The organism is Xenorhabdus griffiniae (assembly GCF_037265215.1).
In the GTDB taxonomy this organism is placed as follows: domain Bacteria; phylum Pseudomonadota; class Gammaproteobacteria; order Enterobacterales; family Enterobacteriaceae; genus Xenorhabdus; species Xenorhabdus griffiniae.
Window position 1 is genome coordinate 4,384,078 of record NZ_CP147737.1, and the last position, 383,793, is coordinate 4,767,870.

Genomic DNA, 383,793 nt, shown 5'->3' on the forward strand with positions numbered 1-383,793 from the left:
TGTTATTCAATGCTTTCTGTTCGAAGTCACTCAATTTACCAATATCTAAACGTTCTTCGATACCATTTTTACCTAAGCGAACAGGCTGTGCAAAGAAACGGGCATATTTGCCATCACCTTCGACATAGCTGCACTCAACAACATGGCTTTCGCCTTGCAAGCCACGGATCAGCGACAGCCCCAAACGAGCCGCTGCTTGTCCCATAGACAATGTTGCAGAGCCGCCACCCGCTTTCGCTTCAACAACCTCAGTACCCGCATTCTGGATACGCTTGGTCAATGCTTCAACTTCTTCATCAGTGAAGCTAACATCAGGAATTTGCGACAACAGAGGCAGGATCGTTACACCAGAGTGCCCACCAATAACAGGAACTTCTATTTCTTCTACTTTCTTACCTTTCAGTTCAGCAACAAAGGTGTTGGAGCGAATGATATCCAGAGTTGTGACACCAAACAGGCGGTTCTTATCGTACACCCCTTCTTTTTTCAGTACCTCAGCGGCGATTGCTACCGTGGTATTGACTGGGTTGGTAATAATTCCAATTAATGCTTTTGGACAAGTTTTAGCAACCTGCTGAACCAGATTACGAATGATGCCCGCATTGATATTGAACAAATCGGAACGATCCATACCAGGCTTACGCGCCACACCTGCAGAAATTAACACGACATCTGCACCTACCAGTGCAGGAGTTGCATCTTCACCAGCAAAACCAGCGACTTTGACTTCCGTTGGGATATGGCTCAGATCGGTTGCCACGCCTGGAGTCACCGGAGCAATGTCATACAAGGAAAGTTCTGAACCTGAAGGAAGCTGGGTCTTGAGTAGAAGGGCAAGTGCCTGACCAATACCACCGGCTGCACCGAGAACTGCAACTTTCATCCTGATACTCCTTAAATTAAGTACTGTAAATACGATCTATTTGTATACACTATGTATTAAAAACACCATGCATTAAAAACAATCTGTTAACAGCCAGATTATCCACTTAATAGCCTGATGATGGAACACCAAAGTCGTTTTATTCTAAACAAAATGCTTATCTGTTAATGAGATAATGGACACTTTTTCAAGAATTATTTCAGCCGTATTCCTCATCAATTAATGGATTACCTTACTCTTCCCTTTCAGGCCAAACAATCCCCAAACATCACCATTTAATTAACAATACATTTACTCTGTTTAATCCACCAATTCTCTGTATGTTGGTTTATTCTTCTCTTTCTTGAATAAAAATGCACTCTTTCGCATAATGTCCGCCTGATAACGGATTCTACGATGGTGAAATATGCGTGTTCCTTCGAAACAGGAAGATTTGGTAAAAGCTTTCAAGGCATTATTGAAAGAAGAAAAATTCAGCTCTCAAGGCGAAATTGTTTCGGCACTTCAAGAGCAAGGGTTTGAAAATATCAACCAATCTAAAGTTTCCAGAATGCTGACGAAATTTGGTGCTGTCCGAACCCGTAATGCAAAAATGGAAATGGTTTACTGCTTACCCGCAGAATTGGGTGTTCCTACTGCCACCAGCCCATTAAAAAATCTGGTATTAGATGTCGATTATAATCACAGCATTGTCGTCATACGAACCAGCCCTGGCGCAGCACAACTCATTGCCCGACTATTAGATTCATTGGGAAAAGCAGAAGGGATCCTTGGCAGCATTGCAGGGGATGACACTATTTTTTCCACCCCAGCGCAAAACTTTACGACAAAACAACTTTACGAAGCGATTCTCCACCTGTTTGAACAGGAGCTTTAATCTTGTGGGTCGGTCTGCCATGCCAATTAAGATATACAATTAGCAGACCGAATCTTAGCACCTTTCCTCGCCTTAAAGGGCAAATACGACATGCCCCACCGCTAAAATGTTACGGTAAGAATGACATTTTAAGATTAGCCACCAAAATCTTATATTAATACTTATATTCATAGTAACCCATTGACAATATAAGCCTTAACTCTTATATTTTAAATATCCTGAAAATGGTGATGTGCTTTAAATAGGGGAAATAATGGTCAAAGTGATTTGGTCTAAAGCAGCAACCAAGCAGCTAATCAGGATCGTCACGAGATACCAGAAGGTGATAAAAAACAAAATTAGTTTACTTACTGGTTACCCATTCGTCGATTTGGATATTAAAAAATTAACGGGAACAGAAGCTAAATACAGATTAAGAGTAGGTGACTACCGAATTTTGTTTGAGCTTTCTGACCAAGAACCGAAGATTTTAGAAGTGCAGGAAATTAAGCGAAGACAAACAAATACATATTGACCAGCATAGCGGGTATACCACCAGCTTTTTCCACTATTCACGTAAGGGTCAATACAATATCGGAGATAATATGGCTGGTATTCAGTTTATTACAGATGAGAACGGCAACAAGCAGGCTGTAGTGCTTCCTATTGAAGAATATGAACGTTTACTTGCAGCGGTGGATCGTGATGAAGATTATGTCAGCATCCCTTACACCAAAGACGTTAATGACGATGAAACCATTCCACATGAAGTCATTAGCATCATGGTTGATGAAGAAATCACACTTCATGCAGCATGGCGTATATATCGAGGTTTATCACAGACAGAAGTGGCTGAAAAGCTGGGAATAAAGCAAGCGGCAGTCTCTCAATTTGAAAAATCAGAACGACCACGCCAGGCAACGTTGGAAAAATTGGCGACGCTCTATGAATGTAGACCTACACAATTAACTTTAGATTAAAATCAACGGGCCGCTTAATGCGGCCTTTTCATATGGATGCTACGCTACACTTACTTTTTGCGCTAATGCAGCCAGTAGTTTTTCGTGAATACCACCAAATCCACCATTACTCATCAGCAGAATATGGTCACCGGACTGTGCCGTTTCTACTATCATCCTAACTAAAGTATCAATATCCGCACTCCAACGGGCAGGCTGGACGCACTGTTCAGCAATTTCAACAACCTGCCACGGAATATTGGTGGGTTGATAGAGGAAAACTTCATCGGCGCGTCCCAAAGAAGGAGCAATGTCATTTTTGCTCATGCCCATTTTCATGGTATTCGAACGCGGTTCCAGCACGGCAAGAATGCGAGCCACGCCACCCACTTTACTTCTCAATGCTTCTAGTGTGGCTAAGATAGCCGTTGGATGATGGGCAAAATCATCATACACTGAGATACCATTAACTTCACCGCGCAATTCAAGGCGACGACGGGCATTAATAAATTTGCCAAGTGCCTGACAGGCATCCGCAGGTTGAACGCCTACATGATGAGCAGCCGCAATTGCGATCAAACCATTATGCATATTATGTTCACCGACTAATGACCACTTCACCTCCCCAACCTGCTCACCCTGATGGAATACCTGATAGTGGCTGCTATCCTGGCTGGCTTTCTTCGCTTGCCAGTGACCACTTTCTCCGATCTGTTCCAATTCACTCCAATATCCCATTGAGAGCACTTGCTTCAAATTAATATCATTATCAGGAACAATGATCTTACCGGTACTCGGCACAACCCTGACGAGATGGTGGAACTGTTTTTGAATCGCGCCCAAATTTTCGAAAATGTCGGCATGATCAAACTCAAGATTGTTCATGACCAATGTACGGGGGCTGTAATGGACAAATTTCGAACGCTTATCAAAGAAAGCACTGTCGTATTCATCCGCTTCAATCACAAAAAATGGGCTTTCACCAATGTGTGCTGAAACGTCAAAATTCCCTGGCACGCCACCGATCAGAAACCCGGGTTTATAGCCACACTCTTCCAATATCCAGGCTACCATACCTGCTGTCGTTGTTTTGCCGTGAGTTCCCGCGACTGCCAATACCCAACGCTCCGGCAATATATGATCATGCAGCCATTGCGGGCCAGAGGTATAAGGAATACCACGATCTAACACGGCTTCTACGCAGGGATTGCCACGTGTCATGGCATTACCAATGATCACCATATCTGGAGCAGGCTCAAGCTGTGCCGGATCGTACCCCTGGATCAGCACAATGCCCTGTTTTTCCAGCAAAGTGCTCATTGGGGGATAGACATTGGCATCAGAGCCGGTCACTTCATGGCCCTGTGCGCGAGCGAGGATCGCCAGCCCACCCATGAAAGTACCGCAAATGCCAAGAATATGAATACGCATTTATTTCTACCTGATTCATGAACTGTATCACTATTCTACCCCTCAAATCAGAGATTAAAAATGCAATAGCCTATGAATCATCGGATTCTTTAGCTAAACTGCCCACGCCTAAGTGCGGCACATAAGTGCGACACATCAGTGAAGCACGCTTCCTAAAACCACAACCAAATTCAAGGCCTTTGTCATGAAAACATTGGGCGAATTCATCGTCGAAAAGCAGCAAGATTTTCCGCATGCTACAGGTGAACTGACTGCACTACTGTCTGCCATCAAGTTAGGTGCCAAAATTATCCATAGGGATATCAATAAAGCCGGTCTGGTGGATATTTTAGGCACAAGTGGCGTATCTAATGTTCAGGGTGAAGTCCAGATGAAACTGGATTTGTATGCCAATGAAAAACTCAAGGCAGCACTGAAAGCACGCGGCGAAGTTGCAGGCATTGCTTCCGAAGAGGAAGACGACATCGTTATTTTTGATGGCGACCGAGCAGAAAATGCGAAGTATGTTGTTTTGATGGACCCACTGGATGGTTCTTCGAATATTGATGTAAACGTTTCCGTCGGGACTATTTTCTCAATTTATCACCGAATTACCCCGATCGGCCAGCCTGTCACCGAAGAGGATTTCCTGCAACCCGGTAATCGTCAGGTTGCAGCCGGTTATGTGGTTTATGGTTCATCCACAATGCTGGTTTACACGACAGGTTGTGGTGTCCATACTTTTACTTATGATCCTTCCCTTGGTGTATTCTGTCTGACCCATGAAAAAGTCCAATTCCCGGAAAAGGGCAATATGTACTCTATCAATGAAGGAAACTACATCAAGTTTCCGATGGGTGTGAAAAAATACATCAAATATTGTCAGGAACAAGACGAAGCAACCCAGCGCCCTTATACAACTCGTTATATCGGTTCTCTGGTTGCTGATTTCCACCGCAATCTGTTAAAAGGCGGTATTTATATCTACCCAAGTACGGCAAGCCACCCAACGGGTAAACTCCGCTTACTTTATGAATGTAACCCAATCGCATTTCTGGCTGAACAAGCCGGTGGCAAAGCCAGCGATGGCGCAAACCGTATTCTGGATATCGTGCCAAATAAGCTGCACCAACGCGTACCTTTTTTTGTCGGCACCAAATCTATGGTAGAAAAAGCCGAAAGTTTTATGGCCGAATTTCCTGAACAATAAGTAGTATGATTGAGCCATTAACCATATACGCATTAAACTTAAAGTTGCAATTTATACCCAATGAATTTCAAATTGCAGCTTGCAAATCAATGTGATTGTTTATATCTCTCCGCTACGTTACGCGGGGAGATATAAGGCGCATATTTTCAGCGGGTGAAAAGATTCAAGAGAATAGAATACCCTTACAAGAGTCAGAAAATGAAAGGTACGCCAATCAGGCGCGGGATAAGCAAGCTATTCTTGATGCGGAAGCCGGTGTCATCGCACAAAATATCCACAGGGTGAGTAATATTTTATCCTCTTCCCCATCACAATTAACCGAACAAGCAAAATCCTACGCTTTGGGGAAAATTAATGGTGCAATATCCACGGAAACACAAAAATGGTTATCCCGATTTGGTACAGGCAGGATTAATCTCTCCATCGATAAAAAAGGAAAACTGGATAGCAGCGCTTTGGATTTGCTGTTACCTCTCTATGACAATAAAGCGGATTGGCTATTTTTCTCTCAGGTAGGTTATCGCCGTCACGATAGCCGCAATACCCTAAACCTCGGTCTTGGTGGACGTTATTTCACGCCTGATTGGATGTATGGCTTAAATACTTTCTTTGACAATGATTTTACGGGACAGCATCAACGGTTAGGTGTTGGGGGAGAAATCTGGACTGATTACGTTAAATTATCTGCCAATACTTACTGGCGCGTGAGCAAATGGCGTGATTCTCCCAAAGAACTGGACTATGAAGAACGACCAGCTAACGGCTACGATATTAATGGTGAATTTTTCTTACCCGCCTATCCAAACCTTGGGGGCAAGTTGAGTTATGAACAATACTTCGGCGATAACGTCGCCCTATTTAATCGGAAAACCAGACAGAAAAACCCTAATCTTGCTCGAATTGGACTGAATTATACCCCGATTCCACTGATGACAATGGGCGTCGATTATAAGTTCGGCAGCAGTGGACACAGTGAAGGACTCTTCCTGGCCAATTTAAATTACCATTTTGGTATACCTTTTGCTGATCAAATTTCACCAAGTCATGTTGCAGCTATGCGCACACTGATGGGCAGTCGTTATGATTTGGTGACAAGAAACAACAACATCGTATTGGATTACAGGAAAAAGCCGGTGTTCAGCCTGGTCTTGCCAAATACCTTAAGCGGATACAGTGCCCAACATGTCCAAATCACGCCGAATATTACCGCTGAGGACAAACTGAAAAAATTATCATGGCAGGCTAACGAAGAGTTCCGTAAAAACGGGGGAACTATCATCCCTCATGGTAAATCTGTTGAACTAGACTTGCCGAAATATTCGGTTAAGGGAATAAACAGCTATACCCTGTCTGCGACTTCTGAAATAGCGGGCAGCAATAAGCCTATGACATCTTATATGAATGTGGTTGTTGAACCTTTTACCATTAAAGAACAAAGCATCAAACCCAGTGGCACAGGCCCTGTGATTTCCAATGGCAAACCGGCTTATGATCTGGCAGCAACCATCACCTATGGCAATAAAAACAATCCGCCAATTAAAAACAAGGCAATACCGAAAGTACAATGGAGCATCGAGCCAGCAGATAAACATGCAACATTAATTTGGGACTCAGCAGGCATGACCAATGATGCAGGCCAGTTAACTGCAACGTTGAGCAGCACTCAGCCCCTAGATCCGAAAACAAAGATCTATCTGTCAATGGATGATCAACCCAAATGGGAGATAAAAAGCGACAAGCCTCTGAATTTCACCAATCTTGGTGATGCCATTCTAGCCAAAAATTTTGTATTTGATCAAAAAGCGCCTTATGAGGCAATGGAACACAAGCCAATCACTGTGACTGCGGCTGTGTTCGATCTCAATGGCAACCCAATCAACAAAAAAATAGACATGAACTTACAATGGAGTGTCGAGCCTACTGATATACCGGGATTATCTGTCAGGCCCGCTCCCGGCTATGAGAACTCCTCTGATCAAGATGGTAATATTAAGGCGATTGTGACCGGTACCCAAAGCGTGAAAGGTGTTAAAGTTGGGGTATTGATTAATGAGCAACGTCAAAGCTTCTCTGAACCATTCGATTTTGTCACACCAAAAAGCCTGAAGTTTGCATTCGGTGTAATATCGCAGTCACCTGCGGGGCCATTAACCGCTAACGGAAAGGAACGCTATACTTATAAGGTGCCAGTTATCGATGTAGACAGCAAACTTCCTTTGAAGAATCAGTCTCTTGGCAAACTGGCCGTGGAACTATTGAGTGCTGAACAGCAAGATTATGTATTTCCAGATAAAACTAAGATTGAGGTTCCTGCAAATCCAATCACCGATGCTGACGGTTATGTGACTCTCTCGATGACAAGCCAAGTCGCTATGGATGGTCTTTATTTTAACCTGTCCCCAGATCCATCCAGCGGCAATGTGGCAGATAGCATACAATCCGAACCGGTAAATTTCGATCCTATTCCAGTGCCGGTGGGAATTTTTATGGGTACGAAAGTCTCAAACAACAAGAAATATATTCAGGAGCAGGGAAGGCCGTATAACGTCCATGGAGATCTCGTCATTCAACTGACGCAAGATGGAAAAAACAATTTGTTTACGGACTATAACTTTCCTGACGGCGAGGGTAACCTTATCAATCCAGTCACCTTCAAATCTTCCAATCCTAAATTGGTGAGCGTAGATACCGATCCAAGTGGTAACGGAAATATCACATTCTCCGAAAAACATTTCTCCAATGAGAGCTGGCCGGTAACAGTGACACTCATCAAAAAGACTGATCAGGGTATCAAGTACGGTTATTACTATACTTTCAACCCACGAAAATACATACTTTTCGCCGATAACGAGCCAACTGTTGATTTGAGTCAGAATGATGTCTGTCCGCAGGTGCAATGGAACCAAAACCGTCTCAATGGCCAGATAGCACATGATCCGAATGTGTTTGATATAGGAGCCACTCCGCAAACGACCACACCGACTTCACTAAGTCATGAATATGACAAAGAGCATTTCCCTGACTTTGGACTTCAACATCTTAGTCAAAACATGGTGGGGACAACTATATTAAGAACATTTATTCCGGGAGATAAATCCACACAATATACAAAAGTGATGTATGGATATGACTATCTTACCAGGAAAGGTAAAAAGGCAACTGAATATGCACCCAAACAGCCGTCGATACCCATGTGTGTAATACGCGTTGATGGTTATGGCGAAATTCCTTAAATTAAACTACGGCTAATCTAAAATAAGCGCAGACTCAATTAGGGTTGGGTCTGTGCTTTTTTATTAGGCGCTTAAGCCACGCCAGCAGCCGAAAAATCCGAGGAATTTTGGCCTGCTTTGGCTATAATACCTCGCACTCCATTTTGGTTTAAAATTGAAGGAAACCGTTTTATGAGCCTGAATAATGTACCGGCTGGCAAAGAGCTACCTGAAGATATCTATGTCATCATTGAGATCCCAGCGAATGCAGATCCTATCAAATATGAAGTAGACAAAGAGTCTGGTGCCTTGTTTGTAGACCGTTTCATGTCAAGTGCAATGTTCTACCCATGTAACTACGGCTACATCAACAATACCCTGTCTCTCGATGGTGATCCCGTTGACGTATTGGTGCCAACACCATACCCATTGCAGCCAGGTTCTGTTATCCGCTGCCGTCCGGTTGGTGTCCTGAAAATGACTGACGAATCCGGTGAAGATGCAAAACTGGTCGCTGTTCCTCATACCAAACTGAGCAAAGAATATGATCACATCAAAGATGTGAACGATCTGCCAGAACTGCTGCGTGCCCAAATCACTCACTTCTTCGAGCACTACAAAGATCTGGAAAAAGGTAAGTGGGTCAAAGTTGATGGCTGGGATAATGTTGAAGCCGCTAAGGCCGAGATCCTGTCTTCTTTCGAACGCGCTACGAAAAAATAATCCTGACAGGTAGTAACAAAAAAACCTCTGTCCTTAATCGGGACAGAGGTTTTTGTTTACCTCTAATTTACTCTTCTTCGTGGCGTTTCAACCAGTCACCACAGGTTATCCGATGCAATCCGTCAACAGGCAATTTATAGAGGTAGATCCATGCCTTACCATACGGTGTTTCAATCAGTTCCCTTTCATACTCCTGAGCGTTTTTTTTCAACTCATCCAATTCTGTCAGGATGGATGGCGTAATACGATAAACTTCACATTCGATTGTTCCTTCACCACGGATAACCGCCGGATAGTGCCCCAGATCATAAATTTCATAACCTTCTAATCTGTGTTCTCCCAACAATTGGGCATCCGTCATCCAGTGATGATTGCCTTGTTTTCGCCTCAGGCTACCATAAACAATAACTCGCATCTTTAAAACTCAAACTCATAGAGCAGATCTAAAGCCTGATCAATACCAGATACCGCTTCCAGATACAATCTTGGCATCACACGATAACGCAACGTCAATGTCGCTAAAGAGTCAAAAATACCCACACCATACTTCACTTGTAAGTCATTGGTAATTCTACCACTGACAACCACCTGAGATTTATCACCGACTCCTTGGGTATCCAACGCCAAATCAGAGACACCAAAAGTTTCCCCAATCTTACCGACTAATTGACTACTCTGAGCAATTCCTAATCCAATCAGCATGGCCGCCATCTGCGAGTTGTCAGAATCCCCTTTTTCTAACCCTTCGCCACGTAACAAGTAAGACAAAGCTTCCTGTTGGGATTTTACCGGATCAGAAAAAACTTCCACTTTCGGTTTATCTGCCAATCCAGTAACACGTACACCCGCAATAACTTTGTTCGCTGTCGATTCTGGATTACGGATAGCTTCAATGTTCAACAATGGCTGATCTGGCGGGCCAGAGAACATAATGGTTCCCTTACGCACTTGCAAATCTTGCCCATAAGCATGGAAATTCCCTTCCGGAATATCAATCTGACCATTCAGCCCCAGCCCCTGCTTATCCTGAATGACTTTCAAATTTCCTTTAAGCTGCGCCTTCAAACCAAATGCACTCAGGTGTACATCATCGCCAATATGAACATTTAAATTACTTTGAATCAAAATAGGTGATTTTTTCTTCTCGATTGGCTGGAGATTATTATCCAGCATCACTTCATCCGCAGAAACGCCTACCGCTGATTCCGGTAACTCCTGAACGGTAATACGTGCCCACGGGATATCGACATTACCGTCAAGTTTCAACAGGTTTGGTTTTGCCTCCAACACCAAATTTGGACTGATATCCACCTTCACCATCGGTGGAACCGTGACACGTAATTGGTCACCATCGGCTGTCACTCTGGCGTACCAGGCATTCAGGTTGCGCCAGTCAGCATAACCATTTAGATTGAGTTGCCCTTTGGGTGTTCTAATCATGCCATGCATATCAGAGCTGGCACCGGCAAAGTGAACGGCTAATTGGCCTTGGGTGATATCGAATGGCAGCCAATGACTGCTCAGTTGCAGGGCATCGGCGTTAAGTTGACCAAATAGCAGCGGATCTCTGGCATTACCACCAATACGTAAATTGGCACTTAATCCCCCTTCCGCTTTTTCGCCTTTACCTAAAATGGGCTTAACCAAGCCTAAAGAAAGTGCCTGAATATCGACATTACCCGCTAATTTTCGGCTGCCTTCTAAATCAGCGACCTGCACATCGCCTTTCAATATTCCATTGCCCGCTAACTTGAATAACCATGCCAAATTCGCTTTGCCATCTGCCAGACCTGCATTCAAGGTGAGTGCGTCAAAATGAATCGGTAATGTATTACCTTCTACAACCTGACGAACTTGTACCCCATTCCCTTGGAGAGCCACTTTTGCCTGGGGCAACCCCTGCCCTGCTGTCCATCTGATCTCAGCATTACCATTGAATACGCCCTTAAGTTGGGTGCTTTTATCAAGGAATGGCCGGATCATAGCCAGATCAAAGCGTTCAAGTACCACTTGAGCATGACCGCTACTCCCCGCTTCAATAGGTTTTGAGATACAAAGCTGAGCATCAGGATTAAGCCAGCAATGAGGCCCCACGATGGCCTTTTGCTGCAAGTTGAAGTAATCAATGGCTATCGCTTTACTTAAACGCCACACACCAACCGGTGTATTAAAGTCAGTCTCGTTAATACTGCCTTGCCAGTGCTCCTTGTGACGATCAAAACTGCCATTAAGTGCCAATTGGCCGGATACCGGCGTTCCTTCAATTTTCAGTTGTAAATGATGCTGCTTTTCTGTGCCTTTCGCGTTGAGTGTCAGGTTCCTGATGGTTAAATCCGCCTGCTGCAATTGCCGCACAATAATCGACAACTGCCCCTGGATCTGCTCAGCCGAACGTACATCACCTTTGATCGTGGCGCTATCCACGCTTAACTCATCCTGCCAGCGCAGCCCACGTGCATTCAAATCTGCCATGACTTGGGGGGCTTGCATATTGCCGCGCAGTTTGACTTCACCGGTAATAAAGCCAGCCAAACCCGGCAGTAAGCCCGTCAATTGTGGTGCATGAATTTCCCCATCCAGTTTCCACGCCTGATCCGTAAGCTGCCCCTGTATATTCAGCGTATTACGCCCAACGGCAAGATCAAGTTGAGGAATATTCCACTGACCTGCTGCATTACCCGATGCCTTGCCACGCGCTTTGATGATATTCTGCTTCACATGACCATCAAGGGCAATTTCAGGGACCTGGAGCTGCCAGCTTCCTCCATACACGCTACCACGCACGGCTATTTTTCCGTTGATTTCAGCGGGCCATTCCGGCCACTGTTTAGCTGTATTGATACCATCCAACATTAATTTGGCATTCCAGCTAATGGCCTGACTCCAATCAACCACACCGACAATATCGGCTTTCCCCTGCAAGGCCGCCAAACGCAAGCGCGTTAGCTTCAGTAATTCTTCATTGCCTTTTGCATCCAACATTAGCGATGCCGGCGGAAGATCATTGCCCTTAATATCCGACCGGAGAGAAAGATCGTAGTGGCTTGCTTGACCATTCAGGCGCAACTTGACGCCATCAAGCTGATAGTCTGGCTTGCCTTGCAGCGGCCATTGCAGTTGCTGGCTTTTCAATGTCAAACGTACAGGCAAGTCGGCTTTTGCCAATTCAGTCTGAGCATCCAAACTGGCGGCAACAGGGCCAGAAAGATTCAACGCAAGATTAAGCTGCTGTAATAACGCACCTTTTAGCGTCAAATCGATCTGTTGGCCGGTTAAGTCATCCAGATTGATATGTTTTAAATTATCGACCTTACCCTTAACCTCCAGATTTACTGGCCATTGTTCAGCAAGTTTTGCCGTCCCTTGTATCGCCAATGAGCCTTCCGGTGCCTGCACACTTAATGTTTTTATCTCGACTGCCTGCCTCTGATTACTGGCCTGTAGCCGCAAATCGTTAATCGTGATATCGGTATCACCGGTTAAATGAAGCTGACTGCCGTGGATGCTTTCCAGCGTGATATCAAGCGGAATGGGAATATGGGGTAACTCTGTTAACAGCGGTTGGGCAAACAGCGCTTTCAACGTTTCACCCAGGGATTTTTCCGGTTTAGCCTGCTGCCTAACTTTTTGTGCTGTACCGATTTTTTCAGATGCACTTTTTGGCAATGCCACTAACAGGTTATTAATTTCCGTCGGTTTTAATATCAGCCGTTTTTCCTGCCACTGAGCTGCCGTTTTAAACTCATCCAACGCAATGGCAATACCATCTACCTGCACATGAATGTTTTTCAAGGAAAGCAAATCCAGTGAAATAGGATACGGTGTTTGCAATTCAGTCAATGGTTCCGATTCAGTCGCAGGTGCCGATGGCGGCAATTCAGCGGTATTCACCGCAACAGTAACACCTTCAGTGGTCAAGGCATTGACACATACCTGGCTGTGTTTCAGGCAGGAGAGCTGGATAGAAAGGTGTAAATTGTCTGCATTGACGTTAACACCTGGCATCTGATATTTGACGCCTTTTAACGTTAAATTGCGCCAACCGCCGCTGACACTCGCAATATCCAATCCCGGAACCCAACGTGCCGCACTGTTGATCACAAAATGCAAGCCCGTTTGCGTGCCAACCAGCCCAGTAACTGCCACCAATAACAGGCCGACAATCAGCAGGAAAGCAATACTCACCCTTTTTGCCCACTTCATAGTTCAGCCCCTAACCCAATATAAAATTCAATATTGCGACTATCTGGATCACTGATTGGCGTTGCTAAATCAAACTTTATCGGCCCAACCGGTGAAGCCCAACGCACGCCAATTCCCGCACCGGTTTTAAAATTACTTTTTCTGATATCATTCACCGCTTCACCGGAATCAACAAACAATGCACTCCACCAATTACCATAAATATTGTATTGATATTCCAGCGAGCCAACCGCCAATTTTGATGCCCCGATTAATTTACCCCCACTGTCTTTTGGTGAGATTTTCTGGTACTTATAGCCACGAATACTGCGATCCCCTCCGGCAAAGAAGCGCAAATCCGGTGGTACTTTGTCGAATTCACTGGTTTCTATCCAGCCCAAATCTGCCCGTACCACAAAACGGTGATTCTCCCGATACGTTCTTACCCAGACGTGATGTGCCTGTAACACCAAAAAATCGACATTGGACTGCCAAGCTGTATCAGAAATATCGATCGAGTAACGCTGGCTATCTCCCCAATAAGGCATCGTGCCACCACGCTGGCGAATACGGCTGAGACTAAATCCCGGATAAAGCAACATGGTGGTATTGCTGACTTTAGCCTGGGTAAAGTGGCTAAGGCTCCAGCGCAGATTCACGCCGTACTGCCAACCCGTGAAACGATCCCAATTACGGGAAAGATTCAAGGTTGCCGTATCCGAAATAGTGTCGTTAATATCTTTGCGTCGATAACCCGTTTGTAGTTGGTAATATTCTTCCAGTGGGTTGACTTTAAGCGGCATTTTGTAGGCTGCGTCAATGACTTGATCGCGGGCAGAAAGGTTAAGGCTACTACTCAAACTGTGTCCACGAGAATTCAGCCACGGTTTTTTCCATTTAGCCTGCACACGAGGCCCGACATCCGTTCCATAACCGCCCCCCAATTCAACATAGTTAGCAGAGCGAGGCACTAAGGATGCATTTAATGGCAATACCTTATCTTTACTCTCACGTCCTGTTTTAAAATCGGGCACAACAACCGCAGAATTGAACCATCCAGTATCAACCAAACGGCGGTTAAACTCGGCTAATTGTTCCGAGGTATAGTATTCACCTGATTTGAAAGGAATAAGATTATCTAGGTAAGTTTCACGAATTTGCGATCCGGAGAATGTTACTGGGCCAAAACGATAACGTTGTCCGCTATCAAAATCAAAATCCCATATAGATTCATGCAGATCCTTTGCTACCCCTAATTCACTTTTTTTCATGACAGCATCAAAATAGCCTTTCTTAACCGCCAAATTTGTCAATGAATTTTTAAAATCTTCATATTCACCGTGGTTGAGTATTGTCCCGTCTTTTGGCATATTTTTCTTAATCAGGGCGGCATAATCTTGATCTGTTTTCGCACCACCTTCCAAATCAACATTCACTTTAGCGACTCGTACAGGTTCACCAAGCGTAACCTTTGCAGTTAAAACAGGGCGGGCAGGAGGCGTGTTCTCTTGATAGGTGAATTCAACGGTGGGAGCATAATATCCCAATGGACGAAGCCCTTGTCGTATCGCTTTCTCCACCCGAGCACGAAAACGGCCATCAGGAGAAACTTCATCGGTGCTGATATTGGAAAGTTGTACTCTGGCATTTTTTTCTAATTCGCCAGAAAGTCCTTCCAACTTCAATCGTAAATTTGCACTATAAGCCGATGGAGTGATGATAGAGACAAAAAGCGCACATACGAGGGGATATCGTGACACTCGAACTCCTAATATTTATCTACCTGTTGAATAAAATTCAACAACATAAAAATGCCGCAATGAATTAATTCTGGTAAAGTTTTAACAATATACAAGCAACATATAACCATAAGACTTTGAATATACAGGAGGGAATCTTGCCAAATTCAACCAATGAAAGACAACCTGTTTCTTCACCAGATGCCATACCGGGTAGAACCACTCCATTAACCGTATCACCCTACCATGTCATCACACAGCATGCGATAGAGAACATTCCTGAAAATATGGAAATTGCCTATGTAGGAATGGGATGTTTTTGGGGCGTGGAACGCCTTTTTTGGCAGCAGGCAGGCATCTACACCACTTCCGTCGGTTACAGCGGCGGTACTACGCCAAACCCCACTTATGAAGAAGTGTGCACTGGTTTAACAGGTCACGCAGAAGTGGTCAGGATCGTATTTGATCCAACCCAAATTACCTATTCGCAATTACTCACTCTGTTCTGGGAAAATCACGATCCCGCCCAAGGTATGCGTCAACATGGCGATATTGGTACTCAGTACCGTTCCGCCCTGTACACGGTTTCACCACAACAGTATGAACAGGCCATTGCCAGCCGTGACCAATACCAACAAGCGCTGACGCAAAATAACGACCAACGTACCATCACAACGGAAATTCGTGAAGCTGGGCCATTCTACTTTGCCGAGGATTATCACCAGCAATACCTCCACAAAAACCCCGAAGGGTATTGTGGCCTGGGAGGTACTGGTATCTGCTTCCCACCAACACTTAGGAATTAGCTGATTGAGTTAGCCCAATGGTATGACTATTGGGTTAACTGCCAAAGAACCCGTCGTAGATTCGAATTTACTACTCAGCCAAATTAGTTTTTATGACACTGACCGTAATTCTGGAAAAATCGGCATCCCATCCTTAAAATAAACATTTTTGTTTTTCTTTTTCACTTTATTGTTAATTTATTTAACGTATACGTTATAATTATAACGTTGGTTCAGGAGAACAAATGAAGTACAGTGAGTTTAAGCGATGGTTACTACAACAGGGAGCTGCATTCAAAAAAGCGTCTGGCGGTGGCAGTCACCAAAAAGTTAGTTTGAATGGCCGGCGTTCAGTTTTTCCTGATCACGGTTCCAAAGAAATGCCAGAGCCGCTCCGCAAGAAGATATTAAAGGATCTGGGACTATGAGCTTCAAAATAAAAAATTAATATCAATATATTTTGGTAATTTTAGCCGAAAAATCAAACAAAGGTAGTCAAATGTCCATATTCCATTACCCAGTTAAATTAGAGCATGATAAATCGACAGGAGCTTACGTCGTATCATGCCGTGACTTACCCCTGATGAACTCAGTGGGTGACTCTATTGATGAGGCTCTTTTGGAGGCTGTTGAAGGTGTGGTAACAGCTATAGCAATAGAAATTGAGGAACGCCGCCCTATTCCTCTGGGTAGTGCTCCACTTGATGGTGAATACGTTGTTAATGTACCTGTGCTGGTAGCAATGAAAGCCGCTTTGCATAATGCCATGATAGAAACTGGCACACGCAAAGCTGAATTAGCCAGAAAAATGGGACAAAAACCCGCACAAATCGATCGATTACTTGATGTTGAGCATTCATCAAAAATTGAAACCGTCGAATTGGCATTACACCAACTAAACCGCAATGTGGGAATTTCTGTAATGACCGCAACAGTATAAATAACTCACGATCAAAAAACGGCCGTAAGGCCGTTTATTATACTAATGCGATGTATCATATTGATCTTATTACATTGTCATTAGTCGATGAGCAGTTACAAACAATCACCCTATTTCGGTCTGTAAGCGCAATACTTGCTGATTAACTTCACTCATTACATGGAAATGGCGTTTATCTTTGATTTTTGGGGGTAAAATCTTTCCATAATTAAATTCAAAAGCGCCCATGTCCTTAATATATAACCGCCCGCGGAATAGGGTTTTCACGTAGAGAGCAATTTTCAATGGGTTATAATGGCGAAAGATTTTCATCTCTGTTTTTTCCTCCCATGCTTCTTACGATATGATTTTATGACTACTGCATAACATTTATTCATTACATAACGAGTCAATGCGTCACTGTTATGCCAACTGTATAGACTACGTATATGGAAATTTGTTCCCCCAACATTCAGATTCAATCACTATTTTGATATAACATAATGATATTAATGAGCATTATATTACATCATCCTCTTGTTTACTTATACATCACTCTAAATGTTATCAAATTGTTTATTTTATTGAGGACAGACCAGTTAACAAGCGCTATGCTGAATATGTCATTCCCTGATAACATGCCACACCATGACAAATAAGGAATAAACATGTTAAAAAACAATATCTTAATTAAAATCGTGTTATCTGCAATATTGAGTATCACGTCAATATTTGCGTTCGCCCATAACATCACCTTAGAACAACCTGTTCCCGCTGTCAGTGTGACAGATAAAGGTGAGCTGTTGCTAAACGATGGTAAGTTCAACTACCAAAATTGGAGCAGTTCTGAACTTACGGGAAAAGTCAGAACGATCCAGCATATTGCCGGTCGTAGTTCCGCAAAAGAGATGAATGATCCCTTGATTCAGGCATTGAAGGATGCGGATTTACCCAAGGATAAATACCAAACCACCAGCATCGTGAATACCGATGAGGCTATTTTTGGCACTGGTGTTTTTGTTCGCAATAGCATCGAAGACAGTAAAAAACAGTTCCCGTGGTCACAATTTATTGTCGATAGTCACGGGCTGGTTAAAAAGGCTTGGGGACTGGAACCCAAAAGTTCGGCAATCATTGTACTGGATAAAAATGGTAAGGTGAAATTCGTCAAAGATGGCAAATTAAGTCACGAAGACATTACACACGTTATCAGCCTAATTAAAGAAGAATTGCAAAAATAGCCGATTCAATACCGTACAGTGATAATGGTTCTCCCATATTGTGAGCCATTATCACCTTCACATTATCGCTTTCGTATTAAAAAACTCTGACCCTGAATCCTGGATTAAGAAAAGATTCACGCGGCGTGTAATCGAGTGTTTTCCCTTCCCAATCCGTCACATATGCCCCCGCAGCAATAGCAATGGCATGGCCAGCTCCCGTATCCCAGATGTTGGTTGGCCCAAAGCGTGGGTAAAGTTGAGCTTTTCCCTCTGCCACCATGCAGAACTTAAGTGAAGAACCTACCTCAAGTGTGTCGTGCACTCCTAGCTGGGAAAGATAGTCTTGCAACTCCTCGTCGTCCTTGTGAGAACGACTGACTACCACCACGGGTGGCTTTGCCGGCATAACTTTAATGGGAAGGCTCTGACCATTGGTTTCTTTCCATGCCTGCCGCCCTTGCCCTGAATATAAGATATTCTGTACCGGAACATAGACAACTCCCATCACAGGCACACCATTTTCTACCAATGCGATATTAACGGTAAATTCACCATTGCGGCGAATAAACTCTTTCGTGCCATCCAATGGATCAACCAGCCAATAACGCTGCCAATTTTTCCGCTCTTCCCATGCTGGTGGATCTTCTTCTGATAACAACGGAATATCAGGTGCAATGCGTAACAATCCCGCTTTAATGATCTGATGAGCTGCAATATCCGCAGCAGTAACAGGTGAATCATCCATTTTATGCTTTACTTGCAGCGGCTGTTCAGCCAGATAAACCTCCATGATCGCTGCGCCTGCTTCTCGTGCTAATTGGCAGATCTGTTGTAGCATCATACACCTCTGCGTTTGTTGTTTGGCTATACCACTTGAAGTACCATTTTTAACGCATTTTTTACCGGAATGGCGAATATTTTATTCATCCATCATTCCAAACTCAGCTAAAAAATAGCCGGTTAACCGGCTATTCAATAAGTTACAGAATTTCCAATAATTCCACTTCAAAGATCAGCGTGCTATAAGGCGGGATGGATGCTCCAGCGCCACGCTCACCATAAGCCAGATTATGTGGAATATAGAGTTCCCATTTGGAACCAACTGGCATCAAGGTCAATGCCTCAATCCAACCTGGGATCACGCCGCTAACAGGGAATTCTGCTGGCGTACCGCGCTGCACTGAACTATCAAATACCGTGCCATCGATCAGGCGGCCTGTATAGTGAACACGAACACGGTCAGTACGGGCAGGGATAGCGCCATCACCTTGTGCCAGAACAGAAAATTGCAGACCAGACTCTGTGCTGCTGACGCCTTCACGCTGAATATTTTCTGCCAGGAATTTTTTGCCTTCTTCTGCCATCGCCTGCTGACGTTCACGGCGAACGCTATCAGCACGTTCATGTATCTCACGTAACGCACGATGTAGTTCTTCTACCGGAATAGCAGGAGAACGGCTTTCCAACGCATCACACAGCCCTGCCAACAGGGCTTCTGGTTCTAACCCTTGTAAACCGGATTCCTGTAATTGTTGTCCAACCTGCAAACCAATACCGTAACTTGCGCGCGCTTCAATAGACTCAAAAGAAGGTTTTGTCATGAAAGTACCTGTTATTAAATGAGTGAAAGCTCAAGCATAACAGCACTGTCTGGATGGGTAAACGCGGGAAAGTGGGTAAAAACAAAAAACGCCGGCAATGCCAGCGTTTTTTGTCACATGTTCTTCAGCTAATCAACGATTAAGCTTCTGGAACGATGTTAACGTTCAACTGTGCAAATACATCGCTGTGTACCTGGAAGTGAACTTCGTGTTCACCAACAGTACGCAGAACGCCGTTAGACAGGCGAACTTCGCTCTTAGATACTTCAACGCCAGCTGCAGTCACTGCATCAGCGATATCACGAGTACCGATAGAACCGAACAGTTTACCTTCGTCACCCGCTTTAGAAGCGATAGTGACAGAACCCAGCGCACTGATTTTCTCTGCACGAGCTTGTGCTGCTGCCAGAACGTCAGCCAGTTTAGCTTCCAATTCAGCACGACGAGCTTCGAAGAATTCGATGTTTTTCTTAGTTGCAGGAACAGCTTTGCCCTGTGGTACTAAGAAGTTACGGGCATAACCCGCTTTAACGTTAACTTGGTCACCCAGGCTACCCAGGTTCGCTACTTTATCAAGCAGAATAATTTGCATTACCTTATCCTCTCAAAGTCGTTAATGGACTGAGCCTATTACTGATGACGATCAGTGTAAGGCAACAGAGACAGGTAGCGCGCACGCTTGATAGCACGAGCGAGCTGGCGCTGGTATTTTGCACGAGTGCCGGTAATACGGCTTGGTACAATTTTACCGCTTTCGGTAATGTAGTTTTTCAGCGTAGCAATATCTTTATAATCGATCTCTTGTACGCCTTCCGCGGTGAAGCGGCAGAACTTGCGACGACGGAAATAACGTGCCATTTGGCTAGTCTCCAGAATCTATCAATTCAATCTGCTCGGCATGTAGAACCAGTTTGCTAAGACCATTGCGCCCATAATGGGAATTAATGAATCCTGAAACCATTATTCGACTGCCGACCGTTATACTGTGAGTATATTCCTGTAACAACTGTCCGCTGGCAATAACGGGCATTCTGCACCATGATTGCCTGCTGAATCCGGCTTCCTGTTGCTGTGAACGATGTTCAAGCACAAACTGACAATGCGGAATCCCAGATGGACTGACTCTTCGTATCGGTGCTTTGCACACTGTGCCTGTGAGCACCAAACGATTGGTTGTCACGGTAATTACTCTTCAGAATCCCCAGCTTCATCAGCATCATCAACCAGGTCTTCTTCCAAGACCAGATCACGGCTGCGACGTTCGTCTTTAGCCTTAACCATTGGTGATGCTTCAGTTATTGCGTGCTTAACGCGCATAACCATGCTACGGATAACGGCGTCGTTGAAGCGGAAGTTAGTTTCCAGCTCATCAATCGCTTCTTGTGGCGCTTCAACGTTCATCAGAACGTAGTGAGCCTTGTGCAGTTTGTTGATTGGGTAAGCCAGTTGACGACGACCCCAGTCTTCCAGACGGTGAATCTGACCTTGCGCGTTAGTGATAGTCGCACTGTAACGCTCGATCATGCCCGGAACCTGTTCGCTTTGGTCAGGATGGACCATAAAAACGATTTCGTAATGACGCATTAGCATTGCTCCTTACGGATTATTCAGCCTCCTGTCAGGGTCAGCCGTGGCCCATGGAGGCAAGGAACGTGTTTAGTACGGCTGAAAAATCGACGCGTCACTATACCCGTACAATACAAAAAACTCAATAAAGAATTATCGGGCACTTCTCTGGCGCACGATTTCAAACAAGCATACCCCTGTCGCAACCGATACGTTTAAAGAAGAGACGGAACCCGCCATGGGAATACTGATTAATTCATCACAATGTTCGCGAGTCAATCGACGCATACCTTCACCTTCCGCGCCCATCACCAGCGCCATCGGTCCCGTCAACTTGCTTGCGTATAAATCATGCGTGGCTTCACCGGCAGTGCCGACAATCCAGATATTGTGTTCTTGCAGTAAGCGCAATGTCCGCGCAAGGTTAGTCACTCGGATCAGCGGTACACTTTCTGCCGCACCACAGGCCACTTTTTTGGCGGTGGCATTCAATTGTGCAGAACGATCACGAGGAACAATAACGGCATCAACTCCCGCAGCATCCGCGGTACGCAAGCAAGCTCCCAGATTATGCGGATCGGTGACACCATCCAATACCAGCAGAAATGGACGCTCTAGCCGAGATAACAATTCCGGCAGATCATTTTCCTGATACTGACGTCCTGGCTTGACTCGTGCAATGATCCCCTGATGGACGGCACCTTCTGTTTGGGAGTCCAACCATTGACGGTTGGCAATTTGTACCGCGATACCGATACTTTCCAACTCTTGCAATAATGGGGTTAAACGGCGATCTTCACGCCCTTTCAACACATAAACTTCCATGAAACGTTGTGGATCGCGCTCCAGCAAGGCTTTAACGGCATGGATACCGTAGATAATTTCACTCATGACTGACTGATACCTGACTCACTGATATCGTTAAGATACCGAAAATAGTGGGCGGCCGAACCCGCCCTGTTTGATGATTGTATGGATTCATTTTACTCGCGATTAGCTCGCGCTTTTTTTCGCACGCTTCGCTTTCAGTTTTGCCGCAATTTTTTTAGTCTTGCTTGACGGTTTTTTCTTTTTGCCTGACTTAGGCTCTGTAAACTTTTCCGCACTTTTCTTTTTACGAAAGGCGTTATCTGGCTCAAAATTGGCTGATTTTTTATGATCACGACCTTTTTTACTATTTTTACGCTCTGGCGTACCTTTTTTCGCCTTATTGCGGGCTGTCTTCCCTTGATTACGCGCTTTACGGGTTGTTGAAAGTAGGGTGAAATCAATATTACGTTCATCCATATGAACCGCTTCCACCCGAATCTCGACTTCATCACCGAGGCGATAAGTTGTTCCAGAAGACTCACCAATCAAACGCTGGCCGACGTTATCATATCGATAATAATCATTATCCAACGTTGAAACATGTACCAAGCCGTCAATAAACAGATCATTTAAGCGAACAAAGAAACCGAAACCTGTCACGCTGGTAATCAATCCAGTGAAAACATTACCCACTTGATCTTGCATGAAATCACATTTTAACCAGTCAGCCACATCCCTTGTCGCTTCGTCAGCACGGCGCTCGGTCATGGAACAGTGGTCACCCAATTGCAGCATCTGCTCCATGTCGTTGTGCCAACCTCCTGTTGGCGTCCCGTTCTGCTCAATAGCACCTTTTTCTTGTGCCAATAAGTACTTAATCGCACGATGCAGAGCCAGATCAGGGTAGCGGCGGATTGGCGAAGTGAAGTGAGAATAAGAGCGTAATGCCAGACCAAAATGCCCGCGATTCTCCGGCTCATAGATCGCTTGCTTCATAGAACGCAACAGCATCGTTTGTAGTAACTCGTGATCGGGCCGATCCGCAACTTGTTTCATCAATTGCGCATAATCTTTCGGTTCTGGCGTCAGGCCCCCCAACAAGCTCAATCCCAATTCATTGAAGACTGAACGCAGGTTCAGGATACTCTCTTCTTTTGGTCGATCATGGATGCGGTATAACGCAGGCTCATGGTGTTTTTCAACAAAGCGAGCGGCGGCAATGTTCGCCAAGATCATACACTCTTCAATAAGCTTATGTGCATCGTTACGTACAACGGGTTCTATACGTTCAATGCGACGTTCTGCATTAAAGATAAACTTGGCTTCTTCCGATTCAAACGAAATAGCGCCACGCTGTTCACGCGCATGTTCCAGTGCCTGATAAAGCTCATGCAGATGCTCAATATGTTGCACCAGTGGCTTGTAGTGCTCACGTAGTTCTTGATCACCCTGCAAAATCTTCCAGACTTTGGTATAGGTCAAACGAGCGTGTGAATTCATCACCGCTTCATAAAACTTGTAGGAAGAGAGCTTGCCTTGGGCGGAAACAGTCATTTCACACACCATACATAGGCGATCAACTTCTGGATTGAGGGAGCACAAGCCATTAGATAGCACTTCCGGCAGCATAGGGACAACCTGGGATGGGAAGTAAACCGAGTTACCGCGGCTGCGTGCTTCCATATCCAAAGCAGTTTGCGGACGAACATAGTAGCTGACATCAGCAATCGCTACCCACAACCGCCAACCGCCACCCCGTTTTCTTTCGCAATACACCGCATCATCGAAGTCTCGTGCATCTTCACCGTCGATTGTCACTAGCGGCAAGGCCCGTAAATCTACCCGGTCTTGCTTGGCCGATTCCGGTACATGCTCAGCCAAACCCGCAATCTGTTTTTCTACCATCGGCGGCCAGCTATGGGGAATTTCATGGGTACGCAGTGCGATCTCAACCGCCATGTTCGTTCCCATCGTCTCGCCCAGCACTTCAACAATTTTGCCAATGGCTTTAGTCCGGCGAGTCGGGCGATTTGTCAATTCAACCACCACAACATTACCCATTCTTGCCCCACAAGTGACTTCTTTCGGGATCAAGATATCGAAACAGAGACGGCTATCATCTGGGACGAAAAATCCCATGCCAGCATCCATAAAATACCGGCCAACAATCTGGCTACTCTTGGGTTCCAAAACCCGCACGATACGCACTTCAACGCGGCCTTTTCTGTCTGGTCGCAAGGGCTGTGCCAGTACCACATCACCGTGGATCGCCATTTTCATCTGATCGGCTGGCAGGTAATAGTCTTCTTTGTGCCCTTCCGCACGCAGAAAACCATAACCATCGCGGTGTCCAATCACCGTGCCTTTCAATAAATCCAGCCGCTCTGGTAATGCATAACATTGCCGGCGGGTAAAAACCAACTGTCCGTCACGCTCCATTGCCCGCAAACGGCGGCGCAGTGCTTCCTGTGCATCTGGAGTGGTTAACTGAAGTTCCTGTGCTAATTCCTGACGGCTTACCGGCGTGGCGTGTTTAGAAATGATATCCAAGATGTATTCACGGCTTGGGATAGGAGATTCGTATTTTGCAGCCTCTCGTTCCTGAAAAGGATCTTTTGACATCATCATTCCTCTATTGTCATCAGCAAGCTGTTTATCCCCTTGCTTCACTTAACCAAAAGTAATTGATAAAGGGGACGATTGTCATTGACCATGTCGGCCACAGTATGTTTATCCAACTCTTCCAAAAAATTTTCTACCGCTTGATTCAAGACCGACTTTAAGCGACATGCAGGCGTGATTTGACAGGCACTACAGTTAACCAATGACAAAGGTTCTAATGAACGAACCACATCACCAATTTTGATCTCGTTGGCAGGTTTCCCTAAACTAATGCCGCCATTTTTTCCCCTGACAGCATTCACTAATCCTAAGTGACTCAGTTGATTGATGATTTTTACCATATGGTTACGCGAAACACCATAAACTTCAGTGACTTCTGTAATACTCGTCATTTGGCCCTCTGGTAACGAGGCCATATAAATCAAGGCACGTAATCCATAATCGGTAAAACTGGTTAACTGCACACTCACCTCTGAGAGACTGAATATAACGGAGCTTATTTGGCACCAAAAAATGTATGTTTGTTGGTTTTCGTTAGTTAATCATCATTATGTGGGTATTTTAAAAATTAAGCAAAACGGGAAAAAACAAAAACCGGGCAATAAGCCCGGCCATGTGCGCATAAAAGATGAATTTATCGATTAAGCATCAAAGGGATCACGCAGGATCATCGTTTCCGCACGATCTGGGCCTGTAGAAATAATATCAACAGGAACGCCTGTCAGCTCTTCTACACGTTTGATGTAGTTCAATGCTGCTTGTGGCAATTGGCTGTGATCTTTCACGCCAAAAGTGCTTTCATCCCAGCCAGGCAGGGTTTCATAGACGGCTTCAAGCCCTTCCCAGTTTTCGGCAGCCAGTGGCGTTGTGTCAATGACTGTGCCATCAGGCAGGCGATAACCAACGCAGATTTTCACTTCTTTCAAGCCATCCAGCACATCCAGTTTAGTCATGCAGAAGCCAGACAGAGAGTTGATTTGGATCGCGCGACGAATAGCAACGATATCCAACCAGCCAGTACGACGGCTACGACCTGTAGTCGCACCAAACTCCTGACCTTTCTGACGCAGGTATTCACCTGTTTCATCAAACAGTTCAGTTGGGAATGGACCGGCCCCTACACGGGTAGAGTAAGCCTTGATGATACCCAGTACATAATCAACATAACGTGGACCCAGGCCAGAACCCGTTGCAACGCCACCCGCCGTGGTGTTAGAAGAAGTCACATAAGGATAAGTACCGTGGTCGATATCCAGCAAAGTCCCCTGCGCACCTTCAAACATGACCAATTCACCTTTCTGGGTTGCTTTGTACAGCAAGTCAGAAACGTCAACTACCATGCCCGTCAGGATATCGGCAACCGCCAAAATGTCATCTAAGGTTTTCTGGTAATCGACGGCAGGTTCGTTGTAATAGTTAACTAACTGGAAGTTGTGGTAGTCGATGATTTCTTTCAGTTTGACAGCGAAAGCTTCTTTATCAAACAGATCACCCACACGCAAGCCACGACGTGCAACTTTGTCTTCGTACGCAGGACCAATACCACGACCTGTTGTACCAATCGCCTTGGCTCCACGCGCTTTTTCGCGGGCGTTATCCAATGCAACATGGTAAGGCAGGATCAGCGGACAAGCTTCAGAAATAAGCAGGCGCTCACGTACAGGAACCCCACGTGATTCAAGCGCTTTCATCTCTTTCATCAAAGCATCTGGTGCTAAAACGACGCCATTTGCGATAATGCTAATGACATTTTCACGTAAGATCCCGGACGGGATTAAGTGGAGAACGGTTTTTTCACCGTTGATGACTAGTGTATGGCCCGCGTTGTGGCCCCCTTGATAACGAACTACATATTTAGCTCGTTCAGTCAGCAAGTCGACGATTTTACCCTTGCCCTCGTCACCCCATTGGGTGCCCAATACGACAACGTTCTTACCCATTTCAAAAGTTCACTCGGTTGCTTAAAAATGGATTCTACCATCTCATTTAGCACCTTTCAGTATTTTTTATTACTTCTTGTTATTTCGTTTCATTATATAAATGGGCTGATAAGTAAATAATTAGTAATTATAGCGGGTTATAAAAAAGCCACTGTCATTTTTTTACAGTGGCTTACAGTAAGTTAAGAGAATATTACTTCGCAGGGGCTTTCATATAACGGAAGAAGTCAGTATCTGGACTCAGTACCATTACATCATTACCGTTATTCTTGAAGCTCTTCTCGTAAGCACGCAAGCTACGGATAAACGCATAGAATTCAGGATCTTGATTGAACGCATCCGCGAATAGTTTAGTGGCTTCCGCATCACCTTCACCACGTAATACCAATGCTTCGCTCTGCGCTTCTGCCCTGATTTCAGTTGCTGTTTTATCAGCAGCAGCCCGGATTTTTTCTGCTTCTTCCGAACCTTCTGAACGCAGGAGACGCGCTTCGGCTTCACGATCAGCACGCATACGCTGGTAAATAGCTTCTGAAATTTCCTGTGGCAAGTTGATCTGTTTGATACGAACGTCAACAACTTCAATACCTAACGCAGCCATGCTGTTTGGATTAATGGCTGGTTGCTTGCCTTTTGTCTCTTTTTCTACCAAGGCCGCAGCAGAGGCAATAGCATTATCGACATCTGTTGCATCATCTTCTTCGTGGGTTCCCCGATTCAGGGCATCACGCACATCGGTAGTTAAACGACCACGAGAATCAGTCACAATACCGCGTACATCAAGACGACCAATTTCAGAACGCAAACGGTCACTGAATTTACGTCTCAGCATCATTTCAGCTCGGTTAATATCACCGTTACCTGTTGCCAGATAGTAACGACTGAAATCATTAATGCGCCACTTTAAGTAAGAATCAACGATCAGGTCTTTATTTTCACGTGTTAAGAAACGGTCTGCCTTGATATCCATAGTTTGGATACGGGCATCAAGTGTCTTAACCGTTTCCACAAACGGTATTTTGAAATGCAGACCCGGCTCATAAATGATCGGTTTATTCTCTGCATCACGTACGACCTTACTAAAACGCAACACAATGCCACGTTCACCTTCTTTGACAGTAAAGATTGATGAATAGAGAACAACCAATACCGCAATAATCGCAACAATAAATGAATTACGCATGATTATGGTCTCCCTATTCTGACCGTATCACCGCGCAGGTTATCGCTACCACCATAAGTGCTAGATTCCCGTTGTGGCGCAGATTGATTCTGACGAATCATCTTCTGTACTGCTGTGTTACTGGACGTATTTTGCTGAGCGTGTGCCTGATCTTTCACAGCTTGATCCAATGGCAATAACAGCATGTTGTTACTCTTCTCGTTTGCAATGACTTTACGTGTATTGCTCAACACACGTTCCATCGTCTCGATATACAAACGTTCACGCGTAATTTCTGGAGCCGCCTTATATTCAGGTAAGATTTTGGCAAAACTGGCCACTTCACCCTTAGCATTCAATACCGCGCTAACTTTATAGGCTTTGGCATCCTCAATAATACGCTGAGCTTCACCTTTCGCTTTAGGTAATACTTCGTTCTCGTAAGCTTTAGCTTCACGAATGGTTTGCTGCTTCTGTTCACGCGCTGCGATCACATCATCGAATGCAGCCTTAACTTCTTCTGGTGGACGAGCAGCCTGGAAGTTTACATCGACTACAGTAATACCCATATTGTATGGACGGATGGTCTCTTCCAGTACCTTTTGAGTATCGTTACGGACAATAGTACGCCCTTCCGTCAGATTGGTTTCCATCGAATATTTGCCAACAACACCACGCACAGCGCTGTCTGTAGCTTGGCGCAAGCTATCATCAGGATTAGTCACACTGAAAAGATAAGCCGCTGGATCGGTAACACGATATTGAACGTTCATTTCTGCCAATACCACGTTTTCATCTGAAGTCAGCATGGCACCCGTTGTTGCCAAATCGCGAACAGATTCAACGTTAACCGCCCTGACATGATCGATGAACGTCATTTTCCAATTCAAACCAGGCTGTACAACATGATTAAATTTACCAAACCGAGTTACTACGCCACGTTCTGTTTCTTTAATCGTATAGAAACCACTTACAACCCAAACAGCAATTGCAGCAGCAACGGCAAGACCAATAAGACGCCCGCCAAATTTAGGGTTCTGTCCAGAACCATTTCCACCTTTGTTTCCACCGAAACCACCGAGTTTTTCACTCAGCTTACGGAACAGATCGTCGAGATCAGTTGCCCCACGGTTACGACCACCTTTATTGTTGCCGCCGGAGTTGCCGCCATTATTATTGCTGCTTCCCCACGGGTCGCGGTCCTGTCCGTTATTACCGGGCTGATTCCACGCCATGTTTTAGCTCCACTTTCTAGTTTTTACTGGTTTTTCAGAGGTGACTGCTCTCCACCCAGATGGGTGAGGCTTCCCACTTCACAGGCCGTTGCCTGTCCCTGACAGGTTTGGCAGCGGCCTCCATGGGCAGAAACGACAAACTTCATCGTTTTTGTAAGCAACCAATATTATTGGGTGATAACTTTTGACAGTGCTGACCTGTCACTGCAATTCTGGCACAGTCATTTCATCACCGCCATTTCATCTCTGCCACTCCATAACTATAAGCACCTTGAAATGACGGATAAAATGATACCTTGTTTGTTGTCTTGCGCCAATCAATCAGACAACATAGTCGGGTAATTTTGGTTCTTGTTTACACAGACGACGCCAATCGACCATTGGCATCCTGACTTCAACACCAACCTGACCATTCTCTTCCAGCCACTCACGCTCAATGGCCTGAAGCTGATAAAAACGGCTACGCAGACGTCCTGCTTCAGGTGGAAGGTGCAATTTATAGTGCGCAATTTCACCTGAAAGACGCTCAGTCAATGCTTGCAGTAACAGAGGAATACCTGCGCCAGTTTGTGCAGATAACCAGACTCTGACCGGCCGATTTTCTTCATCACGATCAATACGGGGAATAAAATCTTCTAACATATCGATTTTATTCATCACCATCAGCGAAGGGATCTCATTGGATTCAATCTCTTCAAGAACACTGTCAACAGCAATGATGTTTTCATCGAAGCGAGGATCAGCCGCATCAACCACGTGCAGCAATAATCTCGCCTGCCGAGTTTCCTGCAAAGTCGCCTTGAACGCTGCCACCAAATCATGGGGTAAATGGCGAATAAAACCGACTGTATCAGCCAAAACAACCGTACCAACATCATCCACTTCTATTCGACGCAGTGTCGGATCCAAGGTGGCAAAAAGCTGGTCAGCCGCATAAACGTCGGCAGAAGTAATTTTATTGAATAAACTGGATTTCCCCGCATTGGTGTAACCGACAAGGGAGACGGTTGGGATATCGGCTTTATTACGTGCCTGGCGCCCCTGTTCACGCTGCTTTTCAACTTTGTTGAGGCGTCCCAAAATCTGTTTGATTTTGTCACGCAGCATACGGCGGTCACTTTCCAACTGGGTTTCCCCAGGTCCACGCAGCCCGATCCCCCCTTTTTGGCGTTCAAGGTGAGTCCAGCCTCGAACCAGACGGGTGGACAAATGACGCAATTGTGCCAATTCGACTTGCAACTTGCCTTCGTGCGTCCTTGCTCGTTGGGCAAAAATATCCAGAATCACCCCCGTGCGGTCAACGACACGGCATTGGCACAAGCGTTCAAGATTACGTTCCTGAGCAGGGCTGAGGGCATGGTTAAACAACACCACATCTGCACCGCTGTTTTTGACAGCTTCAGCAATTTCCTCTGCCTTGCCCTCTCCGACAAAATATTTCGGATGAGGTGCCTTCCGGCTTCCCGTTACAATCTGCACAGGAGAAACACCCGCGGAAGTTACCAATGACTCGAATTCACTGAGATTTTCCGTATCTTTTTCCTGTGAGAAGAAAACATGCACCAGAACGGCTAACTCTCCGCCTTCATAACGATCAAACAACGGTGCAACCCCTCAGGCTGAGTAAAAATCCAATAAGAAAAAACATAGGTAAAGTCTCCCTACCTATGTTTTTATTTTCAGGCACGGCTGCTGATTTATTCAGCGCCATCGCCTTCCTGTTGTACTGTCGAGTTAGTGCCCGCATGATAATTTCCAACACTAGTTGGTACATTCTGGTTGTTACCATGATGAGACACAGGACGGGAAGGCACAACAGTAGAGATGGCATGTTTATAAACCATCTGACTAACCGTGTTCTTCAGTAAAATGACAAATTGGTCAAAAGATTCAATCTGACCCTGCAACTTGATGCCGTTTACCAAATAAATAGAAACCGGGACCCTTTCACGTCGTAAAGCGTTCAGGAATGGATCTTGCAAAGATTGCCCCTTAGCCATTCTATATTTTCCTTATTTGTTGTTTTTAACTAAGAACCGATTGGTTCGAAAAGTAACTACTCAAAAATGATACTTTGTACTGATAATGGGTACTGATCAATTGTACACAATCAATGAATTTATGTACTAATAACCTGCATGACTGTGTTTAGGTTTTGTTTAGGTTGATCGCTATCCAACCAAGTCACATTGTCCCAACTCCTGAGCCATGTAATCTGACGCTTCGCCAATTGGCGTGTCGCACAGATACCACGATAAACCATCTCATCATGAGAGATTTCGCCCGCAAGGTAAGACCACATCTGACGATAACCAACACAACGAATGGAGGGTAAATCTGTATGCAAATCACTACGAGCATAAAGCGCTTTGACCTCATCTTCAAACCCTGATTTGATCATTTGTTCAAAACGGGCTGCGATACGTTGATGCAACATTTCACGACTTGCTGGCGCGATCGCAAATTGATGAACTCGATAAGGCAATATTTCTCCAGACGTTTCAGTCAACTCAGTTAGAGTTTTACCCGAAATTCGAAAAACTTCCAGTGCACGAGTAAGACGTTGTGGATCATTAGGATGAATCCTTGCCGCAGAAACGGGATCAATTTCCTGTAATTGTCGATGTAACGCGTCCCATCCCAGCTCTGCTGCCTGCTGCTCAATCTGCTCCCTCACCACCGGATTTGCAGAAGGCAAAGGCGATAATCCTTCCAACAATGCTTTGAAATATAGCATGGTTCCACCAACCAGGAGTGGTATTCTCCCAGCTGCGGTGATTTCTGCCATTTCTTGCAATGCATCACGACGAAAATCGGCAGCAGAATAGACTGCTGAAGGATCAAGAATATCGATCAAACGATGAGGTGCCAGTGCCTGCTCTTCTGCGGAGGGTTTTGCTGTCCCAATATCCATTCCACGATAAATCAAGGCAGAATCGACACTGATTAATTCAACCGGAAGATGCTGACGCAAAGCGATCGATAACGCTGTTTTCCCTGAAGCCGTCGGCCCCATGATAAAAATAGCTGTCGGCAGATGTTGAGTTTTTAAATCACTCATGATTAAGGAATGCCACCACTGCTTGTAAATCAATTAACTGTAATAACCCATCTGGCGGTGATCTCACCAGCTGAGGGCAAAGACGTTCGACATCAGCCAAAAGCTGGACAGCTTGCGCGATGTTCCACGTTTCATGCTCGCTATCCACGTGACGGGAAAGCCAACTGGCAAGCTGCTCAACAGAAGCGGCTGACTGTTCCCCAAGATAGCCCAACAGTTCCGGCAAGAGTTTCGGCAGGTTCTGTTGACGCAGAGGCAACGATACCGCATGAATGGTTACTTTTCCATGTGCGACTGTCGATTCAATGCCAAAAGTCTTTAATAAGTCGCTATTCTGCTTTAAGACACTCATTTCTGACTGATTGAGAGCCAGTTTCAGCGGGATCAATAACGGCTGGGATTTAAGCCCCTGTTCCTCGGGGGTGAGTTGCGCCTGTTTCAGCCAGCGTTCAGCAACGGGCAGGGAAAGCAGCCCAATTCCCAATGGGGATTCGATCAAAGCATAACAACCTGCATAGATACACAATACTTTTCCAAAGCTATGTTTCCCCTGTCCCGTTGGCACAGGCGTAGCAGAAACCGATACACTTTCCCGCGTACCCCGCTCTGGAAATAACGGGCGTTTTTCTTCCGGGGAGAATTGCATCATTTTTTGGTACAACTCCCCCTGTTTTTTCTGGTAGCTTTCCCCATGCTGTACTTGTTGCGTACCACGATCATGACGTCGTGAAGAGGATTCATCCACTTGCTCAACACGCTTACGGGTAAAATGGTTTTCTCCCGCCGAAGGGCGATTCTCCGGCACCCACCTTGTCGCACTCTCCTGACAGCCGAGCGCCAATTCATCTCCCGTGCTGCGTTGTTTCAATACCGTAGCTACCCCCTGATAAATAAAATCATGTACCAGGCGAGCCTGATGGAAACGCACTTCATGTTTGGCTGGGTGTACATTGACATCCACCCGACGCGGATCGATTTCGAGATACAAAACATAAGCGGGTTGTTGCTCCCCCTTAATCAAATCCTGATAAGCTTGACGAATTGCATGATTAATCAGGCGATCCCGCATCATACGCCCATTCACATAGCAATATTGGATCTCGCTTACTGCCGTATTCACGGGATCTACAACCCAACCCTTAATAGACAAAGCATCATGCTGCCATGACAACGCCAGCGCCTGTTGCACAAAAGCAGTACCACAAATGGCGGCCAGACGCCGTTCATGCTGAGATTCATCTTTAGCGGGACGATACTGGCGCACTAATTTCCCATTGTGATTGAGGTTAATGGCGACATCCAACCGCGCCAAAGCTATCCGACGCACGACTTCATCAATATGGCCAAATTCTGTTTTTTCTGTTCTCAGAAATTTGCGGCGAGCAGGGGTGTTATAAAACAGATCCAACACTTCAACCGTTGTTCCCACAGGGTGAGCAGCGGGTTTTACCGTGACATCCATATCACGGCCTTCGGCATAAGATTGCCATGCTTCTGCCTGGTTTTCAGGGCGGGAAGTTAATGTCAGCCTTGAAACAGAGCTGATACTCGCTAAGGCTTCCCCACGGAAACCCATGCTGACAATCGCTTCCAAATCGTCCAATGAAGCAATTTTACTGGTTGCATGGCGCGCCAGTGCCAGCATCAAATCCTGTTTGGCTATCCCACAGCCATTATCGCGGATTCGGATAAGCTTTGCGCCACCCCGTTCAATATCAATATCAATACGGGTTGCACCGGCATCAAGGCTATTTTCCACTAACTCTTTCACTACAGAAGAAGGGCGTTCAACCACTTCACCGGCAGCAATCTGGTTTGCCAATTGTGGGGGTAATATCTTGATAGCCATAATGTGACCTTACTTACAGTTCAGAGCCTTGATAGGCTATATTTGGTTACTTTGGTGCAGACTGCAATGGATTAGCCAGAAAATAGTGACGTAATCCCGCATGAATAGCCTGTGCCAGTTTTTCCTGATACTGACTGGAGCCTAATAACGTTTCTTCAGATACGTTACTGATAAAACCGGTTTCCACTAAAATGGACGGAATATCCGGCGAGCGCAAAACACCAAGGCTTGCATGTTCTGGTGTACGTTTATGCAAGGAACCAATTCTGGATAACTGATTCAATACCTGCATGGCAACGTCATAGCCAACCCGCTGTGAATGCCCAAATTGCAAATCCAGCACGGCCTTACTCAGATACGGATCTGTGCCATTGGCGAGAGCATCGCCGGCACCGCCCAGTAATTCCGATTGTTTTTCATGCTGCTCCAACCAATTCCCCAATTCACTGTTTGCACGACGGTTGGAGAGCACCCAGACAGAAGCACCTCTGGCACTGCGGTTGGGAGCGGCATCGGCATGAATTGATACCAGTATATTGGCTTTATGTTTACGGGCGACTTCAGAGCGTCCTGCCACAGAGATAAAATAATCGCCATTTCGCGTCAACACAGGCGTGAACATGGGATCGTTACGCAAAAGGACTTCCAATTTACGAGCAACATTAATCGTGACATTTTTTTCTTTCAACCCCCGTTGCCCAATCGCTCCAGGATCTTGCCCTCCATGCCCCGCGTCAATAGCAACAACAATCGGATGAGATACTCTTCCTTGCGCAAACTGCTTTTTCACACTTTGCTCACGGTGGTTCGATGCTGGCTGAGTCTCTTTTCCTGTAAGTTGTGCATTACTTGTAAGTAATCGCTTACTTTCATTTTGTAGGGCATGATGATTCGATACAGGTGAGTTTTTCGCTACTCCATGGGCTTTCAGTGTCATCACCACTTGCGATTTATTGCCGACATTTTGCACCGTAGAGGTCACTGTGGCCTTATGTACCAACTCCAACACCACCCGCTGATGATGTGAATCAGGTGGCTGGCTGGAGCGAACCCGCTTTACCAGATTCTGGCCGGATAAAAGCATCGGTAATCCAATGACTTTACCGGATTGGCGAATGTCTACCACCAACCGTTCAGGAGAATGCAAAGAAAAGAACCGATAATCAGGATGCCCGCCAGCGAATTCCAGCGTTACTACAGCCTCAGCTGGAGCATTCTTCACATGAATATTCGACAGCGTAGCCGCCGACGCTGTCGTCATAACCAACTGGCTTAACATGAAAAACAAAACACAGGCCATTACCCAATAGGCTCGCCATTTTTTTATCACATCCACGAAAAAGGCATTCATCATGGTCGGGTATTCCTTCATAAGGACTTCAAATTATCCAACAGACTTTCACCATATTCAGATAACGCAACAAAACGTGCCTGGCGCCCTTCACTGTCATAACTCAGGTACAACTCAATATCTGCATCAGGCAAAACGCCAGTACCCTGTTGAGGCCACTCCACCAGACAAATAGAGTCCTGATGGAAATAATCCCGAATTCCCATAAATTCCAGCTCTTCAGGATCAGCCAGACGGTAAAGATCAAAATGGTAGACAGGCCGTGGTTGTAAGGCATAAGGCTCGACTAACGTATAAGTCGGACTCTTCACATGCCCCTGATGGCCGAGAGCTTGCAGAAAACCACGGCTGAATGTGGTTTTTCCCGCACCAAGATCGCCATATAGATAAATAACATAGCCGCGATCGCCAACTGCCGCCACTGCATTACCCAATGCAACTGTGGCATTTTCATTTGGAAGTGATAAAACGAGTTCTTTCATTGAAAAATATCTGTTTTGATTGATTGAATGAGAAACTAATCAGGTAGACATATCAGTTAAATAGCTTAACCCGTAACCATAACATAATTCAGACATTATCATTTAGTCTCTTCTGTGCTACCGTAACAACTATATACCGCATTTTTTGTATTCAATTCCCGCTGTGTTAAGCTAAACCTCCTCTTTCAGCAGTAATTTGATATTTCATGGCAACCCTCCTCGATCTGAATCTTTTGGCAACCAACATCAAACAATGGGGCCTTTCCCTCGGCTTCCAGCAAGTCGGCATTTGTGACACCGATTTATCGGCAGAAGAACCAAAGCTACAGGAATGGCTTGATAAGCAATATCATGGCGAAATGGACTGGATGGCTCGTCACGGCATGATGCGCGCCCGTCCCCACGAGCTTCTGCCAGGGACTTTACGGGTTATCAGTGTACGCATGAATTATCTGCCTGCTAAGGCAGCATTTGCCAGTACGCTTAACAATCCACAAATGGGTTATATTAGCCGCTATTCGTTGGGCCGAGACTATCATAAGCTGCTGCGTCAGCGTCTCAAAAAGCTGGGCGACAAGATCCAAGAATATTGCAGCACTCATGAATATCAGGGAACTTTGAATTTTCGACCTTTTGTCGATTCCGCTCCGATTATGGAACGTCCCCTGGCAGAAAAAGCGGGGCTTGGCTGGGTTGGTAAACACTCACTTATATTAAATCGTGAATCTGGCTCGTGGTTTTTCCTTGGTGAATTACTGATTAATCTTCCCCTGCCCATTGATATTCCACAAGAGGAACAATGCGGACGCTGCGTAGCCTGCATGACAACTTGTCCAACCGGTGCCATTGTTGAGCCTTACACCATTGATGCCCGACGCTGCATCTCTTATCTGACCATTGAATTAGAAGGTGCCATCCCAGAAGAATTTCGCCCACTGATGGGTAACCGGATTTATGGCTGCGATGATTGCCAGCTTATTTGCCCCTGGAACCGTTTTTCTCAATTAACAGATGAAGCTGACTTTAGCCCACGTGCCGCACTGCACACCCCTGACCTGCTAGAACTATTCAATTGGAGCGAGGAAAAATTTCTGCGTATCACGGAAGGCTCGGCAATTCGCCGTATTGGATATTTGCGCTGGTTACGTAACATTTCCGTCGCCCTGGGTAATGCCCCGTATCAAGACGACATCGTGTTAGCATTGGAAAAAAGGTTCGGCTTAAGCGAAGTTTTGGATGAACATATCCACTGGGCGATAAGCCAACAAATGATCCGTCGGAATGCTAACGCTATTGAGGTGCAAACCTCACAACAAAAACGATTGATACGAGCAATAACCAAAGGCTTACCTAGAGACGCCTAATAATTAACCACCTAAATTTTTGGTAAAAAAAACCGTTCATTTCCTTGTGAATAAAATAAAAATACTATGCTGATCAACTAACAAACAGAGAATAGATGTTGATCATGTTATTTTTAAATTAGGTTAATTACTTTAATTAATCAATAAGTTAAGTTTGAACTGTTGTTATGAATGATAAGTCAAAAAAAGCAAACACAAAGATGCCTCCTGTGGATAACTCTGTGTAACAAGTAGAGTATCATCAGGTGACTAAATAGGGTGATAATGTTAAAAACTGTGGATAAAAAACAAGAATTGAGTTCTAGTCACGCACACCAGAAATCAGCAGCAAAATAATAGCCCACTCATCCATTCTAGACGCTAGTGGAGAAATTTTCCTCTACCCACTCAAAAATGAGGCGGCATTATGGACCTGTTGGAGCAGGATAGCAAGCGCTTTATCAACAATTTATTTTGGGTGGAGTTTGCAATAAGTGCCAACATTCCACGCTGGCACTTTTCCTTATTCATTTTCCTTACTGACTACGCCTTCATGCCCCAAATTAAAGTATTCTTATCTTCTCCACCAATGCTCTGGACGCTTCCCAATCGTACTGATTGTAAAGACGTCCTAACGTCTGATAAGGGGCTCCCGCATAAAACAACTCATATTGGAGATGCCTTGAAGCAAACTCTGATCCAACCGCATCCCACACTAACTTCATCAACCTGACTCTTTCGACAGGAGTAGCAATTGACGAATATTGGGTTTTCTCAATGATGCCTAAAATTTCGCTATTTTCTAAATCTGCCTCACTTGATGGCAACATCAAAATGCCACCACCAGCTAATTTCCTTATTGTTTCTAATACCTTGGGATATATTGACTGCGAGATAACCCGATAGGTATAAAGCAGTGTTTTATCCGGTATATAAAACCCGTTATAAACTTTGGGACAATGGAACACGCTATTGAAAAGCCCTTCGACATTCATTGCATAGCAAGCTAACTGTGCAAGTGATTCCTTCACTGCAGGGATCTGCTCAACACCGTTTGTTTCAGCCATCGCCTGAGCCAGGCCAGCCAAAAAATGCAACTTAACAGCGTAACGAGCCAAGCTTTGGGTATCCATCATCACTTCTGTTGCCGTTGAGTCTAACTGCGTGAGGCACATTTCAATGTCTTCGAAGACAAATACCCTTTCCCAAGGTACCAGCACATCATCAAAATAGATCATTGAATCATTTTCATCGAACCGAGACGATAGTGGATAATCCTTGGGATTTGCCCCTAACTCGTAAGATTTTCTTGAAATGATTTTGATGCCTTTGGTATTAAGTGGCAAAGCGAAAGAAAGTGCATATCGCTCATCAATGCCCTGTTTAAAGGGATAATGTGTACCAACCAAAACTTCATCTGCCAGAGCAGCCCCTGTTGCCAACATTTTTGCCCCTCTGACAACAATTCCCTTAGCATTCTTTTCCACTACACCAAGAGTGTGGTAAATATTCTTAGTATGCTCACCAGGTGTTTTTGAACGGTCGCCTTGTGGGTTAATCAATGCATAAGTCAAATAAAGATCTTTCTCACTCGCATAGGAAAAATAATTTCGCAAAGCATCGGCCCGTTCTTGTGAATAAGATTCAAATAACTCAATATGCGTTATCATTCCGGTAAGCGCCGATGCGACATAATCAGGGCTTCTTCCAAGCCAACCCACTGTCTGTTTAGCCCATTCATATACAGCCTGACCACGAGCAATTAATTTTTCCGGTGTAGATGGTAATTGCCAATACAGGCCAATCTGCTCGCCTGTTTCGGTCTTAAAAGTCATCTTATCGGCATGTTCAACTTTATAATCATATAAGTTTGCAACCGATCTAATGGCATTCTTAAACGCTGGATGATCCACATGATTAATGATCTTCTCCCCATTAATAAAAATGGTTCGGCCATCACGCAAATCATCAAGATATCTTTCTCCAGTTCTTATCATCTTTTTTATACTCCTATCGCTAAATAAGTTTTCATCATACTGAGAGTATTAGATGTTGGAGTTCCTTATCCCGCGCTCCGCGCGGGATAAGGAATACTCCTGCCATTTTGAAACGCTCTTTAGCTACGATTTTTAAAAGGTTAAGAAAAGAGTTTTTTTAATCAGCACCAGCGATGAGTATACGAAGATAATTGCCCCTATTTAGAACGAGCATAACGACAATCCAGATATTAAATATCGCAAAGAGCAAGAATCTATGAATGCCATGAAAACCTACTTGCAATTATTCTACAGGCGCAGGATTTCAATGGGGAACATTACCTTTCCAGTGCTAACAAAAAACTTTACTTTTCAATGCACTGAAATATTCCTGTGAATTAACCAGAAAAGCGACATCAAATTCTAACGCTACTGTGATAATGAATAATATACCAATCATATTTCAAGATGCGTCTTACATTTCCCCGCGTAATGGGGAAATGTAAACAATCACATTGATTTGTAAGCTGTGGCTTGAAATTCATTAGGTATAGATGGATTAGCTTAATTAACGAAAGTTATTTTTTTAAGACATAATTATTAAATCCACTTAATAATATAAGGAAATAATTCCAGTATCTAAATAAGATACATCACGATATTATTTGAGCTATATACCAATCTAACTTCAAGATGCGTGTGATTTTTCCCTATGCAGAATACATTGTACTTTGCATTCTTAACACCTCATCAACGTTCAATTTCCCTGAAACGAGCGGTAAATTGTCTTAATATTTTGGGTTCATATTCAAATTCAAGCGGTTTTAACATGTCAGCTTTTTTAACAACATCAATAAGTGAGTCAGCGACATAATTCATATGATTATCAGTATAAGTTCGGCGCGGGATAGTTAATCTCATAAATTCAAATAATGAAGGTTCCTGCTGTCCTGTGATGGGATCTCTTCCCATCATTAATGAGCCTATTTCGACTGCTCTGACGCCGCTTTCTAAATACAAGGCATTACAAAGAACTTGAGCAGGGAAGTTTTCCGGTTTAATATCAGGCAATATTTTACGCGCATCAACAAATACAGCATGTCCCCCAACAGGAGTTTGGATAGGAATACCTGATTGTTGTAATTTATGTCCCAAATATTCAACTTGAGCTATTCGACTGCGTAAATGATCTTCATTCAGTGCTTCCTGCAATCCAATGGCCATTGCTGCCATATCACGTCCTGCCAACCCTCCATATGTTATGAATCCTTCCATTGGGACGCACCTTGTCTGAGCTTGTCTAAATAAAGATTCATTATTACGGAAGCAACATAAGCCTCCAATATTCACCATACCATCTTTCTTTGCAGACATAGTGAATATATCCGCCTCACTAAACATTTCTTTAACTATCTTGGAGATGCTTTCGTGAGAAAACTGGCTATCCCTTTGTTTAATAAAATAGGCATTTTCTGCAAATCGAGCAGCATCAATAATAACTGGAATACCAGAATCACGCGCCATTCTGGCAGCAGAGTGAATATTCTCCATAGAAATTGGTTGTCCCCCCACACTATTACATGTAATTGTAATAATGATGGCAACAATATTCTTGCAATTATGTTTGATTTCATTGGACAATTTATTTAAATCAAAATTACCTTTCCAATCATCCACAATTTCTGTTTGCAAGGAAGAAGCACAAATTAAGTTCTTAGCTTTGGCTCCGGCTATCTCTACATGGGCTTTTGTTGTATCAAAATGGTGATTAGATAAAAAGACAGGCTCAGAAGCACCTTTTTCTTTCGCTAATTCCACAAGTAATGGAAATAGTATTTGTTCCGCTCCTCGGCCTTAATGCACAGGGATTGTATATTGAAAATCAAATAATTGCTCAACAGTCTGTGATAATAGATAATAACTCTTACTACCAGCATAAGCTTCATCACCTAAAAACATATTGGCCCATTGCCGATCGCTCATAGCACCTGTTCCACTATCGGTGAGTAGATCAATAAATACATCTTCTGATTTTAAAATAAAGGGATTTAATCCGGCTTCTATCAATGCATTTTTACGTTGAGCTTTGGTTGTCATTCTAATTGTTTCAACCATTTTAATACGCCAGGGTTCTGGGATAGATCTCGACATAACTTTTTACCTCAGATAATGATTACTATTAAGATGTTATTGCCACATGAATAAATACGACTTCAGGACAGAAATTTGCTCATCACTAAGATCAATTTTTTTATTTTTATTCAAAAGATACGCATTAAACGTCAAGTTGCAATTTACAACATTCTATGAAACCTGATTTCTCCCCTCGCTTCGCGGGAAGAAATAACACGCATCTTGAAGTTAGATTGGTATATGTTTGATTATGTTCAAACCACGATCACCATATTTATGAATATATTCTTTGACATACTCTATTGAATCTGAAATAAATGATATATCAAATTATAATATTCCCCTAACAATTAATAATGATATAAATAGGTTTTCATAATACTGAGAGTATCAGATGTTGGAGTTCCTTATCCCGCACGCCTCGCGGGATAAGGAATACTCCTACCATTTTGAAACGCTATTTATACGCATTACCTTTCAAGCTGCTCATTATAAGACAACATAACTCATTGTTTCTCCCCGCTTCGCGATGAGAAACAATATGCATTTTGAAGTGAGATGGGTATAAACAGAATACTCTCTTTCGATAAAAGTCCCGATGACTTTGTCACACAGTCATGCATTTCCGATGAGGTATTTATCTGTGGGCAACAAGTTGTAAGCCTTGAATTTATCGGTACACCAAAAAGCAACTTTAAAGTGCGAACGACAGCATTAATACTGATTGAATACACAACCCTGTTCATCAATAGCCAACTTTGAAGGAACGCCGTCATACGATGATCTAGCCCAACAGTCTGTTTAGTAAATTACACTTGTAGACATCAATATTTTTATGGAAAGAAGATAACAAATGGAGGAAATTGGAGCGGGAAACGAGACTCGAACTCGCGACCCCAACCTTGGCAAGGTTGTGCTCTACCAACTGAGCTATTCCCGCGTCGCTGACAGCTAATATTATTAGCTTGAGATGCCTGAATACTGATTTTGAAGACCGGTAACCTTATGAGTTACAGGAAATTCTTAAACCCTGAATATCAGGAATGGGCGCCATTATGAACGCCTTCAGATAAGATGGCAAGTCCTTTGCTTTACTTCCGAGTTAAACGCTCAAAAGATATTCACCCCAGTTTGACATCAAAAATCCCTACCGTAACCCCAACAGTTATCTGGAATACCAAACAGCACGGAGTTAACATTAAATAAACAATTAACCAACATCTAATAAGGTTTATGCTTGTCCTAACGATTTTGTGGAAATAGATTAACAACAATTTTCGTTGTTAATTAGATAATTATTCTCTTAAGAGAGGGTCAGGAACATGGCTCGATATTATCAATCTAAATTTGTCACGGGTAATGAGGCGCTGGTTGACCTTCTACTCGCTCAAGCTGAGTTGGATGAAATTCACAATCTCAACACAGCGGGATTCGTTTCAGGTTATCGTGGCTCTCCTTTAGCCCGCTTAGATCAAACATTATGGCAACACAGCAAAGCACTTATCCAAGCTAACATTCGTTTTCAACCAGCCGTTAATGAAGATCTCGCAGCCGATGCGCTGATAGGTACACAAAAAGTCGAAACAGATCCAGACCGACAGGTTAACGGCGTTTTTGGTATGTGGTACGGCAAAGGGCCAGGTGTCGATCGTTCCGGTGATGCACTTAAACATGGCAATGCCTACGGCTCCTCACCAACCGGTGGTGTACTGGTTATCGTCGGCGACGATCACGGTTGTGTCTCTTCTTCCATGTCTCACCAATCTGATCTCGCGATGATGGCATGGAGTATGCCTGTTTTGCATCCAGCATCAGTTGCCGATTATATGAGTGTCGGTTTATGGGGCTGGGCGGCATCACGTGTCAGCGGCGCATGGTTTGGCTTTAAAGCAATCAGTGAAGTTGTGGAAAGCGGTGCCGTCAGAGAAAGCAAACCATTCCCTGATTATAAAATTCCCCACGTTGATCCTGGCCCCGATGGGTTACATTGGCGCTGGCCGGATCTTCCAGGCCCACAAATTGAAAAGCGCCTGGCCTATAAACTAAAAGCCGTCGAAGAGTTTGCTAAACTAAACCCCATTGATTACCTGCTCGCTCCCTGCGAACAGCCACAGGCTTTATTGGTAACGGTTGGCAAAGCCCATAAGGATGTTATGGAAGCCCTGCGTATCGGAGGCCTTAGGCCTTCTGATCTGGCCCAACAAGGCGTCGCTTTTCTCCATGTCCGGTTAGTTTATCCTTTATCACCACTTCTCAGCGAACTTGCTACCCAAGTCAGTCATATTTTTATTATTGAAGAAAAAGCCGCCATCGTTGAGATGCTGCTGGCTCATCAATTAGTTAAGTTACAGAAAATGACCAATCTGATAGGTAAGCATAACCAGCTTGGTCAGAGGTTATTACCTACTGATGTTGAACTACGCCCTTCACGGGTTGCCGCCCCACTTTCTGGATGGTTACAACAATTCAATTTATTTCTCTCCGTGCCACCCGAATGGTCAACGACTACCATTCAGCACGATGTAACTTTACCTAAACGCACACCGTATTTTTGCGCCGGATGCCCTCATAGCACGTCAACTCGCTTGCCAGACGGTAGCCAAGCTCAGCCTGGTATTGGATGCCATGTTATGGCTACGTGGATGGATCGCAATACCGGAAACGGCCTCTTGCCAATGGGGGGAGAAGGCGTCGACTGGATAGGACACTCTCCATTTGTCAATCGTTCCCATGTCTTTCAAAATCTGGGCGATGGCACCTATTTCCATTCTGGTCACTTAGCCATTCGCCAATCAGTCGCCGCAGGAAGCCACATTACTTACAAATTGCTGTTCAATGATGCTGTGGCAATGACAGGTGGGCAACCGCTGGATGGGAATATCACCCTATCGCAAATTGTTTCTTTAATGATTGCTGAAGGTGTGAAAGAAGTGGTTGTCGTGACGGATGACATGGATAAGTACAAAAACCGCCTTCCTGCCGAGGTAAAGATCTATGAACGAGATTATCTGGAAGATGTACAAAAACGTCTTCGAGATATCGTTGGCGTAACGGTACTTATCTACGATCAAGCCTGTGCCACAGAACTCCGTCGTAAAAGGAAACGGGGGTTAGCGCCAAAAGTGACACGGCGTGCCGTCATCAATGAATTGGTCTGTGAGGGATGTGGCGACTGTCAAATACAATCAAATTGCCTCGCCGTCATTCCAGTCAAAACGCCTTTAGGCACTAAACGCAAGATAGACCAACACGTCTGCAACACAGATCTGTCCTGTCTGAAAGGATTCTGCCCCAGCTTTATCACTGTCGAAAATGCCAACCCACGTGCAGATCTCAGTAAGATCATCACACAGACTGAGTTAGATAAAATTATCCACAAACTACCTCAGCCAACACTGGCTTCTGCTAAAACACCTTATGAAATCCTATTAGTCGGTATCGGTGGTACAGGTATCGTCACCGCAGGGCACCTACTGGCAAATGCTGCACACTTAGATAACTGCTTTGTGAGTCTGCTCAATTTTACCGGATTTGCGCAAAAAGGCGGGGAAGCCATAACCCATGTTCGGCTATGTCATAACAAGGATACACTGCACCAAGTCAGGATTGATCGCGGACGTGCTAATCTGGTTATCGCCGCTGATTTAGTGGCTGCCACCGGGCAAAACGCACTGGAAGTGATGTCAAGGGGATCAACAAAATGCATATTGAACACTCATGAAACCCAAATCGGTACGATGCTTCGCTCCCCTATGCTGGATTTGGATCACCCTAAAATGTTAGATATCCTGAATCAACATACACAGACATTACTCCCCATTGATGCAGAAATAATGGCGACTCATCTGGTCGGTGACAAAGACCAAATCAATATCATATTAATGGGTTATGCCTGGCAGCTCGGCAAACTGCCAATCACGCTATCTGCTATCAACAATGCCATGCAAGAACTAGGGGCCTCAGCGGATAATGCCCGACGAGCTTTCTGTATAGGCCGCATCGCGGCAGTACAACCCGAAATACTGCAAAAACACCTTAATATTATGCCGCAAGAAAATATAAAAAGTCTGGACGATCTCATCATGCATCGGTATCAATTGCTGGTTGATTATCAAAATGAAAGATATGCGATGCGTTATCTCAGCCGTATTGCCCAGGTTCAAATGGTGGCTCAGCAGATCGACGCAGAAGAAATTACTCAATCCGTTGCGAAAAACTTATTCAAGTTAATGGCGTATAAAGATGAATATGAAGTCGCCCGACTCTACGTTAAAACCGGTTTTTTCGATAAGCTCCGCTCGCAATTTGATAATACAGATACCATCCGTTTTCACCTTAGCCTTCCTCTCTTTAATCGCAAAGATCCCCGTACAGGCCAACGTGGAAAAAAAGAATATGGTGCGTGGATCGTTCCTGTATTGCGCTTTCTTGCCGCATGTAAATCACTACGTGGTACTGTTTTCGATATTTTTGGCTATCAGGAAGAGCGTAAACAGGAAAGAAATTTGCTGCTTGAGTATGAGCGATTAATTGATTTTTTAATCGAAAACATGGAGCGCAATAATCTGGCAACTTGCCTGCAACTCGCCGAACTGCCTGATCAAGTACGTGGTTTTGGTCATGTGAAACAAAAAGCGATGAAAAGCATGTTGGAAAGTAAAGAAGCGTTGTTGAAAACGTTATAAAATAAGTTGGTAATTTATTCTCTTATAACGAAAAAAGGGCCTGATGGCCCTTTTTTCTATGACTTGCAGACTTTTATCACATCTACAGTCCTGAATTTGGAGCGGGAAACGAGACTCGAACTCGCGACCCCAACCTTGGCAAGGTTGTGCTCTACCAACTGAGCTATTCCCGCATTTTGTGTGGCTTGCATTAAGCCTGACTTGGCATACCCGAATAAATTCTAATTTGGAGCGGGAAACGAGACTCGAACTCGCGACCCCAACCTTGGCAAGGTTGTGCTCTACCAACTGAGCTATTCCCGCATATATTCTGGTATATCGTACGGTTGAAATTCTTCACCGGTACGGGGAGCGCATTATACGAGAAATTATTCCTCTGGCAAGTCCCACAACACAAAAAATTGTATTTTTCCTCTGATTGATGATTAAACCAGCAAACAATCCGCTTAACCACCAATGCAGAGATTGATTTACGTACAAATCTTATATCAAATACCGCTCTTTACTTTTGGGCCACATTTTATTTCTGGATAAAATGTTCGCGGTAATACACCAATTCAGCAATGGATTCCCGAATATCATCCAAGGCCTGATGGGTATTTTTCTTACTAAGTCCCGACAACATTTCAGGTTTCCAACGACGGGCCAATTCTTTCAGGGTACTGACGTCCAAGTAACGGTAGTGAAAATACTTTTCTAACTCTGGCATATAGCGAAACAGGAAACGACGATCTTGCCCCACGCTATTGCCACAAATAGGTGATTTTCCTGCCGGCACCCATTGTTCCAGAAAAGCAATGGTTGCTTTTTCAGCTTGCGCATCACCAAACTGGCTCTGCTTTACACGTTCAACTAATCCACTCGCAGTATGCGTCCGCACATTCCATTCATCCATTAATGCCAATTGCGCATCCGGCTGATGAACCGCAATTACAGGCCCTTCTGCAAGGATATTCAATTCCGAATCGGTGACAATAGTCGCAATTTCAATTATGCGATCGCGCTCGGGATCTAGGCCCGTCATCTCTAAATCTATCCAGATAAGATTGTTCTCACTTTTTGACATGATATATCCTAGTTTCCTTCAAAAGAGGTAGTCTGTATCTGTGAAGTATCATAACGTTTTTGATCACTCACAGCGATGATCAGCAAGATAGATGAAAGATAAACAAAAAATAAGTGAGGTTCGGTGGCTAAAAGTAAACTCTCTAAAGGGCAACAGCGCCGTGTGCAAGCGAATCATCAGCGCAAGCTGAATAAGGCCAATGCTCAAAAGTCAGAAATGGATGACAGCCAGTTTGGTGAGCCACAAGAAGGGTTGGTGATCAGCCGATTCGGGCAACATGCTGATATTGAAGCAACCGATTCTTCTATACAGCGTTGCAATATCCGCAGAACAATCCACTCATTGGTCACGGGTGATCGCGTTGTATGGCGCCCCGCGCTACAACTCCAGTCTGATGTCAAAGTAAATGGTATCGTAGAAGCGGTTCATGAGCGCACTTCCGTTCTTACTCGTCCTGACTACTATGATGGCATCAAACCCATCGCATCAAATATTAACCAAATTGTGATAGTTTCCGCTATCTTACCTGAGCTCTCGCTGAATATTATCGATCGCTATTTAGTCGCATGTGAAACACTCAATATCGAGCCGCTGATCGTACTCAATAAAATTGACCTGTTAGATGCTGAAAGCCGTGAGTGGGTTAACGAAGTCATGGAGATCTATCGCCATATCGGCTATCGCGTACTGGAGGTTTCCAGCTATACCGGCGAGGGTATCCCTGAACTAACCGCACTACTGGCTAACAAAATCAGTATCTTTGCTGGCCAATCTGGTGTCGGGAAATCCAGCTTGCTCAATACCCTGTTGCCCGACATGAACGAAGATATTCTGGTCAATAATGTTTCAGATAACTCAGGCCTCGGTCAGCATACTACGACCACAGCACGCCTTTACCATTTTCCACTGGGGGGAGATGTGATCGACTCTCCAGGTGTCCGTGAGTTTGGCTTGTGGCATCTAACGCCAGAACAGGTTACACAAGGTTTTGTCGAATTCCGCGAATATCTGGGAGGGTGCAAGTTCCGTGATTGCAAACATCTAGACGATCCTGGATGTGCCCTAAAAGAAGCATTGGAACAAGGCACCATTGCTCAGGAACGTTTCGAAAATTACCACCGGATTCTGGAAAGCATGGCACAGGTTAAACCGCGCCGAAATTTCACAAACGCTCAAAAATAAGACAATAATTAACGATACCCTGACATTAAAAATAATGGCAGGTACAATAGTCGACTTTTGTCCAATTTGCCAAGAAAAGAACCAAGAGGTTGACGTGCTGGATAATTTTAAAATTAACTTACAATATTTACTGCCAAAACAATGCATTACAAAACTGGCAGGTTGGTTTGCCAATAAAAAAGCAGGCTGGCTGACGCAGCTTGCTATCAAGACTTTCGCGAAGGTCTATAAAGTGGATATGAATGAGGCACAAGATCCTGCATTCACTGCTTATTCAACATTCAATGAATTTTTTGTCCGCCCCCTTAAGGAAGGCATTCGCCCTATCGCCAATGAAGCCCACCAATTGGCTCTGCCAGCAGACGGCACCGTCAGCCAGCTTGGGGCGATCCGCGAAGATCAGATTATTCAGGCCAAAGGTCACTATTACACTATAGAAGCACTGCTGGCAGGACAGTATCAACTGGCCGAACAGTTCCGTAATGGTCAATTTATCACGACTTACTTATCGCCAAGGGATTATCACCGTGTCCACATGCCATGTGATGGCGTGCTCAAGGAAATGATCTATGTCCCTGGCGATCTGTTCTCAGTAAATCCCTTGACGGCAGCCAATGTGCCAAATTTATTTGCGCGTAATGAACGCATCATCTGTTTATTTGAGACGAAATTCGGCCCCATGGTGCAAATTCTGGTTGGTGCGACCATTGTTGGCAGTATTGAAACTGTCTGGAGTGGTTGTGTCACACCTCCGCGTGAAGGCATCATCAAGCGCTGGACCTACCCTACAGAAGGTCAAGAAGGCGTCATTTCCCTCAAAAAAGGCGAGGAAATGGGACGCTTCAAGCTGGGTTCAACCGTGATCAACTTGTTTGCGGCTAATCAGATTAATTTTGCTAACAACTTATACAGTGGTTCCCAAACCCGTATGGGAGACGTGATGGCGCAAACTGTTACATCAGAAGAACCCACAGTAAATAACGATGAATCAATGAATTAAAGATATCATCAGCTAATTTATAACCAAGGAGCCCCTTATTGTGCGCCTGATTATCAGTTTACTTCTCAGCCTCTTAATTGCGAGTCCGGCTTTTGCTTCTGTGCCTCAGTTGGATGAAACCCAACTAAAACAAGAACTGAAGCAGGTTGGAGGCAGTAAACGCTCACAAGATTCTGAAATCGCACATGCACTTCAAGGGGCAATAAATTGGGTTAATGATACAAAATCCGCCAATGAGCGTTCCCAGAAATATCGACAAGCAATTGATGAATTTCCTAAAATCATCAAAGAACTACGCCAAAAAATCCTTGCTGAAGACAATGCCGCTACCCCCATTCCGGCTAATCAACCTATCAGCAATTTAGAACAGCAAATTATCCAGACAAATAACGAATTACAGGAACAAGGGCGCCAATTACAGCACGAACAGGATAAGCTCCGAGAAATCAGTGATTCCATGAGTCAATTACCTCAACAGCAGGCTGAAGCAAAGCGTTTGCTGGCTGAGGCAACTTCTCGGTTCCAGTCTCTGGATTCGCCTTCCACGCCACTGGCCAAAGCGCAATTGGCGCTGGCACAAGCAGAAGTCAATGCCCGTAAAGCTATGACTGATGAACTGGAGATGGCTCAACTTTCTGTCAATAATCGTCAGGAGATTGCGCGCATACGCACAGAATTATACAAAAAACGTTATCAACGACTGGATGTTAAACTCCAGCAATTACGCAGCCAGTTAAATATCCAACGCCAGCAGAAAACGGAATCGGCGCTGGAGTATACAGAAATGCTAGCGGAGCAGAGTGGTGAAAAACTGCCAAAGTTTTTGCAGGAAGAACTCCAGCAAAACCGCCAATTGTCGCAAATGCTCAACCAGCAAACCCAGAGAATGGAAGCCATTGGTTCAAAACAGCGCAAGGCCAACAGCGAAATTCTTTTTGTTCTCCAAACACTCAATACTATCCGTGAACAAGCACAATGGCTAAACGATTCCACTGCACTTGGTGAAACCTTGAGGGCGAGAGTCACCCATATTCCCGATATGTCAAAATCCCAGCAAATTGACAGAGATATTGTCGAATTGCGGGTCGAAAGACTGAAATATGAGGAAATGCTGGAACAGTTGCAACGGCCTCTTGAGCAAACATTGCCCTCATATCACACTCTGACGCCAGAGCAAAAAAAGGTCTATGAGTCACTTATCCGCACCAGGAAAGAGCTATTAAATTCCCTGCTATCAGGATATGACAATGAGATCCTGGAACAGACACAATTCAAGGTCATCACCAACAAATTAAATGATGCCCTGAAAGAAGTTCAGGATGCTACCCACCGCTATCTGTTCTGGGTAGCCGATGTCAATCCTATATCGCTCAATTATCCATTGAAGGTGGTGCAAAATCTGACGCGTCTGTTATCTCTGGACACATTCTCTCAGTTGGGTGCCGCCATCCACAGCATGTTAACCAAACAAGATACTCTGCTCTATTTGCTGGGTACTTTATTACTGGTCATTTTTAGTGTTAGCTCACACCGCCAATATCATGCTTTTCTTGAGCGTTCGAGTAATCGCATCGGGAAAGTGACACAAGATCATTTCTCTTTGACTATGCGCACCGTTTTTTGGTCTGTTGTCGCGGCATTACCGTTGCCAATGCTTTGGTCAGCCATTGGTTATGGGTTACAAAATGCATGGCAGTATCCGATGGCTACCGCAATCGGTAACGGTGTCCGTGAAACCACCCCCGTTCTGTGGATCTTTATGCTCAGTGCGGCCTTTGCCCATCCCAATGGTTTATTTATCGCCCATTTTCGCTGGCCGGAAGAACGCATCAAGCGAGCAATGCGTTTCTATCGCCTTTCCATTTTCCTGATCGTGCCTCTGATGATGGCATTGATCACTTTTAATCATTACAAAGACCAGGATTTTATCGCAACCCTCGGCCGGCTATGTTTCATCATGCTCTGTATCTCGCTGAGTTTAGTCACCAGTAGCTTAAAACGCGCTGGCATTCCACTCTATATGGACAAACATGGTTCAGGCGAAAATATTGTTAGCTCCGTTCTATGGTGGATACTGCTCTCGGCCCCAATCTTAGCGGCGCTCGCTTCAATCCTGGGTTATCTGCAAACCTCACAAGCGCTATTAGGTCGTCTGGAAACCTCTGTCGCTATCTGGTTCTTCCTGCTGGTCATTTACCACATTGTACGTCGATGGATGCTAATCCAGCGACGTAAGATCGCTTTTGAGCGGGCAAAACAACGCCGTGCAGAAATATTGGCCCAGCGTGCCAAAAGTGAAGAAGATTCTGGCAATATTAATAGCAGCGTAGAGGGATCAATCGAGATTGAAGAGCCAGTCATCGATTTGGATGCTATCAGTGCCCAGTCGTTAGGGTTGGTGCGCTCAATTCTGACAATGATAGCACTGGTTTCACTTATTCTATTGTGGTCTGAACTACATTCAGCCTTTTCTTTCCTTGAAAATATTCGCCTTTGGGACGTGAGTACAACTATCAATGGCGTTGATAGCATTCAGCCAATTACTCTGGGTTCCGTATTAATTGCAATCTTAGTTATTGTTATTACTACGCAACTCGTCCGTAACTTACCAGCCCTGCTGGAACTCGCCCTGTTACAACATTTAGTGCTGACACCGGGAACAGGTTATGCCATTACGACACTAACCAAATATAGCATTACCCTCATTGGTGGTTTGGTAGGTTTTTCTCTGGTGGGTATTGAATGGTCAAAAATACAATGGCTAATTGCTGCAATGGGGGTTGGGCTTGGTTTTGGCTTACAGGAAATTTTCACCAATATTATTTCTGGTCTGATCATCTTATTTGAAAAACCGATCCGCATTGGTGATACCGTGACTATCCGTGGCCTGACAGGCAGCATCACGAAGATCAATACACGGGCAACAACCCTGTCTGACTGGGACAAAAAAGAGATTATTGTTCCCAACAAGGCCTTTATTACAGAGCAATTTATCAACTGGTCACTGTCTGACACGATCACGCGTATCGTCCTGACAATCCCTGTGCCGGCTGATGTTGACTCAGCAAACGCCACCGACATATTGATGTCTGCCGCCAAAAGTTCACCCTTTATTCTCGATAACCCAATGCCAGAAGTGTATTTAGTGGATTTGCAACAAGGCATTCAGATTTATGAACTACGAGCCTATGCTGCCGAGATGGGGCATCGTATGCCTGCCCGTCATGAAGTACATCAACATATTTTGCAGGAATTCCGCAAACATGATATCACCTTGCCATTCCCACCATTTCAGGCACGGGTTGATATTTTTGGACAAGAGATCCGCAGTGCTACAACTAACTTCACGGGCCGTAATCCCCCACGCAGGCCGGGAGAACTGTAAGCCTATAGTCAATTAACCACGTAACCAAACGCATACCTTTTCAACTTAGCGGATTACTGGCATTCACCCGCAGGCTATCCTGACAGGCGAGGGATCATTTTTGTAAAAAAAAGATATTAACGTCAGTCAGGAGGGTGTCAAACCGTTCACTATTCCTGCCAGCCTGATTTTTGCCTGAATTACCGTGCTTATTCCGATAATCCCCCGATATCCTGCCAAAACCAGCCAAAAATCGAATTTAATTCATTAATTAATTTGATTGATTAATGTGTGGAATAAATGTGCTTTTCTGTTCAATTACGCATTTTATCTCGCTGGCATTCAGCGTAATACCAAAATCCAATTGATAAAACATAAGTCAAATTCAATGAAAAACGAAAAGGAATCGCTTTATCTAAAAGAGCGCGCTTACCGTGGTCATTTCAATTAGAGCACTGGCGGTTGCATCAACAGGTGTTGCTGCGGGGTCAGGTTGTGGTGTTGCGGCTGATGGATAACCGTATTTTCACACCATTACTGCCCGCTTTAAAACCGGGAGACTGGCGTGAACTGTTAACACCGGTTAATGAGCTGATGCTCGATACACCTGACCCGATTTGCTATTACCGACCAGAAAATTGCCCTCAGAAACTGAACACAAATTTATTTATGTTGGGTGATCATCTGATTGATGCCCGTTACTCAACTGATACGACGCTCAAGAATCTAGCTTACGCATTAAGTTGTCAGCTTTGGGAAGAAGCTCCTGAATTGGCATTGAAACTGGATGAACCGGCGGGGCAATTGCAGCACAGCCTTGTCGCTTGGTTGAAACAGGCGAGAGAGGAAAGCAGTAAACTGGACAAGTTAACCCTTGAGTACTTTCTGACTGATAGTCAAAAAGTTGCTCTTAACGAGCGTATTGACGGATAAATAGAACATAAGGAAAAGAAGAATGAAGTCGTTAGATCCGACAAATTGCATTGATTGTCAAAAAATACTGAAACACTGGATTGAATTTCAACTCGTTGATGAACAGGGTGAACCATTAACGGGTATGCCTTATAAGCTGGCAAGTCGCGGAAACAAAAATATTGTGCGAACGGGTACCACGGCTGGTAATGGAATGTTACGTGAAGAAGACCTTCCTCCAATGCCTGTTATCTTATCTATATCAGCACAACCACTGGCGGATGAAATTGTCAAACGAACTCCTCGAACAAAGACAGGAGAAGTCAACTCTCATATTAAATCAACGGCTTTAATGGATGGATATGAATATCAATACATCACATTGGGAATGCTCAGTGATGGCTATCCTAAAATTAAAGGGTGGGAAGAGCAGAAATTAAGAGACTCAGAACATTTCCAAGGTTCGACATTACAGGGATTGTCAACCCATCCACTCAATCGACGATATGTATTGGAAATGCGAACTATACAAATGATTGAAAGTGAATGTGCCTGTAATCGTGATATTACGCTAGGGCGTGTTGACGTTTCGTGGAGGGAAGTTTGAACAGCATGATGATCTGGTATCATTGTCTTCGCGAAAAAACCATTACCCCAGCTCATCATGCCAAGAACAATGTTATCAAAATCTTTATGGAATACGCTAGCTGTATTAATGCAACAACATGGATGTATTTACCACAAAGACGCGCATTACCTGACTTTCGAAGGGATCCTTTATCGAATGAGAACGGGATGTCCGTGGCGGGATTTACCCGATGAATTTGGCAAATGGAATACGCTTTTTAAGCGCTTTAACGCCTGGTCAAAGAAAGGTGTTTTTGAATTATTATTCAAATTGTTATCTGAAAATACAGACACCGAATGGTTATTCATTGATGGGAGTATTATCCGCGCTCATCAACATAGCTCAGGGGCAGCTTCAACAGAAGATGAAGCCATCGGTAAAAGTCGAGGTGGACGTTCGACTAAAATTCATTTGGCCGTAGACAGTTATGGTTTGCCTGTCCATTTTGAGCTGTCAGGGGGTCAAACGCACGACATTGTACATGCAGAAAGTTTGGTCACCCATTCACCCGCATCCGATTTTGTGATCGCGGATAAAGGTTACGATAGCGGTACTTTCAGAGATTTCGTTGAAAAACAAGGTTCAAAAACGGTCATTCCCTATCGAAAAAATAGCCGAAAACCCGATAAAAGTATTGATGAAGTTTTATACTGTTATCGGCATTTGGTCGAAAATGCGTTTGCCAGAATAAAACATTTTCGAGCTATTGCGACAAGATACGATAAATTGGCGCGAAATTACGCCAGTATGTTGGCACTGGCGTTTGTCATTATATGGTTACCGATGTGGGTTGAGTAAATGGTGAACTCAAAACGTCAACAGCCCCTAGAGTCTTCCCAAAATAATCGTTCTGATTCGTTGGGGATGATATAGTCTAAATATACCCATTTTTCAGCATATTGGAATAATGTAAAAACAAAAAATAATAAAACCAAAGGTGATATTTATCCGGCAGAAATTGCTTATGCGAACCGTCCTAATCGTGATTAGCACAGAACTATTTTTGATAACAATGGTAAGGACATCTCAAAATGAGAAAAAAAGCATTAATTTTATTGATTACAATAGAGCATATTCTACTGATATTAGGTGAACTTTCTTATATATACATTAATGGACTTGCTAAAGCGTTTGGGTACTCAGAAAATCGTGTTGTAAATTACAAGCCAATTGTGCGTCACAGTGAATCACTACCATATCAAAGGTGGGAGTTTAATTTCATTACACCGAAATATTTTTACGCCAGTATCAGTTTTGTTCAATTTTGGGATGAAGATAACTATGTTGTGCAAAAGTTTGTGCCTGATGGCGTAGATTCAGATTTTCGTAGTATAGATAGGTGGGATAAAAAAGCAGGAGGCATAGGTTGTGCAGTTAAAAATTATGGTGAGGCCTTACCTCAGTCATTATTAGTTTGCTGGGATTCGGTGACTGATAAAAAAACCTATCAGACAAAATTTATTTTTACACCAGATGTCCGAAAATTGATGAGAAAGCCGTCTGCCGGGCACTCAGTTAAAAATCATGTATTCTATCGAGATACCTTATTTATTGGTCTAGATCCTGGTGGTATTGCTAAGGCTTGGTTACGGGGTTATGATAAAAACGATGGCAATAATGTTTTTGGTTGCTATAGGGGAGTCAGTTTCTGGCGATGAAATGACTGTATGCCAGAATAAGACAAAACACCCAGATGGGTATGGTGAATATTCTGAGGAGATAAAATCCTTTATCAAAGGGAAAAATCCCCCTATGGTAAGTGGTAAAGCAATTATCTTGAATTCATCTGCATTTAATTTCTGATAACCAACGTCTTAGGCAAAGAAAATATATGACAAACAAAGCCGTTATTTTATTAAACGACACAACCGATCACGGTGGTAAAGTCATTACTGCTGTGGGTGGTTATATTTACAAAGGTATTCCCGTTGCCGGAGAAACGGATTTAGTCGAATGTCCTAAATGCGAGGGAGTTTTTCCTATTGTCGAAGGCAGTGAGAATTTAAAGAATAATGGGAAAGCTATTGCAGTAGAAGGGATGCACACAGCGTGTGGTGCTAAATTGATTGCCAGCCAGAAAGAGTTTCTCGCCTGACAAACCACACTGACGCACTATGTTTGTCTTCTCCGAGTTACCGGACTAAACATTAATCCGGTAACTTTCTTTGAAAAGTATTTGGATGGAAGAAATTTATTCTTCTGGCAGGTTATTTCTTACCAACTTCGATTTGTCGTGCGTTTAGTTTCATTATTAAGAACATCCTACTAATCGAATAGTAAGAATCGAGCGGTAAGTGTCCCAGATTATGTTCCTCACTGCATATTGATTTCAATAGCCGAAATTAGACGTAAAAATAATGAACAGTGCTGATTTTACTAAATTTTATAAAAAAAATTTTACTTAGCTAGATTTCACTGGAAGTTGAAATAGGAGGGACCGTGCTCCCAACTTCCAGAAGAAAAATTTCCTTTTAATTAGCTCAAAACAACTACGATGAAATCAAATAACATTAATGACGCATACCGATTGCTAATCGATTCATCCCATTCATAAGCGCAATCGCAAAGGTCAAATCAGAAATTTCCTGATCCGTGAAGTGATCTTTCAAGGGTAAATAAGCATTATCATCTGCATGTGTCGTTACAACGTGAGTCAGCGCTTCGGCCCACTCCAACGCCGCTTTTTCACGGGGAGTAAACTGACTACTCACTCGCCATCCGGCTAATTCAGCTAACCGACGTTCTGTCTCTTTATTTTCGCGCAAAACTTGAGAGTGTTTATTTAAGCAGAAAGAACAACCATTGATTTGAGATACTCGCAAATAGATCAATTCAACCAATTGCAAACCCAGCGGACTATTTTCCAGACCTTCTTTTACAGAACGAAAACCTTGAAGTAACTCTGGAGATAAGTTGTAGTAAGCAAGGCGTAATTTACTCATAAATAATATTCCTTATATTAATATCTCAAGGGACTATATTAAAAATGATTACGTTAAGCAAAGGAAGGGATTATTTTTTATAATAACCATTTCATTTAAATTAAAAAAGTATAAAAGAAGCCTTAATTCAAACTCATATAATTCACCATGCTAATTATTCAATTAGACAATTAATAAAAAATGCCACTAAAGGAATAAGTGGCATTTTTTATTACGTGGTAAACTAAATAATTAATTTCTCTACACTATAAATATTGCAATTTACTGATTTATAGATAATAAACTAGAAATTTTTAGAGATATATTTTTCGATGTTAACACTTTCTTCTTGGATCAGCACCATACTCATTATCACCCTGAGTACCTTCCAGCAGAGTAAATACGAATAAAACAATGCTGGCCACGGGAACAAAAGCCAATAAAAACCACCATCCAGAACGGTTAATATCGTGCAGTCGGCGTATTGTTACAGCAAGACTTGGAATAAAAGTAACAATGATATAAATCACTAATAATGCAAAACCAGCAGTATCATTAATTGCTGAACCCAATATTATAAGGGCCAGGAATACAATAATGTTAAACAAATGGAACATCCAATATTCTTTACGACGGGCACGGCCAGAGAATTCAGCATAATTTTTCAAAACACTAAGATACCAATTCATAATATCACTTTATTGAAATCAAATTATATAATAGAAAAGCAGGCAAACTATAAAGGATGATGGATTCTATACTTAACTATCTTTTAATGTCCATAGTCAATTACTAGTTGATAAATATTTCCTTATTCATGCTATTATTAGATAGTGATTTAAAAAAACCTTAAAAAAGTAAAATTAGAAACAGGAACCATATAAATATCTTTAATCCATATCAAAGTTACGCATAAATTTATCAGAAAAATAAGACTAATTATTTTACTATAAACTAAGCTTACACCCACAAGATTCACCAATTTGTAATTCAAATTCAAATTCACGCTCTTGGGCGGTTCCATTCCATGTTCTTAATATTTCAATAGCCGTTTTAGCCATTTTGTCAATGGGCTGACGCACCGCCGTTAAAGAAGGCACATTAAATTGTGATTGCAGGGTGGCATTAAAACAAACTAATGCAATATCATCGGGAACGGCTAGCCCATTTTCAGCCAACGCACGTAAGCAACCAAACGCCTGTAATTCATTAGTTGCAAACAGCGCTCGAGGATGTTTTCCTTTTAACATTTGCAAGGTCGCTTCATAACCGCCCTGACGAGTATATTCCGTAGGAAAAATCCATTCATCACGTACCGCCAAATTTGCCTGTTTTAAAGCATCACTCCACCCTGATAGCCGATCTTGGGTATTTAACATATCAAGAGGGCCACAAATAACGGCGATATCACGATAACCATGCTGGATCAGATGTTGGGTCACTTTGAATGCTGCAATCCTCTCATTGACACGAATTGCACTGACATTTGCACCTGCATTAACCCAATCCAACATAACACAAGGCGTACCACTGGCCTGAATAAGGTCAATATAAGGATGTCGATCAACGCTGGTATACAACAGACCATCAATCTGACGGTTTAATAAATTATTCAATAGCTCTCTTTCACGACTACGATTATCCCCCGAATCCCCAGGTAACAATACTTGCCCATGTTTGAAAGCTTCCTGCTGCAAAGCATGAGCAACAGAAGAAAGAAAAGGATTAGCGATGTTTGGCAAGATAAGCCCATAAGAGTGAGTCGTGCCAGAAACTAAAGCCCTCGCAATATTATTGGGCCGATATCCTGTTTTTTGGATAGCATTCAATACACGTTGACGAGTCGCTTCTGCAACAGGCCTTGGACCACCATTAATCACATAACTGACAACGGCTACCGAGGTTCCAGCTTCTCTTGCCACATCACTACGTGTCACTCTTTTCAGATGTGAATTCATGATATTCGTGTATTCCACTGTTTAAAGATATAAGGCTAATAACCAGAACAGACAAGCTCTTAAATGGCATCTTCAAGTAAATTAAGATCCCTGCCTCGCGTTTCTGGTGCGAAAAATGTTGTGATAAATCCAATACCTGCCATCAATGAAAAATAACAGGCAATTGGCCACCAATGCCCGGTAAAAGACAAAAATGCCGATGCAATCAATGGAGCTGTTCCCCCTGAAAGCATTGCACCCAACTCTTTTGCCACAGCCATTTTGGTATAACGATTCGCTACCCCAAAGAGTTCCACTCCCCATGCAGCCTGGACACCAAATATCCCTAAAGAGGCCAATCCCATTCCTATTACAATTGTTGGAATGACAATCATAGGTTCACGGCTCTCCAATAAGATAAAAGCAGGAAATGCGTAAAGTACGAGTAACAGGCAAAACCAGCGGTAAGTGATACGGCGTCCGAAACGATCAGATAGATAACCTGAAATTGGAATAATCAAGAAACCCAAAATGGATGAGATGAATACCGCGCTCGTAGGAATAAATTTATCCAGCATCAGTGCATTAGCCACATAGCCAATGATAAATCCTTGGGCCAGATATGATGGGCCATTCTCGCCAATTCGTAAGCCAACCATGACCCAAAAGGCTTTAGTACGTTGCCAAAAACGTCGTTTTTCATCAGTAACTTGTTGGTGTTCACTTAAGACTAATGATTGTAAACGTTGCTCTGCCAACATTGCCTTATAACGCTCAAAAACAGGGGTCTCACTCATATGTCGCCGAATATAGAACGCAACTATTGCAATCAAGGCACTCGACAAAAATGGAATACGCCATCCCCAATCCAGCAAGCTTTCTTTATCCAGAGTCAATACCAGCAACCAAACCAGTGATGCCAATAACGTTCCACTATTCGAACCAAGGGCAATGACAGATGAAACCAAGCCTCGTTTTGCAGGTGGTGCAAACTCTCCCAAAATGACCGTACCACCGGATAAAGCGGCTCCAGCTCCCAAACCTTGCATGAACCGCAATATGACTAAGCAAGCAGGAGCCCAAATACCGATATGGGCATAGCTTGGAATAAGTCCTATTAGTGTGGTTGAAATTCCCATCAGAATGACCGTCATCATCATGACGATCTTACGTCCTTTGCGATCCCCTAACCATCCAAACGCAAGAGCACCAAACGGCCGAGCGATGAATCCTACTGAATAGGTTGCAAAACTGGCAAACAAGGCAACGGAAGGCGTCATATTTGGGAAAAAAACATCACCAAAAATAATGCCTGCAGCTAAACCATACAGAGCAAAATCGGCATACTCTATTGTTGTCCCTAACCAACAGGAAAAAATGGCCCGTCCAAACCCCTTACGCCCTTCTTTTGTTGCCAGGCATGCTTCTGAAGCATGTTGTATCTGGGTGACAGCTGACGCCGTATGTTTATACGGCATAGCAAGATATTCCCTGAATGTTGGAACAGTAAATTTTTAATTCCAACAATATGTATTGAACAATATTATTGTTATTCATGAATGATATTTATATAAATTTATCTACTCGCGTAGAATACTCAAACGTAAGAAATCAACAATTGAATATGAGCCATAAATATCAGGTAAAAATTAACGTTTGTAATTAATAAATTTTAAAACAAAGAATTAAAAATTAGTTTATAAGAATATAATAACGCTCTACCATTCAATATCCAGTAAAAAAAAGAGTCTCATACTCAAATAAATTGGAATTTAAATCCAAATTTATTATTAAACCAGGATATTAAGCTAACCCAGGGAAAATAACGCAATGTAGATATTATAGAAAAAATACAAGTTTTCAGCAGCATGGTTGGTTATTTGACTGGAAAAATCACTTATCAATACACCAACTTTACTTCAAGGTGCGTGTGATTTCTCCCCGCTTCGCGGGGAGAAATCAAGTTTCATATAGTGTTATAAATTGCAACTTGAAGTTGCATGCGTATATAGGAAAACAGCATCACACGGATGCTGTTTTCAAACAATTAGCGTCTTTAAACCTGATACATTTTCCGTAAATAACCAGAAACAGCATCATCCGCATTGGAACCAATGACTTCCATCTCAGGTAAAATATTTTTTAAACGCTGGTGCGCTCCCTGCATAATGCAGCCTTTACCGGCCACACTTAACATTTCCTGATCGTTCATACCATCGCCAAATGCAATGCAGTCATTTAATTGATATCCAATCAATTGGCAAACTTGCGCCAATGCATGGCCTTTAGAAACACCACCAGCCATTACTTCCAAACAGTTTCTCAGTGAAAAACTGACATTAACCCTTTCCCCCCAACGGGCTTTAATCCTCTCTTCCAAATCCACCAAATAATCATGATCTTCACTGGTGTAGTAAACCTTGCATACGCCATCTGTGGGAAAATTATCACGCTGAAAAAGTTGGTAATGGAAAACGGACTCCTGGAAAAATTCTTTCTGTTCAGGGGATTCTCGATTTATTAGCCAATCATCGTTATTAAAATAATTAGTCAGGATATCGGGATTATCAAACTCCAATAAACACAAATCATGAGCAATATCAGGATCTAAGTTATGGCTAAATATCAATTCATCCTGGGTATTGTGAACCCTTGCACCGTTGGAAGTGATCATATAAGCATCAATACCCAATCCATCACGGATCTGTCCCACATCAATATGATGCCGCCCTGTTGCAAAAATAAAATGAATCCCTTGTTCCGTTAATAAGTTCAACGTTTCCTTGGTGTACGGGGTTAATTTATGGTCGGGAGATAACAAAGTGCCATCTAAATCTGAAGCAACAACATGATACATGGTTATAGTTCCTAAACTAAATCAATTCTGGTCAAAAAAATCACAAATTGCATTAAGAGCCTGCGATCGCAATACATCTTTTTCGAACAGAATTTCGTGATGAGCCCCCTGGATAATCAGAGGATTTTGGTGAGATGCACAAAAAGCCAATAACTCCCGATTACTTACTATCTTATCTTCACTTGCTTGTAATACGATAAGGGGAGTTTGAATTTTTCCCGCATTTTCAATCAGATTATCGCCCATCAGCATACTTTCACGCATCCAATGGTAAGTTGGCCCTCCAAGGCGCAATTCAGGATAATCAGCATAGTAACGCAAATAACGCTGATAACGCGCATAACTGTGCGTTAATAGATTGATAAAATAGGGTAATGGCCGCCATTGCCCCGTTGATAGGGCATAAGCGTTACGTCTTTTGATATTGGGTTCTGCCTGGTTAACCAGAAAATTTGCCAGCCAGCGAGGCATTGGTAAATTGATACCAAACATCGGCGCACATAACGCCACAGCACGAAAAATCGGCTCCTGGTAACGTATCAAAAAACGACTCAAAATCGCGCCACCCATTGAATGGGCCAAAGCATAACAACGATGAGACTGACGAGGTGCGATTTCAAGCTCAATAAATTGCACTAAGTCATCCACATAATGATCGAACGCTTCAACATGGCCTTTTTGCCGATCATCCAACATACGCCCTGAACGGCCTTGTCCACGATGATCAATAACGAAAACATCGTAACCCAGATGATAAAAATCATAGGCTACTTCAGGGTATTTCACGTAACTTTCACTACGGCCAGGCAAAATGACGAGGGTTTTATCATGATGGGGGGAACAAAAGGAGACATAATGGATGGGAATATCATCAACTCCTACAAATTGCCGTTCTTCTCTTGTGTGCCAAAAATCCAGTAATAGTCCATTCGTAAAGGCTGAGAACTGAGGTTCACGGTTTAACCAGCTTGTTTTTAATATCTCAGGTACCATTCTTCACCCTCAGTTCATTGTCCTTTATACCAATTCAACTTCAAGTTGCAGCTTGCAAATCAATGTGATTGTTTATATCTCTCCGCTTCGCGGAGGAGATATAAGGCTCATCTTGAAAGGCGATTGGGATAGTTATTTAAATCTCTCAGTTACTCGAATTCTTCAAAATGCTCTCGGATTAAGGCCATAAAGGCATCACCAAAACGCTCCAATTTCCGCTGACCAACGCCATTAATCAGCAAAAGTTCATCCGGCGTTATTGGACACTGTTCTGCCATCTCAATTAACGTGACATCATTGAAAACAACAAAAGGTGGAATATTGTTTTCATCAGCAATGGATTTACGCAATTTGCGCAACTTAGCAAATAACTTGCGATCATAGTTACCACTGTATGATTTGTTTTGCTGATTGCGGCTTTTCAAGTTTTGGATACGTGGTACGGCAAGTTGTAGAGACACTTCACCACGCAATATCGGCCGTGCCGCCTCGGTCAATTGCAGAGCAGAATAGTTGGCAATGTTTTGGCTGATAAGCCCCAGGTGAATAAGCTGACGCAAGACGCTCATCCAATGTTCCTGACTCTGTTCTTTACCAATGCCATAAACAGGCAGTTTGTCGTGTCCAAAATCTCTAATGCGTTGATTATTCGCACCACGTAGCACTTCTACAATATAGCCAATGCCAAAACGTTGTCCAACGCGATAGATACAGGATAGCGCTTTCTGTGCTTCTACCAGACCATCGTAGCGTTTGGGAGGATCAAGGCAAATATCACAGTTGCCACACGCTGTTTGGCGACTTTCTCCGAAATAATTCAACAATACCAAACGCCGACAGGTCTGTGCCTGTGCAAATGCGCCCATAGCATTGAGTTTATGCCGCTCAATATCCTGTTGTTCACCGGCGGGCTTTTCTTCTAAACAGCGACGCAACCATACCATATCCGCAGGATCGTAAAACAGCACAGCTTCCGCCGGTAAGCCATCTCGCCCAGCCCGGCCAGTTTCCTGATAATAAGATTCGATATTACGGGGAATATCAAAATGCACGACAAAACGCACATTAGGTTTATTAATTCCCATACCAAATGCAACCGTTGCTACCACGACCTGCAAATCATCTCGCTGGAAAGCATCTTGTACCCATGCCCGTTGACTGTTTTCCAGCCCTGCATGGTAAGGCGCAACACTTACCCCCCGCTTTTGCAGACGCTCCGCGGTTTCTTCCACTTTATTACGACTATTGCAATAGATAATGCCACTTTTCCCCTGCTGGCCGCGGACAAATGACCAGAGCTGATCAAGTGGTTTGTATTTTTCAACTAAGGTATAGCGAATATTGGGGCGATCAAAGCTGCTGATATGGATAATCGGCTCATGCAACTCCAGTAAACGAACGATATCCTGGCGGGTTGTTTTATCTGCTGTAGCGGTTAGTGCTATCACCGGAAGATCGGGGAAACGGCGACGAAGTTGCCCTAATGCCCGATATTCTGGGCGAAAATCATGCCCCCATTGAGAAATACAATGAGCTTCATCGACAGCCAATAAAACAGGCTGCCAGTCGCGAAGCTGGTCAAGAAAATTATCCGTTACTAACCGTTCAGGGGCGATATAAAGCAGTTTAACGCTCCCATGACGACAACGTTGGATGATATCAAATTGCTGTTCACGATTTTGAGTTGAGTTCAGACATTCCGCTTCAACACCATTCGCACGTAGCTGATCAACCTGGTCTTTCATCAATGAAATGAGTGGAGACACAACCAGAGTCAACCCATTTTTAACCAATGCAGGGATCTGGTAGCACAGTGACTTACCGCCTCCCGTTGGCATAACCACCAGACAGTCTCGTCCGTCAAGAACGGCGTCAATAACTTGCTGCTGTCCCGGACGAAATTGCTGGTATCCGAATGTTTTTCGTAATGCTTGTTCAGCCAGCGATGCCGTGCTGATGAGTTCTGCGGTAGACACGCTTTTCCTCGATCGTTAGAAGCTAATCCCTGAAAAAGCCTAAAAATAGGCTATAAAAATACAGTTGCTATCCAATCACCTGTATATAAAAAATTACCGCTTATTCTACACGCTATATGATTATTTTTTGTAGTCCGTTTTTTTCCCCATGAATTGTTTCTCGAAGCGCTTCACAGACTGGCAAAGTCGATAGCGAAAGCATAAACTTAACAATTCATTAACCATATAAGCGCATTTAATATCCGTTGATTTTACTTTTCATTATCAGGTTATCAGGAAAATCACCATGGAAAATATTCAGCCAGTAGACACTATTCTAACCCCAGAAGAAGCCCGTAAATTTATAGGTGAAATCTTTGTTTATCATATGCCATTCAATCGTCTGTTGGGCCTCGAGCTGCTCCGCTTCGAACAAGACTACGCAGAACTGCAATTTTGTTACCAAGAAAAATTGATCGGCAATATGATTCATAAAATTCTACACGGTGGTGCAATCGCTTCCATATTAGATGTTGCTGGAGGGCTGGTTTGTGCAGGCAATGCATTGACTTCAGTTGAAGCAATGACCATCGCAGAGATCCAAAAACGTCTAACCACATTGGGCACGATTGATTTACGCGTGGATTATCTGCGCCCCGGACGTGGTGAAGTATTTACTGCCAGTTGTAATCTTATCCGTGCTGGTAATAAAGTTTCTGTCGCCAGAATTGAATTACATAATGAAAAACAAATGCATATCGCCAGTGCGATGGGGACTTATTTGGTTGGTTGATATTTTCAAACCCCAATAGCAAAAACTAATACCCAACTCATGCCCAAAATACAAGCTTATAATAAATGAAGGAATGTGCCAGCAAAACGCATTCTCTTTTCATGGGCATGTTCATTTTCAACCCCACCATTAGTTTATAATTTATTGATTTACATAAATTATTAAGTGATTCCAATCACATTTGCCAGATCATTTATTATACAAGCTAAAGAAGTGCTATATCCTCCTTGCTGTTATCTGAACGACAAAACTTTTAAGTTTGTGGGGTAAGGACATATGGATTGTCGCTCTCGTTGTCGGTTCAGGGAAGAATGCCGTATCCCTCTGCCAAATTACACTTCCCAATAATTCAGTAAACCTAAAGAAAAAATAGCGGAGTCCGATAAGATATTAGACAAAATATCGTGTTGTGTAATCTTATGGGGTGTAAAATGAGTAGACGTGAATTTGAAAGAGCATTTATGGATGGTTCTATTGGTTTTGAAAATGGAACATTAGTAACTTTAAGTGATAGCAAATTAATAAGAGAGAAAAGATATTCTGAACTGCAAAGTGAACTTCAAAAAAAATTAACTGCCAACGAAGATCTTTATGTTTTCCTCACGTATGAAGAAGCTGTCTATTTTATGACAAATTTATGTGGACCAAATCCTAATTCATCATGGAAAGAAGCTGGTTATTTATGTATGGATGTTGTCACATCATTTACAGGTAATATTATTGATGCTAAAGGTTTTCATAAATTATCAAAAGAACTAAGTAGTAACTTTGGGGTTAAAGTTACTGAGTTTGTTGATAGATATGGAAATAGAAGCATAAAGTTAACCGGACGAACAGGTGTTAGAAAGTTTTTAACCGCTGCTAAATATAAAGTTAATAATTGGAAAATAATTGAAATGGGAATAGGAACACAAGGAATGAAAAATGGCATCATTGATGGAACTAGGAAAGTTGTTTTTGTCGCAGCGGGTTACAGATTATTGGAACTTGCTTTTAGAGATGAGTATGATATTTATAATTTCTATGGAAATATAACTATGGATGCGGCAAAAACAGCAGTTGGATTTTTGGCTGGAGTTGTAGTTACAGCTGCTGCTGGAGTATTTTTGACTGCGGGTACTTATGTACTTGCTGTAGCTGCTGCGGCAATTGTGGCTGGTATTTTGGTTGGGTCTTTATTATATTATATTGATAATAAATATGGGTTAAGTAAAGCTCTGATAGACCACTTGCGTAAAATGGATGAATTAGCGGCTAAGTATCCGAGACCATGTATGCAACCATTTGGTTTACCTTGTAATGAAATAAAATTAAAATGGTGATTTTATTATTGTGGTATTAATAAGCAGGCGATTTACATAGTAACGCGATGCTCAATTTTCATGGTGAGTTGAAATGACATAGCCAGTCCTTTATAACTTTAAATCGCCAAACTGAGAGAAATAAAGGAACAAAAGGCTATGTCACAGCAAGATTTTATCATTTGGGTGTTTTGTTGGGTATACGATAATTTAACGGCGTTACAGCAAAACACTCGATTCAGAAACCGGGGACACTCACCTAAACTCAGTGATGCGGAAGCCATTACGATGGAGGTGGGTGAATTCTTAGGGTTTTCAACGGATAAAGGAATTTGGACGTACTTCCGTGATCACTGGCGTGAGTGGTTTCCGGGACTGGGTTCACGCGCCAATTTTGCTAAACAGGTTGCGAATCTTTGGGTTGTTAAACAAAAACTGCAAGAAAAGCTGGCGAGGTTATTGGGGGCGTTCGACAGGCCAGTACATATTATTGACGGATTTCCACTGCCCATCTGTAGATTCAAAAGAGCAAAAGGCAGTGCCCACTTTAAAGGACAAGCCGATTACGGATACTGCTCCGCCAAAAACGAAACTGACTACGGCTTTAAAGGACACCTAATGATAGATGAAACGGGCGTGGTAACCGGGTTTACGCTGACGCCCGCCAATGTCAGCGAGCGTGAAGCAACCTGGGATGTGGTCGATTCGATACAAGGCTATTTGTTCGGCGATAAAGGCTATTTAGGTGTTGAATTTCAACGGGAAATGAAGCAGTCGGGTATTGAAATGATAACCCCGGTGCGGGCCAATATGGATGACCCCGTCCCCAGAGAAACGAGAAAGAGCATTAATGCCAAACAGCGCTTAATTGAAACCGTCATTGGTCAACGAGACTGGCTTCAACAAGCCCATGTCATAAGAGGTTAAAGTTGAGCATCGCGTTACATAGTAATATAATCCAAGTTTAACGGGGTTTTCAACCATGTAAACTCCGTTCTAAATACTCTACAAATTGATGATGAGGATGGTATGAGTAATAAGAATAAAGCTATTATCATAATAGGATGTTTTTCTTTAATTTTAGCTATGATATTTTGTACTGCATTTATTATTGATGATATTTTATCCATATTTTATGTTCGGGATGAAATAAATTTCTCTTGGAAATCCATTGCTATTTTATCTGGTTTTCCACTTTTTATATATATGTTCTCATGTGCTTTTTATTATACTATTACATCAAAAATAATGAAGCTTAATAATAAGCTAATAAAGACACTTACTATAATTTTTTTTATTTTTTTATTTTTAAGTTTTCCATTGTCTTGGTATTTGGATTCGAAATTAAAGGAAGAAGGATATATAGTTTGTGAAAAAATGTCAGTTGGCGCATTAAATAAATATGTGAAATATCCAGAAATGTGTCGCTAAGCATATGTATTATATGCTTAGCTTTATGTTTACAATGTCCTATCTTCCCAGATGCTATAAGCTGATGTTCCAGCAGTTACATGATTCCATGATATAGATTTATAGTTTAAGGAGACTTTTTCATATGGCATCATATCATGATCATTTATAGAATGTGGGTACACACAGGAAATATCTGTAATAGTGGCTTCTGTAATTTTTACTTCATAGAATAATTCTAATTGGCCTGCTTGGCTCGTTCTGTAAAAAATAAAACTGCCATTTAGTGACTCATTGGAGTCTATTGCCATTGCCAGCAATGGTGATGATTTGTCGATTGGTTTGATGAACTGTATTGGCTGGTGACTCACGTTCTGCTGACGTGAAATTGCATGACTCAGGCTGAGTACCTGTATTTGATCTTCGTGTCCTTTTTGATGCCGATTCCCTATAGAATCAAGAGTTGAACACCCTGCTGATATTAAGCCCTGCTTCTTACCATTTAATGTTAGATATATCATGTATGACATAAATATTACCGTCCTAGTTTTTTATTCAAATAATGCTGACTTGAGTGCTAAGCCAGAGACGATAACTTAACACATTAGAAAAACTTGCAATAGGAGCATAAAAACAAAAAAGATCGTCTTGAGATCCTTTTTGATATCTGGCGATAAAATCACCAAAAAGCAGAATTTCACGCAAAGCTGCCTAATGCTCCAATGTGGTACAATCACAAGGGGAGCGAAGCGACATCATCGCTTTTTTTCTGTTTGGGATTCTTTACCGTCGGTATGTGGTCATTGTTCAACTGATTGCTAAGCCGGTATTCGCTAAATCCTGCCTGCAACCGTTGTGGTACACGAATGCCGGTACAGTTGCCGAACCTGCTGCTAATTTTGGTCAATTGCAGGTTTATCTGCCTACACCCGCATCGCAGCCAACGACATCGGCTACACAGAAAAAAAACACACCACCGTTAATCTCAGAGCAAGAGAAGTTGTATCTGGCTGCCCTCGTTGCGTCTTCCACACGGGAAAATCAGGCTCAGATTATTTGGGGTGCGTTGAAACGGGCTTTTGGTGATGATAAAGAAACGACCCAACATAACTTAGAGAGACTAAAACAACTGGCGGATCAAAAAAGCGGTCGAGATCATTGGAGGTAAAAATATAAGTTGTGCCAAAAATGCTTTCAAAGAAAACAATGGGTTGAAGCGTTATACAGAAAGCACCAAAAAATTTTTTACAGGCGACCCGATAGATGTCACTACGGGTTCTCTGTTTGAACAACGTACCGATATCGAGTTAGGACAAACGGTACCATTGCAATTTACCCGCAGTTGGTCCCCTGGGTATCGTGGATTACTGGGAGAAAACTGGCTGGATAACTTCTCCGAATGTGCCCTCGTCACCGGGGATCGGGTAGAAATTCTGACGACAGAGGGCGCCTCACTTCACTTTGCCCTACCAGACAGTTATAACCACAGCGTCAATCCCGAACACCCTAATTTCAAACTAAGCCGATATAAACAAGGGATTATCCTAAGTGATCGCCATAGTTCAATTCGCAAATATTTCACCTTACCGACTGCAACAGAGAAAGATGGCACCCTGTGCTGGCGACTGACGGAACACCGTGACTGCAACGATAACACTATTCGCTTTCATTATAGTGAACAACATCAACTGATTAAGGTGAGCCATAGTGATGGCCCCGAACTTATATTGCTATACCGTGAAAACGGTTTGCTGGAAGAAATCCGTCGTACTGATAATGGGCTTAATGAAGTGATGGCACGTTACCGCTATCACGATAATGGCTGGCCGATGCAGACAGTACACAAACATATCACCTGTTTTATGAATACAACGAACAGGGGATTGCCGGCCAGTGGCTGGATGACGAGAGTGGGCTGGTCTATACTCGGTACAGGTATTATTCGGCGGTAGCTGGGCAGTATCTGACGCCTGACCCGTTGGGGCTGGCAGGCGGGTTTAACCCGTATTCTTATGTGCATAATCCGACGGGTTGGATAGATCCGTTCGGGTTAGCGAAGTGTCCTCTTCCTCCTAAAAAAATCAATTTAACCAAAGACGGTGTTCAGCATGTAAAAGATAGGCATGTTGGCAATGTTGATGGTTGGTCTCATAAGAGCAAATGGACTCTTAATAATGCTGATGTTAAGTCAACAATAAGAGATGTATTCCGTAACCCAGATAGAATTACTCGTGATGGCGACCGATTTATATATGAAAAAGTGATGAAAAGAGATGTTGGTATAACTCCAGAAGAAGAAATATTAAATAAAGTGAGGGTTGTTACTGAATCAAATGGGGATTTTGTCATTTCTTTCCCACAAAGTGTATTTAGAGATTTGAAACCAATTGATGTGATTTTTTGAGGATTTTATGGGACTTGATATACATGTTATGGCAATTAATGGTGAAGTTACTCATATAGTTATGAGTGAGATTTTACATTCAAGTATTTTTTCTTCTTCAACGAGATGGAGTAGTTCAAAAAATCTCAGCAAGATTAAAGATTATTACAAAACAAACTGTTTGTTAAAAAATAAGGATGCTGTTTCTTTTATTCATGAGTTAACTGAAATGGAAAATAGAATCACAGATGGAAAAGGTGAATTGAATAAAATAATAGAAAAGTTAAAAAATATACAAATCAGTTCTATTAGGGTTAGTGGTGACTGATTTATAAATCAAAAGCCGGAAAGATCCCCATGATCTTCCTGCTTCTTTTTTCAATAGCTGCTCAGTCCTGACCCTTAGCGGCTTTTATACTCCCCAATCAGTTCCCGCATTCGTAGCTTAATCCCACTGAGTTGATCCTGCTAGCGCTGGTACTGTTGTTTGATGATGCGGGTGTCGTCACTGTCAGGGATCAGCACCAGACAACCATCCATGATTTTAACGGTGAGTGTGCAGCCCTTATCAAAGCCCGCCGCTTTAAGCCATTGGCCTTGCAAGCGTATTGCAGGCGAGGCGTTGGCCTTGTCATTTTGCGGCACATATCCCACGGTGTAATAACGTTCTGTTTTGGCTATTTATAAGCCAATTCAAATAAATTAATCATAGTACCACTGATACGATTTCCAACAGCAGCCACGCTGAATCTACCTTAGCTATGATTAGAAACCAATAATCCGAAAATATCTTAATACTTTGTTTTTACATGAAATTAATGAAAAAATTTTAAATTAAAAAGAAATTAAATTATGAATAACAGATAAAACAGGAGTCAGATTGTATAAAAATAGATAATCCTGTTACCTAAGCATAATCACTTAGCATAAAGTGCTATTTAGCTAAGTGGAAAGATTTAATTTATTCTTCATGCTATTAACTACTTGTAAATCATTCATCCCAATGACACATTGTATAGGTCTATGAGCTACCACCTTAACCAGCTCTTCTGATTTTCTGAACATTCTCTAAACATTCAAGGATATTATGAGTAACCAACAGACTGCCAAAGGTATCTTGTATGCCTTGGGGGCTTATCTTATTTGGGGATTGGCGCCCATCTACTTCAAAACCATACAATATGTACCACCCGATGAAATCGTGTCACACCGTGTTATATGGTCAGTTTTTTTTATGGTACTGCTGCTGACGTTGACTCGTCACTGGCGCCAGGTCTGGGCTGTTGTTCGCCAACCAAAGATACTGCTATTGCTAGGCATTACAGCCTTCACTATTACCAGTAACTGGCTTACCTATATCTGGGCAGTCAATAATGGGCATTTGCTGGAAGCAAGTCTGGGATATTTTATTAACCCTCTGGTTAACGTGCTGTTTGGTATGATATTTCTTGGTGAACGTTTCCGCCGTATGCAGTGGGTTGCCGTAGGATTGGCCTTTACCGGTGTCTTGATCCAGCTATGGCAGTTTGGTTCTATCCCCGTGATTGGTTTGTATTTAGCAACGACGTTTGCGGTCTATGGTCTGATCCGCAAAAAATTGGGCGTTGATGCACAGACAGGTATGTTGATTGAAACAACCTGGGTATTCCCTGTCGCCTTGATTTACCTGCTGTTTTTCACCCATAGTCCAACAAGTAATATGCTGGATAATACGTACTCTTTGAACCTTATGTTGATTGCTGCCGGTATTATTACAACGGTGCCTCTGCTGCTCTTCACCGCGGCCGCTGCGCATCTGCGTTTGTCCACGCTGGGCTTCTTCCAGTATCTTGGCCCAACATTGATGTTCTTGCTGGCAACGTTAGTTTATGGTGAGGAAATAGGACCAGATCGTTTAATCACTTTTGGCTTTATTTGGGCTGCCTTGATTCTGTTTACTCTGGATGCGCTCTATACGCAACGCCGTTTACGGAAATAGCTCAATTTTTTCAACAACATTCCTAAACTGCCCAAGGTGTTATCTAAAATATCTATACCAATCTAACGTCAAGATGCGTGTGATATCTCCCCCGCTTCGCGGGGAGATATCAAGTTTCATATAGTGTTCTTGAAGTTTAATGCGTATATGCTTTTGGGGTAGTGGAAACAGCCGACAAAGCAATTCATTAGAAAATAGATAGCGGGTGAGATGGCTATAGCCAGTTTTTGCGTTTGAAGTAAAGGTAAGGAGCCAAACCCGCTGCTATCATCAATCCAATCGCCGCAGGATAGCCGAATGTCCAATGCAACTCTGGCATAAATTCGAAGTTCATTCCATAGCTGGATGCGACCAGCGTGGGTGGCAGGAATACCACAGAGACAACGGAGAAGATCTTGATAATGCGGCTCTGTTCGATGTTAATAAAGCCCATCGCCGCCTGCATCAAGAAGTTCACTTTCTGGAACAGGGATTCATTGTGCGGCAGCAACGATTCAATATCCCGCAGAATTTCACGAGCTTGTTCCAACTGATTGGCAGGCAAGCGGGCACGGCGCACAAGGAAGTTCAGGGCGCGCTGGCTATCCATCAAGCACAAGCGGACTTTCCAGCCAATATCTTCCTGTTCAGCAAGGTTAGATAACGCAGAATCAAACTCATCGCCCTGTTTGCCATTCATAATGACCCTGCTCAGGGATTCCAGCACGCTATAGATGTTTTCAATAACATCAGCCAATTGTTCGATCTTAGTTTCGAACAAATCCATCAACAGCTCATAAGCATTTCCATCAACCATCGTCTGGTTACGGGCACGCATTCGGTATAATCGAAATGCAGGGAGTTCACGCTCTCGCAATGTGTAGAGACGACCGTCACGGATAGTAAATGCGACTGTCGAGTTGCCAGCATGGTCTTCGGCATCTTCAAAGTAGAAGAATGAATGGACGTGCATACCATCTTCATCTTCAAAAAAACGGGCTGATGCCTCAATGTCATCCAACTCGGTGCGGGTCGCCAGGACTTGTCCCAGCTCATTCTGGACACGGAGGCGATCATTATCCCCCAGCCCCACTAAATCTACCCACATGGAGTCTGATAACTTATCACCTTCTTCAAGTTCAAGACGGAGCAGGCGATTATTCTCTAATTTAAATGCGTTCAGCATGTACCATAAGTCTCCTTATACTCCCTACGTTTATCGTAAGGCGCGAATGTTACGCTTAGAAGAAAAAGTCTGTCAACTTTCGACCGGATTATTGGCCTGTTTCGAGTCTGGCATAAGCGGCTACCAGCCACTTAATACCTTCACCCTGAAACGCGATTTGCAAGCGGCAATGTTCCCCACTACCTTCTATATTGATAATCGTCCCTTCACCAAATTTGGGATGACGTACACGCTGTCCAAGAGCATAACCACTGTCATTGGCACTGATAGGTGTGCCCAGCCGTTTGTGGCTGACCGGGCGGGATACCGTTGCTCGCAAACGAACTTCTGCCACGCATTCTGTCGGTAATTCTCCAATAAAACGGGATGGGCGATGATGGACTTCCTTGCCATACAAACGACGGCTTTCCGCATAAGTCAGCGTCAATTTTTCCATCGCCCGAGTAACGCCTACATAGGCCAGACGACGCTCTTCTTCCAGCCGACCGCCTTCTTCGATGGACATCTGACTCGGAAACATGCCCTCTTCCATACCGACAATAAAAACTTGCGGGAATTCCAAACCCTTCGCTGAATGCAAGGTCATCAGTTGCACCGCATCCTGATAGGCATCCGCCTGACCTTCCCCCGATTCAAGCGCAGCATGGGAGAGGAAAGCCTGCAATGGCAGCAGGTTTTCGTCCTCGTCCTGATAACTAAATTGACGGGTTGCTGTGACCAATTCTTCAAGGTTTTCAATACGCGCTTGCGCCTTTTCGCCTTTTTCCTGTTGATACATCGCCCATAGGCCAGAATCACGGATAATGCGATCGGTCTGCACATGCAACGACATCTCCTGTGTTTCTGTTTCCAGCGCATCGATCAATTCGATGAAGCGTTGCAGTGCAGATGCCGCACGTCCAGCCAGCACTTTTTCCTGTATCAATACCAGACTACTTTCCCACAAAGTTTTTTGCTGATCTCGCGCAACCTGACGCACCACATCCAGTGTTCTGTCGCCAATGCCACGTGTAGGTGTATTCACCACGCGCTCAAAAGCTGCATCATCGTGACGGTTTGCGACCAGACGCAAGTAGGATAAGGCATCTTTGATTTCCTGGCGTTCGAAGAAACGCTGGCCGCCATAAATACGGTAAGGCATGGAAGCCTGCAATAAGGCTTCTTCCAGAACGCGGGATTGAGCATTGCTTCGATACAGGATCGCACACTCTTTCAGTGCACCGCCATTATCCAACCAATGCTTGATACGGCCGACAACATAACGGGACTCATCCAATTCATTGAAGGCGCAATAAAGTGAAATTTGCTCTCCCTCGCTGCCTTCTGTCCACAAATTCTTACCCAAACGATCACTGTTATGAGCAATCAGGGCATTGGCCGCTTTAAGGATATTGCTGGTCGAACGGTAATTTTGTTCCAGACGGAGCGTTTCCGCTCCCTGAGAATCCTTGAGGAAACGCTGGATATTTTCTACCTGTGCACCACGCCAGCCATAAATGGACTGGTCATCATCCCCGACAATCATGACCTTACCGCTATCACCAGCCAGAAGACGGATCCAGGCATACTGAATACTGTTAGTATCCTGAAATTCATCCACCAGAATATTCGTGAAGCGTTCACGATAATGTTGCAGGATTTGTGGCTTGTTCAGCCAAAGTTCATGGGCGCGTAGTAACAATTCGGCAAAATCCACCAACCCTGCTCGGTCACAGGCTTCCTGATAAGCCTGGTAGATTTTCAGCCAGGTTGCCTCTACCGGATTGCCATAACTTTCAATGTGCTGTGGACGCAATCCTTCATCTTTTTTGCCATTGATATACCACATTCCCTGACGGGCAGGCCACTGTTTGTCATCCAGATTCATCGCTTTAATGAGGCGTTTGATGAGGCGGTGCTGATCTTCGCTATCGAGGATCTGAAAATCCTGCGGCAAATTTGCATCAAGGTGATGGGCGCGCAACAAGCGGTGAGCAAGGCTATGGAATGTACCAATCCACATACCACCCTGACTGGTGCCAATCAGGTTTTCAATTCGGTGCCGCATCTCAGCAGCCGCTTTATTGGTAAACGTGACCGCCATGATAGAAAACGGCGAGGCATTTTCAACTGACAGTAACCAGGCAATCCGATGAACCAGCACGCGCGTTTTACCACTGCCAGCACCAGCCAGTACCAACATATTACTACGGGGAGCTGCGACCGCTTCACGTTGTTTATCATTGAGGCTTTCGAGCAGATAAGAAACGTCCATAATTACCGTCAGTTGTTAATGTTTTTATATAGATTTCGATTTGAAATTATATCAGTGCTACCAAAGAAGCCAAATCAGAAATCTCAATATGTGGCACCAGACGCCCCTCTGGTTCCTGCATCAAGTTTTTATTCTCGATGTTGATCCAACAGGCTTGCATACCACTACAAAGTGCTCCTTCGACATCTGTATTCAGATTATCCCCCACATGCAGGATCTGATTTATAGGCAGGTTAAGCCGCTCTGCCGCGAGCTGGTACATATCAGGGTAAGGTTTGGAACGTCCATCTATGCCCGCTTTCAAAACAAATTCAAAGTAACGGGCAAGCCCACATGCAGCCGGTTCCGCGTTCCCATTGGTAATTGCCACTAACGGCATTTTTTCCGCCAGTATGGACAAAGTGTTATGGGTAGATTCTGGCACAGCGATTTGATTACGCCAGTACATAAAGCAAGACATAATTTCATTTGTACCACGTACGGTTTCTTCATCATTGAAACCCTGGTGGGTAAACATCAGTTCTGCGGACTGCCGACGCCATGAAGTTACATCATGATAAATATCAGGTTCCCGTTCAAGAACCGCCTGACGGTATAAATGCAGATCTTCATGCTCAAAGTGACCGAATTTGGCATCGTACTGCCTGATAAAACACAACACTTCTTTTTCGGTTTTATCGATTACAGGATGGTTATCGTAAAGCGTATCATCCAGATCGAATGTCATCGCAGCAAATGGCGCGATAGGCCGATAAAAACGCATTATGATTTTCCTCGTTTGGCTCTGGGGTGAGCCACATCATAGACTTTGGTCAAGTGCTGAAAGTCCAAATGGGTATAAATCTGGGTGGTCGACAGGTTCGCGTGCCCCAGTAATTCCTGCACGGCACGCAGATCTCCGCTGGACTCCAGAATATGTGTGGCAAAAGAGTGACGCAATTTATGAGGGTTAACATGGCTGCTAACACTTTGCCGAATCCCCCATTGTTCAAATCGTTTCTGTACATTACGGGCAGAGAGACGTTTTCCGCTTTTGGAGGAAATGAAAACCGCATCATCTTCCGGCTCAAGTAATCCCCGCATTTCCAGCCAACGCTGGAGCCATTCCTGCGCCATACGGCCAAACGGCACCTTACGTTCTTTGCTGCCTTTGCCATGTACCCAAACTTCCCCGCCTTCCAAATCCAAATGGCGACAATCCAAGCCCACCAGTTCAGATAAACGCAATCCCGCGCCATACATCACTTCCAGCATGGCCCTGTCACGCACTGACAGCAGATCGTTCAGATTAATATTGAGCAGTTGGTTAATTTCATCCACATCCATATTTTTCGGTAAGTGGCGTTTTTTATGTGGAGTACTCACTGTTTTAGCCGGATTAGCCGCCAGCTTATTTTGCATTACCATCCAGTCAAGAAAACTGCGCAAAGAAGACAAGCGCAAAGCGAGGCTGGCAGATTGCAAGCCTGCCCGCCGACTGCGGGAGGCAAACATTTTGACTTTAGCCGGATCTAACTCCTGCCACTCAAGTATCCCCATCTCCAATGACATTTCCGCCAAAACGACTAAATGGCGTCGATAGTTCGTGATCGTCACAGGGCTTAAACGTCGCTCAACCCGCAAATAGTGCAAGAAGCCTTCCACGGGTGCTAACAGTAAATCAATCGGCTGAGTCATGCGCGTTCAATCCAACGGGACAACAAACCCGGTAATAACTTCGCTAAATGGGCGAGAATGTCCGTTCCCATGCCTTCGTGATAGTGCTGTTTATCATGGCTATTGAAAATGACCATACCCAAATCCCCTCGTGATCCTAAAAGGGAAATGGCCACTGAGCCAACATGACGTGCCTGTGGCATCAACAATAAAATCTCTGGGCCATGCAATCGGCCAAGATAATGATTCTTTTCGCCAAATCGCTTAATGCGGACGGGTTCAAAGGACTGACGGGAAATCGCCAGTTCCGGTACATTCAATGGTGCGCCAAGATGCCATTTATCACTAAACAATCGAATATAACTGTTACTCAACCCCAAAGTTTTTGACCATGAAGTTAAGCAGGACAGAAAATCCTGCAAGCTCTTGGCACCAGAGAGATCCGACAGTAATTGCAATAGGTTACTGAACAGCGCTTCATTCTGTTTCGCCTGCGCTATCAAATGGTTCAGATCGTCTTCCAAATAACAGATACGTTTCCTCTGGCGGTTCATATGCCATTCCATTAAAGAGACACTGTCCCGCACTGGATGAGGAACTCTTATCTTATCGATCATACTGGCATTACGGATAAAAAAATCTGGATTATTCAATAAATAATCCAAGACTGCTTGATCATCCAGCCTGTTTTCGATGTGCAATGGATCGTCTTTTTCACTCATTTTCCAATGCCCCATATTTCGAGAGAGACTCTGCGAATACAGAATCAATCACAAATGAATCGTACCATCATAGACGTGGGTTGCAGGCCCAGTCATAAAAAGTGGTTTACCCGCCCCATCCCAACGAATTTGCAGTATCCCACCCGGAAGATCAACCCGAACCTGATTATCCAACAGCTCCTGCTGGATACCGACAGCTACTGCGGCACACGCGCCACTGCCACATGCCCGTGTCTCACCAGCACCGCGCTCAAAAACACGCAACCGAATATGGCCCCGATTTATTACCTGCATAAAACCAATATTGGCGCGTTCAGGAAAACGTTCATGGCTTTCCAATGCAGGCCCCAATATTTCTACTTCAGCAGTGTCCACATCCTCAACCTGTATGACACAATGAGGGTTCCCCATCGACACAACGCCACACAACACCGTCCGTTCAATAGCGCGGATAATATAGGTTTTCTCAGCCTTATTGGCGCGAAACGGAATATGCTGCGGCTCAAAATCCGGCTCTCCCATGTTGACACAGACCTGATCATCATTTGTGATGCTTAATATCATTCGGCCTGCTTGTGTACTGACCTTGATATCACGCTTATTGGTCAACCCTTTGAGACGGACAAAACGGGCAAAGCAACGTGCCCCATTACCACACTGGGAAACTTCACTGCCGTCAGCATTAAAAATGCGGTAATGAAAGTCTAAGTCAGGATCATAGGGGGCTTCAACAATCAAAAGTTGATCAAAACCCACCCCCGTATTCCGGTTAGCCAGACGGCAAATTAACTCTGGAGAAAAATAAACATTTTGGGTCACTGCATCAACGACCATAAAATCATTACCAAGACCATGCATTTTGGAGAACTGCATATACGACTCCAGAAGAAATCACATTACCCAATCACTATTATGCATTCATCGATATATTGTCTTTTAATAAGCTGTTTTCTAACAACTTTTCTGACTGCACCTGATCCATTTTATGCGTAGGTAGCTGTGTTGCAGATGTTTCCGCTGGAGGAAAATAGAGAGGCCCTTTCAAGCCACAACCAGCCAGAGAAAGTAATGTTATGATAGCCAGTGACCAACGAAGTTGTTTTTTCATTATATTAATGCCTGTGATTCATGCGCCAATACTCTCTATAATCGCAGCTAGGCCCTGAAAAGCAAATAGGAAATAAACATGAACGATAGCGAATTTCATCAATTGGCTGATCAATTGATGTTTCATATTGAAGAGCAACTGGATAATTACGATGGTGATACGGATATTGACTATGAAACAAATGGCGGTGTGATGACGCTGAGTTTTGAAAATGGCAGCAAAATCATTATCAACCGCCAAGAACCTTTCCATCAGATATGGCTGGCAACCAAAAATGGTGGTTACCATTTTGATTATCAGGATAGCCAGTGGATTTGTGACCGCAGTGGTAATAATTTTATCTCCATGCTGGCACAAGCCATTACTGAGCAAAGCGGTGAGCCATTCCAATTTTCGTGACTATACCAATCTGACTGCAAGATGCATTTCATCAAAACCAAATAAAAATAATGAGTCAACGAAAGACATCTAATAAAAGCGCCTGATAAAACAGGCGCTTAAACAATTGATCACATCAATAGTGATATAAAGAATGATAAGGATCGTGTGCATGTACCCCACAGGTTTTATCAAGGCGCTCGTCAATATGAAGCCTGGTATCATTCGCTTCTATATCAGCCACCGGATACACTCCCTCTATAAATGGAGTGACATGGGTACGCTCACCTTTCTTAACGATTTGATAAAACTGTGGCAGGTTGAAATTGACAAAGCTAGAGCCATAAGTAAAACGATCATGTGATGATGAATAAAACCGGCTGATATCTCGCACTAACTCTTCTTTACTGCCTTCACAATGGGAATAAATTTCCACCCGATTTGATTCATCAAGAATATAAATATTGAACCCTTGTTTGTCTTCAATATCTTCGAAAAAGAACTGGATAATACCTTCACAAGCAAAACCGTCTATTACAGGCGGTAAGTGTTTTTCTTTGGTGTCAATTTTGACTGGCAGTCCATGCAATTTGGTGTTGGAAATCGCACCATAGAATTCCACTGCATTTTCCAATTTTTGTACCGAAACGTTTAACCGTTCGAAGAATAATCCCCATGTTTGCCCTGAGATGCGTAATGCCTTAAAACGGTTTGGATCTTGTCGGTTACTGGACAGGCGTAACTCTATACACTCCGAAACTAATTGCTGGATACGCGTGCGGATCAATCCACGTAAGTGTTTGCTATAACAGAAAACTTCAACATCAGATGGCGGTGCTGCATCTTGATGCATTTTTCCCAATATGGTTTTCAATGCTTCCAATACCGATTGCTCGCCATTGAAATGCAAGGTTCTTACTTCATTCCATGAATTACGGTAAAGCAAATCAATGCTACCTACCAAACATTGCTGCAACTCGCCAAAACTGAAAACATTCAGGTTCCTTAAATCAAAGCGAACGATTTGATCAGAAAATGCAGTCGTTGGATCTTGTTCTAAATTGACAATGATCGCCAAGTGACGAATTTCACACGGACTGTATAGTGCTTTTGGTGTAGGGGCAGGTAGACGGATTGGGAAATGAGCGGCAATGTCATCCACCAAATCACATAATTTCTGCCTGTCACACTGAGAGCCACCGTGATGAATATGGAGCCGAGTTTCTTTAGCCAACAGGCCATTGAAATAGGTCCAGGAAACCAATTTATTCAGATAGCGATTGTATTCCAATGGTTGATGACCAGTGATCGATTCAATCGTGGGAGCATGGTTATAAAGATACCAACCACTACGGTTTACTCGCCCCGGAGGGACATAGATGAAGGTCAGATCCTTTTCCGACAGATCCGGTGATATCTGAGGATTCACCAAAGTCACTTTACCGGGCAATGCTTCAAAAGCCGCATACAATTTACGTGTCAATACGCCAATATCCTGTGGGCTGGCACTCACACTCAAATTATTACGGCGGGCAAAACGGATTAAGTTGCGATAGCTCTGCATCATGGTATCAAGCAATTCATTATGGGCATCACGCACCTGCTCAATTTTCCATGCATTACGGTTATCCAGCATAGCCAGTTTACTCTCATCCCAACCCCATTCGCGCACTAACTGGGACATAACCTGACGACGCCATCCTGTACAACCTTTATCATTCTGGCCTGCCAATAATTTCTCACATACCTTCAGATAAAAACAACGACGCGCCAAATCAAGGCGCGCAAGGTCATTCGTGGCAGTCAGGTAGCGGGTTACACGCTCCAGCATCATGCTATAGGCATCGAGACCAAAAGAAACAATTGCACCGTCATGAAAATATTGCTTCATTTCCATCGCCAGAAGCTTTCCATTGGGATATTCCCATGAATAAGCTTCCAACAGCAGGCTTTTCAATACAGCCTTATAAGGAGAGTCCACGCTCTTGTAAAGTTGCCAGAGGCTTGCCCCAAAATATTCTTCTGCGGACAATTCTCCCAAGCCACCCAGATCCAACCATTCATTTGGCGTCAACACACCTTGAGCATAGAGAGAAAGGACGTACTCATCATAATGAGCCTCCTCTTCCACAGGAACCATTGCCCACAACAAGCGCTTGCCAGCCAGACAAACCGCTGTGCGATAAAATTCATCCAGCAGAAGGATATGTTGGGTAGAACCGCAATCTTCACCGTTCAAACTACCACAGGCATTATGCCGAAAACGGTTTTCATCAATCAGAAAAAAAGTAACCTCAGTACCCAGTGAAGCCGCCCACTGTTCTATCAAGGTACATTTTTGTTCCAGCAAAGCTTTCTCGTCACTATCTAACCAAGATTGATGACAAACCCAAATATCTAAATCAGAAGAACAACTTTGCCCGATAGAAGACGTGCTGCCCATGGAATAAATTCCTGTAATCGGCAATTCACCATTAGACGTATGTGACGATACATCTGGCAGGACACCTGTCAGCTGACTATCCAGATCATTAATCCAAAACTGCTGTGCTTCATCAGGCATAAAAAAACAAACGCCATGAGGAACATCGCTTTTGATATAACCTGGCATCATTGGATGATGATAATGTAATAATACTGGAATTAAACTATAAACTTGCTTGAAAGCGTCACTCATTAAGCTCGTAGCGCGCTCTAATCTAAGTTGGTTAATTGCATCCAGTCGCTGCTTCAGCGTTTCAATATAGAGATACAAGAGTTTCGCCTGATATCAGTTCCAGTGCCCAAAGTAGTCCCCTGTTTCCGATAACGCATGGTATTACAAGATTATTTAAAATTATTTTTACAAACTTATTGTCGGAAACGTGATCAATTTAACACCTTGCAATCAAAGCGTAAAGTACGCAATACCATCTTTCCTCTTCACCTGCAATAGCCAAAATACAATTAACTCATTGTAAAATATTAAGTTAATCACGAAACAGACACAATAATATGTTTTTTTAGCACAACGATTACCGTTGATTATTTTTCATATCGTAGTTGTAAAGCATTGTAAATACATCACTCTTTCATCAATATTTAACTGAATAATATTTTTCTTATTGTTAAATATTCTCACCGCTTTTTATCATTAAGATAATCACAAATTTCAATTTGCTTTTAAATCAATCTCTTTGTTTATTTTCTCCATTCAAATAAAATATTATTTTAATATTTAAAATTATTTTTATTTCATAAATTGTATACGCATTAAACTTCAAGTTGCCATTGACAACACGCTATAAAACCTGATTTCTCCCCGCTTTGCGGGGAGAAATCACACGCATCTTGCAGTTAGATTGGTATATACCCATATACTATTTTGATTTTTTCTGGCTTTTTCGTAACTGGAAAAAAAATCATTGAGATGTTAAAACTGGCACTATTTTCTCACTAATTGGTGACTAAAAACCCTTATTTTCCATCAAATCAAGTTGCGTAGTCGTTAATGAAACGGTCAATAAAGCAACAAAAATTGCAAGATGAAGAATATAAAAATCATTAGTGAATACAGTCACCCAATATACTTACCTAATAGATTTATCCATGACAATGAAAACCATTCGCATCGCTACCCGCCAAAGCCCATTAGCTATGTGGCAAGCGCAATATGTTCAAAAGCAACTGAAACACTTTCATCCAGAACTGCAAGTAGAACTGGTTCCAATGGTGACACGCGGCGATATTATCCTCGATACGCCATTAGCAAAGGTGGGAGGAAAAGGGCTGTTTGTGAAGGAACTGGAATTAGCTCTGCTCGAAAAGCGAGCTGATATTGCCGTCCACTCCATGAAAGATGTCCCTGTCGAATTTCCTGATGGTTTGGGATTGGTCACAATCTGCGAACGGGATGATCCACGGGATGCTTTTGTTTCAGTAAAATACGCCTCGCTCGATGACCTGCCGACTGGCAGTGTTGTGGGTACGTCCAGTTTACGCCGCCAATGCCAAATCCGTCAGCGACGTCCTGATCTTGTCGTTCGTGACTTACGCGGTAATGTCGGAACCCGTCTGAACAAGCTCGATAACGGCGATTATGATGCCATTATTCTTGCAACAGCGGGCCTGAAACGGCTGGGGCTGGAAGAACGCATTCGTATGCCATTAGAGCCTGAGTTATTGCTGCCAGCCGTCGGCCAAGGAGCGGTAGGTATTGAGTGTCGGCTCGACGATCAGCAAACCCGTGAACTGCTGTCGCCCTTGAACCATGCAAGAACAGAAGATTGCGTTCTCGCTGAAAGAGCAATGAACACCCACCTTGAAGGGGGCTGTCAGGTACCGATTGGCAGTTATGCCATCTGGCAAGGAGAGAATATTTGGCTACGCGCGCTCGTGGGCTCTCCTGATGGCACAGTGATCGTACGCGGTGAAAGAGTGGTTTCAGCCAAAGAAGCCCGTCAAGCGGGTATCGCATTGGCGGAAGAGTTATTGGAGAAAGGCGCACGCCAGATTCTGGCTAGCGTATACCAGAGGAACCTACCGAAATGAGCATTTTGATCACCCGCCCTGTTCCCGCAGGAGAGGAATTGGTCAAGCGACTGCGGTCTATTGGAAAATCAGCCTTCAGCGCTCCCCTCATTGCCATTCATCCGGGGGCAGATTTGCCATTACTGCCACAAAAACTGCAATGGCTATCTGCGGGAGATCTGGTTTTTCTATTATCAAAAAATGCTGTTCATTATGCCAATGAACAGCTTATTCAAACAGGCCAGTCATGGCCTGAACAGCTATCCTATTATGGGATCGGCAAATCAACTTCCCTCATGTTTCATCAATCAACTGGATTGGAAATCTTCTATTCTAAGCAAGGTGAAACCAGTGAAGATCTACTACAACTCCCCACGTTACAGTCAATGGACAATAAAAAGGTTTTATTGCTCCGAGGCAATGGCGGTCGTGAAGTGATTGCCTCAACATTAAGGCTCCGTGGAGGTGTAGTCGATTACTGTGAATGTTATTCACGCCAGCCAGTTAAATACGATACCGCCGATTTCAGTCGTCACTGGCAGCAATGTGGTATAAAAACCATCGTTGTCACAAGTGGCGAAATGCTGCAACTGTTATATAACTTAGTCACTGATAGCGATGGAAAAACATGGTTACTGAATTGCAAGCTGATTGTGGTCAGCGAACGTCTTGCTCATATCGCCCAGACGTTGGGCTGGCAAACAATACAAGTCGCCAAGAGTGCAGATAATGACGCCTTAATCCAGGCACTGGAATAAATTAATATGGGATGTCCATTATGACGGAACAAAAAAAGACGGAACAAAAGCAACCTACCGATGCGGTTAAACGTTATGGTTGGTTAGGTAATACGCTTTCAATTGCCATTTCTTTGGCGATAGGTGTTGGTGGTCTTTATATTTATTATCATGGTCAACAGCAGAATGCAGCATTAAAAGCCGAAAATCTCGCTCTTCAACAAGAGATGGCTTCTCTGACACAACAGCAATCTGCCGAGCAGCAAAACTTTGGCACCAAACTCCAAGAGTTGACGGATTCTTTACAACAAGCCAACTCACAAAGTGAACAGCTCGATGGCCGCATGGCAGAGCTTCAAAAACGTGTTTCGGCATTTTCAAATACAGATATTGAAAACTGGCGACTGGCACAGGCAAGCTCCCTCGTTAAGATGGCTGGCCGAAAAGTCTGGAGTGAACAGGATATTACTACTGCCATCGCCTTGTTGAAAGATGCCGACCAGAACCTGGCTGAAATGGATGATCCCAGCCTGCTCTATGTTCGTAAGGCTATCATGGCAGATATCGATTCTCTGACCAAAATCAAACAGATTGATTTAGATGGTATTATCCTGATGCTAAATCAGCTATCAAACCAAGTCGATAACTTACACCTTGCCAATAAAGTAGAACAAGCCATATCGGAGAAGGCAAACGATCATGGGATCACAGCTTCCCTCTCTGATTGGCGCCAGAACCTGAGCAATAGCTGGCACAGCTTTATGGATAACTTCATTACCATTACCCCACGTGATAACAGCAAAGAGCCATTGCTGGCACCTAATCAAGGCGTTTACCTGCGCGAGAACATTCGTTCCAAGCTGTTGATTGCTGCACAGGCGGTTCCTCGCCATCAAGTTAAAATTTATCAGGACGCATTGCAAGATGTGCAAGCTTGGGTGAATGCTTATTTTGATACCTCTTACCCGGAGGCAGAGAACTTTTTAACAAACGTTGTCTCACTGCAAAAGAAACCGTTATCCATCGATGTGCCTGAACAGCTGAGCAGCCAGCCCATATTGGCAGAACTGGTTCGTAAGCGTATTTATAATTTACCGCATTCCAAGCAATCCCAAACTGAAACACAATCACAGCCAACGACAACAGAAGCCATCGATCAAGCAAAAACATCCGTTGGGGAGAGCTGAACATGCTAAAAATATTCTTGCTGTTCATTATCCTTATCGTAGGAATTGTAGTTGGCCCCTTAATGTCAGGTCATCAAGGCTATGTTTTGATCCAGACAGACAAACTCAATATCACCACCAGTATCACCGGATTGGTGATCATTTTCCTGCTGCTGCAATTCCTGCTGATTTTCATCGGCTGGGGTTATCGTCGCTTGAAACGCACCAGTACATTTACCCATAGCTGGATCTTTGGTGGGTATAAACGTCATCGAGCCCATTCACAAACCAAACAGGCGCTGCTGAAATTTGCCGAAGGGGACTTCAAGCAAGTTGAGCGCCTGATGGCTCGCAACGCTGACCATGCAGAACTTCCGGTCGTGAATTATCTGCTGGCGGCAGAGGCCGCCCAACGGCGCGGTGATTATTTCCGCACCAACCAATATATTGAACAAGCGGCAGAGGTTGCTGATAAAGACCAACTCCCGGTTGATATTACCCGTATCCGTGTCCAATTAGCACAAGGTGAAACTCATGCCGCGCACGCTGGTGTGGACAAGCTGTTGAATTATGCTCCTCGTCACCCTGAAGTATTACGATTGGCGGAACAGGCTTACACTCTGGCAGGCGCTTATCAATCCTTGATTGATATCTTGCCTTCTATGCTGAAAGCTAATCTGCATAGTGAAGAAGAGATCCTGAAATTGCGTCAGCAAGCCTATATTGGATTAATGAATCAGGTTATGGCAGAAAAAAGCAGTACGGGGCTGAAAATATGGTGGAAAGATCAAAGCCGCAAAATTCGCCATGACATTGTGCTGCAAGTTGCCATGGCCGAGCATTTGATTGAATGCAATGATCACGAAACTGCCCAGCAAATCATTTTAGACGGATTAAAACAGCAATATGACGAACGGTTGCTGCTATTAATTCCCCATCTTAAGGCAAGCGATTCTGACGCCATACAAAAAGCCCTCTCTCACCTGTTAAAGCAGCATGGTGCAACCCCACTGCTCAATAGTACACTGGGACAAGTTGCCTTGCACCATGGTGAATGGGCGAATGCTGAATCGGCATTTAAAGCCGCCCTTGCTCAGCGACCAGATGCTCATGATTACGCATGGCTTGCCGATGCACTGGACAGATTGCAAAAACGTGAAGAAGCCACCCAAACCCGCAATAAAGGCTTTATGCTGACCTTGAAGCGTGATAGCGACGTCGAAGTATAAAGCGCGGAGGACACACCTCAGTTAACGATGAAATATATGGAATGCAATGGAGCCGTTAACTGAGGTGCATTCACCATTAAAGCACATGGTAAACCGCCTGAAACCTATCCTCACTTTTCTACAGACAAAAAAAACACCTATCAAAGAAGACAGGTGCATAAATACAATCAGGTCTACAGACGGATAGTGCCTCACTCAACGTTGTGTCCGGTTTGCGATGAAAAGACAAAATGCTTACTCATCTATAACGTGGACCATAGGCACCGACAATCAGCTCTACATCATCCCTAGGTTTATGAAGTCATATGCTGTCATAAGGAGTGGAATGAGTATCTACGATTGGAATATGGCATTTTATGTGCCAACTTTTTCAATCAGGATAGATTTTCTTTACCCAAGGTTTGACTGGCTTTCCATAATAGATAACCTGACTTTCACCAAACATCGTTAAAAATACCGTCTCTCATTTGAGACGCCATTCAAGCAATTTACATATAGGCCAGATAAATCATACTGTTGAACGTCTCCTATTTGAGACATCAAGTCGTGCGGTTTGTCGTTGAAATACAACATCAATACAAAAATATATTTAAAAACATAATATTAATGCTTTAACAAAAACAACCACATTCCATTTCTTGATTAAAAATAAAACGGAAATTATGGGAAAATAAAAAGGGAAGAATTTTTATTCGCAGAAAAAGTCGAGAGAAAAAAGAAATGACTGAGCGGTTGTTAGAAAGAAAAAACCCTCGCTATCGCGAGGGTTTTTTCAGAATCTGGTCGGCGAGAGAGGATTCGAACCTCCGACCCACTGGTCCCAAACCAGTTGCGCTACCAAGCTGCGCTACTCGCCGAAATATATTTTTTATCTTTCTTATGGTGCGAAGGGGGGGACTTGAACCCCCACGTCCGTAAGGACACTAACACCTGAAGCTAGCGCGTCTACCAATTCCGCCACCCTCGCGTTTCATAAAAAAGATGGGGTGGCTAACGAGACTCGAACTCGCGACAACTGGAATCACAATCCAGGGCTCTACCAACTGAGCTATAGCCACCATAACAGCTATCTTTTTACATACAACAATGCCCGACCACGATAACTCATTACCACTGCTCTTGCACGCTTTAAATGGCGCGCCCGACAGGATTCGAACCTGAGACCTCTGCCTCCGGAGGGCAGCGCTCTATCCAGCTGAGCTACGGGCGCTTAACGCCGTTGCGGTGGAGGATAGTACGGATTTAATGTCGTACTGTCCAGTGCTTTTTTAAAAGAAATGATGCGTTTGATTATGCTTTATTCATTTAGATGATAAAGCCAGCACTTTTCCACCGCAGTATCAGCAAAAACAGTTTTTCGTTCAAAAACCAACCAATAAAACTATATCGATTTTTTAGGCAAATACCATTTCATTAACCAATAAATTAGTGACACGATCAGCAAAAATACGCCCCCGACTATCAGAGAAAAACGGGTATCCGTATTAATTGCCATCCCCACTAATACACAGCACAGGAAAATCAGTGTCAGATAATTGACATAAGGGAACAGAATTGATTTAAACCGATGCTGTTTTATAGCTTCCTCATGATGCTGACGGAAACGCAATTGACTGACCAGAATCACAAACCATGGCACCATGCCAGGCAACACGCTGGCGCTATAAACATAAACAAATACTGACTGCGGATTTGGTATCAGGTAATTCAGACTGGAACCTGCAATCAAGCAAGCAATGGTAATTGCAATACATCTTACTGGCACACCATTTTTCGACAATTTCAGCAGTGAAGCAGGCAATTGACGGTTCTGTGCCAAGGCATATAACATTCTGCCACCGCTGTACATTCCGCTGTTACAGCCCGACAACGCAGCAGTCAACACAACAAAGTTAATTACCGCCGCCGCAGAAGTGATACCGACTTTAGAAAAAGTCATCACAAATGGGCTACCATGCGCACCTACTTCTGTCCACGGGAACAATGTAACAACGATAAAAATGGCACCAACATAAAAAATCAGGATACGCCACAAGATATTGTTGATCGCTTTTCTAAGCGTAACTTGTGGTTTTTTTGCTTCACCGGCAGTAATGCCAACCAGCTCTACCCCTTGATAGGAAGCAACCACAATACAAAGGGCAAATAAAAAGCCTTGCCACCCACCGGAGAAGAAACCACCATGTGTGGTCAGGTTATCCAAACCAATGGGTTGCCAGTCATTACCCAACCCGAAGAAAATCAAACCAATGCCAATCAGGAGCATCACAATAATCGTTGTGACTTTGATCATGGCAAACCAAAACTCCAGCTCGCCATACAACCTGACTGCCGCCAAGTTTGCCAAAGCAACCAATCCAACCGCTACCAGTGCCGAAACCCATTGAGGCAACTCAGGAAACCAAAATTCAGCATAGACGCCAACCGCAGTAATCTCTGAAATCCCGACAGAAACCCACATGAACCAGTAACCCCATGCGGTCAGGCATCCCCAATAAGGACTTAAATACTTATGCCCAAAAGCAGCAAATGAACCCGTTACAGGTTCAAGAAACAACATTTCTCCCATGGAACGCATAATGAAAAAGACAAAAAGCCCAGCAATAATGTAAGCCAGCAAAACAGAAGGGCCGGCCCATTTCAAGGTACTGGCTGATCCCATGAACAGCCCTACACCGATTGTGCCACCTAGCGCAATCAGCTCAATATGACGTGCCTCAAGTCCCCTTTGCAGGCTCTGTTTTGAATCACTCATAAAACTCCCTATCCACTTTTATGATGTCTATACTTACAAACAGAAAAAATACAGGAATTGATAATCAATCGTTGTAAAAAAGGCTGGGATCAAAACACGTTTTGCCTGTTAGTGAAATAAAAAAATGCTAAAACTAGGGATTGCAGACATGGGATTTGAAAACAAACAGTGAAACAACAAGCCATTGGTCAACCAAAAGACAGTAATACAATAAAGCAAAAACCTGCTGCATATGTTCGATACAGCAGGCAAAAACAGAGAAATTTTGGGATTTGGGATTAGAGCTTGCCACCGTAATAATAACCAAGGAATTTCAATAGCTTTATCTGTCTACGAATTCTGCTTGGCTGAGAAAGCAAGCGATACAACCATTCCAAACCCAGATTCTGCCAGACTTTCGGTGCACGTTTAACGTGACCAGTAAAGGCATCATAGGTTCCTCCAACCCCCATATACAGTGCATCTGGATGTACCTTACGGCAATCACGCATAAAAATTTCCTGTTTGGGCGATCCCATCGCGACAGTAATGATCGCAGCACCACTGGCACAAATCCGCTCAAATACTTCATCACGCGTATCAGGTGTAAAATACCCATCCTGGCTGCCTACAATATTGACATTCCATTGGGTGCGCAGTTTGTTTTCAGTCTGTGCCAAAATATCGGGTTTTCCGCCAACCAGAAAGACTGGTGTGCCTTCACGCCCTGCCCGCTCCATCAGGGCTTCCCACAAATCAGCACCCGCAATACGCGATACATCCGCATCAGGGTATTTGCGGCGAATGGCGCGTACGATGCTAATACCATCTGCGTATAAATATTCGGCTTCATCCAGTAATGCATTCAGCGCATTGTCTTTCTCCGCCGTGAGCACTTTTTCTGCGTTAATCGCAATCAATGTACCTGTTTTCACCTGCTCAGCCAGAAAAAGGTGGTCGAGGAAATGCGACATACCGCGGAATCCCCAGATACTGAGACCACGAATGCAGTATTTGGGAATATTATTCAATGCCATTTTTTTTCCTTACATCCAAAATAACAGATGTTTTTCGCGAAGCTGCCAGATTATTGACCGTAAATTTTCGAATCAGCCCAGCGCTTTCAAACAGCCAATACAGCAATTTCGCTATAACCAGACATAGGCCAAAGACAAGACAAAAGAACACTACCCGAGAAACAAAAGAATCGACTCCTTCACGGGCCAACACAATCATGTTAAAGATGGCGCCAAAGCAGAAAGCTTGCAAAATTGCTGCCTTATAGCGATTGCTCTCCTGTTTTCCTGCTTCATAAATCCAGTCAAACCATTTAATAATAAAACCAACTGCGATTGCCCCCAGGGGAATAAAGAATACGCCTCCCATCACCACAAGAGAGCCAATCAGTGTTGGGGAGATCGCAAGACCAGAGTGGTTATCTAATACATCCCACGTGAAATAGTTAGCGGTGTTCCAGACCAGATTGGGTCTGTCCGGCCATACCCAACCAGGAATGAAGACATAAAAATCACGGATAATCGGTGCCAACCCTTGAAAATCGATTTTGCTGTAATTATCCAGTAACAGGGCCAAATTTTCCCACGGTGAGAAGGTATCTCGCGTGAGATACAGGAAAGTATAAAATGCCTCCGCCCCGCTTACATCCAAGCTGTAGCGTTTCAACGCCAGCCAGAACATACCGACAACTCCCATCGCACCCGCAGTAAACAGCATCCACAGTGTGATCCAGCCACGAACAATCCCGATAAACAGGAACAATGCAAATGCGATAATGATGTTAGCTCGCGTTCCGCCAACGATCACATATGTCAGAACGCCAAATCCCACCGTTCCTACCAAAAAGCACAACCATCGTACTTTGGTCGGTTTCAGAAAAAAGACCACTAGCATGGCAGGAATAAAGAAATAAAAGAATCGCTTGAGCGCCACACCGGAAACCTGGCTGGAAAATATCTGGCTATAGGACTGTAATTTAAACAGCAAAAAGCCGTTTTGCATAAAGAACGAACCTACCGTAACGATAGCAATACCGGCAAGCAGTAACCACGTTAGATTCGTTTCTACCCGATTCATTGTAAACAAGGGCTTACGCGGCGCCGTCACTGTTAAGGTTTCAGACTTTATATTATCGTTTGACCGTATTTTATAAGTGAGGCGTGTCTTATAAGCCACATAATAAATGGCGTAAAAACAGCCAGACGCCAGCATCGCATGTAATAATGAATCTACTGGTACCACTTCCACATTAAACTGAAATACCAACAAGCTAGTCAGTGGAAAGCCAAAATAGAATGTCAGCAGATACAACAATGAGAAAAAAACATTAAAGTTAAAACGGACACGCTGAAACTCCTGATATGTCAAAGTCAGGATAAAGGCCACCGAAATCACGTAAACAACAAAAAGCCCACCGAATTGTATCAAAGTCATTACTACTCTCCAGATGCTTCCGACAGGGCGTTTTTCCACCCCTCAACGAAATGGGGATCAAAAAAAGCAATCGCCTTTTTATCGAGGGACAGCATCTGGCGCTGTGCTTCCTGCACCCAGTGTTTATTAAGTTCATCACCGTCAAACAGAACAGGGATCTGCTGCTCCGTTAAATCATGCCAGAATGGATTTTGACGGCTGAGAACAAACGGAATACCAAATTGAATCAGCAAACAGAGTGTTCCAATACCTTGCTGACGATTGAAAATGAAATACCCCAAATCGCATTGGCGCAACAATGACAAATATTCATCAAAGGCCATTTGATCTTTTAAGATACGAACATTTTGCGCTGGAAATAACGACAATGCTGTTTGCTCCACACTCTGGATATAGGCTTGGTTATTATCAGGATAGCCCATTGGGATTAGCACCCTCGCCTCATTACCAAATTGGTGGTGGATCTTCTGCAAGGCTTCAATATGACGGTTGGATTGATCCCCTGAATTACCCAATAAGATGGTAATTCCTTGCGGTGAGCACGTTTTCTCTGTCACTGTCAACGCAGGATCCATCCGAGTTGGGAAATAGAGCAATGATGATGGCACATCAGGTTTGGTCCGACTTGAACGCAAATCATCCTGAAAAAAGTGCCGCAGATCACCGCGCGTGGCAAAAATATGCCCCACCCGCTTTTGTGCCAAACGACGAAGCAGATAGAACAAACGGAATTTCAGTTGGCGGGATTCTTCATAGAGATCAGCACCCCAAACATGCCAGAAAAATTGGTGTCGCTGAATTTTGCCGATTAATAAAGCCAACCACAAAGCAGCATTAAACTGCCCGTGGAAAAAGAAACGGACGGTTCTGTTTGCTTGCGCTTTCTCTACCACCGCCTGCGACAAGGCAGATTTGCTGTTATAAAGAGAAATAGCCAAGTTAGGGTAATTCGATAGCCATGTGTGGTCTTTAGACACCACCATAAAACACGGTTTGGCGGAAAAATGTATTTCCTGTGCCAAGACGTCATTAAAGAAACGCAGTAACGTTTGATTGTGATGTGGGATATCCGATCCCAAAACGTGAATTAGGGTTGTCATGCTCGCCTGCGATAAATAATAAATACGCTACAACAAAGAATGAAATAAACAATGTAAGTTACCATATATGACTGAGCAGCCCCCAATGCCCCATTTGCCGGTATCAGCCAATGAGAAAAGCCCGTCAGTAAAAGAAATTGGCTCACTTCAGTCAATATATAAAAACGCAGTGCAGCTTTCGCTATCACCAGATACCCAAAAACATAAGCGCCAACTTTCAATACGTCGCCCACTAATTGCCACGCAAACAGATCCCGCATGGCGATGAATTTGTCTGAAAATAACAGCCAAATCACAAAATCACGCAACAACCAGACAGAGAAACTGGCAGCAGCCACAGCAGGCAAGACAAATTTCAGCGCCTTCACAATTTCACTGGTAATTGCTTGCTTACTTTCCAGACGAGAAAGAGTCGGCAATAGATAGACAGTGAAGGAGGCGGTAATAAATTGTAAATAAGCATCTGAAATACTGCTCACTCCCTGCCAAATCCCTACTTCTTCCCAGCTATAACGCGCTGCCAGCAAGTTTCGCATCATGACATATGCAACGGGCAATGTAATGGAAGTTAGCAACGCCATAAGGGTAAATTTCCCCAGATGGCTGGCAATCGCACGATCCCATATAGGTTTCAGGGCAGAAAATGTAATCACCTTGCGATGCAGTATCATCAGGCCGGCAGGTAAAACCACCAATGCAGGCACCAATGCCAAGCCCGCCAATGCCCCTTCGTAGCCTCCCAGCCAATAACAGAGGCTATAAGCCAATACGCCTGTTAGACTGCCCAAAATAATGGCTAACGCATTTCCTTTAGCATCTCTGAACCCTTTCAGGATTGCCAGAAAATAGTTGGCGTAAGCGATACCCATTTGAATAAATGCGAGCGCCTGCACAACAGTTTTGTAATGGGTGTGACCAAATAGGCCAATACTGATAATTTCACTGAACAAGAGGAAGCTCACTGCCAGTAAGGTCGAAAAACCTAAAATTATCAAGGACGATGTACCCAATACGGCCCTGAGCCTTTCCGGTTGTTGTTGATGTTCCGCCACGTATTTGGTGACACCATTAAAAATCCCTGCCCCAGAGAGCACACCTAATACAGTAATGAGTTGGCGAAGATTACCTGCCTGTCCAACACCTGTTGGGCCAAAAGATACCGCCAGAAGTTTAATGACTAGCAACCCCACACCGATCTTGATCAGTGTGGAGCCCGCTGTCCAAACAGAAGCTTTAGCAAGTGACATATCAGGCGAAAAATTCCTTGATACGATCGATAACGATTTGCTGTTCTGTATCAGTGATGTTGTAGAACATCGGTAAGCGAACTAAGCGATCACTTTCGCGGGTGGTAAAGCGATCTTCGCCGTGGAAACGGCCACACTTCTCCCCCGCTGGGCTGGTATGCAATGCCACGTAGTGGAATACGCTCAGGATACCATTCTCTTTCATGTAACGATTGAATGCGCTACGCTCTTCTACATCTTTGAGCTTGATATAGAACATATGGGCGTTGTGTTCCAAGCCTTCAGGGACAATTGGCAAAGCTAAATGCCCCGCGTCTGCTAATGGTTTCAGGGCTTGATAGTAGTTCTTCCACAAAGTCAGGCGGCGCTGATTAATCTTTTCAGCAAGTTCCAGTTGTGCCCACAGGTAAGCCGCTTGCAAATCAGACAACAGATAGCTGGAACCAATATCACGCCATGTGTATTTGTCGACCTGTCCACGGAAGAATTGACTGCGGTTAGTGCCTTTCTCCCGAATGATTTCGGCACGGGCAATCATGGAACTATCATTAATTAATGTTGCCCCACCTTCACCACCGGCTGAATAATTTTTGGTTTCATGAAAGCTGAAACAGCCAATATGCCCAATTGTGCCTAATGCACGGCCTTTATAAGTAGACATGACGCCCTGGGCGGCATCTTCTACTACATACAGGTTATATTTTTTTGCCAGTGCCATGATGGTATCCATTTCACAGGCTACACCCGCATAATGCACGGGTACGATAACACGGGTCTTTGCTGTAATGGCTGCTTCAATTTTGTTCTCATCAATGTTCATGGTATCAGGACGAATATCCACGAACACAATGGTTGCACCACGCAGAACAAAAGCATTGGAGGTCGAAACAAAGGTGTAGCTCGGCATGATGACTTCATCACCCGGTTGGATATCCAACAACATTGCTGCCATTTCCAGTGAAGCTGTACAAGAGGGTGTCAGCAATACTTTCGGGCAATTAAAACGCTGTTCCATCCACGCTTCACAACGTTTGGTAAATTCGCCATCACCACACAACTTACCGCTAGCCATCGCCTGTTGCATGTATTCAAGTTCAGTGCCGACTACCGGTGGTTTATTAAATGGAATCATTTCGTCCTCTGTATAACCAATATGCGGTGCTTTCAATGATGGCACCACGACGTGTATAAAGACGCAACGCAGCGATATTACTTATTTGCGTAGCCACTCTCAGCCATTGTATCTGATGGTTATGACACCACTGTTGCGCCGCCGACATTAATTTTTTGCCAATCCCTTGATGATGATTGCCCGGTACAGCAGCCAGTAAGCCAATGCGTGCTTCGCTGTTACCTATGTCCCTTAAGGTGACAAAGCCCGCTATTTGACCTCGTTCATCATGGATAAGCAGGCATTCATGATCAAATGTACCTAAAACGGCTTTTTCAACCCAAGCAGCATAGAACCTGCCACTGTCATCCTGTTGATACCAGGGTGCCCGGAAGCGACTGGCGGTAAATACACGCGCTGCAACAGCCTTCAATACGGGGATATTTTCTTGTTTTGCCGAAATAGCTGTTCTTCCCGTATGAATGCCAGGAATATCTCCCGCCTCAACCGATAACCGTAAATCAACCTCACCTTCAACCAGTGAAAATCCGAAGGCAGAAAGCCCATCGATAATGTCCGTTTGCTGGGCCGCTACTTTGGCTTGTACCAATGTATATTGGTCCAAATCAGCAACCGTCAACACTGCCGCTTCCGACGAAAAATTCAGGCGAGCCGTAGATAAATCAAAAAACTGGCTTTCCCAGACCAAAGGTTCAAGGTTGGCGTGAATAGACATTGAGCAAATCCATCAGATAGTTGCCGTAACCTGTTTTCGCCAAATCCGTGGCCGCTATTTTCAATTGCTCCTCACTGAGCCAACCATTACGCCATGCGATCTCTTCCAGACAAGCAATCTTAAAGCCTTGCCGTTTTTCGACGGTCTGAACAAAAGTGCTGGCTTCAATCAGGCTGTCATGCGTCCCTGTATCCAACCAGGCAAAACCACGCCCCAATAATTCAACATTCAATTCACCGCATTCCAGATACATCTGGTTGATACTGGTGATTTCCAGTTCCCCACGCGGAGACGGTTTTACTTGTCTGGCGAAATCCACGACTTTGTTGTCGTAAAAATAGAGACCAGTCACCGCCCAATTGGATTTAGGCCGTACAGGTTTTTCTTCTATGGAAAGCACCCGATACTGCTCGTCAAATTCCACGACACCAAATCGTTCAGGATCCATCACTTGGTAACCGAATACTGTCGCTCCTGTTTTTCGGCCGGCGACATGTTGCAGTTTCGGGCTAAATGCTTGACCAAAAAAGATATTGTCACCCAATACCAGACAGCAAGCATCATTGCCGATAAATTCTTCGCCAATCAGAAATGCCTGCGCCAGGCCATCAGGTGAAGGCTGTTCGGCATAACTAAGGTGGATACCAAATTGTTCACCACTGCCTAATAATCGTTTAAAAGCGGGTAAATCTTCCGGTGTCGAGATGATCAGGATATCGCGTATGCCCGACAGCATTAACACTGACAGCGGATAATAAATCATCGGCTTGTCATAAATCGGTAATAGCTGCTTTGATACGCCACGTGTTATTGGATACAAACGGGTGCCAGAACCCCCAGCCAGTATAATTCCTTTCATCTGTTCCCCCGATAGGCTTATTTATTTCCTAACCCAAGTCGTTCCCCTGTATAAGAGCCATCCTGAACTCTTTTCCACCAATTCTCATTTTCCAGATACCATTGCACAGTCTTGCGAATGCCGGATTCGAACGTTTCTTCAGGAGTCCACCCTAATTCACGCTCAATTTTCGCTGCATCAATTGCATAACGCATATCATGCCCTGGGCGATCCGTTACGTGAGTAATAAGATCGCGATAATGTTCTACCCCAGCAGGTTTTTCGGGGCGCAGCTCCTCCAGTAATTCACAAATTGTTTCCACAACTTCGATATTTCGGCGTTCATTATGTCCACCGATGTTGTAGGTTTTGCCAGGCTCCGCCTTGGTGACCACCAAGTGCAACGCCCGCGCATGATCCTCCACATAGAGCCAATCACGGATTTGCTCTCCCTTGCCATAAACCGGCAAAGGCTTGCCTGCCAGCCCATTCAAAATCACCAATGGGATCAGTTTCTCAGGGAAATGATAAGGACCATAGTTATTTGAACAATTGGTGATCACGGTCGGTAAGCCATAAGTACGGCGCCATGCCCTAACCAGATGATCGCTGGATGCTTTTGATGCAGAATAAGGGCTGCTTGGCGCGTAAGGTGTGGTTTCCGTAAAGAAACCATCTTCACCGTGCAAATCGCCATATACTTCGTCTGTTGAAATATGGTGGAAACGGAACTGGGTTTGTTTTTCCTGATCCAACTGTTGCCAAAATGCACGAGCCGCTTCCAACAAAGTATAAGTGCCGATGATATTGGTTTCGATAAAAGCAGCCGGCCCATCAATGGAACGGTCGACATGGCTTTCTGCGGCCAAATGCATGACAGCATCCGGTTGATATTGCTGGAATACACGATCTAAAGCATCACGCTGGCGGATATCAACCTGCTCAAACGCATAGCGGGGATGGTTGGCAACGGGAGCCAGTGATTCAAGATTACCAGCATAAGTCAGGCTATCAACGACAACGACACTATCTTCAGTTTGATTAATAATGTGGCGCACAACCGCAGAACCGATAAAACCTGCACCACCTGTAATAAGAATACGTTTCAACGCCAAACTCCTTTTGTATCAACAACCCATTTTTGTTTTATGGCAGAACCATGAATGGCTTTAAACTGGCTATGATCCACCAGCATCAAGACAACATCCGCTTCTTCTGATGCCTGATTGACATCCATCAATTCCACCTTATCTTTCAGTAAATTAGGCAGCTCATGCACATTGGGTTCAACCGCGATAGTTTGCCCTGCATGCCACTGCGCAACCATTTTTGTAATATAAACGGCTGGGCTTTCCCGCAAATCATCAATGTTTGGCTTGAAGGCCAAGCCAAAACAAGCAATTTTAATTTCATTTGCCCGTTTGCCACTTTCAGCTAAACAGTCAGCAACTGCGGCTTTTACTTGATCCACAACCCACAGCGGCTTGCCATCATTCACCAAACGCGCAGTATGAATTAAACGGGATTGCTCAGGGTTCTGGGATACGATAAACCACGGATCGACGGCAATGCAATGCCCCCCTACACCAGGGCCAGGTTGCAAAATATTTACACGTGGATGGCGGTTTGCCAGACTAATCAGTTCCCACACATTGATTCCCTGTTCGGCACAGATTAAGGAAAGTTCGTTGGCAAAAGCGATATTAACATCACGGAAACTGTTTTCTGTCAGCTTGCACATTTCCGCTGTTCTGGCATTAGTGATAACACATTCACCCTCAAGGAAAATATTGTACAACTCACTCGCCCTGCGGGAAGATTTGGCTGTCATGCCTCCAACTACACGATCATTTTTGATCAACTCCACCATAACCTGCCCCGGCAAAACACGCTCAGGGCAATAGGCGATATCGATATCTGAGTTTTCACCCGCTTGTTGAGGGAATGAAAGATCTGGACGTACCACGGCTAACCATTCAGCCATCTGCTCTGTCGCACCAACGGGAGAAGTGGATTCCAAAATAACCAAATCGCCTTTTTTCAAGACGGGTGCTATTGATTCCGCCGCAGAACGCACATAAGCCATATCGGGTTCATGCTCCCCTTTGAAAGGCGTCGGAACTGCGATCAAAAAAGCATCCGCTGTTTGTGGAACCGTCACGGCTTTCAAAAAGCCCTCTTCTACCGCAACTTTTACTATCTTATCTAAATCAGGTTCAACGATATGAATCGAACCACGGTTAATCGTCTCTACCGCATGCTGATTAACATCCACGCCAATCACCCTCTTTTGACGGGAGGCGAATGCCGCTGCGGTGGGCAAACCGATATAACCCAGACCGATAACAGAAATTGTTTCAAAACTCATAATGTCACCTGATTTTTTCTTAATGCATCAAGAATTCGCTGGCAAGCCCGACCATCACCATAAGGATTATGGGCATGGCTCATTTGTTGGTAGGCGTTAACATCCGTCAATAGACGCGTAACTTCCGCAACGATAGTTTGTGTTTCTGTTCCCACTAGCCGTACTGTCCCCGCAGCAACCGCTTCAGGTCGCTCAGTGGTATCACGCATCACTAAAACCGGTTTTCCCAAAGAAGGCGCTTCTTCCTGAATCCCTCCTGAATCGGTCAAAATTAAATAGGCATGATTCATCAAATAGACGAAAGGCAGATAATCCTGCGGTTTGATAAGGATAACGTTATCAATGTCATGCAAAATGCGCTTAACGGGTTCACTGACATTCGGATTCAAATGGACCGGATACACTATCTGGACATCAGGGTGCGCTTTGGCAATCTGTGCCAATGCTTCACAAATACGCTCAAACCCTTTACCAAAATTTTCCCGACGATGACCTGTCACCAAGATCATTTTTTTATTTAGGTTAAGAAAAGGATAAAGCTCGCTAAACTGCCCATACATGGCTTCATCATTCATGATGCGATCACGCACTGATAGCAGAGCATCAATCACTGTATTGCCGGTAACAAAAATACGGTTTTCCGCAATGGATTCTTTTAAGAGGTTATTCCGGGAATTTTCCGTCGGTGCAAAATGGTACATAGCCAAGTGTCCGGCAATCTTACGGTTGGCTTCTTCCGGCCATGGTGAATAAAGATCCCCTGTTCTTAAACCAGCTTCAACATGGCCTACCGGAATATGTTGATAGAAAGCAGCCAGACTGGTTGCCATAGTTGTTGTTGTGTCGCCATGCACCAGTACCACATCTGGTTTGAATTCTTCTAATACAGGTTTTATACCTTGCAAGATACGACATGTGATATCCGTCAGATCCTGTCCTTTTTGCATGATATTCAGATCAAAATCCGGCGTTATCCCAAACAGGTGCAATACCTGATCCAGCATTTCCCTATGCTGAGCTGTGACACACACTTTTGCTTCAAAGGCAGTATCCATAGCCAACGCATGTACCAACGGGGCCATTTTAATGGCCTCCGGCCGGGTACCAAACACAGTCAACACTTTCACAGTGACTCTCTTATTTTGTCAATCATTGCAGATACTTCCAAGAATGGGAATCAAAAACCTATCGTTTATAGCTACTTATGTGAACTATCGGAGCGAGGACGTCTTACCAAAGCAACACCGGAGCCAATCAACATACCTACTGCTCCCCATAAAATCATCATGAAAGCACGGCGAGGGCTGTCTCGATTAACAGGTTCCTCCGGTGTTCTGAGATAGCGGTAAGTCAGGAAAGCGTCCTGCAAAGTCGGACCGACATTTAACGTAGCCAGCATCGCGATATTTTGATCATAATCGATGCTGTAGTCAGGACCTGTAGCTTCCAACGTTTCAATTTGGGCTTGCAGTAATGATGTACCCAACATAAACATTTTGGATTCAGGCAGTTCTTCGATAGGGATGTTTGTCTGATTACGGTGAATACCTTGCTTCTCAGCCACTTTCAGTGACTGCTGCAACACATTCAATTCTCGATTATATATAGCCTTTACCACCATCTCCTGACGTTTCACCACCGCTTTCATTGACTGGGTACGTGTCGCCCATGCCCCTTTAATTTCGTTGTTCAGGTGAGTGCTTGCTCGTTGGTTGGCGAATGCAATATATTGACGCAGAAGTTGATTGGCATCAACGGCGGTTTCTGCTGTCAATTTGATACTGTCATTTGATGATGTTTTATCATCACTACGCGTGATTTTAATAGCGTTGATCAATTCATCCAACAATACAGCATCCGCTTTGGCACGCCCTTCCTTGCGTTGTTTGTAATATTCGGAATGAAGCCAAAACTCACGACGGGTATCATACGCAGAAACCTGTGTCATGAATTCTTTGTATGCACCGTCTGGAATGGTCGGTAATTGCGCTTCTGGTGCAGCATTGATATGAGTATCCAAGTTACGCAGGAATTGTTGTTGCGAATAGTAGCTACCCAAATTATTCGTTGTCGGTAGGTCCACAATAGCGGTTGCGCTCCATTTTTGCTGCATCAAATAAGATGCACCCAGAGCAGCGGCAGCGAAAATTATTGCCAGTGCGATAATCCATATCTTTCCATACCACAAAGCATAACACAGCGCCCGAATATCCAGTTCATGCTCTATAGCAGGTTGATCCTGTTTAGATTTCGTTTCTGAGTTTATCACTGCACAAAACCTCTTTGATTGTCGATGTCTTTAATGATGGCTTGCTGCCCGACGCATACGGCGCTTACACCGTTTGATAAAACGGGCTACCTTCCACGCTCTTTTGATGCAATAGCCATACAACATAAATGCAAGCAAAAATAATGCCAACATTATCCACTCAGGAACAAAACTTAACCACTCTCCAATCATTCCAATTGATGCCAACAGCGCCGCAACTAAAGTGATCAAAATAAATGCCTGGCGGGAAGTAAATCCAGAACGCATCATCAAATGGTGAATATGCTGACGATCTGCTGCAAATGGACTCATTCCCTTACGCAATCGACGGTACATAATCGCAACCATATCCATCAGTGGAATAGCAATGATCCACAATGCTGTCACAGGATTAATGGAATAGTGTTCCCCTTGAGTCGTTTCAGTCAGTAGCCAAATTACAGTAAAACCAATTAAGGTACTCCCTGCATCACCCATAAATACTTTAAAACGCTTTCCCAGTAGGCCAAGGTTAAGGAAGATATAAGGCAAAATCCCAGCAATAAATGTAAAGCACCAAAAAGCCAGCGCCATATTTCCATTTTCGTAAAGCAAAATCCCTAATGCACCAAATGAAACGCAAGATAATCCCCCCAACAAACCATCAATACCATCCATCATATTGAAAGCGTTAACGGCAGCCCAGATAGCAAATAGAGTCACAATATAGCTGAATGGTCCCAAGATCATTTCCCAAGGACCAAAGGAATTTCCTAAACTCTCAATTTTAAGATCAGCAAAAAACATCATACTAATGCCAACCAAGGCCTGAATAATTGCTCTAATCTTCACGCTGACATCAAAACGATCGTCTAGTACACCGACAAAAACCAGTATTCCGGCACAAGCCAAATATGGCCATTTGTGAGGGATAAACTCTTTTGTGATTGCAAACGCAAAACAAACACTAAAAAACAATGATATCCCACCGACTAAAGGAATCAATCCTTGGTGACACTTACGGTAATTGGGCTTATCAACCAAACCTATATTTTTTGCGACCTTACGCGCCATAAACAAAAACGCGAATGAAAATATAAAGATGTAAAAAATTTCGGCGCTCATCCTAGGAATATTCACAATAACAACTCTCTGCAAGATAACGATGGGCCATCTATTATCGATAGACTTATAGATGTTTGTAGCTATTGACCTATAAGTTGGTATTCACAAAATAAGGAGTTCTGCCATGCACGAAAATCAACACATGGATAACGCTGGCCGTAGTACATGAACAATTACTGAATATTTGTAAGAAATTTACTTGGCATATACCCACTCGACCATCCAAATAAGATATGCAAAATATGTGCCACATCACCCAAGCGATGTAATAATATACAACCATAAAAAAACGCCACAAAACGTGGCGCTTAAGTTGTCACAGAAGGATCTTTTTTATCTTTATCGCAAAACTAAACTATGAGCGTTTCATAAAGTCGAAGAACTCTTCGTTTGTTTTTGTCATAGCCAGTTTGTTGATAAGGAATTCCATCGCATCGATTTCACCCATCGGATGAATGATCTTACGTAAGATCCACATTTTCTGCAGCTCATCCTGTGCAGTGAGCAGCTCTTCTTTACGCGTTCCTGAACGATTGTAGTCGATGGCTGGGAAGACACGTTTTTCCGCAATCTTACGAGACAGGTGTAATTCCATGTTACCTGTACCCTTAAATTCTTCGTAAATAACTTCATCCATCTTGGAGCCAGTATCAACCAACGCAGTCGCAATGATGGTCAGACTACCACCTTCTTCGACGTTACGTGCAGCACCAAAGAAACGTTTTGGACGATGCAAGGCATTCGCATCCACACCACCAGTCAAAACCTTACCGGATGCAGGAACCACAGTGTTATATGCACGAGCCAGGCGGGTAATGGAATCCAGCAGGATAATAACGTCTTTTTTGTGTTCAACCAGACGTTTTGCCTTTTCAATCACCATTTCAGCCACTTGAACATGGCGGGAAGCAGGTTCATCAAAGGTTGATGCAATCACTTCGCCTTTTACCAGACGCTGCATTTCGGTGACTTCCTCTGGACGCTCGTCAATCAGCAAAACCATCAGAACGCAATCTGGGTAATTATGAGCAATGTTAGCTGCAATATTTTGCAGCAGCATGGTCTTACCCGCTTTTGGTGGTGCAACAATCAAACCACGCTGACCACGACCAATCGGCGCGGCCAGATCCAGAACACGGGCTGTCAAATCTTCAGTAGAACCATTACCGCGTTCCATACGCAAGCGGTTGTTAGCATGAAGTGGTGTCAGGTTTTCAAACAGGATTTTACTGCGAGCGTTTTCAGGTTTATCAAAGTTGACTTCATTAACTTTCAACAAGGCAAAATAGCGTTCACCTTCTTTTGGTGGGCGGATTTTCCCTGAAATGGTATCACCAGTACGGAGGTTAAAGCGGCGGATTTGACTAGGAGAAACGTAGATATCATCAGGGCCTGCAAGGTAAGAACTGTCTGCGGAGCGGAGGAAACCAAATCCATCCTGCAATATCTCCAACACACCATCTCCGAAAATATCCTCTCCGCTTTTCGCATGCTGTTTGAGAATAGAGAAAATGATGTCCTGCTTACGCATACGAGCCAGGTTTTCCAGCCCCATATTTTCGCCGAGAGTAATCAACTCAGATACCGGCGTATTCTTTAATTCGGTAAGATTCATAATGGTGGGTTCTTTAACTCGGGGTATATCTCGAACTATGAACGTGAATGGTATGGCAGCATTATCGATGCCTGTTTATTTGTACCAGAAACAAATAACACCTTCCAACATATTAAATTATATTACAAGGCAATAGTTTGAAGTACTTAGATTGATTTCAAAATAAGGCTGACAAACTGTCAAAACTATCTTCTAACTATCTATGTGCCATATGTTATAACTATCTATAATATAGATACAATTTTATAATACGAACACTATTAAAGTTTAACAGTGGACACTATTTCAGCATACACATCTTTCAGCATAAACGTTTTTTTAACATAAGCACTGTTAGCAGATTCTATACCTATCACCTAGCACAAGAAGGAGAAGGCTCGACATAAAAATGCCTAGGATAAAAACACTCTGCTTAAAGATAGTTTAACATTAGGACGCTATGAGTGTACTAAGCTATATACTGGATTAATCGTATATAGACTCAGGAATTTTACCAAATGCGATATGTCATCAGATACTTCAGGTGACCCAGAGATAACAGATTTATCAGACACTACAAATTGTTTAGTATGTAACATGCTTAATGTCAACTCTTTATATCAATAAGCCTTTATATCGAATAAAGAATTCGCTCTAGCAAAGCTTCATACAAGCACATGGCCGCTAACTTACCATGCTTCGTAGCGGACGTCTAGCGGTCAATGAGATAAATCATCTCATACGCCAAACGTCCGTAATTACTGTGACCTGATTCTAAATTATAGGTGTGGTTCTAAAAACTCTTTCAGTTGAGTTTTTGACAAAGCGCCCACTTTTACGGCAACCTTTTCACCATCTTTAAACAGAATCATAGTTGGAATACCACGAATACCGTATTCTGGTGCTGTTGCTGGATTATCATCAATATTCAGCTTGCCAACTGTCAATTTTCCTTCGTATTCTGTGGCAATTTCATCCAGAATAGGGGCTATCATTTTGCAAGGACCGCACCACTCAGCCCAGAATTCAACGAGAACAGGACCTTGTGCTTTCAAAACATCGTTTCCAAAGCCAGCATCAGTCAGAGAGATAATATTCGCACTCATTTTTTGCTCCAAAAGTAATATCTTTTACAGTGTAAGTGTACATTAACCAACATAAGGGTGTCTTTATTTCAGCGGATACACTTTCTTAAAGCAATAGTTAACTGATATTCTACCTTACTATGAGCAAAACACATTTGACAGAAAAGAAGTTTTCCGACTTCGCATTGCACCCCAAAGTCTTAGAAGCCCTTGAGAAAAAGGGGTTTTCCAACTGCACGCCGATACAGGCGCTAACATTGCCTTTAACTGTCGAAGGCCGAGATGTTGCGGGGCAAGCACAAACCGGAACGGGCAAGACGCTGGCATTTTTGGCGTCTACTTTTAATTACTTATTGACTCATCCTGCAAAGAAAGAGCGTAAAACTAATCAGCCACGCGCGCTGATTATGGCGCCTACCCGTGAATTAGCGGTTCAAATATACTCTGACGCAGAAGAATTGGCGCAAGTCACTGGGTTGAAAATGGGCCTTGCCTACGGCGGCGATGGCTATGATAAACAGCTTAAAGTCCTGGAGGCTGGCGTCGATATCGTTATTGGCACAACAGGGCGGTTGATCGATTACGCCAAACAGGGCCATATCCATCTTGGTGCCATTCAAGTTGTTGTACTTGATGAAGCGGATCGCATGTATGATCTGGGCTTTATCAAAGATATTCGCTGGTTGTTCCGCCGACTCCCTGCGGCCACAGAAAGAATGAATTTGCTGTTTTCCGCAACTCTCTCTTATCGAGTACGTGAACTGGCTTTTGAGCAGATGAATAATCCTGAGTATGTGGAAGTGGAACCGCTGCAAAAAACAGGACACCGCATTCAGGAAGAGCTATTTTACCCTTCCAACGAAGAAAAAATGCGCCTGCTACAGACTCTGCTGGAAGAAGAATGGCCTGATCGCTGCATTATTTTCGCCAATACCAAACACCGTTGTGAAGACATCTGGGCCCATCTGGCTGCTGATGGTCATCGAGTTGGTTTACTGACTGGTGATGTTGCACAAAAAAAACGCCTGCGTATTCTTGAAGAATTCAGCCTGGGCAATCTGGACATTCTGGTTGCCACAGATGTTGCTGCCCGTGGGTTGCATATTCCATCTGTGACACACGTATTTAACTATGATCTACCAGATGACTGTGAAGATTATGTGCATCGGATTGGTCGGACAGGCCGTGCTGGAGAAAGTGGTCATTCTATCAGCCTGGCGTGTGAAGAGTATGCGCTCAACTTACCGGCCATTGAAGAATATATTCAGCACCAGATACCTGTTAGCAAATATAACAGTGATGCATTGCTAAAAGATCTGCCAGTACCTAAGCGCCGTAATCGCACCCGCTCAGGGGGACACCCTCGGCGTACCAACATACCACGCCGTGGCAATGCAACACGCAACAGTAAGCGCCCAGGCTAAAATAAAGCAGGGCTGAAAAATACTGGAATAGTACGATCGTATTGGAATAACGTAATGTTGAAATAACACGATGCTGAAACAACACAGGCCGGAATAAATACTATGCTAAGTGCTTCTTCGCTTTATGCGGCTATCGATTTAGGCTCAAACAGTTTTCACATGTTGGTTGTCCGTGAAGTATCCGGCAGCATTCAAGTCGTTACTCGCATCAAACGCAAAGTCAGGCTGGCTGCCGGATTAGATAAAAATAATCATTTATCACAACAGGCAATGGAACGAGGATGGCAGTGCTTGCGCCTCTTTTCCGAATATTTGCAAGATATTCCTGCCTCACAGATCCGCGTTGTTGCTACCGCAACCTTGAGGCTGGCAAAAAATTCAGATGAATTTACCAGAAAGGCTTCAGAAGTATTAGGCAAACCTGTTCATGTGATCAGCGGCGAAGAAGAGGCTCAACTCATTTATCAAGGTGTCGCTCACACGACCGGCGGATCTGAAAAGCGACTTGTTGTCGATATTGGTGGCGCCAGTACTGAATTGGTCACCGGTATCGGAGCCAAAGCCAATCAGCTTTTCAGCCTTGAAATGGGCTGTGTTACCTGGCTGGAACGTTATTTCAATGATCGCAGCCTGACAGCAGAAAATTTCGCCAATGCAGAAGCTGCTGCACATGATATTCTCAGCCCTGTGACCACTAAGCTGCTTGAGCAAGGCTGGAACGTTTGTGTAGGCGCTTCTGGTACGGTACAAGCCTTGCAGGAAATTATGATTGCTCAAGGTATGGATGAACTGATCACCCTACCTAAACTCCAGCAACTTAAACATCAGGCGATTGAGTGCGGAAAGCTGGAAGAGTTAGAAATCGATGGGCTGACACTGGAACGGGCGTTGGTTTTTCCAAGTGGATTGGCCATCTTAATCGCCATTTTTCAGGCATTGAATATCGAAAGTATGATATTAGCAGGCGGTGCATTACGTGAAGGCCTGGTTTACGGGATGCTGGATTTGCCGATCGAGCCGGATATTCGGACAAGAACCTTGTGCAATATTCAGCATCGTTTTCAACTGGATATTGAGCAGGCACAGCGTGTCAAACAGTTAGCCGAAAATTTTTGCCTGCAAGTTGCTAAGTCATGGGAACTAGACGAGCGTTGTCGTGAGTTATTGATCAGTGCCTGTTTGCTCCATGAAATAGGTCTGTTTGTTGATTTTCGTCAGGGGCCTGCACATTCCGCTTATTTAATAAGCCACTTAGATCTGCCTGGTTATACGCCAGCCCAAAAACGATTGTTGGCTATTCTATTGAAAAATCAAAATGGCCCAGTGGATCTGGCATCACTTAGTCAGCAAAATGCTGTGCCATCGCTACAGGCACAGCGGTTATGTCGCTTATTGCGTCTGGCAATTATTTTCGCCAGCCGTCGACGAGATGACACGTTGCCAGCTTTACGATTACAGGCGAAAAATGAAACGCTCATTATCACCTTGCCCCATCAATGGCTGATAAAACATCCACTCAGAACTGAAGCATTACAGCAAGAGAAGAAGTGGCAGAGTTATGTCCAATGGTTATTGCTGCTTGAGGAGCAAAATAACGCTCGTCTCGGCTAAAGTTTTACTTTATTCCCCTGCAATTATATGCATAAATGCAGGGGGTTATTATCATACTATTTATTATTGCTGGTTTTCAGCCCAAGCCCCAGACGGGATTTAATGTCGGCAAGGCGCGATTGCCCCTGTTTCATCCTTTCCTCTGCGCTCATCACTCGCTTACCTTGGGGCCAATCCAAGTCATCCTGTGGCAATTCAAGTAAGAATCGGCTCGGTTCTGGGCGGATAAGTTCACCAAACTGGCGACGCTCTTTGCTGAGGGTGAAAAAAAGTTCTCTCCGCGCCCGCGTAATACCGACATAAGCTAAACGACGCTCTTCTTCAATATTGTCTTCATCAATGCTGCTTTGGTGTGGTAATAAACCTTCTTCCATACCAACCAAAAAAACATAGGGAAACTCCAGCCCCTTGGAAGCATGTAACGTCATTAACTGAACTTGGTCCAACTCTTCATCTTCTTCGCCTCTCTCCAGCATATCCCGCAACGTAAAACGCGCCACAACTTGGGAAAGAGACATTGGCTCATTCAAATCATCTCCCTCAAGCATTTCGCTCATCCACGTGAAAAGTTGGTTGACGTTCTTCATTCTCATTTCAGCCGCTTTTGGGCTGGGGGAGGTTTCATATAACCAGCTTTCGTAATCCATGCCACGCAGTAAGTCTCTCACAGCCAGCAGTGGCTCCCGCTCCGCCTGACGAGCTATTTCGTCCATCCAGTGGGTAAAGCGCTGTAATGCTGCCAAACCACGTCCGGTTAAATATTGTTCCAGCCCAAGATCAAAACTGGCTTGATATAAGCTCTTGCTACGACTATTCGCCCATTCGCCCAATTTCTGGATTGTCACTGCACCGATTTCTCGCCGTGGTGTATTGACGATACGTAAAAACGCACTGTCATCCTCAGGATTGGTCAAAACACGCAAATAAGAGAGTAGGTCTTTAACTTCAGGCCGAGAAAAGAACGATGTTCCCCCCGAAATTCGGTAAGGAATGCGGTTTTGCATCAACATTTTTTCGAAGATACGGGATTGGTGATTACCGCGATATAAAATCGCGTAATCTTTATAGTCCGTTTTATTGATAAAGTGATGAGCGATCAACTCTCCCACCACACGCTCAGCTTCATGATCTTCATTGTTCGCTTCGATCACCCTGAGTGGATCACCATATCCCAACTCTGAAAAAAGTTTTTTTTCAAAAACATGGTGATTGTTAGCTATCAGAATATTCGCCGCTTTCAATATCCGCCCTGATGAACGGTAATTTTGTTCCAGCTTAATCACATTCAACTGCGGGAAATCGTCCTTCAATAAAATCAAATTCTGTGGACGAGCACCACGCCATGAATAAATGGATTGATCATCATCCCCAACCACGGTAAAACGTGCGCGATTACCCACTAATAATTTCACCAGTTGATATTGACTGGTATTCGTATCCTGATATTCATCTACCAGCAAGTAGCGAATTTTATTCTGCCAACGCTCCCTGACTTCCTCATCATGCATCAACAGCAAAGTTGGTTTGGTAATCAGATCATCAAAATCGAGGACATTACAACTAGTTAAGTGCAAGTCATAGCGACGGTAACATTCTGCAAACTGGTGTTCTTGCGCTGAACGTGCCATTCTCATCACTTGTTCCGGCGACATTAAGTCATTCTTCCAGTTAGAAATGTTCGAGGTCAGTTTTTGTAGCAGATCTTTATCTTCTTGCAGCAAATCCGCAGTGAGATCTTTTAGCAAAGCCATCTGATCTTGATCATCAAATAATGAGAAGTTACTTTTCATTCTCAGCGCTTTGTATTCACGCTTAACGATCTCTAACCCCAAGGTATGGAAAGTCGAGATCATCAGCCCTCGTGTCTCCTTACGGCCCAAGGTTTGAGCAATACGCTCTTTCATCTCACGTGCCGCTTTATTAGTAAAAGTGACTGCCGCAATATGGCGAGCCTGATAACCACAAGTGCGGATCAGGTGAGCAATTTTATTGGTGATCACTCGAGTCTTGCCAGAGCCTGCACCCGCCAGAACCAGACAAGGTCCTGTTACAAATTCAACCGCTTGTTGTTGGCTTGGATTTAATCGCATACTGTTTCGAAAGCTATATCAGGATAAAAGATCAGGGAGAGAAATTGTAACAGAAAGCAAGGTTACAGGTGATTTTCTTTACTTTAGTTAACTATCACAAGAAAAATTAAAAAAACATCAATCATCACTTTTTAAAAATGATGCAAAAACTATAGTGCATTTTATTTTTCAACGAATAAAGAAAATAGCAGAAAACATGGAGCTATTACCAACGTGCTTAATCCATAAATATATAAATACCTATTTTACGCTATTTTATACTATCGCTGACTCACATATCCCTTTGTTATTCATAATACTTTGCTAAATCTCATTCGATTTATTATTAATTTATGTGATAAATTACAAAATAATTTTTTCATTAATAATTTAAATTACTCTGTCAAAATATATCAATCCAACTTCAAGTTGCAGCTTGCAAATCAATGTAATTGTTTATATCTCCCCGTTTCGTGGGGAGATATAAGGCGCATCTTGAAAGGCGATTGGTATATATCAATCTTGATTTCTACTGTAATTGAAATACATAGGCTCTATTTAACTGCATTGATGTTATATACCAATCTAACTTCAAGATGCGTGTGATTTCATATAGGGTTGTCAATTGCAACTTGAAGTTTAATGCTTATAACCATCAATTACGCTTACTGACATACAATCAATATACCCAATAGACTTCAAATTGTAGTTTGAAAGATAAAGGGAATCGAAGAGGGATGTAATATGTTACGTAAAACAGGCTTTTTCTTTGATGAACTCTGTTTCTGGCACAATTCTGGATTATCACACGTTATGACGTTTCCTGTTGGAGGATGGGTACAACCCCCCAACGGTGCAGGACATGCAGAATCACCAGAAACAAAACGCAGAATGAAAAACTTAATGGATGTTTCGGGATTAAGTCATTCGTTGCAATTGCGTGGTGCTGAACCTCTTGATGATGCAACGCTGAGACTGGTGCATACCGAAGAGTATTTACAGCGCTTTAAGTCCGTGAGTGATAATGGCGGAGGAATATTAGGTTCAGAAGCACCAATAGGACAAGGCAGCTATGAAATCGCTAAACTATCCGCCGGACTCACTTATGCCGCAGTCAAAGCAGTGTTACAAGGCGAGCTGGATAATGCCTACAGCCTTTCCCGTCCCCCCGGGCACCACTGCCTGCCAGATCGAGCAATGGGATTTTGTTTCCTTGCCAATATTGCCCTTGCCATTGAGCACGCAAAAGAGCAGCTTGGTATTGGCCGAGTCGCAGTCATCGACTGGGATGTCCACCACGGCAATGGAACCCAACATATCTTCTGGGAACATGATGATGTTTTGACTATTTCTCTGCATCAAGATGGCTGCTATCCCGAAGGCTACAGTGGCGAGGAAGATATCGGCGCCGGCAAAGGAGAAGGTTTCAATATCAATATCCCATTGATGGCAGGAGCTGGGCACAATAGTTATCTTTATGCTATGGATCAGATTGTGCTCCCTGCATTGCGACGTTACCAACCAGAATTGATCATCATTGCCTGCGGTTATGATGCCAATGCCTTTGATCCTTTGGCACGAATGCAATTACATAGTGACAGCTTCCGTGAAATGACCCGCAGGGTACAGCAAGCAGCCGATGAACTATGCCATGGAAAATTAGTCATCGTTCACGAAGGGGGGTATTCCGAAGCCTATGTACCTTTCTGTGGATTAGCTGTCATGGAGGAATTAAGCGGGGTGCGCACTAAAGTTAACGATCCAGCCCTGAACATGATCCAAGCACAGCAACCGAAAGAACGATTTGAAGCATGTCAGCGACAAGCCATCGATGAATTAAAGCTGAAATTCAATTTGTAAGAATGAAAGAGTTACCTGCCCGATAAAGTCACTTCGGGCAGGATAACATTGTATTAGCCACCAACTGCAATGCGTTTCATATCCGTCATATAACCACGCAAAGTACGGCCGATAACTTCAATCGGGTGGTTACGGATCGCCTCATTCACATCACGCAACTGCGCATTATCAATGCTACGATCTGCAACTGCTTTTCCTAAATCTCCGGCTTGCAGGGTTGCCATGAATTTCTCTTTCAGCAACGGAACAGCGACGTATGAGAACAGATAGTTACCATATTCCGCAGTATCAGAAATTACCACGTTCATTTCATACAGACGCTTACGAGCAATGGTATTCGCGATCAATGGCAGTTCATGCAAAGATTCATAATAAGCAGACTCTTCAACGATGCCAGTATCTACCATCGTTTCAAATGCCAGTTCTACCCCTGCTTTGACCATGGCAATCATCAGGACACCATGATCAAAGTATTCTTGCTCACTGATCTGCCCTGTATAGTCCGGATAATTTTCGAATGACGTTTTACCCGTTTCTTCACGCCAAGCCAGCAAGTTTTTATCCCCATTTGCCCAATCTGCCATCATTGTGGAAGAGAATTCGCCAGAAATGATGTCATCCATATGTTTCTGGAACAGCGGAGTTAACATGTTTTTCAGTTGATCAGACAAAGCATAAGCACGCAATTTAGCTGGGTTGGAAAGGCGATCCATCATTAATGTAATGCCGCCTTGTTTCAGCGCTTCAGTGATAGTTTCCCAACCAAACTGGATTAATTTTCCGGCATAACCGGAATCAACACCATCAGCAACCAGTTGGTCATAGCACAACAAAGAACCTGCCTGTAACATGCCACACAAGATGGTTTGTTCTCCCATCAAGTCTGATTTAACTTCTGCTACGAAGGAAGATTCCAGTACGCCAGCGCGGTGTCCTCCTGTTGCGGCTGCCCATGCTTTCGCAATCGCCATCCCTTCGCCTTTTGCATCATTTTCTGGATGTACAGCAATCAGAGTGGGTACACCGAATCCACGCTTATACTCTTCACGCACTTCCGTACCCGGACATTTAGGGGCAACCATCACAACGGTAATATCTTTGCGTATTTGCTCACCCACTTCGACGATGTTGAAGCCGTGAGAATAGCCCAGCGCTGCCCCTTCTTTCATCAAGGGTTGCACTGCTTGAACCACCGCGGAATGCTGTTTGTCTGGCGTCAGGTTGATAACCAAATCAGCCTGTGGAACTAACTCTTCATAAGTGCCAACTTTGAAGCCATTTTCGGTTGCTTTACGCCATGATGGTCGCTTTTCATCAATCGCTTCTTTACGCAAGGCATAAGCAATATCTAAACCAGAATCACGCATATTCAGTCCCTGGTTTAGCCCTTGCGCACCACAACCGATGATCACCACTTTCTTGCCTTTCAAATACCCTGCTTCGTCAGCAAATTCTTCCCGCGCCATAAACCGACATTTGCCTAACTGCGCCAATTGTTGGCGTAAGTTCAACGTATCAAAATAATTAGCCATGGTGACTCCGATATAATAATTAGGTGTGAGGTCGTTTGCATAGAAACAATATATGACATGCGAGCCATTGCTGAAATTGATATATTAACAAGACTACATTGCAGTTTATGCAACAAACTTTTTCACGACAAACAACCTCTCAATAAAGGGCCTAAAAACGATGGATCTACGTGATTTAAAACTGTTTTTACACCTTGCGGAAAGTTGTCATTTTGGCCGCTCAGCCAAAGCCATGCACGTCAGCCCATCTACACTTTCACGCCAGATCCAGCGCCTTGAGGAGTTATTGGGGCATCCGCTTTTTCTGCGGGATAACCGAACAGTAAAATTGACCGCCGCCGGTGAACAATTCAAACAATTTGCCCAGCAAACTCTCCTGCAATATAAACAGTTACAGCATTCATTAAACCACCAAAGCCCATCACTGACGGGAGAGTTACGTCTATTCTGTTCAGTTACGGCTGCGTATAGCCATCTTCCACAAGTATTGGATAAATTTCGGGCAGAACATCCCTTGGTGGAAATTAAACTGACAACAGGAGATGCTGCTGATGCCGTTGATAAAGTTCAATCCGATGCTGTAGATTTGGGGATTGCGGGCAAGCCAGAGAAACTGGCTGATAATGTCAGCTTTACCAAAATAGGCGAAGTACCATTGGTATTGATTGCCCCTGCTCTGCCTTGTATCGTGAGAAATCTCGCTATACAAGAACATCCCGACTGGAATAACATCCCTTTTATCCTGCCTGAGCATGGGCCTTCCCGCCAGCGCATTGAACTGTGGTTTCGGCGGCATAAGATCCTACACCCCGTCATTTACGCAACAGTTTCCGGCCATGAAGCGATTGTTTCTATGGTAGCACTAGGTTGCGGGATTGCACTGATCCCTACGGTTGTGGTCGAAAATAGCCCTGAACCTGTACGTAACCGAATTTCACTGCTGGAAAATATTGCACTGGTCGAGCCGTTTGAATTGGGTGTCTGTGCGTTGAATAAACGCTTAAACGAACCGTTGATTAAGGCATTTTGGGAACTATTGTAGTCTGACTATCGTTATTATTTGGCTATCTTGCAATTGCTAATATCTCCCCCTCTACGCGGGGAGATATTAGACGCATCTTGAAAGGCAATTGGTATTTTTAGAAGATATTTTGCTGTTTATTTCTTTAACTGATTGATGATTAAGTCAGAAATAATTTAAATGAAGGATTATCGGTTTCATCATGATATTCATAGCCCAGCACATCCAAATGGCGATCAAAACAGACTTCTGGTCCTGAAAGTTCAAAGGCAGCTAATACACGCCCATAATCCGTGCCATGACTGCGGTAATGAAACAGTGTGATATTCCAATACGTCCCTAATGTTTGCAAAAATTTCAGCAAAGCGCCCGGAGATTCAGGAAAGGCAAAACTAAACAATCGTTCCTGCAACGGCTTGGATGGCCTGCCACCGATCATATAACGAACATGCAGCTTCGCCATTTCATCATCCGTAAAATCAGCAACTTGATACCCCGATGTTTTTAATTCTTCAATGATTTCATGACGTTCAGTATTTCCCCGACTCAATCTGATACCAACAAAGATACAGGCTTGGTTTGGATCTGTTGCATCCGAATAACGATAGCTAAATTCAGTGACGACACGAGTACCCAATATCTGGCAAAACTGTAAGAAACTCCCCTTTTGTTCAGGGATAGTCACCGCCAACAAAGCTTCGCGTTGCTCTCCAAGTTCGCAGCGTTCTGAAACGTAACGCAATCCATGAAAATTCACATTAGCCCCAGAAAGAATATGTGCCAGCCGTTCTCCCTGAATCTGGTGTTGCTGGACATATTTCTTCAAGCCTGCCAGCGCCAGAGCACCAGAAGGTTCGGCCACTGCCCTGACATCTTCAAAGATATCTTTCATGGCAGCACAGATAGCATCACTGTCTACTGTAATGACCTCATCGACATATTGCTGGCATAAGCGAAACGTTTCGTCGCCAATGCGTTTAACCGCCACACCTTCCGCGAATAATCCAACTCTCGGCAAATCGACCGGATGCCCAGCTTCCAGTGCGGCTTTCAAACAGGCAGAATCCTCGGCTTCCACACCAATGATCTTCATTTCAGGTACAAGCTGTTTAATGAGAACAGCAACCCCTGCAATCAATCCGCCACCACCAACCGGAACAAAGATACGATCAAGATGAACATCCTGCTGTAGCAACTCCATTGCCAGTGTCGCCTGGCCTGCAATCACGACAGGATGGTCAAAGGGTGGAACGAAAGTGTAACCGTGCTCTTTTGCCATCTCAATGGCTTTTGCTTTCGCTTCATCAAAGTTCGTACCATGCAGTAGCACCTCGCCACCAAAACTACGGACTGCATCGACTTTAATATCCGCTGTCGCTATCGGCATGACAATAGTGGCTTTTATGCCAACCTTACTGGCCGATAATGCAACGCCTTGCGCATGGTTGCCCGCGGAAGCCGTGATGACACCTTTACTTTTTTGTTCTTCCGTCAAACCTGCTATCATCGCGTACGCACCGCGCAATTTGAAACTATGTACCAGCTGGCGATCTTCCCGTTTAACCAAAATCGTATTGCCTAAACGCGCAGAGATTTTTTTCATTTCCTGTAAGGGAGTGACTTGAGCAATATCATAAACTGGCGCACTCAGTGCCGCCTTGAGATATTCCGCTCCCTTGGGTTCAGTATTAAGAGGATAAACCGCCACAATCAACTCCCCAGTTTGGTTTTATCGCGCACAGCGCCTTTGTCAGCACTGGTCGCCAATGAAGCATAAGCACGTAATGCCAAAGAAACCTGACGTTCACGGGACTTAGGTGTCCATGCTTTATCTCCGCGAGATAATTCAACCTGTGTACGCTCTGCCAGTTCTGTTTCCGTCACATCTAACTGAATCTTACGGTTTGGAATATCAATATTGATGATATCACCGTCATAAATCAGACCAATCAAGCCACCATTTGCCGCTTCTGGAGAGACGTGACCAATAGATAAACCCGATGTTCCGCCTGAGAAACGTCCATCCGTAATCAATGCACAACTTTTTCCCAATCCCATCGATTTCAGATAAGTGGTGGGATAGAGCATTTCTTGCATACCTGGACCACCTTTCGGCCCTTCATAACGAATAACAACTACGTCGCCCGCCACGACTTTTCCACCGAGAATGGCTTCTACTGCCTCCTCCTGGCTCTCGTAAACTTTGGCTGGGCCACGGAAAGTCAGGATTTCTTTATCAACGCCTGCTGTTTTTACAATGCAGCCATCTTTTGCAATGTTGCCGAACAAAACAGCCAATCCACCATCCTGACTGTAAGCATGGTTACGTTCACGAATACATCCTGTCTCACGATCGGCATCCAACGACGGCCAACGACAATCTTGTGAAAAAGCTTGTGTGGTACGAATGCCTGCTGGCCCCGCGGCATACATCCTTTTAACGCTTTCATCTTTTGTCAGCATGATGTCGTATTGAGCCAACGTTTGTGGCAAATCCAAACCCAAAACATTTTTCACATCACGATGCAAAAGCCCTGCTCGCTCAAGTTCGCCAAGTATCCCAATCACTCCACCAGCACGATGGACATCTTCCATGTGGTATTTCTGGGTACTCGGAGCAACTTTACATAAATGCGGCACCTGACGAGACAGACGATCAATATCCGCCATCGTGAAGTCAACTTCAGCTTCCTGTGCCGCAGCCAACAAATGCAAAACGGTGTTAGTCGATCCCCCCATCGCAATATCCAATATCATGGCATTTTCAAATGCCGCTTTGGTCGCGATACTACGCGGGAGAGCGCTGGCATCATCTTGTTCATAATAGCGTTTAGTCAGTTCAACAATGCGTTTACCAGCATTGATAAACAGGGTCTTACGATCAGCATGAGTAGCGAGCAGTGACCCATTACCTGGCTGTGAAAGTCCAAGTGCTTCGGTCAAACAATTCATCGAATTCGCCGTAAACATCCCTGAGCAAGAGCCACACGTCGGACAGGCAGAACGTTCGATTTGTTCGCTCTGTTCGTCACTGACATTGGGATTGGCACCCTGAATCATGGCATCAACCAAATCCAGTTTGATCAGCTGATCGGATAATCGCGTCTTACCCGCTTCCATTGGGCCACCAGAAACGAAAATAACCGGAATATTTAAGCGCAAAGATGCCATCAACATGCCTGGCGTGATTTTGTCACAGTTGGAAATACATACCATAGCATCAGCACAGTGGGCATTGACCATGTATTCCACTGAGTCAGCAATCAACTCCCGCGAAGGTAACGAATAGAGCATTCCACCATGCCCCATTGCGATACCATCATCAACAGCAATGGTATTGAACTCTTTCGCAACCCCTCCTGATGCCTGAATCTGTTCTGCCACCAGCTTACCGAGATCACGCAGATGTACATGTCCTGGTACAAACTGGGTGAATGAGTTAACAACCGCAATGATAGGTTTTCCAAAATCTGCATCTGTCATACCTGTGGCTCGCCATAAGGCGCGGGCTCCCGCCATATTGCGGCCATGAGTCGTCGTGGCAGAACGGTATTTAGGCATTGTCTTCACTCCCAAGTCTTATCAATTAACTAAAACAGGCGGGGAACGACCGCCCGTTGGGTTTTATATTTTTTATTACGGATTAATCGGGTCCAACCAACCCCATTTATCTTCTGTCGTACCATCAAATAAGCCAAAGAACGCACTTTGGATTTTTTTAGTAATTGGGCCGCATTTACCAATACCCACCTGAATACCATCTACACTACGAACCGGAGTGATCTCCGCAGCCGTTCCTGTCATAAAAACTTCATCCGCTAAATAAAGCGATTCGCGAGAAAGTACCTGTTCACGAACTTCCAGGCCAAGATCCCGTGCTAACTTGATGATGGCATCACGGGTGATCCCTGGCAGGGCAGATGAAGTAAATGGCGGTGTAAATAGAATTCCATCCTTCACTTCAAATAGGTTTTCACCCGCACCTTCTGAAATATAACCATGCACATCCAGTGCAATACCTTCCTGATAACCATGGCGTCGTGCTTCACTTCCCACCAGCAAAGAAGAGAGATAATTACCTCCCGCTTTTGCGCTTGTAGGGATCGTATTTGCTGCCATGCGATTCCATGAAGAAACCATCGCATCAATACCCTGCTCTAAGGCTTCCTCACCGAGATAAGCGCCCCACGGGAAAGCAGCAATGATAACGTCTGTTTGATAACCAGCAGGTGGGTTTACTCCCATGCCAACATTACCCACAAATACCAATGGGCGAATATAAGCGCTGACCAATTTATTTTTACGCAGCGTTTCGCGGCAAGCGTCCATCAATTCGTCCACACTTTGACTGACGGGAAAACGGTAAATCTTGGCTGAGTCACACAAGCGCTGCATATGTTCACGATGACGAAAAACAACAGGCCCTTTGTGAGAGTCATAGCAACGAATCCCTTCAAATACCGAAGTACCATAATGTAATGCATGGGACATAACATGAACTTTAGCCTCTGCCCACGGCACCATTTCCCCATTGAACCAAATATAATCAGCTTGCTTTGTCATTCTCAGTTTTCCTTCAAGGGCGCATTATGCGCTTATTAATCGTGATTCTTTATGTTTGATCTCAACACCCGCAACGTCCACCAATTTCAGCAGTTGGGAAAAAAGTAAATTAACTGGACGTTGGCTAGACACGGTGAGTTCAATATTTACATTATCACTATCTGTTATATGATCCATATTCAATGCGCATATCTGAAATCCGCGGTGGCGGGTAACTCTCAAAATTCGTTCCAAAATCTCAGGACAGAACCGCGCCTTAATAGCAAGTTGATGCTGTATCATAATGATTTCTCCAACATGGTTTCGTTGCTTGCACCCGGTGGAACCAATGGCCAGACATTCTCTAATTCATCAATAGACACATGTAATAAATACGCGCCCTCGCTGTTGAACAAAGCATCCAATGCTTCATCCACTTGTGCTTTGTGAGTTACTCTCTGTCCCGGAATACCAAACGCCTGCGCCAACGTAAGAAAATCAGGATTATCAGTTAAGATCGTTTCGCTATAACGTTTGTCAAAAAACAGCTCTTGCCACTGGCGAACCATACCCAATCTTTGGTTATCCAATAAGATCAATTTGACCGGCAATTGCTTGCGTTTAATCGTGCCCAATTCCTGAACATTCATCATGAAGGAGCCGTCACCAGATATGCAGATAACCATATCTTCAGGACGAGCCATCTGGGCGCCAATCGCCGCCGGAATACCAAATCCCATCGTGCCTAATCCGCTTGATGTGATGAAGTTTTCTGGCTGACTAAAAGTCATGTGCTGAGCCGCCCACATCTGATGCTGACCAACATCGGTTGTGATAACCGTACTGGACGAAGCACGATCAGAAACCTGCTTCAACAGTAACGGAGCATAAATACTTTCACCCTGATAGTCATAACGCCATGCATGTTCGTTTTTTAATTGTTTGATTTCTTGCTGCCAGGCTTGGATAGATAAAGGTTGTTGTAAATGAGGCAATAGCGTTTTTAAATCACCCAATAATGACACATGGGTTTGGCGTAATTTATTGAATTCAACAGGATCAATGTCCAAATGAATAACGTTGGCATGAGGTGCAAAGGTATTCAGCTTTCCTGTAACACGGTCATCAAAACGCGCGCCAACAGCAATTAACAAATCACAGGATTGAACAGCAAGATTAGCCGCTTTAGTACCATGCATCCCTAACATGCCCAAATAACATTCATGTTCAAAATCTGCCGCTCCCAATCCTTTCAATGTGGAAACAACGGGAATACCCGTCTCAGAGACAAAATGACGTAATTCAGGAACAGCGCCAGACATGCCAATCCCACCACCCACATACAAAATAGGTTTTCGAGATGAAGCTAACAATTGACGGGCTAATTCAATCTCTTGTTTTGGAAGAGAAAACTGGGGAGATGCTGGTATTAAATAGGGGGCAAAATCACCTTGAGCTAACTGAATATCTTTTGGTAAATCAATCAGAACAGGGCCAGGGCGACCACTCATGGCAATGGAGAAGGCATCGGCCATGATTTGAGGTAATTTTTCCAGCGAATCAACAAGAAAGCTGTGTTTTGTACAAGAAAGAGACATTCCTAGTATATCAATTTCCTGGAAAGCATCCGTCCCGATAAATTCAGAGCTCACCTGTCCGGTAATCGCGACAACAGGCACAGAATCCAATAATGCATCAGCCAACCCCGTGATTAGGTTTGTCGCTCCAGGCCCTGATGTCGCGATGCAAACACCCGGCTTGCCACTTGCCCTTGCATAGCCAATTGCTGCCATAACAGCGCCTTGTTCATGGCGGCACAAAATGTGTTCCACACCACCATCATACAGCGCATCATAAACTGGCATGATGGCTCCACCTGGATAACCAAAAACTTTTTCAACTCCCTGTTTTCGTAATGCCTCTACAACCGATTGTGCCCCGTTCATTGCCGTCTCCCCTGTTATGTTTACCTTGTCATTGGCTGTTGTGATGTTTTATGACTTCTGCTTATCGAACCCAGTATCAGACCTAAAAAAAACCCCCGCGCCTTTCGGTGCGGGGGTTTTTGGAATCTGGCTATTCTTCTGTCTAAGCCGTTCTTCGTCCAAGTGCCGCCCCGCACGGTGGGATAATCACCACCACGCTCACAATAATTAGGCTAATCACTAGGACAAATGCGTTCATAATTTACTTTATTCGTTTTTAATTCGTATGCTTGACGTATATTTAAGAGTTATCACTTTCTATGATTGTTGACAACGATTATTTTTGTTTTTTTATAATTAAATTATTTTATTTATATTTTTCATTTAGATAACTAAGAAACAGTTAAATCCACTGGAATTCATTCATTTTTAGCTCAGAAAAAATTACTATCTGTCTGTTTAATAAAATTATTAATCAATAAAATAATAGAAAAATGAGTTAATCGTCTAAGTCTTGATAACATGACAAAAATGTGACCGAAATTAATTCTTATAGTTAATTATTATCACGATAATCAGTATATGGAACCAAAATTTATTAAATTAAATTTATGTATTTCATATGGTTATAATTATCAAAAAATACCACTTATTACCGTTATATTTTTTATCATAAAAGTTCCAGATTGCTAGAATATTCATATATAACACTATGTTATTATTAAAATTCAAACGACTGAATAGTGTCAGCATTCTCATAATAATAAATATATTTACGAACCTTTTCACAAAACAATGAAAGGCGACTTTTCATTATTTTTTATCAATCCATGATAACAGTTTTCTTGCTAAGGAGAGCATCATGGCACTGGCCGTTATTCATACACGGGCAACAATTGGTATTGATTCCCCTATCGTCACGATAGAAGCACATATCAGTAATGGTTTACCCGGTCTCACCCTTGTTGGTTTACCTGAAACTACCGTAAAAGAAGCCAGAGATCGTGTCCGAAGCGCTCTGATCAATAGTGGTTTTACTTATCCTCCCAAAAGGATCACTGTCAATTTGGCACCAGCAGATCTTCCCAAAGAAGGGGGAAGATATGATTTACCCATCGCCATTGCAATTTTGGCCGCATCAGAGCAAATTACGACAGATAAGCTACATAATTATGAGTTTTTAGGTGAATTAGCACTCTCTGGTGAAATACGGCAAGTTACGGGAGCAATTCCCGCCGCATTGAGTGCAAAAAGAGCAGGAAGACAGCTTATCCTTTCCTCAGAGAATCAAGCTGAACTGGCAATTTTGTCTCAGAACGAAACGTTAATGGCAAATCATTTACTACAAGTTTGCCACTTCTTACAGGGAGAAACAGCGGCTTTATTCTCCCCTCCTCCTGGCGAACTACAGACTGAAGCATTCATTCTGGATATACAGGATATTATTGGGCAGGAACAAGCTAAACGCGCATTGGAGATCACAGCGGCTGGCGGTCATAATCTTCTGCTACTCGGACCTCCAGGCACTGGCAAAACTATGCTTGCCAGCCGATTATGTGGCTTATTACCACCATTGACGCATCAGGAAGCTCTAGACGTCGCTGCAATCAATAGCTTAGCTGGATGTCCAGTTAATCCTCAAAAATGGCATATACGCCCATTTAGAGCCCCTCATCATAGTTCTTCAATGGCAGCTCTTGTTGGAGGAGGCTCAATACCTAAGCCGGGAGAAATTTCTCTCGCCCATAATGGGGTGTTATTTCTGGATGAATTACCTGAATTTAATCGCAGTGTCCTTGATGCCCTGCGGGAACCGCTAGAATCCGGCGAAATAGTAATATCCCGTGCCAGAGCAAAAGTCCGTTTTCCTGCCCAAGTTCAATTGATTGCAGCTATGAATCCTAGCCCAACCGGCTATCATCAAGGAATACATAACCGAAGTAGCCCACACCAAGTATTACGTTACCTCTCTAAACTATCAGGCCCTTTTTTAGATCGTTTTGATCTCTCTATTGAAGTTCCTCTGCTCCCGCCAGGAACTTTAAGTCAATCATCAACAAAATATGGAGAAAGTAGTCAAGAAATCAAAAAACGCGTAGCAAGGGCAAGAAAAATACAAATAGAGCGCTGTGGGCACATCAATGCCCATCTCAATAGCAAACAAACCGAAGATATTTGCAAAATTAGTATGGAAAATGCCGTTTTTCTAGAAAATACTTTATTGAAATTAGGACTATCTATACGTGCTTGGCACAGAATACTTAGAGTTTCTCGCACAATTGCAGACTTAAAAGAACAAACAAGAATAGAAAAACCAGATATTATGGAGGCCCTCAGCTATCGAAGTATGGATAGGTTACTTATTCAATTACAGCGACAGGCTGGATAGGTTATTGGCTAGAAGAGAGGCAATTGCCCCTCTTGCGTAGATGATTAATAACAATGATGGTATTAATCATCAGTATCGGTATAGTCCTCTGAAGAATCAATCTGCGGTTTTCCGCCAGAAAGAGTATGAAAACGTTTTGGACGGCTAATTTTTTCCAAATACTTAGTCCATACCTTTTCCTCTGTCGTTGCAGGTGCACGTTCACCACGGCAAACTGCAACAAACAGTTTTTCTTCTTCTGTTTGAGGTTCACGTTTACCAAGGTCCAATTCATTGAACGCATGACCATAACGTTCTAGCAATTGAGCCTCTTTGATGGTGAAATCACCATGACGGGAAAATCCACGTGGATAATTTTTATTATCAAAAAAACGATTAGTCGTGATGAAGCTTTCAGCCATCTGACACACTCCTAACTCTAAGTCATACTAATTATGGCGCGGAGTATTAGGGAGGCTTGACATTCTGTAAAACAAAATATTTAAATCTTAACGACAAAAACTATTGGAGATGCATGTGGACACTGAATTACTGAAAACCTTTTTGGAAGTCAGTAAGACTCGTCACTTTGGTCGGGCAGCTGAATCGCTTTATTTAACACAATCCGCTGTTAGCTTTCGGATACGCCAATTAGAAAATCAGTTGGGAACCAATCTATTCACACGACATCGTAATAATATTCGCCTAACTGCAGCCGGAGAACGCCTAGTACCTTATGCAGAATCACTAATGAGTACCTGGCAGTTGGCGAAGAAAGAAATCAATTATGTCGCTCAGCATTCAAAACTCTCTATCGGCGCTACAGCATCCCTATGGGAAAGTTATCTAACATCTTGGATAAATACGTTTTATCAACACCATCGAGAAACAAGAATCGAGTCTCTCGTTTCGACGCGCCAGTCGCTAGTCAAACAATTACATTCTCGTGAATTGGATCTCTTAATTACCACTGAACCCCCAAAAATGGATGAGTTTCAAAGTCAGTTGATAGGTAATATCCAGCTTATTTTATTAACCACCCAGCATAATCTTGATAAAGGAGTAGCAAATTATATTAAATTAGAGTGGGGAGCTGATTTTCACCAGCAAGAACAACAAATCTTAAAGAACGATCATCCACCTATCATTACAACCACATCAGCACATATTGCCAAAGAGTTATTGGATAGCGTTAATGCTGCGACCTTCCTTCCTGTACACTGGCAAGAAGAATATCCAAAACTCGTTGCTTTACCTAATAACCAGTTAATAGAACGACCATTGTACGCTGTATGGCTACAAAACAGTGACCAACAAGCGCTTATCCAACACTTATTAAAAATTCCTGTTGAGAAAGCACCTGTAACTACCCAAAAACAACTTTTATAGAAAAATAAGGAGTAATGTACGGTATAGTGCACTATAAGGTAGTGCCCACAAAGACATTAGAATAACACGAGACTAGAAGTTAAAATCCTATGTCAGAACTATAGTACGTTAGAACTGTGCAATAAAATGACAAATAAGAAAAAACCCAGCTAAAATTAGCTGGGCTATTAATCTGAAAGCTATATCAATTATTACTTATTTGTTAACTGGCAGGGGCGGAGAGGCTCGAACTCCCAACACCCGGTTTTGGAGACCGGTGCTCTACCAATTGAACTACGCCCCTAAATACGGTGGCGGTGCGGACGGGACTCGAACCCGCGACCCCCGGCGTGACAGGCCGGTATTCTAACCAACTGAACTACCGCACCACCGAATTTCTTTTTTCTTGCTGCCTTTTGTGCCGGCAACACTTATAAATTGATGTCTGGCAGTGCCCTACTCTCACATGGGGAGACCCCACACTACCATCGGCGCTACGGCGTTTCACTGCTGAGTTCGGCATGGGGTCAGGTGGGACCACCGCGCTATTGCCGCCAGACAAATCCTGTTTTCAATCCCGAACAAGCTGCTTTTCTACGCTGAAACCGGTCTCTCTTTCCACTCCCGAAAACCCCTTCGGTGTTGTCAGGTTAAGCCGCACGGTTCATTAGTACCGGTTAGCTCAACGTCTCGCAACGCTTACACACCCGGCCTATCTACGTCCTCGTCTCGAACGTTCCTTCAGTACCCTCCAGGAGTAAGGGAAGACTCATCTTAAGGCAAGTTTCCCGCTTAGATGCTTTCAGCGGTTATCTCTTCCGCACTTAGCTACCGGGCAGTGCCATTGGCATGACAACCCGAACACCAGTGGTGCGTCCACTCCGGTCCTCTCGTACTAGGAGCAGCCCCTTGCAATCTTCCAACGCCCACGGCAGATAGGGACCGAACTGTCTCACGACGTTCTAAACCCAGCTCGCGTACCACTTTAAATGGCGAACAGCCATACCCTTGGGACCTACTTCAGCCCCAGGATGTGATGAGCCGACATCGAGGTGCCAAACACCGCCGTCGATATGAACTCTTGGGCGGTATCAGCCTGTTATCCCCGGAGTACCTTTTATCCGTTGAGCGATGGCCCTTCCATGCAGAACCACCGGATCACTAAGACCTACTTTCGTACCTGCTCGAGCCGTCACTCTCGCAGTCAAGCTAGCTTATGCCTTTGCACTAACCTCACGATGTCCGACCGTGATTAGCTAACCTTCGTGCTCCTCCGTTACACTTTGGGAGGAGACCGCCCCAGTCAAACTACCCACCAGACACTGTCCGCAACCCGGATAACGGGCCGGCGTTAGAACATCAAACATTCAAGGGTGGTATTTCAAGGATGGCTCCATGCAGACTGGCGTCCACACTTCACAGCCTCCCACCTATCCTACACATCAAGGCTCCATGTTCAGTGTCAAGCTATAGTAAAGGTTCACGGGGTCTTTCCGTCTTGCCGCGGGTACACTGCATCTTCACAGCGAGTTCAATTTCACTGAGTCTCGGGTGGAGACAGCCTGGCCATCATTACGCCATTCGTGCAGGTCGGAACTTACCCGACAAGGAATTTCGCTACCTTAGGACCGTTATAGTTACGGCCGCCGTTTACTGGGGCTTCGATCAAGAGCTTCTCGCCGAGGCGATAACCCCATCAATTAACCTTCCAGCACCGGGCAGGCGTCACACCGTATACGTCCACTTTCGTGTTTGCACAGTGCTGTGTTTTTATTAAACAGTTGCAGCCAGCTGGTATCTGCGACTGGCCTCGGCTCCGGAAGCAGGTTCCTTCACCTAACGCCAGCGTGCCTTCTCCCGAAGTTACGGCACCATTTTGCCTAGTTCCTTCACCCGAGTTCTCTCAAGCGCCTGAGTATTCTCTACCTGACCACCTGTGTCGGTTTGGGGTACGATGGACCCGAATCTGAAGCTTAGGGGCTTTTCCTGGAAGCGGGGCATCAGCAACTTCAGCACCGTAGTGCCTCGTCATCGTGCCTCAGTGTTGTGGCTCACCGGATTTGCCTGGTCAGCCCACCTACACACTTAAACCGGGACGACCGTCGCCCGGCTTGCCTAGCCTTCTCCGTCCCCCCATCGCAATTCGGGCCCGTACAGGAATATTAACCTGTTTCCCATCGACTACGCTTTTCAGCCTCGCCTTAGGGGTCGACTCACCCTGCCCCGATTAACGTTGGACAGGAACCCTTGGTCTTCCGGCGAGCGGGTTTTTCACCCGCTTTATCGTTACTTATGTCAGCATTCGCACTTCTGATACCTCCAGCCCACCTCACAGTGGACCTTCAACGGCTTACAGAACGCTCCCCTACCCAACGACACGTTGTGTCGCTGCCGCAGCTTCGGTGCATGGTTTAGCCCCGTTACATCTTCCGCGCAGGCCGACTCGACCAGTGAGCTATTACGCTTTCTTTAAATGATGGCTGCTTCTAAGCCAACATCCTGGCTGTCTGAGCCTTCCCACTTCGTTTCCCACTTAACCATGACTTGGGGACCTTAGCTGGCGGTCTGGGTTGTTTCCCTCTTCACGACGGACGTTAGCACCCGCCGTGTGTCTCCCGTGATAACATTCTTCGGTATTCGCAGTTTGCATCGGGTTGGTAAGTCGGGATGACCCCCTAGCCGAAACAGTGCTCTACCCCCGAAGATGAATTCACGAGGCGCTACCTAAATAGCTTTCGGGGAGAACCAGCTATCTCCCGGTTTGATTGGCCTTTCACCCCCAGCCACAAGTCATCCGCTAATTTTTCAACATTAGTCGGTTCGGTCCTCCAGTTAGTGTTACCCAACCTTCAACCTGCCCATGGCTAGATCACCGGGTTTCGGGTCTATACCCTGCAACTTAACGCCCCGTTAAGACTCGGTTTCCCTGCGGCTCCCCTATACGGTTAACCTTGCTACAGAATATAAGTCGCTGACCCATTATACAAAAGGTACGCAGTCACCCTGATAAATCAGGGCTCCCACTGCTTGTACGTACACGGTTTCAGGTTCTTTTTCACTCCCCTCGCCGGGGTTCTTTTCGCCTTTCCCTCACGGTACTGGTTCACTATCGGTCAGTCAGGAGTATTTAGCCTTGGAGGATGGTCCCCCCACATTCAGACAGGATAACACGTGTCCCGCCCTACTCATCGAACTCACAGCCTGTGTCTCTTCGTGTACGGGACTATCACCCTTTACTGTGCGCCTTTCCAGACGCTTCCACTGACACACACACTGATGCTGGTTCTGGGCTCCTCCCCGTTCGCTCGCCGCTACTGGGGGAATCTCGGTTGATTTCTTTTCCTCGGGGTACTGAGATGTTTCAGTTCCCCCGGTTCGCCTCATTAACCTATGGATTCAGTTAATGATGGTGCAACGGATTGCACCGGGTTTCCCCATTCGGACATCGCCGGCTGATAGCGCTTCATATCAGCTCACCGGCGCTTTTCGCAGATTAGCACGTCCTTCATCGCCTCTGACTGCCTAGGCATCCACCGTGTACGCTTAGTCGCTTAACCTCACAACCCGAAGAAGTCTTCCGGTCGGAGTGTTGAGAGTTTCATCAATGTTATCATTCCATAACATTGACGGTTTCAAATTTTCAGCTTGTTCCAGATTGTTAAAGAGCGAATATTGCTAAACTGACGCGCACGTCCGCTTAACAATATTTCGGTGGCACCGCCTTTCACCCGCTGCCTGAGCAAGATGGCGTCCCCTAGGGGATTCGAACCCCTGTTACCGCCGTGAAAGGGCGGTGTCCTAGGCCTCTAGACGAAGGGGACGTAACGTCTTCTTCGCAGACGCTTGCTCTGCTTTTTTCATCAGACAATCTGTGTGAGCACTGCACAATCACTATCGTTTGGTTAAGGAGGTGATCCAACCGCAGGTTCCCCTACGGTTACCTTGTTACGACTTCACCCCAGTCATGAATCACAAAGTGGCAAGCGCCCTCCAAAAGGTTAAGCTACCTGCTTCTTTTGCAACCCACTCCCATGGTGTGACGGGCGGTGTGTACAAGGCCCGGGAACGTATTCACCGCAGCATGCTGATCTGCGATTACTAGCGATTCCGACTTCATGGAGTCGAGTTGCAGACTCCAATCCGGACTACGACAGACTTTATGAGGTCCGCTTGCTCTCGCGAGGTCGCTTCTCTTTGTATCTGCCATTGTAGCACGTGTGTAGCCCTACTCGTAAGGGCCATGATGACTTGACGTCATCCCCACCTTCCTCCGGTTTATCACCGGCAGTCTCCCTTGAGTTCCCACCCGAAGTGCTGGCAACAAAGGATAAGGGTTGCGCTCGTTGCGGGACTTAACCCAACATTTCACAACACGAGCTGACGACAGCCATGCAGCACCTGTCTCACGGTGCCCGAAGGCACTTCCGCATCTCTGCAGAATTCCGTGGATGTCAAGAGTAGGTAAGGTTCTTCGCGTTGCATCGAATTAAACCACATGCTCCACCGCTTGTGCGGGCCCCCGTCAATTCATTTGAGTTTTAATCTTGCGACCGTACTCCCCAGGCGGTCGATTTAACGCGTTAGCTCCGGAAGCCACAGCTCAAGGCCACAACCTCCAAATCGACATCGTTTACAGCGTGGACTACCAGGGTATCTAATCCTGTTTGCTCCCCACGCTTTCGCACCTGAGCGTCAGTCTTCGTCCAGGGGGCCGCCTTCGCCACCGGTATTCCTCCACATCTCTACGCATTTCACCGCTACACGTGGAATTCTACCCCCCTCTACGAGACTCTAGCCAACCAGTCTTAGATGCCATTCCCAGGTTAAGCCCGGGGATTTCACATCTAACTTAATTGACCGCCTGCGTGCGCTTTACGCCCAGTAATTCCGATTAACGCTTGCACCCTCCGTATTACCGCGGCTGCTGGCACGGAGTTAGCCGGTGCTTCTTCTGTGGGTAACGTCAATCACAGGGTGTATTCGACCCTGTGCCTTCCTCCCCACTGAAAGTACTTTACAACCCGAAGGCCTTCTTCATACACGCGGCATGGCTGCATCAGGCTTGCGCCCATTGTGCAATATTCCCCACTGCTGCCTCCCGTAGGAGTCTGGGCCGTGTCTCAGTCCCAGTGTGGCTGGTCATCCTCTCAGACCAGCTAGGGATCGTCGCCTAGGTGAGCCATTACCCCACCTACTAGCTAATCCCATCTGGGTTCATCCGAAGGCGTGAGGCCCGAAGGTCCCCCACTTTGCTCCTTAGAGATTATGCGGTATTAGCCACCGTTTCCAGTGGTTATCCCCCGCCCTCGGGCAGATCCCCAGACATTACTCACCCGTCCGCCGCTCGCCGGCAGGAAAGCAAGCTCTCCCCCGCTGCCGCTCGACTTGCATGTGTTAGGCCTGCCGCCAGCGTTCAATCTGAGCCATGATCAAACTCTTCAATTAAAAGTTTGATGCTCAAAGAATTTCACTGTTAGTTCATAATGAATTAACTGCTTAGTCACTCTTTAAGACTTGATTTTTTTGCCTTGCGGCAATTCGATAGTCTCTTGCGAGTGCCCACACAGATTGTCTGATTAACTTGTTAAAGAGCATTGGCAACCGGAAGCGTCTTCCGGGTTGCGAGGCTGCGTATCTTACGCTTTTCGCCTTGAGAGTCAAGCGATTATTTTCCCTTTTCTCTTACCGCCGTCGCCGCGTGTTTCAGCTTAGCGTCGGTCAGTGGTGGCGCATTATAGGGGGTTTTACGGCGCTGGCAATAGTTTTTTGCAATTTTATTTTCAAGCGAGCATTTTTTGTTCTTTTGAATATAAAAACCACTCAAATAGGCTAATATTAATACATTCCACTCCATTGCATGGCGTTTTTTTCCTCAATAACATTCCTATATAATTGCCTATATGTTTGCGATCCACTCTAACTATTGAGGTTTTTATGCCTACTGTTTTACGTCAATATCTAAATTTCTATCCTCAAATCGGTCAAAAAGTTCTTTTAGATCCTTCTTCTGTTGTAATTGGAGATGTCAGATTAGCAGACAATGTCAGCATTTGGCCCCTTGTAGTTATTAGGGGAGATGTAAATTATGTCTCAATTGGTTCACGTACAAATATTCAAGATGGTTCTGTTTTGCATGTGACGCATAAATCTCCTGATAATCCAAATGGCTTTCCACTAATAATTGGCGAAGATGTCACCGTAGGTCATAAATCAATGCTGCATGGATGTAAAATTGGAAATCGAGTCTTAGTTGGCATGGGTTCCATTTTACTTGATGGGGTAACTATTGAAGACGATGTTGTGATTGGAGCTGGTAGTCTAGTTCCTCCAGGTAAAAAATTAGAAAGCGGTTATCTGTATGTCGGTAGCCCTGCCAAACAAGTACGAAAACTCAAACCTGAAGAATTGGAAGGGCTGCTTTATTCCGCTAATAATTACATTAGCTGGAAAAATGACTACCTATCAACACAAGCAGAAAGCAAAGAGTAACGTCCAAATTGATCATCATGCCCACTCAAGATGGCTGTTTCAAACTCTTCTTCCAAATCCCAGCGATGTTGGCGAAACAAATCGAGTGGGTGATGATCCTTGCCATAACGCTCGCTTATTTCATCAGAACTCATCATACATTCCACCAGCAAACCATCCACCATTGCTGGAAATATCACCTTATTTTCTGCCTCATCCCACTCTTCACGATCAGGAAATTGAATTGATTGGTTCATACATGTAACTCCTGTCTTAAGGCCGTTAAAGCAGGTTCTATTTCGGGCAATACTCCATGCCACAATTCAAAAGAATACGCAGCCTGCCCTACCAGCATTCCTAGGCCATCAGCCAAACGTGAAACACCATTTTGATGAGCAAACGTAAGGAAAGGCGTTAATCCATGCTGGTAATACATGTCGTAACACACACTATTATTTTGAAAAATCAACGGAGAGATGGCAGGAATTTGCCCATCAAGGCCAGAAGCTGTTGCATTAATGATAATATCAAAATCTGGAGTAATAAGGCCAAGAGCACTCATTTCAATGGCCTGGATATCACCTAATAGAGAAAATGTATTTGCGATTATTTGAGCTCGTTCAAATGTTCGGTTAGTAATAGTGACTGAACAGCCCAGTGACAACAAAGGGGACAATACACCTTTCGCTGCCCCACCAGCACCTATAATCAGGATCTTATGTCCTTGAGAGAGGAATTTGAGTCGCTGCAAGTCTACTAATAATCCCATCCCGTCAGTATTGTCACCGAGCAATCGGTTTCCCTCAATTCGTTTTAATGTATTAACTGCACCGCAGAGACTCGCCCGTTCAGTTAATTCATCAGAGCATTTATAGGCTCTCTCTTTAAAAGGAACGGTGATATTCGCTCCTAATCCCCCCTGCTCGAAAAAATGAGTGAGGGTTTGTTCAAAATTTTCTACTGGAGCAAGTATTCTCCCATACTGATGTTCGACACCTGTTTGTTCAGAAAACAATCGATGAATATAAGGAGATTTACTATGTGCGATTGGATTCCCAAAAACAGCAAATTTATCCATAATTATCTATCCTTGCCGATATAATTTACCCGTTAACGCATCCCTGATTTCTGATGGATTCTTACGCCCACCAACTTCTCCTTCTAATATTGGGACACGATTGCCAAATTGCTGTCGTACTTCTTCTACACTACGACATGGTTCTAACCCACTTAGATTCGCACTGGTCGAAACAAGTGGTTTTTCATATATAGCGCACAGCTGCTGAACCAAAGGGTGATCCGTAATTCGAACGGCCAACGTTGAAAATTTGCCAGTCAACCATTTTGGTGTGGCTGCTTTCGCAGGGATTACCCACGTAACAGGGCCAGGCCAAGATGAGAATATGGTTTCTTTCTGTGCATTATTTAGCTGTTCATCATCAATATAAGGACATAATCTCTCATACTTATCAGCAATAAGAATTAGTCCTTTCTCCCATGGCCTATTTTTCAACGCTAATAGCTCTTGCACTGCATTTTCACTATCAGGATCACACCCTAATCCAAAAACGGCTTCAGTTGGATAGGCAATAACTTTTTCTTCTTTTAAGGCCGTGATAACTTCATCAAATACTGGTGAGATTACGTAACTCATTTCATTTCTCAATTTCGTTAACTTGCTGCTTACTACACAATTTACTGGCACAAAATAATTTTACGCCTTGGGAAGTGCGCTTTTCTATTAACAATGGATAGTGACAAAACATACATTCACCTGAAGTTGGCTTATTATTAAGTGCAAACTGACACTCTGGATAGCGACTACAGGAATAAAATGTCTTACCAAAGCGAGATTTACGCTGGAGTAATTTTCCTTGCTGACATTGAGGACAATTAATTGAGGTTTCATCTGGTTTATCAATTAATTCTGTATATCCACATTCAGGATAATGACTACAGCCAATGAACATACCATAACGCCCTTGACGTAAGGCTAAAGTGAAACCGCATTTGGGACAGAGTTGACCATACAATTCTTTAACAATATGTCCATCTACTTGTGCTTTCAAAGGACGGAGATAATGGCAAGATGGATAACTGGAACACGCATAAAATGGGCCATGAGCGCCATTGCGGATCACTAACTCAGCATTACACTCAGGGCAATGCTCTCTTTCTTTTATAGTAAAAGGCACTTTCTTAGACATATCTCACTCGCTGAATATCGGCAGCCGCCATAACATTAGAAAAAGCACAAATTAAATCGCTTAATTAGTTCGGACATACCCACCAGCAACAACAGCAACTTTTCCCATGAGTTCCAACTCCAGTAATTTGGTCATAACTTCGGTAACAGGCAGGGAAGAGCGCTGGGCAATCACATCAATAGGTGTAACTTCACTACTTACGTTAACCAGCACATCCACAAATGGCAACTCTGTTTGTTCAAATTGTTTATTTTCTTCCTCCTGACCTTTTTCTTCTATATTAACCCATTGAAAAGACGAACTAATATGTTCCATGATATCCATTACATTTGTTGCTAAATAAGCCCCTTGTTTAATCAACCAATGATTGCCTTCATTCGTAGGAGTGCCTAATGGACTAGGTAATGCAAAGATGTCTCGCCCTTGTTCAAGAGCACAACGCGCTGTAATTAATGAACCACTATTCTTATGAGCTTCCACAATAAGAAGAGCCAAACTTAACCCACTAATAATCCGATTTCGTCTTGGAAAATGCTTGGCCTTAGGTGGCACATCAGGAAAAAATTCGGAAACTAATGCGCCATTTTCTTTAAATGATCGGCTAAGGACTTATGTCTACTGGGGTAAATATTTTTAAGACCACTACCAAGTACGGCGATCGTTCTGCCTCCCGAATCCAATGCTGCCTGATGGCAGATACCGTCAATACCAATCGCCAATCCACTCGTTATTACCAGATTATTTTTAGCCAAACCACTAGCAAATATCTTTCCCCATTTTTCGCCATAAAAAGTTGCAGCCCTGCTACCCACTATTGAAATTTGCTTTTGAGATAAAACCGATACATCACCAACAACAAAAAGAACAAGAGGTGGAGAGTGTATTTGTTTTAATAAAGGCGGATATGCGGGATGAGAGAAAGTCAACAAATGATGATCTGGCTGTTCTAACCAATTGAGAGCCGAAGTTAGTGCGGAAGTGTTAGCTTTCATAAATTGCAAGCATTGTGCAGATGACAGACCACATGCTTTAAGGGAGGATATACTGCTATTTTTCGTTTGTAACAGACGATCCATAATAAGCATGGCCTTCGCTGCTGAAAGATGAGAGACCATTTTCATTCTTAACCACATTTCCATCGCGTCCATATCGTCATCCTGACCTGAGGTTGAGAGTACCCTCTCATGATTAATTTATGCTCAATACTGTCAATCTAAATGGGAAATGTCTAGAATAGGCATCAATTATCACTCACTTTTTGGATGCAGTTCTAAACATATATGTCAGTTTTACAAGTATTACATTATCCAGACGAGCGACTTCGCACAGTTGCCAAGCCAGTAGAAAAAGTCGATGCAGAAATTCAGCGTATCGTTGATGATATGTTTGAAACGATGTATGCAGAGGAAGGTATTGGTTTAGCGGCAACACAAGTCGATATACATCAGAGAATTATTGTCATTGACGTCTCTGAGGATCGTGATCAACGTCTTGTTCTGATTAACCCGGAATTGATTAATAAAGCCGGTGAAACAGGAATAGAAGAAGGTTGTTTATCTGTTCCTGAACAGCGTGGATTTGTGCCTCGTTCTGAGCAAGTAAAAATTAAGGCCTTAGACTATAACGGCCAACCATTTGAATTAGAAGCTGATGGATTACTGGCAATCTGTATTCAACATGAAATGGATCATTTAGTCGGTAAACTCTTTGTTGATTATTTATCACCATTGAAACGTCAACGCATCCGTCAGAAAGTTGAAAAAATTGACCGACTGAGAGCCAAAAACAAATAACTTTTATTATCGCAGGAAATAACAGTGTCTGATTCTTTACGTATTATTTTTGCCGGAACGCCTGATTTCGCGGCTCGCCATTTGGCTGCTTTATTAAACTCTCAACACCAAGTTGTCGGAGTGCTCGCTCCACCAGACAAGCCGGCAGGAAGAGGTAAGAAACTGACACCAAGTCCTGTAAAGGTATTGGCTGAAGAACATGATATTCCTGTTTTCCAGCCAAAAACCTTACGTACAGAAGAAAGCCAACAATGGGTCATGGCGCAGCAAGCTGATATTATGATCGTTGTTGCCTATGGCTTAATCCTTCCCCAAGCCATTTTAGATATACCACGTTTAGGCTGCTTAAATGTCCACGGTTCTTTGCTACCTCGCTGGCGTGGTGCAGCTCCCATTCAGCGCTCCATTTGGGCCGGCGACCAAGAAACTGGCATAACTATCATGCAGATGAATGCAGGACTTGATACTGGTGATATGCTATTGAAAGCCATTTGCCCAATTACAAACGAAGATACCAGTGCTAGCTTATACGAAAAACTTGCCGATATTGGGCCAAAAGCCTTACTCAATACCCTAGATTTAATCACATCGGAAACACACCAGCCTGAAATTCAGGATGACACACTTGCAACCTATGCCGAAAAACTGAGTAAAGATGAAGCAAAAATAGATTGGAATTTATCGGCAAGCCAAATTGAACGTTGTATTCGTGCCTTCAACCCTTGGCCTATGAGCTTCTTCTCAGTTGATGATCAACCAATTAAAATCTGGCAGGCAGAAGTCATTGCAGAGCAAACCACCCAATCTCCTGGAACAATTATCAACGCAGATAAAAGAGGTATTCAAATTGCAACTGCGGATGGGATATTAAATATTGTTCAATTACAACCTCCGGGCAAGAAAGCAATGTCGGCTGCTGATCTCTTAAACTCCAAACGTGAGTGGTTTACACCTGGTAGCAAAATCAACTGATACTAACCTGACTTTGCCTGAATATTTTAGCATTCAGGCTTCTTCCTATTTTACCATGCTGACGAAAGTCAGCTTTTTGACCATAGCATGAAAAATACATATAACCTGAGAAGCATCGCTGCAAAAGCAATCACTCAAGTGCTTGAGCAAGGGCAATCCCTCAGCACCGTTATACCCGAACTCCAACAAAAAGTTTCTGATAAAGATAAGGCATTGTTACAAGAGATCTGTTTTGGTGTGATGAGGGTATTACCTCAGCTTGAGTGGTTTATCAGTCAACTCATGGCAAAGCCATTGAAAGGAAAACAACGTATTTTCCACTACCTAATCATGGTGGGTATATATCAGCTGATATATACACGTATACCTGCACACGCTGTACTTGCCGAAACCGTCAATGGCGCAACTAATTTAAAACGACCACAGCTGAAAGGTGTCATTAATGGTGTCCTTCGCCAGTTTCAGCGCCAACAACAAGAATTAATCGAACGGGTAAATAATAAACACCTACACCCCAAATGGCTGCTAGAACGCATTCAAAAAGCATATCCACAAAATTGGCAAACTATAGTGGATGCCAACAACCAAAAGCCCCCTATGTGGCTACGAGTTAACCAATCCCATCACACGACGAAAGAATATCTTGCACTATTAGAAGAAGCTAATATAGAAGCAGAATTAGATACCAACCATCTTAGTGCTATTCGTCTTCTGAATCCCTGTCCTGTCAGTACACTACCCGGATTCAGCCAAGGCTGGGTAACCATTCAGGATCGCTCCGCACAGGGATGTGCAGAACTTTTAGAACCACGTGACGGTGAATCCATACTGGATCTTTGTGCTGCACCTGGCGGAAAAACCACTCATATCCTCGAAATAGCACCAAAATCTAAGGTTCTCGCTATCGATATTGATGAGCAACGAATTAAGCGAGTAAAAGAGAATTTACAACGACTTAACTTGCATGCTGTCGTCAAAACAGGTGATGGTCGCCTTCCACACGAGTGGGCTGCTGATGAACAATTTGATCGTATTCTTCTTGACGCTCCGTGCTCTGCCACAGGGGTTATTCGCCGTCATCCTGACATAAAATGGCTACGCAGGAACGAAGATATAAATCAATTAGTTACATTGCAATCTGAAATCCTTGAAGCTATTTGGCCATATTTGAAGCGTAATGGCACACTGGTTTATGCCACCTGTTCAATTTTACCTCAGGAAAATAGTGAGCAAATAAAGGCATTTTTGGCCCGTCATCCCGATGCTGTATTATCAAAAACAGGTAATTCGGATACTCCTGGAACACAAATTATTCCAGAAGCTACGGGTGGTGACGGTTTCTTTTATGCCCGACTAACTAAGCAATAATAATGCTCTCTCGTTCCAATTGAACGAGAGAATTTTATGGTTTTGCTAAAATATCAAGATAGAAGATGGCTTCCAATTGAGAAGAGAATGCTATGAAGATAATCATTCTGGGTGCTGGCCAGGTTGGTGGAACATTAGCTGAAAATTTAGTTGATGAAAACAATGATATTACTGTCGTTGATACCGATACAGATCGTCTACGCCAGTTACAGGATAAATTCGATCTCCGAGTTGTCAATGGCCATGGTTCCCATCCCAGAGTATTGAAGGAAGCTGGTGCTGAAGATGCTGATATGTTAATAGCTGTCACAAATTCAGATGAAACCAATATGGTTGCATGCCAAATTGCTTACTCTCTATTTAACACACCTAATAAAGTCGCCAGGATACGCTCATCAGAATATATCCGAGAGTCAGAAAAGTTATTTCAACCTGATGATATTCCTATTGATTATCTAATATCACCTGAACAACTGGTTATTGATTACATCTATAAATTAATCCAATACCCAGGAGCATTACAAGTTGTTAATTTTGCTGAAGGGCGTGTCAGTATTGTCGCGGTTAAAGCCTATTATGGTGGTTCGCTGGTAGGTAACGCCTTATCCTCACTCCGAGAACATATGCCACATATTGATAGCAAAGTTGCTGCAATATTTCGTCAAGATCGTCCCATTAGACCACAAGGTTCAACGATTATTGAAGCTGGAGATGAAGTCTTTTTCGTTGCAGCATCACAACATATCAGGGCAGTAATGAGTGAATTACAACGCCTTGAAAAACCGTATAAACGCATCATGATTGTTGGTGGCGGTAATGTTGGTGCGGGCTTAGCCTTGCGACTTGAAAAAGATTACAGCGTCAAGCTAATTGAGCATAACCAAAAAAGAGCCATTGAATTAGCTGAACTATTGCACGATACCATCGTGTTTTATGGTGATGCGTCAGACCAAGAATTGCTAGCTGAAGAACATATTGAACAAGTTGACGTTTTTATAGCACTAACAAATGATGATGAAGCCAATATTATGTCAGCCATGCTTGCAAAACGAATGGGGGCTAAAAAAGCGATGGTTCTTATTCAACGCAGTGCATATGTTGATTTAGTACAAGGTGGAGTCATTGATATTGCAATTTCGCCTCAACAAGCAACAGTATCGGCGCTACTTGGCCATGTCCGTAAAGCAGATATTGTCAGTGTATTCTCATTAAGAAGAGGAGTTGCTGAAGCTATTGAGGCCATAGCACATGGCGATGAACATACTTCAAAAGTTGTTGGGCGTAAGATAGGTGATATCAAATTACCACCAGGAACAACAATAGGTGCCATTGTCCGCGATGAAGAAGTCATCATTGCTAATGATTACAGTATCATCCAACAAGGTGATCATGTAATCATGTTTATTACTGATAAAAAATTCGTGCCTGAAGTAGAAAAACTTTTCCAGCCAAGCCCTTTCTTCCTGTAGAAACATCAATTCGAACTTATTCGATTAATAGAATCTACTTAAAAAACTAGAAGGCCAATGATAACAACTTGAAAAAATTATTATCATTGGCCTCCCAGCCATGGTTTTTACCATGTTTTTCTTTACGATTATAACTTCCCTTACCTTTTTTATTTTTCTCTACTCTCTGTCGAAACAAAGGATCATGTAGTAAGGCTTCTATAGCATTATCTTTGATAACACCTTTTTTATGGCGATATGTTGTCATAATAACCTCTAAATTAATTAATAAAATCGTTTTACGATTAAAAACAGTGCGATTGTACTCTTAGCACTCAGAACAATAAAGAAAAATTATCTGTTTGTCGCACCTTCTTCTAAAATTTCCAATATAGAACAATATGTACTGACGTGAGTGCTACCACAACAAGCATCACTCAACATTTTCAAAGAATCGCGCATTTTTTGCATTTCTAATAATTTTTCTTCCACTTCTCGCAATCTAGAATCAACAATATATTTTGACTCCTTGCATGTATGGTGCTCAGGATCAACCCGAATAGATAGTAGTTCTACAATTGCTTCGAGTGTAAAACCTAATTGTTTTGCATAACGGATAAAACGTAATCGCTGTAGATCTTGTTCAGTATATAGTCTATAACCACCTTCTGTTCTCTCTCCATGAAGCATCAGCCCCTGTTTTTCATAAAAGCGGATAGTATCAGGTGTTACACCTGCTAATTTTGCCAACTGACCGATACGATACATAAGATTTTCCTATCAAGTAGAAAGTAATCACAATACTACCAGAATAGGCTAAGAGATCATCTGAACAGGAAAAATTTACAGATTAGCTAGTGAATATAAAGCGAAGAGTGAGAGGATCAAAATTAAAAGGCAATAAAAAACCGGGATAATACCCGGCTTTTTACGCTCCTACAGATTACTCTGCAGATGCTACTTCTGTCTGAGACTCTGCTGCACGGTCAACAAGCTCGATGTATGCCATCGGTGCATTGTCACCAGCACGGAAGCCACACTTCAGAATACGAGTGTAACCACCTGCACGGCTCGCAAAACGCGGGCCCAGTTCATTAAACAGTTTTGCCACGATCTCGTTATCACGAGTACGGGCGAATGCCAGACGACGATTAGCTACGCTGTCGGTCTTGGCAAGAGTAATCAGCGGCTCAACGACGCGACGCAGTTCTTTCGCTTTAGGCAGAGTCGTCTTGATGATTTCATGACGAACTAAAGAACCTGCCATGTTGCGGAACATAGCTTGGCGATGGCTGCTGTTGCGGTTCAATTGACGACCACTCTTACGATGGCGCATGACCTTATCCTTCTCAGTAAAACCTTAACCTGTGATCTAGTTACTCATCAGCAATACTTGCTGGTGGCCAGTTTTCCAGACGCATGCCCAGAGAAAGTCCACGTGAAGCCAGTACGTCTTTAATCTCAGTAAGAGATTTTTTACCCAAGTTAGGTGTTTTAAGTAACTCAACTTCAGTACGCTGTACCAGATCACCGATGTAGTGGATAGCTTCTGCTTTAAGGCAGTTAGCAGAGCGGACAGTCAATTCCAGATCGTCAACAGGGCGCAGCAGGATCGGATCAAACTCTGGCTTCTCTTCTTTTACTTCTGGTTGACGTACATCACGTAAATCAACGAAAGCTTCTAGTTGTTCAGCCAGAATGGTAGCTGCACGGCGGATCGCCTCTTCAGGATCGATTGTACCGTTAGTTTCCATCTCGATAACCAGCTTGTCCAGGTCAGTACGCTGTTCTACGCGAGCTGCTTCAACATTGTAGGCGATACGCTCTACTGGGCTATAGCAAGCATCTACTAACAAACGACCGATAGGGCGCTCATCTTCTTCCGAATGAATTCGGGCAGAAGCCGGCACATATCCACGACCACGCTGAACTTTAATACGCATGCTAATGGAAGCGCTTTCGTCAGTCAGATGGCAGATTACGTGCTGCGGCTTGACGATTTCGACATCACCGTCATGGATGATATCGGCTGCAGTCACAGGGCCAATGCCAGATTTATTCAAAGTAAGGATAACTTCATCTTTACCCTGAACTTTCACCGCCAGCCCTTTCAGATTGAGGAGAATCTCCAGGATATCTTCCTGTACACCTTCTTTGGTGCTGTACTCATGCAGTACACCATCAATCTCAACCTCAGTCACCGCACAACCCGGCATAGACGAAAGCAGAATACGGCGCAGTGCGTTGCCAAGAGTATGGCCAAAGCCACGCTCTAATGGCTCAAGGGTCACCTTGGCGTGCGTCGAACTGACTTGCTCGATATCTACCAGGCGCGGTTTTAGAAACTCTGTCACAGAACCCTGCATTGTGTCCTCTCTTTGGTGCTAAGCTTTACTTAGAGTAAAGCTCGACGATCAGGTGTTCGTTAATGTCAGCGGATAGATCAGTACGTTCAGGAATACGCTTGAACACACCTTCCATCTTCGCAGCATCAACTTCCAACCAAGTTGGTTTCTCACGCTGCTCAGCCAGCTCTAAAGCTGCTTTAATGCGAGCCTGCTTCTTCGCTTTTTCACGAACGCTGACTACGTCATTCGGGGATACCTGATAAGAAGCGATGTTAACAACGCGACCATTTACCATGATAGCCTTGTGGCTTACCATCTGGCGTGATTCGGCACGAGTTGCGCCAAAACCCATACGATAAACGACGTTATCCAGGCGACTTTCCAGCAAGTTCAGCAGGTTTTCACCTGTGTTGCCTTTCAGACGAGTCGCTTCTTTATAGTAGTTACGGAATTGACGCTCCAGAACACCGTAAATACGACGAACTTTTTGTTTTTCACGTAACTGTACACCATAGTCAGACAGACGCGGTTTACGTGCGCCGTGCTGGCCTGGTGCCTGTTCTAATTTACACTTGGTGTCAATCGCGCGAACGCCAGACTTCAGGAAAAGGTCTGTACCCTCGCGACGGCTCAGCTTGAGCTTAGGACCCAAATATCTTGCCATTTTCTTTCTCCAACAATCCTAAAAAACGAAGACGTACTAAACGCGACGTTTTTTCGGTGGACGACAACCGTTATGAGGGATCGGAGTCACATCAGTAATATTAGTGATGCGGAAACCAGCCGCGTTTAATGCGCGGATAGTTGACTCACGGCCAGGACCAGGTCCTTTAACCATAACTTCCAGGTTCTTAATTCCGTACTCTTTTACTGCTTCAGCGCAGCGCTCTGCCGCAACCTGAGCTGCAAACGGAGTAGATTTACGAGAACCACGGAAACCGGAACCACCGGCAGTTGCCCAACCCAAAGCGTTACCCTGACGATCAGTAATAGTAACGATGGTATTGTTGAAAGAAGCATGGATATGAGCCACACCGTCAGAGACTTGTTTTCTTACACGCTTACGTGCACGAATAGGTGCTTTTGCCATTATTCAATACCCCGATTATTTCTTGATCGGTTTACGCGGACCCTTACGGGTACGTGCATTGGTCTTAGTACGCTGACCGCGAACTGGCAGACCACGACGATGACGCAAACCACGATAGCAACCAAGATCCATCAGACGTTTGATACTCAGGGTTACTTCACGACGCAGATCACCTTCTACAACGTATTTGGCAACTTCGTCACGCAGCTTGTCAATTTGCTCTTCAGACAGCTCACTGATCTTAACATTTTCAGCAATGCCCGCTGCTGCACAAATTGCTTGTGAGCGGGTTTTACCGATACCGTAGATCGAAGTTAATGCGATTACAGTATGTTTCTGATCAGGAATGTTAATGCCTGCTATACGGGCCACTATGCACTCCTACAATATTTATTCACTGCAACATCATTCTGAAAAGCCCGTTTTCAGGATACTCAAACAATGTTGCTGTCAGATAAAAAAGATTGGCTGGCTAATTTAGCCAGCTCAACCCAACTTTGCAAGAAAAATATGCGATTAATTAGCCTTGGCGCTGTTTGTGCTTAGGCTCTGCATTGCAAATTACACGAACGATACCGTTACGTTTAACAATTTTGCAATTGCGGCATAATTTCTTGACGGAAGCACGAACTTTCATTTTTACTCTCCGTAACTTCTCAAGCAAACCGATTAGCGGTTATATCCTTTCAGGTTTGCCTTCTTCAATGCAGACTCATATTGACTCGACATCATCAGAGTTTGCACTTGAGCCATAAAGTCCATGATGACGACGACTACAATCAGTAGGGAAGTACCACCAAAATAGAATGGAACTTTCATTGCATCACGCATGAACTCCGGGATTAAGCAGATAAAAGTAATATATAACGCACCAATTAAGGTCAGACGAGTCATTACTTTATCAATGTACTTAGCCGTTTGCTCTCCCGGACGAATTCCTGGTACGAATGCACCAGACTTCTTCAGGTTATCTGCTGTCTCTCTTGGATTGAAAACCAAAGCCGTGTAGAAGAAACAGAAGAAGATGATTGCAGATGCGTATAATAACACATAAAGCGGTTGACCTGGTTGCAAATACATAGAAATAGTTGTCAACCAATTCCAGCCTGTTCCCCCTCCGAACCAAGAAGCGATGGTACCAGGGAACAAAATAATACTGGAAGCAAAAATTGCAGGGATAACCCCAGCCATATTCACTTTCAACGGCAAATGTGTACTTTGTGCCGCAAAAACTTTACGACCTTGCTGACGTTTTGCATAGTTAACAACGATACGACGTTGACCACGCTCAATGAAAACAACGAAGAAAGTTACGGCAAACACTAATACTGCAACCAACAGCAACAGGAGGAAGTGCAGGTCGCCTTGCCGAGCTTGCTCGATGGTGTGACCAATTGCAGGCGGTAGACCCGCAACGATACCAGCAAAGATTATGATTGAAATACCGTTACCGATACCTCGCTCAGTAATCTGCTCACCCAACCACATCAAGAACATGGTTCCCGTGACCAGACTTACAACAGCCGTGAAATAGAATGCAAAGCCAGGATTAATAACTAATCCTTGCATTCCAGGCATATTCGGCAACCCAGTAGCAATACCGATTGACTGGAATATTGCCAGCACTAATGTGCCATAACGGGTGTACTGACTGATCTTACGACGACCAGCTTCCCCTTCCTTCTTAATCTCTGCTAAACGGGGGTTAACCACAGTTAGCAACTGGATAATAATAGACGCAGAAATATACGGCATTATACCCAGTGCAAAGATAGAAGCACGGCTTAAAGCACCACCAGAGAACATGTTAAACATTTCAATGATGGTGCCTCTTTGCTGCTCGAGCAATTTGGCAAGCACAGCGGCATCAATACCAGGGATTGGAATAAAAGAGCCAATACGGAAAACAATTAGAGCTCCAATGACAAACAAAAGTCTGCGTTTTAACTCGCCTAATCCGCCTTTGGCACTTTGAAAATCTAATCCTGGTTGTTTAGCCATCTGTTACTTATTCCTCAATTTTACCGCCAGCAGCTTCAATTGCAGCACGGGCGCCTTTAGTAACACGCAAGCCACGCACAGTTACTGCGCGATTGACTTCGCCAGAAAGCATTACTTTTGCGAATTCAATTTGAGGGCCAATAATGTTAGCAGCTTTCAGTGCATTCAGATCGATAACATCGCCTTCAACACGGGCAAAATCAGACAGACGAATTTCTGCGGTGACCATTGCTTTACGTGAAGTGAAACCAAATTTTGGCAGACGACGGTATAAAGGCATCTGGCCACCTTCAAAACCACGACGAACGCCACCGCCAGAACGAGACTTCTGACCTTTGTGACCACGACCGCCGGTTTTACCCAGACCAGAACCAATACCACGACCTACACGTTTAGGTGCGTGCTTGGCACCTTCAGCCGGAGACAGAGTATTTAAGCGCATCTGTTACTCCTCAACTTTAACCATATAGGAAACCAAGTTGACCATACCGCGAATAGCTGGTGTATCTTCACGCTCAACAGTATGACCAATGCGACGCAGACCTAAACCAGTCAAAGTTGCCTTATGTTTAGGCAAACGACCAATTGAACTGCGAACCTGAGTAATTTTAATAGTCTTAGCCATGGTCATTACCCCAGAATTTCTTCGACGGATTTGCCACGCTTAGCTGCGACCATTTCTGGAGACTTCATGCTGTCTAAAGCGTCCAGAGTTGCACGAACCACGTTGATTGGGTTCGTGGAACCGTAGGTTTTAGCCAGTACGTTACGAACTCCAGCCACTTCCAGAACAGCACGCATCGCACCACCGGCGATGATACCAGTACCTTCGTGAGCAGGCTGCATGAACACGCGAGAACCGGTGTGTGAGCCTTTCACTGGATGGTACAAAGTGCCGCTGTTAAGTGCGACGGTTTTCATATTGCGACGTGCTTTTTCCATCGCTTTCTGGATTGCTGCCGGAACTTCGCGTGCTTTGCCGTAGCCAAAACCAACGCGACCGTTACCATCACCAACTACAGTCAGTGCTGTAAAGCTGAAAATACGGCCACCTTTAACGGTTTTAGATACGCGGTTTACCGCGATCAGCTTTTCCTGCAGTTCGCCAGCTTGTTTTTCGATGTGAGCCATCTTACACCTCTACCTTAGAACTGAAGGCCAGCTTCACGGGCAGCATCTGCCAGTGCCTGGACTCTACCATGATATTGGAAACCAGAACGGTCAAAGGATACATCTTTGATGCCTTTTTCCAGAGCACGTTCAGCAACAATCTTGCCAACTAATGCTGCGGCTTCTTTGTTTCCAGTAAATTTCAGTTGTTCACTGATAGCTTTTTCTGTTGTAGAAGCGGCCACCAGAGTTTCAGAACCATTTGGTGCGATAACCTGCGCATAAATATGGCGAGGGGTACGATGTACCACCAGGCGAGTCGCACCCAGTTCTTTGAGCTTGCGGCGTGCGCGGGTCGCACGACGGATACGAGCTGCTTTCTTATCCATAGTGTTACCTTACTTCTTCTTAGCCTCTTTGGTACGCACGACTTCATCGGCGTAACGAACACCCTTGCCTTTATATGGCTCAGGACGACGATAGGCACGCAAATCTGCCGCAACCTGACCAATCACTTGCTTATCAGCACCTTTCAGTACGATTTCAGTTTGTGATGGGCATTCCGCAGTTATGCCTGCTGGCAGCTGATGCTCAACCGGATGCGAGAAGCCTAAAGACAAGCTAACTACGTTGCCTTTAACTGCTGCACGATAACCAACACCAACCAGCTGAAGTTTCTTAGTGAAACCTTCGTTAACACCAATAACCATAGCGTTCAGCAGAGAACGAGTTGTACCTGCCTGCGCCCAAGCGTCAGCAAAACCTTCGCGCGGAGCGAAAGTCAGTTGGCTGTCCGCATGATTAACTTCAACTGCGTTGTGGATTTTACGACTTAGCTCGCCGTTTTTACCCTTAATCGAAATAACCTGACCGTCGAGTTTAACCTCTACGCCGGCAGGAATGACGACGGGTGCTTTTGCAACACGAGACATTCTTTCCTCCCGAATTAAGCTACGTAGCAGAGAATCTCGCCACCCAGACCAGCCTGGCGAGCTGCACGATCAGTCATTACACCTTTAGAGGTAGAAACAACAGCGATTCCCAAACCAGCCATAACTTGTGGCAGCTCATCTTTTTTCTTATAGATGCGCAGACTTGGGCGGCTTACACGCTGAATGCTTTCTACAACAGCCTTACCTTGGAAATACTTCAGAGTGATTTCCAGTTCTGGCTTAGTGTCGCCTTCGATTTTAAAATCTTCAATGTAACCTTCTTCCTTCAGCACCTTGGCAATTGCCACTTTCAGCTTGGAGGAAGGCATGGTGACCGCAACTTTATTCGCGGCCTGACCGTTACGGATACGGGTCAGCATATCCGCGATCGGATCTTGCATGCTCATCTGTCTTTACTCCCGTGATTCAATTGGTGACAATTACCAGCTAGCCTTTTTAAGGCCCGGGATTTCACCGCGCATAGCGGCTTCACGGACTTTAATACGGCTCAACCCAAACTTCCGCAAAAATGCATGCGGACGCCCAGTCTGACGGCAGCGGTTACGCTGACGGCAAGGGCTGGAATCACGTGGCAGTGTTTGCAGTTTCAGAACAGCATTCCAACGGTCTTCATCAGATGCGTTTACATCAGAGATGATCGCTTTCAGTTCAACGCGTTTTGCGAAGAATTTCTCAGCTAATTTCGCACGTTTTACATCACGTGCTTTCATTGATTGCTTAGCCATGAGTACCCTGCCTTACTTGCGGAACGGGAAGTTAAACGCAGCCAACAGTGCGCGGCCTTCATCATCAGATTTCGCAGTAGTGGTGATAGTAATATCCAAACCACGTACGCGATCCACTTTATCGTAATCGATTTCAGGGAAGATGATTTGCTCACGAACACCCATGCTGTAGTTACCACGACCATCGAATGATTTAGCGGACAAACCACGGAAGTCACGGATACGTGGTACAGCAATAGAAATCAGGCGCTCAAAGAACTCCCACATGCGTTTTCCACGCAGGGTTACTTTACAGCCGATTGGATAGCCCTGACGGATTTTGAAGCCTGCAACTGATTTGCGTGCTTTGGTGATCAATGGCTTCTGACCAGAGATTGCTGCCAAGTCAGCTGCTGCGTTATCCAGCAGTTTTTTGTCAGCGATTGCTTCACCAACACCCATGTTCAGGGTGATCTTCTCGACCCGAGGGACTTGCATGACAGAATGGTAACCAAACTGAGTCATCAGTTTTTTGACTACCTCGTCTTTGTAGTAATCATGCAGTTTCGCCATCGTATACTCCAAATTACTTGATAGTTTCGTTATTAGATTTGAAGAAACGGACTTTTTTGCCGTCTTCAAATCTAAAACCTACACGGTCAGCCTTGCCGGTTGCTGTGTTGAAGATCGCAACGTTAGAAACATTGATAGCTGCTTCTTTTTCAACGATGCCACCTGGTTGGTTCAGAGCCGGAACTGGTTTCTGATGTTTTTTAACCAGGTTGATGCCTTCAACAATGACTTTACCAGAAGAAAGAACCTGTTTTACTTTACCGCGCTTACCTTTGTCTTTACCAGTCAGCACGATAATTTCGTCATCACGACGGATTTTCGCTGCCATTGCCTGCTCCTTAGAGTACTTCAGGTGCCAGAGAGATAATTTTCATGAACTTTTCATTACGAAGTTCACGAGTCACCGGCCCAAAAATACGCGTACCGATAACTTGCTCACTATTGTTGTTCAACAATACACAAGCGTTGCTATCGAAGCGAATGACAGAACCGTCCGGGCGACGAACACCCTTCTTGGTGCGCACCACTACCGCTTTCAGGACATCACCTTTTTTCACTTTACCGCGAGGAATTGCTTCCTTGATAGTGATCTTGATGATGTCACCGACATCTGCGTAGCGACGGTGCGAGCCACCTAGAACCTTGATACACATTACGCGACGTGCACCGGAGTTGTCGGCCACGTTCAGCATAGTCTGTTCTTGGATCATTTTAGTGCTCCGCTAAATGTCAACTACTACTGAGCCACTTTATTTTTAAAGAGGCCGTTTCAATATCCCATACTACGAGGGCGCGGCATTATAACACCACATCTTCGCGATGGACAGAAAAATAAACGGCCCCGTTATTTTTTGGGCCGTTTATTTCGTACGATACAGCGATCTATTATAGAACCGCTTTCTCTACAACGCGAACTAAAGTCCAAGATTTAGTCTTAGACAGTGGACGGGTTTCGCGGATTTCCACTACATCACCAATTCCACATTCATTGTTCTCGTCATGTACGTGCAGTTTAGTCGTACGTTTGATGAACTTACCATACAGTGGGTGTTTCACCTTACGCTCAATAGCAACAACAATGGATTTTTCCATTTTGTCGCTAATAACACGACCTTGCAGAGTACGGATTTTATCGGTCATTACGCACCCGCCTTCTCAGTCAGTAAAGTCTTAACGCGTGCAATATTACGACGCACTTGTTTCAACAGGTGAGACTGTTGCAGCTGGCCACTTGCCGCCTGCATACGCAGATTGAATTGTTCACGTAACAGGTTCAGCAGCTCAGTGTTCAGCTCTTCAACGCTTTTTTCGCGCAGCTCTTGTGCTTTCATTACATCACCGTCTTAGTTACAAAGGTGGTTTTGATAGGCAGTTTCGCTGCTGCCAGCTTGAATGCTTCACGAGCCAGCTCTTCAGGCACACCGTCCATTTCATACAGGACTTTACCGGGCTGGATCAAGGCAACCCAGTATTCTACGTTACCTTTACCTTTACCCATACGCACTTCGAGTGGCTTTTCGGTGATAGGTTTGTCTGGGAACACACGGATCCAGATTTTACCTTGACGTTTAATTGCACGGGTCATAGCACGACGTGCCGCTTCGATCTGACGAGCAGTCAGACGACCACGGCCTACAGCTTTCAGACCGAAAGTGCCGAAGCTAACATCCGCACCTGCAGCCAGACCACGGTTGCGGCCTTTGTGCACTTTACGGAATTTCGTACGCTTTGGTTGTAACATCAGCGACTCTCCTTACTTGCGGCCTTTACGCTGCTGCTTTTTAGGTTGAGCAGCCGGTTTTTCCGCCTGTTCAACTGCAGCCATACCACCCAGGATCTCACCTTTGAAGATCCATACCTTAACGCCGATTACACCATAAGTGGTGTGCGCTTCAGAAGTATTGTAGTCGATGTCTGCACGCAGAGTATGCAGAGGTACACGACCTTCACGATACCACTCAGTACGTGCAATTTCAGCACCGCCCAGACGGCCGCTGACTTCCACTTTGATACCTTTAGCGCCCAAACGCATAGCGTTCTGTACAGCACGTTTCATAGCACGACGGAACATGACACGACGTTCCAGCTGTGAACTGATGCTGTCAGCAACCAGTTTTGCGTCCAGTTCAGGTTTACGTACTTCGGCAATATTGATCTGCGCAGGAACGCCAGCGATATCCGCTACAGCCTTACGCAGTTTTTCAACGTCTTCACCTTTTTTACCGATTACAATGCCTGGACGAGCAGTGTGAATAGTCACACGGATGCTTTTCGCAGGACGTTCGATAACGATACGTGAAATAGATGCTTTAACCAGTTCTTTGTTCAAGTACTGGCGAACTTTAAAGTCGCTGTCCAGGTTGTCAGCGAATTCTTTGGTATTCGCATACCAGGTAGAGTTCCAAGGTTTGACAATACCCAGACGAATACCATTAGGATGTACTTTCTGACCCATTGCTAGTCTCCAGAGTCTCAGCGATCGGACACAACCACAGTGATGTGGCTGGTGCGCTTCAGGATACGATCTGCACGGCCTTTGGCACGAGGCATAATACGCTTCATAGTTGGGCCTTCGTCTACGAAAATTTTCGTGACTTTCAGATCATCGATGTCAGCGCCATCGTTGTGTTCTGCGTTAGCAATAGCAGACTCAAGTACTTTCTTCACTAAACCAGCAGCTTTTTTGTTGGTATAGGTCAGAGTTTCCAGAGCTTGCGACACTTTCTTACCGCGGATCAGGTCAGCCACAAGGCGAACCTTCTGAGCAGAAGAACGAGCGTGGCGATGTTTAGCGATAGTTTCCATCTCTTCCTCCTACCTTAGCGCTTTTTAGCCTTTTTATCGGCCGCATGGCCGCGATAAGTACGGGTCGGCGCGAATTCACCCAGTTTGTGACCAACCATTTCGTCGGAAACAAAAACTGGTACATGCTGACGACCATTATGGACAGCGATGGTCAAACCGATCATGTTAGGAAAGATCGTTGAACGACGGGACCAAGTCTTAATAGGCTTTTTGTCTCCGCTTTCCACCGCTTTCTCTACCTTCTTCAGCAAGTGCAGGTCAATAAATGGACCTTTCTTGAGAGAACGTGGCATGGTTTATCCTCTAATTATTTTTTAGAACGGCGACGTACGATATATTTATCAGTACGTTTGTTGCTACGGGTCTTCTTACCTTTGGTCTGGATGCCCCATGGAGTTACAGGGTGTTTACCAAAGTTACGACCTTCACCACCACCATGTGGATGGTCTACTGGGTTCATCGCCGTACCACGAACGGTAGGACGAATACCACGCCAGCGGCTTGCACCAGCTTTACCCAGAACGCGCAGCATATGTTCTGCGTTACCAACTTCACCTAAAGTAGCGCGGCAATCAGACAGAACTTTACGCATTTCACCAGAACGCAGACGCAGGGTTACATAAGAACCATCACGAGCAACGATCTGAGCATAAGCACCTGCTGAACGAGCCAACTGGCCACCTTTACCTGGTTTCATTTCTATGTTGTGAACAGTAGAACCAACCGGAATGTTGCGCATTGGCAGAGCGTTACCGGTCTTGATCGCTGAATCAGCACCAGACTGGATTTGATCACCCGCTTTCAGGCCCTTAGGCGCAAGGATGTAACGACGCTCACCGTCTTTGTACAGAACCAGTGCGATGTTTGCTGAACGGTTTGGATCATATTCCAGACGCTCAACAACAGCAGGGATACCGTCTTTGTTACGTTTAAAGTCAATCAGACGATAATGCTGTTTATGGCCACCACCGATGTGACGAGTGGTAATACGACCATTGTTGTTACGACCACCGGTTTTGTTGTTTTTTTCCAACAACGGAGCATAAGGTTTACCCTTATGCAGCTCAGGGTTAACCACTTTAACAACGTGGCGACGGCCCGGAGACGTAGGTTTACATTTAACAATTGCCATTGTTCTTTACTCCTCCGACTTACTCAGCGCCGCCAACGAAGTCCAGGTTCTGGCCTTCTTTCAAGGTGACGTAAGCCTTTTTCCAGTCGCTACGACGACCAATACGCTGTCCGTGGCGTTTAACTTTGCCTTTTACCAGCAAAGTGTTTACACCTTCAACTTCAACTTCAAACAGTTTCTGTACGGCAGCTTTGATCTCTGCTTTAGTCGCGTCTTTCGCAACTTTGAGAACGATGGTGTTGCTTTTTTCCATCGCTGTAGAAGCTTTTTCAGATACGTGCGGCGCGCGCAGTACTTTCAGCAGACGTTCTTCACGGATCATGCCAGCATCTCCTCAACTTGCTTCACAGCTTCAGCAGTCATAACCACTTTGTCGAAGGCAATCAGGCTTACAGGATCGATACCTGCTGTGTCACGAACGTCAACCTTGTACAGGTTACGAGCTGCTAAGAACAGATTCTCATCAACTTCGCTAGTGACAATCAGCACGTCTTCCAGAGCCATTTCTTTCAGTTTCTGTACCAGCAACTTAGTCTTAGGTGCTTCAACAGAGAACTTCTCGACAACGATTAGACGATCTTGACGTACCAGTTCAGACAGGATGCTTTTCAGGGCACCGCGGTACATCTTTTTATTAACTTTTTGACTGTGGTCCTGTGGTTTCGCTGCGAAAGTTACACCACCAGAGCGCCAAATTGGGCTCTTAATAGAACCAGAACGCGCACGGCCAGTGCCTTTCTGACGCCATGGTTTTTTACCTGAACCAGAAACTTCGGCACGAGTTTTCTGAGCACGAGTACCTTGACGAGCACCAGCTGCATATGCAACAACTACTTGATGCACAAGCGCTTCATTGAAATCACGCCCGAAGGTAGTTTCGGAAACAGTCAGCGCGCTTTGCGCGTCTTTGATTACCAATTCCATTCCTATCTCCTCGACGTTACGCCTTGACAGCCGGTTTTACGATCAGGTTACTGTTCGTTGCACCTGGAACAGCACCTTTGACCAGCAGCAGGTTACGCTCAGCGTCAACACGTACTACATCTAAGCTCTGAACAGTTACGCGCTCATTACCCAGTTGGCCTGCCATTTTCTTGCCTTTGAACACTTTGCCCGGAGTCTGGTTCTGACCGATAGAACCCGGAACGCGGTGAGACAAGGAGTTACCATGGGTAGCATCCTGAGTACGGAAGTTCCAGCGTTTAACAGTACCCGCGAAACCTTTACCTTTAGATGTACCAGTAACGTCAACTTTTTTAACGTCAGCGAAAATTTCAACGCTAATGCTTTGACCTACAGTGAATTCAGCATCGTCTTCTGACAGGCGGAATTCACGCAGAATGCGGCCAGCTTCAACGCCAGCTTTAGCGAAATGACCCGCTTCAGCTTTCTTAACACGACTAGCTTTTTTGCTACCAGTCGTTACCTGAATTGCACGATAACCGTCAGTCTCTTTGTTTTTAACTTGAGTCACACGGTTATTTTCGATTTCGATAACAGTTACAGGGATTGAAACGCCATCTTCAGTGAAGATACGAGTCATGCCCACTTTTTTACCGACTAAACCAATCATTGTTTCAACCTCTCAATCGTTCAATGACCTGATTAACCCAGGCTGATCTGCACATCTACACCGGCAGCCAGATCCAGACGCATCAGAGCATCAACGGTTTTCTCGGTTGGCTCAACGATGTCAACCAGACGTTTGTGAGTGCGAATTTCGTACTGATCACGCGCATCTTTATTAACGTGTGGAGAAATCAGAACGGTAAAACGCTCTTTACGAGTTGGCAGAGGGATCGGACCACGAACTTGCGCACCAGTGCGTTTCGCAGTCTCTACGATTTCCGCAGTTGATTGATCGATCAAACGATGATCAAATGCTTTCAGGCGGATACGGATTCTTTGGTTCTGCATGAGACCAGAGCTCCAACTATTTTATAAACGTAAATAATTACTCCTCGCACCCATTTCGGTTGATGGGGGAGTGTAATCGTTCTGTGCATAACCCCCATATCGGGGGTATTTTAAATGGCGGCTATTCACCGCTCATTACTGATAATAAATCAGTCCTACTCTGTGTAGGTAAGCCCGCGCATTATACGTGAATTTACCCACAAAGCAATATTAAGAGTGAAATCTATGCAAAAGTACAGACAACAAAGGGGAAAGCAAGAAAGAAAATGGCAGGAAAACGCCCTATATACATCAAATTATAGGGCGGCAAACTATAGCTATTCTTCTTCACTAAGCTGAGATTGAATGTAATTTTGTATTCCAATTCTAGCTATCAGTTCAAGTTGAGTTTCCAACCAATCAATATGATTTTCTTCATCGGCAAGCACCTCTATCATCAAGTCCCTACTGACATAATCATGAACTGAATCGGCATATGCGATTGCTTCTCTGAGATCCTTTGCACCACGTAATTCTAATTCCAGATCAGATTTCAACATTTCTTCTACATCTTCTCCGATATTGAGCTTGCCCAGATCTTGTAAATTTGGCACTCCCTCCAGAAAAAGAATACGTTCGATAAATTTATCTGCATGCTTCATCTCATCAATGGACTCGTGATACTCGACGTCATTCAAACGTATCAGTCCCCAGTTCTTAAACATTCGGGCATGCAAGAAATATTGATTGATGGCGACAAGTTCATTGCCGAGAAGTTTATTCAAATGTGCAATTATTTTTTTATCACCTTTCATAACAAGTTCCTCCGCTTCCAGTAACTAAAGTGTAGTACTAATTTGGCAGAGTAATTGCAAGAAAATTGTGCTTATTTTAGGCAACATTATTTATTGGAGGTAGCAGGGCAATCTCCTCATTCATTATTTCACGTGCTTGACGTATACATTTTCCGCAGTCGCTTCCTATAGGAACAAAATTCCTCAATTCACTGATAGAACGAATATGTTGCTGATGAACAGCATTGCGTATAGTTTTATCGCTTATTGCATTACAGAGACAAACATACATGGAAGCACTCTTCTAGCTATTTACACATTCTCGATGACTATTTAGGTCGGATAACCCCCCATACCCAAAATGGTCCACTCTTATAAAATAAGCGACACCCCGAAATAGTAAATAGAAATAAATCTCATTTCAATTATTGTTTTTATTTTGTTGAATAACAAAAAACCACCAACTTCGGTGGCTCAAAATAAAAAAAGAGGAGCCTTGGCTCCTCTTTCTTATAATCTTTTGATAATTAAAGATTAAGCAATAACTTTAGCAACAACACCGGCGCCTACAGTACGGCCACCTTCACGGATTGCGAAGCGCAGACCTTCGTCCATTGCGATTGGCGCAATCAGAGTCACTTTCATGTTGATGTTGTCGCCTGGCATTACCATCTCTACGCCTTCTGGCAGTTCGATAGTACCGGTTACGTCAGTTGTACGGAAGTAGAACTGTGGACGGTAACCTTTGAAGAATGGCGTATGACGACCACCTTCGTCTTTGCTCAGGATATACACTTCAGATTCGAACTGAGTGTGTGGGTGGATAGAGCCTGGCTTCGCCAGAACCTGACCACGCTCAACGTCATCACGCTTAGTACCACGCAGCAGAACACCCACGTTCTCACCCGCACGGCCTTCGTCCAGCAGTTTGCGGAACATTTCAACGCCGGTACAAGTGGTTTTAGTCGTCTCTTTGATACCTACGATTTCAACTTCGTCACCAACTTTAACGATACCACGCTCTACACGACCGGTAACTACAGTACCACGGCCGGAGATAGAGAATACGTCTTCGATTGGCAGCAGGAATGGCTTGTCAATGTCACGCTCTGGTTCTGGGATGTAAGAATCCAGTGCTTCAGCCAGTTCGATAACTTTCGCTTCCCACTCAGCATCGCCTTCCAGCGCTTTCAGCGCAGAACCACGGATGATTGGGGTGTCGTCGCCTGGGAAATCGTACTGAGACAGCAGCTCACGGACTTCCATTTCCACCAGTTCCAGCAGCTCTTCATCATCAACCATGTCACATTTGTTCAGGAACACGATGATGTAAGGAACGCCAACCTGACGACCCAGCAGGATGTGCTCACGAGTCTGTGGCATTGGGCCATCAGTCGCAGCAACTACCAGGATCGCGCCGTCCATCTGAGCAGCACCGGTGATCATGTTTTTCACGTAGTCGGCGTGGCCTGGGCAGTCAACGTGTGCGTAGTGGCGAGTTGGGGTATCGTACTCTACGTGAGAAGTAGAGATGGTGATACCACGCGCTTTTTCTTCTGGTGCGTTATCGATCTGGTCGAATGCACGCGCGTTACCGCCGTAAGTTTTTGCCAAAACGGTAGTGATTGCAGCAGTCAGGGTAGTTTTACCGTGGTCAACGTGGCCGATAGTACCAACGTTAACGTGCGGTTTTGAACGTTCAAACTTTTCTTTAGACATTAGGTTGTCCCTCTAAGACACGGAATCGGTGGTTTCACCACATCAACCAAGCAATTGCTTGCGAGATATTTACAGGAAGAAAATCAGGAGGTAAGAACAGAAGAAGTGGTGCTGATAGGCAGATTCGAACTGCCGACCTCACCCTTACCAAGGGTGTGCTCTACCAACTGAGCTATATCAGCACATCTTGGAGCGGGCAGCGGGAATCGAACCCGCATCATCAGCTTGGAAGGCTGAGGTAATAGCCATTATACGATGCCCGCGTGAACTCGGCTACCTGACTTTAATCAGCTGTATACTATATCTTAAGTGTTTTTTCTAGAGTATAACTCGAGCAGAACACTCAAGATCGAAACTGGTTAATGGTGGTGGGGGAAGGATTCGAACCTTCGAAGTCTGTGACGGCAGATTTACAGTCTGCTCCCTTTGGCCGCTCGGGAACCCCACCTTTCCAAATTTTTAATGGTGCCGGCACCAAGAGTCGAACTCGGGACCTACTGATTACAAGTCAGTTGCTCTACCAACTGAGCTATGCCGGCATCAAGTGCTGCGCATTCTAGGAAGAGTTGGTCCACGATGCAACAAAAAAATTGCTTTTTTTGTTCTTTCGCTCACAAAACAGCCATTTTTGGTGCTTCTGGTGTTTTTTTCAATAGTTTCAGCTTAAATATCCAACAAGCAACTCTTGTGCAGGAAGAACCAGTAAATGCATCTGACAATTATTTTTTTGAAATTTAGTTGAATCACAGTTGTCTTTCTCTTTATGAAAGAAAGACATTGACGGTCATAATAGATTAAAAAATAATACGTTTTTGCATTTGCCATCAAAAAAATGACTAAAATAATAAAAAATTCTACGCCTGCGATAGCGCAACCGATATGATGAGATTTATTTTTTTGTCGGATACGGGTGTTCTCAACAACCTGTCCAACCTGCATAGACAGGCAGATGTTGGCTTATGAATAAGAAAGAATCTTTTTTGACGACTCCATATTTACAATTTGATCGCAAACATTGGGCCACATTGCGTGACTCGGTGCCGTTAACATTAACAGAAGAAGAAGTCGCTGCTTTAAAAGGGATCAATGAAGAAATCTCAATAGATGAAGTGATAGAAATCTATCTTCCATTATCACGTCTACTCAATTTTTACATTAGTTCCAATTTACGACGGCAAGCTGTTCTTGAACAGTTTTTGGGGACGGATGAACAAAAAATACCTTATGTTATTGGTATAGCAGGCAGCGTTGCTGTCGGGAAAAGTACAACCGCCCGCTTATTACAGGCACTACTAAGCCGTTGGCCAGAACATCGTCGTGTCAAGTTAGTGACAACAGATGGTTTTTTGCACTCAAACAATATATTAAATGAACGTGGCTTAATGAAAAAAAAGGGATTCCCTGAATCCTATGATATGCGCAGCTTGGTCAAATTTGTCTCCGATATAAAATCAGGTGCAGAGAAAGTCATCGCACCGGTATATTCTCACCTAAGCTATGACATCGTTCCTCATGAACAACTTATTATCGAAAAGCCAGATATTCTTATCCTTGAAGGTTTAAACGTATTACAAAGTGGCATGGATTACCCTCATGAGCCACATCATGTATTTGTCTCTGATTTTGTTGATTTTTCTATTTATGTAGATGCGCCGGAAGAATTACTCGAACACTGGTACGTCAATCGTTTTCTTAAGTTTCGACAAGGCGCTTTTTCCGATCCTGATTCTTATTTTCACAATTATTCCAAACTAACGACAGAAGAAGCGATAAAAGTAGCATCGAGTATTTGGCGGGAAATTAATGGATTAAACTTACAGCAAAACATCTTACCAACGAGAGAACGGGCTAGCTTAATTATGACGAAAGGCATCAATCACACGATTGAAAACGTCAGATTAAGAAAATAAAACAAAAAGCCGGAAATATTTCCGGCTTTACATTCAACAACCTCTCAAGGAAATTTCACCACCGATATAAGGCGTAACAACTCCGTCAATATCAAGTAATAAAGCCCCTTGTTGATCTATTCCACGAGCTATCCCATGAACTTCCTGATCACCAATAATTAATTTCACTGAACGATTAATAAAATTATCTAATTCAAACCACCGAGGAATGAAAGAATTTAGCCCTTCATTTTCAAACTGGATTAACGCTTTTTTAAGTTCCACTATGATTTCAGCAACCAATTTATTCCTTTCAATAATCGTTCCTGATTGCTGTAAATTAGTCCAATTTTGATTAATTGATCTCTGTTGATCGCTACTCATCGAAATATTCATGCCTATTCCGATAACAACATGGGCTGCATCTCCCGTTTTTCCCGTCAACTCAACCAATATTCCAGCAAGTTTTTTATCATCTAAATACAAGTCATTTGGCCATTTTACTTTTACGCTTTCTGCTCCCTGGCGATTAAGAACTTCTGCAATGATAATACCAACGACCAAACTTAAACCTATCGCTGCTGCTGGTCCTTGTTCCAAACGCCAATACATAGATAGATATAAGTTACGGCCAAAAGCAGAGACCCACTTTCTACCACGGCGCCCTCTACCGGCATATTGATATTCTGCAACACAGGCATCTCCTGAATCGAGTTCTGCTAATTTTTCCAGAACATATTGGTTCGTAGAATCAATGACAGGTATCACTTCAATACGATCATTAGGAAGATAATTTTCAATAACTTTTTTATCCAGAAGATTCATTGGGGCAGGAAAGCGGTAACCTTTACCTGGAAGAGTGAGAACTTCTACTCCCCATTCACGAATAGTTTGAATATGTTTATTGATTCCTGCTCGGCTCATTCCCAATTCCTGACCAAGTTGTTGGCCTGAATGAATTTCGCCATCAGATAACACTTTAATTAATTTTAATGGGATACTAAGATCTTTCATGAAATACATTCCACTGCATCTATTTCACCTGCACTACCAATGAAGCGTACCTCAGGCTCTAAGAAGATATTAAATTTTTCTGCAACCTTATTACGTACATAAGAAGCTAAGGTAATGACATCTTGTCCCGTTGCATTACCTGTATTAATTAATACCAATGATTGTTTCAGGTGTACGGCAGCGCCACCAATAGCATAACCCTTCAATTGACATTGTTCGATAAGCCAACCCGCTGCAATCTTTACGCTATGCTCATCATGAGGGTATTGAGGACAGTTAGGATATTCAGATTTAATTCTGTACGCTAACTCAATCGATACAATAGGGTTCTTGAAGAAACTGCCTGCATTTCCCATCAACGCAGGATCTGGCAACTTACTCTGGCGCATTTCACACACAGCATCGAATATTTGCTCTGGTGTCACTTTTTCTCGTGAGAACTGCGCTAAGGCACCGTACGTTAAAATGGGTTCCCACTTCTTATTCAAACATAAACCAACCGCTGTAATAGCATAACCATCTTTATATTGACGCTTAAAGATGCTGTCTCTATACGCAAATTGACACTCATCCGCCCTTAGACGGATTAAATTACCTGTTTTCAGCTCAACAAAATCCACATATTCACAGACATGTTTAAATTCAACGCCATATGCTCCAATATTCTGGATTGGAGCAGAACCAACATTTCCAGGTATTAAGGCTAAATTCTCCAAGCCATAGATCCGTTGTTTAAATAAATAAGTAATCAGTTCATGCCAATTTTCACCTGCACCAACATGAATGTGCCATGCAGTATCTGACTCTTGTATATTGATACCAAGAATACGATTTAAGATCACAGTACCTTTAAAATTTTCGGTGAAAAGGATGTTACTTCCTCCCCCCAATAATAAAATAGGATGATTCTTTTCCATTGCTTCTTGCCATAAGGACAAAAGCGATTCAATAGAAGTCGCTATTCCAATATGATCAGCACTGGCTGAAATGCCAAACGTGTTAAACGCTTTTAGTTGAGTAGATTGACAGACAGACATTGATTTCAAACTCAATAGGGTAATTTAAGTCGTAGTCTATCAGACTCTATATTTGAAAGATAAGTAAGTAGTTTTTGCTAAAAACGCAAAAGGCCACTCGTATGAGTGGCCTTTTGACTGGATATTAAAGCTTGGCAGTTCCCTACTCTCGCATGGGGAGGCCCCACACTACCATCGGCGCTACGGCGTTTCACTACTGAGTTCGGCATGGGGTCAGGTGGGACCGCCGCGCTATTGCCGCCAAGCAAATTCTGTTTTATTCGCCGAACATATTATTCATGGTGCTGATACCCAGATTCGAACTGGGGACCTCACCCTTACCAAGGGTGTGCTCTACCAACTGAGCCATATCAGCAAATGCTAAAAAATAAAAGTGTTGCCGATACGGCAACACTTATAAATTGATGTCTGGCAGTGCCCTACTCTCACATGGGGAGACCCCACACTACCATCGGCGCTACGGCGTTTCACTGCTGAGTTCGGCATGGGGTCAGGTGGGACCACCGCGCTATTGCCGCCAGACAAATCCTGTTTTCAATCCCGAACAAGCTGCTTTTCTACGCTGAAACCGGTCTCTCTTTCCACTCCCGAAAACCCCTTCGGTGTTGTCAGGTTAAGCCGCACGGTTCATTAGTACCGGTTAGCTCAACGTCTCGCAACGCTTACACACCCGGCCTATCTACGTCCTCGTCTCGAACGTTCCTTCAGTACCCTCCAGGAGTAAGGGAAGACTCATCTTAAGGCAAGTTTCCCGCTTAGATGCTTTCAGCGGTTATCTCTTCCGCACTTAGCTACCGGGCAGTGCCATTGGCATGACAACCCGAACACCAGTGGTGCGTCCACTCCGGTCCTCTCGTACTAGGAGCAGCCCCTTGCAATCTTCCAACGCCCACGGCAGATAGGGACCGAACTGTCTCACGACGTTCTAAACCCAGCTCGCGTACCACTTTAAATGGCGAACAGCCATACCCTTGGGACCTACTTCAGCCCCAGGATGTGATGAGCCGACATCGAGGTGCCAAACACCGCCGTCGATATGAACTCTTGGGCGGTATCAGCCTGTTATCCCCGGAGTACCTTTTATCCGTTGAGCGATGGCCCTTCCATGCAGAACCACCGGATCACTAAGACCTACTTTCGTACCTGCTCGAGCCGTCACTCTCGCAGTCAAGCTAGCTTATGCCTTTGCACTAACCTCACGATGTCCGACCGTGATTAGCTAACCTTCGTGCTCCTCCGTTACACTTTGGGAGGAGACCGCCCCAGTCAAACTACCCACCAGACACTGTCCGCAACCCGGATAACGGGCCGGCGTTAGAACATCAAACATTCAAGGGTGGTATTTCAAGGATGGCTCCATGCAGACTGGCGTCCACACTTCACAGCCTCCCACCTATCCTACACATCAAGGCTCCATGTTCAGTGTCAAGCTATAGTAAAGGTTCACGGGGTCTTTCCGTCTTGCCGCGGGTACACTGCATCTTCACAGCGAGTTCAATTTCACTGAGTCTCGGGTGGAGACAGCCTGGCCATCATTACGCCATTCGTGCAGGTCGGAACTTACCCGACAAGGAATTTCGCTACCTTAGGACCGTTATAGTTACGGCCGCCGTTTACTGGGGCTTCGATCAAGAGCTTCTCGCCGAGGCGATAACCCCATCAATTAACCTTCCAGCACCGGGCAGGCGTCACACCGTATACGTCCACTTTCGTGTTTGCACAGTGCTGTGTTTTTATTAAACAGTTGCAGCCAGCTGGTATCTGCGACTGGCCTCGGCTCCGGAAGCAGGTTCCTTCACCTAACGCCAGCGTGCCTTCTCCCGAAGTTACGGCACCATTTTGCCTAGTTCCTTCACCCGAGTTCTCTCAAGCGCCTGAGTATTCTCTACCTGACCACCTGTGTCGGTTTGGGGTACGATGGACCCGAATCTGAAGCTTAGGGGCTTTTCCTGGAAGCGGGGCATCAGCAACTTCAGCACCGTAGTGCCTCGTCATCGTGCCTCAGTGTTGTGGCTCACCGGATTTGCCTGGTCAGCCCACCTACACACTTAAACCGGGACGACCGTCGCCCGGCTTGCCTAGCCTTCTCCGTCCCCCCATCGCAATTCGGGCCCGTACAGGAATATTAACCTGTTTCCCATCGACTACGCTTTTCAGCCTCGCCTTAGGGGTCGACTCACCCTGCCCCGATTAACGTTGGACAGGAACCCTTGGTCTTCCGGCGAGCGGGTTTTTCACCCGCTTTATCGTTACTTATGTCAGCATTCGCACTTCTGATACCTCCAGCCCACCTCACAGTGGACCTTCAACGGCTTACAGAACGCTCCCCTACCCAACGACACGTTGTGTCGCTGCCGCAGCTTCGGTGCATGGTTTAGCCCCGTTACATCTTCCGCGCAGGCCGACTCGACCAGTGAGCTATTACGCTTTCTTTAAATGATGGCTGCTTCTAAGCCAACATCCTGGCTGTCTGAGCCTTCCCACTTCGTTTCCCACTTAACCATGACTTGGGGACCTTAGCTGGCGGTCTGGGTTGTTTCCCTCTTCACGACGGACGTTAGCACCCGCCGTGTGTCTCCCGTGATAACATTCTTCGGTATTCGCAGTTTGCATCGGGTTGGTAAGTCGGGATGACCCCCTAGCCGAAACAGTGCTCTACCCCCGAAGATGAATTCACGAGGCGCTACCTAAATAGCTTTCGGGGAGAACCAGCTATCTCCCGGTTTGATTGGCCTTTCACCCCCAGCCACAAGTCATCCGCTAATTTTTCAACATTAGTCGGTTCGGTCCTCCAGTTAGTGTTACCCAACCTTCAACCTGCCCATGGCTAGATCACCGGGTTTCGGGTCTATACCCTGCAACTTAACGCCCCGTTAAGACTCGGTTTCCCTGCGGCTCCCCTATACGGTTAACCTTGCTACAGAATATAAGTCGCTGACCCATTATACAAAAGGTACGCAGTCACCCTGATAAATCAGGGCTCCCACTGCTTGTACGTACACGGTTTCAGGTTCTTTTTCACTCCCCTCGCCGGGGTTCTTTTCGCCTTTCCCTCACGGTACTGGTTCACTATCGGTCAGTCAGGAGTATTTAGCCTTGGAGGATGGTCCCCCCACATTCAGACAGGATAACACGTGTCCCGCCCTACTCATCGAACTCACAGCCTGTGTCTCTTCGTGTACGGGACTATCACCCTTTACTGTGCGCCTTTCCAGACGCTTCCACTGACACACACACTGATGCTGGTTCTGGGCTCCTCCCCGTTCGCTCGCCGCTACTGGGGGAATCTCGGTTGATTTCTTTTCCTCGGGGTACTGAGATGTTTCAGTTCCCCCGGTTCGCCTCATTAACCTATGGATTCAGTTAATGATGGTGCAACGGATTGCACCGGGTTTCCCCATTCGGACATCGCCGGCTGATAGCGCTTCATATCAGCTCACCGGCGCTTTTCGCAGATTAGCACGTCCTTCATCGCCTCTGACTGCCTAGGCATCCACCGTGTACGCTTAGTCGCTTAACCTCACAACCCGAAGAAGTCTTCCGGTCGGAGTGTTGAGAGTTTCATCAATGTTATCATTCCATAACATTGACGGTTTCAAATTTTCAGCTTGTTCCAGATTGTTAAAGAGCGAATATTGCTAAACTGACGCGCACGTCCGCTTAACAATATTTCGGTGGCACCGCCTTTCACCCGCTGCCTGAGCAAGATGGCGTCCCCTAGGGGATTCGAACCCCTGTTACCGCCGTGAAAGGGCGGTGTCCTAGGCCTCTAGACGAAGGGGACGTAACGTCTTCTTCGCAGACGCTTGCTCTGCTTTTTTCATCAGACAATCTGTGTGAGCACTGCACAATCACTATCGTTTGGTTAAGGAGGTGATCCAACCGCAGGTTCCCCTACGGTTACCTTGTTACGACTTCACCCCAGTCATGAATCACAAAGTGGCAAGCGCCCTCCAAAAGGTTAAGCTACCTGCTTCTTTTGCAACCCACTCCCATGGTGTGACGGGCGGTGTGTACAAGGCCCGGGAACGTATTCACCGCAGCATGCTGATCTGCGATTACTAGCGATTCCGACTTCATGGAGTCGAGTTGCAGACTCCAATCCGGACTACGACAGACTTTATGAGGTCCGCTTGCTCTCGCGAGGTCGCTTCTCTTTGTATCTGCCATTGTAGCACGTGTGTAGCCCTACTCGTAAGGGCCATGATGACTTGACGTCATCCCCACCTTCCTCCGGTTTATCACCGGCAGTCTCCCTTGAGTTCCCACCCGAAGTGCTGGCAACAAAGGATAAGGGTTGCGCTCGTTGCGGGACTTAACCCAACATTTCACAACACGAGCTGACGACAGCCATGCAGCACCTGTCTCACGGTGCCCGAAGGCACTTCCGCATCTCTGCAGAATTCCGTGGATGTCAAGAGTAGGTAAGGTTCTTCGCGTTGCATCGAATTAAACCACATGCTCCACCGCTTGTGCGGGCCCCCGTCAATTCATTTGAGTTTTAATCTTGCGACCGTACTCCCCAGGCGGTCGATTTAACGCGTTAGCTCCGGAAGCCACAGCTCAAGGCCACAACCTCCAAATCGACATCGTTTACAGCGTGGACTACCAGGGTATCTAATCCTGTTTGCTCCCCACGCTTTCGCACCTGAGCGTCAGTCTTCGTCCAGGGGGCCGCCTTCGCCACCGGTATTCCTCCACATCTCTACGCATTTCACCGCTACACGTGGAATTCTACCCCCCTCTACGAGACTCTAGCCAACCAGTCTTAGATGCCATTCCCAGGTTAAGCCCGGGGATTTCACATCTAACTTAATTGACCGCCTGCGTGCGCTTTACGCCCAGTAATTCCGATTAACGCTTGCACCCTCCGTATTACCGCGGCTGCTGGCACGGAGTTAGCCGGTGCTTCTTCTGTGGGTAACGTCAATCACAGGGTGTATTCGACCCTGTGCCTTCCTCCCCACTGAAAGTACTTTACAACCCGAAGGCCTTCTTCATACACGCGGCATGGCTGCATCAGGCTTGCGCCCATTGTGCAATATTCCCCACTGCTGCCTCCCGTAGGAGTCTGGGCCGTGTCTCAGTCCCAGTGTGGCTGGTCATCCTCTCAGACCAGCTAGGGATCGTCGCCTAGGTGAGCCATTACCCCACCTACTAGCTAATCCCATCTGGGTTCATCCGAAGGCGTGAGGCCCGAAGGTCCCCCACTTTGCTCCTTAGAGATTATGCGGTATTAGCCACCGTTTCCAGTGGTTATCCCCCGCCCTCGGGCAGATCCCCAGACATTACTCACCCGTCCGCCGCTCGCCGGCAGGAAAGCAAGCTCTCCCCCGCTGCCGCTCGACTTGCATGTGTTAGGCCTGCCGCCAGCGTTCAATCTGAGCCATGATCAAACTCTTCAATTAAAAGTTTGATGCTCAAAGAATTTCACTGTTAGTTCATAATGAATTAACTGCTTAGTCACTCTTTAAGACTTGATTTTTTTGCCTTGCGGCAATTCGATAGTCTCTTGCGAGTGCCCACACAGATTGTCTGATTAACTTGTTAAAGAGCATTGGCAACCGGAAGCGTCTTCCGGGTTGCGAGGCTGCGTATCTTACGCTTTTCGCCTTGAGAGTCAAGCGATTATTTTCCCTTTTCTCTCACCGGCCTTCGCGGCTTGTTTCAGCTTAGCGTCGGTCAGTGGTGGCGCATTATAGGGAGTTTTTTGATACTGGCAATAGTTATTTTAAAAAAAATTACCAACCGATGATTATTGCGCCAAATTTCACTTAAGTTGATAGTTTTTCCAGCGTTAAGAAACCTAATTCGCGTAAAACGGGATGTAGATCTTCATTCGATGCCTCAACTTTTGTGCAATACGCTAAGTTATTAGCCGTTGTTAAAAACAAATCTTCCCGATTTTTTATCAACCATGCCGTTCTACGAGCAATCGCCGCTCCCGAATCAATCAATCTTGTTCCATCTGGTAAGACTTGTGCAATTTCCTCTGCTATCAGAGGGAAATGCGTACAACCCAAAATGACGGTATCCGGTGGCTCTTTCATTTTTAGCCACGGTTTTAGTATTTTCTCTAACTCTTTTAATGGAACATTCTTGCCATGTAATTTTCGCTCAGCTAACTCGACTAATTCAGCAGAGCCAATTGCATACACCTGGCAATCCGTAGCAAACCTTGCAATTAATTCTTTGGTATAGTCGCGATTTACTGTGGCGCGTGTCGCCAACAATCCCACAACGCGATTGCAAGTTAGCTTCGCCGCAGGTTTGATCGCTGGCACAACACCAACAACAGGAAAAGAAAAACGTTCACGCAGGGCGGGCAAGCTGACTGTACTGGCCGTATTGCAAGCAATCACAACAACCGCTAGAGGATGTTTTTTTTGGATTGCATCAACAATCTGAACAACCCTTTCTATAATTACTTTCGCTGTTTTTTCTCCGTAAGGAAATGCTTCATTATCGAAAGCATATATATAGTGGAGATCCGGCAAGAGTTGCCGAATCTCTTGATAGACAGATAAACCACCTACTCCAGAATCAAAAACCAGAATCGTTGGACGGGCAGTTTTATTTAAATCAGAAGTTATAGCTTCCAATGAGATAGAACTCTCGTCCTGGGGTGCGATAGCCATAGGCTGTCTCATAATTTTTATCAAACAGGTTAGCTATTCTAGCACGGATTGTAAGGTGGTCAGTGATCGGATATGAGGCGCTGACATCCCACAAACTTGTACTCGCTAATTTCACTGTTTTCGCAGGATATTCACTATAGTCTTGGTCATAACGCCGACCAATATATTGATAGGTTATTCCCCAATCGACATTAAAGGCTGCCCAATCCAATTGGTATTTAACTTGCTGTTTAGCCCTGCGAGTCAATTGCTGACCATGACCATCACGCGGATCAATGTACTGCAATGTGAGTTGATGTTGGAATGAGCCAGTCTCCATTGTTCCCGTCCACTCAACGCCTTTTATTTTTGCCTTATCACCGTTCTCATAGTGGTTATTGGCAAACTCTATCAACTGCTCAATATCGTTATGATAGGCAGATAGACGCCAATTAAGCGGCCCAGTCAATCCTTCAATGCCAATTTCCCATTGCTGACTTTTTTCTGGTTTAAGGCTTTCATTTCCCCACTTGCTATAAAGTTGATTCAAAGTCGGCGCTTTGAATGCCGTTCCATACGAAGTGATAAGACGGTAACCATCAACAAATTCCCAGCCAATGCCGATTTGCCCCGTCGTATTCCAGTCATATTCAGAATGATGATCTGAACGCACAGCACCTTCTAAAATGACATCTTGCACCTGTTGCTGAGCAGTTAAATATAGTCCCGTATTATCAACATGTTTCTGTACAGGGATGTTATTAGAGCCTGCGGCAATCCATTCTCTTTTCCAGTCAATCCCACTACTGATTGCACCATGAGCAACCTGCCACGTATTTCCCCACTGCACATTGTATTGTTTTGAATCACTTAGACTGGAGCTTGTGCCATAACGCCCATGTTTAGGAACATAATTGTAATCTTTTACACGACTGTAACTGACAATGAATTGGGAAGAATAGAGGCCTTGATTAAATTGAAGCCCCACATCATAGGAACGACTGAACAGTTCGCGCGTGTCTGCTTCGCCGAAGTTCCATGCATCATAAGCGGTCCGATTATTAAATCCATAGGCTCGAGCAAACCCACTCATTTGCTCATTTATTTTATGATCGATTTCCAACCACAACATTTTACCCATAAAACCATCACGATCTGGCTGACGATATCCCCCTGTTTTACCATCAACTATCACATCAAACCCTTTGGTATAGGTATAACCTGCAGCTGTAGTTAATAAAGTATTCTCACCGAATTTTTGCTGTGTTGAACCATTATAGTTCTGATATCCATTCGAGCCGATCCCCGCATTCAGTGTTGTCCCGCGTTGTTGTCGTTTTGTAATAATATTAATCACGCCACCAATGGCATCAGAACCGTATACAGCCGAACGCGCACCACGGATATATTCTATTCTTTGCACCATTGAAATTGGGATTTGGCTAAAATCGGCGGCTCCGGTAATACCTGCCTGATTCAAACGGTGTCCATCCACCAGCACCAGTGTATGATTTGAGTTCGTACCACGAACAAATAAAGAAGAATGCTGCCCAATACCACCATTCTGCGCAATATCAATACTCGGCAAACGGCGCAAAACATCAACTAAGCTACTGGATTGCCAACGATCTATATCTTCACGAGTCACTACCGTCGTTGGCGCCAACACTGAAGAAATCGGCTGCTTAAAGCGATGGGCTGTAACCACCAACGTATCCTGATTATCTGCAATTGCAAGATGGTTCCAGCCAAAAAATATCGCCACGTACGCAACATATAGAGGAATCTGTTTTTTATTTACCATAAGATTTGTAATGAGAATGTGTGTGTTATCTGGCTAGCTATATTTAACTATAAAGAGTCATGCTACGATGAAGACTTTAGCGTGTCCAGAATGCCTCTCTATCAAAAAAAGCGCTGATAAACCAGAAAACTGGACATCCTTTGCACTTGCCCTACAATGCCGCTCGGAAATTTTTCTTAACGCGACCATACGAGAACCCGATAATGCAGAATGCTTTGCCAACGGAAAATTATGAAAATCAATTGATGGAGAAAGTCCATCGTCTAAAAGGAATGATGCTCCCCTTTAGCGCACCTGAGCCTGAAGTTTTCCGTTCCCCGGCATCACATTACAGAATGCGCGCAGAATTCCGTATCTGGCATGAAGAAGATGATCTCTATCACATTATGTTTGATCAGCAGACTAAACAGCGTATCCGCATTGATCAATTTCCCGTTGCCAATCAGCTAATCAATAAAATGATGCAGGCCATCATTGCTGGCGTAAAAGACAATCCCGTATTACGCCATAAACTGTTTCAAGTGGATTACCTTTCTACCCGCAGTAACAAAATCATTGTCTCTCTGCTTTACCACAAAAAATTGGGGGATGAATGGCGTGAACATGCAACTGCTCTGCGAACTCAACTCATAGCAGCAGGGTTTGATGTGCAACTTATTGGACGCGCAGCAAAAACCAAGATCATGCTTGACCATGACTATATTGATGAAGTTTTACCTGTTGCAGGCAAGACGATGATTTATCGTCAGGTTGAAAATAGCTTCACCCAGCCGAATGCCAGTATCAATGTGCATATGTTGGAATGGGCAATTGATATCACTAAAGGCTCTAAAGGTGACTTACTTGAACTGTATTGCGGTAATGGTAATTTCTCTCTGGCGTTGGCGCAGAATTTTGAACGAGTATTGGCGACAGAAATAGCCAAACCTTCAGTGGCTGCCGCCCAATTTAATATCGCAGCAAACAAAATTGATAATGTACAGATTATCCGCATGTCAGCAGAAGAATTTACCCAAGCGATGAACGGAGAGCGTGAGTTCAATCGCTTGCAAGGAATTGATTTAAGCAGTTATCAATGTGAAACCATTTTTGTTGATCCACCGCGCAGCGGACTGGATGCAGAGACGCTAAAAATGGTTCAAGCATATCCACGTATTCTTTATATTTCCTGTAATCCAGAAACGCTCTGCCAAAATCTGGAAACGCTAACACAGACTCACAAAATCAGCCAACTGGCGCTCTTTGACCAATTCCCTTATACCCATCATATGGAATGCGGTGTTCTGCTAGAGAAAAGAACTTAGTCATCATTAAAAACAAAACGCCACAGAGTCAATTTTGTGGCGTTTTTTATTGAACCATTCTCGATAAAAGCGACTAGTTTTGGTTTTCTGAAGCGAGCGCGACTTGCTGCTTACGCTTTTTCATCTTTAAGTAGATCCAAAACACCAAGGCAGTGCCAATAACGACAGGCAAGAAATTAGAGCCAATTGCTGGATATTCCATCCGAATGAAGGCGTTATACACAAACATGCCTAAGAAGAAGCACCCCACGGCCAGTTTGGGTAATCCTTCTGCCATTGGATAATTCAAATAACGTTGATGGAGACAATACAAAGAAAGTGCCAGTGTAATAAGAGGGAAAATAGAAAAAGGGACAAATGAATTAAAAAATGTTGAGAAAGTTCCGTGTGTTGCCATTCCAACGATAAGAGCCAGCAACATTGTGCTTTTATCTTGGCGGTATTGTTCCATCGTATTATTCTCCTTTCATTATTATTCAGAGGTTTTAGGGCTCGCTTTAGAGACAGTATTTTTTTCTTGCTCACGACGATACCAATAATAAGCGCCTTTGGAAATTATGCGGAGTTGCAAAACCAAACGCTCTTCGAGACGACGCCTTTTTTCTTCATCAATATCCAGCGCTTCTGCACCTGCACTGAACACGATTGTCACCATCGCCTCGGCTTGTATTTCAGTAAAATGACGTGGCATATGGCTGGCTTGCTCGAGATAGTCTGCCAATTCGGCAATAAAATGTTGGATTTCCCGTGCTACAGCCGCACGAAATTCAGCCGATGTACCGGAGCGTTCACGCAGCAATAGCCGGAACGCGTTAGGATTGTTGCCAATAAATTCCATAAAGGTTGAAACCGAAGTACGGATGACACTGCCGCCTTTGGCAATACGCTGACGGGCCTGACGCATTAACTGACGCAACATCAAACCGCTTTCATCCACCATCGTCAGCCCCAGTTCATCCACATCGCGAAAATGTCGATAAAAAGAAGTTGGTGCAATACCCGCCTCCCGAGCCACTTCCCGTAGGCTCAAGCTGGTAAAACTGCGTTCAGCACTGAGTTGGCTGAATGCCGCCTCAATCAGGGAGCGGCGGGTTTTTTCTTTTTGTTTTGCTCTAACGCCGGTTACGTTACTCACAACAATCCTGATCTATCTCGACTTCAATCAGGCAAATATAACAGATTCTGCTAAGTTTGCTGTGATTGTTCTCTTAAAGATATTATTCGATGTTTTCCTGATCTATTTCTAAGCAATGAGATAAAAACCTTATGCTCATTGGGTTATTGCATCAAGTAATGTTAAGATAGCGTTGTTATTTTGTGTAAAAACAGGTCTTTCCTCTATGCAACATACTCATTTTGATGCCATTGTGATTGGCTCTGGTCCCGGAGGGGAAGGAGCAGCAATGGGGTTAGTAAAACAAGGCAAAAACGTTGCTGTTATAGAACGTTATAATAATGTCGGTGGTGGATGTACTCATTGGGGCACAATTCCGTCGAAAGCTCTCCGCCATGCTGTTAGTCGTATTATCGAATTTAATCAAAATCCTCTCTACAGTGATAACTCCCGCATTCTTCGTTCCTCGTTTTCAGAAATTCTGCGCCATGCTGAAGTCGTGATTAACCAGCAAACTAAGATGCGCCAGGGGTTTTATGAACGTAACCGTTGTCGAATGTTTGCAGGAGAAGCCACTTTCATTGATGAACATCGGGTCAGTGTGCGTTATGCCGATGATAGTGTTGATATCTTAAGTGCAGACAACATTATCATTGCCACCGGCTCCCGCCCTTACTGCCCTCCTGATGTCGATTTCACCCACTCCCGTATTTATAACAGCGATACCATACTGCAACTGGATCACGAACCTCGCCATGTCATTATTTATGGTGCTGGTGTGATTGGTTGTGAATATGCCTCTATTTTCCGCGGATTGGGTGTGAAGGTGGATTTGATCAATACCCGCGATCATCTTCTGTCGTTTCTTGACCAAGAAATGTCTGATGCGCTCTCCTACCATTTTTGGAATAGTGGCACAGTCATTCGTCATAACGAAGAATATGAAAAAATTGAAGGCGTTGATAATGGTGTCATTGTTCATCTGAAATCCGGCAAAAAAGTCAAAGCGGATTGTTTGCTGTATGCCAATGGCAGAACAGGTAATACAGACACGCTAGGTTTAGAAAACGTCGGACTGGAAACAGACAGCCGCGGGTTACTGAAAGTCAATCGCGTCTACCAAACCAATAATGAAAACATCTATGCTGTGGGAGATGTTATTGGCTATCCAAGTTTGGCTTCTGCGGCCTATGATCAGGGACGCATCGCGGCAAAAGCGATTATCACAGGCCATGCTGATCTGCATCTGGTGGAAGATATCCCAACCGGCATTTATACCATTCCTGAAATTAGTTCCGTTGGTAAGACTGAGCAGCAATTAACCGCAATGAAAATCCCTTATGAGGTAGGACGTGCCCAATTCAAACATCTGGCAAGGGCACAAATTGCCGGTATGAATGTTGGCAGCATCAAGATCCTGTTCCACCGTGAGACAAAACAGATTTTAGGCATCCACTGTTTTGGTGAACGTGCTGCAGAGATCATTCATATTGGTCAGGCCATTATGGAACAGAAAGGTGAAGGCAATAATATCGAATATTTCGTTAATACTACCTTCAATTATCCAACAATGGCAGAAGCCTACCGTGTTGCAGCACTCAATGGGCTAAACCGATTATTTTGATGTTTTTCCAAGTATTTCATAATAATTACCCATTTTAGTCCGAATCGCCTCTGCCAATTGCTCATAGCGACCACGCAGAGGTGAGCCGGGACGATAAACCAATATGACAGAGCGCTTCGGTTCCGGTTCATAACACTCCAGATAGCAAACCCCATCCCGGCTTCTTTCATTCGGCACTGACAAATCAGGTAATAACGTAATACCGCTCCCCGCCGCGACCATATTGCGCAGAGTTTCCAGACTGGTCGCCCTAAAATGGGTATCTTCTTTGGCGCCTGCCTGAAAACAAAATCCCATCGCCTGATCACGCAAACAGTGTCCATCTTCCAGCATCAATAACTTCTCGCCGGATAGCTCCGCCATCTTAATTTTGTCCCGTCCAGACCATTTATGCTCTTCATATACCGCCAGTTTCATAGGTTCTTCAAACAACGGCACTTCGATAAATGCTTCGGTTTCTTTCACCAACGCCAAAATAGCGCAGTCAAGCTTGCCACTATCAAGTTGAGCCAACAAGTTTAGGGTTTGAGCCTCATGTAGGTACATTTCCAATTTGGGGAACAATTTATGCAGTTCAGGAATAATAAGTGGCAGGAGGTAGGGACCGATTGTTGGAATAAGGCCGATATGCAACGGCCCAGACATACTTTCACCTTGAAGCGAGGCCATTTCCTGCAAAACCTTCACTTCTCTCAAAATGGTTTTGGCCTGTTCCACTAGCAACATTCCCTGTTGGGTGAATAATACCTTGCGGCTAGTGCGTTCCAGCAGCATCACGCCAAGCTCATCTTCCAGTTTGCGGATTTGCCCGCTTAGTGTCGGTTGGCTGACATGACAAGCATCAGCGGCTCGACGAAAATGCCGGTATTCAGCAAGTGCTACAAGGTATTCCAGATCGCGGATATTCATTCCCAACCTCAGCATTTGATATCAATGATAGTATTGACCAATAAATCATTATATCCACGAGGGGAAAAAACTATCAACCGCATGTGATTACTGATGTTTTTAGCTAAATCGCTTTTTGGCCTGAGCAATCGCTTGCTTCACTTGTTCTTGCGCTACTCCACCTTTTGCCAGTCGCTTGTCTAAACACGATTGCAACGATAAAACGTCATAAACATCCACAGCAATGACATTGCTGAATTTTTGCAATTCAAATAGAGAAAGTTCTTCCAGTGCCTTGCCTCGGTCAATTGCCGCAACAACAACTTCACCAACAATGTGATGTGCTTCGCGGAACGGAACACCTTTTGCCACCAGATAATCCGCCAGCTCAGTTGCATTAGCATATCCCTGCTTTGCTGCTTCCTCACAACGGGAGCGTTTTACCTGAATGCCATCCAACACCAGTATCGCCATATGCAAACAATCCAACCAGGTATCCAGTGCATCAAACAAGCCTTCCTTATCTTCCTGCATATCTTTATTGTAGGCGAGAGGAAGCCCTTTTAACGTCATCATCATCCCCGTCAATGCGCCTTGCACCCGTCCACACTTACCGCGGATAAGTTCCAACGCATCTGGGTTTTTCTTTTGCGGCATCAAGGAAGAGCCGGAAGTTACCCGATCCGACAATTCAACAAAGCCGGCCTCTCCGCTATTAAAGAAAATCAAATCTTCAGCCAAACGCGAAAGATGAATCATACTAATGCTCGCATCTGACAGTAGCTCCAAAACATGATCACGGTCAGACACACTATCCAGACTATTGCGTGTCGCTGAAGCAAAGCCAAGCCATGACGCCAGCTGCTCACGATCAATATCATAAGCCGTTCCTGCCAATGCCCCGCATCCCAATGGACTGACATCCAACCGCTTTAATGCATCTTGCAGTCGGCTTTCATCACGATTAAGCATTTCCACATAGGCCAAACACCAATGGGCAAAAGTGACAGGTTGCGCCCGCTGTAAATGGGTATAACCTAGCATGACTGCATCCTGATTATTTTCAGCAGTGAATACCAATGCTTGTTGCAACTCAACTAATGCTGTCAGGATGTAGACGATCTGATCTTTGCACCATAATTTCAGGTCAGTTGCGACCTGATCATTACGGCTGCGTCCCGTATGGAGTTTTTTACCCAAATCGCCCACTTTCGTGATAAGTTGCCCTTCAACCCAACTATGAATGTCTTCCGCATCGCTTTGCAAAATGGCCTTGGGGTTGGTTCGCACTTCATCCAGTAACTCATTTAAGGCTAGTTCCAGCTTTTGCTGCTCTTCGGCAGTGAACACGCCTACCGTAACCAACGCTTTTGACCACGCAACCGAGCCAATAATATCCTGCTCCGCCAAACGATAATCAAAACGCAGTGAATCATTAAATTGCTTGAAGCGCTGATCGGCTTCCTGACTGAAACGCCCACCCCAAAGTGCCATAATATCGTTCCTGTTTTTCTAATCGCTATTAATTACTATACCAATCTCACTTCAAGATACGTGTGATATCTCCCCGCTTCGCGGGGGAGATATCAGGTCACGTTGAGTTAACTAAGCGCTAGAGTTGGACCTCCCCGCTTCGCGAGGGAGATATCAGGTTTCATAGCGTGTTGTAAATTGCAACTTGAAGTTTATGCGTATAAAAGTTGATCGCCCCAAAATTACTTTTTGCTGTTTAGTGCACGAATGCGTGAAGAAAGCGAATAGAGGCGAATAAACCCTTCTGCATGGCTGTGATCGTAAACTTCATCCTCGCCAAAAGTGGCAAATTCTTCAGAATAGAGGCTATTGGCTGACTTTTTCTGCACTGCCGTTACCTGCCCTTTATAAAGTTTCAGGACAACTTCACCGCTGACACTGGCCGCTAACATTTCTGCTGCCGCTTGAATTGATTGACGCAATGGCGCAAACCAACGGCCGTCATAAACCACATAAGACATCTCCAGTCCCAGTTGTTGACGCCATTTGAAACTATCACGATCTAAAACCAGTTGTTCGATACCACGTAGTGCTTCCATCATGATGGTTCCCCCCGGAGTTTCATAACAACCGCGGGATTTCATGCCGACCAAACGATTTTCCACGATATCGATCCGGCCAATGCCGTGCCTGGCTCCCAACTTATTTAACTTATCAAGACATTGATAAGGTGAAAGCGCCTGACCATTCACGCCAACCACTTCACCTCTTTCAATCATCACCGTGACATACTCCGGTTCATTGGGTGCCTCTTCTACCTCTACTGTCCACGCCCAACAATCTTTATTGGCAGCGTTCCACGTGCTTTCCAGAACCCCGCCTTCGGTTGAAATATGCCATGCATTTTCGTCACGGCTATAGATTTTCTCCAGCGTTGCGGTTGTCGGAATATCGCGAACTTTTAAATAATCCAGCAGCGCCTCACGGGAACGCAGATCCCATTCCCGCCACGGAGCCACAACTTTCAGATGTGGTGCCAACGCGGTATAAGTGCTTTCAAACCGAACCTGATCATTACCTTTACCTGTTGCGCCATGAGCGACAGCATCCGCTCCTACTTTCAGAGCCAGCTCAACCTGCGCCTTGGCAATAATTGGACGAGCCATTGAAGTACCGAGCAGATAACTTCCTTCATACAGGGCGCCGGTCTTTAACACAGGATAAACATACTCTTTGATAAACTCTTCGCGCAGATCAACGACATGGCATTCGGAAGCGCCGGAACGTAACGCTTTTTGCTCCACGCCTTCCAGATCTTCACGACTTTGGCCGACATCAGCGACAAACGCAATCACGTCACAATTGCCATAATGTTCTTTCAACCACGGAATAATGGCGGATGTATCTAAACCACCTGAATATGCCAAAACAATTTTCTTAATGCTTTTAGTCATAGGAGTAACCTTTTTAATTTTAGTAAAAACATAAGTTCGGTAAATACACGTTCAATTACGCCAAAATTCGTGTGCCAATAGGTATGCCATTAAATAATGCAATCAATTGATCTGCATGACGCCAACTCGCAATATCTACGGGTTGTCCGAGTGTTTTTGCCGCTTCCAACGCTGCATTCACTTTCACTATCATGCCGTCAGTAATAATGCCTTGATCGATAAGCTGCCCGATCTGCTCTGCCGTGGCTTCTGGGATTTTTTTCCCTTTCCCATCCAGAATACCGCTGACATCGGACAACAAGACCAAATCTGCATTCAGTACTTGCGCGATAGCTGTCGCAGCTTGATCGGCATTCACATTCATCAATTCACCCTGTTCAGTAATACCAATCGAGCTGATAATCGGCATATAGCCCACATCCAGCAAAATTTGCAGGAGATCAGGTGATCCTGGTTGAGCCTTTCCAGTGTGGCCAAGCTCTTCATCAAGTTGAGAAACTTTAACCATCCCTCCATCACCCAAACATAATCCGATAGCGGGCAAACGATACTTTGTTGCCCACGCCAGTAATTTCTTATTGGCGGTTCCGGCAAGCGTCCCCGTAATGATGTCAATTTGATCCTCAGGGGTAACCCGCAAGCCTTGCTTTTTCAAAATAGGCATCTGCAATCGTTGCATCAGCTCATCAACCAAGCAACCACCGCCGTGTACAATAACCAGCGGACGTTTATGTGTTTTTCGATATAACTGTAATGTGGTAAATAACCGTTCCAGCGCTTCTTCACTGTCTAATAACACACCACCCAACTTGATAACTAACGGCTCCATCGGATTTATCCTCTGTCGGAATTTTAATTTTTCGGCATTCAGTTATTTTAGAAGTTAAAGTAATGCCTGAGTTTCTTCATACCCAAAACGAATATTCATGCACTGTACTGCTTGTGCCGCTGCCCCTTTCAACAAATTATCCTCAGCTCCTACGATGATCAGATGTTGCCCCTGAACAGCAAAACCAATATCGCAGAATGGCGAACCAACAACAGCTTTCAACGCGGGAACGCCTTTGCTATATAACCGTACCAACGGCTTATCATGATATGCCTGTTGATAAGCTTCCCTAATTTGTGCTTCTGTCACACCAGATTTCAACTTACAGGTAATTGTGGCAAGAATACCGCGTGAGAAATTGCCCAAATGAGGGGTGAAAATCACCTCTGTACCTAAATGTGTGGTGATTTCAGGTTGATGACGATGGTTAAAAACACCATACGGTTGCAAACTCACTTCACAGAAGCTATTGGCAATCGATGCTTTTCGGCCAGCGCCACTGACACCACTGACAGCGTTGATAACAGGCCAATGTTCTGTATCTAATAAATTTTGTTCAAGCAACGGTTTCAAGGAAAGTTGGGAAACGGTAGGGTAACAGCCGGGAACGGCAATCAATTGTGCTTGCTTGATTTTCTCGGCTTGCCATTCTGCCAACCCATATACGGCTTGCTCCAACCACTGCGTATTTTTATGTTCAAATCCATAGTATTTTTTATAGAACTGTGTATTTTGTACGCGGTAGGCACCAGATAAATCAAACACGATACAACCTGCTGCCAGAAATATCGGGGCAATATCATGGCTGACTTCATGAGCAGTGGCGAGAAAGACGACATCAATCCCTTTTGCTGCCTCAATCACCTCAGTTAGCGGCTGTAAGGGTAAATCCACAATACCTTGATATTGTGGATGAAGTTCTGAAAAACATTTCCCTGCATCTAAACTTTGAGAAGAAACCATCAAGCCGGAGAGATGGACATGGGGATGACGTTGCAGATATGCTGCTAACTCAGCTCCGGTATAACCACTGGCACCAACTATCAGCGTATTCAACATGGGATTTATTCACCTTTAGTATTAACCCAATAATATTAATTCAATGACTCAATTGCATTTATATGCAATAAACATGCATGAATATTGATACTATTATGAGTAAGGGCTGTCAACAGTGAATATTAAATTACCGTCTTTTATTAAATTATATCATCAGCTCATTGCGGCGCCTTCGATCAGCGCCACCGATGCTGAACACGATCAAAGCAATGAAGTTGTTATCAATCTGCTGGCGGAATGGCTAAAAGAGATCGGGTTTTCCATTGAAATTCAGGGCGTCCCTGAAACCAGAGGTAAATTCAATCTGCTGGCAACATTGGGCAGTGGTTCAGGTGGTTTGCTGCTATGTGGCCATACAGATACTGTTCCTTTTGATGAGGGGCGCTGGACACAAGATCCCTTCACGCTGACCGAACGCGATGGCAAATTATATGGACTTGGGACGGCTGACATGAAAGGTTTCTTTGCCTTTATCGTTGATGCGTTACGGGATATCGATGTCAGCAAACTATCGCATCCTCTGTATATTCTGGCCACTGCTGACGAAGAGACATCCATGGCGGGTGCACGTTACTTTGCTGCCAATACCCATATTCGACCTGATTTTGCCATCATTGGCGAACCCACATCATTACAGCCAATCCGCGCCCATAAAGGGCATATCGCCCAAGCGATCCGCATTGAAGGAAAATCCGGGCATTCCAGTGATCCAGCACGGGGCGTCAATGCCATTGATCTGATGCACGAATCCATTACCCAGCTCATAAAACTACGCCATACCTTACAAGAACGCTATCACAATCCGGCATTCGTCATTCCTTATCCAACCATGAATTTCGGCCATATTCACGGCGGTGATGCCGCAAATCGTATTTGTGCCTGCTGCGAGCTGCATATGGATATCCGCCCGCTTCCTGGATTGACTTTGCAGAATTTGAATGAATTGCTGAATGACGCTCTGGAACCGGTCAAACAGCGCTGGCCTGGCCGCCTGAGTGTGACTGAGCTTCATCCCCCTATTCCGGGTTATGAATGTCCAACAGACCACAAACTGGTCGGCGTGATTGAAAAACTGTTGGGAACCAAGGCAGATACCGTCAATTACTGTACGGAAGCACCTTTTATACAGGCATTGTGTCCGACCTTAGTCTTAGGACCAGGATCAATTGAACAAGCACATCAGCCCGATGAATTTTTAGATATGGCATTTATTGAACCAACAAGGACGCTACTTTCACAGCTTGTGGAACACTTTTGTTTGAAAGCGGGTTAAAGCGGTTCTGTTTTCCAGCCATCAAATAGCAAATTGGTTTCCTCTGCAGAATGTTCATAATTAGTACTATAAATGGATTGGGAGAGTCCAATTGGCGTCATAACCTCGGTGAATGCATCGGGGTTTTTCGCTATTTAGAGCTAAGGAAAAATTTTTAACTCCCATTGTTTATATCCCCATCCCAACAACCTTTCTTCCTACTTCACAATAGAACTTTTTGGTTGTGAATCCAGGTGATGGGACTGCACGCCGCCGCGTTTTTCCGCGTGGCCCCAGGTGGTCAGATGCTGACCCCAGACCATTTCGCCTTGTTCATTCAGCAGTTCCCGTACGGTGGGGCATCATCTCCGAGGCAGTCATACCCACACGGCTTCACCAGCCTTCACAGGGCAAGGCTTGTTAAAGAAGCGAACGGCGACCATTTTGCTCTGCCAACTTTTTTGACCCCGACGTGCATTTTGGGGCTGTGGGGAGTGCCACTCTATCCCCGTTGGCTTCCCGTGTGGTGATAACCCCCGGCTCAGGGACTAATGCCACCGCTTCATTGCCGGCCTTGTCATTGTCATAGGCAATATGCACCTGCCGAATCGCATATTGCCGGAAAGCCTCCCTGTGTGTGTCAGTAAAGCCGTGTACCCCATATGAGCAGGTCACTGGCGATAATCCTGTTGAAGATTCACCGTTGGCTAACTCTCGGTTATTTCGACGCTTTCAGGTTCTGGAATGACTGGCACAGGAAGATCAGGAAACGGTTATCAAGATCATTGATGCCATGATCGCCAAGCAGCGTATGGAGTCTGCATTACTGCCCGTTGATGAACCGGAGGGATAAAAATAGCGCGGCGCTGATGTGTTGAGACCACACCAACGCCGCTCACCACAAGCAACTAAATAGGAGTTGAATGATGGCTAAGGCGCATTCTAGGCAAAACCGTGCCGTAAATAAAGCGGCAAAAACAGAACGTTATTACACTGTGGGATACGTGCCGCAAAACGGCAGGCCGAACCCCAGACCCGCAATAAATTTAACGGGAAGGTGGCTTAAACAGGCCGGCTTTGAGATTGGCGGCACACTCACCGTTAAAATCATGGACGGTTGTTTAGTGCTTATTCCTGACAGCGACGACACCCGCACCATGAAGCAGCAGTACCAGCGCCAGCAAGACCAGCTCAGTGAGATTAAGCTCAAGATGCGGGAACTGCTTGGCGACTACAACAGCAACTAAGGGCAGGGAGTGAGCCGCTCTTAAAAAGAACAAAGCCGGAAGATCACAGGGATCTTTCCGGCTTTATTACTTACTTATATATGAATATTATTCAATTTCAATTATTAAATTATCAACCCATACATCAAAGTTATGTCTTGACATTAAAAATAGGGTTTCTAATAAATCAGAGCACTTTATTTTTTCGTAATGATCATCACTACGACCTTCTTCAGCAAAAAAACTGATAAATAATCTGGCATTATTTAACTCATTAATTAAAATGAATTTTTCAATAAGATTACTGAAATCCAATATCCTTTTCGGTGGTTTTCCATATTCCTCCCAATCTTCAAACTCGCCTACAAAATTCTCATCTATAAAGTCAATGCAATATTCATCATCCCTGATTTTAAAATAATTCAGCTTAATACGACGAATTTCATCATTACATTTAACTTTAAAGCCAATTTCCTCAAACAAAGATATTGAAGATGGGGGAACGCTTTTATTCCAATTAAATGCTATTAACTGGGAGCAATCAAAGTTCTCTATCATTCATTATATTTCCCATTGTATACATGATCATACAAGTGTTTTATATCTTTTGCTGAAGGAGATGTGACACCTCCATCATGAGTTTTTGATCCTACCGAACCATATATATCACCAGTTTTAGGTGAAACATTTCTTTTCGGTTGATGGACGTGAGGGCTAACACCGCCATGAGAATCCAATCCATAACGCTTAAATTCCCCACCTTCTCGACCTTTATTGTTATTAAAACCAGGCGATTTAGTGTGTAATAACTTTTCTTTTTTAGGATCAACGTGATTTTTCATGAAACCTTCCAGAGTTCTATCATTAGGGTCAGGTGCCTTACCTCCCATATTTGACGATTCTCTGGCAGCCTTACTCGCCGCAACATTAGCTTTCACACGTTCTACGATTGTTGGACACGTTTGTAGCCCAAATGGATCTACCCAACCTACCGGATTATGCACATACCCATATGGGTTAAATCCCCCCAGCAGCCCGATCGGGTCTTAGGGCAGGTTCCGGTGCGGTTATACTTTTTTAAGCGATTTTTTTCTTATCTATCAGCTTATTAAAGAACCGTTTTTACCTGTTTAGCCCATTCCCGCGAACCTAAAATGCCGAAGTGCACTTTTGGCCTGTTTTGCTATGCCACCGCCGCAAGCCGTTGTGCAGTATAGCGATCATTTTGGCTTGTGATGGATTGAATAACCTGATTTTGTGAGGCTTTTCACTTTCGGCAACGGGCGAACGTCGCCCAACTCGTTTGGGCGGCGGGCGCTCGTTCTGCGGGTGCGGGTGGCACAGAACCCGCCAGCGGCGCATTGCGACGCTATCAAGCACTGATGCGCAGGATCTGGCTCGGTTTTACCGATGATGCTTTGCTCAAGGGAAGCCCCCTCTGGGGGCTGCACGGGGCGGAGATGGCGAGCACGGTAACGAGCGAGGAGCGCAGCGACTGCGAGCCGGGCGCAGCCAATGCAGCGTGGGTTGGGGCGGGGGAGGTAAACCAACGGAGGCCGCAGGCCGACTTGCCTACAGGGGTGTTTGCCAGAGGATAGCAAGGCAGCTAAAGAAGGTACCTGCTTGGTTGGACGTTGGCGCAGTGTTCCGATTCGGCGCGGTGTTTGCCAAGAGGGTGCGCCGATGCTGACAGCAGAAGGCGAAGCCTTGTGCGCCACACCCCGCGATGCCGAACAGCGGGGGCGCCAGACATAATGTAAATTATGCGATGCGAGCCGCTTTGCCCGGTTTTTGGGAACGACTCAGCGCAACGGCGAGTTTCGCATAATTCCCCCACATTATGTTGAGTGGGCTTTGGGCGGCCTGCACTGACTGAACGGGGACACGGCTGCTCAGGCCGACCATGGCCCACGTACCCCCGCGAGCACCGATGCTGACGGGCAGTCCGGCCACGGTCTGCCCCTGCACCGTTCCCAGCGAACTCAACGGGGACTGTCAGACTGCCCGGTGCGTTGGGGTGTCGGTTCGGCATCCGGCTCGTCGCTGGCACAACCTGCACTGCTTTCCTGTGGTGTCGGTGTGTCACGCTCTGCCGGATGGGTTTGTTTATGCACTTTCTTCAAGTGACCGATCGCCACGCGTGTATAAATTTCTGTCGTGTTAAGTTTCTCATGTCCCAGCATTGCCTGGATATGGCGGATATCCGCGCCGTTATCCAGCATCTGCGTCGCCATTGAGTGCCGGAACAGATGGCAGGCGCCCGGTTTGTCTAACTGCGCCTGCTGCCGGATGGCCTTGCCTGCGATCTGCGTCAGGTGTCCCAGACTCAGCGGCCTGCCCTTTTGCGAGATAAACAGATAACCGCTGTCATAGTGCGCGGCCAGTTGTGGCCTGACGTTGACCAGATAGCGTTTCAGCCAGCCCAGCGCCCGCTCACCGACAGGCACAACCCGGTCTTTATTCCCTTTGCCCTGATTCACGACGACCGCACCGCGTTCGAAGTCGATGTCCCCCTGCCGGAGCTGGCGTAACTCCATGCGCCGGATGCCGCTGCTCCAGAGGATTTCCAGCATCACCCGGTTGCGAAGTCCCAACACACTCTGATCATCAAGGCTGTCCAACACCTGCGTGGTTTCCCGTTCACTCAGGATCTGCGCCGGCAGCCGCTTTTCTTCTTTCGGCAACACCATCTGCTCGGCTGGGTTATAGAGGATGTGATGGCGTTGCAGCAAATAGCGGAACCACAGCCGCAGGGCGATCAGCCGTTCCCGCTGACCGTTATTGCCGTAAGGCTGGCCATCGGCTTTACGGTAAGCCCGCAGATACCGCTGCCAGCTTTCCAGTAACACCAGTGTGACCTGTGCGGGGTAACGCACCGTGCGCTGTTCGCACCAGTCGATAAAGGGTAGCAGGTAGCTACGGTATGTTTCCCGCGTGCGGTCAGCCCGGCCTTGTGCCAGCAGCGTGTCGAACCACGCTTCAAGCTGTTGGCGCAGTGTGATCAGGGTGTTGTCGTGTGAAGTTATCATGCGGATTGTCCTTTTTGTCGTGGGTGCTATCCGGCAGTACGGTATGACGGGAAGTTTTTATTGTGTTGCCGGAACAGTGATTTTTCGTTTTGTCAGACTTGCGCTCGGTTAACCCACTCTGGCTGTGGCTTTAGGGTAGTTTTGGCTACCCAGACTTGACCCCGACTTGGGGTAGACTTGGGGAAGACTTGCCTCCGTGCTACCCAGACTTGCGGGGATCATACCGGGACGATCAGGCCGCTTAAGTGGGCGCTGTCGCCGTCACCGTCCCACAGCAGTTCGTATTGCAGCAGGTGCCCGCGACTGCCACCGTGAACAAGCAGGTATTCCATGTCGCTCAGGCGCTGGCAATGCAGCTTAAGCTGGCTGTCGCTCCAGTTCGTGTAAGCCCGGATATCCCGTCGGGTAAAACGCACCCTATTCAGTGCGCATTGTTGTTCTGCTGCCATGCCGTGCGCCATCTGCTGGATTAACAGTAACAGCCTGCGCGTCTGCGGCGGCATTTCGTCCAGCGTCCGGCCTAAGATTTCATGGGCAAGCTGGTTCGCCAGTTTGATATCGTCTTTGCTCACTTCGATATATTCAAGCCGCTTGCCGCGATGCTCAGTGCTCTTGATCTCCCGCTGGTGCTGGTGCAGCAGGGCAATGCTCTGGATTAACGTCAGGTATTTCATATGGTCACGGCGGGTGCGGGTTTTATCTGACAGGAACGTCAGTTGGTGAGCATAGGGATTGACCACATTCAGCGGTTTCAGCAGCCGCTGGGCGTTCTGGTGAAGCTGGGTCAGATAATCGCGCTCGTTCTCGGCCAGCAAGCCTTCGAGGGTTTGTTTCTGGCGCTGCACCGCGTGGATCGCTTCGGTCTGTTCGCGGGATTCATTCACCGTCAGCACCAGACAGCGGTTGAGCAGCTCTTCATCCACATCAATGGCAGTCGTGGTGAGCATCAGCATCACCGGGCCTTTGACGGTGTAGCTTTTGGTCACGAGGTTGCCCGTGGCTTCATCCTTGCCCGTACTCGCCATTGTTAACTCGCCGTCTGACTGCAACAGCTTGAGCGCATAAGCCGCCTGCCGCACGCCTTCTTCTTCCGCGATGGCTAATATTTTGTGCTGCAGGTTGGTTTCACCGAGATAAAACAGGCTCTGGCCGGTCATGGCGCTGTACTGGATGCGTTCTTCTTCCGGGATCAGGTTCAGTACGGCATCCATTAATGAGGATTTTCCGGCGGCACTGCTGCTCTGGATCAGGACGGCTAACGGTTTGGGTAACTTTCGGCTCACGGCCGCCAAAAAGCCCGCCAGTAAGTTAGTGGATTCGCCGACTACGCCGCAGGCGGCTAAGTCAGCGGTAATACGCGCCGTCAAGTACGGATCTTGCAGTAACGCCAGTGCTGCTTCCCGTTCCGCGATCCCCATCTCCGGTACGTTGGGGCCGGTGTCCGCGGGTTGTTGCTGCCACTGTTCGATCGCCAGTAACACCTGCCCCAGCGAACGCCGCAGATCCGCTTCGCCCAGCCCCAGCTCAGCCGCAGCCAGACGCGCATAACTGTGGCGGGAACGGGCACTGATCAGATCAACGCCATCCGCGAACAACACGCCGCTTTGCCTGTCCAGCACCTGCGCATTGAGTTTCATCACGGCAGCGCCGGCTTTGACTGTGCCCATGCCGCGCAGACACCATTGTAATGTGCCGACCGAGATCAGCAGCTCGCCGTTGTCGCCGGATTCACACACCACATTCGGCGTCACGCGGGGCACAGGTTCAGCGGCTAAGATGACTGTTGGTTCGGGGTCAACGGCGGGTTCAACTGTCTGGCGTTCAACGATAACGAGATCGGCAGCTTCCTGCATCGGTACGGCACTCTCAAGCAGCAGGGCAAAGGCGGATTCGGGTTCTGCCATCTGACACAGATAACCGTTCGCATCCCTGCCCGGCGGGAACACCACGCGCAGCGGTGTGATCCCTTTGGCAACCAATGCTGACGCCAGTTTGACCGCCGCTTCATTGCCTGCACTGTCATTGTCGAACGCGATCAGTACCTGCTTAATGCCGTAGTGTTCGAACGCCCGCCAGTGATCCGCTGTGACGCCATTTACGCCATAGGCGGCAGTCACATTGCGTTGCCCCGTTACCCAGAACGACATCGCATCAATCAGCGATTCACACAGGATCAACGTCTTGGACGTACCCAGCGCGGTTTCATTCCAGACGCCACCATGCGCCCCCGGCAGATACAGATGCAACGGTGTGCCCGGTCGCAGACGATCCGTGATTTTACGCCCGTACACTTCCTGTATCTGCCCCTCAGGACTGATCACCGGCACAACCAGTGAACCAACAAAATGCTCATGCCCTGATTTTCGCATCACGCCAGCGGCCTGTAAGCGTTGGCGGACATCAGCCCCGTCTTTGGTGTATTTACTGCCGGGCAGACGGTAAGCGAGCGTCCGGTTGGCAAAACCCAGCTTAAACTGCGTGACTAATTCAGGATGATTGAGCCGCCGCTTCGCCAGATACGCCTGTGCTTCCGGCGCATTCAGCAACGTATGGTGATAGAACCCAATCACCCGCCATAACAGCCCCTGTTGCCCGATAGCATCACTGACCAGCTCCGCAGGTTGCACCAACGGCTCTACCGAGGGATTGACTCCTAACACCGCGCGCAGGCGTTCCACGGCATGGCGCAGGCTTAACCCTTCGGTTTTCATCACCCAGTCCAGCACCGAGCCGCCCGCACTGCAACCAAAACAGTGATAGAGATTTTTTGACGGTGTGATGACCATCGAGGGCGTTTTCTCTTCATGGAACGGGCACAGCACAACCATGTCTTTGCCGCGCTTAAAGAGCTGCCGGCCTTGTTGCTCGATAACGGCCACTAAAGAGACGGCGGCTTTCAGGTGCTGTAATTCTGCGTCGGGGATGCGAGCCATAAAAATGTTCCTTTTAAAACCTTGTCAATGCTCTCTATAGATATTATTATATGCTCTATAAAGATTATTTAGTCAAGTCTATTTAGAACAGGGGGCGATAATGGAACTCATCAATATTGACAAAGGAACAGACTGGATGAGTTTTTCTACCCGCTTTCTGCAACTGCGCAAGCAGCATAGCCTGACCCAGCCCCAGATGGCTGAGCGTGTAGGCATACACCTGACCCAAGTTCGCCGCTACGAGTCTGGTGAAGCACAGCCCTCTTTGGACATTCTCAAGCGGATTGCTGTCACTTTTAATGTGTCGGCGGACTGGCTGATATTTGAGGAAGAAGAACGTGAACCGCAGGACGAACTGAAGCTGAAGTTTGAGGCGGTTAAACAGATGGATGAGGAAGAACAACGTTCGGTGATTTCAGTGCTGGATGCCCTGATTCTCAAGCATCAGGCTAGGCTATTGATTGGATAATCTGACTTAACGCGGCGCTGATGTGGTTGCAACACACCAACGCCGCTGACCACAACCAACTAACAAGGAGTTGAATGATGGCTAAGGCGCATTCTAGGCAAAACCGTGCCGTAAATAAAGCGGCAAAAACCGAACGTTATTACACCGTGGGATACGTGCCGCAAAATGACAAGGCCAATGCCCCGCCCGCAATTCATCTTAAAGGGCAGTGGCTTAAGCAGGCCGGATTTGATATTGGTGGCACACTCACCGTCAAGATTATGGATGGCTGTTTAGTGCTCATTCCTGACAGCGACGACACCCACACAATGAAGCAACAGTACCAGCGCCAGCAAGCCCAGCTCAGTGAGATTAAGCTGCGGATGCGGGAACTGATTGGCGACTACAACAGCAACTAAGGGCAGGGAATGAGCGGCTCTTAAAAAAGAAGAAAGCCGGAAGATCACGCTGATCTTTCCGGCTTAATAACGTGAATCATATTTCAGTTATTATTAATTTAAAAGCTACCACATGGAAATAGTTCAGATAAATTTCTCTTATAATATTCTATTTCATCTTGGTTTTTAAGTTTATAGTTTGACTTATAAAAATAAAGACTTAGCCAATACACACGGACGTAAGATAAATATTCATGTCTGTTTTTTTCTGAAAAATCAATGATTGAGTCTAAGGTGTTTTTTATACTTTCATTATCTTGCTCTGTATTCAAAGCCTCTTTAGTTAGTTTTTTAAGGGTCATGTAAGTATCTTTAAATTCTTGGGCACTCAAATGGTTTTCTGGCTCATCATAATTAACAAATAAAGCTGATTCGATATCATGAATAAGAATATCATCAATTAAACCAGATTTGTAATCTCTTATGTTTTTAATTAAATCAATCAGTTCCTTGCTCTGAGTTGATTCTACCAAAGAAATAATTACTGGTTCATGGCACAAAATTTCAAGATATTTATCTTCAATAGAACTATAGATATCTATAAGAAAATCATTATCAATTAATTCAATAATTGACCAAAAAAATCCGTCATGAAAATTAAACCACATATTAAAAGAGAGTATTTCATCACACTTTCTTTTAATTTCACGAATGCTATGTTCTATATTCATATAATCCATCATGCGTTAAGGTTGAATTGAATTATCTGGGAAAATAGAGCCGCCCCCTTTAGGGTCACGGACAACTCGGATAAAGACTCCATTATGTGTTCCTGAAATCATAGTTCCGCCAGAAGGCATGTCTACTTTTACACTACTTGGAGAATCCCAAATTACTTTCCCTGCATGTTTAATATCTGCATCACTCCAATTTTCTGGGAACCATGATTGGCCTGTTCCTTTGCGTTTCGCTTTAGATGCATGGTTAGGTATATTTCCTACCCGTACCCCATTAGGATAAGTATGCTCTATATTGTAAGGGATACCTCTTGCTTCTAACTCCCGAATAGCTGATTGTCCATGTCCCCCACCACTTAACCTTCCGTTTGGGAATGTTTTTCTATCCCTCGGTGGCATAGAACTGGCTTCCTTCCAGTCTCCTTTACTAGAATGATTAACAACATCATCATTTATGAATGAAGATGGACAATTTGTTAATCCAAAGGGGTCTACCCATCCGGTGGGGTTATGGACATACGAATACGGATTAAACCCGCCCAGCAGCCCGATCGGGTCTTAGGGCAGGTTCCGGTGCGGTTATACTTTTTTAAGCGATTTTTTTCTTATCTATCAGCTTATTAAAGAACCGTTTTTACCTGTTTAGCCCATTCCCGCGAACCTAAAATGCCGAAGTGCACTTTTGGCCTGTTTTGCTATGCCACCGCCGCAAGCCGTTGTGCAGTATAGCGATCATTTTGGCTTGTGATGGATTGAATAACCTGATTTTGTGAGGCTTTTCACTTTCGGCAACGGGCGAACGTCGCCCAACTCGTTTGGGCGGCGGGCGCTCGTTCTGCGGGTGCGGGTGGCACAGAACCCGCCAGCGGCGCATTGCGACGCTATCAAGCACTGATGCGCAGGATCTGGCTCGGTTTTACCGATGATGCTTTGCTCAAGGGAAGCCCCCTCTGGGGGCTGCACGGGGCGGAGATGGCGAGCACGGTAACGAGCGAGGAGCGCAGCGACTGCGAGCCGGGCGCAGCCAATGCAGCGTGGGTTGGGGCGGGGGAGGTAAACCAACGGAGGCCGCAGGCCGACTTGCCTACAGGGGTGTTTGCCAGAGGATAGCAAGGCAGCTAAAGAAGGTACCTGCTTGGTTGGACGTTGGCGCAGTGTTCCGATTCGGCGCGGTGTTTGCCAAGAGGGTGCGCCGATGCTGACAGCAGAAGGCGAAGCCTTGTGCGCCACACCCCGCGATGCCGAACAGCGGGGGCGCCAGACATAATGTAAATTATGCGATGCGAGCCGCTTTGCCCGGTTTTTGGGAACGACTCAGCGCAACGGCGAGTTTCGCATAATTCCCCCACATTATGTTGAGTGGGCTTTGGGCGGCCTGCACTGACTGAACGGGGACACGGCTGCTCAGGCCGACCATGGCCCACGTACCCCCGCGAGCACCGATGCTGACGGGCAGTCCGGCCACGGTCTGCCCCTGCACCGTTCCCAGCGAACTCAACGGGGACTGTCAGACTGCCCGGTGCGTTGGGGTGTCGGTTCGGCATCCGGCTCGTCGCTGGCACAACCTGCACTGCTTTCCTGTGGTGTCGGTGTGTCACGCTCTGCCGGATGGGTTTGTTTATGCACTTTCTTCAAGTGACCGATCGCCACGCGTGTATAAATTTCTGTCGTGTTAAGTTTCTCATGTCCCAGCATTGCCTGGATATGGCGGATATCCGCGCCGTTATCCAGCATCTGCGTCGCCATTGAGTGCCGGAACAGATGGCAGGCGCCCGGTTTGTCTAACTGCGCCTGCTGCCGGATGGCCTTGCCTGCGATCTGCGTCAGGTGTCCCAGACTCAGCGGCCTGCCCTTTTGCGAGATAAACAGATAACCGCTGTCATAGTGCGCGGCCAGTTGTGGCCTGACGTTGACCAGATAGCGTTTCAGCCAGCCCAGCGCCCGCTCACCGACAGGCACAACCCGGTCTTTATTCCCTTTGCCCTGATTCACGACGACCGCACCGCGTTCGAAGTCGATGTCCCCCTGCCGGAGCTGGCGTAACTCCATGCGCCGGATGCCGCTGCTCCAGAGGATTTCCAGCATCACCCGGTTGCGAAGTCCCAACACACTCTGATCATCAAGGCTGTCCAACACCTGCGTGGTTTCCCGTTCACTCAGGATCTGCGCCGGCAGCCGCTTTTCTTCTTTCGGCAACACCATCTGCTCGGCTGGGTTATAGAGGATGTGATGGCGTTGCAGCAAATAGCGGAACCACAGCCGCAGGGCGATCAGCCGTTCCCGCTGACCGTTATTGCCGTAAGGCTGGCCATCGGCTTTACGGTAAGCCCGCAGATACCGCTGCCAGCTTTCCAGTAACACCAGTGTGACCTGTGCGGGGTAACGCACCGTGCGCTGTTCGCACCAGTCGATAAAGGGTAGCAGGTAGCTACGGTATGTTTCCCGCGTGCGGTCAGCCCGGCCTTGTGCCAGCAGCGTGTCGAACCACGCTTCAAGCTGTTGGCGCAGTGTGATCAGGGTGTTGTCGTGTGAAGTTATCATGCGGATTGTCCTTTTTGTCGTGGGTGCTATCCGGCAGTACGGTATGACGGGAAGTTTTTATTGTGTTGCCGGAACAGTGATTTTTCGTTTTGTCAGACTTGCGCTCGGTTAACCCACTCTGGCTGTGGCTTTAGGGTAGTTTTGGCTACCCAGACTTGACCCCGACTTGGGGTAGACTTGGGGAAGACTTGCCTCCGTGCTACCCAGACTTGCGGGGATCATACCGGGACGATCAGGCCGCTTAAGTGGGCGCTGTCGCCGTCACCGTCCCACAGCAGTTCGTATTGCAGCAGGTGCCCGCGACTGCCACCGTGAACAAGCAGGTATTCCATGTCGCTCAGGCGCTGGCAATGCAGCTTAAGCTGGCTGTCGCTCCAGTTCGTGTAAGCCCGGATATCCCGTCGGGTAAAACGCACCCTATTCAGTGCGCATTGTTGTTCTGCTGCCATGCCGTGCGCCATCTGCTGGATTAACAGTAACAGCCTGCGCGTCTGCGGCGGCATTTCGTCCAGCGTCCGGCCTAAGATTTCATGGGCAAGCTGGTTCGCCAGTTTGATATCGTCTTTGCTCACTTCGATATATTCAAGCCGCTTGCCGCGATGCTCAGTGCTCTTGATCTCCCGCTGGTGCTGGTGCAGCAGGGCAATGCTCTGGATTAACGTCAGGTATTTCATATGGTCACGGCGGGTGCGGGTTTTATCTGACAGGAACGTCAGTTGGTGAGCATAGGGATTGACCACATTCAGCGGTTTCAGCAGCCGCTGGGCGTTCTGGTGAAGCTGGGTCAGATAATCGCGCTCGTTCTCGGCCAGCAAGCCTTCGAGGGTTTGTTTCTGGCGCTGCACCGCGTGGATCGCTTCGGTCTGTTCGCGGGATTCATTCACCGTCAGCACCAGACAGCGGTTGAGCAGCTCTTCATCCACATCAATGGCAGTCGTGGTGAGCATCAGCATCACCGGGCCTTTGACGGTGTAGCTTTTGGTCACGAGGTTGCCCGTGGCTTCATCCTTGCCCGTACTCGCCATTGTTAACTCGCCGTCTGACTGCAACAGCTTGAGCGCATAAGCCGCCTGCCGCACGCCTTCTTCTTCCGCGATGGCTAATATTTTGTGCTGCAGGTTGGTTTCACCGAGATAAAACAGGCTCTGGCCGGTCATGGCGCTGTACTGGATGCGTTCTTCTTCCGGGATCAGGTTCAGTACGGCATCCATTAATGAGGATTTTCCGGCGGCACTGCTGCTCTGGATCAGGACGGCTAACGGTTTGGGTAACTTTCGGCTCACGGCCGCCAAAAAGCCCGCCAGTAAGTTAGTGGATTCGCCGACTACGCCGCAGGCGGCTAAGTCAGCGGTAATACGCGCCGTCAAGTACGGATCTTGCAGTAACGCCAGTGCTGCTTCCCGTTCCGCGATCCCCATCTCCGGTACGTTGGGGCCGGTGTCCGCGGGTTGTTGCTGCCACTGTTCGATCGCCAGTAACACCTGCCCCAGCGAACGCCGCAGATCCGCTTCGCCCAGCCCCAGCTCAGCCGCAGCCAGACGCGCATAACTGTGGCGGGAACGGGCACTGATCAGATCAACGCCATCCGCGAACAACACGCCGCTTTGCCTGTCCAGCACCTGCGCATTGAGTTTCATCACGGCAGCGCCGGCTTTGACTGTGCCCATGCCGCGCAGACACCATTGTAATGTGCCGACCGAGATCAGCAGCTCGCCGTTGTCGCCGGATTCACACACCACATTCGGCGTCACGCGGGGCACAGGTTCAGCGGCTAAGATGACTGTTGGTTCGGGGTCAACGGCGGGTTCAACTGTCTGGCGTTCAACGATAACGAGATCGGCAGCTTCCTGCATCGGTACGGCACTCTCAAGCAGCAGGGCAAAGGCGGATTCGGGTTCTGCCATCTGACACAGATAACCGTTCGCATCCCTGCCCGGCGGGAACACCACGCGCAGCGGTGTGATCCCTTTGGCAACCAATGCTGACGCCAGTTTGACCGCCGCTTCATTGCCTGCACTGTCATTGTCGAACGCGATCAGTACCTGCTTAATGCCGTAGTGTTCGAACGCCCGCCAGTGATCCGCTGTGACGCCATTTACGCCATAGGCGGCAGTCACATTGCGTTGCCCCGTTACCCAGAACGACATCGCATCAATCAGCGATTCACACAGGATCAACGTCTTGGACGTACCCAGCGCGGTTTCATTCCAGACGCCACCATGCGCCCCCGGCAGATACAGATGCAACGGTGTGCCCGGTCGCAGACGATCCGTGATTTTACGCCCGTACACTTCCTGTATCTGCCCCTCAGGACTGATCACCGGCACAACCAGTGAACCAACAAAATGCTCATGCCCTGATTTTCGCATCACGCCAGCGGCCTGTAAGCGTTGGCGGACATCAGCCCCGTCTTTGGTGTATTTACTGCCGGGCAGACGGTAAGCGAGCGTCCGGTTGGCAAAACCCAGCTTAAACTGCGTGACTAATTCAGGATGATTGAGCCGCCGCTTCGCCAGATACGCCTGTGCTTCCGGCGCATTCAGCAACGTATGGTGATAGAACCCAATCACCCGCCATAACAGCCCCTGTTGCCCGATAGCATCACTGACCAGCTCCGCAGGTTGCACCAACGGCTCTACCGAGGGATTGACTCCTAACACCGCGCGCAGGCGTTCCACGGCATGGCGCAGGCTTAACCCTTCGGTTTTCATCACCCAGTCCAGCACCGAGCCGCCCGCACTGCAACCAAAACAGTGATAGAGATTTTTTGACGGTGTGATGACCATCGAGGGCGTTTTCTCTTCATGGAACGGGCACAGCACAACCATGTCTTTGCCGCGCTTAAAGAGCTGCCGGCCTTGTTGCTCGATAACGGCCACTAAAGAGACGGCGGCTTTCAGGTGCTGTAATTCTGCGTCGGGGATGCGAGCCATAAAAATGTTCCTTTTAAAACCTTGTCAATGCTCTCTATAGATATTATTATATGCTCTATAAAGATTATTTAGTCAAGTCTATTTAGAACAGGGGGCGATAATGGAACTCATCAATATTGACAAAGGAACAGACTGGATGAGTTTTTCTACCCGCTTTCTGCAACTGCGCAAGCAGCATAGCCTGACCCAGCCCCAGATGGCTGAGCGTGTAGGCATACACCTGACCCAAGTTCGCCGCTACGAGTCTGGTGAAGCACAGCCCTCTTTGGACATTCTCAAGCGGATTGCTGTCACTTTTAATGTGTCGGCGGACTGGCTGATATTTGAGGAAGAAGAACGTGAACCGCAGGACGAACTGAAGCTGAAGTTTGAGGCGGTTAAACAGATGGATGAGGAAGAACAACGTTCGGTGATTTCAGTGCTGGATGCCCTGATTCTCAAGCATCAGGCTAGGCTATTGATTGGATAATCTGACTTAACGCGGCGCTGATGTGGTTGCAACACACCAACGCCGCTGACCACAACCAACTAACAAGGAGTTGAATGATGGCTAAGGCGCATTCTAGGCAAAACCGTGCCGTAAATAAAGCGGCAAAAACCGAACGTTATTACACCGTGGGATACGTGCCGCAAAATGACAAGGCCAATGCCCCGCCCGCAATTCATCTTAAAGGGCAGTGGCTTAAGCAGGCCGGATTTGATATTGGTGGCACACTCACCGTCAAGATTATGGATGGCTGTTTAGTGCTCATTCCTGACAGCGACGACACCCACACAATGAAGCAACAGTACCAGCGCCAGCAAGCCCAGCTCAGTGAGATTAAGCTGCGGATGCGGGAACTGATTGGCGACTACAACAGCAACTAAGGGCAGGGAATGAGCGGCTCTTAAAAAAGAAGAAAGCCGGAAGATCACGCTGATCTTTCCGGCTTAATAACGTGAATCATATTTCAGTTATTATTAATTTAAAAGCTACCACATGGAAATAGTTCAGATAAATTTCTCTTATAATATTCTATTTCATCTTGGTTTTTAAGTTTATAGTTTGACTTATAAAAATAAAGACTTAGCCAATACACACGGACGTAAGATAAATATTCATGTCTGTTTTTTTCTGAAAAATCAATGATTGAGTCTAAGGTGTTTTTTATACTTTCATTATCTTGCTCTGTATTCAAAGCCTCTTTAGTTAGTTTTTTAAGGGTCATGTAAGTATCTTTAAATTCTTGGGCACTCAAATGGTTTTCTGGCTCATCATAATTAACAAATAAAGCTGATTCGATATCATGAATAAGAATATCATCAATTAAACCAGATTTGTAATCTCTTATGTTTTTAATTAAATCAATCAGTTCCTTGCTCTGAGTTGATTCTACCAAAGAAATAATTACTGGTTCATGGCACAAAATTTCAAGATATTTATCTTCAATAGAACTATAGATATCTATAAGAAAATCATTATCAATTAATTCAATAATTGACCAAAAAAATCCGTCATGAAAATTAAACCACATATTAAAAGAGAGTATTTCATCACACTTTCTTTTAATTTCACGAATGCTATGTTCTATATTCATATAATCCATCATGCGTTAAGGTTGAATTGAATTATCTGGGAAAATAGAGCCGCCCCCTTTAGGGTCACGGACAACTCGGATAAAGACTCCATTATGTGTTCCTGAAATCATAGTTCCGCCAGAAGGCATGTCTACTTTTACACTACTTGGAGAATCCCAAATTACTTTCCCTGCATGTTTAATATCTGCATCACTCCAATTTTCTGGGAACCATGATTGGCCTGTTCCTTTGCGTTTCGCTTTAGATGCATGGTTAGGTATATTTCCTACCCGTACCCCATTAGGATAAGTATGCTCTATATTGTAAGGGATACCTCTTGCTTCTAACTCCCGAATAGCTGATTGTCCATGTCCCCCACCACTTAACCTTCCGTTTGGGAATGTTTTTCTATCCCTCGGTGGCATAGAACTGGCTTCCTTCCAGTCTCCTTTACTAGAATGATTAACAACATCATCATTTATGAATGAAGATGGACAATTTGTTAATCCAAAGGGGTCTACCCATCCGGTGGGGTTATGGACATACGAATACGGATTAAACCCGCCCAGCAGCCCGATCGGGTCAGGGCTGATGTACTGCGCCGTCTCCGGCGAGTAATACCGAAAGCGGTTATAATATAACCCACTTTCCTCATCCTCGTACTGCCCTAAAAACCGCAGGTTGCAGTTGACGTGATAATCAGGATCGTTGGAGGCAATCACCAGCGATCGTTCCGCTTTGCCCCACGTGGTTAACCGCTGTGCCCACACCAGAATCCCTTCCTCATTAAGCATCTCGCGCGGCGTGCCCTGATGGTCACTGACAATATAGTGTAGCTTACCTCGCTCAAAGCGGGCCGATGGTGTTAATGAACCGGGTTCATAAAGCCAGCGGATACGCTGATTTTCTGCTGGCGTACCATCCGCGTAAATCGGCGTTTCTTCGATAAGCTGGTCACCGCTCCACAAATAATCATGCCCGACAATCGCATCGGCTTTCGATTCCATATCTGGCCTGCCCGCTAACCATAATTTTAAATTAGCAGAGGCCCGTTTTCCATCATACACTTTCAGCTTCCGGATTCTTCTGCCAAAAGGATCATATTGATAATGCCAGCGTGAGCCGTCTGGTGTTTCACATTGCGTCAGCTGATTGAGTACATTCCAGCGATAACGCCATATTTGTGGACGGAAGCCATCACGGTACTCATTTTTCTCTACCAGCCGTCCAGCAGTATCGTAATGATAACGGGTATCTCCGTGCTGCACCACCCGCCCAGCTTTCTGACGCTGGGCGATCTGCGCCACCGCTCCGCGTGCATCGGTAGGAATGTACTGGCTTAGGTTGCCATTGGCATCATAGCTGAACTGCTCTTTGTATGGACGGGAACCCTGATACAGTGTCTGGATTATCTGGCCGTTAACATTGTAACGGTAACGGGTTTGTCCCCAGCGACCGTCATCAATTACCCGGAGGTTGTACGCCCGGTCATATTGCCAGCTCCGGTTAACCGCCGTAGCCTGGGGGGGAAAATGCGGATCATTTTGTTGCAGGGTTTCCCGGAAAAAGGCGGTTGCCCGACCGGCCGACTGATGGGCCAGCAATCCCGTCGCGGTGTAACGGCTGGCAAGGATAAAGCCAAGGGCACTTTCCCGCACGGTTTCCTGCCCCAGCGGATCATGCTGTAAAGAAAGCGGGCTATGTTGGTTGAACTGAAAATGATTCAACCACCCCATCCGGTTATACCCAAAATGCAGGGTATCCCCGCCCAGAGTTTCGGCTGTCGGCAGGTCGTTAAGGTCATCCCATTCACGGTTAATCTCACGCCCGTTCAGGCGATCGCCAGTCAGGCGTCCTGCCTCGTCATATTCAAATTCCACCACGGCATCGGCTGAGGTGGCGCGAATCATCCTGCCCTGCGTGTCATAGGAATAATCAGTCACCGACTGCAATTCATCATGCAGTTTCCCGGCCTGCCAGTATTCCTGCCGCTGGATTTGGTCATTAGCGGTATAACAAAAACGAATGAACTGACCGTTAGGATAGCGGATCAGCGTCCGGCGGCCTGCCCGGTCATAGGTATATTCGACTGTTCGCCCGGTAAAATCGGTTTCACGGATAATTTGCCCGGCTAAATCCCGCTCATAGCGATAGGTTTCACCGGTGGCCAGGGTCACGCTGTTCAGGCGAATTAAGCGATCATAACCAAAATGCAGCACCGTCCCATCGGGGCGAGTGAGCTGGGTCAGCAGGTCAAAGGCGCTATAGGTATAACGCGTGGTATTTCCCTCACCGTCCGTGACCGCAGTGACCCGGCGTTCATTGTCATAGCTAATGTGCTGTTTCACCCCGTCCGGCAGTTCGATTTCCGTGACGCTGTCTGCCGGGCTGGCATGAAACGTGCAGTGCTGATAACGGGTTTGCTGACCCAACGCATCGGTCACACTGTGCAACCGCCCCAGCCCGTCCTGCTCATAATGCGTGGTGTAACCGTTTGGCGCCAGAACCTGATGCAACTGGTGTTGTTCGTATTCATAACGCCACTGGGTGCCATCCGGTAGCACCCGCCGCAACATCTCACCCTGCGGGTTATAACGGTATTCTTCCCGCCGCCCTTGTGGGTCTGTCACCGCATCCAGTGCGCCCTGTTCACTGTAGTGAAAAATCCACTTTTTGCCGTTCGGCAGTTTGGCCTGCAACAGTTGACCGTATTCATCATAGTCATAGACAAATATTTCACCGGAAGGCAGCGTCAGTTGGGTCAGTTCCCCGTAGGGCGTGTATTCGAACTGGGTTTTTCTGCCCAGTGGATCAGTTTCTGAAAGTTGATGGCTCAGATCCCATTCCAGTACCGTTTCCCGCCCCAATGGGTCAATTTTGCGGGTGATATGGCCGTTTTCGTTGTACCAATAGCGGGTACAACCGCCTTCTGCATCCAGATAGGTGGTGACTTTGTTGACATCATCATACAAAAAACGATCCTGCCAGTAGCCTTGTGGGGTTCTGACCGAGACTACCCGTCCCCGGTTGTCATACCCCATCGACACATCCGTTGAATCTGTGTCATGCCAGCGGGTCATATAACCGCGGGGATCGTATTCGTGCCACAAGTGACTGAACTGAAACGAATGACATTCTGACAGATAATCTTGCGGGTTATATCGGCAGGTCACCAGAGTCTGGCGCAGTTCTCCGGTCAGGTACTCGATAGAAGCCAATCGGTTCTGGTCGTAATCCAGTAACAAACGATAACCATCGGAATGGATAACCTGTGACAGCCGATATTGTTGCTCCCCAAAGGGATCTGCGTAATGGAAGGTGATTTGGTTATTGTGACGGTCACGGATTGTAGACAATAACCGTTTATCGCCGGCCTGTTGTTCAAAACTCAATGTTAATTGGGTCTGACGATCAAACAGGTGCAACCCGCCTGTTAAGGTGCCAAACAGCAGATAATGTCCGGCATGCAGGTTAACCGAGAACACATTTTCTTCCGGCGTATGGAATGTGTAGACCACCCCATCGGCATCCGTGAAATGCGTCACTTCACCCGCTCGCCTTAAATGTTGTGACCAGTCATCGGACCATTTAGGGCCAAACAAGCCCGCAAAATTTTCGGTTGAACGGTAAGTTCGGGTCAGTGATAGCGGTAATGTGCCCGGCAGGGAGAGCAGGGGCCATTGTTGCAAAAAATCCCCGGTGGCCATATCGACCGGGTCACTACAGGTATCTTTCTCGTTCGGTTTTTTACTTTGCTTCTGGGTCGATTCCTTCGGTTTATCCGATTTGGTGACCCCTTTTTTATTGCGTGGCAAGGGCAATAAACCGGCGATAACCACGGCCCACTGCAAGGCTTTATTGCTTTCCTGCAAAATAGGGAGCGCCTCTCCCGTTTCTGGGGTAATGGAAATCGATCCCGCTGCACTGTTGATATTGGCATCACAGGTAGTGCGATGCCCCAATCGGGCAATCGGCTTGCCGTTGGCAAACACGGTCTTTGCGCCTTCAGCGACCACGCCGGGAGGATGGTCACTGCATACCACCGGGTCGCCTTTCCGCGCGACCGGTTTACCCTCAAAGAACACATTGGGTGATCCTTTCGCAATGGTGCCTTTATTGCTGCCATATTGCCCGATGGCGGCGCCAATCCCGGCACAGGTTCCACCAACAAACCCGCCAGCGGCTGCGGCTGCGGCAACCACAACCAGTGCCGCTCCGCCCGTGGCAACCACCAGAGCGCCCACCGCAACCGCCGCGACAGCCCCCAGTAAAATTCCGCCCAGCGCCCCCCACAACCCGGCATTTTTGTTCTGATGAGCAATGGCATCGCCTTCCCTGGCCGGATTTTCACCTTCGGTTGCCACGGTGCCCATGCCCATCCCTTTGGCGATAGCATGGCCGATTTTATCGCCGACATACATCCCCGCGGCCCCGCCTGCTGTGCCGGCAGCTAATCCCACCGCAAAAGGGACAGCAGCGCCCGTGGCCGCCGCATAGGTCGCACTGGTTGCCAGCGTGGCATCGGAGAAAGTATCACTTTGTAAAAACGCCAGCGCCCGGTCAGAAGTGGATTTTTCTGTCCGTGGCGGCACGGGCGCAGGTTTGCCTCCCTTTGAAGGCAGGATCGGATTGCTGGCGACCGGTGACGGAGATGGTCGCCCAGCCGCTGCTGCGCCCATAATCACATTCTGTGAAACACTCATGTCACACCTCCCTGTCAGGCGTTATCCTTCTGCTCACCGCGCAGCCGGAACGTGGCCATCATGGTCTGCATTTGTTCCCGCTGTGCCGGTGTCATCGCTCCCTGACAGGAGCCGGTGAAAATCAGCACGTCCTTGGGCGCATTCAGCATCATCATCAGTTGGTGCACCGTTCCATTTGGGGCACGCCAGCGAAATTCAAACGTCTCCGTTTCAAACCCGTTCAGCGCCCCCGATTCATGGGCTATCGCTTCATAATCTTTTAATTGCTTGCCAATTGCGGTCATTTCCCGCTCGGCAAACTGGCTGAATGTCAGTCCCCACGGTAAATTATCGCGGGAGATGGTGAAACTGGTGCCATTTTTTTCATCGCTGCTGTTCAACACCAGAATACTGGCATCCTGCCAGCTGGCCGGCAGCATGATGGTGCCCTGATTAAAGTGAAAAGGGGTGAGATCAAGTTGATTGTTCATGGAAGTTCCTTCTTGCTGCAATTTAAAAATCAATGTGTTATTTGTTGATGTTAACCTGGCCACCTAATACGGTGACCCCGCTGTCGTTTAGCTCAATACTGGCCCCTCCAAACGAAATTTTGATGCTGGTTTTCGTCATCTGGAGGGTGCCGCTGCCCACTTTCAGCGTGATATCATCTTCCGCTTCATATAATTGTGTTCCCGCTCCGGCTTTACCTGCCGTGGCTTTCACCTGTACCACATTGGCTTCCGTACTGCGTGTCTGACCGATGGTTTCTGTCAGGTTGCCTTGCTGCACGGTTTTGAATTCATCACCTGTCTGGATTGTCAAAGTCCGGTCGCCTGCCTCCACCACCAGACTCTGGGCATTTTTAACTGTGGTGTGCATATCCTTCTGCGCATGCAACGCCAGCCGCTCACTGCCTTTGGCATCTTCAAACAGCAACTCGTTATACCCTTCGCCCTTATGGGTTTTGGAACGGAAGGCCATCTGGGTTTTGCTGCCCGGCAGCCCGCCTGGCGGGATATTGCTGGCGTGGTAAGTCCGGCCGGTGACGATGGGTTGATCCGGATCACCATGCAGAAAATCGACGACGACTTCCTGACCGATACGCGGGATGGCCAGCATGCCCCAGCCCTGGCCCGCCCACGGTTGGGTGACGCGTATCCAGCAGGAGCTGTGGTCATCGCTCTTGCCGTAGCGGTCCCACGGGAACTGGAGGCGGATACGGCCATACTGGTCACAGAAGATTTCTTCCCCCGCTGGGCCAACCACTTTGGCAATCTGTGGGCCGTCGATGACTGGTTTTGGCAGTGGCGCAGGACGCCAGTTCTGGTTATGGCGGATAAAGTGGAAGTGGCTGTTCAGGGTGGTGCCTGTGCCGCTATTGGCGGTTTCCAGCGCCTGCGGCTGACTGCCGGAATGACGGGTTCCCACCACTTGCCACGGTTGGTTCAGGTCGGCGCGCGGGTGGTTGCTCAGGGTGAATAATTTACCTGGCTGGATGGCAATGGCATGACCGCTACCTTGCCCGGTCATAGCATTGTTGCGCAGGGCTTCCAGCCGGTAACGGGTAAAATCTTTCCCGTGCGCTTCATCTTTAAAACGCCCCGGATAGTCGTAGTGCTCGTAATACCTCTGTTGCAGGGTGTCTTCCTTCATCTGCTGGCTGAATTCGGCCGGCCAGGCTGGGTTTTTGAAAGTGTAATCTTTCAGTTGCACCCGGGCCGGTCGCACCTGGGCGCTACAGGTCAGGCTGCTGATGGCGGGTTCTCCCACGGTGCTTGCATCACCCGGCTGGTAAGGGAACACCTTGTCCGGTGGCACCGAACCACAGTCATCGGCAAACACCAGCGTGTTACGCCCGTTACCACACTCAAAGAAGTAGAAAATCCCCTCTTCGGCCGTCAGCCGTTGCAGAAACGCGAAATCACTTTCCTGATATTGCACACAAAATTCTCGTTCCGGGTGCGGATGGCGCAGGCTGAAGACGACATCACGGATACGGTGCTCTTTCAGGATTGTGGTGATAATCGCGGCAATGTTCAGTTGCTGGAAGATGCGTGAGTTTTGCCGCAACGTGGTACGCCACAGATCCGGGCGAATGCTCATCTGGTAGGTGGTCTGGTGCAACCCGGTGTTACCCTGCTCAAAGCTGGCCACCACCCCCGTGATGCTGCGCTGTTCAATGCCCTCCTGCAAAATGGTCAGTGTCGCCGTGCGATCCAGTACTGCCGGAAAATCGATGGACGGATCAGCACTGGCCAACCCCACTTCCAGTTGGAATGGCTGGGAAAAGTGTTCACTCAGGGTGAAATCGGTGACGACAAAAGTTTGGGGCGACAGGCCACCGGCGGTCAGGGTAAATTGCAGACCGCTGGGCGAGCTTCCAACGCCAGGCAACTGACTGACTTTTTGCAGGGCTTTGGCGGCGGTGCTGTGTCCGGCGGCCGCTTTTTGAGCCAGCCCGCCTGCAAAACCGCCACTTGTGATACCGTTCCCGATACCACCTGGCAGCCCGGCGGATTGTCCCCGTGAAACAAAAGACTGCCCCTGCTTCAGTTTGGCGAGTCTCTCTTTATCGGCGGCGCGTCTGGCCAATTTGTCGGCGAGATCTTTTCCGCCTTGTCTCAGCGGGTCGGCAGCTTCTTTTCCTTGCTGAACAAAAGATAGCCCCTGCTGTAACTTATCGAAGATTTTTTTCTCTGACATGGTTATCTTCCTGAAATAATGACGAACACGATGGCGTCGGTTATCCCGCCTGATTGCACAGCAAGCCATAACATCCGACACAAGAGTTAAAGTTAATTCATGCTGTCTCTGACAACTTTGTTAATTAAGTCCGCAAGTTGTTGCCTTATCGCTGGCTCATTAGCGGAACAAACGCAAATATTACGCCGTGGTAGGGCGATAATTTGTAAAGACGTTGTTGCCCGAATTGTTCGGAATTCATGGTGAATAAAAGGGGGATAATAAATAGTGAACATGTAAAAACCAAATTCACACAAGTGAAATAAAATGTTGCCATCAACAATGGCGGAATAAAAAGTTAAAATCATTGCTTCACTGGCGAAATATGCTGTTTTTTATAAAGGTTCAACGCATTGTTTTGCTTATTTTATCTGAAGGTGAAAGGTTTATTTTTTAAGGACATGATTTATTTATAAATATATAAAATTCACTGCTTTGGGGAGTATGATCATTTTTATTTTATGATCATGATCACGAAAATTATTTTTGAAAGAATAAAATAATTATTAACGCCATCATTAAATAAATCGCCATAACAAAAAATATCGATTTCATTCAGGTTAAAATATAGCAAAATCAATATAAACTGGCATATTCAATTTATTTTGTAAACAGTTCATCAACTGAACACCTTAAGTGTTAGATTTGCATTGTCAGCGTAACGGTTATGAATTTCACATTATCCGCCGTTGGCTTAAGGAGGAAAAACGGTTTTGTATTTGGCTGACGAATTTACCGGTGGAAGAATTTACACTTAATGATGTGATGGATATTTATCGCTGTCGATGGCAGGTCGAGCTGTTATTTAAGGAGTTGAAATCCCACACAAACTGGCAAGGTTTTGCCACCCGGAAAGACTCGTTAGTTACCGGACTTATCTGGTCAAGTCTGCTCACCTTACTGGTCAGACGGACAATGGCAGATTATTTCCGGAGGTTTCCTTACTTAAAGCGGCGCAAAATACGGATACCTGGTTACGGCCAATAATTAAAAACCTGCTACAAAGGGCATGGTCAGAAACCTGTTTTTGGCTGGAAAAAGCCAAGGATTATTTATACCGGAATGCCTTCAAAACCCGACAAAGAAAGTCATGTAAAAACAAGACATTGGAAGCGTGTTTTGAAAGGCTTAATTTTTAACATCCTGTATATGAACGGCTCTTAAAAAAGAAGAAAGCCGGAAGATCATGGAGATCTTTCCGGCTGATTTCATGGATTATTAATCTCTACTTTAGGACGATACTTTATATTTTACTTTTATCGGAGAAAGCCATAGATATAAGCTCTTCAAAATCACTATTTTTATTTAAATTACCAAGCTTGAATGCCGTTGATATATAATTAGAAAAAATAAACATATATTTTGATGCTGTTTTTTCAGCATCAAACCTATTATTTTCCACCTTTTCACCAGTATATATTCCCTCACTATCTTTCCTTCCAATAAAAATAGAAAATCAATATCATAAAAACAAGAGTAATTTCCACTGTAATCTTCTGAATCAAACAGCCTGCCGGGATATGAAAGCATTCTAACGGTTTGTATTTCTGGAAAATATTACTTGGATTCGCCTAATAAGTGTTTCTAAATTTAGTTGCTTGATCACCTGTTATTTTTCCATGCCCAATACTCTCATCCCAATATTGAGCTGCGCCTCCTTTACTAAATAGCTGTTTCTAATGGTAGATCACTGAAAAAAAATAAAAAAGAAAGGAACTCAGTCCAAATTTAGCGATCTGATCAATTGCTAACTATCACAAATGACTAACAGGACTGAGCCATGTTTATCATAGCACCAATACCCCGTCCCGAACGACGTAGAATGCAAAAAGAAATCCAACGGACGTCTGATAAAGGGTATGCCCGTCGGCTGATAACGATGCAATTGCTGCACCTAACCATATGCAGCCGCGATAACCCCGTTTTCTATGAAGATGAGGTGGATATTGATCTCAACCCGAAAATCGGGGCCGATTGGATCTTGAAAGGGCAACAGAAAAAAGGGGTGACGCCGGGAAACAACGGTAAACATTATCTGGCAGGTGCACTCCACGCAAAGACAAGCCACGTGCTTTATGCCTCCGGCTCTCAGAAAAATTCCGATGTGTTCATCGCCATGCTGGAAAAACTAAAACGCCATTACCGGAGAGCGAAAACCATTACAATCATTCTGGACAACGACATTATTCACAAAAGCCGCCGGACACAACTGTGGTTAAAGAATAACCCTAAATTCAAATTGTTATTCCAGCCGGTTTACTCGCCTTGGGTCAATGTGATTGAGAAACGGTGGCACGCCTTACATGAAACGATCACACGCAACCACAAGTGCAGATATATGTGGCAACTTCTCAGGCAGGTTAGGCATTTTATGGGCACGGTATCACCCTATCCCGGAAATCGGCATGGAATGGCAAAAATGTAGCACAATTAGGATCAGCTACTTAGGGCAGGCGTTGACCTATAGTTAGTTATGAAAAATAAATTTTAAAAATTTAAACTAAGTCAATTAAGTTTAATTTAAATAGCTAAATAAAATTTCATTTATCTGGGTTAAATTAAAAAAACAGAATGGCATGTTTTTTTAACAATCCAATTTATAAAGTAATTTAAACTATAAGTAAAAATTGATAAAGTACATGAAATGATTAGTTTTTATTTTAGTTAAATCTACTCTAAAGAAAAGGAGTTTTAAATGGCATGGATTTATCATCAGTACTCAGGTGATTTATATCACAACGAGAAACTAGTTTACCCTCGTGGATATAGTGGGAAAGGAATTCATAAAAATAACCCCGCCTCAGAATCGATACGTGGGAAAGGACCTATACCAAGAGGAAGGTATACTATTGGAGGTTATACTAGTAGCAAAGGTGCAATGACTATCCATTTAGAACCGGATCAGGGCAATAACATCTACGGAAGAGATCTTTTTAGAATTCATGGTGATAGCCAGGAGAAGCATCAGAAGGTTGTATAATTGTCGGTTCTGATGCAAGAAGAGAAATCATAAATTCTATGGATAGAGAATTGATAGTGGAATAGACATGAAAAAAAATATTTTTATCTCAATGTTATTCATTTCTAGTGTTGCTTTTTCTTCAACGAAGGATGATTTAGATTATTGTGCCACAGTTGAATCTTGGGCTGCTCAACAAGTAATAGAATCAGCATTTGAGAAAAATAAACAACTTGATAAGTTAAAAGCGACTTCTTTCCTAATTGAAAGAACCAAATTAATGGATGGCAAAAAAGAAATTAAGTTTGAAGATTGGGGGCAATTATATACCCAAACAATTAAAGTCATCATTCCATACATCAATAATCAAAAGAGAGAAGTAACTTTTATTGCATCATCGATTATATCAGCAGAAGAGTGTTCGTTAGGAATGCCTTCTTATTTTGACATAACACCTGATAATTATATTTTCAATAAAAGATAGAGTTGTTTGCTAAGCAAACGAGTGATGTTATCTCCGTTTACCTGAGAAAGACGGTAAGAAACTCAACTAAAACGATTTTGATTTATTCAGGCATGGAGGCGGCGTCACTTGGTAAAAAATCCAAGTGACGCCACCTAAAAAAACTGGATACACCAACTCTGTCACGACTTTGCCTTCTTCTTTTTTCATTATTCCCCAACATGAATTTCTTTCCTGATCACTTTGAATATTCCTCATTGGGAATAAGTCATTTCTCGATTGACTAAAAACGCCGCTTCACCCATTCTATTTGGACATCTAAATGGATAGACATTTAAACACTTAAACATCTAAAAACATATTCATGAGGGCACAGGGTATGAGTTTTTTTCACGCTAATCAGCGAGAAGCGCTGAACCAGAATCTGGCTGAACTTGAAGGGCAAATTCGTGTTTCCTTTGAATTCTTTCCACCCAGAACGGCTGAGATGGAACAAACCCTGTGGAAATCTATTGATCGCTTGAGCAAGCTGAAACCTAAATTTGTATCCGTCACCTATGGCGCTAACTCTGGCGAACGTGATCGCACCCATAGCATTATCAAGGGCATTAAAGAAAAAACCGGCCTTGATGCAGCCCCACACCTGACTTGTATTGATGCCAGCCGTGAAGAACTGAGCAGCATTGCTCATGATTATTGGCAAAACGGCATTCGTCATATTGTGGCATTACGTGGTGATTTACCGACTAACGGTTGCAAACCAAAAATGTATGGTGCTGATTTAGTTGAGCTATTAAAAAAAGAAGCGGATTTTGATATCTCTGTTGCCGCTTATCCAGAAGTGCATCCAGAAGCGAAAAGTGCACAGGCAGATTTGATCAATTTAAAACGTAAAATTGATGCCGGAGCCAATCGCGCCATTACCCAATTCTTTTTTGATGTGGAAAGTTACCTGCGTTTTCGTGATCGTTGCGTCGCAACAGGGATTGACGTAGAAATTGTACCCGGGATCTTACCAGTCTCTAACTTCCGTCAATTGCAACGATTTGCCGCCATGACTAACGTTCGGATCCCAAGCTGGATGACCAGAATGTTTGAAGGGTTAGATGATGATCCGGAAAGTCGCAATTTAGTCGGTGCATCTATTGCAATGGACATGGTGAAAATTCTCAGTCGTGAAGGCGTGAAAGATTTTCATTTTTATACCCTGAATCGGGCAGAATTGAGTTATGCCATCTGCCATACACTGGGAGTACGCCCTTGCTAGCACCAAAAAGCCGAACAGTTTCCCATTCGGCTTTTATGATTAAAAAATATTTAAACGTTATCCTGTATTACGCATTCCTGCTGCAACACCGGCAATCGTTACCATCAGCGCTTGTTCAAGATGCGGAGCAGGATTTTCCTGCTGACGAGAACGCTGTAATAATTCGACCTGTAGTACGTTCAACGGATCGGTATACACGTTACGCAAAGCGATAGATTCAGCGATCCACGGCAAATCTGCCATTAATTGTTCATCCTGCGAAATAGTCAATACCGTTTCGATATCCTCTGCAAGTTGATTACGCAATTTGACGCCTAAAGGCCACAACTTAGGTTCTACCAAACGCTGATCGTAATATTCTGCTAGCCACAGATCTGCTTTAGCAAACACCATCTCCAACATGGCAATACGCGTATTGAAGAATGGCCAATCACGACACATATCCGTTAAAACTGACAAGTTACCGGCATCGATCACCCGTTGCAACGCCGCCCCCGCGCCTAACCATGCCGGCAACATCAACCGGTTTTGCGTCCAGGCAAATATCCACGGGATCGCGCGCAAACTTTCAACTCCCCCTGTCGGGCGTCGTTTAGCTGGCCGCGAACCCAAAGGCAGTTTTGCCAACTCTTGCTCTGGCGTCGCTGCGCGAAAATAAGGCACAAATTCCGGTTGCTCACGGACATAATCACGATACATGTCACAGGAAACATCAGAGAGTGTATCCATAATCTGCTGCCATTCCGGTTTCGGCTCTGGTGGCGGCAATAAGTTTGCTTCCAGGATCGCACTGGCATACAAGGCCAAACTGCTGATCGTGACCTGCGGCAAACCAAATTTAAAACGGATCATTTCCCCCTGTTCCGTTACCCGAAACCCGCCTTTCAAGCTACCCGGCGGTTGGGAGAGCAAAGCCGAATGGGCTGGAGCACCACCACGGCCAATCGTGCCCCCACGTCCGTGGAACAGAGTGAGTGTCACGCCTTCTTTTTCACACACTTTGATTAATGCATCCTGTGCCCGATATTGTGCCCACGACGCTGCCATCACTCCGGCATCTTTGGCTGAATCAGAATAACCAATCATCACCATCTGCTTATCCTTAATCAGATCGCGATACCACCCAATCCCCAACAGTTTTTCAATCACACCTTCTGCATTATTCAAGTCATCAAGGGTTTCGAACAACGGCGCAACAGGCAATGACAATGGACATCCCGCCTCTTTCAACAATAACTTCACCGCCAAGACATCAGAAGGAACTTTCGCCATGGAAATAACATAAGCTGCAATCGAATCTTGGGGTGATTCAGCAATGACCTTGCAGGTATCGAAAACTTCTTGCGTTTCTACGCTCGGCTGCCAATCACGTGGGATCAGAGGGCGTTTTGATTGCAACTCTCTCAGCAGAAATGCCTGCTTTTCGGCTTCAGGCCAGCTCGCATAGTCTCCCATTTCCAGATATTGCGTCAGTTCAGCAATCGCATCGCGATGGCGGGTACTTTCCTGACGGATATCAATACGTACCAAAGATAAACCAAAGCAACGAATGCGGCGCAAAGTATCCAGCAATTGGCCGTTTGCGATAATTTCCATCCCGCAAGCTTTCAATGATTGATAACAAGCATAGAGTGGTTGCCATAACTGTTCGTTATGCAAAAGTAGATCCGCGGGTGGTAAAGTTTGCTCGCCTTTAAGACGTTTTTCCAGATAAGCCAGTGTGTTACTTAATTGCGTGCGCAATTGTTTGGCAATTTCACGGTAAGGCTCCAAAACATGCTCACCTCCTGCCAGTTGGCGAAGTTCAGGCGTACATTCCGACATGGAAAGCTCAGAAACTAAAATCTGAATATCTTTCAGGAACAGATCGGCGGCTTTCCAACGGCTCAGCAATAAGACATGACGGGTAATCTCGGCGGTAACGTTAGGATTACCATCACGATCGCCTCCCATCCAAGAGGTGAAACGTACTGGTACAGCTTCCACCGGCAAACTATGACCAATGGATCCTTCCAGTTGTTCATTGAACTCACGCAGGAATGCCGGCACACCTTCCCACAAGCTGTTTTCAACCACAGCAAAACCCCATTTTGCTTCATCAATTGGGGTGGGACGATTCTTACGGATTTCATCAGTATGCCATGATTGGGCAATCAACTGACGCAATCGGCGGATGATGTTATTGCGTTCATAATCGGCCAAATCGTCATGATCAAGCTGTGCCAGACAGCCATTAACTTCAACCAACTTATGAATCAGGGTACGGCGGGCAATCTCTGTCGGATGAGCGGTCAGAACCAATTCAATCGCCAGTTCATTGACCGCTTTGATCAGATCATCATTGCTGAATTGCTTGTCTTTGAGCCGGTTGAACAGCGCTGCCAGCGCGACCGGATTACTTGCCGCTTCGCCGTGTGGCGAAATGCTGTGATATTGTTCGGCAACGTTAGCCAGATTTAAAAACTGGTTAAACGCACGGGCCACAGGCAATAATTCATCATTGGATAAATTTTCTAACGTCGATAAAAGCTGCTGACGGTGGGTTTCGTTACCTGCACGGGATGATTTAGATAACTTCCTGATCGTTTCAACTTTATCAAGAATATCTTCTCCCAAAGCTTCTTTAATTGTATCGCCCAGCAACTTACCGAGCATACTGACATTACTTCGCATTGCGGAATATTGTTGATTCATGTGGTTCCTGGCCTTGTGTTGCTGTATGTCACCTATCTCACCAATGGATTGGCTTACCCTTATGTTCTGTCTAAATATTTCATATTTTGCTGTAGAGCCTGTTCTTCTATTTATATACCAATCTAACTTCAAGCTGCGTGTGATATCGTGTTGTAAATTGCAGCTTGAAGTTTAATGCGTATATTCATATCAGAAAACAAACAACTTGGGCGAATTTTAAAGCCTGATCGCTCAATATCTCTCCTACCGAGAGATAGGTTACAGAAGTTGTGACAGACGATTTAAATCCGATTGGATTGCTCCCGCGGTGACATCTCGTCCCGCACCAGGCCCACGGATTACTAACGGATTATCACGATACCAGCGACTTTCTATCGCAAAAACATTATCCGCCGGCAGTAGTGAAGCCAATGGATGATCGCTACGCACCGCTTCCACACCCACTTTTGCCTTACCACTGACATCAAAACGAGCGACATACCGTAGCACCAGGCCCATTTCCTGTGCCGCTTCCAATCGTTGCTGCATTTGCTCATTAATGGCGGCACTGTTTTCAAAGAACTCTTCGATAGAACCGCTTCGAGCCTCTACCGGCACCAAAGATTCAACCCGCACATGATCAGGCTCTATCTCATAACCCGCTTCGCGCGCCAGAATAACCAATTTACGCATCACATCCTGACCAGAAAGGTCAATACGCGGATCAGGTTCCGTCAACCCTTGTTGCCATGCTTGTTCAACTAATTCACTGAAAGGTACAGAACCATCAAACTGCAAAAACAGCCAGGATAATGTGCCAGAAAAAACGCCACTGATGGACAGAATGGTATCACCGCTCTCCCGCAGATCCCTGACGGAATAATTAATCGGCAGCCCTGCACCCACTGTGGCGTTGTATAACCAATGACGCCCCGTTTTTGCAAAGGCATCGCGGATCATACGATAGGTATTACTGTCGGAAGAGCCGGCGACTTTGTTGGCACTGATAACGTGGAATCCATAACTGGCAAAATAGATATACTCTTTGGCCAATTCTTCACTTGCCGTAACATCCAGTACAACCAAATCATCATAAGGGTGTGCCCGCATCCATAAAAACAGAGCATCGTCTTCATGTTCAGCCGCTTCATCATCAAAGAAGGCCAATGCCCGACTGGCATCAATGCCCTGATAATTCAACAAACTCCGCCGACTATCGACAACACCCGCCAGAATAAATTCAAAATCGCTGCGAGCAGAAATATTTTTCTGTTCACGGGCAAACAGCTCCAGCCAACGAGAACCAATATTCCCTTTACCAAACAACACTAAACCGATACGTTTTTCTGCCCTGAACAGACTTTGGTGTAATCCCTGAATTAAATGTGATGTCTGATTCAAACGCAGCACAGCAACCAAACTAATGTCATCTTCTGCATGCCAGATAAATTCAACCGGCTGATCTTTTAATTGTTGATAAAAACGATGGCTATGCAGTGGATTCTTGCATACACCCGCCCCCACTAATGCCACCAGCGCTAAACCTTCACGCAAAGAAAGTTTGCCGGGTAAGGAAGCATCCTGCAAAACATCAAGGGCGCTATTGACAATCTCAGAGGTATAGCAAAGTTGGATCAGGTTGCAATCTGCGTGCAGCCCTGTTGCCAATGGCCGGATTTGGGCGCGTTTCAACAAAGAATCAATGTCTTTATAGATTTGCTTGAAATCGTGGGCTGAAGAAACATGTAATTCAATCAGGCAGACATCATCATGGCTGGTGACAATTTTTGCCCCTGTCCCCGTTGCCAGCACCCGTTCAATCCGGGTGGAACCCTGTTCCGGCTGATAACTGCAACGCAGTTGTAGATCAATATCGCTGAGTGAAACCGGCTGCAATGTTCGGGTGTGGAGAACAGGCGCGGCCAAACGTGCCAATTCACTGGCTTCGTCCAAACGCAGCAACGGCAACAAACAGGCATCTTTAACTTTACGCGGATCGGCACTGTAAACCCCCGCTACGTCACTCCAAATTGTGACTTTTTGGGCTCCCGCCAAAGCGCCAACTTGGGTAGCAGAATAGTCGCTGCCATTGCGCCCCAATAATACCGTTTCCCCTTTCTGGTTACTGGAAATAAAGCCGGTAACCACTAAACGCTTATTGGGGTTTTGGATCAGTAATTGGCTAAGCAGAGGTTGAGATAAACTGACATCAACTTGTGGCTGAGCAATACGCTCTGCCCGCAGGAATTGACGCGCATCCAGCCATGCGCTAGGGATACCCTGATTTTCCAGCACTGCCGCCATTAAACGCGCAGACCAGATTTCCCCGTGACCGACAACTTCGGCGTATGTCATATCGGTGACAGGCTTATCCAACAATACGCTCAATCTTTCCAGATCAGCGACAAACATTGCATTTAGTTCTTCTGCAACTGTTTCGGGCAACAAGCCACGGATCAATTCTTGCTGGTAACGCCGCAAAGACTGCTGTATTTGATGGGCTGATATCCGGTCACTCTGGCTCAATTTAAGCCAATCAATCAATTGGTTGGTTGTACTCCCTGCAGCCGATACCACCATCAAATCACCCGGCAAGCTGTAGTTCGCCATAATTTCAGCAACCCGCTGATAACATTTCACATCAGCCAGGCTGCTACCACCAAATTTATGTAACTGACGGCCAGATCCCGTCCCCGCTGTTGCCCTTGTACTCATGATTACCTCGTTGCCGCTGCCTGAAACGCATTGTCCAGATCAGCAATTAAATCCTGACTATCTTCAATTCCCACAGAGACACGAAGAAGCGAATCCGTAATCCCTGCCTGAGCCCTTGCTTCTGCCGACATTCCCGCGTGTGTCATGGTCGCGGTATGAGAAATCAACGATTCCACACCACCGAGAGATTCAGCCAAGGTAAATAATTTTAACGTAGATAAAAAACGACGCATGGCCTGTTCATCACCATCCAGTTCGAAACTTAGCATCGCCCCAAAACCTTGCTGTTGCTTAACGGCAATTTCATGCCCTGGATGGTTCTTCAACGCAGGATAGAAGAGCTTTTTCACTTGGGGCTGTTGTTGCAAATAATCCGCAATGGCAACAGCATTGTTTTGTTGGAGCAGCACGCGGGCAGATAATGTACGAATGCCGCGCAATAGCAGATAACTGTCAAAGGCCGCAGCCGTCACGCCAATATTGTTTGCCCACCAAGCTAACTCTTCCGCGATGGATGGCTCCTTAGCGATAATTGCTCCCGCAATCAGATCAGAATGTCCATTCAAATATTTCGTGCAAGAATGCACGACTAAATCTGCCCCCAAATCCAATGGCTTTTGCAGTACAGGGCTTAAGAAAGTGTTATCAACCACAGCCAATGCCCCAATTTCATGGGCCAAGCCACAAATATATTGAATATCTACGATCCGTAACAAAGGATTACTCGGTGTTTCAATTAGCACCAGTTTGGGGTTTTTAGCTAACGCCTGTTTCAACGCTTGTTCATTTGACTGATCAACAAAAATCACATTGTATGCGCCACGCTTGCTTAGACTGTCAAACAGGCGATAACTCCCACCATAACAATCATGCGGAGCCACCAATAAATCCCCTGGTTTCAGAAATACGGTACAGAGCAGATGAATCGCTGACATGCCACTGCTGGTCATGATTGCGCCCGCACCTCCTTCCAGCTCGGCCAACACCTGTTGGACAACATCACGACCAGGATTGCCACGGCGCGAGTAATCATGCGCCCTGGGCTCATTGAAACCCGTAAAGTTGTATGTACTGGAAAGATAGATAGGCGGAACAACACAACCATATTGTTCATCAACATTTGAACCACTGTGAACCGCAATTGTCGCTTGCTTACATCCCATAACCTTTCACCATCATCGTTATTATTAGCGTCACGCAAGAATAACGACTGGAAAGATAGACGTCAATACATCTAGACATCCAAATTATTTTGCGGTTTAATACCACAATTCCATGGCTGTCATTACACTTTATATGTCTTCTGGTTATATTTTATAAATTAGTGCAGGCGGGGCGATATAGTCGACAGGCTAATTATGTTAGACTACTGCGTTATCGACATGAAAACAGATCAGAAATTCCTTCCAATTTCTAATCTCAATTACTTGATTCAAAAATTATTTAAGGTATCTCATGGCTGAGTGGAATGGTGAGTATGTCAGCCCTTATGCTGAACATGGCAAAAAAAGTGAACAGGTCAAAAAAATTACAGTTTCAATCCCACTAAAGGTATTGAAAATCCTGACTGATGAGCGCACTCGCCGTCAGGTGAACAATCTGCGTCATGCAACAAACAGCGAATTGCTGTGTGAAGCTTTTCTCCATGCGTTCACCGGACAGCCTCTGCCTAATGATAATGATTTACGCAAAGAACGCCATGATGAAATCCCGGAAGCAGCGAAAACCATGATGCGTGAGCGAGGCATTGATCCTGATACATGGGAATATTGATAACAAAAACGCCCGATGCAAAACATCGGGCGTTTTTGTTTTAACTCTCCGGCCTGTATGAACAACAGACAGGAAAAAGTCATTACTTTTTAGTACCTGGAACGCTGAAACGTTTGTTAAAGCGATCAACACGACCACCAGTCGCAACATCACGCTGCTTACCAGTGTAGAACGGGTGGCATTCACCACAGACGTCCAGGTTCAGATTGTGACCTACAGTAGAGTTAATTTTGATGACATTACCGCAAGAGCAAGTTGCAGTAATTGCTTCGTATTTAGGATGGATACCTTGTTTCATGGGAAACCTCTGTTCAGGCCGTGTCGCTATCCAGCCTTGTTTTGCTGCCAGACACCACACGTCGTGTTGATAAAAAATATGTATCGGTAATTTCTATACCAAAGGCGGCGGATCATACAGAATATCTGTTTATTGCGCAATGAAATCTACCGATTTGCTATGATACCCTTATCGCTATATGTTCTTTTATACGTTCTTTCATCTGGTCATTAATTATCCGGAAATCGCCTTATGACAGTTGTCCAGGTTGCATTGCCTGTCCCCCTAACCCGCACATTTGATTATCTACTGCCTACAGAGTTACCTTTACCGGCTATTGGAGTTCGAGTACTCGTGCCTTTTGGTAAGCGTAATGCGATAGGTATTGTCACTGGTATCGCAGACAGCAGCGAATTTCCACCTGAACAACTCAAGTCTATTGCTACGATTCTTGATGTCCAACCGCTTTTTCCTGACGATCTCTGGCAATTGCTTCAGTGGGCCGTCAGCTATTATCACTATCCGCTGGGCGAAGTGTTATTCCATGCTTTGCCTGTCTTGCTACGACAGGGAAAACCGGCAGAATTTTCCCCTCTCTGGCAATGGCAAGTCACTGAGGCAGGCCGCGAACTCCCGCTTACACAACTCAAGCGCTCCGCTAAACAGCAAAAAGCGTTGGCCGCTTTGCGCCAACGCCCTGTTTATCGTCACCAAGTCGCTGAATTGGCGTTAAGCGAAAGCGCACTGCAATCACTGAAAAAGAAATCACTGATTGCCCTGCATCCCATCCAACCAGAAACGGAAAATTGGCGTGAGCATTTTAAAACCATCGGCGAACGGTTAAAGCTCAATACAGAACAAGCTACCGCAATAGGCGCCATCCGTGCAGAAGATCAAACCTTTTCTCCGTGGCTACTGGCGGGGATCACGGGTTCGGGTAAAACAGAAGTTTATCTCAGTATACTGGAGAACATTCTTGCACAAGGTAAACAGGCCCTTATTTTAGTGCCAGAAATTGGTTTGACGCCACAAACTATCCGCCGGTTTCGGGAACGTTTCAATGCTCCCATTGATGTTCTGCATTCCGCCTTAAATGACAGCGAACGGCTAACAGTCTGGCTGAGAGCGAAAAGAGGGGAAAATGCCATCGTTATCGGTACACGTTCGGCTTTGTTTACCCCCTTTGCTCATCTGGGTGTCATTATTATTGATGAAGAACATGACAGTTCTTACAAACAGCAAGAAGGCTGGCGCTATCATGCTCGCGATCTGGCGGTATTCCGGGCGAAAAAAGAGGGGATTCCGATTATTATGGGTTCTGCCACCCCCGCACTGGAAACACTATATAATGTGCAACAGGGGAAATATCGCCAACTCACCTTAACTCAACGGGCAGGCCACGCCCAAGTAGCCACTCAGCATTTATTAGATCTGAAAGGCTTGCCATTGACGGTTGGATTATCTCAGCCGCTCATCAATCGTATGAGTGAACATCTCAAAGCTGACAATCAGGTCATTCTATTTCTGAACCGTCGTGGTTACTCTCCTGCCCTGCTCTGCCACGAATGCGGCTGGATAGCAGAATGCCAACGCTGTGATCACTATTACACCCTACATCAAAATAATCGCCACCTGCGTTGCCATCACTGTGACAGCCAGCGCCCAATCCCACGCCAATGCCCGCAATGTGGCACCACTAACTTAATTCCCGTTGGCTTAGGCACTGAGCAACTTGAAGATGGTATTACAAAACTGTTTCCCAATATTCCGGTTACCCGTATCGACCGTGATACCACCAGCCGCAAAGGTGCGCTGGAACAGCAACTAGCCGAAGTCCATCAAGGTGGAGCCCGCATCTTGATTGGTACGCAAATGTTGGCGAAAGGTCATCATTTCCCTGATGTTACGCTGGTCGCCTTACTGGACGTCGATGGTGCTCTGTTTTCTGCTGATTTTCGGGCCGCCGAACGTTTTGCCCAACTCTATACCCAAGTCTCCGGTCGGGCAGGACGAGCCGGAAAGCAGGGAGAAGTTGTCCTGCAAACCCACCATCCTGAGCATCCACTTTTGCAAATATTGTTGGAGAAAGGCTACGATGCCTTTGCCCAGCAAGCGATGGAAGAGCGTCAACAAGTTCACCTGCCACCTTTTGTAAGCCATATCCTGCTCCGCGCAGAAGATCACGATAATCAGCAAGCCCCCGCATTTTTGCAACAAATGCGTCAACTGTTTGAACATTATGCACAATCTGATAATCATTTATGGATCATGGGGCCAGTACCCGCATTACAGGCTAAACGTGGCGGTCGTTATCGTTGGCAATTGATGATTCAACACCCTTCCCGCATTTTTCTCCAGAAAATGATGACCGGAATTTACCCTCAAATCACTACATTGCCACAAGCACGTAAAGTGAAATGGAACATTGATGTTGATCCCAGCGAAAGTTGATAATTATTTCTTTAATTTGCGAAGCATCTCTAAGAAATGATGCATATCACACTTTTTATGCAAACAAAGTAACAGATGGATCGGTTAATCAGCTTAAAATGAACTTATTAATATAACTGTAGAAAATAATCCGCCAGCACTTCCTTCTCAGGCAAGACTGGCGTTTTTTAGCAGCCGGATAGCAATCGTTTCGCTGCCTGTAGAGAGTGAGGAATGAACTATGGAAAAAAAGAAGTGCACGGCGCTGGTAACCATGAAAGATGTTGCCAAAGTGGCTGGTGTTTCTACCGCAACTGTATCAAGAACATTAATGAATCCTGACAAGGTTTCTGCCCGTACACGCCAGAGGGTCGAAAATGCGGTGTTAGAAGTAGGTTATTATCCTCACAATCTGACCAAAAATTTACGGCGTAATGTATCCAGAACCATCTTAGTTCTTGTGCCCAATATCAGTGATCCTTTCTTTACTGAGGTCATTCGAGGTATTGAAGAAACCGCTACTGAACATGGTTACCTGGTGCTGATTGGTGATTGCAAGCATCAAAAGCAACAAGAACATGCGTTTATCAATCTTCTGATCACCAAACGCATTGATGGTATGGTGCTACTGGGTTCTAACATTCCTTTCGATGTTTCCAAAGAAGAACGCAAAAATCTGCCTCCCATAGTGATGGCCAATGAATTCTCACCAGAACTGGAACTCCCCACGGTCCATATTGATAACCTGACAGCCGCCTTCAATGCCACTCATCATTTGCAAAAATTGGGACACAAACGCATTGCCTGCATTACCGGACCGGAAACCATGCCACTGTGCCATTATCGCTTGCAAGGTTATATCCAGGCATTGCGGCGCACAGGGGAGGAAATTCGCGAAGAATATATTATCCGCGGTGATTTCACCCACGAAAGCGGAGCAATATTGGCGGAAACTTTGCTTACCTTACCAGAGCCTCCAAGCGCTATTTTCTGCCATAGTGATGTCATGGCACTAGGTGCAATGTGGCAAGCTAAAAAAATGGGGTTAAAATTACCAGAAGATCTTTCTGTTGTCGGTTTCGATAATTTAAATCTGGCTCAATACTGCGAACCCGCTTTGACCACGGTGGAACATCCCCGTTATGAGATTGGATATCATTCCATTCTGTTATTGCTGGAACAGCTTCAAGGCCGTTTGGTTTCTAAAGGTTCAAGATTATTGGAGGCAGAATTGATCATTCGTGCGAGCACTTGTTCGCCTAAAAGCTAGGCAAATAACGGCAGCTTGAGTAACATTAGTTACCTATTCTTTAATTTTTTAAATAACTCAGTGAATTAAACAGTGGCACAACGAGATTATGTGAGTCGCGGGCGTAGCAATCCCCGTCAGAAAAGTACTAGTAAGAAAAAAAATCAGGCTCAAGGATTACCCAAAACTACATTAGCCGTTGCAGTGGCCTTAGTGGTCATGTTTATTGGTGGACTTTATTTCATCGTACATAATAAACAGGAAAGAAATAAGCAGGAAGAAAGTGCACAAAATGCCTCACAGTCTCATCATCAAACCAAGGGGCATGGCCTGCCACCGAAACCAGAAGAGCGCTGGAGTTATATCAAGGAATTGGAAAATCGCCCTGTGAATGAATCTTCCATCCAGGAAAGCGATACAACAGTCAATAAACCACTCAACCAACTTCCTCAATTAACGTCTGAGCAGAAACAGCTACTTGAGCAAATACAAGCAGACATGCGACAACCGCCTATTTCATTAAAAGAGGTGCCTTATAACAGTGAACCGATCCCACGTTCGCGTGTGTTGATCACCCCTCCTGCGCAGCAACAGTATTCACCAGAACAAAAGTCGGCTACCGTGCCGGAAAAAAAGTCTTCCACTTCTTCCCAAGCCAGCACAAAGTCTGAGGTAAATGAGACGAAATTGATGCTACAATGTGGCTCTTTCCGCACAATGGAACAGGCGGAATCCGTCCGTGCCAGCCTTGCCTTCGCAGGAATTGAGAGTCAGATTACCACGAAAGACAATTGGAACCGTGTTGTACTTGGCCCCTATAAAAATAAAACCAGTGCTGAGAAAATGCGCGAACGTGTTGCAGTGGCCGGTGTACCTGGCTGTATTCTCCGTCCTGCCGGGGGTTGAAAAAGCGGAAAGCTCCCCCATCTTAATCTCTAATAATATACACATGGTGCTTTTATCAGCAGTGCGCAAGCAATTGTGGGATAGCAAATTAATGCTCCGTGTGTACCATCTTCTATTTTGTAACCAGGGGCTAACTCGTGACTACAATCGTAAGTGTTCGCCGTAATGGCAAAGTCGTCATCGGTGGTGATGGACAAGCAACAATGGGTCATACCGTTATGAAAGGCAATGTCCGCAAAGTACGCCGCCTTTACAATGACAAAGTCATCGCGGGTTTTGCCGGCGGTACTGCTGATGCTTTCACGCTGTTCGAGCTGTTTGAACGAAAACTCGAAATGCATCAAGGGCACCTGACCAAAGCAGCCGTTGAATTAGCCAAAGATTGGCGAACGGATCGCATGTTGCGCAAGCTGGAAGCCCTGCTTGCTGTCGCAGATGAAAATGCTTCTCTGATCATTACAGGCAATGGTGATGTGATTCAGCCAGAGAATGACCTTATCGCCATTGGTTCCGGTGGCTCATACGCACAGGCCGCTGCCCGCGCGATGCTGGAAACAACCGAACTCGGCGCCAGAGAAATCGCAGAACGCGCTTTAACTATCGCTGGCGATATCTGCATCTACACCAACCATAATCACAACTTCGAAGAACTGCCTTCGAAAGCGTAAGGATAGATAGTATGTCTGAAATGACTCCTCGCGAAATTGTCAGCGAACTAAATAATCATATTATCGGCCAGGACAAAGCAAAACGTGCTGTTGCTATTGCCCTGCGTAACCGCTGGCGTCGCATGCAGTTAGATGAATCACTGCGTTATGAAGTCACGCCAAAAAATATTTTGATGATAGGCCCAACCGGTGTTGGTAAAACCGAGATTGCCCGTCGTCTGGCAAAACTGGCCAATGCTCCCTTTATCAAGGTTGAAGCAACTAAGTTCACCGAAGTGGGTTATGTCGGTAAAGAAGTCGATTCCATCATTCGTGATCTCACTGACGTAGCAGTAAAAATAGTCCGTCTGCAATCCATTGAGAAGAACCGCTATCGTGCAGAAGAATTAGCAGAAGAGCGTATTCTGGATGTCCTGCTGCCACCAGCAAAAAATAACTGGGGACAGACTGAAACTCAAACTGAGCCGTCATCAACCCGTCAGGCATTCCGCAAGAAATTGCGTGAGGGCCAGTTAGACGATAAAGAAATTGAAATTGAAGTTTCGGCCGCTCCAGTTGGGGTTGAAATCATGGCACCTCCGGGCATGGAAGAGATGACGAATCAGTTACAATCCATGTTCCAAAATCTGGCAGGCCAGCGTCAAAAAAATCGTAAGATGAAAATCAAAGACGCCTTCAAGTTGCTGGTCGAAGAAGAAGCAGCAAAACTGGTCAATCCTGAAGAACTGAAACAGCAGGCAATTGATGCAGTTGAACAACACGGCATCGTTTTCATTGATGAGATCGATAAGATTTGTAAACGCGGTCAAACTTCCGGTCCAGATGTTTCCCGTGAAGGTGTTCAGCGCGATCTGCTGCCACTTGTCGAAGGTTGCACCGTTTCGACTAAACACGGCATGGTCAAAACTGATCACACCCTGTTTATCGCCTCCGGTGCATTCCAGGTTGCCAGCCCTTCTGATCTGATCCCAGAACTTCAAGGCCGCTTGCCAATTCGTGTTGAATTGCAAGCCCTGACCACCGAAGACTTTGAACGTATTCTGACCGAACCAAATGCTTCACTGACTGAACAGTACAAAGCTCTGATGGCAACGGAAGGCATGAATATTGAATTCACGCCTGACGGTATCCGTAAAATTGCGGAATCAGCATGGCAAGTTAATGAAACCACTGAAAACATCGGCGCTCGTCGTTTGCACACCGTGCTTGAGCGTATGATGGAAGACATCTCGTTCAACGCCAGTGAACGTCAAGGACAGACTGTCGAAATTAATGCCGATTACGTCAAAGAGCACTTGGACGAACTGGTTGCAGATGAAGATTTGAGTCGGTTTATTTTATAATCAGTCATATTATTGGTTTGATTAGAACCAATAATTCGTCGTACTTAGGCAAAATGGGGGGCTTTTAGCCTCCCGTTTTGCTATTTTCGATGGTATAAAATTTATTACATCAATCATAATGACAAACAGTGACAATATGAGCTCAACAACGTCTATCAGTCAGATGCAGGCATGGCTGGAAAGTTTACGCCCCAAAACGCTCCCGCTGGCCGTTGCTGCCGTCATAACGGGTTCAGCCCTTGCGTCATGGACCGGACATTTCAAATGGCCTGTCGCATTACTGGCTTTATTAACTGCGGCCCTGCTGCAAATTCTTTCTAACCTCGCCAACGATTATGGTGACGTCACCAAAGGCAGTGACACAGAAAATCGCATTGGTCCAAGTCGTGGTATGCAAAAAGGCCTGATTACCGCAAAGCAGATGAAAAATGCCTTGAAGCTCACTGTACTACTCTCTTGTTTATCAGGCAGTGCCCTGATTGCTGTCGCCTGCAATAACCCAAACGACATTATCGGCTTCTTGATCCTGGGATTACTGGCGATTGTCGCCGCTATCACTTATACCGTGGGTACGCGTCCTTATGGCTATCTGGGATTGGGAGACATTTCTGTTCTGATTTTCTTCGGCTACTTGAGCGTTCTTGGTACCTACTATCTGCAAGCCGGTACTTTTTCCATAAGCACCGTTTTGCCCGCAACTGCCAGTGGCTTACTTTCTGTGGCAGTCTTAAACATTAATAACCTACGCGATATCGAAAGTGACCGCCAAAACGGTAAAAATACGTTGGCTGTCCGATTAGGAGGAAAAAAGGCTCGCTACTACCATGCAGCCGTTCTGCTAACGGCCATGTTCTGCCTTGTCGCCTTCACGCTCCTATACCTAAATAATTGGTTTAGTTGGTTGTTTCTGCTTGCTTTTCCTCTGCTGTTAAAACATACGGTGCAAGTGCTGCGTGATCCAACCGCTGAAGGTATGCGTCCCAAATTGGTACAAATGGTCAAAGCAGCGTTATTGACCAATATTCTGTTTTCCATTGGATTGGTACTTAATTAAGTGAGTAAGAATCAATTTTACACATAGGTTTCAAGATTGATGGTTTTGCCAACACTGGCTTTAAAAGGATATACTGTCCGTTCCTTGCATAAACCAGACGTAAATCCCATGAAATATGATACTTCCGAACTTTGTGATATCTATCAAGAAGATATAAATGTGGTAGAGCCTATCTTCACCAACTTTGGTGGGCGTACTTCATTTGGTGGTCAAATCATCACAGTGAAATGTTTTGAGGACAATGGCCTCCTTTATGATTTACTTGAAGAAAACGGACATGATCGCATTTTGCTCGTTGATGGTGGTGGATCAGTACGCAAGGCACTCGTTGATGCAGAACTGGCCCAACTCGCTGTCAATAATGAGTGGGAAGGCATTGTTGTCTATGGCGCAGTGCGTCAAGTTGATTATCTCGCAGAGCTTGATATTGGCATTCAGGCAATGGCTGCTATTCCTGCTGGCTGTAATAGCGAAGGGGTGGGAGAAAGTGATACCAGAGTGAATTTTGGTGGCGTCACATTCTTCTCTGGTGACTATCTCTACGCAGATAATACTGGCATTGTCTTATCCGATTTCCCTCTGGAAATTGATGAAAAGCTCAGTTAAAGGTATATAAAAAAGGGCGCAATGATCGCCCTTTTTCAGCTAAGCCATTGGATACCTTATTGTACATCTTCCATCTTACCCAACAGTGTGCGTAAGCGTTCTTGCCATGCCGATTGTTCTTGTTTGAGCTGCTCATTTTCACGTACCAGAGAATCACGGCTATCTGCCATATTCTGGACATCCTGAGATAAAACGGCATTCTTTTCTTTTAATTCTTCAATTTCCATTTGCAGCAAAGTGATGGTATCAATCGCCTGCTGAACTTTAGATTCTAGCTTCTCAAAAACTTCAAATGACATTCTAAGGCCCCTCTTGTAAGCAATGTTGTTGATTGTATTTAGCCTATTAACATCTGTCTAGTTTCATCCTTGCAATGTGCGGCATAACGCGAAATATAATGACCAAACCCAAATGTCTGTAAGATCACATTTCCAAGCTCAATAAAACTGCAAATAAATGCGAATTCGCTCATTTTGTTGACGCAACACGCAGATTTCAATTTCGCTATTTCTCGTTTACGCGCATTAACGATAAATTCACAGACACCTTTTTCTTAACACATAAGAAATGACTAATAATTAATCTCTTCCCTGTACTTTTTTATAGGATATAGAAATGAGCCAGACCACAACTCCAACCTTATCAGGTCAATGCATTTCCGAATTTCTCGGTACTGCGTTGCTCGTTTTTTTTGGCTTAGGCTGTGTTGCTGCTGCCCGAATCGCCGGAGCACAACTGGGTTTATGGGAAATCAGCATTATCTGGGGCTTTGGTGTTGCCCTGGCAGTTTATCTCACTGCCGGCATTTCAGGCGCACATCTTAACCCCGCAGTGACCATTGCATTATGCCTATTTGCCAATTTTGACAGAAAAAAAGTGCTACCTTATATCATTGCCCAAATGCTCGGTGGCTTTGTCGCGGCACTCATTATCTACATGATGTATTACAACCTGTTCCTCGATTATGAGCAAGTCCACAACATCGTTCGCGGCTCGCAGGAAAGCCTCTTTACTGCGGGGGTTTTCTCCACTTACCCCGCTGCCCAGATCTCCGTGTTTCATGCGTTTATCGTTGAAGTTATTATCGCGGCCGTTCTGTTATGCCTGATCCTGTCCCTGACCGATGATGGTAATGGCATCCCACGAGGACCATTAGCACCTTTGTTAATCGGGATTCTTATTGCGGTTATCGGTGGCTCGTTTGGCCCACTGACTGGATTTGCCCTGAACCCAGCCCGTGATTTCGGCCCCAAATTAGTTGCTTACTTGACCGGCTGGGGAGACATTGCCCTAACCGGAGGCCGAGATATTCCTTATTGCCTTGTTCCGTTGGTAGCCCCTATCGTTGGCGCGATTTTAGGTGCTTTTGGCTACCGCAAACTGATTACTCGCCATTTACCGCGCGAGATTTAAAATACATAAAACCAGGTTATAGTTATGACAACAGAAAATACTACAGAAAAAAAATATATTGTTGCTCTGGATCAGGGCACGACCAGTTCACGCGCCGTTGTACTTGATCACAATGCCAATATTGTCTGCATCTCACAGCGTGAATTCCCACAAATCTATCCCAAGCCTGGCTGGGTGGAACACGATCCAATGGAAATCTGGGCAAGCCAAAGCTCTACCTTAGTTGAAGTCTTGGCAAAAGCTGATATTCGCTCTGATGAAATCGCCAGCATTGGTATTACAAACCAACGAGAAACAACTATTATCTGGGAAAAAGAAACCGGTAAACCGATTTATAACGCGATTGTATGGCAATGTCGCCGAACAGCAGATATTTGCACCAAACTGAAACAAAAAGAGGGGCTGGAAGAATACATCCGCCATAATACAGGTTTGGTGCTTGATCCTTACTTCTCCGGTACGAAAATAAAATGGATTTTGGACAACATTGAAGGCGCCCGTCAGCGTGCTGAAAATGGTGAACTTTTATTCGGTACAGTCGACACATGGCTAGTCTGGAAAATGACTCAGGGGCGCGTACATGTGACCGATTACACTAATGCCTCCCGCACCATGCTGTTTAATATCCATAATCTGGAATGGGATCAAAAAATCCTTGAAGAGTTAGGCATACCTCGCGTGATGCTGCCTAAAGTGGCCGCGTCCTCGGAGATCTATGGCCAAACCAATATCGGCGGTAAAGGCGGCACTCGTATTCCTATCGCGGGTATCGCAGGCGACCAGCAAGCCGCTTTATACGGGCAACTGTGTGTAAGCCCCGGAATGGCAAAAAATACTTACGGCACTGGCTGCTTCCTGCTCATGAACACCGGCAAAGACGCAGTACGCTCTAATCATGGCCTGTTGACAACTGTTTGTTGTGGCCCACGCGGTGAAGTTAATTATGCACTGGAAGGTGCCGTCTTTGTTGGTGGCGCATCCATTCAATGGTTGCGTGATGAACTGAAACTCATTGCAGATGCCGCAGATTCAGAATACTTCGCGACCAAGGTCAAAGACAGCAATGGTGTTTATGTTGTTCCTGCTTTTACTGGCCTTGGCGCACCATATTGGGACCCTTACGCCCGTGGCGCTATTTTTGGCCTGACCCGCGGCGCTAATAGCAACCACATTATTCGTGCTACATTAGAATCCATCGCTTACCAAACCCGCGATGTTTTGGACGCTATGCAAGCTGATGCAGGAACTCGCCTGCAAGCCCTACGCGTCGATGGTGGTGCTGTCGCCAACAACTTCCTGATGCAATTCCAGTCCGATATTCTTGGCACTCGGGTAGAGCGCCCTGAAGTACGTGAGAGCACAGCTTTAGGCGCGGCTTTCCTTGCAGGTTTAGCCGTTGGTTTCTGGCGAGATTTAGATGAAGTGAAAAGTAAGGCGGTAGTCGAAAAAGAATTCCGTCCAAGTATCGAAACAACTGAACGCAACTATAAATACAATGGCTGGAAAAAAGCCGTTGCCCGCGCCCAAGAATGGGAAGATCGCGCTTAACCGCAAGATATTGAGCAAGTGAGATAAAGGCTCTGGCATCTAAGATTGTTGCCAGAGCTTTTTTAAACACTATCGTTTCTACAAAGCCGTATGTTCTTGACGCTGGAACCGCTGTGAAATAGGCAGCCAACAAAACAAAATCAACAATGACATGGAAAACATCAACATCCCAACACTAAATTGGCTATTTTGCGGTAGCATCGCCGACAGCCATGTTGCCACACCTGAACCGACATTCTGTAATCCCCCGACCAAAGCACCCGCTGCTCCTGCCAGATAAGGGAAGGGTTCCATCGCTCCCGTCGTTGCGAGTGGGAACAACATACCTGCGCCAAAAAAGAACAATGCAGCCGGTATCAACAAGGTCCAGATATTCATGATGCCAAACCAACCAGGCAACCACATCAAGATACCCGCCAGCAAGCAACAGGTCACAGAGCGCCACATGAGCCGATAAAATGTTTTCCCTTCTCGTCCCGCATACCATGCCCCAAAAAACGCCGCTGGGATTGGCAGAATAAACAAGATGCTAACTGTCAGGCTATCCAACCCCAAAACAGCGCCCATCAATACACCGCTACTGGCTTCAAAAACGGCAATCCCAGCCAGACCACCCACCAACATGATCAGGTAAGAAACAAAAGAACCCTGCGAGAGTAATTGGTGGAAAGAAACCAGCATCGTGCTATGTGCAGTCCCTGTGGGACGAGTCTCCGGTAAATGCCGGGCCAGTAAGAAAGCAACGACAGCCCCTAACATCAATAGAAATAAGTAGCAGGATCGCCAACCAAAATAGTGAGCAATCATTCCGCCAATCATGGGAGCGGCCAGAGGACTAACCAATATAGCCATATTCAGCAAGCTATTGGCATAACGTAACGTCATGCCAGTATATAAATCCCGCGGCATAGTACGCACCATTACGCCTGCCACGCCAGTGCCCAATCCCTGTAATGCACTCGCAATCACCAGTACCAGCAAGTTTGGAGCAAACAGGGCACATATCGTTGCCCCCAGATAAATCGACATGCCGACCAAAATTACAGGACGACGTCCCACCTTGTCAGATAGCGGCCCATAAAAAAGTTGTGAAAATCCGTAAGAAAACAGATATGCCGCCATCACCTGCTGAACTTCTCCCGCTGGTTTATTAAGATCACTTGCCATATCAGCAATAACTGGTACATAGATTGTTTGCGTCATCTGCCCTACAGCGGCCAGGGCAATTAACATCAACAATAAATTAAAGTGTTCTATTTTTTTCATCGCACTTTATTCAACCACTCATTACAAACAGCCATAGTGAACCCCTCAAGCCCTTAATAAAGAACCTGATAATTAACTTCACTATACCAATCGCCTTTCAAGATGCGTCTTATATCTCCCCGCTAGCGGGGAGATATAAACAATCACCTTGATTTGCAAGCTGCAACTTGGAGTTGGGTTGGTATAGATAGATCATTTGGTAAATCTATATTTTTTCTTTGCAGTATACAATTTTATATGAAGAAAAAATTACAGATATATCACCCATATATGTCAATAAAAATGTACATATTAGACCATGATATTGGCAAAAACCCAGTTAATCGAACTGTAACACGTAATCGATAATTCTATCTCATGTAATCACGTAGAATCGTTACAAAAAATCATCAATTTGTGTAGAGAGGTTAATCGTAATGACAAACTGGGTTACAGGAAAAGTTACCGACATAACCAACTGGACTGATTCGCTTTTCAGCATCAAAATTCATGCACCAATAGAAAAATTCACTGCCGGACAATTTGCAAAACTTGCCCTAAAAATTGGGGAGGAACGTATCCAACGGGCTTATTCCTATGTCAACGCTCCCGATGACAATAATCTGGAATTTTATTTGGTTACCGTTCCTGAAGGAAAACTCAGTCCTCGATTGGCTGCACTAAAAATTGGTGATGAATTACTGGTAACAGAGAAAGCGGCTGGTTTTTTCGTTCTTGATGAGATCCCTGACTGCCAAACACTCTGGATGCTTTCCACTGGCACCGCTATTGGACCTTACCTTTCCATCCTCCAGCAAGGAACCGATCTGGAACGATTCGAAAATATCGTTTTGGTTCATGCTGCCAGATGGGGAACGGATTTAAGCTATTTACCGATGATGCAAGAATTAGAGAAAAAATTTCAGGGTAAACTGAGAATACAGACCATCGTCAGCCGAGAAAAATGGCCAAATTCACTTATGGGCAGAATTCCAGCATTAATTGAAAATGGCGAATTGGAATCGGCTGTTGGTTTACCCATTCAGGCAGAAAACAGCCATGTCATGCTGTGCGGGAATCCCCAAATGGTCAGGGATACCCAGCAACTACTAAAAGAGCAGCGTAATATGGCAAAACATCTGCGTCGTAAACCAGGCCATATCACCAGCGAGCAATACTGGTAATCAGTTTTCCTTGGCAGAAATATAATCAACCGTTTCTGCCATCTCACCAAAACGATTAGCGCCTTCTGTACCACGGAATACACCACAATCCAATATCATCATGACAAAAATCAGGGTTGGAACAAAACGACCAATTCCCCACTGCCATATTGGTGCCATTGCGTTCCAGTCAAGGGACAACAATATCCAGGCCAGTACACATAGTAACATCCAGCCACCCCGTTTATTCCGGTCATGCAGGCGCTTCGAAAAAATTGCCGCAGTTGGATACAATAGCAAAGCAACACCGACCGCCGCATAATTCATGGGGAGGAGATCCATTCCATGCAGTGTCAGAAGGATAAAGATCAAGGCGAAACAAATAGCTATGCCGATCCAAAACTCTCGCCTTCCAATTCGGCCTTTGAATGAAAATCCCCATTGTTGTAATGTCATGTACTCTTTTCCAATTGTGGATGCTGTTTTTCCAGGATTTAACTCAGTGAGTAATTAAAATGAAAACAGGCATAAATAAACTTCTGGTGACAATTTTAATCGCTTTTAGCATCGGTTTACCATTCTCAGCCGCTGCCGATGAGTCTTCAGTCACACCAGAAATAAACTCACCGTTAATGTATCTGCTGCCAGATTCCCCTACTTTCGAAGACACCATCCCTGTCTTTCGGGAGAAATTCAACAAAAAACACCCGGATACTCCTCTGTACGAATATCGGGTGATTGCAAGCACAGATATTTCTCAACCTTTCATCCGTGCCGCCAGTAAAATCAATGACAAAATTTACTCTTCAGCGGTACTGGAACGAGGCAGCGAAAAAATTAAAAGTCTGCAAATTACCTTGCTGCCATCACAAAATAAACGAGAAGATGAACAAAACCGTATACTGGCAAAGCAATATATCACAGCCCTGATCAGCCAATTCGAACCGACCTTTTCTCCTGAACAAGCCAACATTCAATTGGAAAGGCTTTTGCAGACAGCAGAAAACCGAACTGCTTTCAGTCAAAAAATGGGAGCAATGCGCTATATCATCGTAAACAGCAGCGAAAATATAATGACCTTCGCAATTGAACCGATTAAGCTATCGTTATCTGACACAGCAGCAAATGAAAATTAGTGACACAACGCAGAGCTATTCGCGTTGATGATCTTTATACTGTCGGGATTCCACTTACAGGGAATGACACCACCATAATGTCATTCAAAGAAAGAATATTCATTCAGTTCGCAATTTGATTATTTTCTGGTTGGAGGGAAAAATATGCGACATCCATTAGTTATGGGTAACTGGAAATTAAATGGCAGTACCCACATGGTTAACGACCTGATTGCAGGCCTGCGTAAAGAACTGAGCAACGTTGACGGCTGTGACGTCGCTATCGCACCACCAACAGTTTATGTTTCTCTGGCAAAAAATGCCCTGGCTGGTAGCCGTATCGCTCTGGGTGCACAAGATACTGGCGTCAATCTTTCTGGTGCCTTTACGGGCGAAACCTCCGCAGAAATGCTGAAAGACGTCGGGGCAAAATATATCATTATCGGCCACTCTGAACGCCGCACTTACCACAAAGAAAGCGACGAATTCATCGCGAAGAAATTCGCAATCCTGAAAGAGCAAGGCTTGATCCCTGTCCTGTGCATTGGCGAAACTGAACAAGAAAATGAAGCCGGTCAGACTGAAGCTGTTTGCGCGCGACAAATCGATGCCGTTCTCAACACGCTGGGCGCGGAAGCATTCAAAGATACGGTTATTGCTTATGAGCCAGTTTGGGCAATCGGCACAGGCAAATCCGCCACACCTGCTCAGGCTCAGGCCATCCATAAATTTATCCGTGACCATATCGCCAAACAGGATGCAGCTATCGCTGAACAGGTCATTATTCAATATGGCGGTTCAGTTAACGCCAGCAATGCAGCAGAGCTGTTCACCCAACCGGATATCGACGGTGCTCTGGTCGGTGGCGCATCACTGAAAGCTGATGCCTTTGCTGTTATCGTAAAAGCCGCAGCAGAAGCGAAAAAAGCGTAAGCTTTTAATCAAGACAGAACCGCCACGCAGTATCACTTGTGGCGGTTTTCTATCCAAAATGAGTTTAATGATTAACGCCGGATAATGTCGTCAAATGTTCCGCCTGTGGCAAAATGTTTTTTCTGAGCGTTCTCCCAACCACCAAAAACCTCATCAATCGTAAAAAGCTTCAAATCAGGAAAAACCGCGTGGTATTTTTCTGCAATTGCTTTATCACGAGGACGATAATAGTTTCTGGCGGCAATCTCCTGCCCAACCGGAGAATAAAGATATTTCAGATATGCTGTTGCCAGCTCACGCGTTCCTCGCTTATCAACCACCTTATCGACAACAGAAACCGTTGGCTCTGCCAGAATAGAAATGCTCGGCGTCACAATTTCAAACTTGCCCTTGTCCAACGCATTAATTGCCAGTAACGCTTCGTTTTCCCAGGCAATCAATACATCACCAATTCCGCGCTCCACAAACGTATTCGTTGCACCGCGTGCGCCGGAATCCAGCACTTCAACATTTTTATAAAGTGCTTTCACGAATTCTTTAGCTTTAGCCTGATCTTGGTTGTTATGCGCCAGACCATATCCCCAGGCAGCCAGATAATTCCAACGTGCTCCACCAGAAGTTTTCGGATTCGGCGTAACCACCGCAACATCTGGACGAATTAAATCCGACCAATCCTTTATCTGTTTAGGGTTTCCTTTTCTCACTAAAAAGACAATGGTTGATGTATAAGGTGCTGAATTATCTGGCAGGCGCTGAATCCAATTCTTATCAATGCGCCCATGCTCTGCAATGGCATTCACATCATAAGCCAGTGCCAACGTCACAACATCCGCCTGAAGACCATTGATAACAGAAGTTGCTTGCTTGCCTGAACCGCCATGTGATTGGCGGATTTTTACATCATCCCCCGTTTTGTTATGCCAGTATTCGCGGAATGCCTCATCATACTGCTGGTAAAATTCACGTGTCGGATCATAGGAGACGTTCAATAATTGCCGCTCTTTTGCCCATGCACTGTTGGTTATCGCCAACGCCACCAAGAATAACGCCGATACCACATACTCTTTTGTCATCGCCCATCTTGAGCCTCTATTTATACCCCTTGCATCCACGATAATATTTCCCCTAAGTTATTATGATTTCTCCATAAAAACTGACAGAAAGTGTTATGACGCAGAAATAATTTTAAATTTCTGCTTATGCATAAGAAGAATATGAGGAACGAGACAGCCAGAGCATATGGCTGTCTCCACAAGAGGATCTTACAGATAAGAAAGGATTAGTAGAGTTTCTTCGCGGTTTCCAGCCACTCTTTCTTAAAGACACGCTGCATATTTTGCACTGCATCAATGATATCGTGATGAACAAGTTTCTCGTTCTGGATACCAACACAACGACCGCCGTGCCCTTCCAGCAGCAGTTGAACAGAGTATGCCCCCATACGGGAAGCAAGAATGCGGTCATAAGCGACAGGCGCACCACCACGCTGGATATGTCCTAATACCGTCGCACGGGTTTCATGGTGGGTTTCTGCCTCAATATATCTCGCCAGCTCAGCGACATCACAAACATGTTCAGTTATAGCTACAATCGCGTGACGCTTGCCTTTTTCAATCCCTGCTTTAATTTCAACCAGCAATTCCTCACGATCGAACGGAACTTCATTTTCAGGCAGAACAATAAACTCGCATCCACCCGCGATTGCCGCTGACAAAGTTAAATCACCACAATAACGTCCCATCACTTCAACAATCGAAATTCGTTTGTGGGAAGTTGATGTATCACGCAAACGGTCAATCGCTTCAACCACCGTTTCTAACGCCGTGAAATAACCAATGGTGTAATCTGTACCCGCAACGTCGTTGTCAATCGTTCCAGGCAAACCAATACAAGGGAAACCTGCTTCGGTCAGCTTTTTCGCCCCCAAATAAGATCCATCCCCTCCAATCACCACCAACGCATCAATCCCATTTTTGCGCATGTTTTCAATAGCAATTTCCCGAACCTTATCATCCCTGAACTCTGGGAAGCGGGCTGATCCCAAAAACGTACCACCGCGGTTAATCATGTCGGAAACACTAAAGCGATCAAGCTTCTTCATGCGGTTTTCATACAACCCCAGATAGCCATCATAAATACCATAGACTTCCAACCCTTCGGTTAAAGCGGCACGAACAACACCACGAATAGCGGCGTTCATGCCAGGCGCATCACCGCCACTCGTTAAGACTCCGATTCTTTTAATCTTGTTGATCATGATGACCTCTGACTTGTAGATATAATATTTGAGAAACCTGATTGTCACTGCATTAGCTGAATTGATTCAACTCTAACTATAATACGGAAAAACACCCAGTCTGCATCAAGATTATGTCTGTTTTTTGATGTTCTTTTGATTATGAATAAATTCCCCTTCAATCCCAGCGGTTTTTATGCTCTTCAGACACAACAGAGCAGGGATCTTGGTGAATAATAATATCGGCACCTGGGAATCTACTCCGCAATTTATTTTCAATCCCATCTGCCAGAGCATGAGCTTGCACCAATGGCAAATTATCATCTATCTCCAGATGGAACTGGATAAAACGAGTTGGACCTGATTGACGAGTCCGCAGATCATGTCCACCGGCTATACCTGGATAATTTTGGATGATCTCAATAATCTCCTGTCGCTCTTCATCTGGCAAGGCGCGATCAAGCAAAGACTGTACAGCATCATAGCCCATCCGTAACGCACTATAGAGAATATAGCCCCCAATCCCCAAAGCAAAGAGGGCATCTGCGCGTTTAAAACCATACAGACTCAAAAGCAACGCCAGCAAAATCGCCCCATTCATTAACAGGTCGGATTTATAATGCAGCATATCCGCACGGATTGCCTGACTTTGCGTTTTACTGATCACCCATTTCTGAAACATGACTAAACATATTGTGGAGACCAAAGCAATGACGATGACCCATATGCCTATCGTCGCGTGTTCCAATGGCTTAGGGGAATACAGATGCTGGAAGCCGGTCAAAAACAGGAAAATTGCCGAACCAGAAATAAACATACTTTGCGCTAAAGCCGCCAGCGACTCAGCCTTACCGTGTCCAAAAGTATGTTCTTCATCAGCAGGTTGAAGTGAATAGCGCACAACAAAAAAATTCGTCAAGGAAGCAGCCAAATCAACCAATGAATCCACCAGCGCCGCCAATAAACTCACCGATCCCGTCAACCACCAGGCAAAAATTTTCACGATTAACAACACACTCGCCAATACCGTTGCCACCAACGCAGCGGAACTGACCCATCGCCCATAATTTATATCCATTGACTACCGCCTTTGGGTTATTCTGTCTCAGGTATAAAAATAGCGCGTTATTCACAGTCCAGTGAATCTGAACGGCATTAAGAGGGTTAACATGAAAACGCGGTTTAATGAACTTGACGGCCCTATAAGCTAAAAAATTTCGTTTAAACTCAAGTAAGTTGAGAAAAATCATAATCATGGTAGGGTAAACAAAAGTGATAAAACCCAGTGTTAATGATTGAAAATCACTCACAATCAGCATCTTGTGATTGGATTTTTCAATGCAATAAAACGCAAATGTGATGAAAACCACTGTGGAGAGAGCATGATCCGCTGACCTAGCTCGTTTAATGGTCATGCTCCCAATAGTTAGATCTGTTATGAAAGATAGTATTCACGCTCAATGAACGTACCGACCACTTTGTCATGCATCTCTTCGGATTTGGAATAACCTATTGTCTTTCTATTCAGCCTCTTTATCCGGATACGAAGCGTAAGATTTGTTCTCTCAATACGTTGGGTAAATTTCTTTCCCGTGAGGTGTTTTTCTTTAGGCAGACAATCGTAAACGGCATAATCATCTGTACAGTAAAACCGGATAGTAAAAGGAGACAAGAGAGCCAGCGTTGATTTTTCTTATTACCGACAAAGGACCACTGCTCGTCTATTTCACAAACAAAATGAATCTCACTGCCCGCAAGCGGCAGCGTAGTTACTTGTCTTGGTGTGAGCTTTTTAATGTGCGAATGACGGTGTTAATGCCGACGTTCAGAACCCGAGCCGTGTCCCTAACACCGGCGTTATTCATGTCCATATCAATAATTCGCTCTTTCATACCGGGATGGCAGGCTTGATAGGTATAGTGCAGTTGGAAGGTTTTGCGACAGGCATAGCAGTGATAACGAGGATGTCCAGTACGTCCTTTTCCATGCCCTTTAACCTCGTCTGTTTTATGACAGTAACGACAAATTACCTCCACTTTAGCCATATCTCACCCAGAATAAAAAGTAGGGAGTTTATCACAAGATCTAATCATTGGGAGCATGACCGCATATCAAACAGAAAGGAGAGATACGGGTTATTCCCTACCGGAAAAACAGTCGAAAATCAGATTGATAAATGTTTATATCGTTATCGCCATTTAGTCGAAAATGTGTTCGCCAGAATTAAACATTTTCGTGCAATAGCAATAAGATACAACAAGCTTGAGCGAAATTATGCCAGCCTGTTAGCGCTGGAGTTTATCATTATTTGGTTACCGATGTGGGTTGATTAAATTATGAACTTAAAAAATCAACAGGCCCTACTCATATTCTTTGAGATCGTAGCGATCAGGTGGCGGGAACATTCCAACATATTTTGGATATCACTATAGCTATGGCCAGTCTTCAATAGGCTATCCTTCTAACACGTTGAGTGGTTTACATTTTTAGTTTCTGTATCGGGAAGTAAGATTGCTGAGTGAATAAAACCTAATTAAAGTAAGGCGCTGGATAAAATACCAGCGCTTTGTCATTAATCTGATAACGCTTTATTTTTTCATAGCGAGCCACTGAAATTATTTTCGATTAAGAAAATAACAGATGAAGGCAAAGGCTAATGCAAGTCCAGCCAAAAATAACATTAGAGTTTGATAACCTTGGAGCAATGTATTGAAGCGGGCTAACAAAAATACAGCGAAAGCGATACCACAAGCTCCCCCTACATTATGAATAGTCCAAGAGGTTCCCATGGCAACAGTGGGATAATGAACCACCAAGCATTTACCTGTGTTGAGGCGAGAGCAAGGAAAATGGCAGAGGCCACAAACAGTAGCAAGCCAATTAAAATGATCCGTTGCGGGCCAAATTTTTCACTATGATTACCTACCCAAGGAGATGTTAAGGCAAACATGATTGTAGCTGGTAATAAGAACATCCCTATCTCAATATCATTTTTCCCCAATTGTCCTGCGAAAAACATAGGTAATGTAAGCAGAATTGTGCAATAGAAAAAAGCGAGAAAAAATGTTGCAAGTAGTGCAGAAACAAAACGCATTTTGCGGAAAAAATGGAATTCAACAATTGGCTCTGGTGTTTTTAACTCATGCCATATAAAGATAAACAATGCTATAACTGCAATAACCAATAGACTCCATTGTTGCAGGGAATTTCCATCCAAAGAGAAATAACTAACTAAATTTATTAAAAAAATACATATTTAAATTAATGAGTTTTTTATCTGTAACGGATTTTTATATCATATATTATTCCAATAAATGACTATGTTTCTTGTATTTTGATTATATTATTGTGGTTTGAGTTAACTAATTAGTCACAATGACAATTAATCCTCGCCCCGATTGGGAGCGAGAGATGAGACTTACCTCAATGTAAAATCAAGTGTCAGCATAACATTAGGCTCTATACCTGCTGGTATAGGGCCAACTGAATTGGCACTATTGATCGCATCAAGTGCGGCATTATCCAGTGTGCTATTGCCGGAGGAATTAACGACCTTGGCGGCAGTTAAGGTGCCGTCACCTAGCAGGGTAAAGCTGACTGTGACTATACCTTGTTGTTTCATCCTCTTTGCCCTGCGAGGATAGCGTTTATGGCGTTCTATTTCTTGCCGCAGTCTTGCCGAATAATTGTCTACTTCACTATTTCCTTGTCCCACCAAAGGTTGTGATGTTGCCGCGCGGCTCATACTGCCTTCTGAATTAGCCTGATCGTTACCGTGCGTTTCCTGCTCTGTCTGATTGCCTTTCTCTACCTGTGGTGATTGGGTGGTTTTCTTTTCTGCCACTTCTTGCGGTTTTTCTTTCGGCTGCTTTTGGCGTTTCTTAGGCTTATCGGCCGTTGGCGGTTTTGCTACCTTATTTTCAGGGTGAATGGCTCTATCCAGTACAAGTTCTGGTTTTGTTGGTGATTCCGGTGCGGACAAACGTGGAGATGGAGGAGAAACAGGCTCTGGCTTATTTTCCCACGATGGGGCAGCAACCATCGTAATGGATAACCCCATAGTAGAAGCGTTATTGTTGATATGATGTGCCGCGTCATCATCATATGAAGTATGTCGGTTAAACAGCCATATCAGACTGGTATGCAATAAAATGGCGATTAAGATACCAACCAGCACTCCCCTTCTGGGCATCAATGGAAAACAAGCGGCTGGATTGTCTAATATGGCTGTGTTGGTCATACGATCCTCTCATCAAGCCCCTAAAATTGGCTGGTCAAACTGAGTTTAAAAGTTCTGCCCGGCGCTGGAATCATCGAACGTGTCAGCGGATCGAGATAGTAGCGGTTAGTTAGGTTTGTGCCAGTTAACTCTATGGATATAGCCGGAGTGATTTGATAGTTGATATAGGCATCAACCGTAAACACCGGATTCCAGCGCATTGGGTTATTAGACTGTCCTTTATAAATATCCGGTAAGGCATTCATCAGCCATTTTTCATCTTTATTTTCTGCCTTACTGTGATAGAGCATTCGGCTGCCTAGCTCCAGTTTTTCATCAAACAAGCGGCCGCCGACGCTCAGGTTAGCTGAGTATTTAGGCTGAATAGAGGTACGTAAATAACCGCCAGGGAAACCACCATCAATACATTCAGGTATACCATAACGATTCTGGGAATCCAGTATCATGACAGAGTTATTGTCACAGACCTTGTTTTTCATGTTATAGACCAACCCCATATCGGCAAAGAAACTGCCGTTGTCATAACGTGCTTGTAGTTCCAAACCAGCCAATTTTTGTTTGTCCAATTGGGAGAATTTATAGGTAGTGTCCCGGTCGAACACATTTTCAATGAGGGTGTTGTAATAGGAGAGTTTGATATCGGCATGGCGTTCAGCTTTGACTAATTGGCTGACATCGTAGACTAAGCCAACTTCCGCGGTTTTGGCGCGCTCAGGCTTAAATTTATGACCTATTTGGTTGGTTGGAGAGCCTGAAAAACCGACGGTATCTTCAAAAATGCTGGGCATTCTTACCGCTTCGGCATAACGGGCGTAAATACGGAAATCGTCGGTGACATAGGCCGTCGCGGAGAAAGTGGGTGCCCAAGCGTGATCCTTACGTTTTGGCGCAGTTTCCCAGAGATCGTCAACAGCAGGGCCTTGTACGCCAGTAGCGTCAGCTCTCTCACCGTATTCATATTTATAGACTTCTTTGCCGCTTATTGGGTCAATAACCTTTTCATTCATGTCTAATTGGCCATTGAAATAGAGGTTACCGCTTTTACTGAGCTTGCCATTACTAGGATCGTACTTCCAAGTGAATTTTTCATTAACCATCCAATGATCCTGTCCACTGCGATCGGTTTTAAGAGCCATTTCTTTTATTTTATTACGTAATTCTCTTTTTTCTTTTCTACTCAGATTGGAATATTCTTTACCCCATCTTTTATTAATATAATAAGCTTCTTCTGTTGTTGGTACTCGCCAATAACTTATTTCATGTCCAATGGTTTCCCGTTGTTTCTGATAATGGCTATCTTTTACGGCACGCCGTTCATTAAGCAAATCATCTTGAGACCAATAAGAAACACGCTTGGCTCCTGCATTCAGTTCCAGCCATGAAGCTGGTCGCCAGTTAAAGTTAAAGGCGAGATTGATTTCCTGACGTTGTCCTTTCCGTGTCGGTGACTGATCGAAATATAGATTAGGTGAATCATAATCATCATTGGAATCAAGGCGTTCCCGTTGGAAATTTCCCATTAAAGTCAGTTCTAAACTCGGGTGCAGGGTAAATTTATTGGAAATATCGATACCCCAACGATTGTTTTGAGAATGGGTGAGAGCGGTATTGATCAATGTGCCATCGATATTGGCGTTTCTGCCCTTAAGACCATCTTCCCAACGCCAGTCTCTGTCAACAGGAGAGCGCGGATATCCTCCGGCGGTGTTGGTATTGCTGGTAGTGCGAGTTGCCCATAAGTTCATGTCGAAGTCGACATAGGGGTTATTCTCAGGCTGCCATTTATAGGTCAGGTTGGCAGCTTTCTGGAGAACTTTCGCTAATGGCCATTGAGGAACTTTATTTTCTTCGGGTATGACCCAGCCTAAGCGTGAAGGCATGATATCGCCAAATTCCATATGGGTATTGCGAACCCCCAACTGTAGAACCTGATCTTCGGTGAAACGCCAAGTATTTTTAATTAATACAGAACGCATTTCACTGGAAGTATTGGGAACTTCATTGCCGGGGTGATAGATACGAGCGGCAAAAGGCAGATAGGGGTCCAGTGTTGTCTGGACATTTTTCATGAGCTCCCTGTCGTTTTCCGTAATGAGTTCATCATAGCGATGGGCGCCCCCTTTGCCGGCAAAATAGTTACCCTGACGACGGTATGCATAGGCCAGCATTAGGTCAAAATATTCCTGCCGTGTTCCTAATGCGATACGGAAGGCATTATCTTTGAAACCAAACAGTTTATTGTCTTTCGATGAATGAGGCGTAATTTGCAACTCTGGATCGGTTTCCACCTTGTTTTGGATAAAGTTAGGAATATCGCGGTAATCCTGTCCCAATGGCAGGGACGGAGTGTGCTCTCTCACAGAGTTACTACTGGTTTCCAGCTTAGTATTGATACCGAAAGTTTCCCCTTTCGGCACCACGTCATCAATGGTCAAAGTTTTGATAGATACTGCCCCACCGATTGATCCTTTAACTTTACGGTTCAGAGAAGGACCCTTTTCGATTTCAATGCTACTGATTAAATTTGGATCGATGTAGTTACGGTTATTGGCTCCATTATAACCACGCCCGACGGTAATAGCCTGTTCTGTGCCATCGATGGTGATGGGAATTCGCCCTTGTCCCTGAACACCACGGATATTGACATCCAGGGCACCGCTATTGCGGGCGTCACCGCTATATACACCGACAGCACCTTTAATTAAATCGGCGGGAGAAGCGCCCTTGTAGCGCTCTATCTGCTCTTTACCGATATAAATATTGGAAATATCTTTGTCATAGACTGCGTTATAACCCTCTTCATCTTTATCACTGTTATCCGTGACACGAATCTTGCCTAGATCTGTCTTACTATTTGAGGTTGTGGCTGTAGGTTTAGATTCGGCAAATAGGGGTGGGGCAATTAGTGATAATGCCAGTGACAATGCAATTGTGGTGGGGGTGAACTGTATTTTAATTCGGTATTTCATTGATGTTTCCACTTTAATTAAAAATACTTTTCCAGTCTGATCAGCACTTCGTTTTTGTTATAGCTATACAGCCAATCCACATTGCTGTGGTTGCGTCGATGGCGGAAAGTGAAAGAAGGTGTCATGCCCCATATTTCAGCGGCAGGGACTTTGATAACAGCGGTATATATTTGCTCATTCTCTTGCCGTTTAACTTCAAATATCGGATTATAAGCATCAAAGTGGCGTGTTCTTAGTGTGGCAAACAGCGATCCATTAATACCGGAATAAATCTGTCCGGCTATCCCCGCCCGAAAGCCCCATTGTTGATAACTATCAGTAGGATGCTGGTCATTATTCCGATATACCCAGTCACCCCCGCCAAACAGAACAAATTCTTTGCTGATAGCATGGGATAGGGTGAGGTAGGAAGAGGTTAGTGCACCATTTTTCCAACGGTAACTTTGTTGATGACGTACTTGTTTATGCTCAAGTTCAACATTGAGGGCTGTTTGTTTGGTTAATACCCATCGCCATTCTGTTTTAGCACCTATGGAGTGAGAGAAGGTATAACCAGCACGTTGTTTATATTCATACAGAGGACCGAAGGAGACATCGTGGTTCTTGCTTTTATAGTTGTATCCCCCGACCAGCAGAAATGTATTCTCGTTTTCATCATGATAATCACGATAGTTTTCACCATAGATCAGGCCACGGCCAAAAATGCCATGATGACCGGAAAGTTGGTAACGTCGGCTTAATGTCGCGTCATAAGACATCCCCCACGCTTTGATGGCTTTTGGTATATGGCGTTCTTTATGACAGCCACCGTTAGGATTAGGGATTAGGCAAGTGGGGGGAGACTCAGAAGACATATTCACATTATTGTTATAGGCATAACCGACCGAAAAAGAGCCGCGCCAGCCATTTCTCAATGCTATTGCTTTTAGATAGCTGTCGATATTTTTCACAACTGTTTCTGGTAATTCGTGCTGTTTGCTTAATCCGTTAAACAGTTGCTCAGATTCCCAATTTTTATGATCTTCAAAATAGACGCGGGCCAGTTCCAATTTAATACGTGTGAAATCCGGTTGTTGGTTCAAAATTTGTTGATAATGATAGGCGGCAAGATCCAAATTCCCTTCAAAGCGAGCCAAGCTACCCTGGGCAAAGGAGACCAACATAACGTCATGCCCTGGCATTTTTTTGTAAGCAGCCAGAAAGCGTTTAACATCAGACCACTGTTGGTGGTTGACGGCAAGGTAGAGTGCTTGGCTGATATCATTCAGGTTGTTTTCTACTTGAAATGTCTGTCCATTAATGACAATTAACGATGAACCATTTTTAGTAAAATCGGGGTCGGGTGTAATCAGATTAGCTTCATTTTCTCGTTGATTGTGCTGTGTTTCCTGCCAGATTTTGTGGCTGGTATCTTCATCGGCATATGTTGGCAGGGACAGGCATAAAGCCATAAGTGCCGTTAATAATATAGGGGTTGTTCTATTATCAGACATCATAAAACCAGATCACAAAGCCCACGTTAAAAAATAAATGGCAATAAATAAATCCGTTAAATAAAACAGAGAACAATACCTAAATGGCATTGTTCTCTGAAAAAATTAATGATTACTGTTTAGAACCACCAAAAGCGGTATCTTTGGAACTATCACCTGCAAATTTGGCATATCCGGCCAGACTGGAAGCACTGTCACCAAAGAAGTGACCTTCTGTTGTCCCTGCAAGGTCACCAATTTTGGCATCACCCTCAAATCTGGCATCATCATAGATGTCGGCATCGATATTTAATGTCATCGCAGTATTTGACATAGAGCCAATTAGCGTTTGCTCACCAAAGTTTGCGGTCAATGTACCAGAGAGTGCATTGTCACCACTGTATTGGTTAATACCTTGCACCACATAGGTTGCTGTACCGTCGGTTGGCATATTGGTAGTGATATCCTTGCCTGCATAGTAAACCGTATGGGTACTATCACCAGCCTGACCGGTCTGAGACCATTCACCAAAATAAACGTCAGCATTGGCAACTTTGCTGAAATGGAATACCCCCATCCCGCCATGAGAGCCTGGTGCACCTGCTCTTGAGATATTATGAATACCATTGCTGTCCGTTGGTGCCATGCGAGTTAAGCCAGAAAAACCGATAAGTTTTCCTCCACCGATTGAACTGACTCCAATGCCTGGGGCGCCATTCGCACCACCGTGTGAATTTGAACCTGTTTGAGTTTCACCAACCTTGACATATGATGGTGAGCTTATTTGACTCTGCCCGAAACCAACTTCTGCCTGAGCCTGTGCCATAAATCCCAATGTGCCTAAAGCGGCGATTAATACGTTGAACTTTTTCATCATTATCCTCGTTTGGAGTGGGGGATCCCTCGTTACCCAATCTTAAAAACGGCCTGATCTATCGCGCGAGAAAAACGTACACCGTTCAAATGATAATGTAAATGATAATTATTATTATTTGTTTCGCTAATAATGGGGTTTATTAGTCAATATCTTTTTTTATTTTATTGATTTTTATTTTATTTTTTACATTTTGGGCAAGGTTTAACCTATCTGATTTTTTTTGAAAATGTGAGGTTGGTAGATTTTATTAACTGAGGTTATTTTGTTGTTAACAAATTAATTAGGATTAAAAAAATTTCTAATGTAATTAAATTAATGGGGTTACACCAATCTCTAACTTCAAGATGAGTGTAATTTCTCCCCGCAAAGCGGGGGAGAAATCACATTTCATAGCGTGTTGTAAATTGCAACTTGAAGTTTAATGCGTATAACCACTCATATAATTAAATAGAGTTAATACATATATTTTATATGGGGAAATAGGCATCCCCTGTTGTGGAAAATAATGAGATATGGTGAAATTTGAGCGCAAAGAACGAATCAACTACATGTTTACCCATATCTTTATTTTCTGTGTTGTAGAAAGCCGCTATTTAAAAGAATAAAGGGTATATACCAATCGCCTTTTAAGATGCGTCTTATATCTCCCCGCTACGCGGGGAGATATAAACAATTACATTGAGTTGCAAGCCGCAACTTGAAATTCATTGGGTATATAGTTTTCATATATCTATCTGGCTGAAAAAGCCTAAGTGGAGATGTATTATGGAAGCAAAGATTGTTATTCAGTCTGCTGAAGAAAGGACAGATCTTGTTGATGAGGTAGAGGAGCTTATTGATAACAATTGGCCTCTATTTATGAATTATGATGCAGTCGCTGAACAACATTGGCATAAATTATATGAGCCTGGTTTTAGTCACTTTCAAAAACTTGCTGTTCTGCAACAAGGGAAAGAAGAGCGTCTTATTGGCCTGCTGAACTCAATTCCTTTTCCCTGGGAAAATCATTCATTAGATCAATTGCCTGATGAAGGATGGGATGCTGTATTTGACGCTGGTGGGAAAGCGAAAGGAAAGGTGCAAGCCAACCTGGTTTCTGCCCTGAGTGTGACGGTTGATCCTGCGTTTCGGGGGCAAAATATTCCGGCTTTATTAATTAATAGCTTGAAACAGACTGCCAGAGATGCGCGGTTGCAGGGGCTGGTTGTTCCTGTCAGGCCAAGTTTGAAAAGCCAATATCCCCTACAAGACTTTATCGAATATTGCGGATGGAAAAATGATAAAGGCGAACCATTTGATCCGTGGATACGTACTCATTGTCGATTAGGCGCCAAAATCATCAAGCCCGCCCTGCGCTCCATGGATATTTATGGCACTTTGGAACAGTGGCAGGAATGGACAGGCATGAAGTTTCCGCAAAGCGGGGAATACGTCATTCCGGGTGGTCTGGTGCCATTGGTGGTAGATGTTGAAAAGCAGATGGCTTATTACATTGAGCCTAATTTGTGGATGTACCATAGCCTCGATTAAAAAGATTTTTCTAACTGTATCTGTATCTCGTTTTTATCATAACTGTATAACCAGCTTACATTACTGTGATTGTGTCGATGGCGGAAAGTTAAAGAGGGTGTCATGCCCAATATCTTAGCGGCTGGGAATTTAATGGCGGCAGTATAGATTTGTTCATTGTCCTGGCGTCTGGCACCCAATAATGCGCTGTAAGCACCGAAACGTTGTTGCCTCAGAGTAACAAGCAGTGAGCCATTAATGCGGGGATAGAGTTGTCCAGCTATTCCCGCACTGATGCTCCATTGTTGGTAGCGATCTGCCGGGTATTGATTATTTCGATAGCTCCAATTGCCGCCACCAAACAGAATTAATTTTTCATTGATAACATGAGATAGGCTGAAATAGGATGAGGAAAGCTCGCCGTCTTTCCTGCGGTAAAGCGGTTGATAACTCAATTTCTTATGTCCAAGTTCAACATTAAGGATGGTTTGTTTGGTGATAGCCCATTGCCACTCTATTTTGGCACCGATAGCATGATATTCAGTCTTCCCTGCCCGCTGTTGATATTCAAATAGAGGGCCAAAGGATAAATCCTGGTTCCTGTTTTTGTAGTTGTAACCACTGGTCAGCAAGAACATATTTTCGTTTTCGTCGTGATAATTGCGATAATTTTCACCATAAATCAACCCGCGGCCAAAAATGCCATGATGGCCGACAAGCGGGTAACGTCGGCTTAAAGTAGCGCTGTAAGTTCCGCCCCATGCTTTGATAGGTTGCGGTATGCTCCGTTCAATGATGCACTGTCCCTTGATAGACCGCAGACAGATGGGTTTCTGATTTGGAGACATATTTATATTATCGTCATAGGCATAGCCAAATGAGAATGAACCGCCCCAGTCATTTCTTTGGGTTACTGCGGCCAGATAACGGTCAATATTCTTCAAGACCATTTCTGGTAATTGATATTGTTTACTGATTTCTTTAAATAGCTGCTCGGACTCCCGATTTTTGTGATCTTCAAAATAAACACGAGCCAGCTCCAGTTTAATGCGAGTAAAATTCGGTTTTTGACGTAGGATCTTTTGGTAATAAGAAGTCGCCAGCGCTAAATTCCCTGCAAGATGTGCGAGTCCGCCTTGAGCAAAATCGATAAGTAACGGATCGTACCCGGGAATTTTTTGATAAATTAGCAAAAGGCGCCTGACGTTTTGCCACTGCTGGTGGTTAATAGCAAGGTACAGAGCTTGACTGATGCCCTTAAAATTATTTTCCACTTTTATAGAAGCCGCGTTTGGGACTTCAATTTCCTGTTGATAGTGTTGTTGACTGTATCGTGCTTCTTGCCAAATCTTGGGGCTAATATTTTCAGTGGCGCAAACGATCGGGGAAAATAATGAGAGCAGCAGCATGATAAGAAATATTGGCAATATTTCTTTTGCAGTCACTTTTTTTTGATCAGACATAGCAAAATCCGCTTCATAAGCCACCTATTTATTTGAAATAAATCGGGTAAAGAAGATGAAGAGAAAACAGCGCCCAAACAAAATGACACTGCTTTCTGGGGAATTAATAATTATTCTTTAGTACCGCCGAAGGCAGTATCTTTGTTTCTGTCGCTATCAAATTTGGCATACCCTGCCAGAGAGGAAGCGGAATCACCGAAGAATTTTCCATCGGTAACGCCATTAATATTGCTGTTGGCTGTGGCCTTACCGGAAAATCCAGCATCATCATTTATATTGGCATCGATACCAATATTGAGTGAACCATTGCTCAGTGAGCCATCCAGTTTTTTGGTATCAAAGTTTGCGACGAGTTTGCCGGAGAGGAGATTATTGCCGTTATACTGGCTTAAGCCTTTTACTGTATAGGACGCAGTGCCACCTGTTGGCAGATTGGTTGTCACATTTTCGCCCGCATAAAAAACAGTATGAGTGACATCCGATTTATCAGGCGTTTTTTGGGCCCATTCTCCAAAGTAAACTTCTGTATTGGGAATCTGACCGATATCGATATACTGGTCCTCGATATCGAAAAGAGAACCATCAATTTCGGCATGATAGATGCCATTATTGTCGAGTGTGGCGAGACCTTTTAGTTGAGAGGCAGGAAATAACTTACCTTTTACTATAGGTAAAGTGATACCCAGAGCGGGTTCACCATTTACCTCTCCGATTATAAGATGTGGGTCGGTTTCTTGTTGGCTTATACCATAACCAACTTTTGCCTGAACTTGTGTTGTAACGCCAAGAATTCCTAACATCGCGATGAATATATTGATTTTTTTCATGATGAGTAGTCTCTCTGAATATTGAATATGTAGTCATCCTGTTATAAGAACGTCCTGAACTTTTGGTGTCAAAAATGCTCAATAAATGCACAACAAATAAAATGTATGTTGCCTAAATAATGCTGTAAACCATAAGTTATGATTATGTTTTTATTTTGTTTAATTATTGGTCAAAATTACATTATTTTTGAGGATAGATTGAGTTGGTGGATTTCAATTAATCCACTAATCGTTGAGGGTGGGTATACACTATTGCTCGCCCTGGCTTACAAAATCCGATCAACGTTAAATGACATTTCTGGGCGACTTGAATGGCAAGTGAGGTTGCGGCAGAAACGGCGAATAAAATTTCTACCCCGCAATTAGCTGATTTTTGAACCATCTCATAACTGGCACGGCTGGAAACTAACACCGCACCTTGTTGCCAGCCTGTTTTTGCTCGCATTCCCAGTAACTTATCCAGTGCAACATGGCGGCCAACATCTTCACAACCACCAAGCAATTTGCCCTCTGGATCAATCCAACCTGCCGCATGGGTACAGCCGGTAAGTGTGCCGATTTCCTGAACATGTGGTAATTGGGCAAGCGCAGCATCAAGGCAGGAGAGTGAAAACGTTTGGGTGAAAGGCAGGGGCGTAATTGGGCGAAAGATCTCTGCGAGTTGTTCGGTGCCACAAATACCACAACCCGTTCTGCCAGCCATATTGCTTCGGCGCTCTTTTAATCCCGCAAAACGGCGGCTGGAAAGCTCAATGTGCAGTTCAATGCCGCCATGGCAGCTAACTATCGCATCAATCCCCCGAATTTCTTGCGCAGATGTGATAATCCCTTCTGACAAGGAAAACCCGATAGCAAAATGATCGAGATCTTTCGGACAGGCCATCATTACGACATGGGAAATACCGTTGTAGACCAATGCAACAGGGACTTCCTCTGCTACCCAATCCGGCGTTGGACTGCTCAAGGAGCCGCTTTGTTTGGCATTTTTTTGTTGTACATTGGTGCGAAAAACACCGCTGATCCCTCCCATATTTAACTCATTTTCTGACCTTTTATTTTTCATTAATGAATTCCCCAATAGTTTGATTCATAATACTGTTTGTGTGGATAATATATTATCAATCTGTGTCCTGATAAGAAGCAAATACACCCGCGGAATTCCTGTCATGCGGTGTGTTAATGAGCAATGTGAGTGAGGAGATCCCCCATGCAAGTCAGCAGAAGGCAGTTCTTTAAGATCTGCGCTGGCGGTATGGCGGGTACGACGGCAGCCGCGCTGGGGTTTGCCCCAACCGCCGCGATTGCGCAAACACGTAACTACAAATTGCTGCGTGCGCGTGAAACCCGAAATACCTGTACATACTGCTCTGTCGGTTGTGGATTATTGATGTACAGCCTTGGTGATGGCGCCAAAAATGCCAAATCGACTATTTTTCATATCGAAGGGGACCCGGATCATCCTGTAAACCGTGGTGCCTTATGTCCTAAAGGGGCTGGCTTGGTGGATTTTGTGCACAGCAAAAATCGCCTGCACTATCCAGAATATCGTGCCCCTGGCTCCAATCAATGGCAGCGAATAAGCTGGAATGAAGCCTTCGATCGTATCGCGAGATTGATGAAACAAGATCGCGATGCCAATTTTATCCAAACCAACCAAGATGGTGTGACGGTTAACCGCTGGCTGACAACAGGCATGTTATGTGCGTCTGCGGCCAGTAACGAAACCGGTTTTCTATCGCAGAAATTTAGTCGCGCTCTCGGTATGCTTGCCGTAGACAACCAGGCGCGTGTCTGACACGGACCAACGGTAGCAAGTCTTGCTCCAACATTTGGTCGCGGTGCGATGACCAACCACTGGGTGGATATTAAGAATGCGAACTTGATTGTCGTGATGGGCGGGAATGCTGCTGAGGCACATCCTGTCGGTTTCCGTTGGGCGATGGAAGCTAAAATTCACAACAACGCTAAACTGATTGTTATCGATCCTCGCTTTACCCGTACGGCATCCGTGGCGGATTTCTACACGCCTATTCGTTCTGGTACGGATATTGCCTTCCTGTCAGGTGTAATTTTATACCTGCTAACCCATGAAAAAATTAACCGTGAGTATGTCGAGGCTTACACCAATGCTAGCCTGATTGTGCGGGAAGATTTCTCATTCGATGATGGCCTGTTTAGTGGCTATGATGCTGAAAATCGCCAGTACGATAAAACGACATGGCACTATGAGCTAGATGAGAAGGGTTTTGCCAAACGGGACAAAACGCTGAGCCATCCACGTTGTGTCTGGAACTTGCTGAAAACTCATGTCAGTCGTTATACACCGGATGTCGTGACTGATATCTGTGGAACACCGAAGGAAGATTTCCTCAAGGTGTGTGAATATCTGGCAGAAACCAGCGCGAAGGACAAAACCGCTACTTTCCTGTATGCACTGGGTTGGACGCAACACTCCATCGGCGCCCAGAATATCCGTACAATGGCGATAATCCAATTACTGCTCGGTAATATGGGTATGGCAGGCGGTGGCATCAATGCGCTGCGCGGTCACTCCAATATTCAGGGACTGACAGATTTGGGGTTGTTATCCCAAAGCCTGCCGGGGTATCTCTCCCTGCCATCGGAGAAACAGGCCGACTTGCAAACTTATTTGCAGGCGAACACACCAAAAGCCACCGTTACAGGTCAGGTCAACTATTGGGGAAATTATCCGAAGTTCTTTGTCAGCCTGATGAAGAGTTTTTATGGTGATAATGCCCGTAAAGAGAATGATTGGGGCTTCGATTTGTTGCCGAAGTGGGATAAGCCTTACGATGTCTTGCAATATTTTGAAATGATGTCGAAAGGGGAAGTGAATGGCTATATCTGTCAGGGCTTCAATCCAATAGCATCATTCCCGGACAAGAACAAAGTCGTCGCCGCTTTGTCGAAGCTGAAATTCCTGATCACGGTTGATCCTCTCAGTACCGAAACGTCATCATTCTGGCAAAATCATGGTGAATTCAACGATGTTGATCCTGCCACCATTCAGACTGAAGTATTCCGTTTACCCTGTTGCTGTTTTGCCGAGGAAAATGGCTCAATAGTCAATTCAGCTCGCTGGCTGCAATGGCACTGGAAAGGTGCGGACGCGCCAGGGGAAGCGATTGGGGATGGTGAAATTTTGTCGGGCATTTTCAAGCGCCTGCGTGATTTGTACCGTGAAGAAGGCGGTGCTGCGCCAGAACAAGTCTTGAGCATGACATGGGATTATTTCGATCCTGACGCACCAACAGCGGAAGAGGTGGCCCAAGAAAGTAACGGTCGCGCTTTGGCTGATTTGCTGGATAACAACGGCAATGTTTTGGTGAAAAAAGGGCAGCAATTATCCTCTTTTGCTCAATTGCGTGATGATGGCACTACCGCCAGCGGCTGTTGGATTTTCGCTGGAAGCTGGACGCCGGAAGGTAACCAGATGGCGCGCCGCGATAATGCTGATCCATCCGGGATAGGGAATACACTGGGTTGGGCATGGGCGTGGCCACTGAATCGCCGCATTCTGTATAACCGCGCATCTGCTGATCCACAGGGCAATCCGTGGGATCCCAAACGCCAGTTGATTGCATGGGATGGCGATAAATGGCGCGGAGTGGATATCCCAGATTACAGCAACGCAGCCCCAGGAACGGATGTTGGACCTTTTATCATGCAGCCAGAAGGTATGGGGCGCTTGTTTGCCATCGACAAAATGGCAGAAGGACCGTTCCCTGAACATTACGAACCGTTTGAAACGCCGCTGGGAACCAATCCGTTACATCCGAATGTGGTTTCCAATCCAGCAGCCCGTGTGTTCAAGAGCGATTTTGAAGCCATGGGGAAAGCCGATAAATTCCCTTATGTCGGCACCACCTACCGCCTGACTGAGCATTTCCATTTCTGGACAAAACATGCGTTGTTAAACGCCATCGCCCAACCAGAGCAGTTTGTGGAAATTGGTGAACGGTTGGCGGCAGAAAAGGGCATCAAACAAGGCGATACCGTTAAAGTTAGCTCCAGCCGTGGTTATATCAAGGCCAAGGCGGTGGTGACGAAGCGTATTCGTACCTTGAATGTTCACGGCCGTGAAGTGGATACCATCGGTATTCCGATTCACTGGGGCTTTTTGGGCGCGGCGAAGAAAGGTTTTATTGCGAATACCCTGACGCCGTTTGTCGGTGATGCCAATACGCAGACGCCGGAATTCAAGGCATTTCTGGTTAATGTGGAAAAGGTGTGAGGGAGAAAAATTATGTCATTGCAAACCCAGGACATTATTCGTCGCTCTGCCACCCATTCATTGACTCCCGCGCCTCGAGTGCGGGATCACCAGCAAGAAGTGGCAAAGCTGATCGATGTGACAACCTGTATTGGCTGTAAAGCGTGTCAGGTAGCATGTTCAGAATGGAACGACATTCGTGATGAAATTGGGCACAACGTTGGCGTTTATGATAATCCGGCTGACCTGACAGCGAAGTCATGGACAGTGATGCGATTTTCCGAAGTGGAGGAGCATGGCAAGCTGGAATGGTTGATCCGTAAGGATGGGTGTATGCACTGTGCCGATCCGGGTTGCCTGAAAGCTTGTCCGGCGGAAGGCGCGATTATTCAATATGCCAATGGCATCGTTGATTTTCAGTCAGAACAGTGCATCGGCTGTGGCTATTGCATTGCCGGTTGTCCATTCAATGTACCGCGTATCAACAAAGAAGATAATCGTGCCTACAAATGTACTTTGTGCGTTGACCGTGTTGGTGTAGGACAAGAACCGGCATGTGTGAAAACTTGTCCAACCGGTGCGATTCATTTCGGTAGCAAGCAGGATATGAAAGCGCTGGCGGCAGAGCGGGTTGAAGAGCTTAAGGGGCGTGGCTATGAAAATGCCGGTCTGTACGATCCTGAAGGCGTAGGCGGAACCCATGTTATGTATGTGCTGCACCATGCCAATAAGCCTCAACTCTATCATGGATTGCCGGATAATCCGGTTATAAGCCCAACTGTCACCTTCTGGAAAGGTATCTGGAAGCCATTAGCTGCAATCGGTTTTGCCGCGACTTTTGCTGCTGCCGTTTTCCATTACGTGGGTATTGGTCCGAACCGTATTTCCAGAGAAGAGGAAGAAAGCGCACTTAAAGAGGTTGATTCGGACAAGGCAAATAATGAGGAGGTGAAGAAATGAAAAAGCGTAACGATATCATTATCCGTCACTCTCCGGTTGAGCGAATCAATCATTGGGCGGTTGTGATTTGCTTCCTGTTTACCGCCATCAGTGGATTAGGTTTTTTCTTCCCCTCCCTGAACTGGCTGATGAATATCTTTGGTACGCCGCAATTGTCACGGATATTGCATCCGTTTGCGGGTTCGGTGATGTTCTTTCTGTTTGTCTTTATGTTTTTCAGGTATTTCAAACATAATCTGATCGACAGGGATGATATCGAATGGGCGAAAAATATTCACAAGGTACTGCATAATGAGGAAGCGGGGGATATCGGACAGTATAACCTCGGACAGAAAGGCATTTACTGGTTAGTAAGTCTCTGCCTGTTTCTCCTGCTTATTAGCGGCATTATTATCTGGCGCCCGTATTTTGCGGAATATTTTTCTATTCCATTGATCCGAATTGCTTTGCTGGTTCATTCACTGGCGGCGATTGGTTTGATCCTGACGATTATCATCCATGCTTATGCGGCGTTTTGGGTGAAGGGATCAGTGCGGGCAATGGTAGAAGGTTGGGTCACACGTGGCTGGGCGAAAAAACATCATCCACGTTGGTATCGTGAAATGGTGAAACAAGAGCAGCAAAAAGAGAAAGAGTGAGTTTGAGGCAGGGTATTTTGTGTACTCTGGCTCATTTCTACAGTTATTGTTCTTAAGGTTATTGTAGTAATTGATAAACGTTGCTTTGTGGCTACAATATGGCTACAATGATCATTGTTTGTACAATAAATGAGGGCGTTTGTATGATTGAGACCATCGTAAGAGCCAGAGTATCTTCAGCTTCTAAAGAAGCAGCTATGGCGAATGCTAAGGCTTTGGGGTTGGATTTATCTACCGTTATCCGTATGCTTGTTAACCGGCTGGCTGTTGAGGGACAACTTCCCGATGGATTTTTTCAGCCAAATAGCGAAACCTTACAAGCTATTCGTGACTTGGAAAATGGTAAAGGAGTTCATCGAGTCAATACAATTGACGAACTGAGAGATGATTTGGATTGGTAGAACATGTTGACAATTGTTTACCAGAGTCGGTTTAAAAAGGATGCCAAAAAGTATGCTAACAACAAAAAAGTGCAAGGGATTATCCTCGAAACTCTTGCGCTTTTGCAGACAGGCCTGCCATTACCGCCTAAATATAAAGAGCATCGATTAATTGGTAACTATATTGGTTACTTGGAGTGCCACGGTGCTCCAGATTTACTCTTAATTTATCAACGCACTGATATAGAACTGATATTGTACCGTGTTGGAAGCCATGCTGATCTGTTTAAGTAGCCATCAGTAGTCGAAAATGGATATCTTGGTTCTCAGGAAGGTAAGGGAAACCGGAGGCCATTTTTCTCCTCCGGTTTATTGACTTTTATTGACTGATGAGTGTCTTGAGCCTCTTATTAATCTGCTGTTTATCAAAAGGTTCCAGTGACTCACTTGGGGATAATCCCACAAGTTCTAATTGTTCTGCTTCATCTTCAGTCAGGAGTTTCTTTTTTCTCAACTTGAGCAAATAGTTCCAACTCCAAATGCCACCGGAATCTTCTGCCGGACATATGCCATTACCTGCGGTCACTTCAGGCTGGATAATATCTTTTGGCAACACTTTCTCGACTGTTATTTGATGGAACCAATCATCGCCAAAGTCATATTGGTAGTTGAATTCATCGCCGGCTTCCTCCAGAAATGCACCGATGCACAATTGGTCATACTGTTCTTCTGGAATATCGATTCCTGCAAAACTAAAACTGAATAGATGAGAATTTTCCCAGCCCATAGCAGTTTGTATCACATCATGAAATTCACTGAGTGTGAGTTGATTGCTGACACGGAGCCGGCGCCATACGGCGGGTGTTGCATCGAATAAACTCACTTTAACAACCAAACCTTGCGGCTCAATCTCTTCCTCTTGTTCCATGTAGAAATATTCAAAGCTGAGTTCAGACAAGGTATCAAATAAGGCAAATTTCTTGCGATTTAATCCAGGATCTCTGAGGGCATAGGCCAAATCTAAATATTGCTCTACCAGATATGGCGCTTGTGGTGGCAATCTGTATTGTTCAATTGAAGCGGAATAAGTCAGACGTTCAATAAACAGCTCGCGGTTTGCGTAGTAATAGAGCTTCAATAAATCCCTGGGTTTTTTCGCTTTCAACAGGCATTCTTCCGGCGCCAGCCAAGACAATATTAATGATGAACCCATGGTGATGCCAAGACGATTCTGATCCTGTCGCTTCAGATCAGCTTTATACCCGAACTTCTGGCTCCAGTGTTCAAGCTCAAATGCTTCTGGCTGTGTCCATTCGACGGGAAGTTGTGACAACCAATAAAGTGAGTTGAGATCGAGTGGGGTATGTTGATTTTGCTGGACTGAAAATATCCACGGTAAAATTTGTTGCAGCCAGTCAGGGGAGACCGGAGTAAAGTCAACATATGCTTCACTATTATTGCTCAACTCTTCAATCAGTTCGGGGATTGTGCTCTCAGGAGCAATATTCATAAAGCTTTCGCGGATACCAGATTTAAAATCTAGCATCATATTCATTTGATATTCTTGACCATCCAGTGTAATCGTCATCATCATGCTGGCACAGTCATTGCCATCAACATGAGTGACGTATAATTCGTGTATCTTCGCTGTTTCCCGCGGCTTACTGTGGTGCGACATCGCCTTTTTTTTCCAACGCTTAAAACAGGAGTGAATGGCAGGATGGCGGTTAAATTGTGCACACAGATTGATCAGTTGCAGATAGGATAAGTTTGCCCATGCAGAAGAAGGGCAATCGTCCAATGTTTGCGCACAGGCAAGGGCGACGGGTTCTTCAAAGTATTGGGTGAGTAATAGCAGGGCATCGATACCCCATGAATGCTTGGCAACTTCCGCCAACAGATGAGATAAGGCTTCATGAGGAATGATGGATAGACCGTTTTCAAAAAAGTCAATAAATTCAATGCCAGAATGAATTTCAAACTGCTTAAACAGTTGGTTCAAATTTAAGGATTTTTTAGGGAAAGTTGCTATGTTGGTGTCATCAGTAGATTGAGGCGCATCCAGTAGCTGGGTGATGTCAGTTTTGATATGAAACTGATTTCTTTTCAGGACTGATACACATAACAACATGCATTCGCTATTAATTTCGAATTCTTCTTTGGTATTCAGCAAAATTTGCTCAATGATCTCTTCGAACAATTGTTTAGTTTCAGCAGGCAATTTGTTTGCTGTTAATGCAAGTTCCGCTATGGCAACTTCAAGCCAATGGTTAATACTGTCTCCTATCTCCGTCATCGCTTCCTTGGGCAGCGCTAGCGCCAGGCTAATCAACAAGAAGACGTTTTCTGGATCGGAAAACCACTGTATCTGCTTTGGCGTTAAGGAGCGCTGTTTCTCGGAAGTATGAGCGTATTTTTCTATTGCAGATAACAATTTTTCAGGTGTTAATTTCATTATCAACCTCTTCAATATATCTATATTTCAACTAAGAAGAGTGCTGGTTATCACGCTGTCATATCCACCATTCCCCTTTAAGATTATTCAATAGTCTAACCTGAATTTTTGTGATGGCAGTAAGTTTGTGTTGAAATTTATCCACGTTACTGCTTTGTGGTTTGTAACTTGAAATCGATAGGATCTGGCAATGCCATTCCGCTGTTTGGCGGGGTAAGATGGTTGGGGACTGACATTCAACATAACTGGAAGGTAAGATTCATGAGTATTCGCATTGCCCCTATTCCCCCATTATTGTTTGCTAACCTGAAAACACTTTACCAGCAGCGCGCTGAACGCCTGAAAACATTGGCAACCGAAAGCAATCCATTTGCAAGTTACCTGAATTTTGCGGCAGAAATTGCCCAGGCACAGCAAAAAGCGTGGTATGACAATCCGCTGGAGATAGAATTGGATGAGCTTCTTGGTCATTCCCAGCAAGAAATTCGTGTCCCATTGGATTGCAAAACATTGCACCGTACCCAGCATTGGCAGAATATTCTGCACGCACTGATTGCAGAATTGCTGCCTACCGTACCTGAACATGTGAAACCTGCCCTCGAAAATCTGGCAAAAAATTCAGAACAAGAGTTAGAAGAGATGGCGAGTGCGCTGTTTAATAGTGAATTCAGCAAAGTTAGTGCTGATCAGGCGGTATTTGTCTGGGCAGCGTTATCTGTCTATTGGGCACAAATGGCCAGTTTGATCCCCGGCAAGGCACGGGCGGAATATGGAGAACATCGTCAGTTTTGCCCGATCTGTGGCAGTATGCCGGTTGCCAGTGTGGTGCAAATCGGCACTCACCAAGGGCTACGCTACTTGCATTGTAACCTGTGTGAAAGCGAGTGGCATGTTGTCCGTATCAAATGCAGTAACTGTGAACAAAGTCGTGACCTGAGTTATTGGTCACTGGAGAGTGAGCAATCGGCAATCAAGGCAGAGAGTTGTGGTGATTGTGGTAGTTATCTCAAAATTCTGTATCAGGAAAAAGATCCGAATATCGATGCTGTGGCCGATGATCTGGCGTCATTGATTCTGGATGCCAAAATGGAAGAAGAAGGTTTTGCCCGCAGTAGCCTGAACCCTTTTTTGTTTCCTAACGAATAAATGGGGTGGGGAAGCGATGACACAAGCAATCAACTCGCTGTACCGCCAATTACCCTCCATTGACAGATTGTTGCGGGAGCCAGAAATCACCTCGTTGGTTGCGTCATATGGACAGACGCAAGTGGTGGAGATATTGCGGGACATGCAAGAACAGGCGCGATTTAATATTCGTGAATATCAGACCTTGCCAGAGTGGAGTGACGATTGGGCTGCATTATTGCAGCGAAGATTGGACAAGGTTCAAGCAACTGCCTTGAAACCCGTTTTTAACTTGAGCGGAACGGTGCTTCATACCAATTTGGGCCGTGCATTGTTAGCGGAATCAGCAATTGAAGCCGTGACACAGGCAATGCGTTCGCCGGTCACGTTGGAATATTCTCTTGATGGTGCTAGTCGCGGGCACCGTGATCGCGCATTGGCTGATTTACTCTGTACGTTAACAGGGGCAGAAGATGCCTGCATCATCAACAATAATGCCGCCGCCGTTTTACTGGTGTTGGCAACAGTGGCGCAAGGCAAAGAGGTTGTTATTTCCCGCGGTGAATTGGTAGAGATTGGCGGGGCGTTCCGTATTCCTGACGTGATGGTGCAAGCAGGCTGTCGTTTGGTGGAAGTGGGAACAACTAACCGAACGCATTTAAAAGATTATCAGCGGGTAATCAATTCTGATACCGGTTTGTTGATGAAGGTGCATACCAGTAATTACAGTATTGAAGGCTTCACCGCTGAAGTATCGGCAGAAGCCTTGGCGACGCTGGGTATGGCATCCCAAATCCCGACAGCCATCGATCTTGGCAGTGGCTCCATGATCGATATGACACAGTATGGTTTGCCGGCTGAACCGATGCCCCAGGATTACCTGAACCATGGTATCGATTTGGTGACCTTTTCTGGTGATAAATTATTGGGTGGCCCGCAAGCTGGCATTATTGTTGGCAAAAAACAGTGGATAGACGCTATCCAGCAGCATCCCCTAAAACGCGCATTGCGGGCAGACAAAATGACGTTGGCGGCACTGGAAGCCACTTTGCGTCTCTACCAACACCCTGAGCAACTTCGCCAGAACTTACCGACTTTGCGCCTGCTGACTCGTACACAGGGTGAAATCCGTGATATGGCGCAACGGCTCATTCCTCAACTTCAGGCATATTACAGCGAAAAATTTATTGTTCGTGATGAACCTTGCTATTCCCAAATTGGCAGTGGTTCTTTGCCAGTGGATCGGTTGCCCAGTTGGTCGCTGACTTTTACTGCCATCGATGGTCGTGGCAGCACATTGGAAAATTTGGCTCACCAATGGCGCAATTTGAAAAAACCGGTGATTGGGCGTCTGTATGATGGGCGGTTATGGCTGGATCTGCGTTGCCTGGAAGATGGAAATGCATTATTGCGGGCACTTTTGCTGTTATAAGAAATAGGCTTGATAACTATGATTTTTGCCACAGCGGGACATGTTGATCACGGTAAAACGACGCTCATTCGAGCGATCACGGGGGTTGATACTACCCATTTGCCGGAAGAGAAAAAACGCGGGATGACTATCGATCTTGGTTATGCCTACTGGCCGCAGCCAGATGGATCTTCGGTGGGGTTTGTCGATGTGCCCGGACATGAAAAATTCCTGCCGAATATGTTAGCGGGGATGGGTGGAATAGATCATATCCTGCTGGTTGTCGCTTGTGATGATGGTGTCATGGCTCAGACACGGGAACATCTGGCAATTTTGCGTTTGATTGGGCGACCTGATATTACGGTTGTATTGACCAAAGCGGATAGCGTCGAACAAGCACGGATTGAGGAAGTCCGGCAACAAGTCGGGCAATTATTAGCATCACAAGGTTGGCAATCGGTGCCTTTGTTTATAACGGCAGCCGCCATAAAAGAAGGCATTATCCCACTAAGAGAGCATTTGCAGTCTATTCACCAGTCTTATGCTATCCATCAAGTTCACTTCCGGCAAAATCCACAACATGAAAAATTACAGCAACGCTTTCGTTTGGCTATCGATCGCGTTTTTACTATTAAAGGTGCCGGGTTGGTTGTCACCGGAACGGCGTTAGCGGGAAGTGTCAATGTTGGCGATATGTTATGGCTGACTGGCAGTGATCAAAGCGTGAGAGTACGTGGCTTGCGCGCCCAGAATCAACTCGTTCAATGTGCTACAGCGGGACAGCGTATCGCATTGAATATTGTGGGAGATATCAGCAAAGAGCAAATTTCCCGTGGCGACTGGTTGTTATTACAAAAACCCTCGTTTGTGGCTGAAAAAGTGTTAGTCGAAATTGAAGCGGATTTACCGCTGCAAAACTGGCAATCTCTCCATATCCATCATGCCACCAGCCATATCACCGGCAGAATTTCTATCCTGAACTCGCTAACCGCTACGCCAATATTGGCTGAGCTGACGCTGGATCGTCCTTTGTGGCTGGTGGAAAATGATCGCCTGGTACTGCGTGATATCAGTGCCAGAAAAACGCTGGCTGGGGCACGAGTCGTTAGCTTAAATTCCCCGCGCAGAGGGAAACGCCAGCCTGAATTTCTTCATTGGTTATCCCAACTGGCCCGAACGAGCAGCCATCTGGAAAATCTCACCTTATATTTAACACGTGGTGCCCTGTTACTTAGCCACTTTGCCTGGGCACGCCAGTTGACAGAAAGTCAGCTCAACAACTTGTTGGTTGGGATGGAGGTGATGGTTGCGGGTGATTGGGTATTATCACTACATCATGTAGCGCAGGCAGAACAAAAGCTATTGCAGACTGTCGTGGAATACCACGAAAAACACCCTGATCAATTGGGCGTGGGTAAGGCGCGTTTGAAACGAATGGCTTTGCCGACACTGGATGACATGCTGGTTTATAAACTTATCAATCGGCTATTGGAACAAGAAGTGCTAAAACAAACCCATGGTTGGTTGCATTTGCCTGAGCATGGATTGATGTTTACCCCAGAGCAGGCGTGTTTGTGGTTAAAAGCAGAGCCTTATTTTAAAACGGAAGCGTGGTGGGTGCGCGATTTAGCAACTGAAATGGGGGAAGATGAAGAGGTCATACGTCGTCTTTTGCGAAAAGCGGCACAATTAGGACTCGTTATCGCCATTGTGTCTGATCGTTATTACCACCGACAGCAGATTCAGCAGCTTGCTGATTTAATTCGCAACTATTCTCAGACTAAGGGCGGCATAACAGCAATCGATTTTCGAGATGAATTGGGGATTGGCCGGAAACTGGCGATTCAAATACTGGAATACTTTGATCATACGGGATTTACCCGCAGGAAAGCGAATTTGCATGTTCTACGGGATGAGGGCATTTTTTAGTATTTTATTTACAGTATCTCTGACAATCTGTGCTATTTTTCATCGGGTTGGCAAACTGAACTCATGTGTGGAATTCAATAGAGTATGAAAAAGAAGATAATCTCGAGGATTTATCTTGGATTGTTGTTGATTGCTTCCTTGATATTAGTGTTTGAGAAAGGTGGAGATATTTATCCTGCACTGGTGTCTGTCGGCGTATTCGGCATCATCTTTGGCCTGGCTTTTTTAGTTTCAGCGCGTTGGTTATTTTCGGTAGTGTTAACTGGCACGTTATTTATCATCCTAAAATTCCTCAACCAGATAAAAATCCATTACTACAAAGAACAACTGATGTTTTCTGATTTGAATGTGATGTTAGATCCATCAAATCAGGAGACTTTACGCCATTATTGGCTGGCAGGTATTGCTGTAGTGGCTATGCTTATCTGGTTGATATTCAACATGATATTGAGCTGGAAAATAGTCCCTTCTGCGCGTGGGATAAAATGGCGCTTCGCCAGTATCGTTTTGATGGTCGTGAGTACCTGGGGTATCAATCTCACAGTTAGTGCCTATCATGCGCAATGGCAAGGGGAATTACCGAAGGGGCGGGGAACGGTGACTAATATGGTAATGTCTGCCTCGGATGCCCAATATCAGCCGCCAAAATTTGGTTCATCTGCTGATTATTTCTTGCAGCAGGCGAAACAAGTAACGTTGCCTGAACCTCAGTCAGAGGTTAAACCCGATGTGGTTGTCTTGCTGCAAGAATCCACGGTCAATCCCCATATTTACCAATTACCTGCCAAAGTGCAGTTGCCCGATCTTTACATGTTCCGGCGTGATGCGGGTGTCAGTGCCCAAAGTCCACTCAGGGTACAAACCTTTGGTGGTGGAACCTGGTTATCTGAATTCTCCGTTTTAACCGGATTGAATACGGATGATTTTGGTTCACGTAAAAATGCGGTGTTTTATTTTGTCGTTGATCACCTGAAAAACAGCCTGTTCCGTGCAATGAAAGATAATGGCTATTACACCGTTGTTCTGACACCGTTTAATAAGTCTGCTTACCATGCGGGACATGCTTACAAGACACTGGGTGTTGATCGAATTATCCAACCGCAGGAGTTAGGGTATCCTGCTGACATGGATGAAAATTTGTGGAAAATTCCAACACAAGATATGTTGTCTTATGTGAAAACTATCCTGGCTAAGGAAACAGACAAGCCGATTTTTATTTTCTCTCTCACCATGTATGAACATGGTCCTTATGAAGAGAGCCATCATGATGATTATGGCTTGGCTGGCAATGTTGACTCGGCAACAGCGACAGGTAAGTTTAGCCATTATATGGAAAAAATTGTGGCCTCTGATCCTGCCATCAGGGATTTCAGTGAATTCGTTGCTAATCGCGATAAGCCTACCGTTTTCCTCTATTTTGGTGATCATCAACCGAACATCAATTTTGGTCACTATAATTCTCCGCTGCCTGATCCAGCACATGTGACTCAGTTTACTCTGCGGGATAACCTGAAACAGGGTGAGTCCATAACAACGGGCAAACTGACCGATATCTCTTTCCTCGGCGGGATCATTCTGGAACGGGCCCGTTTGTCAGCGCCAGCGTTTTACCAAGCAAATATGATCATGCGCCATTTATGTGATGGTGCTTTGAATGATTGTCAGGATAGTGCATTGGTAGAGAGTTATAAGCATTATATTTATCAGCAGTTGGAAGCGGCAGGTAAGGAATAATGTTATCCCTTCTGTCGGTGATGCTGCTGACAGAAGGGATGTGTTATCGAATACCGCTACAATATGGGAACTATGTGTGAAACCATTTAGTTATTTGTGGCGGTGATGCGATAAGCGCAGCGTCGGTGACCACTCAGGATATATTCGGTTCTTTCCACATTGGCTTGCAGTATCTCCCGAAACAGTTTCAACTCTGTCCGACAAAAACCCTGACACAATTTGGCGGCGGCACAAATTGGACAATGGTTTTCAAAAAACAAAATAGCGCCATTTTCCTCAACAGAATAATGAGCCATATAACCTTCTCGGCAGCGAATCGAAACCAGACGCTCAACCTTCTCCTGTAACCCAGTGGCACCTTCCATCGCCTTTTTATAGTTGGAAAAAGCCTCTTTTTCACGGGCGCTGATAATCAAATCCATAGCATCTTCACCCAACTGATTATGGATAATCGAGATCAGTTGTGTTGTTAACTCTGCGTGAGCATCAGGAAATTTGGCATGGCCTTTCTCTGTGATATGCCAGAGCTGTACTGGACGTCCAACCCCCCTTGTTTCTGATTTTGCTTCAACTAACCCCTCTTTAGCCATTTTCACAAATTGCTGACGGGCTGCTTCTCCAGTTGTTCCCAATAATTTGCCGGCATCAGAGGCTTGTAAGGCACCTTGAGTTTTTAGCAATATTAATAGCTTTTCACTCACTGTTTGCCCTACGATTATACTATTTTCCAAGTCATCGCTTGACATATTGTTGATCCCGACATTAATTTATTCCAAGATTTATCTTGTTTAATTTAGCGTAAGACTTTTCACAACTCAACCGGTGTTCAGGGCAAAAATGATGATAATGACTGAGGAAAGCCGCTGGAGGGATCTGTTTTCCAGCAAAAATGCACCGAGTGCGATAGCACTTTCATTAGGCGTGGTATTGATGGCAATTAATACCTTAATTGCGATTACGATTCTGCCTTCTGTCGTCAGTGATATTGGAGGATTAAATCTTTATGCCTGGAATACGACATTGTTTGTCGTGGCATCGATTATTGGTTCCGTTCTTTCTGCGAGATTGTTGAGTGCATTGGGTGCAAGAAACGCTTATCTGATTGCATCAATGGTCTTTTTTATCGGTAGCTTACTCTGTACTCTTGCACCAACAATGGAAGTGATGTTGGTTGGCAGAACCATTCAGGGTCTGGGTGGTGGATTTCTGTTCGCTCTTTCCTATTTGATGATTAATCTCGTCTTTGCTCAATCACTTTGGCCGCGAGCTATCGCACTGGTTTCGGGAATGTGGGGTGTAGCGACTTTAATCGGGCCGGCTATTGGCGGTGTTTTTGCTGAGATGGATGCATGGCGTTACGCTTTTGGCATTATGCTTCCCATTATTCTGTCTTATGCTGTATTTACCTGCCTGATTTTACCTAAAACAGAGGTGCAGAATAAAACCAAAACAGCACTGCCCGTTGTGCAATTGATTCTGTTATCAGCCGCGGTACTGGTGGTTTCTTCTGGCAGTTTGTCACCAGATGTTCGGTTCAACATTCTCGGCATTGTTGCAGCTGTGATATTCATCTTTTTATTGATCATTTATGAGCGTAGAGCTTCAGTCAGGTTATTGCCTGAACATTCCCTAAGCTTACGTTCTCCTCATTTGGTCTTATTCACTACCCTATTTCTATTAGTAGTGGGTTTATCGGGGGATGTTTTTATTCCCTATTTTCTGCAAATTCTGCATGGGCAATCCCCTTTTGTTTCTGGTTACATGGTTGCGTCCGTGGCAATGGGTTGGACTATAGGAGAAGTACTCAGTGCTAGCTGGAAAGGGACAAAAATGCGGTTTGCGATTATCAGTGGGCCTGTCTTCATGTTGGTTGGTATGTTGCTGCTGCTTGTGTTGCTGCCATCCCAGTCAGCAGGGGAACGGCAGATTATACTACCGATAATCCTGGGATTGGGGATGTTTGGTTTTGGGGTTGGATTCGGCTGGCCCCATCTTTTGACGCTCATTTTACAGGTTTCCCGTGATGCGGATAAAAGCATCGCCGGTTCATCCATTACTACCATACAGTTATTTGCCTCTGCATTTGGTTCTGCATTGGGGGGAATGACCGTCAATTTATTTGGATTTTATCAGCCTGGAGGCGTTGAAGGGGCTGCTTCTTCTGCTTATTGGCTATTTTTACTCTTTTCCCTTGCACCAATATTGGCATTATTAACAGCATTTCAATCAGCGAAAATTAAGGCAGAGGAATAAATTTATTATCAACGGCATTATCATAAAAAAGTAGTGCCGTTTTCTTGATTCCGTGTGATGGGAGATATCCGTATAATAGTGGTGATTGATATCATAAATAAAAATTAAGGATATTTGATGTTAATAATTTCCCATATGCCAAAGGATGGTTGTAACACCAGAATAATACAACCGAGAATAAGCAGTATCTCTATAATAAGACTTTTTTTATCCTATTTTTATTGCTTATCGGGATAAGCAATGTATCGGCTAGAGAGACAAAACAAGAGGCAATAACAGTTGATGTTCCTGCGGTAAGCAAGCGTGTGGCGGATATCTCTAAGGTTCTGACGAAAGAAGAGAATCAACGCCTGACTCGCCAATTAAAAAAACTGCAATCTGAAGAAAAGGTACAGATGGCAGTCCTGATTATCCCAACTATTGGCAGTGATACGATTGAGACATTTTCTTCCCGTGTATTTGATAAATGGAAGTTGGGTAATAAAGAAAACAATGATGGCATCTTATTTTTGATCGCTTCTGATGATCACAAAATGCGTATCGCAGTTGGTTCCGGTTTAGAACGGAAATTAACCGATGGCAAGATTGCGCGTATTTTACGTGAGGAGGTGAAACCGGCTTTCAAAGAAAATGCTTATTTTGAGGGGATCAGTAATGCCATTAACTCAGTTGATACATTGCTAAAACTGTCTAAACAAACAGTGTTCGATGAAGAAATAACGAAGATTGCACCGACTTTCTTAGAAAAAGATAGCAGCGCATTTAGCAAGATATCTGGCAAAGACATTGCTGCATTAATGTTTTTTTGGCTAATCAGTCTGCTCCTTTTACCCATGAAGGTTTTTCGTGAGGGACATTGGTTTAAGCGCTTCCTCAAATGTGCCCTGACGATAGCGGCAGGAACCTATCTACTGACCTTGGTGGGATTGTTTTCTTCCATTCCGGCAGAGTTTTATCTGTTAATCCTTCTGTTACCCGTGATCCTGGTGTTTTTGGTTATTTCTACCATATCGTCATTACTGAAAAGCTTATTCGGTAACCTTTTTGGCGGCTTGTTTGGTGGCTCTGGCTCTGAGCGTCCAGAAAGTGGCAGGGATGATGGCGATGATGATAGCTTTTCCGGTGGCGGTGGTCGCAGTGATGGTGGTGGTGCTTCAGGCGATTGGTAATTTGTTTTTGGTTTATTGGGTGGGGAAGATTATCCCCACCTGTTGCCGTCATTCACCGCGTTTACACAGTGATAATTTTTTTACGTAAGTTGTTGGCGACATCCACGATATTTTGTCACATGTAACATAACCATCGCTTTTTAATTTGTAGTCAACATAAAACGATATAGGAAAACTAATAATAAATGATGCAATCATAAGCCTGCTTAAGTGTTTAACAATTATCTTGTTATATTTAGGTAATCTGTCAAATATAAAGAAGAATATAGAGCCTGATAAAGAATAAAATATGATGGGGAAAGACAGTATACTTATAACGACTGCACCGGAAAATGTTATTTCATCTTTCATGAATACTAATGAAATAGCAGATTCAATAATGAAGGACATCAGAAACGTAAGGAATAATAACAATATTACTCCACCTAAAGCTTTTAAATATTTACTCTTCACCTAATTCTTCCCATCGTATTGAAAAAATATTGTAAGTCTGTTTCCGTTGTTCTTAGCTTTCTCTTCATTGATTCTTTTAATCATGCTATTAACTTTTCTCTAGAACAAAGATATCAGCTTCAAACCCTACATAACAAGGGATTTCCATAATATCAGATAACTGAAACCATTGGCGTTCATCCCATAATCGTTTCATGTGAACTGAAATGCAATACTCTTGGTGAACAATAAAACACTATTAATATCATGAAAAATAATTTTAAAGCCTCTGAAATTTAGAGGCTAAACAGGGGGGAGACATGAAAACAGGATATTTATAAAAATTATCATTTACACAGTGATAATTTTTTTACGTAAGTTGTTGGCGACATCCACGATATTTTATCACATGTAACATAACCATCGCTTTTTAATTTGCAGTCAACATAAAACGACATAGGAAAACTAATAATAAATGATGCAATCATAAGTCTGCTTAAGTGTTTAACAATTATCTTGTTATATTTTGGTAATCTGTCAAATATAAAGAAAAATATAGAACCTGATAAAGAATAAAATATTAATGGAAATGAGATGGAGTACATTATCACAGTACCAGAAAATACTATAAGATCCTTCATGGTCACTAAAGAAATAATGGACTCACTAACAGGAATCATTATGCTTGTAACTATAATAAGCATTATTAGTGAACCTAATATTTTAATGTGTTTATTCTTCATTTAATATTACCTAATCCATTAAATATTTGTTGTAAGTTCATTTCTGGTGTTCTTTTTTTTCTTTCAATCTCATTTTTAATTGAGTTTATGATATTATTGCTTATTTGATATTTTTTATCAAAATAATCTAATCCCAAAGCTACACCTAATCCAACAAGGAATACAATACCTGCCACGGCAATAATACTTCCGCCCAGAAGTACAGACGCTGTCAGTATTGATCCTATGGTCCAAGAAGCAGTGGCAACAATGGCTGTTTTTGCCATATCTATTGTTATATTTCCAATGAAATCTGCTAATGTATATTCGTCTTTAAATATACTTTCAATAATTCGATACCCAATAGAAAATATAATACAGAATCTAACCCCTCCAATAATATTTGAATTAAGTCCTTGCTGTCCTATCCCCATCATTAGCATTTGAGGATGATTAGCACAATATCGTGTTCCTCGGATAATACGTCTAAGACCTGCATGACCTGATATATGAATATACTTTCTTCCATTTTCTCCTACATGCTCTTTAGCTGTAATACCTAATCTCTTAAATTATTGAATAACATCATATAATCCACGAGAATCATAGATATTGCCGGCATAGGTAGAAACAGGATCTGTGACAGAGAATACATACGACATAGGATTTTTCTTCTTGTTTTCTTCCTCCACTCCTCTCGCAAATGCTTCTCCACTATATGGATTCGGTGGACGAGAAGGATTTATATCTTCAATAATGCTTTTGGCTTCTGATAACGAAAGGACGATGTGGTATTGGGTATTATCACTCAATACCTTTTCTAATCCTATGGAATAAAAAAATTCATGCTGAGGTTTTAACTGATTAATACCTACTCCCCCATTTAAGTAATCACCCAGATAACCATCCCATGTAGGATTATAAATTTTGCGTCTTGTCATTTAATAAAACCTCCATATTATTTATATTGTATGTAATTTCAATGAGTAATAAAACATTAATGAAAGCAGTTATCTTATATAAGATAACTGCCTTAAAAATCTTTTTGAACTTATTAACTGTACAAGCTATACACAATTTTATAAACACCTTGCAATATCTCAATATCTGATTTTGCATTCATATTCCTATTCATCTACATTTTCCAATTATGTATAAAGTTTATATTAGATGCACAGATTAATGATAACTATACACACTATTTTTATATTTAAAATCAGAAAAATACAACATTTAATGTATAGAGTGCATGATTAAACTTCAAAAATTATTATGATATAATGGTGAAACATCTATGCTCAGGTCTGGTGATTGCTATTCTTCCAATAATTAAAACTCATAAGAATAGCCTTTTGGAGCTCTTACTTTCAGGATTCCCTCCTGTGTTTCAACAAAATAAAATGTATACGTAGCCAGTAATAATTTGTATTAACTGGCTTTTTGATATTTTATGAATCTTTGTGAAGCCGAATAAGTTCATTGCGTATTAAGCTTAATCCCTAATGAATACGTGACCAATTAATAGACAAGCATCCAGATCACCAATGATACTTGCCTTATCATATTTCAGAAGCACATACGCAGTGACTGAGTGACACCAATTATTATGACGGTTAGTAAAAATCGAAGCCAATATAAGTTTATTTTTTCATCCCTTTTGAAGGGATAATAACTCTGGGGCCAAAGATCATTACTTCAGACCCTTTACGTTTCTCTTGTGCAGTGTAGTTCAGGAAGTATTCTTCCTGTCGATAAGCAGAATAAATTTGTTTGATTTCCTCAGCATTATCATAAGACACAATCCACGGATGTTCTACTTCATTGAGTTTTTTGCAAATAGCAACGTGATCTTCGTGATTATAATAATTCCGGTATAAGCCAGAACCCTTATGATAATAAGGTGGATCTAAATATAAAAGAGTATTCTTTGGCAAACTCTTGACAACATTATCCATCAATGCAATAGCATCATAGTTGTGAACATTTATTCTCGAGCCAAATGCACCAATCATCTGAATTCTTGATATTAAATCTGGTTTATTAAATCTCACATCTAGTGTCCATTTGCCACTTTGATTTTTACCACCTATAACCCCAGCTTTTAATATCCCAGACCGATTGGTACGGTTTAGAAAAAAAGTAGCTAATGCAACGTCAACAATAGAATTATTATCAATATCATTGATGATTTTCTTTTGTATTTCCCATTGTTCTATGGTTACAGGTATTTTTGAAATTGCAGTGCAAAGCTCTTCTGTATGATTGACAGCGGCACACCAAAATGAATACACGGCAGGATCTAGGTCATTAATATGTATTCTCGAAACAAACTCATTAAATAATAGGTCTAAGGCAACCCCAGCTCCCCCTGCGTAGGGTTCAACATAGTGGCCGTCATTCAGGCCATTAGCCTCGATCAACCTTTTGAGATAGTACGCAAATTTGCCTTTACCGCCAGGATAACGTAATGGTGTTGAATAGATTGATTTTTTCATAATAGAACAAGGAGTTAGTATGCCAACTTAGGAGACAGTTTAGCTTAACAGCTTTAAGTTGGCCAGCATGTTATGGCCAGATTGCTCTAAGCATTGGCAGATATTCTTCAGCGACATCTTTTAGCTCAGAAGGTAGCGGAGAGCTTGCAGTACTGTGAACAAACTGATTTAAATGGTCTACGGACCCAACAGTTTGTGTACCTGCCGCTCGGCGGCTTATCGCTTTTGATTCTGGTTTTGTTATGAGTCCAGCGGATTCGAGATGTTTAGCGACAGAAACAATTTTTATCGCAAGTTTATCGTCTTCAGTGAGTGGCTTGTTATTATCATGCCTGTAAACTCTACTATCAGTATGCGCCATGCGCTTCTTGTAATCATCGCAACTTACTTCAAGAAAGACCCTAAATGTAATCGCGGTAGCGTTTGGGACTCGCTCTACTTCAAGCAAAGACCGTAGCTCTCGATAGATTTCATTGATCCTACTGTTGGATATGTTGAGGGGCCATGGAATAAGATATTTACGGCTTTTTGATGAACCTTTTGCCTTTGTTTTGTGGTCATTGCCCCCATCCGTTTTTTGTTTTCTGGAGCCGCTACCAGTTGTCCCATTATTCTCTGGTCCAGAATTGTTTCCTCCTGAAGTACTTTGCTTCTCCTTGGATTCGCTACCAGACGAACTACCATCTGGAGAAATGGTGGATTTGAGGGATTCTTGATACAGATGATCCGGACTCAATTCTGGCGGTATATGATTGAGAAATATCTTTCGGTCACCATCACTTCGAACATCATTAACGTTGTATCCTTCATGACGAAACATACGTATAGCGAATTCAATTGACGGCGCAGATATAGCTAATTTGTATTTGAACTGTATTTGACGATCTTTGATAAATACTGCAAACGCATCCTGAGCCCTTTTGGAAGCAAAAAGACGTGTGAGTGTAGTTACTGGAATTTGATCAATATCGCTAATAACTATCTCATTAAATATTTGAGGGTTATTTCGGACAATCTCTCGTATTTGTCGCCCTATAGATTCGACGCCCGTTTGCCTCGCACGGCGCTCATCACGGATATCGCTATCCCACGGCACACGTCCTGCACCACCGTTTTGACCGGTGTGCTTCAGTTCTATCCAAACATCACCATCTTCTCGAGTAGCAACTACGCTACATTCGATTTCGTTAGGGAAACGCCCTGCAATTTCATTATGGGCCGTCAAAAAATCTTTATAGTACTTTTCTTGTGTACACAAATCTGGACGCTGTAACAACTTCAATGCAGTTAGTCGCCTGTTTCCTTCAAGAACTATGTAGTTTCCCTCGTCATCAGGAGTTACAAGCTGTAGTTCTGTGGGATCAAGACCATAAAGAGTAATGTGCTCTGCAAGTTTTAAAATCTTTTTTGCATCTTCCGGATCAGCAAGCATCTACTCAATAGCTTCGCGTTGGTTTTGTGCAATATCGCCACCAAATCTGACGTTTTCTTGGTCGAGTTTAATGAGATTAAAATTTATTGATCGGATATCTCTTTTCACGAATAGGCATCCTTACTGTGTGTAGATAACCTAAACTATCAAAGTAGTGCGTGGATATAAAGCATCACTTCGAATATCTGATATCCTTGATTCGCGACAGGCCTCTGCCCTGCTTCGATTAACTTTTAAAACTGCGATAATCTAGCCTTCAGTGAAACGGATTTTATGCATTGCGATCTCCTTCAGAAGCATAATCGGTATGTTGGAAGCTCTCTAAGAGTAGATAGTTCAGTTTTGTGTTAGTGCAGTTGTTGACATTTACGGGATGCTTACAGTATTTTCTTTGCTCATCCTGACGTTCAGTCCTGGCACATAAGTGGCTATGTTCCAGCCTCCTTCACGCTATAACTTTCCTCAACGGTGTTACATTATGAGACTATATAAAAAAAAGCTATTGTAACCTGAGCTTCGCTTAAAGGAAGAGAACTAAAGTGACTGAGGCACGATCAAAGTTTTTGCTAAAGAAAACAAAATAGTGGAGACCCTCAGGCATGTCTAATTTAGAAGAACTTTACTGCTGCGTCGATGACTTTTGCCAAAAATTTATTCCTCTTTGGGAACAACAGCTCATTGAGAATAATCAGCTCAAGCGTCATCGCGCCACTTCCCTGTCTCCTTCCAAACATTTAGAGATGCTTCAAACCGATCATCCCTCCGTTCAATTTCTTCTAGTGCGGCGGGGCCTTTATGTCATCAGTATTTCTTGAAGTCGATGGTAAGCTTCTGCATGTTTCTCTGGGTTCATTTTGGCTAGGTTTTGTTTCCAACGAACTGCGGGTAACTGGTCGATGCCTGAAAACTCGATGAGAGTCCAATCGGGCATACGATTTTTGAAAGACAGTAAAAATGCTCGTTCCTGGGGCGTCAAAGAAGTGTTGATGAGCCTTACCAACTGTTCCCGGGTTGCTTCAAGATCAGCTTGGGGAATGTCCTGATCTGCCATGTTCAAAAACTCCCCTTCGTAAACACCCGAAATGTATTTAAAGTTTGGTCTGAGCAGCTCGGCAATAGGGCGTGGATGGCTAATAATATAAACCAGCAGGGCTTTGCGAAGGTCATCGGTGAGCCCCTCGTTATCAAGTAGTTGCTTGACGTCGAAAAGATCTCGTGGGTGTTGGCGATCCAGTGCTGCACAGATTTTCCCTGCGTACAAATCGGCAAAACTCACCACGGGCATCTCGGCAAAGCCAAACTCATCTTCAACGGCTTCACTTACCTGCATGACTTTGGGTTCGTAAACCGTGCCGCGTAGTACTGGGGAGAGTGCAATTTTGATTTGAACGTCGTCTCGCTCGACCAATAAACGCAGGGCATCCGCTTTATCCTGGAAAGAGCGAATAACCCGGGTACTATCGATGCTGGCCGTGATTGTGGAAGCCAATATATCTAGGTTGTTCTTGATGGTCTGCAGGGCTTCATGCCGTTCCATCATGGGCAGAAAAACCAAGTCGATATCGACCGAAAGCCGAGGAAAGTCACGAACGAACAAATTAATGGCCGTTCCACCTTTGAGGGCGAAACAGTCGTGCCGAGCAACAAAAGGAATAATCCGTAGTAGTAGCTGCACTTGTCGGTAGTAGTGGCTTTGTCTGTTCATGTTATTTACATCTCTTTCGGCACAGTGATCTGCCAGGTTGGCTCCAGCTTGCCACCTTTAGCGATCAGTCGTTTACCAGTTCCCAACGCATACTGATCCGGTATCAGGTGCTTGAGCCAGACGTGTTGGTGTCTTCCTGCCAGCCAGAGAAAGAGTCGTTTTGCTTTTATACTGCTACAGGCTTTCAGCAAGGCATCCAGCTTGCGGGGCGAGAGGTTGTGCAGTCCTTGCATAAGCTGGTCGGCATGTTCAAAGCTCATAGTGTTGGGCACCGCTGCCAAGAGCTCCAAAATGGCTTTTTCTGGACAGGAATAGTGGAGTGGGGGGAGCGATACCTGCCAATTGTCTTGCCGGAGGTACTTAACGTCGTGCATCAGTATCTCGGGCCACAGGCGGCGCGTTCCGTGCCACTCAAATTGTGCCGGAGCATCGATTCTGCCCAGCCATCGAGGGAGCGTGGCATCGGAATAGAGGTGAACCCTTGGTTTGCTTCCTTTGGACAGGTAATGACCAAGTCCTTCCAGCTCTAATGCGGTCAAACCTCCAACATGGACGGGAGCATCGGACATTCGTTGCAATGAGGCAACGATTCCTTCCCAGGACAGCCTTGCTTCCTGCCTGGCGTAAACACCGGCTACGAGAGGGATTAGCGTTTGGCTGCGCACCGCATTGTCCAGAAAGTGCAGGTTTAGCCCTTGTGCCTCCAGCCATGATTTGGTGGCTACCATATCCAAGGGCAGCACCTTCTGTAGCTGCTGTCTGGCTTCAGTATTCAGCATGACGGGCCTCATTGTAGTTTGAAAAAAATAAAATATACGTTGATTATTGACGTGATTTAGAGTTTTTTCAAACCAATTCGTTTCTTGTAGTTTGTTAATTTGTAATTTCACGTCAATTACTGCCGTGAAAATTATGATTTGCAAACCAGATCAAAATCGACAATCTTATTTTTCTCACTGCCATTAACAATAGGAGCTATAGCTAAATCAGCATAACTTGACGCAATCTATATACATCATAAGCAATGCTGCGCTGCCATTTGAATTCAGATGCTATGTCACATTATTTTGGTTCTGCTATATCTTATCCAACTCGACTTTACTGATACGCAAGGCAACCTCTCGTTCGCAAAGGCTTTTTTCTTTTTCGTGGGTAGCAATTTCTCGCTGGCGAAGCTGATGATAGTCAGCATACAAATCATTCAGTGTTTTAAAGGGATTCTGATTAACCTTCTTACGTTCTTGGACGGGATCGGCTCCTTCGCGTTTTATCGCCAACCTCAACTTGGCCGTCTCATCACGTGCATCGGCCAGTGACCAGTCATCAACTTTACCGATAGCGTACTCACGCCGGAGCTTGGTCGTTGGAGTGGTATAGCGCAGCATCCAGTAGGCATCACCACGCTTGGGGGGCATCAAATACAAACCATCACCATCGGAGTGCCGGACGGATGATTTTTCCTTGATCATTTTTTTGACCGTTTTGTCATGTAAATTGCCCATTTTTTGGCCTCAAAAAATTGGGGAGTACAGTCTCGCTGAACAAACTATAGCGAGAAAATACTTCCCAATCGACTACCCATTACTACCCAAACTTAATGGGTTTACAATGGATGTTGTGACCGTCAATATTTTATAATTACATGATTAACAATGGTTATTATGCACGTAAGAATCTATTCATTGAGTAGGCGGCTTAAACCAGCATGAATGCTGAATTGGTGTTATTCAATATCTTCTAGGGGTACACCCTAAATCGGAGTATGCAAGATTTAACATGCAGGCAAATAATCCCTCAGTCACTGCATAAATGAAATTATCTCGTCAAAATCAAATCAACTACTGCTTTGGCGGAGTAAGGCCATCGGGTTAATCATGCGATGACCTTTAACATTAGGGGTTAGGGGTGAGCAATTTCTTTACGTGCTAATTCCGCCAGAAAAGCCGAACGGTTCTTATAGTGACCGTTTCGCTCAATATAGCGGTCTATCGCGGTTAACAAATTGCCAGGCATCGTCAGATTAAACTTGATAGCCTTAGATTCATATTTCGCAGGGTCTAGCTCAATCAGTGCAATCATTCCTCCATCTTCCGTTAAGCGGGGGTCATTGATGTACTCTGAGGGATCTTTCGGCGCGGGGACATACCCGCCTTGTTCCGTCAATACCTCCATATGCTGCCCGAACGCGCTTTCAGCATCACGGATAGTTTCTTCTAAAGTGTTGCCAGCGAAAAAGCAGCCGTCAGCATCAGGAAAGTAACCGTCAAAGCCCTCTTCTGTTTTAAAGATAAAGAGCGGATAAATCATAGTATTACCTCGTCGTATGATGATGAGTAGCGCAGAGAAGGAGCGGTTAGACCGCTCCTTAATTATTACAACAACTTCAATCCTGAATTTTTCTGTGCCTGTCGAAGAATCCCCTTTGACGAATCTTTTCTCGGATGCGGTACGGTGATTATTTCTCTGACTCCCTGTTTGGCTAGCGTGACATGACTCCCGTCTTGCCGCATCTTTACCCAACCGTCAGCCATTAGGCGTTTGATTAACTCTGTACTACTCATCAACCCTCCATTGCGTTAATGAATGGGTATAATACCCATAAACTCAAGCGTTGTCAATTATTTTGTGGGTATTATACCTATTATTAACTAGTGTTCTCCCTCTTAACCTGTTATTTATTGCCCACCCATAGAGCGCAACCAGACGCATACAGAGCTATGCACAATAAAATTGACTCACTTACGGCTAATTTGGATCACGTTATTACATTGCATCTCATACTGCGTAATTCCCACGAAATAAACGTAAACTCCACGTACAATGGACTACACCGCACCCGCCTGCACTTTTTGGATCAAAAAGTTTTTTCACTTTTAAAATTCTACAAATCAAATCACCAGACCGTGCTAGTACTGGCTGTGTGAGAAAAATTTCAAACTGAAATGAGTGAAAAGAATTTCAGAAAATTTCAGTTTGTTATCCAGTTCTGCTCTGGAGTGTTAATTGTATTTATTTGAAATAAAATGATTTTTCTATTTTACGTGAGATTTTTACTTGGAGGGAAACCCAACATAAAAACTGAAAAGCCAGTCTTCATGCGGGGTAAGAGGAAATGTAAACTGAAATTGTGTGAAAAAATTATTTTTGCTGTTAGTGTTTTGCGCCAGACAATTATTGATGCTATTTCTCAGATGACTACGACTTCATTTTTGATGTCATTGTATATGTGTTGTTTAATGGGATCGCCTATTGCGCCGTAATGGTCTGATGGCTGACAGCCGTTTATGCTTTTTTCTTGAAGCAGTAATACAAGCAATCCAATTAATTTATAAGTTCCTTTTTGCTCATCATTTTTTCGATATTGTCCCTGACCTTTTTTATTCTGTAGTGCTATTTTCTCAACTAATGCCCGTCCACCAAAGACCTTAATAGATTCCTCCCATCCACCATTTTTTTGTGCCCTTTGTATATATTGTCTAAAGCTTGCTCTATTCTTGATGCAATAACCTCTGGGATATTTTCTATTAAGCTCATATATTGATATGCAGCACCAAACACAATATCAGAGTCAATCACATCGCTTGTGTTTTTTCTTTTGTCCTGAAACAAGCTGAGGGAGTTCACATTACTTAAAATAGCACTTCTTACCTTACGAACATTTTCTGAATACTCTTCGGGTACATTTGTCATTGATGTATAAGGATCTAATCCAAAGATTGAAAGGGCTACAGCATTAGGCGTCGCAGTTCCTTGTAAAGCAAATAGTTTTAATACATCAATTTCAGGTACTGTCATACAAATTTCCTTTTAATTTGTTTTATTGGAGTCACGTTGTAATCTTCACCTTTCTCCAGCATTATCAGCAAATCACACCATTGAGCTAACGCGGCTTTACGTTCATCAAAATAATCATGCCTGTTATAAATGCCCTCAACGCCTTTTATGCGATGATTTAGGCAACGTTCAGCCACAAAGGGATCAACACCTAACGCGGCTAAGTGGGTTCTGGCGGTTCGTCTAAAGTCGTGAATAGTGAAATTAGGTATATCTGGCGGCAGTTCTCGTCTTACTTTGGCAAGCGCAACGGGTAGAGTGCTTTCCTGAATATGTGGGATCATGCGGTGTTGCATTTTTCTTGCTGGTAGAACGTACTTACTACCACAGGCCATAGCCTTTAATTCCATGAACCACTCTATAACCTGTGGACACAGTGGAATGTCTACCGCATCGCCGTTCTTGCTGCGTTCTGCCGGAAAATGCCAGACAGCTTTTTTGAAGTTGAATTCTTCCCATCGTGCGCCGCATAGCTCCATTTTCCGTAAGCATAGGGCAAGTAGTATCTTAAAGCTGATTTCATTCTGGCGACTGATTGTAGACGTTCTAAATGTCCTCAGCACAATGATTAATTCTTCTCTGGTTAGCCATCTATCGCGTGATACTTCTTTCCCACCAGCGTCCGCAACCTCGAAAGCTGAACAGGGGTTAATATCTATCATCTGTCGCTTAATGGCATAATCAAACATGCGTCTTAACCATCGTAGAACATCGGTCGCCATAGTGGGTGCGCCTCTGTCTACAATGCTCTTTAGCATTTCATCAATATGACGGGGCTTCACATCCTCCAGCTTCATATTGCCGATGCGAGGGTTAATGTCTTTATCTATCCGCCTGCGGAGTATGTCGGGGTGTTTCCAGCGTGGTAGTATCTGGCGCTCAAAATATTCAGCCGCTAAGTCTGATACCTTTATAGCGTTCTTTTCGGCGTCAATCTTTGCCAGTGCTTCGGCCTTACGCTCTTGTTTTTCCATAGCAACGTCATAACCCAAAGAAACTCTGGCTGATAGCTCTTTAGTTAGTTCGCGCGCTTTGGTTAGTGATAGATCAATGTATGAGCCTATCAGGACAGCACGACGCTTTCCGGCAAATTTATATCTAAATCTCCAGACAGGGTGCTGATAGTTTTCTCTATAGCATAAATATAAGCCGTTGCCGTCAGCTCTACCCTCGAACCGTTCACCCGACTTTATCCATGCCCTTATTTGTTTATCTGTGAGCTTTGGCATTATGCAATTTCCAATATCAGAATAGGTGGGTACACCTAAATCATTTTCATAATAGTTAGGTGTACACCTAGGTGTACCCACTAATCATGCGCTACTGTGATTCGTTCAGCAATGCTCTGATAATAAAAAAGCCAGCTATAACAACGTATATACTGGCTTCATGAAATATTGTGATTTGCTAAGAAACGTTATTCAATATTTTGAATCTGCTCGCGCATCTGCTCAATCAGTACCTTCAACTCAATTGCAGAATTTGTCACATCCGCATTAATTGATTTTGAAGCCAGTGTATTCGATTCGCGGTTAAATTCCTGCATCATAAAATCCAGTCGGCGGCCGACGGCTTCTTTTTTCTTCAGAATATTACGTGTTTCTTTGACATGGGCATCCAGACGATCCAACTCTTCTGCTACATCAATACGCTGGGCTAATAAAATTAGCTCTTGCTCAAGGCGATTATTATCTAACTGAATTTGTGCTTCTTCCAGCTTGGTCTGTAAGCGCTCACGCTGCCATTGCAGAATTGCCGGCATTTGTTCTCGGACTTTAGCCACTTCCACAGTTACCGCATCCAAACGCTGTTCAATCAGAGTCTTGAGTGCTTGTCCTTCGGTTTCACGACTCTGGATAAAAGAATCCAGCGTCAGATCTAATTCCGCTAACAATTGTGCACTAATAGCGTCTAAATCTTGCTCTTCGGCAGACATCACACCCGGCCAGCGTAAGATATCTACCGGATTAATTTCACCTTCATTACTCTGCTGTTTAACCCAGCTTGCTGCTTGAACCAGTTGTTTTGCCAGCTTTTCATTCAGGATCAGGGAATTCTGAGCAAAGGTATCTAACTCAAAACGCAAGTTACATTCCACTTTGCCGCGCGTCAGGCGGGAACGAATGCGTTCGCGGATGACCGGTTCAAGGCTCCTGAATTGCTCTGGCAGGCGAATATAGGTTTCCAAGTAACGCTGATTGACAGAACGCAGTTCCCACGCTGCATTTCCCCAATCTCCCCTGATATCTCTCCGTGCAAAAGCAGTCATACTACGGATCATAATTCGTTCCCAATTTATAAAATGATGTGCGGATTATAGCGCTCTGTGTAGATGCAGGATAGGCATTCGCCGCTTTAGGCCGTATAATGCGCCCCTAAAATATACGAACAACGGAGATAACACTATGAGCTTAGTAGGAAAGCGTCCAGCAGGAAGGTCAGCAGGGCAGGTGCGTCCTATTAAAATGACTCGTCATTACACCAAACATGCGGAAGGCTCTGTTTTGGTGGAATTTGGAGATACCAAAGTGTTATGTAATGCCTCTGTTGAAGAAGGAATTCCCCGTTTTCTAAAAGGCCAGGGACAAGGCTGGATCACCGCTGAATACGGCATGTTACCACGGGCAACCAATAGCCGTAATGCGCGCGAAGCTGCCAAAGGTAAGCAAACAGGCCGCACGATGGAAATCCAACGCCTGATTGCGCGTTCATTGCGTGCTGCCATCGACTTAAAAAAGCTGGGTGAATTCACTATTACGCTGGATTGTGATGTGATTCAAGCGGATGGCGGTACTCGTACTGCGGCTATTTCTGGCGCTTGTGTGGCTCTGGTCGATGCCCTAAATAAGCTAGTTGCGGAAGGCAAACTGAAAGAAAGCCCGCTAAAAGCAATGGTTGCGGCAGTGTCTGTTGGCATCGTTGAGGGTGAAGGACGTTGCGATCTGGAATATGTCGAAGACTCTGCGGCTGAAACTGACATGAATATCGTCATGATGGATGATGGCAGAATGATTGAAGTGCAGGGTACGGCAGAAGGTGAACCGTTCAGCCATGATGAGTTGCTCTCACTGCTTTCATTGGCAAAAGAGGGATTGGATACGATTTTCAAAGCGCAGCGAGATGCGTTAGAACAAGAACCATTAAAATAATAAATAAATCAGGCGGCTGAAGAGTCGCCTTTTTTATGCCTGCAATAAATTTACCTGCAATAAATAGTAATGAATGACAAGAGATCAAAGAGGAGAAACCCCAATGAAAGCCTATCAGCGCGAATTTATTGAGCTGGCACTGGAAAAGCAGGTGCTGAAATTTGGCGAATTTACGCTGAAATCTGGTCGCAAAAGCCCGTACTTTTTTAATGCGGGCCTGTTTAATACCGGACGTGACTTGGCGTTGATTGGTCGTTTCTATGCAGCAGCGTTGCTAGATAGCGGAATTAAGTGCGATTTGCTGTTCGGACCGGCTTATAAGGGGATCCCGATTGCAACAACTACCGCAGTAGCATTGGCTGAACATCATGATATCGATATGCCTTATTGCTTTAACCGCAAAGAAGCTAAAGATCATGGTGAAGGTGGATCGCTGGTTGGAAGTCCTCTGCAAGGCAATGTTGTGGTTGTGGATGATGTCATTACCGCAGGTACGGCGATTCGTGAGTCGATGGAAATCATTAAGCAGCACGGAGCAACATTATCCGGTGTGATTTTGTGTCTGGACCGTCAGGAACGTGGGCGTGAAACACTTTCAGCGATTCAAGAAGTTGAACGTGACTACCATTGCCAAGTCTTTTCCATCATTACCTTGAATGACTTGGTGAGTTACTTGCGAGAAAATCCAGAGATGCAACCTCATCTGGAAGCAGTAGAAGCTTATCGCAAAGAATATGGTATTTGATGGTGAGTAATTTGGATTGAGTGAAAAAAATCCCTCGCCCAAGGATGGGCGGGGTGAGTAGTAGAAATGGCATCTATCTATATATGGCAAGGATTGCGACAATGATGCCATTATTAAGTCACTTAGTCGTGAACTCAATGAGCCAGCACATATTAACACAACTCAATAAAAAATCTGCACGTTATCATTCACTGGATAAGGATATGAACTTACGATACTGCGATAAGCGATTGTAGTGGATTAAATTATTGCAGTTGGGTCAATATCAATGGCCAGCGTACTTCAAATTCCGTTGTCGGACGATAGCGAAATTCAGAGCGAACAAAACGGGAGAGCATCCCTTCACAAAATGCCAGTAACTGTGATGCCAACACAGATTCGTCATAAGCGAATCCTCGCCCGTCACGAATTTTTCTTTCTTTTAAAATTTGGCGAAGTTGCATTTCAATTCGCTCAAATAGCTGGTTGATGCGATTTTGCAATCTGTCTTGTTCGAACATTAGAGCATGGCCGGTCATAATACGGGTCAGCCCCGGATTCCGTTCTGCAAAACCCAAAAGCAGGACGAGGATTAACCGAATGCGTGTGATGGTGTCTTTTTCATCTTGCAGGATCAGATTGATGCGTGAAATTAAAGAATCTTCAATAAACTCAATCAAGCTATCAAACATCCGGGTTTTGCTCGGAAAATGACGGTAAAGGGCTGCTTCCGAAACACCAACGTTTGCGGCAAGTTTTGCAGTAGTAATGCGTTGGCTGCCATCACTGGATTCCAGCATATGTGCCAGTGCCTGCAAGATTTCCTCACGTCTATTTTTCTTTTTTGTACGTTCTTTTTCTGCCATGTCTGGTAAGACCCCTGCTAAAACAGCAAAACAAATCCAGCTATTTTTTGCCACCATGCTATTGCTGTCAAAAGCGATAACATTGTGAGCAAAAAATATGAAAATCGGTTGACGGTATCAGGCCTTATGGAAAGTTATTGACGACCGGAATGGCCAAATCCACCACTGCCACGCTGGCTTGTCTCAAAATCTGCAACCAAATTAAATTCAGCCTGTACAACGGGTACAAAAACCATCTGGGCGATGCGTTCACCGGGTTCGATGATGAAAGTTTTATCACCACGGTTCCAAACTGAAACCATCAATTGCCCCTGATAATCCGAATCGATAAGCCCCACCAAATTACCCAGAACAACGCCATGTTTGTGACCCAGGCCAGAACGAGGGAGAATCACTGCCGCCAATTGTTCATCTGCAATATGGATAGCAATCCCCGTTGGCAGAAGCTCAGTTTGGCCAGGAGGTAGTTCCACCGCATTATCCAGACAAGCACGTAAATCTAAACCCGCAGAGCCAGGCGTAGCATAAGTCGGTAAAGGAAATTCTTGCCCGATGCGGGGATCAAGGATTTTAACGTCGATTTTTTTCATCATAGCGTTTGAGTATCTCGTCTAATAAGCGGTGGCTGAGTTGCAATTTACCACTGTGGGGTAACTGAACACTACCATCATGCCAGAATAGATGTAATGCGTTAGTATCACTGTTGAAACCGTGTCCGGCCAGGGATACATCATTTGCGCAAATCAAGTCCAGATTCTTCTGCTTGAGTTTTCCGCGGGCGTATTCTTCCACATTCTGGGTTTCGGCTGCAAATCCAACGACAAAGGGACGATTTCTTTCCATGGCCGCAACGCTCGCTACAATGTCAGGATTTTTCACCAGTGTAAATATGATTTCATCACCCTGCTTTTTGATTTTCTCTGTTGAGATTTGCTTGAAACGATAGTCAGACACGGCAGCGCAACCGATAAAGATATGCTGTGAGGTTGCCGTAGCTTGAGCCTGTTCATACATTTCCAATGCACTATTGACATCAATACGTTTAACGCCTTGTGGTGTGGGTAAATTAACGGGGCCGGTAATTAATGTCACCTCAGCGCCACGCTCTGCCGCGGCTTGTGCAATGGAAAACCCCATTTTACCGGAGCTGTGATTGCTGATGAAACGGACAGGGTCCAAGGCTTCACGGGTTGGTCCTGCGGTAATAGCGATGTGCAGACCAGAAAGATTTGGCTCGGTGTTGAAATGTTGCATTGTCCGTTCGACGATAGTCATTGGTTCCAACATTCTCCCTGGCCCGACATCACCACATGCCTGGCTGCCTTCATCTGGCCCCCAAATTAATACGTTACGCTCTTTAAGTACCTGCAGGTTATGCTGGGTGGCCTGTGCTCGGTACATCTGTTGGTTCATTGCGGGGGAAACAGCAATAGGTGCAGCGGAAGCCAGGCAGATTGTGGTGACTAAATCATTCGCCATACCTGCAGCCAGACGCGCCAGCAGATCAGCAGTAGCGGGTGCGAGAATAATTAAATCAGCCCATTTTGCCAGTTCGATATGCCCCATGGCGGCTTCGGCTGCAGGGTCTAGAAGGTCATCTGAGACTGGATAGCCAGATACTGCCTGTAAGGTTAGTGGAGTGATGAAAGCTTCGGCTGCCGGAGTCATGACAACGCGTACCAGGGCACCACGATCACGCAAACGACGCACTAATTCAGCAGTTTTGTAAGCGGCGATCCCTCCGCTGATTCCAAGGACTATCTGTTTACCAGAAAGTTGTTTACCAGAAAATCCTGTCATTTTGATTGTCCAGATATCAGTTGCAATTCCTTAAGATTCTATCACAAGAAAATATTGCGTTGAGAACCCTCCCTATTTAAACAGCCAAAAATGGCAAGTTTGCGAAGCACTGCGCAAGCCTCGCAAGTCGATCTGGCGGTGATTTTTTCATCATGGGATAGTAGGTACGAAATGTAGATGAGTGATGGTATCCATCGTTATGGAGAGCTATACCAATCTCACTTCAAGATGCATGTAATTTCTCCCCGCGAAGCGGGGAGAAATCAGGTTTCATATCGTGTTGTAAATTGCAGCTTGAAGTTTAGTGCGTATATAGGGTAAGGGATTGGAACAAAGGATATTGAAAAGGGGGAAGAAATTGTGGATTTAACAGTAATGGAAAGAAACGATGAATTGCATTTGAATCTTCTTCCCCGTGAGAAATTGTTGGCTTATGGTGCTGTTTCCCTAACAGACGCGGAGTTATTGGCTATCTTTTTACGTACAGGTTCCAGGGGCATTCCTGTCGTACAAATGGCAGAATACTTACTGAAATCATTTGGTTCGCTTTATCACCTTCTATCCGCGGATTACGATGACTTTTGTGCACATAAAGGCATGGGGAGATGTAAGTATGTCCAATTGCAGGCGATATCTGAATTGGCAAAACGGTTTTTCTCCAGTCAATTTATCCATGAAGATGTTATGAGCAGCCCCACGATAACTCAGAATTATTTGCAGGATTTATTATCCTGGCAAGATCGGGAGATATTTGTGGTGCTGTTTTTAACTAACCAAAATAAAGTCATCTGCCATGATGAAATGTTTAAAGGAACGATAAACAAAGTTGAAGTTCACCCGCGTGAAATTGTGAAACAGGCGGTTAAAGTCAATGCTGCATCAATTATTCTTGCTCATAATCACCCTTCCGGCAATCCAGAACCTAGCCTGGCAGATAAATTGGTGACAGAAAAAATTATTAACGCGTGTGACTTGGTTGGCGTTAAGGTTTTGGATCATATCGTTATTGGCAAGCAATCTTGTGTCTCATTTATGGAAAGAGGTTGGATTTAATACCGTTTTTTCGCGATACGATCAGATCTTAGTTGTTCGGGACTTGAGCATCAGCGAATGAGGGCGTATACTACGCCACCTTTGAGGATCTTGGGTTTGACGAGAAGAGCCTATCTCAGTAAGTTTTTTTACTGGGAAAATGTGAGTCTTTTCAGTGACGTTCTTTTCAGTAACCTTTTTTCAGTAAAGAAAGTTTGCTGAGATGGGCTCCTAAGCCTGACGAGGCGGTCACACCCAATACAAAGCTCGAGCTGATTTGATTTTTGGAGAATAGACATGTCCCGAGTCTGCCAAGTTACTGGCAAGCGTCCGGTGAGTGGTAACAACCGCTCCCACGCATTAAATGCGACTAAGCGTCGTTTTCTGCCTAACCTGCACTCTCATCGTTTCTGGGTTGAGTCTGAGAAACGTTTTGTAACTCTGCGTGTATCTGCTAAAGGTATGCGTGTGATTGACAAAAAAGGCATCGACACAGTTCTGGCCGAACTGCGTGCCCGTGGTGAGAAGTACTAAGGAGCTGAAAAATGGCTAAAGGTATTCGCGATAAAATCAAGCTAGTTTCTTCCGCTGGTACAGGTCACTTCTATACCACTACGAAGAACAAGCGTACTATGCCTGAAAAACTGGAAATGAAAAAATTCGATCCAGTTGTTCGTCAGCATGTTATGTACAAAGAAGCTAAAATTAAATAATTTTAGTGGATGATAAAAAGCCCAGCATTATGCTGGGCTTTTTTATATCTGCTGATAATGCCACGTAGCTTATTTTAAATTGGGTTGTGCGTGTAGACCTGTGCATTGTTCAGTTATACTACCGTTTTTTTCAATTATGAACCGTCAGGTGTAGCGCTAAAATGGTTAGAAAGACTTTGAATATCTTACATACAGAATCATCGTGTGGTTGGGGAGGGCAGGAAATTCGTATCCTGACAGAGTCTCAAGGCATGATACAGCGTGGACACCGTGTGGTTATCGTTTGTTGTCCAACTTCAACCCTTTACCGTGAAGCTCATCACTATGGTGTGCCTGTTGTTGCGCTCCCAATTGAAAAAAAACGTCTTTCTTGTCTTCGGGCAATGCGTCACTGGCTAAAAACAGAAGGTCGCCAGTTCGATGTCATCAATACTCATAGCTCTACTGATTCTTGGCTGGTGGCGGCAGCATGTGCCACATTAAGAGGTATGCCTCCGATAGTCCGAACTCGCCATGTTTCAACCCATGTTTCAAAATCCATTGCGACTCGTTGGCTGTATTTGCACGCAGGTCAGCATATTGTGACAACTGGGGAAAAACTACGCCAATATTTGCATGTACATAATAACTATCCGCTATCTCATATGACCTCTGTGCCGACAGGGATCGATTTGTCCCGTTTTCATCCTGAAAGTAAGTCCTTAAGTCGTCAGCGTATTGGCATCAAAGACAAACCAACACTGGGTATTGTTGCCACAATGAGAACGTGGAAAGGCCATCGTTACCTGCTTGATAGTTGGAAAATTCTCCATCAGCGTTATCCTGATTGGCAATTGCTGTTTGTGGGAGATGGCCCCCAAAGAAAGAATTTAGAGCCGCGAGTTCAACAGGAAGGGTTGGCAGAGAGTGTCATCTTTCTTGGTAATCGTCAGGATGTTCCTGATTGTTTAAATGCGATGGATATCTTTGCTCTGCCTTCGTTTGGTAATGAAGGTGTACCTCAAGGCATCATGCAGGCAATGGCGTGTGGATTACCTGTCGTCTCTACATCGGTGGGCGCGATTACAGAAGCTGTAATTGATGGCGATACAGGGTATATTATCGAACCTAGAAATGTCGAACAATTAACAGAAAAGTTAGATTTATTAATGCATGATGCAGAGCTACGTTTACAAATGGGAGAGGCTTCATTGCGACGAGCAATTCACTTATTTGGCATGGATAATATGTTAGAAAAAATGGAGTCTATTTTTTATTCCAGTATGGAAAACAAGCGGTAATATTTTGTTTATATTATTTTTATCTGCATTGGCAGAGTAATCTATGCTTTTTATTAACTAGTTGAAATGTCATTAGCTTTATTTTTATACGCCTACTGTATTAACCGTAAATAGAACAGTAACTCACTTTACTGTATAGTACCTTAGGCGTTCCAATCTTTGGATTGATAATTTAATATTCATTATTATGCAACCCCAAAATATTCTAATCATCAATATTGCCCGTTTTGGTGACACTTTGCTAATAACTCCGGTTATTCGTGCCCTGAAAGAAAAATGGCCGGAGGCAAATATTGATATATTTGTGCATAAAAAAACGAAAGAAATCCTTGAAAATATCGATTTAATTAATCAATTGAAAGGGTTTTCAAAAGGCAAGGCTAAATGGTGTGGCTGGTTTTCTCGTCGGCATTATGATCTGGCATTAGTTTATGGTCAGGATAAATCCTTATTGCAGTATGCTAAACGTGTAGCAAACTTGGCCGTTTATTTTTCGGATATCTCTGGTAAAAAATCAAATGAGTATGCTATAGCAAGGCCCAGAGAACTTATGCCTGCCCAACAGGAAAGGGCGTTGTTAATTGATTCACTTGGGGTTGAAGTGAGTAATTGGCGTTTGCAGTATAATGTAAGCCCGCATGAAGCGGAGTACGCCAGAAATTTTCTTCAGCGGCAAGGGATAGAACGACAATTAAGAATAGGTTTTCAATTACAGAGTTTTCCTGCAAAGGCCTATCGTGATTGGCCGGTAGAACATTTTTACGAATTAGCCCAACGTATTTATCGAGATTATCCGCATGCGCATATTTTGCTGTTAGGCAGTAAAGAGAGTGAAGACAATGCGCGAATGCTGGCTGAGAAATTGGGCACAAACAGATGCTCATCATTGGCGGGTAAGACTACGATGCGGCAAAACGCGGCAATCATGAGTCAACTTAATTTGTATGTGGGCGTTGATACGGGAACAACTCATCTGGCTGGGGCCTTGGGAATACCAATGGTTGCTTTGTATCATAGTTTTCACCCAGGGCGTTTTCTCGCACCTCAACAACATCCAAAATTAGTGGTTATTGAACATCCTGTAGATTATCGACAGGCAACGCGTCAAGATACAATGTCAGCAATATCGGTAGATCAAGTCTGGCATTCTGTTCAGTACTTGCTGAAAAATGAATGAAAGGATAATACACCAAATGAAGATAGGATTTATCGATGTTACTGTTACCATGTCATACGGCGGCATTCAAACCGCTGTTTGGGAATTAGCCAAATCGTTGACAGATGCGGGGCATGAAGTTCATATTTTCGGTGGTACTGGTGACGTTCGGCCTGCATTAGGCGAAAGAAATATTCCTATTCATACTTTTCCATTTATTCCCAGAGAACGCGTGCTTAACATTGGACGCCGTTTCCAACGTATTGTTGAACGTTATTCTTTTGCCCGTCATGCCCGTGCAACAGTTATTGCTGAAAATTTTGATTGGGTGATTTTGACCAAGCCTTTTGATTTTTTCTGGCCCAGAATGATGCCTGAAACATCCCGTACCCGGTTTTGTTATATGAGTGGTGGAACCAGTTTTTTTAACGGGGATCGGGTATTAGGTAAAAAAATATCTGCATGGGTTGCATGTAGCCATTTTAACGCCTGGCAGATTCAACATCATTTCAAGCAATTTCCGAGCGTCATCTATAATGGGGTAGATATCGATAAATTCAAACCAGCCGACTCGGATGTCCGAACTCGATTAGGTATCAATGAGAAAACGTTTCTGTTAACGTTTGCTGGCAGGTTGGTTGGTTGGAAAGGGATGAAAGTCGCCATTGATGCAATGGCCTTGTTGCGGAACAAGGATGTAAAGTTATTGATTATTGGTGAAGGTGAAGATTTGAAATCGCTTAAAAAGCGGGTTACTGCTTTGCAGCTAGAAAAAGTCGTCATTTTTCATCCTCCAGTTGGTCATGATCAATTACCTGAATTTTATGCGGCGGGTGATGCCGGTGTTTTCCCCAGTATTGGTGATGAGGCATTTGGTATTACGATTGCTGAAGCGATGGCATGTGGACGCCCTGTGATTGCCAGCTATATTGGTGGAATACCAGAAGTGGTTGGTAATGAAGGCAGTGCTGGTATTTTGGTGACACCAGGTGATGCTATGGCTATTGCTGAGGCGGTAAATCATCTTTTATCTTTGCCGGATAGAGGAGAAAAGATGGGGAAATCTGCCCGTCAGAGGATTGAAACGATGTACACTTGGGAACATTCTGCTAGCCGTTTATTGAACGCCATAAAAAATAATGAAAATTGCGTATATTGATCCTTATCCTGTACCTGATTATCGGGTTGCGTCACTACAAATTTTGCAGAATGTAGACGCTTTTGCTCGCCAGGGGCATAGTGTTTGTCTGATTACCCCAAAAGGCCAAAGCCAAGTTGAGGAAATTCTTGGCAGGTCATTACCGCCTTCTGTGGAGCTAATCGCCCTGCACGATATACGTAGAAAATGGTATTTCCCGCTAAATACTCAGAAACTGTTTTATTTGCAGGTTTCGCGCTGGCTTAAAGAGCATCAAGTTGATGCCCTTTTTACCCGCAATATTAAAATGGCGAATTACCTGCTGTGTAATCATTCGGATATTCCTCATTTCTTTGAAAGCCATGAAGTATTTTCTCAGTCGTTTAGAGAATCCCATGATTTTCTCAATCGTAGAAACCAACGCAAGTATCATAAACTGAGAAAAATTGAACAGCAGGTTTATGCGGGTTCTAAGGTTGTTTTTGCCCTGACTTCTCTATTACGAGACGATATTTATAAGCAATACAGTGTCAAAACACCGATTGTTGTGGCTCCCGATGGGGTTGATATGCTGGCAGTTGAATCTGCCAGGCTGACGCTTGCTGGCAGTGAACCCAACAGTGCTCTTCCTAAAAAAGTGCTTTATTTGGGTAGCTTACATCGTTGGAAAGGTATCCCAACGGTAATGCAAGCCATGTCCTACTTAGATAATGTTGAACTGAATATTGCCGGTGGTACTACTGAACAAATTGAGCGATTGCGACGGACTGCTGAACAAATTGGTGTGAGTGATAAAGTTAATTTCCTTGGTTTTGTTCAACCCAGGAAACGCTTTCAGGTTATTGCTGGTAGTGATATTTGTGTTCTGCCATTGACGAAAACCAGTATTGGCAGCCGCTATACCTCTCCTCTCAAGCTGTTTGAATATATGGCTATGGGTAAGCCTGTGGTTATTTCTGATTTCCCATCCATTCGTGATGCTGTTGATGAAAACGCGGTAAATTTTGCTGATAGTGAAGATGCAGCGAGTTTTGCTGAACAGATTCAATGGCTGATTAATCATCCCGCTGAAATGATGGCGAAAGTTGACTATTCTCAACGGCTGGTTACAGAACGTTTTAACTGGGATCAGAGGGCGAAGTTAATTATGGGAGTGATAGAGGAAATATTGTCTCAGTGAGTCTCTTTCCCTGTTATCTCAATCAAATCTGGCTGCAAATGATACATGAAAACGGTATTGTAATCTGCTTAGATCCAATATTCTCAGAACAATATCGTAGATAATTTATTCAAGGAGTAGGTATGCCGGAACTACCAGAGGTAGAAACCAGTCGCCGGGGGATTGAACCTCACTTGGTTGGTAATGTGATCCAATATGCTGAGGTCAGAAATGCACGTTTGCGCTGGCCTGTTTCCGAGCAAATTATGACGCTTTCAGACCGACCAGTGTTGAGTGTTCAACGGCGGGCAAAATACTTATTGCTTGAGTTGCCGGAGGGCTGGATTATTATCCACTTAGGAATGTCTGGCAGTTTGCGTGTCCTGTTGGATGCACAGCCTCCGGCAAAGCATGATCATGTTGATTTGGTTATGGCTGATGGCAAAATTCTCCGGTATACCGATCCCCGACGTTTTGGGGCGTGGTTATGGAGTGACAATCTCAAAGAGTGTTCCGTACTGGCTCATTTAGGTCCTGAGCCTCTTTCTGAGCAGTTTGATGGCGAATACCTTTACACGGTTTCTCGCAACAAAAAAGCGGCTATCAAATCTTGGTTGATGGATAACAAAGTTGTTGTTGGTGTTGGGAATATCTATGCCAACGAAGCGTTGTTTGTTGCACATATCTTGCCTGAACGCCCCGTGAATTCATTAACGCAGCAAGAAGCCTATTTATTGGCCGATATAATCAAACAAATTTTACGTCGTTCCATTGAGCAAGGTGGAACGACACTGAAAGATTTTCTGCAATCTGATGGTAAACCGGGATATTTTGCTCAAGAGTTGTTTGTCTACGGTAAGAAAGGTGAACTTTGTCCGCTATGCGGTGAGAAAATCGAGTGTGTAAAAGTGGGGCAACGTAGTACATTTTTCTGTCGTCAGTGCCAGCATTAAAGATATTGGGGGGCAGAAGATAGTTGCCCCGTATAATGTATTATTTACCTAATTTTTTTAACATTGCCTGCGCAACTGGCTTTGACAGGAAGGATGAGACGTCGCCATCATGGCGAGCAACATCCTTGATTAAGGATGATGAGACAAAGGACAGGGTTTGGGAAGGCAATAAAAAAACACTTTCCAGCTCAGGCATAAAATGTCGATTCATATTGGCAAGTTGCCATTCATATTCAAAATCAGAAACAGAACGAACTCCGCGGATTAAGATGTTGGCCTGCTGCTTTTTGGCAAAATTAACCATCAGTTCGCTAAACCCAATCACATCGACATTTTCCAGATGAGCCGTGACTTCTTTTGCCAACGCGACACGCTCTTCCAAACTGAACATGGGGCTTTTTCTATCACTATTAGCGATAGCCAATAAAACATGGTCGAACATGTTTGCGGCACGAGTAACAATATCAAGATGACCATAAGTGATGGGGTCAAAGGTGCCGGGATAAATCGCTTTTCTTTTCATCATTGTTCTTACCCTTTGTTTGAGCCATTTCCCACAATGCAGCGTATTTATTGAATGTATACTGGGCATTCACAATAGCCAATATCAGACCTTGCTTGCCATCCAAAAAACCTGCCCTTAATAACCAGGTTTTGAAAAACGCGCCCAGGGTATGGCTTATTATAGAAAAATAACGGGTTTTTTTGCCTTGATCGTAGCGATGCTTTGCCCAATCTCTTGCATAATTTAATTGTTTTTGCTGGAACTCCATCAGATTACGGCAGGTTAAGTGACGTAAGTCGCCCTTTAGCGTCACGATAGATGCGCTTTGAATATCAAGGGATTCGTGAACTTGATTGTCGTTGTATTGGTAACGTTCACGGCAATAAAGGCGAATAACCCTATCAGGATACCAGCCACTGTGTTGCATAAATCTCCCCATAAACAGATTGAGGCGCGCGCAGCTATAGACTTTATTGTCATCAGGATTTACCAAGATTTGTTCAATGGATGCTTTTAGTTCTGGCGTTACGCGTTCATCGGCATCAATCATAAAGATGTAATCACCGCTGGCATAGAATTGCGCGAGTTGCCGTTGCCGTCCGAAGCCAGGCCATTGGGTATTTGAGTAAACTTTTGCCCCCATTTCGCTGGCTATTTGGCAAGTTGTATCGGTGCTGCCTGAATCCAGAACGATGATTTCATCCGCCCAATTCACAGAAAGCAGACAATCTGCAATCACATCAGCGGCATTTTTGGTGATCATGACAACGGACAGGCGTTTTTTGGCAATCATCAATGTCTCCTTGGAGGGAGGTAAGGTTCCAGTAATTTTAGCAAGCGTTGAAGAGCACCTTGGTTTTCATGCAGGACTTCTGCGGCGTGGTGGCCGTAATAGCGTCGGTAATCTTCATCTGTCAGCAGGCTATTGATAGCTGAACTTAATGATTGGCTATCTGTAACAGTAATCAATCCATCCGCTTTATGCAGCTTGGCACAAATATCTTTAAAGTTGAATGTGTGTGGGCCCATGATAACAGGAATGGCATGAGCAGCAGCTTCCAGCGGGTTATGTCCTCCACGTTCTATCAGGCTCCCTCCGACAAAAGCCAGATCAGCGATACCATACAAGAGCATCAATTCGCCCATTGTATCGCCAATAACCACTTGCACATTGGTGTCAGGAATAGTGTTAGCACTGCGTAAGATCGCGTTTAATCCCGCTTTTTGGGTCAACTCAGCGGCTTTACCAAAACGTTCAGGATGGCGGGGCACTAGAATTAACAACAGATCAGGGAATTGTTTAAGCAGCTTGCAATGTGCGTCCAGAATAATTGTCTCTTCCCCATCATGGGTACTGGTTGCTATCCATACTGGACGATGGGGTGCCCATTGGCGACGTAATGTGACGGCCTTTGCTGCGAGTTCTGGTGTAACAGAAATATCGAACTTAAGGCTACCAGTGACAGAGAGTTGGGAGCGTCTTAATCCCAATTCGATAAAGCGTTCACCATCTTCCTGATTTTGTGCGGCAATCAACGTGATTTTATTTAAAATGGTCTTAATAAAATTGCTAATTTTCTGGTATCCCGCAGCAGAGCGGGCTGATAGTCTCGCGTTGGCGATAACCAGTGGAATTTCCCGTTGATGTAACTGAGTAATCAGGTTTGGCCATAGTTCAGTTTCCATAATGATCACTAGCTTGGGATTAACGTGATCGAGAAAACGTCGCATTGAACCTGGCAAGTCATAGGGAAGGTATACATGGTTAACATCATTACCCAGGGCAGACAGAACCCTTTCAGAACCCGTCGGTGTCATGGTTGTTATCGTAATGGGCAAAAAAGGGTAATGGTGCCGTAAGATCCGTACGAGCGGAATGGCCGCCAATGTTTCTCCAACAGAAACGGAATGCAGTAAGATCCCACCTGGGGCCACCTTTTTAGCGCAGAAGCCATAGCGCTCTCCCCAGCGTTTACGGTACGCGGGGGATTTGCGGCTGCGCAGCAGCAGACGTAACCAGATAATTGGTTGGATAAGGTAGAGAAGTACCTGATATAAGCGAAGCAACATTCTATCAAATTCACTGACATGGACTGCGGTTATAGTACCACATTGGCTTGAAGAAAGTGTGTAAAATGTGGATATGTTGTGTGCCAGTGAATATACTTGATATCTAAAGATGGAAGGGGAGAGTTGCTGCCTTTAGAATATAATTAATAAGATTTCTGCCTCAATTGCGAATATTGGAAACACAATGGGTAAAATATCCCCTGGGTTTGAAAAGATTCTTATCATAAAACTAAGACATCATGGTGATACATTGCTTATCACACCAGTTGTGAATACGTTGAAAGAAAATTTTCCTGACGCTGAAGTTGATGTTTTATTGTACAAAGAAACAGCGCCAATGTTGATAAATTTCGCTCCCGTATTCCATATTTTTTCCGTTGATAGGCAATGGAAAAAGGAAGGTCTAAAAGCTTATATCACCCATCATTGGCGTTTACTGAATCAGTTGAGGAAAAGAAAATACGATCTCGTCATTAATCTTGCTGATCAGTGGTATAGCGCTCTGGTATCTAAAATTTCTCGTGCTTCAACCCGTATTGCCTTTGATTTTCCCAAGCGACAAAACTGGTTATGGAAAATCTGTTTTAGTGATTTGGTTTCTACTGAAGGTGAAGAATTTCTACATGTCGTTGAACAGAATTTATCAGTGCTGAAACCGATTAATCTTTCCAGTATCAATTTCAATGTAACAATGAGTTATAGTGAAGACGATTGGCATAAGGTAGCAAATCTTTTATACATGGGTGGAATTCATCAAAAGTATATTGTTATCCACCCGGCATCCCGCTGGTTTTTCAAGTGCTGGAATGATGAGAAAATGAGTGAAACCATTAATGCCTTGCAAGCAGATGGACATTCAATTGTTGTGACATCAGGAACGGAATCACGGGAAAAAGAGATGGTGGCAAAAATTTTATCTACCTGTAATCAGAAAAATATTGTCTCTTTGGCAGGCCAGATTACGTTACCCCAGCTTGGGGCATTGATTGCTCATGCCAAGTTGTTTATTGGGGTTGATTCTGTTCCCATGCATATGGCGGCTGCGCTGAAAATACCTTGTATTGCATTATTTGGGCCCTCTAAATTAGCTTTTTGGAGTCCATGGAATGCTAATGGAGAAGTGATTTGGGCGGGGAATTACGGTAAATTACCTGATCCTGATGATATTGATACCAAAACAGATACTCGTTTTTTGGATCTTATCCCTACTGATGTCGTAATTACTGCTGCCCGGAGATATTTATCATGAAACCTATGCGCCTTGCCATTGTCCGGCAAAAATATCGGCCTGATGGAGGTGCGGAACGTTTTATTTCCAGGGCACTTGAGGCATTGGATAATGGCAGCTTGGAATTGAACGTAATTACTCGCTCTTGGGAAGGGAGTCGCAATCCTAATTGGCATGTACATTTGGCAAATCCTTTTAAATGGGGTCGGATTAGCCGCGAGCAGAAATTTGCAGAGGCTGCAAGGCGCATTTGGCAAAAGGAGAAATTCGATATCGTTCAAAGCCATGAACGCATTGCTGGATGTGATGTGTATCGAGCAGGGGATGGTGTTCATCAACGTTGGTTGCAGCAAAGATCACGGATCTTGCCATCTTGGAAAAGCAAACTGCTTTTTTCCAGTCGTTATCATCGTTATGTTATGGGAGCTGAGAAAAGAATGTATCTCTCTACCGCATTAAAAAAGGTTATTTGCAACTCTCAGATGGTTAAGCGTGAGGTGATGGCAGATTTTGATCTGCCCGATGAGAAAATTTCTGTTATCTATAATGCCATTGATCAGTCACAATTTTTTCCTGTTGGAGAAGCTGAACGGCTCGCATTACGACAGAAATACGCTATTCCTGCACAAGCGAAATGTTTGGTATATGTTGGTTCTGGTTTTGAAAGAAAAGGATTGAAAGCTGCGATAGAAGCTATCAGCATGACGAATGCTTATCTGGCTGTAGTGGGCCAGGATAAAGAAGAAAGTAAATATAAGCAGCTTGCCAACTCGCTTGGCTGTCATGGCCGAGTTCGGTTTCTGGGGATGCAGAAAAAGACATTACCATTTTATCAAATGGCAGATGGATTATTACTACCAACATTATATGATCCTTTCCCGAATGTTATTTTGGAAGCCATGGCATGTGGCTTGCCCGTCATAACTAGTGAAACTTGTGGGGGTGCTGAATTCATTGTTTCAGGTGAGAATGGCTTTGTGTGTGATGCCCTCGATATTTCGGCTTTGGCTGAAGCTATTTCTTTAGTGCCAGCAGACCATTTGACTAGTAAGATCTCAATGTTATCAAAAGAGAAAATAGTGAACCACACTCCTGCTTATTTGTCTCAGCAGCTTACGGAACTGTATAACAAGGTGCTTTCCTTATGAAAGGGCATATTTTATTTATCATAGATGGATTACCGGGAGGAGGAGCTGAGAATGTTACAATTCGCTTGTGCCGTGGCCTGCAACAAAAAGGTTTTGATATTACCCTGTTATCTCTCTCTGACAGATGTGAATATCCGATCCCAGATAATGTTGAATTAATCATTAATGCTGATGAATATAGAGGGCCTTTTAGAAGACAGACTGAAATTATTCGTAGAGCTAAATCTATGGATAAAGTTCTGTCTAAAGTCTTTCTTCAAAAAGGCACACCTGTGTTAGTGATATCTAATTTACATAAAACAGATCGTATTGTTGCGAAGTCTAAGATATTGGCCAAGTTAAATGTATGGTTTTGTATTCACGGTGTGTTTTCAAAATCGTATCTTGAGAATAAAGTGGGGTTATCTCGTTGGATTAAGAAATGGAAAATCCAACATGTTTATCAAGATCGTAACTTAATTTGTGTTTCTGATGCTGTTGGTTTGGATTTGAAAGAAAATTTATCGTTGACACCTAAAAAAATGGTCACTATTTATAATCCATTCAATCTAGCTGAAATTAAAAATCATTCTTTGGAAATAAATCCCTATTCCGATGAGAATTATTTTCTTCATTTAGGGCGTTTCCACAATGTAAAACGTCATGACCGTTTATTGGATGCTTTTGCCAAAGCTGATCTTCCCTGTAAATTGTTGATCGCGGGTCAGGGGGATTATGGTATAACTAAAGAAATTAAACAAAAAATTGAAAAACTAGGCTTACAATCTAAAGTTTTTCTAATTGGTTTTTTAGTTAATCCATTACCGGTCATACGAGGTGCTAAAGCTGTTGTATTAAGCTCTGATAGTGAAGGGTTGGGTAATGTTTTGATTGAAGCGCTGATTTGTCATACGCCTATTGTCAGCACGAATTGTCCAGGTGGTATTAGTGAGATTATGGTGAATGAATTAGAACAATACAAATCTGAACTGACTTCTGGATCATTAGCAGAAAAAATGCGGTTGGTTTATCAAAATCCACCAATCATTACAGAAGATATGTATAAACATTTCGATTTAGAAATTGTGCTTGGTAAATACTTAGCCTTGATAGAAAAATAAACTTTGAAAGAAGTTGGGATGTTGTATTTTACATTGTATTTTATTTAATTTTGGGTATGTATCTTATGACACAACCTGCGTTTATCATCACAATTGATACTGAAGGTGATAACCTTTGGCAAAACGATGAGCAAATCTCTACCAAAAATACGCGATATTTACCACGATTTCAGAGCTTATGTGAGCGTTTTGGCTTCAAGCCTGTTTGGTTAACTAACTATGAAATGGCAATGGATGATAGTTATATTGAATTTGCCAAGGATGTGATCGCCAGAAATGCGGGTGAAATCGGTATGCATTTACATGCCTGGAATAGCCCACCTATTACTTCTCTCACTGGCGATGATATGCGTTATAAGCCATATCTGATTGAATATCCTAAAGATCAGATTAAAGCAAAAATTGATTTAATGACTCATCTTTTGGAAGACAAGCTCCAAACTAAAATGTTGAGCCATCGTGCCGGGCGTTGGGCATTTAATGAATATTATGCACAATTGTTGGTTGAATATGGGTATCAGGTAGACTGCTCAGTTACACCAAAAGTTAATTGGAGCTTTACCAAGGGAGATCCTAATGGAAATGGGGGAACAGATTATAGCCGTTTTCCTGATCAGGCTTATTTTATGGATTTGCAAGATATTTCCAAAGAAGGTGATTCATCGTTATTGCAAGTACCAATGAGTATTCAATATAAGCACTCTGGAGTTATGAATTTCATTAAGCAGAAATATGATCGATTGAGAGGAAAACAGCGTTCACCATCGGTTAATTGGCTGAGACCAAAAGGTGGGAATTTGGCGCAAATGAAAGCTGTAGTCCAGAAAACATTGGCATCTGGTAATGACTATATTGAATTTATGCTGCACTCGTCTGAGTTTATGCCTGGTGGAAGCCCAACCTTTAAGAGTGAAGAACAAATTGAACAACTTTATCGAGACTTGGAAGGTTTGTTTAATTTTATTAACCAATTGGTTCAAGGCATGACATTAGCAGAATACTACCAATTAAAACTGCCATGATGTAAGGTAAAGATAAGCCTATTCAAAAAAACAAAAGATGATAGGAGTGATACCATAGATATTATTTTTATTTTATGGTATTACTTATTTATAGATTGTAACATTAATAATAATTATTATGACTAACGCAAAAAATATATATCCAGCCTCTCAAAAAATATTATCAATTGTTGTGGCTGCACATAATTTAGAAAAACTAATTTCAAAATGCATCAATAGCATAAAAGATTCTTTATATGATTTAGAACCTTATTTATATGAGGTTTTGTTGATAGATGATAGTTCGTCTGATGCAACTCCATCTATTTTAAAAAGGTTCTCTGAGGAAAATGAGTCTTTTATATATATAAGAAAAGAATTTAGAAGTTTAGGGAAAGTAAAAAAGTATGCTGTAGAAAAAAGTCGTGGTGAATACATTACTTTTGTTGATGGTGATGATTTTCTATCATATTTCTCCATGAAAGAATTTATTGATTTCCTTATGCAAAATAAACCGGATATGCTAGTTAGTTCATTGCAAGAAGTCAGGAAATCTAGTGATATAATACATAAATCTCATTTAATATCCCCGGTCCTATTCGATAGGAATACGGCAATAAAGGAATATTTAATTCATAAAAAGTACCAGGCTCATTCATGTGGTAAGTTTTTTAAGAGAGATTTATTTACAGGAAGCAATTTTCCAGAAGTCTCATGCTATGAAGATGCTCTATCATTTTCATCTATATTAATTAAGTGTGAGAAAATTTTTTATACAAAAACGAAATATTATAATTATATTAAAAGAGAAGATAGTCTATCTGGATCTATAAATAAAGATAAAATAAATATTATGGCAGAGGTCATACTAGTAGATGATAAATTGTTTGGTAAAGAATTTAGGAAATTAACTGTTTGTCATGCAATAGAGCTTGTATATAAATATCATGATTGTCTATCAGATAAATATCTGTGTTTATTAATGGATATGATTGGCAATATATCCATTTTGGATTTTCTGCTAGATTGCAGAATTAGATTTAGTTTCAAGAAAAAATTTTATAAAATGAAAATTAAAAGTTATTTTAAATAAAATTTGGTTTTAGGTTGTTCTTAAAGCTAGCAAAAAACTAGTCTTTTTATTGTCTAAATTTATATATACTCGTTAAACTTCAAGTTGCAATTTACAACACTATATGAAACCACATGCATCTTGAAGTTAGATTGGTATAGACATTTATGTATTTAAATCTCCCTAGTTATGATTTTTTTAACGTTTATGTAATAAATATAAATTATTATTAATTTTTATAATAATAAATACATATTATTGATTGCAATATATTCTATTTCGTTATTTTGGTGTAAAATAACACATTCGACATATTTTTGATTATTTTCAGATAAAATAAAGAGTACCTTTATGGAGATGCTTTCTATAGAAGCTACAAAAACACTTTTTTCAGGATGGATAGAATGCAATTTTGCACAGTATAAAGAAGCACATGCTCTTTTTGGCGGATGTACATTAACTCATCCCAATATTGTATCTTTTTTGGATAAACATCTTGATGGACAGTTTTGTTTTTATATCAAAAAAACAGCATCTGGAATTAAAGGTGCCTGTTTTTCTTTTGAAAATAAAAAGCTGATTGAAGAAATGCAAACTAAATATCCAGTTTCATATGATGAAATTGTTTTCCCTATTGTAACGGATGCAAAATTATTTTTACCTATAAAATCAAAGCGATTATCGCCTATTCATGAAAAGAATTTTATCAATGCTAGTTATAGACCTCTTTTCAGTAAGCGCCAAATTTGCTTAATCAAAGATAGTTTTTCTTACAAAACTCGCCGTAATCGCAGTAACGAGATCAACAAATTTAAGCGTGCAGGAGGAGAAATTCGTCCCTCAAGTGAATTCAGTGCAGAAGAGTTGGTAGATATTTATATTGATCTGTACCAAAAGCGTTGGAATAACGGCCATTCTGAAGAGCAGAAAAAGCATTTCCTTGAAATATACACTGAGCTTCGCGAGCATATATTTGGCAATGTATTACTGATTAACGGCAAGCCTTGTGCTTATGATTTTGTCCTGTGGGCAGAAAGCCCCAAATGGATTTCTTTTGATGCCATTAATGGTGGTTATGATCCTGAATATGCTCATCTCAGCGTTGGTAGTATCTTGATGTGGGTGAATGTCCAAGAAGCAAAAGCATTGTGTCATCAGGGATGATAAAACCATGCGTTACTCCTTAGGCAATCCTACTTTTGAATACAAAAATCGTTGGTGTGAAACATTGCCGCTAGGCAAAGTGCTTTTTTAATGTGTTCTGCAAGAGCAGCATAACTTCCCCTGAAGTAACACCTTGCATCGTATTATCCGCCGATTTCAAAGGATGCTGCTCTTTACCATATCCACCGATTAAACCAGGATCAGTCGGCCCAAATAGCGTAATATTGGGTCGATCAAGTGCCGCTGTCAGATGGCTTAAGCCCGTATCAACTGAAACTACGGCTTGTGCCCCCGCAATAACATGTGCAACTTCAGCCAAAGTCAGTTTTGGCAGAACATCAACATGGGAAAACCCTTCCGCTAGCCTTAATGCTCGCTGATATTCATGCTCAGCGCCCCAAGGCAATTTAATGCGCATACCCGTTGTCTGGATATCTGCGATAAGCTGCCGCCAATGATCTTCAGGCCAATGTTTTTCATCGCGCGTTGTTGCATGGAGAAAAACGAGATAATTATTTTGGCCATTAGTTTGCTGGTGCAAAAAATGGCGGGCGATGGCGTAATTACCTTGCCCTGACGGTTTTTTATACCCCAAACTATCAGCAAATAAAGCCCGAGTGCGTTCAACCGCGTGTTGTTGCTTGCTGACAGCATGACAATGATCATAGAAGAAGCTGGCGATGGGCTCACGGATGCTTTTTCGATCGTAACCATGCTTTGGGCCATGTGCTAATCGCGTTACCAAAAAAGCGCTTTTTAACAGACCTTGAGCATCAATGATAGCGTCATATTGGTGCTGTTGCAGTTGTTGCCGAAATTGTGCCCGTTCTTCACGAATATCCTTCCTAAACCAATTTTTTCGCCAGCGGCGAATAGCCACGGGGATCACATTTTTGACCGCATAGTGCCAGGTTGGAATTTGGGCAAACCCCTCTTCCACTACCCAATCAAATTGAATATCAGGAAGCTGCTGTTTTGCATCAGTTAACGCCGGCAGAGTATGTAACACATCTCCCATCGAAGACGTTTTTACCAGTAAAACACGCATTAATTTTGGCTCTCCGCCTGTAGCAGTTTTGCTAATGAAGATAGAACTCTTTCAGGTTGAATATCGATCAGACTTTGGTGATAGCCACCATCGCTGTCGCCTTTTCTGATTTTGTGGTAACCCGTAATCAGGCGGATCACTTCGGCCTTATTTGATAATGGCGGGGTAAAATCCGGGCTACTTGGCCCATATAATGCCACCAGCGGCCGGTTTAAGGCTGCCGCTACATGCATCAAACCTGAGTCGTTTGTGACGATGGCATCACAAGCTGCGATGACATTTACCGCTTGTTCAAGCGAGGTTTTTCCTGCCAGATTGAGACAATATTCGCGGGCATCATCGCTTAACAGTGCGCGAATATCTTCACCTGCCTGATGATCTTTGTCAGAACCAAACAGCAAAATTTGGTAGCCTTTTTGGGTAATTAACTGTTCAGCGAGGGCAGCATAGTGATAATGTGGCCAGCGCTTGGCTGGTCCGAACTCAGCACCAGGGCAGAAACCAATAATAGGGCGGTGATCGGAAATATTGAAGGCTGAAGTTGATTCGGCAATATCTTCGTCATTGACACTTAATCGCGGCCATAACAAAGGTTGTGGAAGATCATCGGCGCTACGTATATTTTTCCCTTCATACGCGAGAGCGATATAGCGTTGAACCATGAGTGGAAAAGCACTTTTATTCAGGACTCGGATGTCATTTAATAATCCGTAACGCATCTCACCACGCCAGCCTGTCCGTTGCGGGATATTGGCGAAGAAAGGGACCAATGCAGATTTGAATGAATTGGGTAATATATAAGCACGATCATATCTATTTTCACGTAATGCCAGCCCAAGGCGTCGGCGCTCACCCAAGGCCAGGGCACCATGACCAAGTGGCATGGCTAATGCCTGATGCACTTCTGGCATTTTTGCCAGTAATGGACGACACCATGCGGGTGCCATCACATCAATTTCTGCATTGGGGTGCAAATCTTTCAAAGTACGGTAGAGGCTTTGTGACATCATCATGTCACCCACCCATGATGGGCCGATCACCAATATCTTCATAGAAATCGATTAATTATCCTGATTGAGCCATTGCATATATTCAGCGACGCCTTCGGCAACCGTCTTGAACGGTTTTTGATAGCCAGCAGCGCGAAGTTTTGTCAGATCTGCCTGAGTAAAACTCTGGTAACGGCCTTTTAATTTTTCTGGAAAGTCGATGTATTCGGCGGCTGGAGATTTTTCTTTATGGAATTCAATCACAGCATCTGCGACAGCCTGGAAAGATTCAGCGCGGCCTGTTCCACAGTTAAAAATGCCGGAAACGCCATTTTGCCAGAACCATAGATTGACGGCGGCAACATCGCCAACATAGATAAAATCGCGGCGGAAATTCTCACTGCCAGCAAATAACTTCGGATTCTGTCCCTGGTGAATCTGGTTATTTAAATGATAGGCGACACTCGCCATACTGCCTTTATGACCTTCGCGCGGCCCGTACACATTGAAATAACGGAAGCCGCAAATTTGTGAATCCGCATGGGGCAAAATATCACGAACATATTGATCAAATAGGAACTTGGAGTAGCCATAGACATTGAGAGGTTTTTCATATTGGCGCTCTTCAATAAAATTGTCACTGCGGCCGCCATAAGTAGCAGCAGAAGAGGCGTACAGGAAGGGGATTTGGCGCTCAAGGCAGTAATGCAGAACATCTTTAGAATACTGATAATTATTGTCCATCATATACTTACCATCCCATTCTGTTGTGGATGAACAAGCACCTTCATGGAAAATAGCATCAATGTCACCTAAATCATCACCTGCCACGATACTGGCAATGAAGTCTTCCTTATCCATATAATCGGTGATATCCAAATCAACCAAATTGACGAACTTTGTGCCGTCTTTCAGGTTATCAACAACCAGAATATCCTTATAGCCCTCATCATTCAGTGCCTTGACAATATTGCTGCCAATAAACCCTGCGCCACCAGTGACAATAATCATTTGGCTCACCTCTAAATAGTCAGTTCACTTTATACCCAGCTTTATTACTGTAACTTGACGTCTATTGGGTATATCTTTGCTGCGTATAATAGCACTTAACCCCACTGACGACAGCAGCTTAGGCAGGGAAATATCCTGAAATCTTGCTGTATACCAGACTCTGGGCCGTGATCAGCTTTACAAAGTTGAGATTAACTTTCTCGTTGTGTCGTCACTAGCAGGATCTATCAGTAAAATACATCATGCCTTTCACTTAGTTAGGGATTCAGGAGAGAAAAATGTCAGCGTCGTTTTACCAGAAAATTAATGAGCAGTTGGAACAAACCCGCTCCGAAGGATTATTCAAAAGTGAGCGTATAATCACTTCTGCTCAGGATGCCAATATTGCTGTTGCGCAGGGTAACCAAGTTATTAATTTTTGTGCCAATAACTATTTAGGCTTAGCCAATCATCCTGACTTGATTGCAGCGGCAAAAACAGGCATGGATAGTCATGGTTTTGGTATGGCATCTGTTCGTTTTATCTGTGGTACACAAGATTCTCATAAAGAATTAGAAAATAAGATTGCTGAATTTTTGGGTATGGAAGATGCCATTCTGTACTCCTCGTGCTTTGATGCAAACGGCGGTCTGTTTGAAACCCTATTTGGGCCAGAAGATGCCATTATCTCCGATGCTTTGAACCATGCCTCTATCATTGATGGCATCCGCTTATGCAAAGCAAAGCGTTACCGCTATGCCAATAATGACATGCAAGAATTAAGGGTGCAGTTGGAAAAGGCAAAAGCAGACGGTGCGCAAAATATCCTGATCGCAACTGACGGGGTATTTTCAATGGATGGCGTTATTGCTGACCTGAAATCTATCTGTGACCTGGCTGATGAATTTGGTGCGTTGGTTATGGTGGATGATTCACATGCAGTTGGTTTTGTTGGCAAGCATGGTCGTGGCACTCATGAATACTGTGATGTTATGGGACGTATTGACATCATCACCGGTACGCTAGGTAAGGCACTGGGTGGCGCATCAGGTGGTTATACTGCCGCGCGTAAAGAAGTGGTTGAATGGTTGCGTCAGCGTTCACGCCCATATTTGTTCTCTAACTCACTGGCTCCAGCCATTGTCGCTGCATCGATCAAGGTGCTGGACATGCTGAAAAGTGGCGATGATCTGCGTGAGCGTCTCTGGAAAAACGCGAATTTGTTCCGTGAAAAAATGACATCCGCAGGTTTCACGCTGGCGGGAGCAGATCATGCGATTATTCCTGTTATGTTGGGGGATGCAAAACTGGCGCAGGAATTCGCCGCAGAACTACTGAAAGAAGGCATTTATGTGATTGGGTTTTTCTATCCGGTTGTGCCGAAAGGTCAGGCGCGTATCCGAACCCAGATCTCAGCTGCTCATACTGAAGAACAAATTGAACGTGTGGTGGCTGCATTTATCCGCATTGGTAAGCAATTGGATGTCATTGCTTAAGGTATCATTATGAAAGCATTGTCCAAATTAAAGCCAGAAGAAGGTATCTGGATGACAGATGTGCCCACGCCGGAGCTTGGGCACAATGATGTGATGATTAAAATCCGTAAGACTGCTATTTGTGGGACGGACGTTCACATCTATAACTGGGATGATTGGTCGCAAAAAACTATCCCTGTCCCGATGGTAGTGGGGCACGAATATGTTGGTGAAGTTGTTGCGATTGGTCAGGAAGTAAAAGGGTTCAAGATTGGTGATCGTGTATCTGGTGAAGGCCATATCACCTGTGGCCACTGTCGTAATTGTCGAGGTGGACGTACGCATTTATGCCGCAATACCACGGGTGTGGGTGTGAACCGTGAAGGTGCTTTTGCTGAATATCTGGTTATTCCCGCATTTAATGCTTTTAAGATCCCAGACAATATACCCGATGAGCTGGCTGCGATTTTTGATCCATTTGGTAATGCGGTACACACTGCACTGTCTTTTGATCTGGTGGGGGAAGATGTACTGGTATCAGGCGCTGGTCCTATCGGGATTATGGCTGCAGCGGTATGTAAGCATGTTGGTGCCCGTCATGTCGTGATTACTGATGTCAATGAATATCGCCTTGAGTTAGCTCGTAAAATGGGTGTTACCCGTGCTGTGAATGTTAGCAAAGAAAATCTAACTGATGTCATGGCAGAACTGGGAATGACGGAAGGTTTTGATGTTGGGTTGGAGATGTCAGGTGCTCCACCAGCGTTTCATACTTTGCTCAATACCATGAACCACGGTGGGCGCATTGCTCTGTTAGGTATTCCGCCTTCGGATATGGCGATAGATTGGAACCAGGTCATCTTTAAGGGATTATTTATCAAGGGCATCTACGGGCGTGAGATGTTCGAAACCTGGTACAAGATGGCGGCTTTGATCCAATCTGGTCTGGATTTATCCCCGATTATCACTCACCAATTCTCGATTAATGATTATCAGAAAGGCTTTGATGTCATGCGTTCAGGGCAATCTGGCAAAGTTATCTTAAATTGGGATTAAAAATTAGCGCAGGCGTCTTTAGTTTTTTGGATGCCTGCTTGATCGTTTTCTGGTCGAGTTTCCGTTTTATTTGCCAGTGTGTGTTTTACTTCTGTTTTGTCCGGCGTTTTTTTTGTCGTGTAATTCCCCAAAAGTTTTTGCATGTACCGATTGAAGGCATTAAAGATAACACTGCTAGATAATGCCTTTTTGACCATCTTGAGATACTCCAACTGAGTCGCTGGTGCAGGTTTTGGCTCATGGGGTTGTATGCACTTACGTGCAGTTTGATGATCTAACAACAGGCTGGGTGTCACCAGTTCAATATCACCGGGTAATGTTGCAAGTGCTTGCTGTAAGGCGCGTATGGTCGTGGGATATGGGTGCCCAATTGCAACGGCAGAACCTCGCTTGCGGGCAAGTGAAATTGCTCGGTTAAGTTGATGCCGTGTTTCGGCTTCGGTTTGAATATTATCCAAAAACACATTTCTTCGGATCACGGGAACAGGGGTTCCCATTGCCGCTTTGGTAACTTGTGTATTACCTATTGTCACACTGTCCAGAAAGTAAAGGTGATAATGGGATAACGCTTGCATTACCTTTTCCATGCCACTGAGATTCGATGTCATCGCACTGCCCATATGATTATTCATACCCACAGCATGGGGAACTTTCTGTATCGCATCTTGAATAATACGGGCAATTTCTTCCCTGTCCATGGCAGGATGGAGTGTATTTTTTTCCAGCGGTTGCCTGCCTAATGGGGCCATTGGCAAATGGATTAAAATCTCCCGTCCCTGCTGATAAGCCTTTCCCGCCATTTTCCTGCCATACGGAGAGTTGGGCAGGATGGCGATAGAAACCGCAACGGGCATTTGTAAGATTTTATTTTCTTCATTAACACGATAGCCAACATCATCAATGACAATGGCTAAACGTGCAGCTTGTGCATTTAAAGCAAATAGCAATGATGTGAAGAATAGCGGTATCCAAGATAAAAAAGTGAATACATTAACCTGTTTTATTAAACGACACCGCATCTTCACCATTACTTGTATTCCTATCCTATTTCCCTAACCACGGTAAAGGGTTAACAGCCTGCCCTTGACGGCGGATTTCAAAGTACAGTGAAGGTTGTTGCTGCCCGCCGCTACTGCCAACCAAGGCTATTGGCTGGCCTGCCCGAACCTGTTGCCCAACACTGACCAATGTACTCTGGTTGTAACCGTAAATGCTCATATCACCTTTACCGTGTTCAATCACAACAACCAGTCCATAGCCTTGTAGCCAGTCTGCCAGCAAGACACGACCATCTGAAATTGCCCTGACTTCTGTCCCTTCCGCTGCTGAGATAACAACGCCTTTCCAGCGAAGTTCACCTTGTATTGCTTCGCCAAAACTATGGATAACACGACCGCGTACTGGCCAGATTGCTTGCCCTGCAGGACGCCCAAGGCCACCAGTTCGTGCCATGAGAGCACGTTCTTCTTCTGTTGGTTTATAGCTGGAACCTTTTTGTTGTGCTTGTTTCTGCTTAGCAGCAACTTGGGCACGAACACGAGCTGCTTCACGTGCTTCACGTTCAGCACGCGCTTTGGCTTCCCGCTCAGCTTTGGCAATTTTGTCTCTCAGTCTGGTTTCATTCTGCCGAAGCTCAGCCAGACTCTGTTGATCTTTCTTCAATGAAGATTCGAGTGTCGTTAATGTTTTTTGCCGTGCAGTGCGGGCAGTTTCCATCTTTTGCTTTTGCTGTTTTTGGCTGGCCAGTATCGCTTTCTGTTCACTTTGTTTTTCTAGTTGCAGTTTTTTTTGTTGGTTAAGTTCTTCAGTGGTTTTTTGCAGTTTAGCGATAGTTTCCTGACGAGCCTGATTTAAATAACTGTAATAGGCGAGAATACGTTCTTTGCGCTGATTTTCTTGTCCATTGAGCAACAACTCTAACCCTTGGTGATTTCCTTGCCGGAATGCAGCATCCAATTGGTTGGCAAGTAATTGACGTTGCTCCTTTTGTTGTGTTTGCAGGTGCTTGATATTGGTATTTAATGATGAAACGTCGTTTTCCAGTTTATTCAGGCGAGTCTGTGTTGTATGCAGCGAGCGTCCCACTTCGGAGATAGTGCTTTCTTGTTCTTTTAATTGGTTAAGCAGATCTGCACGTTGTTTTTGTTGCTGTTTTACGCTTTTCTCTTTCTCGGCAATATCCTGTTGAATATCTTTGAGCTGATTTTTATTCTCTGAAATTGGATTAGCGAAAGTATTTGTACTGAAACTGAGAAAGGTGAACAACAAGGCACAGAGTTGTAACACTCTGATTTTATTTTGCAATTTGTATTGCCTCTGCCGATTTTTACGGCTATTGAGATCCTTATTTTCAGCCATTTTATTGGGTACCCTGCTGCTAAATAGCGCCTGATTATTTCATGAGGAATTGCCCCTGACCAGAGAACAGACTGTTTTTTATCATTAATATAAGTTTTAGTTAATTTAGTCCATTTATGGTCGAAGATCCTGCCTTGCTCCAGTGTTACATGAAATATTTTATTGATGTATGACAATCAAGTTGTTCTCGGCATGTTTTTTAATTTTTCTCGAAACTCTCCGCAAAATCTGCATTGGATTGATGCTAATTGGCTGTAATTGAGGCAACACACAGGTATACTCTTCTACCTTAGATATTTGTTATTAACTAACGGGAGTTGTTGCCCTCCATGCTGCAAGAAATCATGCAATTTATTAGCCGGAACACGATCCTGAGCCTTGTCTGGATTGCATTGCTGGTGGCTGTCATTGTTATGACGGTAAAAAGCGTGTTCTCCAAGAGTAAAGAGATCACCCGTGCTCAGGCCATCCATTTCATCAACAAGGAAGAAGCTATCGTCGTGGATTTACGCTCCCGTGACGATTTTCGCAGAGGGCATATTATTGGTTCCGTTAACCTGACGCCATCTGAAATTAAAGACAGTAATTTAGGTGAGTTGGAGAAACATAAAAAACAGCCTGTTATCGTAGTTTCAGCGAATGGGCTAGAATCCAGAACACCAGCGGAAAATCTGGTTCGTTTAGGCTTTGAGCAGGTTTATTCCCTGAAAGAGGGGATTGCTGGTTGGGCGGGTGAAAATCTGCCATTGGCTCATGGCAAGAGATAACGAACTTAGCTGCAAGTAATAGCTTGCATTATTGAACAGCTTAAGGACATCTGAAAAAGGTAAACATCATTATGTCAGAACAAAACAACACAGAAATGGCTTTCCAGATCCAGCGTATTTACACGAAAGATATTTCTTTCGAAGCACCAAAAGCCCCGCAGATTTTCCAGCAGGATTGGCAGCCGGAAGTTAAATTGGATCTGGACACTGCTTCCAATGAATTGGTTCAGGGAGTTTATGAAGTTGTTCTGCGTGTTACCGTCACTGCGACACTGGAAGAAGAAACTGCGTTTCTGTGTGAAGTTCAGCAAGCGGGTATCTTCTCTATTGATGGTATTGAAGGAACCCAGCTGGCACATTGCTTAGGTGCATATTGCCCGAACATTCTGTTCCCATACGCCCGTGAGTGCATCACCAGCTTGGTAAGTCGTGGTACTTTCCCACAACTGAACCTGGCTCCTGTTAACTTTGATGCGCTGTTCATGAATTATCTGCAACAGCAGGCTGAATCTCAGCCTAATGAGGCTGAACAGGAAGCCTAATGAATACTGCTTCTATGACAGTGATCGGTGCCGGTTCATACGGCACCGCTTTAGCCATTACTTTGGCTCGCAATGGGCACGATGTTGTGCTTTGGGGGCATAACCCTGAGCACGTCAATGCGTTGCAACAGGCGCGTTGTAATCAGGCATTTTTACCGGATGTTTCTTTTCCTGATAGCTTACTGCTTGAGTCTGACCTGAAAAGCGCTGTTTCAGCCAGCCACAATATCTTGGTCGTGGTTCCCAGCCATGTTTTCGGAGATGTCTTACAGCAGATAAAGCCACATTTACAACAGGATAGCCGCATTGTGTGGGCGACCAAGGGGCTTGAAGCGGAAACAGGGCGCTTATTACAAGATGTCGCTCGTGAGATATTAGGTGATGAAATCCCCTTGGCTGTAGTTTCTGGCCCGACATTCGCAAAAGAGCTAGCGGCTGGTTTACCAACAGCGATTGCGGTTTCTGCCACCACACCTGAGTTTGGTGAAGAACTACAACAGTTTTTCCATTGCGGCAAAAGCTTTCGAGTCTACAAAAACCCAGATTTCATTGGGGTACAGCTCGGCGGGGCAATAAAGAATGTTATTGCAATTGGTGCAGGGATCTCTGATGGTATGGGATTTGGGGCTAATGCCCGTACAGCATTGATCACCCGCGGATTGGCGGAGATGAGCCGCCTTGGTGTGGCGTTGGGGGCTGATCCTTCGACATTTATGGGAATGGCTGGATTGGGTGATTTAGTTCTGACCTGTACCGATAACCAATCCCGTAACCGTCGTTTTGGCATGATGTTGGGAAAAGGTATCGGTGTTGATGAAGCACAGTGTCAGATCGGGCAAGTTGTTGAAGGATATCGCAATACCAAAGAAGTCCGTGCCTTGGCGGAACGAGTGGGTGTTGAAATGCCTATCACAGAGCAGATCTACCAGATACTATACTGCAATAAAGATGTGATTGAGGCTGCCCAAACATTGTTGGGAAGAGCGACAAGAGATGAGGGAGAAGGCTCTCACTCTTAAATAAATGAGAACACTGATATGTCGCGAGCAGAACTGAACGAAGTCTGGAAAAATATAAAAAACGAGGCGAGGGCGCTGGCAGACTGTGAACCCATGTTAGCCAGTTTCTTTCACGCGACACTACTCAAGCATGAAAATCTTGGTAGTGCCTTGAGCTACATGCTGGCAAATAAGCTAGCATCACCGATTATGCCCCCTATTGAAGTCAGAGAAGTCGTTGAAAGTGCGTATCGCAGTGATCCTAAGATGATTGAATCGGCTGCACGTGATATCAAAGCTGTCCGACTGCGCGATCCGGCAGTAGATAAGTATTCGACATCATTACTCTATCTTAAAGGTTTCCATGCTCTGCAAGCCTACCGTATTGCTCACTGGCTATGGAAAGAAAATCGCAAGGCATTGGCAGTCTATCTGCAAAACCAGATCTCAGTTTCTTTTGGTGTCGATATTCATCCCGCCGCCAGAATTGGCTGTGGCATCATGCTTGACCATGCGACAGGTATTGTAATCGGTGAGACGGCGGTAGTTGAAAATGATGTTTCTATTCTGCAATCTGTAACTCTTGGGGGAACAGGTAAAACTAGCGGAGATCGTCATCCGAAAGTACGTGAAGGGGTGATGATTGGTGCGGGTTCCAAAATCCTCGGCAATATCGAAATTGGTCGAGGTGCAAAAATTGGGGCAGGCTCAGTTGTATTAAGATCAGTTCCACCTCATACCACAGTGGCAGGTGTACCGGCGAGGATTGTGGGTAAACCGGAAAGTGAGAAGCCATCGCTGGATATGAACCAGCATTTTAATGGCATCAATAATGGATTTGAGAATGGGGATGGAATTTGAAATTCTGTCTCTTTTCTTATGAGTATTAATAGATAGGACATTTAGCGTGGATTAGACGCTAAATGTCCTATTAATCTTAATCCCGCAATAACGCACCTGGATAACCCAGCTGCCGCCATGCTTCGAACACAACCACTGCCACAGAATTGGACAGATTCATGCTACGACTATCTGGCAGCATAGGAATTCTGATTTTCTGTTCAGTTGGCATGTTATCTAACACATAAGATGGTAAGCCACGAGTTTCAGGGCCGAACATCAAATAATCACCATCACGATAACTCACACTACTGTGTGCTGGAGTGCCTTTTGTGGTTAAGGCAAATAGGCGCGCTCCAATAGGAGATTGTGAATTGACGGAACTGAGTCCTTCACTTTCCAGGAATGCATTGTAATCGTGGTGTTGTTTGATATTGGCAAACTCATGGTAGTCTAACCCCGCACGACGCAAGCGTTTGTCGTCCCATGTAAAACCTAAAGGTTGAATGAGATGAAGCTGACAGCCTGTGTTGGCACACAGGCGGATGATGTTGCCTGTATTAGGCGGAATTTCTGGTTCGAATAGGACGATGTTTAGCATGGTTTAATTAAATTGTTACAGATGTAGTTGTAATTTTCTACAGTATCCATTTCTGCTGCGTGTGTTTTTTCTACTAAGAGTGTACCAACATCTATTTTGTCTAATAGGGATATTGGTATATTATCCCAATAAAGTTTACTATTTTTTAATGTATTATGATCAAGATATTTAGGTAGTTCTTTTTTAATAAGAGCACATGCAGAAGTATTCCAGTAAGATATACCGAGAAGAGATGGTGCATTAGTGTTACTGACTTGCATGCTCTCAATTATGCCATGATTATTTAATATAGGAATCCATTCTTTATTAGAACTCTCTGGTCTTTCAATAACATAATAAGTGCTTTTTTTTAGTGAAACTAAAATATTTTTTAACAATACAACATCAGCATCTATAACTATAGAATCATTAAAAAATCCAGAGGCTAATTTGAAAGATTGTATGCTATTGTAATCTGCATAATTTGGGTTATGAATCAAATTGCATTGATATTTGTCTCTTAGATAATCGAATAAATGAGCCATATGACCAGTAACTATATGAATCTCATTCACATTAACATCATTCAGATATTGTATGGTGCGTTCAATATTCGGTATTCCATTTATAGGAAGAAGAGCTTTATGGTTGTTTGTTGTCAGCTCTTTAAATCGAGAGCCTAAACCTGCAGCTAAAATTATTGCATTCATTTGAGAGATAATCTTAATTTTTTTAGATCACGAGGGTTAACGACCGTTAGAAATGAACCTAAAGAAACACCTGAGCATATAAATAATAAATTTACAGATATGGGCTCGCCTATAATTAGATATGAAAAGAATATTGCCCATATAGAATAGGTTATATTTAGAGCCATCGCTCTGATCGGACGTAATTTTTCTATAGCACGATAATAAAAAAGGTAGGATGCTGTTGCAGCTAAAGAAGTTGTAAATAGTAAAGTAGATAATTTAATATCTGAAAAAATATGTATTACTCCTGGAAAGGAGTGAATGAAGACTATGATAAGAATAAAGTAGCCCAAGGAAGATGATAATTGCCTTATAAAATAAGCAATATCCGAAGGAATGTTTTTATTCATGCCGTAAGAACTGATTACAACTTCGGCACCCCAGCCCAAAGCACATAAGAAAGCAAAAAGGAATCCTATTTCTCTTCCTCCAGAGATAACTTGAGTAGAGGCTGAATAACCTAAGGCCATTGTACATACTATGGCTAATAGTAAACCTAATAGTCCTATTTTATGGATTCTATCTTTAAGCAGACAAAACGATATTAAGGTGCCAATCGCTGGATATAATGCGGAAATGGTTGCAGTATATCCTATACCAATATTTTTTATTGCTAAAATATAAAAAGACATTCCCATAGGACCGCCAAATATAGCGGCTATAGAGATAATTAAGTTATTTTTTTCTTTGAAAATGGACAATATTGCTTTCTGATTTTTTTTGTATAGTAAATAAAAAATCATATATACTAACGAAATTGAATCATTAAGAAATGCAATGATTATAGGAATAATAAAAAAAGAGGCAAGAGTATTATCTTTTAATACTAAAGCTAAAAGAACTCCGCTTAATCCCCAGAAAATGCCAGATAATAACCCATGGAAATTAGCCCATAATTTTTGGTATTCATTAAGCATAATTTAACTTGTATGTTTGCATTGTTTTATAAGCACGCATAAGGCGATTGATGCCATAGTTGCCGAAATTTTCTCCATTTTCTTCTTTCACCATTGTCCATATTGTCCAGAGGACATCTTGTGTGAACTGGAATAAAAGTATTTTTTTCAATGTATTAGCGTCAATTTTTTCTTTAAAATAATTAGAAAGAAACTCTATCTGTTCCTCTGGTGAATAATTGCATTCTAAAAATAAAGCTGCAATATCAAACATTGGATCATTCATGCCCGAATATTCCCAGTCAATGATATAGATGTTATCATCAAATTTGAGTATATTTTCTGCAACTAAATCATTATGACAAGGACAACATTCTATGCCTAGTGTGTTTAGTATTTCCTCTGATTGAAGAAAAAATTGTATTACTTCTTCTTTTTGTTCAAAAGAGTAAGGAATTATTTTGTTTTTCAGTAGAGACCAATAATGATTGAATTCATTAAATACATTGAAATGATTATTGAATTTAAAATCTGATTTATGTAATTCACTAAGTTTATGGCTAATTAATAATATGTTATCTTTAGATTTAGCTGTTTTAGGTGATAAAGCAGAGGAGTTTTTTATATATTTTGTTATTTTTATCCCTGTGTGATGATCGAAATAAAGAACATTAACATTAATTCCTAACGAAGACATCAATTCACTATTGGTCTTTTCGTTATATCTGTTTATAAAATTTTCTGTTGCTTTTCCGGGTATGCGTAAAACCATTTCTTTATTATCAATAAATATTAGATAGTTGGTATTTGTCATACCACCAAGCAGAGAAATATTTATTTTATTGTTTTTTTTCTAAATTTAATATATTTCTAATTAGTTCATCTATATCTTTAGTGTTTTCAATCACGCAGTAAACTTCCCAGACTTCTTTGTTTTTGAAATTATATCATACTTTAACAAGTAGAATAATTATTTTTTATTATCTTTAAGCCACTCCCTAAAGAAGTGGTTATTGAAATTTTTATTAATAATTTTGATAAATAAGATTATTATGTTAATACAAATAGTATTTACCAACACCGATTGGTTTAGTATAAGAATATTTGTCAGGGATGTATTCAGTTTCTATTACTGGTTTCATAAAGTCAGTTCCGTAGTAGTTGGTTAAATATTCTATAGTGTTTTTGGGTATAGAAAAAACTCTTCCTTGAAATTCAAAATCTGTTAGTTCAAATTGAGGACAATAATTTTGGAAGGTAATACATGTGCCTTCTTTGATATTATTATTCATTATAGGGTCGTCAAATTTTCCAAAATGATGACAAATCATATGGTCATTTTGGGGTTGATAGAAAAATATATCAACTTGAACACCTTTGAAAGAATAAGTTAATTCAAGAGCTGTTATTCCATCTTTTTTTTCAAATTTCTTTATTTTTTTAAATCCTTTTTTTATTAGCGACGCTTCTACTTCACTAGAAAAATCTGATAAATACATACCAAAATCTAGATCATTATCATGTTCTATAAAATTATTTTCTCTTATGGCGCCAAGTAAAGTTCCCCAATCAAGCCAAAAATTTTTGTTAATGTCATTCATGGCTTCTTGGAACGCATATAATGCAGAAAGATTATATTTATGGTACCTTTTATTTCTTTTTACTTCTTTTTCATAAGTAAAAATAGATGGAATTAGAATATATCTAACATATCTAATATATGCATTTTTATTTAAATATTCTTTTATTTCTTTAATTGCCATTTTTTAATGCCTATGTTTTTTGTGACTTGTTTGATAATTTGTGTGATTTTCCAATTTAATATATTTTTTTAAGAGAGAAGGGATGTGAAGTAGTTTTCAATTTGTGGCTGTAAATTGAAATAGTATTTTCTCATAGAAAAGGGAATAACATAAACTGTATTGATTTTATCAGTAACGACCTCTGAAAATATTCTAAATAGCTGATCCTAATTGTGCTACATTTTTGCCATTCCATGCCCATTTCAGGGATAGGGTGATACCGTGCCCATAAAATGCCTAACCTGCCTGAGAAGTTGCCACATATATCTGCAACTTGTGGTTGCGTGTGATCGTTTCATGTAAGGCGTGCCACCGTTTCTCAATCACATTGACCCAAGACGAGTAAACCGGCTGGAATAACAATTTGAATTTAGAGTTATTCTTTAACCACAGTTGTGTCCGGCGGCTTTTGTGAATAATGTCGTTGTCCAGAATGATTGTAATGGTTTTCGCTCTCCGGTAATGGCGTTTTAGTTTTTCCAGCATGGCGATGAACAAATCGGAATTTTTCTGAGAGCCCGAGACATAAAGCACGTGGCTTGTCTTTGCGTGGAGTGCGCCTGCCAGATAATGTTTACCGTTGTTTCCCGGCGTCACCCCTTTTTTCTGTTGCCCTTTCAAGATCCAATCGGCCCCGATTTTCGGGTTGAGATCAATATCTACCTCATCTTCATAGAAAACGGGGTTATCGCGGCTGCATATGGTTAGGGCTTCATTAATTTTTGCCATTTTTTCTTCACAATGGGGATCACGAATATGAAGTGTGGGTCCTGCCCTGCGCTAGACAATGCCAATTTTAGGGAGCCAGCGCCTGACTGTAAAAGCTGCCACTGTGTTTTGAAAGAGCGAATTCAACGGGTCAGCCAGAAGTTCTGTACTCCATCGCCTGCATTTCCTGACAGGGAGACTTTTGGGTCTGCCTGCGGAGAGGCTGGCTAACGCGTCCATTCCGCCGTCGGTGAACCAATTCAGCAGCCGTCCAATAGAAGAACGGGCAGCCTCGGTAATCTCGCTGGTCTCGACAATCGTTTTTCCCGAATGCAGTAATAGCATCGTTATCAGCCGACGGGCATACCCTTTATCAGACGTCCGTTGGATTTCTTTTTGCATTCTACGTCGTTCGGGACGGGGTATTGGTGCTATGATAGACATGGCTCAGTCCTGTTAGTCATTTGTGATAGTTAGCAATTGATCAGATCGCTAAATTTGGACTGAGTTCCTTTCTTTCTTATTTTTTCAGTGATCTACCCTTAGAAACAGCTATTTAGTTATCTCCATTGAGGTCAAAGCTGTTTTTGACATAATACTTATTACTGATTCTTATGGAACTAAGAAAGTTAAAAAATTATTCCAAAATCAGTGTTGCAAAAACAGGTTGTGACAATAACTTATTGAATCATGTACAGTATGTCTATTTTCTATTTGAGAACATTCAGATGGCAAAGATTGAATGATCCGCAAGGGTTATCTACACAACGAATGCGATGAATTTCTGAACAGTGTTATCTGTCATGCGATTAAAAAGCGTAAGGTGTTCCCGTCAGATGAGTCCGTGAATAAAGTAATGTGGCTGGTCATCCAATCTGCGTCACAGATGGACCATGCTGTAATGGCAATGAGTCGTTTTATTATCGAATTTGGTGGCTTTCTGGACAGTCACCTTTGAGAAAAGGTATTTGCACAAATGCAATACAGGCTCGATACCGAAAACTCGTACACATCTACAGGCTGGTATAGCTTCTACCCAACTCCCATTTAAACAGTGGGTGAGGATTCGGTTATAGCTCCAATTTATTGATGATGAATAAATTGGAGCCATAACCTAAAAACACGGAGATTATAGCCCTAATAGGCTCCATCTCGTTTTAATACTACGTTGACTGTTTTAAACAGAATCGCGATATCGTTCCAGAGCGCCCAGTTTTTTACATACCAGCTATCAAGATATACACGTGTTTCATAGTTAACATCGTTACGTCCACTCACTTGCCATAACCCCGTCATACCTGGTTTAGCCATGAGATAATATGACTTATCATCTCCGTAACGTTCTAGTTCTTCTTCAACAATAGGTCTTGGGCCAACAAGACTCATTTCTCCTTTTAACACATTAATGAGTTGTGGAAGTTCATCAAGACTGGTTTTACGTAGAAAATTACCAATAGGAGTGATTCTCGGATCATTTTTGAGTTTGAAGTCCTTTTTCCATTCCTCCATAGCGTTTTTATCTGTTTTAAGTAGATTTTCTAGTACTTCTTTGGAGTTGATAACCATAGAACGAAATTTTAAGCACTTAAACTTGTGTCCTCCTTGTCCTATACGTTCATGGCCGTAGAAAGGAGATGCTCCATCACGAGAAACTTTCCAACCAATAAAAAAGAACAAGGGGGAAAGAAGTATCAATAAAAGTGAAGAAACAATAATGTCAAAACTACGTTTAAGAATACTTGATGATCTTTTAGCAAGCTTGTTTTTCACCCTCAGCATCAATAGTTCATGACTAAAAAAGTGAGACATATCTGTGCCGTAGAGTGGAACCCCACGTAATGTTGGGATCACCGATACATTACGAATATTATGAGCAGAGAGGTAGCGTAACCATTTGTCTTGTAGTTGATTTTGCTCATATTCAAGGGCTATAAAAATCTTGTGTTGGTGAAATTTTCCAAGTAATTGTTCAGGAGTAAGATGAAAAAATGGGAGAGTTTTTTCTGGGCTAATTGCACAATTATTATCTGGTGCAACAAAGCCCATAACTCCAAAACCAAGTAACCGCTCGCTGCAAATAGCTAAATAAGCATCACGAGCATTATTCCCACTACCGATGATAATTGTCGGCATATTCCAATATTTAAACTTAATTAATAATAATTTAGTTAGCCACCGACAAAATGGCAGAATAAACATAATCGTCAACCAAAATATAGCCCACTGATGCCGAGAAAAATTCCATTTAGAAATAGCTACTATTGCTAAATCGGCGACAGCTAGCCCAATGAGCATCAGTAAGGTTTCTTTCAGTTCACTCCAGAATGGCTTACGATAAGTATAATGTCGTAGATGGCCCCAGGACCAGAGAAGCATAATTACGGCTATAGCCAGAAAACTCCACGCCCTGGCGATATCTGATCCGCTTTTAAAGACGAGGGAAAATGGAACATCAGTGCGATTACTTTCAATCCACCATGAAAGAACAAAGACACCTGTCATAGCCAGAAAATCGCTTGCCATCAAAGAGAAACGGTTAACAGACGCTGAATAGTTTTCATATCCGGATTGATTGCTGTTTGAGTTCCGGGGCATTTCTGTCGAAGCCATATAGTAATTTACCTAAATTCAAAATAGTATTCGGCAGAGTGCCGAACTAAGTTCTCTGCCGTGTATGATATAATTATCTTTGAGTTGCGAGTGCACTTAGGCAGGTTGTAACAACTTCTTTTGCTTTACATAAAGTGCCAGCTTCAGAGTAACAACGTAGTTCTGGTGCATTACCTGATGGGCGTAGATGGACAATAATATTGTTATCAAGGGTCATTCTTAAACCATCAGTAAGGTCGATATGAATGATTTGACAATCATTGAATCCCAATGAAGCTAGTAATTTTTCTGGCGCTTGAATCCCTTGATTTAAAATGACTTGACTCAACGCTGTAGGAAACTCTTTAAGCCTGTCAGAATACGTGTAACGTGGAGGGAGAGCGTTCACTAGTGAAGAAATACCCTTATCTTTGCTTACACTTAATATCATAAGTGCTGGTAAAAGCGCATCGCGGGTAGGAAGGGTAGCTAATATTCTGCCTGCTACATTAATATTACTGCCGAGCAAGAAACCGCCATTAGCTTCAAAACCAGCAATACGTTTAAATTGGTTTGAAAGTGACTTAAATTCGGCAATCACATAGGGAGAACCAATTTTAGTTAAGGTAATATTGGCAAAACGACCACAGCTTTGTACGGCACTATTGCAGTTTACTGGGATTGCCAAAGCCTCTATCCCTAAAGCATCAGCACACAATAATCCTACTATGTCACCCCTTAACCATTCTCCATGTTCATCAGCCAACAAAGGGCGATCACCGTCACCATCCGTTGAAAAAATACAGTCTAGGTTAAATTCATTAGACCAATTTTTGGCTTTAATTTTATCTTCTTCCGCAACAGCTTCCGTATCGATAGGAACGAATTCGTCAGTACGTTCAAGTGAAATGACTTCAGCGCCTAATGAGCTGAAGAGAAGAGCATAAAGATCACGTCCAGCACTGGAGTGTTCGTAGATACCTATACGTTTTCCTGCTAGCAAGCTTTCGGAAAACAGAGAGCGGTAACGATTTATATAGGCTTCTGCGGCATCTGATAAGACAGTTAGTTTTATCATCTCAGTCAGAGGTTCAAAAATAACCTCGGCGGATAAGATAGCCTCTTCATCTGCCTTGGAAATTTCCCCATCAGGCCGATAAAATTTGAGGCCATTACGGTCAAAGGGAATATGGCTGCCAGTAATCATAATACATGGCATGCTATCTTGCATCGCCTTATAGGCAAGTGCTGGTGTAGGTACTACACCATAATAAATGGGTTCAATCCCTATCTGACGAAGTGCTGTTGCACAAGCCATTGCCATATCAGGGCTACTAGGCCGGTTATCGATAGCTAATGCAATTTGAGAAACGTCATATTGTTTCTGCATTACTGATACAAAAGCATGGATAAAAGCTGAACAGACATCTGGCGTGAAATCAATGACCAAACCACGGGCGCCACTAGTACCAAAAGCAATGCCACTACCAGCAATAACTTCTCGGCTATTTAGTTTTTTATTATTCATCTTTTTCTATTTCCACTCTGCCATAACGATCATTGAGACGAACAATATCATCATCTCCAAGGTAATTGCCTGATTGGATTTCGATTACTTCCAGTGGAACCTTACCCGGATTTTCCAGTGTATGGACAACACCTACTGGTATATAGGTAGATTCATTCTCAGTAACCAAATAGGAGTTATTTCCTTGAGTTACCCGTGCTGTTCCTGCCACAACAATCCAATGTTCAGCACGATGGTGATGCATTTGGGTAGATAAGCTTTCACCTGGTCTTACGGTAATTCGATTAACTTGATAGCGTTTCCCTTTATCTATGGAATCGTATTTCCCCCAGGGGCGATAAATCTCCCGATGCAAACGATGTTCTGAACGACCAGATCGTTTCAGACTTTCGACAATCTTTTTGACATCTTGAACTTGAGTTTGATCCACAACCAGAACGGCATCTTTGGTCTGAACTACAACCAAGTTTTTTACACCGACGAGACTGACAAGGCTGTTTTCAGAATAGACATAATTGCCGTTGCTGTTGTACTGTAGGACATCACCTCTAAATACATTACCATCGTCGTCTTTTTCCGATATATCCCACAAAGAAGACCATGAACCGACATCAGACCAGCCAGCCGACAGAGGAATGACAACTGCATCCGTTGTTTTTTCCATCACTGCATAATCAATTGATTCACTTGGACAGGAGAGAAATGCTGACTTATCCACTCGAACAAAATCGAGGTCGGGATTGACAGTTCCTACAGCAGCTACACAAGCTGAATAAATATCGGGTCGGAACGTTTTAAGTTCTTGCAGAAAGCGACTGGCGCGAAACAGAAACATGCCACTGTTCCAGTAATATTCACCACTTTGTAAATACTGTTCTGCGGTAACAATATCTGGTTTTTCAACGAATTGCTCTACTGTAAAGACACCCTTATATTCGGTCCCACGCTGAATATAGCCATATCCAGTTTCTGCATGGGTAGGAACTATGCCGAAAGTAACAAGTTTGCCTGCATCAGCATGGGGAATTGCCTGCTGTACTACCTGTGTAAAGGTTTTTTCATCTCGAATTACATGATCTGCCGCTAAGACTAATAACAGAGGATCTTCATCATTGTCTACGGTTTGAAGAGCGGTAAGTGCTGCTAAGGCAATTGCTGGCGCTGTATTACGTCCTAATGGCTCGAGGATAATGTTGTGCCCTAATTTGCCTAGATGTCGTAGCTGTTCGGCGACTAAAAAACGATGTTCTTCGTTGCAAATAACTAAAGGCGATTCTGTCGATAGCTCATTCAAACGTTGCACAGTTGTCTGCAACATAGTGAATTCACCATCAAGTTTAAGAAATTGTTTTGGGTATAACTCGCGGGAAAGAGGCCATAATCGACTGCCGGAACCACCAGCCATGATGACGGGAACAACTGAAGTCATAAAAATATCTCAATTAATTAATAATGAATTTGCTTTTTTGCCTGAAACTCCTGCCATTTATCTTCGACAAAGGAAGCAAATTCCCGAGCAAATCTTGCTTCTGAAAAGCGTTCGGCATTTTTTCGACAGAATTGAGGATGAAACTGATTAATGTTACGCTCAAAATGTTCCACTGCTGAACAGAGTGATTCCACCCCCTGTTCTTCGAAAAATAATCCTGTTGGCTTATCATTTCCTAATGGCCGGACTGTTTCGAGAGCACCGCCTTTACCAAAAGCAATGACGGGGGTTCCACAGGCTTGTGCCTCAACAGGAGTGATACCAAAGTCTTCTTCAGCTGCGAATACAAAAGCCTTGGCTCGTTGCATATGAGATTTAAGCTCTTCAAACGGCTGGTAACCTAGTAAAATAATATTGGAATGACCATCAGCCAGTGTAGAAATCCGTTTATATTCACTGCCATTACCTACCACAACCAGTTTTTTGTCCGGCATTTGAGTGAAGGCTTCAACGATCAGATCCATCTTTTTATAGGGCACCATGCGTGAAGCAGTGAAATAAAAATCTTCTTTTTGTTCAACACAAGGAAAATCATCTACGGCGACTGGTGGATAGATAACAGTCGCATCCCGGCCATAAACTTTTTTGATTCGTCTGGCGATAAAATGAGAGTTGGCAATAAAATAATCAACTCCATTAGCTGTGCGGTAATCCCATTGCCGTAATTTATGTAACAGCCATTTGGCGATCCAACCTTTGAAACCTTTATTTAACCCCGATTCTCTTAGGTATTGGTGTTGTAAATCCCATGCATAACGCATTGGAGAATGGACATAACTGATATGTAATTGATCTGGGCCAGTTAACACACCTTTGGCAACTGCATGAGAGCTTGATATCACTATATCGGCATTACTAACATCAAATTGTTCTACAGCTAACGGCATTAGAGGTAAATATTTTTGGTAAAATTTATTCGCTTTTGGTAATTTTTGTATAAATGATGTAGTAGCTACTTTATTTTCCAAATTGACTCTTTGCTCGTCAGGCAAAAAATCGACTAAGGAAAATAAATTTGCGTGAGGATATAAACGCAATATACTTGCTGATACTTGTTCAGATCCTGCATAACTAACTAGCCACTCATGTATTAGTGATATTTTCATGTTAATATCTAAAAAAACCTCATTCTAGACAATGGGAAATAATAGTTTTGATTTTATTTTTAGCAGAAATGGATTAAGTTCATAGCGGTTTGATTCTTATGTATTTCATATTAACTCATGGAAGATGCTTTGTTATCTTCCACAATGTGAGTGTGAATAGTAAGAAAGTGAATTATATACGCAATTAACTTGAAGATGCAGGTTTTAGGATCTGGAAATTATCAGTTAACCGGGTAATAAGCTCACTGGCTTTTTTGGCAACGTAACATGAAAAAAATGATGAAGGGTTTCACGGAAGGTTTTGGCATCCGGAAAATAGACGTTATTTCGCACTTGTTCGTTCACGTATTTCCATAATCGCTCAATGGGATTGAGATTCGGGCTATAAGGCGGTAGATAGTGCAACTCAATATTTAACACTTCGGCAAAAAATTGAACGATTTCAGAACGGTGATAACCCGCACCATCCAGAACAAGGTGGATTTTTTGTGAAAGCGGGTAAGTTTTCCGAATTTCACCGAAAAACAGAACCACATTTTTCGCATTAATCGCCGGATATTCACGAATAATGGTGTCTTCAATTCGTTGTAAATTGAGTGCACCCATGATGTTAAGGCGGGGCGGCTGTCTGTGGTTTCGACACTTTGACATGCTCTCTTCCGCGCTTCATCCAGCCGTAAGTTAAGTTTCATCGTTTCGGTGGCCAAATACATGGGTAATGATTTGTTTTCTTTTGGTATCAAAGGATGCCAAAGCCAATGACGTTGTTTTTTGTTACCGACGAAAGACCACTGTTCATCCAACTCGCAAATGAGCGTGACATCATTGTAAGCCTCCTGCCTTGATGTTACCTGATTTGGTGAGAGTTTTTTTAAAGTCCCCGCGTATAACCGCGTTGATGCCGATGCCCAAAACACGACCTGTATCCCTGACACCCGAACCATTCATCGCCATACCAATCACTTTTTCTTTCATGCTGGGTTTATGACCATTGTAACGATAGTGAAGTTGAAAGGTTTTCTGGCAGTCTTTGCAGTAATAGCGCGGAAAACCCGCTTTACCTGTTCCGTGCTTACGTATTAGCACAGTATCGGCGAACCACTTCTATCGTGACAGTCATGATGCCCCCCTTTGAAAAGCGTAATAATATCAAATTAACACTTTGGAGTCATGACTTAAGATACAAGGATATTTTATTTATCGTAATTTTTATCTAACAATCCATCAATAAAAATTTTTAGATTATAAGCCAATAACTCACCAGAATAAAACTTTTCAAACTTTATTCTGGAATTGAAATCTGATTCACCTGATTCTTTAATTTTGGATAAAGTTAGTTTTATGTTTTTTATGAAATCATTTTTATTAACACAAGATATTACAGCTTTGTTATCCACTATTTTTTCATAACCAATTAGAGAAAATGATGATGCAATAATTAGTTTATTATATGCAAGAGCCTCTGCAATTTTTACTTTCATACCAGCTCCAGTGAAAACTGGAGATAAAATAAAATCAACTGACTTATAGAAGTCAGGTATAGAATCAATAGAACCAATTACTTTAACGTTGTCTCGCTCAAATTTGTTCTTATAATTCTCAAATCCTCTTCCTACAATAATGAAATCAGCATCGTGTATTTCATTGGCAATATTATTAACAATATACTTTACTGCCTCTATGTTTGCGTAAAAAGCTGTTCCAATAAAACCGATTACAGGTTTTTCTCTCTTTGAATAAGACGTTGTTGGTGTGTTTTTTACACCAATAGATTCGCTTAATGAAATAGGTAGTAGATAGTCAGCAGATCTTCCATAAATTTCAAAGCATCTTTGAGAGTCACTTTCATGCAATGCTATTATAGCATCTGAATATTTTACTGCTAGTTTTTCATTATAAATGGCTGATAAAAATGATGGAAGAAAATATATTTGACCTGATTTTAATCTGTTTATTTCAAAATCAAGTTCAATATTATGGAAGAAACTAATGATTTTTATTGACGGAGAATGTTTCTTAATTAGTTTGGATAACCTTCCTAAATAGCTACTATCTAAATAAACAATAGTAGGATTTATTTCTTTTATTATTTTTAATATTTTTTTTTCTGAATTATAATTCATTCGTCCTGAATATAACAGTAAGTTTGATAGAGCTGTTAAGAGCTTATTTTTATTACCTTTGATATTGTAATCAACTTTATCGTTATGAGTACGATTGATATGAATACTATATACAAATTCATAATGTAGTTTTAGTTTATCAAGATTTGACCATGATGCCACACTTCCGCCAAATGATGAATTATCCAGATATGGAGATATATAAATTATACGCATATTATTTTATATGACTCATTCAATGTAAGCTTGATGACTAGTTTTGGTATTTGATTCGTTCTGGAAAAATAACGGCAGTAGCATAAGTATAGAAACTGACGTAAGATTAATCGAAAATGAAAGGAATAAAAATAGCATCAATATCATGTTATTAGATTCGTATTTTAGTTTTTTGTTTATTACCAGGTGACAAATTGTATATTGAATAATGGAGAAAATGATTAATGATGGTATTCCAAAACTATATGTTATAAGAGAGATGTAATCTTTTGGGACGAAATATAATGGATTTTTTATATACCCTATTAGTTCGTTTTTATATATCATTGGTATATTGCTTGTGTAATTTATGATAGTGTCTTTTATAGTTGAAACCGATAAAGCAGAGGAGAAACCAAATATATCTGAAGTGATATAGTGAAAACGTGTAAATATAAAGAAAAATCTGGAATAAAATGACTCCCTACTTGCTCCAGGAAGCAATTCAATAAATGTTGGATGTATATTGAAGATGGAAATTATCAAGGAACCCAAGATCGTAAATGGTAGATAAAATACAATAATTATTTTTAAAATTGGTGTTAAGATCTTTATGTTTTTCAGAATATTGAATGTGACTAATATTATTCCGGCAACTAATGATATTTTTGATTTAGATAAATATATTAAAATTATAAAAATGCTTGTTATTATTATGTTTTTTCCGATGGTATTATAATTTTTACTGGAATAAATAATTGACAGCATAGTTACCAAATAACACCCAGCAAATGATGGTTCACTAAAAGTCAAAGTGAATCCACCATATGAATAAAATGGATATAAGTATCCGGATTCGGCGTTAATTAAATTAAAAATTGAATAATCAATATATATGAATTTGCAGTATAAATAAAAAACAAAGCAAGCAAATATATAAATCATGTTTATTTTTATGAACTTATCTAATTTAAAACAGCCTCTGTTTTTATATGATATATATGCTAATGATATCCCTCCTAAAATTACAATTTCATTAACTGTGAAATTATATAGTTTAACTGATGAAAATAGAAATGAAAATATAGATATAAAGACCACAATAGTAATAAATATTCTCAAGTAGTTTGAATTGTCTTTATATAATGAATTAATTAGTATTAAAGTAAAAAATATTAATGTGACTAACAGATCATATGAGAAATCTAATTTGAAATGATATTTCAATGACCACTTCTCAAATAGTGAGAGGAAAAAAGCTGCGTAAAGCACTGTGAGTCCCCACGTGAAAAAGCAAATACTCCGATGTATTTACTCTATATGTATAGGAAAATGAATAATTTATATACTTTAAAATTATGTAAGATTACTGGAGGTTTTTTTGATGTTTCGGCATATTAAAAAAACCATCTATTATGCCGGCTAGCAGTCTTTTTCTTAATATGGGATTTTTAATGCGCGTGAAACATAATGGAAGAGTTAATATAAGATATAATAATGAAACAAAAAACATAGGTAGACTATAATTTTTACGAGTAAACCATATTTTATTTCTCGAAATTTGATAAACACTAAATGGAGAAAGTTTGCCTCCAGTACTACTACTAACTTTATGACAGATTGTTACTTGGCCAAAGTAAAATAATTTTTTACCTTTAGAAGTTGCTCTCCATACAAAATCTGTATCATCATAATAAACAAAAAAACGTTCATCCATTAATCCTACATCACGGAATACTTGATTATTAATCAACATAAAGCAAGTGGGTGAATATTCTGTTTCTTCTATATGATCATATTGCCCATTGTCAATTTCATTTTCTCCACGATGGAAAGTAACTCCTTTATATTTAATGAATCCTCCTCCAGCACACCAAATCTTATGAGTATCATGATATAAAATCTTTGGTACTATTATATCGACATTATTTAGACAGGAATAGTTAACCATTGTAGAGATAACATTATTACTTTTCCAGATAATATCATTATTTAGAAGTAATGTATAATGTGAGCCATTATCGAGAGAAAGTTGGATGCCTTGATTATTTGCTTTAGCTATTCCTAAATTATTTTCATTCTTTATTAAGGTTGTTTTGTCAATTAGATTGAATTTATTAATAAGCAGTCTGGCTTCATCAATGGAATCATTGTTAGTGCTATTATCAATTATGTATAAATGATAATCAGTATAGTCCTGTTTGGCTAAACCGGAGAAGAAATCTGGTAGAACTTCTGAGCAGTTAAATAAAACTGTAACTAGACTTACTTTATTCATTTAGATAAACCTTTTTATCTTGTATATTAGTAAAGTTCGTAACTTTAATCCACATTTTATTTTTGTGACAATATTTTTTTATGATTTTTGCAGGAGTTCCTGCGACAACACAATAATCGGGAATATTTTTTGTTACGACTGATTTGGCTCCAATGATACAATATTTTCCAATACTAACACCTGGATTGATATGAGAACCATAACCTATAAATGAATAATCTCCTATGGAAACCGGATAAAATGATGTAGATATTCTGTCGCCTATTTTGCGTGAGTCATCTATATCTTCGTATGGATGAATAACATCTACTATAGAGCACCCACCAGTAATTGTAACATTGTTACCTATTTCAATTTTACAGCGACCAACTATATGCACATTTTGTTCAATATTAACATTATTACCTATTTTGATAACAATATCATTTTGAGGATCAACTACTTCTAATCTTATACCGTTTCGGATGAATACATTCTTTCCAATAGATATAAATTTGTGATTGGAAATCATCATAGGAGATATTATCTTGCTATGATTGCCAAAAGAATTCATCAGGATTCTATATTTAAACTGTGAAAATAATAAATAACATTTTGATATTATTTTATTTATTATCATTTTGGTGTTCCGTTTTTCATTAACTTTATCATAAATATTTATTATTTTTCTGGATTTCTGGCAATCTTATATACGCAATTAACTTGAAGATGCGGGTTTTAAAATCTGGAAATTATCAGTCAGCCGGGTAATGAGTTCACTGGCTTTTTCTGGCAACGTGACATGAAAAAAGTGATGAAGTGTTTCACTGAACGTCTTCGTATCCGGAAAATAGACACTGTTACGCACTTGCTCATTCATATACTTCCACAATCGCTCTATCGGATTGAGGTTTGGGCTGTAAGGCTGTAGGTAATGCAATTCAATATTCAGGACATACACAATATCTTTCACCAACTCTGCCCGGTGGTAACCTGCCCCATCCAGAATAATGTGGATTTTTTGCGAAAGTGGGTAAGTTTCCCGGAGCGCGCCGAAGAAATATGCGATGTTTTCGGCATTGATACTCGGATATTCACGGATCACGGTGTCTTCAATTCGTTGTAAATTGAGTGCACCCATGATGTTGAGGCGGGGACGGCTGCCTGTGGTTTCGACCACTTTGACATGCTCTCTTCCGCGCTTCATCCAGTCGTAAGTTAATTTTGTGGGCTGGGTAGGATGATGGCATCAATAAACAAAATCGGCTCATGTTGGCCACATTCCGCTTTCAGCACGCTGTAGTCCTCAGTAAATTTAAATTGTTGCTGTTTATCCGCATCGAATTTATGAGGCGTTCCCATTGGCTTCTTGTAGCGGAACCCCTGACGGTGGAGCCATTTTGTCATCCCGGCCACGGTGAAAATCACCTGCCATCGTGCCTGGACATAGGCCACAATTTGTGCGGTAGTGTGCATCAAATTTGCCGTCAGATACTCAACTAATTCTGCTGTTTGTTCGGCCGATAAACGGCTTTCAGAGTCGCCATTTTCCGGGGCGAGTTTTTTCTCAGAGAAGTAATCTTTCAGATGGCGGCTCACCGTGCTTTCATGGATCCGCAAAGCCTGCGCAATCATCTGGGCAATCCACCCCTCTGAGGTCAAAAGCACCGCCTTGATGCGGTCACTACTCGCCTATCGTGAGTCGTATCGTGCATCAATTCGAGGGCTTCTTTTTGGGCCACTGTCAGAGTAATTTTCATGGGTGCAATCTTGATCTGATAAGAATGAAAAATCAAGCATCTTCAATTAATTTTTAGATTAGGGCGTGTTGACGTTTACCGTTTATCATTTACTCAACCCACATGGATAGCCATATCATGACAAATGCCAGCGCCAACATGCTGGCATAATTTCGGGCTAATTTATCGTATCTTGTCGCAATAGCTCGAAAATGTTTTATTCTGGCAAACGCATTTTCGACCAAATGCCGATAACGGTATAAAACATCATCAATATTCTTATCTGATTTTCGGCTGTTTTTTCGATAAGGAATCACTGTTTTCGAACCTCGTTTTTCAACGAATCTTCTGAACACGTTACTCTCGTAACCTTTATCCGCAATCACAAAATCGGATGTGGGTGAATGTGCAACTAAACTTTCCGCATGGACAATGTCATGTGTTTGGCCCCCTGACAGCTCAAAATGCACGGGCAGCCCGTAACTGTCTACAGCCAAATGAATTTTTGTAGAACGCCCACCCCGACTCTTGCCAATGGCTTCATCTTCCGGTGATACGGCTCCTGAACTGTATTGATGAGCACGCACAATACTGCCATCAATGAATAACCACTCGGTATCCGTATTCTCAGATAACAATTTGAATAATAGCGCAAAAATCCCTTTTTTTGACCAGGTATTGAAACGCTTAAAAAGGGTATTCTATTTTCCGAATTCCTCGGGTAAATCCCGCCACGGACATCCCGTTCTCATTCGATAAAGTATCCCTTCGAAAGTTAGGTAATGTTCTTCTTTGTAGTAAATGCATCCATGTTGTTGCATCAATACAGCTAGCGTATTCCATAAAGATTTTGATAACATTGTTCTTGGCATGATGAGCTGGAGTAATGGTTTTTTCGCGAAGACAATGATACCAGATCATCATTCTGTTCAAATTCCCCTCACAAAACGTCAACACGCCCTAGTAATGAGATACGGAATGAAAAATATTTCTTTCTTTTCTCATATTGATTTTAGATTTCTTATTATCAGAAACAATGAATGTTGCCTCATTATGAACGAAAGTATTATTGCTAATATGAACCTGCTTATATATAAAGAAAGTTTACCTTTAATGTTGTAATGTTATCTTGCTATGCCATAGCTCAGTATGAATTCTCAAGTAGTTGTTTTATATTGGTTATGTTTTTTATAATTTTCACCAAAATAATGAGTAGTAATATTATAGCTATAATATTTGTTAGGATAGAATTGTATATGATTATTTTATCATGTATAGAAGTATAAAGAATATATACCATTACTGAAGGCATTAGTAAGAAAATTATATTAAATTCACGGTGATAAGGATTTACGGTAAGTATTTTTAATAAATTAAAATTATATATAAGAAAAATGATAATCATTGCACAAATCATACTTATTGGTACAGCATACATTCCGTAATGACTGAGCAAGAAAAATGTCAATGTTGCACTTATACTTCCTTCAATAAAGGGTAAGTGCATGATTTTATGTTGTTTAGCATTTGCCACATATACTAAACCCAAAGGTGCACCAATCATTCTGAATAAATTGACTGATAATAGACACAGGAAAATATTATAGGTTTTATTTGATATCTCATCACTTATCCATAATGTTAGAATAAAATGACCAATAAAAGGCATTACAATGATGGTAGCGATGGAAATTAATAAAAACATGATGGTTAAGTTATAAACTAAATCAGTAATGTTTTTTTCTTGATTGCTTTGGGAGTATTTGATAATTGGTTGCAAAATAGGGGTTAATCCGGCATTCAAAAAACTGATAGCAGCTGAAGTAAGAGTCATTGCTAATGAGTAAAATGCAAATTCATTGAATGCGTATTTGCCAACAAGTATGCTGTTAAACCCTGTAATTAAAAACATAGAAAAATTAAAAACAAAAATACTAAAATAATATAAAATATATTCCTTGAGTGTAAACGATATTTTTTTATGTATTGGGAAATTTACTTTTGATGATCTTGTCTTATTGTAAAATAAATAAATAAAGAAATAGGATAGTAAATTTAATAGGAAATATAAAAATGACATATAGAAAATTCCATATGATGATGAAATTATAATACCTGTTCCAATTATAACTTTGGAAAATAAATTTATAGTTGCAGGTATGTCATTTCTTTCTATACCTGTAAAATATCCAATAAATACAGAAGGGATTAAGCTTAATATAAAAGATAAGGAAACTAAAAAGAAAGATGGTTCTACATTTTTAATTTTTTTATAATCAATATCATTGAATATATCTTTAAATGAATAACATATTAATAATATTAATAATATTGTTATAGAAATAATCACACTAATTAAACATATTTGTAGAGCATATTTTATAGTTTTATTTTCCTCAGAAAAGCTATTGTTTGCTTTCGCAATTGTTATATAGCGAGATACTGAAATCTGACCACAATATCCTAAAAGAGAAAAGAAAGTTCCGACTTGTAGCATTAAGTTCCATACAGAGAATTCATCAATTGATAGGGTCGATAAGAGAAAAGGGGATATAATTATCCCCATAATAACATTAGAAAATCCATTTATTATATTTGCAATTGAATTCTTTATTAACCGTCTAAAACCACTCATTGTATGATACTCAATTCTATCCTAAAACTATGAATCATTTCTTCAATATCATCTATCACATTGCGAGGAGAATATGAAGGCATTAATTTTTTTAGCAAAGAAATATCAGTTATTGGGAAATTTTCATTTGGAAATTCAATTTGGTGCCATATTACTTTGCATTGAGTATTTTTTTGTAGCGTATCTGCGATTTTTTCAGCTTTGATATTATAACCAGTAGCAATATTAATAACTTTTCCTGCAGCTTCTTTTTTTTTCGATAGATATATGCACGCATTGGCAACATCAGTGACAGAAACATAGTCTTTGGCATAATCACGTTTTATATACATATCGATTTTTCTATGCTCTATCGCTGAGCGAGTAATAGATGGTAAGAATAAAGGGCTATTTATTGCAAGACCATAAACATTACTAGGACGTACTATACAAATATCTCTTCCGCTTTTAAGACATAGTTCTTCTGCAACTAATTTAGTTAGATTAAATAATCGGCGGTTGTCATCTATACAAACTTTTAATTCGCTATTTTCATTAGAATTTTCATTATTCATATATACACGTGTTGACGACATGTATAGTAATTGGTTGAATTGTGATTTTTCTAAGATCTTGGCTAATAAACAGGTGTTAGCTTCAAGAACGCTAAAAGGGGTATCTTGGCAATTTCCATTTCCTGCACAGTATATAACGGTTCCGAGAGGTTTTTCAAAAATACTGTTGTCATCTCGAAGAGGAATCCATACCTTATGTCCTTGTTGTGATAATATTTCTACAATTTTGGAACCAATAAAGCCACGGCCACCAAATATAGTAAACATTCCCATTATTGCCACCCATAAAGTAATTTTTCTTTAATTTCACTGAGATTAGGAAGAACACTATCCTTGGGTGATAAAACTGGTGAATTAATAGGCCAGTTAATTGAAAGGTCAGGATCAGACCACAGAAGCCCCCCTTCGTCAATTGGATCGTAATAATCGGTGCATTTATATTGGAAATCGGCGGATTCGCTTAGAACGCAAAAACCATGAGCGAATCCAGGGGGAATATAAAATTGAAGATAATTTTCACCTGTTAAAATAACAGATTCATATTGACCAAATGTGGATGAATTAGGTCGTAAATCGACTGCTACATCAAATACAGAGCCATGTGTAACTGTGACTAATTTTCCCTGTGGTTTAGTTTTTTGAAAATGTAATCCTCTTAAAACGCCTTTGCTAGAGCGTGAACGATTATCTTGTACAAAATCTATAGGAATACCAGCATCTCTGTATCGTTGTTTTTGATATATCTCATGAAAAAAACCACGTTCATCACCGAATATCTTGGGTTCAATTATTAATAAATTTTCTATTTTGGTTTGAATTATATTCATGATTATCTACATAGTTACTTAGATAAGTTTAACAAGTATTGTCCATATCCAGTTTTAGAGAGTTTATTTCCAATCTCTCTAATCATATTTCGATTTATCCATCCTTGATTAAATGCAATTTCTTCTAAGCAGGCAACTTTAAATCTTTGTCTTTTTTCTACAGTTTGGACAAATTGAGATGCATCTAATAAGGAATCATGAGTTCCTGTATCAAGCCACGCAAAGCCTCTTCCTAATTGTTCTACGTGTAGTAAGCCTTTTTCAAGATAAGCTTGATTTATGCTTGTTATCTCCAATTCACCACGTTTGGATGGTTTTATACTTTTTGCTATGTTAATCACATTGTTATCATAAAAGTATAATCCAGTTACTGCCCAATTAGATTTTGGATGTTGTGGTTTTTCTTCTATAGATAAAGCTTGGAAAGAATCATTGAATTCAACTACACCAAATCTTTCAGGATCCATCACTTGATAACCAAATACTGTAGCACCTTCTGTACGGGTACAAACTTTCTTTAGCTGTTTTCCAAAAGATTGACCAAAAAAGATATTATCACCTAGTACAAGACAAACTTGATCATCTCCAATGAAATCTTCACCTAGGATAAATGCTTGAGCTAATCCGTCAGGTGATGGTTGTATAGTATATTGGAGATTAATCCCAAATTGGCTTCCATCACCTAAGAGACGCTGAAAACTAATATTATCTTCTGGAGTGGTTATAATTAATATATCACGGATCCCAGCAAGCATTAGTACAGATAAGGGATAGTATATCATCGGCTTATCGTAGACAGGAAGTAATTGTTTAGAAATACCTTTTGTAATTGGATATAAACGACTTCCTGAACCTCCAGCTAAAATAATTCCTTTCAATTTTGTTTCCCCAAATCTGATAATTGATATTTATAAGTTTTCTTAAGAATATTTTCGGACCATTCTTTATTAGAGAGATACCATTTTACTGTTTTTTGAAGGCCTCTTTCAAATGTCTCAAGTGGTTGCCAATTTAATTCAACGCTAATTTTTGTTGCATCAATAGCATAACGACGATCATGACCAGGCCGATAGGAATAAATGTAATCTGTTTTTGGTAAGAAACTTCTTTAGGTACTAACTCATCCAAAATTTTGCAAATTTTATCGACAACTTCTAGATTAGTTTTTTCGTTATGACCACCAATACTGTAAGTTTCTCCATTTTTACCTGTGTTAACAACTAAATGTAATGCTTTAGCATGATCTTCTACGTATAACCAATCTCTGATTTGGTCTCCTTTCCCATACATAGGTAAAGGTTTACCTTCTAATGCATTTAAAATAACAAGAGGAATTAATTTCTCTGGAACATGATAAGGACCATAATTGTTGGAACAGTTAGTTACTATTATTGGTAGCCCGTAGGTTCTATGCCATGCTCTGACTAAGTGATCACTGGATGCTTTTGATGCTGAGTACGGGCTACTTGGTGCATAGGCCGTTTTTTCGGTAAATAAAGGAAGAGTAGTACCATCTGGGAATTGATCGGGATGAGGTAAATCACCATATACTTCATCAGTTGAAATATGATGAAAAATAAATTTGGCTTTTTTATCCTCGGATAGCTGTTGCCAATAGTTTCTTCTAGCAGCCTCAAGAAGAGTGTAAGTACCAATAATATTGGTCTCAATAAAATCACTAGGGTCACTGATTGAGCGGTCTACGTGGCTTTCTGCAGCTAAGTGCATAATAGCATCAGGCTGGTATTGTTCTAATATATTATCTAGCTTATTTTGATCACAAATATCTGCTTTTTCAAAAGCATAACGTGAACTACTGTCAATTTCTTTGAGTGACTCTAAGTTGCCTGCGTAAGTTAGCTTGTCAACATTAATAACGCTATCGTTAGTATGGTTGATAATATGTCGAATTAATGCAGAGCCAATAAAACCTGCGCCACCAGTAACCAGAGTTTTCATTTTCAAATTTTTCAGTTGATTTTAGGATTGATGCCGAATTTGGAAGGAAGTTTTATGAAATATGAATTGTATGTATAACCAAAGCTACCGCACTAGGTTACGGCTCCCAGAGTGCCTGTTGTGTGTGTCAATTTGACTTATCCAGTTAATATAAAAGGAATTTTTTGCTTAACAAAAATTAACATATCAACGATTTGTGTTAAGCTGCGACGAGATTAGTCCCTCGACGCATTGAGGTCAAGTATAATAGCTTTTTTTTCTTTAATTGTTACATTTTGTAACTAGCTAAATTTCAAGACGAAAGCAGCCTATCTTCCATGTAATGGTAGCCAAATCACCAACCGTAACCCACCTAACGGGCTATCTTCTGCTTTCACCCAACCTCGATGCTGACTTACCGCCGTTTCAACTATCGCCAACCCCAATCCGGTTCCGCCGGACTCTCTATCCCGTGCCTCATCTGTCCGATAAAACGGCCGGAAGATATGTTCTCGGTCTTCTGGGGTGACTCCTGGGCCATCATCATCAACGCTAATCGTCACGCCTTGGCTATCTGCCTTAAATGCAACGGCAATATGGTTGCTGGAGTAACGTAGTGCATTGCGGACGATGTTTTCCAGTGCACTGCCAAGTGCTGCCGGGTTACAGTAAATTATCCAGTTTCCGGGAGGCGAGACGATATCCAGTGTTTTGCTCATATGCTCAGCTTCAAATTTTGCATTCTCCAGGATGTCAGACCATATATCGTGGGCTTTGATATTCTCGCGCAGCAATTCGTTCTTATGTTGATTGCGGGAAAGCACTAGCAGGTCATTAATCATGCCATCCAGACGTTGGGTTTCTGTTTCGATACGTTCCAGCTCCTTGCTTTCACCGTGACGACGGCGTAGTAAAGCGGTCGCCAGTTGTAAGCGAGTAAGTGGTGTACGCAGTTCATGGGAGATATCGGAAATCAGCCGCTGTTGGGCGGTGACCATCCTTTCCAATGCACTGATCATCTGGTTGAAACTACTGCCAGCGGCTAAAAACTCTTGGGGACCGGATTCCAGCTCAGGGTGTTGCCGTAAGTTTCCCTTCGCAACATCATCGGCTGCATTTTTGAGTTTACGAGCGGGTTTTGCCAGACTCCATGACAGCCATAAGAGTAATGGGGCGCTAATTAACATGGTGGCTGCGGGCAGTAAAAATGGCCGGTCAAACATCAAATTAATAAAATCTGATTGTGGACTGCCCGCTGGCCTAATGATATAGAGGTGGTAATGATCTTCTCCATCACGGACAGAAAAGGGGCCGAGTATTTCCGAACGGCCATATTTTTTCTTTTTGGGGTGATCGGCGTTATCGGATTGGCCGATAAAATTACGGATAACTTGTTGTTGATGGGGCGGGGTATTAATGTCACTAATCAGCCCCTCACTGGAGACGAGGAGCAAGCGTTGGCCAGGGGGAGTCCACAAAGCAATAGCACGATCCAGACGCAACCACCAGAATAAGTCATTCCCAGAGTCGTGCATCAGTTCTTCTTCTACTTGTTTTGCCAGTTTTTCCCCCAACTGATATTCGCTATCTAAAAGAGGTGTTAATTGCCGTGAGTCCAGTTTGGGAGCCATTAAGGCTATCATTAGGACGAGTGCCAGCGTGAACCAAAAAATTGCGAATATACGGGCTGTCAAGCTGTTGATCATTTTGCGGAAACCATTAAGTATCCACGGCCGCGTAATGTCTTAAACCATGGCAGTTCATCCGTTCTGTCGGGTAATTTACGGCGTAGATTCGAAATATGCATATCAATAGCCCGATCAAAAGGCGTTAAACGTTTTCCCAATACTTCCTGACTTAAATGTTCACGAGAAACGACTTGCCCCAAATGTTGCGCTAATAAATAAAGCAAGGTGAACTCAGTACCAGTGAGATCTAAAATCGTACCATCAAAACTGGCTTCTTGGCGGCCTGGATTGAGTTGTAACTTATCAATCTCCAATATAGGTGTCCCAATATCAGCTTGTTGTTCACTCCAGTTGGAACGGCGCAAGATGGCACGTATGCGGGCGACCAGTTCGCGATCGTTAAACGGTTTGGGAAGATAGTCATCAGCTCCCAGCTCTAATCCCAAAACACGGTCTAAATCGCTACCACGAGCCGTTAACATGATAACGGGAGTCTGGTGGTATTGCCGTAACTCTTTCAGCGTCTCAATGCCGTTCTTGCGCGGCATCATGATGTCCAGCAACAATAGGTCAATTGAAGAATCGATGTATTGTAAAGCCTGTTCGCCATCGTAGGCGATGACAACATTGAATCCTTCCATCTCGAGCAATTCTTTTAATAGCGATGTCAGCTCGCGGTCATCATCAACTAATAAGATTTTATGCATTAATTCTTCCTCCAAGAGCAAAATACGATAACAAACTTCGCTATTCCATGACTTTACGTTCTTTTACATGCTCTGACGCTAGTTTGCAGCCGCAGGGTTATAGTTATCCGCACTGAATCGAATGCTGCTGTTCGAGAAAGCGAGGAAATTTAATGCGTAACATAGCAATATTGGCTTTAGCGTCAATGGTTGTTCTCAGAACAACAGGGGCTTTAGCTAAAACTGCTGATACGGATCATATTCCTGAGGTTAACTCTTCCGCCGCATACCCATATTGTATGTCATATGGCTATAAGAGGAGCTTTAACCATCACCGAGACAGTCAATATAACTATAGTTATATCTTTGGTGGAATAGCGTTAACTGAACAGCAACGTGAACAGATGTGGAATTTAGTCAAAAAGCAGCATCAGTATGAGCAACCGCTGATTGATATGCGGGATGAACATCGAAAGTTGAATGCGCTTTTGGCTGAAGAAGATTTTGATGAAGCTGAGGTTCGTTCGCAGCTTGAGAAAATAGCAGAAAAAAATGTTGCCCTGGGTGTAGAAATTGCGCGCATTAATAATCAGGTTTATCAACTGCTAACACCAAAGCAGAAAGCGCTATTAAAAAATCGTCTAAAACAAACGAATGTGGAATGTGAATGTGAAGCTCGAAAAGTGAATTGATTTTTTTGTTATACAGTAGCATCAACAACGATTTTCCTTGCCATAGACACCATCCCTGTCTTTCAGCCCCGTTTCGGGGCTTTTTTTTATCTGCCCTTTAATATAAATTCCCTTTAAAATCAAAGTGATAATTTTTTATTAAGCAACTGTAGATGATCTGAAATTTTCCAAGTGTGGACACTCGCGTGGACACTTTAGTTATCTACAGTTGCTTCTGGCTACTAGATTTCTATACCTTCACTTAATGGATTCAATGTGATTGCTAACTGCAAATAATCGGGTGCCAAATGCGCATACGCCATCGTCTGTTGTATGTTGGCGTGCCCTAAGATTTGTTGCAGTGCGACAATGTTTCCACCTTTCATCACAAAGTGACTCGCAAATGTATGACGCAGAACGTGAGTTGCCTGTCCTTCCGGTAAATCAGGTTTTATTGACCTCAATTTCACACGAAAGCTCGCATAATCAACGTCAAATAGCTCCCCTGATTTTTGTTTGATTTCCTTTTCTAATGTCTTGGAGATCGGGATTGTCCTTTGCTTACCATTTTTGGTTTTCAAAAATGTAACCCGACCGTTTTTTACTTGGGCACTTTTCAGGGTTTCAGCTTCTCCCCATCGGGCGCCGGTACTGAGACATAACAGTGCAATTTTCTTTTCGTCACCGGAAAGAACGGATAACAGCTTGTTGATCTCTTCTTTGGTTAAGAAGGTCATTTCAGGCTGTAGCTCTTTTAGCGGTGGTAATCCATTCAGAGGATTATCACCGCTAAAGACTTCGAGCTTTTGCAATGTTGTGATCATTCCTGATAGACGGTACATATCCCGGTTTATCGTTGATGCTTTGATACCGTCAGCGAGGCGATTACTTCGGTGTTCCAGTAAAGCATGTTTATTGAGACGGTTTATAGATGGGTCATTGAGCAACTTGATTGTTTTTTCCAGTTGCCGCTTTTCTATCGTGCCGTTCTCCGCGGTTTGTCCGTGATACAGCCACCATAATTTAAGTAAATCGCTCAGATTTTGTCTGTTAGATGGTTTTCCCGGCTTTGGAGCATGAGCCAGTGTGTAACGTTCAAAAGCGACAGCTTCTGCTTTTTTATCAAATTTCCGCCTGATCCGATTTCCAGTTCGGCCAACAGGACGGATGTCCACCATATACCGACCATCATCGAGCTTTTTAATTGGCATAGTGAAGCTCTCCGATGTAACAAAGTGATTGTGTTTCTAACCAGTCAAGAAAGTCCTCATGTAGTGTTAGCCAGTTTTCCGGTCTAAGTGGTGTGACATTTTGTGTTCGGCACCATCAGGGGAGAGAGTCGGGCTAATTTGACCAGACTCAGGAGCCGTTTTATCGGTCATTAACCACAATGTGTATTTTTCGAATTTAGAGTGATGGGTTATTTGAAGAATTGTACTTAAACCCGGAGAAGAATGATCACCCTCGTAATTCTTAAGTGTGCTTAAAGGGATGTTTGTTAGTTCGCAAAATTTAATTTGTGTTAATCCTTCGGCCTTACGTATGGCTCGAATTTTTTGTGACATGTTCATTGTTGACAGGTTCCAAAACTGAGACTAGAATCCTCGTAGGTTTTAAAAGCGAGACCTTTTGAGGCGCAAAAAACACTTAGAACAAGCCATGTAAGCAATTCTAAGCGTTTGAACTAAGCAGGGTAACAAATGAACCTGAAAAATACGAGATTCCTAGATTTGACCGCTGTTTAAAGTATAGAAAAGAAGGTGAAAAATGTTAGAAAAGAATCCTGATGGTTACATGCAAGTTTACTATCCGGTTGATGCAGTCCCTTATCAGAAGTTTGCTGACTTAATCGGCAAAACTCATGGTGCTGTTAAGGGGATGGTTGATAAGGGTAAGTTACCAACTGTTTTTTGGCAGAACCCTGATGTAAAAGAAATCGGTGGTATTCCTGCGAAAGTGCGCGGTGAGAACTGGGTTTATATCCCTGAGTTCAACAGAGGAATGCGTGATGCGTTTTTGAACCGCCCAAAAGAACAGCGTGATGCGTGGCTGTTGTGGGTTGGATTGTAAGGCTGAAATATTGACTCAACAGAGGGTAAAAAAAATGAAACAACCAACATCCCTGAACTGTTCAAAACAGCAATTAGTCCTGATGTCGCGTCTGTATGATGTTTTTAATGATTTCAAAAACGAGGTGGCAATCACCCCTGAGTATATCCAGGACACGCTGGTGCAGTTTGCATATGTGTCACTCAAAAAATACTCAGAAATAACCCAAATCCCTTTTGTTACATGTCGCGCAATGGTCGCTGATGGTCGCATCATCACCAGACCGAAGAAAAGAGCTAAAGATATGATAGAAGTCAACATGATCGCTATGTTGATGGATGCATATAACAACAGCCAAAAAAAATTATCTAACAGAGGTAATAAAAAATGAAAAACGCAACATCCCTAGAACGTTCAAAACAGCAATTAGCTCTGATGGCGCGTCTGTATGATGTTTTTGATGATGTCAAAAACGCGGTGGAAATCACCCCTGAGTATATCCAGGAAACACTGGTGCAGTTTATGCAAATGGCAACGGGAAATGATTATCACGTTTCTCAGTCTGTGCGGGTTGGGTTTGGGAACGTGCAGACGCAATCTCAGCTGTTGGTTGATGCGGATAAGTTAAAGCAGGCTATCAATACGGCCAATATCAATGTACCGGAACCCGTGCGGGCGCCACTGGAGCTGAACCACACGTATTATGTTCCGGCGCTCTGCATGAGGGGTTCTATCACGGAAGAGCTTGAATGGTTTGAAGATGAATATGATTACATGAATTTAGATCGCGGCCTCATTCACCTCAACCGCAAATCCGCCGAAATTCATGCGCGAGCGTTAATGTCCCTGACCTCTAAATAATAATATCAGTAAATGATTACCATAGAGGTAATAAAAAAAATGCGAAATACTATTCCAACACCAGAGGAATTAAGCAAGGGGCGGATTAAATTCGGATCGTTATTAATTCGCCCGTTACGTCCTAACGCCGTTTGCACGTTCACCCGTTATCAGGTCGGGGACAGTGAATATTGCTACGGTAAATTTGATTCCAAAGCGGAGGCGATTGATTTTTGTCAGCAGTTATATGAGGAACGGTTAGATGAACCAATTAACGAGAGTGCAACACAAATATAAAATTTCTGGTGATGATTTTAATAAAAAAGTCACGAATAAACGCTGTGAAAAAGAACACCCATTGATGATGACGTTTGTCTCAATTGGTTTAGCGACAACCCTGTTAACCCCCGTTATTATCTCTATTGTGAGGTGATGTTATGGCGAATACGGAACCCTACCGCGCGGTATCGATGACGCTGGATGAAAAAATCGATGGATTAAATAAATCCGCCGAATTGCGCGCAAAATATTTTTCTGATGATAACCGTGAATTAGCAGAAATGATTGAATATCTGCGTGACCGCACCAATAACCGCACTCGAAACAATGAGCGACTGCTGCACTTGATTTTTCATTTGGCCGGATTTGATAAATCACGTTATGCCGTTAAGTTTCATCAATTAACTAATAATGAACAACGTGCTTTAATTCTAGCCATGAATCAATTAAAGGCCCTGGCATCAATATTACCGGATAAACTAGTGATGCCGGAATTAATTACACATTAATTTATAACCAACATTTTTATTATTAATGCGTCAACCCGCAGGGGTTTTTATTACCTAAAAACAGGAAGAGAATAATGGAAATAGAACAACTGATAAAAATAAACAGAGAGGATGAGCGTAAAAATTTAGCCACGCTCTCTGTTTCTCGTCTGGAAAAACTCGCCGCCCATATTCGGGCAAATAAATTGGATCATGCCGCATCAGCCGAATTGTTGATGAGTGAGGCTGAGAATATCGAGCGTCAGGCGCAGGAGTGGAATTATGTCTAGAGAAATCGACCGCGCCTGTGAACGCACGGCCGAAATACTGGAACGCCGGATAGCCGCGCATGTTAGCCGCCCAGTCGGGGTTTCTGCATTTAAATGTGAGGATTGCGGCGCACCTATTCCTAAAGAGCGGTGCAGGATTATTGCCGGTGTCACCCGCTGCGCAACCTGCCAGAGCGTTTTTGAACTGAAACAAAAACATTATCGGAGTGTGTGATGGAAAAAATTTACGTCATTAAAATCGAGACGGTAGGCGGTCATTTTTTTGATGATATCGTCTCGTCAAAAATAGTGTCTGGTTGGCCAGATGTGAATTATAACCCCGGCGATATTTTAATTATTCGCGAGCATTTCTATAAATGTTTCACGGGCAGAAATCTGCTGGCAAAAATAATCCGCGTTGAGAAATCCTCATCTTCTGTTTTATTACGGTTTGAGTGTATTAATCCGGCTGAATTTTTCTATCCGGAGGCTGACAATGGCCAATAAAACTATTCTCAAATGGGCGGGTTCGAAATCTCGCATTATGGATAAACTACGGCCGCACCTACCCGCCGGTCAGCGACTGGTTGAACCGTTCGCCGGTTCCTGTGCCGTCATGATGAATACGGATTATCCCGCGTATCTGATTGCGGATATTAATGCAGATTTGATTAATTTGTATCAGAGTATCAAATCTGACTGTGATCAGTTTACAAAAGAGGCGGCAAATTGGTTTGAATTTGTTTTGAATAAAAATGAATTTTATAAACTGCGGGATGTTTTTAATTTCAGTGGTGAATTTTCTGATAATTTTGCTAATAAATTATCCCGTTCCAGTTTATTTTTAACATTAAATCGCCACTGCTTTAATGGATTATGCCGCTATAACAGCGAGGGTGAATTTAATGTGCCATTTGGTCACTATAAAAAACCGTATTTCCCCGCTGCTGAAATCTGGGCGTTTGCCGAAAAAGCCGCGATCGCCGAAATTGTGCATCTGGAATGGCAGGATACATTAACCCTCGTTGATTACGGTGACGTGGTTTATTGCGATCCGCCGTATCTGACCAACGAGGGTGCATTCACCCAATATTATCAATCCAATTTCAATCATGCCGATCATGAAGCATTAGCCGTTGATTTGTACACGCTCAATACGCATCTCGGTGTCCCCGTCACCGTGTCTAACTCGATTGTCGCCAAAGAACTGTATGCCGATCTGAGCTTTACTATCCATGAAATCGACGCCCCGCGCACGATTGCCGCCAATGGCAACCGTCAGCCTGCGAAAGAGATTATTGCGGTATTGGAGGGGGCGTCATGATTGATAGCCGTTGTCATGCTGAAAATACTATCAATGTGATTACTGTTTCCGGTGGAAAAGATTCGCTGGCGCAATGGCTGCTGGCAATTGAGAACGGTGTCAATCACATTGTCGTGTTTGCCGATACCGGCCATGAACACCCGCAAACAATGAAATATCTGGATTATCTGGAAAATAAACTGGGGAAAATTCGGCGTGTGTCGGCTGATTTCGCCACCCAAATTAAAAATAAGCGCCAGTTCATTAAAACGCATTGGCCTGTCCGTCTGGTCACAGAATGTGGCATGACAGAGGCGCAGGCGGAAAAACGCATCATTGCCGCACTCAAGGTCTTGTTTCCGACGGATAATCCATTTCTTGATCTGTGCATGTTAAAAGGGCGCTTCCCCTCCACAAAAGCCCGGTTCTGTACGTTCGAACTTAAGCATAAGCCGGTTGCTGAGCAGGTGGTTGCACCTTTGTTATTACAATTTGATGAAGTAGTTCTGTGGCAGGGCGTCAGGGCGCAGGAATCACCCGCGCGCGCCGCTTTACCGGAATGGGAATCCGATATCGATGATACCGCTGGGCTATCCGTTTACCGCCCTATTCTGTCATGGACGCATGAACAGGTTTTCGCATTGGCAAAAAAACACGGTATCAAGCCCAATCCATTGTATCAGCAGGGTTGTTCCCGTGTGGGCTGCATGCCCTGTATTCACGCCCGCAAATCTGAACTGGCCGAAATATTTGCCCGTTTCCCCGGTGAAATCGCCCGCGTTGCCCGCTGGGAGCGCATGGTTGCTGCCTGCTCTCGCCGAGGTAATTCGACATTCTTTCCTTCTCAACAAGACCCTATGAAACGAGAGCGCCGTATTGAGTGTGTGACGTTGGAATCTCACGGTATTGAAACTTATCGCGACTGGGCTATGACGGTCAGGGGGGGCGTCAGTTTGATTTATTGGCCGAAGAAAATTCACAGCAGGCATGTAGCTCAGTGTATGCAGGAGTTTGCGAATGAATGAATCTATTATTCTTGATCCTAAAAACGGCGTTTATATCACTGGTACCCGTTTTGCGGTTGTTGTTCATGAGAAACATCCCGGTAAACTGGCGTTGTTGCAATTCAACACGTATGACGGCATTTACTCGCTGGTCGACTGGCATGACAGTGACGTGTCACTGGTCGCTGCATTGGTGAGCCTGCATATCTCCTATATCCGCCACAAAATGCACTCGGTGACAGAATATCTGGCTGCGGTTGAAACCATCGCCAAACGCTGTCAGACCGCACTGAATTTGCTGAACCCGGAAACTTACGGCGGTGTGGTGACATGTTAAGCCGCCCGATTGATTTCAGTGTCCAACCCGAAGCTGAACCCGCCAATGGGCAGTATGCCTATTGGTGGAATGCACCGCGCCATCAGGCGGTGGCCGGTATTGAAAGATCGCTTACCCGTGAAAGACGCCTTCAGGGGCAAGCTATTTTAGAAGATATCGATTCTCTGCCACGCATTCTGCGTTATCCCTATCAGAAACGTTATGAAAAGACGTTACAAGAACAGGGCCTGCTGAAAGCTCAGGATTTTCTGTATTTCGATTTCCATCAAAAATTCTGGCCACGCATTGAGGCGGTCACCCATCGTTTTGAGATGGATACCCACGCCACGCTGACGGCTACGGCCCGCATTTCTACCGAAATCAGCCAGTTTAACCGTTTGCCCGATCTTCAGAATAAGCCACTAAAGAAACTGGCGACCCAAATCGCCGCCGGGTTCTTTGCGCTGTTTGAGCAGTATTGTGATCAGTGCATTGCTGAGGCGAACGGTGATAAAGAAGCTATCTATCAGATGCGCAACCTGTCCCCGATTTATGGCGAGCTGGCGAAATTGTCGCGCGGGTTGCATGTCACACCGGCGCATTATGGCCGCTACCTGAAAGGTACGTTGCAACAGCGTGATGTGATTGCGGCGGTATCCCGTCTGGTCAATGATGATTTCTGGTATCGCCGGCTCAAGGCACACCGTACCCGCTGGCGGGAAGCGTTGCTGATTGCCGCAATGGCGGTCAATAAAAACCGTTCCCCGTATGCCAGTCGTCAGGCTATTCAGGAGGTGAAATCTCAGCGTCTGGCCAATATGCAGTACCTTGAGTCAATGGACATTGAGGATGTGGCCACCGGCGAACGTTTTGATCTGGTTGAGAAAGTGATGCAAAGCATTTCTAACCCGGAAATTCGCCGTATGGAACTGATGGCGCAGATTGCCGGGATTGAACGGGTTGCCTCGGTGCGGGGGGATATCGGAATGTTTATCACCATTACTACGCCGTCAAAATATCACCCGACCCGCCAGATGGGGGCAGACAAGGTGGCGGTGCTGAACAGCAGCTGGGCCAATGAAGCCTATACCCCGAAAGATGGTCAGCGTTATCTGGTGAAGGTCTGGGCGAAAATCCGCACGGCGTTTAAGGATGAAGGGCTGAATGTTTATGGTGTCCGGGTGGTTGAACCGCATCATGATGGTACGCCGCACTGGCATCTGTTGCTGTTTACCGATAAGGCCAGCCGGGCGGCAGCGGTGGAGATCATGCGTAAAAAAGCCTTACAGGAAGATGGCGGCGAACGGGGCGCACAGAAGTACCGCTTCGAATGCCGGCATATGAATAAAGGTGGTGCAGTGGGTTATATCGCTAAATACATTGCTAAAAATATCGACGGTTATGCGCTGGATGGTCTGACCGATGATGAAACCGGCAAGCCGTTAAAAGATGCGGCAGCGGCCGTAACTGCATGGGCCTCCACATGGCGTATTCCCCAATTTCAGTTCTATAACCTGCCCTCCAAAGGTGCGTACCGTGAATGCCGTCGCCTGCGCAGTCTCTGCATCGCTGACCAGTTGGGTGACGTGGCCGAAAAGGTTCGGGCTGCGGCCGATCAGGGGGACTTTGAAAACTACATCCTGTCACAGGGTGGCCCTTGCACCCCACGTGATCAGCAGACAATCCGCGTTGCCCGTGAAGTCAGCGACAAGCTCAACCCGTATGACGAGGCTGTTTCTAACGTGGTCGGGATTTATGCGCAGCTTAATCCTGCCGCCGGCGTGTTGAAAACACGCGAGCGGGAATATCGGATTGTCAAAAAGCACGACAGCCAAGCCCCGGCATCCGCTGTGGCCGGTGAGGGTCTTAATCTTTTAAAAAGCGCCATCGGCGCGCCTCGGAGTCCTGTCAATAACTGTGGATCAGGGGATTGGGTGGCATGGGAGGACAGCTCAGCATTACCCGCAGACTTAAGCGGTAAGGCGTTATCTGATGTTCTCCAATGGGGACGGGCGATGGAAATCAACGCCGCTGAGAATGGCGTACAGCGTGCAGAAATCGGGGTTTCGGGGCCTCGGGTTATCTCACGTATTGAATTAACAGAAAAAGAGGAAGCATTATTGCCGGCAGTGATGCGCTTTACTGAATCAATGGGCTACCCCATCAGCAATCAAACGCTGGGCAAGATGTTTGTTAAGGGCATGAGTATGAGTGTTGACGGCCAGCGGCTGCAAGTGCGTGAGGGCAAAGTCAGATTGATGGATTTACCGGAGGAGCAGGAACGGAAACAACGCGAATTTGAGGCGCGTAAACAGGTGCGCCGCGAGGCATTACAGGCGCGGATTATGAATATTGGGGAAATGAGGAAAGCATAATATGAATTACTTACAACCAAAAGACTTGGCAGCCCTACAGCGATTTAAAGAAACATCTGAAGATGGTGAGGGATACGACGTCTCTCGTGAACAAATGCACAGACTGGCTGAATTGGGCGTTGTTTGTTATCACAGCATGGGAATTTATAGCATTACATGGTTCGGAATGTATGTCTTAAATCCGTCTGATAAAGCATTACAGCCGCCGTTTAAAACGGAATCAGACCATTTTTGTGAGTTTTTAGAGGAAAAGTCACAATGATCACCTTAAAGTTAACGCCCGAAATCATTAACAACATTAACCGTAAATTTGTTTTAGATTTATTCGTCTGGCAGAAACGCTGGAAAGCCAATCAACATCACCGTAACCGCTTTTTGCATGAAAACAGCTATGTTGCTGCCTTGTCTGGTGATGTCTATGTGTCAGAGTGGGCTTGGTCGGATAATCCCATTCGGTTGGTGCAATTAGCGTTGAGTCTAACCATGCATGATAAATGGCATAGAACGTTTTATTCCTCCCGATGTTCAGGGGATAGTGGCGAGCTGGCCTATAAGCAGTTTTTTACCTTGAACCGTATCAAGGGTGAACCGGCTTTTTTCGATACGGTGACGTTGTTTGATTTTGCTGAAAGTCGCTGGAGTGAAGAACGCCTTCGTCAGCATCAGTCACAACAGGAATTTGAAGAGCTGTTTTTGTGTCGGTTGCCTCATCCACGCTGGTAATCAGGGAGAATAAACATCATGGCGAAATCCCCCGCAGAACGCAAAGCCGCCCAACGTCAACGCCAGCAGGAGGCTGGCATCACTAAAATAGAATTGCTGCTTGATAATCAGGAACTGGCCATGTTAAAGCGCAATTGTACGCTGAGGCGTCCGGGCCGCGAACCTTATGACGTCGTGGAATATCTCACCCTGCTGATCCGCAAAGATAATGCACTGTTGCAGCAGCAAGTGCAGGCACTGGCGGTGCGCCAATGCGAGAAATGCGGTGATGCGCTTCCTGTGGCTGAATGCTGCTTTTCGGGTGATTCAGCGTGCTGGGTGACGTTAGGCTGGCATGAAGTGAAATTGTGAGAGTGTGACATGTCACAATTTATGAAGGCTCCTTTGAATCAGCGGAGCCTTAGAAAAGTGCAATCTGTTGGCATTATGCTTAATCGTACCATAAGATTTTATCTTGTTGGTGGGGGCGTCCAGAATATCTGGACACTGATTATCGCCAGTTGCATGGAACGAGGAAATCGCGTAATTGCTTGTATATTCCAGCGGCCATGTTGATATAAATGAATGTGGCGAGATCTGTTCATTTTCCCACCTAAATAGAGCAATGTATCCTGATAAGTATAAGACAGATGTAAATGTTGCCATTGTTCAGCGGGGTTGGTACATCCGGGGATTGGTGAAAAATACAGGTCATTCGCGCCAGTATTGTATCCCGGTCGCCAGTTTCTCCCACATGCCGCTTCTTGATTAATAAAGGCTGTAATATTTGGTGCGATATACATAAATCTCCCCTCTATATTTTGTGTTCTTCTGATAATTTCACGCAGTAATATTCTCCTGCAATAAAAAATTATTCTATGCCTCAATTCGCACAATTCGAGAAGGATCACCTAACCATTTAACCCGCATAAAAGCGGATTTTCGTTGCATAAAATTAAGCAAAATTGCACAATTTTTTTGTGCATCCCTGCATCACACAAGGCCAGTACGGGCAAGGTTTCCCTGCCGATGCGCAACTGCACAAAAACACCCCCTTTTTGTGTGCGGGCGAGGCGGGGGAGCAAGCGCGCGCGGTGGGGGTTGAAATGAATTAATTTCATTTGAGATTGTATCTGTTGAAAATGGGGCATTAGGGCGTATCAGTGCGATGCTGGCGCGTGTTTGGGGACGGGAGGGAGCAGGGGGACGCACACAGCGCGATAGCTACACGCTGTGTTAATGACAGCGGCGTTATGACTGAATCGTCAGTGCATCCAGCAAGGCATAAGGGGAAAAGCGCACTATTTCTTCCCCCGCCCAATCGTTGATGGATTTCAGGCTCTCCATGATGGGGCTGAGTTCATTGATGGCAAATACCTTAGCCGCTTTTTCCACATCACCAAAGTTGCCGCCGTTCGAGGGTGAGAATCCCATCAGTTGCGGTGGGACGCGATGCATTGCCAGTAAATCATCGCGGGTCGCCTCCTTAACATTGGTAAACTCATCTTTGGCACTGATCTGACTGAATGGCAGGATTTGCAAGCCGTCTTTCTTACCGTTGGCGGCATACACAAACAGGTTCTTAAATGCCCCATCGCGCCGGGATTTTTGCAGGGATTCTTTGAGTTTATCAACACCTTTCGGGTCAGCCAAGGGATCGGTCAGGTAAACAATCACGCCAGCATGACTGCCGTTTTCGTAGTAGTTCATGCGGAACATGGTCGCGGAACGGTTCAGGCTGGCCGACAGCAATCCGGCCAGATATTCCGGCAGGCCGTATATTTCCTGATGAATATCGGGATTCATCAGATGAAACAAGCTGTCCGGGCGAAATTCAAACTCTTTATTCCAGCTTTCCACAAACCAATATTGCCCGGCTTTCTCGCCCCGTCGTGTGTACTTGGCGGGTGAATGCCGGAGCGTTAACAGCCCGCCCAGTCGGTTGCTGCGCTTTTCCAGATAGGCATTGCCGAAGACCAGATAATCCAGCACATACGCCGCCATATCCTGCCGGGATAATAATGGGTGCGGCAGGAAGCAACTCATGATCACATTGCGTTTAAAAAACAATGGCGACTGATGATAGACCGCTGACGAGAACGCCCGTGCCAGACCGTAAAAATCAATCGGCGTTTCATACCAGCGGCCATTTTTGGCGCACTCCATGCAATCCAATAAATCCCCGCCGGGTGACACCGGCGTCGGTGTGTCAAACGTAAACGACGCACATTGAACTGCATCGCCAGGCAGGTTCTCCCTGGGGTTGTTCATGGCGTCAGGTTGACTCTCAGCAGGCAGAAAGGTGCTCATATTTAAAACTCCGTAACAGAAGACTGATGCCCGCCCGAATCGCTCGCTATCGGCTCTCCATGCAGAACATTCATAATAGACCAGGCAATATCGCCGTGATCCACGCCGCGCGTCCGGTCGGCGTCATAGGTGACAATGCCGCCTTGTGTAATGACTTTCTTGATAGCCATAAACGAAGTCGCAACCTGCTGCATTCCGGCGTCATACTCAAACCGGCCGGAGCGGATCAGCATTTGCGTTTTCATAACCAGCATTCGCTTCAGCGGTGCGGAATATTTCAGTAAGGTAGCGGCCGGGAAAAATTTACACACCAACTCGTGTACAGCTTCACCTGTCCCGCCCGTGCCATCCAGCGTGATACCCAATACATGATAGCGTTCGGTCAGTTTGCGGATTTCCTCAGCCTGTTTCTCAAAGGCCATACCCCGGAAGCGTAGCGCTTCAATCACCCGCCATTTACCGCCACTGACGGCAGGCGGTGACATCACCACCACGCCCAAACCATCACCATTGCCCCCCGTACCTGTCGGATCAGCGCCGATATAAACGCCTTTATAACCCAATGGTCTGGGTGCATATGGCTTCCAGTCCGGCCAAACGTCTTCGTTATAACCGTCAACCCCGCACTGGATCAGTGCGTTATAATCAAATGCCCGTTCACCGGCTTTCACGAAGATACAACGGTACAGGTTGTCAAAATCTCCGGGGCTGTTTTCGCTCTCGATTTCGGCCAAATCAACCCGATCTAACCCCAGTGCGATAGCATCATGAATGGTGACTATCTGCCGCCAAATGTTATCGCCACACAATGCCCCCGGCTGTAAGGTCTGGTGGCTGAGATCGAGAGTGATTTGCTTCTTGTGGGGGCGGCTTTTATTGAAAAAATCCCCTGTCCAGAACGGATAGGCTTCATGCTCTTCGCTGGAAGGGGTGGAGAAGTAGGTACGCCTTAGCCCAATTTGGGTCGCCATCCCGGCCGCCACTTTGCGCAGGTTCATAAAATTACTGACCCAAAAGAACTCATCAAAATAGAGATCACCGGTATACGATTGCGCGGTCGCCGCTGACGTGCCGAGAAAATAGAGCGTGGCCCCGTTGGACAAAATAATCTCATCGCCGCCCTTGAGTTCAACACCGACCTGACGGGCAACTATCTGAATGAATTTTTTGAACTGGAACGCCTGTGCGCGGCTGGCTGACAGAAAAATCTGGTTATGACCGGTTTCCAGTGCGGTGATCAGTGCTTCGCGGGCAAAGTACCAGGTTGCCCCAATCTGGCGCGATTTTAATATCATACGGTTACGGCGCGTTCTCTGCTTATACCAGCGCTTCTGGTACTCAAACAGGGATTCATAAACCTGCGCGCGCAGTGCCGCAATTTGTTCCTCAGTGAAGTGATTCTTCGGTATCTTGGCCTTTTTCGTGCTCTCTTTTTTCACTTCATGGCGATCAAAGCGTTCCAGTTGGCGGTAGAAAAAATCCAGTGTCTTGAAATCGTGCGGGGTCAGAGCCTCTTTGGCTTGTATCCGCAAGATTTTCACATGCAGATCATCGCTCACCCGCTCTATCGGGTTAGCGTCGTCCCATTTATCCCGCCGCCGCCAGGAATAAAGAGTGTTCACACTGACGCCGAGGCGCTTCGCAATCTGCGCCACGCTGTAGGCCTGCCAGTATAAATTTTTGGCTTCTTGTCGGGGATCGTGTGCTGTCGTTGTCATGTGCTTACTTTCCCACAGCCCGCGCGCGTACTGCCATGACTGCCGTCTGTCACCGTTCCGCGACACGGTGAAGGCTTTGAGTGAAACGCTGCCGGCTGAGAACATAGTGCCATCGAAAACGGCTTGTTGGAGAGCGCAACCATGCCAAAAACCATTAAGTTAACGGTCTGTACTGAGGGAATGACGCTGAACGGGTTTGCCGTCTCCCGCGAACAGATCCAGCAGATGGCGGATAGCTATAACCCGCGTCTGTATGCGGCCCGTTTAAATCTGGAACACATTAAAAGCCCGTACCCTGATAGCACATTCCGCCAGTTTGCGATGGTGCAGTCAGCACGTGCCTACGAGATTAAAGATGGTCCGTTGCAGGGCAAGCTGGCGCTGGAGGCGACTGTTGAACTGGATGAGGAGAAAGATGCGGCGCTCATTAAGCTGAACCAGAGCGGGCAGAAAGTTTTTTCCAGTATTGAATTTTATTCACGTTTTCCACAGACCCAAAGTGCCTACCTGACTGGCATTGCCTTGACGGATAACCCCGCGGCGGTGGGAACAGAATTAATCAAGCTGAGTGTGCAGGAGCGCGGGCTGCCTGTCAGTGATGACCGCTATTTGTCTGCCTCACTGGAGACCCTGGTTGAGCTGACGGAAAGCACCGAACAACACAATGCCGCCGATAAGTCCATCGGGGAAAAGTTTGTTTTATCCGTGAAAAAGGCGCTGGGGCTGCATCGTGAGCATAACAGCGCCGAATTGAACACGTTGCGTGAGATGGTGCAGTTAACGGCGGAAAAATGCGGTGACGCACTCAACCAACTGCACAAACTGTCACAACTGGAAAGCCAGTCGGAAAAAATCACCGCACTGGAAACTGAACTCAGTACGCTGAAAAGCCAGCTCAGCCAGCAGGATGACTCTTCGGTGCAGCGACCGGGGGCGAGCGGTTCAACGCAGGTGTTGGCCGATTATTAATTGATTGCTTACAGGAACTTTATCTATGTCACTCAGTAATGAAGGACGTCAGCACTATCTGTCCTACCTTGATCAGCAAGGCAAGTTGAACGGCGTGAAACGCGATGGCGATCACATTCAGTTGACGGTTGCGCCGGCTGTCCAGCAGAAACTGGAAAAAGCCAAGATGGAATCCAGCCCCTTTTTGAAAGAGGTCAATTCTATCGGTGTGACTGAGCAGGAAGGCGAGAAAATCGGTGTGGGTATCCACCGTACCATTGCCAGCCGCAATACCTCCACCACGGATCGCCGGGAACCGGTCAGCGTGCATGAATTAAAGGCCAATCGCTATCGTTGTGAACAGACCAACTTTGATACCTACATCGGCTATACCCAGCTTGATGCGTGGGCCGGGCACCCGGAGTTTCAACAACTGGTGAGCCAGCAGATTGTCCAGCAAGAGGCCAATGACCGCCTGATGATTGGCTTTAATGGTACATCCGTTGCCGTGAAATCCGATCGGCAGAAAAACCCGCTGTTACAGGATGTCAATATCGGCTGGTTGCAGCATCTGCGCAACCAGGCCCCGCAGCGTGTAATGAAAAACATTACCATCACTAGTCGGGACGAAGACGGGAAAATCATCAAGAAAGGCCAATACGGCAACTATGATGCGGCGGCTTATGATGCCGTGACATCGTTGTTAGATCCGTGGCATCAGAGTGCGCCCGGTTTGATTGCCATCACCGGCTCACGCCTGACCACCCAGAAGAACTTTCGCATCCTGAATCAGCACAGCCAGCATAACCCCAATATGGAGCTGTTGGCAGGGAACGAGCTGATGAAGCTCAGCACGCTGGGCGGTTTGCCGGTTTTCCGTGCACCGTTTTTCCCGGACGGGGCCATTCTGATCACCACCTTTAAAAACCTGTCGCTTTACTGGCAGAAAGGCAAATACAACCGCTACATCAAAAACGAGCCGGAATACAACCGTATCACCACCTATGCCCAGAGTAATGACGGTTATGTCATTGAAGATTACGGCCTCAGTTGCCTGATTGAAGGGATTTCGTTTGCGGGTGCCGAAGGGAGCACCGACTAAACCACAATTTCCGGTGCCGGGCTTATCCGGCATGGGTACAAGGGGGAATGATGCTGACACCGGCACAAGAACACTGGCAGCGCACCATGGCGGCACGCCGGGGCGATGAACAAATGTCATCGGCAACACTGACTGCTTACGAGCAGATACTGCACCGCCTGCGCATCGATCAGGCGCGGCTGTCTGACCTGCAAGGGAAAGCGCGCAAAGCTGAGTATAAACGCACTGTGATGGCAGCCTATGACGGCTGGATTGACGGTGTACTGGCGGCGGATACCGGTCAGGCTGATGAGGTGCTGACCCATATCATGATTTGGCAGATAGACATTGGCAACTATGGCCGTGCATTGACACTGGCGGCGTATGTCATTCGGCATGGCCTGCCCTTACCTGACCGTTATCAGCGCACCATTGGGCCATTATTGGTGGATGAAATTTGCGATCAGGCACTCACCATTTTTGCCACCGGTGACGACACCTTAGATCCCATACCGTTGGATATACTGGAACAGCTCACTGAATTGGTCACCCCGCTGGATATGCCGAATCAGGTCAGGGCGAAATTGTTTAAAACGCTGGCCTATACCCTGCGTACCCAGCCCCAGCGGGACGCCAAAGAACGGGCATTGTCACTGATGCAACAGGCACTCTTGTTGTTCGCCAATATCGGGGTCAAGAAAGAGATTGAAACCCTGAGCCGGGAGCTGAAAAAGGCGGAGGACAACACGGTAACACCGTCGCCTCCGCCGAAGCCCGCAACGACAGGCAAGAAACCGACCAAAACCAAGACAACGGCGGCGAAGAGTCAATCTTCCCGCTAACGGAATGCACCCCGCGTGCCCGGCGGCACGGTGAAGCGAACGGCTTTTAAGCCTTGTCCGTTTTACCGTTCACCGCCGACTTTCTCAACAGGTGGATCATGAGCTTAGTGGCAACAAAACAACCCCGCCCCATTGACAGCCAGATGGATATCAATGATGGCGGCGCAAAAGTGATCTCCGGTGCATTCTGGCCGGATATCGTGCTGGCTGATTTGCGCAATTCAATGCGCCTGAATGGGGCGGTGACGACAGAACGGCTGATGCACATGACCACGGAAGCGGTGCTGTCTGTCAATCAACTGTTGGCAGTCTGGCAGCGAGAACAAGAACAGAATGGCTTTGCCTCGCTGGAAACGGTGCCGTCTGTGGCGATTAACGATACCACGGCGCCGGTTTTCCGCTATCGCCATGCCGTGTATTGCTTCACCAAAGCAATGTTGGTTGAAAACTACCGCGATATTGACACCACACGCGATGGAGAGCGGCACGCCGAGGCACTCAGCACACAAATTGATGACCTGCGACGGGACGGGCAAAACGCTATCCGGGATATGTTAGGCCAACCTCGCATGATAGCGGAGTTGGTCTGATGCAGGTCAGGGCGTTTCAGGGGGATACGGTGGATCTGTTGTGCTGGCGTCATTATGGCCGCACACAGGGTGTGGTTGAGCAGGTATTGGAAGCGAACCCGGCTATTTGCATGACAACACAACTGGCAGCTGGTCAATGGGTTGAGCTGCCGGATGTCACCCCGCCGCCCAATCAGGACATTATTCAATTATGGGACTGACAATGAAAGATCAACCGGATTTATGGGTCGATATGGTAAATGGCCTGAAAAACTCATGGCCGCAGATATCCGGCTCCTTACTGGCCGTCCTGATCTGTTATGGACGCCTGATTTATGACGGCGTTGAACGCCGCAACCGCTGGGTTGAGCCGCTGCTTTGCGGGGCGTTGTCATGGGGCATTTCCAGCGCGCTGGAGTTGTTCGGCATCCCAGGCAGCGTGTCACCGGCACTCGGTGGGGCTGTCGGATTTATTGGCGTTGAGAAGCTCCGCGAGGTTGCTGTTCGCGCCATTAATAAACGATTGGGAGGTAAAGAATGAGTCGGGGAGACAGGGGCATTCGTAACCACAATCCGGGCAATATCCGCCATGGTGATAAATGGCAGGGACTGTGCAGCAGGCAGACTGATAAGTCATTCTGTCAGTTTATCGCACCAGAGTACGGTATTCGGGCGATGCTCAAAATCCTGCGCAATTATGTGAAACTCTACGGCGATAATACCATCCGCCAGTTTATTTCCCGCTGGGCACCACCGAATGAGAATAATACCGAGAGTTATATTACCTATGTGAGCCAAGCAGTCGGTGTATCCTGCCATGCAGTGATTGATGTTAACGACAAATCCATCATGACAGCATTGACTAAGGCGATGATCCAGATGGAGAACGGCAAGCAGCCTTATTCTGATGACATCTTCGTACGGGCGTTTGAACTGCTATGAGGAATTGAACGATGGGTATTATTCTGGCTCCAATGATTTACGTTATCGGTTTTATTGCGGCGTTCATTATTTTTACATTGATAGAAAAACGAGCTAACGATCCGGAGGAATTCGGTGTCGTTTTATTAATGACATTCATGTGGCCACTACTGGTTATTTTGATGCCGATTGTTTTTGGATTCTGTCTTTTAGGTAAGAAATACAATCAATTTGTTGGCAGACAGTCATGAAATGGCAATTAAAATTGGGCGCTGTGATTGTAGTTATCGCGCTGATGGGTTCAGCCGTATATTCCATCTATTCGGTGTATGCAGAGAACAGGGAGCTGGCGGGTGCGAATCAATCGTTGACCACTAAGCTATCTGAACAAGCTGCCATCAATGCCAGACAGCAAGAAAACATCAAACAGCTTGAGGAATTGGACACCCAGCGATTACAGGAGCTGACGAATGCTAAATCTGAAATCAATCAACTGCGGGCTGCTGCTGATGCTCACCCTGAGCGGGTGTATATCAAAGCAAAATGCCCTGTGCGTCAAACCGCTGTCTCCGCCCGCGTGGATGATGCAGTCACCGCCCGACCTACAGACGCCGCTGTCCGCAATTATTGGCTACTCAGAGAACGGATCGCAGAGTCAGAGCAAATGATTTTGGGTTTGCAGGAATTCATTCAGACACAGTGCAGGTGAACCATGATAAAGCCTAATTTACTGCGTGAAATGATTGTCAGCCATGATCCCTTTTTTATCCAGAACCCGGATCGGCTGGAAGTGTTTGTTACGAAGGGCAACCTGATTGCCACGGGGACGCATTCAGCCTCTTTTCTCTACCAATACCAGCTGGAAGTGCTGGCGCTGGATTATCCGCACCCGCTCGATAATCTCAGCATTCCGATATTGGCGTGGGCACGGCTGCATCAGCCGGATTTGTTGTTTAACCCGGAACGCCGCAAAGACGGTTTTCGTTTTGAAGTGGATTTGCTCAATAACGATACCGCCGACATTCTGTTTACACTGCCCGCGTCCGAGCGCGTCATTGTCAACAGGGAAAACGGCAGACTGGCGCCGACACATCTTGACGAGCCCTCGCCTGATGCACTGTCACTGCGGGCGTGGGATATCCTGGTCGATGACATGGGGGCGGCATGAGTCAGGGTAATCTGTTGTTGTCACTGGAAAATGAGTTACAGCGGCTGTTGTCTACAACCTCGCCCGGCTATCGCAGTCGGCTGGCGCGTCAGCTAGCAACCGCTATCCGTACCGACCAGCAGCGGCGCGTTCGTAGCCAGAAAAATGTGGATGGTTCCGGTTATGAACCCCGCCGGCGCCGCATCCTGCGCTCACAGCGAGGGATTCGGTTTATCTATCAGGGCGCCGCCCGTCACTTAAAAAACTGGCGGGCAACCCGTGGTCGTCGAGGGCGCATGATAACCGGTTTTGATGAAGACCGCCACGCCGTGCGATCGTTCTATCGCAGTGATATTGATCGCTATCTGGATATTGACCACAGTGAAACCCGTAAAACCACAACACGACGTGATCCGATGTTCCAGCGCCTGAGAACGGCCCGATTTTTGCGGATGCGCACGTCGGCAGATTCAGCGGTTGTGGGGTTTCAGGGCCGGGCTGCGGCTATTGCCCGACAGCACCAATATGGATTAACTGGCAGCATCAACGCGTTGGCACGGACAAAATACCCGAAACGCGAATTGCTGGGTCTGAGTGAGCACGAAAAATTGAAACTGATTGAATTGATTTATCACGATTTGGTGGAGGCATGATGACACAGGCCGAACTTTTCCGATTGTTAATGAATGTGGTGCGTGTTGGCACGGTGTCAGCGGTTGACCTGCACACCCAGCGTTGCCGTGTATACGTCAGTAGCCTGCAAACAGACTGGTTGCGCTGGACAGCCCAGCGTGCCGGCACCGCCCGCACATGGTGGGCGCCCAGTGTTGGCGAACAGGTATTGGTGTTGGCCGTGGGGGGTGAACTCACGACCGCATTTGTCGTGGGTGCGCTCTACTCTGCCGCCCATGCTGCGCCGTCCGTGTCTGCTGAGGCGGTACACATTGCATTCCCTGACGGGGCGGTCATGGAATATGAGCCACAGACTGGCGCGCTGACCGTCACGGGCATTCAAACCGCCACAATATCGGCGGCGGTTTCTGTTCATGTCACTGCCCCTGATATTACCTGTACGGCCAGTCACCAAATCACGTTGGATACGCCGACGGTGATGTGTACGAACCATCTGACCACGGGCAGCCTGGAGATCCGGCAGGGTGGCACCATGCGTGGCAATATCACCCATACTGACGGTCAGTTGAGTTCTAACGGCATTATTGTCGATTCCCACCGGCATCGCGGAGTACGGTCGGGTGATGGAACGTCTGGGGGGCCAGTGTCATGAAATTTATGGGAATGAGTTGTCACAATGGCCGCATGCTGTCAGACAGCGACCATATTCGCCAGAGTATCACAGACATTTTAATGACGCCCATTGGTGCGCGCGTGATGCGCCGTGAATACGGTTCGCTCCTGCCTAACCTGATTGACCAGCCGCAAAATCCGGCATTGCGTCTCAAGATCATGAGTGCCTGTTATATGGCCCTGTTGCATTGGGAACCGCGGATTCGGTTGGACACCATTAATTATCTGCGTTCTGAACAGGGCGAGCTGACGGTTGAGATCAGCGGTATCAATGTACAGAACAATACCCCATTATCCCTGTCCATTCCGGTGAGGTGACACCATGCCAACGATTGATTTAAGCCAGCTGCCACCACCCGATGTCGTTGAATCGCTGGATTTTGAAACATTGTTTGCCGAGCGTAAATCAGCGCTGATTGCCCTGTATCCGCCGGAGCAACGAGAAAGCATTGCCCGCACTTTGGCGCTGGAATCGGAACCCATCACTAAGTTACTCCAGGAAAATGCCTACCGGGAATTATTGTTACGCCAGCGTATCAATGAAGCGGCGCGCGCGGCGATGGTAGCGTATGCCAGAGGCAGTGATTTAGACCAATTGGGCGCGAATAACAATGTTAGTCGGTTGATATTACAGCCTGCTGATAATAATACCGTACCGCCAGTGCCTGCCGTGCTGGAGTCTGACGCAGATTTTCGGGTGCGTATTCCGCAGGCATTTGAAGGCTTAAGCGTTGCTGGCCCCGTTGGTGCGTATGAATACCACGCCCGCAGCGCGGATGGTCGGGTTGCTGATGCCTCTGTTATTAGCCCCGCCCCGGCGTATGTCACGGTCAGTATTCTGTCCCGCGAGGGGAACGGCGCGGCCAGTGAGGAACTGATCGCCACGGTCAGTCGCGCCCTGAATAATGAGGACGTTCGCCCTGTCGCTGATCGCCTGACCGTACAATCTGCCAGGATTATTGATTATGAAATTGAAGCCGTGTTGTACTGCTATCCCACGCCCGAATACGAGCCGATATTACAGGATGCACGGGCCAGGCTGGCACGCTACACCGCCGAGCAGCACCGCATTGGCCGTGATATTGTGCGCAGTGCGATTTATGCCGCACTGCATGTCCCCGGTGTGCAACGGGTTGAGCTGAAATCCCCGGCGCAGGATATGATCCTGGATAAAACGCAGGCGAGTTTCTGTACCCGCGTCACCGTGACTATCGGGGGTTCGGATGAATAACCGTTTGTTGCCGGTTGGCGCCTCACCATTGGAAGTGGCCGCTGCCGAAGCATTGTCCAGTCTGGCTGCTATTTCTGTTCCCTTGCGTGACCTGTGGAACCCGGATCGCTGCCCCATGAAATTATTACCCTATCTGGCGTGGGCGTGGTCGGTTGACCGCTGGGATATGGATTGGCCGGAACGTACCAAACGTGAATCTATTCGGGTGGCGATGTTTGTCCATAAACACAAGGGCACCATTGGCGCTATCCGGCGTGTGGTCGAGCCGTTCGGCTACCTGATCCGCGTAATTGAATGGTGGCAGACCAACGAGGAACCTGGCACTTTCCGGCTCGATATCGGGGTGATGGAAACCGGTATTACCGAGGCTACTTACTTTGAGCTAGAACGGTTAATTTTTGACGCCAAACCTGCCTCGCGCCATTTGGTTGGCATGTCCATTCAGCTGGAAACGGGCGGTACAGCCTATTGTGCCGTCACCAGTTACAGCGGGGACAGCCTGACTGTTTACCCCTATTTACCTAAAGAGGTGGTTGTTTCCGGTGCCGGTGTAGCGTGCGCAGCAGTGCATGTTATTGATGATATGAGGATTAAATCATGAGCACGAAATACTTTGCCCTGTTAACCCGACTGGGCGCGGATAAACTTGCCAATGCCGCTGCGCTAGGCACTAAACTGAATATTACCCATATGGCCGTGGGCGATGGGGGCGGGACATTGCCGACACCGGACACCGCACAAACACAACTCGTTAACGAGCGCCGACGGGCGGCAATTAATGTCCTGAGTGTTGATCCCCAAAACACCAACCAGATTATGGCTGAACAGATTATTCCTGAAAATGAAGGCGGTTGGTGGATACGGGAAATTGGCCTGTTTGATACAGACGGCATTTTAATTGCAGTCGGCAACTGTGCCGAAACCTACAAGCCGCAATTGCAGGAGGGTTCAGGGCGTACCCAAACCATTCGCATGGTGCTGATTGTCAGCCACACTGACGCGGTGACATTGAAAATTGATCCGTCCGTCGTACTGGCAACCCGCGAGTATGCGGATGCCGTGGTCGCTAACGCTATCCGTGAACATGAGCAAAGCCGTCGCCATCCCGATGCAACACTGCAAGATAAAGGATTTGTTGTTCTGAGTAATGATGTAAGTGATAGCGAAACGATGGCTGCAACACCAAAAGCGGTTAAAGCCGCATATGATTTGGCAGCGGCGGCGAATAATAATGCCAATAGTTGCCTGGGAAAAAACCAGAACGGCGCAGACATTCCTGATAAACAGGCATTTGTGAAAAACCTCGGTTTAACGGCAGGCTCGGCATTACCGGTTGGAGTCCCCATTCCATGGCCATTAGAAACCCCGCCTGCTGGGTGGATGAAATGTAATGGTGCGACGTTTACCGCTGCTCAATATCCCGAACTGGCGCGTGTATACCCCTCACTGAGATTACCGGATTTGCGTGGGGAATTTATTCGTGGGTGGGATGACGGACGCGGGATAGATGACGGACGCGAACTACTGAGCTGGCAGGATGATAGTTTTCGCGCACATGATCATGGAATCACCGCGTTTGATGCCTGGAATCCCACGGTGTTGACACCCAATGACAGATTAGGGGACGCACTACTGTCAACCGACAACGCAATTGGACGTGGAGGTGATCAAAATGGAACCGTCAACAACAGATATCAAACTAGGAATGGGGGTGGAAATGAAACTCGTCCCCGTAACATTGCATTTAACTACATTGTGAGGGCTGTATAATGACGGCAAAATTAGACAAAAATCATATCGCCACTGTCGCAGGTAATATTACTGTTTATAATTATCACAGCGAAACGCGAGAATATAGTTCTGCATCTGTGGAGTTTTTACTCGTCGGTCTGGGGATTCCGGCTCACTCGTGTATTGATGCGCCGGGTGACCACAAACAGGGTTATGCCATTTGCCGAACGGCAGATTTGTCCGCGTGGGAGTACGTCGCAGATCACCGCGGCGAAACTGTTTACAGTATTGAAACAGGTGCCGCACAGGTGATTACAGCGCTCGGTGATTATCCGTCGAAAACAGCGCCGGAGGCACCCACAACACCATTTGACAAATGGAATGGCAAATGGTGGGTAACAGATATTCAGGCACAACGCCAGCATGAACAGCAACAGGCGGAATCCCGGAAACGGCACCTAATGACGCAGGCGGCAAATGCCATTGCCCCGCTGCAATACGCTGTCGATCTCCAGATGGCGACGGATACGGAACAGAGCAAACTGACAGAATGGAAACGGTACTGCGTTTTATTAAACCGCGTAGATTGTTCGACAGCACCAAACATTGACTGGCCTAAAGCGCCGGAGTAGCAATTAGGGGCTGCGTGCCCCTAAACACTATTTTGATTCAGCTAATTTCCGTTGCTGTTGATTCCAAATAGAATTTTCCGGCATTTGTACACGAACGGAAATAAATCTACCACTGGGAATATCAATTGGGTCGCCGTCGGCATAGCCCTCACGTACATTTCTGGCGAATGCGGGGGCATCTGCATGTTCACGGTGATAGGTCATCAATTTGATTGAACCGTCGGGTAACACGCGGTAATCGACCCAAATCAACGGTAATTTATTTTTGCACAGCGGTATCTCAACCCCACCATCGACTCCGCCCCATGCGGCATCGGCATTGAATCCCAGCACGTTTTTGATGAGATAAATACCCTCGGACAAACGCTCCACGATAGCACCTTCAGACTCGTTATTGGTTTCAAATTTACCCTCACGCCAAATTTTGATAATGGGCGAGGCTAATTTCAGGTAACCATCCCCGGTTATCCAGCAATTAGCGCCTAAAACGATGGCGGTTCCTTTGCCTTCCGGAAAGCGCACATCATGCCATTGGGAATTATTCCAAGTGTACGCTATGTGGGGACCGCCTTTTGTTGATTTCAATGCAATAGCTGCATTTCCCGACTGACAGTACACTTCGTTCGTCACAGTTAGACGATTATCTACTATTAACTCGCTCTGAATACTTTGTTGATTACCGTTAATCAGATCAGTTCGAATTACCTGGTCCATGAAATTTAGGTTGCTCACAAACACCGATTTATCGGTAATGTCCGCACCGTTAGCGTATTTGTTTAACGCGTTATATGCCCTATTAACAGTATCTTTTAACCCTATGTTATCAATAAATTTTGTTTTATCCTCAATATCTGCCCCATTCGCTTTTTTGGATAAGGCATTTTCCGCCAGTCGCTGGGTTCCCGCTAAACCGAGGTTTAATGTAAATCAAAATGTTAGTTCATATGATTGATATAATTGTCAATTCTGGAATAAATGGGGATTAAAATGGCAAAAATTGGCTATATTCGCGTGTCAACAAATGACCAAAACTGTGATTTACAACGAAATGCCTTGATAGGCGCAAATTGTGAGCAGATTTTTGAGGATAAAATCAGCGGCAAAACGGCCAACCGGCCAGGATTACAACGGGCACTGGCGTGCCTAAAATCAGGGGACACGCTGGTTGTCTGGAAACTGGATCGGCTGGGGCGTAGTGTAAAAAACTTGGTTGCACTGAATGAGCGATTAACTCATGGTGGGATTAATTTTCAGAGTCTGACCGACAGTATTGATACCAGTACCCCGATGGGGCGGTTCTTTTTCTATGTGATGAGTGCGTTAGCAGAGATGGAGCGGGAGTTAATTATTGAACGCACCAATGCCGGGCTGGCCGCGGCACGTGCGCAGGGGCGCATTGGTGGTCGTCCGGTATCACTGCCAGCGGAAAAATACCAGCTGGCCTGTCAATTGCTCGCAGAGGGAAAAACGCGGCGGGACATCGCTAACATTTTCAATGTGTCACTCTCAACCATTTATAAATACTTGCCTGTCGGTTCGGCAGCAAATGATGATGATGTGTTTTGAGGGGCTGTGCCCCTTATAATGCGGATTTTGCCAGATCCAATAAATCACCCGCAGTGACCGCGTGTAATCCCTCACGGATATCTTCACTGACCCGCTGCAGCGACAATGTGAATTCAATGCGACGCGCTTTGCCATCGGCGAAAAATTCCGTGCGGTTTTCAGTCAGGCTGTCGATGACAAACATCCCGTAAATCATGCCGGTGCCCTCAATCAACGGCCACGGTTTGGCAGAAAACGCCATTGTCCTGAGCAGCTCCAGAGAAATATCACCGCCCGTGACTTCGGGGTACAAAATCCCATTCAGGGTGATAGTGTCTTCCCCTGGGCCAATATACTGCCATTTGGCCGATTTGCCGATGCGATCATTTTTTACATGCCGCCAGTCCATATTACGGTTTATGGACTGGTACGGCGTGGTACTCAGCATAAAAACAAACATGCCATAAATCATCATCATGGTTTAATCCTCATCGTACAGGCTGGAACGCTGCCGAACACCGCGTTTTTGCATGATTTTTTCTATTTCAGTTCTAACCACCGCGCCAATTGACCGCGTGTCCTTCATATCAACCCCATGGAAATGCAGGTTAATCGTGTATCGGTCATTCTGCTGTGCGTGATCCCCGCTACCGACACGGGCAGGTGTAATAGGAACTGGGACGCCATCTAATGCAGGTTGCCATGGTTGTAATTTTTCCGTCAGGCGACTGAGCAGTGACGATTGTTGTACACGGGGTTCCTGGTATGTGCCCTCAATCGGGATTACTGGCGGGCGGTTTTTGAAAACGATATCACCCAGCTTATTGGGATCAGCCTGTGTTGCCGCATTGCTGGCGGCGGCCAGTACCCCGTTTTTGCCTTTTTCGTCCTTTTTGTCACTGGGGCCGTAAACCAACTTACCAAAAGCAGGCTCAATAGGGACATCCGCTTTCGGTTTATTTTCTTCGGCTTTTTTACCCGCTTGTGCAACAGCATTATTCGGTGGTGTGGGTGTCCACTCTTGCTGCACCATCTTCTTGGCGTTGTCATCCCAGACCCATTTTACGGATTTCTGGACTTCGGGCAGGTTAACCGGCCCCATCACGTTGGCTGCTTCGGCGGCGGCTTTGGTTGCGTCCGGGATCATCCCCAGTTTTTCCAACAACCAACCCACGCCCTTGGCGACGACTGCGATCACATCCACAACACCGGCAATGGCCTTGCCAACCAATCGGCCGAAGGTTTGGCCGGCTTCGGTGGCGGCTTTCAATCCTTCTGAGGACGCGTTTACCGGCTCGAACAACGATTTAAACCAGTCCCAGACTTTTTTGATGGCATTGCCGATAGCATTAAAAATCGGCGCGAACGGCGCAAACGCTGCTGCGAGCGTGTCACGTACCGGGGCGATGGCTTTCATCAACCCGCTGAAAAAACCGGCAAACCAGGCTTTGATGGGTTCCCAGTATTTCCAGATAAGCAAAGCGGCGGCGACAATGGCGATGACCAGTATCCCTATTGGGCTGAGTAACAGTGAAAAACCGCCCATCATCGCGGTAAAGCCAACACGTACCACATTGATGAGCATCCCAAAGCCGCCCGTGGCCAGTCCCTTTAACCCATTACCTAACATGACCAATGCCGTCATCGGTTGCGTGAAAACCAGCAATAAACCCCGTCCGGCGGCCATTCCCCCCTTTTTTAATGCATCCCAGCCACCGGAGGCCAATCCCTTCATCCGGTTGCCGAAATTGAGAATGGCTGTGCCTGCTCCGCGAAAAATCGGCTTCCAACCGTTCACACTCCGGCTGATCCCCCCCAGTGAGGGCAGTAATCCCTGTAACCGGCTGGATAACCTGCCCAGCGATGGAAATAGTGCAGCCAGTCCGCCACCCCGGGTCAGCATAAACAGACTGAGCCGGAAGGCCGCAAACGGGACAAGTACGGCGGCGGCGGCCAGAGCCAGCGCGCCCAGTGCCGTGACCATAATCCCGATGGCCGCTGCGCCCAGTGCCAGTCCCTTCGTCAGATCGGGGTGGGCTTTGGTCCATGCAGTGACGCGACGTACACAGGCCGTGATCCGTTGGGTAATATCACGCAACACGGGATCGACCCGTTCTTTGACTTCTATTCTCAACCCTTCCCACGCGGAGGTTAAGTTTTTCAGGTCACCATCCCAGCTATCGGCGTTGACATCCGCAATTTTTTTCGAACGCCCTCCGCTGTTGTCACCGTCGGTTTTTTTCTGGGTATATTTCCCATCCAGCATGCCATCCAACAGGCCGGACATGGCAATCATGGCTTCTTCACCGAAGATGTCTTTTCTCAGCCTGAGCTGGCTGACATCATTAAACTGCCGCAATTTTTCGGCCATTTCTTTAAGAATGACATCGGTATCGCGTAGTTTTCCATTGGCGTGTGTGACCTTGACCCCTAACGCGGCCATCGCATCCACGGCTGCCCCCGTTGGCGCAATCACCCGGGATATCCCGCCCTTAAAGGCGGTACCCGCCGCACTGCCTTCTATCCCGTTATCCGCCATGACACCCAGCATGGCGGCGGTGCTTTCCAGACTGATCCCCAGTTGGGAAGACAGCGGACCGGCTTCTTTCATCGCCTCGCTGAGGGCTTGCAGGTTCGTGGTGGCACCCGTGAAGGTGGCCGTTAAGACATCAGACAAGCGGCCCATCTGGTCGGGAGCCAGTTTGAACTGTGACAGAATTTTAGCCCCGATATCCGCGGCTTCACCCAGATCCACTTCACCGGCCAGCGCCATATTCAGGATATCCGGCAAGGCGGCCTTGATCGCCTCCGGGGTCAAACCGGCTGTAGCCAGAAACTTTTGCCCCATTGCGGCATCGGTGGCGGTGTAGGCGGTTTCTGAACCGAGCTGCTTCGCCTGATCGCGTAACATCCGGAAACGGGGATCGCTTTTCTCCAGATTGGTGAGTGCCCGCACGTTAGCCATCCGAGCGTCAAAATCCCTGCCCGGGGCAATAAAGCGATTCATGCCATACAGGGAACCCGCCCCGGCTGCCACCGCCGCTGCACCGCCTGCCGCCAGTTTGTTACGGGTTTCTTTGGCGGCCGAATAGCGAGCTTGTGCCTGTGTGACGGCCGTCAGCCGGCGTTGTTGTTCGGCCAGTTGGCGGTTATAGGCTTCGGTGCGTTGGGTTGCCTGATCAGTGACACTGGTGCTGCGGTTGACAAAAATACCATGCCGGTACAGACGTTCACCTAATGTGCGTAACGCTTGCTGTTCATTTCTCAGTGTACGGCCATAACGATCCCGTTCCTGTCGGGCAGCCAGTAATATCCGGCGCTGTTCTTCCGTCTGTTCCCTGAACCGCGGGAATTCGGCTGCCAGCGCCTTCACTTTGGCTTTGGCTTCTTCGTAGCTCTCACTGGTCTTTCTAACGGAGTCGGTCAGTCGTTCAAAGGTTCGCGCCTGACTTTGCAGATTACGGGCACTGTTCTGGGTATTGCGGATTTGGGAAGACAGCCCCGCTGCTGCCCGGTTGGCAGCGTTCAGGGGGCCGGAGAGTCGGTTAGCGGCGTTCAGTGAAACCCGGATATTTAAATTGCGGTCGGTCATGATTCATTTCCGTTTCGGGTCGCCGCGCGTTCGTGCCATTTCAGCAGTTCACTGACCGTCATTGCGTAGCACTCTGACGGCGACCAGTGAAATACAGTAGCAATATCTGCAATGATTTCGTCAGTATCGACAGTGGGGCAGGGAATTAGCTGTCGGCCTGTTCGTTCGTCTTGCTCTCGGGTGAGGTGGGCGCTAAAAAATCCGCCACCCCGCCGGCCAGTAGGGCAAAATCCTGAACGTTCATCGTACTGACATCCACTTCACTGAGGCGCGGATGGGTCACGCGGGGCAGCAGCGTGATGAGAGAGTTCACATCGCTGGTCATGACGTCATACAGCTTTAACCCGCGCAGTGCACCGACCTGTTTCATGGTATCCGTGATGGTGATCTCAGTAATTTCCTGTCCGTTCGCCAGTTTCATAGGCTGGCTGAGTGTGATGGTGTGTGCCATAGCGTAATAACTCCTGATAATGATTAATGACCAATATTGGCCCGGTGTTTTTCAAGCAGATCCTGACCGTTCACCCGCCAGACCAGATTGAGCATATCGACTTCATGCAGTTCGTCATTGTTCAGCGTGATCTTGCAGTAGGTATTTTTCAGCGTGTACTTATGCTGGGTATTTTCCCCGGCTTTGGCGCTGCCCCAGTCCACTTCGGTAAAGCGTCCGCGCGTTTGGATCTCACAGGCGACCGTTTCGCCGGTGGCATCGTCGTAGTACGACCCGGCAAAACGCAGTTGCAGGCTGTCAATCCGGCCGCCCCACGTTTTGAGCAGGCTGGCTTCCAGCCCGCCCATGGTGACTTCCATATCCAGTGCGCCGCTATCCATGCCCATCAGAACGGCCACGGAGCCGGGCATTCCGGCACCCTGATAATCTTCGGTCTTGAGGGTTAACTTGGGCGTCGTCACTTCCTCAACCTGTCCCAGATATGTCTGACCATCAATAAAGACATCAAACATAAAGAGTTTTTTCGGCATCCCCATGCGAATTTCCCCTTAACCTAACTGATTAAAAACAGCAAAATATTCATCGGTAAACGTCTGCACCAGTTGCAGGTTTTCCAGCGGCGGAACCGGCGTGTATTTGTAGTGGATCGTTGCTGTCCCATCGCGCAGCATTTCTTTCGGGTTGTCGGTCGGATCAAACCAGCATTCAAACCCCAGCAACCGCCCCTCAGTGACCAGTTGTGCGCCTTTGCGGTTAATCCCGTCTACCACGTCTTTTACCAGTGACGGTAACAGCGGTTTATCGATATAGGCGAAATGCGCTTCGGCGATCATGTCGGCCAGTATCTGTGCGGTGCGGGTGTACACTTCGAAGAAGTAGGTCTGGGCATCACAGGTGCGGTTGCCCCAGAACCGGAAGCCATCCCGTTTAATCAACGTGGTGACCCCTTTACTGTTCAGGTCGTCCGCGTCAGTATCCGTGCCCTGTAATGTCCAGTAGATATCGGCGGAAATCCCCAGTACCCCGTTAATCGGCACGTTAGACAGCGATTTATGCCAGCCCTGCTCGGCATCAATGCGGGCACGTAAACCCAGTGCAAACGCGGTCGCCGGTACGGTTTCATTCTTCCCGGACTGGCTGTTATAGGTGATGAAATCCGGGTAAATCATCATGATTTCACGTTGACTGAAATTTTTGCGGTATGCTTTCACCTCAGCCAGCGTCTTGCAGTTATGGGCGCTGATATAAGCGAATGCCCGCAGTTTTTCGGCAAAAATCGCCAGTTGCAGGGCAACAGGTTGCGTGTCCAGTTGGGGAACAGCCAGTAAACGCGGGTGTTCGCCGGTGTTGATTTCCGCCGCCAACAGCGCATATAGCCCGGTGTAGCGTCCCTCTGCACTTAAGCCGCCGATGACCAACTGATCTTGTGTTTTCTTCTCACCATTCCCTTTCTGGTTGGCGGCATCAGCAACGCGGATCACAATCACTTTCGGGCTGCACTGGTCAGAAATGGCTTTCAGTGTGGTGTATAACGTGCCGGTTTTACCGGCCTTGCCGATGACACTGTTGATACGGGTGACCAAGACCGGCATATCCAGCGGGAATGTCTCGGCGTCGGCATCATCCGCCGTACAAATGACCGCGATCACGGCGGTATTAATATCGCGTATCAGCGTGCTGAGTTCGGTGGTTTCCCTGACCGATACGCCATGATGAAATGACATAACCTTGTTGCCTCATCAGATTGTCGATAACGCTATGTTGCGGTCTTTTGAGTGGCAAATCACGCGGGGCCGCTTCTCGCGGAACGCTGACATCGGACAGGCATTGTTCGCGCGCCCGCGCGGGGCAATCATGAGATAACTTCGCAACGGACGAGACCCCCATGAACCCGATTGATATTCTGACCAGCACGGATTACGTAAAACAACCGGCTTTTGACCTGCGCATTGGCGGACGGAAAATGACTGCCCTGAATGATCGCCTGCTGTCCCTGTCCCTGACCGATAACCGGGGCTTTGAGGCCGACACACTGGAACTGGCGATCGATGATGCGGACGGCAAAATTGAGCTACCACCGCGTGGGGCAGAAATTGCCGTCCGGCTGGGTTGGCAGGGAGAACCCTTGGTTGAAAAGGGATTATTTGTCGTGGATGAAATCAGCCACAGTGGGCCACCTGACAGGTTGGAGATCACCGCCCGCAGTGCGGATTTTCGGGAGGAGTTCAACATCAAACGGGAGTATAGCTGGCATGATGTCACCATTGGCGATGTAGTGAGTGCCATTGCCGGGCGCTATGACCTGCAACCGGGCGTGAGTCGTCAATTGATGGGCGTTGAAATTGATCATGCTGACCAGACCAACGAAAGCGATATCAGCTTCCTGTCCCGCATGGCCGAGATGGTAGGTGCGGTGGCGACGATCAAGAATGGCCGCCTGTTGTTTATCGTGCCGGGGCAGGGAATATCACAGAGTGGCAATCCGCTGCCGGTTATTACGATCCATCGTGACAGTGGCGACCGGCACAGCTTCCGGGTGGCTGACCGGGCGGCCTATACCGGGGTGAAAGCCTGCTGGCTGGATCTGAATTTTGGTAAACAACCCGCCACTACTCTGAAACGTAAGCGCCAGCAAAGCAAAGAAAAAAAAGCCCGGTCGAGCCGCCGTGAAGGGGAATATCTGGAAGGCGCAGACGGGAACGTCTACGTGATGCGTCAGACGTTCAAAACCGAGCAAGCTGCCCGGCGCGCGGCGGCGTCAAAGTGGTCACGCCTGCAACGTGGGGCGGCAGAGTTTGCCATCACACTGGCACGGGGCAGGGCAGAACTGTATCCCGATCTGACAGCGGCTGTGGTGGGGTTTAAGGCCACTATTGACAGCCACCAATGGACACTATCGCGGGTGGTTCATGTCATCAATGAAAATGGCTTTACCACTCAGCTAGAGCTGGAATTAAAAATTAAGGAGACGGACATGGCAGAAAGTGACCAATAATCATAAACAATGCGGTATAATCGCGGCAGGCACACCCCCAATGATGGAGGGTTTTTTCATGGCGTTTACCTGTCCCCAATGCGGCGCTGTGGCAAAGACGCGAACCAGCGAAATGATGAGTGAAGAAACACGGCGCAGTTATCACCAATGCCAGAATATACTGTGTGGCTGCACGTTTACCACGATCACCAGCATTGAGCGGTATTTGACACTCCCGACACCCCAGCAACTTCCGACTGATTTTACCGTCCCGAAACTGGCGTTCCCGGCCAGCCATTACGGTGATGAACAAATTGGATTTGGATTCTGATTGAAAAAAGCCCCGAATCGGGGCTTACTTTTTTAGACTGATTTCGCAGATAGTTACTCTTCGGTAATGAATTCTATAATCTCACCGGTCTTAATATCTACCTTGACAGCAACATACTGCTTTACTCTCGCGCCATAAAGGTTCGTGCCGCTATATATTGTTTTAACTACGGCATAAGGATGATCCCCGCTCAGAACGCGCCGAGAGAGTGTTTCAATATGTTTATAGGATGATTCATCGTGCATACTTTCTTTGATGATTTTTTCCAATGGGCGATACGAGCCATTCCATATATCAAATTTAGATCTGTATTCATCAAAGTTAATGTACTTTGACAGAGAGGCGGGATTTTGAGCGTAGTCTCTATAGCACCATCCCAGTACTTCACCTAGTTTTAACTCATCAGATTTTGTATAGGACATTTGACTAAGGCAACTGTAGAAGCCATCTGTTTCCTGCCCAACGATGTTTTTAAATGCAATATATTTTTCAACAATTTCCTTTCTGTCTTCCTTGTACTCATTTCGGTATTCTTTAAGTGTCATATCAGCATATTTGAATGGTTTGGGTGCTGGCGTTGATACTGTTTTGATGGTGGTTTCTTTTGTAGCTGATTTTTTCTCATCATCACCGCTGACAAAATAATATATGGCAACGCAAATCATGATAATAGCGCCTAAACCTAGGAAGGCATCTAAGTTTGATATGACGGGGTATTTCACTCCACAGTGAGGACATACCTTTGCGTTTTTTAAAACTTCTTCCTTGCATTCTCTGCACTTACCTAAAGTCATTTTAATAACTCCGTTATTTTCTTTGATAGTAGTTTTGATAAAAACTAATTGTATAGTTTCTTAATTGGCACAGTGAAGCCCCACTATGTAACAAAGTAAACAAAAGTAGTGTTGTCCATTCCCAATATTGATATTGGCAATATAACAAATATGTTATATTCTCAATTATAACGAATAAGTTATGGAGTCGGTATGTGGGAAGTTATAACGACGGAGTGCTTTGACGAATGGTTTCTGGCTCAAGATGATGAACTTAGGGAATCAATTTACGAAGCAATGGGTATACTGGAAAAGTTTGGCCCGAATCTTGGTAGACCTTATGTTGATACGTTATATGGTTCAGATTTCCCAAACATGAAGGAATTGCGTATTCAACACGCCGGTGATCCGATTAGAGCTTTTTTTGCTTTTGACCCTAAGCGGTGTGCAATCGTTTTATGTGCCGGCAACAAAACCGGGACAAATGAAAAGCGGTTCTACAAGGATATGATACGAAAAGCTGATTTCGAATATCGCCGTCACTTGGACAATCTGGAGAAATAATGATGTCTACTTACAGAAAATTGTTAGCGCAAGAAAGCCCGGAAATGCAGGTGCGCGTTGAAAAGCGAGTTGAACAAGCTAGCATTAAATTGGCTCTTAGCCAGTTACGTGATGAGTTAGATATGTCACAGGCAGAGCTTGCCGCCGCTATGGGTGTTCAACAGCCCTCTATTGCTCGAATGGAAAACACCGATCATGATCCGCGCCTTTCAACGCTCAAGCGCTATGTAGCGGCTTTGGGGGGAGAGTTAAGTATTGATGTGACACTTCCAACCGGTAAGCGCGTGGCATTTCATCTATGATTCAGAAGGTCAAAAAGGAATCGTGACGTGAATTATAAAAGCCCCGCGCGGTATGCGAAGGGCTTTTCAGATGTCGATGTGGTCATGGTGTGGACACTTTTTCTTATAAATCCATTTATTACAATGTGTTGCGTTTTAGAAACAACCACCATCCCTGTCTTTCAGCCCCCTTGAGGGGCTTTTTTTTCAATGAATTACAACTAACATTCCTGTAAAAACAACAACATTTCCTTACACTAACCGCCTGCCTGATCTTCAGAATAAACCGCTAAAAAAACTGGCGACCCAAATTGCAGCCGGGTTCTTTACTCTGTTTGAACAGTATTGTGATCAGTGCATTGCTGAAGCGAACGGCGATATTTGAAATTTACTCAGTCAGCAAAATTGTTCTTTTTTAAAACAGCATTGTTGTTTTAGTCTACTGTGCTAATATGACAACACAAATGACAACATATTTTGAAATGATAACGAACTAAGGGAGGAATGAATGGAGACGATTCATTTTCGTATTGATGAAGAAACCAAGCGTTTAGCCATGCAAGCAGCCAAACGCTATCAGACAGACTTAACAAAATTAATGAGGCAAAAAGCCGAAGAATTGGCGGATGAAGAACGTGAGTATCAAAAAAATACCCATGCTCACTGGTTAGAAGCGGAAATTGAAAAAGCGATTGACCGATGTGAAAACGGTTCGACTTATTTTATTGATGAGGCTGAAAGCCAGCGCCGGATGGCTCTACTGCGTAATAAGCTGAGTAGGGGATAAAGTGATCACTATTTTATGGGAAGAAAATGCGCAAACTGACCGAGAGCAAATTTATCTCTATTTCTTTGAACAGGCTGGGCTGTTATTGGCTGATGAAGTTGACGCAAAGTTCGTGGAAATGGCTGAACTTCTGAAAGTAACCCCATATGTAGGCATAAAGGCGCTCAACAACCCGGATGAGCGTTATAGAAAACTCGTTATTTCTCATTTTCCTTTCATCATGCTCTATCGTTACGATGAGGATAGGGAAACTATAAAGGTTCTCAGAATATTACACATCGCCAGAAGAATCGCCGGGCTTTTCTGAGAAAAAACTTTTCCCTGATTAGGGACTTTTTTGTCGATGAGTTTACTTGCATAAACGGGCCTTTTTTTATCTAATCCGATGAATGATTTCTACTGATTGTTTTCTCATGAAAAAATTTGTTTTTGTTGCTCCTGAATTTCATTCTATTCCTCCAAACTATGCAGCCGCAGTAGAGTGGTGGATCTATAACGTAGCCAAAATCAGTCAGGCTAATAATTTGGTTATTTGTAAAGGGGAAAGAACAGAGAAAACTGTAGAAAAAGTCAGTGAATATGCCACCATTCATAGAATACACACCAGTGCAATCTATAAACGTTTTTTTAGGAAATGGTTTCGCTTAGATCCTTACCCTTATGCCAAAAGGGTGATAGATATTGTTATGCGTTATCAAAGTTCGGATGATGAGAAGCCGATTTTGATCATTCAGAATTCTATTTCGCTTTATAACTCTGTGAAGCAGTTTTATCCAGAAAAACTAATGATCCTTCATCTGCATAATAAACATAAAGTGGTTGATTTAGGGCCTGAAACAAAGCTCATTACTCCTAGCTATTTTTTAGCTGATTTTTTTCGTTCAGAAGCAAAGATTGAGAATATTAAAGTAGTACCGAATGGTATTGATAGAAAACTGTATAAGCAGGACGTTAGCTGGAAAAGAGAACATTTTGGTCTAAGAAATAACGAAACAGTCATCTTGTATGCTGGCCGATTAGATAAGGGCAAAGGTGTTATTGAACTCATGGATGCCGTCAATTTGCTGCACAAAAAAGATCAAAATATCAAGCTACTCTTGGTTGGAGATCATATAACGGTAAAAAAAGGCGAGCGAGAAGTTTATCGGAAAAAAGTGTTGGATAAAGCCGCAAGAATGGCGGGTAGCTGTATTCTTGCAGGGAGTATACCTCCGGCAGATATGCACCAAGTATATCCACTTGCTGATTTAACGGTTGTTCCCTCATTAGGAGAAGAAGCCTTTTGTATGGTTGCCTTGGAATCAATGGCGTGTGGTATACCTGTTTTGGTCAGTCCTAGGGGAGGAATAAAAGAGTTCGTGCTCCCTGAAAATACGGGATTTTTACTGCAAGAACCCTTGTCTCCAGAAAGTATTGCCAAAGATATTTCGGATACTCTGTTGAGAGATAATTTAAACATTGTTGCCGAACATGCTAAAAAAACAGCAATGAACCAATACGATTGGAGTAATGTCAGTGTGTCTTTGTCAAAAGCGTTAGCTGAGTGGTTTTAACTATCAGTAGACTCATTTTGGGCTATCCAAAAAGATTGAATAGCCCTCAGCGTAGTTAAGCTTCATTCCATCTTTGCTGGCACAATGCAGCCAGTAAGCCAAGGTAGATACCTAAAATGTTCAAATGAACACTTTCAAAGTTCCCTCTGACAATAAAATATCCAAAGAAAGAGATAAGTAAGATCAACCCAGCTTGCTTATTGTAGCCGATACTTGTGTTCCACTCCTGAGCTGATTGTTTCAGATAAGAGAAGATTAAAAATAAAAAGGCGCCCATTCCCAATATTCCTGAAGAAAACCATACGGTTAGGAAAATATTATGAGGACCCAGGGAAGTTTGATATATCCAATCAGGATAATTTTTGGCGCTCTCATTATAAATTTGGTCATAGATCTTGTTGCCAGCACCATAGCCTTTAAGGGGATGTTCTAAAATTAAGGTAAGTGCTGAACCTTGCGTTCCATTGCTGTAACGATGACTACTATCAGTTTGCTCCAATTTATAGGTTAGAGTCGAGTGCTTACCAAGATAATCAGATTTAATAGCAAATATGGCAGCGCAGATAAAAACGATACTGACGATGAACGTTTTCCAGTTTTTGTTCATGATTATCATCATGAAAAACATTACAAAAACGGCAAGCCAAGCCCCTCTGGAAAGTGTTCCTAGCAATACAAAGAGTACGGATAAGATTAGTAAAATTGTTAGAGCCAAACGTACATAATTTTGGGGTTTTTGAAAATGCCAAAGGGCCACTAGTGCTGGAAAGAAGAAAACAATGCCATCTGACACACTGCGGTGGTTATAGCTGGTGAATGGCATGATATTGTTCTGATAATCCAGATAAAACAGGTACATTTCTTTTAGTGTAATGAATAACAATCCAAGCAGAAATGAACCAATAATCATTTTCTGAATTTTAACTGTGTCCGTATGACTTAATGCTAATGTAATGATGATACTGGAGAGAACGACATCTCTAAAAAAAGGTGTTTTTATTTCACTGAAACTGAGTTTTGGATCTGGTGAAATAACAATCGAATAGAGATAGGCCAAAGTTAATATCCCCAAGGCCAGTATGATGTTGTTCTTCAACGCAGAGAGGCATCCTTTGGGGTTTTTAATAAGAAAGTAGAGTGCAGTTAACGCCATCAATGCAAAAAATAAGTTTTTATAACGCGTTATGCCGGTTACATAGACAAGCGCGATGTAACCACCGACGAAAAAAGTACCCCAAGATAAGTGGCTTTTAATGGTTTCTTTAAACATGACCTTACCAGAATGGAAAATGGATTTCTGGCTGGTATTTTGTACCATTTTCACCAGTCAGGCACGAACAAAAATACGATGTTATAACGTGGTGTAAGTTCTGACAGTTTTTGAATTTTATCCTATGAAGTTTTAAGCGCAATTTCTTAATCAATCAAAGTATGCTTATCAACTGATTTCCTTTATTCTCTGGCCTGTTGTTATCTTAACCAATCTTGATTATCTTACGTCCGATTATTCCGTTGTTTAAAAAATCTTATCACTGTCACTTCATATAAAAGGGATCAAAATATCCAACATGGATATTAGAGGAGTTAGTGCCATGACAAATATTGATCATGATTTGCGGCTGTTGCTGGGAGGGATATTCGGGATATTAGTTATCGCCAGTGTGATTGGTGGTATTTTGGCTTTTTGGTATTCGGGGGAAAAGAGCAATGCCACTATCGATAATCTGAATGCTCGAATTCGTGGCTGGTGGATGATGTGTATCATCTGTGTTTTGGCTATTGTCATTGGGCCAATCGGTTCGGTTATTTTGTTTGCGGTGATGTCATTTTTTGCTTTACGTGAATTTATTACACTGACACCGACTCGCCGCAGTGATCATGAAGCTCTGTTCTGGTGTTTTTTTGTTTTTATGCCGGTGCAGTATGTCTTGGTTGGTATACAGTGGTATGGGTTATTCTCGGTATTCATTCCCGTCTATGTCTTCCTATTTTTGCCCGCCCGAACAGCTTTGGTTGGAGATACCACTCATTTTCTAGAACGAACTGCCAAAATCCAGTGGGGGATGTTGGTGACGGTATTTGCTATCAGCCATGCGCCAGCGTTGCTGATGCTGGATATCCCAGAATATGAGAATCAAAATATCAAGTTATTGTTGTTCCTGATGATTGTGGTGCAAATGTCCGATGTTTTGCAGTACGTATTCGGGAAGTTATTGGGTAGGCGCCCGATTGTACCGAAGCTTAGTCCTAATAAAACGGTTGAGGGATTTGTTGGCGGGATTTTGGTTTCTGTGCTGTTGGGAATGTCGTTATTTTGGGTAACCCCTTTCTCCCCGTGGGAGGCGGGACTGATGTCGTTAGCGATCACCTTAATGGGATTTATTGGTGGATTATGCATGTCGGCGATTAAACGAGACAGTGGAGTGAAAGATTTTGGTGGAATCATTGCAGGTCATGGTGGGATGTTGGATAGAGTCGACTCACTTTGCTTTGCCGCCCCTATATTTTTCCATCTGACTCGCTATTTTTATACCTGAAACAGAGTAATTGAATGATGTTAGCTTTCAAAGCGGGTTATTGCTATGTGCCGATATGATATTTATTAGCTCTTGAGCTAACTTAGGCTGCGGGCTATTATTTGAGCATTAAGAGGGAATTGCTGAATGTTTGAAATTAAGTTTCATGATGCTTTTAAGGAAGAACTAAGATCACTGCCCGATTCGCTGGAACTGCGTATCATCGCGTTAATTAAGCGTTTGAGGGAAAACCCGACCAGACTGAGAGAGCCGCATTCCAAACCGATAGAGGGATACAAGGGACTGTTTGAACTAAGAGCAAAAGCCAAAGACGGCATAGCCAGAAGTTTTTTTTGTTATGCGGCAGGAAAAAAATTTATCTGTTACGATGCTTTGTGAAAAAAACTAATGCCATTCCTTTGAATGAAATCAGGATAGCAGTTGCACGAAGAAATGAGCTGACAGAGTAATCAAGAGATTAAGAGGAAATATGATGCGTGATGATTTAGACCTCTACATTGAAGAAAGAACCAAAGAAAATTCCCAATTTAAAGCCGCGCTAGCGGAAGAAGAGAAAGAACTTGAGTTAATGATAGCGATGCAGAATATGCTGGCTGAATGGCGTAAGAATGCAGGGCTGACAAGCGCTCAGGTCGCTGAAAAAATGGGTATCAAACCCCCGACAGTATCAAAAATAGAAAGAAATATCGTTAAGGCCTCCATCGACACACTCAGTCGTTATGCGCGTGCCTGTGGTGTTCACGATATAAAGATATCCTTATAACCGCCTTTTTGCGGTGAATTTTTAGCAAAATCCGCCGTAAACCCTCGCCCAATGCGGCATAAGTATCTACACAAAATCGTTATAATGTGGCATAAATTAGCCGCATGACTTAAATCTTACTATCGCCGGGCTTGATGCCCTGCTTAACCGGCGCTATCAGACGCTGGTCAAACAACATATGACACCTTCTACTCCGCTTGCCAGTGCAGTCAAAGATATTGCCTGTGCACAGGAAACGACTTTTGCCACGACTCAGGCTGTCTGGCGATTTCTTAATAATGACCCAATTGCCTTTAGTCAGCTTAATCAGCCTCTGATTACCTTTGCCCTGCAGGGGATTGCCTACAGTTCTTCTCACATCGTGGAAAACGACACCGCTTGCAAATGACACATGCTACAGATGTGGGGTATGAACGACAAAGCCGTTTGCGGGTTGATGCCGCCTCCGGTCGCCTGTTGCGCCCTTGGCACAAACACTGACAGACAATCTGACTCGTCACTCAACGTTCTCGGATGATACGGGTGAGAAGCAAACACATCTAGATGCACTGACAGCAGATATTCTCCGGATAGAAGCGCTGGATGTCGGCAAAACGCGCGTTCATCTCATTGACCGCGAGGGAGACTCCATTACCCATATGCGGGAACTGGATAGCCGAGGTCTGCGCCGGCTCATTCGGGGTAAGGAAGGCCATCGTGTTGAATATCAAGGCAGGAGCCGGAAGCTGGGCGAGGTAGCGGATGAACTGGCGTTTACAAAGGTCAAGCAAGTTGATTACAAAGGGAAAAAAGCACACCTGTCGCTCAGTGAAACGGCGGTGAATATCACGCGGGTCGCAAAACCCAAGCGAATCGATAACGAAACAGGCCGCCGAGTCAAGGCGGTGCCGGGAAACGCCCTGACAGTCAGACTCGTGGTGGCACGACGGGATGATGACGCAGGACAGATGCTGTGTCGCTGGACATGATTAACGAATGTAGGCCCAGACATCAGCCGTGATGAAATCGCGCAATGTATGACTGGCGATGGAATATTGAGTCATTTTTTAAACTGATAAAAGGGGCAGGATATGATATTGAGTCATGGCTCCAACGCAGTGCAAAAGCGATGCTGAGGCGATTATTGATAGTGAGCATGGCGTGTGTTCTGGTATGGCGTTTGCAGCGGTCAGAAGGCGAGGCGAATGCGCGAGCGCGGGCATGGGTGTGCCGTTTATCGGGGAGACAACAGAAACGAGGAAGGCGGGAAAGTGCACCGGCACTCCTGGCAGGGAGCATTTTACTGAATGCCCTGATGTTGTTATCAGAACACACCCCCGAAGAACTGACCCAGATGGCGCAAACCATTTTAGGCCAGTTCAGCGATGTGTAGATACCTATGCCGCATTGAGCGAGGGTTTACGGCGGATTTTGTTAAGTCATGTTTGGCAGATTCCATTTCCAGCAGACGCTTGGCACGAATGGCTTCGGCTTTTTGCAGCGTGGTTTTGTTATGTTCGCGCTCAGCAACGTTTTTGGGCTTTCAGGCCGTCTTCAGTTGTCTTTGAGCCAAATAGTAAACCAACCTGATAGCACGTTAGCCATTCTTATCTGGATCTCGCTTATGTATGCTGATTTTCATAGGTTTTTCTCATCTTGTGCGCCAGAATTTATTTGTGGCACACACTTGGCGCAAGAATCGACAAAACCCTTCAAATTGCTTCCTACCAAGTAAAACAAAATTATTTTAAAATCATAATGTTGTTTTGATTTGATGCGTTTTACTATTTTACTTCCCAATACAGAAACTGGAAAAAATTCGCCCAAGTAAATCATCGGAAGTAAATTCACCGGTGATTTCACTCAACGCTTGTTGTGCCAAACGCAATTCTTCTGCCAGCAGTTCCCCTGAACGAGCAAAGACAAGCTGTTGATGGCCTTCCTGTAAATGTTCTGCTGCCGTGTTTAATGCCTGCAAATGACGACGACGAGCAAGGAAGCCGCCTTCTGTATTGCTGTTGAATCCCATGGCTTCTTTTAGGTGATCACGCAGAAAACCGATACCTTTCCCATCACGGGCAGAGAGACGAATTAATGTATAGCCATTGGTTTCTGCAACACCCGTTTCTTCCCCCGTCATATCTGTCTTATTACGGATAACAGTAACAGGTAGCGATTCTGGCAACCTAGCCATAAATTCAGGCCAGATTTGTGCAGGCTCAACGGCATCCGTTGTCGTACTGTCTACCATAAACAGCACGCGATCCGCCTGCTCAATTTCCTGCCATGCCCGTTCTATACCAATACGCTCCACTTCATCACTGGCTTCGCGCAAGCCTGCCGTATCAATCACATGCAGTGGCATTCCATCAATATGGATATGTTCACGCAAAACATCGCGCGTTGTGCCCGCAATATCAGTCACAATCGCGGCTTCACGACCTGCCAGTGCATTAAGCAAACTGGACTTACCCGCATTCGGTCGCCCTGCAATGACGACTTTCATACCTTCACGCAACAAGCTACCTTGACGCGCCTGTGAACGAACGTGATCCAGTTCTGCGATCACTTCATCCAACTTGGCTTCTATCTTGCCGTCGGAAAGGAAATCAATCTCTTCATCGGGAAAATCAATCGCGGCTTCAACATAGATCCGCAAGTTAGTCAGCGCTTCTACCATTTCATGGACTTGGTTGGAGAATGCACCTTGCAGGGAGTTCATCGCGGAACGTGCGGCTTGTTCAGAGCTGGCGTCAATCAAATCTGCAATGGCTTCTGCCTGTGCCAAGTCAAGTTTATCATTGAGGAAAGCCCGTTCAGAGAATTCGCCAGGGTTGGCAATACGTACACCGGAAATCGCCAGAATGCGCTTTAACAGCAAATCCAGAATAACCGGCCCACCGTGCCCTTGAAGCTCCAGAACATCTTCCCCCGTAAATGAGTTAGGGCCGGGAAAGTAAAGTGCAATACCTTGATCAAGCACAGAGCCATCCGCATCACGGAAGGGCAGATAATCGGCATAACGAGGTTTTGGGAGTTTACCCAATACCACCTCAGCAACTTTCGCAGCCTTAGGGCCAGAAATACGCAGAATGCCTACACCGCCTCGTCCCGGAGGAGTAGCCTGAGCGACTATCGTATCGGTGGTATTCATGAAATTCTCTCTTTTGACCTAGGTTCGTTATCGTTAAAAGCTAAAATAATAAAGGCGGCCAATGACCGCCTTCCACTGATATTTTTAAAACAACCATTTTAAAAAAACAGCTATTTTTTCTCACGGGTATGCAAGCCACGTTTTTCCAGGCTACGGAAAATAACTTGCTGCTGGATAATAGTAACCAAGTTACTGACGATGTAGTACAGCACCAGACCAGATGGGAACCACAGGAAGAAAACCGTGAACACAACAGGCATATAGGTCATGATCTTCTGCTGCATTGGATCAGTCACAGTAGTCGGTGACAGTTTCTGGATAACAAACATGGTCACACCCATCAGCAATGGCAGGATGTAGTAAGGATCTTGAGCAGACAAGTCTTTAATCCAACCAATGAATGGGGCATGGCGCAATTCAACAGAACCCATCAACATGTAATACAATGCCAGGAAGATTGGCATCTGAATCACCAGAGGCAAACAACCACCCAGCGGGTTCACTTTCTCTGTCTTATACAGCGCCATCATTTCCTGGCTCATGCGCTGGCGGTCATCACCAAAACGCTCACGCATTGCCGTGATTTTTGGCTGCAACAGACGCATTTTCGCCATTGAGGTATATTGCGCCTTGGTCAGCGGGTACATGATACCGCGCACGATAAAGGTAATCGCAATAATGGAGAAGCCCCAGTTACCAATGAACTCATGCAGGAATTTCAGCAACTTGAACAACGGCTGAGAAATAAACCACAACCAACCGTAATCCACGGTCAGATCCAGATGTGGTGCAACCGCTGCCATTTTGTCCTGAATTTCAGGGCCAACCCACAGGGTAGAAGAGATATTCTGCTGGCTATTCGGCGCAATATTGATGTCTTCACCTTTGTACCCGATGATCGCCATTTTTTGGTTTTTCAGGTCTTTGGTATAGAAAGTACTGGTTTTGCTTTCTCCCGGAACCCACGCAGTGGCGAAATATTGCTGGAGCATTGCTACCCAGCCGCCTTTTGTGGTCACGGAAAGCGCTTTACTTTCAATATCATCAAATTTGTATTTTTCGTATTTTTCTTCATCAGAAGAGTAAGCAGCACCACGATAAGTATGCAAAGCAAAGTTGCTACTACCAGTATCACGATGTTTTGGCAGCTCAACGCTCTGCTTCAACTGACCGAAAAAGGCCATCTGTAATGGTTTGTCAGTGACGTTATTGATGTTGTAATCAACAGAAACTGCATAGTCGCCACGTTTTAAAACGAAGGTCTTGACATAAACAACACCGTCCGGCGCAGTATAAGTCATTGGAATACGCAATTCATTCTGACCATCAGCCAGAACAAAGTTATCCTGAGAGGCATGATAAAGTGGGCGTTCAGCTTGATTATCGGGGCCATTGATACCCGTTAATCCACTTTGAGCCTGGTAAGTAAATTCAGGGGTTGTTTCCAGCAATTTGAACGGAGTTTTGGAACCGAGAGTATCAGGATAGGCCAGCAGATCAGCCTCCTCGATATCACCGCCACGGGTATTAATGTGCAATGAAAGCACATCCGTTTTCACGGTGATCAGTTTACCTTGCCCACTGCTTGCTTCGCTACTCAGCGTAGTATTTGCTTGCTGCGTGATCTGGGCCGTTGGTTGTGGGTTTTTATCATTTTCCCACGCCTGCCAGACCAAGAACGAAACAAACAGCAAAGCGATGAGAAGAAGATTGCGTTGCGAATCCATCGTTAATGTTCTCTGTTATCGTCGTTTTTTTTAGGTGGGACAGGATCATCACCACCTTCGTGTAAAGGGTGGCATTTTAATACGCGTTTCACTGTTAACCAACTGCCTTTTATCATCCCAAACCTGCGCAATGCCTCTATGCCATAGTGGGAACAAGTAGGATTGAAACGACAACGAGGCCCCAGCAGTGGACTAATCACTAACTGATAACCCCTGATTAAAGCAATCAGGAGGCGCGAGCCAAGCGACAGTGACGACGCCATAATTTGCCCAAAGCTTCCGTTAGCTCACGGTTATCGAGCTCAGCGACCCCTTTCCTCACCAAAACCACAAAATCCATTGGAGGCAATTTATGCTGGTTTAAACGAAAACTTTCACGAGCCAGTCGCTTGATACGATTACGCTCATGGGCGCGTTTAACATTTTTTTTGGCGACGGTTAGACCGATGCGGGGATGCCCCAGCTCATTCAAGCGTCCAAGAATTGTTAACTCTGCGGAGCTTGCCCGTTGCGGCTGCTGGAAAACATAAGTGAAATGCTCGGGAGTTAACAAACGTAACTCCCTCGGAAAAGCGAGCTTAACCACTTGGTTGGTTAGCTTTATTACTTAGAAACAGTCAGACGAGCACGGCCTTTCGCACGACGGCGAGCCAGAACCTGACGACCATTTTTAGTGGCCATACGAGCGCGGAAGCCGTGAGAACGGTTACGCTTCAGTACGGATGGTTGAAAAGTGCGTTTCATAGCGATTTCTACCTAGCTTAAAATTTGTTACTGATTCAGCAAATGCGTTGGCGACCAGTGAGAATAAAGTAGACACCGATGCCTCAGTCGCAACATCAATATATAGAAAGAGGCAGGATTGTAATAAAATGTACTACCCCTAGTCAATCTAAGATGACGCGAGCCTGACTGCCTCCCTGCCAGATTTTTTTATTTCAATCAATACAGACAGGTCAGACTTTTTGCTACCCGAAGTGCTAACCCCAAATCCTCACCAGACCTAACCGGAAAAAATCGTTGGCATAACACGCAGGGTGCAAGATTATACGGACTGTGTAATAAAGCGCAAGGATCATACACCTATCATTGCATTCTTAATGCGTGATCATAGCATTATCAACCTATTGAATTTCAAACGGCAGCTAAATGAAGTTTGCTATATGCCATGATTACACTACAGTATCTCTTACGGGCCTTTATATTCTGCAAGTGCCAAAGCGTGGTGATCTCCCTGTGGATAAAAAGCGTCAAAGCTGTGTAAAAGAATGAGGATTTGTGTCGTCTTTTGCGTTATGATCGTTGATCCCGATCCCTGTCTCTCTATATACAGATTATGTGGATCTTTGGGGAGCGATGATGTTAAAAATCGCCACAAGGTACATGCTCTGTTCCTCATCACATAAGAAACAGAGAGGAATAACGCCTTGTGCCCAATATAACGTGTCTTTTATTCCGGTTTCTTTTATTGGTCTTGTTTTAGGGGAGTTCGCC

Annotated in this window: 374 protein-coding genes, 16 tRNA genes, 7 rRNA genes and 19 pseudogenes (1 of these 416 only partly in view); 162 read left to right on the forward strand and 254 right to left on the reverse strand. The window is 44.5% G+C overall.

Features of this window, described 5'->3' with window-relative positions:
• On the reverse strand, positions 1–883 hold the 5' portion of the coding sequence (mdh, locus tag WDV75_RS19995) for a malate dehydrogenase (protein WP_273559237.1). The gene continues 56 nt to the left of window position 1, outside the view; the window shows 883 of its 939 coding nt (coding positions 1–883); its start codon is at positions 881–883; the stop codon falls past the left edge of the window.
• Between the two features lie 406 nt (positions 884–1,289).
• On the opposite strand from mdh, the gene argR reads away from it, so the two are divergent.
• From argR to WDV75_RS20010, 3 genes are all read left to right on the forward strand, one after another.
• Positions 1,290–1,760 (forward strand): transcriptional regulator ArgR, encoded by a 471-nt coding sequence (gene argR / locus WDV75_RS20000; RefSeq protein WP_047766260.1) that lies wholly within the window; start codon positions 1,290–1,292, stop codon positions 1,758–1,760.
• 253 nt (positions 1,761–2,013) lie between these two features.
• Positions 2,014–2,274 (forward strand): type II toxin-antitoxin system RelE family toxin, encoded by a 261-nt coding sequence (locus WDV75_RS20005; protein ID WP_273559238.1) that lies wholly within the window; start codon positions 2,014–2,016, stop codon positions 2,272–2,274.
• A 70-nt stretch (positions 2,275–2,344) separates the two neighbouring features.
• Positions 2,345–2,719 (forward strand): helix-turn-helix domain-containing protein, encoded by a 375-nt coding sequence (locus WDV75_RS20010; protein ID WP_273559240.1) that lies wholly within the window; start codon positions 2,345–2,347, stop codon positions 2,717–2,719.
• Positions 2,720–2,758: 39 nt separating this feature from the next.
• Here WDV75_RS20010 and mpl read toward each other — a convergent pair whose 3' ends face one another.
• Positions 2,759–4,129, reverse strand: coding sequence for a UDP-N-acetylmuramate:L-alanyl-gamma-D-glutamyl-meso-diaminopimelate ligase (gene mpl / locus WDV75_RS20015; protein ID WP_273559242.1), 1,371 nt, complete (start codon positions 4,127–4,129; stop codon positions 2,759–2,761).
• A 184-nt stretch (positions 4,130–4,313) separates the two neighbouring features.
• Here mpl and fbp point away from each other — a divergent pair, with 184 nt between their 5' ends.
• The 3 genes from fbp (at position 4,314) to ppa (ending at position 9,253) form a co-directional block, all read left to right on the forward strand.
• Positions 4,314–5,318, forward strand: a complete 1,005-nt coding sequence (fbp, locus tag WDV75_RS20020) for a class 1 fructose-bisphosphatase (protein ID WP_273559244.1) — start codon at positions 4,314–4,316, stop codon at positions 5,316–5,318.
• A gap of 95 nt (positions 5,319–5,413) precedes the next feature.
• Complete coding sequence (locus tag WDV75_RS20025; RefSeq protein WP_273559246.1) at positions 5,414–8,551, forward strand: inverse autotransporter beta domain-containing protein; 3,138 nt, start codon at positions 5,414–5,416, stop codon at positions 8,549–8,551.
• Between the two features lie 171 nt (positions 8,552–8,722).
• A complete protein-coding gene (gene ppa / locus WDV75_RS20030; protein ID WP_189758662.1) occupies positions 8,723–9,253 on the forward strand; it encodes an inorganic diphosphatase in 531 nt (176 codons plus the stop codon).
• Positions 9,254–9,320: 67 nt separating this feature from the next.
• On the opposite strand, the gene WDV75_RS20035 is transcribed toward ppa, so the two are convergent.
• Genes WDV75_RS20035 through tamA form a run of 3 tightly spaced genes read right to left on the reverse strand, consistent with a single transcriptional unit; the run spans position 9,321 to position 15,195 of the window.
• The gene (locus tag WDV75_RS20035) at positions 9,321–9,668 is read right to left on the reverse strand and encodes a gamma-glutamylcyclotransferase family protein (protein ID WP_273559249.1); all 348 of its coding nucleotides are present in this window, start codon (positions 9,666–9,668) and stop codon (positions 9,321–9,323) included.
• Between the two features lie 2 nt (positions 9,669–9,670).
• Positions 9,671–13,456: an autotransporter assembly complex protein TamB gene (gene tamB / locus WDV75_RS20040; protein WP_273559251.1), complete on the reverse strand. Its 3,786-nt coding sequence runs from the start codon at positions 13,454–13,456 to the stop codon at positions 9,671–9,673.
• Positions 13,453–15,195 carry an autotransporter assembly complex protein TamA gene (gene tamA, locus WDV75_RS20045; protein ID WP_273559253.1) on the reverse strand — a complete coding sequence of 581 codons (1,743 nt, stop codon included), beginning with the start codon at positions 15,193–15,195 and terminating at the stop codon, positions 13,453–13,455. The genes tamB and tamA overlap by 4 nt, the downstream gene beginning before the upstream one ends.
• Before the next feature lie 137 nt (positions 15,196–15,332).
• On the opposite strand from tamA, the gene msrA reads away from it, so the two are divergent.
• The 3 genes from msrA to WDV75_RS20060 all read left to right on the forward strand — a co-directional run bounded on the left by msrA (position 15,333) and on the right by WDV75_RS20060 (position 16,899).
• The gene (msrA, locus tag WDV75_RS20050; RefSeq protein WP_273559255.1) at positions 15,333–15,980 is read left to right on the forward strand and encodes a peptide-methionine (S)-S-oxide reductase MsrA; all 648 of its coding nucleotides are present in this window, start codon (positions 15,333–15,335) and stop codon (positions 15,978–15,980) included.
• A gap of 224 nt (positions 15,981–16,204) precedes the next feature.
• Positions 16,205–16,387: a type II toxin-antitoxin system HicA family toxin gene (locus WDV75_RS20055; protein WP_273559257.1), complete on the forward strand. Its 183-nt coding sequence runs from the start codon at positions 16,205–16,207 to the stop codon at positions 16,385–16,387.
• Between the two features lie 71 nt (positions 16,388–16,458).
• On the forward strand, positions 16,459–16,899 hold the full coding sequence (locus WDV75_RS20060; protein ID WP_273559258.1) for a type II toxin-antitoxin system HicB family antitoxin: 441 nt from the start codon (positions 16,459–16,461) through the stop codon (positions 16,897–16,899).
• Between the two features lie 105 nt (positions 16,900–17,004).
• Here WDV75_RS20060 and WDV75_RS20065 read toward each other — a convergent pair whose 3' ends face one another.
• Positions 17,005–17,211 carry a DUF1107 domain-containing protein gene (locus WDV75_RS20065; protein WP_273559261.1) on the reverse strand — a complete coding sequence of 69 codons (207 nt, stop codon included), beginning with the start codon at positions 17,209–17,211 and terminating at the stop codon, positions 17,005–17,007.
• Between the two features lie 335 nt (positions 17,212–17,546).
• Between WDV75_RS20065 and WDV75_RS20070 the strand changes: the two genes are divergently transcribed.
• Complete coding sequence (locus tag WDV75_RS20070) at positions 17,547–18,119, forward strand: YtfJ family protein (RefSeq protein ID WP_273559262.1); 573 nt, start codon at positions 17,547–17,549, stop codon at positions 18,117–18,119.
• 76 nt (positions 18,120–18,195) lie between these two features.
• On the opposite strand, the gene cysQ is transcribed toward WDV75_RS20070, so the two are convergent.
• The 19 genes from cysQ to tsaE all read right to left on the reverse strand — a co-directional run bounded on the left by cysQ (position 18,196) and on the right by tsaE (position 35,780).
• Complete coding sequence (gene cysQ / locus WDV75_RS20075; RefSeq protein ID WP_273559302.1) at positions 18,196–18,939, reverse strand: 3'(2'),5'-bisphosphate nucleotidase CysQ; 744 nt, start codon at positions 18,937–18,939, stop codon at positions 18,196–18,198.
• Between the two features lie 142 nt (positions 18,940–19,081).
• On the reverse strand, positions 19,082–19,702 hold the full coding sequence (locus tag WDV75_RS20080; RefSeq protein ID WP_273559264.1) for a peptidylprolyl isomerase: 621 nt from the start codon (positions 19,700–19,702) through the stop codon (positions 19,082–19,084).
• A 139-nt stretch (positions 19,703–19,841) separates the two neighbouring features.
• The gene (rplI, locus tag WDV75_RS20085) at positions 19,842–20,294 is read right to left on the reverse strand and encodes a 50S ribosomal protein L9 (protein WP_189758653.1); all 453 of its coding nucleotides are present in this window, start codon (positions 20,292–20,294) and stop codon (positions 19,842–19,844) included.
• Positions 20,295–20,332: 38 nt separating this feature from the next.
• Entirely contained in the window at positions 20,333–20,560 is a 228-nt protein-coding gene (rpsR, locus tag WDV75_RS20090; protein WP_000135199.1) for a 30S ribosomal protein S18, read from the reverse strand.
• A 4-nt stretch (positions 20,561–20,564) separates the two neighbouring features.
• Positions 20,565–20,882 carry a primosomal replication protein N gene (gene priB / locus WDV75_RS20095; RefSeq protein WP_189758652.1) on the reverse strand — a complete coding sequence of 106 codons (318 nt, stop codon included), beginning with the start codon at positions 20,880–20,882 and terminating at the stop codon, positions 20,565–20,567.
• A gap of 5 nt (positions 20,883–20,887) precedes the next feature.
• Positions 20,888–21,286: a 30S ribosomal protein S6 gene (rpsF, locus tag WDV75_RS20100; protein ID WP_189758651.1), complete on the reverse strand. Its 399-nt coding sequence runs from the start codon at positions 21,284–21,286 to the stop codon at positions 20,888–20,890.
• 135 nt (positions 21,287–21,421) lie between these two features.
• Entirely contained in the window at positions 21,422–22,159 is a 738-nt protein-coding gene (rlmB, locus tag WDV75_RS20105; protein ID WP_273559267.1) for a 23S rRNA (guanosine(2251)-2'-O)-methyltransferase RlmB, read from the reverse strand.
• Positions 22,160–22,261: 102 nt separating this feature from the next.
• A complete protein-coding gene (gene rnr / locus WDV75_RS20110; protein ID WP_273559268.1) occupies positions 22,262–24,700 on the reverse strand; it encodes a ribonuclease R in 2,439 nt (812 codons plus the stop codon).
• A 44-nt stretch (positions 24,701–24,744) separates the two neighbouring features.
• The gene (gene nsrR / locus WDV75_RS20115) at positions 24,745–25,164 is read right to left on the reverse strand and encodes a nitric oxide-sensing transcriptional repressor NsrR (RefSeq protein ID WP_273559269.1); all 420 of its coding nucleotides are present in this window, start codon (positions 25,162–25,164) and stop codon (positions 24,745–24,747) included.
• Positions 25,165–25,341: 177 nt separating this feature from the next.
• Positions 25,342–26,640 carry an adenylosuccinate synthase gene (locus WDV75_RS20120; protein WP_273559271.1) on the reverse strand — a complete coding sequence of 433 codons (1,299 nt, stop codon included), beginning with the start codon at positions 26,638–26,640 and terminating at the stop codon, positions 25,342–25,344.
• 193 nt (positions 26,641–26,833) lie between these two features.
• Positions 26,834–27,823: a protease modulator HflC gene (hflC, locus tag WDV75_RS20125; RefSeq protein ID WP_273559273.1), complete on the reverse strand. Its 990-nt coding sequence runs from the start codon at positions 27,821–27,823 to the stop codon at positions 26,834–26,836.
• Between the two features lie 2 nt (positions 27,824–27,825).
• Entirely contained in the window at positions 27,826–29,037 is a 1,212-nt protein-coding gene (gene hflK, locus WDV75_RS20130) for an FtsH protease activity modulator HflK (RefSeq protein ID WP_273559275.1), read from the reverse strand.
• 23 nt (positions 29,038–29,060) lie between these two features.
• Positions 29,061–29,183: a hypothetical protein gene (locus tag WDV75_RS20135; RefSeq protein ID WP_262985587.1), complete on the reverse strand. Its 123-nt coding sequence runs from the start codon at positions 29,181–29,183 to the stop codon at positions 29,061–29,063.
• 175 nt (positions 29,184–29,358) lie between these two features.
• Positions 29,359–30,639 carry a ribosome rescue GTPase HflX gene (hflX, locus tag WDV75_RS20140; RefSeq protein ID WP_189758644.1) on the reverse strand — a complete coding sequence of 427 codons (1,281 nt, stop codon included), beginning with the start codon at positions 30,637–30,639 and terminating at the stop codon, positions 29,359–29,361.
• 95 nt (positions 30,640–30,734) lie between these two features.
• The gene (gene hfq, locus WDV75_RS20145; RefSeq protein ID WP_189758643.1) at positions 30,735–31,037 is read right to left on the reverse strand and encodes an RNA chaperone Hfq; all 303 of its coding nucleotides are present in this window, start codon (positions 31,035–31,037) and stop codon (positions 30,735–30,737) included.
• A gap of 119 nt (positions 31,038–31,156) precedes the next feature.
• Positions 31,157–32,098, reverse strand: coding sequence for a tRNA (adenosine(37)-N6)-dimethylallyltransferase MiaA (gene miaA / locus WDV75_RS20150; RefSeq protein WP_189758642.1), 942 nt, complete (start codon positions 32,096–32,098; stop codon positions 31,157–31,159).
• A complete protein-coding gene (mutL, locus tag WDV75_RS20155; RefSeq protein ID WP_273559280.1) occupies positions 32,091–33,947 on the reverse strand; it encodes a DNA mismatch repair endonuclease MutL in 1,857 nt (618 codons plus the stop codon). Before mutL ends, miaA begins: the two co-directional genes overlap by 8 nt.
• Before the next feature lie 46 nt (positions 33,948–33,993).
• On the reverse strand, positions 33,994–35,301 hold the full coding sequence (gene amiB / locus WDV75_RS20160) for an N-acetylmuramoyl-L-alanine amidase AmiB (RefSeq protein ID WP_420497514.1): 1,308 nt from the start codon (positions 35,299–35,301) through the stop codon (positions 33,994–33,996).
• Positions 35,302–35,315: 14 nt separating this feature from the next.
• On the reverse strand, positions 35,316–35,780 hold the full coding sequence (tsaE, locus tag WDV75_RS20165; RefSeq protein ID WP_273559282.1) for a tRNA (adenosine(37)-N6)-threonylcarbamoyltransferase complex ATPase subunit type 1 TsaE: 465 nt from the start codon (positions 35,778–35,780) through the stop codon (positions 35,316–35,318).
• Positions 35,781–35,986: 206 nt separating this feature from the next.
• Between tsaE and queG the strand changes: the two genes are divergently transcribed.
• Positions 35,987–37,144, forward strand: a complete 1,158-nt coding sequence (gene queG, locus WDV75_RS20170) for a tRNA epoxyqueuosine(34) reductase QueG (RefSeq protein ID WP_273559284.1) — start codon at positions 35,987–35,989, stop codon at positions 37,142–37,144.
• Between the two features lie 542 nt (positions 37,145–37,686).
• Here the strand turns inward: queG and WDV75_RS20175 are convergent.
• The 4 genes and pseudogenes from WDV75_RS20175 to WDV75_RS20190 all read right to left on the reverse strand — a co-directional run bounded on the left by WDV75_RS20175 (position 37,687) and on the right by WDV75_RS20190 (position 42,172).
• Positions 37,687–39,120: a 4-hydroxyphenylacetate 3-hydroxylase family protein gene (locus WDV75_RS20175; protein ID WP_273559286.1), complete on the reverse strand. Its 1,434-nt coding sequence runs from the start codon at positions 39,118–39,120 to the stop codon at positions 37,687–37,689.
• 729 nt (positions 39,121–39,849) lie between these two features.
• Positions 39,850–41,250, reverse strand: a pseudogene (locus tag WDV75_RS20180) (tryptophanase).
• 597 nt (positions 41,251–41,847) lie between these two features.
• A pseudogene (locus WDV75_RS22255) lies at positions 41,848–41,937 on the reverse strand (IS1 family transposase); the annotation flags it as partial.
• A gap of 159 nt (positions 41,938–42,096) precedes the next feature.
• Positions 42,097–42,172 (reverse strand) — tRNA-Gly (locus tag WDV75_RS20190).
• Positions 42,173–42,554: 382 nt separating this feature from the next.
• On the opposite strand from WDV75_RS20190, the gene WDV75_RS20195 reads away from it, so the two are divergent.
• A complete protein-coding gene (locus WDV75_RS20195) occupies positions 42,555–45,917 on the forward strand; it encodes an indolepyruvate ferredoxin oxidoreductase family protein (protein WP_273559290.1) in 3,363 nt (1,120 codons plus the stop codon).
• 97 nt (positions 45,918–46,014) lie between these two features.
• On the opposite strand, the gene WDV75_RS20200 is transcribed toward WDV75_RS20195, so the two are convergent.
• From WDV75_RS20200 to orn, 3 genes are all read right to left on the reverse strand, one after another.
• Positions 46,015–46,090: transfer RNA gene (locus WDV75_RS20200), tRNA-Gly, on the reverse strand.
• Between the two features lie 54 nt (positions 46,091–46,144).
• A tRNA-Gly gene (locus tag WDV75_RS20205) sits at positions 46,145–46,220 on the reverse strand.
• Positions 46,221–46,437: 217 nt separating this feature from the next.
• A complete protein-coding gene (gene orn / locus WDV75_RS20210) occupies positions 46,438–46,983 on the reverse strand; it encodes an oligoribonuclease (RefSeq protein WP_273559292.1) in 546 nt (181 codons plus the stop codon).
• 123 nt (positions 46,984–47,106) lie between these two features.
• On the opposite strand from orn, the gene rsgA reads away from it, so the two are divergent.
• The 8 genes from rsgA to WDV75_RS20250 all read left to right on the forward strand — a co-directional run bounded on the left by rsgA (position 47,107) and on the right by WDV75_RS20250 (position 56,164).
• Positions 47,107–48,165 (forward strand): small ribosomal subunit biogenesis GTPase RsgA, encoded by a 1,059-nt coding sequence (gene rsgA / locus WDV75_RS20215; RefSeq protein ID WP_273559294.1) that lies wholly within the window; start codon positions 47,107–47,109, stop codon positions 48,163–48,165.
• 94 nt (positions 48,166–48,259) lie between these two features.
• Complete coding sequence (gene asd / locus WDV75_RS20220; RefSeq protein ID WP_189759858.1) at positions 48,260–49,165, forward strand: archaetidylserine decarboxylase; 906 nt, start codon at positions 48,260–48,262, stop codon at positions 49,163–49,165.
• A 40-nt stretch (positions 49,166–49,205) separates the two neighbouring features.
• A complete protein-coding gene (mscM, locus tag WDV75_RS20225) occupies positions 49,206–52,550 on the forward strand; it encodes a miniconductance mechanosensitive channel MscM (protein WP_273559297.1) in 3,345 nt (1,114 codons plus the stop codon).
• A 489-nt stretch (positions 52,551–53,039) separates the two neighbouring features.
• A complete protein-coding gene (locus WDV75_RS20230) occupies positions 53,040–53,462 on the forward strand; it encodes a hypothetical protein (RefSeq protein WP_273559299.1) in 423 nt (140 codons plus the stop codon).
• A 22-nt stretch (positions 53,463–53,484) separates the two neighbouring features.
• Positions 53,485–54,048, forward strand: a complete 564-nt coding sequence (locus tag WDV75_RS20235; RefSeq protein WP_338860385.1) for a hypothetical protein — start codon at positions 53,485–53,487, stop codon at positions 54,046–54,048.
• A 57-nt stretch (positions 54,049–54,105) separates the two neighbouring features.
• Positions 54,106–54,867, forward strand: a complete 762-nt coding sequence (locus tag WDV75_RS20240) for an IS5 family transposase (RefSeq protein WP_338802971.1) — start codon at positions 54,106–54,108, stop codon at positions 54,865–54,867.
• A gap of 233 nt (positions 54,868–55,100) precedes the next feature.
• Positions 55,101–55,727 (forward strand): DUF2931 family protein, encoded by a 627-nt coding sequence (locus WDV75_RS20245; protein WP_273559637.1) that lies wholly within the window; start codon positions 55,101–55,103, stop codon positions 55,725–55,727.
• Between the two features lie 173 nt (positions 55,728–55,900).
• Positions 55,901–56,164: a PAAR domain-containing protein gene (locus WDV75_RS20250; protein WP_273559639.1), complete on the forward strand. Its 264-nt coding sequence runs from the start codon at positions 55,901–55,903 to the stop codon at positions 56,162–56,164.
• A gap of 415 nt (positions 56,165–56,579) precedes the next feature.
• Here WDV75_RS20250 and WDV75_RS20255 read toward each other — a convergent pair whose 3' ends face one another.
• From WDV75_RS20255 to recQ, 7 genes are all read right to left on the reverse strand, one after another.
• Entirely contained in the window at positions 56,580–57,011 is a 432-nt protein-coding gene (locus tag WDV75_RS20255; RefSeq protein WP_273559641.1) for a carboxymuconolactone decarboxylase family protein, read from the reverse strand.
• 314 nt (positions 57,012–57,325) lie between these two features.
• Positions 57,326–57,679: a DUF805 domain-containing protein gene (locus WDV75_RS20260; protein ID WP_273559643.1), complete on the reverse strand. Its 354-nt coding sequence runs from the start codon at positions 57,677–57,679 to the stop codon at positions 57,326–57,328.
• A gap of 258 nt (positions 57,680–57,937) precedes the next feature.
• A complete protein-coding gene (locus WDV75_RS20265) occupies positions 57,938–58,948 on the reverse strand; it encodes a LacI family DNA-binding transcriptional regulator (RefSeq protein ID WP_273559644.1) in 1,011 nt (336 codons plus the stop codon).
• Between the two features lie 59 nt (positions 58,949–59,007).
• Positions 59,008–60,405: an MFS transporter gene (locus tag WDV75_RS20270; RefSeq protein WP_273559645.1), complete on the reverse strand. Its 1,398-nt coding sequence runs from the start codon at positions 60,403–60,405 to the stop codon at positions 59,008–59,010.
• Positions 60,406–60,983: 578 nt separating this feature from the next.
• Positions 60,984–61,784, reverse strand: a complete 801-nt coding sequence (yigL, locus tag WDV75_RS20275) for a sugar/pyridoxal phosphate phosphatase YigL (RefSeq protein WP_273559647.1) — start codon at positions 61,782–61,784, stop codon at positions 60,984–60,986.
• A 21-nt stretch (positions 61,785–61,805) separates the two neighbouring features.
• Positions 61,806–62,777 carry a lysophospholipase L2 gene (gene pldB, locus WDV75_RS20280; protein WP_273559649.1) on the reverse strand — a complete coding sequence of 324 codons (972 nt, stop codon included), beginning with the start codon at positions 62,775–62,777 and terminating at the stop codon, positions 61,806–61,808.
• Positions 62,778–62,926: 149 nt separating this feature from the next.
• On the reverse strand, positions 62,927–64,753 hold the full coding sequence (gene recQ / locus WDV75_RS20285; protein WP_273559650.1) for an ATP-dependent DNA helicase RecQ: 1,827 nt from the start codon (positions 64,751–64,753) through the stop codon (positions 62,927–62,929).
• A gap of 286 nt (positions 64,754–65,039) precedes the next feature.
• Between recQ and WDV75_RS20290 the strand changes: the two genes are divergently transcribed.
• The 4 genes and pseudogenes from WDV75_RS20290 (at position 65,040) to WDV75_RS20305 (ending at position 68,257) form a co-directional block, all read left to right on the forward strand.
• Positions 65,040–65,525, forward strand: a complete 486-nt coding sequence (locus tag WDV75_RS20290) for a thioesterase family protein (RefSeq protein WP_189759847.1) — start codon at positions 65,040–65,042, stop codon at positions 65,523–65,525.
• A gap of 431 nt (positions 65,526–65,956) precedes the next feature.
• Positions 65,957–66,847 (forward strand): hypothetical protein, encoded by an 891-nt coding sequence (locus WDV75_RS20295; RefSeq protein WP_273559653.1) that lies wholly within the window; start codon positions 65,957–65,959, stop codon positions 66,845–66,847.
• A 138-nt stretch (positions 66,848–66,985) separates the two neighbouring features.
• Positions 66,986–67,714 (forward strand): annotated as a pseudogene (locus WDV75_RS20300) (IS982 family transposase); the annotation flags it as partial.
• A 141-nt stretch (positions 67,715–67,855) separates the two neighbouring features.
• Complete coding sequence (locus WDV75_RS20305; RefSeq protein ID WP_273559657.1) at positions 67,856–68,257, forward strand: DUF1240 domain-containing protein; 402 nt, start codon at positions 67,856–67,858, stop codon at positions 68,255–68,257.
• Between the two features lie 29 nt (positions 68,258–68,286).
• Here WDV75_RS20305 and WDV75_RS20310 read toward each other — a convergent pair whose 3' ends face one another.
• Positions 68,287–68,766 carry an Hcp family type VI secretion system effector gene (locus WDV75_RS20310; RefSeq protein WP_273559660.1) on the reverse strand — a complete coding sequence of 160 codons (480 nt, stop codon included), beginning with the start codon at positions 68,764–68,766 and terminating at the stop codon, positions 68,287–68,289.
• Between the two features lie 194 nt (positions 68,767–68,960).
• On the opposite strand from WDV75_RS20310, the gene WDV75_RS20315 reads away from it, so the two are divergent.
• The 5 genes and pseudogenes from WDV75_RS20315 to WDV75_RS20325 all read left to right on the forward strand — a co-directional run bounded on the left by WDV75_RS20315 (position 68,961) and on the right by WDV75_RS20325 (position 70,947).
• On the forward strand, positions 68,961–69,404 hold the full coding sequence (locus tag WDV75_RS20315) for a hypothetical protein (RefSeq protein ID WP_273559662.1): 444 nt from the start codon (positions 68,961–68,963) through the stop codon (positions 69,402–69,404).
• Positions 69,405–69,447: 43 nt separating this feature from the next.
• Positions 69,448–70,188, forward strand: coding sequence for a DUF6531 domain-containing protein (locus WDV75_RS20320; protein WP_420497520.1), 741 nt, complete (start codon positions 69,448–69,450; stop codon positions 70,186–70,188).
• Positions 70,152–70,229: pseudogene (locus tag WDV75_RS22260) on the forward strand (type IV secretion protein Rhs); the annotation flags it as partial. The gene WDV75_RS20320 and the pseudogene WDV75_RS22260, both read left to right, overlap by 37 nt.
• Positions 70,230–70,250: 21 nt before the next feature.
• A complete protein-coding gene (locus WDV75_RS22265) occupies positions 70,251–70,640 on the forward strand; it encodes a hypothetical protein (protein ID WP_422399055.1) in 390 nt (129 codons plus the stop codon).
• 7 nt (positions 70,641–70,647) lie between these two features.
• On the forward strand, positions 70,648–70,947 hold the full coding sequence (locus tag WDV75_RS20325; RefSeq protein WP_273559664.1) for a hypothetical protein: 300 nt from the start codon (positions 70,648–70,650) through the stop codon (positions 70,945–70,947).
• A gap of 140 nt (positions 70,948–71,087) precedes the next feature.
• Here WDV75_RS20325 and WDV75_RS20330 read toward each other — a convergent pair whose 3' ends face one another.
• Positions 71,088–71,264 carry a SymE family type I addiction module toxin gene (locus WDV75_RS20330; protein ID WP_338860389.1) on the reverse strand — a complete coding sequence of 59 codons (177 nt, stop codon included), beginning with the start codon at positions 71,262–71,264 and terminating at the stop codon, positions 71,088–71,090.
• A 442-nt stretch (positions 71,265–71,706) separates the two neighbouring features.
• Here WDV75_RS20330 and rarD point away from each other — a divergent pair, with 442 nt between their 5' ends.
• A complete protein-coding gene (rarD, locus tag WDV75_RS20335) occupies positions 71,707–72,597 on the forward strand; it encodes an EamA family transporter RarD (protein ID WP_273559666.1) in 891 nt (296 codons plus the stop codon).
• Positions 72,598–72,811: 214 nt separating this feature from the next.
• Here the strand turns inward: rarD and corA are convergent, their stop codons facing one another.
• The 7 genes from corA to lptM all read right to left on the reverse strand — a co-directional run bounded on the left by corA (position 72,812) and on the right by lptM (position 79,502).
• The gene (corA, locus tag WDV75_RS20340; RefSeq protein ID WP_273559668.1) at positions 72,812–73,762 is read right to left on the reverse strand and encodes a magnesium/cobalt transporter CorA; all 951 of its coding nucleotides are present in this window, start codon (positions 73,760–73,762) and stop codon (positions 72,812–72,814) included.
• A gap of 88 nt (positions 73,763–73,850) precedes the next feature.
• Positions 73,851–76,016: a DNA helicase II gene (uvrD, locus tag WDV75_RS20345; RefSeq protein WP_273559670.1), complete on the reverse strand. Its 2,166-nt coding sequence runs from the start codon at positions 76,014–76,016 to the stop codon at positions 73,851–73,853.
• Between the two features lie 46 nt (positions 76,017–76,062).
• Positions 76,063–76,779 carry a 5-amino-6-(5-phospho-D-ribitylamino)uracil phosphatase YigB gene (gene yigB / locus WDV75_RS20350; RefSeq protein ID WP_273559672.1) on the reverse strand — a complete coding sequence of 239 codons (717 nt, stop codon included), beginning with the start codon at positions 76,777–76,779 and terminating at the stop codon, positions 76,063–76,065.
• Positions 76,779–77,693, reverse strand: coding sequence for a tyrosine recombinase XerC (gene xerC, locus WDV75_RS20355; RefSeq protein WP_189759407.1), 915 nt, complete (start codon positions 77,691–77,693; stop codon positions 76,779–76,781). Before xerC (WDV75_RS20355) ends, yigB begins: the two co-directional genes overlap by 1 nt.
• A complete protein-coding gene (locus tag WDV75_RS20360) occupies positions 77,690–78,394 on the reverse strand; it encodes a DUF484 domain-containing protein (protein ID WP_273559675.1) in 705 nt (234 codons plus the stop codon). Before WDV75_RS20360 ends, xerC (WDV75_RS20355) begins: the two co-directional genes overlap by 4 nt.
• Positions 78,395–78,442: 48 nt before the next feature.
• Positions 78,443–79,267, reverse strand: coding sequence for a diaminopimelate epimerase (dapF, locus tag WDV75_RS20365; RefSeq protein ID WP_273559677.1), 825 nt, complete (start codon positions 79,265–79,267; stop codon positions 78,443–78,445).
• A 37-nt stretch (positions 79,268–79,304) separates the two neighbouring features.
• Complete coding sequence (gene lptM, locus WDV75_RS20370) at positions 79,305–79,502, reverse strand: LPS translocon maturation chaperone LptM (RefSeq protein WP_189759404.1); 198 nt, start codon at positions 79,500–79,502, stop codon at positions 79,305–79,307.
• Positions 79,503–79,580: 78 nt separating this feature from the next.
• On the opposite strand from lptM, the gene cyaY reads away from it, so the two are divergent.
• Positions 79,581–79,901: an iron donor protein CyaY gene (cyaY, locus tag WDV75_RS20375; protein ID WP_273559680.1), complete on the forward strand. Its 321-nt coding sequence runs from the start codon at positions 79,581–79,583 to the stop codon at positions 79,899–79,901.
• 115 nt (positions 79,902–80,016) lie between these two features.
• Here the strand turns inward: cyaY and WDV75_RS20380 are convergent, their stop codons facing one another.
• The gene (locus WDV75_RS20380; protein WP_273559682.1) at positions 80,017–82,635 is read right to left on the reverse strand and encodes a class I adenylate cyclase; all 2,619 of its coding nucleotides are present in this window, start codon (positions 82,633–82,635) and stop codon (positions 80,017–80,019) included.
• 833 nt (positions 82,636–83,468) lie between these two features.
• Between WDV75_RS20380 and hemC the strand changes: the two genes are divergently transcribed.
• The 5 genes from hemC to WDV75_RS20405 all read left to right on the forward strand — a co-directional run bounded on the left by hemC (position 83,469) and on the right by WDV75_RS20405 (position 87,972).
• Complete coding sequence (hemC, locus tag WDV75_RS20385; protein ID WP_273559684.1) at positions 83,469–84,410, forward strand: hydroxymethylbilane synthase; 942 nt, start codon at positions 83,469–83,471, stop codon at positions 84,408–84,410.
• Positions 84,407–85,147 carry a uroporphyrinogen-III synthase gene (gene hemD, locus WDV75_RS20390; RefSeq protein WP_273559686.1) on the forward strand — a complete coding sequence of 247 codons (741 nt, stop codon included), beginning with the start codon at positions 84,407–84,409 and terminating at the stop codon, positions 85,145–85,147. The genes hemC and hemD overlap by 4 nt, the downstream gene beginning before the upstream one ends.
• Before the next feature lie 11 nt (positions 85,148–85,158).
• Positions 85,159–86,313: a uroporphyrinogen-III C-methyltransferase gene (gene hemX, locus WDV75_RS20395; RefSeq protein WP_420497521.1), complete on the forward strand. Its 1,155-nt coding sequence runs from the start codon at positions 85,159–85,161 to the stop codon at positions 86,311–86,313.
• Positions 86,314–86,315: 2 nt separating this feature from the next.
• Entirely contained in the window at positions 86,316–87,521 is a 1,206-nt protein-coding gene (hemY, locus tag WDV75_RS20400) for a protoheme IX biogenesis protein HemY (protein ID WP_273559689.1), read from the forward strand.
• 325 nt (positions 87,522–87,846) lie between these two features.
• Positions 87,847–87,972: a hypothetical protein gene (locus WDV75_RS20405; RefSeq protein ID WP_273559692.1), complete on the forward strand. Its 126-nt coding sequence runs from the start codon at positions 87,847–87,849 to the stop codon at positions 87,970–87,972.
• A gap of 329 nt (positions 87,973–88,301) precedes the next feature.
• On the opposite strand, the gene WDV75_RS20410 is transcribed toward WDV75_RS20405, so the two are convergent.
• The 19 genes from WDV75_RS20410 to trxA form a co-directional block, all read right to left on the reverse strand.
• Positions 88,302–88,378, reverse strand: a tRNA-Pro gene (locus WDV75_RS20410).
• A 23-nt stretch (positions 88,379–88,401) separates the two neighbouring features.
• Positions 88,402–88,488 (reverse strand) — tRNA-Leu (locus WDV75_RS20415).
• 15 nt (positions 88,489–88,503) lie between these two features.
• Positions 88,504–88,579, reverse strand: a tRNA-His gene (locus WDV75_RS20420).
• Between the two features lie 75 nt (positions 88,580–88,654).
• Positions 88,655–88,731, reverse strand: a tRNA-Arg gene (locus WDV75_RS20425).
• Between the two features lie 171 nt (positions 88,732–88,902).
• The gene (gene thrP / locus WDV75_RS20430) at positions 88,903–90,276 is read right to left on the reverse strand and encodes a bifunctional threonine/serine APC transporter ThrP (RefSeq protein WP_273559694.1); all 1,374 of its coding nucleotides are present in this window, start codon (positions 90,274–90,276) and stop codon (positions 88,903–88,905) included.
• A 278-nt stretch (positions 90,277–90,554) separates the two neighbouring features.
• Positions 90,555–91,292, reverse strand: a complete 738-nt coding sequence (wecG, locus tag WDV75_RS20435; RefSeq protein ID WP_273559695.1) for a lipopolysaccharide N-acetylmannosaminouronosyltransferase — start codon at positions 91,290–91,292, stop codon at positions 90,555–90,557.
• On the reverse strand, positions 91,279–92,706 hold the full coding sequence (wzyE, locus tag WDV75_RS20440) for an ECA oligosaccharide polymerase (RefSeq protein WP_273559696.1): 1,428 nt from the start codon (positions 92,704–92,706) through the stop codon (positions 91,279–91,281). The genes wecG and wzyE overlap by 14 nt, the downstream gene beginning before the upstream one ends.
• A 2-nt stretch (positions 92,707–92,708) precedes the next feature.
• Positions 92,709–93,806, reverse strand: coding sequence for a TDP-N-acetylfucosamine:lipid II N-acetylfucosaminyltransferase (locus tag WDV75_RS20445; protein ID WP_273559697.1), 1,098 nt, complete (start codon positions 93,804–93,806; stop codon positions 92,709–92,711).
• Positions 93,803–95,053 (reverse strand): lipid III flippase WzxE, encoded by a 1,251-nt coding sequence (wzxE, locus tag WDV75_RS20450; protein ID WP_273559698.1) that lies wholly within the window; start codon positions 95,051–95,053, stop codon positions 93,803–93,805. The genes WDV75_RS20445 and wzxE overlap by 4 nt, the downstream gene beginning before the upstream one ends.
• Before the next feature lies 1 nt (position 95,054).
• Positions 95,055–96,185, reverse strand: coding sequence for a dTDP-4-amino-4,6-dideoxygalactose transaminase (gene rffA / locus WDV75_RS20455; protein ID WP_273559700.1), 1,131 nt, complete (start codon positions 96,183–96,185; stop codon positions 95,055–95,057).
• Complete coding sequence (gene rffC, locus WDV75_RS20460; protein WP_273559701.1) at positions 96,172–96,900, reverse strand: dTDP-4-amino-4,6-dideoxy-D-galactose acyltransferase; 729 nt, start codon at positions 96,898–96,900, stop codon at positions 96,172–96,174. Before rffC ends, rffA begins: the two co-directional genes overlap by 14 nt.
• The gene (gene rfbA / locus WDV75_RS20465) at positions 96,878–97,759 is read right to left on the reverse strand and encodes a glucose-1-phosphate thymidylyltransferase RfbA (protein ID WP_189759390.1); all 882 of its coding nucleotides are present in this window, start codon (positions 97,757–97,759) and stop codon (positions 96,878–96,880) included. Before rfbA (WDV75_RS20465) ends, rffC begins: the two co-directional genes overlap by 23 nt.
• 17 nt (positions 97,760–97,776) lie before the next feature.
• Positions 97,777–98,847: a dTDP-glucose 4,6-dehydratase gene (rffG, locus tag WDV75_RS20470; protein ID WP_273559702.1), complete on the reverse strand. Its 1,071-nt coding sequence runs from the start codon at positions 98,845–98,847 to the stop codon at positions 97,777–97,779.
• Entirely contained in the window at positions 98,844–100,106 is a 1,263-nt protein-coding gene (wecC, locus tag WDV75_RS20475) for a UDP-N-acetyl-D-mannosamine dehydrogenase (protein WP_273559704.1), read from the reverse strand. Before wecC ends, rffG begins: the two co-directional genes overlap by 4 nt.
• Positions 100,103–101,233, reverse strand: a complete 1,131-nt coding sequence (gene wecB / locus WDV75_RS20480) for a non-hydrolyzing UDP-N-acetylglucosamine 2-epimerase (RefSeq protein WP_189759387.1) — start codon at positions 101,231–101,233, stop codon at positions 100,103–100,105. The genes wecC and wecB overlap by 4 nt, the downstream gene beginning before the upstream one ends.
• A 71-nt stretch (positions 101,234–101,304) precedes the next feature.
• Positions 101,305–102,375 carry an ECA polysaccharide chain length modulation protein gene (wzzE, locus tag WDV75_RS20485; protein ID WP_273559706.1) on the reverse strand — a complete coding sequence of 357 codons (1,071 nt, stop codon included), beginning with the start codon at positions 102,373–102,375 and terminating at the stop codon, positions 101,305–101,307.
• A 30-nt stretch (positions 102,376–102,405) separates the two neighbouring features.
• Positions 102,406–103,494 (reverse strand): UDP-N-acetylglucosamine--undecaprenyl-phosphate N-acetylglucosaminephosphotransferase, encoded by a 1,089-nt coding sequence (gene wecA, locus WDV75_RS20490; RefSeq protein ID WP_273559708.1) that lies wholly within the window; start codon positions 103,492–103,494, stop codon positions 102,406–102,408.
• A gap of 340 nt (positions 103,495–103,834) precedes the next feature.
• Positions 103,835–105,094, reverse strand: coding sequence for a transcription termination factor Rho (rho, locus tag WDV75_RS20495; protein WP_074020680.1), 1,260 nt, complete (start codon positions 105,092–105,094; stop codon positions 103,835–103,837).
• A gap of 758 nt (positions 105,095–105,852) precedes the next feature.
• The gene (gene trxA, locus WDV75_RS20500) at positions 105,853–106,179 is read right to left on the reverse strand and encodes a thioredoxin TrxA (RefSeq protein ID WP_189759384.1); all 327 of its coding nucleotides are present in this window, start codon (positions 106,177–106,179) and stop codon (positions 105,853–105,855) included.
• A 119-nt stretch (positions 106,180–106,298) separates the two neighbouring features.
• On the opposite strand from trxA, the gene rhlB reads away from it, so the two are divergent.
• Together rhlB and gppA are read left to right on the forward strand one after the other, a co-directional pair.
• The gene (rhlB, locus tag WDV75_RS20505) at positions 106,299–107,582 is read left to right on the forward strand and encodes an ATP-dependent RNA helicase RhlB (protein WP_273559710.1); all 1,284 of its coding nucleotides are present in this window, start codon (positions 106,299–106,301) and stop codon (positions 107,580–107,582) included.
• Positions 107,583–107,684: 102 nt separating this feature from the next.
• Positions 107,685–109,193 (forward strand): guanosine-5'-triphosphate,3'-diphosphate diphosphatase, encoded by a 1,509-nt coding sequence (gppA, locus tag WDV75_RS20510; protein WP_273559711.1) that lies wholly within the window; start codon positions 107,685–107,687, stop codon positions 109,191–109,193.
• Between the two features lie 56 nt (positions 109,194–109,249).
• Here gppA and rep read toward each other — a convergent pair whose 3' ends face one another.
• Positions 109,250–111,283 carry a DNA helicase Rep gene (rep, locus tag WDV75_RS20515; protein WP_273559713.1) on the reverse strand — a complete coding sequence of 678 codons (2,034 nt, stop codon included), beginning with the start codon at positions 111,281–111,283 and terminating at the stop codon, positions 109,250–109,252.
• Between the two features lie 723 nt (positions 111,284–112,006).
• Between rep and WDV75_RS20520 the strand changes: the two genes are divergently transcribed.
• On the forward strand, positions 112,007–113,122 hold the full coding sequence (locus WDV75_RS20520) for a class II histone deacetylase (RefSeq protein WP_273559715.1): 1,116 nt from the start codon (positions 112,007–112,009) through the stop codon (positions 113,120–113,122).
• Between the two features lie 53 nt (positions 113,123–113,175).
• Here the strand turns inward: WDV75_RS20520 and ilvC are convergent, their stop codons facing one another.
• Positions 113,176–114,654 (reverse strand): ketol-acid reductoisomerase, encoded by a 1,479-nt coding sequence (ilvC, locus tag WDV75_RS20525; RefSeq protein ID WP_273559717.1) that lies wholly within the window; start codon positions 114,652–114,654, stop codon positions 113,176–113,178.
• A gap of 160 nt (positions 114,655–114,814) precedes the next feature.
• On the opposite strand from ilvC, the gene ilvY reads away from it, so the two are divergent.
• Entirely contained in the window at positions 114,815–115,696 is an 882-nt protein-coding gene (ilvY, locus tag WDV75_RS20530; protein ID WP_273559719.1) for an HTH-type transcriptional activator IlvY, read from the forward strand.
• A gap of 139 nt (positions 115,697–115,835) precedes the next feature.
• On the opposite strand, the gene ilvA is transcribed toward ilvY, so the two are convergent.
• The 6 genes from ilvA to ilvL form a co-directional block, all read right to left on the reverse strand.
• On the reverse strand, positions 115,836–117,383 hold the full coding sequence (ilvA, locus tag WDV75_RS20535; RefSeq protein ID WP_420497522.1) for a threonine ammonia-lyase, biosynthetic: 1,548 nt from the start codon (positions 117,381–117,383) through the stop codon (positions 115,836–115,838).
• A gap of 2 nt (positions 117,384–117,385) precedes the next feature.
• Entirely contained in the window at positions 117,386–119,236 is a 1,851-nt protein-coding gene (gene ilvD, locus WDV75_RS20540; protein ID WP_273559721.1) for a dihydroxy-acid dehydratase, read from the reverse strand.
• A 75-nt stretch (positions 119,237–119,311) separates the two neighbouring features.
• Positions 119,312–120,238 carry a branched-chain amino acid transaminase gene (locus WDV75_RS20545; protein ID WP_273559723.1) on the reverse strand — a complete coding sequence of 309 codons (927 nt, stop codon included), beginning with the start codon at positions 120,236–120,238 and terminating at the stop codon, positions 119,312–119,314.
• A gap of 24 nt (positions 120,239–120,262) precedes the next feature.
• Positions 120,263–120,520 (reverse strand): acetolactate synthase 2 small subunit, encoded by a 258-nt coding sequence (gene ilvM, locus WDV75_RS20550; protein WP_193851637.1) that lies wholly within the window; start codon positions 120,518–120,520, stop codon positions 120,263–120,265.
• A complete protein-coding gene (gene ilvG / locus WDV75_RS20555; protein ID WP_273559727.1) occupies positions 120,517–122,163 on the reverse strand; it encodes an acetolactate synthase 2 catalytic subunit in 1,647 nt (548 codons plus the stop codon). Before ilvG ends, ilvM begins: the two co-directional genes overlap by 4 nt.
• Positions 122,164–122,305: 142 nt before the next feature.
• Positions 122,306–122,401, reverse strand: a complete 96-nt coding sequence (gene ilvL, locus WDV75_RS20560; protein ID WP_152669737.1) for an ilv operon leader peptide — start codon at positions 122,399–122,401, stop codon at positions 122,306–122,308.
• A gap of 603 nt (positions 122,402–123,004) precedes the next feature.
• Between ilvL and WDV75_RS20565 the strand changes: the two genes are divergently transcribed.
• Entirely contained in the window at positions 123,005–124,531 is a 1,527-nt protein-coding gene (locus tag WDV75_RS20565) for a YifB family Mg chelatase-like AAA ATPase (protein WP_273559728.1), read from the forward strand.
• Between the two features lie 62 nt (positions 124,532–124,593).
• Here WDV75_RS20565 and WDV75_RS20570 read toward each other — a convergent pair whose 3' ends face one another.
• Entirely contained in the window at positions 124,594–124,932 is a 339-nt protein-coding gene (locus WDV75_RS20570) for a DUF413 domain-containing protein (protein WP_189760754.1), read from the reverse strand.
• Between the two features lie 115 nt (positions 124,933–125,047).
• Between WDV75_RS20570 and hdfR the strand changes: the two genes are divergently transcribed.
• Positions 125,048–125,899, forward strand: coding sequence for an HTH-type transcriptional regulator HdfR (hdfR, locus tag WDV75_RS20575; protein ID WP_189760753.1), 852 nt, complete (start codon positions 125,048–125,050; stop codon positions 125,897–125,899).
• Positions 125,900–126,106: 207 nt separating this feature from the next.
• Here the strand turns inward: hdfR and WDV75_RS20580 are convergent.
• The 7 genes from WDV75_RS20580 to WDV75_RS20610 all read right to left on the reverse strand — a co-directional run bounded on the left by WDV75_RS20580 (position 126,107) and on the right by WDV75_RS20610 (position 131,732).
• A tRNA-Trp gene (locus WDV75_RS20580) sits at positions 126,107–126,182 on the reverse strand.
• Positions 126,183–126,190: 8 nt separating this feature from the next.
• Positions 126,191–126,267: transfer RNA gene (locus WDV75_RS20585), tRNA-Asp, on the reverse strand.
• Between the two features lie 54 nt (positions 126,268–126,321).
• Positions 126,322–126,437 (reverse strand): 5S ribosomal RNA (rrf, locus tag WDV75_RS20590).
• A gap of 87 nt (positions 126,438–126,524) precedes the next feature.
• A 23S ribosomal RNA gene (locus WDV75_RS20595) occupies positions 126,525–129,435 on the reverse strand.
• 188 nt (positions 129,436–129,623) lie between these two features.
• Positions 129,624–129,699 (reverse strand) — tRNA-Glu (locus tag WDV75_RS20600).
• Positions 129,700–129,781: 82 nt separating this feature from the next.
• Positions 129,782–131,323: ribosomal RNA gene (locus tag WDV75_RS20605) — 16S ribosomal RNA — on the reverse strand.
• The 16S, 23S and 5S rRNA genes sit together here with 3 tRNA genes alongside, the layout of an rRNA operon.
• A 220-nt stretch (positions 131,324–131,543) precedes the next feature.
• The gene (locus WDV75_RS20610; protein WP_273571514.1) at positions 131,544–131,732 is read right to left on the reverse strand and encodes a hypothetical protein; all 189 of its coding nucleotides are present in this window, start codon (positions 131,730–131,732) and stop codon (positions 131,544–131,546) included.
• Positions 131,733–131,812: 80 nt separating this feature from the next.
• Between WDV75_RS20610 and WDV75_RS20615 the strand changes: the two genes are divergently transcribed.
• Positions 131,813–132,367 (forward strand): gamma carbonic anhydrase family protein, encoded by a 555-nt coding sequence (locus WDV75_RS20615; RefSeq protein WP_273571512.1) that lies wholly within the window; start codon positions 131,813–131,815, stop codon positions 132,365–132,367.
• Here the strand turns inward: WDV75_RS20615 and WDV75_RS20620 are convergent.
• The 5 genes and pseudogenes from WDV75_RS20620 to dprA all read right to left on the reverse strand — a co-directional run bounded on the left by WDV75_RS20620 (position 132,334) and on the right by dprA (position 135,701).
• Entirely contained in the window at positions 132,334–132,603 is a 270-nt protein-coding gene (locus tag WDV75_RS20620; RefSeq protein WP_273571509.1) for a DUF1488 domain-containing protein, read from the reverse strand. The two genes, WDV75_RS20615 and WDV75_RS20620, sit on opposite strands and share 34 nt — an antisense overlap.
• A complete protein-coding gene (aroE, locus tag WDV75_RS20625) occupies positions 132,600–133,424 on the reverse strand; it encodes a shikimate dehydrogenase (RefSeq protein ID WP_273571507.1) in 825 nt (274 codons plus the stop codon). Before aroE ends, WDV75_RS20620 begins: the two co-directional genes overlap by 4 nt.
• A gap of 6 nt (positions 133,425–133,430) precedes the next feature.
• Complete coding sequence (gene tsaC / locus WDV75_RS20630) at positions 133,431–134,000, reverse strand: L-threonylcarbamoyladenylate synthase type 1 TsaC (RefSeq protein ID WP_273571505.1); 570 nt, start codon at positions 133,998–134,000, stop codon at positions 133,431–133,433.
• Position 134,001: 1 nt separating this feature from the next.
• A complete protein-coding gene (locus tag WDV75_RS20635) occupies positions 134,002–134,553 on the reverse strand; it encodes a topoisomerase DNA-binding C4 zinc finger domain-containing protein (RefSeq protein ID WP_273571503.1) in 552 nt (183 codons plus the stop codon).
• A gap of 60 nt (positions 134,554–134,613) precedes the next feature.
• Positions 134,614–135,701, reverse strand: a pseudogene (gene dprA / locus WDV75_RS20640) (DNA-protecting protein DprA).
• 132 nt (positions 135,702–135,833) lie between these two features.
• Here dprA and def point away from each other — a divergent pair.
• The 4 genes from def to trkA all read left to right on the forward strand — a co-directional run bounded on the left by def (position 135,834) and on the right by trkA (position 140,155).
• The gene (def, locus tag WDV75_RS20645; RefSeq protein ID WP_273571501.1) at positions 135,834–136,346 is read left to right on the forward strand and encodes a peptide deformylase; all 513 of its coding nucleotides are present in this window, start codon (positions 135,834–135,836) and stop codon (positions 136,344–136,346) included.
• Positions 136,347–136,370: 24 nt separating this feature from the next.
• Positions 136,371–137,318, forward strand: coding sequence for a methionyl-tRNA formyltransferase (gene fmt, locus WDV75_RS20650; RefSeq protein ID WP_273571499.1), 948 nt, complete (start codon positions 136,371–136,373; stop codon positions 137,316–137,318).
• A gap of 87 nt (positions 137,319–137,405) precedes the next feature.
• The gene (rsmB, locus tag WDV75_RS20655) at positions 137,406–138,686 is read left to right on the forward strand and encodes a 16S rRNA (cytosine(967)-C(5))-methyltransferase RsmB (protein ID WP_273571497.1); all 1,281 of its coding nucleotides are present in this window, start codon (positions 137,406–137,408) and stop codon (positions 138,684–138,686) included.
• Positions 138,687–138,778: 92 nt separating this feature from the next.
• A complete protein-coding gene (gene trkA, locus WDV75_RS20660; RefSeq protein WP_189760127.1) occupies positions 138,779–140,155 on the forward strand; it encodes a Trk system potassium transporter TrkA in 1,377 nt (458 codons plus the stop codon).
• A 46-nt stretch (positions 140,156–140,201) separates the two neighbouring features.
• Here trkA and WDV75_RS20665 read toward each other — a convergent pair whose 3' ends face one another.
• The 37 genes from WDV75_RS20665 to WDV75_RS20845 form a co-directional block, all read right to left on the reverse strand.
• On the reverse strand, positions 140,202–140,402 hold the full coding sequence (locus WDV75_RS20665) for an alternative ribosome-rescue factor A (RefSeq protein WP_189760126.1): 201 nt from the start codon (positions 140,400–140,402) through the stop codon (positions 140,202–140,204).
• Between the two features lie 86 nt (positions 140,403–140,488).
• Positions 140,489–140,902 (reverse strand): Zn(2+)-responsive transcriptional regulator, encoded by a 414-nt coding sequence (gene zntR / locus WDV75_RS20670; protein WP_189760125.1) that lies wholly within the window; start codon positions 140,900–140,902, stop codon positions 140,489–140,491.
• A 175-nt stretch (positions 140,903–141,077) separates the two neighbouring features.
• Positions 141,078–141,470, reverse strand: a complete 393-nt coding sequence (gene rplQ / locus WDV75_RS20675) for a 50S ribosomal protein L17 (protein ID WP_074021494.1) — start codon at positions 141,468–141,470, stop codon at positions 141,078–141,080.
• Between the two features lie 40 nt (positions 141,471–141,510).
• Positions 141,511–142,500: a DNA-directed RNA polymerase subunit alpha gene (locus WDV75_RS20680; protein ID WP_038269634.1), complete on the reverse strand. Its 990-nt coding sequence runs from the start codon at positions 142,498–142,500 to the stop codon at positions 141,511–141,513.
• Between the two features lie 25 nt (positions 142,501–142,525).
• Positions 142,526–143,146 carry a 30S ribosomal protein S4 gene (rpsD, locus tag WDV75_RS20685; protein WP_045960135.1) on the reverse strand — a complete coding sequence of 207 codons (621 nt, stop codon included), beginning with the start codon at positions 143,144–143,146 and terminating at the stop codon, positions 142,526–142,528.
• A gap of 36 nt (positions 143,147–143,182) precedes the next feature.
• Positions 143,183–143,572, reverse strand: coding sequence for a 30S ribosomal protein S11 (rpsK, locus tag WDV75_RS20690; protein ID WP_002919257.1), 390 nt, complete (start codon positions 143,570–143,572; stop codon positions 143,183–143,185).
• 15 nt (positions 143,573–143,587) lie between these two features.
• Positions 143,588–143,944, reverse strand: a complete 357-nt coding sequence (rpsM, locus tag WDV75_RS20695) for a 30S ribosomal protein S13 (RefSeq protein ID WP_038240472.1) — start codon at positions 143,942–143,944, stop codon at positions 143,588–143,590.
• Between the two features lie 148 nt (positions 143,945–144,092).
• Positions 144,093–144,209, reverse strand: coding sequence for a 50S ribosomal protein L36 (gene rpmJ / locus WDV75_RS20700; RefSeq protein WP_045968063.1), 117 nt, complete (start codon positions 144,207–144,209; stop codon positions 144,093–144,095).
• A gap of 32 nt (positions 144,210–144,241) precedes the next feature.
• Complete coding sequence (gene secY, locus WDV75_RS20705; protein WP_074021490.1) at positions 144,242–145,573, reverse strand: preprotein translocase subunit SecY; 1,332 nt, start codon at positions 145,571–145,573, stop codon at positions 144,242–144,244.
• 7 nt (positions 145,574–145,580) lie between these two features.
• Positions 145,581–146,015: a 50S ribosomal protein L15 gene (rplO, locus tag WDV75_RS20710; protein WP_045960137.1), complete on the reverse strand. Its 435-nt coding sequence runs from the start codon at positions 146,013–146,015 to the stop codon at positions 145,581–145,583.
• A gap of 3 nt (positions 146,016–146,018) precedes the next feature.
• Complete coding sequence (gene rpmD, locus WDV75_RS20715) at positions 146,019–146,198, reverse strand: 50S ribosomal protein L30 (protein ID WP_045968059.1); 180 nt, start codon at positions 146,196–146,198, stop codon at positions 146,019–146,021.
• 5 nt (positions 146,199–146,203) lie between these two features.
• Positions 146,204–146,704, reverse strand: a complete 501-nt coding sequence (rpsE, locus tag WDV75_RS20720) for a 30S ribosomal protein S5 (RefSeq protein ID WP_045968057.1) — start codon at positions 146,702–146,704, stop codon at positions 146,204–146,206.
• Positions 146,705–146,718: 14 nt separating this feature from the next.
• Positions 146,719–147,072, reverse strand: a complete 354-nt coding sequence (gene rplR, locus WDV75_RS20725; RefSeq protein ID WP_047771700.1) for a 50S ribosomal protein L18 — start codon at positions 147,070–147,072, stop codon at positions 146,719–146,721.
• Between the two features lie 9 nt (positions 147,073–147,081).
• Positions 147,082–147,615, reverse strand: coding sequence for a 50S ribosomal protein L6 (rplF, locus tag WDV75_RS20730; RefSeq protein ID WP_074021488.1), 534 nt, complete (start codon positions 147,613–147,615; stop codon positions 147,082–147,084).
• A gap of 14 nt (positions 147,616–147,629) precedes the next feature.
• Positions 147,630–148,022, reverse strand: a complete 393-nt coding sequence (gene rpsH / locus WDV75_RS20735; protein WP_038240479.1) for a 30S ribosomal protein S8 — start codon at positions 148,020–148,022, stop codon at positions 147,630–147,632.
• Positions 148,023–148,055: 33 nt separating this feature from the next.
• On the reverse strand, positions 148,056–148,361 hold the full coding sequence (gene rpsN / locus WDV75_RS20740; RefSeq protein ID WP_010847489.1) for a 30S ribosomal protein S14: 306 nt from the start codon (positions 148,359–148,361) through the stop codon (positions 148,056–148,058).
• Positions 148,362–148,373: 12 nt separating this feature from the next.
• The gene (gene rplE, locus WDV75_RS20745; protein WP_074021486.1) at positions 148,374–148,913 is read right to left on the reverse strand and encodes a 50S ribosomal protein L5; all 540 of its coding nucleotides are present in this window, start codon (positions 148,911–148,913) and stop codon (positions 148,374–148,376) included.
• Between the two features lie 13 nt (positions 148,914–148,926).
• Positions 148,927–149,241 carry a 50S ribosomal protein L24 gene (gene rplX, locus WDV75_RS20750; RefSeq protein WP_038269614.1) on the reverse strand — a complete coding sequence of 105 codons (315 nt, stop codon included), beginning with the start codon at positions 149,239–149,241 and terminating at the stop codon, positions 148,927–148,929.
• 10 nt (positions 149,242–149,251) lie between these two features.
• On the reverse strand, positions 149,252–149,623 hold the full coding sequence (gene rplN, locus WDV75_RS20755; RefSeq protein WP_004246955.1) for a 50S ribosomal protein L14: 372 nt from the start codon (positions 149,621–149,623) through the stop codon (positions 149,252–149,254).
• Positions 149,624–149,798: 175 nt separating this feature from the next.
• On the reverse strand, positions 149,799–150,053 hold the full coding sequence (gene rpsQ, locus WDV75_RS20760) for a 30S ribosomal protein S17 (RefSeq protein ID WP_038240484.1): 255 nt from the start codon (positions 150,051–150,053) through the stop codon (positions 149,799–149,801).
• Positions 150,053–150,244, reverse strand: a complete 192-nt coding sequence (rpmC, locus tag WDV75_RS20765; protein ID WP_010847484.1) for a 50S ribosomal protein L29 — start codon at positions 150,242–150,244, stop codon at positions 150,053–150,055. Before rpmC ends, rpsQ begins: the two co-directional genes overlap by 1 nt.
• Positions 150,244–150,654: a 50S ribosomal protein L16 gene (gene rplP, locus WDV75_RS20770; RefSeq protein ID WP_012990491.1), complete on the reverse strand. Its 411-nt coding sequence runs from the start codon at positions 150,652–150,654 to the stop codon at positions 150,244–150,246. Before rplP ends, rpmC begins: the two co-directional genes overlap by 1 nt.
• A gap of 12 nt (positions 150,655–150,666) precedes the next feature.
• Positions 150,667–151,368: a 30S ribosomal protein S3 gene (gene rpsC / locus WDV75_RS20775; protein WP_010847482.1), complete on the reverse strand. Its 702-nt coding sequence runs from the start codon at positions 151,366–151,368 to the stop codon at positions 150,667–150,669.
• A gap of 17 nt (positions 151,369–151,385) precedes the next feature.
• Complete coding sequence (gene rplV, locus WDV75_RS20780; RefSeq protein ID WP_010847481.1) at positions 151,386–151,718, reverse strand: 50S ribosomal protein L22; 333 nt, start codon at positions 151,716–151,718, stop codon at positions 151,386–151,388.
• 14 nt (positions 151,719–151,732) lie between these two features.
• Positions 151,733–152,011: a 30S ribosomal protein S19 gene (rpsS, locus tag WDV75_RS20785; RefSeq protein ID WP_011148791.1), complete on the reverse strand. Its 279-nt coding sequence runs from the start codon at positions 152,009–152,011 to the stop codon at positions 151,733–151,735.
• A gap of 14 nt (positions 152,012–152,025) precedes the next feature.
• Positions 152,026–152,850 carry a 50S ribosomal protein L2 gene (rplB, locus tag WDV75_RS20790; protein ID WP_189760122.1) on the reverse strand — a complete coding sequence of 275 codons (825 nt, stop codon included), beginning with the start codon at positions 152,848–152,850 and terminating at the stop codon, positions 152,026–152,028.
• Positions 152,851–152,869: 19 nt separating this feature from the next.
• Positions 152,870–153,172 (reverse strand): 50S ribosomal protein L23, encoded by a 303-nt coding sequence (gene rplW, locus WDV75_RS20795; RefSeq protein WP_038269605.1) that lies wholly within the window; start codon positions 153,170–153,172, stop codon positions 152,870–152,872.
• A complete protein-coding gene (gene rplD / locus WDV75_RS20800; protein WP_189760121.1) occupies positions 153,169–153,774 on the reverse strand; it encodes a 50S ribosomal protein L4 in 606 nt (201 codons plus the stop codon). The genes rplW and rplD overlap by 4 nt, the downstream gene beginning before the upstream one ends.
• 16 nt (positions 153,775–153,790) lie before the next feature.
• The gene (rplC, locus tag WDV75_RS20805) at positions 153,791–154,423 is read right to left on the reverse strand and encodes a 50S ribosomal protein L3 (RefSeq protein WP_189760120.1); all 633 of its coding nucleotides are present in this window, start codon (positions 154,421–154,423) and stop codon (positions 153,791–153,793) included.
• Positions 154,424–154,455: 32 nt separating this feature from the next.
• Complete coding sequence (rpsJ, locus tag WDV75_RS20810; RefSeq protein ID WP_001181005.1) at positions 154,456–154,767, reverse strand: 30S ribosomal protein S10; 312 nt, start codon at positions 154,765–154,767, stop codon at positions 154,456–154,458.
• 317 nt (positions 154,768–155,084) lie between these two features.
• Complete coding sequence (bfr, locus tag WDV75_RS20815) at positions 155,085–155,561, reverse strand: bacterioferritin (RefSeq protein ID WP_273571441.1); 477 nt, start codon at positions 155,559–155,561, stop codon at positions 155,085–155,087.
• Positions 155,562–155,637: 76 nt separating this feature from the next.
• Positions 155,638–155,832: a bacterioferritin-associated ferredoxin gene (gene bfd, locus WDV75_RS20820; RefSeq protein ID WP_273571439.1), complete on the reverse strand. Its 195-nt coding sequence runs from the start codon at positions 155,830–155,832 to the stop codon at positions 155,638–155,640.
• 242 nt (positions 155,833–156,074) lie between these two features.
• Positions 156,075–157,259: an elongation factor Tu gene (gene tuf / locus WDV75_RS20825; RefSeq protein ID WP_338804007.1), complete on the reverse strand. Its 1,185-nt coding sequence runs from the start codon at positions 157,257–157,259 to the stop codon at positions 156,075–156,077.
• 106 nt (positions 157,260–157,365) lie between these two features.
• Positions 157,366–157,441, reverse strand: a tRNA-Thr gene (locus WDV75_RS20830).
• Positions 157,442–157,447: 6 nt separating this feature from the next.
• Positions 157,448–157,522, reverse strand: a tRNA-Gly gene (locus WDV75_RS20835).
• A 100-nt stretch (positions 157,523–157,622) separates the two neighbouring features.
• Positions 157,623–157,707: transfer RNA gene (locus WDV75_RS20840), tRNA-Tyr, on the reverse strand.
• A gap of 15 nt (positions 157,708–157,722) precedes the next feature.
• A tRNA-Thr gene (locus WDV75_RS20845) sits at positions 157,723–157,798 on the reverse strand.
• Between the two features lie 37 nt (positions 157,799–157,835).
• Here WDV75_RS20845 and WDV75_RS20850 point away from each other — a divergent pair.
• Together WDV75_RS20850 and coaA are read left to right on the forward strand one after the other, a co-directional pair.
• A complete protein-coding gene (locus WDV75_RS20850; RefSeq protein WP_338804008.1) occupies positions 157,836–157,997 on the forward strand; it encodes a hypothetical protein in 162 nt (53 codons plus the stop codon).
• A gap of 221 nt (positions 157,998–158,218) precedes the next feature.
• Positions 158,219–159,169 (forward strand): type I pantothenate kinase, encoded by a 951-nt coding sequence (coaA, locus tag WDV75_RS20855; RefSeq protein ID WP_273572236.1) that lies wholly within the window; start codon positions 158,219–158,221, stop codon positions 159,167–159,169.
• A gap of 33 nt (positions 159,170–159,202) precedes the next feature.
• Here coaA and birA read toward each other — a convergent pair whose 3' ends face one another.
• From birA to btuB, 10 genes are all read right to left on the reverse strand, one after another.
• Positions 159,203–160,162, reverse strand: coding sequence for a bifunctional biotin--[acetyl-CoA-carboxylase] ligase/biotin operon repressor BirA (birA, locus tag WDV75_RS20860; protein WP_273572237.1), 960 nt, complete (start codon positions 160,160–160,162; stop codon positions 159,203–159,205).
• Positions 160,159–161,199 carry a UDP-N-acetylmuramate dehydrogenase gene (gene murB / locus WDV75_RS20865; protein ID WP_273572239.1) on the reverse strand — a complete coding sequence of 347 codons (1,041 nt, stop codon included), beginning with the start codon at positions 161,197–161,199 and terminating at the stop codon, positions 160,159–160,161. The genes birA and murB overlap by 4 nt, the downstream gene beginning before the upstream one ends.
• 129 nt (positions 161,200–161,328) lie before the next feature.
• Positions 161,329–161,444, reverse strand: a 5S ribosomal RNA gene (gene rrf / locus WDV75_RS20870).
• A gap of 34 nt (positions 161,445–161,478) precedes the next feature.
• Positions 161,479–161,554 (reverse strand) — tRNA-Thr (locus tag WDV75_RS20875).
• Positions 161,555–161,605: 51 nt separating this feature from the next.
• Positions 161,606–161,721: ribosomal RNA gene (rrf, locus tag WDV75_RS20880) — 5S ribosomal RNA — on the reverse strand.
• Positions 161,722–161,808: 87 nt separating this feature from the next.
• A 23S ribosomal RNA gene (locus WDV75_RS20885) occupies positions 161,809–164,719 on the reverse strand.
• A 188-nt stretch (positions 164,720–164,907) separates the two neighbouring features.
• A tRNA-Glu gene (locus WDV75_RS20890) sits at positions 164,908–164,983 on the reverse strand.
• Positions 164,984–165,065: 82 nt separating this feature from the next.
• A 16S ribosomal RNA gene (locus WDV75_RS20895) occupies positions 165,066–166,607 on the reverse strand.
• Between the two features lie 366 nt (positions 166,608–166,973).
• Positions 166,974–167,837 (reverse strand): glutamate racemase, encoded by an 864-nt coding sequence (gene murI, locus WDV75_RS20900; protein ID WP_273571826.1) that lies wholly within the window; start codon positions 167,835–167,837, stop codon positions 166,974–166,976.
• Positions 167,782–169,620, reverse strand: a complete 1,839-nt coding sequence (btuB, locus tag WDV75_RS20905; RefSeq protein WP_273571825.1) for a TonB-dependent vitamin B12 receptor BtuB — start codon at positions 169,618–169,620, stop codon at positions 167,782–167,784. Before btuB ends, murI begins: the two co-directional genes overlap by 56 nt.
• 203 nt (positions 169,621–169,823) lie before the next feature.
• Between btuB and trmA the strand changes: the two genes are divergently transcribed.
• Positions 169,824–170,924, forward strand: a complete 1,101-nt coding sequence (gene trmA, locus WDV75_RS20910) for a tRNA (uridine(54)-C5)-methyltransferase TrmA (protein WP_273571824.1) — start codon at positions 169,824–169,826, stop codon at positions 170,922–170,924.
• A 73-nt stretch (positions 170,925–170,997) separates the two neighbouring features.
• Here the strand turns inward: trmA and WDV75_RS20915 are convergent, their stop codons facing one another.
• Together WDV75_RS20915 and fabR are read right to left on the reverse strand one after the other, a co-directional pair.
• Positions 170,998–171,375 carry a YijD family membrane protein gene (locus WDV75_RS20915; protein ID WP_273571823.1) on the reverse strand — a complete coding sequence of 126 codons (378 nt, stop codon included), beginning with the start codon at positions 171,373–171,375 and terminating at the stop codon, positions 170,998–171,000.
• 21 nt (positions 171,376–171,396) lie between these two features.
• A complete protein-coding gene (gene fabR, locus WDV75_RS20920; protein WP_273571822.1) occupies positions 171,397–172,059 on the reverse strand; it encodes an HTH-type transcriptional repressor FabR in 663 nt (220 codons plus the stop codon).
• 205 nt (positions 172,060–172,264) lie between these two features.
• On the opposite strand from fabR, the gene sthA reads away from it, so the two are divergent.
• Positions 172,265–173,662 carry a Si-specific NAD(P)(+) transhydrogenase gene (gene sthA, locus WDV75_RS20925; protein WP_273571821.1) on the forward strand — a complete coding sequence of 466 codons (1,398 nt, stop codon included), beginning with the start codon at positions 172,265–172,267 and terminating at the stop codon, positions 173,660–173,662.
• Here the strand turns inward: sthA and oxyR are convergent.
• The 5 genes from oxyR to argC all read right to left on the reverse strand — a co-directional run bounded on the left by oxyR (position 173,654) and on the right by argC (position 179,365).
• Positions 173,654–174,571 (reverse strand): DNA-binding transcriptional regulator OxyR, encoded by a 918-nt coding sequence (oxyR, locus tag WDV75_RS20930; protein ID WP_273571820.1) that lies wholly within the window; start codon positions 174,569–174,571, stop codon positions 173,654–173,656. The two genes, sthA and oxyR, sit on opposite strands and share 9 nt — an antisense overlap.
• A gap of 99 nt (positions 174,572–174,670) precedes the next feature.
• Positions 174,671–176,044, reverse strand: a complete 1,374-nt coding sequence (gene argH / locus WDV75_RS20935; protein ID WP_273571819.1) for an argininosuccinate lyase — start codon at positions 176,042–176,044, stop codon at positions 174,671–174,673.
• 221 nt (positions 176,045–176,265) lie between these two features.
• The gene (locus tag WDV75_RS20940) at positions 176,266–177,477 is read right to left on the reverse strand and encodes an argininosuccinate synthase (RefSeq protein WP_273571818.1); all 1,212 of its coding nucleotides are present in this window, start codon (positions 177,475–177,477) and stop codon (positions 176,266–176,268) included.
• Between the two features lie 55 nt (positions 177,478–177,532).
• Entirely contained in the window at positions 177,533–178,306 is a 774-nt protein-coding gene (argB, locus tag WDV75_RS20945) for an acetylglutamate kinase (protein WP_273571817.1), read from the reverse strand.
• A 54-nt stretch (positions 178,307–178,360) separates the two neighbouring features.
• A complete protein-coding gene (argC, locus tag WDV75_RS20950; RefSeq protein WP_273571816.1) occupies positions 178,361–179,365 on the reverse strand; it encodes an N-acetyl-gamma-glutamyl-phosphate reductase in 1,005 nt (334 codons plus the stop codon).
• 115 nt (positions 179,366–179,480) lie between these two features.
• Between argC and argE the strand changes: the two genes are divergently transcribed.
• Positions 179,481–180,638: an acetylornithine deacetylase gene (gene argE / locus WDV75_RS20955; protein ID WP_189760652.1), complete on the forward strand. Its 1,158-nt coding sequence runs from the start codon at positions 179,481–179,483 to the stop codon at positions 180,636–180,638.
• Between the two features lie 399 nt (positions 180,639–181,037).
• On the opposite strand, the gene WDV75_RS20960 is transcribed toward argE, so the two are convergent.
• Entirely contained in the window at positions 181,038–181,292 is a 255-nt protein-coding gene (locus WDV75_RS20960) for a toprim domain-containing protein (RefSeq protein WP_273571827.1), read from the reverse strand.
• A 251-nt stretch (positions 181,293–181,543) separates the two neighbouring features.
• On the opposite strand from WDV75_RS20960, the gene WDV75_RS20965 reads away from it, so the two are divergent.
• A complete protein-coding gene (locus tag WDV75_RS20965) occupies positions 181,544–181,864 on the forward strand; it encodes a SymE family type I addiction module toxin (RefSeq protein WP_273571815.1) in 321 nt (106 codons plus the stop codon).
• Positions 181,865–181,951: 87 nt separating this feature from the next.
• On the opposite strand, the gene WDV75_RS20970 is transcribed toward WDV75_RS20965, so the two are convergent.
• From WDV75_RS20970 to WDV75_RS20980, 4 genes and pseudogenes are all read right to left on the reverse strand, one after another.
• On the reverse strand, positions 181,952–182,401 hold the full coding sequence (locus WDV75_RS20970) for a hypothetical protein (RefSeq protein WP_273571814.1): 450 nt from the start codon (positions 182,399–182,401) through the stop codon (positions 181,952–181,954).
• On the reverse strand, positions 182,398–182,685 hold the full coding sequence (locus tag WDV75_RS20975) for a hypothetical protein (RefSeq protein ID WP_338860425.1): 288 nt from the start codon (positions 182,683–182,685) through the stop codon (positions 182,398–182,400). Before WDV75_RS20975 ends, WDV75_RS20970 begins: the two co-directional genes overlap by 4 nt.
• Positions 182,686–182,796: 111 nt before the next feature.
• Positions 182,797–182,889: pseudogene (locus tag WDV75_RS22270) on the reverse strand (RHS repeat-associated core domain-containing protein); the annotation flags it as partial.
• Positions 182,890–183,063: 174 nt separating this feature from the next.
• Positions 183,064–183,393 carry a hypothetical protein gene (locus WDV75_RS20980; RefSeq protein ID WP_338859976.1) on the reverse strand — a complete coding sequence of 110 codons (330 nt, stop codon included), beginning with the start codon at positions 183,391–183,393 and terminating at the stop codon, positions 183,064–183,066.
• A 34-nt stretch (positions 183,394–183,427) separates the two neighbouring features.
• Here WDV75_RS20980 and WDV75_RS20985 point away from each other — a divergent pair, with 34 nt between their 5' ends.
• Positions 183,428–183,598: a hypothetical protein gene (locus WDV75_RS20985; protein ID WP_273572158.1), complete on the forward strand. Its 171-nt coding sequence runs from the start codon at positions 183,428–183,430 to the stop codon at positions 183,596–183,598.
• A gap of 6 nt (positions 183,599–183,604) precedes the next feature.
• On the opposite strand, the gene WDV75_RS20990 is transcribed toward WDV75_RS20985, so the two are convergent.
• From WDV75_RS20990 to WDV75_RS21000, 3 genes are all read right to left on the reverse strand, one after another.
• A complete protein-coding gene (locus WDV75_RS20990; RefSeq protein ID WP_273572156.1) occupies positions 183,605–183,796 on the reverse strand; it encodes a hypothetical protein in 192 nt (63 codons plus the stop codon).
• A 29-nt stretch (positions 183,797–183,825) separates the two neighbouring features.
• Positions 183,826–184,872, reverse strand: coding sequence for a site-specific tyrosine recombinase XerC (gene xerC / locus WDV75_RS20995; protein ID WP_273572154.1), 1,047 nt, complete (start codon positions 184,870–184,872; stop codon positions 183,826–183,828).
• A gap of 218 nt (positions 184,873–185,090) precedes the next feature.
• Positions 185,091–187,805, reverse strand: a complete 2,715-nt coding sequence (locus WDV75_RS21000; RefSeq protein ID WP_273572152.1) for a CHC2 zinc finger domain-containing protein — start codon at positions 187,803–187,805, stop codon at positions 185,091–185,093.
• Positions 187,806–187,941: 136 nt separating this feature from the next.
• Here WDV75_RS21000 and WDV75_RS21005 point away from each other — a divergent pair, with 136 nt between their 5' ends.
• Together WDV75_RS21005 and WDV75_RS21010 are read left to right on the forward strand one after the other, a co-directional pair.
• The gene (locus tag WDV75_RS21005) at positions 187,942–188,274 is read left to right on the forward strand and encodes an RstR family transcriptional repressor (RefSeq protein WP_047686454.1); all 333 of its coding nucleotides are present in this window, start codon (positions 187,942–187,944) and stop codon (positions 188,272–188,274) included.
• A gap of 77 nt (positions 188,275–188,351) precedes the next feature.
• Complete coding sequence (locus tag WDV75_RS21010) at positions 188,352–188,672, forward strand: SymE family type I addiction module toxin (protein WP_273572149.1); 321 nt, start codon at positions 188,352–188,354, stop codon at positions 188,670–188,672.
• 98 nt (positions 188,673–188,770) lie between these two features.
• Here the strand turns inward: WDV75_RS21010 and WDV75_RS21015 are convergent, their stop codons facing one another.
• The 3 genes from WDV75_RS21015 to WDV75_RS21025 all read right to left on the reverse strand — a co-directional run bounded on the left by WDV75_RS21015 (position 188,771) and on the right by WDV75_RS21025 (position 190,450).
• Entirely contained in the window at positions 188,771–189,382 is a 612-nt protein-coding gene (locus WDV75_RS21015; protein ID WP_047686580.1) for a hypothetical protein, read from the reverse strand.
• A 15-nt stretch (positions 189,383–189,397) separates the two neighbouring features.
• On the reverse strand, positions 189,398–189,787 hold the full coding sequence (locus WDV75_RS21020; RefSeq protein ID WP_052189858.1) for an EndoU domain-containing protein: 390 nt from the start codon (positions 189,785–189,787) through the stop codon (positions 189,398–189,400).
• Between the two features lie 333 nt (positions 189,788–190,120).
• Positions 190,121–190,450, reverse strand: coding sequence for a hypothetical protein (locus WDV75_RS21025; protein WP_338859976.1), 330 nt, complete (start codon positions 190,448–190,450; stop codon positions 190,121–190,123).
• Between the two features lie 34 nt (positions 190,451–190,484).
• On the opposite strand from WDV75_RS21025, the gene WDV75_RS21030 reads away from it, so the two are divergent.
• Positions 190,485–190,655: a hypothetical protein gene (locus tag WDV75_RS21030; protein ID WP_273572158.1), complete on the forward strand. Its 171-nt coding sequence runs from the start codon at positions 190,485–190,487 to the stop codon at positions 190,653–190,655.
• Positions 190,656–190,661: 6 nt separating this feature from the next.
• Here WDV75_RS21030 and WDV75_RS21035 read toward each other — a convergent pair whose 3' ends face one another.
• The 3 genes from WDV75_RS21035 to WDV75_RS21045 all read right to left on the reverse strand — a co-directional run bounded on the left by WDV75_RS21035 (position 190,662) and on the right by WDV75_RS21045 (position 194,862).
• Positions 190,662–190,853 (reverse strand): hypothetical protein, encoded by a 192-nt coding sequence (locus WDV75_RS21035; protein ID WP_273572156.1) that lies wholly within the window; start codon positions 190,851–190,853, stop codon positions 190,662–190,664.
• A gap of 29 nt (positions 190,854–190,882) precedes the next feature.
• Positions 190,883–191,929: a site-specific tyrosine recombinase XerC gene (gene xerC, locus WDV75_RS21040; RefSeq protein WP_273572154.1), complete on the reverse strand. Its 1,047-nt coding sequence runs from the start codon at positions 191,927–191,929 to the stop codon at positions 190,883–190,885.
• Between the two features lie 218 nt (positions 191,930–192,147).
• The gene (locus WDV75_RS21045) at positions 192,148–194,862 is read right to left on the reverse strand and encodes a CHC2 zinc finger domain-containing protein (protein ID WP_273572152.1); all 2,715 of its coding nucleotides are present in this window, start codon (positions 194,860–194,862) and stop codon (positions 192,148–192,150) included.
• A 136-nt stretch (positions 194,863–194,998) separates the two neighbouring features.
• Here WDV75_RS21045 and WDV75_RS21050 point away from each other — a divergent pair, with 136 nt between their 5' ends.
• Positions 194,999–195,331: an RstR family transcriptional repressor gene (locus tag WDV75_RS21050; protein ID WP_047686454.1), complete on the forward strand. Its 333-nt coding sequence runs from the start codon at positions 194,999–195,001 to the stop codon at positions 195,329–195,331.
• Between the two features lie 77 nt (positions 195,332–195,408).
• Positions 195,409–195,729: a SymE family type I addiction module toxin gene (locus WDV75_RS21055; protein ID WP_273572149.1), complete on the forward strand. Its 321-nt coding sequence runs from the start codon at positions 195,409–195,411 to the stop codon at positions 195,727–195,729.
• 98 nt (positions 195,730–195,827) lie between these two features.
• On the opposite strand, the gene WDV75_RS21060 is transcribed toward WDV75_RS21055, so the two are convergent.
• Genes WDV75_RS21060 through WDV75_RS21075 form a run of 4 tightly spaced genes read right to left on the reverse strand, consistent with a single transcriptional unit; the run spans position 195,828 to position 203,804 of the window.
• Positions 195,828–196,439 carry a hypothetical protein gene (locus tag WDV75_RS21060; RefSeq protein WP_047686580.1) on the reverse strand — a complete coding sequence of 204 codons (612 nt, stop codon included), beginning with the start codon at positions 196,437–196,439 and terminating at the stop codon, positions 195,828–195,830.
• 15 nt (positions 196,440–196,454) lie between these two features.
• Complete coding sequence (locus tag WDV75_RS21065) at positions 196,455–201,122, reverse strand: RHS repeat-associated core domain-containing protein (protein ID WP_338860429.1); 4,668 nt, start codon at positions 201,120–201,122, stop codon at positions 196,455–196,457.
• Positions 201,123–201,136: 14 nt separating this feature from the next.
• Positions 201,137–201,592, reverse strand: a complete 456-nt coding sequence (locus tag WDV75_RS21070; RefSeq protein ID WP_273557860.1) for a DUF1795 domain-containing protein — start codon at positions 201,590–201,592, stop codon at positions 201,137–201,139.
• Between the two features lie 37 nt (positions 201,593–201,629).
• Positions 201,630–203,804: a type VI secretion system tip protein VgrG gene (locus WDV75_RS21075; RefSeq protein ID WP_273557859.1), complete on the reverse strand. Its 2,175-nt coding sequence runs from the start codon at positions 203,802–203,804 to the stop codon at positions 201,630–201,632.
• A gap of 675 nt (positions 203,805–204,479) precedes the next feature.
• Here WDV75_RS21075 and WDV75_RS21080 point away from each other — a divergent pair.
• Complete coding sequence (locus WDV75_RS21080) at positions 204,480–204,830, forward strand: transposase (protein ID WP_273557858.1); 351 nt, start codon at positions 204,480–204,482, stop codon at positions 204,828–204,830.
• A gap of 256 nt (positions 204,831–205,086) precedes the next feature.
• Here the strand turns inward: WDV75_RS21080 and WDV75_RS21085 are convergent, their stop codons facing one another.
• A complete protein-coding gene (locus WDV75_RS21085; protein ID WP_273557857.1) occupies positions 205,087–205,245 on the reverse strand; it encodes a hypothetical protein in 159 nt (52 codons plus the stop codon).
• A 477-nt stretch (positions 205,246–205,722) separates the two neighbouring features.
• Here WDV75_RS21085 and WDV75_RS21090 point away from each other — a divergent pair.
• The 3 genes and pseudogenes from WDV75_RS21090 to WDV75_RS21100 all read left to right on the forward strand — a co-directional run.
• Positions 205,723–206,268 (forward strand): annotated as a pseudogene (locus WDV75_RS21090) (IS630 family transposase); the annotation flags it as partial.
• Between the two features lie 270 nt (positions 206,269–206,538).
• Positions 206,539–206,823, forward strand: coding sequence for a tlde1 domain-containing protein (locus tag WDV75_RS21095; RefSeq protein WP_337927163.1), 285 nt, complete (start codon positions 206,539–206,541; stop codon positions 206,821–206,823).
• Between the two features lie 67 nt (positions 206,824–206,890).
• On the forward strand, positions 206,891–207,286 hold the full coding sequence (locus WDV75_RS21100) for a hypothetical protein (RefSeq protein ID WP_273557855.1): 396 nt from the start codon (positions 206,891–206,893) through the stop codon (positions 207,284–207,286).
• Between the two features lie 66 nt (positions 207,287–207,352).
• On the opposite strand, the gene WDV75_RS21105 is transcribed toward WDV75_RS21100, so the two are convergent.
• Positions 207,353–207,475 carry a hypothetical protein gene (locus tag WDV75_RS21105; protein WP_273557854.1) on the reverse strand — a complete coding sequence of 41 codons (123 nt, stop codon included), beginning with the start codon at positions 207,473–207,475 and terminating at the stop codon, positions 207,353–207,355.
• Positions 207,476–207,644: 169 nt separating this feature from the next.
• Here WDV75_RS21105 and metF point away from each other — a divergent pair, with 169 nt between their 5' ends.
• Positions 207,645–208,532 carry a methylenetetrahydrofolate reductase gene (gene metF, locus WDV75_RS21110; protein WP_273557853.1) on the forward strand — a complete coding sequence of 296 codons (888 nt, stop codon included), beginning with the start codon at positions 207,645–207,647 and terminating at the stop codon, positions 208,530–208,532.
• Between the two features lie 57 nt (positions 208,533–208,589).
• Here the strand turns inward: metF and ppc are convergent, their stop codons facing one another.
• From ppc to metB, 3 genes are all read right to left on the reverse strand, one after another.
• The gene (ppc, locus tag WDV75_RS21115) at positions 208,590–211,226 is read right to left on the reverse strand and encodes a phosphoenolpyruvate carboxylase (protein ID WP_273557852.1); all 2,637 of its coding nucleotides are present in this window, start codon (positions 211,224–211,226) and stop codon (positions 208,590–208,592) included.
• A gap of 258 nt (positions 211,227–211,484) precedes the next feature.
• Positions 211,485–213,920, reverse strand: a complete 2,436-nt coding sequence (locus tag WDV75_RS21120; RefSeq protein ID WP_273557851.1) for a bifunctional aspartate kinase/homoserine dehydrogenase II — start codon at positions 213,918–213,920, stop codon at positions 211,485–211,487.
• Between the two features lie 2 nt (positions 213,921–213,922).
• On the reverse strand, positions 213,923–215,083 hold the full coding sequence (metB, locus tag WDV75_RS21125; protein ID WP_273557850.1) for a cystathionine gamma-synthase: 1,161 nt from the start codon (positions 215,081–215,083) through the stop codon (positions 213,923–213,925).
• A gap of 292 nt (positions 215,084–215,375) precedes the next feature.
• On the opposite strand from metB, the gene metJ reads away from it, so the two are divergent.
• The gene (gene metJ / locus WDV75_RS21130) at positions 215,376–215,693 is read left to right on the forward strand and encodes a met regulon transcriptional regulator MetJ (protein WP_189760009.1); all 318 of its coding nucleotides are present in this window, start codon (positions 215,376–215,378) and stop codon (positions 215,691–215,693) included.
• A gap of 82 nt (positions 215,694–215,775) precedes the next feature.
• Here metJ and rpmE read toward each other — a convergent pair whose 3' ends face one another.
• Positions 215,776–215,991, reverse strand: a complete 216-nt coding sequence (gene rpmE, locus WDV75_RS21135; RefSeq protein WP_189760010.1) for a 50S ribosomal protein L31 — start codon at positions 215,989–215,991, stop codon at positions 215,776–215,778.
• A gap of 231 nt (positions 215,992–216,222) precedes the next feature.
• On the opposite strand from rpmE, the gene priA reads away from it, so the two are divergent.
• The 7 genes from priA (at position 216,223) to rraA (ending at position 224,226) form a co-directional block, all read left to right on the forward strand.
• Positions 216,223–218,421, forward strand: a complete 2,199-nt coding sequence (priA, locus tag WDV75_RS21140; protein WP_273557849.1) for a primosomal protein N' — start codon at positions 216,223–216,225, stop codon at positions 218,419–218,421.
• Positions 218,422–218,641: 220 nt separating this feature from the next.
• Positions 218,642–219,670, forward strand: a complete 1,029-nt coding sequence (cytR, locus tag WDV75_RS21145; protein ID WP_273557848.1) for a DNA-binding transcriptional regulator CytR — start codon at positions 218,642–218,644, stop codon at positions 219,668–219,670.
• A 72-nt stretch (positions 219,671–219,742) separates the two neighbouring features.
• Positions 219,743–220,555: a cell division protein FtsN gene (ftsN, locus tag WDV75_RS21150; protein WP_273557847.1), complete on the forward strand. Its 813-nt coding sequence runs from the start codon at positions 219,743–219,745 to the stop codon at positions 220,553–220,555.
• 137 nt (positions 220,556–220,692) lie between these two features.
• Positions 220,693–221,223, forward strand: coding sequence for an ATP-dependent protease subunit HslV (hslV, locus tag WDV75_RS21155; RefSeq protein WP_092520260.1), 531 nt, complete (start codon positions 220,693–220,695; stop codon positions 221,221–221,223).
• Between the two features lie 11 nt (positions 221,224–221,234).
• Positions 221,235–222,566, forward strand: coding sequence for an HslU--HslV peptidase ATPase subunit (gene hslU / locus WDV75_RS21160; RefSeq protein ID WP_273557846.1), 1,332 nt, complete (start codon positions 221,235–221,237; stop codon positions 222,564–222,566).
• A gap of 136 nt (positions 222,567–222,702) precedes the next feature.
• Positions 222,703–223,620, forward strand: coding sequence for a 1,4-dihydroxy-2-naphthoate polyprenyltransferase (locus tag WDV75_RS21165; protein ID WP_273557845.1), 918 nt, complete (start codon positions 222,703–222,705; stop codon positions 223,618–223,620).
• Positions 223,621–223,728: 108 nt separating this feature from the next.
• Positions 223,729–224,226, forward strand: coding sequence for a ribonuclease E activity regulator RraA (rraA, locus tag WDV75_RS21170; RefSeq protein ID WP_189760017.1), 498 nt, complete (start codon positions 223,729–223,731; stop codon positions 224,224–224,226).
• Positions 224,227–224,282: 56 nt separating this feature from the next.
• Here the strand turns inward: rraA and zapB are convergent, their stop codons facing one another.
• Positions 224,283–224,525: a cell division protein ZapB gene (zapB, locus tag WDV75_RS21175; RefSeq protein WP_099131891.1), complete on the reverse strand. Its 243-nt coding sequence runs from the start codon at positions 224,523–224,525 to the stop codon at positions 224,283–224,285.
• A 316-nt stretch (positions 224,526–224,841) separates the two neighbouring features.
• Here zapB and WDV75_RS21180 point away from each other — a divergent pair, with 316 nt between their 5' ends.
• Together WDV75_RS21180 and glpK are read left to right on the forward strand one after the other, a co-directional pair.
• The gene (locus WDV75_RS21180; RefSeq protein WP_189760055.1) at positions 224,842–225,639 is read left to right on the forward strand and encodes an MIP/aquaporin family protein; all 798 of its coding nucleotides are present in this window, start codon (positions 224,842–224,844) and stop codon (positions 225,637–225,639) included.
• 24 nt (positions 225,640–225,663) lie between these two features.
• The gene (glpK, locus tag WDV75_RS21185) at positions 225,664–227,187 is read left to right on the forward strand and encodes a glycerol kinase GlpK (protein WP_273557844.1); all 1,524 of its coding nucleotides are present in this window, start codon (positions 225,664–225,666) and stop codon (positions 227,185–227,187) included.
• A 78-nt stretch (positions 227,188–227,265) separates the two neighbouring features.
• On the opposite strand, the gene emrD is transcribed toward glpK, so the two are convergent.
• Positions 227,266–228,453 (reverse strand): multidrug efflux MFS transporter EmrD, encoded by a 1,188-nt coding sequence (emrD, locus tag WDV75_RS21190; RefSeq protein ID WP_273557843.1) that lies wholly within the window; start codon positions 228,451–228,453, stop codon positions 227,266–227,268.
• Between the two features lie 416 nt (positions 228,454–228,869).
• Between emrD and fpr the strand changes: the two genes are divergently transcribed.
• Positions 228,870–229,616, forward strand: coding sequence for a ferredoxin--NADP(+) reductase (fpr, locus tag WDV75_RS21195; protein ID WP_273557842.1), 747 nt, complete (start codon positions 228,870–228,872; stop codon positions 229,614–229,616).
• Here the strand turns inward: fpr and WDV75_RS21200 are convergent, their stop codons facing one another.
• Entirely contained in the window at positions 229,617–230,051 is a 435-nt protein-coding gene (locus tag WDV75_RS21200) for a DUF805 domain-containing protein (protein WP_273557841.1), read from the reverse strand.
• Between the two features lie 59 nt (positions 230,052–230,110).
• Here WDV75_RS21200 and WDV75_RS21205 point away from each other — a divergent pair, with 59 nt between their 5' ends.
• Positions 230,111–230,731 carry a DUF1454 family protein gene (locus WDV75_RS21205; RefSeq protein WP_273557840.1) on the forward strand — a complete coding sequence of 207 codons (621 nt, stop codon included), beginning with the start codon at positions 230,111–230,113 and terminating at the stop codon, positions 230,729–230,731.
• A 144-nt stretch (positions 230,732–230,875) separates the two neighbouring features.
• Positions 230,876–231,643 (forward strand): triose-phosphate isomerase, encoded by a 768-nt coding sequence (gene tpiA, locus WDV75_RS21210; RefSeq protein WP_189760049.1) that lies wholly within the window; start codon positions 230,876–230,878, stop codon positions 231,641–231,643.
• A 71-nt stretch (positions 231,644–231,714) separates the two neighbouring features.
• On the opposite strand, the gene WDV75_RS21215 is transcribed toward tpiA, so the two are convergent.
• The 4 genes and pseudogenes from WDV75_RS21215 to WDV75_RS21230 all read right to left on the reverse strand — a co-directional run bounded on the left by WDV75_RS21215 (position 231,715) and on the right by WDV75_RS21230 (position 235,924).
• Entirely contained in the window at positions 231,715–232,716 is a 1,002-nt protein-coding gene (locus tag WDV75_RS21215; RefSeq protein ID WP_273557839.1) for a sulfate ABC transporter substrate-binding protein, read from the reverse strand.
• A gap of 206 nt (positions 232,717–232,922) precedes the next feature.
• Positions 232,923–233,900 (reverse strand): 6-phosphofructokinase, encoded by a 978-nt coding sequence (gene pfkA / locus WDV75_RS21220; protein WP_189760047.1) that lies wholly within the window; start codon positions 233,898–233,900, stop codon positions 232,923–232,925.
• Positions 233,901–234,057: 157 nt separating this feature from the next.
• The gene (gene fieF / locus WDV75_RS21225) at positions 234,058–234,957 is read right to left on the reverse strand and encodes a CDF family cation-efflux transporter FieF (RefSeq protein WP_273557838.1); all 900 of its coding nucleotides are present in this window, start codon (positions 234,955–234,957) and stop codon (positions 234,058–234,060) included.
• A 357-nt stretch (positions 234,958–235,314) separates the two neighbouring features.
• Positions 235,315–235,924 (reverse strand): annotated as a pseudogene (locus WDV75_RS21230) (IS1 family transposase).
• 57 nt (positions 235,925–235,981) lie between these two features.
• Here WDV75_RS21230 and WDV75_RS21235 point away from each other — a divergent pair.
• Positions 235,982–236,212, forward strand: a pseudogene (locus WDV75_RS21235) (transposase); the annotation flags it as partial.
• A 17-nt stretch (positions 236,213–236,229) separates the two neighbouring features.
• Here WDV75_RS21235 and WDV75_RS22275 read toward each other — a convergent pair.
• From WDV75_RS22275 to WDV75_RS21260, 6 genes and pseudogenes are all read right to left on the reverse strand, one after another.
• A pseudogene (locus tag WDV75_RS22275) lies at positions 236,230–236,334 on the reverse strand (resolvase); the annotation flags it as partial.
• A 303-nt stretch (positions 236,335–236,637) separates the two neighbouring features.
• Entirely contained in the window at positions 236,638–237,063 is a 426-nt protein-coding gene (locus WDV75_RS21240) for an MFS transporter (protein ID WP_273557837.1), read from the reverse strand.
• A 234-nt stretch (positions 237,064–237,297) separates the two neighbouring features.
• On the reverse strand, positions 237,298–238,119 hold the full coding sequence (locus WDV75_RS21245) for an energy transducer TonB (RefSeq protein WP_273557836.1): 822 nt from the start codon (positions 238,117–238,119) through the stop codon (positions 237,298–237,300).
• Between the two features lie 20 nt (positions 238,120–238,139).
• Positions 238,140–241,088, reverse strand: coding sequence for a TonB-dependent receptor domain-containing protein (locus WDV75_RS21250; protein ID WP_273557835.1), 2,949 nt, complete (start codon positions 241,086–241,088; stop codon positions 238,140–238,142).
• A 17-nt stretch (positions 241,089–241,105) separates the two neighbouring features.
• The gene (locus tag WDV75_RS21255) at positions 241,106–242,581 is read right to left on the reverse strand and encodes a surface lipoprotein assembly modifier (RefSeq protein ID WP_273557834.1); all 1,476 of its coding nucleotides are present in this window, start codon (positions 242,579–242,581) and stop codon (positions 241,106–241,108) included.
• 112 nt (positions 242,582–242,693) lie between these two features.
• The gene (locus WDV75_RS21260) at positions 242,694–243,434 is read right to left on the reverse strand and encodes a Slam-dependent surface lipoprotein (protein ID WP_273557833.1); all 741 of its coding nucleotides are present in this window, start codon (positions 243,432–243,434) and stop codon (positions 242,694–242,696) included.
• Positions 243,435–244,202: 768 nt separating this feature from the next.
• Between WDV75_RS21260 and WDV75_RS21265 the strand changes: the two genes are divergently transcribed.
• Complete coding sequence (locus WDV75_RS21265) at positions 244,203–244,967, forward strand: transferase (RefSeq protein WP_273557832.1); 765 nt, start codon at positions 244,203–244,205, stop codon at positions 244,965–244,967.
• On the opposite strand, the gene WDV75_RS21270 is transcribed toward WDV75_RS21265, so the two are convergent.
• The 3 genes from WDV75_RS21270 to fdhD form a co-directional block, all read right to left on the reverse strand.
• Complete coding sequence (locus tag WDV75_RS21270; protein WP_273557831.1) at positions 244,964–246,409, reverse strand: porin family protein; 1,446 nt, start codon at positions 246,407–246,409, stop codon at positions 244,964–244,966. The two genes, WDV75_RS21265 and WDV75_RS21270, sit on opposite strands and share 4 nt — an antisense overlap.
• A 110-nt stretch (positions 246,410–246,519) precedes the next feature.
• Positions 246,520–247,236: a Slam-dependent surface lipoprotein gene (locus WDV75_RS21275; RefSeq protein WP_273557830.1), complete on the reverse strand. Its 717-nt coding sequence runs from the start codon at positions 247,234–247,236 to the stop codon at positions 246,520–246,522.
• Positions 247,237–247,453: 217 nt separating this feature from the next.
• Positions 247,454–248,299: a formate dehydrogenase accessory sulfurtransferase FdhD gene (fdhD, locus tag WDV75_RS21280; RefSeq protein WP_273557829.1), complete on the reverse strand. Its 846-nt coding sequence runs from the start codon at positions 248,297–248,299 to the stop codon at positions 247,454–247,456.
• A 144-nt stretch (positions 248,300–248,443) separates the two neighbouring features.
• Here fdhD and fdnG point away from each other — a divergent pair, with 144 nt between their 5' ends.
• From fdnG to WDV75_RS21305, 5 genes are all read left to right on the forward strand, one after another.
• On the forward strand, positions 248,444–251,491 hold the full coding sequence (gene fdnG / locus WDV75_RS21285) for a formate dehydrogenase-N subunit alpha (protein ID WP_273557828.1): 3,048 nt from the start codon (positions 248,444–248,446) through the stop codon (positions 251,489–251,491).
• 12 nt (positions 251,492–251,503) lie between these two features.
• On the forward strand, positions 251,504–252,430 hold the full coding sequence (fdxH, locus tag WDV75_RS21290; RefSeq protein WP_273557827.1) for a formate dehydrogenase subunit beta: 927 nt from the start codon (positions 251,504–251,506) through the stop codon (positions 252,428–252,430).
• Complete coding sequence (gene fdoI, locus WDV75_RS21295; protein ID WP_273557826.1) at positions 252,427–253,068, forward strand: formate dehydrogenase cytochrome b556 subunit; 642 nt, start codon at positions 252,427–252,429, stop codon at positions 253,066–253,068. Before fdxH ends, fdoI begins: the two co-directional genes overlap by 4 nt.
• A gap of 197 nt (positions 253,069–253,265) precedes the next feature.
• Positions 253,266–253,469 carry a type II toxin-antitoxin system RelB/DinJ family antitoxin gene (locus tag WDV75_RS21300; RefSeq protein WP_338805470.1) on the forward strand — a complete coding sequence of 68 codons (204 nt, stop codon included), beginning with the start codon at positions 253,266–253,268 and terminating at the stop codon, positions 253,467–253,469.
• A 3-nt stretch (positions 253,470–253,472) separates the two neighbouring features.
• Complete coding sequence (locus WDV75_RS21305; protein WP_273557824.1) at positions 253,473–253,742, forward strand: type II toxin-antitoxin system YafQ family toxin; 270 nt, start codon at positions 253,473–253,475, stop codon at positions 253,740–253,742.
• 85 nt (positions 253,743–253,827) lie between these two features.
• Here WDV75_RS21305 and WDV75_RS21310 read toward each other — a convergent pair whose 3' ends face one another.
• Positions 253,828–255,903, reverse strand: a complete 2,076-nt coding sequence (locus tag WDV75_RS21310; protein ID WP_273557823.1) for a plasmid pRiA4b ORF-3 family protein — start codon at positions 255,901–255,903, stop codon at positions 253,828–253,830.
• A gap of 261 nt (positions 255,904–256,164) precedes the next feature.
• Between WDV75_RS21310 and fdhE the strand changes: the two genes are divergently transcribed.
• From fdhE to WDV75_RS21330, 4 genes are all read left to right on the forward strand, one after another.
• Positions 256,165–257,049 carry a formate dehydrogenase accessory protein FdhE gene (gene fdhE, locus WDV75_RS21315; protein WP_273557822.1) on the forward strand — a complete coding sequence of 295 codons (885 nt, stop codon included), beginning with the start codon at positions 256,165–256,167 and terminating at the stop codon, positions 257,047–257,049.
• 16 nt (positions 257,050–257,065) lie between these two features.
• Complete coding sequence (gene selA / locus WDV75_RS21320; RefSeq protein ID WP_273557821.1) at positions 257,066–258,460, forward strand: L-seryl-tRNA(Sec) selenium transferase; 1,395 nt, start codon at positions 257,066–257,068, stop codon at positions 258,458–258,460.
• Positions 258,461–258,478: 18 nt separating this feature from the next.
• The gene (gene selB, locus WDV75_RS21325; protein WP_273557820.1) at positions 258,479–260,368 is read left to right on the forward strand and encodes a selenocysteine-specific translation elongation factor; all 1,890 of its coding nucleotides are present in this window, start codon (positions 258,479–258,481) and stop codon (positions 260,366–260,368) included.
• A gap of 84 nt (positions 260,369–260,452) precedes the next feature.
• Positions 260,453–262,102, forward strand: coding sequence for an LTA synthase family protein (locus WDV75_RS21330; protein ID WP_273557819.1), 1,650 nt, complete (start codon positions 260,453–260,455; stop codon positions 262,100–262,102).
• 86 nt (positions 262,103–262,188) lie between these two features.
• Here the strand turns inward: WDV75_RS21330 and WDV75_RS21335 are convergent, their stop codons facing one another.
• Positions 262,189–262,848: a helix-turn-helix transcriptional regulator gene (locus WDV75_RS21335; RefSeq protein WP_273557818.1), complete on the reverse strand. Its 660-nt coding sequence runs from the start codon at positions 262,846–262,848 to the stop codon at positions 262,189–262,191.
• Between the two features lie 94 nt (positions 262,849–262,942).
• Between WDV75_RS21335 and WDV75_RS21340 the strand changes: the two genes are divergently transcribed.
• The gene (locus tag WDV75_RS21340; RefSeq protein WP_273557866.1) at positions 262,943–264,355 is read left to right on the forward strand and encodes an MFS transporter; all 1,413 of its coding nucleotides are present in this window, start codon (positions 262,943–262,945) and stop codon (positions 264,353–264,355) included.
• Positions 264,356–264,660: 305 nt separating this feature from the next.
• The gene (locus WDV75_RS21345) at positions 264,661–265,524 is read left to right on the forward strand and encodes a TPM domain-containing protein (RefSeq protein WP_273557817.1); all 864 of its coding nucleotides are present in this window, start codon (positions 264,661–264,663) and stop codon (positions 265,522–265,524) included.
• A gap of 48 nt (positions 265,525–265,572) precedes the next feature.
• Here the strand turns inward: WDV75_RS21345 and WDV75_RS21350 are convergent, their stop codons facing one another.
• The 6 genes from WDV75_RS21350 to WDV75_RS21375 all read right to left on the reverse strand — a co-directional run bounded on the left by WDV75_RS21350 (position 265,573) and on the right by WDV75_RS21375 (position 270,605).
• Entirely contained in the window at positions 265,573–265,977 is a 405-nt protein-coding gene (locus WDV75_RS21350; protein WP_273557816.1) for a DUF1240 domain-containing protein, read from the reverse strand.
• A 326-nt stretch (positions 265,978–266,303) separates the two neighbouring features.
• On the reverse strand, positions 266,304–266,699 hold the full coding sequence (locus WDV75_RS21355) for a DUF1240 domain-containing protein (RefSeq protein ID WP_273557815.1): 396 nt from the start codon (positions 266,697–266,699) through the stop codon (positions 266,304–266,306).
• Positions 266,696–267,235: a hypothetical protein gene (locus WDV75_RS21360; protein ID WP_337927165.1), complete on the reverse strand. Its 540-nt coding sequence runs from the start codon at positions 267,233–267,235 to the stop codon at positions 266,696–266,698. The genes WDV75_RS21355 and WDV75_RS21360 overlap by 4 nt, the downstream gene beginning before the upstream one ends.
• A gap of 15 nt (positions 267,236–267,250) precedes the next feature.
• On the reverse strand, positions 267,251–267,619 hold the full coding sequence (locus tag WDV75_RS21365; protein WP_273557812.1) for a hypothetical protein: 369 nt from the start codon (positions 267,617–267,619) through the stop codon (positions 267,251–267,253).
• A 699-nt stretch (positions 267,620–268,318) separates the two neighbouring features.
• Positions 268,319–269,173: a DNA adenine methylase gene (locus WDV75_RS21370; protein WP_273557810.1), complete on the reverse strand. Its 855-nt coding sequence runs from the start codon at positions 269,171–269,173 to the stop codon at positions 268,319–268,321.
• 70 nt (positions 269,174–269,243) lie between these two features.
• Positions 269,244–270,605, reverse strand: a complete 1,362-nt coding sequence (locus tag WDV75_RS21375; protein WP_273557809.1) for a hypothetical protein — start codon at positions 270,603–270,605, stop codon at positions 269,244–269,246.
• Between the two features lie 599 nt (positions 270,606–271,204).
• On the opposite strand from WDV75_RS21375, the pseudogene WDV75_RS21380 reads away from it, so the two are divergent.
• Positions 271,205–271,369: pseudogene (locus WDV75_RS21380) on the forward strand (IS982 family transposase); the annotation flags it as partial.
• Positions 271,370–271,398: 29 nt separating this feature from the next.
• On the opposite strand, the gene WDV75_RS21385 reads toward WDV75_RS21380, so the two are convergent.
• The 8 genes from WDV75_RS21385 to WDV75_RS21420 all read right to left on the reverse strand — a co-directional run bounded on the left by WDV75_RS21385 (position 271,399) and on the right by WDV75_RS21420 (position 278,425).
• Positions 271,399–272,310, reverse strand: coding sequence for a nucleotidyl transferase AbiEii/AbiGii toxin family protein (locus tag WDV75_RS21385; protein WP_273557807.1), 912 nt, complete (start codon positions 272,308–272,310; stop codon positions 271,399–271,401).
• A gap of 5 nt (positions 272,311–272,315) precedes the next feature.
• Positions 272,316–273,089, reverse strand: coding sequence for a type IV toxin-antitoxin system AbiEi family antitoxin domain-containing protein (locus tag WDV75_RS21390; protein ID WP_337927164.1), 774 nt, complete (start codon positions 273,087–273,089; stop codon positions 272,316–272,318).
• Positions 273,090–273,386: 297 nt separating this feature from the next.
• Positions 273,387–273,812, reverse strand: a complete 426-nt coding sequence (locus WDV75_RS21395; protein ID WP_273557805.1) for an Arm DNA-binding domain-containing protein — start codon at positions 273,810–273,812, stop codon at positions 273,387–273,389.
• A 397-nt stretch (positions 273,813–274,209) separates the two neighbouring features.
• On the reverse strand, positions 274,210–274,617 hold the full coding sequence (locus WDV75_RS21400; RefSeq protein ID WP_189761035.1) for a type II toxin-antitoxin system HicB family antitoxin: 408 nt from the start codon (positions 274,615–274,617) through the stop codon (positions 274,210–274,212).
• A gap of 65 nt (positions 274,618–274,682) precedes the next feature.
• On the reverse strand, positions 274,683–274,871 hold the full coding sequence (locus WDV75_RS21405) for a type II toxin-antitoxin system HicA family toxin (RefSeq protein ID WP_273557804.1): 189 nt from the start codon (positions 274,869–274,871) through the stop codon (positions 274,683–274,685).
• An 841-nt stretch (positions 274,872–275,712) separates the two neighbouring features.
• Entirely contained in the window at positions 275,713–276,105 is a 393-nt protein-coding gene (locus tag WDV75_RS21410; protein WP_273557803.1) for a hypothetical protein, read from the reverse strand.
• The gene (locus WDV75_RS21415) at positions 276,102–277,373 is read right to left on the reverse strand and encodes a tyrosine-type recombinase/integrase (protein ID WP_273557802.1); all 1,272 of its coding nucleotides are present in this window, start codon (positions 277,371–277,373) and stop codon (positions 276,102–276,104) included. Before WDV75_RS21415 ends, WDV75_RS21410 begins: the two co-directional genes overlap by 4 nt.
• A gap of 188 nt (positions 277,374–277,561) precedes the next feature.
• On the reverse strand, positions 277,562–278,425 hold the full coding sequence (locus tag WDV75_RS21420; RefSeq protein WP_273557801.1) for a YicC/YloC family endoribonuclease: 864 nt from the start codon (positions 278,423–278,425) through the stop codon (positions 277,562–277,564).
• A gap of 124 nt (positions 278,426–278,549) precedes the next feature.
• Here WDV75_RS21420 and rph point away from each other — a divergent pair, with 124 nt between their 5' ends.
• Together rph and pyrE are read left to right on the forward strand one after the other, a co-directional pair.
• Positions 278,550–279,293, forward strand: coding sequence for a ribonuclease PH (rph, locus tag WDV75_RS21425; protein ID WP_273557800.1), 744 nt, complete (start codon positions 278,550–278,552; stop codon positions 279,291–279,293).
• Positions 279,294–279,396: 103 nt separating this feature from the next.
• Positions 279,397–280,038, forward strand: a complete 642-nt coding sequence (pyrE, locus tag WDV75_RS21430) for an orotate phosphoribosyltransferase (RefSeq protein ID WP_189759418.1) — start codon at positions 279,397–279,399, stop codon at positions 280,036–280,038.
• Between the two features lie 245 nt (positions 280,039–280,283).
• Here pyrE and slmA read toward each other — a convergent pair whose 3' ends face one another.
• The 3 genes from slmA to coaBC all read right to left on the reverse strand — a co-directional run bounded on the left by slmA (position 280,284) and on the right by coaBC (position 282,683).
• Complete coding sequence (gene slmA / locus WDV75_RS21435; RefSeq protein ID WP_189759419.1) at positions 280,284–280,883, reverse strand: nucleoid occlusion factor SlmA; 600 nt, start codon at positions 280,881–280,883, stop codon at positions 280,284–280,286.
• Between the two features lie 134 nt (positions 280,884–281,017).
• On the reverse strand, positions 281,018–281,476 hold the full coding sequence (dut, locus tag WDV75_RS21440) for a dUTP diphosphatase (RefSeq protein ID WP_273557799.1): 459 nt from the start codon (positions 281,474–281,476) through the stop codon (positions 281,018–281,020).
• The gene (coaBC, locus tag WDV75_RS21445; protein WP_273557798.1) at positions 281,454–282,683 is read right to left on the reverse strand and encodes a bifunctional phosphopantothenoylcysteine decarboxylase/phosphopantothenate--cysteine ligase CoaBC; all 1,230 of its coding nucleotides are present in this window, start codon (positions 282,681–282,683) and stop codon (positions 281,454–281,456) included. The genes dut and coaBC overlap by 23 nt, the downstream gene beginning before the upstream one ends.
• Before the next feature lie 375 nt (positions 282,684–283,058).
• Here coaBC and radC point away from each other — a divergent pair, with 375 nt between their 5' ends.
• The 8 genes from radC (at position 283,059) to mutM (ending at position 290,114) form a co-directional block, all read left to right on the forward strand.
• A complete protein-coding gene (gene radC / locus WDV75_RS21450) occupies positions 283,059–283,736 on the forward strand; it encodes a RadC family protein (protein WP_273557796.1) in 678 nt (225 codons plus the stop codon).
• Positions 283,737–284,012: 276 nt separating this feature from the next.
• Complete coding sequence (gene rpmB, locus WDV75_RS21455) at positions 284,013–284,249, forward strand: 50S ribosomal protein L28 (RefSeq protein ID WP_038239873.1); 237 nt, start codon at positions 284,013–284,015, stop codon at positions 284,247–284,249.
• Between the two features lie 11 nt (positions 284,250–284,260).
• Positions 284,261–284,428, forward strand: coding sequence for a 50S ribosomal protein L33 (gene rpmG / locus WDV75_RS21460; protein WP_010847629.1), 168 nt, complete (start codon positions 284,261–284,263; stop codon positions 284,426–284,428).
• A 161-nt stretch (positions 284,429–284,589) separates the two neighbouring features.
• The gene (locus WDV75_RS21465; RefSeq protein WP_273557795.1) at positions 284,590–285,708 is read left to right on the forward strand and encodes a glycosyltransferase family 4 protein; all 1,119 of its coding nucleotides are present in this window, start codon (positions 284,590–284,592) and stop codon (positions 285,706–285,708) included.
• Between the two features lie 187 nt (positions 285,709–285,895).
• A complete protein-coding gene (locus WDV75_RS21470; protein WP_273557794.1) occupies positions 285,896–286,885 on the forward strand; it encodes a glycosyltransferase family 9 protein in 990 nt (329 codons plus the stop codon).
• A gap of 16 nt (positions 286,886–286,901) precedes the next feature.
• Positions 286,902–288,023 carry a glycosyltransferase family 4 protein gene (locus WDV75_RS21475; RefSeq protein ID WP_273557793.1) on the forward strand — a complete coding sequence of 374 codons (1,122 nt, stop codon included), beginning with the start codon at positions 286,902–286,904 and terminating at the stop codon, positions 288,021–288,023.
• On the forward strand, positions 288,004–289,182 hold the full coding sequence (locus WDV75_RS21480; protein ID WP_273557792.1) for a glycosyltransferase family 4 protein: 1,179 nt from the start codon (positions 288,004–288,006) through the stop codon (positions 289,180–289,182). Before WDV75_RS21475 ends, WDV75_RS21480 begins: the two co-directional genes overlap by 20 nt.
• A 122-nt stretch (positions 289,183–289,304) precedes the next feature.
• Entirely contained in the window at positions 289,305–290,114 is an 810-nt protein-coding gene (mutM, locus tag WDV75_RS21485; RefSeq protein ID WP_189759426.1) for a bifunctional DNA-formamidopyrimidine glycosylase/DNA-(apurinic or apyrimidinic site) lyase, read from the forward strand.
• 40 nt (positions 290,115–290,154) lie between these two features.
• On the opposite strand, the gene coaD is transcribed toward mutM, so the two are convergent.
• The 3 genes from coaD to waaA are packed head-to-tail and all read right to left on the reverse strand — an operon-like array spanning position 290,155 to position 292,689.
• Positions 290,155–290,637 (reverse strand): pantetheine-phosphate adenylyltransferase, encoded by a 483-nt coding sequence (coaD, locus tag WDV75_RS21490; RefSeq protein ID WP_189759456.1) that lies wholly within the window; start codon positions 290,635–290,637, stop codon positions 290,155–290,157.
• Positions 290,603–291,412, reverse strand: a complete 810-nt coding sequence (locus tag WDV75_RS21495; RefSeq protein WP_273557791.1) for a glycosyltransferase family 2 protein — start codon at positions 291,410–291,412, stop codon at positions 290,603–290,605. Before WDV75_RS21495 ends, coaD begins: the two co-directional genes overlap by 35 nt.
• On the reverse strand, positions 291,412–292,689 hold the full coding sequence (waaA, locus tag WDV75_RS21500) for a lipid IV(A) 3-deoxy-D-manno-octulosonic acid transferase (protein ID WP_273557790.1): 1,278 nt from the start codon (positions 292,687–292,689) through the stop codon (positions 291,412–291,414). The genes WDV75_RS21495 and waaA overlap by 1 nt, the downstream gene beginning before the upstream one ends.
• A 184-nt stretch (positions 292,690–292,873) precedes the next feature.
• Here waaA and rfaQ point away from each other — a divergent pair, with 184 nt between their 5' ends.
• From rfaQ to WDV75_RS21535, 7 genes are all read left to right on the forward strand, one after another.
• Positions 292,874–293,938 carry a putative lipopolysaccharide heptosyltransferase III gene (gene rfaQ, locus WDV75_RS21505; protein ID WP_273557789.1) on the forward strand — a complete coding sequence of 355 codons (1,065 nt, stop codon included), beginning with the start codon at positions 292,874–292,876 and terminating at the stop codon, positions 293,936–293,938.
• Positions 293,935–295,065: a glycosyltransferase family 4 protein gene (locus WDV75_RS21510; RefSeq protein WP_273557788.1), complete on the forward strand. Its 1,131-nt coding sequence runs from the start codon at positions 293,935–293,937 to the stop codon at positions 295,063–295,065. The genes rfaQ and WDV75_RS21510 overlap by 4 nt, the downstream gene beginning before the upstream one ends.
• Positions 295,062–296,165, forward strand: a complete 1,104-nt coding sequence (locus WDV75_RS21515; RefSeq protein WP_273557787.1) for a glycosyltransferase — start codon at positions 295,062–295,064, stop codon at positions 296,163–296,165. Before WDV75_RS21510 ends, WDV75_RS21515 begins: the two co-directional genes overlap by 4 nt.
• Before the next feature lie 65 nt (positions 296,166–296,230).
• Positions 296,231–297,187: a polysaccharide deacetylase family protein gene (locus tag WDV75_RS21520; protein ID WP_273557786.1), complete on the forward strand. Its 957-nt coding sequence runs from the start codon at positions 296,231–296,233 to the stop codon at positions 297,185–297,187.
• Positions 297,188–297,305: 118 nt separating this feature from the next.
• Positions 297,306–298,259 carry a glycosyltransferase family 2 protein gene (locus WDV75_RS21525; protein ID WP_273557785.1) on the forward strand — a complete coding sequence of 318 codons (954 nt, stop codon included), beginning with the start codon at positions 297,306–297,308 and terminating at the stop codon, positions 298,257–298,259.
• A gap of 330 nt (positions 298,260–298,589) precedes the next feature.
• Positions 298,590–299,402 carry a GNAT family N-acetyltransferase gene (locus tag WDV75_RS21530; protein ID WP_273557784.1) on the forward strand — a complete coding sequence of 271 codons (813 nt, stop codon included), beginning with the start codon at positions 298,590–298,592 and terminating at the stop codon, positions 299,400–299,402.
• Positions 299,403–299,409: 7 nt separating this feature from the next.
• Positions 299,410–299,493, forward strand: a complete 84-nt coding sequence (locus tag WDV75_RS21535; RefSeq protein WP_273557865.1) for a hypothetical protein — start codon at positions 299,410–299,412, stop codon at positions 299,491–299,493.
• Here WDV75_RS21535 and rfaC read toward each other — a convergent pair.
• The 3 genes from rfaC to rfaD are packed head-to-tail and all read right to left on the reverse strand — an operon-like array spanning position 299,473 to position 302,450.
• Complete coding sequence (gene rfaC, locus WDV75_RS21540; protein WP_273557783.1) at positions 299,473–300,450, reverse strand: lipopolysaccharide heptosyltransferase RfaC; 978 nt, start codon at positions 300,448–300,450, stop codon at positions 299,473–299,475. The two genes, WDV75_RS21535 and rfaC, sit on opposite strands and share 21 nt — an antisense overlap.
• Positions 300,450–301,502: an ADP-heptose--LPS heptosyltransferase RfaF gene (gene rfaF / locus WDV75_RS21545; RefSeq protein ID WP_273557782.1), complete on the reverse strand. Its 1,053-nt coding sequence runs from the start codon at positions 301,500–301,502 to the stop codon at positions 300,450–300,452. The genes rfaC and rfaF overlap by 1 nt, the downstream gene beginning before the upstream one ends.
• Positions 301,503–301,511: 9 nt before the next feature.
• A complete protein-coding gene (gene rfaD / locus WDV75_RS21550) occupies positions 301,512–302,450 on the reverse strand; it encodes an ADP-glyceromanno-heptose 6-epimerase (protein ID WP_273557781.1) in 939 nt (312 codons plus the stop codon).
• Between the two features lie 278 nt (positions 302,451–302,728).
• On the opposite strand from rfaD, the gene kbl reads away from it, so the two are divergent.
• A complete protein-coding gene (kbl, locus tag WDV75_RS21555) occupies positions 302,729–303,925 on the forward strand; it encodes a glycine C-acetyltransferase (RefSeq protein WP_273557780.1) in 1,197 nt (398 codons plus the stop codon).
• 9 nt (positions 303,926–303,934) lie between these two features.
• Entirely contained in the window at positions 303,935–304,960 is a 1,026-nt protein-coding gene (tdh, locus tag WDV75_RS21560) for an L-threonine 3-dehydrogenase (protein WP_273557779.1), read from the forward strand.
• On the opposite strand, the gene WDV75_RS21565 is transcribed toward tdh, so the two are convergent.
• On the reverse strand, positions 304,957–305,988 hold the full coding sequence (locus tag WDV75_RS21565; protein WP_273557778.1) for a divergent polysaccharide deacetylase family protein: 1,032 nt from the start codon (positions 305,986–305,988) through the stop codon (positions 304,957–304,959). The two genes, tdh and WDV75_RS21565, sit on opposite strands and share 4 nt — an antisense overlap.
• A gap of 16 nt (positions 305,989–306,004) precedes the next feature.
• A complete protein-coding gene (envC, locus tag WDV75_RS21570) occupies positions 306,005–307,318 on the reverse strand; it encodes a murein hydrolase activator EnvC (RefSeq protein WP_273557777.1) in 1,314 nt (437 codons plus the stop codon).
• A gap of 329 nt (positions 307,319–307,647) precedes the next feature.
• Here envC and WDV75_RS21575 point away from each other — a divergent pair, with 329 nt between their 5' ends.
• The 4 genes from WDV75_RS21575 (at position 307,648) to cysE (ending at position 310,486) form a co-directional block, all read left to right on the forward strand.
• On the forward strand, positions 307,648–308,085 hold the full coding sequence (locus tag WDV75_RS21575; RefSeq protein ID WP_273557776.1) for a rhodanese-like domain-containing protein: 438 nt from the start codon (positions 307,648–307,650) through the stop codon (positions 308,083–308,085).
• Between the two features lie 71 nt (positions 308,086–308,156).
• Positions 308,157–308,627: a protein-export chaperone SecB gene (gene secB / locus WDV75_RS21580; RefSeq protein WP_189759444.1), complete on the forward strand. Its 471-nt coding sequence runs from the start codon at positions 308,157–308,159 to the stop codon at positions 308,625–308,627.
• Complete coding sequence (gene gpsA, locus WDV75_RS21585; RefSeq protein WP_189759445.1) at positions 308,627–309,646, forward strand: NAD(P)H-dependent glycerol-3-phosphate dehydrogenase; 1,020 nt, start codon at positions 308,627–308,629, stop codon at positions 309,644–309,646. Before secB ends, gpsA begins: the two co-directional genes overlap by 1 nt.
• 18 nt (positions 309,647–309,664) lie before the next feature.
• Positions 309,665–310,486, forward strand: coding sequence for a serine O-acetyltransferase (cysE, locus tag WDV75_RS21590; RefSeq protein ID WP_273557775.1), 822 nt, complete (start codon positions 309,665–309,667; stop codon positions 310,484–310,486).
• Positions 310,487–310,562: 76 nt separating this feature from the next.
• Here the strand turns inward: cysE and trmL are convergent, their stop codons facing one another.
• The 6 genes and pseudogenes from trmL to WDV75_RS21620 all read right to left on the reverse strand — a co-directional run bounded on the left by trmL (position 310,563) and on the right by WDV75_RS21620 (position 315,647).
• Positions 310,563–311,066, reverse strand: a complete 504-nt coding sequence (trmL, locus tag WDV75_RS21595; protein WP_273557774.1) for a tRNA (uridine(34)/cytosine(34)/5-carboxymethylaminomethyluridine(34)-2'-O)-methyltransferase TrmL — start codon at positions 311,064–311,066, stop codon at positions 310,563–310,565.
• On the reverse strand, positions 311,060–311,755 hold the full coding sequence (locus WDV75_RS21600) for an NTP transferase domain-containing protein (protein WP_273557773.1): 696 nt from the start codon (positions 311,753–311,755) through the stop codon (positions 311,060–311,062). Before WDV75_RS21600 ends, trmL begins: the two co-directional genes overlap by 7 nt.
• On the reverse strand, positions 311,752–312,714 hold the full coding sequence (locus tag WDV75_RS21605) for a DMT family transporter (RefSeq protein WP_273557772.1): 963 nt from the start codon (positions 312,712–312,714) through the stop codon (positions 311,752–311,754). The genes WDV75_RS21600 and WDV75_RS21605 overlap by 4 nt, the downstream gene beginning before the upstream one ends.
• On the reverse strand, positions 312,707–313,507 hold the full coding sequence (locus WDV75_RS21610) for a choline kinase family protein (protein ID WP_273557771.1): 801 nt from the start codon (positions 313,505–313,507) through the stop codon (positions 312,707–312,709). The genes WDV75_RS21605 and WDV75_RS21610 overlap by 8 nt, the downstream gene beginning before the upstream one ends.
• A gap of 241 nt (positions 313,508–313,748) precedes the next feature.
• A complete protein-coding gene (locus WDV75_RS21615; RefSeq protein ID WP_273557770.1) occupies positions 313,749–314,456 on the reverse strand; it encodes a LicD family protein in 708 nt (235 codons plus the stop codon).
• A gap of 242 nt (positions 314,457–314,698) precedes the next feature.
• Positions 314,699–315,647 (reverse strand): annotated as a pseudogene (locus WDV75_RS21620) (IS630 family transposase).
• A 308-nt stretch (positions 315,648–315,955) separates the two neighbouring features.
• Here WDV75_RS21620 and WDV75_RS21625 point away from each other — a divergent pair.
• Positions 315,956–316,161 (forward strand): annotated as a pseudogene (locus tag WDV75_RS21625) (transposase); the annotation flags it as partial.
• Between the two features lie 179 nt (positions 316,162–316,340).
• Here the strand turns inward: WDV75_RS21625 and wbaP are convergent.
• From wbaP to cpxR, 18 genes and pseudogenes are all read right to left on the reverse strand, one after another.
• A complete protein-coding gene (gene wbaP / locus WDV75_RS21630) occupies positions 316,341–317,813 on the reverse strand; it encodes an undecaprenyl-phosphate galactose phosphotransferase WbaP (RefSeq protein WP_273557769.1) in 1,473 nt (490 codons plus the stop codon).
• Between the two features lie 73 nt (positions 317,814–317,886).
• A complete protein-coding gene (locus WDV75_RS21635) occupies positions 317,887–319,320 on the reverse strand; it encodes a phosphomannomutase (RefSeq protein WP_273557768.1) in 1,434 nt (477 codons plus the stop codon).
• On the reverse strand, positions 319,313–320,749 hold the full coding sequence (locus tag WDV75_RS21640) for a mannose-1-phosphate guanylyltransferase/mannose-6-phosphate isomerase (RefSeq protein ID WP_273557767.1): 1,437 nt from the start codon (positions 320,747–320,749) through the stop codon (positions 319,313–319,315). Before WDV75_RS21640 ends, WDV75_RS21635 begins: the two co-directional genes overlap by 8 nt.
• A 17-nt stretch (positions 320,750–320,766) precedes the next feature.
• Positions 320,767–321,915 (reverse strand): glycosyltransferase family 4 protein, encoded by a 1,149-nt coding sequence (locus WDV75_RS21645; RefSeq protein WP_273557766.1) that lies wholly within the window; start codon positions 321,913–321,915, stop codon positions 320,767–320,769.
• Positions 321,916–322,099: 184 nt separating this feature from the next.
• Positions 322,100–322,600 (reverse strand): annotated as a pseudogene (locus tag WDV75_RS21650) (IS630 family transposase); the annotation flags it as partial.
• Between the two features lie 137 nt (positions 322,601–322,737).
• On the reverse strand, positions 322,738–323,001 hold the full coding sequence (locus WDV75_RS21655; protein ID WP_273557764.1) for an IS1-like element transposase: 264 nt from the start codon (positions 322,999–323,001) through the stop codon (positions 322,738–322,740).
• A gap of 107 nt (positions 323,002–323,108) precedes the next feature.
• Complete coding sequence (locus tag WDV75_RS21660) at positions 323,109–324,200, reverse strand: glycosyltransferase (protein ID WP_273557762.1); 1,092 nt, start codon at positions 324,198–324,200, stop codon at positions 323,109–323,111.
• A 1,399-nt stretch (positions 324,201–325,599) separates the two neighbouring features.
• Positions 325,600–326,511: a glycosyltransferase family 2 protein gene (locus WDV75_RS21665; protein ID WP_273557761.1), complete on the reverse strand. Its 912-nt coding sequence runs from the start codon at positions 326,509–326,511 to the stop codon at positions 325,600–325,602.
• On the reverse strand, positions 326,504–327,025 hold the full coding sequence (locus WDV75_RS21670) for an acyltransferase (RefSeq protein WP_338860465.1): 522 nt from the start codon (positions 327,023–327,025) through the stop codon (positions 326,504–326,506). Before WDV75_RS21670 ends, WDV75_RS21665 begins: the two co-directional genes overlap by 8 nt.
• A 183-nt stretch (positions 327,026–327,208) precedes the next feature.
• Positions 327,209–328,250, reverse strand: a pseudogene (locus WDV75_RS21675) (IS630 family transposase).
• Positions 328,251–328,339: 89 nt separating this feature from the next.
• Positions 328,340–329,101, reverse strand: a pseudogene (locus WDV75_RS21680) (IS5 family transposase).
• Between the two features lie 272 nt (positions 329,102–329,373).
• Complete coding sequence (locus tag WDV75_RS21685) at positions 329,374–330,864, reverse strand: lipopolysaccharide biosynthesis protein (protein WP_273557759.1); 1,491 nt, start codon at positions 330,862–330,864, stop codon at positions 329,374–329,376.
• On the reverse strand, positions 330,861–331,691 hold the full coding sequence (locus WDV75_RS21690) for an NAD-dependent epimerase/dehydratase family protein (RefSeq protein WP_273557758.1): 831 nt from the start codon (positions 331,689–331,691) through the stop codon (positions 330,861–330,863). Before WDV75_RS21690 ends, WDV75_RS21685 begins: the two co-directional genes overlap by 4 nt.
• On the reverse strand, positions 331,691–332,245 hold the full coding sequence (gene rfbC, locus WDV75_RS21695; protein ID WP_273557757.1) for a dTDP-4-dehydrorhamnose 3,5-epimerase: 555 nt from the start codon (positions 332,243–332,245) through the stop codon (positions 331,691–331,693). The genes WDV75_RS21690 and rfbC overlap by 1 nt, the downstream gene beginning before the upstream one ends.
• A gap of 14 nt (positions 332,246–332,259) precedes the next feature.
• Positions 332,260–333,123 carry a glucose-1-phosphate thymidylyltransferase RfbA gene (rfbA, locus tag WDV75_RS21700; RefSeq protein WP_273557756.1) on the reverse strand — a complete coding sequence of 288 codons (864 nt, stop codon included), beginning with the start codon at positions 333,121–333,123 and terminating at the stop codon, positions 332,260–332,262.
• A pseudogene (rfbB, locus tag WDV75_RS21705) lies at positions 333,120–334,204 on the reverse strand (dTDP-glucose 4,6-dehydratase). The gene rfbA (WDV75_RS21700) and the pseudogene rfbB overlap by 4 nt, the downstream one beginning before the upstream one ends.
• A gap of 308 nt (positions 334,205–334,512) precedes the next feature.
• Positions 334,513–335,889, reverse strand: coding sequence for an envelope stress sensor histidine kinase CpxA (gene cpxA / locus WDV75_RS21710; RefSeq protein WP_273557755.1), 1,377 nt, complete (start codon positions 335,887–335,889; stop codon positions 334,513–334,515).
• Positions 335,886–336,578 (reverse strand): envelope stress response regulator transcription factor CpxR, encoded by a 693-nt coding sequence (gene cpxR / locus WDV75_RS21715; RefSeq protein WP_273557754.1) that lies wholly within the window; start codon positions 336,576–336,578, stop codon positions 335,886–335,888. The genes cpxA and cpxR overlap by 4 nt, the downstream gene beginning before the upstream one ends.
• A 152-nt stretch (positions 336,579–336,730) precedes the next feature.
• On the opposite strand from cpxR, the gene WDV75_RS21720 reads away from it, so the two are divergent.
• Positions 336,731–337,249 (forward strand): Spy/CpxP family protein refolding chaperone, encoded by a 519-nt coding sequence (locus WDV75_RS21720; protein WP_273557753.1) that lies wholly within the window; start codon positions 336,731–336,733, stop codon positions 337,247–337,249.
• A gap of 221 nt (positions 337,250–337,470) precedes the next feature.
• On the opposite strand, the gene WDV75_RS21725 is transcribed toward WDV75_RS21720, so the two are convergent.
• Positions 337,471–338,439: a phage integrase gene (locus WDV75_RS21725; protein WP_273557752.1), complete on the reverse strand. Its 969-nt coding sequence runs from the start codon at positions 338,437–338,439 to the stop codon at positions 337,471–337,473.
• A 66-nt stretch (positions 338,440–338,505) separates the two neighbouring features.
• Positions 338,506–338,799, reverse strand: coding sequence for a helix-turn-helix domain-containing protein (locus WDV75_RS21730; RefSeq protein ID WP_273557751.1), 294 nt, complete (start codon positions 338,797–338,799; stop codon positions 338,506–338,508).
• 196 nt (positions 338,800–338,995) lie between these two features.
• On the opposite strand from WDV75_RS21730, the gene WDV75_RS21735 reads away from it, so the two are divergent.
• The 15 genes and pseudogenes from WDV75_RS21735 to WDV75_RS21805 all read left to right on the forward strand — a co-directional run bounded on the left by WDV75_RS21735 (position 338,996) and on the right by WDV75_RS21805 (position 347,225).
• Entirely contained in the window at positions 338,996–339,298 is a 303-nt protein-coding gene (locus WDV75_RS21735; protein ID WP_273557750.1) for a Cox family DNA-binding protein, read from the forward strand.
• 34 nt (positions 339,299–339,332) lie between these two features.
• The gene (locus WDV75_RS21740; RefSeq protein ID WP_420497496.1) at positions 339,333–339,668 is read left to right on the forward strand and encodes a hypothetical protein; all 336 of its coding nucleotides are present in this window, start codon (positions 339,333–339,335) and stop codon (positions 339,666–339,668) included.
• Complete coding sequence (locus WDV75_RS21745) at positions 339,665–340,138, forward strand: hypothetical protein (RefSeq protein ID WP_273557749.1); 474 nt, start codon at positions 339,665–339,667, stop codon at positions 340,136–340,138. The genes WDV75_RS21740 and WDV75_RS21745 overlap by 4 nt, the downstream gene beginning before the upstream one ends.
• Before the next feature lie 39 nt (positions 340,139–340,177).
• Positions 340,178–340,414, forward strand: coding sequence for a hypothetical protein (locus WDV75_RS21750; RefSeq protein ID WP_273557748.1), 237 nt, complete (start codon positions 340,178–340,180; stop codon positions 340,412–340,414).
• Between the two features lie 140 nt (positions 340,415–340,554).
• Positions 340,555–340,905 carry a DUF5347 domain-containing protein gene (locus tag WDV75_RS21755; RefSeq protein WP_273557747.1) on the forward strand — a complete coding sequence of 117 codons (351 nt, stop codon included), beginning with the start codon at positions 340,555–340,557 and terminating at the stop codon, positions 340,903–340,905.
• Positions 340,906–340,979: 74 nt separating this feature from the next.
• Positions 340,980–341,174: a DUF2732 family protein gene (locus tag WDV75_RS21760; protein WP_273557746.1), complete on the forward strand. Its 195-nt coding sequence runs from the start codon at positions 340,980–340,982 to the stop codon at positions 341,172–341,174.
• On the forward strand, positions 341,167–341,388 hold the full coding sequence (locus WDV75_RS21765) for a TraR/DksA C4-type zinc finger protein (protein ID WP_273557745.1): 222 nt from the start codon (positions 341,167–341,169) through the stop codon (positions 341,386–341,388). The genes WDV75_RS21760 and WDV75_RS21765 overlap by 8 nt, the downstream gene beginning before the upstream one ends.
• Positions 341,388–341,660: a hypothetical protein gene (locus tag WDV75_RS21770; protein WP_273557744.1), complete on the forward strand. Its 273-nt coding sequence runs from the start codon at positions 341,388–341,390 to the stop codon at positions 341,658–341,660. The genes WDV75_RS21765 and WDV75_RS21770 overlap by 1 nt, the downstream gene beginning before the upstream one ends.
• On the forward strand, positions 341,650–342,477 hold the full coding sequence (locus tag WDV75_RS21775) for a DNA adenine methylase (RefSeq protein ID WP_273557742.1): 828 nt from the start codon (positions 341,650–341,652) through the stop codon (positions 342,475–342,477). Before WDV75_RS21770 ends, WDV75_RS21775 begins: the two co-directional genes overlap by 11 nt.
• A pseudogene (locus tag WDV75_RS21780) lies at positions 342,474–343,477 on the forward strand (phosphoadenosine phosphosulfate reductase family protein). Before WDV75_RS21775 ends, WDV75_RS21780 begins: the two are co-directional and overlap by 4 nt.
• A complete protein-coding gene (locus WDV75_RS21785) occupies positions 343,474–343,797 on the forward strand; it encodes a DUF5405 family protein (RefSeq protein ID WP_273557741.1) in 324 nt (107 codons plus the stop codon). Before WDV75_RS21780 ends, WDV75_RS21785 begins: the two are co-directional and overlap by 4 nt.
• Entirely contained in the window at positions 343,791–346,151 is a 2,361-nt protein-coding gene (locus WDV75_RS21790; RefSeq protein WP_273557740.1) for a replication endonuclease, read from the forward strand. Before WDV75_RS21785 ends, WDV75_RS21790 begins: the two co-directional genes overlap by 7 nt.
• Before the next feature lies 1 nt (position 346,152).
• On the forward strand, positions 346,153–346,413 hold the full coding sequence (locus WDV75_RS21795) for a hypothetical protein (protein WP_273557739.1): 261 nt from the start codon (positions 346,153–346,155) through the stop codon (positions 346,411–346,413).
• Positions 346,410–346,874 carry a hypothetical protein gene (locus WDV75_RS21800; RefSeq protein WP_273557738.1) on the forward strand — a complete coding sequence of 155 codons (465 nt, stop codon included), beginning with the start codon at positions 346,410–346,412 and terminating at the stop codon, positions 346,872–346,874. Before WDV75_RS21795 ends, WDV75_RS21800 begins: the two co-directional genes overlap by 4 nt.
• Before the next feature lie 18 nt (positions 346,875–346,892).
• Complete coding sequence (locus WDV75_RS21805) at positions 346,893–347,225, forward strand: hypothetical protein (protein WP_273557737.1); 333 nt, start codon at positions 346,893–346,895, stop codon at positions 347,223–347,225.
• 98 nt (positions 347,226–347,323) lie between these two features.
• On the opposite strand, the gene WDV75_RS21810 is transcribed toward WDV75_RS21805, so the two are convergent.
• From WDV75_RS21810 to WDV75_RS21825, 4 genes are all read right to left on the reverse strand, one after another.
• Positions 347,324–347,656 (reverse strand): hypothetical protein, encoded by a 333-nt coding sequence (locus WDV75_RS21810; protein WP_273557736.1) that lies wholly within the window; start codon positions 347,654–347,656, stop codon positions 347,324–347,326.
• Between the two features lie 108 nt (positions 347,657–347,764).
• Positions 347,765–347,974 carry a hypothetical protein gene (locus tag WDV75_RS21815; RefSeq protein WP_273557735.1) on the reverse strand — a complete coding sequence of 70 codons (210 nt, stop codon included), beginning with the start codon at positions 347,972–347,974 and terminating at the stop codon, positions 347,765–347,767.
• A 130-nt stretch (positions 347,975–348,104) separates the two neighbouring features.
• Complete coding sequence (locus WDV75_RS21820; RefSeq protein WP_273557863.1) at positions 348,105–349,124, reverse strand: phage portal protein; 1,020 nt, start codon at positions 349,122–349,124, stop codon at positions 348,105–348,107.
• 41 nt (positions 349,125–349,165) lie between these two features.
• The gene (locus WDV75_RS21825) at positions 349,166–350,881 is read right to left on the reverse strand and encodes a terminase large subunit domain-containing protein (RefSeq protein ID WP_273557734.1); all 1,716 of its coding nucleotides are present in this window, start codon (positions 350,879–350,881) and stop codon (positions 349,166–349,168) included.
• A gap of 141 nt (positions 350,882–351,022) precedes the next feature.
• Here WDV75_RS21825 and WDV75_RS21830 point away from each other — a divergent pair, with 141 nt between their 5' ends.
• The 17 genes from WDV75_RS21830 to WDV75_RS21910 all read left to right on the forward strand — a co-directional run bounded on the left by WDV75_RS21830 (position 351,023) and on the right by WDV75_RS21910 (position 361,288).
• A complete protein-coding gene (locus WDV75_RS21830) occupies positions 351,023–351,850 on the forward strand; it encodes a GPO family capsid scaffolding protein (RefSeq protein WP_273557733.1) in 828 nt (275 codons plus the stop codon).
• 25 nt (positions 351,851–351,875) lie between these two features.
• Positions 351,876–352,931, forward strand: coding sequence for a phage major capsid protein, P2 family (locus WDV75_RS21835; protein WP_273557732.1), 1,056 nt, complete (start codon positions 351,876–351,878; stop codon positions 352,929–352,931).
• 47 nt (positions 352,932–352,978) lie between these two features.
• Complete coding sequence (gpM, locus tag WDV75_RS21840; RefSeq protein WP_273557731.1) at positions 352,979–353,752, forward strand: phage terminase small subunit; 774 nt, start codon at positions 352,979–352,981, stop codon at positions 353,750–353,752.
• 98 nt (positions 353,753–353,850) lie between these two features.
• The gene (locus WDV75_RS21845; RefSeq protein WP_273557730.1) at positions 353,851–354,342 is read left to right on the forward strand and encodes a head completion/stabilization protein; all 492 of its coding nucleotides are present in this window, start codon (positions 353,851–353,853) and stop codon (positions 354,340–354,342) included.
• Entirely contained in the window at positions 354,342–354,542 is a 201-nt protein-coding gene (locus tag WDV75_RS21850) for a tail protein X (protein WP_273557729.1), read from the forward strand. Before WDV75_RS21845 ends, WDV75_RS21850 begins: the two co-directional genes overlap by 1 nt.
• Positions 354,543–354,544: 2 nt before the next feature.
• Positions 354,545–354,862, forward strand: a complete 318-nt coding sequence (locus tag WDV75_RS21855) for a phage holin, lambda family (RefSeq protein WP_273557728.1) — start codon at positions 354,545–354,547, stop codon at positions 354,860–354,862.
• Entirely contained in the window at positions 354,859–355,263 is a 405-nt protein-coding gene (locus WDV75_RS21860; RefSeq protein WP_273557727.1) for a structural protein, read from the forward strand. The genes WDV75_RS21855 and WDV75_RS21860 overlap by 4 nt, the downstream gene beginning before the upstream one ends.
• An 11-nt stretch (positions 355,264–355,274) precedes the next feature.
• Positions 355,275–355,493 carry a hypothetical protein gene (locus tag WDV75_RS21865; RefSeq protein ID WP_273557726.1) on the forward strand — a complete coding sequence of 73 codons (219 nt, stop codon included), beginning with the start codon at positions 355,275–355,277 and terminating at the stop codon, positions 355,491–355,493.
• On the forward strand, positions 355,490–355,951 hold the full coding sequence (locus WDV75_RS21870; RefSeq protein ID WP_273557725.1) for a lysis system i-spanin subunit Rz: 462 nt from the start codon (positions 355,490–355,492) through the stop codon (positions 355,949–355,951). The genes WDV75_RS21865 and WDV75_RS21870 overlap by 4 nt, the downstream gene beginning before the upstream one ends.
• 3 nt (positions 355,952–355,954) lie before the next feature.
• Positions 355,955–356,410 (forward strand): phage tail protein, encoded by a 456-nt coding sequence (locus WDV75_RS21875; protein ID WP_273557724.1) that lies wholly within the window; start codon positions 355,955–355,957, stop codon positions 356,408–356,410.
• Positions 356,407–357,042: a phage virion morphogenesis protein gene (locus tag WDV75_RS21880; protein ID WP_273557723.1), complete on the forward strand. Its 636-nt coding sequence runs from the start codon at positions 356,407–356,409 to the stop codon at positions 357,040–357,042. The genes WDV75_RS21875 and WDV75_RS21880 overlap by 4 nt, the downstream gene beginning before the upstream one ends.
• Complete coding sequence (locus WDV75_RS21885) at positions 357,039–357,674, forward strand: phage baseplate assembly protein V (protein WP_273557722.1); 636 nt, start codon at positions 357,039–357,041, stop codon at positions 357,672–357,674. Before WDV75_RS21880 ends, WDV75_RS21885 begins: the two co-directional genes overlap by 4 nt.
• Positions 357,671–358,012 (forward strand): GPW/gp25 family protein, encoded by a 342-nt coding sequence (locus WDV75_RS21890; RefSeq protein WP_273557721.1) that lies wholly within the window; start codon positions 357,671–357,673, stop codon positions 358,010–358,012. Before WDV75_RS21885 ends, WDV75_RS21890 begins: the two co-directional genes overlap by 4 nt.
• Before the next feature lie 4 nt (positions 358,013–358,016).
• The gene (locus tag WDV75_RS21895) at positions 358,017–358,925 is read left to right on the forward strand and encodes a baseplate assembly protein (RefSeq protein ID WP_273557720.1); all 909 of its coding nucleotides are present in this window, start codon (positions 358,017–358,019) and stop codon (positions 358,923–358,925) included.
• On the forward strand, positions 358,918–359,526 hold the full coding sequence (locus WDV75_RS21900) for a phage tail protein I (RefSeq protein ID WP_273557719.1): 609 nt from the start codon (positions 358,918–358,920) through the stop codon (positions 359,524–359,526). Before WDV75_RS21895 ends, WDV75_RS21900 begins: the two co-directional genes overlap by 8 nt.
• A complete protein-coding gene (locus tag WDV75_RS21905) occupies positions 359,523–360,695 on the forward strand; it encodes a phage tail protein (RefSeq protein WP_338860480.1) in 1,173 nt (390 codons plus the stop codon). The genes WDV75_RS21900 and WDV75_RS21905 overlap by 4 nt, the downstream gene beginning before the upstream one ends.
• Positions 360,695–361,288, forward strand: coding sequence for a tail fiber assembly protein (locus WDV75_RS21910; RefSeq protein WP_337927193.1), 594 nt, complete (start codon positions 360,695–360,697; stop codon positions 361,286–361,288). Before WDV75_RS21905 ends, WDV75_RS21910 begins: the two co-directional genes overlap by 1 nt.
• Positions 361,289–361,315: 27 nt before the next feature.
• On the opposite strand, the gene WDV75_RS21915 is transcribed toward WDV75_RS21910, so the two are convergent.
• Positions 361,316–362,002, reverse strand: coding sequence for a hypothetical protein (locus WDV75_RS21915; protein WP_338860257.1), 687 nt, complete (start codon positions 362,000–362,002; stop codon positions 361,316–361,318).
• Between the two features lie 273 nt (positions 362,003–362,275).
• Between WDV75_RS21915 and WDV75_RS21920 the strand changes: the two genes are divergently transcribed.
• Entirely contained in the window at positions 362,276–362,854 is a 579-nt protein-coding gene (locus WDV75_RS21920) for a recombinase family protein (protein ID WP_273570353.1), read from the forward strand.
• 13 nt (positions 362,855–362,867) lie between these two features.
• On the opposite strand, the gene WDV75_RS21925 is transcribed toward WDV75_RS21920, so the two are convergent.
• From WDV75_RS21925 to WDV75_RS21945, 6 genes are all read right to left on the reverse strand, one after another.
• Complete coding sequence (locus WDV75_RS21925) at positions 362,868–363,311, reverse strand: phage tail protein (protein WP_273570352.1); 444 nt, start codon at positions 363,309–363,311, stop codon at positions 362,868–362,870.
• A 3-nt stretch (positions 363,312–363,314) separates the two neighbouring features.
• On the reverse strand, positions 363,315–366,425 hold the full coding sequence (locus WDV75_RS21930; RefSeq protein WP_273570351.1) for a phage tail tape measure protein: 3,111 nt from the start codon (positions 366,423–366,425) through the stop codon (positions 363,315–363,317).
• Positions 366,422–366,487 (reverse strand): GpE family phage tail protein, encoded by a 66-nt coding sequence (locus WDV75_RS22280; protein ID WP_228857958.1) that lies wholly within the window; start codon positions 366,485–366,487, stop codon positions 366,422–366,424. Before WDV75_RS22280 ends, WDV75_RS21930 begins: the two co-directional genes overlap by 4 nt.
• Before the next feature lie 83 nt (positions 366,488–366,570).
• A complete protein-coding gene (locus WDV75_RS21935; RefSeq protein WP_273570350.1) occupies positions 366,571–366,876 on the reverse strand; it encodes a phage tail assembly protein in 306 nt (101 codons plus the stop codon).
• Between the two features lie 23 nt (positions 366,877–366,899).
• Positions 366,900–367,412: a phage major tail tube protein gene (locus WDV75_RS21940; protein ID WP_228857938.1), complete on the reverse strand. Its 513-nt coding sequence runs from the start codon at positions 367,410–367,412 to the stop codon at positions 366,900–366,902.
• Positions 367,413–367,424: 12 nt separating this feature from the next.
• Complete coding sequence (locus WDV75_RS21945; RefSeq protein WP_273570349.1) at positions 367,425–368,600, reverse strand: phage tail sheath subtilisin-like domain-containing protein; 1,176 nt, start codon at positions 368,598–368,600, stop codon at positions 367,425–367,427.
• Positions 368,601–368,761: 161 nt separating this feature from the next.
• Between WDV75_RS21945 and WDV75_RS21950 the strand changes: the two genes are divergently transcribed.
• Positions 368,762–369,871, forward strand: a complete 1,110-nt coding sequence (locus tag WDV75_RS21950; RefSeq protein WP_273570348.1) for a phage late control D family protein — start codon at positions 368,762–368,764, stop codon at positions 369,869–369,871.
• Between the two features lie 58 nt (positions 369,872–369,929).
• A complete protein-coding gene (locus WDV75_RS21955) occupies positions 369,930–370,181 on the forward strand; it encodes an ogr/Delta-like zinc finger family protein (protein WP_228857936.1) in 252 nt (83 codons plus the stop codon).
• Positions 370,182–370,234: 53 nt separating this feature from the next.
• Here WDV75_RS21955 and WDV75_RS21960 read toward each other — a convergent pair whose 3' ends face one another.
• Complete coding sequence (locus WDV75_RS21960) at positions 370,235–370,975, reverse strand: hypothetical protein (protein WP_273570347.1); 741 nt, start codon at positions 370,973–370,975, stop codon at positions 370,235–370,237.
• A 192-nt stretch (positions 370,976–371,167) separates the two neighbouring features.
• Between WDV75_RS21960 and WDV75_RS21965 the strand changes: the two genes are divergently transcribed.
• The 5 genes from WDV75_RS21965 (at position 371,168) to WDV75_RS21985 (ending at position 374,139) form a co-directional block, all read left to right on the forward strand.
• Positions 371,168–371,518 carry a type II toxin-antitoxin system RelE/ParE family toxin gene (locus WDV75_RS21965; RefSeq protein ID WP_273570346.1) on the forward strand — a complete coding sequence of 117 codons (351 nt, stop codon included), beginning with the start codon at positions 371,168–371,170 and terminating at the stop codon, positions 371,516–371,518.
• Positions 371,519–371,520: 2 nt separating this feature from the next.
• Positions 371,521–371,820 (forward strand): helix-turn-helix domain-containing protein, encoded by a 300-nt coding sequence (locus tag WDV75_RS21970; RefSeq protein WP_273570345.1) that lies wholly within the window; start codon positions 371,521–371,523, stop codon positions 371,818–371,820.
• A gap of 487 nt (positions 371,821–372,307) precedes the next feature.
• Positions 372,308–372,586, forward strand: a complete 279-nt coding sequence (locus tag WDV75_RS21975) for a damage-inducible protein J (protein WP_273570344.1) — start codon at positions 372,308–372,310, stop codon at positions 372,584–372,586.
• Position 372,587: 1 nt separating this feature from the next.
• Complete coding sequence (locus WDV75_RS21980) at positions 372,588–372,893, forward strand: type II toxin-antitoxin system RelE/ParE family toxin (protein ID WP_273570343.1); 306 nt, start codon at positions 372,588–372,590, stop codon at positions 372,891–372,893.
• 106 nt (positions 372,894–372,999) lie between these two features.
• Entirely contained in the window at positions 373,000–374,139 is a 1,140-nt protein-coding gene (locus WDV75_RS21985; RefSeq protein ID WP_273570342.1) for a glycosyltransferase, read from the forward strand.
• A gap of 55 nt (positions 374,140–374,194) precedes the next feature.
• On the opposite strand, the gene rfaL is transcribed toward WDV75_RS21985, so the two are convergent.
• Positions 374,195–375,409, reverse strand: coding sequence for an O-antigen ligase RfaL (gene rfaL, locus WDV75_RS21990; protein ID WP_273570341.1), 1,215 nt, complete (start codon positions 375,407–375,409; stop codon positions 374,195–374,197).
• A gap of 322 nt (positions 375,410–375,731) precedes the next feature.
• On the opposite strand from rfaL, the gene WDV75_RS21995 reads away from it, so the two are divergent.
• The 6 genes and pseudogenes from WDV75_RS21995 to WDV75_RS22020 all read left to right on the forward strand — a co-directional run bounded on the left by WDV75_RS21995 (position 375,732) and on the right by WDV75_RS22020 (position 378,811).
• Positions 375,732–376,676 carry a phosphatidate cytidylyltransferase gene (locus WDV75_RS21995; RefSeq protein ID WP_273570340.1) on the forward strand — a complete coding sequence of 315 codons (945 nt, stop codon included), beginning with the start codon at positions 375,732–375,734 and terminating at the stop codon, positions 376,674–376,676.
• Positions 376,677–376,802: 126 nt separating this feature from the next.
• A pseudogene (locus WDV75_RS22000) lies at positions 376,803–377,125 on the forward strand (type II toxin-antitoxin system RelE/ParE family toxin).
• 20 nt (positions 377,126–377,145) lie between these two features.
• Positions 377,146–377,439, forward strand: coding sequence for a helix-turn-helix domain-containing protein (locus WDV75_RS22005; RefSeq protein WP_273570338.1), 294 nt, complete (start codon positions 377,146–377,148; stop codon positions 377,437–377,439).
• A 178-nt stretch (positions 377,440–377,617) separates the two neighbouring features.
• Positions 377,618–377,827 carry a hypothetical protein gene (locus tag WDV75_RS22010; RefSeq protein ID WP_273570337.1) on the forward strand — a complete coding sequence of 70 codons (210 nt, stop codon included), beginning with the start codon at positions 377,618–377,620 and terminating at the stop codon, positions 377,825–377,827.
• A gap of 76 nt (positions 377,828–377,903) precedes the next feature.
• Positions 377,904–378,407 (forward strand): hypothetical protein, encoded by a 504-nt coding sequence (locus WDV75_RS22015; protein WP_273570336.1) that lies wholly within the window; start codon positions 377,904–377,906, stop codon positions 378,405–378,407.
• Positions 378,408–378,451: 44 nt separating this feature from the next.
• Positions 378,452–378,811: a hypothetical protein gene (locus tag WDV75_RS22020; RefSeq protein WP_273570335.1), complete on the forward strand. Its 360-nt coding sequence runs from the start codon at positions 378,452–378,454 to the stop codon at positions 378,809–378,811.
• A 396-nt stretch (positions 378,812–379,207) separates the two neighbouring features.
• On the opposite strand, the gene mnmE is transcribed toward WDV75_RS22020, so the two are convergent.
• The 5 genes from mnmE to rpmH form a co-directional block, all read right to left on the reverse strand.
• Entirely contained in the window at positions 379,208–380,572 is a 1,365-nt protein-coding gene (gene mnmE, locus WDV75_RS22025) for a tRNA uridine-5-carboxymethylaminomethyl(34) synthesis GTPase MnmE (protein ID WP_273570334.1), read from the reverse strand.
• 110 nt (positions 380,573–380,682) lie between these two features.
• Positions 380,683–382,299 carry a membrane protein insertase YidC gene (yidC, locus tag WDV75_RS22030; RefSeq protein WP_273570333.1) on the reverse strand — a complete coding sequence of 539 codons (1,617 nt, stop codon included), beginning with the start codon at positions 382,297–382,299 and terminating at the stop codon, positions 380,683–380,685.
• Between the two features lie 2 nt (positions 382,300–382,301).
• On the reverse strand, positions 382,302–382,562 hold the full coding sequence (gene yidD, locus WDV75_RS22035) for a membrane protein insertion efficiency factor YidD (protein WP_047771132.1): 261 nt from the start codon (positions 382,560–382,562) through the stop codon (positions 382,302–382,304).
• Positions 382,526–382,885 carry a ribonuclease P protein component gene (rnpA, locus tag WDV75_RS22040; RefSeq protein ID WP_189759000.1) on the reverse strand — a complete coding sequence of 120 codons (360 nt, stop codon included), beginning with the start codon at positions 382,883–382,885 and terminating at the stop codon, positions 382,526–382,528. Before rnpA ends, yidD begins: the two co-directional genes overlap by 37 nt.
• Positions 382,886–382,902: 17 nt before the next feature.
• Positions 382,903–383,043, reverse strand: a complete 141-nt coding sequence (gene rpmH / locus WDV75_RS22045; RefSeq protein ID WP_000831330.1) for a 50S ribosomal protein L34 — start codon at positions 383,041–383,043, stop codon at positions 382,903–382,905.
• Positions 383,044–383,793 lie beyond the last annotated feature (750 nt).

Coding starts and splice junctions, on each gene's coding strand:
- argR (WP_047766260.1), top strand. CDS start 1,290: ATGCGTGTTCCTTCGAAACAGGAAGATTTGGTAAAAGCTTTCAAGGCA.
- WDV75_RS20005 (WP_273559238.1), top strand. CDS start 2,014: ATGGTCAAAGTGATTTGGTCTAAAGCAGCAACCAAGCAGCTAATCAGG.
- WDV75_RS20010 (WP_273559240.1), top strand. CDS start 2,345: ATGGCTGGTATTCAGTTTATTACAGATGAGAACGGCAACAAGCAGGCT.
- mpl (WP_273559242.1), bottom strand. CDS start 4,129: ATGCGTATTCATATTCTTGGCATTTGCGGTACTTTCATGGGTGGGCTG.
- fbp (WP_273559244.1), top strand. CDS start 4,314: ATGAAAACATTGGGCGAATTCATCGTCGAAAAGCAGCAAGATTTTCCG.
- ppa (WP_189758662.1), top strand. CDS start 8,723: ATGAGCCTGAATAATGTACCGGCTGGCAAAGAGCTACCTGAAGATATC.
- WDV75_RS20035 (WP_273559249.1), bottom strand. CDS start 9,668: ATGCGAGTTATTGTTTATGGTAGCCTGAGGCGAAAACAAGGCAATCAT.
- tamB (WP_273559251.1), bottom strand. CDS start 13,456: ATGAAGTGGGCAAAAAGGGTGAGTATTGCTTTCCTGCTGATTGTCGGC.
- WDV75_RS20055 (WP_273559257.1), top strand. CDS start 16,205: ATGAAGTACAGTGAGTTTAAGCGATGGTTACTACAACAGGGAGCTGCA.
- WDV75_RS20060 (WP_273559258.1), top strand. CDS start 16,459: ATGTCCATATTCCATTACCCAGTTAAATTAGAGCATGATAAATCGACA.
- WDV75_RS20065 (WP_273559261.1), bottom strand. CDS start 17,211: ATGAAAATCTTTCGCCATTATAACCCATTGAAAATTGCTCTCTACGTG.
- WDV75_RS20070 (WP_273559262.1), top strand. CDS start 17,547: ATGTTAAAAAACAATATCTTAATTAAAATCGTGTTATCTGCAATATTG.
- cysQ (WP_273559302.1), bottom strand. CDS start 18,939: ATGCTACAACAGATCTGCCAATTAGCACGAGAAGCAGGCGCAGCGATC.
- WDV75_RS20080 (WP_273559264.1), bottom strand. CDS start 19,702: ATGACAAAACCTTCTTTTGAGTCTATTGAAGCGCGCGCAAGTTACGGT.
- rplI (WP_189758653.1), bottom strand. CDS start 20,294: ATGCAAATTATTCTGCTTGATAAAGTAGCGAACCTGGGTAGCCTGGGT.
- rpsR (WP_000135199.1), bottom strand. CDS start 20,560: ATGGCACGTTATTTCCGTCGTCGCAAGTTCTGCCGCTTCACCGCGGAA.
- rpsF (WP_189758651.1), bottom strand. CDS start 21,286: ATGCGTCATTACGAAATCGTTTTTATGGTCCATCCTGACCAAAGCGAA.
- rlmB (WP_273559267.1), bottom strand. CDS start 22,159: ATGAGTGAAATTATCTACGGTATCCATGCCGTTAAAGCCTTGCTGGAG.
- rnr (WP_273559268.1), bottom strand. CDS start 24,700: ATGTCAAAAGATCCTTTTCAGGAACGAGAGGCTGCAAAATACGAATCT.
- WDV75_RS20120 (WP_273559271.1), bottom strand. CDS start 26,640: ATGGGTAAGAACGTTGTCGTATTGGGCACCCAATGGGGTGACGAGGGC.
- hflC (WP_273559273.1), bottom strand. CDS start 27,823: ATGCGTAATTCATTTATTGTTGCGATTATTGCGGTATTGGTTGTTCTC.
- hflK (WP_273559275.1), bottom strand. CDS start 29,037: ATGGCGTGGAATCAGCCCGGTAATAACGGACAGGACCGCGACCCGTGG.
- WDV75_RS20135 (WP_262985587.1), bottom strand. CDS start 29,183: ATGAAGTTTGTCGTTTCTGCCCATGGAGGCCGCTGCCAAACCTGTCAG.
- hfq (WP_189758643.1), bottom strand. CDS start 31,037: ATGGCTAAGGGGCAATCTTTGCAAGATCCATTCCTGAACGCTTTACGA.
- miaA (WP_189758642.1), bottom strand. CDS start 32,098: ATGAGTGATTTAAAAACTCAACATCTGCCGACAGCTATTTTTATCATG.
- mutL (WP_273559280.1), bottom strand. CDS start 33,947: ATGGCTATCAAGATATTACCCCCACAATTGGCAAACCAGATTGCTGCC.
- amiB (WP_420497514.1), bottom strand. CDS start 35,301: ATGATGAATGCCTTTTTCGTGGATGTGATAAAAAAATGGCGAGCCTAT.
- tsaE (WP_273559282.1), bottom strand. CDS start 35,780: ATGAAAGAACTCGTTTTATCACTTCCAAATGAAAATGCCACAGTTGCA.
- queG (WP_273559284.1), top strand. CDS start 35,987: ATGGCAACCCTCCTCGATCTGAATCTTTTGGCAACCAACATCAAACAA.
- WDV75_RS20175 (WP_273559286.1), bottom strand. CDS start 39,120: ATGATAAGAACTGGAGAAAGATATCTTGATGATTTGCGTGATGGCCGA.
- WDV75_RS20195 (WP_273559290.1), top strand. CDS start 42,555: ATGGCTCGATATTATCAATCTAAATTTGTCACGGGTAATGAGGCGCTG.
- orn (WP_273559292.1), bottom strand. CDS start 46,983: ATGTCAAAAAGTGAGAACAATCTTATCTGGATAGATTTAGAGATGACG.
- WDV75_RS20230 (WP_273559299.1), top strand. CDS start 53,040: ATGGATAACCGTATTTTCACACCATTACTGCCCGCTTTAAAACCGGGA.
- WDV75_RS20235 (WP_338860385.1), top strand. CDS start 53,485: ATGAAGTCGTTAGATCCGACAAATTGCATTGATTGTCAAAAAATACTG.
- WDV75_RS20240 (WP_338802971.1), top strand. CDS start 54,106: ATGCCAAGAACAATGTTATCAAAATCTTTATGGAATACGCTAGCTGTA.
- WDV75_RS20245 (WP_273559637.1), top strand. CDS start 55,101: ATGAGAAAAAAAGCATTAATTTTATTGATTACAATAGAGCATATTCTA.
- WDV75_RS20250 (WP_273559639.1), top strand. CDS start 55,901: ATGACAAACAAAGCCGTTATTTTATTAAACGACACAACCGATCACGGT.
- WDV75_RS20255 (WP_273559641.1), bottom strand. CDS start 57,011: ATGAGTAAATTACGCCTTGCTTACTACAACTTATCTCCAGAGTTACTT.
- WDV75_RS20260 (WP_273559643.1), bottom strand. CDS start 57,679: ATGAATTGGTATCTTAGTGTTTTGAAAAATTATGCTGAATTCTCTGGC.
- WDV75_RS20265 (WP_273559644.1), bottom strand. CDS start 58,948: ATGAATTCACATCTGAAAAGAGTGACACGTAGTGATGTGGCAAGAGAA.
- WDV75_RS20270 (WP_273559645.1), bottom strand. CDS start 60,405: ATGCCGTATAAACATACGGCGTCAGCTGTCACCCAGATACAACATGCT.
- yigL (WP_273559647.1), bottom strand. CDS start 61,784: ATGTATCATGTTGTTGCTTCAGATTTAGATGGCACTTTGTTATCTCCC.
- pldB (WP_273559649.1), bottom strand. CDS start 62,777: ATGGTACCTGAGATATTAAAAACAAGCTGGTTAAACCGTGAACCTCAG.
- WDV75_RS20290 (WP_189759847.1), top strand. CDS start 65,040: ATGGAAAATATTCAGCCAGTAGACACTATTCTAACCCCAGAAGAAGCC.
- WDV75_RS20295 (WP_273559653.1), top strand. CDS start 65,957: ATGAGTAGACGTGAATTTGAAAGAGCATTTATGGATGGTTCTATTGGT.
- WDV75_RS20305 (WP_273559657.1), top strand. CDS start 67,856: ATGAGTAATAAGAATAAAGCTATTATCATAATAGGATGTTTTTCTTTA.
- WDV75_RS20310 (WP_273559660.1), bottom strand. CDS start 68,766: ATGTCATACATGATATATCTAACATTAAATGGTAAGAAGCAGGGCTTA.
- WDV75_RS20325 (WP_273559664.1), top strand. CDS start 70,648: ATGGGACTTGATATACATGTTATGGCAATTAATGGTGAAGTTACTCAT.
- rarD (WP_273559666.1), top strand. CDS start 71,707: ATGAGTAACCAACAGACTGCCAAAGGTATCTTGTATGCCTTGGGGGCT.
- corA (WP_273559668.1), bottom strand. CDS start 73,762: ATGCTGAACGCATTTAAATTAGAGAATAATCGCCTGCTCCGTCTTGAA.
- uvrD (WP_273559670.1), bottom strand. CDS start 76,016: ATGGACGTTTCTTATCTGCTCGAAAGCCTCAATGATAAACAACGTGAA.
- yigB (WP_273559672.1), bottom strand. CDS start 76,779: ATGCGTTTTTATCGGCCTATCGCGCCATTTGCTGCGATGACATTCGAT.
- xerC (WP_189759407.1), bottom strand. CDS start 77,693: ATGACTCAGCCGATTGATTTACTGTTAGCACCCGTGGAAGGCTTCTTG.
- WDV75_RS20360 (WP_273559675.1), bottom strand. CDS start 78,394: ATGAGTGAAAAAGACGATCCATTGCACATCGAAAACAGGCTGGATGAT.
- dapF (WP_273559677.1), bottom strand. CDS start 79,267: ATGCAGTTCTCCAAAATGCATGGTCTTGGTAATGATTTTATGGTCGTT.
- lptM (WP_189759404.1), bottom strand. CDS start 79,502: ATGAAAAAACAACTTCGTTGGTCACTGGCTATCATAACATTACTTTCT.
- cyaY (WP_273559680.1), top strand. CDS start 79,581: ATGAACGATAGCGAATTTCATCAATTGGCTGATCAATTGATGTTTCAT.
- hemC (WP_273559684.1), top strand. CDS start 83,469: ATGACAATGAAAACCATTCGCATCGCTACCCGCCAAAGCCCATTAGCT.
- hemD (WP_273559686.1), top strand. CDS start 84,407: ATGAGCATTTTGATCACCCGCCCTGTTCCCGCAGGAGAGGAATTGGTC.
- hemX (WP_420497521.1), top strand. CDS start 85,159: ATGTCCATTATGACGGAACAAAAAAAGACGGAACAAAAGCAACCTACC.
- hemY (WP_273559689.1), top strand. CDS start 86,316: ATGCTAAAAATATTCTTGCTGTTCATTATCCTTATCGTAGGAATTGTA.
- WDV75_RS20405 (WP_273559692.1), top strand. CDS start 87,847: ATGAGTATCTACGATTGGAATATGGCATTTTATGTGCCAACTTTTTCA.
- thrP (WP_273559694.1), bottom strand. CDS start 90,276: ATGAGTGATTCAAAACAGAGCCTGCAAAGGGGACTTGAGGCACGTCAT.
- wecG (WP_273559695.1), bottom strand. CDS start 91,292: ATGGCATTGAATAATATTCCCAAATACTGCATTCGTGGTCTCAGTATC.
- wzyE (WP_273559696.1), bottom strand. CDS start 92,706: ATGACTTTGATACAATTCGGTGGGCTTTTTGTTGTTTACGTGATTTCG.
- WDV75_RS20445 (WP_273559697.1), bottom strand. CDS start 93,806: ATGACAACCCTAATTCACGTTTTGGGATCGGATATCCCACATCACAAT.
- wzxE (WP_273559698.1), bottom strand. CDS start 95,053: ATGTCACTTGCTAAAGCTTCTGTTTGGACAGCGGGCTCCACACTGATC.
- rffA (WP_273559700.1), bottom strand. CDS start 96,185: ATGATTCCATTTAATAAACCACCGGTAGTCGGCACTGAACTTGAATAC.
- rffC (WP_273559701.1), bottom strand. CDS start 96,900: ATGTCTATTCACGCCAACCTTGAACCTTTGGTCTGGGAAAGCCAGTTT.
- rfbA (WP_189759390.1), bottom strand. CDS start 97,759: ATGAAAGGAATTATACTGGCTGGGGGTTCTGGCACCCGTTTGTATCCA.
- wecC (WP_273559704.1), bottom strand. CDS start 100,106: ATGAGTTTTGAAACAATTTCTGTTATCGGTCTGGGTTATATCGGTTTG.
- rho (WP_074020680.1), bottom strand. CDS start 105,094: ATGAATCTTACCGAATTAAAGAATACGCCGGTATCTGAGTTGATTACT.
- trxA (WP_189759384.1), bottom strand. CDS start 106,179: ATGAGTGCGAATATTATCTCTCTGACTGATGCTGGCTTTGGAAACGAT.
- rhlB (WP_273559710.1), top strand. CDS start 106,299: ATGAGCAAAACACATTTGACAGAAAAGAAGTTTTCCGACTTCGCATTG.
- gppA (WP_273559711.1), top strand. CDS start 107,685: ATGCTAAGTGCTTCTTCGCTTTATGCGGCTATCGATTTAGGCTCAAAC.
- rep (WP_273559713.1), bottom strand. CDS start 111,283: ATGCGATTAAATCCAAGCCAACAACAAGCGGTTGAATTTGTAACAGGA.
- WDV75_RS20520 (WP_273559715.1), top strand. CDS start 112,007: ATGTTACGTAAAACAGGCTTTTTCTTTGATGAACTCTGTTTCTGGCAC.
- ilvC (WP_273559717.1), bottom strand. CDS start 114,654: ATGGCTAATTATTTTGATACGTTGAACTTACGCCAACAATTGGCGCAG.
- ilvY (WP_273559719.1), top strand. CDS start 114,815: ATGGATCTACGTGATTTAAAACTGTTTTTACACCTTGCGGAAAGTTGT.
- ilvD (WP_273559721.1), bottom strand. CDS start 119,236: ATGCCTAAATACCGTTCTGCCACGACGACTCATGGCCGCAATATGGCG.
- WDV75_RS20545 (WP_273559723.1), bottom strand. CDS start 120,238: ATGACAAAGCAAGCTGATTATATTTGGTTCAATGGGGAAATGGTGCCG.
- ilvM (WP_193851637.1), bottom strand. CDS start 120,520: ATGATACAGCATCAACTTGCTATTAAGGCGCGGTTCTGTCCTGAGATT.
- ilvG (WP_273559727.1), bottom strand. CDS start 122,163: ATGAACGGGGCACAATCGGTTGTAGAGGCATTACGAAAACAGGGAGTT.
- ilvL (WP_152669737.1), bottom strand. CDS start 122,401: ATGAACGCATTTGTCCTAGTGATTAGCCTAATTATTGTGAGCGTGGTG.
- WDV75_RS20565 (WP_273559728.1), top strand. CDS start 123,005: ATGGCACTGGCCGTTATTCATACACGGGCAACAATTGGTATTGATTCC.
- WDV75_RS20570 (WP_189760754.1), bottom strand. CDS start 124,932: ATGGCTGAAAGCTTCATCACGACTAATCGTTTTTTTGATAATAAAAAT.
- WDV75_RS20610 (WP_273571514.1), bottom strand. CDS start 131,732: ATGGAGTGGAATGTATTAATATTAGCCTATTTGAGTGGTTTTTATATT.
- WDV75_RS20615 (WP_273571512.1), top strand. CDS start 131,813: ATGCCTACTGTTTTACGTCAATATCTAAATTTCTATCCTCAAATCGGT.
- WDV75_RS20620 (WP_273571509.1), bottom strand. CDS start 132,603: ATGAACCAATCAATTCAATTTCCTGATCGTGAAGAGTGGGATGAGGCA.
- aroE (WP_273571507.1), bottom strand. CDS start 133,424: ATGGATAAATTTGCTGTTTTTGGGAATCCAATCGCACATAGTAAATCT.
- tsaC (WP_273571505.1), bottom strand. CDS start 134,000: ATGAGTTACGTAATCTCACCAGTATTTGATGAAGTTATCACGGCCTTA.
- WDV75_RS20635 (WP_273571503.1), bottom strand. CDS start 134,553: ATGTCTAAGAAAGTGCCTTTTACTATAAAAGAAAGAGAGCATTGCCCT.
- def (WP_273571501.1), top strand. CDS start 135,834: ATGTCAGTTTTACAAGTATTACATTATCCAGACGAGCGACTTCGCACA.
- rsmB (WP_273571497.1), top strand. CDS start 137,406: ATGAAAAATACATATAACCTGAGAAGCATCGCTGCAAAAGCAATCACT.
- trkA (WP_189760127.1), top strand. CDS start 138,779: ATGAAGATAATCATTCTGGGTGCTGGCCAGGTTGGTGGAACATTAGCT.
- WDV75_RS20665 (WP_189760126.1), bottom strand. CDS start 140,402: ATGACAACATATCGCCATAAAAAAGGTGTTATCAAAGATAATGCTATA.
- zntR (WP_189760125.1), bottom strand. CDS start 140,902: ATGTATCGTATCGGTCAGTTGGCAAAATTAGCAGGTGTAACACCTGAT.
- rplQ (WP_074021494.1), bottom strand. CDS start 141,470: ATGCGCCATCGTAAGAGTGGTCGTCAATTGAACCGCAACAGCAGCCAT.
- WDV75_RS20680 (WP_038269634.1), bottom strand. CDS start 142,500: ATGCAGGGTTCTGTGACAGAGTTTCTAAAACCGCGCCTGGTAGATATC.
- rpsD (WP_045960135.1), bottom strand. CDS start 143,146: ATGGCAAGATATTTGGGTCCTAAGCTCAAGCTGAGCCGTCGCGAGGGT.
- rpsK (WP_002919257.1), bottom strand. CDS start 143,572: ATGGCAAAAGCACCTATTCGTGCACGTAAGCGTGTAAGAAAACAAGTC.
- rpmJ (WP_045968063.1), bottom strand. CDS start 144,209: ATGAAAGTTCGTGCTTCCGTCAAGAAATTATGCCGCAATTGCAAAATT.
- secY (WP_074021490.1), bottom strand. CDS start 145,573: ATGGCTAAACAACCAGGATTAGATTTTCAAAGTGCCAAAGGCGGATTA.
- rplO (WP_045960137.1), bottom strand. CDS start 146,015: ATGCGCTTAAATACTCTGTCTCCGGCTGAAGGTGCCAAGCACGCACCT.
- rpmD (WP_045968059.1), bottom strand. CDS start 146,198: ATGGCTAAGACTATTAAAATTACTCAGGTTCGCAGTTCAATTGGTCGT.
- rpsE (WP_045968057.1), bottom strand. CDS start 146,704: ATGGCTCACATCGAAAAACAAGCTGGCGAACTGCAGGAAAAGCTGATC.
- rplR (WP_047771700.1), bottom strand. CDS start 147,072: ATGGATAAGAAAGCAGCTCGTATCCGTCGTGCGACCCGCGCACGCCGC.
- rplF (WP_074021488.1), bottom strand. CDS start 147,615: ATGTCTCGTGTTGCAAAAGCACCCGTCGTCATTCCTGCCGGCGTAGAG.
- rpsH (WP_038240479.1), bottom strand. CDS start 148,022: ATGAGCATGCAAGATCCGATCGCGGATATGCTGACCCGTATCCGTAAC.
- rpsN (WP_010847489.1), bottom strand. CDS start 148,361: ATGGCTAAGCAATCAATGAAAGCACGTGATGTAAAACGTGCGAAATTA.
- rplE (WP_074021486.1), bottom strand. CDS start 148,913: ATGGCGAAACTGCATGATTACTACAAAGACGAGGTAGTCAAAAAACTG.
- rplX (WP_038269614.1), bottom strand. CDS start 149,241: ATGGCAGCGAAAATCCGTCGTGATGACGAAATTATCGTGCTGACTGGT.
- rplN (WP_004246955.1), bottom strand. CDS start 149,623: ATGATCCAAGAACAGACTATGCTGAACGTGGCCGACAACTCCGGTGCA.
- rpsQ (WP_038240484.1), bottom strand. CDS start 150,053: ATGACCGATAAAATCCGTACTCTGCAAGGTCGTGTTATTAGCGACAAA.
- rpmC (WP_010847484.1), bottom strand. CDS start 150,244: ATGAAAGCACAAGAGCTGCGCGAAAAAAGCGTTGAAGAGCTGAACACT.
- rplP (WP_012990491.1), bottom strand. CDS start 150,654: ATGTTACAACCAAAGCGTACGAAATTCCGTAAAGTGCACAAAGGCCGC.
- rpsC (WP_010847482.1), bottom strand. CDS start 151,368: ATGGGTCAGAAAGTACATCCTAATGGTATTCGTCTGGGTATTGTCAAA.
- rplV (WP_010847481.1), bottom strand. CDS start 151,718: ATGGAAACTATCGCTAAACATCGCCACGCTCGTTCTTCTGCTCAGAAG.
- rpsS (WP_011148791.1), bottom strand. CDS start 152,011: ATGCCACGTTCTCTCAAGAAAGGTCCATTTATTGACCTGCACTTGCTG.
- rplB (WP_189760122.1), bottom strand. CDS start 152,850: ATGGCAATTGTTAAATGTAAACCTACGTCTCCGGGCCGTCGCCACGTT.
- rplW (WP_038269605.1), bottom strand. CDS start 153,172: ATGATCCGTGAAGAACGTCTGCTGAAAGTACTGCGCGCGCCGCACGTA.
- rplD (WP_189760121.1), bottom strand. CDS start 153,774: ATGGAATTGGTAATCAAAGACGCGCAAAGCGCGCTGACTGTTTCCGAA.
- rplC (WP_189760120.1), bottom strand. CDS start 154,423: ATGATTGGTTTAGTCGGTAAAAAAGTGGGCATGACTCGTATCTTCACT.
- rpsJ (WP_001181005.1), bottom strand. CDS start 154,767: ATGCAGAACCAAAGAATCCGTATCCGCCTGAAAGCATTTGATCATCGT.
- bfr (WP_273571441.1), bottom strand. CDS start 155,561: ATGAAAGGTGATAAAAAAATAATTGCACATTTGAATAAACTTCTCGGC.
- bfd (WP_273571439.1), bottom strand. CDS start 155,832: ATGTATGTTTGTCTCTGTAATGCAATAAGCGATAAAACTATACGCAAT.
- tuf (WP_338804007.1), bottom strand. CDS start 157,259: ATGTCTAAAGAAAAGTTTGAACGTTCAAAACCGCACGTTAACGTTGGT.
- WDV75_RS20850 (WP_338804008.1), top strand. CDS start 157,836: ATGCAACAAAAAAATTGCTTTTTTTGTTCTTTCGCTCACAAAACAGCC.
- coaA (WP_273572236.1), top strand. CDS start 158,219: ATGAATAAGAAAGAATCTTTTTTGACGACTCCATATTTACAATTTGAT.
- birA (WP_273572237.1), bottom strand. CDS start 160,162: ATGAAAGATCTTAGTATCCCATTAAAATTAATTAAAGTGTTATCTGAT.
- murB (WP_273572239.1), bottom strand. CDS start 161,199: ATGTCTGTCTGTCAATCTACTCAACTAAAAGCGTTTAACACGTTTGGC.
- murI (WP_273571826.1), bottom strand. CDS start 167,837: ATGGCTATCGCACCCCAGGACGAGAGTTCTATCTCATTGGAAGCTATA.
- btuB (WP_273571825.1), bottom strand. CDS start 169,620: ATGGTAAATAAAAAACAGATTCCTCTATATGTTGCGTACGTGGCGATA.
- trmA (WP_273571824.1), top strand. CDS start 169,824: ATGCAGAATGCTTTGCCAACGGAAAATTATGAAAATCAATTGATGGAG.
- WDV75_RS20915 (WP_273571823.1), bottom strand. CDS start 171,375: ATGGAACAATACCGCCAAGATAAAAGCACAATGTTGCTGGCTCTTATC.
- sthA (WP_273571821.1), top strand. CDS start 172,265: ATGCAACATACTCATTTTGATGCCATTGTGATTGGCTCTGGTCCCGGA.
- oxyR (WP_273571820.1), bottom strand. CDS start 174,571: ATGAATATCCGCGATCTGGAATACCTTGTAGCACTTGCTGAATACCGG.
- argH (WP_273571819.1), bottom strand. CDS start 176,044: ATGGCACTTTGGGGTGGGCGTTTCAGTCAGGAAGCCGATCAGCGCTTC.
- WDV75_RS20940 (WP_273571818.1), bottom strand. CDS start 177,477: ATGACTAAAAGCATTAAGAAAATTGTTTTGGCATATTCAGGTGGTTTA.
- argB (WP_273571817.1), bottom strand. CDS start 178,306: ATGGAGCCGTTAGTTATCAAGTTGGGTGGTGTGTTATTAGACAGTGAA.
- argC (WP_273571816.1), bottom strand. CDS start 179,365: ATGTTGAATACGCTGATAGTTGGTGCCAGTGGTTATACCGGAGCTGAG.
- WDV75_RS20965 (WP_273571815.1), top strand. CDS start 181,544: ATGGCTAAGGCGCATTCTAGGCAAAACCGTGCCGTAAATAAAGCGGCA.
- WDV75_RS20970 (WP_273571814.1), bottom strand. CDS start 182,401: ATGATAGAGAACTTTGATTGCTCCCAGTTAATAGCATTTAATTGGAAT.
- WDV75_RS20975 (WP_338860425.1), bottom strand. CDS start 182,685: ATGAAAAATCACGTTGATCCTAAAAAAGAAAAGTTATTACACACTAAA.
- xerC (WP_273572154.1), bottom strand. CDS start 184,872: ATGATAACTTCACACGACAACACCCTGATCACACTGCGCCAACAGCTT.
- WDV75_RS21000 (WP_273572152.1), bottom strand. CDS start 187,805: ATGGCTCGCATCCCCGACGCAGAATTACAGCACCTGAAAGCCGCCGTC.
- WDV75_RS21005 (WP_047686454.1), top strand. CDS start 187,942: ATGAGTTTTTCTACCCGCTTTCTGCAACTGCGCAAGCAGCATAGCCTG.
- WDV75_RS21010 (WP_273572149.1), top strand. CDS start 188,352: ATGGCTAAGGCGCATTCTAGGCAAAACCGTGCCGTAAATAAAGCGGCA.
- WDV75_RS21015 (WP_047686580.1), bottom strand. CDS start 189,382: ATGAATATAGAACATAGCATTCGTGAAATTAAAAGAAAGTGTGATGAA.
- WDV75_RS21020 (WP_052189858.1), bottom strand. CDS start 189,787: ATGCCACCGAGGGATAGAAAAACATTCCCAAACGGAAGGTTAAGTGGT.
- xerC (WP_273572154.1), bottom strand. CDS start 191,929: ATGATAACTTCACACGACAACACCCTGATCACACTGCGCCAACAGCTT.
- WDV75_RS21045 (WP_273572152.1), bottom strand. CDS start 194,862: ATGGCTCGCATCCCCGACGCAGAATTACAGCACCTGAAAGCCGCCGTC.
- WDV75_RS21050 (WP_047686454.1), top strand. CDS start 194,999: ATGAGTTTTTCTACCCGCTTTCTGCAACTGCGCAAGCAGCATAGCCTG.
- WDV75_RS21055 (WP_273572149.1), top strand. CDS start 195,409: ATGGCTAAGGCGCATTCTAGGCAAAACCGTGCCGTAAATAAAGCGGCA.
- WDV75_RS21060 (WP_047686580.1), bottom strand. CDS start 196,439: ATGAATATAGAACATAGCATTCGTGAAATTAAAAGAAAGTGTGATGAA.
- WDV75_RS21065 (WP_338860429.1), bottom strand. CDS start 201,122: ATGAGTGTTTCACAGAATGTGATTATGGGCGCAGCAGCGGCTGGGCGA.
- WDV75_RS21070 (WP_273557860.1), bottom strand. CDS start 201,592: ATGAACAATCAACTTGATCTCACCCCTTTTCACTTTAATCAGGGCACC.
- WDV75_RS21075 (WP_273557859.1), bottom strand. CDS start 203,804: ATGTCAGAGAAAAAAATCTTCGATAAGTTACAGCAGGGGCTATCTTTT.
- WDV75_RS21095 (WP_337927163.1), top strand. CDS start 206,539: ATGGCATGGATTTATCATCAGTACTCAGGTGATTTATATCACAACGAG.
- WDV75_RS21100 (WP_273557855.1), top strand. CDS start 206,891: ATGAAAAAAAATATTTTTATCTCAATGTTATTCATTTCTAGTGTTGCT.
- WDV75_RS21105 (WP_273557854.1), bottom strand. CDS start 207,475: ATGAAAAAAGAAGAAGGCAAAGTCGTGACAGAGTTGGTGTATCCAGTT.
- metF (WP_273557853.1), top strand. CDS start 207,645: ATGAGTTTTTTTCACGCTAATCAGCGAGAAGCGCTGAACCAGAATCTG.
- ppc (WP_273557852.1), bottom strand. CDS start 211,226: ATGAATCAACAATATTCCGCAATGCGAAGTAATGTCAGTATGCTCGGT.
- WDV75_RS21120 (WP_273557851.1), bottom strand. CDS start 213,920: ATGAGTACAAGGGCAACAGCGGGGACGGGATCTGGCCGTCAGTTACAT.
- metB (WP_273557850.1), bottom strand. CDS start 215,083: ATGGGATGTAAGCAAGCGACAATTGCGGTTCACAGTGGTTCAAATGTT.
- metJ (WP_189760009.1), top strand. CDS start 215,376: ATGGCTGAGTGGAATGGTGAGTATGTCAGCCCTTATGCTGAACATGGC.
- rpmE (WP_189760010.1), bottom strand. CDS start 215,991: ATGAAACAAGGTATCCATCCTAAATACGAAGCAATTACTGCAACTTGC.
- priA (WP_273557849.1), top strand. CDS start 216,223: ATGACAGTTGTCCAGGTTGCATTGCCTGTCCCCCTAACCCGCACATTT.
- cytR (WP_273557848.1), top strand. CDS start 218,642: ATGGAAAAAAAGAAGTGCACGGCGCTGGTAACCATGAAAGATGTTGCC.
- hslU (WP_273557846.1), top strand. CDS start 221,235: ATGTCTGAAATGACTCCTCGCGAAATTGTCAGCGAACTAAATAATCAT.
- WDV75_RS21165 (WP_273557845.1), top strand. CDS start 222,703: ATGAGCTCAACAACGTCTATCAGTCAGATGCAGGCATGGCTGGAAAGT.
- rraA (WP_189760017.1), top strand. CDS start 223,729: ATGAAATATGATACTTCCGAACTTTGTGATATCTATCAAGAAGATATA.
- zapB (WP_099131891.1), bottom strand. CDS start 224,525: ATGTCATTTGAAGTTTTTGAGAAGCTAGAATCTAAAGTTCAGCAGGCG.
- WDV75_RS21180 (WP_189760055.1), top strand. CDS start 224,842: ATGAGCCAGACCACAACTCCAACCTTATCAGGTCAATGCATTTCCGAA.
- glpK (WP_273557844.1), top strand. CDS start 225,664: ATGACAACAGAAAATACTACAGAAAAAAAATATATTGTTGCTCTGGAT.
- emrD (WP_273557843.1), bottom strand. CDS start 228,453: ATGAAAAAAATAGAACACTTTAATTTATTGTTGATGTTAATTGCCCTG.
- fpr (WP_273557842.1), top strand. CDS start 228,870: ATGACAAACTGGGTTACAGGAAAAGTTACCGACATAACCAACTGGACT.
- WDV75_RS21200 (WP_273557841.1), bottom strand. CDS start 230,051: ATGACATTACAACAATGGGGATTTTCATTCAAAGGCCGAATTGGAAGG.
- WDV75_RS21205 (WP_273557840.1), top strand. CDS start 230,111: ATGAAAACAGGCATAAATAAACTTCTGGTGACAATTTTAATCGCTTTT.
- tpiA (WP_189760049.1), top strand. CDS start 230,876: ATGCGACATCCATTAGTTATGGGTAACTGGAAATTAAATGGCAGTACC.
- WDV75_RS21215 (WP_273557839.1), bottom strand. CDS start 232,716: ATGACAAAAGAGTATGTGGTATCGGCGTTATTCTTGGTGGCGTTGGCG.
- pfkA (WP_189760047.1), bottom strand. CDS start 233,900: ATGATCAACAAGATTAAAAGAATCGGAGTCTTAACGAGTGGCGGTGAT.
- fieF (WP_273557838.1), bottom strand. CDS start 234,957: ATGGATATAAATTATGGGCGATGGGTCAGTTCCGCTGCGTTGGTGGCA.
- WDV75_RS21245 (WP_273557836.1), bottom strand. CDS start 238,119: ATGACCAACACAGCCATATTAGACAATCCAGCCGCTTGTTTTCCATTG.
- WDV75_RS21250 (WP_273557835.1), bottom strand. CDS start 241,088: ATGAAATACCGAATTAAAATACAGTTCACCCCCACCACAATTGCATTG.
- WDV75_RS21255 (WP_273557834.1), bottom strand. CDS start 242,581: ATGTCTGATAATAGAACAACCCCTATATTATTAACGGCACTTATGGCT.
- WDV75_RS21260 (WP_273557833.1), bottom strand. CDS start 243,434: ATGAAAAAGTTCAACGTATTAATCGCCGCTTTAGGCACATTGGGATTT.
- WDV75_RS21265 (WP_273557832.1), top strand. CDS start 244,203: ATGGAAGCAAAGATTGTTATTCAGTCTGCTGAAGAAAGGACAGATCTT.
- WDV75_RS21270 (WP_273557831.1), bottom strand. CDS start 246,409: ATGTCTGATCAAAAAAAAGTGACTGCAAAAGAAATATTGCCAATATTT.
- WDV75_RS21275 (WP_273557830.1), bottom strand. CDS start 247,236: ATGAAAAAAATCAATATATTCATCGCGATGTTAGGAATTCTTGGCGTT.
- fdhD (WP_273557829.1), bottom strand. CDS start 248,299: ATGAAAAATAAAAGGTCAGAAAATGAGTTAAATATGGGAGGGATCAGC.
- fdxH (WP_273557827.1), top strand. CDS start 251,504: ATGTCATTGCAAACCCAGGACATTATTCGTCGCTCTGCCACCCATTCA.
- fdoI (WP_273557826.1), top strand. CDS start 252,427: ATGAAAAAGCGTAACGATATCATTATCCGTCACTCTCCGGTTGAGCGA.
- WDV75_RS21300 (WP_338805470.1), top strand. CDS start 253,266: ATGGCGAATGCTAAGGCTTTGGGGTTGGATTTATCTACCGTTATCCGT.
- WDV75_RS21305 (WP_273557824.1), top strand. CDS start 253,473: ATGTTGACAATTGTTTACCAGAGTCGGTTTAAAAAGGATGCCAAAAAG.
- WDV75_RS21310 (WP_273557823.1), bottom strand. CDS start 255,903: ATGAAATTAACACCTGAAAAATTGTTATCTGCAATAGAAAAATACGCT.
- fdhE (WP_273557822.1), top strand. CDS start 256,165: ATGAGTATTCGCATTGCCCCTATTCCCCCATTATTGTTTGCTAACCTG.
- selA (WP_273557821.1), top strand. CDS start 257,066: ATGACACAAGCAATCAACTCGCTGTACCGCCAATTACCCTCCATTGAC.
- selB (WP_273557820.1), top strand. CDS start 258,479: ATGATTTTTGCCACAGCGGGACATGTTGATCACGGTAAAACGACGCTC.
- WDV75_RS21330 (WP_273557819.1), top strand. CDS start 260,453: ATGAAAAAGAAGATAATCTCGAGGATTTATCTTGGATTGTTGTTGATT.
- WDV75_RS21335 (WP_273557818.1), bottom strand. CDS start 262,848: ATGTCAAGCGATGACTTGGAAAATAGTATAATCGTAGGGCAAACAGTG.
- WDV75_RS21340 (WP_273557866.1), top strand. CDS start 262,943: ATGATAATGACTGAGGAAAGCCGCTGGAGGGATCTGTTTTCCAGCAAA.
- WDV75_RS21355 (WP_273557815.1), bottom strand. CDS start 266,699: ATGAAGAATAAACACATTAAAATATTAGGTTCACTAATAATGCTTATT.
- WDV75_RS21365 (WP_273557812.1), bottom strand. CDS start 267,619: ATGACAAGACGCAAAATTTATAATCCTACATGGGATGGTTATCTGGGT.
- WDV75_RS21370 (WP_273557810.1), bottom strand. CDS start 269,173: ATGAAAAAATCAATCTATTCAACACCATTACGTTATCCTGGCGGTAAA.
- WDV75_RS21375 (WP_273557809.1), bottom strand. CDS start 270,605: ATGCTTGCTGATCCGGAAGATGCAAAAAAGATTTTAAAACTTGCAGAG.
- WDV75_RS21385 (WP_273557807.1), bottom strand. CDS start 272,310: ATGAACAGACAAAGCCACTACTACCGACAAGTGCAGCTACTACTACGG.
- WDV75_RS21390 (WP_337927164.1), bottom strand. CDS start 273,089: ATGCTGAATACTGAAGCCAGACAGCAGCTACAGAAGGTGCTGCCCTTG.
- WDV75_RS21395 (WP_273557805.1), bottom strand. CDS start 273,812: ATGGGCAATTTACATGACAAAACGGTCAAAAAAATGATCAAGGAAAAA.
- WDV75_RS21400 (WP_189761035.1), bottom strand. CDS start 274,617: ATGATTTATCCGCTCTTTATCTTTAAAACAGAAGAGGGCTTTGACGGT.
- WDV75_RS21405 (WP_273557804.1), bottom strand. CDS start 274,871: ATGAGTAGTACAGAGTTAATCAAACGCCTAATGGCTGACGGTTGGGTA.
- WDV75_RS21410 (WP_273557803.1), bottom strand. CDS start 276,105: ATGACAGTACCTGAAATTGATGTATTAAAACTATTTGCTTTACAAGGA.
- WDV75_RS21415 (WP_273557802.1), bottom strand. CDS start 277,373: ATGCCAAAGCTCACAGATAAACAAATAAGGGCATGGATAAAGTCGGGT.
- WDV75_RS21420 (WP_273557801.1), bottom strand. CDS start 278,425: ATGATCCGTAGTATGACTGCTTTTGCACGGAGAGATATCAGGGGAGAT.
- rph (WP_273557800.1), top strand. CDS start 278,550: ATGAGCTTAGTAGGAAAGCGTCCAGCAGGAAGGTCAGCAGGGCAGGTG.
- pyrE (WP_189759418.1), top strand. CDS start 279,397: ATGAAAGCCTATCAGCGCGAATTTATTGAGCTGGCACTGGAAAAGCAG.
- slmA (WP_189759419.1), bottom strand. CDS start 280,883: ATGGCAGAAAAAGAACGTACAAAAAAGAAAAATAGACGTGAGGAAATC.
- dut (WP_273557799.1), bottom strand. CDS start 281,476: ATGATGAAAAAAATCGACGTTAAAATCCTTGATCCCCGCATCGGGCAA.
- coaBC (WP_273557798.1), bottom strand. CDS start 282,683: ATGACAGGATTTTCTGGTAAACAACTTTCTGGTAAACAGATAGTCCTT.
- radC (WP_273557796.1), top strand. CDS start 283,059: ATGGAAAGAAACGATGAATTGCATTTGAATCTTCTTCCCCGTGAGAAA.
- rpmB (WP_038239873.1), top strand. CDS start 284,013: ATGTCCCGAGTCTGCCAAGTTACTGGCAAGCGTCCGGTGAGTGGTAAC.
- rpmG (WP_010847629.1), top strand. CDS start 284,261: ATGGCTAAAGGTATTCGCGATAAAATCAAGCTAGTTTCTTCCGCTGGT.
- WDV75_RS21465 (WP_273557795.1), top strand. CDS start 284,590: ATGGTTAGAAAGACTTTGAATATCTTACATACAGAATCATCGTGTGGT.
- WDV75_RS21470 (WP_273557794.1), top strand. CDS start 285,896: ATGCAACCCCAAAATATTCTAATCATCAATATTGCCCGTTTTGGTGAC.
- WDV75_RS21475 (WP_273557793.1), top strand. CDS start 286,902: ATGAAGATAGGATTTATCGATGTTACTGTTACCATGTCATACGGCGGC.
- WDV75_RS21480 (WP_273557792.1), top strand. CDS start 288,004: ATGAAAATTGCGTATATTGATCCTTATCCTGTACCTGATTATCGGGTT.
- mutM (WP_189759426.1), top strand. CDS start 289,305: ATGCCGGAACTACCAGAGGTAGAAACCAGTCGCCGGGGGATTGAACCT.
- coaD (WP_189759456.1), bottom strand. CDS start 290,637: ATGAAAAGAAAAGCGATTTATCCCGGCACCTTTGACCCCATCACTTAT.
- WDV75_RS21495 (WP_273557791.1), bottom strand. CDS start 291,412: ATGATTGCCAAAAAACGCCTGTCCGTTGTCATGATCACCAAAAATGCC.
- waaA (WP_273557790.1), bottom strand. CDS start 292,689: ATGTTGCTTCGCTTATATCAGGTACTTCTCTACCTTATCCAACCAATT.
- rfaQ (WP_273557789.1), top strand. CDS start 292,874: ATGGGTAAAATATCCCCTGGGTTTGAAAAGATTCTTATCATAAAACTA.
- WDV75_RS21510 (WP_273557788.1), top strand. CDS start 293,935: ATGAAACCTATGCGCCTTGCCATTGTCCGGCAAAAATATCGGCCTGAT.
- WDV75_RS21515 (WP_273557787.1), top strand. CDS start 295,062: ATGAAAGGGCATATTTTATTTATCATAGATGGATTACCGGGAGGAGGA.
- WDV75_RS21520 (WP_273557786.1), top strand. CDS start 296,231: ATGACACAACCTGCGTTTATCATCACAATTGATACTGAAGGTGATAAC.
- WDV75_RS21525 (WP_273557785.1), top strand. CDS start 297,306: ATGACTAACGCAAAAAATATATATCCAGCCTCTCAAAAAATATTATCA.
- WDV75_RS21530 (WP_273557784.1), top strand. CDS start 298,590: ATGGAGATGCTTTCTATAGAAGCTACAAAAACACTTTTTTCAGGATGG.
- WDV75_RS21535 (WP_273557865.1), top strand. CDS start 299,410: ATGCGTTACTCCTTAGGCAATCCTACTTTTGAATACAAAAATCGTTGG.
- rfaC (WP_273557783.1), bottom strand. CDS start 300,450: ATGCGTGTTTTACTGGTAAAAACGTCTTCGATGGGAGATGTGTTACAT.
- rfaF (WP_273557782.1), bottom strand. CDS start 301,502: ATGAAGATATTGGTGATCGGCCCATCATGGGTGGGTGACATGATGATG.
- rfaD (WP_273557781.1), bottom strand. CDS start 302,450: ATGATTATTGTCACTGGTGGCGCAGGGTTTATTGGCAGCAATATTGTC.
- kbl (WP_273557780.1), top strand. CDS start 302,729: ATGTCAGCGTCGTTTTACCAGAAAATTAATGAGCAGTTGGAACAAACC.
- tdh (WP_273557779.1), top strand. CDS start 303,935: ATGAAAGCATTGTCCAAATTAAAGCCAGAAGAAGGTATCTGGATGACA.
- WDV75_RS21565 (WP_273557778.1), bottom strand. CDS start 305,988: ATGGTGAAGATGCGGTGTCGTTTAATAAAACAGGTTAATGTATTCACT.
- envC (WP_273557777.1), bottom strand. CDS start 307,318: ATGGCTGAAAATAAGGATCTCAATAGCCGTAAAAATCGGCAGAGGCAA.
- WDV75_RS21575 (WP_273557776.1), top strand. CDS start 307,648: ATGCTGCAAGAAATCATGCAATTTATTAGCCGGAACACGATCCTGAGC.
- secB (WP_189759444.1), top strand. CDS start 308,157: ATGTCAGAACAAAACAACACAGAAATGGCTTTCCAGATCCAGCGTATT.
- gpsA (WP_189759445.1), top strand. CDS start 308,627: ATGAATACTGCTTCTATGACAGTGATCGGTGCCGGTTCATACGGCACC.
- cysE (WP_273557775.1), top strand. CDS start 309,665: ATGTCGCGAGCAGAACTGAACGAAGTCTGGAAAAATATAAAAAACGAG.
- trmL (WP_273557774.1), bottom strand. CDS start 311,066: ATGCTAAACATCGTCCTATTCGAACCAGAAATTCCGCCTAATACAGGC.
- WDV75_RS21600 (WP_273557773.1), bottom strand. CDS start 311,755: ATGAATGCAATAATTTTAGCTGCAGGTTTAGGCTCTCGATTTAAAGAG.
- WDV75_RS21605 (WP_273557772.1), bottom strand. CDS start 312,714: ATGCTTAATGAATACCAAAAATTATGGGCTAATTTCCATGGGTTATTA.
- WDV75_RS21610 (WP_273557771.1), bottom strand. CDS start 313,507: ATGACAAATACCAACTATCTAATATTTATTGATAATAAAGAAATGGTT.
- WDV75_RS21615 (WP_273557770.1), bottom strand. CDS start 314,456: ATGGCAATTAAAGAAATAAAAGAATATTTAAATAAAAATGCATATATT.
- wbaP (WP_273557769.1), bottom strand. CDS start 317,813: ATGGCTTCGACAGAAATGCCCCGGAACTCAAACAGCAATCAATCCGGA.
- WDV75_RS21635 (WP_273557768.1), bottom strand. CDS start 319,320: ATGAATAATAAAAAACTAAATAGCCGAGAAGTTATTGCTGGTAGTGGC.
- WDV75_RS21640 (WP_273557767.1), bottom strand. CDS start 320,749: ATGACTTCAGTTGTTCCCGTCATCATGGCTGGTGGTTCCGGCAGTCGA.
- WDV75_RS21645 (WP_273557766.1), bottom strand. CDS start 321,915: ATGAAAATATCACTAATACATGAGTGGCTAGTTAGTTATGCAGGATCT.
- WDV75_RS21665 (WP_273557761.1), bottom strand. CDS start 326,511: ATGAATAAAGTAAGTCTAGTTACAGTTTTATTTAACTGCTCAGAAGTT.
- WDV75_RS21670 (WP_338860465.1), bottom strand. CDS start 327,025: ATGATGATTTCCAATCACAAATTTATATCTATTGGAAAGAATGTATTC.
- WDV75_RS21685 (WP_273557759.1), bottom strand. CDS start 330,864: ATGAGTGGTTTTAGACGGTTAATAAAGAATTCAATTGCAAATATAATA.
- WDV75_RS21690 (WP_273557758.1), bottom strand. CDS start 331,691: ATGGGAATGTTTACTATATTTGGTGGCCGTGGCTTTATTGGTTCCAAA.
- rfbC (WP_273557757.1), bottom strand. CDS start 332,245: ATGAATATAATTCAAACCAAAATAGAAAATTTATTAATAATTGAACCC.
- cpxA (WP_273557755.1), bottom strand. CDS start 335,889: ATGATCAACAGCTTGACAGCCCGTATATTCGCAATTTTTTGGTTCACG.
- cpxR (WP_273557754.1), bottom strand. CDS start 336,578: ATGCATAAAATCTTATTAGTTGATGATGACCGCGAGCTGACATCGCTA.
- WDV75_RS21720 (WP_273557753.1), top strand. CDS start 336,731: ATGCGTAACATAGCAATATTGGCTTTAGCGTCAATGGTTGTTCTCAGA.
- WDV75_RS21725 (WP_273557752.1), bottom strand. CDS start 338,439: ATGCCAATTAAAAAGCTCGATGATGGTCGGTATATGGTGGACATCCGT.
- WDV75_RS21730 (WP_273557751.1), bottom strand. CDS start 338,799: ATGAACATGTCACAAAAAATTCGAGCCATACGTAAGGCCGAAGGATTA.
- WDV75_RS21735 (WP_273557750.1), top strand. CDS start 338,996: ATGTTAGAAAAGAATCCTGATGGTTACATGCAAGTTTACTATCCGGTT.
- WDV75_RS21740 (WP_420497496.1), top strand. CDS start 339,333: ATGAAACAACCAACATCCCTGAACTGTTCAAAACAGCAATTAGTCCTG.
- WDV75_RS21745 (WP_273557749.1), top strand. CDS start 339,665: ATGAAAAACGCAACATCCCTAGAACGTTCAAAACAGCAATTAGCTCTG.
- WDV75_RS21750 (WP_273557748.1), top strand. CDS start 340,178: ATGCGAAATACTATTCCAACACCAGAGGAATTAAGCAAGGGGCGGATT.
- WDV75_RS21755 (WP_273557747.1), top strand. CDS start 340,555: ATGGCGAATACGGAACCCTACCGCGCGGTATCGATGACGCTGGATGAA.
- WDV75_RS21760 (WP_273557746.1), top strand. CDS start 340,980: ATGGAAATAGAACAACTGATAAAAATAAACAGAGAGGATGAGCGTAAA.
- WDV75_RS21765 (WP_273557745.1), top strand. CDS start 341,167: ATGTCTAGAGAAATCGACCGCGCCTGTGAACGCACGGCCGAAATACTG.
- WDV75_RS21770 (WP_273557744.1), top strand. CDS start 341,388: ATGGAAAAAATTTACGTCATTAAAATCGAGACGGTAGGCGGTCATTTT.
- WDV75_RS21775 (WP_273557742.1), top strand. CDS start 341,650: ATGGCCAATAAAACTATTCTCAAATGGGCGGGTTCGAAATCTCGCATT.
- WDV75_RS21785 (WP_273557741.1), top strand. CDS start 343,474: ATGAATGAATCTATTATTCTTGATCCTAAAAACGGCGTTTATATCACT.
- WDV75_RS21790 (WP_273557740.1), top strand. CDS start 343,791: ATGTTAAGCCGCCCGATTGATTTCAGTGTCCAACCCGAAGCTGAACCC.
- WDV75_RS21795 (WP_273557739.1), top strand. CDS start 346,153: ATGAATTACTTACAACCAAAAGACTTGGCAGCCCTACAGCGATTTAAA.
- WDV75_RS21800 (WP_273557738.1), top strand. CDS start 346,410: ATGATCACCTTAAAGTTAACGCCCGAAATCATTAACAACATTAACCGT.
- WDV75_RS21805 (WP_273557737.1), top strand. CDS start 346,893: ATGGCGAAATCCCCCGCAGAACGCAAAGCCGCCCAACGTCAACGCCAG.
- WDV75_RS21810 (WP_273557736.1), bottom strand. CDS start 347,656: ATGTATATCGCACCAAATATTACAGCCTTTATTAATCAAGAAGCGGCA.
- WDV75_RS21815 (WP_273557735.1), bottom strand. CDS start 347,974: ATGAAATTAATTCATTTCAACCCCCACCGCGCGCGCTTGCTCCCCCGC.
- WDV75_RS21820 (WP_273557863.1), bottom strand. CDS start 349,124: ATGAACAACCCCAGGGAGAACCTGCCTGGCGATGCAGTTCAATGTGCG.
- WDV75_RS21825 (WP_273557734.1), bottom strand. CDS start 350,881: ATGACAACGACAGCACACGATCCCCGACAAGAAGCCAAAAATTTATAC.
- WDV75_RS21830 (WP_273557733.1), top strand. CDS start 351,023: ATGCCAAAAACCATTAAGTTAACGGTCTGTACTGAGGGAATGACGCTG.
- WDV75_RS21835 (WP_273557732.1), top strand. CDS start 351,876: ATGTCACTCAGTAATGAAGGACGTCAGCACTATCTGTCCTACCTTGAT.
- gpM (WP_273557731.1), top strand. CDS start 352,979: ATGATGCTGACACCGGCACAAGAACACTGGCAGCGCACCATGGCGGCA.
- WDV75_RS21845 (WP_273557730.1), top strand. CDS start 353,851: ATGAGCTTAGTGGCAACAAAACAACCCCGCCCCATTGACAGCCAGATG.
- WDV75_RS21850 (WP_273557729.1), top strand. CDS start 354,342: ATGCAGGTCAGGGCGTTTCAGGGGGATACGGTGGATCTGTTGTGCTGG.
- WDV75_RS21855 (WP_273557728.1), top strand. CDS start 354,545: ATGAAAGATCAACCGGATTTATGGGTCGATATGGTAAATGGCCTGAAA.
- WDV75_RS21860 (WP_273557727.1), top strand. CDS start 354,859: ATGAGTCGGGGAGACAGGGGCATTCGTAACCACAATCCGGGCAATATC.
- WDV75_RS21865 (WP_273557726.1), top strand. CDS start 355,275: ATGGGTATTATTCTGGCTCCAATGATTTACGTTATCGGTTTTATTGCG.
- WDV75_RS21870 (WP_273557725.1), top strand. CDS start 355,490: ATGAAATGGCAATTAAAATTGGGCGCTGTGATTGTAGTTATCGCGCTG.
- WDV75_RS21875 (WP_273557724.1), top strand. CDS start 355,955: ATGATAAAGCCTAATTTACTGCGTGAAATGATTGTCAGCCATGATCCC.
- WDV75_RS21880 (WP_273557723.1), top strand. CDS start 356,407: ATGAGTCAGGGTAATCTGTTGTTGTCACTGGAAAATGAGTTACAGCGG.
- WDV75_RS21885 (WP_273557722.1), top strand. CDS start 357,039: ATGATGACACAGGCCGAACTTTTCCGATTGTTAATGAATGTGGTGCGT.
- WDV75_RS21890 (WP_273557721.1), top strand. CDS start 357,671: ATGAAATTTATGGGAATGAGTTGTCACAATGGCCGCATGCTGTCAGAC.
- WDV75_RS21895 (WP_273557720.1), top strand. CDS start 358,017: ATGCCAACGATTGATTTAAGCCAGCTGCCACCACCCGATGTCGTTGAA.
- WDV75_RS21900 (WP_273557719.1), top strand. CDS start 358,918: ATGAATAACCGTTTGTTGCCGGTTGGCGCCTCACCATTGGAAGTGGCC.
- WDV75_RS21905 (WP_338860480.1), top strand. CDS start 359,523: ATGAGCACGAAATACTTTGCCCTGTTAACCCGACTGGGCGCGGATAAA.
- WDV75_RS21910 (WP_337927193.1), top strand. CDS start 360,695: ATGACGGCAAAATTAGACAAAAATCATATCGCCACTGTCGCAGGTAAT.
- WDV75_RS21915 (WP_338860257.1), bottom strand. CDS start 362,002: ATGGACCAGGTAATTCGAACTGATCTGATTAACGGTAATCAACAAAGT.
- WDV75_RS21920 (WP_273570353.1), top strand. CDS start 362,276: ATGGCAAAAATTGGCTATATTCGCGTGTCAACAAATGACCAAAACTGT.
- WDV75_RS21925 (WP_273570352.1), bottom strand. CDS start 363,311: ATGATGATGATTTATGGCATGTTTGTTTTTATGCTGAGTACCACGCCG.
- WDV75_RS21930 (WP_273570351.1), bottom strand. CDS start 366,425: ATGACCGACCGCAATTTAAATATCCGGGTTTCACTGAACGCCGCTAAC.
- WDV75_RS21935 (WP_273570350.1), bottom strand. CDS start 366,876: ATGGCACACACCATCACACTCAGCCAGCCTATGAAACTGGCGAACGGA.
- WDV75_RS21940 (WP_228857938.1), bottom strand. CDS start 367,412: ATGGGGATGCCGAAAAAACTCTTTATGTTTGATGTCTTTATTGATGGT.
- WDV75_RS21945 (WP_273570349.1), bottom strand. CDS start 368,600: ATGTCATTTCATCATGGCGTATCGGTCAGGGAAACCACCGAACTCAGC.
- WDV75_RS21950 (WP_273570348.1), top strand. CDS start 368,762: ATGAACCCGATTGATATTCTGACCAGCACGGATTACGTAAAACAACCG.
- WDV75_RS21955 (WP_228857936.1), top strand. CDS start 369,930: ATGGCGTTTACCTGTCCCCAATGCGGCGCTGTGGCAAAGACGCGAACC.
- WDV75_RS21960 (WP_273570347.1), bottom strand. CDS start 370,975: ATGACTTTAGGTAAGTGCAGAGAATGCAAGGAAGAAGTTTTAAAAAAC.
- WDV75_RS21965 (WP_273570346.1), top strand. CDS start 371,168: ATGTGGGAAGTTATAACGACGGAGTGCTTTGACGAATGGTTTCTGGCT.
- WDV75_RS21970 (WP_273570345.1), top strand. CDS start 371,521: ATGTCTACTTACAGAAAATTGTTAGCGCAAGAAAGCCCGGAAATGCAG.
- WDV75_RS21975 (WP_273570344.1), top strand. CDS start 372,308: ATGGAGACGATTCATTTTCGTATTGATGAAGAAACCAAGCGTTTAGCC.
- WDV75_RS21985 (WP_273570342.1), top strand. CDS start 373,000: ATGAAAAAATTTGTTTTTGTTGCTCCTGAATTTCATTCTATTCCTCCA.
- rfaL (WP_273570341.1), bottom strand. CDS start 375,409: ATGTTTAAAGAAACCATTAAAAGCCACTTATCTTGGGGTACTTTTTTC.
- WDV75_RS21995 (WP_273570340.1), top strand. CDS start 375,732: ATGACAAATATTGATCATGATTTGCGGCTGTTGCTGGGAGGGATATTC.
- WDV75_RS22005 (WP_273570338.1), top strand. CDS start 377,146: ATGATGCGTGATGATTTAGACCTCTACATTGAAGAAAGAACCAAAGAA.
- WDV75_RS22010 (WP_273570337.1), top strand. CDS start 377,618: ATGACACCTTCTACTCCGCTTGCCAGTGCAGTCAAAGATATTGCCTGT.
- WDV75_RS22020 (WP_273570335.1), top strand. CDS start 378,452: ATGTATGACTGGCGATGGAATATTGAGTCATTTTTTAAACTGATAAAA.
- mnmE (WP_273570334.1), bottom strand. CDS start 380,572: ATGAATACCACCGATACGATAGTCGCTCAGGCTACTCCTCCGGGACGA.
- yidC (WP_273570333.1), bottom strand. CDS start 382,299: ATGGATTCGCAACGCAATCTTCTTCTCATCGCTTTGCTGTTTGTTTCG.
- yidD (WP_047771132.1), bottom strand. CDS start 382,562: ATGGCGTCGTCACTGTCGCTTGGCTCGCGCCTCCTGATTGCTTTAATC.
- rpmH (WP_000831330.1), bottom strand. CDS start 383,043: ATGAAACGCACTTTTCAACCATCCGTACTGAAGCGTAACCGTTCTCAC.